A 459,829-nucleotide genomic window follows, 5' to 3' on the forward strand; every position below is an offset into this window, starting at 1 on the left:
CGATACGCAAGTGGCGGCGGACATAGCGGCCTTGGTTAAACCTCTAGCGGGGCGGACAGGGAGCCGGTTGGACGTCGCGCATATTAAATACCGTAGTCGGAGCAAAGAACGCGTAGTCGAGGTCGAAGCATCCTATGGCCCCGCAGAGATAGACCGAATTGCCGTAAACGCTACTCGTGCAGGCCAGAGTCTGCCATTACCGGTCGAGGAAAGTGAGCCGGAAGAAGCGCCGCCGTCGTTGCTGCGAAAAGTCGTTTTAAGCCTTCAGCAAACCAACACCGGACCTGCGAGAGAGAGCGGTAAAACCGGAGACCGTGGCGTCATACAATCGATCAGTAACAAACCCCTCGCCGTCTACTTCGCTAAGACGCTTGAGGATCTCAAACAGAAGATGGTTGGGCGATCTTCTAATCCGTTTCGGCAACCGTTCAAGGTCGATGTCCTCGTTTCCTACGAAGATGGCGAACCCAAGTCGTATACAGTCATCGACGTGCACGGTGCCTACCGTCCGCGAAAGAAGGGTGGGCCTCCGGACTTGCTAACAGGAATTACCTGAGGTCGAAGCCGCCCGAAGCGGTCTTTGAATACAACGCATCCAATCTCGCAGTTTGATCACGGCGCAGTTGGCGCGGCGACCAATTACAAGGCCTCGGATACGATCGCGCCGAGTACGGAAAACCGGGTATCTTATATGGAAGGTCCACCTACGGACGTTTCCAGCAACAGCTTCGGCTCGATTCCAAGCGCGTCCGCCAGTCGTCCGAGTGCCCGCACAGAGAGGTTCCTGGTGCCGCGTTCGAGATCGCTCACGTAGCTGCGTTCCATACCTGCATCGATAGCTAGCCGCTCCTGCGAGATACCCTTCAGCTTAGGGTGGTGGCGGAAGACCAGTGGCGGCGGTCTTTACAAAGGCTCGCGGTGTTAACCTAGTAACTCATAAACCTGATGATTTTCCGAGCTACGATGCATCCAACGAATACCGCGCAGTTTGCCACCAATTACGGCCTTTTTAAAGCGGCGCCCAAACGTCGTTCGGTGAGGAATGGCTTCCCAGAACTCCCGGTAGATGTCCTCAACCTCGTACTGACCAGCAGCGCAGTCGTTTATGAGATTTTGAGCCAATTCCAGCTCGCTGTCGTCCAATTCGAACATTTGGTTTCCTAAGATCTAGTCCAGTAAATCACCTAAAGTACACTTTAGCGCATGCGCTACTCTCTCTGCTACCGTAATCGTAGGGTTCCGAACTACCCGTTCTATGCCACTGACATAGGTCCGATCCAGGCCTGCTTCATCGGCCAGCGTCTCCTGCGACCAACCACGCTCTTTGCGCAGCCGCTTCATATTCACAGCCAGTCGGTGCCGGGCATCCATCCACCGGACTGAGCCGATATGTGGTCGATCATACCACGGACTATGAGTCTCATTTCTTCTAGCTTTGGCTCCAGCCGTCGGTAATCTCACCGGTGGCTGGTGTCTCACCATGCCCGACACAGGGCCTCTTACAGGAGCACACCATGAAGTATCTCATTGCCGTAACGGCGTTGGCGCTTGCCGCCTGCACCCATCCAGCGGACGTGTCCCGACCGCTGACCGAGGTCGCCGACAAGAACGCCCACTTCACTGTCAAGGACATCCCCGGCGGATTCAGCGTCGAGGTCCGCTATTCCCGCTACCAGTTCGTCCCGGAGGCGAGCGCACTGCTGGTGGCTTGCCGATCGCTGGTAACCGCTCGCGCCTATGACGAGGCCGAGACACGGGGGCGCGAGATCGAGCCGATCAACGAACAGACTATCCGAGTCTCGACCGGCCGCAACATCATCAAAGCTCGCACCGCCTGCCGTGCTTTCGCTGAAGCTCACTTCAAACGCTGACATCGGGAGAATGACCATGAAAAAGCACAGTTACATCGCAATCGCTCTCGCCGCTCTCCTGACCGCCTGCGGTTCGGGATCGTCATCAAGTTCGGAAACGAAGCCGGCCGCTACAGACGCGCCTCGCGAACTGCTGGAAGAGTTGAATAAGGCGTACAATGGAAACGCGATCCAGGCGAAGCGGACTTGGGGCGGTAAGCGACTGCTGCTCGGCGGATCGTTTTTCTCCGCCGGTGAGAACACGGACGGTACGATTTCGGTTCTGCTGACCACCCGTGCTCCCGGCAGTGTCGGGGAATTCCGGTTCGACAAGCGCCACGCCGATTTCACGGCTAAGCTAAACAAGAACGACGCGGTAACCGCGGAGTGCGTCGTCGATCCTAAGTACGACGGCAACTCGGGCGCCCAACTGATTGACTGCACGCCGGGCACCGTCACGCCGGCATGAGAGTGTCGGCACCCGCGCTGATCGCGACGCATCTCGGCGCCATCTCTGTCGGCTGGGCGGTCACCGACAAGACGCCGGTGGATGAGCAGGTCAAACATGACGGCTTCTTTCAGATCACTGCAACAAAGGTGCTCGCCACAACGGTCGCAAGCCTTCGCGAGGAGAACCGGCTGCTGGTTTTCTCATACAAGGGTGACGCGCGGGTCCGCACCGAGCGAACGAAGTGGTGGCTGTTCGGCGGGCGGCAGGAGTTGAGCGTGCCGGCGGTCGTCAATTACCAGATGAATCTGTCCGACCTCACGCTCGCGGACGTATCGTTCAATGAGACGGCGAAACTCGTCACGGTGCGCCTGCCGAAAGTTACGATCGGCGACATCGCGTTTCAACCGGAGAACGCCGCCACCATCAACGGTGGCCTTCTGACCTGGGACGACGACCAGGTCGAGGCGATGCGCAAGATGAACTACGTGTCCGCGCGTCGGGCGATGGTCGCGCAGGCTCAACAAGCCGGCCTCATCAACGCGGCCCGGCGGCGGGCGATCGAGAACGTCACGAACTACTTCGAAATACCGCTCCGCATCGCGGGGCAACCCGACGTGAAGGTGATCGCCACCTTCCGCTGAACCCGCCGGCATCCGCCGGCACCATAATCACAAACCATAGGCCGTCGGGGCGACCCGGCGGCCTTTCTGCATTTGGAGAAACGCAATGCTTTCAATCCGCAATTCCGCCGACATGGATCGCGCTCTCGTGTCGCTGCTCGACCCCGCACTTCGACGGCTGCTGACGCTTCGGCGTGATCAGTTGGCCGAGGACGGGCTCGGCCTGGACGAAATCGTGCACATCATCGTCGTGCGTCCCGACGACACACTCGCGGAGGTTGAGGCCGAAGCCGGGGTGGCGATCGCCACCAACCTCGTGGACGGCAGCCGGCTCGGCGATCCCGAGTTCGAACCGCTGTTCGAGTACGTCACCCGCAAAGACGGCTTTCTCGAAGCCGTGATGATCACTTCCGACAGTGGGTTCGGCTTGGTCCTGTTCGTGCCCGACACGCTCGACGTCGACCCCGCGATCAGCTTGCTGCTGCGCCGTCACGCCGCCGCCTAAACACCCCGCATTACCGACCGACCGCAAGCGTCCAGGCATCAGCCTCGGGCGCATTTTTTATGACTGAAGGGATTTTACATGCTGCATCTACACAACCAAGAAACGATGGCTCTCGCGCTGACCGGCGACCTCGATCCAAAACTTCACCGCTTGCTGACAGAACGCATAGCGGCGTTGGGAGAGGATCTGATCGACTGGACGGAATACCTCGTAGTTGAGCCCGGAGACACGGAGGCCGACACAATCCGTCACGTCGGTTTCACGCCGCTGGTCGAGCCCATCGACGGCAAGCGGTTCGGCGAGCCGGGCTTTCACGCGCACTGGGATTGGCTGACCGATCACGGCGGCTGGTTCGAGTTGAGCGTGAGTTTTGGCAGCACCTTCGCGTACGTGCTGTTCATCGAAGACGCTGATCAAGTGCCCACCGATCTCCTCAATCTTTGCCGACATTACAGCAAACCTTGAAGCCGATCTGCACGTCACCTATCTGCGCTCAGCAACTGGCTCAGCCGGTTGTATTCTAAGGCATCCGCCCAAGCCGTCGGTCCTCCGGGAACGGCGCGTATCAGTCGCCGACCGCGTGTGTCGGCATGAGCGCAGGATGTTTTTCCATGAGTGACGTTGAACAAGTTTTGTCTCGGGTGCCCGGCATCCGTGGGGTGCTTGATTGTGAGCCCGAAATTCGGCTCGATATGGCGGCGGCGAGCACGACAACGATCCTTGCCGTCATCTTCTGCCTAGTGGAGCGGTATCCGCACACGACCGGCTCCCTCCGAAGGGAGTTGTACGCCCGAGGCTGCACCGCATCCTTTGACAAGTTGAAGAGTCTGCTGCTTCTCTTCGAGGGCTTAAATCCAAGTAAGTTTCTGTGGGAGCGGATGCCGGACGGCGTCTTTCTGCCGCTGTATCTCAACGCGCCGCATTTCTCTGAAGATTGGTTCGAAGGCGACCTCGAACCCAGTGCGCCAGTCGAAACCAACACCTTCCGCTGAACCATAATTGCGCCATCGGCGCAACGTGTCCGGCGGCTCTCTAGTAGGGCTGCCGTTCACCGTTATTTGAAGCCTAACCGAGAGGACAAGGCAGTGAATACACCCAAACTCAAGGTGCCGAGTGCACCTAGTGCTAATCCCACGCGTCCGGTGGACATCGACTCACAAGACTTCCCCGATCAGCCGAACAGGGGCGAGGGCCCCCCGGCGACAATCGACAACGTGCGTTTCATGGTCGACCGGAACGGCATCACCGTTCGCTACAACGTCATCAAAAAGCGGACCGAGATCATCGTCCCGTGGCTCGTGGGAACGGCCGAAAACGCGGACAGCGTCGCAATGACGCACCTGCAGAGCCTGGCTCTTCGATACGGCATGCAGACCGGGCTCGTGCCCTCGATGGTCGACGCGATCAGCGACGAGAACGCGTACAATCCCGCCGCGTTGTGGATGACCAGCAAGCCCTGGGACGGGGTTGATCGCCTTCCCGCGTTCTGCGCCACGATCACAGCGAGGGAAGGCTATCCCGTGGAGCTGAAGGACCTGCTGATGACGAAGTGGATTCTCAGCGGTGCGGCGGCGGCGTTGATGCCGGACGGGTTCCGGTGCCGCGGTGTGCTCACTCTTCAGGGGCCTCAGGGCATCGGCAAAACCAGCTGGGGTCTCCGGCTGATCGACAACCCAATGCTGCGGGACTCGCTGATCAAGGTGGACCATCATCTCGACGCGGGCGACAAGGACAGCTTGCTCGGCGCCATCGATCACCTAATCGTCGAGATCGGGGAGTTGGACAGCTCGTTCAAACGCGACGTGGCCCGACTGAAGGGCTTCCTCACAGCAGACCGTGATAAGGTACGGCGGCCTTACGGTCGGGTCGCGGCCAACTATCAGCGGCGCACCATCTTTTACGCGACCGTCAACTCCAGCGACTTCCTCGTAGATCCCACCGGCAACTCCCGCTGGTGGACGATCGCCGTGGAGCACATAGACTTCAACCACGACATCGACATGCAACAGCTGTTCGCCCAGCTCGCCGAGGACCTGAAGGCCGGTAAGCAGTGGTGGTTGACGCCTGAGGAGGAGCGCATGCTGGACGAGCAGAACAGCCGGCACCTCAGCGTCAGTGTGGTTCGCGATCAGGTTCTCGCGGTCGTGGACCCAGACGTGTCGGACGTCAGCCAGTGCCGGCCGATGACGCCGACTGAGGTTCTGCAGGCGGCGGGGTTCGATCACCCCACCAATGCACAGGCGAAAGAGTGCGCCACCTTGCTCCGCGGCTGGTTCGGGGAACCGAGGCGCATCCAGGGTCGGGACCGGTGGCGCATCCCGCTGCGTGCCGAACCGGATTCACCATCAGCTCTAAAACCAGAGGGTTCGAAGTCGAAATTTGACTGATCTAGGTGGGGGGAGGGGGAGCAGTTCTAAAAACCCCTGGGACAGGTCGACCGGCCTCGGGGTGCCTCGGGAGTTTGCCGCGGTGCTGCCCCTCCCCCCACCAGCGCCCCGGCGTTCGCCAACCGCTTGGAATGATTTGCGTTGTCCCGGTTCCAACTCGGGGCTTCGTTCCCGGCCGGCTGAAGGTTTGTATCCGGTCTCATGCGTCTCGATCCGATGCCCGTGCGCAACCGCGTTCGGGGCGGTCTGATCACTCGGCTCGACCACGCCCACGCCCACGCCCACGCCCACGCCCACGCTTCACCAGAACACGATTTGCCTGAGCTCACGGTGCCGACCCCCCGCCCCGTGCCCTCAACCCCCACCCAGCGACCGCGCGCCCTCCGGGGCTCCGCGTGAACGCACTCAAACAAGGTATTTTTTATGGCTAAAGCTAAACTGTCCGCGGCCTTCGCGCTCACTGCTCAATGTGAACCTGGCCGTAAGAAGCAAGATTATTACGACGACGGAACGACATGTATCGGTTTGGTTCTCGAAGTTCGCTCATCCGGGGGCAAAACCTGGCATCTGCGATTTGAGAATGCGCAAGGTCGCCAGTGTCAGGTGAAGCTTGCGAAGCTTGAAGACGCGACGTTCGACCAAGTTCGCCGCAAGGCACGTCAGCTCCGTTCTGAGGTCACGCTCGGCGGTGACCCGGCGGCGGCGAAGGCCGCGATCAAAGCGATACCGCAGTACGCGGAGTTGGCGGCCCAACATCTCGCCGACGCCAAATTACATCAGCGCAGTTACGACACGACTGAAATGTACGTGCGGCGCCATATCTTACCCAAGTGGGGAAAGGTGCGTCTCACCGACATCGACGGCCGCGCGGTCGCTCATTGGCTTGCCGACAAGAGGGCGGAAGGGTTGGCGCCCGCCACCGTAATAAAGCTGAAAGCGATACTTGGCCGATCGTTCGAGCTTGGCGCCCGCTGGGGTGTGCCGGGATGTGAGCGGAACCCTGTCCGCGGTATTCAAAGCAAGCCGCTGAACAACGCGCGCGAGCGATATCTCACGTCCGCCGAAGCGACCCGCCTACTCGCTGCGGCGGAGTCGTCCCGTAACCCGCAACTCGCGGCCGTGGTCGGCTTACTGCTGCTGACCGGAATGCGGGTGTCGGAGCTGCTCTCGACCCGCTGGGAACACGTCGACGTCGAACGGCGCACACTGCACGTGCCGACCTCGAAGACCGGACGGTCTCGGCATGTGCCCCTGGCCAAGGCGGCGGTGGACATCATCGGGAATCTGCCGAAGGCTGAAGGGGCGGTGTTTCTGTTCCCCAGCCCGAAGGACCCGAAGAAGCACCTGACGACGATCAAGCATGGGTGGCAGACGGCCCGTGACATCGCGTCGCTGCCCGGCCTTCGAATCCATGATCTTAGACACAGCGCCGCCAGCTTCATGGCCAACTCAGGCGTCGATCTTTTCGCGATCGGCAAGGTATTGGGCCACGCCAGTTACCAAAGCTCACAGCGATACAGTCATCTGGCGAACGACACACTGCTCGCCGCGGTCGAGGCGGGCGCCGCCAAGCAAACCCAATCAGTCTAACAATTTTTCCTCACCCGCTCGCTGACTTTGGTCGGTGCGCGGGTGAGGGTCCTTTCGAAGCTTTTTTTTTTTGCCGGCCGATGTGGACAAAGTTGGCCGAGGCAAAGACGCGCGTTAGGGTTGCGAGCAACAGGCGGGCCGTCATGCTGACGTACTGACAGACGCCGAACACGCTACCTTAAATCCAGGACTGATCAGCATGACAACAGATAAAAATAGTAAGGCGGGTGATCGGGTAATAGCGGAGGTCTCTGTCGCTGACTGGGACTTAAGATGGGAACACGTACCCAACGGTTTTAGAGAGCTGCAGTCTTCACTTGGGCATGTGCCCGGCATCTTCGCCGCAAAACAGGGCGCCCGTGTGATGTATATTGGGGCGGCTGCTCAAAAATATGCTGGGCTAAGAGCTGGGTTGGCGCGGGGGCGTTTGAGACCTCAAACGGGTAACTCGTCCCACGGAATGAAAAAGGTAAGAGAAGCCGGCGATAGCGTAGAAGCCTACGTCATTAGGATGATGCCTCCAATGACGCCGAAAGAAATTGTACATTTGAAGTGGTTAATGATTGATTATCACAAGCCGCCTATGAATGCCCCGAGAGATATCGTCACCGCTGCTCGGAAGGCCAGTTACGCGAACAGATCGTAACGGCAGCTACGACGATACGGTCCCCACAGCATGATCAAACCATCGTCCTCATAGCCGCCTGTAAAGGCGAGGGCGTGGATTGGCATAGGCGGCGGTGGGATGTGCATGCGCACGTCGTGGCGGCCGCGATGGGGCTGACCCGTGGCTCGTGCGTGACTTCGGACGGGTGCGAGCCGTGCTCACAGAAAACTCGATCTGCGTGTTCCAGAAGCACAAAAGCGCGGTTCGGCGACGTTACCCCGCGCCGCCGTCTACTCGCGTTCCTGGCTCAGCCAAACGGCCACCCGGTTTGCGACCTAAAAGCACGCGATCGGTCCGTTTGAGGATTGCCTAGCCTTGCTGCCGACTTTGCTTGATCCGGTCGGCGACGGCGGCGGAGCGCTTCGCCATCTCTTCAGCGGTGGTACGCACCACGGTTGCCGCGACTTCCAACGACGATCCCGCCGCTTTTGTCGCGTCCACGACTGCGGCACCCGCCGCCGTGGCTCCTTTCTCTATTGTGTCTCGCACGCCAATGGCCATCGACCGTGCTCGACGAGAGGTCTCTCGCGAGATCACAGCGCGTTCTGACTTGAAGACCGCGTCTATCGCCGCCAACGCCCGCTCCTCTCGCGGATTGATGACGCCGTCGGCTTCGATCACTTCCCTCAGAAACTGCATCAACTCGTCTTGCCTGGCTCGCGGGTTGCAGTCGAGGCTAGCTCGCTGGAATTCCGCCAAAGCTTTGGCTAGCCCGGTCACTCGTCCGGCGTCCGTCTGACTCTCGATCAGCCGCAAACCCGCCGCCACGTAAGCTCGATCAAATCCCCAGTCTTGGACGAAGTGCTCGGTGATCGTCTCGCGTTCGGCGTCGTGGATAAAACCGTCGGCACGCGCCACCTGCATAGCCAGTGGAGCCGTCAGGTCGAAGAGTCCTGCTCCGAGCAAGTCGATCGGCGTGTTGATGAAGTCGGGATGGTGTCGACGAAGCGGTCGGGGCCGCTCGCGAGCCATCGCGTGACGCCGTAGTAGCCACCGCCCGCAACCAAGCCGGCGACAACCACCCATCCGATCGGTGTGACGGCGGCGGCGGGAGCGGCCAGACCAAGCCATCCCATTACGCCTGTGGAAGCCGCGGGCGCGAAGAACGAACTCGCGACCCATGCCGATTTGGCGACGCCGACGCCCGTCCAACCTGCGCCGCCGGTCTCCCAAAGGGAGTTCAGCGTGTTGCGTGTGCGAAGGAGCTTGTAGGCGTCTTCACCAATACGCAGCTTGCGCTTGAGACGGAGAGGGTCCGCGATCACCTGCTCGAAGTCTGTTTACACGCGTTCAGCCTTTGATCGGCGCTTCGAACGACCGCGCCAACTTCTCGACCCGCGTGCGAAGGCCACCGTCCGCGACGTCAGCCATCGCACCCACCCCGAGGCCGAACGCGACGAGCAGCGGGCCGATTATCGGTCCCAGCAGGGCGCCCAGGATCGCCGCAGAGCCAATCAGCCACCACATCGTGAAGCCGACGACCACGCCCAGCGTGATGTGAGGAAAAAGCTTCGCGGTCTCAAACACGAATGACATGATGCGGCACCCGACTTCCACAATGGCGTTCCCGACCTTCATGGTGAGAGCGGCCAGCTGAGTCATCAGCAGTTTGACGTCCGCGGATACGGCGAGGCGATCGAGTTTGTCCGCAATCTCCCGGCGCGTGGCCAGCTTTAGCATCAGCACGTCATTCATTGGGTTCACCTCTTGCGCCGAACTCGTCGCCTTTATCTTAGGCGCTTGCATCCGCCGATATAATTGCTGCGGGATATGGCCAAACTCGCGCTGCGAAGCGCGATAGCGCATCTGCCCGGCGTCCTATGGCATCTTCATCCCATACCGCTTCTCCCGCGATTGCAACATTCGTTTTAAGGAGCGAGTCGTTCAGCCTTACTCGCTTGGCGTCAAAGGCGCCGTTGCTCACTTGCGAGTTCGCCGGGGGAGTAAGCAGGGTGAGGTTTGACAAAGTATGTATCGAAGCTTCGCGCTTCTTGATCTCTAAGCGCACCGCATCTTCCGCTATCATGCTGTCGTCGGCGGGTGCCGAGATACCGCTTCGAAGCGGCCAGTGCGCTCGCCAACTCTGCGGCATGATGTGTTCGATAGAAAGACCATCCTGTAGATTGCCGTTGATGTTGAACTTGTCTCGTGCAGCAAACTCCAGTTCCTCAAGGATCAAGCGAAGCCTGTTCTGTGGTATCCATCCATACTGAGGGCGCTCATGGATTGCTGCTGTGAGCTCTACGTTATTTGGAAAGCGTACGGTATCACTTGCCGACTTGCCCGCGAAATAGGCTGAGAACGCCGCTTCGTCGATTCCATTTGCCTTTAAATATGCCGCGACTTCGACAAACACGTTATTGTAGTTTTTGGGCGTGAGATAGCAGAGGGCGCGGCGAACAACATAGCTAGCAATCAGATCATAGAGGCGGGCCTTTTCATCCTCCGCTGCGTCTGACGCGGATATGGTGAGCACCAAAGGGAAGGCGGTCGAGACGTCGAAGGTGTTCAAGCGGCGTCCCAGCCTCGCCAACGAGCTATCTCCGGTCGGCTCCGCCAAAGTTGCGTAAGTGGACGTGTATCTGGTCAGCGCCCTTAGCTCGCTAGCCATGTCACTGAAGCCGATACGGGTCACAAACGACTTATATTCAGCAAAGAGTTCGCCGAGTGCTACTGCTTTTCCTTGCTCTGCCGCTAAAGCGTGCGCGAGGAAAAAGTCAATGCGAGGCTTCTTTATGCGGCCTTGTGTCGCTTCCTGCTTCCAAAAATGTGTCTCAAAGACCGACCAGTAATTATCGAGGAGAAGCTGTTGGCTCTCACCGCGCCTACTTGCCCGGTGAAACACATCATTTCGTACGAGATCCATCGCAGCCAGAGGTTTGCCGCCGCTGTTTAATGTCTCGAAGATGACCTGCGCGTCGTCATCGGCAGATAGGGTGATCACAATTAGGCGGAAGTGTTCGAAGAGGACGGTCGACAGCGCAAGAAGCCGTTGCGAGATGGTTACACCGTCATCTGGCTTGGCGCGGTCGAGATTAGCGTCTTCCGTAATGTAAGCTTCCGCGGACCACCAAAAGAAGTCGTAGGCACATAACGCTGCCGGTGCCGCTGGGTGAATGTTGCCGTTTTTATAGAAGGCATCTGGATAGCGCACCTTGAGTTCCGGGCGGTCGAGATCAATGAGGTCGCGAAAGAGAGCGCGATCATACGTAGTCGGCTCGAGTTTGTACCGCTCAATGGCAGGCTCCTTCATTGGCGTGTTGCTGCTATGCACGACCAAGTCGGAGAGCTGCGCCGAGATACCTTGCTCGCCGTAATGTGCCGCCAGATTTCGCAGCGCCGCGAAGCACAGGTGGAAAGTAGTGAGGCGCTGCTGTCCGTCGACCACGTTGAACGCTTGAATCCGTCCGAAGACTGGGTCGGCGTCGGGGATGAGCAACAAAGCGCCCATGTAGTGGGAGAAGGCGACCTTCCCGGTCTTTAGCAACTCGTCGGACTTGCCCACAATCTGCTCGAGCAAGGGCTCCAGTTCGCGCTTAGTCCAAGCGTAGGTGCGTTGGTAAATGGGAACAACGAAACGCTGGCGTTCGCTAAGAATTTTTCCAACAGATAGCGGTTTGGCGTCCAACGTTATTTCTCCCCGTGCGGCAGCACTACCCCAAGAATGAGGCGCTGAAGATGAACCTCTAGCGTGTGACCGGGTCTGTTCAACTCACTGCATGGATTGCGTCGAGGGCAGCGGTCAAATTCGCGCTCATCGAACCGGCAGGATTGGTTAAACCTCGCTGCGCGCATTCGGTCGGATCCGTGCAAACGGCTTTGGCTGCTAAACCGGTCGGCTGTGTAAGCCGCACCGATGCCCATGCCAGTAACGTGGCCATATGAGTACGGTTCGGGTGGCAACCAGCGCACAGGACAGATCTCCGACGCGCGGCGACATACACCACGCGGCCGTACGGTGACCGCCAGCGCCCCCAGCCGAACGGCACGTTATCACTGGACCCGTCACGAGCGCGTGCCCTTGTTTCGACGTGCCCGTCCGATGCCCAACTAGCGAGACCAGGGCAGCCTTCGCCTGCTCAGCTGTGGCGGCGGGACAGGGTTGGTTGGAACGGCAGGTGCCATCGGTTTCACGCGCCGCGACGCCGGCGAGTCGGATTCGAGGTCCTTCCGCACACCAGACTGGCCCATCCCCGTCCCATACACGGGTAGGCGTGCAACGGAAGGTCGTACCCGCCGGAACTACGATGGTTGCAAGCATTAGAATGAATGGCAAGGGGTGTGATCTCCGATCGCAGGGTTAGCGGCGTAGGCAGGCTGCTGATCAAGGCGACCCGCTAGACCCGGATGAGTGTCATCGACGCAGCTTCAGATAGAAGATCTGTCCCGCTGCATCACGAGCGTTGACCAGGCGCGTGGTCTCGCGAAGCACAATGGTGTAGCGGCAGTTCGGATGCTTGGTCAGGACACGCTGGAAGACGCGGGGGAAGTCGCGCAGGCTAAGCGATCTTACCGACTCGAATCCTAGGCCGATATCGGCCAGCAGTGCGTTCAACTGCGGCGTCGGTGCATCGAAGACGATGCTGCTGCCCGTTCCGGTGGCTGTCGCGAGTGGGACGGCTCGGCGGGAGCCGTCAACGGTATCGTCTATGCACGCGGGTAGACCGCTTCCTCGTTCGAGCTTTGCCAGGCGCTGCATCGCGTTCGACACTCCGGACGCGCCGCCGGCCTCCTTGATCGCCTCGGCCGCGCGACGCACTTGCGCCTCGTTCGCTTCGTTCCCCAGCGTGGCGTTGAAGCCCTTCAGCCGCACCGGGGCGAGCTTGCTAAGCTCGTCGACCAGTTCCGTTAGGTTCGACACGCCGGCAGTCTCTACCGCCCGGGCAACCGCCGCGGGATCGTAGCGGCGGCGGTCACGCTGAAGCACCGTCTGGTAGACGACGAAGATGAAGAGCCCGAAGAAGATGACCTGAATGAGGAAATCTACCAAGGTCAGCAGGAAGATGCTGTCAGAGCGCTGCTGAGACATCGTTCGGCCCGAGGGTTTCGACGCGTTCCATCATGCTGGTTTTGACGTGCAACTGAGCCTCGTCGATGGTTTCCGCAAAGCGATGGATCGCTGCCTCAATCGTCTTTCCGCCAGTTCCGATCGCTGTTCCAAGGGCATCGGATGCCTTTCCTAGGACGTTGTCGAGGCTGCCGGTGGTAACCTGCAATGCAGCGAGCCGCGCCTGGATGTCCCGAAGTCCGCCGGCCCCTGCTTCGGCAGCATCCCGAAGACCAGCCAATCGAGAAGTCGTCTCGGTGAGGCCATCTCCAGATGCTGTCACTGCGTTGAGCGCGTCGCCCAGAATTTCCAGCTTTGCGGCGGTCAGCGTCGCCTTACGCCCGATTGCGTCCATTGCTTGACGCCCTGCGGCCCCAGCTTCGCCAAAGGATGTCACGGCGGTCGTTGCCCCTGCGGCCGCCGCAACGAATTCACGGGCTCTCTCACCGCCCCCTCGCATGGCTTGGTCGAATCGAGCGATGGCACCGTCCTCCTGCCCCAGCGGTTCCAGCCGTCCACCGGCGGCAGAGGCGGCCTGGTTGACCCGTTCAAGGCTGCCCGCGAATTCACTGACGCTGCCGGCGCCTGCCGAAGAAGACGTGCGAAGCCGATCCAGGCTCTGGCTCAGTTCCGTCACCGTCTCCACCATCGCAGAGACGCTGTTGCGTAGCGCTTGCCGCTCCGAGCCGAAGGTCACGTCGTTTACCAAGCCACGGAGATCTGAGAGCGCCACCTGCGCCTGTTCTGTCATCGTTGCGATGCCATCCGAGAAGGCCTTGATGGCAGCGTCTATGGACGTTCGCGATCGCGCTTCCGCATCAAGCGCGAACTGCTCTGAGCGATGCACGAGGGCGGTAGCGAAGGCCTCGAAGGAGGACGAGGCCAGTTCAACGTTACCGAGAAGTTCGCGTGACTGTGCGATCTGCCGGCTCATGATGATCCGTAGTTCATCCTCGTCGAGGATCCTGGTCGAAGCCGTCAGGTGGACTCGGGCCCAGACGGCATAGCCGGTGGCGAGCAGGCCGAGACCGAATTGGAATGCGACGGGGGCGAAGTCGTCGCTCATACCGTGCAGGGAAAGATCTAGCGCCGTCGCGCCAAGCGCGCCGATCGTGATCAGGAACCCGTAGTAATAGACGCTGTCGATTGCCGGCTGGGGCAGCCCCTCGACCGCTCGCGGCCGCAGGAACATGGTATGGTACCAGATCAGCGGAACGAGCGCGCCGAGGAAACTCGTCGCGGGAGGTAGGATTGGGAACGCCACGCCGACGGCAAGCGCCACTGCCGACAACAGCATGCACCGGGTAAGGACGATGGAATAGTTGAAGTCGGTCACTGAACCCTCGCGCCGCCCGGCAGCATTTTGGTCATTAAACTAGCCTCGGCGCCTTCATTGTCACCAAAGAACCAGGCCCAAAACCTGTCGCGACATTTGACAACGTCGTGGCCTAAGCCTTCACGCGGGATCATATTCAGTTCGACCGCCGTGTTGCGGAAGGTGGGCCGCTCGATCGCACCCGCCCGATGCGCTCGGAATTCCTCGATCGCCGTCTTCGCGGATGTGCACCGGTAAAGTGAGGCATTATCACTGTTCTGGAGCATGTCGGAGAAGACGATCAGCCGATTTGCTGGTGCGGCGAGGTATCTGCTCGCGGAGAGGTCGGTGACCGCCTCGGAGATGGGCGAGCTGTCCGATTTCGCAGATTTACCAGTTAACGCTGCGTCGAGAGGCTTGGTAAACTGCTCGGCGAACTGTCGCTGTATCTTACGGCGGTTCTCGTAGATGTCGTTGCCATCTCGCTGCGGAACGCAAACACTGAACACCGGTTTCAAGTTGGTGCGTGACGCGCCTGAGATTTCAAACAAGGAGACAAGCTCTCCCTGTTCGGCACGTTCTGTCACGAACTGCTTAGTTCGAGAAACGATCTCCTCCAACGTCTGCGACGGTGTGTCGTCGCTCCGATCGATTACGATCGCGGTGGAACGTGCGATGGTGGCCGGACAACTCCGGTCGTCGAGCTTCGGTTTGTTCGACAATTTGTAGCTGAAGGCGAATATTACGAGAAGTACCGCCACCACCCCGGCAATGATGAAAAACCCCTGCTGATCCTTCTTCGAGAAAGATGTCATCACGCGGTGGCCGGAAGGACCTGAATGTCCCTCTGCACGGCAGTCTGCGCGTCACGGTCAACGCTTTCCAGGAACTCGTCGTAGGTCGTCTTCAGAACATCTGCCATTTGCATTTGAAGTTGGTTCAGTTTTCCGTTGAGATCATCACGGTGCTGTCGCTGAAGCGTCTCCAAGAGATCGAGTACGGTCTGCATCTCCTGTTCGACAGGTGCCGCAGCCTGAATGCTGACCTTTTCGGCAACGTTCGGCTTTTCGGTGAAGTATTCAGGAGGTGCGGTGCCGCGTATGGCAAGATTCGCCTGACGGTATGAGTCTAGCACGAGATGGTAATCGCGCTCCACTGCGGCTGCGTTGGCTTCGAGTGTCCGCTTCGCATGTCCTAGTGCACTCGTGCGATGCGACAGCATCGTGATCATGGTGCCGGTCGCCCCGGATAAACCCTGGACGTGGTTGCGGTGGGTGACGAGGAAATCCTTCAACTTCTGTTTCACCATATCCTGCCGCTTCGTCTCCGCCTCACGTGCCTGCTTCAGCTTTCGGTCGCGCATGCTGTGGCCCGGATATGGATCGTCCGATGTGTAGCCTTTCCAGAAAGCGATGATACTGAGGATGAGCCCGGTCATGAAAAGCAGGAAGCTGGACAGGTCGCCGAAGTGGAAGCGCGCGACGAAAAAGCCGCCGGCCTCCGCCCATGCCGTTTGGAAAGCGTCGCGTAGCTGCCCGCCATCACCAGCGTCGGCGGTGGCTTCGAACGCCGACCGAAAGGCGGCAAAGAGGGCATTGCAGAAAAGGGTGAGCGGGAGGAAGATCGCTAAGGCAGCCCAGCCGAAGTATTTCTGAGACGGTTCGGTAAGGTTTTTCCGGCGGAACAGCGTTCCCAGGCCCGCTGACGAGCCCATATTGACGACGGCGACGGCCAAAGCGACAAAGAAGCCGCCCAGCAGTCCGCTGTCGTTGCGATAGAAGAAAGCATTAGCGATGGTTTCGACCAACGAAAGCGCAATGATGATTGCCCAGTGGAGGATCTTGCTTTCCGGGTAATCGGCCAAGTCGGTAATGCCGTTCGTCGCACGAAAGCCACGCCATGCGACCTCAGCACGGATTCTACCGGCTGTGGCGTCAACCAACGCGGTCCGATCGCTTGCTAGCTCGGCACCGACACGTGTCATGATGGTATTGTCGCCGAGCGCCTGGGCGATGTCGGAGCGTAGTTCGACGACGCGACTAGTTGCGTCCAGCGTAGAGCGGTCGGCATCAGCGACGACTGCGTCAAAGGCCGACTGCTCACGGCTGACGAACCCGTCGGCCTGCGATTTCAGTGCCACCTCATGCGTGTCGGGGTGGGTTGCAGTTGTAGGCGGACGATGCTTCGTTGCCTCCTTGCGTCCCAGATCGCGATATTCTTCGAGACGGCCAGCCAGCTGTCCCGCGTAAGCACTGCTTGCGGACATGGCCCCCCGCTTCATTGTTAGATTATCTAGTCGCCTGTCTATGGGGCTAGGCCGACCTGAACAAGCCATTTTCCGAGGCTGCCTTTTTCATGAGCACGTCGAAACTCAGGCTAATCAACTGTTTGGAGATTGCATGCGTAGTGAGGCTGACGGTCACCGTAGTGTATTCCTTTCAGGCATGCCGTACTCGTTCACCGATGCCTGCTGGGCGGCTAGTTTGCGGCTAGGCTAGTCAGCGCTCGATCGCTCTTCCATGGTTTGTTGACGTCCCAAGGTACAGCCGGGTTTTTCCCGGATAGGGCAAGCTCTCACCACGTGTAGGATACCGCCCGGTAGTTAATATCTGTTGCCGGCGAGTTACGAGAGGTGAGCGTTTGACAAGATCAACGACCTGCGAGCTTTGGGCAAACGGCAGGTGGCAAACGATCGAGATTGAAGCAGCGGTTGGAATGCCAAGGAGCCGTCGGATGCGCTGCGTCGAGTGCGGCGGCGGTGTTCGAGCGCATCGAGCTGGTGCCACGGGACAGGGCGCCCACTTTGAACATCACGAGCGGCACCGGGGTTGTTCCCGCGGGGACTGTTTTGACGGCGACGCTCGACAGCATCATCGCCCGTTGAAATAGCTTCTCGGCTGCTAGTATCGGCTTTGCTTTAGCGCTGAAACTCCGGTTGGTACGCAATCTGCGCAACGGCCTTGGTCGCGTCGCCGCGTTTAAGGTACCGACCAAGCAACGTTCCCTTCCCGGCTTCGAGGCCCTCCGACCGGTACAGTTCAACCCGTTTGTCGGTCGTGGTTGTAAGCCGGAAGAGTCGCCCGTTCACTCGACAGAAAACGTCCTTTGTCCCTTGCTGAGGCGTCCACTTGCAGTCGGCGCCAGATAGAAGCCGTTGTTCGGCCGCGGCGGCTTCTGCCTCCCTGAGCTGCCGAAAATGCGCGTCCTGTTCCTGCCTAAGTCGCTCTTCCTCTTTCTCGATGTGATCCCGCAACACGCCAACGATGGCGGGCACCTCGGTCCCCAGCACCTTCTCAGCTTCGTAAACAGCGAGGCAGCCTTCCCGTAGTTCATCGCGCGGGTACTCACTGTAACGTTCATCCGCGAAGGCCTTCAGGCGCTGCTCCACGTCGCTGAACGATAGCTTCGGCCCTTCCATGCGGTTCAGGTGGTCCTGTAGGTCGTTGATCGGAATCCAGCAGGCGGTGGCGGACTCGACAAGTTGCTCGCGAGGACCGGTCCACTTCGTCCAGGGCGAGTTGCCCCTATCGAGTTTCTTGACGATATCCTGAGCCAGCTTGATCAGCATGTAGGTGTCTTTGATGTGCCGCAGAGATGGGCTCTTCACGTAATCGAACAGCAACCGCTTGACGGTATCGACGCGGTCATCATCAAGCATATTATCCCTCCAGAATAATCAGTCCAACAGGGCAATGGCGACGGGGCAAGCACTCTTCAGTTGATAGTGGAGCGTCATGTACGCCGTCTGGATATTTAATCTCAAGGTTGACCGCGCCGACCTCGAACATTCTGATAGCTGGCAGGCAGGCAGATGGCTGACGCCGCTGGCTCAGGTTTTGCCACTGGCCATGTGCGGGCCCTGTTCGTCGAAAACTTGATTTGCCTGTTCCAGGAGCGCGAGATGGCAAGTTCAGTGACGTTACCCCGCGCTGCGATCCACTGGTCTTTCTGGCCTGTAAAATCGGCATGAGGGTAAGGCTTCGTATAGGCCACCCCATCACGATCACCCGCGACCGGGCGAGAGAATACCGTTACCCGTGCTAGGCAACCATCGGATTGCTTAGCGCATCAGTGGTTAGTTCGGCTAGCATCAGCCACAGCGTTCAGTCAGTCAGCCAACACCTCCCATCGTCGAAGCTGATCCCGCTGACCCGGCGGCGTCTTCTCCATACCGGATGCTACGATCTTGCAAGCGCCCATCTGCCCGTGGTCGGACATCAGCACGAAAGCCTGTTCCCATGCATGATGCGTCAAGCGGACAGCCAATCGGATTCGGCGTCGTCGACCGCTGCGAACATGTCGCCCTCCGCCTGCATGGTGGTCAGATGCTTGCGCACGGCTTCGGGGTCCGCATTGCGGGGAAAACGGTGGTCCGCAACGGCGCCGATCGCGAGCTGACCGACGAGGTCGCTTCTGTCCTTCTGGGTCACCAACCATTGCCCGAACGCCGGTTTTCGTTCCTGCCGCTCATCATCGTGATCGATCATTCTCGCGTTCCTCAAATCGTTGTCCCGCCAATCGCATCAGATTGATGTTCTTGCAATGTTCTTGCGAATCAGTCCGGTTCGCGCCTAGCTATGGGCATGCCGTTCGCGGCGACTCGACACTGATGGAGCAACGAAATGCAGCACGATCTGCAGCTGAGAGCGGCTGCGCGCGCCATTTACAACAACGTCTACCCGCCTGTGGATTCAGCGCCGTTCAGCTTCGACGAAGCCGAGCGGTTCGGAACCGTGGAGTATCGGCAGGCCGTCGGTGCGGCACAGGATGCCCGGTCGGTTCTGGCCGCTCAGCACGAGCAATTCCTCTTCGCCGCCATCCTCTAGGCCATGTTTTCAAGGAACTCAGACCACCAAGTCGTCGTCCCGCTGCCGCGTCGTGACGATGCCCTGAGGCTTCACGACGTCCCGTTCGAGCTGGTGCCGTGCGAGGTGCCTTTCTTCCTCGTCCATACGCCCGCAGGGTTCCCATCGCCCGCGCAGGACGACATGCAGGAGCCGATCGACTTGAGCGCGTGGCTCATCGAACACCCCGCCGCCAGCTACGTCATGCGCGTCGAGGGACGGTCGATGGCGGGTGCCGGAATCATCGACGGCGATCTGATCGTCGTGAACCGAGCTAAGAAGCCGAAGGCCGGCGCGATCGTCGTGGCACTGGTGCATGGCGACCGGACCCTGAAGCGTCTGCGATACGTCAACGGACGTCACTGGCTTGTCCCCGAGGCCGAGGGGTTCGCGGACATCCTAGTCGACGAGCACGTCGAAATCTGGGGAACGGTCGTCGGCGTTGCGCGCAAGATGGCATGAGCGCGCCCGTCGCCCTGATCGACTGCAACAACTACTACGTCTCCTGCGAGCGTGCCTTTGACGCCAGCCTGGTCGGCGTGCCGGTCATTGTGCTGTCGAACAACGATGGGTGCGCCATTGCGCGATCGGCCGAGGCGAAAGCGCTGGGCATCAAAATGGGCGATCCGATCCACCACCTGCGCGACAAGGTGCGGCAACACGGCATCCAGGTTCGGTCGTCGAACTATGCGCTTTACGGTGACATGCAGCGCCGGGTGATCGCCGCCTGCGAGTCCTTCGCCCGTGACTTCGAGATTTACTCGATCGATGAGACATTCCTGGACTTGGCGGGATTTGAGGGCCGGGATCTCGTTGCCCACGCGAACGCGATGCGTGCTCAGGTCCAGCAGTGGACGACAATCCCCACTTGCGTCGGCATCGCTGAGACCAAGACACTGGCAAAGTTGGCGAACGCGGCGGCCAAGAAGAATCCGATGTTTGGCGGGGTGGCTGATCTTCGCGACGACGACGTACGACGCGACGTGATGCACGCCTTCGCGGTCGGTGACGTGTGGGGAATTGGCGGTGCGACCGCTCGCAAGTTAACCGACCTGGGGATCCATACCGCTGGGGCGTTGCGTGATATGCCGATGAAGCAAGCGCGTGCTGTCGGGACGGTCGTCCTTGAGCGGCTGGTGGCGGAGCTTCGCGGTGTGCCGTCAAATGCGGTTGAGGCTGTCGAGCCGCGGCGGAAGGGGATGGCTGTAACCCGGTCGTTCGGAACGCCGATCTGCGACTTCGAGCGGATGATGGGCGCGCTTTCACAATACGCGTTGCGGGCCGGGGAGAAGCTAAGATCGCACGGTCTCGTCGCCGCACGGCTGACCACGTTCTTCCACACGAATAAGCATAAACCCGACCGACCTCAGTACGGCGCATCGCGTGTGGTGACGCTGCACCCGATGACGAACGACAGCCTCGAACTGATCGCGGCGGCCAGGCGAGGCGCGGAGAAGGCATGGCGTGACGGTTACGCCTACACAAAGGCCGGCATCATGCTCGACGATCTGCTTCCCGAAGATGAGCGGCCGCGTACGCTATTCGAAGAGGATACGGCGAAACGCGATCGGCTGATGGGGGCGCTCGACGCGATCAACGGCAAGTTCGGCACTTGGACCGCTATTACGGCATCGCAAGGGTTCAAGCGCGAGTGGAAGATGCGGTCTGAGATGCGGTCGCCGGCTTGGACGACCGAAATCTCGCAGGTACCGACGGTTCAAGCGTAAAGGTAATTTCGCGTATCTTTGCCTGCGATACCGGTCGCTAACGGCAGGCGTCGCCGCTGATGTCCGCCAAGCATTCCTGCATCAGCGCCTGCCCATGCTTGGTGAGCTGAACGAAAACCCGTCGTCTATCAACGTTGTCTGCAAGGCGTTCGACGAAACCTTGCTCAACGAGCCGGGCAAGGTGCCGAAGCGCAGTCGCCGGAGGCACGCGGGCGGCGATGCACGCGCTGCTGACTGAGATGCGCTTTCGGGGTTCTGACGAAGCGCAAAGATCAAGCAAGATGTCCCACGCCGGATCTCCGAATGTATCGGCTTGAGCTCCGAAGACCCGATCCCTTACGCGGCGTTGGCGATAGATACGGGCCGCAACAACCGGATGAGGCAAACAGGACAAGCTGTGCTCAAACGTTGCTGCTGCGATCAGCGTCATTGCGGCTTCGGCTATCTCTGACGCGATATAGTCGGGTGGATGGCGGAGGACTGTCACCATTTAAACGGGGACCAATCAGCATCACCAGAACGACGATCATGCCGCACTATTCCTACCAGCAGAAGGGCGAGCATTGGATATGCGATGTCGCCAGCCAGCCTGGCATATACGATGGGGAGAAAGAACGGGTCGTATGCCCGAACTCCATGAATGCCGATCGTCACGACTTGCAAAGCCGCAAGCCATAGGGGCCAATATCTATCAGCGCGGGCGGCGATGACCAAAAGGACCGCAAGCAGGACGCCGTCAATATATAATGCATACCAGTTGATCCCATGAAAGGTCTGGTGAGGTTCGAATGGAATTAGTGTAGTTCCGATCGTGGCACTCAATAGCGCGAGGCCGACGATCCGCTCGGGTGCCCCGCCCCGCCGTATTGCGAGCAGCGTGATTATGATTTGCACTAAATAAAATACTGCGATGCGGATCATCAGACTGTCCCCTTAAGCGCCGTCGAAAACTTAAGGGTCCTTTTGGACATCGCCATACGCGAGGGGGTCATAGCCGAGTAAACTCCCCAGCCGCTCCAACTGGCGGTGTCCGGTAGCGCTATGACTCAGCGCCGTGACTACATGCATGTTCGCGGTGCCGAAGGCGACCAGCATTTGATGTCCGAAAATCGCGGAGAGACCTGCCGTCTCGGACTCCTCGGCAAGCTCTGCCGATAAACGGCTACCGACCGCCGTTGCCATTCTAAGCAACCGCTCGAACTGATGAAGGCGGCCCACGATGGCGCGAGCGTGATCGTGTCTTTCAGCGATTTGCATTCCGGCCGGCAACGATGTCGCTAGTGGCGCGAACGCCGGCGGCGAGGGTTCCGAATCCGACTGCCGTTGAAAGTGCGAGGACGAACACCCAGCCAATGCGTCCGAGGATACCAATGTCATTGCCTAGCACTCCCTGTCGAAGAGGAAGCCGTCGCACTATTGCGGGCTGCACTTCTTCGACAGGGATTGGCAAAGGATCAAAGGCGGGGGCCACCCATTCAAAACCGCCCCCCGATAATAATGGGGCGTGAGCGGTCTCATATTTAGCGAACATCTCGGCGGCCTGTATTCTGTCCCTTGCGCCTAAAATACGAATTGCCTCGGCGCAGTAAGAGCTTACGGTCCCCGCGGATATGCCTAATATGTTGGCAATATCTTTCGTTCTCTTTCGATTGAATGTCAGCCGAAGGCAATCCCGATGCCGGGGAGATAGCTTTGAGAATGAGTCGGTGGACATGATCCGATAAGGATCAATTATTTCGAAAACACCAAGCGATTACTTGCTTCCCACTACCCTTGTCGGAAATACGGGCCCACGAACTGTCATTTGATTGGTCGGATATGGACGTTGCAATGCAACAACGTCGTCATAGCTACCGGTCAACCACCGCTCGTGGTCGTCCGGTAGCAAGATCGTGATCATCGCCTTCGGGTGGATAGGAGCCACCAGTTCGTTCGCGTCACAAGTGACCATCGCGAAGTAGCGCTGGTCACCGACCTGTCGCCAGAAGCCGGCGATGGCGAACACCGGCTGATCGGTAACGGCGAACCACATCTCCCCCTTTATCGGCTTCTTGCCGTCGCCGAGGTCGGTGGGCTCGCGCGCCCATTCGCAGAACTCAGTCAGGGGGATCAGGCACCGGTTTGCCGGATCGGTGACGAGCGAGCGCCATTGCGGCAGATGAAGCGTCCGCACGTTGGTCTGCGCAACCTTGCGACCGGCCTGCTTGGCCTGCCCCGCCAGGACGTCCCATTCCATGACGTCGAGCCCGCGGCGGTCACCTTCGTGCCGCACGACATAGGCTCGACCGAACGGGCGCAGCTCCTTGGGGTCAAACCGGTTGTCCATCGGCTTCGGGGCCAGCCATTCCGCGCCGAAGCGCTCGGTAATTGTCTCCGGCTCACCACTGAACCTCGCTCGGTTACACATCAGAACATTCCTACGACCGTCGCCACCGTCGATACGGCACCCGCAACGAGAAGCGCGCCAACGAACGCAAACTCGATCTTCATTCCCAGCGACGTGGGTTTGTCGCGTTCGCGCTTCACTCGCCGAGCGCCCGGCGTCGAATTTCGTCTAGGAGCGTCTCGGCCCCCAAGTCACCCACCTCACCCCCGGTCTGCTGATACGCTCCTAGAAGTTCGTCATCGTTCGCGCTGGCGATCACGCCTTCGGTTTGCGATCGAAACGTGTCGACTTCCTCGGCGGCGGCTTCTGCAGCGTCGTTTGATGATAATTCACCGGCCGGCAGGTCCGCTGCCGGCGCCATCGCCGCAGCTTGCTTGAATATATCGAAGGCCTCCGCTGCTTCGTTGCGTTGCGCGATCAGCGCGCGAAGCTGGCCGACAAGGTCGAACTGCGAGGCGGTGTTTTCCATCGCCTCAACCTAAGCCCGCTTTGTTGGTCCGCGCAATATGCCGCCGCTGCACGTCGATGGTTCAGGTGTGGATCCGCCCGACTGCGGCGCCGATCGCGATCACGGCAAGGATGATCGTCCAGCCCTCCCAGGTTCGCGGCGTCCAACCGATGCCCACGATCTTGGGCTGAAACCATTCTCGAGGGTGGTTCATGACGACTCCGATACTGGCGAGACCAATCGGCCACGCCTTTCGCTTCCCGGCCTCGCGCAATACATGTCACGAACGGAGGACGCCAGCATGCCCGCGGACATCATGAAGGTAGACGACCAAGCCAAAATCGACCTCTTTCAGGAGATCATGCCTATCGTCATGCAGTACCTAGCGGCAAACTCGGCCAACCAGGCACTGATCGCCGACGACATCATCGACTTCTTCGCGCTTTCGATTGCGTCGGTTATCCAAAACGACACGAACCTGACTACCCAGCAGCTACAACGCAAAGGCGTCGAGGCGGCAGGCAAACACATCGCGCACTGGGTCCGGCTCCTGAAGGTGGATCACGAACAGCGCGGCGCGTCGCTGCTGGCGATGACAATGGGTGCGGTCGCGTCCAGCGAGACCGAGCAGTAGCGTGTAACTCAAACCCGGCGATGCCGATCAACCCAACATTAGGTTAAAGCGATGACCTAACCTATGACCGTGACATGAAGCCCAGCAGGTTCATTTCGCATTATGAACGACAGCTTGGGCGATCGCTGACGATCTGCGAGCTGGACAGCGTCAACGAGGCTCGATCAACGAGCACAGGCAAGCGGGATACGGTCAAAGCTATGCGGCAAGCCCTCCTGGTCCTGACTCCTGGAGCCCGGCCGGGTTACCGCGATCTGGACCCGGTGTAATCGGCTCAACGCAGATTGTTGACGCGCTGGCGGCGGCGGGGCAGTTTCTTACCGCCCGGTCTTCGGGCAGGAGAAAGCCAGATGCGTAACCTGCTGTTCGCCGCCGCCTCGCTGTCGTTGCTAGTCAGCGCTCCCTCAATGGCTGCGCCATGCAAGGACGCCAAGGGGCGCTTCACCAAATGTCCGAAGGCGCCGGCCAAGACGGTTCGGTGCAAGAGCGCGAATGGCAAGTTTGCGAAGTGCGGCACGGCTGGCGCCAAGCCTGTCTGAACAAACTGGCGCGGGCATACCGACCCGCGCCGGTTCGATTACTTCTCGATGATGACCGGCGCCGCTACCGGGACCACGGCGGCGGGAGCTACGAGCATGGGCGCAGCGGGCCCTGTGAACGCAACCGACACGTCCTCGTCGATGAAAGCAGTGACAGGGGTGCCCAGCGGTATGTTCGCGCTGGTTCCAGTCATGAAGAACCCTGCGATCGGGATGATGACAAGCGACCCAACAACGGCCGCGGTCCCTGTAGTGCCCTTATCGTCCAGTTGGCCGGACATCCGAATCTGTCGACCGTTGGCACGAACGTAGATCACACGACCGTTGATACGACCCGACTTGCCCCACATGCCCTTGTTGCGGACCTCGGTGACTTCGCCGGTGGCAGGGCTGCCGGCCGGTATCACCACGTTGCCGTCGATCATCACGTTCTCAGCCGTCTCGAGCTGGAAACGCTGCCCGACCTTCAGTTTCTTGCCGAGCGTAGTCAACGGTTCGCTCATCTTAAGCGGAACCGAGGTGCCAGCGCGTAACGTGCCAGAGGTCGTTGCTGCGGTGGTCACCGGCGCTGTCTGCCCCTGAACCGCAGGCGCAACCATGATGAGCGCACACGCGAACGCGCCAACTGTAAATTTCATTGAAATAACCCCATCTGATTCGGCCTCCCCAGGCCGACAAGCAAACCGAAGTCTTTCTAATCTAAGGGGTCAATCAAAACCCAAACCGATCTGGTTATTTGTATTTAAACGACATATTCCTCACGAACATGGATTAAGTATGCCCCTCACCGTTTAGCGTGGCGGAACAAATCACTCCCACAGGACTTCAAGCTGCTTAGTTCAGAACGAACGACAGGGGGTCGAAAATGACGAAGGCATTCGTTATCGCGATGGCAGCTGGGCTTGTCTCGCTGTCGGCATGCAACTCCAGCCCACGCGAGCAGGCAGCCGATAACATTGAGTCCAACACCGAGGCTGTCGCAGACAACCTGGAAGACGCTGCGGACAACGTGAGCAACGAAGCGGCCGAAGCGCGCCTCGAGAACAAGGCCGATGCCGTCCGTGCAACTGGTCAAAACCAAGCTGAAGATATGCGGACGAACGATCCCGACACCAACCTGTCGAACGGTATCTAGTTTCACGGGACAGAACGAGCCGCTCCCAAACACAGCTCGAACTGGAGGGGCACCTAGGGAAACCTAGGTGCCCTTTTCGTTTAGCCGCCCGCCATGAAAACGTGCCGGCGCCGATCGAGGCGGAGTTCGCACGACGCGGCCTGTCGCCCCACGCTATGGCGTTCGTTTGATGGCGAGCGCGATCACCGCGGAACGTATCGCGGACCTGATCAAGCAGGCTCCGGTTGGGCTTGTGGGGCTCACGGTGCAGCAGGAGCGGTTGCGGGCGGACGCGCGGCGCGAAGTTGCCGAACACGTCTACAGCGCTCTCTACCGACCAATGGATGTTGAGGCGGGGCAGCTTCGTTTGCCGCTGTAGACAGGCGATTGTCCGGTCCGAGATCATCGTGGCAGAGGGCACTGGCAAATATTCTGCCAACCCGGCATGGTTGGGCATGGAAGAAATCGAGAGCTTAGACGGCGACGACGATTGGGACGGTGATTTTGCGAACGACCTAGTCGGGTGCACGCTTATAGTCGGTCTGACGTATGTCGATCACGAGGACCGGTTGCTCCGGCGGGAGCAAATCTTCGGAACAGTGCTATCCGTCGAAAGACTCGCTGGCATCGTGGTCCGGCAAGCCAATAACGAGGAATTTGTGATCGCCCCGGCGCTTGAGGCTATCGAGGCGGCGAGCCCCGGCATCTACCAGTTAGCTGACAAGAATCAGGCCGTGGAAGACCCGGACTTCACCGCACTGCTTACCATACGATCACCACTCCGTAGCTAGATTGGTCTCCACCGACGTCGGATTACAGCTACCTTTCCGCCGCCGCCCGTTGCCGCTGCTCATCGCCTCCTTTAGCGTGGGCTCATGTGGACCTTCTTCCTTTGGACCTTCGCAGCTCTAGCGGCGGCGATTTACTGCCTGACCAAGGCTGTGATCGACATCCGTAGTCGAAAGTATGTCTCGGGTTTCATTGGCTTAGCAAGCGCAGCGGTATTCCTGCTCACCCCTACGCAGGTCACAACCCAGCCGGTAAAAATTGATTTGCCTGCGTAAATTTTACGTCTGCTCACGCCCAATAGCGGACCTAAGGCGTCTGGCTTATGGTTGCTTGAACGGCACGGAGAAATCTTATGGCGAGCCCGCGATCATTCGCCGATTTAGTAGCCGCGACAGCACGGCAAAAACTTGCAGCGGCGAACGCGCGGCAAAATCCAGATGTCGCGGCGGAGAAACCGCGTGAGGCAATTTTTCACGGCCTTCAAATGGTAGGTGATGCAATCGCCGCAGACGGTTTTTCGTTCACGCGCTCCGGACCAAAGTTTTCCCAAAAGTCCGGCGACCTAACCTTCGAGATTACTGTCCAGTCTGACCGCAACAACGTGGCTGGACAAAGGGCTGCGATATGGGTGCATGTCGGTGTTTATTCCAAGTCTCTAACCGCTTGGCGAAAGAATCACCCGAGCGACTGGATACGGCCAAAAGCGTCATTCCCGATACCTGTGTTTGGAAACCAGCTAGGCTATTTGTGTGATCCTGCCGGTTGGGTGGAATGGGACTTCGCAGATAAGACGAAGCGACGTTCGGTAGCCGATGATCTCATCACTTCGATACGAGTTGGCGCGTATCCGCTCTTTGCAATATTTCAGGGTGCGATCGAAGGCGTAGCGGCACTATCCGATCAAGACTGGCCTCCACAAGAGGGCGTTTTGAGCTATATCTTATCACTTGGGCGCGCGCCTCTAGCGACCGATTCGCTGCGAAATCATCTCGACAAGCGGCCAAAGTTTCGGCGCGACTTTGAGAAATTTTATGAGCAATTTTCACAAATGGGGCTTCCGCCCTACCGAACTGCCATACCGCATGACCTTGCCGCCTTCGCGGTAGCCACCGGTTTGACATCGAGCGGCAGCTAACCACCAGTTTTTGCCGTTCTCGCTCCCTTCGCAGTCGGATGACGGCTCCCGCCCACTAGCGGACATACAATCTCGCGCTAGGGTAGCGCATGAACGCCTCCACGATTGCCGGTCTCGTAGTTTTCACTTTCCCTGCGCTCGTCATCGCGGCTGGGCTCGCGTCAGGTAATGTCTTTTCAATTTGGACGTTGATACGAACCGCCGCTCGGCTCCGGTTACGTTCTGGGCTGTAACCGGAATGTGGGCGTTAATCGCAGGTTTTGGGTTGATTGTCGTTTTCGTCAATTGGAACAGATAACTGCTTTCCTACCCATCCTGGTCATTCCTTTCGCCCAATAGCGGACATGGCTCGCGTCGCGTAGAAGGGCATCATGACCGCCGAACTGACATTGCGTTACGAGTTTAGTTCTGATCCCGACGACGACTTCGGTTGGCTAGCGGTATCAGTCCAGACGGATGCGTTCACCGGTCGTGGTGGGTTCTGGGTGCAATGGCAAAACGTCAAAGAGATGGCTCCGAAGCTGGATGCCTATCCGTTCTCGCCCGCGAACCCATTCGTCGAGGAGTGGGGGCAGTGCAACGGCGACGGCTCTAATTATGAAGTCATCATCGGCATTTCGATTTTGCCCGCGAACAAAACCGGCGACCTTGATGTGATCGTTCGCATAGCGGATCATCACGATACGCGACGGCAATGTCAGGCAGTGTTCCGAACAAATTATTCCAACACGGCGAACTTCGCCGTCGAACTAAAGGCATTGATGGATCGGCAGCGAGCCGAAGCAGTGCTGCTGGGACGGAACGTCGGCTAACCACCAATCCGGGTCGTTTAGGTGTCGTCTCCGAGAAGATCGGGTTCTAGTTCCATAGTCGAGCCTTTAAGGCGTGTCCTCGCACAGGCCGAGTGGGCATAGACTGCCTGCCACGGGTCATCGTCGCTCTTTGATCCCGCGTCCCAGCGCCAGAGGTTCTCGACCACAATCATCACGGCGTGGGCATCGGCAGTCCGGTCGATGCCTACCCCGCAAAACCAACATTGATACTCTTTCATGCGGGGATGATGGCCCGTTGTTGGCTCCATAGCAATGTCCGCTTCCCTCTCCATTCCGGCCATTCCGCTTCCGCCCGATTGCAGATGGGGAAGATGACTGGCAGCATGATGTCATGATCGCTGCCTTTATCCTCCTCGCCAGCGCACCCGTGTCGGGCTGCGATCTAGCTCACATCAACGGAGCCCGTGCTGTCCATGAAGCGCTCGGTCAGCGTGCCGTGAAGATTATGGCGGCTGCGGCTGCAACCAGTCCAAAGGCCGACGCCTTACTAAGCGATTTAGTCGACGAATCGGCTAGCTTCAATCTGATCATTGGAGACGTGGGGTCGCCGAATGCAGGTATAGCAGGTGCTCGGTCAATCGCCCAAACTATCAAGGCCGACGAGTTCCGGTATCTTGGCTGGGATTATATGGACCTTCCTGCTGACGGATGCGGAAAACAATTGATCACCGTGGATTTTATAAACAACCATGACCAGCGCATTTCTCAGATGGAATTTACCTTCCAACAAGCGCGCTTGATCGCTGCAAAGGGTTGGCAGCACTCATTTGAAAGCGGGCCGCTGCCTGCTTTCGAACCGGATAGGAACGGCCGCTGACCTCTCCATTCCAGCCTTTTCCGCTCACGCCCACGAAGCAGACGCAAGGCGCCAAATACCTATTCCTGATTGCGGACGTTCGGTCATCGTGACAGCATCGCTTTATGAACATCAAGATCGTGCGCCGGCCCGCTGGCGAGGCTCCGGAATGGGTCAGAGACGAGTGGATTGGATTGTCGCTGCCGCTGACCTCAAAGCGCGAGCGCGAGCGCGAGTGGCGAGGTTTGGGCGTACTCACCGGGCCACGAGGCTGGATTCTCCAATTGTGGGCGTTGCTCTCTGGCAAGAGTTTCAAGGTGAAGGGCTATGCGGTAAACGCAAAGACCGCGGTCGATCAGTTAGCCGACCGTAGTCCGAGCGCCGCAGCATGGTGGCGAGAACATACACCGCATATGCTAAGAGGAAGGCGCTACTTCGTCTTTGATACTGCCTCATGCGAGCGAAAGCCCTGATGAGATAGGCAGCTAGCCGACATCCGCGCCCGATTTCCGCCGTTCGTCATCAAGGCATTATATCGAAATGACGATCACGCCAGCCCTCCTTGCTCAGTTGCCGCTGCCCGACGTCCGTGCGGTGATCTTCTACAAGCGAGATGAAATTACGACGGATTTGATATGCTGCGATGTCGAGGTCGCGGGGCATGTGTGGTCGTTTCATGAGGAAGCGGCGGGCTGGCCAGACCTGATCGCGCATCTATCCGCACTGCCGGGCTTCCGTGCCGACTGGTATGAAGCCGTGGTCAGCCCGCCGTTTGCTACAGCGAAGACGATTGCGTTCGACCGGCGGTGATCGCCCAATTGCAGACATTCAATAGGCGTGCGACCAGCCTCTAATGACCAGAGCTGATCAGCTTCGAAACATGGCCCCACAGCTTATTGCGGATGTCCGCCTACGGTCTTTCGTTCAGCATTGTTAGATGACGGATCGAAAGCCCTTCCATGCCTTGATGACAGAGGTTTGCGTGGAACGCGGTTGGTGCGGATCGGTCGTCGATGACCGCCCAATGCACGTCACCGATTTCCTGCCTGACAGAGGAATGGTGACGGTCGATCAGTTCGTCGGGTGGCTGTTCGAAGCCGATGGCGTTGATCCGAGCAAAGACCTTCCAAAATGGCAAAAGCACATCGATGGGCTTCGCGATGCGTTCATACGCCACATGGGCAGTAGCTCCGTCGATGTCGAACGTTTAGCGTGGTTCGACAGCTAACGCCCATTGTCGGCCTTTCAGAGCCAGTTCCACGGTTCCTAATTGCGGACCTTCGTTCAGCGATGCACTCTGCCTCTATGGAGCATGCGACCCTCGTAGAATTTTTGACCTGCGTTCTCTCGCCGGAGATGCTGGTTGATGAGATCACTGCCGAAGTGAATGCCTGCGAAGCTGCCTTCCAAGCGGGGGAGAACGGCTACATCCTCATCACTGATGGTCCGCCCGTCGAGGTGACGAGAGAAGGCGCACGGCGACTGCTCACGGCTATAGCCGATGGGCGATTGCCGTTCCAACTCGCGAACTACGTCGCAGATTGCATCATCATGAGCGACGACTTCGACTTCGCGGACGATGCCGTTCGGGACGCAATTAACTTCTTAGAAGATGACAGTAGACCACCCACGCGCGATGAAACGATTGAGGCATTGGCGAAGCTCGGCTGAAGGTCGGCTTTCGAAGCTTTCTGCTCAAAAGCCGACTGTCCGTAGTCCTCTCCATCTCAGACATTCAGGTACCAACCGCGGCGGATACCCCATCCGCCGCAGCGGACCATACCCCGCACAAGACCAACGTTTGTTAGCAGCGTACAGTACGTTGTACCCCATCGATACCCCGCTCCGGCCGCGACAGACGGCCATCTACATCGAAAATGGATTAGTGGATCGCACCGCCCGCCCAAGGCATTGATATATTGCAATTTCTGCTCGAAAACTTTTTGAGGTCGAGGCATCTCGAGCAATTCGTTCGCGAACGGCCTCATTTTTACCGAATGGTTCAATATGAAACATGATCGAACTCGGCTGTTGACTTAGCAGCAGCAACAACGTTGGGCGGAGAAAACCAGGGGTAATTATGAAGCGTACGATTGGCTCTATTTTTCTTACACTTGTACTCTCGTCTTGTGGTGGCGCAGATAATGGGGGCGCTCCGATTGCCGTAGTACCAACACCAACTCCCTCTCCCACCCCTGCACCAACTCCCGCTCCGTCACCTACGCCCAGCCCAACGCCAACGCCAACGGCCTCCACGTTCGCGGATCTTCGCGGAAACGTTCAGTTGAATACATCCTGTGGCGCTTTTCAAAGTATTGGAACCAATCCGCCTCAGGTGACCGGAATTTCTGGATATGGCGAGGGCAAACAGTTCAGCTACGATCCGGATACTCAATCGATCCGCTCATTGGGTGATGGTGGGTATACAGCGAGTGAAGTCCCGAACTTCGTAGCCGCTGACATTTCACAGACAACATCTGATCTGACTCGCTGGACGAAATCATCTGGATCATCGTTAACACTTCTGCGGCCGGCCGGCGCAGAAAATTATACCCGTCTTATTGACTATGTACTACCGGGCGATGGAAAGAGAGACCGGGTTCGCGTTTTATGCCTGACCGGCATCCCTACTCTTTCATCTGCGTTGCCGACTTCGGGTTCGGCGACATTCACGCGAACGTCGGTGGCTGGCACAGCCTACTACGTAACGGGACTATTCGACAACAGGACCGTCACAGAAATGAGTCTTGGTCGAAGCACGCTGTCACTGACAATTGATTTTGGGCGACGACTGGTCACGACCAACATGGAAATTATCGGAACGCCTGTCACGGGCGGCGCGGATATGCGGCTCGGTAGCGTCCAGGGGACCGTCACCTTTGACGGCGATGCCAAGGGACTTACCGTGACAACGCTGGATGCAAAGCCGGCCGCATATGTAGCGGCCGCCGGTGTTTCCTTCGGTCCGCAAGCGCAGGAGGCCGGACTGGTTCTCCAGTTTTCCGGTGGTGCAATTTATTCAGGTGGTCCAGCGAGCGCATCGCGCTCTGTAGATGTGATCATCCTAGGCGCAGCCGGTAAATAGCTTAGCTTGGGACACATACTCTAACGTACTTTGCAGCGGCCTAGGTTAGCCGCCAATTTTGAAAAACCGTTGCCGGGTAAAACGACGCCGACACATTGCTGACGGCGTCGCGCCCCCACTTCGGCCGATCAAACAAAAATAACGGCCTCATGGCACCGAGCTGTGCGGGCGGGGCGGGGCCCCGGCTTGCGACCGACGAGTTACGCCCAGCAACATTCACGCGGCGGAGACACCCTCCGCCGCAACGGCCCCCGCCCCGCAGCAATACGCGGTTTCCCCAACTTCGTATTTCGCCATGTACCCCGGCGATACCCCAAACAGGCCAAGCGATCAGCCGAATTAGATCGGAACTGAACCATGTCGCCTTGGGTCCGGTCACGCCCAGTTGTCGCCATCCAATGACAGTTCTAGCGTGCCCGAAAGCGGACGCTTGAAGGAGCTACATGAACGACATGCATCCGATAGCTGTGCTTGCCGCAGGAACCGTGTTGCTGGTCGCCGCATGCATCGGCACGTTCTACTCAGTTCTAGCCGTGGGCGTAAGCGACGGGCCGGGTCATTTGACTGCGCAATTCATGCTAGCTGTGTGTGTCCTCGCCGCGCTGGCTGCGTTGCTCCTTATCGGGCGTTCGGCACGAGCACTCTGGACCCGGCTCTGATGGGCTATAACGCCCACTAGCGGACGTTAGGCGCAACCTTGAAGAGATGTAAAAGCTGCCGTTGACCGTCCCAGTTCGGGGGCGGGTCGTTCGGTGAGGCCCACAGCGCCGATCCGTGCCAGCCCTTCCGGTAACCGCGCAGCGCATTGAGAACATCCGTTGCGGAACTCGCGTCGTCGTCGTCATACCCCGGCTCCCACATGCAGCACGGACAAATTACAATACGCTCTCCGCCATGCTCGAAGTAGGCTGGGTTAAAGGAAAAGCCGGGATAGCCGCATGCAGGACAGAGCAGCATTCCTTGCTCGTCGCGAATATTGAACTGAATCATGCCTTCCATCAAGTAAGGATAAGCACAAGAACGGCGCAGTTCTAGCGAAATGACCGGTAAGCGGACGGTCTGCTTTCCTTCCCATTCCGGCCATGCCGCTTCCGCCCACTTTCGGACAATCGCTCCGCATTGTAGCACATCCAAAAGGAGACGTTCGTTGCCCGCAACCGCTCGACCTTTATGGATTTTGACAGCATTCTTAATCGCTGCATTTCCCGCCCTTAATTTCGTCTACTGGCCTCAGGTACTGCGCTCGGGCCAGTTGCCGCCCGATGGCGATAGTATTGGCATACCGATGTATGGGAGCGTTCTGATTGCAATCATCGCGTCACCGTTCGTAATCGGTATCGCTGGTCTTTGCCTGCGACGATACAATCGGCCAGTTCGCCTGACCGCCTACAGGCACGACCGACCTTTGCGAAGCGCTCTGGCGACGATCCTGTTTGGCGGTGCCAGCGTCGTCCTGATGCTCGGCTCAATTGCCGAGTTAATGCATCAGCTCCCGTGGTACGAATATCTATGGCCAGCCTACACAGTATTCTGGGTGCCATGGCTGTTCGGCCTACGCGCCGCCTTCATAGAGCAGAACACCGTTGTTGTCGGTTAGGCGTCCGAGTCCGCCTATACGCCAATCCTGCCGAAAGCAGCCAGTCCGCTTTCCTCTCATCTCCGACATTTCAAGAGGCATGCGCATCGGAGCGAGGCGACCTGTCAGCCGCTCCCCCGCAGGTATAGCGCAGGTCGACTTTTCGGCTTTTCCCAAGCCAAAGCACTTTCGCTAGGAAGCGGCCGATCGACGGTCTCATGCCAAACTGGGAAGCAGCTGGGTGCCGCCGCTTAGGCAGGGGGAGATGTCAGATAAGCACATGTAAACGTTCGCTTATTCCCGGTGCGTCACTAGCCTTCGTAATGCGGGGGTCACAGGTTCGAGTCCTGTAAGCGGCACCACCATACAAAAATCGCCAGTGAACCAACCGTTTAGGCCACGGTCCCTAGCGGATCGTCGCACAACGGTGTCGCACACACCTGTCCCCGAACCTCCCTCAAGTTGCTCAGATCGTTCAGTTTCCTATGCTCTGAACTGTCGCGCACGCATGTCGCACAGAGGGCCAAGCGGGGTATGGCGTCGAGGCGCAGTTGATCAGTATCGAGTTCTCGCCTCCGAGACCTGTGCTCGGTTGCCACGTTGCAATGGTTTTGTTCGCTTGGGTTGGCGCCGGCGCCGAACGCGCATCGTTCGAACACGGTTTGCTGCGCGGATTGACAGAACCGGCCTGTTGCAGATTGCCAGTTATCCACTAATCCGCTCGATCAAGCACCCGCATCGGTCCTAAGGTTAGATCATTGGTTAATTTGGTAAAACTGAACGATCGGGAGACGATGCGGCTTGCGGCGCTGGAGCGCTACGAGGTGATGGACACACCGCGCGAAGCGTCGTTTGACGATCTTGCAGGACTGACGGCGAAACTGCTCGAGGCGCCTATCGCAGTAATCAATCTGATCGGTGAAGGCCGGCAGTTTTTCAAGGCCGAGGTTGGACTGGGTGTGCGCAGCACGCCGCTTGAAAGTTCGTTTTGCGTCAAAGCGCTTCTCGAGGACGACTTTCTTCTGATCTCCAACCTTACCCTTGATGGGCGGTTCGAGTGCAATCCGCTGGTGAGCGGCGATCCGCATATCCGATCCTATGCCGGCGCCTTGCTGAAGACGGGCGAGGGCCTGCCGATCGGGACACTTTGCGTGCTGGACCATCGTCCGCGGGAATGGACCGCGCTTCACCAGGAAACGCTTCGTGTCTTGGCACACCAAGTCATGGCGCAACTCGATCTGCGATTGACGATCAAGGACCGAGATCGCCGATACGATGAGGTCCGGGAAAGCGAGGATCGGTTCCGCAACATGGCGGATCATGCGCCGGTGATGATGTGGGTGACCGACCCACAGGGCATCTGTACGTATCTCAACCGCCAGTGGTACATTTTCACCGGGCAAACACCGGCCGAAGCGGAGGGACTGGGTTGGCTCGACGCGACCCATCCGGACGACAGGGCGGAAGCTGGACGCATCTTTCTCGAGGCCAACGCTGCGGCGGCACCGTTTCGCCTCGAGTATCGCCTGCGCTGCGCCGACGGGTCATACCGTTGGGCAATCGACGCGGCGTCGCCGCGGTTTGGTCAGGATGGCCAATTCCTCGGATATATCGGTTCGGTCATCGATATCGACGAGCGTCGCACCGCAGAGGACGCGGTCAGGCATGCGAATGCACTTCTGGCGGCGGTGATGGATGCGGTGCCGGGGGTCGTCTATGCCAAGGATCGCGCGGGTCGGATGCTGGCCGCCAATCGGGGGACGGCCGAGCTGGTCGGCAAGCCGTTAACGGAGATCATCGGGCGAACCGATCGCGAATTCCTCGAAGATCCCTCTCAGGCGGCCGCGGTCGAGGTCAATGACAAGCGGATCATGGCCGAAAACGTCGTCGAGGTCCTGGAGGAAGACGTCAGCCGGCCCGACGGAACGTTTGCAACCTGGCTGTCGACAAAGGCGCCTTTTCGCGATGCCGATGGTATTGTGATCGGACTGGTTGGATCGTCGATCGATATCAGCGAACGCAAACGGGCCGAGGATGCACTCCTGCACCTGAACGAGACGCTCGAAGACACGGTCGTCAAGCGCACGGCGGAACGCGATCGGATGTGGGAAACGTCGCCCGATCTCATGCTGGTCATCGATTTCGGCGGCGTGGTTCGCCGCGTCAATCCGGCGTGGACGGCGATGTTGGGGTATAACGCGGCGGCGCTGGTCGGGCATCACGTCAACGAATTCGTGCTCGAAGAAGACCATCCCCGCACAGTCGAGGCGTTGCGCCTTACCGCCGATGGCGAGCGGCCGGATGTCGAGGTGCGCTATCGTCACGAGGACGGATCGGTTCGCTGGATTTCCTGGGTTGCGGCACCGGCCGGCGACATGACCTATGCGACGGGCCGCGACGTCACGGCAGTAAAGGAGCAGGCCGAAGCCTTGGCGCAGGCGGAAGAGCAGCTTCGCCAGGCGCAAAAGATGGAAGCGGTCGGGCAATTGACCGGCGGCCTGGCGCACGACTTCAACAATCTGTTGACCGCCGTGACCGGTGGGCTGGAGCTGCTCGGCGCCAAGCTCGCAAAAGGCGAGTACGACAAGGTTGATCGTTACATCAACATGGCACAGACCGGCGCCAATCGCGCTGCCGCGCTGACCCAGCGCCTGCTGGCGTTTTCGCGCCGTCAGACCCTCGCGCCTAAACCGACCGATGTCGATCGACTGATCGCGGAGATGGAAGAGATCATCGATCGCACATTGGGGCCCGCGATCGAGGTCAAGGTCGTCTCCGCCAACGGTCTGTGGCCGATCCTGGTCGATGCGCCGCAGCTCGAGAATGCGTTGCTGAACCTGTGCATCAACGCGCGCGATGCGATGCCCGAAGGCGGTCAGCTGACGATAGAAACGGGCAACAAGGCGCTCGACGCACGCGCCGCGGCGGCACAGGATCTGCCACCCGGCGACTATGTGTCGCTCTGCGTGACGGACACGGGAACCGGCATGGAACCCGAGATCATCGAGCGCGTGTTCGACCCGTTCTTCACGACCAAGCCGATCGGCGAAGGCACCGGACTCGGCCTGTCGATGATCTACGGGTTTGTCCGGCAATCCGGGGGGCAGGTCCGTATCTACTCCGAGGTAGGGCAGGGGACGACGATGTGTCTTTACCTGCCTCGCCTCGTCGGCGTGCATGATCTCGACGATGCGCATCAGTCACCGGAGACGCGGCACCGTGCCCAGCAGGGACAGACCGTTCTGCTCGTGGAGGACGAAATCGCGATCCGCGAACTCGTCAGCGAGATTCTCGGTGACGCCGGGTACCGCGTCCTCACTGCCAGCAATGGGCCGATGGGCGTCGCCATCCTTCGGTCGAACGAGCGCATCGATCTGCTCGTCACCGATGTTGGCCTGCCCGGGGGACTGAACGGCCGTCAGGTAGCTGATGCTGGCCGTGTCGCCCGGCCCGACCTGAAAATACTGTTCGTCACCGGCTATGCCGCCAACGCGGCCGTGGGGGCAGGTCATCTGGACAAAGGGATGGAGGTCCTGACCAAGCCGTTCAACATCATCGAACTCGAGCGGCGGGTCGGAGAAATGATTTCTCGCTGAAAGGTGGTCGAGACGGTGGACCCGAATAGATGGAGCCGGCACGGTTGAGGCTGGCAAACCGTTCCTGAACGTCCGCAACTGGCTCGTCGCAGCCCCGAGGCGCCGCGCCGCGCGCGCCGCGATCGTTCAAGCCAGCCCTTCCTCATGCGTCGAATACAAACGCGGGCGGCTTTCGATTACGCTGAAGAGACCCACGCCGCCTAGCACGCAGACAGTGCCGACTGCCTCTGGCCAGCCAAACGGCTCGCCGAGCACCATGATAGCGACCCCGATCGTTACCACCGGGCTGATCGTGGAGATGATTGCGGTGCCCTGTGCGCCGATCCTGGCGGTGCCCGCTGACATCAGGAAGGCGGGAACGATCGTTGCGAACACTGCCAGTGCGACGATCAATGCCCAGGCACCTCGTGGCGGTATCAGCGCCGCGGCCGGATGGGTCAGAAAGAAAGCGAGCAACGCCGTCACGCCCGCCGCGCTCATGGCGACGGCCGTGAATAAGGATGGCCCGCAGCGCAGGATCAACTCGCGCGCGAACAACTGGTAGAGCGCGAAGGTTACGGCGGCGGTCGCCACGAACGCCCCGCCTGTCAGTGCTGCCGCCCCCAGCCGCGCCGGCTCACCCGCGAACATCACGAACAGGCCGACATAGCTGAGGCCGGCGCCGAGCAGGGCATGCGCGCGGAGCGGATGGCCAAGCAGCAATCGCCCGAACAGGATCACCAGGAACGGATAGGTGAACAGGATCAACCGCTCGATCTGCGCATCCAGCGTCTGTAACCCCTGAAAGTCCAGCCAAGACGAGACGTAATAGCCGAGGATGCCGACGAGCATGGCCATGCCGAGCGTGCGCGCGTCCGGCCGTGCATCCCGCCCAAGCCGCTGCCACCGCTGTGCGCCGACGAGTGCGAACACCGGTACGGCCAGTACCATCCGCATCGCTAATAGGCTCGTCGTGTCGATCCCGTAGCGATAGATCAGCTTGATCAGCACGCCCTTGATCGCGAACAGCATCGCGCCTGCTGCCGACAAAGCAAAGCCGGCGACACGCCACGAGTGCGGGTGGGTGTCGTCCATCTTCAAGAACCCATCGAATAACGGAGATGACAAGGCGCAAGACTACCGCGCGGAACGGTCTTCTACGCGAACGCGACTAGCCCCTTGCGTTGGTGCGCACCAGCGGAACATACCGGCGTCGACCAGATCAAGTCTTTCTCGGCGCCACGAGGGCGCTTCTCGGCCGATGAGTGGACGTCCGGATTTGGCAAGCCTCGGCACCGCCCGGCGTGGCCGGTTCTGGATCGGCGAGGCATCCAGTGCGAACATTGTCGAAAGCACACACTTTCAGCTGGTCGGGGGATCGGTCGATCGCGCTTCACGGTCAAACTGGCAAGCGATGCTCGACGTCTGGAACTCGTCGAGGTTCGGGCCGTAAATCGTTCAAAAACAGCTTGGTCCTCTCAACGTACACTTGTGTCTAAATACGTCAGGCCGGCAGGGCGGGCGGGCATTGGATACCCACGCGTCGAATGAGCCTGCTCAGTAGCGGGGCTGAACATGGCGACGGGACAGCGCTGCTGCATCGTTCACGCCGGCGAGCGTCAGCGTACGCTCGAATTCTTCGGTCAATATCGTCAGGACGCGATCAACTCCGGCCTCTCCGCCGGCTGCCAGACCGTACAGATAGGGGCGCCCGATCGAACAGGCGGTCGCGCCTAGCGCCAATGCCTTCGCCACGTCCGAGCCGCGCCTGATGCCACCGTCGCAGATGACGTCCGGCGCATCGCCAACGGCGTCGCGCACCGCGGCAATCTGATCGATCGGTGCAGGCGCTCCATCGAGTTGGCGTCCGCCATGATTGGATACCATCACGCCGGTCGCTCCCGACGCGATCGACCGCCGCGCGTCCTCGGGTGTCATCACGCCCTTGATCGCGAGCGGCCCGTTCCACTCCCTGGCGAGCCATTCGACGTCGCGCCACCCGACCGAGCGATCGAACTGGCCACCGATATAGTCGAACAGGCTCATCGGCCCCGATGCGAGCGCGTCGATCTTGTGACTGACGTTCGCAAGATCGAATTTCGACCCCGTCAGCGCGGCAAGCGACCATGATGGATGTCGTGCGAAGCTCAGTAGCGACTTGAGCGTCAGCCTGGGTGGGAGGGACAGCCCGCTGCGCTTGTCTCGTTCGCGGTTGCCGGCAACGGGTGTGTCCACGGTCAGTGCCAGCCCGTGATAGCCTGCATCCCGGCAACGCGCGACGAACTCCGCGGTCAAGCCACGGTCCTTGAAGATGTAGATTTGGAAAACCTTCGGCCCGGCGAATGCCTGGGCAAGGTCCTCCAGCCGCGTCGTTCCCATCGTCGACAGACTATAGAGTATGCCGTGGCGCGCAGCAGCGCGGGCGACGGCCAGTTCGGCATGGCCGTGGAACATACGGGTAAGGCCGGTCGGCGACAGCATCAGCGGCCAGCGCGCCGGTTGCCCAAACAGCGTAGCGCCGGTCCGGATGTTCGAGACGTCCTTCAGAACGTCCGGCACGAGTGCGTAGCTCGAAAATGCGGTGACGTTTCGGCGTAGCGACACTTCGTCGTCGGCGCCGCCGTCGATATAGTCGAAGATCGGCCGCGGCAGCCGTTTGCGTGCCATCAGGCGCAGGTCGGAAACATTGTTCGCACGGTGAAGCTGCGTCATGGTCGTTGCCACTCTTCGATCGCTAACAGCAGAAGTCCCTCTTTCACCATCGCTCTCCTACGTCTTGACGGCTCGCCGATGCTCGGGATGGCAAGCACGGCGAACAGACGTTGCACCGACGCGTTGCCCCCGTGATCCGGATCGGGAGAGTCATCGCAGTCTGCGCGCATTCGGGGCAAGCGACCAAACCAACTACTGTGCAAGGCCGCTGCATGACTGTGCCCACCGAAGGCATTTGGAGCATGAACCCCCATTCTCGGGTACCACTCCGAAGCGTCGTTTACAGGCAGGAACACCAGCGCGTGGGTATACATAATCGAATGATCGGCAGGGTAGCGAGGCTCGTATGGCGGGTCGGCAAGCCGCGCACTATCGGTGTTCGCGCGCTGCTGCTGGACCGGGACGGGCGGGTCGCGCTGGTGCGGCATACCTATGCCGATCATTGGTATCTTCCCGGTGGCGGCGTGAAGAAGGGTGAGAGCATCCCCGCCGCGCTGGTACGCGAGCTTGCCGAGGAAGTGGCGATTGCCGACCCGGTGATCGAGCGCGTGCTGGGCGTCTATCATAGCCGCCGCGAGAGCAAGGACGACCATATCGTGATCTTCGTCGTGCGAACTGCAGCGAGCGGCATACTAGACCGTGCCGACCTGCGGGAGATCGACCAGGCCGGCTGGTTCCCGCTGGAAGACCTGCCGGAGACGACATCTCCCGCGACCCGACGGCGCATCGCGGAATACCGGCGGGGCGCGACCGGAACCGGAGCCTGGTGACGCGGACGCGCGTCGGCTCGCCGGACTGCACGATGAAAGCAACGATGGGCATAATGTGAGTTCGCGACGGGCGTTGCGGGGCTGCTACCTTCGTCCTCCGACTGCGGCTGCGGATCGGAAGGAGAGAACATCGTGAGCGAACCCATCGTCTCGACCGCCGACGGTATCGTGCAGGGGAGCACCGCCGGCGGCGTGCTGCGGTTCCTCGGCGTGCCTTACGCCGCGGCGCCGGTGGCCGCCAACCGCTTCGCGCCGCCACAACCGGTCGTGCCGTGGTCCGGCGTACGCGACGCGACGGTGGCCGGACCCAATGCACCGCAGCGGACCAAGGCGTTCCCCGGCCTCGATACCGTACCGCTGATCGGTGAAGGCTGGGTGCCGGGTGGCGACTATCTGACGGCGAATATCTGGCGCCCCGATGACCACCGAACTGACCTGCCGGTGATGGTGTTCATCCACGGCGGCGGGTTCGTGATCGGCAGCAAGGATGCGCCGGTGCAGGACGGCAGCACGTTCGCGCGCGATGGCGTCGTGTGCGTCGCGTTCAACTATCGGATGGGCGTCGACGGCTTCCTGCCAATCCCCGGCGTGCCGACCAATCTTGGCCTGCGCGACATGATCGCGGCGCTGGAATGGGTGCGTGACGGAGTAGCGGCGTTCGGCGGGGATCCGGGCAACGTCACGGTGTTCGGCGAGTCCGCGGGTGCGATGGCGATCGCCGATCTGATCACCTCGCCGCTCGCCAAAGGTTTGTTCAGGCGCGCGATCGTACAGAGTGGGCATGGCGGGATGACGCGCTCGATCCCGGTGATGCAGCGGCTGGTGAAGAAGCTGGCGAAGATCCTGAGGATCGCGCCCGATGCTGCCGGTTTCACGAGCGTGAGCCATGATACGCTGATCGATGCGGTCGAGGCGGTATCAGCGCCGGCCGCGCGGATCGATCTGCGTGACGAGACGGGGCGCGAGCCGGTATTCGGCATCAGCCGGTTCGTCCCCGTTCACGGCGACGACGTCCTGCCGGAGCGTCCGCTCGATGCGCTGGCGAATGGCGCTGGCGCGGAGGTGGATCTGCTGATCGGCACGAATGCCGAGGAGATGAACCTCTACCTCGTCCCCACCGGCGTACGCGACAAGATCGGGCGGCTGCTCGCGACGTACGTCCTGCACAAGTCGCAACCGCACGCGCGCAAAGTGCTGAAGGCGTACGGGATCGGGACGAAGGGCAGGAAGCCCGGCCAGGCGCTGACCGATGCGATGAACGATCTTGTCTTTCGCTGGCCAGCGCGCAGGTTTGCGGAAGCGCACAAGGGGCGCACGCACATGTACGAGTTCGACTGGCGCTCACCGATGTTCGGCGGCGAGCTCGGTGCGTCGCATGGGATGGAACTGCCGTTCGTGTTCGACGCCCTGGCCTGCGCAACCGGCGAGCAGGGTCTGTGCGGACCCAATCCGCCGCAGGATCTGGCCAACCGGATGCACGCGCTGTGGGTCCAGTTCGCGATCGATGGCAGCCTGCCCTGGCCCGAATTCGCTGCGGACACGCGGCAGGTCTACTCCCTCGTCCGGCAGGAGGCGCGGCACGAGCCCGCCATGCCAGCCGCACCATTCCTGCCCTGAGGACCGACGATGTATCGCAAACGACTGAAACTGACGGGCCGTCGCGCGCTGGTGACCGGTGGCGCGGCAGGGATCGGCCTTGCCTGTGCCGAGGCGCTGGCGGAGATGGGCGCGCTCGTGACGATCGCCGATCGCGACGAGGCGGCGATCTTGGCCGGGCAGGCGGCGCTCTCGGAGAACGGCTATGCGGTCGACGGCATCGCGATGGACGTGACCGACCCGGCACGCGTCACCACAGTCGCCGATCAGCTCGGGGCGATCGACATTCTCGTCAACAATGCCGGGATCGCGCGTAGTGAAACCCCAGCGGAAGTCGTCGCCGACGAGCATTGGCTGAACGTGCTCGACGTCAATCTCAACGGCACCTTCTGGTGCGCGCGCGCCTTTGGCCGGCACATGCTGGCGGCGGGGAAGGGCGCGATCGTCAATGTCGGGTCGATGAGCGGTTTCATCGTCAACCGACCGCAACCGCAGAGCTATTACAACGCATCGAAGGCCGCAGTGCATCAGCTGACCAAGAGCCTCGCTGCCGAATGGGCGCCGCGCGGTGTCCGCGTCAACGCGGTTGCGCCGACCTACATCAACACCGTTCTCAACAGCTTCGCGGATCGCGAGGGCGAAATGTACAGGCGCTGGATCGACGGCACGCCGCAGGGCCGTCTCGGCGAACCCGAAGAAGTCGCGTCGATCGTCGCGTTCCTAGCGTCGGATGCGGCGAGCCTGATGACAGGTAGCATCGTCCTCGCCGACGGCGGCTATAGCTGCTGGTAACGCTCCGATCGGCGAAGTCCGCGAGCCGGACGGCATAGCGCGGGACCTTTCATACAGGTAAGCTATCGGATAGCTCTGACTGTAGAAGTAGCCGGCGATGGATCGGCGCTCTAAAGGGATGAGGATCCAATGCGCTTCAAGACATTGCTCGCCGCAGGATGCGCCGCCGCCGCTCTCACGACCACGCCGGCCCTTGCGCAGGACGCGACCAAGGTAACGCAGCCCGCAAGTTCCGACGACATCATCATCACCGCCCGTCAGCGCCAGGAATCGCTGAAGGACGTGCCGATCGCCGTCACCGCGATCTCGGGCGACCGGCTCAAGGAACTGCAGGTCAATACGGTCAAGGACGTCGCGTCCTACACGCCGGGCCTGAACATCAATTCGGACAGCGTCGGCCGCGCGTTCGTGTCGATCCGCGGGATAGGCACGACGTTGATCGACACGGTGCAGCCCGGCGTCGGCATCTTCATCGACGGCGTCTACCAGCCGAACACCTCCTATCTCAATTCGCCGATCGTCGACGTCGCGCGGATCGAAGTTCTCCGCGGACCGCAAGGTACGTTGTTCGGCAACAACACGCTGGGCGGCGCGATCAACGTCATCACCCGCCAGCCGGGCAATGACTGGGAAGGCCGGTTCGACGCCGCGATCGCCGGCACGGACAATTACACGTCGGTATCGGGATCAGTCAGCGGGCCGATCGTGCGCGATCTGCTCCAGTTCCGCTTGGGTGCGTCCTATCACGAACAGGACGGCTTCATGCGCAACACGCTGACGATCGGCGACATGAACCCGCTGAAACAGCAAAGCGTCGGCGGCACGCTGCGTTTCACGCCGGCCGACTGGGCGGTATTCACGGTCAACGGCAATTACGACCAGACCGCAGGCGGCAGCACGTCGTATATTCACGTCGCCGGGCCGACCGATTACCGGCTCGACGGCGCGACCAACGTCCTGAACCGCGCCGTGATCGACTATTACGGCGCGAGCGTGAAGGGCGAGTTCGATGCCGCCTCGCTGAAAACCAAGATCACCGCGATCGGCGCCTACAACCAGAAAAACGTCGCCGGGATCAACGACGGCGATTTTGGCCCCGTCGACCTGCTCCGCACCCGCGGCGGTTCGACCTTGAAGACCAAGACCGCCGAACTGCGCTTCGATACGCAGTGGAGCGACGCGTTCTCGACGTTGATCGGGCTGTACGGCAACCGCTACACGCAGACGAGCGATCAGCTTACGACGATCGATTTCCGCGCGCTGCTGGGGCCGACCTTCCCGGCGCCGGCCTCGACCACGCCGTCGTCGACCTATGTCCGCAACGACACACGCGCGATCTTCGCCACCGCGTTCCTGAAAGTCGGCACGCTCGATCTCGCGATCGGTGGCCGCTACGATCACCAGAAGCTGGTCGCAAGCCAGGTCAACGGCACGACGCCGTATACGGCGCCCGAGTACAAGAAGGACCAGTTCCAGCCGCGCGTCACGCTGACGCAACACTGGACACCGGCGGTGATGAGCTACGCCTCGGTCGCCAAGGGTATCCGCGGCGGTGGCCAGAACGGTCCGGGTACGCGGCCGGAGGATGCGACCTACAAGGGCGACAATGTCTGGACCTACGAACTCGGCACCAAGTTCGACGTGTTCGACCGTCGCCTGACGATCAACGCCGACGTGTTCTACAACGACTATAAGGACTTCATCGGCCAGAACTCGCTCGCGCCCAACACCAGCGGGGGATTCGTCGCGATCAACCTCAACACCGGCACCGTCGAAAGCTACGGCGCCGAAGTGGAGGCGCATCTGCGCGTGACGAACCAGTGGCGGATCGATGCCGGCGCGTCGTATCTCCATGCCCGCATCACCGACGACAGCCAGTATTTCGCGACCACCGGCGTCCACGTATCGAGCGACCGGATCATCTTCACGCCCGATTACAATTTCAACTTCAATACGACCTACACCGTGCCGGTCGGCGAGAATGCGGTGCTGCTCGATGCCGGGATTTTCGGGAAGGGTAGCCGGGTCGGCTCCTCGCTCGACCCCAATGTCGCGCCGAAACTATCGGCCTATGCGATCACGAACGCCTCGCTCGGCTTCCGTTTCTCGAGCGGGCTGACGGTGACGGCGTTCGGCACCAACCTGTTCAACACCAAGTTCATCGAAAGCTATATCGACAAGTCGGCGCTGGTCCGCGCAGGGCTCGCGCCGCTGGCGTCGAACCTTGCCATCCAGGGCGACCGTCGCCGCTACGGCGTGCGCGCGAGCTTCCGGTTCTAGGATGACCATGCATTTCGACCCTGTAGAACGTGCGCCGCTCGACCCGGCGTTCGTCGCGGCGCTCAAGCAGCGGTTCGGCGACGCGCTGCACGTAAGCGACGCGATGCGGCTCCACCACGGCAGCAGCGAGGCGCATTTCGCACCGATGCTGCCCGACGCCGTCGTCTTTGCGCGATCGACCGAGGAGGTGGTCGATCTCGTCAAACTGTGCACCGCGGCGAAAGTACCGATCGTGCCGTTCGGTGCAGGAACCTCGATCGAGGGCAACACGCTGGCGGTGCACGGCGGCGTCTCGATCGACCTGTCCGAGATGACGCAGATCGTCTCGGTCAACGCCGAGGACTTCGACTGCACGGTGCAGGCCGGGGTCCGCCGCGAACAGCTCAACGAGCACATCCGCGACCTGGGGCTGTTCTTTCCGATCGATCCCGGCGCCAATGCGACGATCGGCGGGATGGCCGCGACGCGGGCGAGTGGGACCAACGCGGTGCGCTACGGCACGATGCGCGAGGCGGTACTGAGCCTGCGGGTGGTAACGCCCGATGGTCGCGAGATCCGCACCAGCCGGCGTGCGCGCAAATCGGCAGCGGGCTATGACCTGACCCGGCTGTTCGTGGGTTCCGAGGGCACGCTCGGCATCATCACCGAAGTGACGCTGCGGCTGCACGGCATTCCCGAGGCGATCTCGTCCGCGGTGTGCAGCTTCGACACGCTGAACGGCGCGGTCGATACGGTGGTGCAGGCGATCCAGATCGGCGTGCCGCTCGCGCGCGTCGAGATCCTCGACGACATGCAGATGAAGGCGGTCAACGCCTGGTCGAAGCTCGATTACCCCGAACTGACGACGCTGTTCTTCGAATTCCACGGCTCGCCGCGCTATGTCGACGAACAGGCCGAAACGGTGCGTGAACTAGCGGCGGCGAACGGCGGCGGCGATTTCCGCTGGTCGAACATGCCAGAAGAACGCTCGAAGCTGTGGAAGGCGCGGCACGAGGCGTATTACGCGGCGGTCAACCTGCGCCCCGGCGCTGTCGGCTGGGCGACCGACGTGTGCGTGCCGATCAGCCGCCTGGCGGAATGCATCGGCGAGACCAAGGCCGATCTTCAGGCGTCGTCGGTTCCGGCGACCATTCTCGGCCATGTCGGCGACGGCAATTTCCACGTCGTCTTCTCGATCGATCCGGAGTCCGAGGCGGAGCTTGCCGAGGTGTCGGCGATCAACGCAAGGATGGTCGAGCGTGCGCTGGCGATGGATGGCACCTGCACCGGCGAACACGGCATCGGCATCGGCAAACAGGATTGGCTGGTCGCGGAATTGGGTGATGCGGTCGATCTGATGCGGACGCTGAAGCATGCGCTCGATCCGCACAATCTGTTCAATCCCGGCAAGATCTTCGCGTTCTGAACGCCGGTCCGATATCGAACGCGCTTCGGAACGACGATCATGGAGAGAGTGATGGACAGCCTGCATTTAGTGGACCCGACGCTGCGCCCGCTGCTGGAGATGATGCCGCAGATATCGCTCACCGCCGATATCCTGCCGGCGATGCGCGACCGGCCATCGATGCTGCCGCCGGCCGACGAGTCGCTGGCGACGCTGGAGATCCACACCGTACCCAGTCCGGCCGGAGCGCCCGATATCGACCTGCATGTCTTCCGGCCTGTCGGTGTCACCGGCGTCCTGCCGTGCATCTATCATATTCATGGCGGCGGCTATGTGATGGGCAAGGTCAGCGAGTACGACCCGCTGGTCCGCCCCCTGATCGCCGACCTCCAATGCGTCCTGGTGTCGGTCGAATACCGGCTGGCACCCGAGACGAACTTTCCCGGCCCGATCGAGGATTGCTATGCGGGGCTCGCCTGGACGATCGCGAACGCCGATACGCTCGGCATCGATCCGGCGCGGCTCGGCGTGATGGGGCAGAGCGCGGGCGGCGGTTACGCCGCAGCACTGGCGCTGATGGTGCGCGACCGCGGCGAACATACGCTCGCGTTCCAGCACCTGATCTACCCGATGCTCGACGACCGGACCTGCACCGCCGCCTCGAACCCCTATGCCGGCGAATTCATCTGGACCGCGCAGAGCAACCGCTTCGGCTGGAGCTCGCTGCTCGGCCGCGCGCCCGGTGGCGACGACGTATCGTCCTATGCCGCGCCCGCCCGCGCGACCGATCTCGGCAACCTACCGCCCGCCTATATCGCGACCGGCGCGCTCGATCTCTTCGTCGACGAGGACATCAACTATGCCACGCGGCTGATCCGCGCGGGCGTGCCGGTCGAGCTTCACGTCTATCCCGGCGGCTATCACGGCTTCGATATCTTCGCCGACGGTCCGGTCTCGCAACAGGCGCGCCGCGACAGTCTTGAGGCGCTGCGCCGCGCGCTTGCATAAGGACCCTGCATGACCGATTTCGCCCGACCGATCGACACGGTCTCACCACCGTTCGCCAAGACGCTGCTGCCGTTGCTTGCGCTCGCGCTGGCAATGGCGATCGGTTTCACGATGATGGGCGCATTCGGGACGGTGCAGGAAGGGGCCAAGGCCGAACTTCACCTCAGCGATTATACGCTGAGCTTGATCCAGGGCTTGTCGGCGGCACTGCCTCTGGCCGTATTCTCGATCCCGATCGGCATCATGGTCGATCGCTATAACCGGGTGCGGATGATGATCGCTCTTGCGTTCGTCTGGACGGTTGGCACGCTGCTCACCGGCCTCGCGCACAGTGTCCCGCCGCTGTTCGTCGCGCGCATGCTGACCGGGATCGGCACGACCGGCGCACTGACCGCAGCACTGTCGCTCTGCGCGGACTTCTGCGTGCCGACGCAGCGGGGCAGGGCGATGCTGATCGTGAACCTCGGCAAGTCGCTCGGGATCGCGCTCGCTTTGGCGCTGTCGGGCGCGCTGTTCGGGCTGTTCGCGCACGGCAGCGCACCGGCCGGGTTCGCAGGGATGATGCCATGGCGTAGCGTCCATCTGTGCCTGGCCGCCGTCAGCGCGCTCGCGATCCTGCCGTTGTTCCTGCTCCGCGAACCGGCACGGCAGGAGGTTGCAGCGGGCGCCCATGCGCCGTTCAAAATCGTGGCCGGCGAACTCTGGGCGCGGCGCGTGTTCCTGATCCCGTTGTTCATCGGTCAGATCAGCGTGGTGATGGCCGATGCCGCCGCCGGGATCTGGGTATCGCCGGTCCTGTCGCGGACGTTCGGGCTGCAACCCGACCAGTTCGCCGGCTGGATGGGCGCGTTGCTGTTCGGCGCTGGCGTGGTGGGAGCGATCGTCGGGGGGCTGTCCGCCGACCGGGGGCAGAAGAGCGGGCGACGCGGTGGCCTGTTGATCGGCGCGATCGTCGCCGCTGCGACCGGCGTACCCGCGGCGTTGTTTCCGATCATGCCCTCAGTGCCATTGTTCGGGGTCGCGGTCGGCCTGCTGGTAACCTGTGGCGCTGTCACGGGCGTCGTGACGTCGGTCGCGTTGACGGTGTTGATCCCCAACGAATTGCGCGGGTTGTGCATCGGCGTGTTCATCGCGATCGCCGGGCTGATCGGCTACGGTCTTGCCCCGACGCTGGTCGCGGCGGCCAGTGGCATGCTGGGTGGCGAAGCGCATCTCGCGCAAGGGCTTGCGATCGTCGGCGTGGTCACCAGCGCGATCTCCGTCGTCGCATTCTGGATGGCAATGCACCGCGCACCGGCTTCGGCTATCGCGTAACCTGTCAGATAGCTCTTGCATGAGCTATCCGATAGCTGCATGATCGTCTCCAATCTCGGGAAACGAGAAAAGGAGATCGGTGTTGGACGAGGCTGGCTTGCAAAAGGATCGCGTCACGGTGTCGCCTGAGATGTCGGCGTTCGTCGGCGCGGGCGTAGTCGATCCGGCGGCATTGCCTGCCGACGGCGTCATACTCTGCTTCACGCTGGGCAAGGATGCGCCGGCGCATGTGACCGTCACTACGGGCGTGGTTCCTTCGGGCGAGCAGGCGGTCCTCGTCCTTGCGGTCGAACGCGGCGCTTGCCTCCGGGTCTTCGACTACGCGCCCGACGCGGACCTCGCATGCCACTTACCGAGCGAATTGCGCTTGATCGTCGCGGCGATCCGCGACTGCGTGCTGCCCGAGCCTTGGTGCAACACGCATCGCTCGGCGAAATGCATCGAACTCTTGTCCACCACGTTCCAGCGGATCGTCGAGGACGACCTCGTACCCCTCGCTGGTGCCGGGCAATTGTCCGCGCGCGACAGCCAGCGGATCGTCGCTGCCAAGCGGATGATCGACGAACGTTGGGGCGAAAAGATGACGCTGGATTCGATCTCGCGTGCGTGCGGGCTGAACCGCGCGAAGCTGACTCGTGGCTTTCGCGACATGTTTGCGTGCACCGTCGCCGATGCGTTGACCGACCGGCGGCTCGGCGCGGCACGCCAGCTGCTGATCGCGACCGACCTGCCGGTGTCGTCGATCGGCTATCGCTGCGGCTATCTCAACAACGCCAGCTTCACCCGGGCTTTTTCCCGGCAGTTCGGCACGACCCCGTCGTCGCTGCGCGCACCACGGCTCGCGGCATGAGCGGGGCAAGCCTGCGACTGGTCGAGGGCGGTTCGCTCGTCGACCAGGCGGTCCACGCGGTCCGCACCCACATCCGCGCGAACGACATGAAGGTCGGCGACACGCTGCCGTCTGAAGGGCATTTCGCTACCGAACTGGGCGTCAGCCGGCCCGTGCTCCGCGAGGCGTTCGGCGCGCTGGCGGCGCTACGGCTGATCGACGTGGGCAACGGCCGCCGCGCGCGCGTCGCGGCGATCGACGGGTCGGTCATGGCGACGTCGCTCGATCACGCGGTGGCGACCGCGCAGATCTCGATGGTGCAGATCTGGGACGTGCGCCGCACGCTGGAGTTGCGCACCGCCGAACTGGCCGCGATCGAACGCAGCGACGACGAGGCACGGACGATCGTCGGTCTGGCTGAGGCAATGGGGGCGGCAGGTACCGATGTCGATGCGCTGACGCGGCACGACATCGCATTTCACCAGGCGATCGCGCAGGCGGGGCGCAACATGCTGTTCCTGCAGATCATCCGCTCGTTCGCGCCGATGATGGTCCATGCGGTGCCCGCCGCCTGGGCAACGCGAACCACGGCGCGACAACGTACCGCCGTTCTTGCGCATCATCATGATCTTGCGCGAGCGATCGCCGATCGTGAGCCGAAAGCTGCGATTGCCGCGATGAACACGCATTTTGTCGCGTCGATCGGAGATCTGTTCGCGCGTCGCGAGAGCGGTATTTAACCCACATCCATCGTCCGGGCATACGTCGTTGTTCACGACATGATTTGAGCAGGGTTGGCTTGACGGAATTACATCAACATTTGGCGGGTGTGGAAAGCTTGTTGAACCCCATGTCGTGCAGCAACGTGGCCACCACGACGATCTCGGCATCTAAACGCCTCGGCGCGGCGCGCACCAAGCGTTGCGGCGAATATTCACGAGCGCGTGACGTGGTTGAACAGGACCGGCAACATCCGCGCGGGCGAACTCGAACGCCTTCAGGATGGCCGGTGCTTCGGCGAGGTCGGCGAAGCGGTCGCGTAACTGCCCGTCGGACGGGGTGACGGATTCGGGCGCGATGACGTCTGCGATGGACATGGCGGCTCTTTTGCGCACCCTCGTGTGTCGCGGCGGCGTGATGGAACGGAGTCAGAAGTGGCGGGCGGGACATTCCCGCCCGTCACCTCACTCCGCTGGCCGATTCAGCTGCGGATGAACGCCAGGATCTCCGGGTTCAACACGTCGCCGTGGATCGTCGCCATGCCGTGCGGATAGCCGGGATAGGTCTTGATCGAGCCGTTCTTGAGCAGCTTGACTGCCATCCGCCCGGTCGTGTCGATCGGACAGACCTGATCGTCCTCGCCGTGCAGGATCAGCACGGGCTGGTCGATCGATTTGAGGTCGGCGGTGAAGTCCGTGTCGGCGAACGCGTCGATACAGTCATATTGCGCCTTAATGTCGCCGACCATCGCCTGCCGCATCCAGTTGTCCGAGACCGCGGGCATCACCTTGGCATCGGGGCGGTTGAAACCATAGAACGGGCCGGTTGCAAAACCGTTGTAGAAGTCCGCGCGATTGGTGGCGACACCCGTACGAATGCCGTCGATGGCTTCGGGCGGTACGCCGTTGGGGTTGGTCGGCGAACGCCCCAGCCGCGGCGGGATCGCCCCGATCAGCACCGCCTTGGCAACGCGGCCGTTACTGCCGTATTTCGCGACATAGCGGATCGCTTCGCCGCCGCCGGTCGAGTGACCGATATGGATCGCATTGCGAAGCCCGAGATGCGCGGTGACCGCGGCGACATCCGCAGCGTAGTTGTCCATGTCGTTGCCCTTGGAGGCAGGGCTCGACCGGCCGTGACCGCGACGATCATGCGCCACGACTCGGTAGCCGCGCTCGGCGAAATACATCATCTGTGTGTCCCAATCGTCACCACTCAGCGGCCAGCCGTGATGAAACACGATAGGCTGACCGACACCCCACTCCTTGTAGAAGATTTCGGTGCCATCCTTGACAGTTATCGTGCTCATGGTCTTGCCTCCTGAGTCGTGTTGGACGTGTTTCGGTGAGCCAGCCAAGCTTTCGCCACTAAGCGCGAGTGCGGATATGATTGCGGTTCGAACAATAATATCGCGCCGTGAGCCACTGATTAACGGTCGTATTTCGCAATTGTCGTCCGTTGGCATGGTGTGATCCCCGAATAGTGTCGGCCTTGTTGCTTCCAACGTTGTATTAACTTGCATCTAGCGACGGCGTGATCGGTCGATCCGACAAAAAGCGAGGGGTAAATGACAAATGGTGGCGTTTCCTACTCACGCTCCCCCACCCATCGAGATCGCTATCGTCTTGCGTCAAAAGGTGATGCTCGGGATCGTGCACGGTCTGACGGACCTGTTTCGCATTACCGACGACTTGAGCCGGATACGTCTTGGCAGCGACGGGCCGATGATCCGGCTCAGTCATTTTTCCGATACCGGTGTCTGCGGAATCGTGCGGACGTTCGACACGGTTCCGGATGCGATCATGATGGAAGGACATGCCGGCCCGGATGTCATCATCATTCCACCCTGCGAAACCTTGGCGCTTGGTATCGAGAGCGATAGCAAATGGTCGGACTGGCTGACCGCACGCCATGCCGAAGGAGCGGTGCTGGGATCGATCTGCGGCGGTACGTTCCTCCTGGCCCAAACCGGTCTGCTCGATGGGCGTCGGGCGACGACCCATTTGATTTGCGCCCCCGATCTGGCGACGATGTTCCCCGCCGTCCACGTCGATTTCGACGCGTTGCTGACCGAGGAAGACGACCTGATCACGGTGGGCGGGGTCATGGCCTGGACCGACCTTGGGCTCGTCATCGTGCGGCGATTGTTAGGCGCCGCCGCGATGATGGAGACCGCGCGGTTCATGATGATAGATCCGCCGGGACGTGAGCAACGCTTCTATAAGACCTTCTCGCCACAGATCGATCACGGCGATGCCGCGATCCTGAAGGCGCAAAATCAACTTCATGCGTGCGGACCGACCAAGGCCAGCGTCACCGATATGGCCAGTTGGTCGGGCTTGGAGATGCGGACGTTCGCGCGCCGGTTCCGCGCCGCGACGGGTCTGCGTCCAAGCGAGTACCATCAACATCTTCGTGTTGAAAAGGCTAGAGAAATTCTGGAAACCTCAAAGGTTTCGGTAGGCCAGGTGGGACAGGATGTCGGCTATGAGGACCCCGCATCTTTCAGACAGATATTCTCAAAAATAACGGGCCTCAGTCCCCGCGACTACAGGAAGAGGTTTGGATATCATCTCGTCGCAACGCACTGATACTTTTCATTTGCCACTTGGCGATGTCTGGAATCAGGTCAAAGATGTGGTGTTCAACGGACAGATGCTCCGAAGTCCCGCTGGCTGGACAGATGCCTCACCGAGCAGAACGAGCGTCCGATGTTCTGCGGGCGGGCGCCGCCTCGGCGCCCGCTTCCACGTCATCGATGCAGTCGAGCGGACTTGCCTAGTGGCCTTGAGGCACCACGGCGTTGTTGCTTCGGTCACGGTCCGGCAAGAGATGGTCGGGGTCCAGTATGACCGATGCGATGCGCCCGGCCGGTGCGGCGATGACGGGCTTGATCCGCATCCATGTTTCGACAGGTAGCTTGATCCGGGTCGCGTGGCCGTCGGCATATTTCACCTCCAGTACCGCCGGCATGACCAGCTTGTCACGGCTCTCCAGCGTGATGCTGGCACCCTTTGTCGGGTCGCCGTCGGTATAGCCAATGTTCGTCACCGCCAGATCGAGCTGCCAGTTGTTGAAGAACCAGCCGCGCCAGAACCAGCTGAGGTCTTCGCCAGATTCGCTCGATATTTCGCGGAAGAAGTCTGACGGGCTCGGATGCTTGAACGCCCAGTCGACGGTATATTTGCGGAAGGCAGGATCGAAGCGCTCCGGGCCCAAGATCACGTCGCGCAACAGGCGCAACCCCAGCGCCGTCTTGAAATAGCTGACCGAATGGCGGTATTTTTCGCCCATGGCGTCTGGATAGCTCATGATCGGCGGCGCATCTCTGTCGGCCAGCAGCGGCAGGATCTCGTCCACCGGATTGCCGCCGCCGGGGGCATATTCGCTGTCGCGCTTGGGTCCGAACACCCCGTCTTTGAACTCGTCGCTTTCAAACGTGTCGATGAAGGTGTTGAAGCCTTCGTCCATCCAGGCGTCGCGGCGTTCGTTCGAGCCAACCACCATCGGGTACCAGGTGTGGCCGATCTCGTGCGCGGTGATCCAGAACAGCTCCTTGCCCTTGTCCGAAATGCCGTCGAACGCCATTCCCGGATACTCCATGCCTGTCGAACCGCCGGCGATGCTCCACGCCGTCGGGTAGGGATAGGCGAACCAGCGCTGCGAGAAGCGCTCGACGGAATCCTTCAGATACTCCGTTGACCGCCCCCAGCTCGCGTCGCCGACACTCTCGACCGGATACACGCTTTCCGCCAGCGCGGTCTTCCCGCCGGGCAGGTTCATCCGTGCCGCGTCCCACACGAACGCGCGCGAGGCGGAGAAGGCCACGTCGCGCGTATTGGCGAAGTGATAGCGCCAGGTCTTCTCGGCTTTCGCCGCGGAACGCGCGCTATCGCGCTTCACTTCGTCGGGCGTGCGGATCATCACAGTGGCGTCGCTGCTGCCCGCCTTGCCCAGGCGCGCACGCTGGAGCGGTGTCAGAACTTCCGCCGCATTGGTCAGCACGCCGCCGCCTGCGACGATCATGTCGGCGGGCACGGTGACCGCATAATCCACATCGCCATATTCGCAGTAGAATTCCGACCCAAGATACGGGAGCGTGTCCCAGCCGCGCAGATCGTCATAGACGGCCATGCGCGGGAACCACTGGGCGATATCGAATATCGTTCCGTTCGGCGTGTCGAGCCACGAGGTGCGCCCGCCCCATACCCCCGGAATTGCATACCGGTAGCCGATGCGGAACTTCAACTTCGTCCCGCCGCCCTTGAGCGGCTGGTCGAGCCGGAGGGCCATGCGCGTATCGGAGACGACGAACGGGATTGTCACCCAAATCTTGCCGCGCAGCACTTCCACCGACGCGATGACATAGCCTTCGCTATGCGCGCCCGCATCACGGCCTTTCCGGCCGCTGCCCATCGTCGCTGCGCGTGAATCCGGACGATAGATATTCTGGTCGAGCTGCATCCACAGGCTTGGCAGCGCGTCGGGACTGTTGTTCGTGTAATCGACCGTCTCGGTAGCCGTCAGCGTCTTGGCTCTGGTGTCGATCCGAGCAGTGATCGCGTAATCGACACGGTTCTGCCAGTACCCTGGGCCGGGTGCGCCGTTGGAGGAGCGATAGACGTTCACGCTGTCCGGTAGCGGCTGCGGTGCGAAGGCGATCTTCGGGTCGAAGTCGGCGGCCCGAAGCGGAGCTGTGGACAGTATGGCGGCAGCGCATGCGCAGCGTAGCATCGCCCGCGAAAAATGATGTCTCATCGATGCTCCAAACTTCTGCTCTTGAGCATATCATGACCATTCAGCGGCGCATTGATAGCGGGCAAATGCCCGCAAACCCGCACGCCTGTCAGGTACCCAGCATACGCACGGGCCCGCGCCTTCGCGCAAAGTTTGCCGATATCTACACGGCAGTCTCGTTCAGCAAGTAATCCCACCGGGGATCAGGGCGCCCGAACTGAATTCTGGCATCTGCACCGAACAGGCATGAGCCGCAGAAGCCGGGGAACGACAACGCGCCAGGAATGTGAGGTTACGCCAAAATCGTTCAGCCAGCCGCGAATGTCTGAAATCGGGTCCGGACTGCCTACTCTTTTAGTCCGCCAGTTTCGGTCGAGGATGCCGATACGCCCATCGCCACCTGGGTCGTCGCGACGGCGCCGAGGATCATCAACGCGCCGCCGAGATACAGGATGTTGCGCGGTTCGCCGCCGAGCAGCGAGTGGTAGAATAGCGGCACGGTCAGGCTCTCGATGATCATCGGGATGACGATGAACATGTTGAAGATCCCCATGTAGACGCCGTTGCGCTCGGGTGGAATCATGTCGATCAGCATGATGTACGGGTTGCCCATCATGCTCGCCCAGCCGATGCCGATGCCGAGCATCGCCACGAACAGCGCCGCCTCGGTGCGCAGGCCCGGGATCGCCAGCATCGCGATCCCCGATGCGAGCAGGCACGCCGCATGTGCGCTCTTCGCGCCCCAGCGTCGCGCGACCGGGACCAGCGCGATCGCGGCGACGAACGCCACGGCGTTGTAGAACGCGCCGAGCTGGCCGACGGTCAGCACGGTATCGCGGAACGCTTCGCTCTTGGCATCCGACGTGCCGTGCAGCGACCGCGCGACCGCGAAGGTGATGAACTGCCAATAGGCGAACATCGCGTACCACTGACACAGCATCGCCAGCGCGAGCTGTCGCATCGGCCGCGGCATCTCGACCAGCGCGGTTCTGAGGTCACGCAGGGTGCCGCCGAGCGTCAGTGGTTCCTTCGCCAGCCGGGCCTTCTCGTCTTCGGGCAAGGGGAGTTCGGGGACGCGCACGACCGACCAGACGATCGTCGCCAGCGACAGCACCGCGCCGATCAGGAACGCGATCCGCGTGATGTCGGGAATGCCGTTGCCGTCGATCGCGTCCTTGTTGAAACCGATCCACACGAGCAGCGACGGCGAAAGATACGACAGCGTCTGCGCGAGGCCGGTGAACGCCGACTGCGTAAGGAACCCGGCGGCGCGCTGATCGTCGGGAAGGCGATCGCCGACATAGGCGCGGTACGGCTCCATCGTCACGTTGTTGGCCGCGTCGAGCAACCACAACAGGCTGGCGGCCACCCAAAGCGTCGGGCTGTACGGCATCGCCAGCAGGCACAGGCTGCACAGCACCGCACCGATCAGGAAATACGGCGTGCGACGGCCGATCCGGGTCGATGTCCGGTCGCTCATCGCGCCGATCAGCGGCTGGATCAGGAGCCCGGTCATCGGTCCGGCGAGCCACAGCAGCGGCAGGCTCGCCTCGTCCGCACCGAGATAGCCGTAGATCGGCGCCATGTTGGCCTGTTGCAGGCCAAACGAGAATTGCAGCCCGAGGAACCCGAGGTTCATCTCGATGAGACGCATCAGCGAGAGGCGGGGTTTGGTCATGAGGCCGAGGTTCATTGTCATGCCTCTTGTGCGAGATGGCCCGGCGTGGACCTATCGATCCTCCCCCGCCAGGGGGGGGTGGCGCCGAAGGTGACGGAGGGGGAGGACACGGAACCCGCGTTTCGCATGCCTCCCCCTCCGTCTGGCAAGAGCCAGCCACCTCCCCCTGGCGGGGGAGGATTGTGGGTTCGCAGGTTCACGCTGGGGGGCCTGCCCAGATGACGCCCCAGGGTTCGACCGTGAGCGTCACGCCGCAAGGCTGTTCGGACAACCGATCTTGGCAGCCCGCCAACCCTTCGATCGAGACGGGCGTGTCGGAGAAGTTCAGAAACACCCTGTCGCTGCCGCAACCGATCCCGAGCAGTGCGGGGGAGCCCGTCGCTATCGTCGTCGGCGAACCCGCGCCGCCGCTCGCTATACGTGCCGCGCGTAACGCTTCCAGGTCGCCGCTGATCCGCCGCGCGACCACGCCATCGAGCGCCGTCCAGTCCATCTCCGGCCGGTGCAGCCAGCGGCCTTCATGCGCGCGCTCGGGGTCGCTGAGATAGCTGGTGTCGTTGAGCAGCCCCGCCTCGTCACCCATGTACGTCGTTGCCAAGCCGCCACTCGCGATCGACAGTGCGTTGAGCAGCGCGATCCGCCGGAACGCCATTTCGCGGGCATCATCGTCTTTGGCCGCTTCAAGTCCGGCCAGCGATGCCATCGTTCCGTTCGAGCCGTGCAGCACCGACCCGTCGGACTGGAACGGCGCGCCGCGTGCCCAGCTGCCGTCGCCGCCTTCGAGGAACCGCGCCGCGACCTTGAGCCGTGCGACCGGATCGGGGTCGATCCCGGCGAGATCGCCGATTAGCGCGCCCCAGCCGATATCGTCGTGGCACCGCGCATAGCTCAGCCAGTTGGCGCCGCGTGGCAGGCCGCCGCTTGCCTCGACGATCGCGTGGGGGAGGGTGGCGGACTGTTCGGCCAGCGCGACCCAGCCGGCGACCATCAGCGAATTGTTATAGACCAGATGGCATTCGGGCTCGAACCCGCCATCCCAGTCCGCGCCTTCGTCGGCGCCAAAATACGGCGGCACCAGCGCGGTCGGGACGATCGCCTCGGCCTTCAGCAGCGTTGCTGGTGCGACGATGTCGAGCGCCGCTCTGAGCGCGCGGACGATGAAGTGCGCCTCGGGACGGTTGCGGCAATCGGTGCCGATCTGCTTCCACAGGAACGCGATCGAATCGAGCCGGAACGCCTCGAAGCCGTGGTTCGCCAGCCGGAGCATCGTGTCGACGATGGCGAGCATGACTTCGGGATTGGACCAGTTGAGGTCCCACTGGAACGGATAGAAGGTCGTCCAGACCTGTCCGCCCATCGCTGGCACGTACGTGAAATTGCCCGGTGCAGTCGTCGGGAATACCTGCGGCAGATCGGCTTCGTACGCCTGCGCTTCGTCTTCGCTCAGCACGTGATAAAAGGCGCGATAGTGCGGATCGCCGGCCAGTGCCGCCTTCGCCCAGGCGTGATCGTCGGCAGTGTGATTGAGCGCGAGATCCACGCACAGGCTGATCCGCCCGTCGCGCAGCCGGGCCGCGAGCCGCTCGACCTCGGCCATAGTCCCCAGCCGCGGCTCGATCGCGAGATAGTCGGCGACCGCGAACCCGCCATCGCTGTCGCCCTCGCGCGCCTTCAGCAACGCGAGCAAATGGAGGTAGCGGACACCGAGCGATTCGAGATGGTCGACCCGGTCGATCAGCCCGCCGACGGTGCCGGCGTACCGATCGACATAGGTCGAATAGCCCAGCATGTCGGGTGCGACGAACCAGTCGGGATCGGCCAGCCGCGCTTCGTCGAGCGCGACCATCGCCGCCGGCCGCTCGGCCGCCCGGTCGCGGAGGATCGTCTCCATCCGCGGCCAGAGCGTCGCCAGCCGATCGGTGCCGTACAGCCGTTCGAGCTGGCGTTTGAGGAGGGGGGCGAGCGCGTCGAGACGGCGCTCGGTGGAGGTCATAGTCACGCTCACCCGCCCGATCAGAAGCCGACGCGGACCGCGGCGGAGATCGTCCGGCCGGTGATCGAGCGCGCGCGGACGATGCCGTTGGTCGGGATCGCGCCTTCCTCGGCTTCGGTGATGCCCTTCACGTCGAACAGATTGTTGCCGTTGACCGACAGCGTGACGTTCTCGGTCGGATGCACCGACACGAACGCGTTGACCTGCGTGTAGCCCGGCATCTTGAGGACGTTGTTGTCCTGCGCGAAGCTGTCCGTGGTGCCGATCACGTTCGCGCCGACGGTGAGCCGGCCGACATCGACCTGCGGGGTCGCCTGGAAGATGAACTTGGCCTGGCGACGCGGGCGATTGCCCTCGACAGCGGGGTTGAGCACGTCCTTGGTGATCTCGGCATCGGTGTAGGTGCCGCCCGCCGACAGCGAGAACGGTCCGCGTGCGATCCGACCCTCGAGCTCGACGCCCTTCGCCTCATATTGGCGATTGAAGAAGCGCTGCGTCGTCGCCTCGAAATTCTGCTCCTCGGTGCGCGCCCAGAAGCCGGTGGCGTAAAGCGACAGGCCGTTCTGGCGGAACTTGAACCCGCCTTCGAGCTGGCGGACGAAATCGACTGCGGCGCTCTCGTCGGTGAGTCCACCCGTCGTCGTGTTGATCGACGGGCCGAACAACAGGCGATCGGCGTTGGCGCGACCGCCGCGGCTGTAGCGACCGAAGATCGCGGTGCTGTCGGTCAGGCGGAAGTTCGCGCCGCCCGAGTAGGACAGGTAATCATAATTGTAGTCGAGCGGCGAGCGGCGGTTCGGGATCACCGCGACCTGGCGCTCGGCGGCAGAGATCACGCCGTCGCCGTTGATGTCGAACGTCGTGATGCCGCTGCCGAAGCCTGCACCGAGATCGGCGCCGGCAACGCTGCCGCGTGCCCGACCGAAATCGTAGCGGAGCGAACCGTCGATGTTGAAGCGTCCGATCTCCAGACCGAGCTGCGCGAACGGTGCGTAGGTCGTGTAGTCGAGATCGTACGACCGGCGGCAGCAATTGCCGAAGCCGAATGCCGAGTAGCCCGGCGTGCCGTTCTGCGTGACCGGAATGCCCGCTGCGGTGCGGACGTCGACCAGCTGCGAGCGGCCGTCATCGGCGACGGTCTGGACGAACGAGTTCCACAGCCAGTCGCTCTTGATGTCCTGACGCGAGGCGTAGAAGCCGCCGGTGATCGCCAGCGTTCCGGTACCCACAGGCACCGAGCCGTTGAGGCGGATGTCGTTGGTGATGTTGTTGAGGCTCTTCAGGTCGACGTCGAACAGTACGACGTTGGCGAGCAGGCCGTTGCCGTTGAGCGACGCAGGGTTGGCGATACGCTGACCGTTCTGCGGTCCGCTGGCGTAGAACAGCTGCGAGCCTGCGCCGCCGATGCCGTTGGCGATGGTCTGCGCCGAACCGACGGCCGATGGGAAGGGCGAGGTGAAGCCGCCCGAGATATCCGAATAGCGGAACCGCTCGACGATGTTCCAGCCGTCCGCGACCGGGATCTGCGTCTCCAGACCCGCCGAATAGACCACTGGGTGCTGTCCGTCGCGGATCGAGCGCGTGACGAGCTGGTTGTTGCCGTCGAGCGTCTGGACGGTGCGGATGTCGGCGCTGTGCAGCGTGCCGTTGTTGATCGAGAAATTGGTGATGTTGCTGTAGGTCGGGTCGCTGTTCGTGCCGGTCACCTGCACCGGGTTCGGCAGATAGCCGATCGCGCGGTCGTCGAGATACTTGCCGTACAGCCGGACATAGCCGCCATTGCCGAACGACTTGGTGATGTTCGCCTTGAACTGGCCGCCCTTGACGCCGTCGAAGCCGACTTCGCGCTGGCCGTCACCGATCCGGTAGAAGCCGCCGAAATGATAGGTCAGCGTGTCGGACAGCTTGCCGCCCTGGTCGAAATCGACGCGGAATTCGCGGTAGTCGAGCCCGCTGCTGAGCTGAAACGCACCGCCTTCCTGCTCGCCGGTCTTCGAGATGAAGTTGATCACGCCGCCCGGCGAGTTCGACGCGAAGGTCGAGGCCGAACCGCCGCGGACCGACTCGACCGTCCGGACGTTGAAGTCTGCGCGCAGGAAGATGTCCGCGTTGCCGAACGTGATGTCGCCGAATTCGAGGATCGGCAGGCCGTCTTCCTGGAGCTGAAGGAACTTCGAGCCGCCCGATGCGACCGGGAGGCCGCGGACCGAGATATTCGCGTTGCCGTCGCCGCCCGATGCCTCGACGCGGATGCCGGGGAGGTTGCGGAGCAGCTCGCCCGAGGTGCGCGGCGCGAGCTGGATCAGCGCATCCGAACTGATCGAGCTGGTCGTGATCGAAGTGTTGAGCTTGTTCGTACCCCGCGCGACCGCGGTCACGACGATATCGTCCTGCGGTGCGTCCGCGGCTGCGGGTGTCGCGACGGCGTCCGCCTGCGGTTCGGCGGTTTGTGCAGCGGCAGCCGTGGCGAACGAAGCGGCGGCGATGCCGGCCAGCAAAACGTGACGAACTTTCATGCAATCCTCCCTGAGCGGTGGCTTTCTATGAAGCCCAGGATCGCCTCCTACCCTTTCTGCAATCGATTGCAACCGGTCTTTTGCAATCGATTGCAGAAATCAGGCGGACTGTCTTTCCACCAGGGTTGGCGGCACGATCGCAGAGTCCGCAGGCTCGCCGGCGATGCGTTTGAGCAGGCAGTCGACCATCAGCCCAGCGCCGATCGCAAGGTCTTGCCGGATCGTCGTCAGCGACGGCGACGTATGCGCGGCCAGCGTGACATCGTCATAGCCGATGACCGCAGTCGTGCCCGGAACGTCGATTCCGGCTTCGGCCAGCGCGCGGAGCACGCTCATCGCCGCGACGTCCGACGCCGCGAAGATCGCATCTGGCACGGGTCCTTCCGCAAGTCGCTCCGCAACCGCGGCATGGACGTTTTCCGGCATCATCGCTGTCGCCAGCACCTCGCACGCCACGCCCGCGCCGCCGGCCGCCGCCATAAAGCCGGCCAGCCGGTCCGCGAATTCTGGCGGGGCAGGGTCGCCTACGAACAACAGCCGTTTACGCCCCTGTTCGATCAGGTGACGCGCTGCGAGTCCGCCCCCTGCGACGTTGTCGGACCCGATCGTCAGGTGATGCTGACCCTCCCGGTGCGCGCCCCACACCACCAGCGGCGGGTACCGCTGCGCGACGCGCTCGATCACCGCGAACTGGTCCGACTGCCCGACCAGCAACAGCCCGTCGATCCGCCCACTGTCGACGACGCGCTCCAGCCAGTCGTCGGCATCGGGGATCACCCGCGATAGCAGGATGTCATAGCCGCGCTCGACCAGCAGGTCGGCGAGGAACCCGAGCAGCGACAGAAAGAACGGGTCGGTCAGATGCTGGGTCCGGGCGTGGCCCAGTGGCAGTACCAGGCCGATCGCCCCCGTGCTTTTCAGGCGTAGATTGCGCGCGAGCTGGTTTGGCCGCACGTCATGCTCGCGTGCCAGTGCCCGGATCCGCTCACGGGTCTGTGTATTGACGGAAGAGTGTCCGGCCAGGGCGCGCGAAACTGTCGCAGTCGAAACACCCGCGAGGGCGGCCAGGTCGGCGAGTTTCATCGTTCGGGAAATCCTGGTCGATACAGCTGATGGACACGTCGTACGGCCAGCGCCCGAATGCCGCAATTACGAGAGGCAAAGGGCGCGCCGGGCCTGCGGATCGATTAGTCACCGGAGGCTGGCAGGACCGTGGAGATTTGTCGAGCAATCGCAGCGTAGGACCTGCGCGCTGCCGATCGGTCGCGCCGATCGCGGAGTCGAAGCCTGTGCCCAAGACTTGTCCGAGCAGATCGGACTGTAACATTTCCAGTGCTGATCGATCAGCGTGTCGAACGCGATAATGTGTACGCTCGGTCACCTTCGAGATCGGTCGGCCGATGACACAGCTCGCACTTGCCTTGGCGGGGGCGGGGCGGTCTTGTCGAGTACGACGGCCAGTTCCTGCTAACCACCATACCGGCGTATCAACGCGCGTCGCAGCATCCGGTCCTCCAGTGAATAATATAGCGCTATCCGGTCGCCGGCCGTCACGGTCGACGCTGCAAAGGCGATATCGGTTGCCTCACGGGTCACCGCAGGCGGCGGTACCAGCAGCGGTTCGAGCCCGCGCCCCGTCACCCGCGCGAAATCGGGACTAAAGCTCACCCAGCCGATCCGCCAGCGCGCATCATGCGTCGCGCCGTTGTAGAACATCACCGGATCCTCGCCCGCCGCCTGCCAGATCGGCCCGGTCGAAAGATGCCAATTGTCCCAGCTATCCGCGCGGATGCCGAACGGATCGGGCAGCACCGTCCACGGCCCCTTCGGCGTCGGCCCGCCCGCCATGCCGATCCGCGATGCACCGTCCGCTGCATATTCGTAGAACAGCCGCCAGTCCCCGGCCGAGGTCTGCGCGAGCGTCGCTTCCTTGATATTGCCTTCGCCCGGCGGTGCCTTGAGCACCAGATCCTCCTTGACCAGCGCGGTCAGGTCGGACCCCGCGGCGAGGATCATGCAGCCCTGTGCCCGCGCCGCATCGACGCCGGTATAATAAACGAGATACTCGTGGCCGATCACGAGCACGGTCGGATCCTCGCACCCGCCCATGTCCTCGGCACCCGGGCCGGGCGTGATCGCGAGACCCGGATCCATCGTGAAGGCCAGCCCGTCGCGGCTCTCCCCGCGCGCGATGATTCCAGTCGGATCGCGCGGGCCGAGCGGATGCGGCACGCCGCGCACCATGATCCGGTACAGGTCGCCCTCCTGCCAGACGAACGGGCTCATCAGGTCCATGTCCTCGATCACCGATGCGGCGGAGATCGTGACGGTGTCGAGCTGCTCGACCGCATAGGTGATGGTCATGCACCCTGCGCCACGGTCAGCGACAGCGCACCGTCGATCGTCACGGTCGTACCGGTGATATAGTCCGCCGCCGGCGACAGCAGGAACGCGACCAGCGCCGCGACCTCGTCGGGCCGCCCGGCGCGCTTCCACGGGATCGCCGCCTCCTTCGCCGCCAGCTCGTCCGGATGATCGAGCGCGGACTGGTTCATCGGCGTCAGGATCATTCCCGGTGCGACGCCGTTCACCGCGATCCCCTTGGGGGCCAGCTCCAGCGCCAGCGTCGCGGTCAGCTGCGACAGGCCACCCTTGGCCGAATCATAATCGACCCCGCCCGGGCGCGGGGCGCGTTCGTGAATGGAAGAGATATTGACGATCCGGCCCTTGGCATTCTTCGCTTCGAGCGCGCGGACCATCCGCCGGCAGGTCAGGAACGGGCCGTAAAGATCGGAGCGAATGACCCGGTCGAACTGCGTGAGTTCCATGTCGACGAGCATGACGCCGCTCATGTTCAATCCGGCAGAATTGACCAGCAGGCTGACGGTACCGAAAGCCTTTTCGGCCTCCGCGAACAAACGTTCGACCGCGGTTTCGTCACCGACATCGGCCTGTACGGCGATGGCGCGATCGCTTCCACCGATCGAGGCGCAGACTGCCTGCGCCGCCGCGGAGTCCTTGAAATATGTGATCACGACGCGGGCACCGGCTTCGCCCAATGCCTTTGCGCAGGCGGCGCCAATGCCGGATTCACCGCCGGTGACGATAACGATTTGGTTGTCGAACAGGGTCATCCCGGCTGAACCGGCGGCATCACGTCCCAGTTGCATGAATTCGGTGCCATGAAGGTCGCCGCCATCCGGGTCGTACGCACAAAGCCGCGCATTTCCGATATGCACCGGTTGGCACTTACGCCGCTACTCAGACCCGATGATCGACGTCCAGCGTCGGGACGCGGAAATCCAGGGTCCGGACTCGTTCGTCAGATCCACAAGCGGGGCGTTATGCCGTTTGGCTGCATGACGCGCTTCACAAGTCTGCGTTGCAAGCCGGTACAACGCCGTACTCGCCGCGCGTGCCACACTGCGCTAAGCTGCCATTGTGCCTCGACAGACCGCCTTATGGCCGCTCGTCGTCATGCTTTTCCTCGCATTCGGGCTGGGGTGGCTGACCATGCGACCGCCCGCGATCATGCCGGCAACTGCACCCCAGACAGTGTTTTCCGCCGCACGCGCGATGGACGTCGTGAGAATGGTATCGATCTCTCCGCATCCATCCGGCTCGCCGTCCGCGGTCAGCGTACGCCGTGCCCTTGCCCAGCGCCTGCGGGCGGCGGGGCTCAAAGTGTTCGCGTTGCGCGGGACGGGTGCGGGCCTTTCGTCGGGGAAGACGCCGTCGGCGCAAGCCGGCGACGTCGAGACACTGGTCGCCATCTTGCCGGGACGAGACCGAAATCTACCGGCCGTCGCCATGATGGCGCACACCGATTCGGTACCGGGTTCGTTCGGTGCGGCGGACGACGGCTTCGGGGTCGCGGTAGCGCTGGAGACGATGCGCGCGATCAGCGCCGGTGGCAGGCCGGTGCGCGACGTGGTGCTGATCCTGACCGATGGCGAAGAAGCTGGCCTGCTGGGGGCGCGCCTGTTCTTCGCCGATCCGCGCCGCGCCGGGCGGATCGGCGCGCTCGTCAACATCGACTCGCGGGGCACGCGTGGCCTCGGCACGATGTTCGAAACCGGTCCGGGGTCGGGCGGCCTGATCGAGCGGTACCGCGCCGCCGCAGACCATCGCTTCGCCCATTCGGCAGCGACTTTCCTGTATCATCAATTGCCCAACCGTACCGATCTGACGGCAACGGCCGGGTTGGACATTCCCGCGCTGAACTTCGCGTTTCTGGACGGTGAGTTCGATTATCACACGCCGCGCGATGCACTCGCCAACGTCGATCCGCGCACGCTGCAGAGCCTGGGCGATCAAGTCTCTCCCGTTGTGCGTTCGATCGCCGACGACGCGAAGCCGATCCTGCGCGGCCCCGACGGGGTTTTCGTCGATGCCTATCCCGCGTTCGGCATCCGCTATCCGGCATGGGTCGGGTGGCCGCTCCTTGCTCTCGCGAGCCTGCTTGCGGGGATCGGGTTGATGGGAACCGGCCTGGTGCCCACGCTGCGGGCGGCGACGGCCCCCGTGGCCACAGCCTTGGTAACGATGACCGCGGCGCGGTTCGGATACGCCCTGACCGGCGTCGGGAGTGACTGGGGCGCGCATCACCGGATCATGGCGGCGTTCGGGCGCTACGAACTGGCGCTGGCGCTGGTCTCGACCTGCTGCATTCTCGGTTCCGCCGCGTTGCTGCGGGGGGGCTGCCGCAGGGGGCTGGTATCCTTGTGCTGTCTGGCGATGGGCGGCGTTGCCGTCGTCCTGGGCCAGCCACCGCTCGCGACACTCGTGATCGCCGGCGCGGCGGCATTTGCAGCATGGTGGGCGTTCGCCAAGCCAACGGGCCCGCGTGCAGCGCAGGGCGGCGTCCTGGTCGTGGCGCTGCTCCTGTCGTTGGCGATCCAGCTGTCGGCGCCGGCGCTGACGCCGCTGGTCCTGTGGCCGACATTGGCAGCGGCGGGCGGTATGGCGGCGGTTCGCTACCTCCAGGGCGGGCGCTGGATCGCGGCGCTGCTCGGTATTTTTCCGCTCGGCTACCTGATCATCTTCGGCCATGCCGTGCTGCTCGCGCTGGGCATTCCGACGCCGGAAGCGATCGGCGTCTTCGTCCTGTTCGCGGCGCCGATCGTGGTGCCGCTGGCGGGTGAGATGTCGCTTGCCGCCGCCGGGATCGGCCTCGGCCTGGCCGCGATGCTGTTGCTGTCGTTCCGGGCTACCCCCGCGACCGAGCGCCATCCCGATCTGTCGCAGATCTACGGCGTAGCCGATGCGGGCGGACAGAACTGGCTGGTCAGCACGCTGGAGCGACCCGACTCCTGGACGGCGGATGTGCTCGGGCGCGGCGGGAAGGTGCCGGTGCGCGCGACGATGCCGCTGATCTCGAGCGACCCGGTTTGGCGCGTACCGGCCGGTCCGTTCGCAGCGCCGCGGCCGTCGATCGTCGTCGGACGCGAAGGTGGGGGGACGACGGTGACGATCACGCCGGCCGGCGACGGTAAGACGATGGCGCTGCAACTCGTAACCGATCGGGCGCTGGGTTCGGTCGCGGTCGGTAGTCGTACGCTACCGGATTTCGCGGGCCGGGCCGGGACGTTCAAGCTTCGCTGGCAATCGCCGGGCACACCCGCCGTTCTGCGCTTTCACGCCACTCGGGGTACGCATCTCACGATAACGGCGGCTGAGACGACCGAAGGTCGGATACCTTTGCCACCCCGACCGGCGAACGTCGTCGCTTGGCTCGGCTCGGACCGTTTGATCGCGATGACTCGGATCGATGTGAAGTTTTGATCCTCTGCGGAACCGCAGCCGGCCGACAAATACAGTTCATCTCGGTAGGCGTTTGCAAAAGCTTGCACCGCGCGCTCCCCGATGCGCGCCTGGATGATGCGATCACAGGTCATCTGCTCGGTGCGGCAAAGTGCAGGATGATCGCTGTTCCTCTGTCGCTGGGGCCGAATGCGACGCTGGCGTTAAGCCGGGCGGCGGCAGACCGAACGATGGCGAGTCCCAAGCCGCTCCCCTCGGGGCCGTCGCTGCGGCCAAAGCGAACGAACCGTTCGAAAGCCGTTGCACGGTCGACCGGCGAGATGCCGGGGCCGTCGTCGGCAACGCAGACCGAATGTCCCGATGGATCCGCGATGACCGTTACGGTCACCGTGCCCCCCGGGCGGTTATATCTGATACCGTTGTCGATCAGGTTGGAGAGGATCTCGAAAATCAACGTTCGGTGGCCGGCTACGATGCAGGCGGGGCCCTCCAGCGTCAGGTCGATTTCCGCGTCGATCGCCTGAACGAACTGCCGGGTGATGACGGCGGCGGCGACTTCGCGCAGATCGACCGCCTCCAGCGGCGCCGATACGCCGGCCTCTTCGGCACGCGCCAACGCGAGCAGTTGCGTCACCAGCCGTTCGAGACGGACGACCGCGTCGGCGATCTCGTCTAGCGCGCCGCGACGTTCGGCATCGGAACCACGGCGGGCGAGCGCGACCTGGACCTTCAGCACCGACAAAGGCGTGCGCATCTGGTGCGAGGCGTCGGCGGTGAAGCGACGGACCCCAACGGTGGCGGTGTCGAGTTGCGCCAGAAGGCGGTCGAACGCGCCGGCGAGCGGGCGGAGTTCGCTCGGCAGCGGACCGGTATCGAGCGGGGAGAAATCGGGGCGGGCGCGTTCGTCGCGCGCCTCGACGGCGCCGCGGAGGCGGGCGAGGGGGCGGAGACTCCAGCCTAGCGCAGGACGAAGCAGCAGCGCGGCGGCACCGACGAGGACGCATTCGCCGATCAGCAGCGCGAGCATCAGGCGGCGGGTAAGCGCGCCGCGGTTGTCGAGCGTCTCGGCGATCTGGATGATGACGGGCTTGTCGATCCGCGGGAGCGAGCGGCGGACTTCGGCGATGCGGATCTGCTGGTCGCGGTAGCGCGCGAACCGGTAGCGCGGCACGTCGATGTCGAGCGTGGCGGGATCGGGTGCGGGCAGGTCCGCATAGCCGGTGAGCAGGTCCGGCCCGACGGCGACGCGGTAATAGACGTTGTCGCGCTCGGTATTCTCCAGCATCCCGAACGCGGCGGAGGGCAAGTCGAGCGTCACTTCGCCACGTTCGACCTGCACCGTCTCGGCGATCGCGCCGAGCGCACCACCGAGCACGCGGTCATTGGTGCGGCGGACGACGTCGGCGATCAGTGTCGCACCGACCACGCCGATCAGGATCGCCGCCGCCAGCAACGGGCCGAGCACCGCGACCAGCAGGCGAGTGCGGAGTGCGGGCGTGCCCCGATCGGTGGTGTCGGTCTCAGCCGGCATCGAGCATGTACCCGACGCCGCGGACGGTGCGGATACCGGGGCCGTCGGGCGCGAGCTTGCCGCGCAGGCGCGTGACATGGACCTCGATCGCGTTGCCACCGACCGGTTCGTCGAACCCGAACACCTCGCCGATCAGCAGTTCGCGGGGGACGACGCGGCCGGCGCGCGTGGCGAGCGCTTCCAGCACCGCGCGCTCACGTCGACGCAGGTCGAGCGCGCGGCCGGCGATGTCGGCGTCGCCGGTCGAGCGGTTGATCGTCAGCGTACCGACGCTGAGCACCGGCAGCGGATCACCGCCGCGCCGCCGGCCGAGTGCGCGCACGCGGGCTTCGAGCTCTTCGGGCTCGAACGGTTTGCGCAGGTAATCGTCGGCGCCGAGATCGAGCCCGCGCACCCGGTCGTCGAGCGCATCACGCGCGGTCAGCATCAGCACCGGCACCCGCTCGCCACGCCGCCGCAGCGTCTCCAGCACGGTGAACCCGTCGATCCCGGGCAGGCCGACGTCGAGGATCACCAATGCGTACGGCTCGCCTGCGACGACCGACAGCGCGTCCTCGCCGGTCGCGACGTGATCGACCGCGTTGCCGCCCGCGCGCAGCAACGCCGCGATGCTCCGCGCGAGGGCCGCGTCATCCTCGATCAGCAGGATGCGCATGAAAAACCATGAAAGGTTGGTGACAGGTTCGCTTCGTACTCCACCGTTGCAGTCTATCCGAACACAGAGACGGAAGGCGAGGAGAGTGATGATGGCACGAATTTTTATGATCGCACTGCTGGCAGCTACATTCACCGCGACCGCCGTCGTGGCGCAGCGTCCGGCCAGCTATCCGCGCTCCTACGACCAGCTGATCTCCGATGCGCGCGCCGAACGGCAGGTGCGGATCTACGGCAATGCCGACCGCGCGGAATTGCTGCCGGTCGTCGCCGCGTTCCGGAAGCGGTATCCGGGCATCACCGTACTCTACGCGGACATCGGCTCGACCGAGATGTACCGCCGCTTCGTCACCGAGACGCGTGCGAAAAAGATGTCCGCCGATCTCGTCTGGTCGTCGGCGATGGATCTGCAGGTGAAGCTGATCAACGACGGCTTTGCGCAAGGCTATGCGAGCCCCGAAAAGCCCGCGCTGCCGCCGGTGTCGGTGTGGAAGAACATGGGCTTCGGCGTCACCGCTGAGCCGATCGGAATCGTCTACAACAAGCGCCTCGTGCCGCCCGCTCAGGTGCCGCGCACGCACGCCGCGCTGGAGACATGGCTGCGGAAGAATGCGCGCGCCCTGACAGGCCGGGTGACCACGTTCGATCCGGCGCGCTCGAATGTCGGCTATCTGTACCTGTCGGAGGATCTCGCGATCACGCGCGACACGCGGTCGTTGCTCGAGGCGATCGCCGCGACAAAACCCGTGCTGTCGCGCACCAGCGAGCCGATGCTGCGCGGCGTCGCCGAGGGGCGGCAGGCGATCGCGTACAACGTGATCGGCTCTTACGCGGTGGAACGCGCGCGGACCGACCCACGGATCGGCGTCGCGTTCCTCCAGGACTACACGATCGTCACGTCGCGGATCGCGTTCATCGCGCGCGAGGCCGCGCACCCGGCGGCGGCGAAACTCTTCCTCGATTTCCTGCTATCGCGTGAGGGGCAGTCGCTGCTCGCGAAACGCAGCCTGTGGCCGGTCCGCACCGACGTTTCCGCCCGCCGCCTTCCTCAAGCCCAGGCGCGACCGATCCGCGTGGGGCCACAACTTCTCGTCAACCTCGACCGCGTCAAGCGCCAGCGTTTCCTGCGCGACTGGACCGCGATTCTCGCCACCGGAGCCCAACAATGACTCTCTTCCGTACCGGGTGCGCCGCACTCGCGCTGATCGCCGCGACGCCCGCGCTGGCCCAGGCTCCGAGCGACGCCGACCTCGCCGCGCTGGTCCGTGCGCAGGCAGCCGAGATCGCCGCGCTGAAGTCGCGGCTCGACCGGCTGGAGAACAACGCCGCCGTCGCGCAGGCGTCCGCGCCCATACCGCCGGTCCAAATCGCACCGCAGGCAGTCGCGCAGAACACCGAGCCGCGTCGCACGGTGCCGTTCGCGCCACAGCTCGCGCCCCCCGGCCCGGCCGACCGCAGCGTCGCGCAGGCGGTCGCCGCGCGCGACAATCCGTCGGGCGTGACCACCGAATGGGGTGCGGGCCTGCCCGTCTTCCACTCGGCGGACGGCGTCTACACGTTCAAGCCGCGCGGCCGCATCCTGACCGACGTCAGCTCCAGCTTCGGCTCGAAATATGATGGCCGCAACATCACCACGACGGGCATGCGCGCACTCCGACTTGGCCTCGAAGGCGGCGTCGGCACGCATTTCTTCTACCAGTTCGAGAGCGACTTCTCGGAGAACGAGGTCGACGTCGTCACCGCGTTCGTCGGCTGGCGCAACAAGATCAAGCCGGGCCTCGACTATGACGTCCGCGCCGGTCACCTGTTCAACGATCGCGGCTTCGAAGGCTCGACCGGCTCGGATTCGACCCCGTTCCTCGAACGCACCACGGTCGCGACCGCGATCATTCCGCAGCGGGGCTTCTACGGCATCGGCGTGATGCCGCGCCTGTTCTGGAAGACCGGCCATGCCTCGGTGACGATCACTGGCGACCGGATCGACGGCACGCAGACGGTCGGTGACAGCCGCACGGTGCTCGGCCGCGCGCACTGGAACCCGATCAAGTCCGATACCGGCGTGCTCCATATCGGCGCGTGGGGCTTCGACGAATCGCTGTCGTCGGTGGCGGGCACGCTGACGCGCAACACGGTGATCGGCGGGCGCTTCAACGGCGCGCTGCGCGTGTCGACGGGCCCGCTGATCGGCGGCACCGGCACGACCGGCTACGGCGTCGAGCTCGGCGGCTATCGCGGTCCGTTGTGGGTGATGGGCGAAGCGGGCCGCCGCAACGCGCGGCTCGACGGCGGACGTCCCGATTTCGTCAGCAAGGCGTGGAGCGTCTCGGGCGGGCTGTTCCTGACCGGCGACCTGCCGCCGTACAATCCGCGCCTCGGTAGCTTCGGCCAGCCCAAGGTGCTGAAGCCGACCTTCGACGGCGGGGTCGGCGCAATCGAGCTGACCGCGCGCTACGAAAGCCTCGATTTCGACAATCTGCTGACCGGCGGCGACGGCTGGGCGGCGACCGTCGGGGTTAATTGGTACCTCAACAGCTTCACCCGCTTCCAGGTGAACGCGATCCAGTGGAACACCGACAACCGCGCCGGCGACTATGTCGGCAACGACAGCGGCCAGACCCTCAGCGCCCGCGTCGGCGTCACCTTCTGATCTCCCTATTCACGCCCTTTCCTAGGACGATGCGATGAACCTTGCCCTGCTCGGCTTCCTGATGGTCGCCACGTTCATGACGTTGATCATGACCAAGAAGATGACGCCGCTGGTCGCGCTCATCGTGATCCCGTCGATCTTCGGCGTGTTCGCGGGTGAGGCCGCGGGTCTCGGCCCGATGATGATCGACGGGATCAAGAACCTCGCGCCGACCGGCGTCATGCTGCTGTTCGCGATCCTGTTCTTCTCGACTATGACGGATACAGGACTTTTCGATCCGCTGGTCGGGCGGCTGATCCGGATGGTTCACGGCGATCCGATGCGGATCCTGATCGGGACGGTCGTGCTGTGTGCGATGGTGAGCCTCGATGGCGACGGTTCGACCACCTACATCATCACGATCGCCGCGCTGTTGCCGCTCTACAAGCGTTTCAACATGAACCGGCTGTACCTCGTCTGCCTGTTGATGACGACGAGCGGAATCATGAACCTGACGCCGTGGGGCGGGCCGACCGCGCGTGCCGCGAGCGCGCTGAAGCTCGATCCGGCGACGCTGTTCCTGCCGCTGATCCCCGGCATGATCGCCGGTCTCGCCTTCCTGATCGGTCTCGCGGTGTATTTCGGGCGGAAAGAGCGCGTCCGGATGGGTGAAGCGGGGATCACCGCGGACACCGAGTTCACCGGCATGGCCGTCTCGCAATATCCCGAGGCACGCCGTCCGAAGCTGATCTGGTTCAACGCAGCCCTCGTCATCACGCTGCTGACGTTGCTGGTCTGGGGCATTCTCCCCTTGTCGGTGCTGATGATGCTGGCGTTTGCGATCGCGATGATCGTCAACTATCCCGGCGTCGCCGACCAGAAGGAGCGCATTTCCGCGCATGCCGGCAACGTGCTGGCGGTCGTTTCGCTGATCTTCGCGGCGGGCATCTTCACCGGTATCCTCGGCGGTACCGGCATGGTCGAGGCGATGAGCAAGGCGGTGGTCGGCGTGATCCCGCCCGCGCTCGGGCCGTACATGGCGCCGATCACCGCGGTGCTGAGCATGCCGTTCACCTTCTTCATCTCGAACGACGCGTTCTATTTCGGGATGCTGCCGATCCTCGCCGAGGCCGGTGCGCATTACGGCGTCGCGCCCGAAGCGATCGCCCGCGCGTCGCTGATGGGCCAGCCGGTCCACCTGCTCAGCCCGCTGGTGCCGTCGACCTATCTGCTGGTCAGCCTGGTCGGGATCGACCTCGCCGATCACCAGCGTTTCACGCTCGTGCCCGCGATCGCCGTCTGCGTTGTGATGACCATCGTTGGCATGATCGCGCTCGCCTTCCCGTTCGTCGCCTGAGGTGAGCGTCGCGTCCCTCCTGCGTTTCATCGCCGCGCTCGGCGTCGGGGCAGGTGGGGGCACGTTGTTCTGGGCGATCGGCGCGCCCTTGCCGTGGGTGCTCGGATCGATGGCGGCGTGCGCGGCCGCCAGTATCGCCGGCCTGCCGGTCGCCGCGTCGTCGGCCACCCGCAGGCCGATGGCGGCGGTGATCGGCGTCGTGCTCGGCAGCAGCTTCCGCCCCGACCTGCTGACGCAGGCGCGCGAGTGGATCGTCCCGCTCGCGCTGCTGCCGGTCTTTCTCGCCAGCGCCGCGCTGGTCTGCGTCACCTATTTCCGCCGCGTCGCGAAGTTCGATCCCGCTACCGCCTATTTCGCTGGCATGCCCGGCGGGATCGCGGAGATGGTGGTGATGGGGTCGGAGCGCGGCGCCGACGAACGCACGATCGGGCTGATCCACGCGGCGCGCATCTTCCTGGTCGTCTTCACCCTGCCGTTCCTGATCCGCCTCGTTGCCGCCCCGGTCGAGGTGCGCCGCGTGATCGCGGTCGGCGGCGATACCGCGAGCTGGACGCTGCTCGGCTGGGCGCTCGGCTGCGTCGTCACCGGGCTGGTCCTTGGCCGCGCATTGCGATTGCCCGCTTGGCATCTGGTCGGTCCGCTCGCCATTTCGGCCATCGTTCATGTGACGGGAGTCGCCGACTTTCGCATACCCGGCTGGGCGCTCGGCGCCGCACAGGTCGGATTGGGCGCGACGATCGGCTGTCGGTTCGCCGGCCTCACGCTGCGCGCGCTGTTCCGCACGCTGCTGCTCGCCGCAGGATCGACGATCCTGCTCCTGGTGCTGACGATCGTCTTGGCAGTCGGCATCGCGGCCGTGACCGACATCGATCCGGTCCTGCTGGTGCTCGCCTATTCGCCCGGCGGACTGGCCGAGATGAGCATGGTCGCGCTCAGCCTCGCGCTCGAACCCGCCTTCGTCATCGTCCACCATCTCACCCGCGTCGTGCTGGTGCTGATCGGGGCGCCGCTTGCCTTCCGTACTTCAACCCCTTCCTGACCGGAGATCCCGCCATGCTTACCCCCCTCGTGTTGTTGCCGGCCATGGGCTGCGACGGGCAGCTCTGGGCGCGGCAGATCATGGATCTCGCCAAGCTCGCCCAGCCCGAATTCGGCAATTTGTCACAGGACGATACCTTGTCGGACATGGCGGCACGCGTGCTGGCCGACGCACCGCGCCGCTTTGCCGTCGCAGGTGTCAGCCTGGGTGGCTACGTCGCGATGGAGATGGTGCGGCAGGCGCCCGACCGGATCACGCGCATCGCGCTGTTCGGTACGCGCGCATCGATGGAGGTGCGACCGCGCACGGTGGTCGGTCAGGGTCTGCTCGCCACTGCCCCCCATGCCGACCCGCGCCTGACTTCGATCGTTGCCGGCCCCGCGCAGGCGATGGCCGAGCGCGTCGGGCAAACGGTGTTCGAGCGCCAGCAACGCGCGCTGCTGGCCCGGCCCGACATCCACGAGGCGATCGCCGCGATCCATGTGCCGACGCTGGTCGCAGTCGGCGACCGCGATCGGATCTGCACCCCGGACGATGCCCGCGCACTGAGCGAACAGATCGAAGGCGCGCGCTTCCACCTTCTGCGCGCGTGCGGTCACCTGTCGCCGTTGGAGCGGCCGGGGGAAGTGACGGCACTGCTGCGCCAGTGGCTGAAACAAGGTTGACCGGCACACGCCGACGAAAAATCAGCCCAGGGGCCGACATTCATCCTGGCTCCGACCATGAAGGGCCGGAAACCGGAATGCTTCTCGGGCTGGGCGGCTGCATAACTCGCTCGGTGTGCGTCGACCGCCATAGGTAGCGAGTCCACGCCGCCGTCCACGGAAGAGTTCTAGACCCAGCCGGGAAAGACCGTCATCGTCCTTGGATGAACGATAATACCGGTCATCGTGAGCCGATGATACACCGTGCCCGGAACGTCGCGGCTGGTTTCGCGGATGTAGGGCTTACCCATGCCGAAGACCTGCTGCGCCGCATGTCCCCCGAAGGCCGCGAGCAAGCGCGCCGCGAGCGCGAGGCCAGAACACGACGACGGAAGCGCCTGATGGTCCGATTGGTTTTGGTCGCCATCGCGTCGCTGCTCGTCTGGGCGATGCTGACGCCATTTGCCTCAGCCGCTGTGGCGTTCGCGGTCGCCTCGGCGTTGATGCTGCTCTTGACGACGATAGTCTTTGTACGCGCCGATCCGCGCGTGCCTGGACGCGAGGCCTTGGCAGAGACCGCGCTTCCTGGCTTGGCTGAGCAAGCCGTCACCTGGCTTGCCGCCCAACGCCGTGGCATGCCGCTACCTGCGCTTCAGCTTGTCGATGCGGTCGGCCGTCGCCTGGATGATCTGGCGCCACGTCTTGGCCGGCTCGATCCCCGCAGCCCTGCAGCGGCATCGATCCGGAAGCTCGTCGCCGTGGAGATGCCGGCTCTGGTGGACGGCTGGCGTCTGGTACCTATCTCGGCGCGACGTGTAGCGCATGCCGATGGCCGTATGCCGGACGATCACTTGGTCAATGGCCTGCAGCTTATCGACGCGGAACTCGCGCGCGCAAGCGATCAGCTCGGGAAGAGCACGCTCGACGAAATTGCAATTCAGGGGCGGTATCTCGAACTCAAGTACAGCGATGACAGCCGTTCTGTGTGATCCCGCGTGGCAGGAAAAGGCGGAAGCTTGGAGCGGCGTATTGATGCCCACCCAACGCAGCCGGCGTCAGGCGTTCGGCGCACCCTCTACCGCACCTGTTTAGTCGAACGGCGCCTTCAAGCCCGGAAGGATCACCGCAGCTGGCTATCCTTGCTGCCTCGCCGATTGATCGCTGCGGCTACTGGCCGGTCGCGGCCGCTCTGGCACGCTACGCAGGTCCGCACCCCCGGAATCGCGCGCTGGCGTCCCTCGGGAATATCGCCGCCGCACAATGTACAGAATGGCTCGCTCGCGCCGCTCGGCATGCTCGCCCGCGCCGATATCACGGCGTCCGCCACCGTATCGTCGATCTGATCCTGCACCGCGCCATCGCGCGTCCAACCGCCGGCCATCTGTCTCTCCTCACCGTCGGCATATGGGAAGCAGCGGGCAACGATTCCATCCCGGATATCCGGACCGACGTGCCCTTCTAGCTATGCCTTTCGCGCACACTGCCGACCGCTTCGCCATTGGCGGCAGTTCCCAAGCGTGCAACACGATACGTTCAGGTTTTTCAGGGTAGAATGAGCGCGTTGCTGAAGGACAAGGTTCGCTGAAGGACAAGGTTCAAGGACGATTGATGCGCGCACCCCTGATTTCCCGCCTGCTTTCCTTCGCTGTCGCCACCAGCTGCCTCGTGCCGGCGCCGGCGATCGCTAGCTCTCCCGAACTCATCGGGCTCGAGCGCCAGCTGAGCAAGCTCGTCGCGGAACGCTCCGGTGACTACGGCATTGCCGCCCTCGACCTCAGCGACGGCTCGACCGTTGCGATCAATGGCGACATCCCGTTTCCGATGGCGAGCACGGTCAAGGTCGCCATCGCAGCCGCCTACCTCGCCGATGTCGATCAAGGCCGACGCAGCCTCGGCGACATGATCGTCGGCCGGCCCGCTGCGAAAGTCCTGGAGCTGATGATCGTCCACAGCGACAACCATGCCACCGATCAAGTGCTTGCCGCTCTTGGCGGCCCCGCCGTCATCCAGCAGTGGCTATGGTCGCACAAGATAACCGGCATGCGCATCGACCGGAACATTGCCCAGCTCCTCAGGGAGACCGGCCACCTTGCCGACAGCAAGGATGTCGCCACCCCGGTCGCCATGGTCACGCTGTTGAACAAGCTCGACAACGGCACCGTTCTGACGTCGCAGAGCCGGGCCTTCCTGTTCGAGCTGATGAGCCGATGCGCGACCGGCACGCGTCGGATCCGCGCGCTGCTTCCGGCGGGTACGCGGGTAGAGGACAAGACCGGGACGCTTGACGGTGTCACCAATGACGTGGGGTTCATTACCATGCCCGACGGCCGCCGTGTCGCGGTCGCGGTGTTTGCACGCGGTGGGCGCGATCGCCAGCCTGTCATCGCCGAGGTCGCACGGGTGATCTACGACCGGTTTGCGGACAGCGTCCGCAACGCCGTCGCCATCTTCATGCGAATGCAGTGACCGCCATCCGAACGACGAGGTTGGGACAGTAGGCGGCGGGCCCGACGGTCAGGCCGCAGCCGAAGCCTCGCTTCGCTGCCAGGACTTGCCGTGGATGCTGTTTGCGCTACCACTCCCGTCAACGACGAGAAAAGACCAGGGGTGTGGATATGCGTTGGCGGTCATGGGCGGCACTTGCCGTCGCGGTAGCGACACCGTGCGTTGCATCGGCGAAGGACGCCGCCGTCACGCGTCAGATCCGCGTCGATGTCGCCACGGCAGGCGCGCCGGTCGATCGATCGTTCGACCTGTCGATCGGGTCGGATTTCCCCGGTACGCTGATCCGCAGCGATAGTCAGGCACAGCTCAAGACGGCGGTGGACGAGCTCGGCTTCCGGTACATCCGGTTCCACGACATCTTCCACGACGTTCTTGGCACCGTGCGCAAGGTCGACGGCCGGATCGTGTACGACTGGACCAAAGTCGACCAGCTGTACGACGGCCTGCTCGCCCACCACATTCGCCCGTTCGTCGAACTCGGTTTCACGCCGAATGCCCTGAAGACCTCGGAACAGACGATCTTCTACTGGAAGGGGAACACGTCGCATCCCGATCCGGCACTGTGGCGCGACCTGATCGACGCGTATGTCCGGCATGTTCGTAAGCGCTACGGCGCCGACGAAGTGCGGCGCTGGTATTTCGAGGTCTGGAACGAACCCAATCTGGCCGGTTTCTGGGAGAAGGCCGACCAGAAGGCCTATTTCGACCTCTATGCGAGCACGGCGCGCACCATCAAGGCGATCGATCCCGCGCTGAAGGTGGGGGGGCCGTCGACGGCCGGGGCGGCATGGGTGCCCGAATTGCTGGCGTTCACGAAGCGAAACGCGGTGCCGATCGATTTCGTGACGACGCACACGTACGGCGTCGATGGCGGCTTCCTCGACGAAGAGGGCAAGCAGGACACCAAATTGTCGGCATCGCCCGACGCGATCGTCGGCGACGTCCGCCGGGTGCGGGCGCAGATCGAAGCGACGTCCTATGCCGGACTGCCGCTGTACTTCACCGAATGGAGCACGAGCTACACGCCGCGCGACTTCGTCCACGACAGCTATGTCAGCGCGCCGTACATCCTGACCAAGCTCAAGCAATCGCAGCTTTATGCGCAGGGCATGAGCTACTGGACGTATACCGACCTGTTCGAGGAACCAGGCCCCCCGCCGACACCCTTCCACGGCGGTTTTGGCCTGATGAACCGGGAAGGCATCCGCAAGCCGGCCTGGTTCGCGTACAAGTATCTGAATGCGTTGCGGGGCCGCACGATCGCGCTTGGCGACGACCATGGCCTGGCTGCGGTCGACGGCAAGCGGATCGCCGCTTTGGTGTGGGATTGGCAGCAGCCGGTGCAGTCGGTCAGCAACAAGCCGTTCTATACCAGGCTAGTGCCGGCGACCGTCAGCACGCCGATCGCGGTCCGGTTCGAGCACGTGTCGCCAGGCACGTACCGGCTGCAGGTGCACAAGACCGGCTATCGCCACAACGATCCATTCTCGCTGTATATCGAGATGGGGATGCCGAAGGCGCTCGACGGCACGCAACTGGGACGCCTCCAGCGCGCAACCGCGGACCTGCCCGAACAGGACCGCGTCGTCACGATCGGCAAGGGCGGGTCGGCCAGCGTGACGGTGCCGATGCACAGCAACGACGTTGCGCTCGTCACGCTGGAGCCGACCGCGCGCTGACACGGAGCGCGCGTGACGACCGGCGTTACCCGACCCTTTCGGGTGTCAGGCCATCGCCCCGACCTTGCTGGCTGCGGACGCATCTCCGTCGGCGGCGTCCGGCATGGACATGGTCGACTGCCGCGAACTCCATGCCGTTTCCTTCGCTACCGGCCGGGCCGCTTGGTCGCGACTTCCGGGGACAGCCGGTTGATGACCGAATAGTTGACCGCGCTCCACCATTCCGATCCCTCGCCGGCAAGCGCGTTCTCCGACGCTTCGATGGCGGCATGGTCGCTGCTGAGCAGGTAATCCTCGACATCGTTCATCGACGCGAAGGCGAGGATCGAGACCGCGTCGATCTTGCTGCCCTCCGGGTCCGTCTGCGTCGAGCCGATATTGTGAAGCTGTGCGTAGCGCCGCACGAACTCGTGCGTCGCCGGCTGGCCGAGGACCAGGTCGGCATGATCGCCGAGCAGGCGGCGCTGGAACGCGTCGCGCGACAGATCGGGCCGGCGCACGTGTATCTTGACCAGGCTGATCGCGTCGCGGTGACGCTCGCTGGGGATCAGGATGTATTCGCGCGTGATCTCGCGCGTCACCATCCGGAACGCGGTCTGCTCGTCGGCGATGATGCGCTTGGCGAACTTCTCCTGGCCGAGCGTCGCCTCGATGTCGTCCTCATCGGCATAGGCGATATAGGCGAGCCCGTCCCAGCGCGGCCGCTTGAACTCGGGCACCCGCTTCCAGGGATCGGACGGCAGCAATCCCTGGTGGTCGATCATCGCGCGGTACGGCAGGGCAAAGCCGGACGACGGCCCGGACGCGACACGGTGCACTTGGTCGTAGCGCACCACGCGTTCCGACGAACTGCCCGGTTCATCCCAGGCGAATTTCGGTCCGTGCACCTTGCGCCAATATTCGTCCCAATGTTCGAAACTGAGATTGGGATCGCCCTCCAGCGCCAGCGCACCCGGGCGCCAGTTTGGCCGATGGACTTCGTTTCCGTGCCGGCTCTTGGCCGAGCCCGTATCCTGCGGTCGCTCGCTGCGGGGGGTATCGTCGACGCGGCTGACGAAGGTCGGCGTGACGATCAGCGGCTTCCCCGAAGGCATTTGGGTCCGGCCCAGCGGCGGGCGGTGGAGGTTGTCGGCGCGATTGAAGTCCGTCGGCATGGCGGGTCCTTGTTGAGAAGGTCAGGCAATCAGGCGATCGGCGCACAGCCGCTCGAATAGCGCGAAGAACGCATCGTCGGTCGGCTGGTATCCCGTAAAGCCACGTCCCACGACGACGGCGGCGATGAATTCCTAAGGGCCGGGCCGGTTACGAAGGCCGCCGTAGCGCCGACGATATCCGGTTGCTTCACGGTCCCTGCCGGATTTCAGTTGGCGTAGCGCGAGCGCTAGTCTGCCTGCCTGTGCCGGGGCCGCATAGTTCGACGCGAATCGCAGCGGGAAACGGGATGCGGTGTCGGTTTCAGGCGTCAGGTCGCGGCGGTGTTGAGCACGTCGGCCGCGGCGGCGAGGGGGGCGGCCAGCGCGTTATAGCAGGAGATCGCGGCGAAGTACGCGATGCCCAGCCCGGCGATCGCCAGACAGATGAACTGGAATGCCGCCGAGCGCTGCCGGTTACGCTCTGCATGCCTGGCATTGCGCCGGGCGGCATCTTCCCTCGTCAGCGTACGCCGGTCGGATGTGGGTGGGCGGCTCTTCAAAACGGGCTCGGCGATAAGCGCGGCTATGCTTACCGGGTCCCGGGTGCGGACGCCGAAGCGACTGCCGCCGTTCCAGACGACCCGACCGATGATTGCGAGCGTGCCACGCCGGATGTCGACGTACGTGCCGATCGCCGGCGGACTGTCGCTGGACAGGAGCACGCCCTTGTCGGAAACCTCATGGATGCATCCGTCCGACCATTTGCCACCGACGTTCATGCGACACGCGACGGACAGTTCTCTGGACTGCAGCAAGTGACATCCGATCTGACCAATATTTCGAACGGGATCGGTAGATCGACGTGGTAAGGCGTTCAATCAGGGTAATATACTCATTCCCGGGGTAAGAGCCTCACTTCGGGTGGACGTCCAGCGATCGCCGCCGGGCCCCGATCGCGGCGCAGCGCCGCACCGACACTAATATTTTAACGATATCAGGTCATTTTGAGGGGATTAGCCGCATAACGGCAACCGTTTCGGTTGCATGGCGGCCCCGTCAGCGAGACCCAGATGCCGAGAAGTCGATCATGCCATTCTACCGGCATCCTGACGCGCCTGCGCAGGAACGTGGCCGGGAACGTGCTGGTATTGGCCGCCGCAGCGATGATTCCCCTGTGTGCCATGGTTGGTGGCGCGCTGGATCTCAGTCGCCTGTACCTGACGAAGGTCAGGATGCAGCACGCGTGCGATGCCGGGTCGCTGGCCGGCCGGAAGGAGATGGGCGGCGGATCGTGGGACGCGACGGCGCAGAAGGCGGCTAGCGACTATTTCATCGGCAATTTCCGCGAGGGCTCCTACGGGACCGGCACGACCACCGCGCTCTTCACCTCCTCCGGATCGGATGTCAGCGGCACGGTTACGACCATGGTGCCGATGACGCTCATGGCGATGTTCGGCTTCCCCGCCAAGAAGCTGTCGGTCGTTTGCCAGACGGCCATGCAGCTGCCCAACACCGACGTGATGTTCGTGCTGGACAATACCGGCTCGATGGCCTGCCTGCCGAGCGAGGGGTCGTGCGGCGGCAACGTGCGCTCGGGATCGAAGATCACCGTCCTGAAGAACGCGGTGAAGTGCTTCTACGAGGCGCTCGCACAACAGAAGACCGACGCGACGAATTGCGCATCGAACACCTACCAGGGGATAAACTCGGACTCGCAGCTGCGGTTCGGCTTCGTGCCCTATTCCTCGAACGTGAACGTCAGCCAGCTTCGCCTGCCGCTGAGTTACTTCGCCAAGGCCTGGAATTACCAGTCGCGCTCGAAGACGCTGGATTGGTCAGCCTGGCAGAACACCAACACCGCGTGCAGCAATCAGCCCGCCAACACGGCAACGCAACAATATCGGGCGGTGGGTTCCAGTCCCTGCACGGTTCAGACGCGGACCAAGACCGAGCCGTCATGGCTGTACGCCCAGACGAACCTGTCGATCGACGTGACGAGCGCACTGGCAGCGTTCCAGCGCTATGCGATCCCCACCACGCCGCCGGCAGGCACGATCAAAGCGCCCGGCATAGGCTCGAACTATAGCGATCGTAACGTCGACTGGGACGGCTGCATCGAGGAGCAGGTCGCGACGACCAATATCAATGCGGTGCCCAATCCGAACGACCCGACGACGTTGTTCGCGCCCGTCCTGCCCGACGTCGTCTATCTCCGCAATTCGCCGTCCAGCATGAACATGAACAGTTTCACGCGCGACAATTCGACGTACGCGGGCGACTATTACAACAACATGGCGAACTACCGGTATTTCTGTCCGACCCCGGCCGAGAAACTGACCGGAACGGATGTCTGGACGCCGACGAAGTTCAGCACATATGTCAATTCCCTGGTCCCGGTAGGCAACACCTATCACGATTACGGAATGCTGTGGGGCGGCCGTCTGCTCTCACCCGAAGGCATGTTCGCCGCCGAGAACGGGACCACGAGCAGCGGCGGCGTCATTCAGCGCCACTTGATCTTCATGACCGATGGAGACGCGCAAGCGAACGCCTGCGACTATACGAATTACGGCGTGGCGTGGTGGGATCGCCGCACGAACGCGACGGTGGGAAGCTGCGCGGTCACCGAGGATCCCAATCTCACCAACGACGTGAACACCAGGCTCGCGAGCCTTTGCGCAGCGGTGAAGAACGAGCCCAACACGCTGGTCTGGGTCATTTCGTTCGGCGGAACCGGGATTACCAACGACACCAAGAACCGGCTCAGGGGCTGTGCGAGCGACGACGATCATTTCTTCGATGCGACCAGTGCGGCGGCGCTCAACAGCGCCTTCCAGGACATTGCGGCTCGCATCGCCCAGTTGAGGTTGGAACGATGAGCATCATTTTGGAAGCCGTTCGGGCTGGCGTCAAATGTGCCCGCGGCGCGACCGTCATCGAGTTCGCGATGGTAGCGCCCGTGCTGCTGCTGCTGCTCATGGGCTTGTTCGACATCGCGCACACCGTCTACGTCAAATCGGAACTCACCGGCCTGGTACAGAAGGCTGCGAGAGACTCGACGCTGCAGGACCAGAGCACGCTTGCCGGCCAGACCGCGCTCGACGCCGATGTGATCAACCAGGTGAAGGTGCTTGCGCCCGGCGCGCAGGTCACCGCCGTCCGCCGGTTCTACCGGAACTATACCGATGCGACCGCCAGGGTGCCGGAGAACTGGGGCGATACCGACCATGACGGCCGGTGCGACAACAACGAATCCTATACCGATCTCAACGGAAACGGCGTGTGGGACGCGGACGGCGGCGACGGCGGCTCGACGTCGCAGACGCCGGGCGGCGGCGCCCAGGATCGCACGATCTATACGGTCAAGGTTTCCTATCCCCGGCTGTTTCCGCTGTGGAAGTTCATCGGCATGACGTCCAAGGCGACGCTGGTCGCGACGACGATCCTGTCCAACCAGCCCTATGCGGACCAGTCGAGCTACTCCTCGAACCCGACCACGCTCCATTGCGCATGATCGCTCCAGTTCCACCTTGCGCTCGGCGTGCGATACGCCGCTGCGCCGCGTCGTCCTCCGGCCTGGCGCTCATGGAGTTCGCGCTCGCGCTGCCGATCGTTCTCCTGCTCGGCCTGACGGGTATCGAATACGCCAACTGGACCGTGACGAGGATGCAGGTAAGCCAGCTCGCCCTGCAGCTTGCCGACAACGCATCCCGGATGGGCACCGCGGCAAGCGGTGGAAAGGTCGTGTACGAGGCCAATATCAGCGAGACGTTCGCCGGCACCCAGTTGCAGTCCGGCGCGCTGGATCTGAACACAAAGGGGCGCGCCTTCCTGTCGTCGCTCGAACCGACGGACGTGACGGCGACGGCGCCCACGGCCTACACGATCCGCTGGCAGCGTTGCTACGGCAGCCTGACCGCGCAGGCATCGCGCTACGGGCTTCAAGGCAACAGCAAGCCGTCGGGCATGGGCGCGACGGGGCAGCTGGTGAAGCCGCTACCGCAGGGCGCGACGATGTTCGCGGAAGTCTATTATCCCTACACGCCGCTGTTCAGTTCCGTGATCGTCCCGTCGACCTACTTCGACGAGACGGCATCGATGGTCGTGCGCGATCAGCGAATCATCGGCAAGGCGCCCACTGCGACATCGGGAATGGCAGCAGCGACATGCTGAGCGCGACCACCTTGGAACCGCCGCACACGAGCAGTGCGCCGACCCTGGCGCAAGATGCGGGAACGGGCGAAACTCACCGCCGAACGACGCGACCGCCATCCCCGGACAAGATGACGGCAGCGGCGCCGACCCGGTTGCACGCGGAAGACGCCGCGCCGCATCTGCTGTATTTCGGAACGACCGTGGTGCAGGTCGGCAGGATGTTCATCAGGGTCGCGAACGATACCATCAATCTTCGCACCGGCGAATATAAGCTGTTCCTGGCCATTGCCACGGCGAGCGGCTCAGGCGTGAGCCTGGACGATCTGCCAGCCGTGATCGGGCTCGAAACGTCGAAGCGATCGATCGCGGTCGTCCGGACCAACATCTACAACCTCCGCAAGAAGATTCATGCGCTGGGGCTCTTCAAGCTGTCGACGAACATTCATCGTTCGGCGATCTCATACACGCTCGACGGCCTGTAAGCGGAATCCCCACGACGCCTGCCCGGTAGATTCGGTCCACTTGCCGGATCGACGGCCGGGTATCTGCCGCCGTGTATCCACGACCGCGTATCGCCGACCGTGGTCGCTAGCCGTCCTGCGGTGGCCGATCGAGTCGCACGCCCGTACGCGCCAATGCGCTCCTCAGCGCGAGGGCGATCCGAGGACGCGAAGCCCGCTCTCCTGAGCAGCGGCGTATTCGCGCTGGCCGGTGGACGCTGCTTCGGGTGCGACGCCGTGAGCGGTCATGAATTGCGCGATGACCTGAATGACGGTTTGGTTGGTGACGCTGTCGAACGTCGTGTTGAACGCATGGCCCGAGTACGGGAACATCACCAAGCGCGTCCGTCCGCCTAGGGCGGTCGATTTCGCCGCGAAATTCTCGACCGCGGCGGCCGGCAACAGCGGATCGCGAGCACCCGCGAGGATAAGCGTCGGCGGATTGGAGCGCGCGAGGTAGCGGCGCACGTCGGCCGCGGCATACCGTTCCGGATATTGGTCGGGCGCGCCGCCCAGATACCGCGTCATGTACGAGCGTTGCAGGCCCTGAAGCTCGCCGGGGTTCTGCCACGATCCCAGCGGATCGATCAACGGCGCCTTGGCGACAACCGCGGCGACGCGCGGAACAGGCGATCCGCACTCGACGTCATACCCTCCGGTCCCCGCGGAATATCCCGCTGCGATCGCCAGGCTGCCGCCGGCGGATGCGCCGCTCAACGTCAGTCGGTTGATGTCGATCGCCAGCGTATCGGCATGTTTCGCGGTCCATGCGAGCGCGCACAGGACGTCGCGCGTGGCCAGATTCCAGGTCGGACGATCCGCGCGCGCCAGTCGATAGTCGATGCTGATGACGGTCCAGCCCTGGTCGGCATAGGTTCGCATGTTTGCGGCACCGACTTCGCGTGTCCCTTCGACGAATCCCCCGCCATGGACGACCATCAGCACGGGGCTTCGGGCACTCCAGGGCGTTTTTGGCGGTCGGTAGACATCGAGCCAGAGCGGCTCGCCGCGTGGCCGGGAATAGATCCGGCTTTCGTCGGGGCCCGCATTGTCGCTGAACTGCCGCGTCGACAACGTATCGACCAGATTGATCCGAACGCCATTGCTGTCGGCGATATAAAGAAAATGCGCGAGGACGCCTGTCGCAACGAGCATCGTGATCGTTGCGGTCGCAACCAGGCTTGCGGTTACGCCGGTCGCCCGTCGCGAATGGGCGAGGCTACCGATCAGCAGGACGGCCAGCGCGGAGAGCAGGAACCAGGGCGCGCGGTTGGGTACCACGTCGAACGCATAGATCCTGACCCAGGGAATGACGGGTATGATCGCCGAGAACAGGACGAAGAAGCCCGGCAGGACGAGAAGCCAGCAGAGCGTCAGCACGCCCGTACGAAGTAGCTGCCAGGTCTGGGTCAAAGGACTATCTCGCGTGATGATACGGCGGGTTCGACGAGGGGCGGGGGCTGGATCGATGGTGCGCGCGCCACCAGGCCGAAGATATGCGCCGTGCTTCGGTGTCGACGCAGCAGCGCGCGCGCGGCGATCAGCGTGAGAATGGACGCGACCAGCATCGGCTGGCCGGCGACCCCGCATGCCGCCCACAGCGCGAATGCCATCGGATGCCATAGATAGAAGAACAGGCTGTCCCGGCCGACAGGAACCAACACCGGAACGAACGTCGACAGTTTCCGGACGACCGGCAGGAGGCAGATCAACGGCAGGCACGACGTCAGCTCCGCCGCGACTTCGGCGGCGGGATTGGGTGACCCGTATAATCCACACCACCATAGGAAGCCGATCGGCGCGAGGATCAGCGCGGCAACATATTTGCCCTGGTCCGGCCCGCGCTCGGCGACCCGCAAACCGTAGAAGAAATAGATCGAGTAGATGAAGAACCGACGGTCCGGCAACCAGCCCAGCTGCGTCGCCGAATGACCGGCGCCGAACAGGTACATTGCGGTAATGCTGACGGGGATCGCGGTGGCCAACATCGTCAGCGGCGGGCGTCGGCTCAGCGTCGCGATCAGGATGAACGCCATCATGACCGGTACGAACCACAGGTGGAACGGCGGCCGGACCAGGATGGAGAGGGGGGTCATGATGCCGATACTGCCGGTGATCGCCAGATACACGGTGGTCGCCACGAGCCAGGGCAGGATCAGGCGATCGTAATATTTGAACAACAAGCGCGGTAACGGTGTCGAACGCGCTCGCTGCAAGTTGAAGAGATAGCCCGTCAGGCCGATGAACAACGGCATGCGAATGCCGGCACCGACCCAGGTGAGGAAGCTGGTACGGTGGGTCAGTTCCGAGAAGTGACCGAGGATGACCGCCAGGACGAGCAGGCCGCGAAGCAGATCGATGCCGGTGTTCCGCCCCCCCTTCCGATCCGCCACGTACTGCCCCCAGCTACAAACCATCGAAGCTTACCGGGTGCTCGTCAGCAAGATGTTAACGTGGCGCCTATTGCGACGGTGCCGTCCGCGCGCGAGATACGTCGCGGCGGCAGGGGCGCAGTATGGTGCATACGCATAGCCAGGGCAGAGGCAGGCGACCGGCCACGCAGTGTTACCGCGTAAATGCGCGTTCGCTCGACGGTTCGAGCACCACGCAGGCGCTCGCGACAGTCCGGTACGGCGCTCTTAGAAAATCCCCAGGAACTTCTTCTTCTGCCCCTTCTTCTCTGCCGCCGAAGCCTTGCCGTCCTCGGCCTTCGCGGTCGTTCCGTGGCCGACATCGTCGCGCGCTTCGCCCTTGGTGGTACGCTGCGCGTTCGCGGTCGCACCGGCGAGCACCGGGCCGCACGCTGTGGACTTCGCATCGCCCACGTCGACGAACGCCAGGATCCCCGCCACCGGGGTCGCCACCAGCGCCAGCCCAAGCCCGCTGCCGACGCGCGCCAGCAGATCCTTCGAGATGATCTGCAACGCCGGTGCCGCGAACATCCCGCCAAGCCCCACGGGCGACTGCCCGGCGAACAAGCTGAACTTCTTCGAATCCGCGCGAAACGCCAGATCGACGGCTTCATTCCGGAAGCTGAACCCGCCGCGGCCAACGATCACGTTCTTGCGGGTATCGATCAGGATCGGATCGGCCGCCGCAACGCCGCCGCGCACGGTGAAGCCGATCAGCCCGCAATTCACCTGCACCGGTTCCTTCAGCTTGCCCTGGAACATCCGCTGCGCGAACGTGCCGATGTCGAGTTCCGCCAACTGGATGTTGCGCACCGACAGCGCACCCGTTGGCATCACGAATGCGATCCGCCCATGCGAGGACGCCAGCGAGTCGTGGATCGAATCGCCGCGGCCATCCAGCTTGATGCGGCCCTTGATCACGCCGGTGGTGCCCGACTCGACTAGGCCATAGCCCTTGAGCAACCGGCCCATCGGCGTCGGTGCGAGGCGGATGTCGTACGACACGGCGCTAGGCCGCTGCCGCGTGTCGAAGATCACGTCCGACGCGACGTTGCCGCGCGCCATCGCGAAGGTCAGCGGCGACAGCGCGAGACGTCCGCGTTCCAGGTCCAGCGTCAGGTCGACGTTGGAAATCGGGATGTTCTTCGATTTCACGACCCCGATCGTCCATTTCAGGTCCGCATCGAAAATCTGCATCGTCGCGACCGGGAAGTTCGCGTTCGGCAGCAGGCGTTGCGCACCGGCCCCGGTCGCGGCGGCCGCGGCCACTGCGCCCTTCGATTCGACGATATCAGGGTTATACCCGATGAACGGCGCGGCATCGACGATGTCGAGGCTCTTGGTCGCCAGCACCGAATCGAGATGGATGCGCGCGCCGTTGGTGATCGTCAGCTTGCCCGCGAGATCGGTATTGCCCGCCACGCCGGTCAGGTGCGTGAAGCGATATTCCTCGCCGTGCTTCACCACTTGTCCGCGCAGCCGATAGGTCCGGGTGTTCGGGATCGCGACGTCGATGATCCCGAGCAGCGTCGACAGGTTCGCACCGCGCGCGGTGACCGCCAGCGGTACGTTCTCGACATCGGCGATGCTCGGCAGCGTGCCGGCGACATCGATCACGTTGCCGGCCGCGCGCGCTCGGGCGACCAGCTTGTTCTCGCCGCGGTTGGCGGTCGCATCGGGCGACAGCAATTGTGCCGTCACCGTGAACGGCGTCTCGCGCAGGCGGCCTGTACCCTTCAGCCCGACCGCACGCCCGATCGTCGCATCGACCGACCGGATATCGTCGACCTTCAGGTCCGCGAGCACGCGCATCCGCGGATCGAGATATCGCACGCTCGTGCCGGTCACGGTCGCGACGTCGATCCGCGGAAACTCCAGCGGCTCGCCACCCTTCTTGTCGCTGAACGTCCATGTGTTTGCCGTATGACCCGCATTCCACTCCAGATCGACCGCGCCGTTGGCCAGGTCGAGCCAGTATAATCGCCGCTTGCCGAAGATCAGCGACAGCGGCGCGATCCGCGTGTCGAGCCTGTCGGCCTGGAACAGGTTCGGCTTGCTCGCCCAGTCGGGGTTCGAGAGCGTGAACTGCTCGGCGTAGAATTTGATTCGGAACGGCGCGAAATACAGCTGGAAATCGCCGCGCACGGTAACGGTGCGGTGCGTCATCGACCCGACGATCCGCTCGAACGGGTGCTTCAGGAAGCGTCCCTTGGTGATGTACAGCACCAGCCAGATCGCCACGACCAGCGCGATGATCCCGAGCAGGATGTTGCGGATGATATGCCGCTTGCGTTTTGTCTCCGCCGCGGGCGGGGAGGGGGCGTCGATCGGCTGCGTCGGGCTGGCGTCCATGCTAGGCGTATCGCATGGCCGCGGCGCCAGTTCCACAGCGGTTGATATTCCTTATCAATCCGGGTATCGGCCCCGCTTCCTCGAAGGGAACGCGTTCTACGAATCGCCCGGCCAGTGTGGGCTGCCGCGGCGATTTCAGCGTCCTCCTTCGTAACCGAAAGGATAAAAATGCCCAAGCTGAAGACCAAGAGCGGCGTCAAGAAACGCTTCAAGCTCACCGCCACCGGCCTGCTCAAGCACGGCGTCGCCGGCAAGCGTCACCGTCTGGCGCATCATAACGGCAAGTACATCCGTCAGAACCGCGGCACCAAGCTGCTGTCGAAGGCCGATACCGCAGCAGTGAAGGCCTGGGCGCCTTACGGCCTGCGTTGAGCTGAGAAGGAATTAGACAATGGCACGCGTAAAACGGGGTGTTACCACCCGCGCCAAGCACAAGCGTATTTTGGTTCAGGCGAAGGGCTATTATGGCCGTTGCAAGAACACCATCCGCATCGCCCGTCAGGCCGTCGAGAAGGCCGGACAGTACGCTTACCGCGACCGCAAGGTTAAGAAGCGCACGTTCCGTGGCCTCTGGATCCAGCGCATCAACGCCGGCGTCCGCGCCGAGGGTCTGACGTACTCGCAGTTCATGCATGGCGTGAAGCTTGCAGGGATCGAACTCGACCGCAAGGTCCTGGCCGACATCGCCATGCACGAGGGCGCCGCATTCAGCGCGATCGTCGCCCAGGTGAAGGCGGCTCTCCCCCAGGCCGCGTAATTCGCGACTGAGGTGAGTTTCGGGAGGGCGTCGGTGGGAGACCACCGGCGCCCTTTCTGCGTTTGGGGGTGGGGTAAACGCCCTGACTATATCACCCCCTCGCCCCTCGCCCCTCTCCCGTCATCCCGGCGAACGCCGGGACCCATGGTTACGGCGGACCCGGCGATAACGTGCTATCATCACCCGACCCGCTACCGTGGGTCCCGGCGTCCGCCGGGATGACGGGGGTGTTGATGTTGGATCAGGAAGATCCGGGCAGCGGGTAATAGGGGAGCACGAAATGCGCGAAACCTTTCAGCCGTGCGTCTACATCCTTCACTCCCGCCGCCACGGCACGCTCTACATCGGCGTCACCTCAAATCTCCTCGCACGCCTCGTTCAGCACCGAGAGGGGTTGATCCCCGGCTTCACTCGCCGGTACGGCATCAAGCGTCTCGCCTATTACGAGATGTTCGACACGATGGAGGCCGCGATCGTACGCGAGAAGCGGCTGAAGGACTGGCGAAGGGCGTGGAAGATCGACCTGATCGAAGCGCGCAACGAAAATTGGGACGATCTGGGTATCGGCCTCGGGCTGCCCCGCCTAACCGAACCCGCCCTGGGAGTATGACGTGACCGAAGACCTGAACCAGATGCGCGACCACATGCTGACGGCGATCGCCGCCGCATCCGGGCTCGACGCGCTCGATGCGTGCCGGGTCGAGGCGCTCGGCAAGCAGGGCACGATCACCGCGCTGCTGAAGACGCTCGGCAAGATGACCCCCGACGAGCGCCTCGTGCAGGGCCCGATCATCCAGGGGCTTCGTGAGGCAGTGGCCAACGGCATCGCCGAGCGCAAAGCCACGCTCGAACGCGCCGCGCTCGACGCGCGCCTCGCCAGCGAAACGCTCGACATGACGCTCCCGGCCGATGCCACGCCCGCCGGTACGATCCACCCGGTCAGCCAGGTCATGGACGAACTCGCCGAGATCTTCGCCGACCTCGGCTTCGCGGTCGCGACCGGTCCCGAGATCGAGACCGACTGGCATAATTTCACCGCGCTCAACATCCCCGAGACGCACCCCGCGCGCGCGATGCACGACACTTTCTATCTCCAGCAGGGGATCGACGCGAAAGCCGCCGGCACCGCCGACGAGAAGACGACCTTCTCGCTGCTCCGGACGCACACGTCGCCGGTGCAGATCCGCACGATGTTGAGCCAGAAACCGCCGATCCGCGTCATCGCACCCGGCCGCACCTATCGCTCGGACTCCGACGCGACGCACACGCCGATGTTCCACCAGGTCGAGGGACTCGTGATCGACAAGGGCATCACGCTCGGCCACCTGAAGTGGACGCTCGAGACGTTCGTGAAGGCGTTCTTCGAGCGCGACGACATCGTGCTTCGCCTGCGCCCCAGCTACTTCCCCTTCACCGAGCCGTCGGTCGAGATCGACGTCGGCTACACGCTCGTGAAGGGCAAGCGCGTCGTCGGCGGCGCCGAGCCCGATGGTTGGCTCGAGATCCTCGGCTCCGGCATGGTCCACCGCAAGGTGATCGAGGCCTGCGGGCTCGACCCCGACGAATGGCAGGGCTTCGCGTTCGGCTGCGGGATCGACCGCCTCGCCATGCTCAAATACGGCATGGACGACCTCCGCCCGTTCTTCGACGGCGATATCCGCTGGCTCAAGCATTACGGCTTTTCGAGCCTCGACGTGCCGACTTTGAGCGGAGGCGTAGGCGCATGAGTGTCTTGATCGCTTCAACCTCCAACCGTCACCCCAGCGAAAGCTGGGGTCTCCCCGTTGGCGACCGCAGCAACCGCCCCATGAAGACCCCAGCTTTCGCTGGGGCGACGACACTCGCTCCTGTGATGAGTTTGATCCGATGAAATTCACCCTCAGCTGGCTCAAGCAGCATCTCGAAACCACTGCCACGCTCGAGCAGATCGTCGAAGCGCTGACCCGCATCGGCCTCGAGGTCGAAGGCGTCGAGAACCCCGGCGAGAAGCTGGCCGCGTTCAAGATCGCCAAGGTGCTCAGCGCCGAGCGTCATCCGCAGGCCGACAAGCTGCAAATCCTGTCGGTCGATGCCGGCAACGGTCCGCTTCAGGTCGTCTGCGGCGCGCCCAACGCGCGCGCCGGCCTGGTCGGCGTGTTCGGCGCACCCGGCGCGTACGTCCCCGGGCTCGACGTGACGCTGAAGCTCGCCAGCATCCGCGGCGTCGAATCCAACGGCATGATGTGCTCGACGCGCGAACTGGAACTCGGCGAGGACCATGACGGTATCATTGAACTGCCCGCCGACGCGCCGATCGGCACCGCGTACCCCGATTACGCCGGCCTGACCGACCCGGTCATCGACGTCGCGATCACCCCCAATCGCCAGGACTGCATGGGCGTCCGCGGCATCGCCCGCGACCTAGCCGCCGCCGGCCTCGGCACGCTCACGCCACTGATCGTCGACCAGATCGCCGCGAACGGCGCAGGCCCCGACGTCCGCACCGACGACACCGCCGGCTGCCCCGCCTTCTTCGCCCAGACCGTCACCGGCGTGCGCAACGGCGAGTCCCCCGAATGGATGCGCCGCAGCCTGCTCGCGATCGGCCAGAAACCCATCTCCGCACTCGTCGACATCACCAACTATTTGATGATCGACCTCGGCCGCCCCTTGCACGTCTACGACCGCGCCAAGCTCTCCGGCGGCCTCGTCGCGCGCAAAGCGAACGACGGCGAACAGGTAGTAGCCCTCAACGGCAAGACCTACACGCTAGACGCGACCATGACCGTCATCGCCGACGACACGGCCGTGCACGACATCGGCGGCATCATGGGCGGCGAGCATTCGGGCGTCTCCGCGGATACCACCGACGTCCTGATCGAATGCGCGTATTTCGATCCCGACCACATCGCCCGCACCGGCCAGAAGCTCACGCTGACCTCCGACGCGCGCAGCCGCTTCGAACGCGGCGTCGATCCGGCGTTCCTCGAAGACGGCCTCGCGATCGCCACCGCGCTCGTGCTCCACATCTGCGGCGGCACGGCCAGCGACGTCACGCGCTCGGGCCAACCCCCGCTCGAACCGCGCGTGATCCACTACGACCCCCGCCTCAGCGCCGACCTCGGTGGCCTCCACGTCGCCCCCGAACGCCAGGCGCGCACGTTGCTCTCGCTCGGCTTCACGATCGGCGCGATCACGTCCGCCGACGCGTTGTTCTCGACGATCGAGGGCAAGTGGCCGGTCACGATCCCGACCTGGCGCCGCGACGTCGACGGCCCCGCCGATCTCGTAGAGGAGGTCGTCCGCATCGAGGGCATCGACAATATCCCCTCGACGCCGCTCCCGCGCATGCCCGGCGTCGCGAAACCGACCGCCACGCCCGAGCAGAAGCTAGAACGTAGGGCGCGTCGCGCCGCCGCAGCCCGAGGGCTCGACGAGGCGGTAACGTGGAGCTTCCTCTCCAAGGCCGAAGCCGCGCCGTTCGGTGGCGGCGCATGGACGCTCGCCAACCCGATCAGCGAAGACCTGAAGGTCATGCGCCCCTCGCTGCTTCCCGGTCTGCTCGCAGCGACCGGCCGCAATCTCAAGCGCGGGGCACAGAGTGTCCGCCTGTTCGAGATCGGCCGCCGCTACCTCGCCGACGCGGAACGCGCGACGCTAGGCGTTGTCCTGGCAGGCGACCGCCGCCCGCGCGGTTGGCGCGAAGGCAAGGCGGCAACCTTCGACGCGTATGACGCGAAGGCCGAAGCTCTGGCGCTTCTCGCGGCCTCGGGCGCGCCGGTCGACAATTTGCAGGTGATGGGTGAGGCCGGCGACGCATGGCACCCTGGCCAGTCTGGCACGCTCCGCCTCGGGCCGAAGACGGTGCTGGCGAGCTTCGGCATGCTCCACCCATCCGTCCTGAAAGCCTTCGATCTCGACGGCGCCGTTGCCGCAGTGGAAGTCTACCTCGACGCGATCCCGCCAAAGCGCGCCACCGGCTTCGCGCGCCCTGCGTACACGCCGCCGGCGCTGCAAGCCGTCCGCCGAGATTTCGCCTTCCTGATGCCGGCGGCGCTCGCCACCGACACGCTGGTCCGCGCGGTCAAGGGTGCGGACAAGGTCGCGATCGTTTCGGTGCGCGTGTTCGACGTGTTCACCGGGGCAGGGGTCGAGAACGGCCATAAGTCGGTAGCCGTGGAAATCGTCCTGCAACCGACCGCCAAGAGCTTCACCGACGAAGAGATCAAGGCGATCGCCGACAAGGTCGTAGCGGCAGCCGCCAAGCAAGGCGCGAGCCTGCGCGTCTGAACATGCCCTCACCCTTCCCGCGACCAAGCGGTCGCGGGCCCCTTCCCTCTCTCCGGAGGGGAGAGGGAGAGACGCCGAAGGCGGCGAGGGTGAGGGCACGCGCCGGCGACATTAGCACCACCCCGGCGAAAGCCGGGGCCCAAGTGGCAAGGCCAATGTAACGGACCGATGCGCGCAGTTGGCGACGTTTCCCATTGGGCCCCTTCGCCGGGGTGGTGCGCGGATGGCATGGTGAGCGTTTTAAAGCCTCGCGCGTTTGAGGCGCACGGAAGGAACCCCATGACCGACCTGATCACGATCGCCAACGACCACCTCACCGCGCAGATCAACCCGCACGGTGCCGAACTCACGCATCTCCACGACGCCGACGGCCGCGAGCTGATGACCAACGCCGACCCGGCCTTCTGGACCGGTCACGCGCCGATCCTCTTCCCCGTCGTCGGCGTCGTCAACGAAGGCGTCATCCGCCTCGACGGCACCGCCTACCCGATGCAGAAGCACGGCTTCGCCCGCCATTCGACGTTCGACGTCGTCGCGCAGTCGGAAAGCTCCGCCACCTTCCGCCTCACCGACAGCGCCGAGACGCGCGCCGCCTACCCGTTCGCGTTCGCACTCGACATCGTCTTCACGCTCGACGGCGCGACGCTCGCAATCGAAGCACGCATCCACAACCGCACCGACGCCGCGATGCCGGCAAGCTTCGGCTTCCACCCCGCCTTCGCCTGGCCGCTCCCCTACGGCGAGCCGCGCGCAGACCACCGCATCACGTTCGACGCCGACGAACCCGGCAAGCTCAAGGCGATCAGCCCCGACGGCCAGATCGCGGTCGACGAGCGCCCCTCGCCGGTCGAGGACCGCGTGATCGCGCTGCGCGATGAGCTGTTCGCCAAGGATGCGCTGGTCTGGGACCCGATCCGCTCCGACGCGGTCACCTATGGCGCCAGGACCGGCCCGCAGTTGAAGATCGCCTTCCCCGATACCCCCAAGCTGGGCATCTGGACCAAGCCCGGCGCGGCCTATGTCTGCGTCGAGCCGTGGCACGGCATCGCCGACCCCGAGGGCTATACCGGCGACTACCGCGACAAGCCCGGCGTTTTCGAGATCGCAGCGGGCGACACGAAGACCATCACGATGAGCGTGACGCTGATGGCTACCGCCGTCTGAACCAAATGCATCGCAACTCCGCAATCCTCCCCCGCCAGGGGGAGGTGGCTGGCGTTTGCCAGACGGAGGGGGAGGTAAGGGGAAACCTCTGTTCCGTGTCCTCCCCCTCCGTCACCTTCGGCGCCACCTCCCCCTTGCGGGGGAGGATTGAACCGTAAAACTCGAGCCTAACTTGGCACGTTGAGGGACGCCCCTCTGTCCTCGACGCGCTGCATCTGCCAAGAGCAGCGCCATGACCGCCGGTATCCCGGCTCACCTCATCTACCGAGCCCAGACTCAGCTCACCGGACCCACGCCATGACCCAATTTCCCCGCCGCACCTTCGCGATCATCTCGCATCCCGACGCCGGCAAGACCACGCTGACCGAGAAGCTCCTCTATTTCGGCGGCGCGATCCATCTCGCCGGTGAGGTGAAGGCGCGCGGCCAGACCCGTCGCGCGCGCTCCGACTGGATGAAGATCGAGCAGCAGCGCGGGATCTCGGTCACCTCGTCGGTGATGACGTTCGAGCGCCAGGGAATCACCTTCAACCTGCTCGACACGCCGGGCCACGAGGACTTCTCCGAAGACACCTACCGCACGCTGACCGCGGTCGACTCGGCGGTCATGGTGATCGATGCCGCGAAGGGCATCGAGCCGCAGACGCGGAAGCTGTTCGAAGTCTGCCGCCTGCGCAACGTGCCGATCATCACCTTCGTCAACAAGGTCGACCGCGAAGGGCGCGATCCGTTCTCACTGCTCGACGAGGTGGCGGAGATGCTCCAGCTCGACGTCTGCCCGATGAGCTGGCCGGTCGGCATGGGCGGCGAGTTCGAGGGCGTCTACGACCTCTACGCCAACACGCTGAGCCGCCCCGAAGGCGACAGCCGCGAATTCATGGGCAAGGCGATGCCGTTCACCGGCATCGACGATCCCGAACTCGCCAAGATCCTCAGCCCCGAAGCGATGGTCCGCCTGAACGACGAGGCCGAACTCGCACAGGGCGGCTATTCGAGCTTCGACCCCGAGGCGTATCGCGCGGGCAATCTGACGCCGGTCTATTTCGGCTCCGCGCTGAAAGATTTCGGCGTCGCCGAACTGATCGCCGCGCTTGCCGACTACGCCCCGCCACCCCGCGCACAGCCCGCCGAGCCCGCCCCCATCTCGCCGGACGAGCCCGAAGTCACCGGCTTCGTGTTCAAGGTGCAGGCGAACATGGACCCCAACCACCGCGACCGAATCGCGTTCATGCGGCTCTGCTCGGGCGTGTTCAAGCGTGGCATGAAGCTCACCCCCACCGGCCACGGCAAGCCGATCGCGGTCCACTCGCCGATCCTGTTCTTCGCGCAGAACCGAGAACTGGCGGACGAGGCGTTCCCCGGCGACATCATCGGCATCCCCAACCACGGCACGCTCCGGGTCGGCGACACGCTCAGCGAAAAGGCCACGATCCGCTTCACTGGTCTGCCGAACTTCGCACCCGAAATCCTGCGCCGCGTCGTGCTGAAAGACTTCACCAAGACCAAGCAGTTGCGCAAGGCGCTCGACGACATGGCCGAGGAGGGTGTGACGCAGGTGTTCTACCCCGATATCGGCTCGAACTGGATCATCGGCGTGGTGGGTCAGCTCCAGCTCGAAGTGCTGCTCTCGCGGCTCGACGCGGAATACAAGGTCGCGGCGGGGCTGGAACCGGCGCCGTACGAGACCGCGCGCTGGATCTCGGCAAGCGATCCGCTGGAACTCAAGACCTTCGCCGAGATCAACCGCGGCGCCATGGCGAAGGACCGCGACGGTAATCCCGTCTTCCTCGCCAAAAGCGCCTGGGAAGTGAACTACATCGCCGATCGCTATCCCAAGATCCGCTTCGCCGCCACGCGCGAGCGGTAGACCGGATGCGTGGGTATCGGGGCAGCTAATGCCGCCCCGATATGTCCCTCGTTACCGCTTCGGAGCAGCGGCAAATGCCGCCTTCAACCGCGCGATCGCCAGCGTATTGGCGTCCTGCGCACCGCGCACGACCATGCCCATGCCGAAGAACTCATGCGTGACACCCGGGAAGGTGCGGTGCTCGACCTTGTCGCCGGCCGTGCGCATGGCAGCCGCCAGCGTCTCGCCATCGGACCGCAGCGGATCGATCTGCCCGTTGATGATCGTCGTCGGGGGCAGACCGCGCAGGTTTGCCTTGACCAGGTTCAGCCGCGGATCCTGCGCATCGGCAGGCGTGGTCTGGTAATAATAGCCGAACCACTTCAGCATCGCGGCGTTCAGCGGCTTTGCGTTGGCCGAATCCATCCGCGACGGCAGCGTCATGCTGCTGTTGGCGATCGGATAGACCGACACGATGTGGAGCGGCGTGGTCAGGCGGTTGTCGCGTGCATAGATTGCCGTAGCGACGGCCAGATTGCCACCCGCGCTTTCGCCGGCGACCGCGATCTTGCGCGGATCGCCACCCCAGCTTGCCGCGTTCTGCAGGGTCCAGCGATACGCTGCCGCGGCGTCGTCATGCTGCGCCGGGAACTTGAATTCCGGAGCATGGCGATATTCGACCGACACCACGATCGCGTTCAACTGCTTTGCAAGCAGGCGCGGTGCCGCATCATAGGTGTCGACCGTCGCGATCACCCAGCCACCGCCGTGATAATACACCACGACCGGCAGGTTCTTGGCGTTGGCAAGCGACGCAGGCTTGTAGATTCGTGCGAATTGGCTGGCGTCGCTGCCATAGGGCACGTCGCGCGTCGTCACGGTCGCATCAGGCGTTGCCGACAGGCCGTGCTTGATCATGACCTGCTTGGCGGCATCGGCTGCTGACGGCTGCATCCGTGCGGCGGCGGGGGTGAGCGTCTCGATCGGCTTGCCACCCAGCGCAGCGAGCTGGTCGAGCACGGCCTGCATGTCCGGCGCGGCCTTGGCCGGCTGGGTCGCGGTCGGCGCGGGCGGCGGTGGTGGTGGTGCATCGACCGACCGTGCGGACTGCGCAATCGCGCCGCTGTTCAGGGCGATACCCGAAGTCGTGATCAAGGTCGCGGTAGCGATCGCCATCAGCGTGCGCGATGAACGGTTGGTCATGCGGTATGGTATCCTGTCTCGAGTGCCCCCACTCACGGCTTAAACCGCGTGACAGAATTTCCGTTCCCGCACCGTGGCGTAACTGCCGCTTTTTACGGGCATTTTTGCCCATCGAGGCGGCGCTTGGCATGTCAGAATTCGGCAGCACGTCCTGCGACCCAGGTCTCGACGACGCTGTCGACGTCGGTGATCGAGCGCGAAGGGTCGCCGTTGAGCACTAGCAGATCGGCGCGTGTTCCGGCAACGATCACGCCGCGATCGCGCAACCCTAGCAGGTCCGCACCTGCCGCCGTCGCTACCCGCAGGGCCTGCGCCGGCGTCAGTCCCGCCTCGACCATCAGTGCCAACTCGCGGTGTTCGGCGATGCCGGGCACGCGTACCGCACTCGCGCCGCTGTCGGTGCCGAAACCGATCTTCACGCCGGCATCGTACAGCGTCTTCAGGTTGCGCAGGTTCATCGCCAGCGATTTCCGCGCATCGACGGTCTTGGGGTCGGCCAGAATCTTCGCGCGCCACGTCGGATCGTCGATCTGCCGCGCCAGGGCAGGGGACAGCGCGGCGCGGGCGAACGGCGTCTGCGTCCACGGCGCGCGATCGGCCCAGGCGAACGTCGCCTCGTCGAGCTGCAGCGTCGGGATGTACCAGATGCCCTTCGCCTTCAGCGTCGCGACGAACGCCGGGGGTACCGGTGTGTCGCGGATACCGTGCGCGATGATGTCCGCGCCCGCCGCGACGATCGCCTCCGCATCCGCGAGATCGTGGATATGCGCCGCCACCCGCAACCCGCGCGCATGTGCTTCGGCGATCACCGCACGGTAGATGGCGGGGCTCATCTTGACCGGTACGCTGCCGCCGAAATCGTCGAGCCACAGCTTCACGAGATCGGTTTTCTCGGCGGCCATCATCGCGACTGCTTTGCGGGCTTCCTCGGGCGTCGAGGGACGGAAGAGCTGGTCGGGCCCGACCTTCAGCATCGCCTGCGGCGGCGCGCCGTTGGGAACGCCGATCCCCTGCATCACGCCGAACAGGTCCGCGCCGTCGATCCGTCCGGCATGTGCGTCGGCGCGTATCCCGACGAACCCCGGACCGTTGTTGCCGAGCGCTGTCACCGTCGTCACGCCGTAGCGGCGATACTGGGCGAGCTGTGCGACGATGTTGGCACGCGTGTAGTTCTTCGCGCCCGTCTCGGTGCCACTTACCTGGCCGACGTGGCTGTGGTCGGAGACAAGGCCGGGCATCACGGTGCGCCCCCGATAGTCGCGTCGTTCCGCGCCCGCCGGCACCGCGACCTTGCCGGCTGCGACGATCCGTCCGTTCGCGATCACGATCGTCGCATCGTCCACGGGGGGCCCGCCACGCCCGTCGATCAACCGGACTCCGGTCAGCGCGACCGTCTGCGCGGTGGCGGATCCAGCGGTGAAAGCCGATGCCGCAAGGACGATCGTGCAGAGGCGAGTGGAGATTTTGGTTCGGCGCACGATGATGTCCTTCTCGGGAGGATGCGCCGACGGGACGCTATCTCCCAGAAACGTCAGCGGATCACGCGCGTTCCGATCCCTTGTGTCAGCGCCGGGGTCGTACGGCCTTCAGCGCGATCCGGACCGGCTGCATCGTCTCGACCGGTTTGAAGGACAGCAGCATCACCAGCGCGACGCCGGCGATCGACGCCGCACCCAGGAACCGCACGAAACGCTCGCCGGTCAATGGCGCGCCGCAATGGAACAGCGCGACCGCGAGCACGAGTGCCGCGACGAAACGTAGCGCACGGATCGCGGACGGCGCCACGATCCCGAGGTCCCGCCGATACTTGAATGCGGTCGCCGCGAGCAGCAGCCAGCCGACAAAGCACAACATCGTGGCCTCAAGCATGAACGGTCTCCGATAGGGGGTTGCGGATCTTTGTGACGGGTTTGCTTCGGGCCGAGCGCCATGCACCGAGCGCGAGCAGCGCGGCGACCGCGAGCATGGCGAAGTCGAATGCTGCGAACAGCGTGTCGCCGGACAGCACCGATCCAGGCAACCCGCGCGACGTGGTGAGCGTATCGGCCACCGGGATTGCCGCGAACGCGAGCGCGCCGATCGCGAACCCCTCGGTCCACGCGCGACGCGCTGGGCGCAACAGTTGGAGAAGTGCAACGCCGCCCCACACCCAGAACATCGTCGCGACTTCGGCGTCGGCGCGGTTCGCGGCATCCGCCGGGATCACGCGGTTCGCGAGCAGGTAGGCGGCCATCCCGATCGGCAGGCCGGCGATGACGCCGATGTTCAGCCGTTCGACCAGCCGCAGCCCGAAGAACGGTACCGCACCCGGCTTGCGACGCTTGGCGGTCCACAGCAGCAGCCCGGTCCCGACCATCGCCGCGCCGGTCAGCCCCAGCACGAAATACGCCCAGCGCAGCGCCGGACCCGCGAACTGTGCGACGTGCAGCCCGAGCATCACGCCGGCGGTGGCGAGCGCGGGGCCGACATCGCCTGCGCCTTCGAGGAACCGCCCGTCGCTGCCGGCGTAGGTGACCGACGGTCCGCGCCCGTTCAGCGAGGCGCTCGAGTGACGGTACAGCGTGACCGTGCTCGCGGCGTCGTTCGGGTTGCTGACCACCAGCGTCGTGACCGGTGCACCGAAACGCCGCTCCGCATCGGCGACGAGCGGGCCGATCGCGATCAGCCGAGCCGGCGTCCCCGTCGCCGCGCGCTCGGTCGGCGTGCCGAATGCCGCCTGCGCGAAATCGGCGGGCTTGGCGTAGTTCGCGACCACCGGCCACGGCATGTACATCGCGACCAGCGTGATCAGCCCGGTATAGGTGATCATCGCGTGATAGGGCAGCGCCAGCACCGCCGAGACGTTGTGCGCGTCGAGCCAGCTGCGCTGCCCCTTGTTCCAGCGCAGCGTGAAGAAATCGGCGAAGATCCGCTTGTGCGTGATCACGCCGGAGACGATCGCGCCCAGCATGAACATCGCGCACAGCCCGGCGAGCCAGCGTCCCCAGGGATGCGGCAACTGCAACTGGAAATGGAAGCGGTAGAAATGCTCGCCGCCGCGAGTCTCGCGGGCATGCACGTCGTCGCCGGTTACGGGATCGAGCACGATCTCGGGCGCGCGACGCGTTGCCGCTACGGGGTCCGGCTTGCGAATCTCGAAGACCCGCGTGACCGCGGTGCGCGCGTCCGGCAGATAGATATACCATTGAAGGTCATCCGCACCGATGCGCTGCATATGCGCGACCGCAGTTTCGGCCGCGTGGACGGTGGTGACTCGCGTCGCACGAAATTCCGGCTGCATCCACTGCGTGATCTCGGGCCGGAAATAGCTTGCGGTGCCGGTCAGGAACATCGCGAACAGGATCCAGCCGGCCAGCAGGCCGAGCCAGCCATGGATCCATGCCATGCTTCGTCGCAACGTCGTTCTGACGGCGGACGTCACGGGCGAACGCCGAGCGACCAGAGCAGAGCGCCGCCGACGATCGCGGTGCCCCACACCGCGGCTGCAACCCGCGCGAGACGGTGTTCGTGGAAGCACCACAAGCCGATGCTCGCATAGACCGGGAACGACAGGATCATGCCCCAGCTCGTCGCCTCGATCCGCGCGATGGGGAGCAGGCGCGCCAGCAATGTCGCAAGAACCGCCGCTGCGGCATAGCCACCGATAAGCGCCGTCACGCTCCGGCACGCCATGCTCCAGACGAGCGGACGAACCTTCCGGCTCTTCGGAATCGGGCCGGTGTTCAGGATCCGACCGTGCATGAACATTCTGTCATTTTTCCTTGCCGCGTGTGCAAACCGCCTTTAGCGGGCTTTGCGAGTCATTATCAATATCAAAGTGGATACGGCGATGCGGGGACGGTTTATAGGCGGGATGCTGTTGGGAACGGCGCTGAGCAGCGCCGCGATGCCGGTATCCGCAGCAGATCTCGCACCGGTTTCCGCGCCGGTTGCGACGCGCGACGCAGCGCTGGCGGACGACGACACGCAGACCCGCAGCGACGAGATCGTCGTCAGCGGCGAACGCATCCGCAAGACCGGCAGCACCGGCACCAAGACCGAGACGCCGCTGATCCGCACGCCGCAAGTGATCACCAGCATCGACGAGAAGGAACTGACGCTCCGCAACGCACTGTCGATCAACCAGGCGCTCGGTTATGTCGCGGGGGTCTCGCCCAACCAGCGCGGCAACGTCGCCACGCGGTACGACCAGCTCTACGTCCGCGGCTTCGCGCCCGGCCAGTATATGGACGGGATGCGGCTGCTCGGCGGCGTGTACGCGACACCGCAGATCGATTTTCACCTCGTCGATCGGGTCGACGTGATCAAGGGGCCGGCGTCGGTCCTCTATGGCAACTCGACGCCGGGCGGCCTCGTCAACCTGACCAGCAAGGTCCCCTATGCCGAATCCGGCGGGCGGATCGAGCTTGCCGGCGGTAATTTCGATCTGTTGCGCAGTGCGATCGACGTGAACCAGCCGCTCGACAAGGATCACAAATGGCTGTTCCGCGTCATCGCCGGCGCGGAGCGGTCTGACGGGTTCGTCTCGATGACCGGCAACCGCCGTTATTACGCGCGGCCGATGCTGACCTTCGCGCCCGACGAGGCGACCAGCGTGACGCTGATCCTCAACTATCAGCGCGATCCGGAATCGGCGTCGTACAGCGGCGTGCCGGTGTACGGCTCTGCGCTGGCCAACCCGTTCGGGCAGTTCGCGACCGACTTCAACGTGAGCGAACCGGCCTATGAGGCGTTCGATCGCAAGCAGAAGTCGGCGACCCTGCTGTTCCGCCACGACTTCACCGACAGCCTGAGCTGGGCGACTAGCGCGCGCTATCTCGACGTCGACCTCCATTACCGCCAGATCTATCTGTCCGCGTTCGCCACGACCGGCACGGGCACCAATCGCAACACCGACTTCTCGACGATCGTGCGCGGCGGCGGTGGTTCGGACGAATCGTTCCGGACGATCACGCTCGACAATCACGCGACCGCCAGGTTCGCCACCGGGCCATTGCAGCACACGGTACTCGCGGGCGTCGACTGGCAGAACAACCAGGGCAGCAACGACCAGCAGTTCAACAGCGGCGTCACCGGTAATCCGGCGACCAGCATTCCCAACCTCGTCCTGTTCGCGCCGGTCTATGGCGGCGTGCAGCCGAACTTCCCGCTCACCGCGACGCGCAGCTTCCGCAAGATCGATCAGGTCGGCGCCTATGTGCAGGATCAGATCGCGATCGGTGGGCTGCAGCTGATCGCCAGCGGGCGCTACGATTGGTACGACCAGACGACCGTGAACCGTAACGCTGCGGCCGGGCTGGCCAGCGGCGTGACGCGGCTGCACCAGACCGCGTTCACCGGTCGTCTCGGCGCGCTGTACGAGACCGGGTTCGGTCTCGCGCCGTTCGTCAGCTATTCGGAAAGCTTCGAGCCGCAGACCGGCACCGGGTTCGATGGCGCATCGTTCGTGCCCGTCACCGGGCGCCAGTACGAAGCGGGGCTGAAATACCAGCCGCGCGGCACCAACGCGCTGTTCACGCTCTCCGCCTTCGACCTGCGCCGCCAGAACGTGCCGGTCACCGATCCTGCCAACCAGAATTTCTCGATTCAGATCGGTGAAGTCGCGGTGCGGGGAATCGAGCTCGACGGGCGCGGCGAGATCACGCCGGGCCTGACCGTGACGGTCGCCGGCACCTATACCGATCCCGAGGTCACGCAGGGCACGCCGGTCGTCGGCACGGGCGATCAGCTCAGCGGAGTCACCGGCACCAAGCCGCTCGGCATATCGACCTGGAGCGCGTCGAGCTTCGTCAACTACGACCTGTCACGCAGCGGTGGCGGCGGGGCGCTGTCCGGGTTCAATATCGGCGGCGGCGTTCGCTATGTCGGCAAGTCCGACGGCACCGCGACGCGGGTGGCCGCCGGCCAGACGATCACCACCCGGTTCCAGTCACCGGGCTATGTGCTGGTCGACGCGGTGCTCGGCTATGATCTCGGCAAGTTCGACGACACGCTGAGAGGCTTGAGCCTGACCGCGAACGTCGCCAACCTGTTCGACAAGCGCCACATCGCGAGCTGTTTCTTCGTCAACAGCTGCTATTTCGGCGCATCGCGCACCGTCGTCGGGTCGCTGCGCTTCAACTGGTAGTCGCGCGCGGTGTGCGGCCGGGGTGTCGTGCCCCGGGCGTCAGCGCCCCGCGTCGATCGGCGCGGTCAGGATCACGCGCAATCCGGGCATGTTGTCGTCATGTTCGATCTCACCCGACAGCCCGGCGACGATCGCGGTCATCATCCGGCTGCCGAACCCGACGCGGCTGCCCGACTTGCCGATGCCGTGATCCGCGACGATCAGGCGCAGCCGGTTGCGGTGCTGTTCCAGGATGATCTCGATCGGTCCGGCCTGTCCGCGATACGCGTATTTGCTGGCGTTGATGACGAGTTCGGTCAGGACCAGCCCGATGTTCACCGCACGGTCGGTGGCGACCAGCACCGGGGCGAGATCGAGCGTCATCTGCGATGCCCAATCGTCGCCCAGCGACGTCTTCATGTCGCCGGCCAGTTCCTCGATGTACCGCGACAGATCGACCGACTCGACCTGATCGTCGCGGTAGAGCCGACGATGCACCAGCGCGACCGCCGCGAGCCGCGCCTGCGCCTCGGCGAGATGCTCCTTCACCTTGGCGTCGTCGGACGATTTCGCCTGCAGCGACAGGAACGCGGCGACCAGCTGGAGGCTGTTCTGCACGCGGTGATTGACCTCCTTCATCAGGACGTCCTTCTGCGCGATCAGCGCATCCTTGTCGGCAAGCGTGCGCTGCAGATCGACGTTAAGCAGCCGCAGTCGCTGGTTGACGTACGCATCGTGAAACGCCCGGCGCAGGCGGTGCGCGGCCTCGATCTCCTCGCGCGTCCAGCGCCGCGAACGGCCACTGACCGCCTGCGTCCAGGATTCGAACGAGCTGCGCGGCGTGAGCACGGCGTTCGGATCGACCGTCACCGCCTTGTGCGGATTGCCCGCCCATTCGACCTCTTCTCGATGCTCGGCCCGGAACCACAGCAGCATCGCGCCCTCGTCGATTAGGGGCAAGGCGAGCACGCCGCTAGCACGGGCGGAATAGGCGCGCGCACGCGGGAAGGCCGATGGCAGTTCGTGCGTGGCGAACGGCTCGATTCCGCCACGCGTCCGCGCCCAGGCCGCCAGATCGAGGATGTCGTCCTCGGGCGGGCACACGCCGTCGGTATCGACGATGCTCCCCTCGACATAGGCGAACCCGTCGCCGTCGAGCATCCGCCGCAGGTCGTCGCGCAGCGCGGTGACGATGCTGCGCGGTGCCGGGTCGGTCGCGAGCTTGGGGATCACCGCATCCTCGGCGGCGCGCAGCCGCAGCCGTTCGCGGTAGGTCTCGGCCTCCTCCTTCGCCCGGATCTGGCGCGCGAGCCCGCTGGCGAGCGTCGCCGAGGCGGCGCGGATGTCGGGCGTCAGGCCCCTGGGCGAGCCGTGGTGGCAGGCGATCATGCCCCACAGCAGCCCGTCCTTGACGATCGAGATCGACGCCGACGCCGCCACCCCCATGTTGGACAGATAGCGCAGGTGGATCGGCGACACGCTGCGCAGCGCGACGTCGCTCAGGTCGATCGTCTCGAACCCTGCTGGCCGCAGCACGGCGGGGACATAGTCGATCCGCGGGATCGTCCGTGTCCGGTTGCGCACGTACAGCGCCCGCGCCTGTTTCGGGATGTCGGACGCGGGGAAATGATGGTTGAGGAACGTGCCGAGTTCGGGCGTGCGATCCTCCGCCATCACGCGGCCCGCCTCGTCGTCGAGGAAACGGTACACCATGACGCGGTCGAAGCCGGTCAGTTGCCGAAACGCGGTCGCCGCGCGCTCGCACAGCGCCTGGAGATTGCTCGCGCGTTCGAAGCCGGTCGCCATCGCGTTGAGCAGGCCGAGCATGTGCGCCGCGGTCGCAGGCTCTGCCTCGACCGGTTCGAGCTCGACGAGCAAATGGTCGCCGCTGCGGTGGATCGTCACGTCGAAGCGCTCGGCGATCCCCTGCATCGGTGCCGCGACGATCGTGCCGCCACGGTCCCCCTGGTCGGCGAGCAAGGTGCCGACATCCTGCGCGATCAGGGTCGACAGATCGCTGCCGAACCAGTCGGCCGCGAGCCGGCTCTCGAGCGCGCCCGCGCCAGCGACGACGCGTCCGGATGAGGCGTCGGCGACCAGCAACAGGCCGTGCGGCTGGATCGCGCCGGGAATGTGGATCGGCTCGCGGTCGCACGCCGTCAGGTCCAGGCCAATATCGTCAGGCGCGTTCGCTGGCACCATCGTCTCCCCGTTTGGGCGACAGCCTTGCCTACCCGCGCGGAACAAAGCAAATACCCGTCACGCGCTACTATGCTGATTCAGATCAATATTGTCGGGCGCGGCGCCGGCATAACGGCGCGCGATCACCGCGCAGGCGATGAGCTGCAGCTGGTGGAACAGCATCACCGGGAGCAGGATCACGCCGACCTGCGCGGGCGGGAACAGTACCCCGGCCATCGGCACGCCCGACGCGAGGCTCTTCTTGGAGCCGCAGAACTGCAGCACGATCGCATCCTCGCGCGGGAGCTTCATCAACCGTGCGACCGAGAACGTCAGCGCCAGGACGAACGCGAGCAGCACCGCGCACAGCAGCGCGATCAGGATCAGGTCGCCCACTGACAATTTGGTCCATAGCCCCTCGACCACCGCCGCCCCGAACGCGCTGTAGACGACCAGCAGGATCGACCCGCGATCGACGACGGTCAGCATGGCCTTGCGGCGGCTCACCCACGCGCCGATCCACGGGCGGAGCAAATGCCCTGCGACGAACGGCACGAGCAGCTGCGACACGATCGATTCGATGCTGTCGATCGAGATCCCGGCGCTCCCCGACGTCTGCATCAGCAGCGCGACGAGCGCCGGCGTGACGACGATCCCGAGCAGGTTGGAGAACGATGCGCTGCATACCGCCGCCGCGACGTTGCCGCGCGCGATTGCGGTGAACGCGATCGACGACTGCACGGTGGAGGGGAGCAGCGTCAGGAACAGCAGTCCGGCGGCCAGCGGGCCGGTGACGAACGGCAGCGCGCTGAGACCGAGGCCGAGCAGCGGGAACGCGACGAACGTCACCGCCAGCACCGCGAGATGCAGCTTCCAGTTGCGCAGGCCCGACAGAATCGCATCGCGCGACAACTTGGCGCCGTGCAGGAAGAACAGCAGGACGATGCCGATGTCCGCGGCATAGCCGACGATCGTCGCCATCTCGCCGCGTGCCGGCAGCAGGCTGGCCAGCACCACGGTGCCGAGCAGCATCAGGATAAACGGCTCGAAGATCGCCAGGAAACGCCCGATCATGGGTGCGCTTTCACATAGGCATCCAGCGTCGCGAGGTGGCCGCTGAGCGCGTCGTCATCGAGGAAGCTGCCGAGGAAGCTGTTGCGCGCCAGCGTCACGACCTGCTCGCGCGACAAGTTCTTCGCGCGCGCCGTCTGGCGGAAATTCTCGCCGATATAGCCGCCGAAATACGCCGGATCGTCCGAATGGATCGTCGCACGCAGGCCGAGATCGAGCATCCGGTCGATCGGGTGATTCTCGAGCCGGTCGACGTTGCGCAAGGCGACGTTCGACAGCGGGCACACGGTCAGCGTCATCGCGTCACGGGCCAGCCGTGCGACCAGGGCCGGATCCTCCAGCGCGCGGTTGCCGTGGTCGATCCGGTCGACCTGGAGGATGTCGAGCGCCTCGTGGATGTAGGCGGGCGGGCCCTCCTCGCCGGCATGGGCGCACAGCATCAGCCCGGCGTCTGCCGACGCCGCGAACACGCGCGCGAACTTCGACGGCGGATGGCCGACCTCGGACGAATCGAGCCCGACGCCGATGAACTGGTCGAGCCACGGCTCGGCCTGCGCGAACGTCTTGAACGCGTCCTCCTCGTCGAGATGGCGCAGGAAGCTCATGATGAGGCCGACGCTCATGCCATGCTTTTCCTGCGCCTCGTCGATCCCCGCGAACAGCCCGCGCGCGACGACGTCGAAGGGTATCCCGCGATGCGTGTGCGTCTGCGGGTCGAAGAAGATCTCGGCATGCCGCACGCCGTCCTGCGCGACGCGGTCGAAATAGGCGACGGCGAGATCGCGGAAATCCTCCTCGGTCTGGAGCACCGCGGCGCCGGCATAATAGATGTCGAGGAAGGTCTGGAGATTGGTGAAGCTATACGCCGCGCGGACGTCCTCGACGCTCTTGAACGGGATCGCGACCTTGTTGCGCTCGGCCAGCGCGAACATCAGTTCGGGCTCCAGGCTGCCCTCGATATGGAGGTGGAGTTCGGCCTTGGGCAGGTTGGTGATGAAATCGTCGGTCATGTCGGGTCCTGTCGCAATGAACGCGTTGGCCGCAACCATTCCGCGCGCCGCGCACTACCGCAAGTGCGAAAGCCGTTGCATGACAATCCTGTCACGTTACCGAGCGCGTAAACGCACGCGAAGGACATGATCGATGCCAACAGGATTGGTCGCACTGCTCGACGACATCGCCGGAATTACCAAGCTTGCCGCTGCCAGCCTCGACGATATCGGCGCGGCCACGAGCAAGGCGGGCAGCAAGGCGATCGGCGTGGTGGTCGACGATGCCGCGGTCACGCCGCGCTACATGGTCGGGTTCGATCCCAAGCGCGAGCTGCCGATGATCTGGAAGATCGCGCTCGGCTCGTTCCGCAACAAGCTGGTCTTCATCCTGCCCGCCGCGCTGGCGCTGAGTGCGTTCGCGCCGTGGTTGCTGACGCCGTTGCTGATGATCGGCGGTACGTATCTGTGCTTCGAGGGCGCGGAGAAGATCCTCGAGGCGTTCGGCGGCGGCCATGCCGAAGAGGAAGTCGACGCGCCGACCGACGCGAAGGCGCTGGAGGACCAGAAGGTCTCGAGCGCGATCCGCACCGACTTCATCCTGTCGGCCGAGATCATGGTGATCGCGTTGTCCGACGTCGCCAGCGAGCCGATCTGGGAACAGGCCGTGGTGCTCGCGCTGGTCGGCATCGCGATCACGATCGGCGTCTACGGCGTGGTCGCGCTGATCGTGAAGATGGACGATATCGGGCTGCATCTGGCCAAGCGGGGCAGCGCGGTGGTGCAGGCGATCGGGCGTGGGCTGGTAAACGGCATGCCGCTGGTGATGTCGGCTCTGTCGGTGATCGGGACCGCGGCGATGGTGTGGGTCGGTGGGCAGATCATCGTCCACGGGGTGGAGACGTTCGGGCTCACGACGGTGCCGCACTGGATCCACGATACGGCGGAGGCGGCTTCGCACGCTGTGCCATTCGCCAAGGGCGCGGTAAACTGGGCGATGAACGCGTTTTTCTCAGGGATCGTCGGGTTGATCCTTGGCGGCGCGATCGCGCTGGGGTTGCACGCGGTGAAGAAGCCGAAGGCACACTGACCAAGGGAGCGTTGTCCGCCCCCCTTGTTCTCCCGCGAAGGCGGGCGCCCAGACTGGGTCCCCGCCTTCGCGGGGAAACACGTCACGGTTGGTTATGCGGCGCTACCACCACCAAACACCACCCCGGCGGAGGCCGGGGCCCAATTGGGGAACGGAGGCAACGGCGGACAGCCCTTCGTTACTTCTACCTTCCCAATTGGGCCCCGGCCTTCGCCGGGGTGGTGCTCATTCGCCGGGGTAGTACTCATTCGCCGGGGTGGAGCCTTGGAGGAAGAGGGTTACCCCTACTTCGCCGTCCACTTCCCCATCCAGCCCAGCACTTCGCGGTACCATTGGCGCGAGTTCTTCGGCTTCAGCACCCAGTGGTTCTCGTTCGGGTTCACCAGCAGGCGCGACGGAATGCCGCGGCGCTGCAACGCGGTGAACGTCGCCAGCCCCTGCGTGTACGGAATGCGGAAGTCCTTCTCGCCGGTGATCACCAGCATCGGCGTCTTCCACTTGGCGACGTAATTGACCGGGTTCCATTTCTCGAACGCCTGCGGGTCCTCGTAATAGGCTTTCCCGCCATGCTCCCATTCGTCGAACCAGAGTTCCTCGGTCTCGTATGCCATCGCGCGCGCGTCGAACACGCCGTCATGCTGGACGATGCACTTGAAGCGATCGGGCCACTGACCCTCGAACCAGTTCATCATGTAGCCGCCGTACGACGCACCGAGCGCGCACGCATTGTCGGCATCGAGCCATGCGAACTTGTCGGTCGCGGCGGCCAGTCCCTTCTTCAGATCCTCGAGCGGCCAGCCGCCCCAATTGTTGCTGATCGCATCGGTGAAGCCCTGGCCGTAGCCGGTTGACCCGTGGAAATCGACCGCGACCAGGCCGTAGCCCGCACCCGCGAACACGGCCGGATTCCAGCGATACGACCAGCTGTTGTTGCTCGATCCCTGCGGGCCGCCATGGACCATGTACGCGACCGGGACCTTCCCGGTGGAGCCGTACGGCTTGACCGCATAGCCCCAGACGGTGTCGGCGTTCGCGCCCTTGAAGTTGAACCGCGTGACCGTCGGCATGTCGATTCCGGCGAGCCGGGCGGCGTTGACCTGGGTCAGCCGCTGCGGTGCGCCGGTGCCCGCGATGCGGTAGAAATCATCCGGCGCGGTCAGGCTGTCGAGCGCCACCACCGCTCCGCGCGGCGTGATCGCGACCGCCGCGACATGCCCTTCCTGCGTCAGCCGCGTGACGGCGCCGCTCATGGCGTCGACGCGGAACAGCGGCGTCTCCTGCGTGTCGTCGGCGGTGACGTAGAGCGACTTCGAATCGGGCGCCCAGGCGATCGAGCCGACCGACCGGTCCCAGCGCTCGGTCAGCGACACCGTCTTGCCGCTCGCAATGTCGCGCACGGTCAGCACCTGGCGATCCGCCTCGAACCCCGGCCGCCGCATCGCGAAATAGGCGAGCGTGCGGCCATCGGGCGATACCGTCGGCAGGTTGTCGGTCGCCTTGTTCGCCGCAGTCAGGTTGACCGGCGCAGTGGTGCCGTCCGCGGGCACCGAGAAGATGTCCAGATTGGTCGACAGCGACTCGATCCGCCCTGCCTCGCGCATCGCGAAATACACGGTGCGGCCATCGGGGCTCCACGACACTTCCTCGCCGCCGCCGTAGGGCTTCGATGGCGTATCGCCGACCAGCGCGCCGACCAGCGGGACGCCGTTGCCGGTCGCGCCCGTCGCGGTCAGCGGCAGGACGAACAACTGCGATCGCGTGCCGTCCGCCCAGGTGTCCCAGTGGCGCACGAACAGCTGATCGTAGGTCCGACCGGCCCCCGCGTTCGCGTCCTTCTTCTCCATCGCCGGCTCCAGGCTCGGCGCGCCGGGGCGGCGGTCCGCCCAGACGAGCAGCCTGTCGCCGGTCGGCGCGACCTTGAAGCCGCTGAACCCGCCCTTGAAGCTGGTCAGCTTGCGGGGCGTCCCGCCAGTGACCGGCACCGACCAGATCGCATCCTCGCCGCCCTTGTCGGAGGTGAAATACACCGTGCTGCCGACGATCTGCGGATCGTTCTCGTTGACCTGCGGGTCCGCGAGCAGCTTCACCGGCACTGCGCCCGGCTTGCTCAGATCGAGCCGCCAGAGATCGTAGCGCCCCTTGTCCGCATCGAGATCGGTCTCGCGCTGTGCCCAGACGAGCCAGTGCCCGTCCTGCGACGCGGTCGGCGCGCCGACGCGGCTGAGCATCGTGACGTCGTCGATGGTGAGTTGCCGGGCGGCGGCGGGGGCACTCGCAAAGGCGAGCACGGCGAGGCTGGCGGAGAGCATGATCTTCATGGGATGCTTGATAGGACGCTTGTAAGATCGCACGCAATCACCTCGATCGCTTGCACGACAGCGCCGGTTCAGATCATGGCGCTATCAGGCGCCGTTCGCCTAACGCCTCCAGGATCGCCCCGTATGTTGAAGACTTTGGTTCGCGGGATGGCGAGCGCGCTGCTGGCGGTGGCGATGGCATCCGCGTCGGCGGCGCAGGTCACGCCCAGCGGTGGCGTGATCGGCGCTTCGCCCGTGAGCGAGGCGCCGCAGGTGCAACTGCCGGTCGATGCGCTGATGCAGGACGCCGGGGAATATGCGCGGCGGTTCGGCGTGCCGTTCGACGAGGCGTTGCGCCGGCTGCGCGCGCAGGGCGACAGCGTGCCGACGACCGACGCGCTGCGCGAAACCTTCAAGGATCGCTGGGCAGGCATCGCGATCGAGCATCTGCCGGCCTACCGGATCGTCGTGCTGCTGACCGGCACCGATCCGGTGCCCGACCAGCAGATCGTCGCCGGCGGCATGACCGTGCCGATCGTGTTTCGCACCGGCGCGACCGCGACGCGCGACGCCGTGCTGGCGGCGATCACCGCCTATCAGGCGAAGATCCGCGATTCCCTGTCGCGCCCGCCGGGGCTCGGCGTGGACCAGCGGACCGGCGAGCTCGTCGTGATGACCGCCAGCGCCGACTCCGGTCTCGACCGCGACGGCGCATTGCGCGGTCGGATCGCAGCGATGACCGGCGTGCCGGTGCGGATCGACGTCGTCGACCGGCCGTCGGGCGACATGCAGGCGGAGGCCGCTCCGGTCGTTCCCGGCATGATGGCCGCATCGCTTTCGGCCGGCGCGATTGAGGGTGGCGGGCGCGTGGTCGGGACGGTCGACGGCAAGCGCTATGCCTGCACGACCGGCTTCGTCGTGAACGACGGTACGCGGGACGGCGTGGTCACCGCGGCGCATTGCCCGGACACGCTGTCCTATGTCGGCACGCGGCCCTCGGATGGCCGTCGCCAGGAATGGCCGCTGGATTTCGTCGGGCAATGGGGCTGGGGGTATCAGGACGTGCAGGTCAACGTCGCGCCTGCCTCGGCCCCGGCACGCTTCGCGCCGCTGTTCTACGCCGACACCGCCAAGACGCTCGCGCGGCCGGTCGCGACGTGGCGCTACCGCACGAGCACGCGCGCGGGCGACTTCGTGTGCCATCGCGGCGAACGGACCGGCTATAGCTGCGCGGTCGTGGCGATGGTCGACTTCGCGCCCGCCGGCGACCTGTGCGGCGGCGCGTGCCTGCCGACCTGGGTCGCGGTCGAGGGGCCGACCTGCCAGGGCGGCGACAGCGGCGCGCCGGTGTTCGAGGGCACCACCGCGCTCGGCATCGTCAAGGGCGGCACCTATCGCCGCGACGGCAGTTGCCTGTTCTATTATTACATGTCGACGGATTATCTGCCGCAGGGCTGGACGCTGGTCCACCGGTAGGGCCGATTGTTTCTCGCCGCCAAGCGCTGTACGTCCGCGGGGAACACGGCGCCGCTGCGCGCCGGTCGGCGGCCTATTCGACACGGGCGGAACATGGACTCCTCGGGCCTTGAGGCCGTCTTTCTCGCAAACCGCGACACGCTGCTGCGGTTCATCCGCTCGCTTGGCGCGGGCGATGCGGAGGATCTGCTGCACGAGCTGTGGGTGCGAATCCAGACCGCGCCGACCGGGCCGATCGCGTCGCCGCTGTCGTATCTCTACCGGATGGCGAACAACCTGATGCTCGATCGCCACCGTGCGGTGCGGCAGGCGGAGAAGCGCGATCGGGAATGGACCGCGGCGACGGGAGGGCCTTCGCTCGACCGGTCCGAGGAGCCCTCTGCCGAACGCGTCGTGATCGCGCGCGAGCAGGCGGCGCTGGCTGAGGCGGCGTTGCAGTCGGTCGGCGAGCGGGCGGCACGGATCTTCCGGCGTCACCGGATCGACGGGGTCGAACAGCGCAAGGTCGCGGCCGAGTTCGGGGTGAGTCTCAGCACCGTCGAGGGCGACCTGCGCAAGGCGTATCGCGCGATGATCGATGCAAAGCGACGTCATGATGAGGTTTGAGCGCACCGTCTCCGTCTTCGCGTATAGGAGGCCATGATGGCGGAGCATGACGATATCGACGCGCCTGCGCTGAACGAGGCTGCGCTGGACTGGGTGATCCAGACCGGCAGCGATGCGTTCGACGACTGGCCGGCGTTCCACGCCTGGCTGGAGGCGGATCCGCGCCATGCGGCGGCGTATCATGCGATGTCGATGGATATCGAGGAGATGGCGGCCGCCGTGCCGGTCGCGCCGATCGTGATGCCGCCTGTGCGGAGACGCTGGCCGGCCTGGGCGGGCGGCGCGATCGCGGCGTCGCTGGCGCTGGTCGTCGGCTACGGTGCGATCGAGACGCGCGCGCACCCCTACGCGGTCGAGACGGCGGCGGGGTCGATGCGGACGATCCGGTTGGCCGATGGCAGCAGTATCGCGATGGGCGGTGCGACCCGGTTGCTGCTCGACCGCGACGATCCGCGGACCGCGACGCTGGAGCGCGGCGAGGCGATGTTCGTGGTCCGGCACGACGCCGCCGATCCGTTCGCGGTGAGCGTCGGCGGCGCGCGGCTGGTCGATGTCGGTACCGCGTTCGACGTCAAGCACACGCGCGGCGAAACCCGGGTCGCGGTGTCGGAGGGCGCGGTCGACTATAATCCCGGCAGCGACGGCATCCGCCTCGTGAAGGGGCAGGGGCTGCTCGTGCGCGACGGCAAGGCCGTGGTGACGACGATCGATGTCGCCGGCGTCGGATCGTGGCGCGACAGCGTGCTGGCGTATGAGGGCGCGACGCTGGCGGAGGTCGCGGACGATCTGTCGCGCGCGCTCGGCGTCGATCTGCGTGCCGATCCGGGCGTCGCCAAGCGCGCGTTCAGCGGCAGCATCGCGACCGCCAAGCTGTCGGGCGATCCTCGACTGGCCGGGCCGCTTCTCGGTGTTGCGATCCGCAAGCGTGGCGGACACTGGGTGATGTCCACGCGCTCGTGAGGATGCGGCGATGTCTGGTCGCCGCGGCGCTGGTCGTCGCCGCTCCTGCGCAGGCGGGCCCGCTGACGACGCGGGTGCCGGCGGTCGACCTGCCGGCGGGGCGGCTCGGCGATGCAGTGCTGGCGCTCGGGCGGCAGTCGGGGACGAGCATCGTCGTCGGCGATCCGGGGCTATGGGCGCGGCGCGTGCCGGCGGTGCGCGGACGGATGACCGCGCGGGCGGCGCTCGACCGGCTCGCGATTGCGGCGAACGCCGACATCGTCGCGGCCGGGCCGTTCGGATGGCGGTTGCTACCCCGCGCGGTGCGCGTTGCCTCGGTTCGAGCGCCGCGGCCGATGCGCGTTCCCGTCGCGGCACCGACGGAGGCAGGCCCCGACATCATCGTCACCGGCAGCAAGCGCGACGTGCGGTTGCGCGATTTCGCGGGGCAGGTGGCGCTGCTCGACGGGGTCGACCTGGCGCTCGGCGGCGCGGGCGGGACCGAGGCGATCCTCGCGCGGCTGGCGAGCGTTTCGTCGACGCATCTCGGCGCCGGGCGCAACAAGCTGTTCATCCGCGGCATTGCCGATTCGAGCTTCACCGGGCCGACCCAGACCACGGTGGGGCAGTATTTCGGCGACCTGCGGCTCAGCTACAACGCGCCCGATCCCGATCTGCGAATGTACGATATCGCCTCGGTCGAGGTGCTGGAGGGACCGCAGGGGACGCTGTACGGCGCGGGGTCGCTTGGCGGGATCATCCGCACCGTGCCGAACGCGCCGGAGGTCGGGGCGGTATCGGCGTCGATCGCTGGCGGCCTCTCGGCGACCTGGCACGGCGATCCGGGGGCCGATTTGGGCGCGACGCTGAACCTGCCGCTGGGCGAGCGCGTCGCGCTGCGGGTCGTCGGCTACGGCGTCAGCGAGGGCGGGTATATCGACAACCCCGTGCTCGACGGCCGCGACGTGAACCGGACGCGGATCGGTGGCGGACGGGCGATGCTGCGGCTCGATGCGGGGCATGGCTGGACGGTCGATCTCGGCGGGATCGGCCAGTGGACCAAGGGCGACGACAGCCAATATGCCGACCGCGACGCGCCGCCGCTGACGCGGTCGAGCGCGATCGTCCAGGGCTTCTCCGCGGATTACACGATGGGGCAGGTGGTGGTGTCGGGCACGATCGGCGGGTTCAAGGTCAAATCCTCGACCGGGATCGTCGGCCAGACGCTGACCGAGCGGTACGATGCAACCCTTCCCGCGACGGACGGGACACTACCCGGTGCGGACTCGGCTGTATCCGGCGGCTTCGCGACGACGCCCGTGACCACCATGGCTGGTACGCCGCGGGTATTCGCGCAGCGCAACGCGACGTCGCTGATCGCGAACGAGACGCGGGTGTGGCGACCGATGCGACACGGCTTCGGCTGGGTGGTCGGCGGCAGCTTCACGCATAACCGGACGCGGCTTTCGCGGTCGCTCGGGCCGGTCGATGCCCCCGCGCCGGTCACCGGCGTCAGCAACAGCATCGACGAGGCGACGCTGTACGGTGAGGGGAGCGTGCAACTCGTGCGCGGGTTGACCGCAACCGCAGGCGCGCGCGTCACGCGGGCGTCGCTGGCGGGAACTGGCGAGGACATCGCACCGGCGCGGATCGAGGCGGTCGCGCTCGCTCGTGCGCGCGTCACGGCCGACCGGATCGAGACCAGCGTGCTGCCGTCCGCCTCGCTGATCGCGGCGGTGCTGCCGAAGGTGTCGCTGTACGGCCGCTATCAGCAGGGGTTCCGGCCGGGCGGGCTGGCGATCGAGAGCGATTTCGTCCGGCGGTTCGACAATGACCGCGTGCGAACGCTGGAGAGCGGCGTGCGCTATGGCCTGGCGGGGGTCGACACCGCGTATCTGACGGCGAGCGTGTCGCATACGATCTGGCAGGATATCCAGGCGGACTTCATCGACGCGACGGGCCTGCCGAGTACCGCGAACATCGGCGATGGGCGGATCTGGACCTTCAGCGCAACCGGCGGGTGGAAGCCGGTCGCCGGGCTGACGCTGGACGCAGGCTTCACCTACAACGACAGCCGCGTGACGGAACCCAGCGCAGCACTGTTCGTGTCGCTGGCACGGATGAGCCAGGTGCCGAACATCGCGCGGTACGCCGGGCGACTGGGGGCGGATTACCGGCGGGATGTCGGGCGTGATCTTGAACTGCGGGTCTATGGATGGGCCCGGTATGTCGGGCGGTCGCGGCTTGGCGTTGGGCCCGTGCTCGGCGAAGAGCAGGGGGATTATCTGGACACCGCCCTGACGGCGCGGGTCGGACGGCCTGCGCTGGGGGTGACGCTCGGGGTGACGAACCTGACCGACAGCGTCGGCAACCGTTTCGCGCTGGGGACTCCGTTCCAGGTCGGCAGCGGCCAGATCACGCCGCAGCGACCGCGCACGATCCGGATCGGGCTGGACGCCGCGTTCTAGCAAGGCTCGTGATCCTCCCCGTGGCGGGGGAGGATCGATTGGATCAGCCCTTCGCGTTCACCAGCGCCCGCTGATCCGCCGGCAGCAACGCCAGTGCGGTCTTGTAGCAATCGTCGACATGCGCGTTGCCGACCAGCTTCATCGCGCCGAAGCTGATCGTCGCCGCCACCGCCGAACCCGCAAACGGGATGAACTTCGCCATCGATCCGACCGCCACGCGCGCGCCGACGCGGCGGAGCAGCGCGATGACGATGCGTTTCGTCACGGTCCGCCCGATCATCGTGTTGCCAAGGCTCGACGCCATCACGAACGCCTGCTGCGCGAGGTGGGGTTCGAGCTTCTGCACCTGGTCGTGATCGAGACCGAAGCGCTTGCTGATCTCGGGCAGCAGCTTCGTGAGCAGGCCGATGTCGGCGATCAGATCCGCGCCGGGGATCGGTACGACCGCCGCGCCCGCCGACATCATCGACCGCGTGGTGACGAGGCGCTTGCTGTCGTCGCGCACATTGTCGAGTTCGGCGATGGTCGTGATCATATGGTGTTTCCCTGAAGATATCGGGCCCATAACGCGCCGCCCCGGTGCTTGTGCCGCCAGATAATATCTGGCCGGCCAAGGTTCGCGGCGAATGCCTCCGTCCTCTTTTCGAAAACACATCGAAAAGGGTTCCGTATGCGTCGTCTCCTGCTGACCACCACGTGTCTGTTCGCCGTCACGGCTCCCGTGCATGCGCAGACCGTGATCGACACCAAGCGGACCGACGCGGTGCGGACCTCGACGATCAAGGCGGGGGCACCCGACGGCATCAGGATCGCCGCGGCTGGATCGGTAACGCCGACGAGCGGTACCGCCGTCACGGTCGACAGCGTCAATGCGGTGAGCAACGAAGGCACGATCCAGGTCACCAATGCCGACGGTTCGACCGGGATCCTCGCCAACGCGGGGACCGGCGGCGGCATCACCAACACGGCGACCGGCAAGATCATCATCGACGAAAGCTATGTCGCGACCGACACCGACAAGGACGGCGATATCGACGGGCCGTTCGCGGCGGGCACCGGGCGGACCGGGATCCGCACCGCGGGCGCCTACACCGGCGCGATCGTCAACAGCGGTGCGATCACGGTGAAGGGCAACAATTCGGCGGGCATCTGGCTGGGCGGCCCGCTGACCGGCGCGTTCACCCATGACGGGCAGACGGCGGTGACCGGCAACGGGTCGACCGGGGTGCGGATCGCCGACGTGACCGGCAACGTCCGGCTCGCCGGCACGATCGCGGCCATCGGGCAGGGCGCGGTCGCGGCGCGCGTCGACGGCGACATCACCGGCGCATTGGTGGTGCAGGGCGCGCTGGGCTCGACCGGCTATCGCTATGTGACCCCGCCTGCCGACACGACCAAGCTCGACGCCGACGACCTGTTGCAGGGCGGCTCCGCGCTGATCGTCGCCGGCAACGTGTCGGGCGGGATCATCTTCGCGGTGCCGCCGAAGGATGCGAGCACGACCGATACCGACGAGGACAAGGACGGGCTTCCCGATGCCACCGAAGGCTCGGCGGCGATCACCTCCTATGGCGCAGCGCCGGCGGTGCAGATCGGTTCGGCGACGCGCGCCGTCGCGATCGGCGCGGTGGCGGGGACGGGAACCGGCTTCGGCCTGATCGTCGACGGCGGGATTGGCGGCAGCGGCGTCTATGCCGGGATCGAGGGCAATGGCCTGGCGATCGGCGGTCTCGGCGGCGCGGTGACGATCGCCGGCGGAATCGGCATCAACGGCACGGTGGCCGCCAGCGCGAACGGCGCGAGCGCGACCGCGTTGAAGCTGGGCAGCGGTTCGTCGACTCCCGAGATCCGCAACGCCGGCACGATCTCGGCTGCGGGCGGGGGCACGACGGCGTCGCGCTCGACGGCGATCCTGGTCGATACCGGCGCCTCGGTCGCCACGATCCGCAACAGCGGTACGATCAAGGCTACGGCGCAGGCTGCGGACGGTACCGCGATCGGCATCCTCGATCGGTCGGGTACGGTGACCCTGGTCGAGAACAGCGGCGGGATCGGTGCCTCGGGCGCGCTCGCCACCTCCGAGCGCAACGTCGCGATCGACCTCTCGGCCAATACGACAGGTACCATCGTCCGCCAGACCGCGGTCGCGGCAGGCCTCGCGGCGCCGGCGATCGTCGGCGACGTGCGCTTCGGCAGCGGCAACGACCTGTTCGACGTCGCGGACGGCACGGTCGCCGGAACCGCACGGTTCGGGAGCGGCAACAACCGGCTGGCCTTGTCCGGCGATGCGGCCTTCACCGGCGGCGCGGTGTTCGGGGCAGGGAACGATGCGCTCACGCTGGCGGGTACGTCGGTGTTCAGCGGTGCGGCGGACTTCGGCGGCGGTACCGACACCTTGACGCTCGCCGGCACGTCGCGGTTCACCGGGACGCTCGCCAACGCCGGCGGCCTTGCGGTCGCGGTCAACGGTGGCACCCTCGACATCACCAAGGCGGCGTCGATCGCGTCGCTGTCGGTCAGTGCCGGCGGCGTGCTCGCGGTGACGCTCGACAAGACTGGCGGCACCGGCACGATGATCCAGGTCGCCGGAACGGCAGCGTTCGACAAGGATTCGAAGCTCACGTTGAAGCTCACCAACGTGGTCGACGCCGAAGGCCGCTATCTCGTCCTGCGCGCCGGTACGTTGACCGGTGCGGCCAATTTGACGGCGGCGACGACGCTGCTGCCGTTCCTGTACAAGGGTAGCATCGCGACAGGTGCCAGTAACGAACTCGCGGTCGACATCGCGCGCAAATCGTCGACCGAGCTTGGCCTGAACCGCTCGCAGGCGTCGGCGTACGACGCGATCTACAAGGCGCTCGGCAATGATACCAAGATCGGCGGTGCGTTCCTCAACATCACCGACGGCGACACGTTCCGCGGCTCGGTCCGGCAGATGCTGCCCGACCATGCCGGCGGCACTTTCGAGGCCGTCACGATGGGCTCGCGCGCGACCGCTCGCGTGCTCGCCGACCCGCACGGCCCGTTCAAGGACGAGGGAAAATGGGGTTATTGGGTGACTCAGGTCGCGTGGGGCACGTCGAAGAGCGTCGCCGATACCGCGGGCTACGACATCAGCGGCTGGGGCGTCTCTGCGGGTGCGGAGTACAAGACCGGCCTGGGCAATTTCGGGACGTCGCTGGCGTATCTGCACGGCCAGGATTCGGACGATGGCACGGATAACGAAGTGAATTCGGACCAGTATGAGCTGGCCGGGTACTGGCGCGGGCGTTGGGGCGATCTGCAGGCCAATGCCCGCGTTTCCGGGGCGAAGGTCCAGTTCGACGGGCTGCGCCAGTTCACTGGGGCGATCGGCAGCGAGAAGGTCGAGCGCACGTCGAAGGGCGACTGGAACGGCACGCTGTACGCGGCGTCGAGCGGTATCTCATGGGATGCCGGCAAGGGCATGCTGGTGCTCCGGCCGGTGCTCGCGATCGATTATTACCGGTTGAAGGAAGATGGCTATAGCGAGACCGGCGGCGGCAAGGCGATCGACCTGGTGATGCGCGCACGCACCAGCGACGAGCTTGCGGTCACCGGCAGCACCGCGGTCGGATTGAACTTCGGCAGCCCGACGTTCGAGGATGGCTGGTTCCGCGTCGAGGCCGAAGGCGGTCGTCGCCAGTTGGTCGGTGGTGGCCTGGGCGCGACCACCGCGTCGTTCGAAGGCGGCCAGTCGTTCACGCTGACTCCGGACAAGCGCACCAGCGGCTGGGTCGGCAAGCTGCGCGGCGTCGGCGGCAACGGCATCTTCCGGATGGGCGGCGAGTTCAATGCCGAGCAGCAGCAGGGCCGCGTTGCCCTATCGCTGCGCGCCAGCCTGCAGATCGGACTATAGGCTCCCGGACCAGGGATTTGCAGAAGGGATTTCAGGAATCGGGCCATATCCGTGGCTCGATTCCGCCCCTGGACTGTTGTCCGCGCATATAGCGAGGAGTGACCCTATGGCCGAAGACCGGTTGAACATCGATACCAAGACGCTCGAAGACAATAGCGACCTGCGCCAGGTCGAGTTCGAGGCCGAAGTGAGCGACGAGCGCTATCAGTTCGCGGTGCAATATGACGTGCTCGAAGCGCTCAGCACGGTTTCGCCTGAGGGTGACGCGGTGGCGATCTTCAAGCAGCACGCCGACGAGATCGCCGACCTCGGCGTGATCGCACTCGCCCGCGATCCGGACCAGGAGATCGTCGTGATCAGCGAGAACGATCTGGACTAGAGCCGGCTTCCGGACGATCCTGCCCACCGATCCGGCATTGTCGTCCGGACTGGTGGGAGACGGATGATGAAATCGACCTGGACGGGTGCCGCAGTGGCAATGACGGCAGTGGCAATGACGATCGCCGCTGGCGCAGTGCCGGCGGACGCGCAGAAGGCGAGCCCTGCGATCGCCAAGGCACTGGCCGATCCGGCGCGAACGGACCAGCAGGGCGACGACGCGCGGCGCAAGGCAGCCGATGTGCTGGCGTTCTCGGGGATCAAGCCGGGCAACGTCGTCGTCGATTATCTGCCGGGTGCGGGGTACTGGACGCGGATCTTCACCGGCATCGTCGGACCCAAGGGCCATGTCTATGCGGTCTGGCCGGCGGCCGGCGCGAAATATGCCGAGAAGTCGTTGCCGGCATTGCAGGCACGCGGTCTCGCCAACGTAACGGCGGCGGTACAGGCGACGAACCTACCGACGTCGCCCGTCCCGGTCGACCTGTTCTGGACCGCACAGAACTACCACGACATTCCGAACAACGGTGCGGGCGAACCCGCGCTGCGCGCGTTCGACGGCGCGGTGTTCCGCATGCTCAAGCGCGGCGGGACGTACATCGTCATCGATCACGCCGACGCGCCGGGCAGTGGCATGAGCGGGACCGAAACACGGCACCGCATCGATCCCGCGTCGGTAAAGGCGCAGGTTCAGGCAGCGGGGTTCAAGTTCGTCGGCGAATCAACGGTGCTGCGCAATCCGGCGGACGATCACAGCAAGCCGGTATTCGATCCGGCGATCCGCGGGATGACCGACCAGTTCGTCTACAAGTTTCGCAAGCCGTAAGCGTCGATCGGCATGCTCCTCACAGGTCGATGACGCGCCGATCGTCGATTTGTGAAGAGTGCCGGCGGGTTACGTCTAACGCCGGGCGATTGTTCCGACTGGCGGCAACGACGGACGCGAGCCGCGATACCGCGGCATCTGTCGTGGCGTTCGCGGTTGGACCGCCCTAAGCGGCCTCAATGAACGACAAAATTGCTGCCCCGTCGATGACCTCAGGCGAGTTCGTCGCCTTCATTGCCGCGCTGATGGCGGTGAACGCGCTCGGCGTCGACCTGATGCTGCCGGCGCTCGCCGATATCGGCCACCAGCTCGGCATCGCTACGGCCAATCACCGGCAATGGATCATAACGGCGTACATGCTCGGCTTCGGCGTCGGGCAGCTGGTCTATGGTCCGCTGGCCGATCGATACGGGCGCAGGCCGATCCTGCTCGTCACGCTTACCGGGTTCGTCGCGGCAAGCATCTTTGCGGCCGGTTCGCAGACGTTTGCGGCCCTGCTCGGCGCACGCGTTCTCCAGGGGCTGATGTCCGCGTCGACGCGCGTTCTGGCGGTCGCGATCGTGCGAGATCGGTATTCGGGACGCCAGATGGCGCGCACGCTCTCGATCGCGCAGATGATCTTCTTCCTCGTGCCGATCATGGCACCCAGCCTCGGGCAGGTGCTGCTCGCGTTCGGGCCTTGGCGGTTCATCTTCTACGCGCTGGCGGGTTTCGCGGCGTCCGTGCTTGCCTGGTCGGTGACCCGGTTGCGCGAATCGCTGCCAGTCGAGCGGCGATCGCCGTTGTCGCTCGCGTCGCTGCGCCAGGCGTATACGCTGACGCTGACCAACCGGTATTCGGCGGGCTATGCGGTCGCGGCGTCGATGACGTTCGGCGGGATCATCGCGTTCGTTTCGTCGGCCCAGCAGATCTTCGTCGACGAGTTCCAGGCGGGCGAGCGGTTCACGATCCTGTTCGCGGTCTGCGCGTTTTCGATGGGGTGCGCGTCGTTCGCCAACAGCCGGCTGGTCGAGCGGCTGGGAACGCGGCTCATATCGCAAGCCGCGGTATTCGGCCTGATCGCGCTGTCGGTGATCCACATTGGCGTGATCGCCACCGGGGTGGAATCGCTCTGGACCTACATGCTCTTCCAGGCGCTGAGCATGACGTGCATCGGCCTGTGCGGCTCCAATTTTGGCGCGATGGCGATGGAGCCGGTCGGACACATCGCCGGCACCGCATCGTCGATCCAGGGCTTCATCACCAGCGTCGGCGCAGTGATCGTCGGCTCGCTGATCGGGCAGTCGTACAATGGTACCACTTACCCGTTGGCGATTGGCTATCTCGGGATCGGACTCGGCGTATTGGCGGTCGTGTACCTGGTAGAAGGCGGCAAGCTGTTCCACGCGCATCACCAGCGGTAACGCGCGTCTACGCGCCGACCCCGCGCTCGTGGGCCCAGACCACGGCGGCGCTGCGCCGGTTGACGCCGATCTTCGCATAGAGCCGCGCGACGTGATTGCGGACGGTGTTGCGCGACAGGTCGAGCCGGGTCGCAATCGCGGCATCATCGAGGTCCTGGCAGATCAGTTCGAGAACCTCGCGTTCGCGCTTGCTGAGTTCGGTCGTCGGTGGGCTGGCACCGGCGCCCGCCCTTGGGTTCCGCAGCGTCGCCAGCTTGTCCATGATCGACCGGCTGAGCCAGTGGGCATCCTTCATCACCGCGTCGATCGCCTCGACGAGTTCGAGTTCGCCGCGCCGCCGTGCGGATATGTCCTGGTACAGCCAGAGGACGCAGGGCGTGCCATCGACGCTGATCCGTTCGGCGGAGACTAGGCAGTCCAGGCCCCCGCCGGTCTTGTCTAGAAGCTGCACGTCATGGTCGCGAAACCCGCTCCGTTCGCGGATTTCGGTTTCCAGACCGACACGCTGCGAAGCATCGTTCCAGAGCTGGAGATCGTCCGCGACCCGCCCGATGACCGCGTCGTCGGTATAGCCGGTGAGGCTTTTGAAGGCCGCGTTCACCTGGACGATACGGTTCTCGTCTCCCTTGGTGATTACCATCGCGACCGGCGCCATGTCGAAGATCGATGAGAAATGACGCTCGCTCGCCTGTAGCGCCTGCTGCGCCCGGCGCCGCGGCTCGAGGTCGGCGAAGGTGAACAGCAGGCAGTCTTCGTTGGCGAGTTCGATCGGTTGGCCGGCGAGGATGACCAGCGTCTTGTCGCCCCCCGCGAGCGGCAGTTCCGCCTCGAGTTGCGGGACCGTCTCGCCGGCGGCGACGCGGTCCTTGACGAACGGCTTGCGGTCGACTTCGGCGAGGAAGTCGAGATCAAACAGCGTCTTGCCGATGATCTGCTCGCGCTCATAGCCGGACAGGTCGAGGAAGCCCTGGTTGACGAGGACGTAGCGTTGGTCGGCGACGCGGAGGATGAGCGCGGGGGCGGGGTTCGCATGGAACATCGCCTCGAATCGATCCTCCGCGTCGAACCGCTCGGAGACGTCGTTGATGACCATCCCCAGACAATCCGGATCGCCGCCATCCTCGTCCATGACGATGTCGCGGACCTGATGGACCCAGCGCGGCTCGTCCGCGTCCAGGGGGGACACTTCAACGATCAGGTCGGGGAAGCTTTCGCCGGCGAGCAGTCGCATCAACGGGTAATCGCGACGCGGCAGCTTGCGGCCATCGCGGTGGCGCAGGCGGAACCGGGACGCGTAATCGTCCGCGGTTTCGCCGAGATCGGCCAAGGCTTTGACGCCGTGCATCTTCAACGCCGCCGGGTTCGCACTCAGGATGATGCCGGTCAGATCCATCAGGATCACGCCTTCGAGCAACCCGGTCATCAGCTGTTCCAGATGGTGCAGCGTCGGTGCGTGCAGCGGCGTGCCGTTGGTCTTGGTCATGCCCGTCCAGCGCCGGAAACACGGGCATGGTTCCGCGGCAATCTGAACAAATATACTAATGAACCCAGTATTTCAGGACTAACGGCGAAACCGCGCGGCTGCGCGAAAACTGAACGGAACGCGGACCGCGACTGTTGAAGCCCCTGTACAATCATCGTCCAGGAGCCCCATCATGAACCTCATCATCCTTCTCGTCGTCGGCGGACTCATCGGCTGGGTTGCCAGCATGATCATGCGGACGGATGCGCAGCAGGGCATCGTCCTCAACATCGTCGTCGGCATCGTTGGCGCGTTGCTCGCCGGTTTCCTGATCACGCCGCTGATCGGTGGCGCATCGATCATGGACGGCGCGCTGAACATCCAGTCGATCCTGATCTCGCTGGTCGGCGCAGTCATCCTGCTCGCGATCGTCAACATGTTTCGCCGCGGTACGGTTCGCTGATCGAGCGGGGAGGCAGCGGATTCGAAACGCTGCCTCCCACCCCGTGAAAGCCACGTCTTCCCCCATCAGAATTTCAGGAGAGTATGATGACCGTTCGAGCAATCATGGCCTGTGGCGCGATGCTGCTGTCGTCCGGTGCCGTCGCACAGACCGCCACGCATGCCGGCGCGCACAATCCCGCCGTCAAGAACAACGACGCGGCGCGTGTCGCGGCGCCGACCAAGGGTGCCAATTCCTTCTCCGAGGACCAGGCACGCGGTCGGCTGGGCAAGGCTGGGTACCAGTCCCTGTCGCGGCTCGCGAAGGACAAGGACGGCGTTTGGCGGGGCACCGCGACCAAGGGCGGCAGGAAGGTCCATGTCGGGCTCGACTACAAGGGCAACGTGACCGCGCGCTGATCCATTTTCTTAGGAGAGAAACGATGACCAAGACCCTTACCCGCCTGTTCGACGATTATTCGGATGCCAAGTCCGCGCTGAACGACCTCGAACGTCTCGGCGTACCGCATGACTCGATCAGCATCGTCGCGAACAACGCCGATGGCGCGCACGACACGTCAGTGGGCAACGTCAACGATCACGGCGACGTCAGCCGCGGAGTATCAACCGGTGCGGCCGTGGGCGGCGTCGGTGGCCTGCTCGCCGGACTCGGCCTGCTCGCGATCCCCGGCCTGGGACCAATCGTCGCCGCGGGCTGGCTCGCCTCGACCGTCGTCGGCGCAGGGATCGGTGCTGCGGGCGGTGCCGCGACCGGCACGATCGTCGGCGCGCTGAAGGAAGCCGGTCACACTGACGATGAAGCGCACACGTACGCTGAAGGCCTTCGCCGCGGCGGAACGTTGTTGAGCGCACGCATCGAAGACGGTCTGGCAACGGAAGCCGAGGCGGTTCTCGATCGGCATCGTTCTGTCGATGCGACGACCCGGGGTGCGGCGTATCGGCAGGACGGCTGGACTTCGTTCGACGACGGGGCCCCTGCATATACGCGTGACGAAGTGGCGACCGAGCGAAACCGCTACAATTCGTCGACGTCGACCAACTCGACATTCTAATCGGTACAGCCTGATCGGCATTGCGGCCTGCCTTCGGGCAGGCCGTTTTTCGTGATACCTGCCGGCGCTGTCGACGAGCGGCCCGCGCGCTGACCGTTCGGGAAACACCGTGCGCGATGGCACGGCGCGGTTTCGTCGACGATGCTGGGGCAAATGACAGCATCGCGCCGCTTGGCCGATCGTAAGAATCGCCAGGGCTGTAAGCCGCAGACGCCGGCCGAGCCCGAAAACATTCAGATTCAATAGTATCGTAAGCTCATCCAACAGTCCGGGTTTGGAAGCTCGTTGCGGTTCGGTCACGTGCCGATGTCGTAGCATCGGTAAGCACCCGCGATGGTAGTTGGCGGCCTTACGCCGTTCTACAGTTCCAGCAGATCGTGATCTCCGGTTCAACCCGTCAAGCGCCCCGCTTACACCCTTGTTGCTATTGACACTGATAATCTGTCGCAATAGCGGGGCCTTACAAGGGGATCTCACGTTATGAGCAATGCATCGTTGCGGCCGATCATGGCCGGCCACGCTTTCCTGGCACTGTCGTGCGTCGGCATCATCGCCAGTACACCCGCGCAGGCTGCAGACGGTGGTGGTCAGCGTTATGGACAGCCCACCGACGACGATCAGAGCAACGACATTCTGGTCAGCGGTCAGCGTATCAAGCCCGCCGATCTGCCCAAGCAGGTCGCGCCACTGATCGATACGCCGCGCTCTATTGTCGTACTGCCCAAAGAGGTGATCGAGCAGACCGGGTCTGCCACTCTCGCCGAAGCGCTCCGTACTGTCCCTGGTATCACATTCGGTGCAGCGGAAGGCGGCAACCCGGTCGGCGACCGTCCGTTCATCCGCGGCTTCGATAGCCAAGGCAGCACCTACGTCGACGGCGTTCGAGATTTCGCAGCGCAGTCGCGCGAAGTGTTCGCCGTCGAGAGCATTCAGGTCGTGCGTGGGTCGGACTCGACGCTAGGCGGACGCGGCAGCGCCGGCGGCACGATCAACATCGTCTCCAAGCTGCCGACGGAGCGCGACTTCGTCCGTGCGACCGCCAGTTACGGCACCGCCGATTACAAGCGGGCAACGATCGACGTGAACCAGAAGCTTAGCGACACCGTTGCCGTACGCCTCAATGGCATGTGGCACGATCAGGACGTTGCCTATCGCGACGCGATCAATCAGCGTCGCTGGGGCGTTGCCCCGTCGATCACGGTGGGACTCGGCACCCCGACGCGCCTGACCGCAAGCTATTATTATATGGAAAGCCACGAGCTTCCAGACACGGGTATCCCGTATCTCTACACGATCGGAAATTCCCCGCTCGGCACGACGACGGTCGAGCCAGCGATCGGCCAAGTGACCACCATCGCGGGCGTGACGGGCAATGTCGATCGCTCGACATATTATGGCCTGAAAGATCGCGACTTCCGCGATACCAAGACCAATCAGGCGACGATCCGCGCGGAACATGATTTCGGCCGCGTGACGCTGCGCAATACCTCGCGGTTCACGCACAACGTCCAGAATTACATCTACACGCAGCCGGACGATCAACAGGGTAACGTGTTCGGCACGAACGCCGCCGTGCCTGCGCTTGCCGGTGGAATGGTCTGGCGACGCGCAAACACGCGGTACGGCTATGCCGATTCGATCGTGAACCAGACCGATCTGTTCGGCACCGTGGCTACCGGTGGGATCAAACACAGCTTCTCGGCCGGCGCGGAATTCGCCTGGGAAAAAGCGCGTCGCGGCACGTATGTGTTGGCTACCGGCTCTACCAGCGCGCAACGCTGCACGACGTTGCAGATATCGCGCTACAACTGCACCAGCCTCTTCAGCCCAAATCCAAGCGACCCGTGGGTGAACTACACCAATGACACGGACGCGGTGGGAGCGCCGATTGCCAAGACGGCACCGGTCCAGGAAACGCAGAATGACGGGCAAACGCAGGCCGTCTACGCATTCGATTCGATCACTCTTGCCGAGCCTCTCATCCTTAATCTCGGTGCCCGGTACGATCGCTTCAGATCGGTGACCCGTCCAGGTCAGCCGGTCACCGCGACGCAACAGATCGAATATCAGCGCACTGACAAGCTGTTCAACTGGCAGGCGGGGCTTGTCCTGAAGCCGGTCAAGAACACCAGCCTCTATGCCAGCTATGCGACGTCGGCGACACCGCCGAACAGCTTGCTTGGCGAGGGCCAAGAGCAGAATGCGCTGCCGACGACGGTCGCGGCAGCAACGGCGTCACTCCAGCTTTTGAAGCCGGAGAAGAGCAAGTCGTATGAGGTCGGCGCGAAAGCCGACCTGTTCGACAACCGCCTGAACCTGTCGCTCGCCGTATTCCAGACGGATACGACGAATGCGCGTGCGGTGGGCGAGAACAACACCGTCGCCTATATCGGCGAGCGACGGATTCGCGGTATCGAAGTCGGCGTCAACGGGCAGATCTTGCCAGGTTGGACGGCATTTGGCGGCTATACCCACCTTGATCCGGTGATCACCGACGGCGGGTTCACGGCATTGGCAGTACCGGCGGTGATGAACGGTACGACCATTGTCCGCGCTGCGACTACGGCGCAGGTACCGTCGGTCAATACCGGTCGCCAGTCGACCCAGACGCCGAAGGACAGCTTTACCGCCTGGACCAATGTCTCCTTGTTCAATCGCTTCCAGATCGGCGGCGGGGCGTTCTACACCAGCCGCGTCTATGGCGGCTATGCGGACAACCGGTCGGCCGCGCAGAACGCTGCAGGGGTCATCACCGTCACGCCCGCGACCAAGACCAATTTGCGCAGCATTCCCAGCTACTGGCGCTTCGATGCCCGCGCGTCGCTTGCAATTACGAAACGCATCGACTTGAGCGTCAACGTCCAGAACCTGACGAACAAGACCTATTTCACCCAGGCTTTCACCGCGCATTATGCGACGATCGCTGCGGGCCGGTCGGCGTTCGCGACGCTGGCGGTCCGCTACTGACGCGCCGCGACCAAGGAGCGAACGATGGCGACTGACCTTGACCGTCAGACGCCCGATGCCATCGCCGCGCGTCTCTCTGGGTCTCCCGAGGAACGCGCGGCGCTTATCCGTGAGGGTGCCGAGGCCGGGCTGGCCGAGGCCCAGGCGGTTTATGGGCAGATGCTGCTGGATGGCGAGGGCGTAGCGCGCGATCCGCCAGCGGCGCTGCGCTGGTTCATGAAGGCCGCGGCGCAGCACCATCTCATGGCGCTGAACATGGTCGGGCGATGCTATGAGCTCGGCTGGGGAACGACGCCCGACCAGGAAAAAGCCGCGGACTGTTACCGGGTTGCGGCCGAGCGGGGCCTTGACTGGGCCATGTACAATTGTGCGACGTCGCTGGCACTGGGTCACGGTGTTCGCGAGAATAAAGCCGCAGCGCTCGAATGGCTGCACGCGGCAGCGGCGCGTGGATCGGGACTCGCGCGCGCCAAGGCGATCAATTTTGTCGGCAGCTTCCATGAGGATGGCTGGGCTACCCCGCGCGACCTGCGTGCGGCGTCGCGATGCTATGCGAAGGCGGCGGAGGGCGGCGATTTTCGCGGGTGTTTCAACCATGCCCGCATGTTGGGCACCGATGGCGACGTCGCCGCAGCACTGCCGTGGCTCGAGCGTGCAGCGTCGCTGGGCAACGCGCCGTTCGTCGCGAAGGCCGAGGCGTGGCTCGCTGCAAGCGACGTGGTCGCGTTCCGCACCGATGGCGTGGCGGCATTACTGAAAGGTGCGCGAGGCTGATCGCGAGCACCGGCAGCAGGCTCGGTCACGCGTTTTAGCAGTTTCCAACGCGGCTTTCGCGGAACGAAGATGCGCGCAGGTGGGCGTTCCATGGGAGCAATTGCCTACCCGAACGTCCTGCGATGGCTCTTCGTGGGGGCGCCCGGAGGGCGATATCTCTCACTGACTTATCGAGAAAACTGGTGCTGCCGGTGAGGATTGAACTCACGACCTCAGCCTTACCAAGGATGCGCTCTACCACTGAGCTACGGCAGCACTCGCTGGCATCTCTGCCGGCGGAGTGGGGCTAAGAGACGAGGGCGGGACGATTGTCAAGGCGTCCCGCCACAATGTAGGGCGTATTTATGGATGACCGGGATCGAAAGGCGGCGGAGAAGGCCGAGCGCATGGCCGCCGCGCTGCGCGAGAACCTGCGGCGCAGGAAGGCGCAGGCGCGTGCTGTCGAGGCTGCCCCTGCAACCAAGGACGAGCTTTCTAGCTAAGTGGCGCGCATTTGGCGGTGAGCCAGGCGCGATCCTCCGTGTTGGTCATTTCCGGCGCCAGAACCATCAGGACCTGTGCGTGATAGTCGTCGACCCAGTGGCGCTCGCCCGCAGTGAGTAACGCCGGCTCGATCAGCGTGCGTTCGATCGGGCAGAAGGTGAGCGTCTCGAAACCGAGCATTTCGCGGTCGGCACCAGGGATCGTACGCGGTTCGATCTGGATCAGGTTCTCGATGCGGATGCCGTATTCACCGGTCTTGTAATAGCCGGGTTCGTTGGAGAGCATCATGCCGGCGCGCAGGGGCTCCATCGCCGCGCCGCCGGGGTAGTTGGGGGCAGCGATGCGCTGCGGCCCTTCGTGGACCGCGAGATACGAACCAACGCCGTGGCCGGTGCCGTGGCCGAAATCGAGGCCGGCTTCCCAGAGCGGGCGGCGGGCGAAGGCGTCGATCTGGCCGCCCATCGTGCCGTCGGGGAAGACCGCGGTGGCGATGCCGATATGGCCCTTGAGGACGCGAGTGAAACGGTCGCGCATCTCTTCGGTCGGTTTGCCGATCGGCATGACGCGCGTGACGTCGGTGGTGCCGTCCGCATACTGGCCGCCGGAATCGATCAGGTAGAGCTGGCCGGGTTCGATCCGTGCGCTCGATTCCTCGGTGACGTGGTAGTGCGGAATCGCGCCGTGCGGGCCGGTCGCGGAGATCGTGTCGAACGAGGTGTCCTTCAGGACGCCGGTCTGTTCGCGGAAGGCGAGCAGCTTGGCGGCGGCGCTGAGTTCGGTCTGGCCGCCCTTCACGCATTCGGCTTCGACCCAGCGCAGGAAGCGCGCCAATGCCGCGCCGTCGCGGGCGGAGGCGGCACGGTGGCCGGCGATCTCGACCGGGTTCTTGATCGCCTTTGCCAGCACGACGGGATCGCGCAGCGGCAGGATCTTCGCGCCGCCGGCCTGGAGGGCTTGCGTGATCGCGGCGACCGCGCGTTCGGGATCGGCGGCAACGCGCTTGCCGGCATAGGTGGCGAGGGCGGCGTCGAAGGCGGTACGGTCGTGGAGGCGGACGGCGTTGCCCAGGTGCTGGCGGACTACGTCGTCGAGCTTGTCGGGGGCGACGAACAGGTCGGTGGTGCCGTCCGCGCCGACGATCGCGTAGGACAGCGCGACGGGGGTGTGATCGACGTCGTTGCCGCGGATATTGAGCGCCCAGGCGATCGAATCGAGTGCGGTCAGGACGACCGCGTCGGCGTTGTGCTCGGAAAGCCAGTCGGCAATTTTTGCCCGCTTCTCGGCTGAGGACGCGCCGGTGAACTGGTCGGGCTGGACGGTGAGCTTGGCGGGCGAGGGGGCGGGGCGGTCGGTCCAGATCGCGTCGATCGGGTTGGTGTCGACCGCTACCAGTGCCGCGCCGCGGTCGGCGAGGGCTGTGGTGGCTTCCGCGACCCAGGTGCCGGTATGCAGCCACGGGTCGTAGCCGATCCGGCCGCCTTCGGGGGCGTGCTTGGCGAGCCAGACGGCGGGGCTGGTCTGGGGGACGGGTTCATACGCCCAGTGCGCGCCGTCGACCTGTTCGCGGACCTGGATCGTGTAGCGGCCGTCGGTGAAGATCGCGGCGCGGTCGGCTAGGACGACCGCCGTGCCGGCCGAACCGCCGAAGCCAGTGAGCCAGCCGAGGCGCTGTGCGTAGCCGCCGACATATTCGCTCATGTGCTCGTCGGTCAGGGGGATGACGAAGCCATCCAGGTTCGTGCTGGCGAGCTGGGCGCGGAGGGCGGCTAGGCGGTCGGTCTGGGTCGGCATTGTGTGGGTCTCTCGTCGGTCGAGGTCGGTGATGCGGGGGTTCTGCCAGAAACGCGCTGCGGGGGACAGCGCGGGGGGCGGCGGCGGGTTCACGAGCGAACCGCGCGCCACCTTGTTCTCCCGCGGAGGCGGGAGCCCAGTCTGGGTCCCCGCCTTCGCGGGAAACAGGGTTGGTTTACGGTAGCTCAACCCAACCACCACCACCCCGGCGAAAGCCGGGGCCCAATTGGAAAGGTCTCAGTAACGACGCGCGATCCTTCGTTATTGCCGTCCCCCAATTGGGCCCCGGCCTTCGCCGGGGTGGCGGCAGCAGCGGTGGTCGATCGCTTCCCAATGCCACAGCGTTTGGCTTCCACACCGGGCACGGCTAACACACCGGCATGACCACGCCCCCCATCGCCGAACAGCGCCCGCACAGCTTCACCACGCATGGCGTGACGATCGAGGATCCGTACGCGTGGTTGAAGGATCCTAACTATCCGGAGGTCTATGACGCCGACGTGCTCGCGTATCTCGCTGCCGAGAACGCGTATTTCGTGGAGCAGATGGCGCCGCACACGCCGCTGGTCGACACGATCTACGAAGAGATGAAGGCGCGCATCAAGGAGGACGAATCCTCGGTGCCGCAGAAGGATGGCGATTGGCTCTACTGGACCGCGTACGAGACCGGCGGGCAGTATAAGAAATGGTGGCGGAAACCTGTCGCAGGGGGTGACCACGAGCTGATGCTCGACGAGCCGGCGCTGGCGGAGGGGCATGAGTATTTCCGGCTCGGGGCGTTCTCGGTCAGCAATGATGGGCGGTATCTCGCCTATGCGATCGACGATAATGGGAGCGAGCGGTTCGAGGTTCGCGTCAAGGATCTGGATACCGGCGAGCATCTGCCCGATGTGATTCCGGGGATGCTCAGCGAGATCGTCTGGACCGCGGACGATGCCGGGTTCCTGTACGGGCTGGCGAACGAGCAGTGGCGGACGGACAACGCGCGGTTCCACCGGCTGGGGACGCCGATCTCCGAGGACGTCGTGCTGTTCCACGAAGAAGACGAGGGCTTTCGCGTCGGCGTCGGCGAGACGAGCTCGCGCAAGTGGATCGTGATTGCGACCAGCGATCATGTGACGAGCGAACTGTATCTGCTGCCTGCGCATGAGCCTCTGGCCGTGCCGATCCTCGTCTCCGCGCGGAAAGTCGGGCGCGAGTATGACGTGGACGAGCATGACGGGACGTTGTTCATCCATACCAACGACGTCGATCCGAATTTCCGGCTGTGTACCGCGCTGGTCGAGGAGCCGGATGCGTGGAGCGAGCTGATCCCGGCCTCGCCGCATTTCTACATGACCGGCGTAGAGTGTTATCAGGACTTCTTCGTGGTCGACGGGCGCGAGGATGGCTTGGATCAGATCGCGATCCACCGGTACGAGACGCCGACCGAGGGCAAGCGGATCGACTTCCCCGAGGCGAGTTATGTCGCCGGGCTGGGGGATAATCCCGAGTACGACATGACGGTGTTGCGGCTTGGGTATGAGTCGATGGTCACGCCGGGGACGGTGTATGATTACGACGTCGATACCGGCGAGCGGACGATGCTCAAGGTGCAGGAGATCCCTAGCGGGTACGATCCGGCCAAGTATGCGACGGAGCGGCTGAAGATCGCCGCGCGGGACGGGACGGAGATTCCGGTCTCGATCGTGTATCCCGCCGGGTTCGTGCGCGACGGGTCGCCGCCTTTGTTCCTCTATGCGTATGGCGCGTACGGCTATGCGATCCCGCCGGGCTTCTCGACGGGGCGGATGAGCCTGCTCGATCGCGGGTTCGCCTATGCGATCGCGCATATCCGCGGCGGTGATGATCTTGGCCAGCAATGGTATCTCGATGGCAAGCTGGAGAAGCGCGCGAACACGTTCAACGATTTCGTCGATGTGGCGAAGGCGCTGGTCGACGCGCAGTGGACGTCGGCGGGGAAGATCGCGATCGCGGGCCGGTCTGCTGGCGGCGAGCTGATGGGGGCGGTGGTTAACTCCGATCCCGAACTGTGGGGTGCGGTGATCGCGGACGTGCCGTTCGTCGACGTGTTGAACACGATGCTCGACGAGAGCCTGCCGCTGACGCCGGGCGAGTGGCCGGAGTGGGGCAATCCGATCGAGGACGAGGCAGCGTTCAAGCTGATCCAGTCATATTCGCCGTACGACAACGTGAAGGTGCAGGCTTATCCGCCGATGTTCATTTCCGGCGGGCTGAACGATCCGCGCGTGACCTATTGGGAGCCGGCGAAGTGGGCGGCCAAGTTGCGGTTGATGAAGACCGACGACAATGTGCTGCTGCTCAAGACCAACATGGGTGCGGGGCATGGCGGCAAGTCGGGGCGGTTCGAGTCGCTACGTGAGGGCGCGGAAGAGCATGCATTCGTGCTGTGGCAGCTGGGCGTGGCGGGGTGAGCCGGTTCACGCTCTCGATCACGGCGCAGGACGCGGATATCGACGAGCTTGGGCATGTGAACAATGCGGTCTGGGTGCAGTGGATCCAGGCCATCGCGACTGCGCATTGGGAGGCTGTGGCGCCACCCGAGCACAAGCTGGCGTATGTGTGGGTCGTGACGCGGCATGAGATTGATTACCGCGGGAGTGTTGTCGCGGGGGAGACCGTTGTTGGCGAGACTTGGGTCGAGGGGGCGCCGAAGGGGGCTCGGTTCGATCGGCATGTTCGGTTTTTGGGCGGTGACGGAAAGGTGAAGCTCGAGGCGGTTACGACCTGGGCTTTGCTGGACCGCGCGACTGGGCGGCTGATGCGGGTGCGTGAGGATGTCGCCGCGCCGTTTTTTCCTAGTCCCTCTCCCCTTCGGGGAGAGGGAGGGAGCAGCTTAGCTGCGGAAGGGTGAGGGGCGTTGGGAATTGATGTTCGGAGCCTCATGCCCCTCTCCCTTCCCACCGCAAGCGCGGCGGGCCCCTTCCCTCTCCCCGGAGGGGCGAGGGAGTTTAGCCGCTGTTTCTCAGGGCGGTGGCGATGGCGTTGATGGATAGGAGGATGCCTTCGCCGATGCGGGGGTCGTCCTCGCCTGCTCGGCGGCGCTTGATCAGCTCGATCTGGAGGAGATTGAGCGGCTCGATATACGGGAGGCGGAGGCGGATCGAGGCGTCCAGCGCGGGGTGCTTTTCGAGGAGGCGGGACTGGCCTGTTACTGTGAGAAGCCCGTCGTGGGTCTGGTGCCAGCCGTCGCGGATCGTGATGAAGATTTCGCGGAGCTTGTCGTCCTCGACCAGCCCGGCATAGCGTTCGGCGATGCCGATGTCGGACTTGGCGAGGACCATCTCCAGGTTCGCCAGCGCGGAGGCGAAGAGGGGCCAGCCTTGGGCCATGTCCTTCAACAGCGCCTTGTCCTCGAAATCGGCGATCGCGCGGCCTACCCCGTACCAGCCGGGTAGCATGACACGGGCTTGCGCCCAGCTGAACACCCAGGGGATCGCGCGAAGGTCTTCGATCCGGTCGGACTTGGTGCGGCTGGCGGGGCGGCTGCCGATCTTGAGGCCGGCGATCTCGGCGATCGGCGTCATCTGGCGGAAGAAGGTGCGGAAGCCTTCTGTGCCGTAGACCAGGTCGCGGTAGCTTTTGAACGCGGTGTCGCTGAGCGTGTCCATCGCGGCGGAGAAGCTGGCGTTGTCGGCATTGGAGAGACGTTCGGGTTCGAGGCTGGCGAGCAATGTGGCGGACGCGATCGCCTCGAGGTTGGTCATCGCGGCGTCGCGCGTGCCGTATTTGGCGGCGATGACTTCGCCTTGCTCGGTGATGCGGATGCGGCCCTGGACGGTGCCCGAGGGCTGCGCGCGGATTGCGCGGAACGCCGAGCCACCGCCGCGTCCGACCGCGCCGCCGCGACCGTGGAACAGCTGCATGCCGACGCCGGCTGCGGCAAAGACGGGTTTTAGTGCGGTCGAGGCTTTCGAGAGCTGCCAGGTGGAGGTGAGGTAGCCGCCGTCCTTGTTGCTGTCGGAATAGCCGATCATTACTTCCTGATGGCCGCGCGCCGTCGAGATGGTCGCGATCTCGGGGAGCGCGAACCAGGCGGTCATCACGGCGGGGGCGGCTTCGAGATCGCCGATCGTCTCGAACAAGGGAACGGCCATGATTGCGGCGGTTGGTGTTTCGCCGGGGCGGTAGAGGCCGACTTCCTTGAGCAGGAGGTTCACTTCGAGCAGGTCGCTGACCGACTGCGCCATCGAGACGATGTAGTTGGTGATGCACGCCGGGCCGTAAGCCGCGTGCGCGTCGGCGGCGGCCTGGACGATCGCGAGTTCGCCCGCGGTTTCCTCGGTATAGTTAGCAAAGCGCGAGGTGAGCGGGCGGGCGTTGGCGAGTTCGCGGCGGAGCAGGGCGACGCGGGCGTCTTCGTCTAGCGAGAGGTAGTCCGGTTCGGCGCCTGCGACCGTGAGCAGTTCGGCGACGACGCGTTCGTGGACGGCGCTGTTCTGGCGGAGGTCGAGCGTCGCGAGGTGGAAGCCGAACGTCTCGACCGCGCGGATCAGCCGACCGAGCGCGCCGCCCGTCTTGAGCGCGATGCCGAGCCCGTGCGCGAGCGTGACGAGATCAGCGCGGAAGTCGGCGGGGTTGGCATAGGGCTCGCCGACGAGGCGGCCGGGGCGGGGCGCGTGTTTGCCGGTGAGCGCATCGTGCGTCGCGGACAGGCGGGCGTAGATGCCGGAGAGCGCGCGGCGATACGGCTCGTCGCTGCGGCTGGCGGCATCGTCGCCGCTGGCATCGGCGAGCGCCTGCACCGCGGCGTCGGCAGGGGCGTGCTCGGTCGAGATCGAGAGTTCGGCGCCGAGCGCGTGCACCGCGTCGCAGTAATAGCCGAGCACGGCTTCGCTTGCCTTCGACAGCGCGGTCTTGAGGGAGTCGGCGGTCACATAAGGGTTGCCGTCGCGGTCGCCGCCGATCCAGCTGCCGGGGCGGAGGAAGCTGGGCGTGCGTTCGCCGAGCGCGCGGTCCCAGCGCTGGTAGAGCGCGGGGAGCGCGGGAAGGAACACGTCGCGGAGGTAGCTGAGCGCGGTGTCGACCTCGTCGGTGACGTAGAGGCGGTCGCGGCGGAGAACACGCGTCTGCCATAGCAGCGCGATCTGGCGGAGGATCGCGTCGTCGACGCTGTCGCCATCCGGCGTGGTGTCGCGGCCGAGATCGCGCAGCGCCATCAGTTCGGCGATGCGGTTGCGGTGGTCGATCATGCTCTTGCGGCGAACTTCGGTCGGGTGCGCGGTAAGGACCGGGGCGATCAGGGCGTGATCGAGCAGTGCTCGGATCTGCGCGCGGTCGATGCCCTCGGATTCGAGCTCGGCGATTGCGGAGGCGAGGTCCGCGCCGTCCTCGGCGGCGATGCCCTGGCGGTCTTCGGCGAGATTGGCGAGCATCGAGAACAGCATGAAGCCGCGGACGAAATCGAGGGTTTCGTCGAGGCTGAGCTTTTCGAGGCTGAGGTCGACGGCGGTGTTGTCGGCGGCCTTGCCTTCGGAGACGTCGCGGTGGCGTTCGACCGAGGCCTTGCGGATCGTCTCGGTGGCCTCGAACAGGCGTTCACCACCATAGGCGCGAATGACGTCTCCAAGCAGCTTGCCGAGGAAACGGATGTCGGAATTGTTCGCGATTGCGGGGAGGCTTGCCATGATTACCTGCTGCGCTGCGGCAGGGATCAGGTCAACCGGGAATGGGGTGTAGAAGGGGTGAAATCGAATGCGGGGTGCGAAGATGGCGTAATATAGTTGTCTAAGCCTGCCCTCATGCGCTGATCGTAAGATGCCACCCGCCACGCCGCCGCCCACCGCCCCCGCCATCCGCCGCCGCCTGCCACCTCGTCATCCCAGCGAAAGCTGGGATCTCACTGTGTGGCAGGTGTCGCGAACCACGAGAGATACCCCAACTTTCGCTGGGGTGACGGTTAAAGCGGCGGCAACGGTTATGGTGGTGCGCGACGGTTATGTGGCGGATAACGGTTAAAGCGGCCGGCGACGGTTATAGTGGCAACTGACGGTTACGCCTGTGAGTGACGGATACGGCGGGGGGCCAGGTATGGGGCAGCCAGCAGCGCAGCGCAGTGGACGGAGGAGCGTTCCCGTACCCTAGCGCTTACGCGACTCCGCGCGTTCTTCGGACGTGACCGTGCCGTCGTGGTTGAGGTCCATCCTATCGAACCAGGCGAGCGTGCCTTCGCTCCATTCGATCGCGGTGATGATGCCGTCCTTGTTGCGGTCGAACGCCTTGATCCGCGCGTTGGGGGACGGGAGTTCGTCCTTCGTGATGCGGTCGTCGCCGTTGCGGTCGAGCGTGCGGAAACGGCGCTCCATGCTGGCGCCGAAATCGAGCCGCGAAGTCACCGACGGGGGGACGAAGCCGGCGGCGTTGCGGTCAGCCTGGGCGCGCTGCGCATCTTTGTCGCTGCACGCGCATACCAAAAGTCCCGTCGCGGCGAGCGCCGCCACAAGTTTCACCTGCATAGTATCTCCCGTCGTGGGGAAGCGGTTAGGCTTCGAGTTCGACGTCCCAATAGAGCCAGTCGTGCCATGTGTCGTGCAGGTAGTTCGGGGGGAAGCTGCGGCCGTGCTCCTGGAGGTGCCAGTTGGTCGGGCGGATCGGTTCGAGGTGGAGCGGCATCGCCGCCTGCCGAGGCGTGCGGCCGCCCTTCTTCAGGTTGCAGGGCGAGCAGGCGGTGACGACGTTCTCCCAGGTGGTACGACCGCCTTGCGCGCGGGGGACGACATGGTCGAAGGTGAGATCGCGCAGCTTGCCGCAATATTGGCAGGTGAACTTGTCGCGCAGGAACAGGTTGAACCGGGTGAAGGCGGGAAATTGCGACGGTCGGACGAACTGCTTGAGCGCGATCACCGAGGGCAGCTTCAGCGCGAAATTGGCGCTGCGGACTTCGCGTTCGTAGGTGGCGACGATGTCGACACGGTCGAGAAAGACAGCCTTGACCGCGGTTTGCCACGGCCAGACGCTGAGCGGATAGTAGGAGAGCGGCGTGTAATCGGCATTGAGCACGAGCGCCGGACAACCATCCGGGTGGCGTATAAGGTCGGGGTGAAACACGGCTCCTCCCACACAGGCTTCGCACGACGCCCTATGGACGAAAGCGATGACGGCTGCATGACAGCACGGCGCGTATCGTCAGGTCAAGCATCGTGACCGTAATCACGCGGTTCGCGCCTAGCCCGACCGGGCGGCTGCATCTGGGGCATGCGGTGTCGGCGATCCGGTCGCATGATTTCGCGCGAGAGCGAGGCGGGCGGTTCGTGTTGCGGATCGAGGATATCGACGGGACGCGGAGTCGGCGGGCGTTTGTCGACGGCATTCTCGAGGATCTGGCGTGGCTCGGGTTGCGGTGGGATGCGCTCGTCTTCCAGTCGGAACGGCTGGCGATCTACGAAGCGGCGCTGGAGGGTCTGAAGGCGCGGGGGCTGGTGTATCCGTGTTTTTGTACGCGGGCGGAGATCGCGGCGAGTGCGTCGGCGCCGCAGGGGGATGTCGGGCCAGCGTATCCGGGGATTTGTCGGGGGCTGTCTTCGGCTGACATCGCCGCGCGGACTGGAGCGTGCTGCTGGCGGTTGGACATGGCGAAGGCGGTTGCCGAAGCGGGAGCGCTGTCCTGGCATGATGCCGGGGCGGGATGGGTTGTGGCCGATGCGCTGGCGCAGGGGGATGTGGTGCTGGGGCGGAAGGATGCGCCGGCGAGCTATCATCTGGCGGTGACGCTGGACGATGCCGCGCAGGGGGTGACGGACGTGGTGCGGGGGGTGGATCTGTTCGCGGCGACGCATGTGCACCGGGTGCTGCAGACGCTGCTGGGGTTGGCGGTGCCGCGCTATCATCATCATGCGCTGGTGGTGGATGCCGAGGGGCGGCGGTTGGCCAAGCGGGATGGGGCCTTGTCGTTGGCGGAGATTCGGGAGGCTGGGGAGGATGGGGTGGCTTTGGCCGAGCGGTCGCGGGCTGGGGGGTGAGTTGGAGGGGGACTTAAGGGCTAAAATCTGATGATGCCCATATCTTCGAACCAAGACTCGGTGGCTAGTGGCTAGCGGAGTACAGTCTGCACTTCCTTGTTCTCCCGCGAAGGCGGGAGCCCAGTCCGGGTCCCGGCCTTCGCGGGGAAACAGGTTGGAGGGGGCGTCTGTCCGCAACCTTGCACCTCCCCGGCGGAGGCCGGGGGCCAGTTGGGGGACGTTGCCAACTGAGCGCTGCGCTTCGTTACTGCGACCTTTCCAACTGGGCCCCGGCCTTAGCCGGGGTGGCGGGTACGTTTTGCGGTGGTCGTGTTTCTGTTCGCGAGTGCCGTTACAGTTCGATCCCCAGCCTCGGCGCGGCCCAGGTCATCGCCGCGTAGAGCGCGATCGTCAGGGCGCAGCCGGCGAGGAGCGACAGCCAGAACGGGGCGCCGTGGCGGAGCATGGCGGGGATCAGCAGGAACATCGGTAGCGAGGGAAGGACGTACCAGAAGGTGGCGCCGGCGTGGGCGGCCATCGTCTGCGGGTCGGGCTTGTCGTGCCAGAGCCAGATCATGCCGAGCACCGACACCAAAGGCAGCGAGGCGACCAGCGCGCCGATGCCGGGATAGCGTTTGGCGATCTCCGAGGCGGCGGCGATGAGGATGCCGGAGATCACGGCTTTCAGCGTCAGATATAACATGCAGCATTTGCGCGCATCGTGCGGTCATTCGCAACGCCTCGCGTGGCATTGCTAGCGTCGGCGGGTGCGCTTACATTCGGGTCATGAACACTTTCCTCGTCATCTTGCTCATCGCGGCCATGGTCGCGACCGTCGTGGCTCTGGTGCGGGGCGTCGTGTCGTTCCTGCAGGAGGGCAGCGCGCAGGTTCGCGATGGGAACGGGCCGAGTGCCGCGTCGCTGAAGTCGAATCGGATGATGCAGCAGCGGATCTTCTTTCAGGCGCTGGCGATTTTGATCGTGGTGGTGATCTTGTTTGCGGCTGGGCGGACCTAGGCTGGATCGAACGAGGCGGTCGGAGTTTCAGCGTGCCCGCAACTTGCCGTCATCCCAGCGGAAGCTGGGATCTTTGCGTAAGGCGGGCGTCGCGAACCACGAGGGATACCCCAGCTTTCGCTGGGGTGACGGGTTTTGGGGCGGGTGACGGGCTTTGGGTAACGGCGCGTGGGGCGGGCGTCGCGAACCACGAGGGATACCCCAGCTTTCGCTGGGGTGACGGCGTCAGAGTGACGAGCTAGCTGGAAGATTCATGGTCAAGCTGAACAAGATTTACACGCGGACCGGGGATGACGGGACGACCGGCCTCGTGGACGGATCGCGGGTGTCGAAGTCGGGTGCGCTGATGCAGGCGATCGGCGATGTCGACGAGGCGAACTCGGCGATCGGGATTGCAGTGGTGGCGCTCGGCGACGATCCGCTCGCGGTGGCGCTGGAGCGGATCCAGAACGACCTGTTCGATCTTGGCGCGGATCTGGCTACGCCGGCCGCGCAGGGGGCGGGCGACGACGGGTTCGCGCCTTCGGAGATGGTGTTGCGGATCGTGCCGTCGCAGGTCGAGCGGCTGGAGCACGAGATCGATGCGATGAACGATCATCTTGCGCCGCTCCGCAGTTTCATCCTGCCGGGTGGGTCCGCGCGGGCGGCGGCGTTGCATCTGGCGCGGGCGATCACGCGGCGTGCCGAACGGTCTGCGGTGGCCGTCGAGGCGGTCGCGGGGACGCGACTGAACCCGGCGGCATTAGCGTATGTTAATCGCCTTTCCGATTTCCTGTTCGTGGCGTCGCGCGCGGTGAACCAAAACGGGGCGGGGGACGTTCTTTGGCGACCGGGGGCTACGCGGTAACGAGTAGGCGCGACCGGGCGCGGGCTTGCATCCGAGCCGCGGGCTCAAGGGTCGCAGGAACGGCGTCCGACTGAAGGAAGACCGATGCCGAAGCCTGTTCGTCCGCAAAGTCTGGCATCCGAACGATCGGCATTGGCCGAGCGTTTCTCCGCAGTCCGTGATCTGACGCTGGCGCTTGCCGCGCCGCTGTCCGATGCGGATGCGACGGTGCAGTCGATGGCCGATGCGTCGCCGACGAAGTGGCATCTGGCGCATACGACGTGGTTCTTCGAGACGTTCGTGTTGCGCGATCATGTCGCGGGCTATGCGCTGCACGACGCGCGATTCCCGTTCCTGTTCAACAGCTATTACGAGGCCGAGGGGCGTCGACACGCGCGCGACCGGCGGGGGATGGTGACGCGGCCTTCGCTCGACGAGGTTCGGGCGTATCGCGGGCATGTCGATGCGGCGTTGCTGGAGGCATTGCCGGGTCTTTCGGCGGATGCGCAAGGACTGGTGGCGCTGGGGTGTCATCACGAGGAGCAGCATCAGGAATTGCTGGTGACCGATATCCTCCATATGTTTTCGGAGAACCCGCTGGAGCCCGCGATGTGGCCGGCGGCGCGGAAAGTGCCCGTGGCAATGCCGGGGCCGGTTGGCTGGATCTCGCATGATGGCGGCATTACCGATGTTGGGCATGAGGGCGACGGGTTCGCGTTCGATTGCGAGGGACCGCGCCATGCCGCGTTGCTGGCTCCGCATGCGATTGCGGATCGGACCGTGACCAATGGCGAATGGGCGGCGTTCATTGCCGATGGCGGCTACCGCGAGGCGCGGCATTGGCTGGCGGATGGCTGGGCGTGGGTGAAGGCCGAAGGCATCGTCGCGCCGCTGTACTGGGAAGAGGGCGAGTCCGGGTGGACCCGGTTCGGGCTCGATGGGCGGCGCGCGATAGATCCGGCAGCGCCGGTGACGCATGTGAGTTTCTTCGAGGCGGATGCGTATGCGAGCTGGGCCGGCGCACGGTTGCCGACCGAGTTCGAATGGGAGGCGGCGGCGGCTTCGCATGATGCGTGTGGCGGGAACCAGATGGATGGGGCGGGGCCGGTGGAGCCTCGGCCTGCGACCGGCGGGCCGGCCTTTTTCGGCGACGTCTGGGAATGGACGGGCAGCGCGTATCGGCCTTACCCGGGGTTCGTGACTGCGGCGGGAGCTGTGGGGGAATATAACGGCAAGTTTATGAGTTCGCAGTTTATTCTGCGGGGTGGGAGCTGTGCTACGCCGCGCGGGCATGCCCGGGCGAGCTACAGGAATTTCTTTTATCCACACCAGCGGTGGCAGTTCACCGGCGTGCGACTTGCGAAAGATATCTGATGTTGAAGCCTGAGATCGAGGACGGCGAGCAGACGCTGGCCGACCCGCAATTCCGTGCGGACGTGCTGGAAGGCCTTGCCCGCCGCCCGCGGGCGATCCCGGCGCGGTGGTTCTACGATCGGCGTGGGTCGGAATTGTTCGAGGCGATCACCGACCTGCCGGAATATTATCCGACGCGGACCGAGCGGGCGATCCTGGAGACGGCGTGCGTCGAGGTTGCGGCGATCGCCGGCAAGGGGCGTGCGGTGGTGGAGTTCGGGTCGGGATCCTCGACCAAGACGCCGATCCTGCTCGAGGCGGTGGCGCCGTCGGTCTATGTGCCGATCGATATCTCGGGCGATTTTTTGCGTGAATCCTCGAAGGTTCTCGCCGAGCAGTTTCCGGAGCTGCTGGTGCTGCCGTTCGAGGCGGATTTCATGCGGCCGCTCAGTTTGCCGAAGACGATCGCGGATACGCCCAAGCTCGGGTTCTTTCCGGGGTCGACGATTGGCAACATGATCCCGTTGATGGCGGTGGACCTGTTGCGGGCGATGCGCGGGTCGCTCGGTGTGGGGGCGATGCTGTTGATCGGGATGGACCGGATCAAGGGGGAGGATGTGCTGGTGCCGGCGTATGACGATGCGCAGGGCGTGACGGCGGCGTTCAATTTGAATTTGCTGGAGCGGATCAATCGCGAGCTCGGCGGGGATATCTCGGTCGACGCGTTCCGCCACAAGGCGGTGTGGAACGACGATCGGGCTCGGGTGGAGATGCACCTGGAGGCGGTGCGCGACTTGGCCTTTACGGTGGATGGGCGGTCGTTCGAGATGGCGGCGGGGGAGACGATCCATACCGAGAATAGCCATAAATATGGCGCTCGGGATGCTCGGATCCTGTTGCGGTCGGGCGGGTGGACGCCGGTGGCGGCGTGGACCGATCCTGAGGGGCTGTTCGGGGTTTACCTGGCCGAGGCTCAGGTGAAGCGGCCGGCGCCTTGAACTCCCGTCCCTTCAGGGGGGAGCTTTTCCAGGAGAGGCTGTGCTTGGGGTCACGCCCCACCCCGACCCTCCCCTAAAGGGGAGGGGGTAGTTAGCGGACTATCTTCGCACGCCAGGTGGTGATGTAGTCGATGTTGCCGCGGCATTCGCCCATTTCGGATTGCTCGGACAGGCGGAAGCGGGTGGCGTCCCAGACGAAGCTCTGGATGACGCCGCAGTCGCCTAGGCCGCGGCCCTTGGCGTAACTGGTCAGGACGCCGTCCTTGAAACTGCCGTTGATGACGCTCTTTACGGGCGTTCCGGAGTCGGCGCCGGTTTCCTCGAAGCCGGAGGGTGCGTCGAGTTGCGCCGGGGTGATCTTCGCGCCGTCGACGATGAAGAGCGCGCCGATCAGGTTGTACGCGCCGGTCGAGCAGGGGAAGAGCACCAGCGACTTGCCGCCGCCGAGCGCGTGGACCTCGGGGGCGAACAGCGCGGGGTCTGCGCCGGATGGGAAGTTGGCGAGATCGCAGGACCCGCGTTTGCGCATCGGCGCGACCTGCGCGGAGGTGAGCCTAACGGGGGCGCCCGACGGCGTGATCGCGGCGATGACGGGGAGGGCTGGCGCTGGTGCGCGCGACGGGGCGGGGCCCTTGGCGACGATCGCGTCACGACTGCCCGCGCGGCTTTGTTGCGCGTCGATGTAGCGGAGCGCGGCGGCGGCGCCCTTTAGCGAGAGCGTGGCCAGCGTGGCGCCGTTCGCGTCGAGGATCGTGAGCGCTTGGGCATTGGCGATGGCGGCGGCGAGCGCGGCGGCGTCGCCGAGCGCGACGGGCGTGCCGTCGACCGCGAAGCCGGCGGGCGGGCGCGTCTTCGCGTCGGCGAAGTTGCGGGTTTCCAGCGCCAGTGAGATCTGGCCACCGCCGCTCGCTACGGGGCCGGGCTCGCGCGTCAGGTTGATGGTGAGGTCGGGGGCGTCGCCGGCTTCGGGCATCAGCGAGCCGAGCGTGCAACGCAGCGCGTTGTCGCAGCCGACGGTCCAGTCGGTGAAGGTCTTCAGTGGGCCGGGCCTTGGGCTCGTGTGCGAGTCGGTGGCGGGTGTCGGTTGAGGCGTTGCCGGCGTGGCGGAGACGGGCTCGAGCTTTGGTGCAAGCTCGGCCTTGGGTTGCGCCTTGGGCTGGCTTGGCGAGCAGGCCAGGAGTGGCAGCGCGATGACGGGCGCGAGCGCGAAAAAGTTCGGTTTGCACAGCATTGCTGCAGCCTAGCGCTCTGGCAGCGCGGGGAAAAGCGGCTAGGGAGGGGCAACGATTTAGGAGAGAGAAATGCAGACGATCGGCGTGATTGGTGCAGGACAGATGGGCGCGGGGATCGCGCAGGTGTCGGCGCAGGCGGGGTACCGCGTGCTGTTGGCGGACGTGTCGCTGGACGCTGCGAGCAAGGGCAAGGCGGGGATCGCCAAGGCGCTCGCCCGGCTGGTCGAGAAGGAGAAGATCGCAGGCGACGCGCGCGATGCGGCGCTGGCTCTGATCGAGCCGGTCGCGAGTGTTGCCGACATGGGCGACTGTGGACTCGTGGTCGAGGCGGCGACCGAGCGGGAGGCGGTGAAGCGCGCGATCTTCGCGGAGGTCGGCAAGGTGTTGGGGCCGGACGCGATCCTGGCGTCGAACACGTCGTCGATCCCAATTACGCGGCTGGCGCAGGCGGCGCCCGATGCGGCGCGGTTCATGGGCGTGCATTTCTTCAATCCGGTGCCGGTGATGCGGCCGATCGAACTGATCCGGGGGCTGGCGACATCGGACGCCACGGTGGCGGCGGTCGAGGCGTTTGCGGAAAAGCTCGGCAAGCAGGTGGTGCATGCGAACGACGCGCCGGGCTTCATCGTCAACCGCGTGCTGATGCCGATGATCAACGAGGCGTGCTTCGCGCTGGGCGAAGGCGTGGCGAGCGTGCGCGACATCGACCTCGCGTGCCAGCTGGGGCTGAACCATCCGATGGGGCCGCTGACGCTGGCGGACTTTATCGGGCTCGACACGTGCCTGGAGATCACGCGCGTGCTGTTCGAGGGGACGGGCGATCCGAAGTTCCGGCCGGCGCCGGTGCTGGTGAAGTATGTCGAGGCCGGGTGGTTCGGGCGGAAGACGAAGCGCGGGTTTTATGATTATTCGGGGGCGGAGCCTGTGCCTACTCGGTGAGGGGGTGGGGGTTTCGGTGAAGCGGCTGCATTCGTGTCGTGCAGCTTTGAGCTTATCGGTCTCGACCCGTCCACATTAATGATCAAATAGCCCAGCCCTCGACTGTCGGTCGATGCCCCGGCTATGTCGGTTGCGGCCAGCGCACACGGTCCCACCATGGCTTTGGGAAGGGCGATAATGCCGGATCTTATTGAGAAAAGTCCTGAAGCAACCGCCTGGATGAAGGAGGTTTTAGCCGTTCACGCCAAAGGGGCTGCATTCGATCGCGTCGCGAGTTCAGTGATTTGGTCAAATGCGACCGACTCCGATGGAGCTTTGCTCGTGCCGGTCGATCCGTTCGAACTCGCGGCTAAGATCAATGATAATCCCTTTCCGCTCCTTCTCCGCCACGATCCTGGACGACCAATGGGAAAGGTACTTGTCGCCAAGGTATTCGAAAACTCATCTGGAGAGATTTTCGTCGCAGCCATGTTAGGCCTCTACGAGAGCGCCTTGAAGCTGGGCTTCGGCGCACTTGGCCTTGACGTACTAGCAGAGGTGCAATTGCCGACGGAGCTACCCGCGCTTCCACACGATCTTCGTTTTGAGATCGGTGCTGATGCAAGAGAGATCGACCTTGAGACGCTCTACGAGATCGCGCGCGAAGCACCGATTCCAACCGATGTCCAAAGACGCTCGCACAATGCTGCCGAGGCAACGCTCACGTTACTCCAAGTGTCGATCCCATACATGGTCTTGGTATGGAATCCGTTTATCAAGGCATTCGCGACCGAGGCAGGCAAAGACTCATACGCTGCTGTGCGATATTGGCTCAAGAAACTGTCCGCTCGTCTGGCGAAGTATCAAGATCCTATTGTTGAATTGCAATCAACTCACGAAGACTGTCATGTCTCGTTTTTGGTCCGAGGCCAGAATATCGCTCGTAATTATAAAGCGCTTGATGCCCTAGATGGAGCCGCAAAACGTGCAGCCCATCTCATCGCGCAAATGGGCGCGGCGGGTTTCGCGCCGGTGCGACTCGTCTACGAGTTCCTTCCGGATGACGACCTATGGTATCCCTCATTTGCCGAACTTAAAGATGGCCGGCTTGTGACCGACAACGCAGCGCTGATTGCTGTCGAGAATATACCGTTGGGGCTCAGTCTTGGAATTGTTCCGGCAAGCTTGGCCGGACCGACAGGTGACGATGCCTAGCGTTACCTGCTTATTGCGAGTAGTTTCCAACTCTGCATGACGTGTCACAGTCGCCAAACGATCCGCCATCGGCTCTGTCCAGCATAGCCTAACAAGGGTTTGGCTGACGCCCGCGCGATGATCGCTGGCACCTTCTTGTTCTCCCGCGACGGCGGGAGCCCAGACTGGATCCCCGCCTTCGCGGGGAAACATGCTGCTTTTGCTTTGGGCGAGTTGCAGGCTTGGCGCTATTCAGCAGGGCAGTTTGGCATCGTCATGCGTCCGCGCGTTGGTGCAATTCCGGCGCTGTGGTATGTGCCGTGACGTCTTGAGCGAAGGTTCGGTGATGAGCGGCAGCACGACGATGACGATCAGGGTAACGTCGGCGCTCAAGGCGCGGCTGGGGCGGTTGGCGCAGGATACGCGGCAGAGTCCTTCGGATCTCGCGGCGCTGGCTGTGTCGGGATATGTCGATCGTGAGCTTGCCGTCGTTGCTGGTATTCGGCGTGGGCTCGATGACGTCGAGGCTGGTCGGGTGATCGGGCATGACGATGCCGTGCGTACGCTTCATGCGGCGATCGACAAGGTTGGCGACAAGGTTGGCGACAAGGTTGGCGACAAGGTTGGCGACAAGGCGGGTGGTTGACTCGGACCGTCGTCTGGTCCCGCGATGCACTGGACGATCTGACGGCGCAACTCGCCTATATTGCAGCGGATAACCCTGACGCCGCGCACCGGGTTGCGGCTCGGATCGGTGATGCGGGTGGGGCGCTAGGCGCTATCCCGACCGGGCGTCCGGGGCGGGTTGGCGGTACTTTCGAGAAATCGGTGACGGGGCTGGCGTACGTGATTGCCTATGCGATCACGGTGCGCGGCGATCGGGAGGAGATATCGATCCTGCATGTGATCCATACTGCGCGGGATTGGCCGGCCGAGGCGTGGCCTGAAGACTAGCTACGCGGGAGTGTAACCAGATCGGTTAATTATCTTGACATCGTCACGCTCGTTTGGTACATAACAGGAACGCTGAAGAATTGCGGGTCGGGCTGGATGGCTCGGTGGAGAGAGGCCGGGACGGTCGGGGTGGGAGCCTCGGGTGTCGCCGGCCTCTTCGCGTTCTGGCGGTTCGGTTCGTGACATAGCGGGGGGCTCGGCATGGCGATCGGGGTGGGCGTTGATGGCAGGCTGGCGCGTGGCGGGACGGGTGTCGTCGTGAACGGGGGGAAGAACCGGATCACGCAGGCGCGGACGGTGCGCAAGGACGGGTGGACGGCGGCGCGGCGCGAGGGGTTTCTGCTGGCATTGTCGATGACGGCGAACGTGACGACCTCGGCGGTGAGCGTCGGGATCACGCCTTCGGGCGCGCACGCGTTGCGGCGTCGGGAACCGGGGTTCGCGGCGTTGTGGGGCGAGGCTCTGGCGAGTGGGTATGATCGGCTGGAGGAGGCTTTGCTGACGGCGACGCTGGCGGGGTTGCGGGGTGATCCGGCGGGGGTGGTGCTGGAGGATGCGGGGAATGATCCGGCGGATATGGGCGCGGCGCGTGCCTGCGGCGAAGGCGAAGTGGGCGGCGAAGTGGGCGGCGAGGAGGGGGGCGCGGAGATGGGCGTTGCCGTGGGCGATGACGGGCTGACGACTATGGTGGCGGAGTCAGGGTCAGGGTCGGGGTCGGGGGCGGGGTCGTCCGTCCTTGTGGGGGCGATGCCGGGCTCCGGGATCGTGCACCTGGCGGGGTTGCAGGCGGTGCAGGTCGGGCTGGCGATGCTGGCGCGCTTTCGGGCGGCGCAGGCGGGCGGCGGCGGTGGCAAGCGGCCGCAGCATCGGCGGGCTACCGTGGCCGAGACCAATGCGTCGATCGCCAAGAAGCTGGATTCGCTGGCGCAACGGCTCCGCGCGTCTTCGGTCGGTGAGATATGAGCGACGTGTCCGGTGAGGTGCCGCCTGACGCGCCTCGGGAGGCAGCGCGTGACGTCATCGCGGAACTGGCGGCGTTGTCGGAGGCGCGTCGGGCCACGCTGCTCGGGCGGCTGACGGCGGCGGAGCGGCATGAACTGCATGATCGGTGGGCGGTGTGGGCGCATCCGGGGCAGCATCTCGGGGCGGGCGATGCGCGCGACGACTGGCGGATCTGGGTGATCCTGGCGGGGCGCGGATTTGGGAAGACGCGGGCTGGGGCGGAGTGGGTCAGCCAGGTGGCGCGGGACAATCCCGGGGCTCGGATCGCGCTGGTCGGGGCTACGATCGAGGACGTGCGGCGGGTGATGATCGAGGGGGAGAGCGGACTGCTGGCCGTCGCTCGGGATGACGAGGATCCGGTGTGGCGGGCCGGGCTGGGCGAGCTGCGGTTTGCGAACGGGGCGTTGGCGTTCGCCTATTCGGCGGAGGCGCCCGAGGCTTTGCGAGGGCCGGAGCATCAGGCGGCTTGGTGCGACGAGGTGGCCAAGTGGCGCAATGGGAATGCGACCTGGGACAATCTGATGATGGGGCTCCGGCTGGGGACGCTGCCGCGGATCGTGGTGACGACGACGCCGCGGCCGGTGGCGCTGTTGCGGCGGATATTGGCGTTGCCGGGGGTGGTGCGGTCGCAGGGGCGGACTGTCGATAACGTGCATCTGCCGGTGAGTTTCGTGGAGGCCGTTACGGCCACGTACGCGGGGACTCGGTTGGGGCGGCAGGAGCTGGATGGCGAGCTGATCGAGGATGTCGTGGGGGCGCTCTGGACTCGGGCGCTGGTGGAGGCTCGGCGGGTGGCTTTTGCGCCGGCGGTGACGCGGGTCGTGGTGGGGGTGGATCCTCCCGCCGGGAGTGTGTCCGGGGGGCCTGGGGATGCTTGCGGGATCGTGGTGGTGGCGCTCGGGGTCGATGGGTTTGGGTATGTGCTGGAGGATGCGAGCGTGTCCGGGGCCAGTCCCGAGGGGTGGGCTCGGGCTGTGGCGGAATGCGCGGCGCGGCATGGTGCGGACCGGGTGATCGCGGAGGCCAACCAGGGGGGGACGATGGTGGGGAGCGTGCTTGCCGGTGCCGACCGGGCGATGCCGGTGAAACTGGTGCATGCGTCGCTGGGGAAAGTCGCGCGGGCGGAACCGGTGGCGGCTTTGTACGAGGCTGGGCGGGCCTGGCATGTGGGGGCGTTTCCGGACCTGGAGGACGAGCTTTGCGGGCTGATCGCGGGCGGCGGGTATGAGGGGCCGGGGCGGTCGCCGGATCGGGCTGATGCTCTCGTTTGGGCGATGACCGAGGTGATGCTGGGGCCGCGGGCGCGGGTTTCTGTGCGGGTGCTTTAGGTCCTTTTCCCGACGGGGAGAGGGAGGGAGGAGCGCTTGCGACGGGAGGGTTAGGGGTGGTTGGGATTGGCGTTCCTAGCCTCACGCCCCTCTCCCTCCCACGCGCAAGGGCGCGCGGGCCCCTCCCTCTCCCCGGAGGGGCGAGGGAAATTCTAGGAGAACATCATGAAATTGTTCGGGTGGAAATCCGGGCGCGATGAGTCGCGGCCGGTGTTGTCGCGTGCCTTGAGTGCGCCCGCGTTCGGGGACTGGCCGCTGGGATATGAGGCGCAGGTACGCGATGGGTTTCTGGGGAATGCGGTCGTTCAGCGCGCGGTGAAGCTGGTGGTGGAGGGGGTTGGGTCTGCGCCTTTGCTTAGCTCCGATCCGGCGCTTGTCGCGCTCGTCACGGCACGGTCCGGGGGGCAGTCGCTGGTCGAGACGGTGGCGGCGCAGATACTGTTGCATGGGAATGCGTATGTGCAGGTGTTGCGCGACGTCGACGGGGGCGCGGCGGAGTTGTTTGCGTTGCGGCCCGAGCGGGTCGCGGTGGAGGCGGATGCCAGCGGGTGGCCAGCCGCCTACCGCTACCGGGTCGGGGAGCGGGTCACGCGGCTGCATGCCGATCCGGTCCGGCCGGAGGTGATCCACCTGAAGAGCTTCAATCCGGTCGACGACCATTATGGGTTGGGGTGCCTGGGGGCGGCGTCGAGCGCGGTGGCGATCCACAATGCGGCGGCGCGGTGGAACAAGGCTCTGCTCGACAATGCGGCGCGGCCTTCGGGGGCGCTGATGTACGATCCGAAGGACGGCGCCACGCTGTCGACCGAGCAGTTCGCGCGGTTGCGGGGCGAGCTGGAGGCGTCGTTCTCGGGGGCGGGGAATGCCGGGCGGCCGATGCTGCTTGAGGGGGGGCTCAGGTGGCAGGCGTTGAGCTTGTCGCCGGCGGACATGGATTTCGTCGGGACCAAGGCGGCGGCAGCGCGGGAGATCGCGCTGGCGTTCGGGGTGCCGCCGATGCTGCTCGGGCTGCCGGGGGATAATTCTTACGCGAACTACCGCGAGGCTAATCGGGCGCTTTGGCGGCTGGGGGTGCTGCCGCTGGCGTCTTCGATTTTGACGGGGATCGCGCAGGGGTTGGCCGGGTGGTTCGAGGGGGCGGCGATTTCGGTCGATCTGGACCGGGTGCCGGCGCTGGTCGAGGATCGCGAGCGGCTTTGGGGAATGGTTTCGGGCGCTTCGTTTCTTAGCGATGCGGAGAAGCGGGCTCTCTTGGACATATCGGAGGTGGTCTGATGGATGGGGCGGTTTTGGCGCAGTTGATGCGGCAGGGGGCTGAGCGGGGTGTGGACCTCGTTACGCTGCGGGCGATCGTGGAGGAGGCGGGGGAGTTGGGGGCGGCTCGGGCTTTGGCGCGGGTGGCGCTGAGTGACGAGCGGGCTCGGGAGGACGTGGCGGAATTGCGCGAGCTGCTGGCGGCGTGGCGGGATGCGAAGCGGTCGGTTTGGAAGGCGGTTGTCGGATGGATCGCGCGGCTGGCGATGGCGCTGATGCTGGCGGGGCTGGCGGTGAAACTGGGGTTTGCTGCGTGGTTGAAGTGAGCCCCGAGGGCGCGGTCGCGTTCGCGGGGTATGCGGCGGTGTTCGATGTTGTCGATCGGGCGGGAGATGTGGTGCGGCGGGGGGCTTTTGCTGGGGCTGGGGTGGTGCCTTTGTTGTGGCAGCATCGGGGTTTGGCGGTTGGGTCTTTGTCCGTCGTTGCTGAGGATGCGCGCGGGTTGCGGGTCGAGGGGGTGGTTGCGGATCTGGAGCTTGCCCGGCTGGTGCGGGCTGGGGCGGTGGCTGGGTTGTCGGTTGGGTATCGGGCTTTGTCTGTGCGGCAGGGGGGTAGGCGGGAGCTGCTGGAGGTCGCGCTGGTGGAGGTTAGTCTCGTGGCGGTGCCTATGCAGGCTTTGGCGCGGATTGAGGTGGTGGCTTAGCGGTTTGTCCCTCCCCCTGTCGGGGAGAGGGAGGGAGGAGCCGCTTGGCGACGGAAGGGTGAGGGGCTTTGGCGCGGGCGTTCCGTGCCTCACGCCCCTCTCCCTCCCACACGCAAGCGCGTGCGGGCCCCTCCCTCTCCCCGGAGGGGCGAGGGATTCAGTTTCGTGAGGCGTCCTGCGGGGCGCCTTTTTCGTTTCGGGTGAGGAGATGACTGATGGGTAATCTTGGGAGTGTTGTGGATCGGCCGGTTTTGGAGGGGGCTTCCCCCTTGGCGCAGAATGCGGCGTTTGCGGGGTTCGTTCGGACTGGCGCTACGCTGGAGATGAAGGCGTTTACGGGGGTTGCGGGGGATGCCGGCGGGTTTGCGGTGCCGCGGGAGATCGATGCGCAGATCGATACTTTGCTGAAGGCGGTGTCGCCGATCCGGTCGATTGCCAATGTGGTGAAGGTGGGCAGCGCCGGGTATCGCAAGCTGGTTACGACCGGGGGTACGCCGTCCGGCTGGGCGGCGGAGAATGCGGCTCGGCCGGAAACCGCTTCGCCGGTGTTCGTCGAGATCGCGCCGCCTACGGGGGAGCTGTATGCCAATCCTTCGGCTAGCCAGGCGATGCTGGATGATGCGGCGTTAGATGTGGAGGAGTGGCTGGCGGGCGAGATCGCTATGGAGTTTGCGAAGGCTGAGGGGGCGGCGTTCGTGTCGGGTTCCGGTGTGTCGCGGCCTAAGGGGTTTTTGACGTCGGCTACTGCTGCGACTGCTGACGGGGTTCGGGCTTTCGGCACTTTGCAGTATCTGGCTAGCGGTACGGCTGGGGACTTTTCAGCGAGTCCGCAGGAGCGGTTGATCGATCTGGTTCAGTCCTTGCGCGGGCCTTATCGGCAGGGTGCGAGCTTTGTGATGAATGCGGCGACGCTGGCGCGGATCCGGAAGTTCAAGACCACTGACGGCGCGTTCGTGTGGGCGCCTTCGCTGGCTGCCGGGGTGCCGGCTACGCTGCTGGGGTATCCGGTGGTGGAGGCTGAGGACATGCCGGATATTGCCGCCAATGCTCTGGCGATCGCGTTCGGGAATTTCCGGGCGGGGTATATCATTGCCGAGCGGACCGAGACGGGGATCCTGCGTGATCCGTATTCGAACAAGCCTTTCGTCAATTTCTACGCGACCAAGCGGGTCGGTGGGTGCGTGACGAACTCCGAGGCTATCAAGCTGATGAAGTTCTCGGTGGCTTGAGCGACGGGTCCTTCTCCCCGTCGGGGAGAGGGAAGGAGGAGCGCTTGCGACGGGAGGGTGAGGGGTGGTTGGGGTTCACGTCCCGAGCCTCACGCCCCTCTCCCTCCCACGCGCAAGGGCGCGCGGGCCCCTCCCTCTCCCCGGAGGGGCGAGGGAAAGTTTTGGAGACATCGTTATGACGGGGTCGGCGATTTCTGCCGGGGTGATCGCTGAGGTGGTCGTCGCGGCTAGGGCTTTGTTGCGGGTGGAGAGTGGGGAGGACGTCGTGCTCTCGCGGTTGGCGCAGACCGCGCTGCTGCTGGGGGAGGCTTTCCTGGGGGCGGCAGTGATCGGGCGGCCGTTCGAGGATGTGGTGACCAGTGCGGCGGGGTGGCGGCGGCTGATGGTCGCGCCGGTTACCGTGATCGCGGGGGTTACTGGGTTGCCGGTGGAGGGAGCTCCGTTCGTGTTGGCGGTCGGAGCGTATGCGGTCGATATCGATGCGGATGGGGTTGGTTGGGTTCGCGTCCTGGCTGCGGGGTCTGCTGGGCGCGTGGCTGTGGCGTATTCGGCGGGGCTGGCCTTGAGTTTCGAGGCGGTGCCGGCGCCGATCGCGCAGGGGGTGGCGATGCTGGTCGCGCACCTCTTTGACCACCGGGAAAGCGATGTGGCGCCGCCGGCTGCGGTGGCGGCTTTGTGGCGGCCGTATCGGCGGATGCGGCTTGGTCTCGCGGTGCATTCGTGAGTGCTCGGGTCGTCTTGCAGGCGGCGATCGTGGCTCGGCTGAACGCTGTGCTGGATGTCAGCGTGTTCGACGCGCCGCCGGTTCGGGGTGGGCTGCCTTATGCGGTGGTCGACGAACCGGTGTTGTCGGACTGGAGCACGAAGACCTGGGTCGGGCGGGAGGGGCGCGTTCTCTTGACTCTGTTCGATGAGGGGGAGCGGCCGGTTCGGGTGCGGTCTCTGCTGGCGGTGGCGGAGGAGGGATTGGAGGCTGTCGCGCCCGATCTTGGTGAGGGGTGGCGGGTGGTGAGGGTGGCGCTGGTTCGGTCTCGGGTGCTGCGGGTCGGAGATCGGTGGCGCGGGACGTCGGAGTTTCTGGTGCGGATGTACCGCGAGAGCTGAGGGAGACGGACATGGCGGTGGAGAAGGGGAGTGCGTTCCTGCTGAAGGTGGGGAACGGGGCGGCGCCGGTGGTCTACGCGACGGTGGCGGGGCTGCGGACGACGCAGATGTCGGTGAATGGGGAGGCTATCGTGGTGACCACGAAGGACTCTGGCGGGTGGCGGCAGTTGCTGTCGGGGGCTGGGGTTCGGAGTGTGTCCGTGTCGGGGGCTGGGGTGTTCACCGGGTCGGTTGCCGAGTTGCGGGTGAAGGCTAGCGCGTTGACCGGCGTGCTCGATGATTATCGGCTGGCGTTCGAGGGGGGCGATACGATGACGGGGAAGTTCCTGGTGTCTCGGCTCGACTACGCCGGGGATTTCAATGGGGAGCGGTCTTACACGCTTAGCCTGGAGAGTTCCGGGGCTGTTGTTGTTGCTTAACTTTGTCCCTCTCCCTTTCGGGGAGAGGGAGGGAGGAGCCGCTTGGCGACGGGAGGGTGAGGGGCTTTGGGGCGGGGGTTCCGAGCCTCACTCCCCTCTCCCTCCCACGCGCAAGGGCGCGCGGGCCCCTCCCTCTCCCCGGAGGGGCGAGGGACTTTCAGGAGACATCTTATGGGTGATTTGGCGAATTCGGTTCGGGGGGAGGCTCCTCTTCGAGTTGGGGGGGAGATGCTTGTTCTTCGGCCTAGCTTTGGGGCTTTGGTCGCAGCGGAAAGCGAGTTGGGGCCTTTGTTTGCTCTCGTGGAACGCGCGGCGGAGGGGCGGCTGGGGATTGGCGAGATGGTGGGGCTGTTCTGGCATTGCCTTCGAGAGTGCCCTGAGGGGGTGACCCGGGAACGGCTGGGGGAGGCTGTCGTCGAGGCGGGGCTGGCGCCGGTGACGCCGGTGTTGCGGGTGCTGTTGCGGCAGATTTTGGCGGGGAAGTGACGTTTTCCGACAATGCTGGGCGGCTCGCCGGGTTTGCTGGCGCGGTGTTGGGGTGGGCGCCGGAGGTGTTCTGGCGGGCTACGCCGGCGGAATTGGCGGGGGTTGTGGGGGCTTTGGTGGGCGACGTGACGGCGCCGCCGGATGCTTCGACGATCGCGCGGTTGAGGGGGGCTTTTCCTGATGGATGATTTCGATGCGGCGCTGGTGAGCGTGCGGGCGGATACGACCGGGTTCTCGCGCGATGTGGAGGCGATGCGGGGTGAGCTGGAGGGCGTGCTCGGGGCCGGGGCGGAGCGGGCTTCGCTTCGGGTGGAAGCGGGGCTGTTGCGCGCGGTGCGGTCCGGGAAGCTGGGGTTCGAGGAGCTGAAGGGGGTCGCGCTGTCGGCGCTGGATGCGATTGCTTCGGCGGCGCTCAAGGCTGGGGTGCAGTCTGTTCTTGGCGGGGGCGGGTTGAGTGGGGCGCTGGCCGGGCTGGTTGGCGGGTTGCCGGGGCGGGCTACTGGCGGGCCGGTTTCTCCGGGGCGTGCTTATGTCGTCGGGGAGCGGGGGGCGGAGGTGTTCGTGCCTGCTACCAGCGGGCGGGTTGAGACTGGCGTGCCGGGGGGCGGTATGCGCGAGGTGCGGGTGGCTATCACGGTCAACGCGGCTGCGGGGAGTGCGCCTGGGGTGTTGGCGCAGTCGAGCCGGCAGGTGGCGCGGGCGGTCAAGGCGGCTTTGGCGGTGGAGTGACCGCTTTTCCCTCGCCCCTTCGGGGAGAGGGAAGGAGGAGCCGCAGGCGACGGGAGGGTGAGGGGAGTTGGGATTGGCGTTCCTTGCCTCACTCCCCTCACCCTCCCACGCGCAAGGGCGCGCGGGCCCCTCCCTCTCCCCGTAGGGGCGAGGGAAAGTAGGAGAATCTTATGGCGCATTGGCTTTGCTCGGCTCGGACTGTGCAGGTCGAGGGGCTTGTCTCGCGGTTCGATCCTCGGTTCTGGACGGTGGATTTTCCTCGGCCGATGATGGCTTCCGTCGTGACTACTGGCCCTGCGTCGCTGCGGGTGGAGGCGGTGTTTTATAAGGCGGACGATCTGGCCGGGGTGATCTGGGAAGCGGTCGATCGGTTCGATCATCCGTTGCTGAAATATGAGACTTCGCGGGATTTTCGGGACTGTCGGCTGCGGTTTCGGTGGCGGTCTGGTGGGGTGATGGCGCTGGATGCGATCAACGGCCCGACCTTGACGATCGAGGGGCGGGATGCGGCAGGGGTGGCGCGGGCCTGGTATGTGCGGTTGTGGAATTATGCGGTGGGGGCGCCGGAGGATGCGGTCGTTTCGCTTGATTTCGGGGCGATGGTTGGCGGGTATGACCTGCCCGAGGATGCGGATCCGGTCTGGGCGGGGGATATCGACCGGATGTTCGTGTCGGTGGTGCCGCCGGACTATGCCGAGACCGATGTGCCGCTGGCTGCGCCGCGCGAGGGGTGGGTCGAGTGGACCGATCTGGTCTGCGAGGGGCCGGGGGCGGTGCTGGCGATCGGCGATGCGGTGGTGCCGGAGCATGGGTTCCGGATCGCGGGCGGATATGACGATAGCTATAACCTGACGCCGGCAAGGGTGCTGCGGAATGCGCTGCATCTCGGGTATCGCGGGAGCATCACCCATTATGTGGGGATGAGCCATTATTTCCGGCTCGAGGGGGCCGGGGGCGGGCTTTACGTGTCGGCGGCGGGGGGCGTCTTGAACGTTGCGTGTGCGGCCTGGCATCGGGATTTTGCGGGGCGGGCGAAGGCGCTGGGCTATGATGTCATCTGGTCGCTGAGCTACGAGCTGTTCGATGCGCATTGCTGGAACGACTGGAAGCAGCGGGCGGCCGATGGGGCGCCGGCGCTGACCGGGTGGGAGCCGCCGTCGACGTTGCTGTCGCCGGCGCATGGCGGGGCGATGGGGTATCTTCAGGCGGTCGCGCGCGCTTTCATCGGGATTGCGGTGGCGGGGGGGCTGGCGGCGAAGTTCCAGGTCGGCGAGCCCTGGTGGTGGGTGATGCCGGATGGGCGGCCGTGCCTCTACGACGCGAGTGCGGTGGCGGCGTTTGCGCCGGTGGCGATGACGAGCATTCGGCGGTCCAAGACGCCCGCGCAGATCGCGACGCTGGAGGCGGCGGGGGCGTGTCTGGCGGCATCTACGGCTGCGCTGGTGGCCGCCGCCAAGTCGGAAGCGCTGTCACTGGGAGCGGGGGGGTGCGTGTCGCACCTGCTGACGTATCTGCCGACCGTGCTGGATGCGAAGTCGCCCGAGGCGAAGCGCGCGAACATGCCGGTGGGGTGGGCTAGCCCTGCTTTCGATGTGCTGCAGCTGGAGGATTACGACTGGGTGACGGCGGGAGATAGCGCGTCGTCGGCCGAGGGCGTGGCGGTGGCGTTCGCGCGACTGGGGTATCCGGTCGAACGGCAGCATTATCTCTCGGGGTTCGTGTTGCGGGCCGACCAGGGCCCCGAGCAGGTGGCGGAGTGGGGGCTGATCGAGGCTGCGGCCGAGGTCGCTCGGGCGCGGGGGGTGGCGGAGACGTTCCTCTGGGCGCTGCCGCAGGTGATGCGGGATGGGTTCGTGCATTTCGATGTTGGAGGAGACGAGGTCGTGGACGCGTTCGATGACGTGCTGTTTCCGTTGGAACTGGGGCGCGAGGCCGAGGTGGCGCCTGGGTTCTCGACCGCGATCCTGACGAGTTCGGGGGGGCGGGAGGCGCGCAACGCGGCCTGGGCGGAGGCCCGGACATCGTATGATGTCGGGCCGGGCTTGCGGAGTGAGGCGGATATCGCGGTGCTGCTCGCGTTCTTTCGGGCGCGGATGGGGGCGGCGCGGGGGTTTCGGTTGCGCGATCCTTTCGACTTCGAGGCTGTGGGGGAGGTCGTCGGGGTCGGCGATGGGGTCTCGCGGCGGTTTGCCCTGGTGAAGTCTTATGGGGCGACGGAGCGGCGGATTACTCGGCCGGTTGCGGGGAGTGTTTCGGTGGCCGTGGGGGGCGTTGGGACCTTGGCGTTTTCCGTGGAGGCTGGGGGGTGGGTGGTGCTGGATGTGGCGCCTGCTCTCGGAGTGGTGGTGACGGCGGGGTTTGCGTTCGATGTGCCGGTTCGGTTTGCCGAGGATCGGTTGAGCGTGGCGCGGGCTACGTTTCTGGCTGGGGTGGCGGCGAGTGTGCCGCTGGTCGAGGTGCGGGAGGCTTAGGCCCTCTCCCGTGCGGGGAGAGGGAGAAAGGAGCTCTTGCGACGGGAGGGTGAGGGGGAGTTGGGGCGGATGTCCCGAGCCTCACTCCCCTCTCCCTCCCACGCGCAAGGGCGCGCGGGCCCCTCCCTCTCCCCGGAGGGGAGAGGGTTCTGTTTGAGAGGAGGCTTTCATGTTTTTGGATGCTGAGCTGGCGACGATCGCCTTGTGCTGGCGGATCGAGCGGCGGGATGGGGTGGCGGTGGGGTTGACCGCGCATGACCGGGACCTGGTGGTGGACGGGCTGGTGCACCGGGCGGCGCCGGGGATGACGCCTTCGGCGATCCAGCGGGCCGATGGGCTGGAGGCGGATACGATGGATGTGGCGGGGGCTTTGACGTCTGCCGCGATCGGCGAGCGGGACTTGTTGGGCGGGCGCTGGGACGGGGCTCGGGTGGTGCTGTTCGCGGTGGACTGGACCGATCCGGTCTCGCGGGTCGAGCTGGGTGAGGGCGTTATCGGCGCGGTCGAGCTGGGGGATGCGGGGTTCACGGCCGAGCTGCGGGGGACGAGTGCTGCGCTGGATCGACCGGTGGTGGAGGAAACGTCGCCGGAGTGTCGGGCGGAACTGGGGGATCGGCGGTGTCGGGTGGCGATGGCGGGGCGGCGGCGGTTTGCCCGGGTGGTCGCGTGCGAGGGGGCGGTGGTGACGCTGGACTCCAGCGCGGAGGGGGTTGGGGGCGGACTGCTGCGCTGGTTCGGCGGCGCGAATTGCGGGCTGGAGAGCGCTGTCGCTCGGGGTGCCGGGGTGGCGGTTACGCTTCGGGCGGTGCCGGCTTTCGTGGTCGATGTCGGTGCTCTCGTCGAGGTCGTGGAGGGGTGCGACAAAAGCTTGGCCACGTGCGCGGGGCGGTTCGGGAATGCGGCGAATTTTCGCGGAGAGCCGTATCTGCCGGGGATCGATCTGCTGACGCGATATCCCGGGGCTTGAGCGCGGTTGCCGAGGCTGCCGTTGCGGGAGCTGTCGAGTGCGCTGCGTTGCGCGCGGTGGGGACGCGGTTTCGGTTGCATGGCCGGGGGGCGGATGGGCTCGACTGTGTCGGGCTGGTGGCCCTGGCGCTCCGGAATGGCGGATATGTCGGCGAGGTTCCGACCGGGTATTCCTTGCGGGGCGGCGACTGGCGTTTGCTCGATCGGATGCTGGTGCGGGTTGCCGAGGCGCGACCGGGCGATGTGCTGCTGATGGCGGCGGGGCCGGGGCAGGTTCACCTGGGGATCAGGACCGCGACAGGCTTCGTGCATGCGGACGCCGGGTTGCGGCGCGTGGTGGAACGGCCGGGTCTGCCGCCTTGGCCGATCCTGGGCGTATGGCGGATGGGGGTGTGACATGGCGACCTTGGTATTGACGGCCGTGGGGACTGCGGTGGGCGGACCGATCGGCGGCGCGATCGGGGCCTTGATCGGGCGGTCAGTGGATGCCGCCGTGTTCGCGCCGAAGCGGCGGGAGGGGCCGCGGCTCATCGAACTGGCGGTGCAGACGTCGTCTTACGGTTCGCAGATCCCGAAATTGTTCGGCACCATGCGGGTGGCGGGAACGGTGATCTGGGCGACCGACCTGATCGAGAGTCGGGCCTCGTCGCGGAGTGGGAAGGGGCAGCCCAGCGTCTCGACCTATTCCTATGCGGCGTCGTTTGCGGTGCTGTTGTCGGCGCGGGCTATTTTGCGTGTCGGACGGATCTGGGCTGAGGGGAAGCTGCTGCGGGGGGCGGGTGGCGACTTCAAGACGGCGACCGGGTTCCGGCTGCATCTCGGGAGTGAGGATCAGGCGATGGACCCCTTGATTGCGTCGGCCGAGGGGACGGCGACACCGGCGTACCGGGGGGCGGCGTACGCCGTGTTCGAGATGCTGCAGCTGGCGGATTTCGGGAATCGCATTCCTTCGCTGACGTTCGAGGTGATGGCCGACGACGGTCCGGTGCTGGTATCGACGATCGCGAAGGCGCTGGCAGGCGAGGTTTCCGGGACGGCGGCGCTGGCGGTTGGCGGGTTTGCGGCATCGGGCGGGAGCGTTCGCGCGGTGCTGGAGATGCTGGGGCAGGCTGGCGGGGCCTGGTTTTCGCCGGCCGGGGCAGGGTTGGTGATGCGGGATGCGGCGGGAGCCAGCGCGTCCCTGGCTGACGAGGGCTTTGCGGTTACGGGAAAAGGCGTGCGGCGGGCTCGCGCGGTGGCGGCGATCGAGACCGTGCCGCGAACGGTGACGGTCGGCTATTATGATGCGGCGCGGGACTATCAGGCGGGGGTGCAGCGGGCGCGGCGGCCGGGGGCCGGCGTGCGTGACGAGCGCATAGAGATGCCCGCGGTTCTGGAGGCGGGCGCGGCCAAGACCATGGCGGAGGCGATGCTGGCGCGGGCCGAGGTTGGTCGGGTTCGGCGGACGGTAGCTGCCGGGTTCGGGGCGATGGCGATTGCGCCGGGGGCGTGCGTCGCCATTGCCGGCGAGGGCGGCGTCTGGCGGGTGGCGGACGTGAGCATCGAAGGAATGGTGACGACGCTTGGCCTGGTGCCGCTGGTGACGGCGTCGCTGCCTGCGACTGCGACGAGCGGTCGGGTTTCTGGGGCGGTGGATACGGTCGTCGGGGCGACGATCCTGCGGGCGTTCGAGGTTCCGGGGTTGGACGAAGCGCCTTTGACCATGCCGCGGATGACGGTGGCCGCGGCGGGTACGGGCGCGGCGTGGCGGCAGGCGGCTCTGCTCTACAGCGTCGACGATGGCGTGAGTTGGGTGGCGGCAGGAGCGACGGCTGCGCCGAGCGTGCTGGGGACGATCGTGGTCGCGGCGCCGGGCGCTGCGGCGACTTTGGTCGATCGGCGGGGCATTTTCGAAGTTACGCTGGCGCATTCGGATATGGCGTTGGGCGATGCGGATGCGGCGGCACTCGATCGCGGCGTCAATTTGGCGTTGCTGGGCGACGAGCTGGTGCAGTTCGCCCGGGCGGAACCGCTGGGCGGCGTGCGGTGGCGGCTGAGTGGGTTGCTGCGCGGCCGGCGGGGGACCGAAGCGGCGGCTGGCGCGCAGGCGGCAGGGGATCGGTTCGTACTGCTCGAAGCGGAGACGGCGCGGACGTTCGACCTGCCGCTGTCGGTGCTGGGCCGCGAGGTGCGCGTGATGGCGTCGGGGGTGGGCGATGCGACGCCGGTCGAGACGCGGTGCGTAATGCGCGGGGCGTCCGTGGTGCCGCCTGCGCCGGTGCATCTGCGGTTCGCGGTCGAGGCGGATGGCAGCGCGACGGTGCGCTGGACGCGGCGGAGCAGGGCGGGGTGGCGCTGGATCGACGGGGTCGATGCGCCGCTGGCCGAGGAGCGCGAGGCATATCGCGTCACCGTCACTGCCGGCGGAACCTCGCGCGATATCGACGTTGCGGTGCCCCTGGTGTCGGTGACCGCAGCAGAGCGGACCGGTTCCGTCGGCGTCGTGGTGCGGCAGCGCGGCATGTTCGGCGAATCCTTGGCAACGGAACTGATCGTACCGGCCTGATATTCCAACGGGGGAACGAAAGATGAGCGACGACACGACATCGCGGCTGGCATTGCCGTTGTTGCAGCCCGGACAGGCGCAGAAGGAAACGACTCACAACGAGGCGCTGACGTTGCTCGACCTGGCGGTACAGGCGAGCGTGCTGACGGTGGGAACCAACGTGCCGCCGGCGGTTCCGGTGATCGGAAGCGCGTGGATCGTCGGCACCGCGCCGACCGGTGGCTGGGCCGGGCAGGCGCGGGCGATCGCAGGGTGGACGAGCGGCGGCTGGCGGTTCGTCGCGCCGCGCGAGGGGATGACGGTGTGGAGCATCGCCGACGGGCAGGCGGCGCGGTTCGGAACCGGCGCGTGGACGCTGGGCGTGATAGCCGGTAGCCGGGTGTCGATCGGCGGCAACGACGTCGTCGGCCCGCGTCGCGCGGCGATTCCCGATCCGGCCGGAGGCACCGTCGTCGACATCCAGGCACGCGCGGCGATCTCTACCATATTGGGTGCTTTGCGCGGGCACGGGCTGATTGCCGGCTAAAACACCTTCAAAACTGTGTCGTTCCAGCAACACTCACAACTTTTGTTAGCTTGCGTGGAAACAAGCCCGAGGATAGGGAGTTTGCGATGTCCGTGTGACACTCATGAAAGGGGATTTATATGCGGAAGCTTGCCGTCGTTCTGGCACTCGCCTCCACCGCTCTCGCCACTCCCGCCCTCGCCCGCGACAAGTCGTGGTACGTTGGCGTCGAAGGCGGTGCGATGATCGTTGAAGACATCGATTACGATATCGGTGCAGCAAACAATGCCGGATCGGTCGACCATGACTATGGTTATGACGTCGATGCGGTCATGGGTTATGATTTCGGCGGTTTCCGCCTCGAGACCGAAGTTGGTTACCGCAAGGCAACCGTTGACGGTTACTCGGCATCGGGCGTCACCACGCCGATCTTCGGCCCAACCGGTACTCGCGGTAACGCGGTTGCTGGCAACTACGACAACGCCGGTGGTTCGTCGTCGGCTCTCAGCTTCATGCTGAACGGCCTTCTGGACTTCGGTCCGGACGATGGCATCCAGGGCTTCGTCGGCGGTGGTGTCGGTGTTGCTCGCGTCAAGGCGCAGTATGCCCTCAACAACAACGGCGACTTCCTGAACGATTCGGACACCGTGTTCGCATATCAGGGCCTGGCCGGTATCCGTGCACCGCTGACCGACCATGTCGACGCGACGCTGAAGTATCGCTTCTTCAACGCCGAGAACGTCAAGCTGGTCGACGTTTCGAACCGCGTGTTCGACGGTCGCTACCGTTCGCACAGCATCCTCGGTGGCCTGACCTACAACTTCGGTGCGCCTGCTGAGCCTGCTGCTCCGCCGCCGCCGCCGCCGCCCGAGCCCGTCGCTCCGCCGCCGCCGCCTGCTCCTGAAGCAGTCGTCTGCTCGCCTGGTCCGTTCATCGTGTTCTTCGAATGGGACAAGTCGGACATCACGCCAGAGGCAGCGTCGATCCTCGACAACGCGGTTACGCAGTACCAGTCGTGCGGCAACGCACAGGTCATGCTCGCAGGTCACGCGGACAAGTCGGGTTCGGCTTCGTACAACGTCGGTCTGTCGCAGCGCCGCGCAGATGGCGTGAAGGCATATCTGTCTTCGCATGCCATCCCGGACAGCGTCATCTCGACGGAAGCATTCGGCGAGAGCCGTCCGCGCGTCGAGACCGCCGATGGCGTTCGCGAAGTGCAGAACCGTCGCGTGGAAGTCACCTACGGTCCGGGTTCGGGCCAGTAAGACTTTCGCCAATCGGCCTTCGGGTCGGTTACGGAATGAAGATCGGGGAGGTCGGCGCAAGCTGGCCTCCCTTTTCTTTTGTGCTTTGCGTGGGCGGCGTTTTGGCTGCGGGGTTCGTGGATCTGGCGGACGTTGATTCTGTTCGCGCGGAGGCGCGGAGCCGCGGAGATGGATCGTTCGGGGTGAAGGCGCCCGCGCAAGCGGCCTTCGGGGATCGACTTCGCCTATCGGCGACCTGATCGGTGGATATGCCGCCATATCCCAGAGCGCCGACTCTCCGCGCCTCCGCGTCTCCGCGCGAACAAATTTCTGACTTCGGGTCTTATCGATCGGCTGTGTTCGACCGAAGCGTCGCTGTGTTCACGCTAAGGCGCAAAGCCTGTCCTGAGCTTCGCCGAAGGGGCGCTAAGAGGGTTCGGGCGGAGCGGCGTTGCCTGCGATCGCGCATGTCTTTTGAAAATGGCTTCGCCGCTCGTTCGATCGTGAACGGCCGGGGCGCACCGATGAGACCAAACGCCTTCGCACCTCTTCGATGAAGCTTAGGACACGCTTTGCGCCTTCGCGTGAACCCAGGGTCTTCCGGGAACACGCCACACGCAGTGAGTTCTACACCGTTGTCGGAGTATCTTCCGCCAAGGCTGCCGCGAGCCAAGCCGGGATCAGGGCGTCGCCTAAAGCTTCGACGCGGCGGTGTTCGATCATCAGGCCGAGTTCGGGATAGGTCGTGCGGGTACGGTTGCTCGGCTCGGTGAAAGGCGCGACGACGAGGCGGCGGTTGACCTTCGCGCGGTGGTGCATCCGCGCGGTGTTTTCCTGGCCGACGTAACACCCCTTGGTAAAGCTGACGCCGTTGAGCTCGCGCGCGTTGCATTCGAGCCAGAGCGTCTCGCCGGCACCAAGATCGGCAACGCCTTCGGGGACGCCGAGCGACAGGCGGTGCGCGTGCCAGCCAGTCGCGGGCGCGGCTTCTGGAGCCAGCCAGCGATGACCGAGCGCGGCGAGACGGGGATCTGCGACGCCTTGGCCACCGTCGCGCGACCAATGTACTTTCAGCGCGTCGGGCTGCAGCGTAATCGCGCGGCGCAGGCGGTAGAGCGACAGGCGTTTCGTCAGCGCCTCCGCCTGCGTCGCCTCGACGTCGATCAGCACGTCATTGCCGTCCGCCCACAGGATGAAGTCGAACAACGCCTTGCCCTGCGGCGAAAGCAGCGCGGCCCAGGCCGGGGCGGCAAGAGTGAGCAACGCTGTGTCGGCGGTGACCAGCCCTTGCAGGAAGCCGCGCACGTCGTCGCCGGTAACGCGGATCACGCTGCGGTCGGCGAGCATGGTTGCGGGCGTCGCGTCGGGAATGGGCTGGGTCATGGCTACCACCTAGTGCGCGCGGGGCGATTTCCAAGCGGGATCCAGGCGCAGCCGATTCCAGGCGGGCGACGTCTGGCGTCCGTGCGCGCGCGTCGATAGGAAGGCGGCATGACCGAGCGCCTCACGATCCGCCGCCCCGACGACTGGCACGTCCACCTCCGCGATGGCGCGATGCTGGAGGCGGTGGCAGGGCATACCGCCCGCCAGTTCGCGCGCGCGATCATCATGCCGAACCTGACGCCGCCGGTAACGTCGATCGAGGCGGCCAAGGAGTATCGCGCACGGATCCTGGCGGCGCTCGATGAGGGCGCGAACTTCACGCCGCTGATGACGTGTTACCTGACCGATGGCACCGATCCCGCCGAACTCGAACGCGGCTATGCCGAGGGCGTGTTCACCGCGTGCAAGCTGTACCCCGCGCATGCGACCACCAATTCCGCGCACGGCGTCACCGATATCCGCGCGCTGACCGGCGTGCTCGAGACGCTGCAGCGGATCGGCATGCCGCTGCTGATCCACGGCGAGGTGACCGACAAGACGATCGACATCTTCGACCGCGAGGCGGTGTTCGTGGAACGCACGCTGGCGCCGCTGGTGCGCGACTATCCCGAGCTGAAGATCGTGCTGGAGCATATCACGACCGCAGAGGCGGCCGCGTTCGTGGCCGAGGCGGATCATCCGATCGCTGCGACGATCACGCCGCAGCATCTGCTGATCAACCGCAACGCGTTGTTCGAGGGTGGCCTCAGGCCGCACGCCTATTGCCTGCCCGTGTTGAAGCGCGAGACGCATCGACTGGCTGTGCGGCGTGCGGCGGTGTCTGGATCGCCGCGGTTCTTCCTGGGGACCGACAGCGCGCCGCACGTCGTGGGCGCGAAGGAATCCGGGTGTGGGTGCGCCGGGATCTTCAACGCGCCGTTCGCGCTGGAGGCGTATCTGAGCGTGTTCGACGAGGAGGGCGCGCTCGACAAGTTCGAGGGGTTCGCGTCGGAGCATGGCGCGCGATTCTACGGGTTGCCGCTGAACGAGGGAACCGTGACGCTGGTGCGCGAGGCGGTCGAGGTGCCTGGAGCGATCGGCTCGGGCGACACCGCGGTTGTGCCGTTCCTGGCGGGCACGACATTGGAGTGGCGGTTCGAAGGGTAACGCGAGCTGCGGCTTCGCCCTTCCCAAGGCGGGTTGGCCGCGGCCTATCCCTCTCTGATCGAGAGCAGGAAAGACGCTGGAGGTGGTGATGGGTGAGGGCGGGGGCGCACCGTCTAGATAGTGAGATCCTGCGCCTTCAGCCCATCCAGCCACAACCTTGCTTCCTTCTGCTCGCCGACCGCGCTGGCGCTGACCGGACCGCGCGCGGCGAAGAAGTCGCGGTGAAGCGCGAACGGCTCCAGCATCAGGCGGTCGCGCATCGCATCGATGTCGGTACCCATTTCGGTGAGCGCGTCGATCGTCGGGGCGATCGCGGCGCGGACGCGGCGATCCGGCGTGCGGTCGAACAGGCCGAGCGAGCCGGATGCGGTCTTTTCCAGCGCTGCGATCAGCGTCTCGCGGTAGTCGGTTTCGAGGTCCTCGCGCTGGGCGTCGAGACGGGCGAGGCGGTCGGGTTTTGCCATTGGCTTGGCGTAGCGCTTGGCGTGTTGGCGTCAACTCATGGGCGGCGCGAGTTGGGGAAGGCGGCGTTGGATTAGCTGATGGTGCAGGCGCCCTGCCAGGTTTCTTCCGACGGGTTGGAGATTGAAGGTCGGGCTTGGGGCCTGCCATGGGCAAAGCCCACGTCGTCGGACGGGGCCTAGCCCCGCCGGCCGGGCTTGCGCGAGTCAGGCTGGCGTTGCCGCCTGCCGCGCTTCGCCTAAAACGGCAACCACCTGCTCTTGTGGGTGATGTTCATATACCCGACGTTTACACCAGCGCGCCAGCCGACACCCAAGCGGATCGGGATCAGGACGACGTTGCCGCGGCGCAGGTACGTCGCGGCGAAACCGCCGACCAGGTACAGACGCCCCTCGACTGCGGGGAAACGCTTATACAATTCCTCCGTGTCGTAGAGATTGTAGACCAGCACGAAGACCTTGTTCGCGTCGCCGCCGATGTCGAAGCCGACCGACGGGCCGGTCCAATAGACCGGCTGCTGGCCCTCGACCTTGTGGCTCATGATGCCCGAGCCATAGCGGACGCCGAGCACGAACGCGCCCGAGGCTTCGCGGCCGGCGATATAGGCGTTGGGCTGGCCCTGGTCCTTCAGGATGTTCTCGAGGATGCCGCCGAGCCCCGCCGCGCCCTTGCCGAACACGCCTTCGCCGGCTGCGAGCAGATCGTCGCGCTGATAGGTGTCGGCGGCCTGTGTCGTGGCTTCCGCCCGGGCGGCCTGCGAGGCGTTGCCGGACGGCGCAGCCGGGCCAGGGGCCGGGGCAGGATCGCTCTGGACCGTCGTCTCGGTCTCTGCCGGCCGCGAGGGTTGCGTCGCTTGCGGGCGGGAGGGCGGCTGATAGGCGCGCGGTGCGAGGTCGCCGTCGATCGCCTGGTTCGGATCGATCGTGCGGACCTGTGCGGATGCGGCCGTCGCACCACCTACGGCGCCGCCACACACGGCGGTCGCGATGGCACCTAGGCCAAGCCAGAAGCTACGCATGTCGATCCCCAAACTCGCCGAAACTACGGGAGGCGCCCCGAAACCGGGGATTACCCCTTCGCAGCCGAGTTAACCAGCGCCCGGCTTGCCGCGCAATGAACGAACGCCGGGCACCTGTCGAATTCGGCCGAAATCGCGGTGAACGGTAAGGGCGGGGGAGAGTGACGAATTCGGACGCTGTCGCGATTACAGGCGTTGCCCCCCGCACCGACCCTCGCTATAGCCCCGCATCTGCTGCAGCCGGAGACGTGGGTGAGTGGCTGAAACCAGCGGTTTGCTAAACCGCCGTACCGGGTTTACTGGTACCGAGGGTTCGAATCCCTCCGTCTCCGCCATCTTGCACTCTTAGCCTATGTTCTAACGGGCTTTTGCCACAAGGCTCGGTGAGCGCCCCACAGCTAGCCCGCCATACGCTGCCGTCATCTTCACTAGGGTCAGGACCCATTGATGTCAGCGGCGCGATCTGATTCAGGCTCCGCAGGGTGACGTGGGATGAGCGACCTGTACTGGCTGACCGATGAGCAGATGGCGCGCTTGCAGCCGTACTTTCCGAAGAGCCAGGGCAGGCCTTGGGTCGATGGTCCGCGAGTGTTGAGCGGCATCGTTTTCGTCAATCGTAATGGGCTGCGGTGGCGGACGCGCCCAGCGATTATGGACCGCACAAGACGCGGTACAATCGGTGGAAGCAGCGGAGCGAGAGGGGCGTGTTCCTGCGAATGATGGAGAGCTTGGCTGCTGCGGACGCTCAGCCCGAGCCAAGGGCATCGAACCCTGCATCCTAGGCCGGAAATCGTGGCTCGAACCGGTCAGATACGACATGCGCCGCTACAGACGTCGCGGCCGCATCGAGATCATGGCGCCCGAAGGACTGGCGCCGCGTCGCCATTTGCTAAGACCGTTGCCCAACCGTCTTCTTCTCCGCCGTTGCCCTCGCTGCCACGGTCATCTTCTGGCTAAAACCCCTGGTTCTGATGCTAGGCGAGCAGCATAAGAACCGCCTGTTTCGATAGGGGTAGCCTGATTACGAGGCGATATCCTTAACCCGGTCTTTACCAACTCTGAGCTAAATCTCCTCAACGCGATGTAGTGTGATGGAGACGATACGGTGAAGCAGTTCGATCGCAATATGCTGCGGACCGGGTCGGCAGGACGGGCGCATCTGCTCGCGCTCGAGCCGCGCATGATGTTCGATGCTGCGATTGCGGCCACCACGGAAGCGGTCGGCAAAGTCGATTCGCCGCTCGCTCGCGCCGATGCCGCGAACAGCGGCCTGCCTGCGCACGTGCCAGCGCCGATAGACGTCTTCACGCCGGCACCGGCACACGATGCTGCTCCGGCAGAAAACGCGCACGCGGCCAGTGAGGGCGCCCCCGCGGCCGCGGGGGCACCGGATCACGGTACGACCACTCTCGCGGTTTTCGACGGCGATGCGTCTGACGGCGGCGTTACGCGCATCCCGGTCGATACGGCGCACGAGCTGCACACCATTTCGTCGCACGAGTCCGCATCAGCGGCGACGCAAGCCATCGTCTTCATCGACACGTCGGTAGACGATTACCAGCAACTCGCGGCGCAATGGGCGTCGCAGGCGCAGGTGGTCCTGATCGACGGCACGCGCGACGGGATCGACCAGATCCGCGCCGCGCTCGCGGGCCAGACCGATATCTCCGCGATCCACATCGTCAGCCACGGCGACCAGGGCGAGTTCTGGATCGGTACGACCAGGGTCGACCAGGCGGCGATCGATGGCGACCTTGCCGGGTCGCTGGCTGCGATCGGCCGCTCGCTGGCGCAGGGTGGCGACATCCTGATCTATGGCTGCGATTTCGCCGAGGGCGATGCCGGTGCCGCCGCCCTCGCCAGTTTCGCCCGCGCGACCGGCGCCGACGTGGCAGCCTCGACCGACGTCACTGGCTATGCGCCCCGTGGCGGCGACTGGGTGCTCGAGGCGCACAGCGGCAGCATCGAGGCGCGCAGCCTTGATGGCGGCGACTGGGCACACACGCTCGATCCCAACACGCCGGTGCCGATCTCGGTCACCGCGGACAGCCTGACCGTGACCAATGGCCAGGGTACCGTCGTCGTCTCCGGCACGACCGGGTACGGCACGGACTCGCGTTCGCCCGATGTCGGCGTCGGTTCGGTCGCGCGCTGGAGCGGGGCCGCGACCTTCAACGGGCAGAGCGTCGACCTGATCGCGACGGTGGTCTCGCTCAGCGCGGGCGATGCGGTCCGCTTCAATCGCCCGACCGGCACCGGGGCGAACGGCGACGATCCGACCTTCCTGCTGCGCGACCTGACGACCGGCGCGAGCGATGCTATCGTGCAAATCCGCTGGTCGTTGGTGGTCTCGGGCACCAACACCGCGCTGCCGGCCGATGTCCGCTTCACGATCGCGGACATCGACGGGATCGGCGGCAATCCGAACAGCCGCGAGACCGTCAGCACCTCGACCGACAACCTTGCCTATTTCACGCGTGAGCGGGTCAGCGACATCGCCTTCACCTCGTCCCTGAACCGGATCACCGCGTCGGGCACGCAGAACGAGAACACCGACGCGACGCAGCCCGTGACGCCCAAATCGGCGGCGACGTTCGACTGGACCAAGGTGTCGTCGTTCGACCTTACCTACACGCTCACCACCAACACCGTGACGACGCAGGCGCAGTTCTATCAGGATGGCGACGCCGACTTCCTGTATTCCGACCCGGTCTATGTCAGCATCCCGCGGCTCGATCTCGACGGCAATGACAGCACCGCTGCGGGTAACGACGCCCATTTCACGTTCACCGAGAACGGCCCCGGCGTGCCGGTCGTCGACACCGACGTGGTCGTCACCAACCCGATGGATATCAATGCGGTCATCGGTGCGTCGGTGACGCTCACCAACTATCAGGCGGGCGACATGCTGTCGGTCGGCACGTTGCCGGCGAACATCGCCGCGACGGTCGGCGCCGCCAGCAACGGCCGGATCGTCGTCACGCTGACCGGCAACGGCAGCGAGACCGACTATGACGCCGCACTGAAGGCGATCCGTTTCAGCAATACCTCGGATACGCCCAGCACGACGCAGCGCGTGCTGACCGTCTCCTTCTCGAACGACACGCTGACCAGCGCAGTCGCGACCAGCCGGATTGACGTCATTGCCGTCAACGATTTCCCAACCGCGCGCAACGACAGCGCGACGACGGCCGAAGATACCGCCGTCACTATCGCGGTGCTGGTCAACGACACGGACCCCGACGGCGACCCGCTCACCGTCACGTCGGCGACCGCGCTGCACGGCAGCGTCGTTCGCAATGCGGACGGCACGCTGACCTACACGCCGAACGCGAACTACAACGGCACCGACACGATCAGCTATGCGATCTCCGACGGGCAGGGCGGCACGTCGAACGCGACCGTCGCGGTCACGATCACGCCGGTGAACGATGCGCCGACTTCGGTTGGTACGCTGCCCGATCGTGCGAGCAGCGACGGCGCTGCCGTGTCCTATGCGACCGCTGGCGGCTTTACCGACGTGGACGGCGATGCGCTGAGCTACACGGCGACCGGCCTTCCCGCGGGACTGACGATCAACGCGAGCACCGGGGTGATCTCGGGCACGATCGACCGCTCGGCGAGCCAGGCCGGCGGTGGCAGCTACGCCGTCGTGGTCACCGCGCGCGATCCGTCGAATGCCGCGACCACGCAGCGCTTCACGCTCACCGCGACCAACCCGGCCCCCACCGCCGTTAACGACAGCGCGACGACGGCCGAGGACACCGCGGTGACGATTGCGGTGCTGGCGAACGACACCGATCCCGACGGCGACCCGCTCACCGTCACGTCGGCGACGGCGCTGCACGGCAGCGTCGTCCGCAATGCGGACGGCACGGTGACCTACACGCCGAACGCGAACTACAACGGCACCGACACGATCAGCTACGCGATCTCCGACGGGCAGGGCGGCACGTCGAACGCGACCGTCGCGGTCACGATCACGCCGGTGAACGATGCGCCGGCTTCGGTCGGCACGTTGCCCGATCGTGCGAGCAGCGATGGGGCTGCGGTGTCCTATGCGACCGCTGGCGGCTTCACCGACATCGACGGCGATGCGCTGACCTACACGGCGACTGGCCTGCCCGCGGGACTGACGATCAACGCGAGCACCGGGGTGATCTCGGGCACGATCGACCGCTCGGCGAGCCAGGTCGGCGGTGGCAGCTACGCCGTCGTGGTCACCGCGCGCGATCCGTCGAATGCCGCGACCACGCAGCGTTTCACGCTCACCGCAACCAACCCGGCCCCCACCGCGCGCAACGACAGCGCGACGACGGCCGAAGACACCGCCGTCACGATCGCGGTGCTGGCGAACGACACCGATCCCGACGGCGATCCGCTCGCCGTCACGTCGGCGACCGCGCTGCACGGCAGCGTCGTCCGCAATACCGACGGCACGCTGACCTACACGCCGAACGCGAACTACAACGGCACCGACACGATCAGCTACGCGATCTCCGACGGGCAGGGCGGCACGTCGAACGCGACCGTCGCGGTCACGATCACGCCGGTGAACGATGCGCCGGCTTCGGTCGGTACGTTGCCCGATCGTGCGAGCAGCGACGGGGCTGCGGTGTCCTATGCGACCGCTGGCGGCTTTACCGACATCGACGGCGACACGCTGACCTACACGGCGACCGGTCTACCCGCGGGACTGACGATCAACGCGAGCACCGGGGTGATCTCGGGCACGATCGACCGCTCGGCGAGCCAGGTCAGCGGTGGCGCGTACGCCGTCGTGGTCACCGCGCGCGATCCGTCGAACGCCGCGACCACGCAGCGCTTCACGCTCACCGCGACCAACCCGGCCCCCACCGCCGTCAACGACAGTGCGACGACGGCAGAGGACACCGCCGTCACGATCGCGGTGCTGGCGAACGACACCGATCCCGACGGCGACCCGCTCACCGTCACGTCGGCGACGGCGCTGCACGGCAGCGTCGTCCGCAATGCCGACGGCACGCTGACCTACACGCCGAACGCGAACTACAACGGCACCGACACGATCAGCTACGCGATCTCCGACGGGCAGGGCGGCGTCTCGAACGCGACCGTCGCGGTCACGATCACGCCGGTGAACGATGCGCCGGCTTCGGTTGGCACGTTGCCCGATCGTGCGAGCAGCGATGGCGCTGCCGTGTCCTATGCGACCGCTGGCGGCTTCACCGACGTGGACGGGGATGCGCTGAGCTACACCGCGACCGGCCTGCCCGTGGGCCTGACGATCAACGCGAGCACCGGGGTGATCTCGGGCACGATCGACCGCTCGGCGAGCCAGGCTGGCAGCGGCGCGTACGCCATCGTGGTCACCGCGCGCGATTCGTCGAACGCCGCGACCACGCAGCGCTTCACGCTCACCGCGACCAACCCGGCCCCCACCGCCGTCAACGACAGCGCCACGACGGCCGAAGATACCGCCGTCACGATCGCGGTGCTGGCGAACGACACGGATCCGGACGGCGATCCGCTCGCCGTCACGTCGGCGACGGCGCTGCACGGCAGCGTCGTCCGCAATGCCGACGGCACGCTGACCTACACGCCAAACGCAAACTACAACGGTACCGACACGATCAGCTACGCGATCTCCGACGGGCAGAGCGGCGTCTCGAACGCGACCGTCGCGATCACGATCACGCCGGTGAACGATGCGCCGGCTTCGGTTGGCGCGTTGCCCGATCGTGCGAGCACCGATGGGGCTGCGGTGTCCTATGCGACCGCTGGCGGCTTCACCGATATCGACGGCGACACGCTGACCTACACGGCGACCGGCCTGCCTGCGGGACTGACGATCAACGCGAGCACCGGGGTGATCTCGGGCACGATCGACCGCTCCGCGAGCCAGGCTGGCGGTGGCAGCTACGCCGTCGTGGTCACCGCGCGCGATCCGTCGAACGCCGCGACCACGCAGCGTTTCACGCTCACCGCGACCAACCCGGCCCCCACCGCCGTCAACGACAGTGCGACGACGGCAGAGGACACCGCCGTCACTATCGCGGTGCTGGCGAACGACAGCGATCCCGACGGCGACCCGCTCACCGTCACGTCGGCGACCGCGCTGCACGGCAGCGTCGTCCGCAATGCGGACGGCACGCTGACTTACACGCCGAACGCGAACTACAACGGCACCGACACGATCAGCTACGCGATCTCCGATGGGCAGGGCGGCGTCTCGAACGCGACCGTCGCGATCACGATCACGCCGGTGAACGATGCGCCGGCTTCGGTTGGTACGTTGCCCGATCGTGCGAGCAGCGATGGGGCTGCAGTGTCCTATGCGACCGTTGGCGGCTTTACCGACATCGACGGCGACACGCTGACCTACACGGCGACGGGCCTTCCCGCGGGACTGACGATCAACGCGAGCACCGGGGTGATCTCGGGCACGATCGACCGCTCGGCGAGCCAGGCTGGCGGTGGCAGCTACGCCGTCGTGGTCACCGCACGCGATCCGTCGGGTGCCGCAGCGACGCAGACGTTCGCGCTGAGCGCTGCCAATCCCGCGCCGACCGCCAACGCCGACGCCGCCATGGTGCATGTCGACACGCCGACGGTGATCGCGGTACTTGGTAACGACAGCGATCCCGACGGCGATCCGCTGAGCGTCATCGATGCCAGGGCCGATCGCGGTACCGTCGTGATCCTTGCCGATGGTACGCTGCGATACACGCCGCCGGCCTTGTTCGCCGGGCAGGACATGATCGTCTACACGATCAGCGACGGACAGGGCGGCACGGCGACCGCGACCGTCACGATCACGATCGTCAACGCAGCGCCGACCGCGGGCGTGGGCGGCGACCAGGCAGCGGCGGACGGCCAGAGCATCTTCCTGCCGATCGGTGCGAGCGTCACCGATGCGGACGGTGATCCGCTGGTCTTCACCGCGACCGGACTGCCGGCAGGGCTCTCGATCGATCCCGCGACTGGGCTCGTCTCGGGTATCATCGACCGCGGCGCGAGCCAGGTGAAAGGCGGCGTCTACGATACCGTGGTGACCGCGGACGATGGCCATGGCGGGACCAGCACCACCCTCCTCCACTGGACGATCACCAATCCCGCACCGATCGCGCGCGACGATACCGCCAGCGTCGACGAGGACGGCGGTATCGTCATCGCCCCGCTCGCCAACGACAGCGATCCGGATGGCGACCCGCTGACGATCGTCTCCGCGGTGGCCGCGCATGGCAGCGTCACGATCAACTCCGACGGCACGATCACCTATCGCCCGGACGCGGATTTCAACGGCACCGACACGATCGCCTATGTCGTCACCGACAGCGACGGCGCGCGCGCGAACGCCAGCATCGGCGTCGCGGTCGCGGCTCGCAACGACGCGCCGACCACGACCGGCCTGCCCGCGCGCAGCGACGTCGATGCAGAGACGGTGTCGATTCCGACCAGCGCGGTCTTTGCCGATGTCGACGGCGATATGGTGACGTACAGCGCGACCGGCCTGCCCCTGGGATTGTCGATCGATCCGGTGACGGGGGTGATTTCGGGTACGATCACGCCCGGCGCCAATCGCGGCGGTCGCGATGGACAGGGGCATTATACCGTGATCGTCACCGCGACCGATCCGTCCGGGTTGTCGGTCGATGCGCCGTTCACCTGGAGCGTGCTCGCAGCGGGGCCGATCGCGCGCGGCGACACCGCGACGACGCGCGAGGATGTGCCGGTCACCATCGCGGTGCTCGACAACGACAGCGATCCCGATGGCGATCCGCTGACGCTGGTCGAGGCGGTTGCCAGCCACGGCGCCGCGACGATCGTCGACGGCAGGATCGTCTTCACGCCGGACAAGGACTTCAACGGCACCGCGATCGTGACCTATCAGGTCAGCGATCCCGCGGGGAACCGTACCAGCGCGTCGGTCACGATCACCGTCGTCGCGGTCAACGATGCGCCGGTCGCACAGCCGCTGAGCGATGCGGCGGGTACCGACGGACTGCCGGTGACGCTCGATGTCGGCGGCTTCTTTGCGGATCCCGACGGCGACGCGCTGCGCTTCACCGCGACCGGGCTTCCCGCCGGCCTGACGATCGACCCGGTCACCGGCCGGATATCGGGAACCGTCGACCGTTCCGCGAGCCAGGTCGCCGGCGGCACCTACCGTGTCGTCGTCACCGCGACCGATCCGTCGGGCGAGGCGGTCAGCAGCGGCTTCGACTGGGCGATCGCCAACCCGGCACCGACGGCGGCGAACGACCGTGCGACCACCGCCGAGGATACGTCCGTGCGGATAGCCGTGCTGGGCAACGACGTCGATCCCGACGGGGATCCGCTCAGCGTCGTCTCGGCGAATGCGGGTCACGGCAGCGTCGTCGTCAACGCCGACGGCACACTGGCGTACACGCCCGACCAGGACTTCAACGGTAACGACGTGATCGTCTACACGATCAGCGACGCGCAGGGCGGCACGTCGACCGCGAGCGTGCTCGTGACGATCACCCCCGTTCAGGACGTGCCACGCGCCGTCGACGACCGTGCGACGCTGGTCCGCGATACGAGCATCGATATTCCCGTGCTCGCCAACGACAGCGATCCGGACGGTGACCCGCTGACCGTCATTGCCGCCACGGCGACCAGCGGCAGCGTCACGATCAACCCCGATGGTACGCTCCGTTACGTGCCGATCGCAGGGTTCGTCGGCACCGACGTCGTCGTCTATACCATCGCCGACGGTCGGGGCGGCACCGCCAGCGCGACGGTGACGCTTACCGTTACGCCGCCGAACAGGGCACCGGTCGCGCAGACCGACGTCGCCCGCACCGCGGAGGACAGCCCGGTAACGATCGCGGTGCTTGCCAATGACAGTGACCAGGATGGCGATCCGCTTGTCGTCACCAGCGTCAGCGCGGCGCATGGCAGCGTCGTCGTCAACGCCGACGGCACGCTGACCTACACGCCCGATGCCAACTACACCGGCACCGACACGCTACGCTATACGATCACCGACGGGCGCGGCGGTACCGCCACCGCCGACGTGACGATCACGATCGATCCGGTCAACGACGCGCCGATGCCGGTCGGCAGCCTGCCCGATCGCGCGACCAGCGACGGTGCCGCGATCGCCTACCCGACCGCCGCGGCGTTCGCGGATGGCGATGGCGACGCGGTAACCTACACGGCGAGTGGGCTCCCTGCCGGTCTCACGATCGACGCGACGACGGGCATCATCTCGGGCACCATCGACCGCGGCGCGAGCCAGGTCGGCGGCGGTCGCTACGGTGTGCTGGTCACCGCGCGCGATCCGTCGGGCGCAACCGCATCGCAGGGCTTCACGCTCACCGCGACCAACCCCGCACCGATCGCGCGCGATGACGCCGCACGCACCGATCGTGATGTCGGCGTGGTCATCCCAGTGCTGGCCAACGACAGCGATCCGGATGGCGATGCGATCTCCGTTACCGGGGCGATCGCGGCTCATGGTAGCGTCACGATCAACCCCGACGGCACGCTGGCCTATATCCCGGGTGCGAGCTTCACCGGCACCGACACGATCCGCTACACCATCACCGACAGCGACGGTGCGACGGCGACCGCGCTGGTCACCGTCACGGTCGATCCGGTCAACCGCGCGCCGGTGGTTCCCGTCGGCGCGGCACCCGTCGATGCGACCGGTGGGCGGCCGACCCGGATCGCGGTGCTCGACGGCGTGACCGATCCGGACGGCGATCGGGTGACGCTGACCGGCGCGACCACCGCCAACGGCGCAGCCGTCGTCAACCCCGACAACACGGTTAGCTTTACGCCTGCGCTCGGCTTTGTCGGCAATGCGACGATCACCTACACCGTCGCCGATGGCCGCGGCGGCATCTCCACCGGCACGGTCGTGGTCAGGGTCGCGGACGGCCGCGGCGCGGATATCGAACAGTTGCTCGACTTCGGCCGCCCGCGCTTCGTCGACCCCAGTCCGCGGATGGCAACGATCCGCCTCGGCGAGGACGGCGAAGTCCGCAACCCGCTGTCGGTGCTCAACACCGTCGAGGGCATCCGATCGCTCAACGCCACGACGATCGGCCGCCAGCCGGTCGGCGATGCGGTCGAGGCAATCCGCTCGCTACGCGGGACCGGACTCGATCCGGACTCGCCGATCCTCGCCGAGGTCGCGCGGCTCGACGCCATTCGCGACCAGCGCGATGCCGGCGACCGGCTGTTCGATCACCGCTGGGGTGACTTCATGGTCCAGGGTCTCACGGGCTTCTCCGCCACGGCCGACCAGAACGCCTGCATCATGGTCGAATCGGTGGTCCGCGGCGGGGCGATCTACGTCGAGGTCCGCGACATCGCCGAGGGCGAGCATGCAGAGATCCGCGCGGTCGACGTGCGCCTCGCCAACGGCCACGCGGCGGATTTCATCCATGTCGACAAACGCGGCCTCGCGATCATCGAGCGCGGCGCCGACATGGACGAGCTCCATTTGATCGTCCGCGTCACTCGCGAGAACGGCCGCACGACGTCGACGCCGATCGTCATCCAGGGCCAGACCGGCGAGATCGAACTCGATCGCCCGGCCCCTGTCCGCCACCGCGCCGCACCGCTCGACGCCACGCTTCACACCCCCGGCGCCGCGGCCTCCGCTGCTGCCGCGCGCCTTTCCAGCACTTTCGAATGAGGACCGTCATGATCAACCGAGCCAAGCCTATGTCCCGTCTTGCCGCCGGCCTCGCACTCGCTGCGCTGATCTCCGGCTGCGCGGTAACGCCCAAACCGATGTCGGCCTCCGAGCTGGACACCCGCGCGCAGGACAACCGCGTCGCGGTCACCGCCAACCAGGAGCCCGTGACCGGCCCGATCGACCTGTACCAGGCGATGGCGCGCGCGTTGAAATACAATCTCGACTACCGCGTCGAGCAGATGCAGCAGGCGCTGAAGGACCGCGAGTTGAAGGTCAGCAGCTACGACATGCTGCCCCAGGTGGTCGCCAGCGGTGGTTATTTCGGCCGCAGCAACGAGGCCGGCGCGTCGAGCCTGTCGCTGCTCACCCGCCGCCAGAGCCTCGAGCCATCGACCTCGACCGAGAAGAATGTCTTCTCCGGCGATCTGACCGTCAGCTGGGACGTCCTCGATTTCGGCCTCAGCTATGTCCGCGCGCACCAGAAGGCCGACGGCGTGCTGATCGCCGCGGAGGAGCGCCGGAAAGTCTCGAACCGCGTGATCGAGGACGTCCGCACGGCCTATTACCGCGCCGTCTCCGCGCAGCGCCTGCTGACCAAGCTGAACGAGCTGCAGGGCTCGATCACCACGACGCTCAGCAATTCCGAGCGGCTAGCGAAGAACCGCAAGGCGCCGCCGCTCATCGCGCTTACCTATCAGCGCGAGCTGATCGAGATCGAGGCGCAGGTAAAGTCGCTTAGCCGCGAGCTGCAGATCGCCAAGTCGCAGCTCGCCGCACTGATGAACCTCGACCCCGGCACCGACTATGAGCTCGTCCTGCCGCCGCGCGAGGATGCGCTGCCGAACGTCGCGATGTCCGCCGAGGACGAGGTGATGACCGCGCTGCGCAACCGACCCGAACTGCGCCAGCTCGATTATCAGCAGCGCATCAACAAGCACGAACTCGATGCGCAGATCCTGGCGATGTTCCCTAGCCTGAAGGGCTTCGTCGGCTACAACGCCGACTCGAACAAGTTCCTCTACAACCAGGATTGGGCGCAGTACGGCGCACGGTCGGCGTTCAACTTGCTCAACGTGTTCAAGATCGGCGCGGTCAAGAAATCGGTCCATGCCGAGGGCGACGTGCTTCGCATGCGCCAGCTCGCCACCGCGATGGCGGTGATGACGCAGGTCCATGTCGCGCGCGCGCGTTACGGTCTGTATTCGTCCGAGCTCGATACCGCGCGGCACAGTCATGACGTGCAGGCGCGGATCATGGGCCAGATCGGCGGCGGCTATAAAGCCGGCGCGGTCAGCCAGCAGACGCTGTTGCGCGAGCAGATGAACACTCTGGTAAGCGAAGTCCGCTACGACATCGCCTATGCCGACGCCCAGAACGCCTATGCGAATCTCTACGCCTCGATGGGCCAGGATAGCTTCACTCCCGACGTCACCGATCGCGAGAGCGTCGCGACGATCGCCGTGTCGCTGAAGCAGATGTGGGCCGCCCGCGAAATCGCCAGCCTCGATACCGTGGGGAAGGGAAATTGAGCATGATCTTGCCTCTGCTGGCGCAGTTGAGTGCGCGTGCGAAGGTGATGGCCGGGGTCGGCGCGACGGGGCTCGTGGCGCTCGGGTCGACGATGGCGATGCCCGGCCAGGTCACCTGGTCCGATGCCAAGGCCGCGCATACCGCGGTGCCGGTGCTGGCGCTCGACATGGCCGCGCTCACCCGCGATGCCAACGTCACGGTGGCGGGCGCGACCTTCACGCCCGGCGCGCAGGTGTCGGCGCACGGCGTCGTGCGGTCGGGCGAGGAGGCGGTGATCGCCTCGCGCATGACCGCGCTGATCACCGCGCTGCCGTTCGATACCGGGCAGAGTTTCGCCAAGGGGCAGTTGCTGGCGAGCTTCGACTGTTCGCAGATGCGCGCGCAGCTGACCGCGGCCGAGGCTGCGGCGTCGGCGTACCGGAAGACCTACGACACCAATGTCGAGCTCGACCAGTACAAGGCGATCGGCACCAACGAGGTCGCGGTGTCGAAGGCCAATCTCGGCAAGGCGTCGGCCGAGGCGCAGGCGATCCAGGCGGGGATCGGCCAATGCACGATCGTCGCGCCGTTCTCGGGCACCGTCGTCGAGCGCGTCGCGCACCCGCATGACGTCGCGGCGGGCGGCCAGCCGTTGATGAAGATCCAGGGCGCGGGCGATCTCGAGGTCGAGCTGATCGTCCCCTCGACGTGGCTGACGTGGCTCAAGCCCGGCACCCCGTTCAGCTTCGCGATCGACGAGACCGGCGGCAGCGTCCAGGGCTCGGTCGCCCGGCTCGGCGCGGCGGTCGATCCGGTGTCGAAGACGATGCGGATCACCGGCAAGATCACCGTCGTTGGCACCGTCCTGCCCGGCATGAGCGGCACCGCACGCTTTACGGAAGGCGAGCATGACCGTTCTATCTGATCTGATGCGGCCGCCGACTGCGGAGCCATCGCCGCTCGGCACGCTGCTGACGTGGGAAGCGTCGCTGCGGTCGCAGGCCAGCGTTCCCGAACTGCTGTATTTCGTCGCGAACGAGACACGGCGGCTGGTTTCGTACGACCAGCTGTTCGTGCTGAAGCGCGCCCCCGCGGGCGAGGGCTGGCAGGTCGCGGTCGCGTCGAGCCTCGCGGCGGTCGACCGCAACGCACCCGCGATCCGCGCGATCGAGGCGGCGGTGAAGACGCTCGACGTCTCGCAGCCGCTGATGCTCGACGCGCCCGACGATGATGCGCTTGCCGACTACCCGTTCCGCGCCTGGCTCTGGCAACCGCTGATCGACCGCGAGGGCCAGGTGTTCGCCGGCCTGCTGGTCGTGCGCGCCGACCCGTTCGAAGCCAATGAAGCCGGCCGCATCGCACGCATGGCCGAGACGACGCAGCATGGCTGGCTCGCGCTCACCGGCGGCAAGCCGGTCCGCCGCGTGCCCAAATTCTCCGCGAAGCAGAAGAAGCTGATCGCCGGCGCAGTGGCGGTCGTCGCGCTGTTCCCCGTCCACATGTCGGCGCTCGCCCCGGTCGAGGTCGTCGCTGCGCATCCCTACGTCGTCACCGCGCCCTTCGCAGGCCTGATCACCACGCTCGACGTCGCGCCCAGCGCCAAGGTCGCGAAGGGCCAGACGCTGCTGCGCTTCGACGACGTCAAGCTGCGGAACGAGCTGAGCCTGTCCGCCGAACGCCTCCAGGTCGCGCGCGCCAAGGTCGACGAGGTCTCGTCCGCGTCGTTCGGCGACGCCCGCGAGGCGCGCGGTATCTCGATCGCGCAGGCCGAGTATCAGCTCGCTGCCGCCGAACATGGCTATGCGCAGGACATGCTCGCGCGCGCGCGCGTCACCGCCCCCCGCGCCGGCATGGCGATCTATACCGACCGCCGCGAATGGGAGGGCCGCGCGGTGGAGGTCGGCCAGCCGATCATGGAGATCGCCGACCCCACGCAAGTCCGCTACCGCATCGACCTGCCGACTCGCGAGCAGATGACGCTCGAACCCGGCAGCAGCGTCTCGGTCTGGCTCGACAGCCAGCCCCTCTGGGCGCAGTCGGCGACCTTGGCGGATGCGAGCTACCAGGCCCGCCCGACCGCCGACGGCACGCTGGCGTTCGCGCTGAACGCCACCCCGGCAGACGGCGCGCAACCCCGCATAGGCTCGCGCGGCACCGCCCGCGTCCGCGGCGACTGGGCCCCGCTCGCCTACACGATGCTCAAGCGCCCGATCGCCAGCGCGCGGCAATATCTGGGGTTCTGAGTTGCGACGCTCTTCCGTCCGTCATTCCCGCGACGTCCGTCATTCCCGCGACGTCCGTCATTCCCGCGACGTCCGTCATTCCCCCGACGTCCGTCGTTCCCCCCACGCCTGTCATTCCCGCGGAGGCGGGAACCCATATTGGCAAACCCTTGCGATCGATCTTGGACGTCTGCCAGTCTGGATCCCCGCCTCTGCGGGGATGACGGAGCTTGGTGGGCGACAGATTAATCCTCCCCCGCCAAGGGGAGGTGGCGCTGAACGCGACGTAGGGGGAGGATACGCAACCCGAGTTTTCCCTTTCCTCCCCCTCCGTCAGGCTATGCCTGCCACCTCCCCCTGGCGGGGGGGGATCGCACACGCCCTTGTCGATCCTGAAGCGTCCGTATGACCGATACCTTTGCGCTCCCGCCGCTCCGCCAGGAACTCCGCGTAGAACCCGGCGCCGCGCTCCCGTCGGGCGCGCCAGGCTACGTCCTGTTCGATCCCTTGCGCCATCTGTTCTTCCAGATCGGCGCGCTCGAACACCGCGTCGCGTCGCTCTGGCGGCTTGGCGAAGCGCATGTCGTCCGCGACGCGCTGATCGTCGAAGGTGAGCACCCCGAAGACGCTGAAAGCGCGATCGTCGCCTTCCACGAGTTCGCGACCAGCAACGCGCTGACTCGCGATCCCCCTGGCGACGCCGTTCAGACGCTCGCCCAGCGTGACCGCGTCGCGCGCCGCGACTGGTGGCGCTGGCTACTCGACCACTATCTCTTCATTCGTATCCCCCTGGTCCGCCCTGCGGCGTTCCTGAATCGCACGCTTCCCACCGCGCGGAAGCTCTGGTCGCGGAGCGGGATCACGGCACTCGGCGTTCTCGCGCTGATCGGGCTGTTCCTCGTCAGCCGGCAATGGGACAGCTTTACCGGATCGTTCGCCGGCCTGCTGAGCGGGCAGGGGCTGTTCGCCTATGCCTGCGCGCTGCTCGTCGTGAAGGCGTGCCACGAGCTCGGCCACGCCTATACAGCAACACGCTATGGCTGCCGCGTGCCGGCGATGGGTGTCAGTTTCCTCGTGATGATGCCGGTGCTCTACACCGACACGAGCGCGGCCTGGCGACTCCGCTCGCGGCGGCAAAGGATGATGATCGATGCGGCTGGCATCTGCGCCGAGCTCAGCGTCGGGGCGGTCGCGATCTTCCTATGGTCGTTCTTGCCCGACGGTCCGATCCGCACCGCCGCCTTCATCCTCGCCACGACGAGTCTGGCGACCAGCCTGCTCGTGAACGCCAGCCCGTTCATGCGCTTCGACGGCTATTACATCCTGTCGGATCTGCTCGGCGTGCCGAACCTAGCCTCACGCGCGTTCGCATTCGGCCGCTGGCGGCTACGCGAACTGCTGTTCGATCTCGGCGAGCCCGCCCCCGAATGCGTTTCGGCCGCGCTGCAGCGTAACCTGATCGCGTACTCCGCCATCACCTTCTTCTACCGTGCGTCGCTGTACATCGGCATCGCGCTGTTCGTGTATCACGAGTTCTTCAAGGCACTCGGTCTCATCCTTTTCGCCGTGGAGGTTTGCGTGTTCCTCGCCCGTCCCGTCCTGTCCGAACTGCGCGAATGGCGGGCGCGCCGCGTCGCCATCGCCGCCAGCAAGCGCGCCAAGATGCTCGCGCTCGCCGCGGCAGGTCTGTTGGTCGCAGCCTTCCTGCCGCTCGATCGCTCGGTGTCGCTGCCAGCGGTCCTGGCGCCGATCGCCGACACGCCGATCGTGTCGGGCGACCCCGCCCGCGTCGAACGCGTCGCGGTCCGCAACGGCCAGATGGTCTCGGCAGGGCAGGTGCTGATCCAGCTGACCTCGCCCGACATCGTCCTCGGCGCGGCGCAGGCGAGACTCCGCATCGCCCAGCTCGAAAGCCAGCTCGCGCGCGGCGTCGCCGACCGCGTCGACCTCGCCGATGCCGGTGTCCTCGAACGCGACCTGATCGCCGAACGCGACCGACTCGCCGGCTTCGAACGCCGTCAGTCCGCGCTCACGATCCGCGCATCCGGTGCAGGCCGTATTGTCGATCTACCGGAAGGGCTCGCGCCCGGTGCCTGGACCGATGGCAAGACCCCATTGCTGCGCGTCGTCACGCCCGACCGGTTCGACGTGCATGCCTATGCCGCCGAGGATGACGCCTGGCGCATCGAACCCGCCACCACCGGGCGGTTCGTGCCTAGCGACGCCACCGCCGGATCTTGGCGCGTCCGCCTCGACGAGATCGGCGCAAGTGCGATCGCGACGCTTGACCAGCCTGCGCTCGCCGCCACCAATGGCGGCCCTATCGCGGTTGCGCCAGCCGGCAAGGACAAGCTCAAACCGGAGCGCGCCTTGATCGCGCTTCGCCTGATCGCCGAACGCGGTGACACCGTGGCGTTTCCGCAACCCGTCATCGGTTACATCATGCTGCCCGCGCACGGTGAAAGCCTTGCAGCAAGGCTCTCACGCTCGATCGGAAGAATTTTCGTCCGCGAGACTACGCTTAGCTAGGGTCAGGACCCATTGGCCATAGCCAGACGATGACCGTGGCAGCGAGGGCGACGGCGGAGAAGAAGACGGTTGGGCAACGATCGTAGCAGGTGGCGACGCGGCGCCAGTCCTTCAGGCGCCCGAACATGATCTCGATGCGGCTGCGGCGCCTGTAGCGGCGCTTGTCGTATCTGACGGGTTCGGGCCGATGCCGCTCACACTCGCTCGAGGCCTCGCGCAGAAGGGCGTTGAAGGTTTTCGCGCGACTTTATACTAGCGCCGGATTGGTCATTTCAATCGCCTCGCGCTCGGCACTCGCGGCCAGCAGCACGTATAAAGGTAGATCGTCAGGATTTTGAGTCGCAATGAATTATCGCCATTCCTTCCATGCTGGCAATAGCGCCGATGTCGTCAAGCACAGCCTATTGATCGCTCTCGTGCGGGCCTTGCAGCAAAAACCGGGCGCGCTGACCCTGATCGACACCCATGCCGGCTGCGGGCTGTACGACCTCGACGGCGAGGACGCTCAACGCACCGGCGAGTCCACACAGGGCGTGCTGCGAGCCCTTGCCGACCCGAACCCCTTGCTGGACGACTACCGCGCTGCCGTACAGGCGGTGAATGTCGGGACCGAGCCGCACTTCTACCCCGGCTCGCCGCGGATTCTGGCGCAGCTGCTGCGGCCGCAGGATTTCCTGATCCTGAACGAAAAGCATCCCGACGACGCCTATACCTTGCGCGGCGTGATGCGCGACACATCCGCTGCCGTCCATGAGCGCGACGCCTACGAGCTTTGGCTGGCGATGCTGCCGCCCCGAACCGCCCGCGGCGTGGTGGTGGTCGACCCGCCGTACGAGCAACTCGATGACCGCGACCGTATCACGGCCACCCTAGCCGCGGCTTACCGTAAATGGGCGCATGGCGTGACGGTGATCTGGTATCCGTTGAAAGACCGCGCCACGCATTGGCGGTGGAAGGAGCAGTTGCGCAGGCTCGGCATCCCGAAATTCCTCGGCGTGGAGCATTGGTTGTACGATGACGATCAGCCCGGCATCTATAACGGCGCCGGCCTTTACATCGTCAACCCGCCCTACGCCTTCGTGCAGGCGCTGCCGCCGATGCTGGAAGCCCTGCGTGACGTGCTGGCGCCGGAAGACCATAGGGGCGAGCTCACGACCGAGTGGTTGGCGCATTGAATTAAAGCCTGCATCGCCCCGTTCGTCCACGGGAGGGATCGTCGCACTGCAGGTTGCAAGCAGGGCATCTCGACAGCATCGCTTGCCGTCGGAATGGGCTGGTGACCATTGATGCACGCGCTCCGCGTTCACCGGGCCGCGCCGATCGTTTCGCGTCTTCCGGAAACAGTCGATTGCCGACGACGCTGGGTCGCGCAACGAAGTCCTGATTCCTGTCTTTAGAAGGCCGATTGTCGACGCGTAACGCCGGCATGAATGAATGTCCGGGGTTGGCAGGCATGGAGCCGCGGCTGAACGTCTGCGACTGGGGCTAGCGGCATTCGTCCCGCGATGGGCTTGGCCGTGTCTATCGCAGTGGCAGGAACAGGTCCGTGATCGCTTCATGTGCCGGCACGAGCGGGAAGAACGTCTTGCGTTCACAATAGAGCGGGAAGTCTCGCGGTTCTTCGCCGCTTCCGGGCAGCCAGTCCCGGTATAGGAAAAGCGCTGCCGGCTCGAGGTCCTCGGTCGCGGTGCCCAGCACGCGCAGGGCCGCCACCCTGCCGCCGGGAATGGTTGCGGCCTCTACCCCATCGTCATTGGCGGCGATCGCACGATCCGTCGCGACGCAGATCTGCATCCGGAACTCAGCCGGTGGGGTGACACGCGTGTCGGTCGGGAAGATGCCGTAAATCGGCAAGTCGGGATCGGTCAGGCCGTTCGCTTGGCGCCACGCAATGAAGCGCGCCACGGTGGCCGCGATCGTCGCGGGCTCGCCAATATGCGTCATGCTCGCCACCGTCGTCGACGGCAGCTCGCAAATGGTCACGTCGCCGGGTGAAAAGATGGGCACCAACTGACTCCTTGCTTGATGGAACGTCGAGAATGCCTCGTCCAATGCGGCCCAGTCCGGGGCCGCGCGAAAAGCCGACGGTGCCTGTCCAAAGCGTTGACGAAAAGCGCGGGCGAACGCGTCGGGAGCGTCATAGCCCGCCTCCAGCGCGACATCTGTCACGCTCGAGCCAGGCGCGTGTGCCAGACGATGCGTGGCGCGCTTGAGCCGGGCGAGCTGGACGTAACGGTGCACCGTCAAGCCGAACACTGCCGTGAACTGGCGGTGGAAGTGGTACTTGGAGAACGCGGCGATCCCGCTCAGCACCTGAAGGTCGAGACTGTCGTCGAGGTGCCGATCAATGTGATCGAGCACGCGCACCATACGTGCACGGTAATGCTGTGGCGGTTCGACTGGCGCGTTCTTCATGAGTGCTACGTAGCGCGGCTCTGGCAGCGTTCGCTCGACCAATCTTGCTATTCTGCGTGACACTCTGGCGCGGAGTTGGCGGCAGCGCTCCCTTTCCATGAACGGCTGTCCGCTACGGGCAGCGCAGATAGTGCCAAAGGGGCAAATTGTCGGTCAGGTGCGACTGCAGGTAGGGGGCGCAGGAATCCGCTGCTTTCGATGCAGCGCGGCCCTCCGTCACGGTCGCGACTTCGGTCGCCGGCCTGTTACATATCGATCGCGAACCGCAGCGTGATCGCGCGCGGGCGGATCGGGACGGTCTGCGTCGTCGCCGCCAGCGTGAACGGATTGCCGAAACCAAAGCTGTTGCCGCGCCCGTCGAGCAGATTTTCGATATCCATCGACCAGTGGCGTGGACCGTCGGCGAGCGTCACGCCCGTGCCGATCGTGACATAATCCCCCGCAGGCCGGTCGAGCGCAGGGTCGAAGCTCAGCCGGGTCTGGCCGATATAGCGCGCGGTGAGATAACCGCTCGCGGGCAGGCTGATCAGCGAGAATCGCCGCGTCACTCCGATCCGCGCGGAATAATCGGGGACTACCGGCAGGCGGCGATCGTCCGGGTCGACCCGGTCGTCTGCAGGCGAGGTGAGCCGCGCGCGCTGGATCGTGGTGCCGAAGTCGATCATGGTACGCCCGGCATCGAACCGTCCGCCGAACTCGACTCCATAATTGGTCGCGTTGCCGGCATCGACGGTGCCAAACAACCCGTCCGACCCGACGACGTCGCTGCGCAGATGCTCGCACAACGCGCCGAAGATCGCACCGCTGAGACTGAGCCGATCGTCGAGCCCGCGGATGCGCCAGCCGAATTCGAGGCTCTGCAGTTCGTCGCCCGGAATACGCTGTTCGCTGGTGGCGATAGCGCGCGTTACGCCGGCCGGCCGGATCGCGCTGGCATACCGCACCCAGAGCAGCCCGGTATCGTCGCGGTGCCAGCTCAGCGTGGCACTCGGGGTGACGCCTAGCTTTGTGGTGCTCTGCTCGTCAGGGCCCTGTTGTTCGATGTCGCTGACCGTGACGAAGCCGCGCAGGCCGAGCTTGAAATCGAGTGCGGGGGTCAGGCGTTGGGTGCCTTCCGCGAACACGGCCGCCTCGAATACCGCCTCCTTGTCGTCGCGCGCGAGAATGTCCGTACCGACGGAATCGAAGCGTCCCTTGAGACGGGTGGTCGCATCAAGCATGGACGCGCCGACGATCCACGGATGACGTGCGGTCGGGTCGCTGAGGCGGATTTCCTGCGTCACCAGCCGGATCGACCGATCCTCGTCATAGGCGACGGGGACGGTAGTGCCGAGCGACGCCGCCATGCTGCTCGCGTCGTAGGTGCTGCCAAAATCATGCGAGACGATCGCGGTCGTAGATTGTGCGTCCAGGCTGCCGATCGGGCCGTGGATATCGAGCATACCCGATACGAAATCATTGTCCTGCGGTTCGGCGATCGAGGTCGCGCGCGACAGGCCCTTCGTCGCATACTGACTGTCGCGCGCGTCGATCCATTGACCGATGCCGCTGGCGGTCGCGGTCCAGCCATTGCCGATCGCCCAGCGCAGCGCCGCGCGGCCGCCGCTGCGGGCGGTGCGGTTGACGTCGCGCTTACCGCGTCCGGTGTCGTCGATCCAGCCCGGCATCGTCTCGGTCCAGGCGGATGCCCTGAGCGCGAGCCGTCCGGCGAGGATCGGTACGTTGACCGTGCCGTCGAGCGCGCCGCCGACCGCGCCGTTGTTGATCCCGGTCGCTTCGCCCGCGACGGTGCCCGAGACGCGATCGAGGTCGGGCACAGTGGTGACGATCCGGATGACGCCGCCGAGCGCGCCGGTGCCGTACAGCGTGCCCTGCGGTCCGCGGAGGATCTCGACGCGGTCGATATCGACCATGCGGAGATCAGGATCGGGCGAGGAATAGCCGATCCGTGCGTCGTCGACATACAGGCTGACGAGCGACTGGCTGGTGCCGTTGAACGCGCTGTCGGCGACGCCGCGCAGGAACACGCGGTCGCGGCCGGGGCCCAGATTGGTCGAGAACGCGCCATCGGTGGTGGCGAGCAGGTCGACGAGGCCGCGCTTGCCGGCGAGGCGGTCGAGCGCGTGGTTGCCGACGATCGTGATCGAAACGGGGAGGTCGGAAAGGCGTTCGTCGCGCTTGCTGGCGGTGACGATGATGTCGGCGCCTTCGGTCGGCGGGGGCGTGGTGGCGCGCGTATCGGCGGCGCGCAATCGCGCAGCGCGGCGCGGCTCGGGTTCGATCCGCCAGGTCGTCGCATCGACGCGAACCGCGCGGAGATGGGTTCCCGACAACAGGCGCTTCAGCGCTTGCGCGACATCCGATGCGTCGATCTTCCGGGTGTGCGTCGCGGGCAGCGTGCCGGCCATGCCGATCGAGATGCCGGTCTGCCGCGCGAGCGCATCGAGCGCGGTGCGGAGCGACCCCGCCGGAATGACGATGTTCGCAGACCTAGCGGCCGCCGGTGCGCTCGATATGCACGACGCCATCAGCACGACGCAGGCGTAGCGGCAAGACCGCACCAAGCTGATCAAGGAGCCGCGAGCCGTCGCCAATCGTCAAAACCCCGGAGAAACGCAGGCCGGCGGCGGACGGATCGACCACCAGCGGTGCCTGCGCATACCGCGATATGTCGGCGGCAACCAGCGGCAACGGCGCGCCGTCATAGCTCAGCCGACCGTCACTCCAGTCGGCGACCGACGCGGGGGCAATCGACCGCCGCTCGGCGATCCCTGCGGCCGGATCGATGTCGAGACGCTGGCCTGCGACGAGCGTCGTCGGCGCACTCCCGTCGGGGGCGTGCGGTGCGACGCTGACGCTGCCCTCGGCCACCTCAACCGAGACTTTGCCGCGCGTGTTGACCACGGCAAAACGCGTGCCGACGTCGCGGATGTCGTAGCCCCCGGCGCGGACGATCAACGTGCGTGACGGATCGTGGCGGACCGAGAAGCTTGCCGCGCCAGCCGCGAGTTCGATCAACGGGGTCTTGCCGCCCGATACCGACACGCGGGTCCCGCGATCGAGCTGCATCGCACTGCCATCGGCGAGCGTCACCGCGCGCGTGTCGCCGGCGCTGGTCGCATAGCTCTGCGCGGTGTCGGTGACGGTCGGTGCGACGAGCAGCAAGGCGAGGCCTGCGGCGAGGGCACCGCCGGTCCCCGCCGCGGCCCATCGCCAGCGGGTCGGGCGGGCGACAGGAGCCGCATCGGTGGCCTCATCGTCGTTGGCGGGCATAAGTGCGGCAATCGCGGGCGCTGCCCGGCCGATCTCGGCGTCGAGCAGCGCAACCGAATCATAGGCGGTGCGGTGCGACGGATCGGCCGCCAGCCAATCGCCAAAGCCCGCCCAATCCATGTCGGACGCATCGATCCGCGCGTGCCAGGCGGCCGCGGTGTCGATCGGGTCCTGCGTCGTTGCGTCCATCATCGCGCCCTCGTTCCGAGCGAATGCCCCCCGCTCGTATCATAGACGCCACCGCCGATACGATACCGCAGCTCGCCGTAACACTCAGTCATCGAGCGCCTTTCGCAGATGGCGCAGCGCGACCGCGATGTGCTTTTCGACCGCGCTGCGACTGATGCCGAACTCGGCCGCGACCTCGGCATGCGACCGGCCATCGATCTTGTGACGGCGAAACACACGCATCGCGCCTTCGGGCGGTCCGGCAAGCGCGGCGGCCAGATGCGCGACGCGTTCGCGACCTGCGACTGCGTCGAACGCGGAGGGTGAATCGTCGATCGCCTCGGAACCCGCGACCGAGATCATTGTATCGACATACCCTGCATCGCGGCGCACGCGACGACCGCTGGCACGGACGCGATCGAGCACGATGTTCATGCCAACCCGGTGCAGATACGCGAGCGGGTTGGCGATCGGGGCTCCGACAGGGTCGGCGATATGCAGCCAGATCTCCTGCACGACGTCTTCGGCTTCCGCGACACTGCCGGTTCGTCCGGCGAAAAACCGGACGAGCTGCGAGCGGTTCGCCGCGAGCACTGCCGACAGGCCGGCAGGCGGAGGACTGTCGATGTCGGCTACGGCGCGGCTCCACAACGCAGGGGCCGCAGCAGATACCGGGTCAAGCCGTCCTTGTCGTTATCAAATCCCAACCCCGCGCCAGTAGGCGCCAACCGAGGATCACGCCGATGGCGACGAGCAGCAGCGCCGCTGCAACGAACGACAGATAGAATAGAGGTTCGGCCCACGGAGAGTGGCCGGTCTCGGATCGGGTCGTCTCGATCCGGCGTGCGATCGCGCTCATCGGCCGGTTCCTGCTCGACGCATCGGGGTGGGCAGGCCAGCGCGGTAGAGCGCCAGCAATGCATCGAAATGATCGTCCATCGTCCGGACCGGGCGATCCGGTCGGCCGGTACCCTGCGCGTCGATCGCGCCAGCGACGCCTAGGATCGCGTCGGCAGCGGCTTGCGCATCGCCCGACGCGTACAGAGCACCGCCGTTGGCGCGGGCAAGGTCGGCCGCACCACCGCGATCCGGCGCGATCAGCGTCAGCCCGGATGCGATCGCCTCGGCAGCGACGAAGCAGAACGTCTCCGCCTCGCAGCCGTGGATGAGCGCGTCCGCGCTCGCCATCAGCCGTGCCAGCGCGCCACGCTCCCGGACCGGATCGAGCAGTCGGACGTGCGGGTTGTCGCCGATCGCATCGATCACCCGGCGCTGGCGTCCGCCGCCGCCGATGACCAGCAACCCGACCGGCGCCTGCGTTCCGGCGATCGCCGCCGCCTGCGCAACCATGTCCCAGCGCTTTTCGGGCGCATGCCGGCCGACGCCGATCAGCAGCAACGCATCCTCGCCGAGCCCGCACAGCGCCAGCATCTCGCGCCGCAGGTCGGCATCGCGCAGACGCGGCGAGAACTGGCCCGGCTCGACCCCCATCGGATCGGTCATCACTTTCCGCAGGCCGCCGTCGCGCAGCCGCTGCGTCAGGCTTTCGCTCGCGCTGACGATATGGTCGAACTGCGCGTCGAGCCGGCGGAGGTGGCGCCAGTACCAGTCGAACGCACGATCGATGACCTGCGTCGAAGCGACGTTGCCGAACCATCGATAGGCATAGGCGGAAAGCGGGTCGGCATGCGCGATCAGGGACAGCCGCGCGCGCGATCCCGAGCGTGTCCGCCAGTCCGCGACCATCGATGCGCTGCGCCACGGCGAGGAGACCTCGACGACGTCGGCATCCTCCTCGTCCAGCACCGCGTGCAGCGCCTCGCGGTCGGCGAAATAGCGGTAGGAGCGGTCGAGCGGGAAGCGCGGCGAGCGCAGCCAGCGGACGCGGGCGTTGGGGCCGCGCTGTTCCTCGCGGTCCTCTTCGCCAGGCGCGATGACGACAATCTCGTGCCCACGTGCGGCGAGCGCGACGAGCTTGCGGTCGATATAGGTGCGTACGCCGCCCCCGGTCGGCGTGTAGAACGCGCAGACGTCGACGATCTTCATGCCACCACCTGCCCGGTCACGCGATCACGGACGAGGTCGGCATAGCGCGAGACGGTGCGGCGTTCGGCCAGCGTTCGCAGCGTGCGGTCGATGCTGGTCAGCAGCGAATCCTTGGTGACGTCGCCCGGGTGGACCGCGACGCGCATCGTCGGCATCCAGTCCGGCATCGTGCGCGCCACCGCGGCGACCGCGAGCGAACTCGCGGTACGCGCCGGCGATCGACTTGCCCAGGTGACGACCGGGCCGCGTGCGACGATCGCGCCGGTGCGGGGCTGCCAGACCCGGAAATGATCTTCGGCGAGCGCGAAGTCGCAGGCCTTCAGCGCGGCGTGCGCGCCCGGACCGTATAGCCATGCGGGGGCGATGAACCCGGCGACCGGACGGCCGATCGCCTGCTCGACCATGTCGCGGCCGGCGCGCATGCGATTTTCCGCCTCGTCCGCGTCGAGCCCGAGGAACTCGCCTTCGCCGGCGGTCATGTATTTGGCTTTCAACGCACGCGCGGTTCGCTGGTGTGCGCTCGCATCGCGGTGAAACCAGCCGTGCAGGAACATCTCGACTCCGGCGTCCGCCCATTCGCGCAGGCGGCGACCAAAGCCAGGATCGCGGTCGAGCCGCGCTGCGCCCCAATGATCGGGAACCACTAGCATCGCGAAGCGCGGGCCGCCGAGGATCGCTTCGATCCGCTCGGCGAGCATTGCGATCGGGACGGCGAACGTCGGCGAGACGTCGTGGATCGAGACAATCAGCCGCTTGTCCGGCGCGGAGCCTTCGCGTGAGGCCTTTTCAGGGACGGCCGTGCGTTCGGAATTGACCATGGTCTCGCTCTCGTCGTGAACTCGCTGATGATGGGACGGCGCCGCTCGGATCGGGCCGCAGTCTGACCCCGTCCTCCACCGAAATTATTTTACGAGTGCGCCCAGGGACGGCTGCGGTTCGTCGCGGTGGGCGGCGTCCCCTCGACATGACGACCTTCAGCCAGCCTGTCCCAACTGCCGCCAGCGTTGGCTGGGGGCGCCCTTCCCGATCCAGCAGTCCCGAGAGGATCGTCGCATGAACCAGCCGCTTGCGCTGACGCGTGCCGAGATATTTCCGCCTTTGACGCCGACGGTCGTCCGCAAGCCCTTCCTCGCCCGCTGGCTGGCGCCCCTTCTATCCGCGGCGATCCTGATTGCGGCGCTGTGGCAATTGCGCAGCCTCGACGTGGCCGCAACGCTGCATCTGGTGCCGCGCTCACCGCTGTTCTGGACGATCTTCGCGGCCGGCTATCTGGTGACCCCGTTCAGCGAATGGGTAATCTACCGGCGGCTCTGGCAACTTCCCGCCAGCGGTATTCTTGCGCTGCTGCGCAAGCGGATCAGCAACGAGATCGTGCTCGGCTATTCGGGCGAGCTGTATTTCTATGGCTGGGCGCGCAAGCACGCGACGATGGTCGGGACGCCGTTCGGCGCGATCAAGGACGTGTCGATCCTGTCTGCGGTGGTCGCCAACGTCTGTACGCTCGGGCTCGCCCTGGTCAGCTGGCAGTCGCTGGGGGCGCTGCATCTCGGCACCGACGCCAAGGTGATGATCGCGTCGGCGGCAAGTATGGCGATCCCCTCGATCGTCACGCTGGCGATGCGCAAGACGCTGCTGACGCTGCCGCGGCCCGAGCTGACGCGGATCGCGGTCATCCATTTCGTGCGGATCGTTGCGACGACGCTGTTCGCAGCACTCCTCTGGGCGGCCGTCATGCCCACGGCACCGCTTGCCTGGTGGCTGGCGCTGGCGACGCTGAGATTGTTGGTGTCGCGACTGCCGCTGCTGCCGAACAAGGACATCGTGTTCGCCGGGCTGGTTGCGTTCACCGTCGGGCGGACCTCCGACGTGACCGCTGTCCTGACGATGATCGCGGGGCTGTGGCTCGTCACCCATCTGCTGCTCGGCGCCACGCTGACCGCCGTCGAACTCGTCACCATGGAGCGTACCAAGTGATCCTGCTTGCCCTGTCCCTTGCCACTGCGCCCGCCGTCACGCCCCCCTCGACCCCGCGGCTGGGAACGGTCGAAGCGCGCTGCCGTCCGAACGAACCGGGCCCCGCGCTGATCGTCGATGTCGACGGGCTGAAGGACCGCGCCGGCGTGCTGCGTGCCGAACTTTACCCCGCACGCGACGGGGATTTCCTCGCCGACGACAACGTCCTGATCGGGCAGGGCAAGACGTTCCGGCGCTCCGTTATCACGATGCCGGCGACCGGCGCGGTCTCGCTATGCCTGCGCGTCCCCAGACCCGGCACCTACGCGCTCAGCGTCGTGCATGCGCGCGATGGCGGCCACGGCTTCAGCCTGCTTCACGACGGCATCGGCTTTGCCAGCAATCCCAAGCTCGGTCATGCGAAACCGCACGCGGCGCAAGCAATGGTCGCGGTAGGCGCGGGCATCACGACCACGCACGTCGTGATGAACTATCGCAGCGGATTGTTCTCGTTCGCGCCGCTCAAGCCATAATCCTGCCGAGCCTGAAAATGCGACTGTGGACGACGGTCAACGGCGGCGTCTACCGAACGAGAAGACAGGGAAACTCAACATAATGATACGGTATCTCGGCGTTGCCCTGGCGGCAGCCGCGTCTGTCCACGCACCTGCGACGGCTGGCTCCGTAGCCGGACCGGTAGCCCGCGATGTGACTCTGATGACCTATAATGTCCACGGCCTGCCATGGCCGATCGCCAGCGATCGGTCGGCGGATCTCGCTGCGATCGGCACCAGGTTGAGGACGATGCGCGACACCGGCGATCAACCCGGCATCGTCGTGTTACAGGAGGCGTTCGTCGACAACGCCAAGGCAATCGGCCGCACGGCCGGCTATCGGTATGCCGTCTTCGGCCCCGGCGAGGACGATGCCGCCACGGTGCCGCGTCCCGACGGCGGGTTCGTCGCCGACGGCAGCCGCATGGTCGGCGAGCGGCTTGGCAAGCATCTCGACAGCGGCCTCGCGATCTTCTCCGACTATCCGATCCTGGCGGTGCGGCGCTTGGCCTATCCGGTTTGCGCCGGCTATGATTGCCTCGCCAACAAGGGCGCGGTTGCGGCGCTGATCGTGGTACCGGGTATCGCCAAGCCGATCGTCGTGGTCGATACGCATCTGAACAGTAACGAGGCGTCGGGCGCGGGATCGCCGCGCGCGACTTATGCCTATCGTCGCCAGATCGATCTACTCGCGAACTTCGTCGCCTCGCTCGAAGCCGGCGACCGTCCCGTGCTGGTCGCGGGAGATTTCAACGTCGGCCAGGATCTGCGGCGCAGGACCCATTTCGACGTCCGCATGCTGAATGGCGGGGCCGCGTTGCAGGCCGCCGTCGCATCCTGCCGGACCGCGAGGTGTCCGATCGCCGAGCCATCGGACATGGCGTTCTCGATCGGTCGTGCGAAGGACTGGATGATGTTCCGTCCGTCCTCGACCGTCGCGATCCGCCCGATTGCACTCGCAGCACCGTTCGGTCACGCCGCGAACGGTGCGATGCTGTCGGACCACGTCGGCATATCCGTGCGCTATCGGATCGACATGCTCGCGACGCCGGCCTCGTCGACGATCATGATGGCCAGTCGATAAGATGATCGCGGTGATGCGAGCCCGAGGGGGTTTGCATCACCCGCGCTTCTCAGGAGTTGGAGCCTCGGGCACACCCGGAGCGGCTCAATCAGCCGACGTTCCGCTTGTCCCTCACAGTCAAACCGGTCGGCAACGATCGCAAGTGTGTCCATCGCCTCGATCATCGATGACGTCCGATGGCTTCACGGAAGGGCGAGCCCGACGCAGCCGTTAAAGGCTGGGAAGGTCTTAGGGGCTAGACCGCGCTCCAACGTGGCATGGAGCCACGCGTGCGGAGTAGGCAACTTGGCGACTTCCCTCTCGGTTCGGTTGTTCGCTGTCTTGTTCGCGATCAGTCTGCTGTTTTCGGCGGCACTGACTTACTATGCCACGCACACGATGAGTTTCGCCTTTCCGATCGCACCCGAGGCGATGACGACGTTGGTCATGCGGATCCAGGCGATCCGGGCGGCCGGCTTGGGGGTAGCCCTGTTCCTGATGTTACTGGTCGTCCTTTCGGCGTCGCGCGCCGCTCGCACCGCGCTAGCTTTCCGCTGGCTTCTCGGTGTCATGACGAGCGTTGCGTTTCTGCGCGGATCAGGGCTGATCCATCCGCTGGCGCAGCATGAGACCGCGATCATCGCAACGTCGGCTTTCCAACTCGCCCTGGAGGCGTTGGCGATCCTGTTTCTTTACGGTGAGGATGCCACCGATTGGTTCGAAGCGCGCCGCTGACGATGTCACGGCCGCGTTGTTCATCGTCGTCGCAGCGCAAATCCGCTATGGCGGGAACGCCCATATTCGGACGCGGAGAGGCCCCTTGCGGCTGCTCGATAGCCGACATTTAAGTGTCTCGCCCTTCGCCTTCAGCGTTGGTAAGTGGAAGCGTGACAAACAGCTTCGACCTGATCACTCATCCCGATCAAATCCAGCCAGATTTTGCCTTTTACTCGATCTTTTTGACGGCAGGTGCGGTCCTCGTAGTGCTTACGGCCATTGCTGCTCGCCAAAGGTGGAGGATACACAAGAATCTGCTGTTTTTCACGCCGGTATGGGTCATTCTATCGATTGTTCTCCTTGCTCTAGATGCGCGAGATACGTTGCAGGTTCGTTCGCTTGTTAAACAAGGGGACATCCATACAGTCGAGGGCTGTCTGTCGAGCTTCCATTCTGGATTGGCGGAAGGATCGAAAACGTCTTCTGGCGATGAGCGCTGGAGCGTTGCAAGTGAGGATTTTGCTTACGGCGCAGGTGAAGTTAGGCCGGGCTATCATCTTGTTGAGGAAAATGAAGGGATCGTTCATGCCACCAGCAGAGTGCGCGTCTCTTTCGTCTTGAGTCCCTACTACGGACGTAAGGAGATTGTGCGGCTGATAGTCCTCAGACCGTCTTGTCCATCTGCTCCTGATCGGAACCAAACGTCTGGTTCGTGACGTCGCCACCCGGAAGCCGCCAGTCCGCTTTCCTTCCAACACGGCACCGACGCGGGAAGCTGGGCTTCAAAGCCGGTTATATCGCGGAGATGAAGCAGCGTTCGGCGTTGGGACGCGAGGGAGGGGCGGGAACGTCCGTCTTTGGGTCTCAACCGACGTCATCGATCGGCTCTTTTAGGCGATCGTTCTGCCAAGGCTGGCAGTGCGGCAACGTTCATCGACGAGACGGTGCGCTTAAGGGTGGTGCAGTGGTCGATCGCGGGATTGGATAATGCGGAACTCACCGGCGGCATGCATCATGCTCATGAGATACAGCATGCCATCGAAATACCGCTGCTCGCCGGTGGGCACGGGTGTGTCCCACAGCGCTTGGAGGAAGGCGCGCGAGTTGCTGCCCGGCGTTGCGGCAAGCCCGCCAACCGCAGTGGCGGCAAGCATGCCAACGGAGTGACGCGTAGACATCGGCCTACCATCAAGGCTGTAACGATCGGCGAACCGGTCGATCCCTTGACCAATCAGAAAGCGCTGGATGCGATCACTCAAACTCCGCTGGCGCGGGTCTTTGGCCCACCAGCCATAATCGACCGACCAATTTGAAACGGTACGCCAGCTGTCATAGGCGAATTGCGAAGGCTTGCCGTCCCAGCCCGTCGCGGGCGTAAGATCGAAGTTGCTGCGATCGGGTGCAAGCCCGGTCGCAGGGTCGGCAACCTTGGGGAACAGGTCGCGGCTGACGTCTGCCGCTCGCGCCCAGAATGCGCGATCCTCGGTCGGGCCCCATCGCGCCCATAGCTCGTAAAAGGCTGGCAGATGGTATGATGCATCGGTGCCCGGAATCGTTGTTTCGGGAACGAACCGGACCATAGCGTGCTCTTCGTCGACCATAGGGCCTACCGTTACAGGACGTGGCACGATCGCCGGGCGGGGGTGAGGCCAGGTCCGGCCGGCTTTGGCGGCTTCCTCCGCCTCGCGCCTATTGTTGGGGCTTGGCCACGGCGTCGCGGGTTCTGCAAAGGGGGCATCGCCCGGATGGATGCGGAAAGGCGGTGTTGCCGTCATCACCGGATGGTGGCGCATGCCACGCAAGATGATGTCGGCCTGCTTCTGGTAATCGTAGATGCCGGCACCATTGCCCCACCGGCGAGCTGCAAACAGCAGGGCGGTTGCGTAATACTCCTCACCGTCGGGGGCTGCACCGACCGACCGGGGCGTGCCGTCGGTTCCCATCGACCAAGCGAAGTAGCCGACCGACGGATTGCCCGGATCGGTCGTCAGCATGTAGGTCTTGGACCAGTTCCACAGCGCATCGAACTCGCGCTTGTGGCCCAGTTGAACGGCGATCATCATGCCGTAGCTCATGCCTTCGGTGCGCGCGTCGTTGTTTGCCCAGTCGGTGATGTAAGCAAGCGTCCCGTTGTCGTTTGCGCCCGTCTCGAAATAGACGCGCTGTTCCTGTCCATCACCGTGGAACAGCTGTTCAAAGGCCCGCTCAACTTTCCTTCGGCTATCGTCACCGGGGACGCCGAGTTGCTCGACGAACAAATTGTGGTAGCGACCGGTGTGGAACGCGCCGGTGCCGTCACCTGGAAAGCGCTGAACCGGCTGCGCCGATACCATCGACGCCATCAGGGCCACGGCCATGCCTGCGATCCACACCCTCATCCGCGCTCTCCATTGCCTGTTTGATCTACCGCACATGTCAGGGTGGTATAGCTGCTAAACGGCTGTCCTGGACGCCTTAATCGGCTGCCGGTCAGGTGGGAACGGATGCCCGCATCCGCGACGCCCTCACTCCAGCCTCAATAGCGGCATCAGAGCCCATTCAACTGAACGCCCACCAAGCCTTCGATGGTCACCCGGCGCGCAACGGTCTGCTCAGCGCGCGCCAAGGGGACCGGTAGTGAAAGCTGATCCGCCTAGGGGTAGGTCACATGCCCCTGAATGCGTTCCTCGGAGGTGAAGGTGGACATTGGAAGACCCACGGCATTGTACAGGCTGCCGGGTACGGCGCCGCTCCAGTTATAGCGGACGTAGCGGGGCTGCGGCACGGTTCCGGACACCACGACAGTCTCGCCGTCGATACGGGCTGTCGCGGGGGTAAAGTTGCGGTCCGCCGCGGCGATCTCGAAGCCGGCCACAGGCGCGCCGCGGCCGGTCAGACCTTCGGCATGATCGAACCAGATGCGCATCCCGTCGGGCTCGCCGGTCGCCTGGCGGAACAGCGGCCCCTGATAGGGGACGCGCTCGCCATAAGCGACGCTCCGCGCGGCGAGCACGAGCCGGGCGGCGACCGTCTGCTTGTCGCTTGGGTGCACGTTGTTGGGATCGCCGACGTCCGTCGTCACCGCCATGGCAGTGTTGGCCAGTCCCAAGGCGCGGCGCTGCGCATCGCGAACCAAGCCCCATTCCTCGGCGGGCGAGTTGAACGAGGAAATCTGCGCGTAGAGGAACGGGAATGTCCCTTGGGCAAAATTGTGCCGCCAGTCGGTGATCAACCCGCGGAACAAATCGGCGTAATAGGGCGCGCGCGCGACGTTGCTGTTGGTCTCGCCCTGATACCATATCACGCCCTTGATGCCGTAGCGGATGAAGGGCGCGACCATCGCGTTGTAGAGCGATGACGGCCGGTAAGCCTCCTCGGGCGGGTGCCAGGGGTGTGAGGGAGGCTTGCCGCCGGACGCTCGGACCACGGCGTCTTCGCGGGCCTCGGCGGCGAGGGCAAGATCGGCGTCGCTCTGGTCCTGCTGGAATCGCGCGCGCGCGTCGACTGCGGGGGCAAGCGTGGCGTCGGTCGCAAAAGCATCGGTCGAAACCCAGCTGTCGGCTGGCGTACCGCCCCAGGTCGAGTCGATCACGCCGACCGTCACATGCTCGCGCTCGGCGATCTCGCGCGCGAAGAAATAGCCGATCGCCGAGAAGTCGGTTGCGGTTGCCGGCGTGGTCGTCGTCCAGGTCTGGTCGATGTCGCGCAGTGGAACGGGGCTCGCCTTGTGCTCGATGCGGAGGAGTCGGACGTGCGGGTTGGTCGCAGCGGCGATCTCCGCGGCGGAATTCTTCAACGGCGCGCCGTCGAAGCCCTTGAGCGGGAACTCCATGTTGGATTGGCCCGACGCGAACCACACGTCACCCAGCATCACGTCCTGGACCTGCGACCTGCCCTCTGTCGCGCCACCGTCGATGGTGAGAACATAGGGGCCGCCCGCCGTTTCGGGCTTAAGCCATACTTCCCAGCGCCCGAGCCGGTCGGTAACCGCGGTCACGCGCTGGCCGTGCAGCGAGACGGCGACAGCCGCTCCGGCACTCGCCCAGCCCCAGACGTGGAGTGGCCGATCGCGCTGTAGAACGGCGTGGTCGCTGAACAGGTGCGGCAGCTTGAGTTGCGCGGCAGCGGGCACGGTCGTGGCAGCACCGAGCAGGGCGGCGGCGAGCAGGCGCTTCATGATCGATTTCCTTCTAGCTCGACAGGCTGGCGGTCGAGACGGATAATCGCCGCATCGTATCAGGATGAAGGTAAAGTGCTAGTCGGAGCGCCGCTGTGGAATGCAGGGGAACTTTCCCTAAAACGCGTGCTGAGCTGGAGGAACAAACGTCCAGCTTCGGCATCGGCAGGATGGCTTTGAATGCCTTGGTCGGGGTCTCTAAGGTGTTGCAGCGCCGGGCGGCAGGCGGTTCCTCGCCATGGTGACGAGCGTCGCGTAACCAGCCGGAGCAGCCGCCAGCGCGACTGCGACAATTCTCAGGTCCCAAGCGATCAGGCCAGCCACCCGCCCGTGAAACCCGCGCGTTGCAGGCCGCGGCGGAGGTGCGGGTTGCGCTGCATCGTTGACCACACCAGCCCGGTCCGCCAATTCTCCATCATAACGACGATCGCGCCCTGGTCGATGCCGAGATAATCGCCGTCGACCCAGCCCATCTTCGGATCGATGCTGCCATGCTTCAACGGCGCTGCGGTCGCCGTCAGCGTCGGGTTGAACGAGTCGAGGAACCCGTATTTGCCGTAGATCTGCGGTCCGTATCGACCGTGCATCGTCTCGATCGCACGGCGTGCCAGCGCGGGCTCGAACGCAATCGACGCCGCCGCGGCGGTGGGCGCCAAAGTACCGTCGTCACGATCGTCCGGCCCCCGCGCGGAATAGCTGAAGAACTCGCGCTTGCGGCCGCCGAGGTCGATCGTGAAATCGCCCGGCCCGTCGCACGCGGTCAGTCCCCAGACGTCGGGGCCATAGCCGGTCCACCCGCCCGGATTGGCGATCGCATACGCCCGCTGCGCGCGCACCGCACGCCGGCTGTTCTCGAAATAATCGATGCCCTTCTTTGCCATGTAGCGATCGCGGATGCCACGGAAGTCGATCCAGCAATGGCTGTATTGGTGGACGAACAGCGGCGCGAAATGAACGTGCGGCTCGCCCCATTTGTCGGTCCACTGCGCATCGAAGCGGTCGGTCCACGCGTCCCAGGTTTCGGCTGGCAACGCGTGCGTCGGCGATCCAAGCGCGAGCACGTACAGCAGCATCGCTTCGTTGTAGATGTTCCAGTCATGCGCGATGAAGCCGCTTTCCGGATGCCACCCCATCGCCATGAACGGTGGGCGCGGCAAAATCCAGTTCCAGTCGATCGCGGCGTAAAGCTGTTCCGCGAGCGCCCGGATCCGGACCTCGCCGGGATGATCGGAGTCGAACCAGCTCTGCGCGAACAGCACGCCGCCGATCAGCAGCGCGGTATCGATCGTCGACAGTTCCGCGCGCGCGAACCGGTGGCCCTTGGTCGTCCCGAGGAAGTGGTAGAACAGCCCCTTATAGCCGCTGTCGTCGCTCTTGCTGTCGCCCTGCGGCGCGGCAGCAAAGAATTCTAGCGTGGCAAGCGTCCGCGTACGTGCCGCGTCGCGCGTGATCCAGCCGTTGACGACGCCGATCGGATAAGCGGTGAGCGCGAACCCGACCGCGGCGATCGACGCGAACGACGGCGTTGGCCAGCGATCCGGCGCAAGTCCGGTCGTGGGGTCGGTCGTCTCCCAAAAGAACCGGAAACTCCGCTCGTGCAAGTCGGCGAGCAGCGCGGTCGGCATCGCCGTACCCGTAGCGGTGCCGCTCAAGTTGCCGAGCCGGGTGGTGGACGGCATCGCGCAGCCGGCCATAAGTCCTGCCAGGCCCAACGACGTGTGGCCCAGCAACTGCCTGCGATCGATCATGGCGTCCTTTGGTTACCGATAGGCGAGTAGGGGCGGGACGCGGTTATGCCGCGTCCCGCCAACCGGGTTTAGAAGGAGAAGCCCGCCGACAGCTTGACGGTACGCGGCGCATTGCCGCCCGTGCTGTAGGTCGAACGCTGACCGTAATTTGGATCAAGCGGACTGTTGTTGAAATCGACATAGTTGCGGTCGTTCATCACGTTCAGAATATCGAGCCGCATGCGGATCTTCGTCTGGTCGGTGATGAAGCCGAGCGGAACGTATTTGGTGAACGCGAAGTCGAGCTGTCGGCGACCCCAGATGTCACCCAGGCTGTCCGCCTGACGCCCGACCAGCTCGCGCGAGAAGGGATCGGACCGGTCGATGAACGACTTGAGGTAGAGCGGGGACTCGATCTGGAACTTGGTCGAGAAGGTCACGCCGATCGGTGTGTCGACGCTGCCCGCGATCACGAACCGGTGACGCGGCACGCCCGACGAGCGCAATGTCGGATAGTCCGAGAGCTGTGCGTAATCGAGCGAGTACGTCTCGCCGAACTGCCGGTTCTCGTCCGCCTGCGTATAGGTATAGGTCGCATCGATGCTCCACGGAGACGCTGCCGAATAGGTCTTGGTCAGCTTGAAATAGACCGCGTCGGAGTTGGTCTTCAGGCCGTTGGTGCCGAGGATGATCGAGCCGTAGCCGTTCGGCGAGTAGGAGAACGGGGATTGCGGGACATCGGTCGGGTTGGCTGGATCGTTGAAGAAGAACGTCCCGTCAGGACGACGATTGCCAAGCAGGAAGGCGAACCCGTCCTTGCTCTCGATGTGGGTATAGCCGATCTCGAGTTCGACCGGCGAGAAGCGACCGCGCAGTCCCAGGCTGAACTGGTCCGAATACGGCACCTTCAGGTCGTTGTTCATGAACCGGAACTCGCGGCCGCCACCGATCGCCGCACCGCTCAGCTGCTGGCGTCCGGCCGCGGTCAGGTAGACCGGATTCCAGGCGATGCAGGTCTGGCTCGGAACGCAGGGGTTGAGTGAATCATTGCCGATGAAGTTGAACGTGCGGACCTGGTACGCGCCCTGGCTGGCTTCCTGCTGCAGGAAGTCGAACTGGTTGCGATCGTACGACCGGCCATAGCCACCGAACATCGAGAAGCGTCCGGCCTCGTCGAAGCGGTAGGTGAAGCCGAGCCGCGGCTGCCACGCGCCCTTGAACGCCTTCCGGTTGTTGCCGGTCGAGATATAGTCGTTGATGTCATAGTCGGCGTTGATGAGGTTGGGATAGTTGGCGGGGGATACCGCCGCGACGTTCTCCGCCGACGTGACGTATTTCAGATAGGCGGGTGTCCGCTCGTAATCCCAGCGCAGGCCGATGTTCAGGGTGAGGTGGCTGGTGACGTCCCAGTCGTCCTGCGCATAGAAGCCGATCTGGAAATTGTTCGACCGGACATTGGCGTTGCCCGATGCACCCGGTGCGCCGAACTGCAGCTGGTAGGGCAGCGTATCGTTGAAGGCGACGCCGGGGATCGCATTGACGTCATAGGTATATTGCGGGTTCGTCAGATTCTGTTCGAGCGTGTTGAGCTTGACGAATTTGGCCTTGGCGCCGACCTTGATCGTGTGTCCCTGCAGGCCGGTGAAGGTGAAATCGTCCTGGACGGTCCAGCCCTTCTGGCCCTTGGTCTGGAAATTGCCGCCCGCACCCGCGCGCAGCAGGTCGGTGCGCTGAGTACCGTTGCCGATCCGCTGCGTCGCCTGGAAGAACTGCGTGATGCCATCGGTCGCCGGGGTCGGCGAGAAGACTACGTCCTCATACGACACGCGCGCGTCGTTGATCCACGTGCTGCCGGTATGCTGCCAGCGCAGCAGGCCGCGCTTGTCGACGACCTTGTTCAGCGTCGCGGTGCTCGCGGCGTTGATCCCCGTACTGTTCTGCAGGCCTGATTCGTTGCGATACTTGCCCGACAGCTCGATCAGGTCGTTGTCGGTCGGCACGATATCGATTTTGCCGAAATACAGGTCTTCCTTGAACTGCTGCGCGAACGTCCCGAAATTATCCTGATACTGCGTCGGGATCGACGAGATCGGGTAGCCGTTCTCGGGCCGCACGTCGTACGGGCTGGAGATGCGCTTGCCTTCGTAGGTGAAGAAGAAGTGCGCCTTGTCCTTGATGATCGGGCCACCCAGCGCGGCGCCGAACTGCTTGTTGCTGGTGTCGACCTTCGGAATCGTCGTCGGGAAGATCTCGCTCGGCCGGCGATCGCGCAAATTCTGGTTGGTGTAGTCGTAGAACCCCTCGCCGTGGAATTCGTTCGTGCCCGACTTGGTCACCGCGGTGATCGCGACCGAGCTGACCTGGTCGAACTCCGCCTTGTAGTTCGACGACAGCACCTGATACTCGCCGATGCCGAGCTGCGGGAACGGGTTGCCGGGTGAGGAATCCTGGCCGGTGATACCGTTCTTGAGGACGTAATCCTTCTGGCTGACGCCATCGATGAAGACGTTGACGGTGCGGCTGTCCTGCCCGCCGCCCTGGATCCGCGACGCGCCGCTGGCATCCTCGATGAAGCGAACGCCCGGCGCCAGATCGGCAAAGGCAAGGAAGTTGCGGTTGTTCTGCGGCAGTTGCTCGATCAGGCGCGAAGAGATGACGCTGCCGACCTGGCCGCCAGACAGCGACCGGATGCGATTGCCGGTGACGACGATCTCGTCGCCGTTGGAGGTTGCGCCGGTGTCTGGGGTGGCACCGGGTTCGGCACCCTCGGTGGCCGCGGGCGCGCTCGCTGCCGACAGATCGAGGTCGAGCCCGGCGACCTGACCGACACGCAGCGTGAGCGCGTCCGAATTGCGCGTACCGTTACGCTGCTTGATCTCGAGCCGGTAGGTGCCTGCGCGCAGCGAGGCGAAATTGTAGGCGCCGCTCGCATCAGCAGGCACGGTGCGCCGCAAGCCCGTGGAAATCTCGACCGCGGTGACCTCGACGACCGGATTGTCGGCGGGGGCGGTGATCGTGCCGCGCAGCGAGGCCTGGCCGACCTGCGCCACTGCCGGCGTCGGCGCAAACAGCAGCCCGCTCGACAGCGCCGTCAGCGAGACGACCGCCGCGCGCAACATCATCTTGGTCATTGTAGTTCCCCTTTTCCCGATTGTTCGGGTTTGTCGTTGTGAACGTTGGAAGGATCGTGCGCTGGATCCTCGCGGTGCGCCGCGCCGGTGGATTCGCGCACCATCACGATCGGTACGCGCTGCTCGAAACCGCCGTCGTCGTCGCCCGCGATCGCGTTCACCAGCCGCGCGACCGCGCTGGCGCCGAAGCTCGCAATGTCGATGCTCGCCGATGTCAGCGACGGCGAGATCAGCCGGGTGAGCGGAATGTCGTCGAACCCGGCGATCGCGATCTGGTCGGGGACGACGATGCCGGCGCGCTTGAGCGTCATCATCGCGCCGATCGCCATCATGTCGTTGGCAGCGAAGATCGCGTCGATGTCGGCGCCCTCCTCGATCAGGCGCACGGCGGCGGCCGCGCCCGACGGCTCCTTGAAGTCGCCCGGCAGCACGCGGAGCGTCAGCCCGGCACGCGCACACGCGTCCTGCGCGCCGCGCAGTCGCTCGTCGGCGTCGATGTTGCCCGCGGGCCCCGAGATATGGACCAGCCGGCGGCGGCCGGTGGCGATCAGATGCTCGATCAGCGCCGATGCGCCGGCAATATTGTCGATCCGCAGTTCGGTACGCCCGGCGTGACCCGGCGCGCAGTTCACCAGAACCGCGGGCATGCCGCGCGGCAGGTGCGCGAGCAGTTCGTCCGCCGACACCTGCGGCGCCATCACCACCAGCCCATCGACCCGGCCGCGCATCGCGTGCAGCGCCGCGACGCCGCGACGCGCATCGCCGTGCATCACCATCATCATGCAATACAGACCGCGCTCGGACGCCTCGCGGTCCATCCCGCGCAACAGTTCGGAGAAGAACTCGCCGTGCAGGTCGGGGACGACGACACCGATCATTCCCGATTTCGCCGAACTCAGATGGCGTGCCGCGGCGTGGGGAACATAGCCGAGGCGTGCTGCGACGCTTTCGATGTGTTCGCGCACTTCGGGCCGCACATTGCTGTGCCCGTTCAGCGCACGCGACACCGTAGCCACCGACACCGCGGCTTCGCGGGCGATATCACGGACAGTAGCGTGCGGCATGAAGCGTCAGTATCCCCTCTGGCGCCGGTCTGCAGGTTGCGACCGACATCTTGTTCTTGATGTAACCGGTTACATGATCCAGAAGCAGGGATCAAGAACCTTGCGACGATCGTCTTTTCGGGGGATCGCTACGGGCATGGATAGGGGTGAGTAGATGACGGCGGCGGCTACGACTTCGGACCGGGCGATCTCACGCCGGGCTATGATCATGAGTGCGGTCGCAATGTCGGCCTGGGCAGCCAGTCCCGCGCGTGCGCTGCTACAGCAGGCACGTGGCGGTACGGCGGCATTGCCCGCACCGGTCAACGCGTTGATCGATCGGATGACGGTGGTCGAAAAGGCCGGCCAGCTGACGCTGATGTCCGCGGCTTGGGGTGGCAGCGCGGCGACCTCGCTGAACCCGGCGAGCGGGTCCGCAAGCTTCGACGAACAACTCGCCGATGTCAGGGCCGGGCGGCTTAGCGGCGTTTTCAACGGCAACGGCGCGGTCATGGCGCAGCGGATGCAGACCATCGCGGTGCGGGATTCCAGGCTCAAGATCCCGCTCATCTTCGCCGCCGACGTCATCCACGGCCTGCGCACGATCTTCCCGGTTCCGCTCGCCGAGGCTGCGAGCTTCGATCCCGAGCTCGCGCGGCGCACTGCGCGTGCAGCCGGCGCGGAAGCGGCGGCATCCGGCATCGACTGGACCTTCGCGCCGATGGTCGACATCGCCCGTGATGCGCGCTGGGGCCGCGGCGTCGAGGGGGCAGGCGAGGACGTCCTGCTTGGTCGCCTGATGGCGGACGCCCGCGTGCGTGGCTTTCAAGGCGAGCGCGGGCTTGCGGCACCCGATGCGGTGGCGTCGTGCGCCAAGCATTTCGCCGCCTATGGCGCGGCCGAGGCGGGGCTCGACTATAATTCGGTCGACATTTCGGAGCGCACGTTGCGCGGGACGTATTTCCCGCCGTTTCAGTCGGCCTTCGCGGCGGGCTCGCCGACCGTCATGGCGTCGTTCAACGAGATCAACGGCGTCCCCGCCACCGCCAATCGCTGGCTGCTCACCGACGTGCTGCGCCGCGAATGGGGTTTCGACGGGCTCGTCGTGTCCGATTACACCGGCGACCAGGAACTGATCGCCCACGGGTTTGCCGCCGACGCGCGCGAGGCGACCAAGCTCGCCTTCATGGCCGGCGTCGACATGAGCATGCAGAGCGGGTTCTACCTCAAACACCTTCCCGATCTCGTCGCATCGGGTGACGTGCCGATGGCCCGGCTCGACGAAGCCGTCCGTCGCGTGCTGGCGCTGAAAGCGCAGCTTGGGCTGTTCGACGATCCGTTCCGCCGGATCGACCCGCGCCGCGAAAAGACCCGCATCCGTACGCGCGAGACCTTGGCACTCGCTCGCGAGGCCGGCGCGAAATCGATCGTCCTGCTCAAGAACGACGGCGGCTTGCTGCCGTTACCGAGGCAAGGCAAGCGGATCGCGCTGATCGGTCCGTTCGCAGCCGGGCAGCATGACCTGATCGGAGCCTGGAACGTGTACGGCACGGATGCCGAGGCGGTCGACCTCGCGACCGGCGTCCGCGCGACCGTCGCCGATCCGTCATTGGTCAGCGTCGCGCTCGGATCGGGCGTGGACGATCCGCTGGCCGGTGGCATTGCGGCGGCCGTCGCTGCAGCGCAAGCCGCCGACATCGTGGTACTCGCGATCGGTGAGAGCCAGCGCATGTCGGGCGAGGCACAGTCGCGCGTCGATATCGTCATCCCGCCCGCACAGATGGCGCTGGTCGACGCGGTCGCGGCCACCGGCAAGCCGATCGTCGTCCTGCTCCGCACCGGCCGCGCGCTCGCGCTCCAAGGCGCCGTGCTCGATGTCCCCGCGATCCTCGTCACCTGGTTCCTCGGTTCGCAGGACGGCCTCGCGATCGCCGACATCGTGTTCGGCAGGACCGGTCCGTCCGCGCGCCTGCCGGTCTCGTTTCCGCATGCGACCGGGCAGGAGCCCTATCATTACGACCACAAGAACACCGGCCGGCCCAACCCGTCGGGTCCACCGCTCGAATACAAGGCGCACTACCGCGAGTTCGCCAACGACGCGCTGTTCCCGTTCGGCCACGGCCTGACCTATGGCGCGATCGGCTATGGCGGCCTCGACCTGGGTACCGGCATCATGGCGAGCGACGGGGCGCTGACCGTGCGCGCGACGATCGCCAACACCGGCACGTGGGCGGCGGAAGAAACGGTCCAGCTCTACATCCGCGATATTGCCGCCAGCGTCACCCGGCCGGTGCGCGAACTGAAGGCGTTCCGGAAGATCGCGCTGAAACCCGGCGAGAAGCAGGTCGTGGCGTTCACGCTCCGCCGGAGCGACCTGTTGTTCGTCGGACGCGATCTCAAGCCAACCGTCGAGCCCGGCCGGTTCCAGGTGTGGATCGCCCCCTCGGCGCAGGCCGAAGGCGTCTCGGGGGAATTTACGCTGGCCTGAGCCCCCGGGGCGTATCGCCGCGAAGCGGGAGGGCGATCACCGCCACCAGCATCGCGGCGATCAGCACCGCGGGCCCGGCGAGCATCAGCCAGCGCATGGCGCGCAGGCTGTCCGCGCTCTGGGCCACGCCGGCGACGAAGCCGTTCGCCTGATACACCGCGCCGATCGCAAACCCCGCGCCCGCCAGCGCAATCTTCTGCACCAGCGCGAACGTCCCGAACGCCAGCGCCTCCACCCGCTTGCCGGTTCGCGCTTCGTCCCAGTCGACCGCGTCGGGCAGCAGCGTCCACGCGGCAAGCGCAAATCCGATAAACGCCGCCTGCATCGCCAGCAGGAAGGCGGCTGCCCCCATGCTGCCGGGGGCAACGATCAGCGCAAACACGGCCGGCAACACCAGCGCCAACGCGCCGGCACCGATCCACGCGGCGCGCGCGCTATAGGCACGGGCGAGCGCGGTCCAGACCGGCACGGCGATGAGGCTGGCGAGCGCCATGCCAGCCAGCGCGCGCGGTCCGCCGGCGGTGTCGAGCAGGACGTAGCGGAAGAAGTACAACACCGATTGGGAGGTCAGCGCTGTCGCCGCGCCACCCAAAGCGGCGGCGATGTTCAGCGCTACGAACGCCCGGTTGCGTGCGAGCGTCGCCAGTCCGCCGCCGATAGCGGGACGATCGACGACCAGGGCAGGGGGGATTGGCTCAGGAACGCGCCACGCCATGATCGCGAGCAACGGCACGCCGAATGCGGCAAGCAGCGCGCTCGCTGCGCCGTAGCTGCCCGCCCGCTCCGCCAGCCAGGGCAGGGCCAGCGCGACCAGTGCAGCGGCGGCCGAGCCGAACCCCATCCGCCAGCCGGCCACCAGCGACCGCTCCCGGCTGGTCGGCGCTACGCGCGTCGTCCATGCCGCGTACGGAATATTGGTGAACGCGTAGAGTGTCCGAAACAGTAGCTGTGTCGCCAGTGCCCAGTGCGCGGCCCCTGCCGGTACCCCGAACATCGCGACAAACGCCAGCCCCAGTGGCAACGCGCCCCATCCGACGAGGCGACGATACGAAAGCCGCAACCGCTCCGCCGCCGCCCCCGCTAGAAAGTCGGCGGTGCCGTCCCAGATCGCGCCGATCATGAAGATCAGCCCGGCGGTGGCAGGCGGCAGGGCGAGCGCGTCCATGTAGAAGAACAGCAAGTAGAGACTGATCGCCTGCCAATAGAGATTGAACCCGAAATCTCCAGCGCTGAACAGCACTAGCATGCCGTTCGAGGTCGAGGGATTGCTGGGCGAAGCCGGAGCATGGGAATGTAAGGCCGGTATCTCGTTCATGGACAAAAGTAGCTCGACTTTTTCGGTGCTTGGCACTCATGCTGACGGCGGGCTTGGACGACCTCGGCACCTACGTGTGACGGATCTTCTACGTGGAACCCAATGGCCACTATGTTACAAGGTGCATACTGGCTTCAACGATCTCCGGCGGAGCAACATCATGCTGCAAGCCGAGCTTCGACGTAACCGTGCGATGTCGTCCGTTCGCCTATCACCCACCGACGGAGATACCACTAGGCTGTCGACGGGCGGCCGAAGTTGGGAAAGGGGAGATGGCCGGTGAATGGCGGTCAATGCGTCAGCGGGGCACCGTCGCGATTATAGGGTTCTGACTTCGGTCAGGTACGAAAGTATTGAGGTCGGCGCGATCAGTGCTGCTTGGAAGGCGTGATGGCGCGTATGCCTTACCGCCGCTTGCTGCCGCCGGTAACGGCGAAAATCAACGCTCTCAGTGATCTTTTTGCACTTTGAACAAGACCGTATCCATGGTTTGAAGGTGCCGGTAACGGCCTACGAGCCGCATGCCGGGGAGAATGTCGCGTGCGGATAGTATTCTTGGCGGGGATTTGGGCGCTCGCGTGTGCATCCGCGCCGCTCACGGCACAGATTGCTCCGCCACCGTCCTCGGGTCGCGACATTGTCGTGCTGGGGCAGCGTGCCCGGCCTAGCAATTGGCGCGAGGCGGAAACCCAGCACGTCATCGTCCTGAGCGACGGCCCCGAGCGGGAAGTGACACAGATCGCGCACAACCTCGAGCGCCTGTATTTCCTGATGTCGGTGCTACTCAATCGAACCGATCGCACGGACGATACAACGAAGCTGCGGGTGACGCTGATCGGCGACGCCGCTGAATTCCAGGCAATGGACCTGCGTAACCTGCGCTGGCAGCAGGGGCCATTCAACGACGCGTTCGACATCCGGCGCTATTATGACCCACGGCCGGATGGGGCCGTGCTCGCAACGACCCGGATCGATCAGCGTGTCGTGCTCCAGCAGGGCGTATCGGTCGTCAACGCGCTGCAAGGGCTGCAATTGCCAGGGGCCGGCGATCAGCCCGGCGGGGCCGGGGGGCAGGTCGGCCAATCCGGACTGTTCGGCCTGCAGAGCAGTGCCGATCTGATCCCGCCGATCAACGAGGAGTCCGTGCCGCTAAGCGCCGAGGGCATGATCTATGCAGGGTTTGCCCAGCATTACCTGACTACCTTCTTCCCCGCGGCCTATCCCCGCTGGTATCTCGATGGCTTTGGCCAGCTGTTCTCGACGCTGGTCGTCCGCGGTGACACGACGATGGAATATGGCCGGGCGCCGGCGGGAACGACGGCGGTGCTTCATCGCTTCGGAAACTTCGCTTTGGCCGACGTCTTCAACGAAGCTTACCTTGCACGGCCGGCGAACAAGACCCGTTGGACTCCCGTGCATGCCTGGATGCTGACGCATTTCCTGTTCTTCTCGCCGACCCGCAGCGGACAATTCCGCGAGTATCTGAGGGCGGTTGCTAGCGGAACGCCGTCGGCGGAGGCGGCTGCGGTATTCGGGGACCAGGATGTCCTCGCCAAAGAATTGCGCCGCTATTTCTTCGCCAAGAAACCGTTCGAGCGGATGACCTACCCGGCGGAACAGGCCGGTACGCCGATCGTGCACCGGCTGTCGCTTGGGGAAGCCGCGTTCGTGAAGGGGCGGCTTGAGCTTGGTTCACGCGTCGAGGTTACAACCGGCCCCGCCGTCAAGCAGCGTGAGGTTTGGCTGGCGCGATTGCGCACCGACGCGGGCAAATTCCCAGCGGACGAAGGTGCGCAAGTCCTGCTTGCGGAGGCCGAATGCCGAAGCGGCAATGGAGCGGAATGCCATGCCGCGGCAGACCGCGCTTTGGTAATCGCGCCAAGCAGTAGCAATGCGCTGATGTGGAGCGGTGTCGCGATGACCCAACAAGCCAAGACATTGCCTGGCAGCGAACGTGGCGCAATGCTCCGGCACGCGCGAGGCACGATAGCACGCGCCAACCGAGCCGACACTGAAGCGTCCGCACCGCTACTCGCTTACTATCACAGCTTCATCGATGCGGGAGAACCGGCGCCCACGATCGCCGTCGACGGGCTCACCAAGGCGTTGAGTGCTGTCCCGAACGCGCCGACGACCCGCGTCGCACTCGGGACCGAGCTTGCGGCGCGTGGCCTTGTACCATCAGCGCGCGCCACGCTGATGCCAGTCGCGCGCGGTGGGTATGACTCCCCCGAGCGGGCCAGTGCCTTAGCGGCCCTGCAAGCTTTGCCGCAGCCTTAGCGATTAGCGAGTTCGCGGTGCCCTTTGGCCGCTTCCTCGAAGGCGCGGCCTCACGTAAGCTCAGCAAGCACCGCTCCTTGCTGCCTCGAATATCTCGCCCAACGGTTTGCATCCTTCACCTTGCCGACAGGCGAGTCGGTCGAGGCCGAAGAGCGATGTTCGTCGTTCGAGTCGATCAGCGGACCGTGTCCAACGCCAACTGGACCAAGACGGAGCGCATGGTGATGCTCGTTCACCTTTGGTGGCGGCAAGTCGACCTTGAGATAACTGACGAACAGGTCTGGCCGGAAAATGTGCGCCGCATGCTGATTGAAACAGGGGAGTGGGCTACGCCTCTTCGCTGATCGGCCAGTCAGGCGCTCGCGGCTAACACTGGTTGCCCGAGGCAGCAGGCATGGATGAATAGCAGCAATTGAGGAATGTAATCCACACCGGAAAGACCGATTGCCGGTCGAGTGTCGGCAAATCGACTTTGGAAGTGCTGGATCGTTGTCGCGTAACTGGCCGTTTGCAACCTCGAATTCTAAAATCCTGATGATCTGTGTGCTTGACAAGCCGAAGTCTTGATCGTCTTTATTCGTGCTGCGTAATCATCTGATCCATCGATTATTGGAGGATGTATGGACCGGCGCTCGATCTTGGGACTTCCGTTCGCCGTACTTATAGGCACCACCGCATCAGAGGCAGCGCGTGGCACGGCTTTCGCGTCGGGAATATCTTTTCCGTCTGAGACAGGTTCGAAGATGGCGCCGCCTGCTGGCCCACCGATTACCGCCGTTACGGCCGGCAGCGATCGAGAAGGAAGGACGCGGCAGATCGGTGTCAGCGAAACCACCTACAAGGTCGTGACGAGTGAAACGAAGGGTGACTTGTTCGTCATTGAACAGGCGAACCAGCGACGCGGCGGACCGCCGCTGCACGTCCACCACGGCGAAGACGAGCTTTTTTACGCCTTGGAGGGCGAGTATCTGATCCAAGTGGGCGACAGGCAGTTTCCGCTGAAGGCGGGGGACTGCGTTCTAGGTCCGCGTGGTATTCCACACGCTTGGGCATTCGTCGGCACTACGGTCGGGCGCCTGTTACTGAGTTACGCGCCGGCGGGAAAAATGGAGGCGTTTTTCAATGCCTGGGAGCAGTTGGGGTTCAGTCCGGGGGGCTATTCCAAGGAGAAGGACGCCGCATTATTGCGATCCTATGGCATGGAGCGCGTCGGACCTCCGATCCGGCTTTGATCCATGTAGAAAGCTCGCGTCCTTGCCGCGGTTGGAGGAACATCAGCGATGCGAACGCAACTCATCTGTCTGACAGTCCTTGCTATGGGCTTATCACCGTCTTTGGCGGCGGGGCAGGCAACCACGCGTCAGTGCGGGCCCGTCGAGGGGGTGGGACCGGCCTGCCTGCTTGCTCGAAAGCAGATGCCGCAGTTACCCGACGGCAAGGTCTATTGGCACATCGATCGCTTCCCATCGAAGGAACTTGCCGAAAGAGCCGGCTTGCCCACGAGCACCGTGGTGGAAGCATTCAAGTCGACATGGCTTTTCACGCTTGCAGGGGCGGGGTGGAAGTCGGCGAGCGGTGAGCATGTCTCCAAGATTGGTCCGCTGCCGATCACGCCGGCTACAGATTACACCGCGGAATATCTACGCTCGATCTTCACGCCGGGTACCACGGCACCGTTGCATGTTCATTCCGGGCCAGAAGCGTTCTATGCGGTCACGGGCGATACGTGTCTCGAGACCCCCGGCGGCATGCAAACGGGGCGCGGGCCGGGCAACAGCCTGATCATCAGAGCCGGTCCGCCTATGCTGCTCATGGCGATCGGGAAGGTCACCCGGCAGGGCTTCGCTCTGATCCTGCACGATTCCGGTCAGTCCCCGACGACATTGATCCAGACCTGGCGTCCCGCGGGCCTGTGCGCAAGGCAGCTATCTGCCGATCAAGCTGGGGCTGACTAACAGCTTGGCGAAGCGGTGACATGGTCGGGCAGCGTATGGCACTTGCCGTATGATTGTGAATGAACGGCTGGTTTCAGGGAACGTGACTTGAGTGACTGCAAGTAAGTCTTGCCATCCCGTGCCGCCGAGAAGTTCCGTCCAGTTGCGGACATTGCCGACAACGCGTAATGCCAGGCGTATGGGCATTTTAACGGTCTGCATCGGGGTCTTGCTGACTTGGAACGCGGTCTACTGCGCTTGGAAACTTGCCGCAGATTTCCGCCGAAGTAACCCCGGCAGGGGCATGCTCGGTATTTTGGCGTTGGCTGGTTCGACATCCCTATTAGGAGTTGGCTTGATTGTCTCACTTCATGGCAGCTAATCTCGCCATCACGGCCGATGCTCATGAACTATGGTCCCTCTGGACGACCAAGGAGGGCTTCGAATCATGGTGGGGACCCGAGCAGTTTCGTGCCGACGTTCACGTCATCGAAGCGCGCACCGGCGGCGCGCTGGAGTACGATATGGTCGCCGATACGCCCGAGGCAATCGCCGCCATGGAAGGGATGAACGCGCCGACCGTGCAGCCGTGTCGAGGCACGTTCGACGTGTTCGAGCCGCAAAACCGGCTGGTGCTCACTCAGGTCGTCGATTTCTTTCCCGGCATCGCACCATATGACAGCACGATAGCCGTCGCCTTTTTCCCCCTTGAAGGTGGCCGCGTGCGGATGGTCGTGACGCTGAGCCAGATGCACGATGCAGTCACTACCGTCATGCAGCAGAAGGGCTTCACCAGTCAGCTAGCCAAATTGGCCCGCCGATTTGCGTCGGAGGAAGGCTCAAACGACTTTGGGTTTGGTGACGAGCGTTCAGCCTGAGTAGCCGCTGCCGCTCGCGCACGCGGCTGTCAGCCACAGAGAATGTGCATGACCGCTTGGGTCAATCTGTCAGCAGGCCGAGTCCCAGTATGGCGGGTTTCCGAAGGCCGTTCTCAGGCTGTCGACGAGCGCCAATACCTTCGCAGACGGGGTTCGTGCCAAAGGGTAGCAGACGTATAATTCGGCGCCTTCGGCCTCCATATCGATGTCGATGTGTCTCAGCGATCCGGACGCGATCTCACTATAGGTGAGGAAGGTCGGCAGGAGCGTAATGCCATGACCGGCCAAAGCAGCGTCGCGCATGATGATCCCGTTGTTGACGCGCATACACGTCCTTGGCTTCACCACCCTCCAGCCGTCGGCACTGGCAAAGCGCCAGTCCGTATCGCGATTGCTGTACAGAATGCCGCTATGGCGCTGGAGATCTTCGATGGATTTCGGCGTCCCCGCACGCTCAAGGTAACTCGGCGACGCGACAAGGGTACGGCGCGTGACCGCCAGTCGCTTGGCGACCAATCGACTGTCTTCGACCGGACCGTGTCGGATCACGGCATCGAACCCGTCCGCTGCGGGGTCTACGAAGCGGTCATCCAGTTCGAGCGATAGTTCCAATTCCGGGTGCTCCGCGAGGAAGGCATAGATTACCCGTCCGAGGTGCAGGACGCCGAAGCTGACGGGAGCTGAAATGCGGAGCGGCCCGGCTAGGCTGCCGCGACGTTCGACGATTTCGGCAGCGGCCTCGTCGACTTCGGCAAGGATCCGACGCGCGCGCGGTAGTAGGTTACCCCCGTCCTGCGTCAGCGAAAGCTTCCGTGTGGTGCGTTGCACCAGGCGAGTGCCCAGCGTCCGTTCCAGCTCGGCTAGGCGCTCGCTGACGACGGACTTCGACCATCCGAGACGCCGTGCCGCTTCGCTGATCGATCCGGCTTCCACCGTGGCGACGAACGCTGCGATCCCATCAAGCTTCATCATCGTTCGGTTTTCCGAAAAGCAGTTTCGGTGATCGTCAGCTACCTGGAACGATGCATCGCGCCCATCCTGTTGTCGAGGGCTGAGACAGACGGACAAGGGGGGGGCAATGCTTCGTTTGATGCTGCTGATATTGGGACTGGTCCTGGTCACGCCCGCGCTCGCGCAGGTTCAGCCTTTCCCAACGTCGTTCATGGACCGCGACATCTTGGCGAACGGAACGACAATTCACGTCCGGGTCGGCGGCAAGGGGCCCGCCGTCGTGCTTCTGCATGGCTACGGCGAGACCGGAGATATGTGGGCACCGCTCGCCGCCAACCTTGCACGTGACCATAAGGTCATCGTGCCGGACCTGCGCGGGCTGGGGTTGTCCGCACACCCCGCCGGTGGCTACGACAAGAAGACGCAGGGGCATGACATTGCTGGCGTGCTGGACGCGCTCAAGGTAGGCAAGGTCGACCTTGTCACGCACGATATCGGCAACATGGTCGGATATGCCTTTGCCGCGGAGAACCGCGACCGCGTCCGGCGCTTCGTGTTGATGGATGCACCGGTCCCCGGGATCGGCCCCTGGGAGGACATCCTCAAGAACCCGCTGCTCTGGCATTTCCGCTTCGGTGGTCCTGACATGGAACGCTTGGTGGCGGGGCGCGAACGGATCTATCTTGATCGTTTCTGGAACGAGTTTTCGGCTACACCCGCCAGGTTCAGCGACGCTTCTCGTCGACATTATGCGGCGCTCTACGCTCGCCCCGGGACGATGCATTCGGGGTTCGAGCAGTTCAAGGCGTTCGACCAGGATGCGAAGGACAACCAGGCATTCCTCGCCGATGGAAAGCTGACGATGCCGGTGCTGGCGGTCGGTGGCGATCATTCGTTTGGTCCGACGATGGCGGTGGTCATGCGCTTCGCCGCCGACAACGTGCAGGAATGCGTGATCAAAGATTCCGGCCATTGGCTGATGGAGGAGCAGCCCAATGCCACCGTCGCGGCGGTCCGCACCTTTCTGGACGCGAAGTGATGAGCCGGCGCTGACTATGTCGGCGGTAGCCGCCGGCCGACGTCACCGCGCGGCAACGGCGAGAGGTGGCGCGGGAACTTCGGGCGGAGCCGGCATCCGCACCGTGATCTTGGCCGGTGACCCGAGCAAACGCGGCCCTGATTTGATCGAGCGGCGCGTTATCGCCCACACGCGGATCGCTGCCCACACCGATCGCGATGATCGCTCTGCAGAGCGTTCCAAAGTTTGCGCGCAGGCTTGCTTCGCCCCCTTCGCGGCTTGGCATCGCCATTGGGCAAGCCGTCCTCGGAATGGCGAGTGTACCGGAATCAAGACGCTGCTCTGCCCTCTGCTATCGCCGGAGGCTGATGCTATCGACTTGCCGGACTATCATTTGGCCGGATGATACAGGCCAGCCGGCGATCAATGACCGACGCCTCGCACCCGTCGCAAATCCGCGTTTCGTAATTCGGGCTCAGTAATCAGGCAGGCAGGGGCGGGGCCGCGTCTCGGTTATCTATCTGCTCCGACATGCATGGATGGCTGAAATTTGGGAACCGGAAACCGCGGCGAAGGGCCGGGTATCGGGTCGGCCCTGACGCCGATCCCGGTCAATGACACTCATCTTGGTCCGCCGGACCGGACGCTGCTGCAGGGCGGACGGAGCCGATGGCTGTCGCCGGTTGACCTGTGCATCGACACGAGACGCGTCACGCCCCCGCCGGGCACGCTAACCGGATGTAAACGAACGGACTCTACAATGTCGCTGATCTTAAGGGACGAACGTCCCTAGACGAAAAACGAGGGAGGCGATGGCCACCAGACCAACCGTCCACGCAGCGGCAATCGCGATCGCCCTTGTATCCGCCCTCTCCGCGACACCCGCCGCCGCCCAGGTCCGCGTCGAGATCGGGGGACAGGTGCAGGACGTTCCCGCAAACACCGTGCGGACCGTCACCACGGTCGATGGACGGACGCGCATCGTCGACGCCGCATGGCAGGGCGGCGAGGCGACGCCTGGCATGGCGGCGATCACCACCACGGAAACCACGGACGAGGACGGCGACGGTCACGTGCTGTCGCGCACGATCGTCACCTGCATCGAGCCGCAGCGCGCAACGGTCGCCGTCGTGGCGTACGCGCCGCCGCCCGTACCGCCGCCCGTACCACGCATCGAGATCGATCCGGCCGACCTCGACGATCCGGTCGCCCTCGGGACGCCGCGCGTCCTGCACATCAAACGCGATCCTTGGGACGGGCACTTCGTCGCGGCGATGACCATCAACGGCGTACCCATCCGTGCCATCATCGACACCGGTGCGGCTTACAGCATCCTCTCGACGCAAGACGCGCGCGAGACCGGTGCCGACCGTGCCGTGCAGCGCGAGGAGGTGGCGGTCGGCATCGGCGGCTACACGCGGGTCGGCGTCGCGCGCGTTGCATCGGTCGAGATCGGCGGGCAGAGCCTGGGCCGTATGACGATGCGCATCGGCCAGCCCGGCATCCCCTATACGCTGCTCGGACAGCCCGAGATCGCACGGCTGGGGCGCGTCACGATCGAGGACGGCGTGATGACGATCACCCCGCGCGGGCTGGCGACGCAAGTTGCCATGCGCTAGCTCGGACGAGGGAAAGCCAAAGTTTACAATGCGCTGGTCCCCTATCGCCAGCCTTGAAGCATGCCTGCTTACAAGGCCGTAATCGGAGTCAGATGGCGACATGGCGCTCAGTATCGTCGGAATACTGGCCGGTGCGGATTTATACCGCGGCCGCGCCGATCATCTTGAATCCGAACGGGCTGTTCTCGGCGTCGATTACCCCGCAAGGGACGATGCGGGCTGGCGATAGGCCAAAGTATCGAAGTCCACGTTCTTCGTGCTGTCCCGCTAAGCGGGGCAAACTTCAGATACGCTCGCGTTCAAGTCATCTTGTCACAGCGCCACGGGAGTCCCCGATTTCTAGCCAATAGCCATCGGGATCCTGCGCAAAGATCTGGCGGACGCCGTCGAACCGGACCTGCATTGTGCGCGGCCTGCCCGCCAGATCGGTCCAGACGTGACCATGGCGGTCCAACCAGGCGGTTGTGGTGGCGAGATTGTCGACATGCAGCGCCAGATGCTCGTTCCGGTTCGAGGGTTTCGGCGCGGTGCGGCCGTCGAGGATGTGCAGCGCCAGACCATTGCCGAGGTCGAGCCATCGGCGGTTCTTGAGCGGCGTCGGGATGATCCTCAACCCGAACGCCTCATGATAGAAGGCTGCGCTGCGATCGATGTCCGCCGCCTGGATGGCGACATGTTCGGCTGTCGCGGGGGGCGCGACCGCCGCCTGCGGTGCTGCAAGGACAAGAAGAACGGACTGCACGATCATGCGCGGTGATCCTCGAAACACGTAGGAATGGTACGAACCGACGCCGAGGCGATCGTCATCGGCTCCTGCAAAACGTCAGTTCGGTTTGGCATCTTCCAGGTTCGGCAGCAGAAGATGGACGATGGCGAGCGCGACGAAATAGGCGATGCCGGCCCAGATGAACACCGGGACGTAGGTGCCGACCGTTTCGAGCACGTGCCCGACATAACGCGCCATGATCATCCCGCCGACCGCGCCCGCGGCGCCGCCGATCCCCATGACGGACGCGACCGAACTCTTGGGAAAGGTGTCGGAGACCATCGTGTACAGGTTCGACGACCAGCCTTGATGCGCAGCCGCAGCGACGCCGATGATCGCAACCGCGGCGAATAGGCTGGAGACGGTGCTCGCGAGCATGATCGGCAGTACCAGTATGGCAGAGGCGAGCAGCGCCAGCTTGCGGCCGGCATTGACGCTGTACCCGCGCTTGATCAGTGCCGACGACAACCAGCCGCCGCCGATGCTGCCGACGTCCGCCAGCAGATAGACCGCGATCAGCGGCGGGCCGAAGGTCTTCAGGTCAAGACCGTGGCGCTTGGCGAAGAAATCCGGCAGCCAGAACAGGAAGAGGTACCAGACCGGATCGGTCAGGAACTTCGCGACGACGAAGGCCCAGGTGCCGCGGTAGCGGAACAGCCGGCGCCACGGGATCGGCGCGGTGCCTGCGTCATTGTCCTGATCGGCGCGGATATAGGCAAGTTCCTGCGCCGAAACCCGGGGGTGATGTTCGGGCGCGCGGTAGACGATCAGCCACGCCGCGAGCCAGACGAACCCGAGCATGCCCGTCACGATGAACGCCGCGCGCCAGCCGTAAGCGAGCGTGATGATCGGTACGACGATCGGGGTTGCGATCGCGCCGACATTGGCGCCGGCGTTCAGGATGCCGGCGGCGAGCGCGCGCTCCTTCTTCGGAAACCATTCGGCGACCGACTTGATCGCGGCCGGGAAATTCGCAGCCTCTCCCAGCCCCAATGCGAAGCGGGCGATCGAAAAGCCGCCAGGGCTGCGGACCAGCGCATGGAACAGCGCGGCCAGGCTCCATACCGTGATCGCCGCGGCATAGCCCATCTTCGACCCGATCTTGTCGATGATCGGTCCGCAAGCGAGCAGGCCGATCGCATAGGCCGCCTGGAACCAGAACACGATCATGCCGTAGTCGACCTCGGACCAGCCCAGTTCGCCCTGCAGCGTGGGCTTGAGGATGCCGATGACCTGCCGATCGATGTAGTTGATCGTCGTCGCGAAGAACAGCAACGCGCAGATAACCCAGCGGACATTGCCGCCGGCGCTTTGCTGGCCGGGATCCGTCGTCTGTGTTGAACCGTCCACGGTCGCTCTCCCCTCGCGGTTTGCCCGCTTGTTATCGTCTGTCGAATGCTGCCAGTTTTTCGGCCAGTATCGCGCGGTCCCGCAGGCGCGGACGCCGGGTACCGGCCAGCAGACCGCGCTCGCCCACCACCGCATCGACGATGCTGTCGCGACCCGCCGAGTTCCACGCCGCGGCCAGTTCCGACGCGCGCGGATGGTCGACGGCGCGGCCATCGCCGCGACCATGCAGCATCGACGCGGCCCGCGCCGACAGCGTTTCCGGACAGGTCCGGCCACGCGCGCGATTGGCTTCGAGCGATGCCAGCCAGCGCTGCGAAATCTTCTGAGATCCCTCGCTGGCGATCTGTCGCAAGGCATGGCGCGGCGTCGGATTGGCGAAGCGGACCAGCAACGCGTCGGCATACGCGGTCAGGTCCTGCCCCGACGCAGGATCGACGCTTGCCGCCGCCTCATCGCGCATCAGCCGCTCCACGCTCGGGCCGATTACCAGATCGGCGATCGCCTCGTGAACGTAGCTGAGGCCAAATTGGAGCCCGAGATAAGCGAGCGCAGAACGCGCCCCGTTGAGCACGCGCAGCTTGGCCGTCTCATACGGCGCAACGTCGGCGAGGATCTCTGTACCCGCTGTGTCCCGGCGTTGACCGCGGCCCACGAGCTCGTCTTCGATCACCCATTGGGCAAGGAGCTCAGTCAGGACGGGGGCCTCGTCGCGGACCGATCCGCTCAGCCCCGTTCGTGCGCCGTCCGCGTCGTTTTCGGTTACCGTGAACAGCTCGTCTTGCGGGGCCAGCGTGTCGCATACGGCAGCGGACCGCAGCGATGCGCCGACGATGCTCCGGTCCCGGTCCCGGTCGCTCGCCACCATCGCGCGGTCGGTGAAGACCTCTTGATGCGTCCGCATGAAGGTTCCGATGCCGATACGCTGGCCCAGGCGGGCATAGTCGGGCCGCACGACATGCTCCGGTAGCCGGTCGATCGTGGCGGCGGACAGTCTCACACGCGGTAGGCCCGGCGCGCGAGCCCGACGGTCAGCTCGTGCGCGAGGTCGGCCGCCTCCCAATCGGCCAGCCGGTGCTCGGCGACAAGGCGCGCGAGAAACGCGCAGTCGACACGCCGCGCGACGTCATGACGTGCGGGGATCGACAGGAAGGCGCGCGTGTCGTCGTTGAATCCGACCGTATTGTAGAAGCCCGCCGTCTCGGTCGTCATCTCGCGGAAACGGCGCATGCCTTCGGGGGAATCATGGAACCACCAGGCGGGGCCGAGACGCAGGCAGGGATAATGGCCGGCGAGTGGCGCCAGTTCGCGCGCATAGGTCGTTTCGTCGAGCGTGAAGAGGATGATGGTCAGGTTCGGATCGTTGCCGACCTTGTCGAGCATCGGACGCAGGCCATGTACGAAATCGGTGCGCGCGGGGATGTCGGCGCCGCGGTCGCGTCCGTGACTGGCGAACAGGCGGGCATTGTGATTGCGCACGCTGCCGGGATGGATCTGCATGACCATCCCGTCCTCGATCGACATCCGCGCCATCTCGGTCAGCATCTGCGCGCGGAACAGTTCGGCATCGACAGGACTCGGGTCGGAGCCGATAACGCGAGCGAACAGAGCAGCGGCGGCGCCCGGATCGAGGTTCGCGGTCTGCGCAGTCGGGTGGCCGTGATCGGTCGCGGTCGCCCCTGCCGCCCGGAAGTCGGCGCGGCGCTTGCGGTGCGCGGCGAGATAGCCGGGCCAGCTCCAGACATCCTCCCCGGTCAACGCGGCGAACCGCTCCATCGTCGGCCGGAACGCCTCGTGCTCGACGTCGAAGACGCCGTCTGGACGATAGGTCGTCACGACGCGGCCGGTCCAGCCGGAGTCGCGGATCGCCTGGTGCGCGTCGAGCGGATCGTCGGCGCCCTCGGTGGTCGCCAGGAATTCGATCCCGAACCGTTCGAACAGCGCACGCGGGCGAAACGCCGGGGTCGCAAGCCGTTCGGCGATGCCGTCGAAATACAGGTCGCTCGTCGAGCCATCCAGCGCCACATCAAACCCGAGCACTTCGGCAAAGACGTGATCGAGCCACGCCTGCGACGGTGTGCCGCGAAACAGATGATAATGGCTGGCGAGCGTGCGCCAGGCTTCGCGCGCGTCGGTCTCGGGGACGCCCTCCCGTGACGGTACCCCGAGCCGATCGAGCGCGATGCCCTGGCTGTAGAGCATCCGGAACAGATAATGGTCGGGCGCCAGCAACAGGCTGGTCGCGTCGCGCCACGGCGCGTTGGTCGCGAACCAGCGCGGATCGGTATGGCCGTGCGGCGAGACGATCGGCAGCGTGGCGATCTCTGCATACAGCGCGCGCGCGATCGACCGCTGGTCCGGATCGCTGGAGAACAGTCGATCGGGCGAAAGGCGAAGCGGGCGGCTCACGCCTGTACCGCGCTATAGGCGATCCCGCGCTCGAGACCGCGCAGTTCGGCAAGGCCGCGCATCCGTCCGAGCAGCGAATAGCCGGGCAGCGTCTGTTTCGAGAGGTCGTCCAGCATCTGGTGGCCGTGATCGGGACGCATCGGGATCGAGCGTCCCTCGCGCGTCTGCAGGGCATGAATGGCGGCGACCAGCGCGACCATGTCGGCATCACCGGCGAGATGCGCAGCCTCGTGGAAGGCGCCATTCGGCTCGCGCTGGACCGATCGCAGATGAAGGAATCCGATCCGGTCGCCCAACCGCTCGATCATCCCGGGCAGGTCGTTGTCGGCACGGGCGCCGAACGAGCCGGCGCAGAAACACAGTCCGTTGGAAGGGTTTGGCACCCGCGCGAAAAGCGTCGTCACGTCGGCCTCGGTACTGACCACGCGCGGCAGGCCGAACAAAGCGAACGGCGGGTCGTCGGGATGCACCACCAGCCGCATGTCGAGTTCGTCGGCAAGCGGGCAGACCGCCTCCAGGAACGCGATGTGATTGGCACGCAGGCCCTCGGCATCGATCGCGTCATACTGCGCCAAAGCGTCGCGGAAGCGATCGGCGGTGAAGGTCTCTTCGCTGCCGGGAAGCCCCGCGATGATGGTCTTCTCGAGCAGGCGACGCGCGTCCGAATCCATGGCGGCGAACCGGCGCCCGGCGCTTTCGACCAGCGCAGGAGAATAATCCTGTTCGGCCCTCGCGCGCCGCAAAATGTGGATGTCGAAGACCGCGGCCGCCTCGAGTTCGAAGCGAAGTGCCCGCGCGCCGTCTGGCATCGTCCAGGCAAGGTCGGTACGCGTCCAGTCTATCACCGGCATGAAGTTATAGGTGATCGTGCGGATGCCGCATGCGGCCAGATTGGCCAGGCTTTGTCGATAATTGTCGATCAGCACGTCCCAGCCTGCGCTGCGGGTCTTGATCGCTTCGTGCACCGGCAGGCTCTCGACCACCGACCAGACGAGCCCGGCCGCCTCGATCTCGGCTTGGCGCGCGGCGATCGCGTCCTGCGGCCAGACGTCGCCGTTCGCGATTTCGTGCAGCGCCGTGACGATGCCGGTTGCGCCGGCCTGGCGAATATCGCGCAACGTTACCGGGTCGGAGGGTCCGAACCAGCGCATCGTCTCGATCATCGGCACCTAGAATCCTCTCTCGATTGCGCAGACCATATGGTGTCGCTTCGTTTCATGCCCGTTTAGCGACCGCCAACCTATTAGGCCAGATGCAATAAAGTGGTCAGGCCATTTTGTAGGCGGGGATCGGTGGGCGGCGGGAGGGATGCGATTGCCGAAATGGCTGCTCGAGGTCACCCATTCGCCGCTGGATTGCGCCCGGACAAAATCGGGTGCGCCGCAACACCGTGCGCCGCACCCTTAGTAGGTCGACATCGGCAGGGGAACGCCGATGTCGATGGGGAGGAGGTCTTCAGAACTGGAAATTGACGGCCAAAGCGTAGGTGCGACCGAAATATGAGGTGTACAGCGGATCCTTGCGCACCGTGTCGACGGTCAGGCGATTGGTTTCGTTGGTGACGTTCGATACCTCGGCGATCAGCTTGATATGCTCGTTGAAGTTGTACGAGGCCGACGCGTCGACAAAGATCGAACTCGCGTTCGATGTCGAATCCGCGTCGACCGAGCCGCTGGGAACCGCCGTCAGGAACGCGGCACGGTAGTTTACGGTCGAGCGAATGCTGAACTTGTCGTCTTCGTAATACAGCGTCCCGCTTGCCGTTTCCGGCGACAGGCCGACCAGCGGCGCCGTGCGGGAAAGCGTCGGCGATATGACGTAGTTGATGTTCGAACGAACGCGGGTGAAGTTGCCGAGTGCGCCGAAATTACGCAGCACGCCGGGCAGGAAGGTGAAGGGCAACTGGACGTTCACCTCGAACCCGCGCAGCGGCCCGCCCTCGGTATTGTTGCTGCGCTGGACCGTGAACACGTCGGTCGGGCGAAGCTGCGTACCGTTGAGCAGCGTCAACGGCAGGCCGATGTCCTGGAACGCAACCGCCTGGCTCGTTGTCTGGATGTAGCTTTCGATATTCTTGTAGAAATACGCGACCGAAATCAGCGAGCCCTTGGCGAAATACCATTCGAGCGCCGCGTCGAACGTGTTGGCGCGGATCGGTTCGAGGAAGGGGTTGCTGAACGATGCGGTCTGGATGACGAGGTTGGCCGAGCCTGCTGGAATCAGCTGGCCGTAGGCTGGTCGCGACATGACGCGCGCCACCGAACCGCGCGCGATCAGATCGGGCGTGATGTCCAGCGCGAGGTTCGCCGACGGCAGCCAATCATCATAGCTGCGGCCGACCTGCGATATCACGAAACGCGAGGGGTAGAGCGACCCGGCGGGTGCCGCCGAGGTGATCGGACCATAGGTGTCCATGCTGGTATGGACGTAGCGGACGCCGGCATCGCCTCGGAGCGCGAAGGGCAGGGAGTCGGCGGTGTTGAACTTTACCATCCCATAGCCCGAGCCGTATTTTTCGGAGACCCCGCCAAACGTGCCCTTCGCGCACTCGATGCTGCAATAGACATAGCTGTCGAGGCCGACCGCATCGCGGAACTTGTCCGGATCGATCGAGACGAAATCCTGCAGCAGGCCGTCCAGATTGCTGCCGACGCCCTTCGTCACGGTGGTCAGGCTCGCGAGCGTCACGCCGGCCGGCAAAGCGAGCGGGGTGTTGGTCGCGAGCTGCCGCTCGCGCGCGGTGTATTTGTTGGTGCGGTACTGGCCGCCGACCTGGAGCGTGAAGCCCGGCGCCGCCTCCCATTCGCCATTCAACTCGAACGTCTTGCTGGTGATCGTGTTGCGCCGGATGAAATTCGACAGCTGTCCGCGCTGGTCGCCGTTCGCGAGCGGCGGTCCGTATTGGAACAGCGTGGGATTGGTTGTGTCGATCCCGTAACCGATCTTCGGAATGTTCGGATCGTCACGAAAGTCGATCGAGAAATTCCGCGTATCGTTCGAATCGATCGCCACCTGCAGGCGGTCGACATCGAGCCGCGACTGGTTGATGCCTGCCAGACCATAAACCCGAACGGTGTCCGAGAAGCGCTGGTCGAAGTTCAGATTGACCTGGCGATAGGTCGACGTGAACTTCTCCTGCTGCATCTCCGACCGCAGATCGACGCCGTCGAAAAGCCCGTGGACCAGCGACCCGTTGTCGTCGACCTCGATCTCGCGGACGGACGTCAGGGGCTGGCCGTTGTTCGAGATCGCGCGCCCGAACGACCGTGCGTCGAACATTCGGTCGAGCCGGTCGACCTTGAACCGCGAATACAGGCCGTCGAGCGATATGTCGGTATTGGCGCTGGGCTTCCATTGCAGCGTCAAGGTACCGGCCAGACGTTCCTGATCCTGGCTGCTCTTCACGGGCCGCGGCAGGCGCGGCAGATAGACGCCGCCGCCCGGGCGACCGTTCACCCCGGTGCGGCTCATGATATAGTCATAGGCCGCGGCATTGCCGGTACGCGGATTGCCGGTGCTGCAATTGTTGGCGTCGGCGCCGATCGGCGTGCCGTTGGGCTGGGTATAGCCGCCGACGGGGCTGTTCGTTGCCGCCCCACGATACGTGTAGCCGACCGGCGTGCAGAACGGGAAGATTACGCCGGCGTTCGCGGTACCGGCGGGCTGCGCCTGGCCATAGACCGTGGTCGGTACGACATCGACCGCCGAATAGGCGTATTCGTCGATATGGCGCTTCGAATAGGCGACGCTGCCAAGGATGCCGAACGTGTCGCCGAACTTCTTGGAGACGAGCGCGGACAGGCGCGGGTCGGCCTTTTTGCTGATGTCGTTGTAGATACCGCGCGCGGTACCGGTGAGGACGAAATCCTTTTTCTGGTCGAACGGCTTTGGCGCGCGGAGGTCAACGGTCGCACCCAGCGAGCCTTCCTCGACATCGGCCGACAGCGTCTTGCGGACCGAAAGCGCCGAGAAGATCTCGGTCGGGAAGGTCACGAAGTCGAACGAGCGACCGGTCGCGACGCCGCCGCGGATATCGCTGCCGCTGACCTGTGACACGCCTTCCATGCCGTTGATGCGAACGCGCGTGAATTGCGAGCCGAGGCCGCGGACCGAGATGTTCCGGCCCTCGCCGCCATCGCCGCGCGAGAGCGCTACGCCGGGAATGCGCTGCATCGATTCCGCAAGATTCGAATCTGGGAACTTGCCGATATCCTCCGCGACGATGCTGTCGATCGCGGCGGTCTCGCTCCGCTTCTGGTTCAGTGCGTTGTTCAACGCAGCACGAAACCCGGTGACGATGATGTCCGCGTTTTCGGCGTCCGGTGCGGCCTCGGATGGGGAAGCGGGACTGGGCGGGCTCGTCTGACTATCCGCAGGCTGCGGCATCTGGCTGCCCGCAGTCTGCTGGGCCATGACTGGCGCGGCGATGAATAGGCTGACGATGCTCGTCGAGATAAGCAGTTTCCGCTTATCGAAGCTCTTACGGCTCAAAGACCCTCTCCCGATAGGCCGGGCGCGCTGAGTTGACGCTTCCCGACATTGTGCTGCCCTAGTTTTCTAAGGTCGGCGTACGTCGTCAGGTATCATCGGTATTTTGATATGACAATGCTGAATCATTTGGTCAGGCAGATTGTTTGACAACTGCCTGTTGAGTTTTGTTCTATCGCGCTGTGATGGTGTGAAAACACCTATGGCAAGCATGCTTTGGCTGCTGGCGCAGCTGGTCGCCCGGCCATGGTAGGCCGAGCGCCGGATCAGACTGAGCGTCTGGCCAGGGCGCGGCGGCGCTGGTCGGTAGCAGCGCGTGCGCGCTCGACGGCTTCGGTCTCGGTAACATCGAGCAAATGGTCGATCACGCGGGCAAGATGATCGCGCATCGCATTGCGGGCGTCGATCGGCGAGCGGGCCTCCAGCGCGCTCAGGATGCGGCCGTGTTCGATCATGCGCGTCTCGGTGCCGAGGCTTCCCGCCTTCGCCAGGACTTCGCGCGCCAGCGGCGAGCGGAACCGCATGTCCCAGAAGTCGGTGACGGCGGAGATGATGACGGCATTGCCCGTCGCCTCCGCGATTGCGATGTGAAAGCGGCGATCCGCGTCCTCCGCTGCCACCGTATCGTCCTGATCCATCTGCCCCAGCAGGCCGCGCAATTCGAGCAGTTGCTGCTCGGTTATTTCCGTCGCGGCGACGGCGGCAACCTCGCCTTCGAGCATGCGGCGCGCCTCGGTAATCTCGAACGCGCCGATGTCGAGCTCCTGCTCCGAATCGTTTGAAGTGGAGGCGAGCACGAATACGCCCGATCCCTTGCGCGCTTCCACCATGCCCTTCATCTCGAGCGCGATCATCGCCTCGCGAATGGTCGGGCGGCTGACCTGGAACCGCTCTGTCAGGTCGCGTTCGGCGGGCAGGCGCGCGCCGACCTGATATACACCGGCCGCGATGTCCGCGATGATCGCCTGCACGATCTTGCGATAGAGTTTACCGCCGCCCTCAGTACCTAGCATTGTATTCCTCATTCGATGCGCGCCGTCCGCGCGTTGGCGTCGCCTTGTACATCGCGTTGTGTGAAGCATCGTCAAGCCCACGGCCGCGCAAATGCACGCAATGGTCTTATTAAAATGCCTTACAATCCTGTTGCATGTGGCCCGACCACAATTTAAGACCCGGTTCAGGAGAGGCCGTACGACAGCAACATGTCGGCGGTAAATGATGCGAGACGACCGGACCCGTCCGGATAGGGTTGCCCGACCCGCGCTCGCAGAAAAAAGAAAAGGGGAGGCGAATGGCTCGTGCGCTCGCAATTCTGACGTTGGCGGCAATGCCGTTGATGGCGCAGTCATCGGTTGGTGCCGAGACCCAGCCGGCACCGACGCAGCAAGCCAAAACTAATCGGGTAAAGGTGCCGTGGCGCGATGTTACGCCGCGCGCAGGGTTGGCGGGCTGGCGCGCGACCGGCGGCAAGGCGAGCTATGCGTTCGAGAATGGCGAGGTGATCGGACGTGCCGAGCCGGGCAAGACCAATAGCTGGCTCGTATCCGAAGCGCAGTATGGCGACTTCATCGTCGAATTCGATGCGAAGACCGATCCCGCGCTCAATTCGGGCATGATGATCCGCGGTCAGAGCCGACCCGATTACCGCGACGGCGTGGTGTACGGGTATCAGGCGGAGATCGATCCGTCGTCGCGCCGCTGGAGTGCCGGGCTGTACGACGAGCAGCGCCGGCAATGGCTCTATACGCTGGGCCGCAACGAGCCGGCGCGCCAGACCTTCCGCTCGGGCGACTGGAATCACTACCGTGTCGAGGCGATCGGCACCCGCCTTCGCACGTGGATCAACGGCGTACCTGCCGCCGACGTCGTCGACGACATGGACGCACGCGGTTTCATCGCCTTCCAGGTCCATGCGATCCCCGATGCAGAGGCTGCACGACATCCCGAAGTGCGGTTCCGCAACGTCCGGATGATTACGGATTCACCGGCTCGGTTCGCGATGCCAGCGACGGCGCTTCCTCAGCAGGGATGGCTCACCAATCGCCTGTCCGCGGGCGAGCAGCGCAGCGGTTGGAAGCTGCTGTGGGACGGCAAGACCGGCGCCGGCTGGCGTAGCGTCAAGGGGCCGAAATTTCCCGCATCGGGTTGGTCGATGGCCGACGGTGCGTTGCGCGTCGAAGGCGGCGGCGGCGATATCGCGACGACCCGCGACTACCGCAATTTCGAACTGTCGATCGATTTCAAGCTGACGCCCGGCGCCAATAGCGGGATCAAGTATTTCGTCGATGCCGGTCTGCTAGAAAAGGGCGAGTCGATCGGGCTCGAATACCAGTTGCTCGACGACGAGCGACATCCCGATGCCAAGATGGGGCGCGACGGCAACCGGACGCTCGGGTCGCTCTACGACCTGATCGCGGCGAAGAATCTCTCCGATCCCGATAGCCCCGGCAAGCGCATCAATCCGCCGGGCGCGTGGAACCGTGCGGTGATCGTCGTGCGGGGCACGCGCGTCGAGCATTGGCTGAACGGCTTCAAGATGGTCGAGTATGACCGCGGATCTCCGGCGTTCCGTGCGCTGGTGGCGCAGAGCAAATACGCCGGCGTGCCCGGTTTCGGCGAAGGCAAGCAGGGACCGATCCTGCTGCAGGATCACGGCGATCGGGTCGAATTCCGGTCGATCAAGCTGCGCGAACTTTGAGGGGATGGATCGATGGACCGTCGGACGATGATCAAGGGTGCTAGCGCCACAGTAGGGCTGGGACTCGGCATGGCGATGAGCGCGCGCAGCTATGCGCGGATCAAGGGCGCGAACGACCGGCTCAGCGTGGCAATAGTCGGCGTGAACGGGCGCGGCCAGGCGCATATGGGCGCGTTCACGAAGGTGCCGAACGTCGAGATCACGCATTTCTGCGATGTCGACTCGGCCGTGCTCGCCAAGCGCGCGGGCGAATTTACGGCGCGCGGCAATCCCGCACCGAAGACCGAAGGCGATTACCGTCGACTGTTCGACAATAAGGCGGTGGACGTCATCACGATCGCGACGCCGGACCATTGGCACGCCAAGCTCGCGGTCGACGCGATGAAATCGGGTCATCACGTCTATTGCGAAAAGCCGATCGGCATCGCGCCTGCCGAGGGCGAGGCGATGATCGCCGTGCAGAAAAGCACCAGGCGTATCCTGCAGGTCGGCAACCAGCAGCGATCTAGCCCCGAGACCCGGCAGCTGCTCGCGCTCGTCCAGGCTGGCGAACTGGGCGACGTGTACGAGGCGCAGACCTGGTACGCGAACGATCGCAAGACGATCGGCAAGGGGCATGTGACGACGCCGCCCGCAAATCTCAACTGGGACATGTGGCAGGGGCCACGGCCGCGCGCACCGTATCGGTCGAACCTGGTCCCCTATAACTGGCACTGGTTCTGGCAATACGGGACCGGTGAACTCTGCAACAACGCGATGCACGAACTCGACGTCGCACGCTGGCTGATGGGCCTGACCTATCCCAAGACCGTCTCCGCGCAGGGCGCCAAGCGCTTCCACGCCGGCGACGACTGGGAGATGTACGACGCGCTCGCGCTGGACCTGAACTACGAGAACGACCGGGTGATCCGCTGGAACGGTCAGAGCTGCAACGCGATGCTGACCTACGGCCGGGGACGCGGCGTCCTGTTGCTCGGCACCAAGGGATCGGCGGTGGTCGATCGCAATGGTTTCGAACTCTACGATCTGGCGGGCAAGTCGATCCGGCAGGTCATGGCCAAGGCGACGTCGGAGACGACCGGCACGGTCGGCGAGGGCATCCTCGACGTCTATCACGCAGGCAATTTCGTCGACGTGATCCGCGGCCGCGCATCCGCGCTTAATTCGCCGATCGCCGAGGGGCATATCAGCACGACGCTCTGCCATCTGGGCAACATGGCCTATCGCACCAATAGCGTGCTGACCGTCGATCAGGCGACCGGCAAGCCGAGCAGCGCCGAGGCGATGAAGCTGTGGTCGGTCGCGTATGAACCGGGCTGGGAGGTCAGGGCCTGACGTGAGCATCGCCGCGCAGGTCGAGCGCTTCGTTGCGATGGGAACGCGGGTTGAGGTGCACGTGTTCGGCGGCGGGTTTGCGGATGCGCTGGCCGCGGCGCGGCGCGCGATCGAGGACGTCGACGATGCGTTGACCATCCATCGACCGTCGTCGACAACCGCCGTCAACGAGGGCCTGCTTGCCGGTCGGGACGTCACGATCGACGATCCGGTGCTGATCGAGGCGCTGATCGCGGTCCAGGAGGTGCACGCGCTGACTGACGGGGCGTTCGATCCCGCCATCGATCACCGGTTCGGCGGGGCGGGGTGGGGCGACGTGGTTTTCGACCCGCGTACGGCACGAATCTCGGCGATGCGACCGCTGGCACTGGATTTCGGCGGCTTCGGCAAGGGGTTCGCGCTCGATCGGGCTTGTGCGGCATTGCGCGATGCGGGCGTCGTTTGCGCGTGTCTTTCGGCAGGCGAGAGCTCGCTCGCGGTGATCGGCGAGCATCCGCTCGGGGGTGGCTGGCCGTTCGCGATACCGCATCCGTCGCGGGCGGACGCGGTGCTGGTCGAGCTCGAACTCCTCGACGAGGCTTTGTCGATATCGACGACGGTGGGCGCAGGGACGCACGCGCCCGAACGTGCCGCGATGATCCGACCGAGCGACGGCGCGATCGTTACCGCTGCGCGCTGTGCGGTGGCCGTCGATCGCAACGGCGGCAAGGCGGAGGCGCTGAGCACCGCGCTGCTCGTCGCCGATGACAATCGCACGCGACGGATGCTGAAGGCCGCGCCGGCCAGACGTTTTCTATATGATCTTTCCCAAGCGGCGGCGCTGACCGTCGATGTAGCGAGGATGCACGTGGCATGACCGACAAGGATTTCGACCTCTCGCGGCGATCGTTCATCGATCGCGTGCTGACGGCGACGGCGGGCGCAGGGATGGCGGCGGCGGCGCCCTGGGCAGCGTCGGCTGCTTCGGCGGTGGGTGCCGATCCGGTGAAGACGAACCCGGTCCGGCTCGGCGTGATCGGCACGGGGGACCGCGGCCGTACGCTGATCCAGAACATCGCCAAAACACGCAACTGCACGGTCACGTCGATCTGCGATACCTATGCGCCGAACCTGACGAAGGCGCAGCAGTGGGTCGGTCCTACAACGCGCAATTTCAGCGATCACCGCGCGATGCTCGACGCGGGCGGGATCGATGCGGTGGTGATTGCGACGCCGCTGCATATGCACGCACGCCACAGCTTGGATGCGTTCGATGCGGGGCTGCATGTGTGGTGCGAGAAGGCGATGGCGCGCACGATCGCCGATTGCGGCGCGATGGTGACGCGTTCGAAGACCGCGAACAAGGTGCTCCAGATCGGCCACCAGCGGATGTTCCACCCGACGTATCTCAATGCCCTGAAGCGCGCCAAGGCCGGCGAGATCGGTTCTCTCACGCAGATCCGGGCGAGCTGGCACCGCAACAATGCCTGGCGCCGCGCGGTGCCCGCCGATGCGACCGACCGCCAGATCAACTGGCGCCTGTACCGCGACAGCTCGGCGGGGTTGATGACCGAACTGGCGACGCACCAGCTCCAGATCGGCAACTGGTTCTTCGATGCGGCGCCGACGCGGGTGATCGGCTCGGGCAGCATCTGCTTCTGGAAGGACGGCCGCGAGGTCTACGACCATGTCGCGCTGATCTACGAATACGCGGGCGGGCGGAAGTTTATCTATACTTCGTTGCTGAACAACGCGCGCTATGGCTGCGAGGAGCAGATCCAGGGCAGCAAGGGCACGATCGAGCCCGAACTCGGTCGTATCTATCAGGAGGTGCCGGCCAAGGTGCTGGCGCTGCAGCGGATGCAGAACGACGTCGCGCGGGGGCACAAGCGCACCGTACCGATCGGCGGCGCCACCTGGTTCCCCGAACTACCCGTGACGACGCCCGGCGAGTCGCTTGGCTGGGGCGAATATGACGAGACGATGCTGCAGTTCGAGGGTTTCGGTGCCGCGGTGCGTGCGGGCAAGCCGCTGCCCGGCCTGTTGCGCCAGGCCTATCAGGCGAGCGTCGCGTCATTACTCGGCGAACAGGCGATGGACCGCGGCGAAGCGATGACCTGGCCGACGAATCTGGTTGCGATCTGACAAGGGGAATAGCTGTGACCGATACCAACCGACGCGGGATTCTCGGGCTCGGCCTGACGGCAGGCCTTGCCGCCGGGTTTGCTGCGGACGCGTTCGCGCAATCCGCCACGCGCGGCGATGCGCCGACCGAAAGCGCTGTCGCGCGTCCGGTCCCCGAGGCCAAATACCGCGTCCCGTTCGCGGTGATCGGCATGGATCACAACCATATCTACGGCATAACCGATGCGATTATCCGCGGCGGCGGCGTGCTCACCGCGTTTTACGCGACTGATCCGAAGCAGATCGCGATGTTCAGGAAGCGGTACGGTGACGTGAAGCTTGCCCGGTCCGAACAGGAGATCCTCGACGACCGCGCGATCAAGCTGGTGTGCAGCGCGGCGATCCCGAGCCTGCGCGCGCCGCTGGGCATCCGGGTCATGCGCGCGGGCAAGGATTACCTCAGCGACAAGGCGGCGGTGACGACGCTCAAGCAACTCGCCGACGTCCGCCGTGCGATCAAGGAAACCGGGCGGAAATACGGGATCATGTATTCCGAACGGCTCGAGGTGCCTGCCGCGGTGATGGCGGGGCAGCTCGTCCATGACGGCGCGATCGGGCGCGTGATCCAGACGGTGAACCTCGCGCCGCATCGGCTGTCTGCCGCGAGCCGTCCCGCCTGGTTCTGGGACCCGGCGCAGAACGGCGGCATCCTGACCGATGTCGGCAGTCATCAGGCCGACCAGTTCGTCTATCTGACCGGCAGCAAGCGCGCGCAGGTGCTCGCTTCGCAGACCGGCAATTTCGGCAATCCCGCGCATCCCAAGTTCGAGGATTTCGGCGACATGATGCTGAGCGGCGATGGCGGCGCCGGCTATGTCCGTGTCGACTGGTTCACGCCCGATGGCCTGCCGACCTGGGGCGATGGCCGCCTCTTCATCCTCGGCACCGAGGGCTATATCGAGCTCCGCAAATATGTGGATATCGCCGGGCGGCCGGGCGGCAACCACCTGCTGATCGCCGACAAGAAGGGGACGCGGTATCTCGATTGCTCGAAGGTGCCGTTGCCGTTCGGGCCACAGTTCGTGACGGATATCGTCGAACACACGTCGGTCGCGCAGGATCAGGATGGTGCGTTGCTTGCGGCCGAACTCGTGCTGACCGCGGAGGCACGCGCGACGCCGGCAATACGGTGAACCGTTGCCGTCGCTATCGGCGATCGGTTTCGGCGTCGCGCCCGCATTTGCAAGGCCCTCGATTGGCCAGGCCGCGCTCCGTTCAGCGAGTATGTCGACTCACGGGCTTCCCCTGTCCGAGCGTCGCCGATGGGCGTTCCCGCAGGGAAGGCTATCAGATGCTTGATCGCTAGGCGGCACGTCGCCCTGCCAGACCAGGAATACTCAGCAATCGACGCGAAACGAACACCTTGGTTCAATCAGGCAATGGATGAACCAAGGTATCTTCTTTGTCCGCGGTCTCGACATGGTCCACGCGAGTTCCGCATGATCACGCTGCTTACTATCTCAGACGAGTATTCGCACGGCCTGGATCGTCTCTGAGAAGCGCATGCTGCATAGCCTTTAGTCGATTTCAAACATACCGAGATCAAGCTGCAGCCGAAGGTGGGAATGCAACACTATGCCGACCATGACCGGATATGGGCCGGTTGCTCCATGAAGGCGGCTGCGACTCCCACTTAACCGCTGACGGCTAGCCGCCGTTGGCGATGGCTGTCGCGATCTCAGACATTTTCGCGTCCTTCAGCGTGCCGCAGAGCCGGATCGACTCTAGCGCGCGCTGATAGGCTAACAGCCCGGCGTTCGCCTTGCGGACGGCCGACCCGACTTTCGCATCGATGCTGGTGGCGCGATCAACGCCGCACTGCGATGCAAACGCCGACGGCAGCCGGCTGGTGATGAAGATGCCATTGGCGCCCGCCACCAGCCGGTCATAGTTCGCCAACAGCCAGTCGGTGCCGAGATCGCGCGTCTCGACCGTGCCCACGATGCCAAAGATAACCTGCAATCGGTCGAAGCCGCGCAGGCGTTTGTCGTCCAGCGAGAGCAGGTATCTGGAAACGTCGGCGCGACCGCTCGAAGCCGCTGCCGCCAAAGCGCTCGATCGCAGCGTCGGGTCCTCACTGGACAGCCCGCGCTCGACGAGCATCTTGGCGACAGGCAAGCCACCTTCCTGCGCCAGCACGGTCAAGCCGTCAGCAAGGAATCCCGGATCGAGCGCAGTGGCATCGCCGCCGAGGAAACGGCTGGCCGCATCCTTCAGCTTCGCGCGAACAGCCGGGTCGTGCGCGTCGTCCGCCACGAGTCCGACAAGCCTATGACGCAGGTTCTGGCGTCCGGGATCGTCGCTCGCATGAGCGCCGACCGCCGGATCAAAACCGAGCTTCGTCAGTTGCGGCGTGTAGATCGAGGTCATAAGCGACCGGTACGCCGGTAGCGACGCCGGCGCGATCAGGCCGCGTGATCGCCAGCCCGCGATCCGTTCGCCCGGATCGATGCTCGCGGCCGCATCCGGATTGACGGCCATGGCGCGCGCCTCGGCGATCAGCCACGCGGCGGGTGCCTTGCCGGCCCGGAACGATGCCCAGAGGCTGTCGGTGGTCGCGATGGCTTCGCCGGGCGAAAGCGTGGCAGATGATGCGATCAGTGCCTGCCAGTCCGCCGGCGCGAGATCGAAGCGGTAATAGCCGGTGCCGCCGACGTTCGGCATCACCACGCGTCCGGCGGGGACGGTCAGCGTTGCCGTCTTCGCGTCCAGCAATGTGCACTGTTTGCGCGTGTCGATCCGCAGGCAGAAGGGTATGGTCCACTGCAGCGGTGCCGGCTTCGACCCGAGAAAAGCGTAGCGCGCCTGAACGGCCGTCAGCTTGCCCCCGTCGCGTCGCACGTCGATCACTGGTACGCCCTGCTGGTCGACGAAACTCGTAAGCGCCGCAAGCACCTTGGGATCGTGCGCCGCATCGGCGATAGCTTCGAAGAACTGCTCCGAGGAGGCGTTGCCATAGGCATGGCGCTTCAGGTGGAGGCGCACACCGGCCTTGAACTTGTCATCGCCGAGATAGGCGGCGATCATCGCAACGACCTGGCCCCCCTTGCCGTAGGTAATATTGTCAAACGCGGCATCGATCTGGCTGTTCTCGGTGATCGCCTGATGGATCGGGCGCCCGACCTCGAGCGCATCGGTATTCATCGCGGCGAACCCCTCGGCGATCGCGCCGACACCGATGCCGAGGTTGGGCCGCCACTCGTTGCCGATACGGTACCCCATCCAGTTGGCGAAACTCTCGTTAAGCCAGATATCACTCCACCACGCTGGCGAGACGAGATCGCCGAACCACTGGTGGGCCAGCTCATGGGCGACGATCATGCCGAACGCCTGCTTGTTGCTGGTCGTGGCGTTCCGGTCGAGGAAGATGATCCCGTCGCCATAGGTATCCGCGCCGGCGTTCTCCATCGCCCCGGGCATGATCGGCGAGCCGATCTGGTCCAGCTTGGGGAACGGAAAAGGCTCGCCGAAATAGCGCTCGAGCAGGCCCACGATCCGCGGGGTCTCCGTCATCACATAGCCCATCTTGTCCTTCTGCGCCTGCGTGGCCACGGCGCCGAATGGCATCGGGTGCCCTCGCTCCGGCGTCGGCGCGATCGTTCCCGAAAGCCTGGCGAAGGGCCCGGTATCGATCGCGACCAAGTAGGTCGGCAGCGGTTTGGTTGGAGCGAAGCGATGCGTCTCCAGCCCCGCGCCGGTTTTCGTCACACCGGTTGCGGGGCTGTTGCTCACGACCGTCATCCCCGGGTGGGTGGTGACGGTAACGGTGAACGGTTGCTTGAACCCGGGCTCGTCGAAGGACGGGAACGCGGCACGGGCATCGATGCTCTCGAACTGGGTCCAGCTGTACCAGCGATCTCCGACCTTCACGTGGTAGAGGCCCGACGCGTCGTCGCCGATCTTGCCGCGATAGTCGAACACCAGCGTGGCGGCCCCCGCCGGAACGACGCTGGCAAAGTCGAGCCGCGCGGTACCCGATGCGTCGACCTGCGTGAAGGTGGCTGGGACGATGGTGCTGCCGATCCGGGCGAAGACTTTGGTAACGACCAGGTCACGGCCATGCAGATAGAGCTTGCTGGTCCTGCCTTTCAGCGTGACGTCGATTTCGTCATGACCGGTAAAACCCTCGCTCTCGGGAAGGATCGTCAGATCGAGACGATACGCCTTAGGCACTGCTGCGTCGGCAAGTCGTCCCTTGGGCGCGTTTGCATCCGGGACGATACCCTTGGTGAGCGACTGGCCGAACGCCGACGTCGATAGCAGCACAGCGGCTGTCAGCATGATCCCGGTACGCACCGATTTTCCTCTTATACTCATGCCCGGCACGCTAAGTCGTTACGATCATTACGGCAAGCTAGCGGGCTGGATGCACTCGCGTCCGCGGTGACGAACGTCTGAAGCTTGCGGGGTTGGGCGCTAGCTGGATGGCAGCTGTGAGTAAGCCAGCCGAGGGGGTTCTGGCGGTGAACGCTCAATTTTAAAGAATTGCCGGCGCCTTACATCGTTCTTGATATCGGACATGCGGTTGATTTCGCCTGCAACGGCGGAGCGGTCTATGTTTAATTACTCGAGTGATTGGTTCGCAACCGGCCGTCGCAAAGCCTATTGCCCGGCGACTTTGGGGAGAGTTATTCTCCTCGAACTGCTCGGCTTTCCTTTTGTGGCGGCAGCCGTAGGGCCTGGAAGCTAACGGCCACTTCCAGACATCGGCGACGAGCACGTAAACGCCCAAAGCCGGTCGTAGATACGCCATTTCGGCGTGCTACAAAGCGGACATAGACCGGGCGGAAGGAACCTGACACCATACCGCATGTGGCGAGCTTTCCTTCCCTATCCGCCCTTTCCGTCTTGATGGCGTTGCTCACCGCTTCGTGTAGCCCTGCTGGCTTGCAGCGGCAGGATCAATTTGCGTGGGCAATTGAGGATGCAGACTCCACGTCCCCGCCGATTGTGCGCGTGCGGCTGACAGATTCGCCAAACGGCTCCGGCGCAGTCCGGTGTATGTTCGGTCGGACATTGATAGACGCAATCATGCAGGAGAATAGTCTGCCTATGACGGAAATGGGGTATCGAGAGGCGGTCGCATTCGCACTTTCCGCGCATGATCACAGCTATCGCTTTGCTCGACCCGCGTCATTGAAGGTGATCAATGAGTCGCAGGGCATCATGGATGCCGGATTGCTCAAAGGCTGCGAACTGATCAAGCATGGCAAGTCTGCCTTGTGGGCAGACATGCAAGCCACCGTAGTTGAAGGCCCTCACTTTCCGATGGGCAGTGGCCCGAGGTAGTTAGACCGTCCGCTTTTCGCCATATCGCCCAGATACCGGCCTGTCTGCAAACCTTCCCCTCCCGACCGTCTCGCTCCCAAGATTAACACACCTTGCGGCTACTGATGTTTGAACTTCCAGCTTCGTCCTTCGGCGGACGCGTCATTGACGAGCACGACCGGTTCTGGATCAAGCTCCGTGGGCCAGAGCACAAGTTCGCGTTCATTGATGAACTGAACTTCCAACGCGTCGCCGCTCTGCGGGAGCCCATAGGAAAGCGTCAGCCGATCGCCGGGCTCAAGCTCGTAGCATTCCGGCCATGGCTCAATCGAAATATAGATTGGTCCATCTTGCTTATTGACGATCGTGTGCTGGCTGGTGGGCATCCGTGGAATGTCTGCTATCTGCCCCGACCGTTCAATAGCGGCCGGACTGCTTTCCCTCCCATCTCAGTCATTCCGTGAACGCCGTCCTGGGGCGCTGGACGAGGCGGCATGTCATCACGAAGCGATCATTCGATCGATCGTCGCCGGGCTATAGTTAGCGGTCCGAAAGTCCGAGTAGTTTCCTGCGTAGGCGTGGCACTGAACGCATGTAGAATCTATTCTCGCCTGTCGCCCTGATGCCACACCATCGTCTTAATCGGCATTGTTCGATAGCAGCTTGGCCGGAACTGCTTGTCCAGGAAGCAATAGCCTGATTGTTTCCAAATGTTACGCGATCGTCATGTTCGCGAGACGGGTATCCGGGGGGGAATGCGATGCGCAAGACAAAGCTGCTTTATTCGGGGATCGCCACCGCTGCGCTGAGCATCGCCTTGGCCGGCGCGCCAGCATATGCGCAGGATGCGGACGGACGGAATGGGGGCGTTCAAACCACTGGCGCCGTACTGACCCAGGCGACGGAATCCGAGCAGCCCGGTGAGGAGATCGTCGTCACCGGATCGCGTATCCGCCGCGATCCGCTCGACCAGGCTTCGCCCGTCGTTACGATCGACGATGCCGCGATCCAGCGTACCGGTCTGACGTCGGTGGCGGACGTGTTGCAACGGCTGCCGAGTGCGTCCGGCGGACTCAACACCAAAGTCAATAATTCCGGCAATCTCGGCAATCCGCCCGACGGCGGCGGCGTCGGTGCCGGTGCAGCCGAGATCGACTTGCGCTATCTCAGCGCCAAGCGGACGCTCGTGCTGGTCGACGGCCTTCGCTACGTCAACGGGACCAGCGGCAGCGGTATCCCGTCGACGGTCGACCTCAACACCATCCCCGCCAGCATGATCGACCGGGTCGAAGTGCTGCAGGCCGGCGCGTCGCCGCTCTACGGCTCGGATGCGATCGCTGGCGTCGTCAATGTCATCACCAAGCAGCGGCAGTCCGGGCTCCGTCTCTCCGGGCAGTTCGGTACCTTCCGCGCCGGTGACGGCCACACCTACAATCTCGACGCGAGTTACGGCGTCCAGAGCAAAGAGACCGGGACGAGCCTGGTGTTCGGTGCCAGCTATGTAAATCAGAAGGCCGTGCGATCGGGTGACCGCTCCATCTCGCGATTCCCAAACCCGGGTCAGACCGCCTGCACCGACCCGGTCGGCGGCTGTAGCAGTGCAGCCGTCAACGGCCGCTTTCTGACCAGTTTTGGCAACCAGACGATCAGCGGCCCGCCTGATGCAACGCCGACCCTGGCCGAGCTCCGGCCATTCACCGCTGCCGACCGGTTCAACTTTGCACCGTTCAACTATTTGCTGACACCGTCCGAGCGCTACGGCGCGTGGGTGAGCTTTCGCCAGGAGCTCAACAGCGACACCAATCTGCGCGTCAAGGCGTCGTACAATCGACGCAACTCACAGAACCAGGCAGCGTTCGAGCCGCTGTTCATCGGCCCCGATGCGGGCAACGGCGCCGGCAGCCTGTTCGACACGCTTAGCTTCGATGCAACTAACCCGTACAATCCCTACGGCGTGACGCTGGAGTCCGGCGTCAATCCGGACGGTACGCCCAACGGCCGCACCGCCAACTATTCCTTCATCGCCCGTCGCCTGGTCGAGGCCGGACAGCGCACCTTCAATCAACAGGTCGATACGTTTGCGGCTACCGCAACCCTGGACGGTTCGTTCAACGTTGGCGCGCGTAAGTTCTACTGGGATGCCAATGCGGCGCTCGGCGTAAACGACGCGCATCAAAGCTTCACCGGCAACGTGCGTGCCGATCGCGTCGCGTTGGCGATCGGTCCGATCGCGAATTGCACGGGGGGTTGCGTGCCGTTGAACCTGTTCGGGGGCGCCGGTTCGATCACGCCGGCAATGCTGAACTATATCGGCTTCACCGAACGCGACAAAAGCGACCAGCACCTCTGGGACTACACGCTCAACGTCAGTGGCGAGCTTTTTGACCTTCCCGCTGGCGCAGTGGCCGTCGCGGTCGGGTATGAACATCGCATCCAGAGCGCGAGCTTCACGCCGGACCCGATCGTCGCGGCAGGCCTGGGCGCCGACATCCCCGCGCAGCCGGCGAGCGGTCGCTATAATTCGGACGAGGTCTATGCCGAACTTCGGGTGCCCCTGCTGAAAGACGTTCCGTTCTTCGCCTCGCTCGAAGTCGACGGCGCCGTGCGGCATGCCAATTATTCGCTGAGCGGCAGCAGCACGACCTATACCGGTACGGGCTTGTGGAAGCCGGTCGCGGACCTGCTGGTCCGCGGATCGTACACCACCGGCTTCCGGGCGCCGAGCCTGGGCGAGCTGTTCGGCGGTCGATCGCGCTTCGATCTCCCTGTGACCGATCCGTGCTCGAGCGCTTCGACCGGGCAGTTCCAGACCAATGCGACGGTGCGGGCCAATTGTATCGCCGACGGGGTGCCAGCCAATGGCAGCTATGCCGAGGAGCCGGGTCAGCTGCCGGTCCTGACGCAGGGCAATCGCAATCTCAGTCCCGAGAAGTCGCGCAACATCACAGCGGGCATGGTCTATTCGCCGCGATGGGCGCGCAACGGCGGGTTCGCCAGCCTGTTCAACGTCGAAGCGAACTATTACGATATCCGCGTTCGCCAAGCGATCGCGGCGTTCGATCCCAATGTAACGCTCAACAACTGCGCCCTTAACGGCGACGCGGCGAGTTGCGCGCTCGTGGTCCGCACCGCCAACGGCTTCATCAACCAGATCACAGGGACGCTGCAGAACCTCGACAGCATCCACACCCGCGGCATCGATCTCACCGCCAACTACCGCACGCCCGAAACCGGTGTCGGCAGCTTCGGGCTGTCGCTCAGCGCAACGCGGCTACTCAAATATGTCCTGTCGGCGTCGAACGGCTTCGTCGTGCTCGATCGCAAGGGCACCGAGCGCGGCAGTCCGGACCAGGCATTCCCCAAGTACAAGGGTAATGCGACCATCGACTGGCAGTCGGACTGGCTCGGCGCGTCGTTCACCGGTCGCTACATCGACGGCGTCGTCGAATCCGGTGCGGACAACCGGCTCAACAGCCGCCTCTACGGCGACGTCCAACTCCGCCTGACGCCGTTGTTGATGGGCAAGCGCCTCGGGATCGCCGCCGGCGTCAACAACGTGTTCAACTCCGGTCCGCCAGCATGCATTACGTGCAGCCTCAACAATTTCGATCCGACGACCTACGATGTTCCAGGCCAGTTCGGTTATCTGAAGCTCACGGTCGGGTTGTGACGATGAACGGGCCGGCCATGTGCCGGCCCGCGCAGCCGGCGTTTGGTAACGCATGCCTAAGCCCCAATCGCCGAAATGTGCGCTTCAGCGTGACCGGCGGCAATGCTGAGCGCTGTGTTTGTTGCCTGTGGGGAAGGACCAACCGACCTCAGAAGGCGCAACGCTGTCGTTCGAAAGCAGCCATTCCGCTTTCATCTTCGATTACGACCTTCATGTGAGATAACAGACGCCAAAAGCGGTCGTAACGCGAGCATGAACGAACGTTGGCCGTTCAACGTGTTCGGACGACGGTAGATCGCCTCAGGCCCCATCCGCTTCCTACCGTCGCGACATGCCGTCACTCAATGCTCTCGCCCTCTTCTCTCCTCTTTGCGGCCAGCATGGCGCTGGCAGATCCGCAATCCACTCATTCCCTGCTGTTCAAATTCCAGAACAACCTCTCTCAGACAATTTCGAATAGCCCCGCCGCGCCCATGCCGCCGGCGGTGCACATCGATACGACGACATAGCGCACGCCGCGTTTGCGTCCTTCGATCAGGGCGTGGCCAACGAGCCGGGAGCCGGTCATGCCGAACGGATGGCCGACCGCGATCGCGCCGCCGTTGACGTTGTAGCGTTCCGGATCGATGCCCAGATGGTCGCGGCAATACAGGCACTGCGACGCGAACGCCTCGTTCAGTTCCCACAGGCCGATATCGCCGACCGACAACCCCGCGCGCTCGAGCAATTTGGGAATCGCGAAGACGGGGCCGATGCCCATCTCGGCCGGATCGCACCCCGCCGACTGGAACCCGCGGTAGATGCCGAGAATGTCCTTGCCCTCGGCCTCGGCGGTCTTGCGATCCATCAGGATCTGCGCCGACGCCCCGTCCGACAACTGACTGGCGTTGCCCGCCGTGACGCTCGATCCCGGCCCGGAGAACGCGCCCCCCGGCCATACCGTCTTCAATCCCCGCAAGCCCTCGAGCGTGGTTCCCGCGCGGATGCCCTCGTCCTGCGTCAGCGTCACGACCTCGGTGCCGGTACGGATGCCCTGTTTGTCGAACAGCGCCTTCTCGACGGTGATCGGTACGATCTCTTCCAGGAAGGCGCCGTTCGCCACTCCCGCGGCGGCCCGTTGCTGGCTCATGGCGCCGTATTCGTCCTGCGCCTCACGGCTGATACCGTATTTTTCGGCGACGATCTCGGCGGTCTCGATCATCGGGATATAGGCGGCCGGCTGCTTGGCCGTGACGCTCTGGTTGACGAAGCGCGGCGCGTCCTTGGTCACCGTGTAGCTGATCGATTCCATGCCACCTGCGAGCGCGACGTCCGCCTCGTCGCACATGATCGTCCGTGCCGCGAGCGCCACGGCTGTCAGTCCCGACCCGCATTTGCGATCGAGCGTGAAGGCGGGCACCGATTGCGGTAGTCCACCTGCGAAGATCGCCATCCGCCCGGCATTCCCGCCCTGCGTACCCCATTGATTCCCGACGCCCCAGAACACTTCGTCGATCCGCACGGGGTCGATCCCGGCACGCTCTACCGCTGCGTTCATCACATGCGCGGCGAGCACCGGCGCCTCGGTGGCGTTGAACGCCCCGCGATAGGCTTTGCCGATGCCGGTACGGGCAGTCGAAACGATGGCGGCTTCACGCATGCTGGAACCTTTCGAGGATCGGGTATGTATGCGATCTAGGCTTTGGCGACGGCGTTTGGAAGCGGTTTGACGCTATCCATGGTGCGCCCCGAACGATATCGAGGCGGAATTCAGGAGGGCGGCAATGACCGATCAGGCTCGTATCGATGGTGTCCACGTCGCAAGCGACGGTCACGTCGCGATCGTGACGTTCGCGCGGGCGCCCTTCAATTTTGCGGATCTGGCACTGATAGAATCGATCGGCGCTGCTTTTGCTGCGGCCGATGCCGACCCGGACGTGCGCGCGATCGTGTTGCAATCGGAGGGCCGGGTGTTCTGTGCGGGCGCGGATCTCGTGAATGCCAATCCGGTCGCGGAAGATCGCGCGGCGGGCGAGCGCAATCCGTTCTACGTGGCCGCGGCCAAGTTGTTTGCGGTGGAGACGCCAGTGGTCGCCGCGATCCAGGGCGCGGCGGTCGGCGCGGGGCTCGGGCTTGCCTTGGTCGCCGACTTCCGCGTAGCGTCGCCCGAGGCGAAGTTCGTCGCCAACTTCGTGCAGATCGGGTTCCATCCCGGCTTCGGTATCTCCGCCGTGCTGGAGCGTGTGATCGGTCGCCAGCGCGCGCTGCTGATGAACCTGACGGGCCGCCGTATCCGGGCCGAGCAGGCAGCGGAATGGGGTTTGGCGGACGCGATCGTGCCGGCCGAACGATTGCGCGCGGAAGCATTGTCGCTGGCGCAGGAGATCGCGGCAGGCGCACCGCTGGCGGTCGCGTCGACGCGCACGACGATGCGCGGCGACCTGTTCGCGCTGGTCCAGGCGCAGACCGATCACGAACTCGCAGAACAGGCGTGGCTACAAAAGACCAACGACTTCGCTGAGGGCGTGCGCGCGGTCAGCGAGCGCCGTCCCGGCAATTTCACCGGGACCTGAAGCCGCCTACTTCATCAACACGAGTTCTTCCGCCATCGTCGGGTGCAGCGCGACCGTCGCGTCGAAATCGGCCTTGGTGAGGCCAGCCTTAACCGCAACCGCGGCCGATTGCAGGATCTCGGGGCAGTCTGGGCCGATCATGTGGATGCCGACGACGCGGTCGGTCTCGCCGTCGCAGATCATCTTGTAGAGCGAACGCTCGTTACGGCCGGCCAGCACGTTCTTCATCGGGCGGAAGTCGGACGTGTAGACCTTCACCGAACCTAGCGCTGTCTTGGCCTGCGATTCGGTCATGCCGACGCCGGCCATCGGCGGGTGGCTGAACACCGCGGCGGGGACGTTGGCGTAATCGACGCGGGTCGGCTTGTTGCCGAAGAACGTGTCCGCGAACGCCTGCCCTTCGCGGATCGCCACGGGGGTGAGCTGGATGCGATTGGTGACGTCGCCCACCGCGAAGATGCTGCCGCAACTCGACCGGTTGTCCTCGTCGACGATCACGGCGCCCGCCGCATCCATCGTCACGCCGGCGGTTTCGAGGCCCAGGCCCTTGGTATTGGGCAGGCGACCGGTCGCGAACATCACGAGGTCGACGGTGATCGGCTCGTGCCCGCTCATGCTGACCTTGAGGCAGCCGTTCTCATCCTTCTCGATGCTTTCGAACGCGGCGTTGAAGCGGAAGTCGATGCCCTTGCTCATCGAGATCTGAAGCAACCGGTCGCGGATCGATTCGTCATAGCCGCGCAGGATCACGTCGGTGCGGTTGACCAGCGTGACGTGCGAGCCGAACTGGTGGAATATCCCGGCGAACTCGTTGGCGATGTAGCCGGCGCCCGCGATCAGCACGCGCTTCGGCACGTCGTCGAGATGGAAGACCTCGTTCGAGGTGATGCCGTGCTCGGCACCGGGGAACTCGGGCACCAGCGGATGCGCGCCGACCGCGATCAGGATCTTCGCGGCGGTCTTCGTGGTGCCATCGGCCAGCGTGACTTCGTTCGGGCCGGAGACGACCGCGCGCTGGTGGATGATGTCGACATGGTTGTTCTGGAGCGTGGTCGTGTAGGCGCCGTTGATCCGGTCGACCTCCTCCATCACGTTGTCGCGCAGCGTCGGCCAGCTGAACGCGCAATCGTCGGGCACCTGCCAGCCAAAGCGCTTGGCGTCCTTCAGATCTTCGGCAAAATGCGCGCCGTAGATCAGCAGCTTCTTCGGCACGCAGCCACGGATGACGCAGGTGCCGCCGACCCGGTATTCCTCGGCGACCGCGACGCGGGCACCGTGCGCAGCGGCAACGCGCGATGCCCGCGTGCCGCCCGAGCCGGCGCCGATGACGAAGAGGTCGTAATCATATTGGGGGTCGGTCACGGATTTGGTGTCGGTCACGGGCAGTCCTCGTAGGTCGCGTGCCGCGGGGCGGCTTTGCATGCCATCTGGGGCAGGGGGCGCTAAGCGGCAACCCCGGCGCGACGATCACGCTGATCGGCTCAGCCTATCGCTGGCCCGCCTTGCGCATCGGCATAGCGTCGATTGTGGCTTCCAGTGCGGCGGCCGAGAAGGGCCTGGCACTGCGCAGCTTTTCGCCGCCGTCCTTGCCGATGAGGATCGCGGTGAAGGTGGTGGGCATGTGGTATTTGCGACGGAGTGCGGCCGCGGAGTCCGACGCGCCGCGGACTTGGTCCCCGATGATTTCGACGATGCTGAGGTCGCGCGCGGCGGCGTTGGCTTTCCAACCAGCGAGGATGCGGCGTTGCTCGGCGAGCGTCGCGTCTCCCGCGGTCGGGGCGGCGACGATCAACACACGCCGCTCCCACTTCATCTGCGCAACGGTGGGCGAGGCGGCAAGCGCTACGGCGAGGAGGACGGACATGATGGAGCAACGCGCCACGCCGTCTCGTTCTCCCGCCTTCTTGTTCTCCCGCGAAGGCGGGAGCCCAGGATCACGATCGCTGTGGGTGGTATCCTGGGCCCCCGCCTTCGCGGGGGAACACGGAAGAGGAGAGGGCTGCCCTCCCCCGAACCCTCACCCAAAAGCGCGCTTGATCAGGTCATCCGTCGACGGATCGAACGTCTGTCCGCCCTTCTCCGCCGCCTTCGCCATTTCCTTGCCCAGCTCCACCCCGAACTGGTCGAACGAATTGATCCCGAGCAGCACGCCGTTCACGAACACCCGGTGCTCGTAGAACGCGATCAGCGCCCCCAGCGTGCGCGCATCCAGATCATCCAGCAGCAACGTCGACGACGGCCGATCGCCCGAATAGCTCCGCGCCGGATCCTCGACCTGCTTGCCCGCCATCAACGCCGCCCCCTGCGCAAACGCATTCAGCAACAGCGCACGGTGATGCTCGTCGGGCAGCGTATCGCCCGGCTCGATCACCGCGATGAACTCGACCGGCACGAGGTGCGTGCCCTGATGCAGCAACTGGAACACCGCATGCTGCGCTTCGGTGCCGACCCCGCCCCAGGTGATCGCCGCCGAGGGCCGCCCGAGCGGCTGGCCGTCGACCGTCACCGACTTGCCGTTCGACTCCATCTCCAGCTGCTGCAGATAGCTAGGCAGCAACCGCAGCCGCTCGTCATAGGCGAACGGCGCACGCGTCTCGGCATGGCGGATCTGCGTATAATACAGGTCCGCGAACGCGGCGAGCGCAGGCGCATTCTCATGCCATGCCGAAAGCCGGAAGTGGCGGTCCATCTCAGCTGCACCCTCCAGAAGCTCCTCGAACTTGTCCCAGCCAAGCGCGATCGCCGCCGGGAACCCGATCGTCGACCACAGCGAATACCGCCCGCCGACGCTCTCGGAGAACGGCAGGATGCGCGTCTCGTCGACGCCCCATTCCATCGCCTTTTCCGGCGACGCGGTCAGCGCGATCACGCGGCCGTAAGGGTCCTCGACGTTGTTCTCCGTCATCCACTGCAGCACGCTTTCGGCGTTCATCAGCGTTTCGGTCGTGGTGAAGGTCTTCGACGCGACGACGAGCAGCGTCGCCGCCGGATCGAACTTCGCGAACACGTCTTCCAGCGCGACGCCGTCGACATTCGCGACGATCGCGACGTCGTATTTCTTGTCCTCGCGACCCAGCGCATCGACCAGCAACTGCGGCCCCAGCGCCGAACCACCGATGCCGACGTGCAGCACATGCCGGACCGGACCCAGCGCCTCAGCCTCGATCGCGTCGATCAGCGTGCGCATCCGCTGGTGGCTCGCCTGCGCGATCGCGACGCTCTCGGGCTTGCCCTCGCCGCGCTCGGCGGTGTGCTCGACCGCGCGGCCTTCGGTGACGTTGACGATCTCGCCCGAGAACATCGCCTGGCGCTTGCCCGCCAGGTCCTGCGCCTTGGCCATCTCCTCGAACGCCGTCACCATGTCCGTCGTCAGATGCGTCTTCGACCAGTCGAAATGGATGCCCGCGACGTCGAGGCTCAGCTTCGAAAGTCGCTCCGAATCCTGTGCGAACAGGTCGGTCAGCTTGGTGGCGGGCAGGGCTTCGATCTTGGACCAGTCGGCGGTCATGCTACTTCTCCGAATAGACGTGCGCGCCGGTCATGCTGCAAGCGCGAGACCGCGACAACGTTCTTTCGGTGATAGGTATCCTGCGCAAGCTTGACGGCACGCGCGGTCTGCGCAAACCCGCGCGCATGGCAAATGACGTGAAGACCAAACCAAAGCGGTCCGAGACCCCCCGTTCTGAAATGGGCGAGACCTTCCGCTTCCTGCTGAAGCTGGCGGTGATCGTGCTGATCCTGCGCAGCTTCATCTTCGCGCCGTTCAGCATCCCGTCCGAATCGATGCTGCCCCGGCTGCTGATCGGCGACTATCTCTTCGTCTCGAAGTGGAACTACGGCTATTCGCGCTGGTCGCTGCCTGCCGGCATCCCGCTGATCCCCGGCCGCATCTTCGGCAGCACCCCCACCCGCGGCGACGTCGTCGTCTTCCGCGCGCCCGAGGTGCTCGACCACGACGTCATCAAGCGCGTCATCGGCCTGCCCGGCGAGACCGTGCAGATGCGCCAGGGCACCGTCTACCTCAACGGCAAGGCGATCCCGAAGCTCCGCATCGCCGACTTCACGATCCCGCTGACCGCCAATTTCAACGCCGAGAAGTGCGGCGCGCCGTTCGTCGACGTCGTCGCGAACGTTCAGATCTGCCGCTACCCGCGCTTCCGCGAAACGCTTCCCGGCGGGCGCACATACGAAGTCCTGGACCAGGCCGAACTCCCCGACCGCGACGATACCGGGCTCTACACGATCCCCGCCGGTCACATCTTCGTGATGGGCGACAACCGCGACGACAGCGGCGACAGCCGGTTCCCCGCGCCGCAAGGCATGGGTTACGTCCCACTCGCAAACGTCGAGGGCAAGGCGGTCGTCAACTTCTTCTCGACCGACGGCGATGCCGAATGGCTGAAGCCGTGGACCTGGGTCAGTGCGGCGCGCTGGAGCCGCATCGGGGAAGGCTTTTGAGCGACCTCGCCGGCTGGCTGAAGACGCTCTTCGGCCGCGCACCGACCAACCTCGCCCCCTATGAGCGCGCGCTGACGCACGGCAGCCAGGCCGCCGCGAACTACGAGCGACTCGAGTTCCTGGGCGACCGCGTCCTCGGCTTGATCATCGCGGAATGGCTCTACGAACTGTTCGCCACAGACCCCGAGGGCTCGCTGTCGAAACGCCTCAACGCACTCGTCACCGGCCCGGTCTGCGCCGACGTCGCGCGAGAACTCGGCGTCCGCGCGCACCTCAAACTCGGCAAGCAGGCCCGCGACGACGGCGCCAGCGACAGCGACAACGTGCTCGGCGACGTAATGGAAGCGCTGATCGGCGCCTGGTATCAGGAAGCCGGCCTCGACGCAGCGCGCGCCTTCGTTCGCGGCGCTTGGGGGGATCGCGTCCAGGCTGGCGCAAAGGCCCCGCAACACCCCAAATCCGCCCTCCAGGAATGGGCCGCCGCCCACAACCGCAAGCCCCCCGAATACACCATCGTCGAACGCACCGGCCCCGGCCACGCCCCCAAATTCACGATGCTCGTGTCGGTCGGCAAACTCGCCGAAGCGACCGCGACCGGCTCTAGCAAGCAGGAAGCCGAGACCGCAGCGGCGAAGGCATTGCTCGAGAAGCTCGGCTAAGAAGGTTGGTTCACGCGGAGACGCGGAGCCGCGGAGGCGCTGCGATTGAAACTCCGGTCTTGCCTCAAACGCCTCCGAGATAATCGGCGGTGCATAATTGCAGACGGCGCGCGCCCCATCCACACCATCTCCGCGGCTCCGCGCCTCCGCGTGCACCAACTTCTGTTTCTTAAACTGTGGACTGCGCGACGACGGGCAGGGCCGCAGTTTGGCGGGAATGACGCGAGGGCGTTTTGTCTGTATGACCGCCCCCGAATATCCCGATGCCGAAAAGAGTCTAAGTGACCGAATCTACTTCTCCTGTGACTTCCACCTCCCAGAGCGCCCCCAAGCATTGCGGCCTGGTCGCCATCGTCGGCGCGCCGAACGCGGGCAAGTCGACGCTCGTCAACGCGCTCGTCGGCCAGAAGGTCGCGATCGTCAGCCCCAAGGCGCAGACCACGCGTGCGAAACTGATGGGCGTCGCGATCGAGGGCGACACGCAGGTCCTGCTCGTCGACACCCCCGGTATCTTCGAGCCCAAGCGCCGCTTCGACCGCGCGATGGTCGCCGCCGCCTGGGGTGGCGCGGAGGGCTCCGACATCATCGCGCTGGTGATCGATGCCAAGGGCGGGATCGGCGGCAAGGTCACGACGATCGTCGAGTCGCTGGTCGGCCGTACCGAGCCGATCTGGCTGATCCTCAACAAGGTCGATCTCGCCGACAAGACCAAGTTGCTGATCCACGCCGAGAAACTCAACGCGCTGCTCCCGTTCGCAGAAACGTTCTTCATCAGCGCCGGCACCGGCGACGGCCTCGCGCACTTCAAGACGCAGCTCGCCAAGGCGATGCCCGAAGGTCCGTGGCATTATCCCGAGGACCAGGTCTCCGACTCGACCGAGCGCGCGCTCGCGTCCGAGGTCACGCGCGAGCAGCTGTATCTGCAGCTCCACGCGGAATTGCCGTATGCGAGCACGATCGAGACCGAGCAGTATATCGAGCGTCAGGATGGCAGCCTCGAGATCCATCAGCAGATTCTCGTCGAACGCCCGACGCAGCGCGCGATCGTGCTCGGCAAGGGCGGCGTCCGCATCAAGGAAATCGGTGCACGGTCGCGCATCGAACTCGCCTCGATCACCGGTAAGCCCGTCCACCTGTATCTTCACGTCAAGGTGAAGCCCGGCTGGGACGAAGACCGCGAAGTCTACCGCGACATGGGTCTCGACTGGGTCGACTGACCCTCACTCACAAGATGCTCCACCCCGGCGAAGGCCGGCGCCCAATTGGGGGACGTTCGTAACAGCGGGCAGCGCATCGTTATCTCGGACGTTCCAATTGGGCCCCGGCCTTCGCCGGGGTGGAGTAGGATAGCGTTCGATCGAAAGAAGGATGTTTCCCCCGCGAAGGCGGGGGTCCAGTCTGGGCCCCCGCCTTCGCGGGAGAGAAATCTTAGCCCAGCACCTCATCCACCCAGGCCGGCACCAACACCCCAGCAGCCCCGATCCGCGTTTCCTCGAAGAACACGCTCCCCATCGAGGGATCCAGGTTCAACTCCAGCGTCCGCGCCCCATGATACGCCGCGGTCTGCACGAACCCCGCCGCCGGATACACCGCGCCCGACGTCCCGATCGACACGAATAGATCGGCCTTTGCCAGCGCAGCCTCGATCCGCGCCATCTGGTACGGCATCTCGCCAAAGAACACGATGTCCGGCCGCAGCGCCGCCGAACCGCACGCGCCGCACGCCGACCCCGCCGGCAAAGCGCCCGCCCAAGATTGGCGTGCACCACAGACGGCACACAAGGCCGAGAGCAACTCGCCATGCATATGCAGCATCCGCGCCGCGCCGGCTCGTTCATGCAGGTCATCGACATTCTGCGTTACGATCAGCAACTCGCCCTCCCAAGCGGCATCCAGCCGCGCCAGCGCCCGGTGCGCGGCATTGGGTTCCACACCCGCCAGAGCCGCGCGCCGGAGATCGTAGAACCGGTGCACCAGCTCCGGATCCACCGCGAGCGCCTCGGGCGTGCACACATCCTCGACCCGGTGCCCTTCCCATAATCCACCGGGTCCGCGGAACGTTGCGATCCCGCTTTCTGCCGAAATGCCTGCGCCGGTCAGTACGACGATGTTCGCGATTGGGTTCCGAATGTCCTGCATGACCTTCAATAACGCGCCGCACCGCGGTATGGCCACCGCATACCCGCATCCGTAAAGGCGCTGCATGACCGTCATCACCGAAGCCGACCTGATCGAAAGCGTCGCCGACGCACTCCAGTTCATCAGCTACTACCACCCGATGGATTACATCCGCGCCCTGGGCGTTGCGTACGAGGCCGAGCAATCGCCCGCTGCCAAGGATGCGATCGCGCAGATCCTGACCAACAGCCGGATGTGCGCGGAGGGCCATCGCCCGATCTGCCAGGATACGGGGATCGTCACGGTCTTCGTCAAATGGGGTCAGGACTGCCGGCTCGACTCGACGCGCTCGTTGCAGGAAGTCGTCGATGAAGGCGTCCGGAAGGCGTATCTCAACCCCGAGAACAAGCTGCGGGCGTCGATCCTCGCCGATCCCGCCTTCACCCGCCGCAACACCAAGGACAACACGCCGAGCGTGATGCATGTCGAGATGGTGCCCGGCAACACCGTCTCGATCGACGTCGCGGCGAAGGGCGGCGGCAGCGAGAACAAGTCGAAGTTCAAGATGATGAACCCCAGCGACTCGATCGTCGACTGGGTGCTCGAGATGATCCCGCAGATGGGGGCTGGCTGGTGCCCGCCCGGCATGCTCGGGATCGGCATTGGCGGCACCGCGGAAAAGTCGATGATCCTCGCCAAGCAGTCGCTGATGGGCTCGATCGACATGGCGCAGTTGAAGGCGCGCGGGCCGAAGAACGACATCGAGGCGCTGCGGATCGAGATCTACGACAAGGTCAACGCGCTCGGCATTGGCGCGCAGGGGCTGGGCGGGCTGTCCACCATTCTCGACGTCAAGATTTTCGACTGGCCGACGCACGCCGCGTCGAAGCCGGTGGCGATGATCCCGAACTGCGCCGCCACGCGCCACGCGCATTTCGTGCTCGACGGGTCGGGACCGGTGTATCTGGAGGCGCCAAAGCTGGAGGAATGGCCTGACGTCAACTGGACGCCCGACAAGGCCGCGATCCGGGTCGATCTCGACACGCTGACGCCCGAAGTCGTGCAGACCTGGAAGCATGGCGACCGCCTGCTGCTGAACGGCAAGATGCTGACCGGGCGCGACGCGGCGCACAAGCGGATCAAGGACATGCTCGATGCGGGCGAGCCGCTGCCGGTCGATTTCAAGGGTCGCGTGATCTATTACGTCGGCCCGGTCGATCCGGTCGGCGAGGAAGTCGTCGGACCCGCGGGCCCGACCACGGCGACGCGCATGGACAAGTTCACGCGGATGATGCTCGACCAGGGCCTGCTGGCGATGGTCGGCAAGGCCGAGCGCGGCGCGGATGCGACCAAGGCGATCGCCGAGGCCAAGTCGGCGTATCTGATGGCGGTCGGCGGCGCCGCGTATCTGGTCGCGCGCGCGATCAAGGGCAGCAAGGTCGTCGGTTTCGCCGATCTCGGGATGGAGGCGATCTACGAGTTCGAAGTCGCCGATTTCCCGGTGACCGTCGCGGTCGATTCCGCGGGCGAGAACGTCCACCAGCTCGCGCCCTTGATCTGGCGTGAGAAGATTGCCCGTGAGCGATTATTGGCGCCGGCCTGATCGCGAACGGTCCTGATCGCGAACGGGCCTGATCTGGAACGGGCTTGATTTGGAACGGGCCTGATTTGGAACGGGCCTGATTTGGAACGGGGTGGGTGGCTGTACCGTTGGACGTGGGAAACCCAGGAGTTTTTCATGTCCACCACGCTTTCGTCGAAGTTCGGCACCGCCCTGATCGCCATCGCCTGCCTGTCGTCGGGCGCTTCCGCGCAAACGACCACTGCTGCGCCGACAACGCGTTCCGGAGGGCTTGGCGGTCTGCTCGGCAGCGCTATCCCGAGCGTCGGATCGATCGGCGCCGGTAACGCGGCCGGGCTGCTCGGCTATTGTCTGAAGAACAACCTGCTCGGCCAGGGTAGCGCGCTCGGTGCGTTGACGGGTGGGCAGGCGACGACTCCGCAAGCGACCACGCCGGCCGCAACTGGCGCGCAGTCGATCCTCCAGCGGCTGACCGGGCGGCAGGGCGTGACGACCTCGCCGGGCTATGCGGCGGGCCAGTCGGGGCAGATCCAGACGCCTAACGGACAGGGACTGTCGCTGGGCAATCTTGGCGGACAGGTGAAGACGCGGATGTGCAGCATCGTGCTCAATCGCGCGAAGTCTTTCCTGTAAGGTGGTTTGAGGCAAGACAGAACCGGTCTTGCTCGCGCGAAGTAGGCGGCGGCGTCGACTTGAGGCCACGGGTTCCGGTTGGAGATCACGCGTCTGCGTGGGAACCGTCCCACACGCGGCGCCTGCAAAGGCGAACAGGCATGTTCCCTGCGAATGCGTGGGTCCAGATTGAGCTCTCGCCTTCGCGGAAGAACAGGGAGGCACTCGCTAGCATCCGGTCACTGTCGGCGCCCCGAACCGGCCATGCCCGGGGGCGCCGCGTCGATACGCGCCTACCCCCAAATGAAAAGAGGTTGCCGGATCGTCTCCCGACGATCCGGCAACCTCCTGACATGGTCAGCGGCCGGAGAGCTCCAGCCCGGAGGACCATGCGTACCGCCTATCCTATGGCTCACGTGTTGACTGGAAGAGGATACTTCCCACGCAGGCCGGCGGCGTTAGCGGTGCGTCCCCCGAACGAACCGAACCGAACTCACTGCTGAACCATGAGACATCGGATCACCTCCTTTCGCTTGTTGAAACAACGCGGCCAAGCCTGACCGCGAGGCCAATGTGTGCCGACTGACGCTGCGATACAAGCCTTGTTTTAGGGAAGTTTCGAGCCGATCCTTCGCGGCTGCCGCCCGACGAAAACCAGCCCCGAAACCAGCCCCGAAACCAGCCCCGAAATCAGCCCCGAAATCAGCCCCGGAATTAGCTGCGACAATCCTCGGTGACGCGCTCAATCTCGGCCCAGGCGGGGACGACCAGCGCGGGCATTCCGGCCTGTTGCACTACGAATCGACCGCGGCTGAAGCCCATCGCCTCGAGCAACGGATCGTTCGGTGTCAGCGCGGCGGCGACATAGGGCGGTGTCCCTCCGGTCGGCTGGACGGGAAGGGCACGCGTCACGCTGGACGTGCGGATCGTCAGCGGCGTCGGGGCGCTACCGGCGCGGGACAGGTAGATTTGTCGCGCGGCAGTATCGCACCGGAGCGTCAGCGCGGCATCGGCATTGGCCGGCCCGAACAGAGCGATCGAACCACGCGCGTCGCGGCGATACACCCAGGTCCCCGGCGAATAGGGCCAGTCGCGCCAATCCGCCGCGATCGGGGCGGGGCGGGGGGCCGGCGCGGATGCGGGCATTGCGACGCGGGGCGGCGGCGGCTCGGCGCGCGGCGGCGCGACGCATCCGGCGACCAGCGCGAGCGCAGCGAGGCTGGCGAACCGAGCAAGCGTGGCGGGGCCGACGAGCGATCGCCGAGCGGCGGGGAATGGGGTTAAAGCGCGCATCGCACCGCTATGCGGCACGCCCGGCAACGGCTCAACCCGCGACGAACCAAACGACATGGGAACCGGCGCGCGTTGCTACCGGTTCAGCGACGGAAGAATTTGGAGAAAATGCATGTCCGATACCGCCGCCACCCCGACCCAGCTGCTCGTCCAGGCGAACATCTCCGGCACCATGAAGGTCGAAAGCCGCGACGGCGACAATGTCGGCTCGGTCCATGCGTTCATGGTTCACAAGGGAACCGGCCGCGTCACGCACGCCGTGCTTAGCCTCGGCGGCTTCCTCGGGATGGGCAAGAGCTTCTACCCGCTGCCGTTCGCGCTGCTCCAGTTCGACGCGGTTCGCGACCTCTACGTCGTCACGATCGACAAGCGCGTCCTCGAAGGCGGCCCGAGCTGGGCGAACAACGCGCCGGTCTTCGACCAGGCCTATGCCGACCGCGTCGCGAGCTATTACGGGTCGAGCAGCGAGGACCTGGTCGTCGGCTGAACTCCATTTCGACCGGTGCGGGTCAGTTGCCCGCACCGGTGAAGTTCGCGATCACCGCGACCGCGAGCCGCCCATCCGCATCTTTTGGCTCTTGCCGTAGCGCGTCTTGCGCGTGCCCGGCTTGCCCTCGTTCGAGCGCCCCATGACCGGCGCCTTCTGCTGGTCGACCGGCAGGCCCAGCTCCTCGTTTTCCAGCTGGCGGATTTCGTCGCGAAGACGCCCGGCGGTCTCGAACTCGAGATCGCTCGCCGCCTTGCGCATCTGCTTTTCGAGGTCCTCGATATACGCGCGGAGGTTGTGCCCGACCATGTGCGGACGATCCTCGTCGATCGGGATCGTGACCTGATCCTGGCTCGCGACGTGCGCGATGATGTCGCCGATGTTGCGGCGGATCGTCGTCGGGGTGATGCCGTGCTCGGTGTTGTACGCGACCTGTTTCTCGCGGCGGCGCGACGTCTCGTTCATCGCCCGCTCCATCGATCCGGTGACGCGGTCGGCGTACAGGATCACGCGGCCATCGACGTTGCGTGCCGCACGGCCGATCGTCTGGATCAGCGACGTCTCCGAGCGCAGGAAGCCCTCCTTGTCCGCATCGAGAATTGCGACCAGCCCGCATTCGGGAATATCGAGCCCCTCGCGCAACAGGTTGATGCCGATCAGCACGTCGTACACGCCGAGCCGCAAGTCGCGGATCAGCTCGATGCGTTCCAGCGTCTCGACGTCGCTGTGCATGTAGCGGACCTTGATCCCCGCCTCGTGCATGTACTCGGTCAGATCCTCGGCCATCCGCTTGGTCAGCGTGGTGACCAGCGTGCGGTAGCCGAGCGCCGTGGTCTTGCCGACCTCGACGATCAGGTCCTGGACCTGTTCCTCGACCGGCTTGATCTCGACGGGGGGATCGATCAGCCCGGTGGGGCGAATGACCTGTTCGGCGAACACGCCGCCGGTCTGCTCCATTTCCCAGCTGCCGGGGGTCGCCGAGACATAAGTCGTCGGCGGCCGCATCGCGTCCCATTCGTTGAAACGCAGCGGCCGGTTGTCGATCGCCGACGGCAGGCGGAAGCCGTATTCGGCGAGCGTCAGTTTGCGACGGTGATCGCCGCGCGACATGCCGTTGATCTGGCCGATCGTGACATGGCTCTCGTCGACGAACAGCAGCGCGTTGTCCGGGAGATATTCGAACAAAGTGGGTGGTGGCTCGCCCGGCATGCGGCCGGTGAGGAAGCGGCTGTAATTCTCGATCCCCGCGCAGGATCCGGTCGCCGCGATCATCTCAAGATCGAAGTTCGTCCGCTGCTCGAGCCGCTGCGCCTCCAGCAGCTTGCCCTCCAGCACCAGTTCCTTAAGCCGCTCGGCCAGTTCGTGCTTGATCGCCTCGCCCGCCTGCTTAAGCGTCGGGCCGGGCGTCACGTAATGCGAGTTCGCGTACACGCGCACCGAGTTCAGCGACGCGACCTTCTTGCCGGTCAGCGGATCGAACTCGATGATCTCCTCGATATCGTCGCCAAAGAACGAGATGCGCCACGCGCTGTCCTCGTAATGCGACGGGAAGATCTCGAGCGTGTCGCCCTTCACGCGAAAATTGCCGCGCTGGAACGCCGCGTCGTTGCGTTTGTACTGGAGCGCGACGAGCTTGCGCACGATCTCGCGCTGGTCGACCGTCGTGCCCTTCTTCAGGTCGAAGATCATCGCCGAATAGGTCTCGACCGAGCCGATGCCGTACAGGCACGACACCGACGCGACGATGATCACGTCGTCGCGTTCGAGCAGCGCGCGGGTGGCGGAATGGCGCATCCGGTCGATCGACTCGTTGGTCGAGGATTCCTTCTCAATGTAGGTGTCCGAGCGCGCGACATACGCCTCGGGCTGGTAATAATCGTAATAGCTGACGAAATATTCGACCGCGTTGTCAGGGAAGAACGACTTCATCTCGCCGTACAGCTGTGCCGCCAGGATCTTGTTCGGCGCGAGGATCAAGGCGGGGCGCTGGACCCGGTTGATGACGCTGGCCATCGTAAAGGTCTTGCCCGAGCCGGTGACGCCGAGCAGCACCTGGTCCTTCTCGCCGTCGCCGATCGCGGAGACGAGTTCGGCGATCGCGGTCGGCTGGTCGCCTGCGGGTTCATACTCGCTGACGAGGTTGAACCGCTTGCCGCCCTCGACCTTGTCGGGGCGCGCGGTCGGGCGATGCGGGACGAAGGTGTCGCCGGTTTCGGGCTCGGCGAGACTGGTGCGGATCTGAATGGCCATCGAGGGGGAATATGGGGAACATCCCTCGAGTCGGCAACGGCCAGCAATCACCGCGATAGCCAACTCCGTTCTCCCGCGAACGCAGGAGTCCAGTGTTACTGAGGGACGCCGTTCGTGACCCTGGGCTCCTGCGTTCGCAGGAGAACGGGGAGATACGGGCGGTGGTTTGTGGCAGGCCAAGTTTAGCTGTTGTTGACCCATCGCGCGCGCGCCCATAATGCGACCGTTTCGCAAGCAATCGATCCGCCAGCGCCTGAGCGCGGGCCAAGGAAAAGACGCATGACCGCCCCTATCGTCGAAGCAACGCGCGCCCCCGCGCTGATCCCCGAGACCCCCGCGTTCCTCAACGCCAAGGTGCTGTGGGTTCGCCACTGGAACGAACATCTGTTCAGCTTCGCGATTGAGCGGCCCTCGACCTTCCGCTTTCGCTCGGGCGAGTTCGTGATGATCGGTCTCCCGCAGGAGGGGGGCAAGCCGATCATGCGCGCCTATTCGATCGCATCCCCGCATTATTCGGAAGAGCTCGAGTTCCTGTCGATCAAGGTCGAGGACGGCCCGCTGACCTCGAAGCTCCAGCTGATCCAGCCGGGCGACGAGCTGTATCTCGGCAAGAAGCCGACCGGCACTTTGGTGCTCGACGCGCTGCTGCCGGGGAAGCGGTTGTTTATGTTCTCGACCGGCACCGGCCTGGCACCGTTCCTCAGCCTGATGCGCGATCCCGACGTGTATGCCGCGTACGAGCAGATCATCGTGGTGCACAGCGTGCGGCGCGTGAGCGATCTCGCCTATCATGACGAGATGGTCGGGCTGCTGGCCGAGGATCCGCTGATCGCCGACGAGGCGCAGACGCAGTTCCACTACATTCCGACCGTGACGCGCGAGCCGTTCCGCACCACCCGGCGGATCGGTGCGCTGATCGAGGATGCGTCGCTGTTCGGTCACCCGGTCCGCGGCGAGCAGAAGCTCAATCCCGAGACCGACCGGGCGATGCTGTGCGGGTCGACCGAGATGATCAAGGAATTCGCGGTCATGCTGGAGGCGAACGGGTTCGACGAGGGCTCGAACGCGAAGCCGGGTACGTTCGTGATCGAGCGCGCGTTCGTCGGCTGAACCGCCAACTGTTCGTTCCCCCGCCGCCGCGGGGGAACGGCCTTTCGCGGTATTGCCCCTTTGCGGTAACCCGCCGATAGCGCTCCTCAACCAAGAGGAGAGAGACCCATGATCGGTTACGCGACGCTCGGCACCAACGACATCGATACCGCGCTCGAATTCTACGACGCGCTGTTCGCGACCGTCGGCGGCAAGCGGCTCATGCAGATCCCCGACGAACGCCAGCTGACCTTCTACGGTGCAGGCGCCGACAAGCCGATGCTCGTGATTGGCCGGCCTTACGACGGCGCTGCCGCGACCGCCGGCAACGGCACGATGGTCGCATTGGCGGCAGACTCACGCGAGCAGGTCGACCAGATCCACGCCAAGGCGGTCGCGCTGGGCGGCGCGGACGAAGGCGGTCCGGGACTGCGTGGTGCTGAGGAAATGGGCTTTTACGGCGCGTATTTCCGCGATCCGGACGGCAACAAGCTCTGCGCGTTCAAGATGGGCTGAGGTCTAGCGCATCGCTCGAACTTGCGGCGTATCCAGGCAGTGCAACAGCGCCTCGCGCGGCATCGGCGCGACGGCAGTGGGCTTGGCATACGCCGCAACGTCTGCCGGCTGCCCGATCGCGATCGGTGCAAACCCGCTTTGACCGGTACAGCGCATCGCCGCTTCCAGCATCTTCGGCGGCGTATCATAGGCTTCGAACGACAGCCGGAACGTGCCCCAATGAATCGGGATCGAGCGGGTCGCGCCCAACCGGCGATGGACTTCGACCGCATCGACCGGTCCGAAATGGCTGCCCGATTCCATCTGTCCCGGCACGAAACGGAATGCGCCGATCGGGATCAGCGCCAGTCGGATCGGCCCGAGCGCGGCGGCTTCGGCCGGCCACTGGCCGTCGCCCATCCCGCTGTCGCCCGCAAAGAACAGATTGCCGCCCGGGAGTGTGACGACGAAGCCCGACCACAGCGCACGGTTGCGATCGGTAAACCAGCGGCTGCCCCAGTGGTGACTGCGGGTGACGGTGACCGCGACGCCGGGCTTGATCGCGATCCGTTGCCCCCAGTCGAGCGCGACAGCATCGGCGCCGGTCTGGCCGATCACGCTGTCGTTGCCCAGGCTGGTGACGATCCGCGGGCGATCGCGCTGCCACAGGCGTTGCAGCGTCGCCTTGTCGAGATGATCATAGTGGTTGTGGCTGACCAGCACGAGGTCGATCTTCGGCAGCGTGTCCAGCGCGATTCCCGGCTCTGCGACCCGGCGCGGACCGGTGCCGAGCGGGCCGGCATTCCGTGCCCAGACCGGATCGGTCAGGATGTTCAGCCCCTGGGTCTGCACCAGCACGGTGGCATGGCCGACCCATGTCACGACCATGCGTTCGCCGTCGACGCGGGCCGGTGGCGCGATCGGGGCGATGGTGATCGATTTCGGCCAGGCGGGACGGCCGTCGCTGCCGGTGAAGTACCGCCAGAAGAACCCCAGACGGCTGCCACCGGTCCCCGCTGGCTGAATCTGCCGGGTGTCGGCATCGCCGTCGGGATTGAAGAAACGAGCGCCATCGAAGTGATCGGATGCGGGCCCGCGGTAATAGACCCGGTCAAGAAAGCGCGGGACGATCGTCACGATCAGGGCGCCGACCACCAGCAGCAACAGGATGAAGCCCCCGACGATCTTGAATGCTGTCGTCACGGCGTTTCCATTCTGCGTGGATCCGTTGACGGGATCCGGTTGACCGGGTCCGTTCGTTACGAACCCGGCTGTCGAACCCCTAACGCCCGTTTGCGGCCATCGTTCAGATCGCCGTCGCTTTATCGATCCGCCGTGCCAGGTTCCACTGCCACAGCATCAGCAGCGGGACGACGATCGTCTCCATCCCCAGCCCGAGCACATGCCCCCGCGACGGGACTCCCACGGCGATCAGCGAGATCAGCCGCGAGACGCCGCCGACGAAGATGAGCCCGCCGAGCAGACGGAACCGCGGCCCCTTGCGCTCGATGGCCGGAATGCAACTCACGAACCCAAGCCCGGTCGCGAAGAATATTCCCGATATGTAGCGAAAGTGACTGTCGAGATCGCGCGGTATGTCGGTCAGGTGTCCGAACGGCGCCGGGCCGTGAAGGACGCCCTGTCCGCCGACGATCAGCGGCAACAGGCAGGCGGCGGCGACTACCGTCTGCAGCACGCGCTTTTCGATCGAGCCGGTCGTGGCACCGGACATGGTACCGGTAAGGTCGGGGGTCATGGCAGCGGCCTTAGCAGTTCGGGCCGGATCCTGAACGCGCGCAGCGATATCCGGACCTCGAAGATGAATGAAACGAGCGCGGCGATGAGCAGGATCATCGCCAGGATGAAGCACAGTGCGACGTACGTGCCGAAATGCAGCTTCGCGAGTTCGGCGATGAACAGCAGCGCGATCAGGATGCACGTCATGATCGCGCTCGATACCGACAGGAACAGCGCGGCGTTGATGATCGTCATGCGGCGATCGAGCAGGCGAAGCTCCCAGACGAAGCGGACATGCTCGGGACCGGTGCTGCCGGGATGAAGCTGCTCGAGGTCGCGGGCTCGGTCGATCACCCGCGACAGGCGTCCCGCCAGGACGTTCAGCAACTGCCCGATACCGGCCAGCATGAAGACCGGGGCGAGCGAAAGCTGGATCGTCTGGGCGATCGTCGAGATGGCGGGTATCGTCGGCATGGCAGCACCATGTGGTAAAAAGCGGCGGATAGAAAGAACTTGGGGCGACCCATTACCGGTCCGGCAATCGGCCCGCCGTACCGAAAAGACCATGCATTCGTAACCTAACGCGCGGTAACCTGGGGGTAGATGTCCAAGCCGATGCTCCTCGCGGATTTTGTCCGTCTGCCGCCTGCGATCCGCGGCGATGTCGTCGAGGGGCTCGCCGCTGCGATCGATGTCGTTGCCGAACGCGCGGCGCCGAGCCATCGCTTCTTGCGCTTCGGATGGTATGCGGCCGCGCTCGCCGCTTATGGTGGCGATGCCCGCACGCTCGTGGTCGAAGAAGACGCCGTGCCGGTCCTGGCGCTACCGTTTGTCGCTGTCGGTCCACGCATGATGCGCATCGCCGCGATCCCCGGCAGCTACTGGCCGTTCCGCAGTTTCGGGTTGGCCCTCGGAGCGAGCGACGGCGCGTTCAAGGTCGCGCTGTCCGTCCTCGGGAGGCATTTGAACGGACTTCGCGTGGGGCCCGTGTACGACGACGATCCCGCCGCGAGCGCGCTCGTCGCCGCCGCCCGGGCGCAGGGCTGGGTGGCGATCAGCCGCCGCCTGGGCGAGAGCTATACGCTCGACGTCCCGGCGGACACCCTCGGCCAGCCTTGGCCCCGCAACTCGACTCTCCGCAAGAACCGCTTCCACGAAAAGCATCTGGCCGCACGCGGCGTGCTCGACTGGCGGTCCGCGTCGGTTGCCGACTGGCCTGCGGCGTTCGCGGCTCTCGGTACCGTCGAGGAGACGAGCTGGATCGCGCATGCCACCGATCGCACGGGCATGAAGTTCGCGACCGATGGCCATCTCGCTTTCTGGCAGGCGGCGGCGGCGGATCCGGTGCTCGCCGCGATGTTCCACGCCGGCCTGCTGACGGTGGACGCCGTGCCTGCGGCGTTCTCGTTCGACCTGGATACCGGCGATCTGCGCTACGCGATCGCCAATGGCTACGACCCCCGGTTCGCCAGGCAGTCGCCCGGCAAGCTGCTCCAGTGGCGGAACCTCGCGGCGGCGCGCGACCGAGGCGTCCGCCGTGTCGACTGGGGCTCGGGCGACAGCGGCTACAAGGCGGTGCTGGGGGCACAGGTCGGCCCGTCGATCCGCGACTGGCTCCTGCTCAGGCCCGGCCTGCCCGCGCTCGCAGGCCGGATGATCGGCGGACTCTGGAGCCGGAGCGTATCTCAGACCCGCAGATAGCGATAATACCAGACCTCGTGACCCTGACGGCGGGCTTTGCGCTCGTAGCGGGTCTCCGGCCAGTCGTCGGGGCGGGTGAGGAAATCATGCGGCGTCTTCGCCTGCCATTCGAAATCGCGGCGCGCGTTCATGATCATCATCGACCAGCGGCAATAAGTCGGGTCGTCGGTGCCCAGCCGGAACTCCGCACCGGGCTTCAGCTTGGCGGCGATCGTGTCGAGCGGGCCGTGATTGACCATGCGACGCTTGGCATGACGCGCCTTCCGCCAGGGATCGGGATGCAGCAGGTACAGCCGGTCGAGGCTGGCGTCAGGCAGGCGCTCGATCACCTCCAGCGCATCGCCCATGTGCAGCCGCACGTTGGTCAGTTCGCCGTCGCGGATATGTGCCAGCGCGCCCACGACTCCGTTGAGGAACGGTTCGCAGCCGATGAAGCCGACGTCGGGGTTCATCGCGGCCTGCCCCGCAAGATGCTCGCCTGCGCCGAAGCCGATTTCGACATGCAGCGGACGGTCGTCGCCGAAGAGGGTCATCGCATCGATCGGCCCTTCCTCGGGCACGGACAGGTCGGCGAGCGTTTCCTCGACGAGCGCGGCTTGGCCGAGGCGCAACTTGTGGCCCTGGCGACGGCCATAGAGGCGGCGGATAACAGAGGGATCGTTCATCGCCGCGCGCTCTAGCGGGCGATTGCGCCGGAGCAAAGCGCCGCGCGGACCGTTGCACCCTCGTAATGGTCGAACACGCCCCCAATTCATCCGATGACGACGTCGAGGATCTCAAGGCCGCCGATGCGCAGGACCTTCACAAGGCGGTCCGCGAGGCTGGCGAGGAGGAGCTCGACCGCCCGGTGTCGTCGCTGTTCTTTTCCGCGCTCGCCGCGGGCATGGCGATCTCCACGTCCCTGATCACCGAAGGCGCGCTGCACCAGGCATTGCCGGATACGCCGTGGCGGACGATCGTCGTGTCGCTCGGCTATCCGATCGGCTTCCTCGTCGTGATCCTCGGGCGGATGCAGCTGTTCACGGAGAGCACGATCACCGCGATGTTGCCGTTGGTGACCAAGCCGTCGGGCTGGGCGCTGCAGCGCACGCTCAGGCTATGGGCGGTGGTGCTCTTCGCCAATCTGATCGGGACGGCGATCACCGGTGGGGCGATCGCGGCGGGCGTGCTCGGCAACAGCGAACTGCGCGGGGCGATGATCGAGGTGTCGATGCGGATCACCGAGCTGTCGGCATGGGCGACCTTCGTCAACGCGGTCCCCGCCGGGTTCATGATCGCGATCCTTGCCTGGTCGCTGCCTAATGCGCGCGAACAGGCGTTCCTGGTGATCTTCGCGATTACGTATGTCGTGGCGATCGGCGGGTTCAGCCATTCGATCGTCGGCTCGGACGAGGCGTTCCTGTTGCTGTTCTCGGGCCATACCGGTGTCTGGCAGACGTTTGGCCAGCTGATACTGCCGGCCACGCTTGGCAACTTGCTGGGCGGCGCGGGGTTGTTCGCCCTGCTCGCGCATGCACAGGTACGCGGCGAAATGGACGGACGGGACAAGAGTTGATGGGCAAGACCAGGAAAGCCGCCAAGGCCGTCGAGAAGGCGGACCGCAAGGCGACGCACAAGGCCGCCGAGCACCGTAACGAACCCGTGGTCAAGGCCGCCGGGTTCCTCGCCGAGATCGGCGACCAGCCCCAACTCGTCGCCACGTCGATCGGCACGGTGGTGATCGGGCTGATAGCGCGGCGACCGGACGTGATCCGCGGCGGTGTGCGGATGCTGGCGGCGCATGCGGCGGCGACGTTCGTCAAGTCGGCGATCAAGGCATCGATCGACCGGACCCGGCCCGAAAAGGCGATCGAGGATGGCGGCGGGCGCTTTGAGCCGGGCCATACCCATGATCACGATCAGAACTCGTTCCCGTCGGGACACACGGCGGGGGCGGTCGCGGTAGCGCGGGCGGTTTCGCGCGACATCGACGGGGCAGGGGGGCCGGCGGCGCTGATTACGGGTGCCATCGCCGCGGCCCAACCCGCCAATGGCAAGCATTATCTGTCCGATCTGGTCGTCGGGGCTGCAGTCGGGTGGATCGCGGAGGCGTTGGTCAGCGCCGTGTTCGATCGCCTCGCACCGGTGGTCGAGGGCGCTGTAGCGAAGGAAGCGCCGTTGCTGATCGAGCATCGGGCCGGCTGATTGATATTCTTGCCATCTGATACCTACACAACCGCTGCGAAGGCCGGGGCGCAGTTGGGCAACGTTGCTGACAAGGTTCGCGCGCCGTCACCGCCCCTTTCCAATTGGGCCCCTTCCTTCGCCGGGTGGTGTCGATCTAGGGACGGCGCGCCGATTGCTGCTGTAGGCGCTTGCCCGAGAGAACCGGCTTTTGTTACGCTGCAAAAGCGTCGTCACGGAACCGTTACGTGCGCGTGACGGTTGCGTCGGGACCATAACAGGATCCTGATACCATGAAGAAATTTCCAATCGCCGTGATGATCGCCGCGCTGTCGGTCTCGCTCGCTGCCTGCGGTGGCAAGGGTGACGACAAGCTCGGCAGCCAGGTCGAGAAGGCCGCGGATAACCGTGCGGATGCGCTCGATGCCGCAGCCGACAATCTCGAGGACCAAGCCAAGGCAGTTCGCAAGGACGGCGATCGCCAGTCGGATGCGATCGACGACGCCGATGTGAATGCGCAGGCGATGCCGCAGTCGCAGAAGGACGCGCTGATCAACGGCAGCGAAAAACTCAAGTGATCTTCCACCGCCCTCTGGTTTCGACCGGAGGGCGGTGACGTATTTTCGGCCGGCCGATGCCGGCTCCGGGGGAATGACATGATAGACAGGCGTCGGCTGGAGACGGGGGGCTTCCTCGTCTTCCTGGTACTGATCACGCTCGCGCTGGGCGTCGTCGTGTCGTCATTCGCGTCGGCGCTGCTGTGGAGCGCGCTGGCCGCGATCCTCTTCCAGTCGCTCTATCAATGGCTCCTCAAGCGGTGGCCGGGACGGCGTAACCTGGCGGCGTCGATGACGTTGCTGATCATCCTGTTCGCGGTCGTCGTGCCGACATTGTTCATCGGCAGCCTCATGATCGATCAGGCCGGCACGGTATATTCGAAGCTGCAGAGCGGGCAGATCAACTTTGCCGGCTATTTCCAGCAGGTGCACGATGCTCTGCCGAACCGGATCCAGGGCCTGCTCGACAAGTCGGGGCTCAGCAGCTTCGATCGGCTCCAGTCGCGTGTCTCGAGCCTGCTCGGCAACAGCGTACGGTCGATCGCCAGCCAGGCGCTGTCGATCGGTCGCAACGCCGCCGCGTTCGTGCTGGCGTTCGGCATCGCGCTGTACGTCACGTTCTTCCTGCTGCGCGACGGCGACAAGGTCGGACCGGCAATCTGCCGCGCCTTGCCGCTCGAACGTTCGGTGACCGAGACTTTGGTCGACAAGTTCGTCGCGGTCGTGCGGGCGACGATCAAGGGCTCGGTGATCGTCGGGCTCGTCCAGGGTGCGCTGGGCGCCGCGACGTTCTGGATCGTCGGCGTGCCTGCCGCGCTGCTGTGGGGCCTGTTGATGGCGCTCACGTCGCTGCTGCCGGCACTCGGGCCGGCGATCGTCTGGGTGCCGGTCGCGATCTACCTGCTGGCGACGGGGGCGATCTGGCAAGGCGTGGTCGTGGTGATCTCGGGTGTCGTGGTGATCGGCCTGGCGGACAATATCCTGCGTCCGATCCTCGTCGGCCGCGATACGGGGATCCCGGATTACATCGTGTTGGTGACGACGCTGGGCGGGATCGAGGTCGTGGGCCTCAGCGGCATCGTCGTTGGGCCGTTGGTGGCAGCGCTGTTCCTGACGGCGTGGCAGATACTCACCGAACAGCGGCAGGCTCAGCCAGTCGAGCCTACAGCCGCTCCTTCGTCCCACCAGCCCGTTCGTCCTGAGTAGCTGCTGAGCCTGTCGAAGCGGCGTATCGAAGGATGGGTGTTGGTGACCTGTGCGCCGATACGAGCTGTTCTCGATCCCCCTCTCCCCCGGGGGAGAGGGAGGGGCCCGCACGGCGGAGCCGGGTGGGAGGGTGAGGGGAGTGAGGCTCGGACCCTTTCCCAAACACCCCTCACCCTTCGTCGCCGAGCGGCTCATTCCTCCCTCTCCCCGGCGGGGAGAGGCCGGAAGGGCAGCTCGGAACAACAAAAAAAGCCTCCCGCGGACTGGTCCACGGGAGGCTTTTTCGTGTCACCAAGGCGCGTCGCTATCAGGCGACAGCGGCCTTCAGTGCGTCGACCAGATCGGTCTTTTCCCACGTGAACATGGCACCCTCGGGCTCACGGCCGAAGTGACCATAGGCCGCGGTCTTCTTGTAGATCGGCGCGTTCAGCTTGAGGTGCTCGCGGATGCCCTTCGGCGTCAGGCGCACGAGCTTCGGCAGGACCGCCTCGAGCTTGGCCTCCTCGACGGTACCGGTGCCATGCGTGTCGACATAGACCGACAGCGGCTCGGCGATACCGATCGCGTAGCTCAGCTGGATCGTGCAGCGACGTGCGAGGCCGGCAGCGACGACGTTCTTCGCCAAATAGCGTGCGACGTAGGCCGCCGACCGATCGACCTTCGTCGGATCCTTGCCCGAAAATGCGCCGCCGCCGTGCGGGGCTGCGCCGCCGTAGGTGTCGACGATGATCTTGCGGCCCGTCACGCCGGCGTCGCCGTCAGGGCCACCGATCTCGAACTGGCCGGTCGGGTTGATGTAGATCGCGGTATCGTCGGTGATGAAACCGTCGGGCAGCACGTCCTTGAACACGCCCATCACGTAATCGCGCAGCACCGCGTACTTCGCGGGATCGGCGTTGTCGCCCTTCTCGCAATAGCCCGGCGCATGCTGCGTCGAGACGACGAGCGCGGTCGCGCCGACCGGCACTTCGTTCTCGTACGACAGCGTGACCTGGCTCTTCGCGTCGGGCTCGAGGAACGGTGCTGCGCCCGAATGGCGATCTTCGGCCATCCTGGCGAGGATCTTGTGGCTGTAGTACAGCGTCGCAGGCATCAGGCCCGGGGTCTCGTCGGTCGCATAGCCGAACATGATACCCTGGTCGCCGGCGCCCTCGTCCTTGTTGCCGCTCTCGTCGACGCCCATCGCGATGTGCGCGGACTGGCCGTGGAGGTTGTTCTCGAAGCGGAACGTCTCCCAGTGAAAGCCCGACTGCGCGTAGCCGATTTCCTTGACGGTGTTGCGGACAGCCGCCTCGATCTCCTCCAGCACGCCGTCGGCCCACTGGTCGTTCTCGTAGATGCCCTTGCCGCGAATTTCGCCGGCGAGGACGACGAGCTGCGTGGTCGTCAGCGTCTCGCACGCGATCCGTGCCTGCGGGTCCTTGGCGAGGAACAGGTCGACGATCGTGTCGCTGATCTGGTCGGAGACCTTGTCGGGATGGCCTTCGGAGACCGATTCGGAGGTAAAGAGGAAGGATTTGCGCATACGGGCCTCTGTGCCATGCTCTCGGGAGAGCGTCATATAAGGAAAGCTTTATATGACCCTAGCGGCGGCGGCGGCGCAGGGCAACAGCGCTTGCAAGCATCAGGCCCGCGACGATCGCCGCCATCGCGTTGCCGACGCGCGAGAACAGCGTCGGGGGCAGAGCGGACGGCATCGGCTGCTCGATCGCGCCCGCGGTCTCGTGCGGGACGGTCGCGACGAGGCGTCCATCGGCGGCGATGATCGCGGAGATGCCGGTCGGGGTTGCGCGGAGGATCGGCAGCCCCTCCTCGATCGCGCGCACCCGGGCTTGAGCAAGGTGCTGCGGCGGGCCCCATTTGCCGAACCACGCATCGTTCGAGGGATTGAACAGGATGCGCGGACGGTGCGCGCGGTCGACCACCTCGCCCGAGAAGATGATCTCGTAGCAGATCTGCATGCCGATCGAGCCGAAGCCGGGCAGGGTCAGGTTCGCAGGACCCTTGCCCGAGGTGAAGTCGATGTCGCCGGGCACGAGGCGCGCGAGGCCGAGCGGCTTCAGCAGCCACGGCATCGGCAGATATTCGCCGTAGGGGACAAGGTGGGCCTTGTCGTAGCGGCCGCGTAGCCGCGCCTGTGCGTCGAGGGCGAACACTGAATTGGCGGCGCCGGAGATCTGATCCCTGGCGTTGAACTCGAGCGCGGTGCCGCCGATCAGCAGGATGTCCTCGGGGCCGAGCAGCCGCGCCATCCGGCGGCGGAGGTAGAGTGGGCTCGACCAGCCATAGGCGTAGAACGGGTAGCCATCCTCGACATAGTCGCGAACGACGCCTTCGGGCCAGACGACGAGGCGCGGGGTAGTGCCGCCTTTACCGCTGAGTTTTTCGAGCGCCGACAGGACGCGCTCGCCGTCTGTTTCATTGCGGTCTTCTTGACCGATGTCTGGCTGGACCACGCGGACCAGAGGCGTGCCTTGGGCAGGCGGGGGCGCGTTGGTCCAGAGCGCGGATAGGGCAGCGATGCTCAGGGCGGGAATGGCCACCGCGGGAAACGCCCAGCGGCGCACGGCGAGCATCAGCAGCGCGCCGGCGGCGAGGATCGTCACGCCCGACAGCGCGTAGGTGCCGATCCACGCGGACAGGCGTGCGACGCCGATCGCGGGGAGCCAGACGACGCTCAGCGGATCCCATGCGTAGCCGGTGAACAGCGTCGCGCGGAGCCACTCGGTGGCGATCCAGGCGGCGGCAAAGACGAGTACGAACGTCGCGTCCGGGCTGCCGGGCCGCCGCGCGATCCGCCAGGCCACGCCGGCGGTCAGCATCGGAAACAGCGCGAGGTACAGCGCCAGGCCGACGGCGGCGAAATAGCCGAGCACGGGCGGCATCGCGTCCTGAAAGTCGAACGCGTGCTTGAACCAGTTGTTGTTCACGGTGAAATGCCCGAGCCCGAACAGCCAGCCGCGCCCGAGGGCGATGCGCAAGGTCGGCGCGTCATGGACGAGCTTCATCCATACGGCGAAGACGACAAGGGTCAGTGGCCAGAGATCGAGCGGGGCGAACCCCGTCGCGGCGAGCGCGCCGAGGATGAGGCAGGCGAGGGCGGGGTAGCGGTTCACGTTGGCGCTATGGCGTGGTGGAGGGGGGCGGGCAATGTCTTAGCCTTGCGAGCCGCAGACCCGGCTACTCGCGAAGCACCACCCCGGCGAAGGCCGGGGCCCAATTGGGGAACGGTGATAACGGTGGACTGCGCTACGTTACTACTACCTTTCCAATTGGGCCCCGGCCTTCGCTGGGGTGGTGCAGCGGGGTGGGAAGGGCACCAGCACCAAAGCTTGTTCTTCCGCGAAGGCGGGAGCCCAGACTGGACCCCCGCCTTCGCGGGAGAACAAGGAGGTGCGGTCCCGTGTATCGAGGGATAACAGACAAAAACCGGAGGGTGACGAACCCGTTTCCCCGACCTATCTTCCCCGCATGACGCTACGCCCCTTCCATCTCGCCTTCCCGGTCCACGACCTCGACGCAGCCCGCACCTTCTACGGCAGCACGCTCGGTTGCCCGGAGGGCCGCTCCAGCGATCACTGGATCGATTTCGACCTGTTCGGCCACCAGATCGTCGCCCACCTCGACCCCTCGGCCAAACCGGTCGCGGTCGAGAACGCGGTCGACGGCCACGCCGTCCCCGTGCCGCATTTCGGCGTCGTGCTGACGATGGACGACTGGACCACGCTGTCCGAACGCGTCACCGCCGCCGGCGTGCGCTTCGGCATCGCGCCGTACGTCCGCTTCAAGGGCCAGCCTGGCGAGCAGGCGACGATGTTCTTTCTCGACCCGTCGGGCAACGCGCTGGAGTTCAAGGCGTTTGCCAACGACGACATGCTTTTCGCGACTTAAGGAATACCCATGGGCACTCCCATCACCGTCGACGTCCCCCATCAGCTTGGCAAGGCAGCGGTCCGCGCGCGGCTGGACGGCAGCATCGACAAGATCGGCGCGAACATTCCCGGCGGCTCGGTGACCGATCATCGCTGGGACGGCGACACGCTGCACTTCACCGTCAAGGCAATGGGCCAGACGATCGCGAGTGCGGTCACCGTGCTTGAAACCAACGTCCACGCGGTCGTCGACCTGCCCGGTATCCTCGGCTTGTTCGCGAGCAAGGTGCAGGACATGATCCGCAAGGAAGCGCCCAAGCTCCTGCGCTGAGTTCAGACTGCAGGTGCGCTTCGATACAGCGCGAACGCAGCCTTCGCCCCGACGACAGCCTGCTCTACCCAGGCCTCGTCGGCAGCCTGCGCATCGATCGCCGCGAGCAGGTCGCGCCACTCGCCCGGCAGATGCTTCGCTCCTAGATAGGCCGACGGCATGCCTTTAGGCACCGAGCGCGACAGCATGATCCCGCCAAGCCGCGATCCCTCGACGACGTACATCGCGCCCCAGCCGGCGGCCGTGCTCGGCGCCGTCGCGAAACGCATCGGCTTCGGCATCGGCTCGCCAAGCGCGGCAAGGTCGTCGGCAAGCAGGTTGCCGCGATCCCGAAACGCCGGCAGGCCGGGAATGTCGCGCAACCATGCCTCGACCGCAGGTAATGCCCTGGCGTGCGCGACGAGAAACGCGCGGTAATCGGCCGCATCGGTCAGGTCATAACGGCCGAACCCCGCATCGACTGCATCGTGATCGCTGGCGGTCGCCGCACGCAGTCGCGCGACCGTCGATTGAGCCTTGGTCAACAGCACCGTCCCCCACCCTTGCTCCCGTAGCGCGCTTCCTGCCGATCACGGAAGAAGGCGCGTTCGTCCATCGGCGCGTGGTCCGGATGCCGCTCGGCCATGTGCTCGCGGTAGGCCCCGTAGGATGGCACGCCGACCATCAGCAGCGCGGTCTCGCGCGCCTTCGCATACAGCGCGCGGATCATTCCGCGGCTACCAGTTGCGGCGGCACTTCGGTCACCGTCGGGCGGTCGATCTTCAGCGCGGCGAGGCATGTGCGGACGCCGAAGAAGACGATCGACAGCACTACCGCGAGGAAGAGCGCGCAGAGGCCGGCGTCGATTCGGTCGTTGAGGACGATCCGCTGCATCTCCGCCATCGTCTTGGCCGGCGCGAGCATTTCACCGCGCGCCGCCGCGTCGGCGAACTTCGCGGCATGCGCGAGGAAGCCGACCTTGGGATCGCTCGCGAACAGCTTCATCAGCCCGGCGGTGATCGTGCACAGGCAAAGCCACGCGGCAGGCAGGATCGTCACCCAAGCGTAGCGCTGGCGCTTCATCCGGAACAGCACGACCGTCGCCAGCACCAGTGCGACCGCCGCGAGCATCTGGTTCGAGATCCCGAACAGCGGCCACAGCGTGTTCACGCCGCCCAAGGGGTCGGTGACGCCCTGGTACAGAAAGAACCCCCAGGCAATCACGCATAATGCGGTCGCGATCAGCCCCGGCACGATCGCCGAGGCATTGCGGAACGACGGCACCGCGAGCCCGATCAGGTCCTGCAGCATGAACCTTCCGGCACGCGTCCCCGCATCGACCGCGGTGAGGATGAACAGCGCCTCGAACAGGATCGCGAAGTGATACCAGAACGCCTTCATCGCCTGCCCGCCGACGAGGTGGCTGAAGATCTCCGACATCGCCACCGCCAGCGTCGGCGCGCCGCCTGTGCGCGAGACGATCGTGGTCTCGCCGACGTCCTTCGCGGTCTGCGCGAGCAGCTCCGGCGTGATCGGGAAGCCCATCGCGGTGACCGCGGTCGCGGCGGACGCGAAGTCGGTGCCGACCGCCGCCGCCGGGCTGTTCATCGCGAAATACACGCCGGGATCGAGGATCGACGCGCCGACCAGCGCCATGATCGCGACGAAGCTCTCCATCAGCATCGCGCCGTAACCGATGAACTGCGCGTCGCCTTCGCTGGCGATCAGCTTCGGCGTCGTGCCGCTGGCGATCAGCGCATGGAAGCCCGACACCGCGCCGCACGCGATTGTGATGAACAGGAACGGGAAGAGCCCGCCCGACCAGACCGGGCCGCTGCCGTCGATGAACGGGGTGAGCGCGGGCATCCGCAAGGGCGGCGCGACGACCGCGATGCCGATCGCGAGCGCGACGATCGCGCCGATCTTGAGGAAGGTCGACAGATAGTCGCGCGGTGCGAGCAGCAGCCATACCGGCAGGACGGAGGCGACTGCGCCATACCCGACCATCAGCACGCAAAGCTGCACCGGGGTCAACGTGAACAGCGGCGCGAGCGCCGGCGAAGCGGCGACGGTGCCGCCATAGACGATTGCTGCCAGCAGTCCGATGACGCCAAGCACCGAGACTTCGCCGACCTTCCCAGGGCGGATCCAGCGCGTGTAGGTGCCCATCGCGAACGCGAGCGGGATCGTCGCGGCGACGGTGAACAGCCCCCACGGACTGCCGGCGAGCGCACGCACCACGATAAGCGCGAGCACGGCGAGGATGATGACCATGATCGCGAACGCGCCGATCAGCGCGATCACGCCGGGGACCGCGCCCATCTCCATGCGGATGAGTTCGCCGAGCGACCGCCCGTCGCGGCGCATCGAGATGAACAGGATCATGAAATCCTGCACCGCCCCCGCAAGGACGACGCCGGCGAGGATCCAGAGCGTGCCCGGGAGATAGCCCATCTGCGCGGCGAGTACCGGGCCGACCAGCGGACCGGCGCCGGCGATGGCGGCGAAATGGTGGCCGAACAGGACGTTGCGATCGGTCGCCACGTAATCGAGGCCATCGGCGCGGCGGATCGCGGGTGTCGGGCGGCTAGGGTCGAGTTGCAGCACGTGGCGCGCGATATACCGTGCGTAGAACCGGTACGCGATCAGCTGGACCGAGACGGCGGCGGTGACGATCCACAGCGCGTTGACATGCTCGCCGCGCTCGAACGCGACGACGGCCAGCGCGCCAGCCCCGAGCAGGGCGAGCGCGCTCCAACCGATCTTCTCGCGTAGTGTCATGCGTTCGCCCTCCCGTGCGGTCCGTTCGGGCGACATCGCGTATTAGGCGGGGGAGCGCCAGCCCGCGATTGCAGGAACCCAGACGCTCCCCGAACTCAAACCTGCGAGTGATGGCCCTTGAGTTCATCGCCGACGATCCGCACCACGTGCAGCACGTTGGTCGACCCCGGCGTCCGGAACGGCACGCCGGCCAGCACGATCACCCGGTCGCCGGCCTTGGCGATGCCGTGACGCAGCGCCATCCGCTTCGACTTCGCGACCATGTCCTCGAACGACTCGACGTCGCGCGTGTGTACGGCGTGCGTTCCCCACAGCAGCCCGAGCCGCCGCGACGTCTCCTGGCTCGGCGTCAGCACCAGCAACGGCACCGACGGCCGCTCGCGCGCGATCCGGCGTGCGGTCGAGCCCGAGGTCGTGAAGCAGATGATCGCCACCGCCGACACGGTCGCCGCGATGTTCTTCGCCGCCTCGGCGAGCGCGTCCGCGGTCGTCGGGTCGGGCTTCATCACGGTGAAGTGCATGCGGTCGCCGTGCTCGGGATCGGCCTCGACCGAGACGCCGATCGCATCCATCATCGCCACCGATTCGACCGGCCACGCGCCCGCCGCGCTCTCCGCCGACAGCATGATCGCATCCGCGCCGTCGTACACCGCGGTTGCGACGTCGGACACTTCCGCCCGCGTAGGGGAGGGCGACGTGATCATCGATTCGAGCATCTGCGTCGCGACCACCACCGGGCGGCCCATCCGGCGCGAGACCTCGACGATGCGCTTCTGCAGCGGTGGTACCTGCTGCGGCGGCAGTTCGACGCCGAGATCGCCGCGCGCGACCATCACGCCGTCGCAGGCCTCGACGATCTCCTCCAGCCGCTCGATCGCCGCGGGCTTCTCGATTTTCGCCATCAGCGCCGCCTTGCCGCCGATCAGCTTGCGCGCTTCCCAGAGATCTTCCGGGCGCTGGACGAACGACAGCGCGATCCAGTCGACGCCCTGATCGACCGCGAAGTCGAGATCGCTGCGGTCCTTCTCGGTCAGCGCCGCCATCGGCAGCACGACGTCGGGGACGTTGAGACCCTTGCTGTTCGACAGCGCGCCGCCGACCTCGACGCGAGTCGTGATCTCGCGCGGGCTGTGCGACACGACGCGCAGCACGAGCTTGCCGTCGTCGAGAAGCAGGCGCGCGCCCGGCTCGATCGCCGCGAAGATCTCGTCATGCGGCAGTTCGACGCGCGTTGCGTCGCCCGGCGTCGGGTCGCGGTCGAGCACGAAGGCCGAACCGGTTTCGAGAACCGTACGACCGCCGTCGAACTTGCCGACCCGCAATTTCGGCCCCTGGAGATCGGCGAGGATGGTCGACGGGCGACCAAATTCTTTTTCGAGCGCGCGAATCGCCTGGATCACGGCGATCTTCGACTGCTGGTCGCCGTGACTCATGTTAATGCGGAATGCGTCTGCGCCGGTACGGAAGAGAGTGGCGATCATCTCGGGCGTACTGCTGGCAGGGCCGAGCGTCGCGAGGATACGGACCTTCCGCGAACGGGGTGCTATGGCCATAGTCATGATTGCGTTTTCCTGGACGGTCTTTGCCGCGACGGGCCTTAAACCCTATCTCCGCGGGATCAACCACGGAGCACAAGAATGAATCCCGAAACCGACTCGCTCGATGCACTCGACGATGCCGTAGCGGCACAGGCCTTCCGTCGCCTGATCCGCCACCTCCGCCACCGCGAGGATGCGCAGAACGTCGACCTGATGGGTCTGGCCGGTTTTTGTCGGAACTGCCTGTCGGACTGGGTCGAGGAAGCTGGCGGCCTGTCGAAGGATGTCGCGCGAGAGACGGTGTACGGGATGCCGTACGGCGAGTGGAAGGCATATCACCAGGGTGACGCGACGCCCGAGCAGCTCGCGCGGATGAAGGAAAGCGTCGCGAAGAACGCGCCGGTCTGATCCCGGCGATGCGCCGCATGGGGGTCTGATTTCCGGCGATACGCCGCAGAGGGGCCTGATTTGCGGCGACATGCCGCAGGGTCGCTTGAGCCAAAGACGGTAAACGCCTAGACGCAGCCCCGCACCCGCAGCGGCATGATTCACGACGTCTCTCGACGGCGATCATCAGCGCGGGGTATCTTGATTGGCTTTTGACCGGCGCGTGGGCGCTGGCGAGTGGGGAATTTTCGATGTCTGACGAACGGCAACACGGCATGGGCGGCGGCGCGGTCGCAGCGGACGAACTGCGCCTGCTGATCGAGCGCGCCGAGCGTCTCGAAGAAGAGAAAAAGGGTATCTCGGACGACATCAAGGACGTGATGGCCGAAGCCAAGGGTCGCGGTTACGACCCCAAGGCGATCCGGAAGATTTTGTCGATCCGGAAGAAGAAGAAGGAAGAATATCAGGAGGAGGAGGCAATCCTCGAGGTGTATCTCCAGGCGCTGGGGATGATCTGATATTGGCGTCATACTGAGTTTGACGTCATCCCAGCGAAAGCTGGGATATTCCGCGGCGAGGAGCGTTTCCTAATTACGTAGCGCCGGTTGTTTGACCGGCCGCGTTCCTCCTCGCCGCAGGAGATCCCAGCTTTCGCTGGGATGACGGGGAGAGGGCGGCGGTGTTGATACGGCGGCAGTTTCGGCGGCGGATTACCTCGCCTCAGTTAAGCTGGTCGTAAAGGTCCACCCACTCCGGATTGATCGTGGCGATCAACTCGTCCTTCCACGACCGCTTCCACGCCTTCAGCATTTTCTCCCGAGCGATCGCGTTTTGGATCGTCTCGTGCTGCTCGGCGAATACGAGCATCTTCAGGCCATAGCGCCGGCAGTATGCGGAGCCGAGATCGATCCGGTGTTGGTGGACGCGCGACGCCAGATACGCGGTGACGCCGATGTACAGCATGCCGTGCGGCTTGTTTGCCATCATGTAGACCCAGCCGCCTTGCGCCATGTCGAGCCCCCCACCCAAACCCGTAATGCCAAGAGCCGCCGTCATCCCAGCGAAAGCTGGGATCTCCTGCGGCGAGGAGGAACGCTCTCGCCCAACATCCCGTGCTGCGTGGGGCAGGCGCGCGCCTCGCCGCGGAATATCCCAGCTTTCGCTGGGATGACGGGATGGTCAAGGGCGGCGTGTGTTCGGGCTAGCTTTCTACGCCGCCTCCGCCGGCAACGTCGTCCACCCCAGCCCTGGGATCGTGATCGAGCGCTTGCCGGCCAGATCCGTCCGGCACACGATCAACTCGCGGCTCTCGATATAGCCGATCAACCGCTTCACCCGCCCGATCGAACTCGTCCCGTACGTCGCCGCGATTCGCGCGTCCGACGGACACGGCTCGCCTTCGCGCGCCGCACGCGCAACCAGCAAGAACGCGCCAAGCATGTCGTCCGGCAGTCCGCTCGCCACGTCGAGTGCCGCAGTCCACGCCTCGTCGGTCATGTCGAAGATGCCGGCACGGGCGCAGCTCAGGCGGCGGACGAAGCCCGGCAGGTCGAGCGGCGGTTTCGCCAGGCCCCCCATCCGGCAGCGCACCTGGAAATCCTGGAACAGCACCGACGGCGGGCGCAGCGTCGATTCGGGATCCTCGACGATCGCGCGGAAGACGTCGGCGTAGACCGCCTCGACCTCCTCGTCGGTCTTTTCGGGCGGCGGCGGCGCGGCGGTGCGCGGCTCGGGCGGGCGGGCGATGCCGTCGAGCAGTTCCTCGGCCGGCACGCGACGCGGGCGCGAATCGAACATCAGGCCGAGTTCGGGCGCGTCGACCACCGGCTCGGACAGCAGGTCCTGCAGGTCCATCGGCGCGGCGCTGGGGAGGGGGGTGAGCTTGGGGCTACCGCTCCGCGCAGACGTCGCGACATCGCCGATCTTCACCGTGATCGGCCGGCGCGACACCGCGGGCCCGAGCGCCATGAACGTGCCGCGCTGAAGATCGCGAATCGCTTCGGCCTGGCGCCGCTCCATGCCGAGCAGGTCGGCGGCGCGGGCCATGTCGATATCCAGAAAGGTGCGGCCCATCAAGAAGTTCGATGCTTCCGCGGCGACGTTCTTGGCGAGCTTGGCCAGCCGCTGCGTCGCGATCACGCCGGCGAGGCCGCGCTTACGGCCGCGGCACATCAGGTTGGTCATCGCTGCGAGGGATGCGCGGCGCACTTCCTCGGACACTTCGCCGCCGGTCACCGGCGCGAACATCTGCGCTTCGTCGACCACCACCAGCACCGGATACCAATGCTCGCGCGGCGCATCGAACAGGGCGGAGAGGAACGACGCCGCGCAGCGCATCTGGCCCTCGACTTCCAGTCCTTCGAGGCTGAGGACCGCGGACGTGCGATGTTCGCGCAACCGCGTGGCGATCCGCGCGATTTCGCGTTCGCTATAGTCGCCCGCCTCGATCACGACATGACCGTGAGGCCCGGCAAGCGTCACGAAATCGCCTTCCGGATCGATCACGATCTGCTGGACATGCCCCGCCGATCGCTCGAGCAGGCGGCGCAGCAGATGCGATTTTCCCGAGCCCGAATTGCCCTGCACCAACAGGCGGGTGGCGAGTAGTTCCTCCAGGTCGACGCCGACGGCAGTACCATTGCCGTCGGTGCCCATATTCACGCTAACCGTCATGCCGCGCGTTTGGCAGGTGCGGGCGTATGGGAGCAAGGAGTCTTTGCTGGATGGTCGGACATTCGACGCCCCCTTGGCGATCCTCCCCCGCCAGAGGGAGGTGGCTGGCGCTTGCCAGTCGGAGGGGGAGGCAAGCGGCCACATAGGTTCCGTGTCCTCCCCCTCCGTCACCTTCGGCGACACCTCCCCCTTGCGGGGGAGGATAAGGAAGGTTTCCGGCACGACGAGGGAGACTGGCATAATCCGCAATCCCGGTTAGGGCGGAGCGATGGCCACACAGTCCCCGCTCGCCGATCTCTCGCAACGGCTGCTCGGCAAGGCGCCGGGCGAGCTCGACGACGAGGAGCGCCGCGTCCTCGCCGGGATCGAGGCAGGCACCACCGTCAGCCGCGACGCTGCCGACGTGTCGGACGAGCGTTCCAGCTACGGCGACCGGCTCGCCGACCGGGTTGCCGCGGTCGGCGGGTCGTGGGGGTTCATCATCGCCTTTGCGGTGATCCTGTTCGGCTGGATGATTCTCAATTCGGACATCCTCGGGCATTTCGGGATGGCGTTCGATCCCTACCCGTACATCTTCCTCAACCTGATGCTGTCGACGCTTGCCGCGATCCAGGCGCCCGTGATCATGATGAGCCAGAACCGGCAGTCGGCGAAAGATCGTCTTGCCGCGAGCCTCGACTACGAGACCAACCTGCGGGCCGAGCTCGATATCCTGCGCGTGCACCACAAGATCGACCATCTGGTGCTGGACCGGCTCGACGCGATCGAGCGGAAAATCGACGGTCTGGCGAAATCCGCGCCTGACGCCTAAGAGCGGGCGCATCAGCTAAAGAGGCACCGATGGCAGGCCATTCCAAATACAAGAATATCATGTACCGCAAGGGTGCGCAGGACAAGAAGCGCTCGTCGGCGTTCAGCAAGCTCAGCCGGGAAATCACGGTCGCGGCCAAGATGGGCCTGCCCGACGTCGACATGAACCCGCGCCTGCGCGCGGCGGTCAACGCAGCCAAGGCTGCGTCGCTGCCGAAGGAGAACATCCAGCGCTCGATCGACAAGGCGAGCCGCGGCGATGCCGAGAACTACGAGGAGATCCGCTACGAGGGCTTCGGTCCCGGCGGCGTGTCGCTGATCATCGAGGCGCTGACCGACAACCGCAACCGCACCGCGACCAACGTGCGCGTCGCGGTCGGCAAGAACGGCGGCAACTTGGGCGCTGGCGGTTCGGTGAGCCACGCGTTCGACCGCGTCGGGCTGATCTCGTATCCCGCCAGCGCGGGCGATGCCGACACGGTGTTCGAAGCGGCGCTCGAAGCGGGCGCCGAGGACGTCTCGTCGAGCGAGGACGGCCATGAGGTCTGGACCGCGCAGGGCGACCTGCATGAGGTGGCGAAGGCTCTGGAAGCCAAGCTCGGCGAGGCCGAAGGCGCCAAGCTCGCCTGGCGTCCGCAGGTGATGGTCGCGGTTGAGGCGGACGATGCGGCGACCTTGTTCAAGCTAATCGATGCGCTCGACGAGGACGACGACGTGCAGACCGTGTGGGGCAATTACGAGATCTCCGACGAGATCATGGAGACGCTGGGTTGAGATGAAGAAGGTTGGTTCGCGCAGAGGCGCGGAGGCGCGGAGAATGGCGCTTCGTGCAATCGTCCTCCGCGCGAGGGGCCTCACATCGGTAGGCCAGCCTAGCGGTGTGAAAGTCCCGCTGGCGCGAGACGATAGCCATGAGCGCACGCCCTCCGCGCCTCCGCGCCTCCGCGCGAACCAACCTTCTTCCTTCTCATGATCATCCTAGGACTAGACCCCGGCCTCGGCACGACCGGCTGGGGCGTCATTCGTGCGGACGGCAACCGCCTGAGCCATATCGCCAACGGCCAGATCAAGACCGATCCATCGATGGCGCTCCCCCGCCGCCTCACCGCGCTCTATAACGCGCTGATCGACGTCATCCGTACCGAGCGCCCGGACGGCGCCGCGGTCGAGGAGGTGCTCGGCAACACCAACGCGCAGTCGACGCTGAAACTGGGTCAGGCGCGTGGCGTGGTGCTGCTCGCCGCCGCGGGCGCCGGGCTGCATATCGGCGAATACCACCCGTCGACCGTCAAGAAGGGTGTCGTCGGCACCGGCGGCGCGGACAAGAAACAGATCCAGGCGATGATGGCGGTGCTGCTGCCGGGCGCGAAACTCGCCGGCCCGGATGCGGCGGATGCTCTGGCTGTTGCGATCACCCACGCTCATCACGTCGCCAGCGCCGCCGCGCTGTCACGGCGTAGTGAAGCGCGCGTTTGATTCCCGCGTCGTCGACCGGCGAGGTATCTACGACCCGATTTTGCGACGTCTGCGCAGGTTCCCCGTTGAACACGACCGACTATCTGCGCAATTTACATTCAAAATCGGGCTAAATTGCCGTTTCTATCAACCGTTTAAGTTTTGATGGCTATCGCTTAGCCGCTGTGGCATTCGCGCACCGCTTAATATTTCCTAACATATATTAAAGGCGGTGCGATGTTTATCGATCAAGTCCGCGGCGGTACGAACAGCAGGAATGTTCCTTCCGAGGCGTTCGCGATGCCTCCCGGAATGCGGATGCGGTATGATCTGCCCGACCCTGCACTGGCTGAATTTCTGACCGGGTACGCGATCTACGCGTCGCAAGATCGCACGCCGATGCTAAACTGGTATCTGCCTGCGCCGGCGATGATTTCGGTGGTCGTCGATGCCGGTCCCCTGACGGTCTCGATGGGCAATCATCGGTTCGGTCCGGTCGACCGCGCCAGCCTCTACGGCCCTACCAGCCGCGCCTTCCGTACCGAGACGGGTGGCGGAATCGCTATCGGCATCGGACTAAGCGCACCCGGCTGGTCGCGACTGATCGCCCGCTCGGCTGGCGACTTTCACAACCGTGTCGTGCCGCTTTCCGACGCTCTGGGCCGAAAGATATCGGCGCAACTCGTCGATGGGCTCGACGCGCTGGATGACGACGCGCTCATCAAGCCTTTGCTCGATGCGATCTTTGCACCGTTGTTCGAACGACCGCATCCCCGCGAAGACCTGATCCGCGCGTTCGCGGCGTTGACGGTTACCGACGGCGTGATCGAGATGAAGGACGTCGCCGATCGGCTCGATATCCCCACGCATGAACTGCGGCGCATGGCGACACGGTATTTCGGCATGCCACCGAAATTGCTGTTGCGACGGGCACGGTTCCTGCGCTCCTTCATCAGTCTGATCCGGACCGACGGGATGTCCGATTATTCGAAGATCGACAGCAGCTATTTCGACGCGTCGCACTTCCTGCGTGACGCGGGGACGTTCCTCGGCACGACGCCTCGCCGTTTCGTGGCATCCGATACGGTATTCCTGAAAGCGAGTCTGCGCGCGCGCGCTGCGGTGATCGGCGCCCCGACCCAGGCATTGCACGCGGTCGAGAAAACCACGTCGTCTGCGGCAAGCCGCGCGGTTGACGAGGAACGGTCGCAACCGAGCATCTGAGCAGCGGCATCATCCGCCGATACGCGGGGCAAAGATCCGTGATTTGGCTCAAAGCGCCGGTTTTGTCGGATGACGGCGCGCTCCCTTTGTTCTACCGCGATGGGCAATGATCGCGCATCTCAAAGGACGGCTGGACTCGACGGGCATCGACCATGCGGTCATCGACGTCGGTGGCGTCGGCTATCTGGTCGGCGCGTCGGCGCGCACCCTGTCGGCGTTGGGGCCGGTCGGCGAAGCGTGCACGGTCTTTACCGAATTGCTGGTGGGCGAAGATTTCCAGCGGCTCGTCGGCTTCTCCAGCGCGGACGAGCGTGACTGGTTCCGGTTGCTGACAGGCGTGCAGGGCGTCGGCGCGCGCGTCGCGCTCGCCATCCTGTCGGCACTGGAGCCAGTCGACCTGAGCCGCGCGATCGCGAGTGGCGACAAGGCGATGGTCGCGCGCGCGAACGGCGTGGGGCCGAAGCTCGCGCAGCGTATCGTGATGGAATTGAAGGACAAGGTCGGCGGTATCGCGCTGGGCCTCGGGCCGGCGGTGGTCAATGCCGCGCCCGGAGCGGCCGCGGATGCGGTCTCGGCGCTCCTCAACCTTGGGTTCCGTCCGAACGAGGCGAGCATCGCCGTGAATGCCGCGGACGAGGAACTGGGGCCGGGGGCGTCGCTCGACGCGCTGGTGAGACTGGCGTTGCGGAAGGCGTCGAAGTCTTAGGAGCGGTGCGATTGTGGACGGCTACGCTGACGATCCTCCCCCGCAAGCGAGAGGATCGAAAGCTGGACTTAGAGCGAGGTGAGCAACGCTTCCCCGGCAAAATGCGCATCGAGATTGGCGACGACCAGCGCTGCCATCTCTGCCCGCCCATCGACCGTCGCGCTGCCCTGATGCGGTGACAGGACGACCTGGTCCATCGCCTTCAGTGCGTCCGGCACTGTCGGTTCGTCGGCGAACACGTCGAGCCCCGCACCGGCGATCGTCCCATCCTGAAGCGCCGCCACCAGCGCCGGTTCGTCGACCAGGCTTCCTCGAGCGATGTTGACCAGGATGCCGTCCTCGCCAAGCGCAGCGAGAACGGCCGCATCGACGATATGGTGCGTCGCGTCGCCACCGGGGGCAGCGATGATCAGTACGTCGCACGCCGCCGCGAGCGACGCGATGTCGGCATGGAACACGCCCTCGAACGCCGGCTTGATCGAGCGTGCGGTGTAATGGAGTTCGCGCGCGAACGGCCGCGCGCGTCTGGCGATGGCCTTGCCGATCTGACCCAGCCCGAAAATGCCGATCCGCCGCCCGCTGGCGCGTCGGGAAAGATCGACCTTCCACTCGCCGCCCCGCACGGCTCGGTCGTTGGCCGCGATCCCCCGCTGTACCGCAAGCATCAGCCCGATCGCGAGGTCCGCGACGTCGTCGGTCAGGACGTCGGGCGTGGTCGTCACCGCGATGCCGCGCGCCCTGGTCGCGGCGAGGTCGATCCCGTCATGACCGACGCCGTGGATCGCGACGATCTCCAGCGCGGGCAAGCGATCGAGCAGCGCGGTATCGACCACGCTCATGCCGCCACCGACGATCGCCCGGGTCGTGGTCGGCGGATCCTTGCGGTGCAACGTGAAGCGTTCGGCCAGCGCGTGCTCGAGCGCGGGAGAGACTCCCGCCAACAGATACAGGTCGGGATGGGAGGTTTCGTTGGGCATCGCGGTCCTATAGCCGCCTTGCCCCTTCCACCGCGAGCGCGCTATCGCGGGCCGGTGACCGATACAGACCGCATCCTGACTGCCGCCAAGCGTCCCGAGGACGTCGACGCCGCATTGCGTCCCAAGAGCCTGGACGAATTCGTCGGGCAGAAGGCCGCGCGGGAGAATCTGCGGATCTTCATCCAGGCCGCGAAATCGCGGGGCGATGCGCTGGATCACGTGCTGTTCTTTGGACCGCCGGGTCTTGGCAAGACCACGCTCGCACAGATCGTTGCACGTGAGATGGGGGTGGGCTTTCGCGCCACCTCCGGTCCGGTGATCGCCAAGTCGGGCGATCTCGCAGCGTTGCTGACCAATCTCGAGGATGGCGACGTGCTGTTCATCGACGAGATCCACCGGCTGCAGCCGGCGGTCGAGGAAGTGCTGTACCCGGCGATGGAGGACCGTGCGCTCGATCTGATGATCGGCGAGGGACCGTCTGCACGCTCGGTGCGGATCGACCTGCCACGCTTCACGCTGATCGGTGCGACGACGCGGCAGGGGCTGCTGACGACGCCGCTGCGCGATCGGTTCGGGATTCCGGTGCGGTTGCAATTCTATACCGTCGAGGAACTGGAGCGCGTGGTGACCCGCGCCGCCGGATTGCTGGGACTGGGGATCGCCAAGGATGGCGCGATGGAGATCGCTCGCCGTGCCCGGGGTACGCCGCGTATCGCGGGGCGGCTGCTGCGCCGCGTGCGCGATTTCGCCAATGTCGCCGGGCACGAGACGGTCGATGCGCGAGCCGCGGATGCGGCCCTCAACCGGCTGGAGGTCGATTCGCTCGGACTTGACGCGATGGACCGGCGCTATCTGATGATGATCGCGGACATCTATCGCGGTGGCCCGGTCGGGGTGGAGACGCTGGCGGCGGGCTTGAGCGAACCGCGCGATACGATCGAGGAGGTGATCGAGCCATATCTGATCCAGCTCGGCCTGATCGCGCGGACTGCTCGTGGTCGGTTCTTGAACGCCGGAGGGTGGAAACATCTCGGACTGAACCCACCAGCCGGTAGCCAGGACGGCCTGTTCGACGCGTAAGGTCATCGTCAGGTGATCGTAGGACCTGTGATCGCTTCCGCCTCATATCGTCACCCCAGCGAAACCTGGGGTCTCCCAATTTGAGTGCGCCAGCAATTGACGAGTCCCACGGGGATATCCCAGCTTTCGCTGGGCTGACGGATTGGGGGTAGGGGCTCCGGAGACCCGCGATGGGGCGGCTTGTAAGAAACGACGACCGAGAGATAGATCGAACTTCGTTGCGACACTGTTTTTGTTGCGTGGCACCCAAGCGATCGATCTGGTAGCCAACCCGAATGCCCGTTTCGGCCGCCGCCTCCGCCAGAGAGATCCTCACCAGCCTTCACGACGTGATGGCCGCGCGCACCACCGCGCAAGCCAAGCTCAACTCGGTCGTCGGTATCATTGCCACCGCGATCGACAGCGAAGTCTGCTCGATCTACCTTTTGCGCGAGGGCGTGCTCGAACTGTTCGCGACCCGCGGTCTCGACCAGGCCGCCGTCCACGTCACCAAGCTCGCGCTTGGCGAAGGCCTGGTCGGCACGATCGCGGAGGACGTCGAGGTCCTCAACCTCGACGAGGCTGCAAGCCACCCCGATTTCGCCTACAAGCCGGAAACCGGCGAGGACCGGTTCCACAGCTTCGCCGGCGTGCCGATCATCCGCCGCGAACGATCGGTGGGCGTTCTGGCCGTCCAGCACACGGACCGTCGCAAATATGCCGACGTCGAGATCGAAGCGCTGCAGACGGTCGCCATGGTGCTCTCCGAACTGATCGCCAATGCAGGCCTCATCGACACGACCGGCGGTGGCAGCGATCGTCCGCAATCGACCGCGGCTGTCCGCATCGCCGGCCAGAAGCTGGTCGATGGGATGGGCGCGGGGTTCGCGGTGTATCACCAGCCGCGCATCCATATCGAACACACCGTGGCCGAAGATACCGACGCCGAGCGCCACCGCGTCTACGCCGCGTTCGACAAGATGCGCGAGGGCATCGACCGGATGACGCGCGAGGCCGAATTCGGCGTCGGCGGCGAGCATGTCGAAGTGCTCCAGACCTACAAGATGTTTGCGTACGACGAGGGCTGGGCGCGGCGCATCAACGAGGCGATCGATTCCGGCCTGACCGCGGAGGCTGCGATCGAGCGTGTCCAGCAACGCACCCGCCAGCGCATGCGCCAGATCGACGATCCGCTGCTCGCCGACCGGATGCACGATCTGGAGGACCTGTCGAACCGGCTGCTCCGGATCGTGTCGGGGCAGATGGGCACCGCCGCGCAGATGGGTTTGCGGCAGGACACGATATTGATCGCGCGCAACCTGGGGCCCGCCGAGCTGCTCGAATACGACAAGCGCCGGCTGAAGGGTGTGATCCTGGAGGAGGGATCGCTCACCGCGCACGTCACGATCGTCGCGCGTGCGATGGGCGTGCCGGTGCTCGGTCGCGTCCGCGATATCCGTCGGTTGGTCGCGGAGGGCGACATGCTGTTGCTCGACAGCGCCGAGAGCAACGTCTTCGCGCGGCCGTCGGCGGCGATGGAGGAGGCGTTCGAGGCGCGCCTCGCGATGCGGCAGAAGCGCAAGGCCGCGTTTGCAGCGCTGCGCGACGTGCCGCCGGTCACCAAGGACGGTCACCGGCTCACGCTAATGGTGAATGCCGGCCTGCGCGACGACGTCGCCGCGCTCGACATCACGGGCGCGGACGGGATCGGGTTGTTCCGCACCGAATTCCAGTTCCTCGTCTCGGCCACGTTGCCGCAGCGTGAGCGCCAGCAGCGGCTCTACCGCGAAGTGCTCGACGCCGCCGGCGAGCGGCCGGTGATTTTCCGCACGGTCGATATCGGTGGCGACAAGGCGCTGCCGTATCTCAACAAGGAAGATGCCGACGAGGAGAACCCGGCGATGGGCTGGCGCGCGCTGCGCCTAGGCCTGGAGCGCGACGGGTTGATGAAGGTGCAGGCGCGCGCGCTGCTCGAAGCCGCTGCCGGCCGCACGCTCAACGTGATGTTCCCGATGGTCAGCGAGCCGTGGGAGTTCGACGAGGCGCGCGCGCTGTTCGAGGCGCAGCGGGCACTGCTAGAAGGGCGTGGGCGCAAGCTGCCGCTGGCGATCCGGTACGGCGCGATGCTCGAAGTGCCCGCGCTGGCGGAGATGCTCGACGTGCTGCTGCCGCGAATCGAGTTTCTCTCGATCGGTACCAACGACCTGACGCAGTTCCTGTTCGCCGCCGATCGTGCCAATCCGAAGCTCGCCGAGCGCTACGACTGGCTTAGCCCGTCGATCCTGCGCTTCATCGCACGCCTCATTCCGCCGACCCGTGACGCGAAAGTCGATCTCGCGGTGTGCGGCGAGATGGGAGGGCGGCCGCTCGAGGCGATGGCGTTGATCGGGCTGGGCATCGAACGGCTCTCGATCACGCCCGCCGCGGTCGGTCCGATCAAGGCTATGACGCGCTCGCTCGATCGCGCTGCGTTGACGAAATATATGGCAACGCTGCTGGCGAATCCTCCACGCGACATGCGTGGCGCGTTGACGGCATGGGCGATCGAAAACGGCGTCGAACTCGCTTGACGGAGCGAAAGCTGCGGTCGCAGGCGGCGGTGTGCGTTGACACGGCTGGGGCCCTCTGAAAGACGGGGTTCATGACGGGCAACGCGCCTTCGCCTGGGCTTCGGAGATAAGAATGGACGAGGTCGAAACCGGCCAGAACGCAGCGCCCGCTCAACCAGAGCGCGCTGGCGACATTCTTCGTATTGCGCGCGAGGCGCAGGGCCTCAGCGTGGCGGACATCGCTGCGCGGACCCGCGTGCCTCTGCGGCACCTCGAAGCAATCGAGCAATCCGATTATTCGGCGCTGCCCTCGTCGACCTATGCGGTCGGGTTCACCCGCGCCTATGCGCGTGCGGTCGGCATCGACGAGGTGCACATCGCGCAACTCGTGCGCGTCGACGTCGCCAAGATGAGGCGCAAAACGCCGGAGTACGAACCGTACGAGATGACCGACCCGTCGCGCGTGCCGTCGCGTGGGCTGGCGGTCGTGGCGCTGGGCCTTGCGATCGCGGTGCTGGTGCTGGTCGGGCTGTGGTACGGCACCGACATGTTCCGCGGTTCGTCGTCGTCGACGTCGGTCGCGGTGCCAGTCTCGGCAACGGGCCCGAACCCGGCAGCGCAGACGGCGCAGCCCGTTCCCGCATCCGCGACGCCGACCACGGGCCAAGTGACGCTCACCGCGTCGGACGAAGTGTGGATGCGCGTCTACGATGCCGACAACAAGACGCTGTACCTCGGCACGATGAAGCCGGGCGACAAGTTCGACGTGCCGCGCGATGCGAAGGATCCGATGATCAACATCGGTCGGGCGGACAAGCTGGCGGTGACGCTGAACGGTGCCGCGGTACCGCCGCTCGGCACCGGCGAACGCGCGATCAAGGACGTTCGGGTCGGAGCGCCGGCGATTGCCGCGCGTCTGGCCGGCACGCCCGAGCCGCAGGCTGCGCCGACCACGCAGGCGCCGTCGACAAGCTCGACCCGCTCGTCCGAACGGTCGCGCGGCACCAGCCGGCCGCGCACGCCGCGCCCCGCTTTGTCGGAGACGCAGCGCGCCAACCTCGACGCGGCTCGCAATCCACCGGCCGCCGCGGCCGAAACGACCACGCCGTAACACTGCGCACGGATATCGAACGCCTTAAGGCTGGCGACAGGATCGATGTTGCAGGTATAGCCCGACGATTAACCAATCCACCGGGGGGTGTGACCCATGCGTAAGTCAATTCTGATCGGCGTCTGCCTCGCGGCCCTCCTGCCCGCTACGGCCCAGGCCCAAAACGTCGAGGGCCGCGTCGGCAAGCTCGAAAGCGAAATGCGTGCGGTCCAGCGCAAGGTCTTCCCCGGCGGTGCAGGGCAGATGCTGCAGCCCCAGGTGACCGCGCCGCAGAGCGAGCAGGGGCCCGGCCCCGGCTCGCCCGCGACCAGTGCGCTCGCCGACGTCAACCAGCGCGTGACGTCGCTGGAGCAGCAGATGACATCGCTCACCGAGCAGATCGAGCAGAACCAGAACCGCACGCGCCAGTTGCAGGATGCGTTCGACAATTACCGTCGCTCGAACGACGCGCGGTTGAAGACGCTGGAAGCCGGTCCTGCGCCGATCGCGACCGGCGGCCCGATCGAATCCGATGACTCGTCGAGCGGGCCTTCCCGCCCGACCACGCGTCCCGAGGGATCGGCCAGGCCCGGCACCGCGACCCCGGCGAAGGTGTCGGTCGAGAAGCCCTCGACCGGCGATGCCGCGGAAGACGAGTATATGTATGGCTACCGGCTATGGGCGGCCAAGCAATATCCGCAGGCCGAGGCGCAGCTGAAGAAGGTGGTCGCCGACTACCCGAAGAGCAAGCGGGCCAGCTATGCGCAGAACCTGCTGGGCCGGTCGTATCTCGACGAGGGCAAGCCGAGCCTCGCGTCGATGGCGTTCTACGACAATTACAAGAAGATGCCCGAGGGCGAACGCGCGCCGGACAGTCTGCTGTATCTTGGGCAGGCGCTGACGAAGCTGAACAAGCCGGCGGATGCGTGTAAAGTGTATGACGAGCTGAACGACGTCTATGGGGCCAAGATGGCGACGGCGATGAAGGGGCAGGTTGCCGCCGGGCGTTCCGCGGCGAAGTGCAAGTAGGCTGTCCCTTGATGCGTGTCCGTGATCCCCTGTTCGTGACTTCACGTCGCAAACCAGCGCCACCCCGGCGGAGGCCGGGGCCCAGTTGGGAAGGTCGCAGTAACGGATCGCGGCGCTTGATTAGCAACGTCTCCCAACTGGGCCCCGGCCTCCGCCGGGGTGGTACGCTCTCCACCACGATCGTTAGCCCGGCATGACGGAAGAAGGCCGCCGCTTCGCTGCCGACTTCGCGCGGCTCGCAGGCGATATCGCCAACCCGCTGTTCGCGGTCTCCGGCGGCCCCGACAGCATGGCGATGCTCACGCTCGCGCACGAATCGCTCGCGCCCGGCTTCACGGTCGCGAGCATCGACCACCGCCTTCGCCCCGAAGCAGTCGAGGAGTCCGCGATGGTCGCAGCCCATTGCGCGACGCTCGGCATCCCCCACGCGACGCTTGCGCCCGTCGAGCCGATCACCGGCGCCAGTATCCAGGCTCAAGCCCGCACCACCCGCTACGCCCTGCTCACCGACCACGCGCGCGAGATCGGGGCAGGGGCTCTCGTCACCGGCCATCATGCCGACGACCAGGCCGAGACCTTCCTCATGCGCGCCGCCCGCGGCTCCGGCCTCGCAGGCCTCGCCGGCGTCCGCGCGCGCACCGAGGTCAACGGCGTCACCGTCGTTCGTCCGCTGCTCGACTGGCGCCGCGCCGAACTCCGCGCGATCGTCCGTCGTGCGGAAGTGCCGTTCTTCGACGATCCCTCGAACCATGACGACCGCCACGATCGCACGCGTTTCCGACGCTTGCTCGGCGAGAACGAATGGCTCGGCACGCCCAACCTCGCCCGCGCCGCTGCCGCGCTTGCCGAAACGGATACCGACGTCCGCGCGATGGTCGACTGGATCTGGGCGGATCGTGCCAAGGTTGGTGTCGGCGAAGTGAAGCTGGCGGTCGAGAACCTGCCGCGCGAACTGCTGCGACGGCTCGCCCGCCGCGCGATCGGCGTGGTGCGCGCCGAGGCCGGTATCACGGCGCCCGAATGGACCGATGCCGCCAACATCGAAAAGCTGCTCGACTCGCTGATGTCCGGCAAGCGGACGACGCAGGCGGGGATCATCGCCAGCGTCCGCGGCGACGTCTGGCGCTTCCGCGAGGCGCCGCCCCGGCGCGCTGCGGAACCGGCCGCCTGACCAGCCGCTCACACTGATCGACGCAAGTCGCGTGTTGTTCCATTGCCATTAACCTGCGTGCGCTTATCTTGTGCGGTGAAAGGTATCCGGTACCCATGAACGACAACGAGAACCGCGGGCAAAAGCCTCAGGGCCCTGGCAACGGTGGACCCGAGAACGGCGGCGGCAATCCTTGGATGAAGAGCCTGTTGATCTGGGTCGGCATCCTGCTCGCGCTGGCGCTGTTCGTGACCATGTTCGACGGCCGCACGGCGGCGTCGGGTGGCAACACGATCGCGTATTCGGCGTTCCTCGATAAGGTCGACGAGGGCACCGTCAAGGACGTCAACATCTCGCGCGACATGATCTCTGGCACGCTGTCGAGCGGCGAGAAGTTCAAGTCGTATCCGATCCCCGACTCGACGCTGGTGCCGAAGCTGCGCGACAAGGGGGTCTCGATCAGCGCGAAGCCTGAAGAGGGCCCGTCGATGCTGGCGCTGCTGCTGTATCAGTCGCTGCCGTTCCTGCTGTTCCTCGGCATCGCGTTCTTCGTGCTGAAGCAGATGCAGAAGAATTCGGGCTCCGGCGCGATGGGCTTCGGCAAGTCGCGCGCGAAGATGCTGACGCAGAAAGAGGGCAAGGTCACCTTCCAGGACGTCGCCGGCATCGACGAAGCACGCGAAGAACTGGAAGAGATCGTCGAGTTCCTCAAGGACCCGACCAAGTTCGCACGCCTCGGTGGCAAGATTCCCAAGGGCGCATTGCTGGTCGGCTCGCCCGGTACCGGCAAGACGTTGCTCGCTCGCGCGATCGCGGGTGAAGCCGGCGTGCCGTTCTTCACGATCTCGGGTTCCGATTTCGTCGAGATGTTCGTCGGCGTCGGCGCGAGCCGTGTCCGCGATATGTTTGAGCAGGCCAAGAAGTCGGCACCGTGCATCGTCTTCATCGACGAAATCGATGCTGTGGGTCGTCACCGTGGTGCCGGTCTTGGCAACGGAAATGACGAGCGCGAGCAGACGCTGAACCAGTTGCTGGTCGAGATGGACGGCTTCGAAGCGAACGAAGGCATCATCATCATCGCCGCGACCAACCGTCCCGACGTGCTCGATCCGGCACTGCTGCGCCCGGGTCGTTTCGATCGCCAGGTCACGGTGCCGCGTCCGGATATCGAAGGTCGTATCAAGATCCTCGAAGTGCACATGAAGAAGGTGCCGCTGGCGCCTGACGTCGACGCGCGCGTCATTGCACGCGGTACGCCCGGGTTCTCGGGTGCCGATCTCGCCAACCTCGTCAACGAGGCGGCGCTGCATGCGGCGCGCAAGGGCAAGCGTCTGGTAGCGATGGCCGAGTTCGAGGAGGCCAAGGACAAGGTCATGATGGGCGCCGAGCGTCGCAGCATGGTCATGACCGACGATGAAAAGCGGATGACCGCCTATCACGAGGCCGGCCATGCCGTGGTCGCGATGCACGAAGCGGCGTCGGATCCGATCCACAAGGCGACGATCATCCCGCGCGGTCGTGCACTGGGCATGGTGATGCGTCTGCCCGAGCGCGATTCGTACAGCTATCACCGTGACAAGATGTACGCGAACCTCGCGGTCTCGATGGGCGGCCGCGTCGCCGAAGAAGTTATCTTCGGCTACGACAAGGTCTCGAGCGGAGCATCCGGCGACATCCAGTACGCCACGGGTCTGGCGCGCGACATGGTCACGCGTTGGGGCATGTCGGACAAGGTCGGCCCGCTGGAATATGGCGAGCCCGAGGGTGAGTCTTTCCTCGGTTACTCGTCCAGCCGTCCGTCACGCATGTCGAACCAGACCGCGCAACTGATCGACGACGAGATCAAGCGGATCGTCGAAGGCGGTCTCGACCGCGCCAAGCAGGTGCTGAGCGATCATGTCGACCAGCTCCACACGGTGGCGGGTGCGCTGCTCGAATTCGAGACGCTGACCGGTGACGAGATCAAGAAGCTGATCGCCGGCGAGGATCTCGACCGTCCGGATCCGGGTGCGAAGGCCTCGAACGTACCGCGTGCGGGCACGTCGATCCCGAAGACCCGGCGTCCGTCCGGTCCGTTCGGAACGCCCACGCCACTTGGCGCCTGATTGGTTCATCCCGGCGTAAGCTGAATGCGAGCATGGGCGGCCTTTCTTAGGAAAGGCCGCCCATGTCGTATTCGCGTTCGAAGGCTGTAATCGCAGCGTTGCTCATTGCCGGTGTCGCGTTGCCTGCGAGTGCGGCGATGACCGTCGGGACGTTCCTCGCGCGTGCCAATGCGCTCCGTGACCAGGGGCCCATGGCGCTGATGTCCCCGGACTTTACGGTCCTGAAGGCAGAAGCCAAAAGCGCGACGACTCAATTGAAGGCCGAACGTGCAGCCCGCGCCGCTGCCGGCAAACCGCCGATCGCCTGCGTACCCGAAGGCGAGAAGATCGGCATCATGGACATGCTCGACGGCCTGTCAGCACTTCCCGCCGCCGACCAGAAGCGTCCGCTCAAGGACGGCTACGCGAAGGTCATCGCGAAACATTACCCCTGCCGCTGAGGCGCCGGACGCGGCGAATGCGCGGGCCCCGTGTCCGTCCGCGATCCATTTGATTTGCCCCCGCACGCCCATTTGTCACTGCGCCCCATCCGTCACCCCAGCGAAAGCTGGGGTTTCCGGTTAGAGGATACAGCACGCGCCACGTGGAGATCCCAGCGTTCGCTGGGATGACGGGTGGGGCTGGATGACGGCAGGCTGGATGCCGCGAGGCTGAATGGGACGGGTGCGCCCGGCGCGTGATGTACCGGACGGTGTGGCCGTACGCGTTCCTCAATCCGTCAGCCCGTGCAGCAGCAAGAGCACGACAAACGCCAGCAATACCGTGAAGGCGAACGTCAGCAACGCGACCGTCCGCCAGGCCGCCGACCGCTTCCGCAGCGAATACGCCCCGCGAAGCTGAGCGAACATATGGATCGGCGGGATCGCGACCGCGGCAAGCCTCAGCGTCGCGTCCGGCACGCCAACGACGTGGCAGATGATCAGTACGATCGTCAGCAGCATCATGAACGCTAGCGAATACGTCACGAAGATCGCGTGATCGTACAGCCGGTGCTTGCGCCGCCAGAGAAACAGCAGCGCGACGAACGGCACCGATAGCGGAATTAGACCCCAGCTGTATTTATACGCGCTGGTCTGCAGCTTGTAGATCATCAGCCCCGGATTGCCATTGGCCTTGGCGATCCCGTGGTCGAGCCGTTCCCATCCGGTCTTGAAGTCGCCCAAATCAACGATCGGCCCGTGGTTCACGTCGCCCTTGATCGCCTGAGCAGCAGCGATCGCCTTCAGCGTGACGCGAAGCGACGCGGCGTGCTCGTCGAGGTCGGCTACCGATGCGCCAGCGTAGCTCGGGCCCGCTTTTGCCGCGACCGTGCGTTGCGCTTCGACCCGGTTGAGTGCTGCGCGCGTCTTGGCGGTCTCGCGGACATAGTCGGCGGTCTGGCCCGGACGTTCGTCGTTGACGAACGTGTCGGTAAGTTCGCCGCCGACCGCACCGATCGTCGCGAACATCAGGAAGACGGTGAACAGGAACAGCGCGAGGGGCGATACGAATCGCGCGCGCTCGCCATTGACGTAGCGGCGCGTCAGCGTGCCGGGATGCAGGATCAACAGCGGCAAGGTCCGCCATATCTTGCCTTCGAAGTGGAATACCCCGTGCGCGATCTCGTGCCCAATCCCGCCGAGCGAGCGGTGGACATGCGCGGCCTGTCCGCAGGCATGGCAATAATCGTCGATCAGGCGGGTGCCGCAGTTCAGGCACAGCGCGCCATCTCCTGCATCACCGCCATGCGACAGGCCGTCGTGCTTTTCACCTGCGCGCGGTTCGAACGCGCGCCCGACGAGCGCTCCCGTGGCGATGTCCGCCGTTGCCCCAATGTCCCCTGTCATAGCGACAGCGTAACGACTTCGCCGCGTTGGCGCGAGGGGGTATGCATGCTAACGCGCCCGCATGGCCGACGCAGAAAATCCGACCGAATTGATCGCCGATATGGGCCGCCGCGCGCGCGCCGCCGCACTGGCGCTGGCGACCATGGCATCGGACCGGAAGGCTGCGGCCTTGGTACTGGCGGCCGAAGCTATCCGGGGCGCGTCGCCAGCGATCCTGGCCGCGAACGCCGAGGATATGGCGCGCGCTGCCGCGTCGGGGCTGTCGGGGGCGATGCTCGATCGGTTGAAGCTGGATGACGCACGGATAGCGTCGATGGCCGACGGCGTCGCGGCGGTCGCTGCGCTCGCCGATCCGGTCGGGCAGGTGATCGACTCCAGCGAGCGCCCGAACGGCCTGACGCTGTCGCGGGTCCGGGTGCCGATCGGCGTCATCGGCATCATCTACGAGAGCCGCCCCAACGTCACCGCCGATGCAGCAATGTTGTGCGTGATGGCCGGTAATGCGGCGATCCTGCGCGGCGGCTCCGAAGCGGTGCAGAGCAACCGCGCGATCCTGGCGGCGCTGGTGGCCGGGCTGAAGGCAGGCGGCGTGCCCGCCGACGCGGTGCAGCTCGTGCCGACCACCGATCGCGCGGCGGTAGGCGCGATGCTGAAGGCTGACGGGGTGATAGACCTGATCATCCCGCGCGGCGGCAAGAGCCTGGTCGCGCGCGTCCAGGCCGAGGCGCGCGTGCCGGTGCTCGCGCATCTCGATGGGATCAACCACGTCTATGTCGACGCGTCGGCGAAGCGGGCGATGGCCGAGGCAGTGGTCGTCGATGCCAAGATGCGCCGCACAGGCATCTGCGGATCGATGGAAACGCTGTTGATCGACCGAGGCTATGCGGAGCCTGCCGCGTTGATCCAGAAACTCATCGATGCTGACTGCGAAGTCAGGGGTGATGCAGCATCTCGTGCCCTCGTACCGGAAATCGCCCCTGCCGATGCTGCCGATTGGGACACTGAATATCTCGACGCGATCGCCTCGGTCGCGATCGTCGATGGGCTGGACGGTGCCACAGCGCATATCGCCCGCCACGGCTCGCATCACACCGACGCGATCGTCGCGGAGGATGAGACGGTTGCAGAGCGCTTCCTGACCTGCGTCGACAGCGCGATCGTGCTCTGGAACGCCTCGACCCAGTTCGCCGATGGCGGCGAGTTCGGCCTCGGTGCGGAGATCGGCATCGCCACCGGCCGCCTCCATGCTCGCGGCCCTGTCGCGCTCGAAGGTCTCACCACCTACAAGTGGATCGGCCGCGGCACCGGGCAGGTACGTGGTTGATGCGATGACTTCGAAGGAGTAGCGTTTCGTCATGAGCGCACCGATGCGGATAACGGCGGAACTCGACACCGATACGATGGCTATCGTCGACAGCCTTGCTGCGTCAAAGGGCATTACCGGCGCGGAGTTCGCGGCGGAGGCGATCCGGCGCGTCGCCGAGAGCGAGGCGGATTACCGGGCGTTCATTCAGGTCGGCATTGATGCCGCGGATCGGGGCGATGTCGTACCCCATGAGCAGGTGATGGCGGAGCTCGATCGTATGATCGAACGGCATCAATCTCGGTGCAAATAGACTGGACGACGCCGGCGCTAGACGATTTGCGGGGCATCGATGATTGGCTGACTGCCGAAGCCGATCCCGAATGGGCGCTGCGGATATTGATCGCCATCCGGCTCAGGTCCAAGTTTCTCGAGAACTTTCCGCGAGGAGGACGCCCGCACGGTGACGGGGGCCGCATTCTACGGGTGTTCAATACGCCCTATCTCATTCGGTACCGCATCGTCGGCGATGTGGTGCAGGTCGTTCGGGTCCATCATGAACGCGAGAATTGGTTCATTGAACCATGACCCGTGTCGGCATTCTCGGCGGGTCGTTCAATCCCGCGCATAACGGCCATCGCGGCATCACGCTGGCGGCAATCGACGCCCTTGCGCTGGACGAGGCGTGGTGGCTGGTATCCCCCGGCAATCCCCTCAAGGACTCGGCGAACGACATGGCGCCGCTTGCGGCGCGGCTTGCGTCCGCCCGGCGCATGGCCCGCCGGGCGCCGATCCGCGCCACCGATATCGAGGCGCGCCTCCATACCCGCTACACACTCGACACGATCCGAAAGCTCAAGCGGCGTTATCCGAAGATCCGCTTCATCTGGTTGATGGGCGCGGACAATCTTGCCGACTTCCACCGCTGGAAAAACTGGCGCGCAATCGCCCGCGAGGTTCCGATTGCGGTAATCGCGCGTCCGGGATATGACGGGCGCGCCCTCGCGGCCCCCGCGATGGGTTGGCTGCGGCGCTTCCAACGGCGCACAGACCATGCGAAGAGCTGGACGACGTGGAGTTTGCCGGCCCTCGTGCTGTTGCGCTTCCGACCCGACCCGACCTCCGCAACCGGCCTGCGTGCCGTGAACCCAGACTGGTTTCAGCACGTTGCTGGGCCGCCCGACCGTTCCGGCACGTTGCCGGATTGATACCCTTACCCAGGAGCTGACTTGGCCACTTCCCCTACTGCCCCTCGCGCGACCGACCCCGAAGAGGTTGAGGCGCTGCATCGCCTGATCCTCGCGTCGCTCGACGACGACCAGGCGGTCGAGACCATCTCGATCCCGCTCGCGGGCAAGACCAGCATCGCCGACTTCATGGTGATCGCCAGCGGTCGTTCGACCCGGCAGGTCGCCTCGATGGCGCAGAAGCTGGCCGAGCGGATCAAGGCCGAGTTCAAGCGTCCGGTGAAGATCGAAGGTCTGCCGACCGCCGACTGGGTGCTGATCGACGCGACCGACGTCATCGTCCACCTGTTCCGCCCCGAAGTCCGCAGCTTCTACAATCTGGAGCGGATGTGGGCGTTCGGCGATGCTCCGACGCCGCCGCCGGTGCCGACTTACACTGCCGAAGACTAAACCGATCTAGAGGCGGCGGTGCTGCTCCACATCGTCGCCCGTGGACGGATCGGGCGTTCGCCAGAGGCGGACCTTGTCGATCGCTATCTTAAGCGGATCGTCTGGCCGACCAGGATCAGCGAGCTGCCCGATACCGGCGGCAAGATCCCGCTGGTCGGTGAGCAGACCAAGCGCATCCTGCTCGATGAGAAGGGCGAGACGCTCTCGTCGACGGCGTTTGCACACAAGCTCGAACGGTGGCGTGACGATGGCGTGCGCGAGGCGCGGTTCATGATCGGGGCCGCCGATGGCTTCGACGACGCGGCGCGCGACGAGGCCGACCTGCTGTTCTCGTTCGGCCGTGCCACGTGGCCGCATCTGCTCGCCCGCGCGATGCTCGCAGAGCAACTCTTCCGCGCGACCAGCATCCTTGCCAACCACCCCTATCACCGCGAAGGGTGATGCATGAGGATCGGGAGGGGCCTGGTCGTCGCGGCGCTGCTCGTGGTGGCGGCCGGCGTGACGGCGCAGACCAACGACACGGCTGACATCGCGAGCGAACAGGCGCGCCTGCTTGCCGCCAAGCGCGATGCCGCGCTTGCTGCACGCCGTGCGGCCAAGCTCGCCGCTGCGGCTACCCAGGAACGCAATGCCGCCGACAAGGCGCGACGTGAAGAACAGGCGCTCGCTGCGCGCGTCACTGCTGCGGAGGCGAACCTCGTGACCGCCGGTGCGCGGGTCACACTCGTCGACCGCCTGCTGACCGATCAGCGCGCCAAGCTCGGACGCGCCCAAGCCCCGGTCGCCCGGCTCCTCGCGGCGCTCGAATCGCTGGCCCGCCGACCGACGATCGTCGCAGTCGCGCAGCCGGGATCGGTCGACGACCTCGTCCGTGTCCGTGCGGTCCTCGGTAACGCGCTCCCCGTCGTCCGCCAGCGTACCAACGCGGTCCGTGCCGAACTCGCGGAAACGCGTCGCTTGCAAGCCAGCGCCACGCTTGCCGCCAAAGCATTGGCAGACGGCCGCGCACGACTGGAGAACGACCGCATCGCGCTGGCCAACCTCGAAGCGCGTCATCGCCAGCGCAGCCGGGCGCTTGGTCGCGGTGCGCTGACCGAGTCCGATCGCGCGCTGGCCCTTGGCGAACGCGCGCGCGATCTCGTCGACGGCATGGCGGCAACGACCGATGCCAAGGCAACCGCGGCAAGTCTCGTCGCGCTCGCTGGTCCGATCCCTCGCCCGATCGCGCCCGGCACGACCCCTCCAGCTCCACCGAGCGGCGTGTACCGCATGCCGGTATCGGGCACGCTCGTCACGGGCTTCGACGAAGTCTCGGACTCCGGCGTTCGATCGCGCGGCCTGACCTTTGCTACGGCCTCCCGCTCCCGCGTCGTCGCCCCTGCAGCCGGCAGGGTTCGCTACGCACGTCGGTTTCGTGACTACGGCACGATCGTCATCATCGATCACGCCGAAGGCTGGACCAGCTTGGTCACCGGCCTTTCCGCAACTACCGCGAAACCCGGTGACCGGATCGCGATGGGCGCAACCATCGGCACGGCCCCCAGCGAAGACCCACGCATCACCGTAGAGCTCCGCCGCCGCGGCCGCCCGGTTGATGTCGCCGCATTGACAGGGCTTCGTTGATGGCGCCCGGCTGTTCGGCTAGTCAGACGCGGTTCAGCCTGACACGGCTTTGCTCCGCGCGCGCGTTGCCGCTACGGTGGGCCGTTACGATCTACCGTTTACGACCCTAAGATATCGTCATTTCTCAGGTTGCAGGACCATCGATGCCTCGTCCTATACTGCGTACTCCGATCCTTACTGCCACGGCCATCGTCGGCGCGCTGACGCTGATCCCGCTCGCGACCTCGGCGATGGCGGCTGTCGACAGCGACACGTACCGCGAGTTCGACCAGTTTCTCGACGTGTTCAACCGCGTGAAGGCAGATTACGTCGACAAGGTCGATGACAAGACGCTGATCAAGGGCGCGATCCAGGGGATGCTCGCCAGCCTCGATCCGCACAGCTCGTATGTCGACGCGCTCGACTACGAGAACCTCCGGATCATGACCGAGGGCAATTACGGCGGCCTGGGCCTGACGGTGCAGATGGAGGACGGCGCGATCAAGGTCGTCGCCCCACAGGAAGACTCCCCCGCCGCGCGCGCGGGCGTCAAATCCGGCGACTACATCACGCATATCGACGGCAAGCTGATCTACGGCGATTCGCTCGACGAGGCGGTCGGCAAGATGCGTGGCAAGCCTGGCAGCAGGATCACGCTCGGCCTCGTCCGTCCCGGCCGAGACAAGCCGCTCGACGTGACGATGATGCGCGAGATCATCGTCCAGAAGCCGGTGAAGTGGGAAGTCCGCGGCGACGTCGGCTACATCAACATCAACACCTTCAGCGAAAACACCGGTGCCGACACCCGCGCGGCGATCATGGCGATCGACAAGTCGCTCGGCCATCGTCCGCTCGGCTACGTCGTCGACCTGCGCGAGAATGGCGGCGGCTTGCTGACGCAGGCGATCGAAGTCAGCGACGCCTTCCTCGATCATGGTGAAATCGTCTCGCAGCGTGGCCGCGAGAAGACCGATATCGAGCGCTATTATGCCAAACCCGGCGACGACGCGCACGGCCTGCCGGTCGTCGTCCTCACCGATCCCGGTACCGCGTCCGCCTCCGAGATCGTCGCGGGCGCGCTCCAGGATCATCATCGCGCGCTGATCATGGGCGAGCGCAGCTTCGGCAAGGGCTCGGTCCAGACCGTGCTCCAGCTCGGCCCCGAGACCGCGCTCCGCTTGACGACGGCGCGCTATTTCACGCCGTCGGGCCGGTCGGTACAAGAGGGCGGGATCGAGCCCGACATCAAGGTGCCGCAGCTCACCGATCCCGATTACAAGTCGCGTCCCGTGTTCCGCGAGGCCGACCTGCGCAAACACCTGATCAACGAGGTGAAGGCCGACAACGCGGTGCTGGAGGAGGATACCAAGACCGACCCGCGCTTCTCGCAGACGCCCGAGCAGTTGAAGAAGCAGGGTATCGACGACTTTCAGCTCTATTACGCGCTGAAGACGGTCGCGCGCCTCGGCGGCCCGGTGCAGGTTGCTGCGGCGACCAAGCCACGTCCGATCAAGCCTGATGCAGACGCAACCAAGGCGCCCGGCAAGTGAGCGTTCGGCGCGGGCTTGGCATGACCAAGAACGAAGAGATCGCGCGCGCCATTGCGCTGTTGTTGCCGGCGTTCCTGCTACTCGGCGCGCTCGGCTCGCAATATCTCGGTGGGCTGTACCCGTGCGAGATGTGCCACTGGCAACGCTGGCCGCATTATGCCGCTGTGCTGATTGCGGGAGCGACGTTCTTCGTGCCCGGTCGGTCGCTGCGGGCATCGCTGGTCATCGTCGCCGGTCTGCTCATCGGGCTCAGCGGGCTGATCGGCGTCGCGCATGCCGGCGTCGAATATCATTGGTGGAACGGCTTTACCGCCTGCACCACGACCGTGTCGATGGCTGGCACCACCGCCGCCGAGCGTCTCGCCGCGATCATGAACGCGCCGATGGTGCGGTGTGATTCGCCACAGTGGAAACTGCTCGGCATCTCGCTTGCCGGGTTCAACGCGGTCTTTTCGCTCGTCGGTGCGTTCACCATATTCGCACTCATGAGGAAGACGCGATGAGCTGGAAGCCAGGTGACGCCAAGCGCGCGACCGATGCGATGATTCGGGTCGACCAGGCCGGCGAATACGGCGCGATCCGGATTTATGCGGGCCAGCTTGCGGTGCTCGGTGATCGCCATCCTGCATCGCGCTCGATTCATCACATGGCGCAGCAGGAAGAGCGTCACCGCGCGTTCTTCGACAAGATGATCGTCGAGCGGCGCGTGCGACCGACCGTGTTGCAGCCGATCTGGAAAGTTGCCGGTTTCGCGCTGGGCGCGGTGACGGCAGCGATCAGTCCGCGTGCGGCCATGGCGTGCACGGCGGCGGTCGAAACCGAGATCGACAAGCATTACGAAGAACAGATCGTTCAGCTTGGCGCCAGCGATCCCGAGCTATCCGCGGCTATTCTCGATTTCCAGGCCGAGGAGCTGGAGCACAAGGCTACCGCGATCGCCGCGGGAGCCGAGGAGACGCCTGGGTATCCGGTGTTGAGCGGACTGATCCGGCTCGGCTGCAAGGTCGCGATCGCTACCGCCAAGCGGATCTAGCCCAGGCGGATCCAGGCCGAGCGAGTATAACAGGCGTACCAAACGCGTGGGAGTGATGCGTATGAAGATGCTTTTTGCGGCGGCGTTGCTCGTCGCCGGCCCTGCAGTTGCGCAGACCGCGAAACCTGCACCGCCGACGCTGGCGCAACTGCCCGCCCGGGCGCCGACCCTCGCGCCGGCCTTGCCGGGGGCGACCGGAAAGCCGCAACCTGTTTCCGTCCCCGGCGAAGTCTCGCGCAGTGCGCCGGTCAACGGCGTGCTGACCCTGTTCGGCAACGAACGCTGCCCGACCAATCAGAACGGCGAAGAGATCGTCATCTGCGTCCGCCGCAGCGCGCAGGAACAATACCGCGTGCCGAAGGAACTCCGCGAGTTCGTCGTGACGCCTGAGAATGCCAGCTGGGCGACCAAGGCACAGGGCACGATGGATGCCGGGTCGGGCGTCAACACGATCGGCAGCTGCTCCGCCGTCGGCGCAGGCGGCGCCACCGGCTGCTTCGGCCAGCGAGTGAGGGAATCGCGCCTGGAGAACAAGACGCGGGCGGCGGAAGTGCCGGTTCTTCCCTGAGCGCCGGGGGGGCGGTAGGACCTGCACAACGATATCCCAGCTTCCGCTGGGATGACGGGTGGGGAGCGGTTCTGATCTGGAAACCGAGCTGAATCCAAACACGCGCAGTACACGCAATGCAGTGGTACGCGCAGTACGCGCAGTACACGCAATACGAGTGTTACGCGCAGTACGGGTAGCACAAAGCGGCACACGGAACGCAGCGTGCCATACGTGGCCTCACTCGAGCCCCCGTCGCCCTTAACCCTCCATACGTCACCCCAGCGAAAGCTGCGGTATCCCACGACGCGCATGACGCTCGCCTCGCACGACAGGCATGGCTCAAACGATGACCCCTCGCATGCCCGGTACGCAGCTGCTCGCCTGACGCCATGCTAGCTGCCGCTGTCCTACCGGGGCCGGGCATGACATGATCCGCGGATGGCGTCGGCAACTTTCTTGAGCGCGGTCTTTCACACCGGCCGCAACGGTGCGCCGTTCGTCAGGAACGATACTGCGAGAGCGTCTGCACTTCCTATACTTCACTCGCGCACTGCCCTCGGCGGAGGCCGGATCGGCAGGGTTGTCCCGGGCGTCCGAACGATTGCGAAGCGTGTTCCGGCACCCCTCGATACCAAGTGCTTCTCGCTAGGAATATCGGCATGATACAACCCCTGAGCATCGCCTTTCTCCTGTTCCCGAACGTGACGCAACTCGACCTGACCGGCCCCGCGCAGGTCTTGTCGCGGCTGGGCGGTGCGCGACTCGATCTCGTATGGAAGACGCTCGATCCGGTGCCGACCGACGCCGGCTTCTCGATCCTGCCGACCGCGACCTTCGCCGACGTGCCGCACGCGGACATTCTCTGCGTGCCGGGTGGGTTCGGTATCAACGGCGTGATCGCCGATGACGAGGCGATGGCGTGGGTCCAGGCGGTCGGCACGAACGCCGCTTGGGTCACGAGCGTCTGCACCGGTTCGCTGATCCTAGGCGCCGCCGGCTTACTGGACGGCTATCGTGCAGGGTGCCACTGGGCGCAGCGCGACATGCTGACGTTGTTCAATGCGATTCCGGTCGATGCGCGTACCGTGGTCGATCGCAACCGAGTGACCGGCGGGGGCGTCACCGCCGGGATCGACTTCGCGCTGACGCTGACTGCGATGCTCCGCGGCGAGGCTCACGCCAAGGCGGTTCAGCTCAGCCTCGAATATGACCCGTCACCGCCGTTCGACAGCGGATCGCCAGAGAAGGCCGACGCGGACATTCTTGCTGCCGTGAAGCGACGAACGGCTCAACTGGCCCCGACGCGCGACGACGATCTGCGTGCGCTGGCGCAGCGCCGCGGTTATCCCCGACAAACTTAGGCGCGACGCTTCAGCCCGCGTACGCGGTGCCAGATGTAGAAGCCTACGAGCGCAATCAGGACGATACCGATCAGCAGGTCGGCGTTGTGGAACGCCGCCTTTACGCGCGGATCGCTGTCCCATTTGTCGCCGAGCTTCATGCCGACCCAGGCCAGGCCGAAGCACCAAGGCCACGATCCGAGGAAGGTGTAGACGTGGAACGGCACCAGCTTCATCCGCGCGACACCGGCGGGAAAGGCGATGAACGAGCGGATCACGGGCAAAAGACGCCCGATCAGCACCGCGACACTACCGAAGCGCGCAAAGAACCGATCAGCGGCGTCGAGTTCGCCCGGTCCGATCAGGACGTATCGGCCCCAGCGCTCCGCCATCGGTCGTCCGCCGCGCTTGCCGATCTCGTACGCGACGATCGAACCGAGGTTGCATCCGATCGCACCGGCGGTCGCGGCGAGGTACAGGTCGAACCGCCCGGTCGAGACGAGGTAGCCGGCGAACGGCATGATGATTTCGGACGGGAGCGGAATGCACGCACTCTCGATCGCCATGAGCACCGCGATGCCGACATAGCCGCCGGACGAGATCACCCAGATCGTGAAGGTCGCGAGGACGGCGAGGATCTTTTCGAACATAGGTCGGCGAAGTGCGCGAAGCGGGCGGCGAAGGGAAGAGACAATCGGAACCGTGCATGCGCTTCGTTCGCTCAAACCCGATGACAGATCTCACACTCAACGATGGCCGCTCCATGCCCCAGCTCGGCATGGGCACGTGGCAGATCCCCGACAGCCAGGCCGCGGCGATCGTCCGCACCGGGCTCGATATCGGCTTTCGGCTGGTCGACACCGCCGCGATCTACGACAACGAGTTGGGCGTGGGCGCCGGCTACAAAGGCTCGGATGCGTTCCTGACCACCAAGCTCTGGAACGACCGGCAGGGGGATGCCGAGGCGGCGATGGACGAGAGCCTTGCGTTGCTCGGAGTCGACTCGGTCGATTTATATCTGATGCACTGGCCGGTGCCGAGCGCGCACACGTTCGTCGACGCATGGAAAGCGATGATCGCGTTGCGCGATGCGGGGAAGGCGAAGTCGATCGGCGTATCGAACTTCCTGCCCGAGCACATCGATGCGATCGTCGCGGCAACCGGCGTAACGCCCGCGGTCAACCAGATCGAACTCCACCCCAATTTCCAGCAGCGCGCACAGCGAGCCTATCACGAGGCGCACGGGATCGTGACGCAAAGCTGGAGCCCCTTGGGCCAGGGGAAAACGCTGCTGCAGGACGAGGCGATCGTTCGGATTGCCGGCAAACATGGGCGAAGCGCTGCTCAGGTCATCCTATCCTGGCATCTGGCCAACGGCTTTTCGGTTATTCCGAAGGCATCGGATGCGGAGCATCTGGGCGACAACTTTGCCGCGCTGGATTTGACGTTGGACGACGAGGATATCGCGGCGATCGATGCGCTTGACGATCCGGCCGGTCGGCTGGGACCTGAGCCGAACAGCATGTGATCGCGGCGGGCGGATCAGGCGATCCGCCCGCCTACGGTCCTCAAATCCTCGACGAACCGCGCATATTCTTCTGCTGCTTGGGCCGGGTCTGGCAACCGCAGCAGGTAGCTCGGGTGCACCGTGATCCACGCCTCGCCGCCGTCGGGCAGTTGTAACGCGCGGCCACGTTCGCGGCTTATGGTCATCACCTTGCCGAACAACGATCGTGCGGCGGTCGCGCCGAGCGCTACCGTCACCTTCGGCTTGATCAGCATCTGCTCTTGCTCGATCCACCAGCGACACGCGTCTATCTCGCCAGCGCCGGGCTTGGCATGGATGCGGCGTTTCCCGCGCTGCTCGAACTTGAAGTGCTTGACCGCGTTGGTGACGTACGCGCGGGAGCGGTCGACGCCGGCCTCCGCCATCGCCTTGTCGAACATCTGGCCGGCGGGGCCGACGAACGGGCGCCCGGCAATATCCTCCTGATCGCCCGGCTGCTCGCCGACGAACATCAGCGGCGCGTCGACCGGGCCTTCGCCGAACACGGTCTGGGTGGCAGGTTTGTAGAGCGGGCAGCGGGTGCAGCCGGCGGCTTCGTCGCGTAGAGCTTCCCACGCGATCTGGCTGTTGCCACCGACAGTGTCGCGCGCGCGCTGGATCATGCCGCTTTCCCTCGCTTGTGCTGCCGCGAGCAAGCCCGGGACCAGCGCGGTCTCAGGCATGTTCTTCCAGTATTTCTTCGGCATCTCCTTCAGCATCGCGCCGATTTTCACGCGCGCCGGGTTGAAGATGCTGGCGTAATAGGTCTTCCAGACTTCCTCGGTCGGATCGCCGTCCGGGGCATCGGCCTTGCTCGCGCCGGGGCCTTCGCTGAGCGCCTTGCCGTCCCAGTGGATCGAGACTTCGGGCGTCAGGATCGACCAGCGCATGCTGGCGAAGCGGTTGACGAAGAACGCGGCGTTGGCGCGGACGATGTGATGGTCGGGCTCGAACCACGCAACGAAGCGCGTCGTGCCGTCCTCCTCGATCTCGCGGAAGCGGAGGAAGGCGCGCATCTTGTGGATGTCGCGGCGGACGTCCTTGGCGATCCGGTCGAGCCTGCGGACGAGCGGGTCGGCGCGGTCTTCAATCAGCTTGGGTTCGCGGCGGAGGCGGGCGAGCAGCGTGTAGAGCAGCGCGAACCGTTCCGGGTCGCTGCCAAGGATGGCGCTGCGGGCGAGATCGAGGAACGCGCGGGGGACGGAGAACGCGCCGGGGGCTGGGGCCGGGGCGGGGTCGGCTGCAATGGCGAACAGGTCGGTGGGTTCGTTGCCGACTTGCCAGACGACGTCGTCGGGGGGGACGTCCTCCGCGACCAGGCCACGCGCGGCGTCGCGCCAGCCGTCGAAATCGTCGGGTTCGGCAAGGGTTACTACGCGCATGGCGCTCCTACGCTGTCACGCCGGGCTTGTTCCGGTACTTGCTTCCCTTGTTTTCCCGCGAAGGCGGAAGCCCAGTCTGGGTCCCCGCCTTCGCGGGGAAACAAGCCATCCTTGATTTACAGGGATGCGCTTCAGATGCACCGAAACCCGTACCCAACGGCCTCACGCGAACATTTCCATCTGCTTGGGCTTCGGCGCCACGATCGGGCGGAGTTCGGCGCGGTCCGCTAGTGTTACCGGGCGCCAGTCTTCCGCGATAATGAAGGGGCGGAGTTTCGCGACCGACACCGTGAGGCGCGCGATGTCGGCCAGGTGCAGGCGGCGCCAGCGGCGGCTCGTCAGGATGCCGTTGACCGCCTTCACACCGAGGCCCGGAACGCGAAGCAGCATCTCACGAGGCGCGCGGTTCACGTCGACGGGGAAGCTCCCGCGGAATTTCAGCGCCCAGGCGAGCTTCGGGTCGATGTCGAGCGGCAGCATGCCGGTGGCGTCGTCTGCGGCAGCGACGACCTCGTGCGGCTGGAACTCGTAGAACCGCATCAGCCAGTCCGACTGATAGAGGCGGTGCTCGCGCATCAGCGGCGGGCGTTGCAGCGGAAGGACGGCGCTTGCGTCGGGAATCGGGCTGAACGCGGAATAATAGACCCGCCGCAGACCGAAGCGGTCGTACAGGGTCGATGCCTTCCGGACGATGTCGCCGTCGGTTGCGGCGTCGGCGCCGACGATCATCTGGGTCGACTGGCCGGCGGGCGCGTAGCGAGGCGCGGACTTGTACTTGGCCGTCGCGTCCTTGCCGTCGATGATCGACGCCTTCACCTCGGCCATCGCGGTTTCGATGCGCACGCCGTCCTTTTCGGGGGCAAGGCGCTTCAGGCCGTTCGCGGTCGGGAGCTCGACATTGATCGAGACGCGATCCGCATACAGCCCGGCTTGGTGGACGAGTTCGGGATCGGCGTCGGGGATCGTCTTGAGGTGGATGTAGCCGCGGAAATGGTGGTCTTCGCGGAGCGACCGTGCGACCTCGACCATCTGCTCCATCGTGTAGTTCGACGAGGCGATGATGCCCGACGAAAGGAACAGGCCCTCGATATAATTGCGCTTGTAGAAGGCGATGGTGAGATCGACGACTTCCTTCGCGGTGAAGCGCGCGCGGCGGACGTTCGAGCTCTTGCGGTTGATGCAGTAATGGCAGTCGAAGATGCAGCTGTTGGTCAGCAGGATCTTCAGCAGCGAGATGCAGCGGCCGTCGGGGGCATAGGCATGGCAGATGCCCATTCCTTCGGTCGAGCCGAGCCCCTTGCCATCCTTCGAGTTGCGTTTGGTCGTACCCGACGACGCACAGGACGCATCGTATTTGGCCGCATCGGCGAGGATCTCGAGCTTTTCACGGGTGTCGAGTTGGGCCATTCGTTCGTCTTACGTTCCGCGGAAAGGGGTGTCGAGTGATGGAGATCAACTTGTAGCTATGTCACTGATGCGGAGCGGTTCTCAGTCGTGGCGGTCGAGTGAAGTTTAGGAAGTATAGACTCTAAGAGCGTTTCGTCGGGGCGGCTTCGGTACTCGTGATTTTGGCGGTCGCGGTGTCGGGACGCGGTCAGGATCGGCGCGTGTAGGGCAGCGATCAATCAGTCGAACATGTAGCGGATCAGGTCGACCATCCCGCCAAGGCTCACGGGCAGAAACAGCAACAGGAAGAGATAGACGAAGATCAGGCGGGTCAGTGCTTTCTCGTGCCGATACACAGGCTTGCGAGGAGGCAGATCCTCCTTGCGCGGCCAGATGCTGGATTCGTCGAGGAACATGGCGCTATCCCGGTAATACCTCAGTCATAACGACGCTGGACCCGCCAGGTGCCGGGTATGCCCATCATTATTTACATTCCACACCCCTCGCTTAGACTGCTGGAATTCGGGGGAAGTAATGCGATGAAACATACACGTTTTCTGTTCGTTCCAGCGTGCCTTGTCTTGCTGGCGTCGACCGCGAGCGCGCAAGGCATCCAAAACCCTGGTGTCGACGTGAAGAAAGAGAAGAAAACGTGTCGGCAACTGATGCCTACGGGGTCGATCATGTCCACGCGAGTCTGCAACACGGCGGTCGATTGGGCAAAATTCGATGCGATCGGTTCGGCTGGCGCGGATGACTTTCACAAGGCGCTCAGGATGACGACAACAGGGTCGCGAGGGCCCGGTCCAGGGCAGTGAATCGTTCGCGAGCCGCGTTTTGGACATGCGTCATTCCGTTGCAATGAGTCCGGTCGCGGCTTGCAGGTCGACCGAGACGAGCCGGCTGACGCCGCGTTCGATCATCGTCACGCCGAACAGGCGGTGCATGCGGCTCATCGTGACGGCGTTGTGCGTGACGACGAGGTAGCGCGTGTCGGTGTCGCGGGACATGCGGTCGAGCAGGTCGCAGAAGCGCTCGATGTTGGCGTCGTCAAGCGGCGCGTCGACCTCGTCAAGGACGCAGATCGGCGCGGGATTGGTGAGGAACAGGCCGAAGATCAGCGCGACTGCGGTCAGTGCCTGCTCACCGCCGGATAGCAGGGTGAGCGACTGGAGGCGTTTGCCGGGCGGTTGCGCCATGATCTCGAGTCCGGCTTCGAGCGGGTCGTCGGAGTCTATCAGTTCGAGGTGTGCGGCGCCGCCGTCGAAGAGCGTGGTGAAGAGGCGCTGGAAATGGCCGTTCACTGCCTCGAACGCGGTGAGCAGGCGCTGGCGGCCTTCGCGGTTGAGCGTGCCGATCGAGCCACGCAGGCGGTTGACGGCTTGCCCGAGTTCGTCGCGCTCGACCGCGTTGCCGCGCGCGGAATCTTCGAGTTCGGCGAGTTCGGTCTCGGCGACGAGGTTGACCGGGCCGATCCGCTCGCGGTCGGTGGCGAGGCGGTCGTGCGTGGCGGACTCCTCGGCCGGCGCGCGGACGTCGGCAACCGCGAAGCCGAGACGTTCGGGGAGGACGGGGGCGGGGCACTGGAAGCGCTCGCCCGAGAGACGGCCGAGATCGACGCGACGCGCTTCGTGGTTTTCGACGCGGGCGATCGCGCCGGCGCGGGCCTCGCGGGCGACGGCGAGCGCTTCGGTGGCGGCGCGGTGGGCGTCGTCGGCGGTGCGGGCGGCGGTTTCCGTGGTGCGCTCTGTGGCGAGGAGCGCGTCGGCGGTTGCGCGGGCTTCGTGGTGCTCGCTGTCCAGCGTAGCGATCTCTGTGGCGAGGGTGGCGGGGAGATCGGCGATGGCGGCGAGATCAACGCCGAGCGTGGTTTCGCGCGAGTCCATGGCGGCGATGCGTTTGGCGGCTTCACCGGCGCGCGCGCCCCAGCTTCGGGTGTCTGCTTGGGCGGCGGACAGGCGTTCGCGGTGGGTGGCGATGCTGCGGTCGAGCGTGGTGCGGTCGGCGCGGGCCTGCGCGACGGCGGCGCGGGCATTTTCGGCGTCGTATTGGAGCGCGGCGACCTTGCGCGCGTTGGCGGTGCCGTCAGGGACGGCGGCCATCGCGGCCTCGGCGCGGGTGCGGTCGGCATGCGCGTCGGCGACGTCGTCGGCGATGCGGTGCGCGCGGACGTTGAGGTCTGCGCGCTGGGTGGCGAGGCGTTCGAGCGCGGCGGCGGCGCGGTCTTCTTGACGGATAGCGTCGCGCGCGGCGGTTTCGGCGCGTTGCAGGGCCGCGCGGGCGGTTTGCGACTGGCCTCTAGCCTGGGCGATCCGCTCGTCGATCGCGGCGCGGGTTCGCTCGGCGTCGTCCAGCGCTTTGGCCGCAGCGGGGCGGGCGGCCTGGAGCGCGGCGAGGCGGTTGCGGCGGACGAGGCGTTCGGCGGCGGCCGCGCCGGTGCCGGCTGCGGTGAAGCCGTCCCATCGGCGAAGCTGGCCGTCTCGGGTGACGATGCGCTGACCGACGGCGAGGTGTTGCTGGCCATCGGTGTCGACGACGAAGACCTGCGCGAGCCTGCGGGCGAGGGCGGGGGGCGCGTCGACATGCTTCGCCAGCGGTTCGGCGTCGGCGGGTGGGGCGGGGTCGTCTTCGCGGGGCGCGGCGCCGGCCCATGCATCGAGGTTGGTGTCGAGATCGTCGCCGAGTGCGGCGGCTAGCGCGCGTTCGTAGCCGGTGCTGGCCGAGACATGGTCGAGCAGCCTGTCACGGCCACTGCGCTGCGTTGCCTTGGTGAGTGCCGTCACTTCGCTGTCGATTGCGGCGAGATCGGCGCGAGCGGTGGCGCGCGTGGTTTCGGCGGCGTCCCGCGCGCTGGTCGCGGCGGCTTCGTCGGTGTCTGCCTGCGCGATGGCTTGGCGGGCGGACTCTGCTGCGGCGATCGCGGCGCGTCGGGCTTCGGCCGCCGCCTCGCGCTCTGCGGCTAGCGGCGCGGGGTCGCCGAGGGCACGGAGGGCGGCGGCGATCTGCGCGGCGTCGCGATCGGCGCGGTCGGCGCGGGTGCGGGCGGCGGCAAGGGCTGCGCTGGCGACGCGGACTTCGGCGGCGTCGCGGGCTTGCGTGGCGAGCGCCTGGGCCAGCGCGACTTCGGCGTCGCGGGCGCTGCGTTCGGTTTCAGCCAGTGCGGCATCGAGGTCGGGGATCGCGGCGGTGGCGTCGGCGACCGCGGTGTCGAGCGTTTTGGCTTCGTCGGCGAGGCGGGCGAGCGCGGCGGCGGCGTCGCTGGCGAGCGATCCTTCGCGGGCGCGGTCGTCGGCGATGCGGGCGCGGGCGTCGGTAAGGTCGGCGATCCTGCGCTCTACACTGGCCTTCTCGGTTCTGAGCGCGGCGAGGCGGTGCGCGAGATCGCCGACCAGGTCACGCGCGGCGAGCGCTGCGGTGCGCGCGGTGGAGACGGCTTCGATCGCGCGGTGCTGGTCTGCGGCGGCTGCGCGTTCGGTGTCGGTGCCTGCGCGGACGCGAGCTTCGGCGGCGGCGGCTTCGGCCTTGGCTGCGTCGGACGCGGTGGCGGCCTCGCGCCAGCGGGCGAAGAGCGTGCGGGCTTCGGCGACGCGGATCTGTGCGGAGATGAGGCGGTAGCGTTCGGCGGCGCGGGCCTGGCGTTTCAGCGTGGCGGCGCGGGCGTCCTGGTCGGAGATGATCTCGTCGAGCTTGGCGAGATTGGCTTCGGTGGCGCGGAGTTTCCCCTCGGCGTCTTTCCGCCTGACGTGGAGGCCTGCGATCCCAGCGGCTTCTTCCAGCATCGCGCGGCGGTCGGCGGGTTTGGCGGCGATGACCGCGCCGATCTTGCCCTGGCTGACGAGCGCGGGCGAGTGTGCGCCGGTGGCGGCGTCGGCGAAGAGCAGGCCGACGTCCTTTGCGCGGACGTCGCGGCCGTCGATCCGGTAGGCGGAGCCGGCGCCGCGCTCGATCCGGCGGACGATTTCTCTTTCGTCCCCGCTTATTTCAGCGAGGATCGAGACTTCGGCGAAGTCGCGTGGCGGGCGGGTCGCGGTGCCGGCAAAGATCACGTCTTCCATGCCGGCGCCGCGCAGGGACTTGGCGCTGGCCTCGCCCATCGTCCAGCGGAGCGCTTCGAGGAGGTTCGACTTGCCGCAGCCGTTAGGGCCGACGACGCCGGTGAGGCCGGGTTCGATGCGGAGATCGGCGGGGTCGACGAAGCTCTTGAAGCCGGTGATGCGGAGGCGCTTGATCTGCATTCTTGCGCCCCCGACGACTAAAGTTGGATGTTACGCCGGACCGTTGCTCTGTTGTTTCCCCGCGAAGGCGGGGACCCAGACTGGGCTCCCGCCTTCGCGGGAGAACAAGGCAACATTCGCACCTCCCCGGCGAAGGCCGGGGCCCAATTGGGGGACGGTGCTAACGAAGGTTGGTCTTCGTTATTTCCACCTTTCCAATTGGGCCCCGGCCTTCGCCGGGGTGGTGGTTCCGTGGGGTAGGACGTGCCTCTTACGCCCCAGCCGCCTTCAGCGCCTTCTCCATCTGGTCCCAGCTCACGACCTGATCGAGCTTCTTGTCGTTCAGCAGGAAGGTCGGCGTCCCCGTGACGGTGCCAGCCTGCATCGCGGTTTCGGTCGGCTTGGCCATGATCTCGAGCTGCTTCTGATCGGCTAGGCACGCGCGCGCCTTGGCTTCCGGAATACCGCGCTGCTTGACGAAATCGATCGCACCCATCTGCTCGGCGAGCTTGGTCGCGACGACCGTCGGCGGCTGGTTGGTAAGCGCCTGCTGCTGCGCCGGCGTCATCGCCTGGAGCTTGTCGAGAAAGGCGATCTGGTTGCCGTACATCTGCTCGAGGATCGGGAAGAACGGCGCGACGCCGCCGCACTGGCCGAGCAGGGTCAGCGCCACGTCGGGCGCGCCGTGGACGAGGAAGTCGCGGAATTCGAAGCTCACTTTCCCGGTCGAGACGTATTTCTCGGTCAGCGGCTTGTACGCCTCGCGACCGAACGCGCCGCAGGTCGGGCACGAGCGCGCGCCGTATTCGACGAGCTTGATCGCCGCGTTCGGGTTGCCCATCAGATAACCCTCGGGCGTCTTCACGACCGTCTCGGTCCAGTTCTGGCCGGCAGGCGCGGCAGCAGCGGCGACGGGCGCGGCGGCGGGGGCGTCGACGTTGCCGGTGGAATCGTTCTTAGAGCAGGCGGCGAGCGCGAGCGGCAGGACGGCGAGGGCGATTACGAACTTCATGCTGTTACTCCAGTGGATCACTTGCAAACTTTACCGGGCGCCTGCTTTACGCAAAACGGGTTCGAGCTGTTCCCAGCCGACATGGGGTACGATCTTGCCGTTGAGGTAGAAGGTCGGGGTCGAATCGATCTCCTTCGGCGCGTCGGCGGTCAGTTTGACGATGCGGTCGATCTCGGGCTGGTTGGCGAAGCACGCGTCGATCGCCGCATCGGACAGCCCGCGCGCCTTGACCATCGCGGTCAGGCCCGAGCCGTCGGCGTTGGCGCGGATCTGCGCGGCGGCCGGGTACATGGCGAGGCGCGCGGCGTTGCCCTCCTGATAGTCGATCCCGCGCTCGAGCCATTGCGGCTGTGCGGCGAAGATCGCGGACGAGGTGGCGGAAAAGCCCTTGGGGCCGGTGCAGCGGGCGAGGATCGCCGCGGACAGATCGAGGCGGTCGCGGATGAAGTGGCGAAGTTCTAGACTGGTCGAGCCCGAAGCTATCATCTGGCGCTTCAGCACGGGTTCGGACTTCACTGAGAAATCGGCGCAGTGCGAGCAGGTGTAGCTGGCGTACTCGACCAGCTTCACGCGCGCGGCGGGGTCGCCGATCAGATACGCGCCGGTCGGGAGTATGCGGGCGGTCTTGGACCAGTCGCGCGCAGGCGTGGCGCCGGTCAGCAGGAAGAGGGCGAAGACAGCGAATAGGACGCGCATCAGTTGATCCTGGGAAGGCCGTGCGTCGAGGCGACGCCGGCGGCGAGGGATTCGAGGACGGCGCGCAGTTCCGGATCGGCGATGCCCCGCAGACTTGTGGTCATGCTGGCACCGAGATCGACGGGGACCGCGCGCAATGATGGCGGCGCCTTGCGTGGGACGGGCGCGGCGACCTCGCCTTGGCGGATCGCGACCTTCACGATGGCGGCGTAGCCGAAGAAGCGGTTCACGCGCTCGATGATCTCGGGCGCGATGTGCTGCATCATCGGGGCATGCGCGCCGCGGACGGTAAGCGTCAGGACGCCGTCCTGCTTCTTGCCGACCGGGAAGCGGATCGATTCGGGGATGCTGGCGCCGGCCAGTTTCGCACCGACGATCTCGGGCCAGCGGCTGACGATCGACGACTGGACGAAGCCGAATCGCCGGAACGCCGCGCCGCCGATCGCGGGCAACAGCTCGGCGACCGCGCGCGAACGGTTCTCGCGCGGGGCATCGGGATCGGTCTTGCCCTTCACGCGCCGCTTGGGGCTCGCGCCGGGCGCCGTGCCGGATTGGGAAACGGGCGGCTTGCTCATCCGCGAACCCATGCCATAGGCGACGCGTGAACGCCAAGCGCTCTTCGGTCTCCGGGGCCCTGCTCGACTGGTATGATCTGCATTGCCGCGACCTGCCGTGGCGGGCGAAACCGGGCGAGGTGGTCGATCCATACCGGGTGTGGCTGTCCGAGGTGATGTTGCAGCAGACGACCGTCGCCGCGGTGACGCCGCGGTTCCTCGCGTGGACCGCGCGGTGGCCGGATTTCGCGAGCCTCGCGGCGGCGGACGACGCCGATGTGATGGCGGCCTGGGCGGGGCTTGGATATTATGCTCGGGCACGCAATCTGGTGAAGGCGGCGAAGGCCGTGGTCGCCGAGCATGGCGGCGTGTTCCCGCGGACCGAGGTGGAATTGCGCGCGCTGCCGGGGCTCGGCGCATATACCGCAGCAGCGGTGGCGGCGATCGCGTTTGGCGAGCGGGCAGTGGTGGTCGATGCCAATGTCGAGCGCGTGGTCGCGCGGGTGTTTGCGATTCAGACGCCTTTGCCGGCCGCGCGTCCTGCGATCCGGGTGGCGGCGGACTCGATCACGCCGGATGCCCGGGCGGGGGATTTCGCGCAGGCGATGATGGATCTCGGGTCGGGCATCTGCACGACGCGCGCGCCGAAGTGCCTGCTGTGTCCGATCCGCGAGCATTGCGAGGGCTTCAAACAGGGCGCGCCCGAGCGGTTGCCGGTGAAGGCCAAGAAGTCGGCCAAGCCTCAGCGGTATGGGACGATCTTCTGGCTGGAGCGCGACGGGCAAGTGCTGCTGGTGCGGCGACCGGATACGGGGTTGCTGGGCGGGATGCGAGCATTTCCGACTGGACCTTGGGGCGAGGCTGCATCCGGGTTCGAGGATGCGCCGGCGCAGGCGGACTGGCGGATGCTGGACGTCATCGTGGCGCACGGATTTACGCATTTCGATCTGCAACTGACGCTTGCGGTGGCGACGGTCGAGGCGCATCAACCCCGCGTTCCAACGGCAAGCGAATGGTGGCCGATCGACGACCTGGATACCGCCGGGCTACCGACCGTTTTCGCCAAGGCCGGCAAAGCTATACGGAACTGGGCCACACGGAGAGTTGCATGAAACTGGTGCACTGGATTTCGACGGGCGGCCTTGCCGCACTGGCTGCTGCCACGGCTTACGCCCAGCAGGCGCAGCCCCGGCCGCAGCTCGCCCCACAGGCTCGAACGACCCCGCGGATGACAATCCCGGTCAACGCGCTGCTGCCGGCCACGTCCGCGCTGTTCGACGGTTATGTCGCGCAGAACAAGATGCCGGGGATCGTCGGTGCGTTCGGGGCCGGCGACGGTCCGACGCTGTTTCCCTCTGCGGGCAAGATCAGTGACGATCCGAACGCGCCCGCTGCCGGCCCCGACTCGCTCTGGCGCGTCTATTCGATGAGCAAGCCGATCACCGGCATGTCGGCGATGATGCTGGTCGAGGAGGGCAAGCTGAACCTCGACGACCCGGTCAGCAAATATATCCCCGCGTTCAAGGACATGAAGGTGGCGACCAGCCCCGACACGTCGCTCGCCACGCGGCCTGCCGTGCGGCCGATCACGATCCGCAACCTGCTGACGCATACTGCCGGGCTCGGCTACACGATCGTCACCAAGGGGCCGTTGCTCAAGGAATATGAGCGGCTCGGCATCCTGCCGCTGTCGGTCAGTGCGGCGATGGAAGAGAAAATGAAGGTCGTCCGGCCGAAGTCGCTGGAGGAATTCGCCAACCGCGTCGCGACGCTGCCGCTGATCGCCGATCCGGGGACCAAGTGGAGCTATTCGATCGGGCTCGACGTGATGGGCCGCGTGATCGAGGTCGCGAGCGGCATGAGCTTCGAGCGGTTCGTGCAGACGCGGCTGTTCGATCCGCTGAAGATGCGGTCGAGCTTCTGGCAGGTGCCGCAGAGCGAGGTCGGGCGGCTGGCGACCAATTATGCGTTCATCGGCGATACGCGGACGCCGCTCGATCCGGCGGCGACGTCGGTGTTCCTGCAGAAGCCGAGCTTTCCGTATGGCGGTGCCGGCCTCGTGATGTCGGCGCGCGATTACGACCGGTTCCTGCACATGATCCAGGACGGCGGCATGCTCGACGGCGTGCGCGTGATGAAGCCCGAGACGATCGCGCTGGCGACGTCGAACCTGTTGCCGGCGGGCGTCGTGTTCGGCGGGATCGGCGGTGGCACCGGGGGTACGCAAGGTAACAACATGGGCTTCGGCGCGGGCGGATCGGTCGTGCTGGCGGATACGCCGAACGGCCCGGGCAAGGGCACCTATGCCTGGGGTGGTGCGGCGGGCACGATCGCGTGGGTCGATCCGGTCAAGCATTCGCGCGGTAATGTAATGGTCAATTACTTCCCGGCGGACCGGATACCGCTCCGCCAGCAGGTGGTCGCGGCGCTGCTTCAGGATGCAGCGAGGTTGCGCCGATGAGCGTGATGGAGACGCCCGGTTTTACGGGTGGGACGCTCGACCGGTCCGATGCCTTGCGCCACGATCCGGCAGGGTTGGCGGCGGCGCAGCGGGACTGGCGTGCGCGGTTGCTGGTGCTCGACGGTTTGCAGCCGGGCACGACCGACGATGGGCATCTGGCGTGGACGTCGATGGCGGATATGCCCGACGATGCCGAGCCGATCCTGCTCGGGCTCGACGAGAGCGGGCGGCCGCATTTCGCCGCGCTGCTGTCGGGGATGCGCGTCGACACCGCGCCGGCGATGCGGTCGCCAGCGCTGATGGCGACGCTGGCGTCGCTCGCGCCGGGCGAGGCTGCGACCTACGCCGGTGCGCGCAGTGTGATCGACTGGCACGTCCGGCACGGTTTCTGCGCGAAATGCGGAACGCCGACCGAAATGTTCCGGGCGGGGTGGGCGAGGAAGTGTCCGAACTGCGCGACCGAGCATTTCCCGCGGGTCGATCCGGTGGTGATCATGATTGCCGAGCATGACGGTCGGGCACTGCTCGGCCGCGGCAAGGGCTGGCCGCCGGGGCGGTATTCCGCGCTCGCCGGCTTCGTCGAGCCGGCCGAGTCGATCGAGGAGGCGGTTGCGCGCGAGATCGTCGAGGAGGCGGGCGTTCGGGTCGGGAAGGTGCGGTATATCTCGAGCCAGCCCTGGCCGTTTCCATCATCGCTGATGATGGCGTGCGTGGCGGAGGCCGAGGACGATGCGATCACGCTCGACGTGAACGAACTCGAGGATGCGATGTGGGTGCCGCGGGAGATGGTCCGCGCGGTGTTGCGTGGGGAGGAGGGGCCGTTCGTGGCGCCGCCGCCTTATGCGATTGCGTATACGTTGTTGAAGGTTTGGGCGGGGGAATAGGGTTAGCCCTTTACCCCTGCATTGCCCCGGCGAACGCCGGGGCCTAATTGGGTTACAGTTGTAACCGAAGATCGCGCTTCGTTACCTCGACCTCTCCAATTGGGCCCCGGCCTTCGCCGGGGTGGTGGCAATGAGTGACGCCCCGTTCTGATTAAGCCGCGATCTTCAGGTCCTGCATTACATCTGCGGTGATCGACAGGCTACGCTTGCGGGCCTCGTGGTCGTAGATAGCGCTCGTCACCATCACCTCGTCCGCGCCGGTGCGTTCGATGAATGCTGCGATGCCGCGCGCGACCTTGGCCGGGCTGCCGACTGCCGAACATTGCAGGACGTGGTCGAGGATCTGATTGCCCTGCGCGCCGAGCGACTCGCGGTAGCCTGCAACCGGGGGCGGCAACTGCCGTGGGTTGCCGGTGCGAAGCGCGACGAACGATTGCTGCTGCGAACTGGCGAGCAGTTCGGCTTCGGCGTCTGTGTCAGCCGCGAAGACGTTGAAGCCAGCCATGACGTGCGGCTTGGCAAGGCGCGCCGACGGGCGGAAGTCGCGGCGGTAGATGGCGAGCGCGCTGTCGAGTACGTCGGGGGCGAAGTGTGAGGCGAAGGCGTAGGGCAGGCCGAGGGCCGCCGCCAATTGCGCACCCAACGTGCTGGAGCCAAGGATCCACATCTCGACATCCGCGCCCGCACCCGGCGTCGCGACGATGCCGGTCTGGCCGTCATTGGCGAAGTAGCTTTGGAGCTCCATCACGTCCTGCGGGAAGGCGTTGGCGTCGGTCTCGAGCGTGCGGCGCATCGCGCGCGCGACGCGCTGGTCGGAACCGGGGGCGCGGCCGAGGCCGAGGTCGATCCGGCCCGGGAACAACGCGTCGAGCGTGCCGAACTGCTCGGCGATCACCAGCGGTGCGTGGTTGGGGAGCATGATGCCGCCCGAGCCGACGCGAATGCTCTTCGTGGCCGCGGCGATGTGCGCGATCACGACCGCGGTTGCGGCCGAGGCGATGCCGGTCATGCCGTGATGTTCGGCGACCCAGTAGCGCTGGAACCCGACGTTTTCGGCATGCCGCGCGAGATCGGCCGCGTTGGCGAGCGCTTGGGAGACGGTGCCGCCTTCGACGACGGGGACCAGATCGAGCAGGGAATAGCGTGTCATGCGGCAGAGATAGGTACCGAGCGGTAGCTTATCCAGTGTTTGGACGCATTCAGCCGGAGCATTTCAAATCCTACCCCCGCCAGGGGGAGGATCGCAAACGGACGGGTTAGAAGCCGAGGCTGTAGCGCATCGCCATGCCGTAGTCGTTCGGCAGCGCGGCGAAGTTGCCGGGGTCGCGGCGCCAGAACAGGTTGGTGTCGAGACCGCCGCCGAAAGCCGGGACGCCGTAGCGCATCTCGACGTCAAGCTCGCGGCCTTGCGGGGCGAGGTTCAGGCGTTGGGTGGTCCAGTCGGTGACGGTGTTGCTGGCGTAGTCGAAGTACGTCGGTAGCCCGAGGTCGATCCCGCCACTCGCGACGCGCAGCGGTTGCGCGACGCGGAGGCCCAGTGTGTCGTGGCCGAACACGCCGTTCTTGCCGATGTCGGCGGCGAACGCGTTGGTGCGGACGAGGCCGTCGCCGCTGAGGCCGCCACGGACGGCGGCTTGGGTCCAGCCCTGGCGCATCGATCCGCCGAGGCTCCAGCCGTTGCCGGCATCGAATCGTGCTTTCGTGTCGACGAACCAGGTGACTGCGCGCGTTGCGCCGAGGGCTGCGTCGAAACGCGCGCCGAGGACGGTATCGCGCTCGTCCATGCGGGTGGCGGAGACCATCGTCGACACGCTACCGAACCGCCGGTCGATCGCGAGCGAGGCGCGGTTGTAGCCGGAGCGCTGCCAACGGTCGCGCAAGCGAAGCTCGCCGTCGCGCTGCGACAGGACGTCGCCATTCTCGATCCCCGCGGTGAAGCCGAACCCGGCGATGCTCTGCCGCATCGCGCTGGAGGCGCGGACGTTGCTGTCGAAGCCCATGCCGCCGGTGGTGGCGATCAGGAACGCAGGCTCGGACTGGCCGGAGAGTTGCGCGCTCAGCGCGCCCGAGCCTTGCGCGAAGCCGAAGCCGAACGACAGCGTGCTGCCAAGGCGTTGCGTTACCATGCCGGCGATCGCCCGCGCGCTGGTCGCGTCGGCGCGGGACAGCGACGTGCGATCGAGCGCAACGTCGCCATTGGCGCGGGGAGCCAAGGTCATCGAGACGGTCATGCCGCCTTGTGCCACCGCGACCGTGCGGAAGTTCGACTGGAGCGCACTTCCGAGCGAGCGTTCCGGGCTGCGGCGGGCGATGGTCTTGGCGAGATCGATCGCGAACGCGCGGCTGTAGCCATCGAGGATCACTGCGCCGAGTTCGCCCTGGACCGCGTCGCCCATCGGCGCGGAAAGCGTTCCGTTGCCGATCGTCGAGACCGCAGCCTTCGATCCCGCGACCGTCGTCCCGCCGAGCGGCTGGAACGCGCGCGTCAGGTCGAGTACGCCGTTGCCGTAGACTGCGTCGACGCCCGGTGCGCCGGCGTCGCGGGCGCTCTTGAACAGGATGTCGACGATCTGCGCGCCGGTGAGGTTGGGAAACGCCTGCGCCAGCAACGCGACCGCGCCGGAGATCTGCGGCGCGGCGAACGAGGTCCCGGACCAGAGAAAGGGGGTGTCGGCCTGGTCGGGCGCACGGACGCTTTCGCCGACCGCGGTGAGGAAGTGCGTTGCGCTGTCGCCGGCCCGGTCGCTGAAAGTCGAGATGGTGTCGCCTGCGCCGACCGATCCGGCGATGATGACCTGATTGCGGCCCAGCGCTTCGCTGGCGACATTGGTGAACGCATCGGGGCTGGCCGACCCATCGTTACCCGCGGCGATCACGACGACCAGCCCCGCAGCGGTTGCGCGGCCGACCGCGTCCTTCAGGCTTTGCGGCATCTCGGATCCGCCGAGCGAGATGTTGACCACCTTGGCGCCGGCAGTGCGCGCGGCGTCGAGCCCGCGCGTGATCGCATCGGTGCCGAACTTGCAGCCCGAATCCTCGTCGTCGGTGGTTTCGGTGGCGCAGGTGCCGGGGCGATCCGCGCGCAGGACGATCAGCGTCGCGTCGAACGCCACGCCGTGGGTGCCTGCGTCGTTGCGCCGGCCGGCGAGCGTGAAGGCGACCGCCGTGCCGTGACCGCCTTCGTCGTCGATCGAGGCGTTGCCGGCGACGTCCTGCGAGGCTGAGGAGATTCGCGTGCCGAACTCCTGGCTCTGCAGGTCGATGCCGCTGTCGATCACGCCGACGCCGATACCCTTGCCGGTTGCGCCGACGTTATAGGCGGCGAGCGCGTTCATCGAGACCGCGCCGACGGTCGCACGATATTCGCTCGTGTCGTAGCTGGAGGGCGTCGGCGTCGGCGTCGGGCTGGGAGCAGGCGTCGGCGTCGGCGTGGGGGCGGGCGTCGGTGTTGGCGTCGGCAGGGGCGGCGGCGTGGGCGAGGACGGCGGCGTCGGCGTACTGTTAATGCCGCCCGTACCGCCACCGCCGCATCCGGCAAGCAACAGGCTCGTTCCGAATGCCAGTGTTGCCAGGAGACTCGCCTTGACGCCGCGCATTTTCTCCACCCCTTTTATATCCAGTAATAACCTACTGGGATCAAAAGAGTTTATCGATCGTAAAGATTGCGCCGACTGTAGTCGCCTTGCCCGCGCGGATCGGGGTCCTTAGAGGTTCCGGCCGATGCTCGCTCGCCTTGACCATGTCCGCAACTGGATCTTCGATCTCGACAACACGCTGTACCCGGCGAGCGCGGACCTGTTCGCGCAGGTCGACGCGCGGATGACCGGGTTCATCCAGGACCTGCTTGGGCTTGAGCATGACGAGGCGCGGCGGGTGCAGAAGGGGTATTTCCACAATCACGGCACGACGCTGTCGGGGTTGATGACCGAGCATCACGTCGATCCGCACGCGTTCCTGGCGCATGTCCACGACATCGAGATGGACGTCCTCGAGCATGACGCGCCGCTGGTGGCGGCGATCGCCAAGCTGCCGGGGCGCAAGCTCGTCTTCACCAATGGCGACACGCCGTATGCGCTGAAGATCCTCGACCGGCTCGGGCTGGGCGAGAGTTTCGAGGCGATCCACGACATCCATGCGATGGGGCTGATGCCGAAACCGCACGCGTCGGCCTATGCGGGCTTCTGCGCGGCGTTCGACATCGATCCCCGCGCGTCCCTGTTCGTCGACGACATGGCGCGCAATCTCGCGCCCGCCAAGGCGATCGGGATGACGACGGTGTGGGTCGACAACGGCTCCGAGCAATCGCCCGACGTCGAGCGGGCGCATATCGATTTCACCGTGCCGGTGCTTGCGCCGTGGCTCGAAACCATCCTGGAGACATCATGACCTTGCAGACCATCATCGACGCCGCGTGGGACGACCGCGCCAATCTCGGCTTCGACACGAAGGGCGAGGTTCGCGATGCGGTCGATAGCGCACTGGCGATGCTGGACGCCGGTACCGCGCGCGTTGCCGAGCCGACTGCTGACGGCTGGCAGGTCAACCAGTGGCTGAAGAAGGCGGTCCTGCTATCGTTCCGGCTCAACGACAATGTCGTGATCGACGGCGGTTCGGCCGGCGCGCCTGCGTTCGACAAGGTGCCGTCGAAGTTCGCGGGCTGGGGCGAACCTGAATTCCGTGCTGCCGGTATCCGGGTCGTGCCGGGTGCGGTCGCGCGGCGCGGGAGTTTCATCGCCAAGGGTGCAATCCTGATGCCGAGCTTCGTCAACATCGGCGCGTATGTCGGGGAAGGCACGATGGTCGACGCCTGGGCGACGGTCGGGTCGTGCGCGCAGATCGGCAAGAACGTGCATCTGTCGGGCGGTGCCGGCATCGGCGGTGTGCTCGAGCCTCTGCAGGCGGATCCCGTCATCATCGGCGACGGCGCCTTCATCGGTGCGCGCGCGGAAGTGGCAGAGGGTGTCCGCGTCGGCGAGGGCGCGGTGCTGTCGATGGGCGTGTATCTCGGCGCATCGACGAAGATCATCGACCGCGAAACCGGCGAAATCTTCAAGGGCGAAGTACCGCCGTACGCGGTGGTCGTGCCGGGCTCGATCGGCGGCGGAGACGGCAAGCCCGCGCTGTACTGTGCGGTAATCGTCAAGCGGGTCGATGCGCAGACGCGCTCGAAGACCAGCATCAACGACCTGTTGCGCGACTGATCGGCTGCCCCCGACGAACCCCCAGTAGGCGCCTTCCCGGCGGAGGTGGGGGCCAGGCTCTCCTCCCGCCTCCGCGGGAGGACAAGGAGGAGGTAGTCGCTTGATCCTGCCGAACGCCCTTCTGCTCGTTACCCTCATGGCGTTGCTGTGGTTCCTGAAAGGCGACCTGCTCGGATACCGCCTGCTCAAGCGATTGCCCGACACCGCGTCGCGCCAGAAGACCTACCGCCTCTGGATCGCCAAGGCCGCGATCGCCTTCGTCCTGCCGGCCATCGTCGGACTCGCGGTAATGGGACGGCTCGACGCACTCGTCACCGTACCGCCCGAGTTCAATGACCTGCGCATATGGCTTCCGAGTTTCGAGGGGGATAGCCGCGCGTTCGTGCTCGGCATGATGGGCGGTGGTGCGCTTGCCGGACTCCTCATCGGCGCGTTCCTTGCGACACGCCGCAACTGGCGCGTGCTGAAGCCGATCGGCAATGTCGGGTCGCTGCTCCCGCGCAACCGGCCGGAGATCGCGCATGCCGCCGCCATGTCGGTCGCCGCGGGAATCACCGAGGAGCTCGCCTTCCGGCTGTTCCTGCCGCTGCTGATCGCGCTGATCACCGGCAATGCGTTCGTCGCATTCGGTATGGCAGTCGCCGCATTCGGGGCGATGCATCTGTATCAGGGCTGGGCGGGCGTCATCGCCACGACGCTGGTCGGCGGGTTGATGGCGGCGGTCTACTTGATGACCGGATCGCTGTGGCTGGCGATGGCTTTGCACGCGCTGATCGATCTGAATGCGCTGGTGGTGCGGCCGATGCTCGCGGGAGCATGGCGCGCGGCTTGACTTCGCGCGCGCAGGTTCGTCCAATCGCCCCAAAGATTTACCAAGGGGAAGACTATGTCGCGCACCGCCCTCCTGCTCGCGCTGGCGATTACCGCCGCGGTGCCCGGCGCCACCGCTGCGCAGACCGCAACCAAGTCGACGCCGCAATCGCCGTTCACCTACCAGGAGGTGTCGGTACCGATGCGGGACGGGGCCATGTTGCAGACCGTCATCATGCGGCCGCGCGGGATGACCGGGCCGCTGCCGATCCTGCTCCAGCGTACCCCTTATGGGGTGCCGGATGCACCGTTCGCCAACGCGGACCGGTTCGCGCCGCTGATGAAGGACGGCTATGTCTTCGTGTTCCAGTCGATGCGCGGTCGTTTCAAGTCGGACGGCGTCTTCACGCTGTCGACCGCGGTGCATTCCAGGGGCGACGGGGCCGGCGATCCGAAGGCTGTCGACGAGGCAACCGACGCGTACGACACGGTCGGCTGGTTGGTGAAGAACGTGCCTTCCAACAACGGCAAGGTCGGCATGTGGGGCGTGTCGTATCCCGGCTTTGCCGCCGCGGTGGCGCTGGCGAACCCCCATCCGGCGTTGAAGGCGGTATCCCCGCAAGCTGCGTGGATCGATTACTGGCAGTCGGACGATCTGCACCGCAACGGCGCGCTGCGGCTGAGCTATGCGACCGACTGGGTGTCGTCGCTGCAACTCGACAAGACGAAGAACTCGCCCTTCGCCTATCCGAGCGACACCTATGAGTATTTCCTCAAGGCGGGCTCGGCGGAGGCGATCGACCGGACCGTGTTCAAGGGGCGGGTGCCAATGTTCACGGCACTGCTCGATCATCCCGACCACGACACTTTCTACACCGCGCAACGCTGGACCGACGCGCTCGGCAAGACGACCGTGCCGACGCTGAACGTCGCGGGGTTCTGGGATCAGGAGGATCCGTGGGGCTCGTGGCAGATCTACGCGCGCCAGAAGCGCAACGATCCGGATCATCTGGCGCAGATGGTGGCGGGGCCGTGGCGGCATGGCGGATGGCAGGGGGAGGCCGATCACCTCGGGCCGATCCCGATCGGCACGGAGAGCGGCACGCAGTTCCAGGAGCAGATCCAGGCGCCGTTCTTTGCCTACTGGCTGCACGGCAAGGGACCGCGGCCGGACTTTGCCGCGAAGATGTTCGAGTCGGGCTCGAACGTGTGGAAGACCTATGCGGCCTGGCCTCCGACCGGCGCGAAGGCGACCGAGCTCTATCTGCATGCGGACGGCAGCCTGTCGTTCACCGCGCCCGCGGCGGGCGAGGGGTGCCGCGATTACGTGTCCGATCCGGCGAACCCGGTGCCGTTCCGCCGGCGGCCGATGTCGGCGACCTATACGAGCCCGGACTGGGCGTGGTGGGAGGCGGACGACCAGCGTTTCGTCGATCACCGGCCGGATGTGCTGGGATATGTGTCCGAGCCTCTCACCTCGGACCTGACCGTGACGGGGGCGCTGTCGGCGACGTTGCAGGCGTCGACGAGCGGGACGGACAGCGATTTCGTGGTGAAGCTGATCGATGTGCTGCCCGACGATACGGAGGCGTTCGACAAGTCTCAGGCGGAGCCGGGGGATTATGCCAAGACGCTGAACGGGTATCAGTTGCCGATCGCGATGGAGGTGCTGCGCGGGCGCTTCCTCGCGAGCGATACGGCGCCGCAGCCGCTGGTACCGGGGAAGGTCGTCGCGTGGGACGTGCCGCTGCGCGACCATGATCATGTGTTCAAGGCGGGGCACCGGATCATGGTGCAGATCCAGTCAAGCTGGTTCCCGATGATCGACCGCAACCCGCAGTCGTTCGTGCCGAACATCGCGCGGGCCAAGGCGGCGGATTACGTGAAGGCGACGCAGAAGGTCTGCGCGGGGTCGCGGATCACGTTGCCGGTGATGGAATAGTCGGCTGATTCTCACCACCCCGGCGAACGCCGGGGCCCAATTGGGGGACGCCGATAACGATGGAAAGCGGGCAGTTACTGCGGCCTCACCAATTGGGCCCCGGCCTCCGCCGGGGTGGTGCCTGCTTTCCCGCTTAGTTCTTCATCCGCCAGCCGGTCTTGAAGATCCACGCGATCGCGATCAGGCAAACCGCGAGGAACCCTGCCGTCACCGCGAGGCTCACCCCGACCGCAACATCACCGACCCCGAAGAAGCTCCAGCGGAAGCCGCTGACCAGATACACGACCGGGTTGAACAGGCTGAACGTCCGCCACGGCTGGGGCAGCATGTCGATCGAGTAGAACGCGCCGCCGAGGAACGTCAGCGGCGTGATCAGCAGCGCGGGAACGAAGTTCAGCTGCTCGAAGCCGTTGGCCCAGACGCCGATGATGAACCCGAACAGGCTGAACGCGATCGCGGTCAGGATCAGGAACGCGATCATCGCGAACGGGTGTTCGATACGGAGCGGCACGAAGAACGATGCGGTGGCGAGGATGATCAGGCCGAGGATCACCGACTTGGTGGTCGCCGCGCCGACATAGCCGATCACCATCTCCATCGCCGAGACCGGAGCGGACAACAGCTCGTAGATCGTGCCGGTGAATTTGGGGAAGTAGATGCCGATCGACGCGTTCGAGATGCTCTGCGTGAGCAGCGACAGCATGATCAGGCCGGGGACGATGAAGCTGCCATAACCGACGCCGCCGACCTGCTGCATCCGGCTGCCGATCGCGCCGCCGAAGACGATGAAATACAACGAGGTCGTGAGGACCGGGGTGACGAGGCTCTGCCACAAGGTACGCAGCGCGCGTGCCATTTCGAAGCGATAGATCGCCCAGATGCCGTGGGTATTCATGCGCGTTCTCCGACGAGATCGACGAAGATGTCTTCGAGGCTCGATTTGCTGGTTTCGAGGTCCTTGAAGCCGATGCCGAGTTCGCTGAGTTTGCGCAGCAATGACGGGATGCCGGTGTGATCGGCCTGCGCGTCGAACACGTAACGCAGGCGCTTGCCCTCGTCTTCCAGCGACAGGTCCCAGTCGGCGAGGTCGGCGGGGATAGAGGTCATTGGATCCTGCAGCGCGATGTCGAGTTCGCGCTTGCCGAGCTTCTTCATCAGCGACGCCTTGTCGTCGACGAGCAGCAGCTTGCCCTTGTCGATGACGCCGACGCGGTCGGCCATTTCCTCGGCTTCCTCGATATAATGCGTCGTCAGAATGATCGTCGTGCCGCCCTCGCGCAGGCGGTGGACGAGCTTCCACATGTCGCGGCGCAGCGCCACGTCGACGCCTGCGGTGGGTTCGTCGAGGAACAGGATTTCGGGTTCGTGCGCGAGGGCCTTGGCGATCAGCACGCGGCGTTTCATCCCGCCGGACAGCTCGCGAATCTTCGCGTCGCGCTTATCCCAGAGCGAGAGGTCGCGGAGCACCTGTTCGATGTACGCGCTATGCCCCGAGCGGCCGAACAGGCGGCGGCTGAAGGTGACGGTGGCGAGCACCGTCTCGAACATGTCGACGTTGAGTTCCTGGGGCACGAGGCCGATGCGGCTGCGGGCTTGCTTGTAATCGCGGATCGCGTCGTAGCCGGCGACCTTGATCGTGCCGGCGGACGGCGTGACGATGCCGCAGATGATGCTGATGAGCGTCGTCTTGCCCGCGCCGTTGGGGCCGAGGAGGGCGAAGATCTCGCCTTTCTGGATGTCTAGGTCGACGGGGTGGAGGGCTGTGGTGCCGCTCTTGTAGGTCTTGGTGACGCCCGCGATGGACAGGATCGGCTCGGTCATTGGCACCCCTTTTCGTGAGGGGAAGATGGGGGTGGGGAGGGGGGAAAGTAAGGGCCTCCGCCCTGTTCTCCTGCGAACGCAGGAGCCCAGGATACCGGGCGTTGCGCTTTGTAACCCTGGGCTCCTGCGTGCGCAGGAGAACGGTTAACCGGCCCGGGCGGCTGCTACGGCTTTCTGGAGGTCTTCGAGCGGCAACGCGCCGGACAGGACTCGGTCGCCGACCACCCAACTTGGCGTGCCGGTCATGCCGAGCTTGGCGGCGGTTTCCATGTTTTTGGCGATCTCGGCGTCGGCCGTCTTGGTGAAACTCGCCTGCGTCGTGTCGACCCCAGCCTTGCTCGCCGCCGCGGCAATCGAAGCGTCGCTGACCGGGCCGCCGGCGTAGAGCGCGTCGTGGAAGGTGGCGAACTTGCCCTGTTGCGCAGCCGCCAGGCTCGCGCGCGCGGCGATGCGGCTTTCGGCGCTGAGGATCGGGAGTTCGCGGAAGACGACGCGGACCTTGGGGTCGGCGGCGATCAGCTTGGCGATCATCGGCAGGCTCGCGCGGCAGTATCCGCAATTGTAATCGAAATACTCGACGAGCGTGACGTCGCCCTTGGGGTTGCCGGCCCAGGCGCTGCCGAACGGCGTGACGATCGCGTCGCGGTTGGCGGTGACCGTCTTGCCGGACTCGCGGTCGCGCAGTTTCTCCATCGCCTCGGGAAGGATTTCGGGGTGCGCGAGGACGTAGTCGTGGACGATCGACTCGACCTGCGCGCGCTCTACGCCGCCGCCTTGGCGGTCATAGCCCCAGACCGCGAGGCCTCCGATGACGGCACCGGCGACCGCGATGGCCGGGAATGTAAGTTTGCTCATTTGCGGCGCTTATACTGCTTCGGGTTGTCGTCCATCTCGTTCTGCGCGGCCATCGCGATATCCTGCGCCCGGATCCAGTCGGTGGTGTTGGCCGGGATGTTCGCCAGCGCATATTGCGCGCTCGCCGACGCGGTCCGCATGTCGCCGCCCATGCTGGCGCGCTCGGCGGTGGCGAGCGCGGCGCGCGCGGTGTCGCCGGTCAGTTCGTAAACGGTGCCGAGCTGCATCCAGGCGAAGGGGTTCTGGTCGTCGCGGCCGACTGCCGTGCGCAACACGCGAGTCGCCTCGGGGTAGTTCGCCTTGTTCTCGGTCGCGATCAGTGCGTGGCCGAACGTGGTGGCGATCAGCGGGTTGTTGTTCGAGCCCTCGGTCGCCTCGCGCAGCGGCACCAGCGACTCGTTCGGCTTGCCGGCCTCGAGCAGGATCTGCCCCTTGATCTCGAGGAAATAGGGGTCGGCGGGCGCGGCCTTCACCAGTGCGTTGGCCTCGGCATCGGCTTTCTCGGGGTAGCCGGCTTTGTGATACGCATAGGCGCGGGCGTAATGTGCGTAGATCGACTGGTTCGAGGGCGGGAAAGCCTGCAACGTCTGGTCGGCGGGCATGACGTAGCCGGCGAGCTTGGCCTTCACCCGGCGGAAGCGTTCTTCGAGCGCCGCGTCGGGCTTATTGGCCCAGGCGGGCGACGCTTGCAGGTCGGCGGTGAGCGTCGCGACACGTTCGCCGGACAGCGGGTGCGACTGCATGAACGGATCGATGTTGGCGGTGCCGAAGCGGTATTCCTGCTGCTGCAGTTTCTTGAAGAAGCTCAGCATGCCGCGGCCTGAGATGTTCGCCTCGCGGAGGAATTTGGCGCCGGTCGCGTCCGCGGTAGATTCCTGCGTGCGGCTGAACGCGAGATAGGTGCCCATCGCCGCCTGCTGCCCTGCGGCCATGATCCCTGCGCCTGCCTCGCCGCTGCCGGCTGCCATCGCGGCGAGGCCGAGGACCATCGAGAGCAGGTACATGCCCATTGCCGGCTTGGTGCCGCGATCCGCGAGGACGACATGGCCATCGGCGATGTGGCCGAGCTCGTGCGCGATGACGCCCTGGACTTCGTTGGCGTTGTCGGCCGCCTGGATGAGGCCTGAGTGGACGTAGACGGTCTGGCCGCCGGCGACGAACGCGTTGATCGAGTCGTCGTTGATGAGGACGACCTTCACGTCGCGTGTCGAGAGGCCGGCCGCCTTGATCAGCGGGTTGGACATCTCCGCGAACATCGTTTCGGTCTCGGCGTCGCGGAGGATCGACTGAGCCTGGAGAGGCGTCGTCCAGAGGAGGAGGGCGGTGGCTGCGGCGGCTACTAGGCGCTTCATTTTACGGGGTATCGTCGATTGGGGGCGGGGGGGCAATGGTCGTGCGGTCGGGCGTGCGGTGGAGTGTGTGCGGTGATTGGGGATCGGCACCGTTGCCTCCCGTTCCCCGCCGCCGTCCGACCGCCGCCGCCGCCGCCACCCCGCCGCCTGACCGCCCCCGCCGTCATCCCAGCGGAAGCTGGGACCTCATAGTTTGGCGGATGTCGCGAGCCACGCGGGATACCCCAGCTTTCGCTGGGGTGACGGGGTTTGGTTGGGGATTGCGATTCTTGGTGAGTGACGGGCGGGGAGTAGGGAAGGGTCGGTTGGATAGGTGTGGGACGGCGTCGTCTCAAAGCACCTCCCCGGCGGAGGCCGGGGTCCAGTTGGGGGACGTTGCTGACGGAGGACGGCGCTTCGTTATTGCCACTCTCCAAACTGGGCCCCGGCCTTCGCCGGGGTGGTGGCGGGGAGGGGTGGTTTGCCTACCTTGTCTGACGCGCGAGGAACACAAACCCGGCATCGCCCTCGTGTCTTGTTCACCCGCGAAGGCGGGTGCCCAGTCTGGGTCCCCGCCTCCGCGGGGATACAGGCTTTTCGAGGTTTGATGGACGCCAATGGCTGTGAGCCAACCTAAGTCTTCTCACTTCAAACCTCGATCGCCACTCCACAAACGAAAACGGGCGCGGCCTTTCGGTCGCGCCCGTCTTGGTGGCTAGGCTCCGGCGTCAGGCGCCGAAGGTGCGCTGCCACCAGCCGCGACGGGGCGAGCCGTCGGGATCGTCGTTGCTGTCGGTGGTGGCGACGTCCTGGGGTTGGACTTCGGCCTTAACCGGGGTGGTTGCGATCGGCTCGGCGAGCGGCTCGCTGGTCGGAGCGGCATCACCGGCATCGACCACGGCTGCTTTCCGCGGACGACCGCGGGGCTTGGCGACCTTGGCAGGTGCTTCCTCGACCACGGGCGCCTCAACCACCGCGTCCGATGCCTTGCGGCGCGCACGCTTGGGCTTGGGCGCCGACGCTTCGATGGTTTCGGCGGGCGTTGCGCTCACCTCGTCCATCGTTGCTTCCGCAACCGCTTCGCGACGGCGACGGCCGGGCTTCGGTGCGGCCGGTTCGGCAGCGACGGGCTCGGGAGCGACGACCGGCTCTGGCGCAACCGCTTCCGCCTCGACCGCGCGTGGCTTGCGACCACGGCGTGCCTTGGGCGCTGCGTCCGCCACCGCCTCGGCGATGTTCGCCGCAGCGGCGGCCGCGCGCGCGCGCGGACGACGGCGCATCTTCGGACCCTCGACCGCTTCCGCGACCGGGGCTTGCTCCGTAGCGGGCTCGACGACGGGCTCGTATGGCGGCTCGGCATAGGTCGACTCGACCGGCTCGTACGCTTCCGGCTCGGAGGCCTCGGCGATCAACTGGGCATCGTCGACGCTGCTGACGGCGACCGACTGGCCGTTCTCCGAACCTTGCTCGTTACGGCGACCGCCGCGACGACCCCGACGACCGCGACGACGACGGCCTTCGCCCTCTGCGCCATTGGCCTGCTCGGCGGGAGCGCCATTCTCGACGGCTTCGTTGCCGCCTGCTTCGACGATGTCGCCCTCGACCTCGTCGATCTCCTCGACGTTGGTGTCGGCTTCTTCGAACGAGCCGTCCTCGTTGACGCCCTCAGCTGCACCTTCCTCACCAGGACGTGCGCGACCGCGACGACCGCGACGACGACGACGCTTCTTGCCACCTTCACCGTCCGCATCGCGAGCTTCACGAGGTGCACGCTGCTCGCCATTGCCTTCGCGGGGCTCACGACGGCGCGGCTGTTCGGCCTCGGCCTCTTCGACCTCTTCTTCCTCGATCTCGTCCTCAATCTCCTCGGGAAGGTCGTCCTCGTCTTCCTCGATGATCTGGACGAACTTCGGCGCGTGCGCGGGCGGCGGGCCGCTGGCCTCGACCGTCATGTGCGCGCCTTCCTCGTCCTGGCCGGGGATGATCTCGACGATCACGCCGTAGCGATCCTCGATCTCGGCGATGTCGGCGCGCTTGCGGTTGAGGATGTAGACCGCGGCTTCCTGGCTCGCGCGCAGGGTGAGCAGCGACCCACGACCGCGGGCGGCCTCGTCCTCGATAAGACGCAGCGCGGAGATGCCCGACGACGAAGCGGTACGGACCAGGCCTGTGCCCTCGCAATGTGGGCAGGCGCGGGTCGACGCTTCGAGCACGCCAGTGCGCAGGCGCTGGCGGCTCATTTCCATGAGGCCGAACGACGAGATGCGGCCGATCTGGATGCGCGCGCGATCGTTCTTGAGCGCCTCCTTCATCGCCTTCTCGACCTTACGGACGTTGGAATTGTTATCCATGTCGATGAAGTCGATGACGACGAGCCCGGCCATGTCACGCAGGCGGAGCTGGCGGCCGATTTCCTGGGCGGCCTCGAGGTTGGTCGCGGTCGCGGTCTGCTCGATGCTGTGCTCGCGCGTCGAACGGCCCGAGTTGATGTCGATCGAGACGAGCGCCTCGGTCGGGTTGATGACGAGGTAGCCGCCCGACTTCAGCTGGACGACGGGGTGGTACATCGCGGCAAGCTGATCCTCGACGCCGGCGCGCTGGAACAGCGGCACGGGGTCGGCGTAATGCTTGATGCGGCGCGCGTGCGTCGGCATCAGCAGGCGCATGAACTCGCGCGCCTGGCGATAGCCGTCCTCGCCCTCGACGATGACCTCTTCGATTTCCTTGTTGTAGATGTCGCGGATCGCGCGCTTGATCAGGTCGCTGTCGCCGTAGACGAGCGCGGGGGCCGACGCCTTGAGCGTGGCTTCGCGGATGCCGTCCCACAGGCGGGCAAGGTAATCGAAGTCGCGCTTGATCTCGACCTTCGAGCGCTGGAGGCCCGCGGTGCGGACGATGCAGCCCATCGACGGCGGCAGCTGCATGTCGGCCATGATCGTCTTGAGGCGCTTGCGATCACCCGCGTTCGAGATCTTCCGCGAGATGCCGCCGCCGTGCGACGTGTTCGGCATCAGCACGCAGTAGCGACCGGCGAGGCTCAGGTACGTGGTCAGCGCCGCGCCCTTGTTGCCGCGCTCCTCCTTGACGACCTGGACGAGCAGCACCTGGCGGCGATGGATCACGTCCTGGATCTTGTAGCGGCGGCGCAGGTTCATGCGACGCTCGCGCAGGTCCTCGACCGCAGCATCGTCGGCGCTCGGCTTGCGCTTGCGACGCGGAGCCTCGCCCGCTTCGCCGCCTTCGAGTTCCTCGGCGACGTCGGGATCTACCCCGCCATCGTCCTCGAAGCGCTCGATGTCGTCCTCGTCGTCACCCTCGTCTTCGTCCGAATCGTAGTCGGCGCGCAAAGCGGCTTCCTCGGCGGCGTGCTCTGCTTCTTCACGGAGCAGCGCGTCGCGATCTTCCTTGGGGATCTGGTAGTAATCGGGGTGGATCTCGCTGAACGCGAGGAAGCCGTGGCGATTGCCGCCGTAATCGATGAACGCCGCCTGGAGCGACGGCTCGACCCGCGTGACCTTGGCGAGGTAGATATTGCCCTTGAGCTGCTTGCGTTCGGCACTCTCGAAATCGAATTCCTCGATCCGGTTACCCTTGACGACTGCGATCCGGGTCTCTTCCCGGTGGCGTGCGTCGATCAGCATGCGCGTTGTCATTATAGATTCTCCGCGCGCGCGCCGGGCCTGTCGGCAGCCGTCGCGCGCTTGATGGTGGTGCGGTCGGGCACGGACGCCCGGACTCGCGGATGGTATGCGAAACTGCCTCTGCGCGAAGTGCATGCCGCGGGAACTCTCCCTGCGGCGCCCGCACGACCGCGAGTCCGTCGGCGAAGGCCGGTCGGAGTGCGGGGCGGGGGGAATGCGTCATTCGAGCGTCAACCTGAATTGCCGCGCCGGCGAGAATCCGCAGGCGGGCGTTGCAACCGGCGTATCGCTGGATAAAACTAAGGCGACACACGGGTGTACGACAGGACTAGCACTGCATACCGGATCCCGCAACTGGCGCGAAACGGGGGTGTCAAGCGGGTGGGTTTGGAGCGCGGAAGGGTTCGATACCTAGGCCCGAGAGGCACCTCCCCGGCGGAGGCCGGGGCCCAGTTGGGGAACGTCGCTAACTGAGAGATGCGCTCCGTTATTCCGACCTTTTCAACTGGGCCCCGGCCTCCGCCGGGGAGGTGGACGTGTTGGGATGGAACAGAGCCAAGCGCGCGCTTCCGGCGGCTAATTGCCGCGACCGGCAGAGGCGTGCCGGCAATTTCGTGGTGACCGGCAAATTAACCCAACACCGCAACGCGCTCTTGGGACACGGGGGCTTACCTGTCGTCCCAGCGATCGGATGTATCGATCAAAGGGGTGTAACATGGCTTTTCGCTGGACCGGCGGTACGTCCGCACGGCAAGGACATAGGGTGTTCGCGGTAATCGCCCTCATGGCCGGCTGGCTGTCGAGCGTCCCTGCATGGGCGGCGACCGTGCAGAGCGTGGCGATCAAGGACGGGCGGATCGTCATTCGCTTCGACACGCCGGTGGGCGATGCGGCGAGCCAGGTGTTGACCGGGCCGCGTCAGATCGCGGTCGACGTGTCGGGTGCGACACCGGGGCGGTCGGCCGCGAGGAATAGTCTCGTGACTGCGGTCACTCAGTCGCGCAAGGGCGCCGGGACGCGGATCCTGTTCGATCTGGCCAAGCCGGCGATCGTTACCGATGGCGGCTTCGACTCCGAGGGTCGCGAACTCACGCTCGCCTTGCAACCGGTCGATGACGATCATTTCGTGGAGGCGGGGATCGCCGGGCCGCTGAACTTCTTCCCGTTCAATTTTGCGGCGAGCGCGCGGCCAAGATACAAGCTGTCGATCGCGGTGCCGCCCAAGGCGCGCGGCGTCAGGCTGCCGCGCGTGCAGGGTGACGATACGCGGCCGCTGGTCGTGATCGACGCGGGACATGGGGGTGTCGACCCAGGCGCGATCGGACCGAACGGGCTGCGCGAGAAGGACGTGACGCTGAAGGTTGCCAAAGCGATCCGCGACGAGTTGCTCGCGTCGGGGCGGGTGCGCGTGGCGCTGACGCGGGACGACGATCGCTATCTCGTGCTGCGCGAGCGCTACGGCGTCGCGCGGCGGTTGAAGGGCGACCTGTTCATCTCGATCCATTGCGACAGCACCGGGTCGGAGGATGCGACCGGCGCGACCGCCTACACGCTGTCCGAGGTGGCATCCGACAAGGAAGCGGCGCGGCTGGCGGCGCGCGAGAACAAGGCGGACGTGATCTCGGGGGTGAACCTCGGCGAGGCGCCTGCGGACGTGTCGTCGATCCTGATCGACCTGACTCAGCGCGAGACGATGAACTCGTCGGCAACGTTCGCGCGATTGCTCGGGCGTGAAGCGCGGCCGCTGATGCCACTCAAGGCGAACTTCCACCGGATGGCGTCGCTGATGGTGTTGAAGGCGCCGGACATGCCGTCGATCCTGTTCGAGACGGGGTATATCTCGAACCCGCAGGATGCGGCGTTTCTGGACAGCAGCGAAGGGCGGCACCGGATCGCGGAGAGCGTCACGCGGGCGGTCGAGGTGCATTTCGCGCGGCGGATGGCGGCGCGGTAGAGTTAGCTTCCGAAGACGGTTCGGTACTCACCTCCTTGTTCTCCCGCGAAGGCGGGAGCCCAGACTGGACTCCCGCCTTCGCGGGAGAAGATCCTTCTCGCGGTCGATACGGTTTCCTCTGGCGGCGCATCATGCCACAAGTCGGCCAAATTGCTTTGAGGCCGACCAGATGACCGACGCGACGCGGGGCGTATCCGACACGGGCCCCGAGACCAGCATGCGCGAACTGACGTTCCGCGGGATCGTGCTCGGCGGGATCATCACGCTGCTGTTCACCGCGGCGAACGTGTATCTCGGGCTCAAGATCGGGCTGACGTTCGCGACGTCGATTCCCGCCGCGGTGATCTCGATGGCGGTGCTGCGGTTGTTCAAGGATTCGACGATCCTCGAGAACAACATCGTCCAGACCATCGCGTCCGCCGCGGGCACGCTCGCCGCGATCATCTTCGTGCTGCCCGGCCTCGTGATGATCGGTTGGTGGCAGGGCTTTCCGTTCTTCACCACCGCGGCGATCACGATGTTCGGCGGCGTGCTCGGCGTGTTGTTCTCGGTGCCGCTGCGCCGTGCGCTCGTCGTCGACACCGTGCTGCCATATCCGGAAGGTCGCGCGGCCGCCGAGGTTTTAAAGGTCGGCGCGGGCAGTCGCGAAGGCGGCGAGGAGAGCGCGCGGGGGCTCGGCATCATCGTCGTCAACGCGGTCGTGTCGGCGGGGTTCGCCATCCTGACGCAGACCAAGCTGGTCGCCGCCGAAGCCGCGACGTGGTTCCGCGTCGGCGCAGGTGCGACCGGGATCTCGGGCGGGCTGTCGTTCGCGTTGCTCGGCGCGGGGCATCTGGTCGGTATCTCGGTCGGCATGGCGATGTTTGCAGGCGTGGTGATCGGCTGGTGGATCTTGTTGCCGATCCTGACGTCGGGCGGGAGTGTCACCGGGACCGCTGAGGTGATCGCCAACACCGTGTTCCGCTCGGACGTCCGCTTCTTCGGCGCGGGCGTGATCGGTGTCGCGGCGATCTGGACGTTGTTGAAGATTGCCGGGCCAGTCGTCGGCGGCGTGCGGTCTGCGTTGGCGGCTTCGGCGGCGAAGCGTGGCGGCGAAGTGCTGGCTCTCGAAGAGCGCGACATTCCGATCGGGATCGTCGGGATCGGGTCGCTGGCGATGCTGGTACCGATCGGCATCCTGCTGTGGACCGTGTTGCAGGGTGGTCCGCTGGAGGCGTCGGCGATCGGGTTGATCGCGGGGAGCCTGGTGTTCATCCTCGTCATCGGCCTCGTGATCGCAGCGGTCTGCGGGTACATGGCCGGGCTGATCGGCGCGTCGAACTCGCCGGTATCGGGGATCGGTATTCTCGCCATCCTCGCCGCGTCGATCCTGCTGGTGTCGTGGTTCGGTCGCGCGGTCGAGCCGGGGACGACGCAGGCCTTGGTCGCCTACGGGCTGATCGTGACCGGCATCGTGTTCGGGATAGCGACGATCTCCAACGACAATCTGCAGGATCTGAAAACGGGCCAGCTGGTTGGTGCGACGCCGTGGAAGCAGCAGGTGGCGTTGCTGATCGGCGTGGTGTTCGGGTCGATCGTGGTGCCGCCGGTGCTGAACTTGCTGGGGAGCACGCTCGGGTTTGCGGGGGCGCCGGGGGCGGGGCCGAATGCGCTGGCGGCGCCTCAGGCGGCATTGATCTCGGCGCTGGCGAAGGGCGTGCTGGGGGGGAACCTCAATTGGGCGATGATCGGGTATGGGGCGCTTACCGGCGTGGTCGTGATCGCGGTCGACGAACTGCTTGGTAAGGCGGGGAAGCTGCGGTTGCCGCCGCTTGGCGTCGGGCTCGGCGTGTATCTGCCGATGTCGGTGACGTTGCCGGTTACGATCGGGGCTGTGGTGGGATTTGCGTATGATCGTTGGGCGGACGGGGCTCGGGATCCCGAGCTTGCCAAGCGGATGGGCGTGTTGACCGCTACCGGCATGATCGTCGGGGAGTCACTGTGGGGCGTTGGCTTTGCGGGGATCGTGTACCTGACCAACAAGGAGACGCCGTTGGCACTGGTCGGGGACGGGTTCGCGAGCGTGGCGCTGGTTGGCGGGACGCTGCTGTTCGCGGTGCTGACGTGGGTGATGTACCGACGGACGATGGCAGCTTCGCGGTAAGCTTGTTTCCCCGCGAAGGCGGGGATCCAGACTGGGCTCCCGCCTTCGCGGGAGAACAAGGCCTCCTTCCGTTCGTGCTGAGTAGAGACCGAGTAGCTGCGTCAGCAGCGTATCGAGGGCTCGTATCGAAGCATGGGTTCCGCGCGCCAACCTGTCCTTCGATACGCCCTCTCGATACGCTGCAAGAGCAGCTACTCGATGGCTACTCAGGACGAACGGAAGAGGGGCGGAACGGAAGAGGGGACTGAACGGGAAGGACGCGCAACGAAGGACGGGCGCAACGGAGGACGGGCGAGCGCCCGCGCCCATTTGCGCGACGCCCCCAATCACTTCATCGCGGCAAGCATGTCCTTGATCGGTACGAACGCGAAGCCCACTGAGCTGTCCGCAATTCCGTACGGCATGAAGATCGTGTCGCCGTGCTTCAACGCGCCGCAGCTATAGACGACATTCGGCACATACCCCTCGCGGTCCTGGTCCTTCGCTGCCAGGATCGGCTGGCTCGTCCGCCCGATCACCTTCGACGGATCGTCCTTGTCGAGCAGCACCGCGCCGATCGAGTATTTCCGCATCGCGCCGACGCCGTGGGTCAGCAGCAGCCAGCCCTCGTCGAGCTCGATCGGCGGGCCGCAATTGCCGATCTGCACCAGCTCCCACGGATACTCCGGCGTCAAAATCTTCTCGCCGTCGTCCCAGTCGGTCAGCGTGTCGGACTTCAGCAGGAACAAATTTTCGCCGTCCTGCCGGCCGATCATCATGTACTGCCCGTTCACCTTGCGCGGGAACAAGGCCATGCCTTTATTCCGCGCGGCGGGACCGGTCATCGGCACGAGGTCGAACGCGCGGAAATCGCGGGTGCGCATCAGTTCGGACTGGATCACCGAGCCGTTATACGCGGTGTAGGTGCCGATCCACTCGTAATCGCCGTCCTCGTGCTGGAAGCGGACGATGCGGAGGTCCTCGAGGCCCTTCGACTGCGCCTGCGTGATCGGGAAGATCACCGTGCCGCTCAGCGTGCTGTCGCGGTGGCGATAGACGGTGACGGGGCCGATCGGCATCTCGTCCTCGCCGCTGCCGACCGCATCGGTCGCGGTCGCGAACGGGGGCTCGGGCGCGAGCTTCATCTGGTTTTCGCAGGTGATGATGCCTTCGCGGAACGCCACCGACGAGATGTGACCCTCGCCGACCGCGCGCAGGCTCATGAGAATGCGCATCGAGCCCGGCGGCATGCCCGACTGGTCGAAATGCGGCACTGCGCTGGGGTTCATCAGCGCGGCGGCGGCGTAGCTGTATTCGTGGCAGAAATACGCACCGATCAGCTGGCGCTTCTCGTCACCGATCTCCGCGCCGTTCAGCCCGAGCATGTCCTCGATCTGGTCGTAGCGCGTCATGAACACGCGCCGCGTCTGCCAGTGGCGTGCCTCGAAATCCTTCAGCACGACCTCGAGCTGCGCGCGCGCCTGTGCGGGCGACATTTCCAGCACTTCGCCGACGAGCCGCTCGGTGCGGCTCGGTGCGCCGCCATGACCGCCCCAGGCGATATGGAACGGCCGCACGACGACACGCGAAGGGTCCGCGTGCAGCCGCAGCTGGTGGTTGAACAGATCCATCGTAGCAGTGCCCCGCGTCGTTCCACTCAGCGCACCGTCGCCTGTCAGGCTGTCTCTAGCGTGGCTAGGCGACGACGCGCGCCGCTCCTGCCACGCTTTGCGCTGCCTTTGATACCCCTGAAATGGCACAACTTGCGAGTTGGAGCGCCAAAATCGACTCGGCACCCTGGTTTCGGTTGAGCCCGGTCGGCATCAAACCGTCATAGCAACCGCCATCCGCAACGCTCGCGAGCGGCAGGTCAAGGTCGTTGACGCCGAGGAACCAGCCGTAGGCGCGCAACGCCTCGTCACGCCAGCGCACGTCGCCGGTCGCGTCATACGCCGCGGCGCATGCGTCGACGGTCGCCTGCGCCTCGAGCGGCTGCTGGTCGAACTGCAACGGCTCCGCATAGGGTCGGTTGAAGCTTTCTGACCCGACCGCGCGGAAACGACCCTCCGGGGAGGTCTGCTTGGCGACGATCCAGTCGAGCGTGGCGAGGCCGCAATCGATCAGGTCCTGACGCCCTAGCGCCTGGCCTGCGCGGATCAGCGCCTGCGGGAGGCGCGTATTGTCGTAGGCGAGCACGATCTCGAACCACTGCCACTCGGGACGGCGCGCCTTGGCGAGCAGGTCGAGATGGACCTTCGGGAAGGCTTCGAGGATCGACAGCGAGAGCTGGTGACCGGGCTTGGCCTCCAGCATCGCCGCCGCGCCGAGCATCGCGAATGCCTGCGCGCGCAAGGAGCCGAGTTCCAATGCCATCGATGCGGTGGAATCGAACATCGCGGTCGCCCAGTCGCGGTGCTTGGCGGCCTGTGCATCGCGCGCGGTGACGCCGAGCGACCAGAGCGTGCGGCCGTTCGAATCTTCCGAGCCCGAATCCTCGCACCAGGTGCGATCGAAGTTCATGAAGTTGCGGAACCGGCGCGTGTCCGGGTTCCACGCGTATTGCACGAAGGACGCGTAGATCGTCATCCACTTGTCGCGGGTGACGTCGTCCAGATCGGGCAACGCGCTCATCAGCATCAGCGCACGGCAATTGTCGTCGATGCAGTAGCCGTGGCGACGATCGGGGATCGAATAGATCGAATGCTGGAGCATGCCGGTCGAATCGCTCATCCGCTCGACCGCGGCGAAATCAGGCGTCAGCTGCTTCAGCGGGGCTGGCACCTTGGCGAGGCGAAAAGGGCGCGCCGCCACGATCGCACGAATCTCCGTCATCATCGCCTCGGCGAGCTTCGGCCAGATCATCGTGCGGCCGCGCGCATAGGCGCGCTCGGCCAGACGGTTGCGATCGCGGTCGTTCGACATCAGCGTATCGATCTCACGCGCGAACGCCTCGACATCGCCGAACGGAACGAGCACGCCGTGGCCGTCCGCGAGGATCTCGGTCGCGTGCACGTACGGCGTCGAGATGACGGGCTTGCCGACCCCGATTGCGTAGCTGAGCGTGCCCGACGTGATCTGCGCCGGGTTGGTGTACGGCGTCACATAGACGTCCGACGCCTGGAGATAATCGAGCAGTTCGCCATGCTCGAGGAAGGCATCGACGAACGAGACGTTGTCGGCGACGCCCTTCTCGGCGGCGAGCGCCTTCAGCTTGTCGCGGTACTTCTCGCCCTCGTACGCGACGAGGTTCGGATGAGTCGCGCCGAGCACCACGTACAGCAGGTCGGGATGCTTCGCGATCACCGCGGGCAGTGCGTTGATGACCGTCTCGATCCCCTTGTTGGGGGCGAGCAGGCCGAACGTCAGCATGACCTTGCGACCTTCCCAGCCGAACTTGTCCTTCAGCACGGCCGGATCGAGCAGGTCGCGATCGGGGACGCCGTGCGGGATCATGACGATCTGGCGCGAGTTCGCACCATAGACGCGCTGAAGGATGTCGCGGCCACGCTCGGCCATGACGACGACGCGGGCAGCGCGGCGCAGCAGGCCTTCGAGCACGCGGCGCTCATCGGCGTTGGGCTTTTCGAGAATGGTGTGCAGCGTGACGATGACCGGCAGCGTGGTGCGGTCGAGCAGCGCGAGGATGTGCTCGCCGGCGGGACCACCGAAGATGCCGTATTCGTGCTGGAGCCAGATCGCCTGCGCGCCGCTGGCTTCGATCTTCCGCGCGGTGTCGATATATGCCGACAGCTCGGGCTCGGGGATCGTGCCGGTGACTTCGGCCGGGTAGTCGTATTTGCCGGGGTGATCGTCCATCGCATAGACGTCGACGGCGATCTCGGGAAAACGCGCACGCATGGCCGTGAAAACGTCGGTCGTGAAGGTGGCGATGCCGCACTGTCTCGGCAGGAAATTACCGATCAGCGCCAGTCGCGCGATATTCCCACCGTCCGCCGGTTTCACCATACCCTGTCCCTCGTTTGAGCGCGCACTTCTGGGAAAACCCGGTCGCGCATCCATTTGAACGGTTCAGGTAGCATAAAGTTTCATCACATACTGCAGTGCAGCACGGGAATAGAATCAATCTGAATCAGATCGAGATTTCGCCCCTCTTACCTTTGCCCTCATCCGCGACCGCGATACGGGGCGACTCCTTGATCCGGCAGCCACAGATCGTGCGGCGGCGCACTCGATTGCCAGAACACGTCGATCGGAATTCCGCCGCGCGGATACCAGTATCCGCCGATGCGCAGCCACACCGGCTTCATCTCGTCGAACAGCCGCTCGCCGATGCCGACGGTGCAATCCTCGTGGAACCCGGCATGGTTGCGGAAGCTGCTGAGGAACAGTTTCAGCGACTTGGATTCGACGATCGTCTCGCCGGGGACGTAGTCGATGACGAGGTGCGCGAAGTCGGGCTGGCCGGTGACGGGGCACAGCGACGTGAACTCGGGCGCCGCGAACCGCACCAGATACGTCCGGCCCGGCCGCGGGTTCGGAACATAATCGAGCACGGCCTCTTCTGGAGAGGCGGGGAGGGCGCTGTTCTGGCCGAGATGCAATGGGTTCTGGGGAGCGGTCATGTGCCGCCATGTAGGATGCGATGACGCGCAAGAAAACCACACTCGTACCGATCCTCGGCGACCAGCTCACGATCGACCTCGCTTCGCTGCGCGACTGTGACCCAGCGGCGACGATCGTGCTGATGATGGAGGTCGACGAGGAGACGACCTATGTCCGCCACCACAAGCGCAAGATCGCGTATATCCTCTCGGCGATGCGGCATCATGCCGAGGCGCTGCGCGAAGCCGGGTGGACGGTCGAATACACGCAGCTCGACGACGCCGACAACGCGGGCAGCTTCACCGGCGAGATCGCGCGCGCGGTCGAGCGGCATGACCCTGAACGGATCGTCGTTACCGAGGGGGGCGAGTGGCGCGTGATGGCGATGCTCGAAAGCTGGGAGACGCTGTTTGGCATCCCGGTCGAGATTTGCCGCGACGACCGCTTCCTCGCTAGCCATGCCGATTTCGAGACTTGGGCCGCCGAGCGGAAGTCGCTGACGATGGAGTGGTTCTACCGCCAGATGCGGACGCGCACCGGGTTGTTGATCACCGCCGGCAAGCCCGAGGGCGATCGCTGGAACTTCGACAAGGAGAACCGGAAACCCGCCAAGAACGACCTGCTGATGCCGCGCCCGCTGGTGTTCGCGCCGGATGCGATCACGCAAGGTGTGCTGGCGCTGGTGACGGAGCGGTTCGCGGATCATCCGGGGAGTCTCGACGGGTTCGACTATGCGGTTACTGGCGAGGATGCGGAGCGGCAGGCGGCCAACTTCTTCAAATACGCGCTGCCGCAGTTCGGCGATTACGAGGATGCGATGCTTACCGGCGAGCGGCATCTGTGGCACTCGATCCTGTCGCCCTATATCAATTCCGGCCTGCTCGATCCGCTCGACCTGTGCCGGCGCGCGGAGGCGGAATATCGCGCCGGTCGCGCGCCGCTGAACGCAGTCGAGGGGTATATCCGTCAGATCATCGGCTGGCGCGAATATATGCGCGGGATCTACTGGCGCGAGGGACCGGATTACGTCGAGCGGAACTTCCTCGATCATCACCGCGAACTGCCCGGCTGGTACTGGACCGGCGAGACCGACATGCACTGCCTGCGCGAGGCGATCGGCCAGACGCTGGAGACCGCGCACGCGCATCACATCCAGAGGCTGATGGTCACGGGCAATTTCGCGCTGCTGATCGGCGCGGACCCGGCCAAGGTGCACCTCTGGTATCTGGAGGTGTATGTCGACGCTTACGAGTGGGTCGAACTGCCTAACACGCTGGGAATGAGCCAGTTCGGCGATGGCGGCTTGTTGGGGTCTAAGCCGTATATTTCGTCGGGCGCGTATATCGACCGGATGTCCGATTATTGCGGGACATGTCGGTACAACGTGAAGCAGCGGATTGGCCCCGATGCGTGCCCGTTCAACGCGCTCTACTGGGATTTCCTCGCACGGCACGAGGACAAGCTCGGGCGCAACAACCGGCTTGCGATGCCGTATCGCAACTGGGCGAAACAGTCAGAGGCGGACAGGGACGCGACGCGCAAGCAGGCGGCGGAGTTCCTCGCCTCCCTCGACGCGAGCGGCCCTGCTGGCTACTGACCTCTCAAGCACAAGGAGCCGCATATGGACGCGTTGGTAAGCACCGAATGGCTGGCGAACGAACTGGGCGCAAGCGATCTCAGGATCGTCGACGCGACCTATGCCGAGGGGCGCGATGCGGCGGCGGAGTATGAGGCGGCGCACATTCCCGGCGCGGTGTTCATGAACCTGAGCGAGTTGCGCGATACCGACAGCGACCTCCCCAACACGCTGCCGTCGGCGGAGAAGTTCGCGAGCCGGATGCAGACGCTGGGCTTGGGCGATGGCAGTCGGATCGTGCTGTACGACAGCTCGCCTTGGCACACGGCGGCGCGGGCGTGGTGGATGCTGCGGCTGTTCGGCGCGCACAACGTCGCGATCCTCGATGGCGGACTCGCCAAGTGGCAGGCCGAGGGGCGGGGGATTGCGACGGGGAAAGAGACGCCGCGGCATCGTCACTTCACGACCTGGGCGGACCTGAAGGGCGTGCGCGATCTCGACCAAATGAAGGCGAACGTCGCAAGCGGTGCGGAGCAGGTGCTCGACGCGCGCTCGGCTACGCGCTTCACGGGCGCGGAGGAAGACCCGCGACCGGGCACGGCACCGGGCCATATTCCGGGCTCGAAGAACCTGCCGCAGGGCGCGGTGTTCAATGCGGACGGCACGTGGAAGACCGGCGACGCGTTGAAGGCCGAGTTCGACAAGGCGGGCATCGACCTCGCAAAGCCGATCGTGATGACCTGCGGCTCGGGCATCACCGCGTCGGTGCTCGCATTCGGCGCGCATCTGCTCGGGAACGACGCGGCGCTGTACGACGGCAGCTGGTCCGAATGGGGCGGCGCTCCCGAGACACCCAAGGCGACAGGAACGGCATGAGCGACACGAACAAGCCGGTCGGCGACGCGACCAAGGTCGTCCTCGCCGGTCGTCGTCCGGAGTGGACTCAGGGGATCGTCAGCCCACCGGTCTGGCGCGCCTCGACGATCCTCTACGATTCGGTTGGTCACCTCCGCGAAAGCGCGACGCGCGATACGCATCACCGGCTGTTCTACGGGCGCAAGGGCACGCCGACGCAGTGGAGCCTCGCCGACGCGCTGACCTCGCTCGAGCCCGGTGCAGAGGGGACGTTCCTCTATTGCTCGGGCGTCGCGGCGATCGCGGCGGCGCTGCTGTCTGTGCTGTCGCCAGGCGACGAACTGCTGCTGGTCGACAGCGCCTATGATCCGACGCGCGGGATGGCAGGCGGGCTGCTCAAGCGGTTCGGTATCACCACGCGCTATTACGACCCGATGATCGGCGCTGGCATCGCCGACCTGATCGGCGAGAATACGCGGGCAATCTTCATGGAAAGCCCTGGATCGCTGAGCTTCGAGGTGCAGGACATCCCCGCGATCGTCTCCGCCGCGAAGGCGAGGGGCGTGACGACGCTGCTCGACAACACCTGGGCCACCCCGCTGTTCTTCCCCGCGATCGAGCGCGGCGTCGACCTGACGATCCTCGCCGGCACCAAGTACGTCGTCGGCCATTCGGACGTCATGCTTGGCTCGGTCACCGCCGCTCCCGGCCATTTCAAGAAATTGCGCGAGACGAGTTTCCAGCTCGGCCAGGTCGCCAGCCCGGACGATTGCTGGCTCGGCAGCCGCGGCCTGCGCACGATGGCGGTCCGCCTCGCGCAGCACCAGTCGAGCGCACTGACCATTGCGAACTGGCTCAAGTCCCGCCCGGAAGTCGCGCAAGTTCTCCACCCCGCGCTCCCCGACTGCCCTGGACACGATCTCTTCGTGCGCGACTTCAAGGGCTCCAGCGGCCTGTTCTCGTTCGTCCTCAACGGGGGCGACGAAACCGCCCGCGCTGCGCTGATCGACGCGCTCCAATTGTTCGGGATCGGCTATAGCTGGGGCGGCTTCGAAAGCCTCGCCATCCCCGCCGACCCGCAACGGTATCGCAGCGTCACGCGGCGCGACGTCGTCGGCCCGATGATCCGGCTCCAGATCGGCCTGGAAGACCCGGCTGACCTGATCGCGGATCTCGAAGGCGGGCTAGCCGCCTTTGCGGCCGCGCTAGGATAAGCCGACCCGAACGGAGCTATGTGCCGATGCGGCTCATGAGTCCGGGGCGAGATCGGTAGCGGGCCGGAGATGCTCGGCGCTGGAGCGGCGACGTGGCGGTATCCGTATCCATCCCTGGTACAGCACCGCGGCTGCCGCGAGCGCCCCAGTCAGCGCCAACGCCGCTGGCGGAATCGTTGCGGCCTGCGTCGTGAGCGCCGCCCAGAGCGCCGATGTCCCCACTGTCTCGAACATCAGGCTTTGCACCCCGATCGAGACTGCCACGACGAGAAAGGCGCGAGCCTTCCGGTCCGCCAGATACAGCGTCAGCGCCGCGACGGCCGCTAGCCCCTGACCGACGTGGAAGGCGAGGACGAAGCCCTGTCGACCCGCAATCGCCATGTCGGCGAAGTTCGGCACGAGGGGTACCAGCCTTGCCAGGATCGGCGGCAGAACGAGCAGGCTGGTCGCGAGCATCGCGCTCGCGTGCGTTCGCGCCGATCGCCGCGTGACCAGCGCGTGCCGTACCAACCCGATCAGGGTGCATAACGCGATGAGGTCGACCATGCCTAACCGAGCACTAAAGGCGACGTGGAACGGGTCGCTCTGCGCTGCGGACATCACGAATCCGGCCTGGATCGCCGCAAGGCTGGCGCCCGCGAATACCGGCACGACAACGAACAACGCCAGCCCCGCGGTGCGATGCAGCATCATCCTTCGCGCATGTATCGACCAGAGTTGGAAGGCGAGAAGCATCAACCATGCGCTCGCGCTGATGCCGTGACCATGTAACGCCAAGGGTGCTTCGCGCAGGTGCCCAAAATAGCCTGGCCAGAAAGCTACGAGGATGAGGGGCAACAACATCAAAACCGCCCAATGTGCATTACGGTACGGCACCAGCACCCCCTTCCCAATTCGATCCGGTAAGCTTCCACCGAAATATCCGGATGTAAAGTACATGCAGGATACAAAACTAATCGAGCCAAATCTTGAAGATTTCTCTTGGCCGTAGCATTACGTAGGGCGTAACGATGATGATATAGGTCACGCGTAACATGGGATGTGTTCGCGCGTCTTTTGATATGATCGGGATAATGTCCCGTATCGGCCCGACGATGACGGTTCGATTCAGCGGTCCATCGAAACCGCTGGGATCGGGACTTTTCGAATATGCCGCGGTCGCGCCGAAAAATGCCCGATCCAACGACACTGTGGCGATTACGCAACATACCGATTGCCAAAGCTGGTTTGTACGCAAGATTCTCTTGTGCGTCGCACCACGCACTGTCATCTCCCGATCACCGTTGGAAAGATCGCACTGGGGTTTGCCCCGATAGATGCGGCGTCCTGCGGGTGCAGGGCGGACATCGACTTCCGGTATCGAAAGGGAAACGATGCGCTTCACCACTATTCTTCTCGGCGGCATGGCTTTGGCTGCCGCTACCCCAGCGTTCGCGCAGGACGACACCGCGCCTCCCAAGGAGGTCACCGTCTCGGGTTCGGTCGGGATCACCAGCGACTATCGCTTCCGCGGCGTCTCGCAGTCGGACGAAAACCTCGCCGTCCAGGGCGGCATCACCATCGCGCACAAGAGCGGGCTCTATATCGGTACCTGGGGTTCGAACCTCGCAGGCTGGGGTACGTTCGGCGGCGCGAACATGGAGCTCGATCTGATCGCGGGCTTCAAGGTGCCGGTCGGCGGCGGCGCGCTCGACGTCGGCGCGACCTGGTACATGTACCCGAGCGGCTTCGACAACACCGACTTCATCGAGCCTTATGCCAAGCTGTCGGGCACCGCGGGCCCGGTCGCGCTGCTTGCCGGTGTCGCCTACGCGCCGAAGCAGCAGGCGCTGGGACCGTGGTATACCAACGGTACGTCGGCTGCGAACGGCGTCTACGACCACGTCAATGCCAAGGACGACAACCTCTATCTTTGGGGCGACATCAGCAGCGGCATTCCCAATACGGGTCTGACCGTGAAGGGCCATGTCGGCTATTCCAACGGCAACAAGGGCCTTGGACCGTTCGCGACCAGCGTGTCGCCCACCGGTGAGTATTTCGACTGGCTCTTCGGCGCCGACTACGTGATCCCGACGACCCCGCTGACGCTGGGCGTGGCCTATGTCGATACCGACATCGGCAAGAATGAATCGGCCTATCTCCAGCCGAGCTTCAGCCGGGGCCAGGACGGCACCGGCACGATCGCCGGCGGCAGGGTCGTCGTGTCGCTGACCGCGGCGTTCTGAGGGATTTGAGGGGGAAGGGCTGGCTGCGGTCGGTGTGCCCCCTCAAGCCTGGCTGAACCTTGTTCTGCTGCGACGGCGGGGACCCAGACTGGGCTCCCGCCGTCGCGGTAGAGCAGGGAGGCGTACACTTCGCTCAGCCATGGATCCCCATCCACGGATTCCGTCTCCGTCCCCATCCCCGTCACCCCAGCGAAAGCTGGGGTATCCCACGGGGCAGGCGACGCTCGCCACACAATGAGATCCCAGCTTCCGCTGGGACGACGGATAGGTCGGTACCAGCTCTCCATCGTCACCCCAGCGAAAGCTGGGGTATCCCGCGTGGCAGGCGACATCCGCCAAACGAAGAGATCCCAGCTTCCGCTGGAATGACGGGGTTTCGCAGGTGCATCGGGTCGACAGGCCAAGACATGCAGATACGAAGAGGGCGGCTCCCGCGCGGGAGCCGCCCTTTTCGTTGATCCGGGGGCCCCGATCAGTTCGCGGTCGTGCGCGCGTCCTGGCCGTCGCCTTCTGGCGCTGCGACGATGTCGCGGGTTGTCGAGCCCTTGTCGACGACCGTCGTGCCGGGATCGCCTACGCTCGACCGGATGCCGGGATCGTCGTTGTCGGCGCCGGCATCGTTGACGACGCCGGTCTCGGCGGCACTACGCGGTGCCGCACCGCCGAACAGCGCGTCGAGCGTCTGGGCGTTGGCGGCGGTATCCTGCGGGCGGGCGGCGCCGGGCTGCGGCGGAACCAGCGCGAAGTCGGGCGGGATCACCAGTGGTGCCTGGCGGGCGACCGCGAACTCGTCCGGACGTGCGCGATCGAGGCTTCGGCCGGCCCCGCAACCCGACAGCAGCACGACGCAGGTGAGGCCGGCGGCCAGGGGTACGAACTTACGCATGGGAATTCTCCACAGGGGGCTTCTCGCGCACGAGGAGCGCCCGAACAAGCAGGACGAGCACGCCGACAGTAATCGCTGCATCGGCGACATTGAAGACCAAAAACGGACGCCATTCGCCGATATGCAGGTCGCAGAAATCGACGACGTAGCCGAGCCGGATCCGGTCGAGGATATTGCCGATCGCGCCGCCCAGCACGAAGCCCAGGGCGACCTGGTCGGCCGGGTTCTTCTCGCGGGTCATCCACACCGCGACGCCGACCGCGATCGCGCCGGTCAGCAACACCAGCGCCCATCGGGTCAGGTGGCCGTCGGCAGGGAGCAGCCCGAGCGAGATGCCGATGTTCGGCACGAAGCGCAGGTCGAAGAACGAGGTGATCGTCTGCGAATCGCCAAGCGAATCGATCCCGAGCGGCCGCGTGACCGCCCATTTGCTGAGCTGGTCGGCGAGGAAGAGGGCGGCGGCTGCGGCGAACCCGGCCCTGGGCAGGTTACGCATCGGCCACCACCTCGTCGCACCGATCGCAGAGCTCGCCGTCGACCGTCACCTCGGGGAGGTGGCGCCAGCAGCGGCCGCATTTGTGGAAGTCGGTGCGCGCCACATCGACGCCGTCGCCCTGCGTGACTTTCGCGACGATGAACGCCTCGGCCAGCGCGTGCGGATCGAGCAGCAGATTGGGTACGGTGACTTCTGCTTCCAGGCTGGAACGAACCGTCTTCTCGCGGCGGAGCGGTTCGATCGCCTCGGTGACCTGGACTCGCAACTGGCGAATCTCATGCCATTTGCTGCCAACCACATCGTCGGCGTCGAGCGACGGCAGCGACGGCCATTCGAGGTAGTGGACCGAGCTGTCGTCGCTCGGGAAACGCGACTGCCACACTTCTTCCGCGGTGAAGCAGAGCACCGGTGCGGCGTAGCGGACCAGCGCGTGGAACAGCACGTCGAGGACGGTGCGGTACGACCGGCGCTTGATGTCGTCGGCCGCGTCGCAATAGAGCGAGTCCTTGCGGATATCGAAGAAGAACGCGGACAGGTCCTCGTTCGCGAAGTCGGTCAGCAGGCGGGTGTAGCGGTTGAACTCGTACGCCTCGGCGGCCTGGCGCAGCTCGGTGTCGATCATCCGCAAGCGGTGGAGCACGTAGCGCTCGAGCTCGGGCATGTCGGACACCGCGACGCGCTCCGACTCCTCGAAGCCTTCGAGTGCGCCGAGCATGTAGCGGAACGTGTTGCGCAGCTTCCGATACGCATCGGAGGCGGTGGCGAGCACTTCCTTGCCGATCTTCACGTCGTCGAAATAGTCCGTGGAGGCGACCCACATGCGGAGAATGTCCGCGCCGGACTCGCCGATGATCTTGAGCGGATCGACGACGTTGCCGAGTGACTTCGACATCTTCCGGCCCTGGCCATCAAGCGCGAAACCGTGCGTGAGGACTGCGTCATAGGGCGCGCGACCGCGCGTGCCGCAGCTTTCGAGCAGCGACGACTGGAACCAGCCGCGATGCTGGTCCGAGCCTTCGAGATACAGGTTGGCGCGGGTACCTTCGCCGTAGCGCGCCTCGACCGTGAAGACGTGCGTGCAGCCGGAGTCGAACCAGACGTCGAGGATGTCCTTCACGACCTCATAGTCGGCGAGGTCGTAGTCGGGGCCGAGCAGCGCCTGATGGCCGTCCGCATACCACGCGTCCGCGCCGTTCTGGCGGAAGGCTTCGATGATCCGCGCGTTGACCGCGGGGTCGTTGAGGTACTGGCCGGTGGCGCGGTTCACGAACAGCGCGATGGGTACGCCCCAGGCGCGCTGACGCGAGATGACCCAGTCGGGGCGGCCCTGCACCATCGACGTGATCCGGTTTTCCGCGCGTGCGGGGATCCAGGTGGTGGCGGCGATCGCGTCGAGCGCGATCTCGCGGAGCGTGGCGCCGTTGCTGGACTCAGGCCCTTCGACTTCGCTCAGGGCGAACGGAGTGGGTGTGTCCGCATTCCCAACCCCGTTCGTGCTGAGCGAAGTCGAAGCACTTCCGTCGGTGCCGAGCGACGTCGAGGCATCCATCGGGATGAACCATTGCGGGGTCGCGCGGAAGATCACCTTCGCCTTCGAGCGCCACGAATGCGGGTAGCTGTGCTTGAAGTCGTCGCTCGCCGCGAGCAACGCGCCGGCCTCGCGCAGGTCCGAGCAGATCGGGCCGTCCGCGCCCACGAACTTCTTGTTGATGACGCTGCCCTGGCCACCGAGCCATGCCCAGTCGGCGCGGTACATCCCCGCGCCGTCGACCGCGAAGACCGGGTCGATGCCGTATTGCTTGCAGAGTTCGAAATCGTCTTCGCCGTGGTCCGGCGCCATGTGGACGAGCCCGGTGCCGGCGTCGGTCGTGACGAACTCGCCCGGGAGGAACGGACGCGGCTTCGCGAAGAACCCGCCGAGTGCGTGCATCGGGTGACGGGCGATTGCGTCGGCGAGGTCGGAGCCCTTGCCGCGCCAAAGGACGGCAGTGGCACCCTCCTCTCCGTCACCCCGGCGGAGGCCGGGGCCCACTTCACCGCGGTCTCCCCCGTTGATAAGTGGGTCCCGGCCTCCGCCGGGATGACGGGCGGGCAGGGTACGGGCAAAAAAGCTGTCGATCAGCGCATCTGCGACGAGGAAACGCCGTTCCCCGTCCGCGACCAGAACATAGTCGATCTCAGGCCCATAGCTCAGCGCCTGGTTCACCGGGATCGTCCACGGCGTGGTCGTCCAGATCACCGCATGCGCACCGACCAGTTCGGGCGCGTTCGGCGCGTCCACGATCTCGAACGCGACGTCGATCTGCGTGGAGACGATGTCCTCATACTCGACTTCGGCCTCGGCGAGCGCGGTCTTCTCGACCGGCGACCACATCACCGGCTTGGCGCCGCGGTACAGCTGGCCGCTTTCGGCGAACTTCAGCAACTCGACGACGATCGTCGCTTCCGCGTCGTACTTCATCGTCAGATACGGATCGGCCCAGTCGCCCATCACGCCGAGCCGCTCGAACTCGGCCTTCTGTACCGTCACCCATTTCTCGGCATAGGCGCGGCATTCGGCGCGGAACTGCGCGACCGGCACGTCGTCCTTGTTGAGCTTCTTCGCCCGGTACGCTTCCTCGACCTTCCACTCGATCGGCAGGCCGTGGCAATCCCAGCCGGGGACGTAGGGCGCGTCCTTGCCCATCAGCGACTGCGAGCGGACGATGATGTCCTTCAGGACCTTGTTCATCGCGTGGCCCATGTGGATGTCGCCGTTCGCGTAAGGGGGGCCGTCGTGCAGGATGAACCGCTCGCGCCCGAGCCGCTGTTCGCGCAACCGGTCGTAGATCCCGAGCTTGGCCCAGCGCTCGAGGATCGCCGGCTCCTTGGCGGCGAGGCCCGCCTTCATCGGGAAGTCGGTCTTCGGCAGGAAGACGGTGTCGCGGTAATCGCGGGCGGGGGCGGGCGTGTCGGTCATAAGTGGGCCGGGCTGTAGCGGTTAGCGCCGCGCGTTGCCATCCCCTCTCCCTGCTACCGTCACCCCTCTACCGTCGCCCCACCAGTTTCGTCACGCCAGCGAAAGCTGGGGTCTCCCGCGGCAGGAGCGCGCTTCGTTACCGGGATACCCCAGCTTCGGCTGGGGTGACGGATATTAGCTAAGGTAAAGGTATCGGGATGGGCCGATCCTATCCCCCCAATATCACCCGAGCTCGCGCACAGTCGGCGTCCATCTGGGTGGTCAGCGCTTCGAGGCTGTCGAACTTCGCCTCGGGACGGAGATACTCGACCAGCGAGACCTCGACGCGACGCCCATACAGATTTTCCGAGAAATCGAAGAAGAATGGCTCCAGCAATTCCTTCGGCGGGTCGAAGCTAGGACGGATACCGAGGTTCGCCGCACCCTTCAGAATGCGCCCGTCTTCGAGGCGCCCGGTCACCGCGTAGATCCCGTAGGCAGGCCGGAGATACTTGCCCATGTCGAGATTGGCGGTCGGATACCCGATCGTGCGGCCGAGCTTGTCGCCGTGCTGCACCACGCCTTCGATCGCGAACGGTCGGGTGAGCAGGCGCGTGGCGGTGGCCATGTCGCCGGCGCGCAGGGCGTCGCGGATGCGGGTCGAGGATACCGTCTCGCCATCGCGTGCGACCGCGCCGACCGTCTCGGCGCGAAATCCGTGTGCGGGCCCCCGGGCGGCAAGCGTGTGGACGGTGCCGCTCTTGGCGTGGCCGAAGGTGAAGTCCTCGCCCGTCACCACGCCACCGATGCGCAGCTTGCGTTCGAGGCGGTCGGCGATGAACTCCTCGGCGGTCAGCGCGGCGAGATCGCCGTCGAAGTGGAACACCACCATCGCGTCCGCGCCGGCGTCTGCGAACAGCCGCTCGCGCTGGTCGAGCGAGGTCAGGCGGAACGGCGTGGTATCGGGACGAAAATGGCGGACCGGATGCGGATCGAACGTCGCCACCAATGCGGGGCGGCCCTCGGCCTTGGCCCATGCGATCGCACGCGCGACCACCGCCTGGTGACCAAGGTGAAATCCGTCGAAATTCCCTAGCGCGACGATCCCGTCCGCAAGCTGGGAAGGGATGGCCGCGCCGCCGTCGAGCCGCTGCATGGGGGCGGGCTATAGGGGGGCGAGGAGGGTCACGCTACACTTGTTGTTCACCGCTCAGCCTAAGGGTCGCGTCAAAGTAACGAAGCTGTAGGCGGGGCGTTCACCTTCTGCCGGATGATCCTCGCGCGCGATTTCTACCCAGCCATCGAATGCGGGAACGATGGCGTCGCCTTCCGGCTCGGCATGCACTTCGGTCAGTTCGACACGGTCGGCGCGAGACAGCAACAGCGCGAAGATCTCCGCGCCGCCGATCACGGCGACATCGTCGCCTGCGAGTGCGAGGGCCGCGTCGACCGAATGCGCCACGTCCGCGCCCGGCGCGGTCCAGTCGCCGCGGGTAAGGACGATATGGCGCCGGCCGGGCAGGGGGCTCGGGAAGCTCTCGAACGTCTTGCGCCCCATGACCATCGGCTTGCCCATCGTCAGCGCCTTGAAGCGCCTGAGGTCGGCGGGGATACGCCACGGCAGCTGCCCGTCGCGACCGATGACACCGTTGGCAGCCCGGGCTAGATAGAAAGTGATCATGGCGGTGCCATGCCGCAATACGGCCAGACCCGCCACCGTCCGTCCTGTCGAGGAGCGCCGTTTCCTGCAGTCCGCCGCCCCGTCGACTGCCCGCGTCACCAACGCGTCGAGGACGATCATCGCGGGTGCGCTGCATTCGCGGCGATCGGCAGCGATAGCTCGATACAGCTCGGCATCTCCGCGCCGACCTCGATCTGGCCGCCGTGCAGAAGGACGATCTGCCGGGCAAAGCTGAGGCCGATGCCGCTGCCGCGGGGTTTGGTCGTGAAGAAAGGCAGGAAGACTTCGCGCGCGAGGTGGGGGGCGATGCCCGGGCCGGTGTCGGTAACCGCGATCCTGATGCGCCCTTGCGGTCTTGCTTCCGCAGTCAGGCGGATGCGTGGATCGTCGGCTGCGGCAACCGCTTCGCTGGCGTTCTTCAGCAAGTTGAGCAGGACCTGCGTCAGGAGCGCTACGTCGCCGTCCAGCGAAGGCAGGCCGGACGCGATGTCGAGCGTTACCGGCGCGGTTGCGTTCGGCGTGGCGGCGTGGAGCGCGGCCGTACGCGTCAGCCAGTCGGCGACGTCGATCGGTTCGCGGCGGAGCGTGGGGGCTTCGCTGAAACCCTTGTAGGTCTCGACGAAGTGTTCGAGTTCACCTGCCCGTCGCGCGAGGGCTCCGACCGCGAGTTGCGCGTCGCCTATCGCGGGCTGGCCGGTTGCGTCCAGCGCATCGAGCAGATGCTTCGCGGTTGCGGCGAGCGAAGTCACCGGGGTCAGCGAGTTCATGATCTCGTGCGTCAGGACGCGGACGAGATCGATCTGCGCGGCGAGTTCGGCACCGTCGAGTTCGGCCTGGATCACTTTGACGGCGACGATCCGACGCACGTCGCCGCCGAGTTCGATCAGCGTGGTATCGACGACGACGCGCTGGATCAGACCGTCCACGACGATCCGGCCAAGTCGGCTTGGCCCGGGGCCTGCGCCGCGGAGCAGATCGACAAAGGCTTCGCCGTAAATATCCAGCGCGGCAACATTGGTCGGTGATCCGCGGCCGAACTGGCGCCTTGCCGCCTTGTTCCCCAGCGTCAGTGCGTCGCCCGGGCCTAGGACGAGCAGCGGTGTGGGCGCGCCATCGGCAAGCGCGCTGGCAAAGGTTGCCGCGACCGCGCCGCCGGACCGTTCCTCGCGTAGCCGTGCGAGGGCGCGCTCGTACGCGGCCCCGAGCCGGTCGAACCCGGCGCCCCGGCCGCTCCACGTAAACGATTGGCTGAGGTCGACACGGTCGAGCGCGGCGACGAACCGGGTCAGTTCGGCGTTGCTCTCGGTGATCAGGCGCCAGAGGCCGATCGTGACGATCAGCGCAAAGCCGATCGCGAGCAGCATCGCGGTCGGCGCGCGCTGATAGGCGGCGAGCAGGCTCGCGACGCTCAGCGCGACCAGCAGCAGCAGAACTCGGGCGGCCAGGCGCACTGCGAAACGGCGTCTAAAGGCCATGCTTCTCCATCCGCCGATACAGCGTGCCGCGCGACAGTCCGAGTTCAGTGGCTGCGGTCGAGATGTTGAACGCGTGCTTTTTCAGCGCCTGCTCGATCGCCTGCCGTTCGACCCGGTCGAGGTTGAGGTCGTCTACGGGTGCGGCCTCGACCACCGGCGCCGATCGACCGAGCGGAAAGTCGGCAGAGCGATAGGCCGCGCCCTCGGCAAGGATGACCGCGCGCTCGGCGGCGTGGCGAAGCGCGCGGACGTTGCCGGGCCAGTCGTACGCAATCAGGGCGGCAAGGACGTCGGCCGGTAAGTTCCGATCCGGCTTGTCGTAGCGGGTGCGGAACTCGTCGAGGAACGTGTTCAGCAGCAGCGCGATATCCTCGCGGCGCTCGCGTAACGGCGGTAGTTCGATCTCGACGGTATTTAGCCGGAACAGCAGATCCTGGCGAAACAGCCGCTCGTCGGCGAGACCGGCCACGGCCATGTTCGTGGCGGAGACGACGCGGATGTCGATCGCGACGGGTCGGTTCGCGCCGACGGGGGTGACGCGGCGTTGCTCCAGCGCGGTCAGCAATTTGGGCTGGAGATGGAGCGGCAGGTTGCCGATTTCGTCGAGGAACAGCGTGCCGCCCTCCGCCGACTGGAGCCGTCCTATGCGATCCGTCCGCGCGTCGGTGAACGCGCCCTTGGCATGGCCGAACAGTTCGGAATCGAACAATGTCTCGGCGATCGCACCGAGATCGACCGTCACAAGTTCTCGCGCGGCCCGCCGCGAGAGGCGGTGGAGTTCACGCGCGACCAGTTCCTTGCCGGTACCGTTCTCGCCGAGGATCAGGACGTTCGCATCGGTCGGCGCTGCCTTCTCGATCAGCGACTGGACGCGCGCCATCGCTGGCGACGTGCCGAGCAGCGGCGACCCGGTCGCTTTTTTCGCCGTCGCCGGGCCGGTATCGGCCCTGCGCATCCGGCCGAGCGAGGCGGCATTGCGCACCGTCGCGAGCAGCCGATCGTTGTTCCAGGGCTTCGAGACGAAATCGGTCGCGCCGTGCTTCATCGCGGCCACCGCCACCGCGACGCTACCATGCGCGGTGATCATCACGATCGCGGCGACGGGATCGGTCGCCTGCATCAGCCCCAGCCAGCGAAACCCCTCCGAGCCGTCGGTCGCACCGCGCGCGAAATTGGCGTCGAGCAGCACCGCGTCGAAATGCGCGCGTTTCATCGCCGCGACCGCCTCGTCCGGAGACGTGGTCGTCGCGACCTCGCGGAACATCGGCGCGAGCAGCAGGCGCGCGGCGAGCAGGATGTCCTCGTCATCGTCGACGACGAGGCAGCGATCGAAGGCGGGCTTGGGGGACATCGGCAGAGCTTTGGTCATACCCGCCGCACAATCAAGATGCGTGCCAGTGTCCGGTCGTGGACACCCGGTGTCCGATCATGGCCATGAATCATCGCGGTTTGAACGGCTAAAGCAGGCAGATGCGTGAGAAAACAAGCGGTTACCTGATTTGGCACGGCTGATGCTGAGTAGGATGGGTCGGCAGCATCGCCGGCGGAAAGGATCCTGCCATGAACACCTCCCAACGGATCGCCTGCTCCTTGCTCAGCCTCGTCGGCGCGGCCAGCCTCGTCGCCTTCGCCAGCCCCGCCAGCGCAAGCACGGCCGGCATCGACGCACCCCGGCAGACCACGGTAAAATACCACGATCTCGATCTGACGAACCCCGCAGGCCGGGCCGTTTTCGACCGTCGCGTCGCCGGCGCCGCCAATCTGGTCTGTGCCCAGGATGATCGGCTACGGTCCGCGTTCGAGCAATCCTGCCGCCGCCACGTCGTCGAAGAGGCCGACCGCACCGCTGGGCTCGCCAGTCAGACCGTGCGTGGTTGAGCAGCCGGGGTTGCGACTGTCCGAAGCTGGACAGTCGCCGTCCGGATTTGGACACTCGCGCATGGATGACCGATCGTGACATCTGACTTTCCTTCCAGCCCGACCGCGACGAGCGGTGCCAGCATGGATCGCCGCGTCGAGGCGCCGCGACTCTCGCGCCGCCGTCTCGGGATATGGGCCGCCGTCGCGGTCGCGATCGTGTGTGCCATCGCATTGTGGCGCTTCCTTCCCTCGGCGCATTCGACCGATGTCGCGGTGGCCGATGTCGAGACGAGTGCCGTGACCCGCGCACCGTTCGACGACGCGGTTCCCGTTCGCGCGACCGTCGCACCGAACGTGACGACCCTGGTCGGCGTGGTATCGGGCGGTCAGATCGAGCGGCTGATCGTGCAGGACGGCGCGGCGGTGATCGCCGGCCAACCGCTGGCCACGCTCGCCAATCCGCAGCTGAAGCTCGATATCCTGACGCGCGAGGCCGCTATCGCGAGCCAGCTCGGCCAGGTGTCGGGCGAGGATCTGTCGCTGGAACGCAGCTCGCGCGACCGCGATACGCAGGTGGCGGGCGCCGACTATGACCTGATCAAGGCGCGGCGCGACCTCAGCGTCCGCCAGCAGCTCCACGACAAGGGGTTCGTGTCCGATGCCGGGCTGAAAAGCTATCAGGAAGAGGCCGCGTACCAGCGCCAGCGCGTCGCGCAATTGCACGCGGCGGAGGGTGCTGAACAGCGTATCGCCAGGCTCCAGGCGAGCCGGCTGTCCGACACGCGCGGCCGCCTGTCGAGCAACCTGGCGGCGGTACGCGACGGCCTGGACGCGCTGACCATTCGTGCGCCTGCGACCGGGCGCCTCACCAACTTCACGATCCAGCCCGGCCAGTCGCTCAAGCCCGGCGATCCTGCTGGCCAAGTCGACAGCGAAGGATCGTGGAAACTGATCGCCGACGTCGACCAGTATTTTCTCGGTCGCGTCCAGATCGGTCAGCAGGCGAGCGGCGAGGGGACACCACACCTCGTCGTCACCAAGGTGCTGCCCGCGGTGACCGACGGTCGGTTCCGCGTCGAGCTGAGCTTCCGCGGGACGGCGCCCCAGGGGCTCAACCGCGGCCAGGCGCTAGATGCCCGGATCACGCTCGGCGCGGCGCGTCCGGCGATCGTCGCGCCGCTCGGCGGCTGGCTCGACAGCGACGGCGGCGCCGCGGCCTATGTCCTCGATGCGAGCGGCACGCATGCGACGCGCCGCACGATCCGGATCGGCCGCCGCAACGCGGGGCAGGTCGAGATCCTGTCCGGCGTCACAGCCGGCGAACGCATCGTCACCTCCGATACCAGCGGCTTCAACAAAGCCGCCTCGATCAACCTCAAGTGAAGGTTTCGCACTCATGATCACCTTGGACGGCATTCAGCGCCGCTATCTCTCCGATGCGGTCGAGACGACCGCGCTCGCCGATATCAACCTCCATGTCGCAGCCGGCGAATTCGTCGCGATCATGGGGCCGTCGGGCTGCGGCAAGTCGACCCTGCTCAACACGCTCGGCACGGTCGATCGACCGACTGGCGGACGCTATCTGTTCGACGGCCGCGATCTGGCGAGCGAGGGCGAGGCGACGCTGGCGCAGTTCCGCGCGCAGACGCTCGGCTTCGTGTTCCAGAGCTTCAACCTGATCGACGAACTGACGATCGCCGAGAATGTCGAGCTCGGGCTGGCCTATCGGAGGGACCAGAATGGCGACCGGCGCGGGCGGATCGAGGCGGCGATGGACCGCGTCGGCATCTCGCACCGCGCGCGGCATTACCCGCACCAGCTGTCGGGCGGCCAGCAACAGCGCGCGGCGATCGCCCGCGCGATCGTCGGCGATCCGAAACTCATCCTCGCCGACGAGCCGACCGGCAACCTCGATACCGAGAACGGCGCGCAGGTCATGGGGATCCTCGAAAGCCTGAACGCCGCCGGCGCGACGATCATCATGGTCACGCACAGCCCCGCGCATGCCGATCTCGTCGGCCGCCGCATCGACATGCTCGACGGGCGCATCGTCGCCTCGGTCGCGCGCCAGATCTGAAGGGACCCGTCATGAACCGTTTCGCCCTGATCAGTTTCTGGCGGTCGCTGACCCGCCATCGGCTCTATGCCGCGCTCAATATCGGTGGGCTGGCGCTCGGCATCGCCGTGTTCCTCGTCCTCGCGCTCTATGTTCGGTTCGAGACGAGCTATGAGCGCTGGCTGCCCGATCATCAGCAGATATATCTGGTCGAAAGCCGGACCAACGATCAACTGAGCAGCGTCCGCGCGCGGCAATCGACGCCGATCGCTGCATGGGCCGCGATCAAGGCAGACCTGCCCGATATCGTCGGCACGCGCATCGACGGCAAGACGGCCGCGGTCGTGAAGGGCGGGGTTGGTATTCGCGAGCGGATCGGGCTGGTCGACCCCGCGATCTTCGACGTGTTCGCCTTCAAGGCGATCGCCGGGACGCTGCCCCGGCGGTTCGTCGACCCTACCTCCGTCGTCATCACGAAGCGTACGGCTACCAAATATTTCGGTACGCAGTCGCCGATCGGCGCGCCGCTCGCCGTGTCGTTCGGTGGTCAGCACTACGCCTATCGCGTGGCCGCGGTGATCGACGACCTGCCGGAAAATACACGGCTCGAGTTCGACCTGCTCGCCCCACTGGTGATCACGCAGGATCGCGCGGACCCAACCTATCCCGACAGTCACCAGTGGAATTATAACGGTACCGCGACCTATGTCCGGTTGCGCGACGCCGCCGCCGTTTCACGCTTTGCCGCGGCGCTGCCGGGAGTCGCCGCGCGTCACGTGAAGACGGAGACGCCGGGTAACGACAATTTCACGCTGGCTTTGTCGTTGCAGCGGCTGGTCGATACGCATTTCGAGACACCCGGTGCAAAGCTGATGGTGACCACGCTCGGGATCATCGGCCTGCTGACGCTGATCGTCGCGATCGTGAATTACGTGAACCTCGCGACCGCGCGGGCGGGGCTGCGCGCCCGTGAAGTGGGGATGCGCAAGGTGCTCGGCGCGGACCGTGCGACGCTGCTCCGGCATTTCGTCGGCGAGGCGGTGGCGACCGCGCTGATCGCCGCGGTATTCGGGCTCGCGCTGGCCGAGCTTGGCGTACCGATGGTCAACGCCGCGACCGGCCTCGATCTGTCGATCCGCTACGCCGGATCGGACGGCGTGGTGCTGCCGCTGGCATTGCTCGCGATCATCGTCGGCGCCGTGTCCGGTCTCTATCCTGCGCTGATTCTGTCGCGCGTGCCGGCGGCGGCGGTGCTCGCGTCGGCGCGCTCGCCCGGCGGGGGGCGTGCAGGCGCGCGAATTCGCGAAGGCCTGGTCGTGTTCCAGTTCACCGTCACGATCGCGCTCATGATTGGGACGATGGTGCTGGTCGCGCAGACCCGCCACGTCCGCGAGGCCGATGTCGGGTATGACCGGGACCGTCTGTTGCTGGTCCGTTCGTTCGGCAGCGACAGCCTCGACGAAGCGCAACAGGAGTCGCTGATCCACCGCTTTGCCGCCCTGCCGAACGCACGCGGCGTAAGCGTGGGAACGTCGGTGCCGGGTGTCGGCCTATACGTCTCGACCACGACCTATCCGCTTCCGGGCATGTCGGGACCCGGACCGTCGCTGGAACGCTACGACGTCATTCCGGGCTATTTCGACGTGCTTGGTGCAAAGCTGCTCGCCGGGCGGCTGTTCGATCCCTCGCGCCCCGCCGATATCAACCCGGCCAAGCCCGGCGTCGAGCAATCGGATAGCCGGCCTGGCAACATGGTCATCAACCGCAGCGCATCGCGCGCCTTCCACTTCGCAAGTCCCGAGGCCGCGATCGGCAAGACCGTCGGCGTCGAGACGCCGCGGACGATCATCGGCGTGATCGAGGACATGCGTGTCGGCTCGCCGCGCGACAAGGTTTCGCCGACCGCGTATCAGTTCACCTTGCGGCCACCCAAATCGGCCGTTGCGCTGATCCGCTACACCGGCGAGACCAAGGCGATCACCGACGCGGCGCAGGATGCCTGGCGGCGCGAGGTGCCCGCAGTGCCGTTCGAAGCGCGCACGACGCTGCAGGCGCTCGATACGCTCTACAAGGCCGATGACCGTATGGCGAACCTGTTCGCGATCGGCGCCGGGCTGGCGGTGGCGATCGGTTGCGTGGGACTGTGGGGGCTCGCCTCGTTCACCACCGCGAGGCGGGTTCGCGAGATCGGCATCCGCAAGGTGCTCGGCGCATCGTCGGGCGACGTCGTGAAACTGCTCGTCGGCCAGTTCCTGCGCCCGGTGCTGATCGCCAACCTGCTCGCCTGGCCGCTGGCCTATGTCGCGATGCGGGCATGGCTTGCCGGGTTCGACGACCGCATCGCGTTGTCGCCGATGTACTTCATCGCCGCGAGCATGCTGGCGCTGGCGATCGCGATCGCGACGGTTCTCTCGCAGTCGATCCGGGCGTCGCGGGCAACGCCGGCCTGGGCACTTCGCCATGAATAGGCTCTGGTTTACCGGCGCTGCTTTGCTCGTCGCGGCGTCGCCGGCATCGGCCGAGACGCTGGCGGATGCGGTGCGGGCCGCCGTGGCGAGCAATCCGACGCTTGCCGCTGCGCATGCTCGGCAGGATGCGCTCGCCGAGGCACCGGAGCAGGCGCGATCGCTCGGCCGGCTGACCGCGGACGCGGGCGCCACCGGCGGCTATGACCGCTACGATCGCGGCAGGAGCGCCAGCGGCACGGTGTCCGCATCTCTACCGATCTGGACCGGTGGCCGAGTCCGCACCGCGGTCCGCGCCGCCAACGCCGACGTCGCGGCGGGCGGGGAAGGCGTACGCGACATCGCCGCCGGGGTGCTCAGCGATGTTGCGGGTGCCTATGCCGACCTGTTGTTCCAGCAGGAGTCGGTCGCGATCGTTCGCGCCGACATCCAGTTGCTCGACAGCCAGGTGGCGGAGTCGAAGGCTCGGTTCGATCTGGGAACGGGAACGCAGACCGACGTCGCTCGGCTGGTTGCGCAACGTGCATCGGCCGGCGCGACCGAAGCCAGCGCGGTCGCGGCGCTCGCAGCGGCGGCGGCGGATTACCGCGCTGTCGTCGGTGTCGATGCAGGCAAACTCGCGCCGCCGCCGGCAACGCTCGCGGGATTGCCTGCATCGATCGAGGACGCGCGCGCGCAGGCGATCGAGGCCAACCCCGTCTATCGGCAGGCGCGATCGGCCAATGATGCCGCCGATGCGCGGATCGGTGTCGCACGGAGCAATGGCGCGCCCAGCGTCGGGGTCGGCGCGAGCTATGGCTATGGTTATGCCACGGGCAGCGACAATGGCGGGTATGTTCGCAGTGCCGCCGCTGGCGCGACCTTGCGGTTGCCGTTGCTCACCGGTGGCCTCGTCGCGTCGCAGGTCCGCCAGGCGACCGCCGATGCAAGAGCCGCACGCTACGATACCGAGGCGGTATCGCGCAACGTGATCCGCGCGACCGACACCGCCTGGGCGAACGTCGTCGCCGCCAGGACGCGGGTCGATGCCAACACGCAAGCGGTCACCGCCGCCGATCGCGCATTGGCTGGCGTGAAGGCCGAGTACGCGGTCGGACTGCGCTCGACGCTCGACATCCTGATCGCCGACGAAAGCCTGCGTGGTGCGCAACTGGCCTTGGCGAACAGCCGCAGCGACTTGCTGACCAGCGAGACCGCCCTGCTGCGGGCGACCGGGACACTCGACTTGACTGCATTCGGCTGACTTGCTGGCGGATCGTGTCGACGGCAGCGGAGCGCGGCGCGGTCAGACACAGCGCAACGATCCCCAGCCGTCGCCGGCTATCCTCGCTGGCGTTCAAGACCAGCGAGGAGTTTCCGTATCCGGACGCCTCGTCAGAAGTCCTTGCGCAGCAACAGCCCGGCGTAGCGCTTGTCGTCGCGCGGCACGAACCGGACGGTGCCCGCGAACGTGCCCGCGGTGAGGAACGACGAGTAGGACGTGTTCGTCAGGTTCTTGACGTACGCGCGCAGTTGCCAGCCGGACGTGTCGCTCAGCACCGCGACGCTCGCGTTCCAGATCGCGTAGGACGGCTGGACCGTGCTCGGCGTCTCGGACAGCGCATATTGCACCTTGCTGCTGAACGTCACGTCGGTCTGCAGTTCCAGCGCGAGCGTGTCGGTGATGCCGAACTTGTACGCCGCATTCTCGTACAGCTTGATCTTCGGCGCATAGGGGAGCGGCTGTCCGTTGATGTTGCAGCTCGTCGGCGCGCCGGTCGGGCAAAGGAAGTTGCGCACCGTCGCGTCGGTATAGGCGCCCGAGATGTCGAGCGTCAGGCCCTTGGTCGGGCGCAGCGTGACGTCCGCCTCGACCCCGCGCGAACGGACCGACCCGGCGTTGATGAGCCGGCTGACCTGCGCGCCCGCGACGACGTCGTTGAAGCTTGCCTGATACCCGTCGAAATTGGTCGTGAACGCAGCCAGGCTATAGCTGAAGCTGCGATCCGACGTGCTCCCCTTCAGCCCGACCTCATAGGAATTGGAGGTCTCGGGGCTCAGCGGCACTTCGTCGAGCGGCGTCGTCGCGTTGAGCGAGCGCATGTTGAAATACACGTTGTACGCCGGGCCCTTGTAGCCGTGCGAGTAGGTGAAATAGGTCTGCGCGTGCGCGCCAAGATCATACTGGAGCCCGAGGCGGTAACTGTCACCGCGCTTGTCGATCCCGCCGGTCGCGTTGTGATACGCGCGGACGCCGGGCCGATCGAGCGCCGCCGCGCCGGTGTTGAGCGGATCCGCGGTCGAGGTGCGGACGTGATAGAAATCCAGGCTGTCCCACGTCGAGCGGTAGCCGGCGATAGCGCGGAATTTCGGCGTGAAATTGACGTTCGCCTCACCGAACAGCGCGTAATTGTCGTTGGTGATGCCGTAGTTCGCGACGCCCGTCGTCGTGCTCTGCGCGCCACCGGCGGCGAGCGAGGTCAGCGTGCGCTGGTACTGTTCGTCGGTCGTCGCGTGCAGGTAATAGGCGCCGATGACGTAATCGATCAGGCCACCCTTGGGCGACGTCAGCCGCAGTTCCTCGGAGAATTGCTTGGTATTGACGCTGCCCGCATCCTGCCCGGACGGAAACGCGGTCGAGAGCGCGGCAACGCTGTCGTAATCCTGGCGCTGGTTGTTGAGCCATTGCCGCCAACCGGTGATCGAGGTGATGTGGTAGTCGCCGAGTGCAAGTTCGCCGGTGAACGACCCGCCGTAGTTCTCGTCTTTCACGTCGGTTATCGAATTGTTGTTGGTCCGGCGATTGCTCGGTCCCCCGACGATCCCGCTTGCGCCCAGCGCGGCGGCGAGGTCGGGCGAGTTGGTGACGATACCGGTCGGATAGGCGGTGCGGCTGGTGGCGGCATAGACGCTGGTCGGCGTCGTATCGTGTGAGTTGAGGTAGTCGCCGATGATCGTGAACTTCAGGTCGTCGGAGGGCGTGACGACCAGTTTGCCGCGCGCGCCGTAGCGGCGGTAACCGTTGACGTCCTTGCCCTGCGCGACGTTGCGGACGTTACCCTTATAGTCGTCGTAGAGTCCGCCGATCAGCGCCTGCACCTTGCCGGGCACGAGTGCGCCGGAGATGCCGGCCTTGATCCGGTATTCCTCGTCCGAGGTGATGCCGGCCTCGCCGAACGCGCGGAACTCGTCGGTCGGGTTGCGGGTGACGATGTTGACGACGCCGGCAGAAGCGTTCTTGCCGAACAACGTGCCCTGCGGCCCGCGCAACACCTCGATCCGCTCGACTTCGCCCAGATCCAGCGTCGACTGGCCGGGGCGGGTGAGGACGACGCCGTCGAGGACGGTCGACACCGATGGCTCGACGCCCGGCGAGGTCGTGATCGTGCCGACGCCGCGGATGAAGATCGTGCGATCCTTGTTCGACGCGCCGCTGCGGAAACCGACCGAGGGGATGGTCGCGGCGATGTTCTCGACCGTGTTCAACTGGCGTTCGGCGAGTGATTGCCCGCTGACCGCGGTGATCGCGATCGGCACCGACTGCAGCGTCTCGTTGCGATAGCGCGCGGTGACGATGACCTCGTCGCTTTCGGCCGCCGGGGCGGGCGCGGTCGTCGGCGCCGTTACGGGCACGTCCTGGGCCGCGGCCGGGGTGGCGAGCGCGGCCAGTGCCGTGCCGGCGAGCAGCGCGAACTGGCGCCGCTGGGTGCGTGGGTCGATCATGGGTTCCCTCCCCTAAGGTGATGCCGCCTTGTAATTCCCATTCGAGCGATGGGTATAAAGAACGATATGCAGGTGCTTCGTGTCAGCTTTAGCGTGCCTCGACCGGTCGCAGCGTTGGCAGGAGCAACTGAATCCACCCGACCGCGAGCAGGTACGAGACGCTCGCGAACAGGAATAACGGGAGATATCCAAGGCCTGCGGTGAGCACGAGACCCGCGACCTTGGCAATGACCATGCCGCCGACATTGCCGTTGAACGATCCGAACGCCGTCACGCGCCCGAGTTTGTCCTGTGGCACGACATCGGCGATCAGCGCGAAGAGATTGGTCGAGAATGCCTGGTGTGCCGCAAGCGTCAGCGCCATCAACCCGATCGTGACCGCGTAATTGCCCGCATACAGCACCAGTGGAATCGGCAGCACGCAGAGCGCGGCGACGAGCAGGATGCCCTTGCGCACCGCGTTGACGCTGTACCCGAGGCTCAGCAACCGCGTCGAAACGCCGCCGCCGAGCAACGACCCGACCGCCGCGCCACCGTACGCAATCGCCAGCGGCACGCCGAGCGCGACGCCGGTCAGCCCGTATTGCCGGTGGAAGAAGTCGGGCAACCAGAACAGCAGCAACCACCACGTCGCGTCCGACAGGATTTTCGCGCCGGCGACCGCCCATGTCTGGCGGTTGCGCAGGATCGGGCCGTAGTCGGTGGGGGCGGCGGTGTCGGTATCGACCGGACGCGGCAGAGAAAAGCGCACGCGCCGCGTCGCGATCAGCCACGCGGCTGCCCAGACAAGCCCGAGTGCCGCCGCCACCACGAACGTTCCACGCCACCCGACCAGCAACGCGACGCCAGGGATCGCGAGCGGCGCCAGGATCGCGCCGATGCTGTTGGCGGCATTGGTCGCGCCGAACCCGCTCGACCGCCAGTTCTTGGGCAACACCGACGCGATCGTCTTGATCCCGGTGGGTGTCCCCATCGCCTCGGTCGCGCCGAGGCTCACGCGGATCATCACGAACTCGGTCATCGACCGCGCCCAGCCATGCGCCATCGCCGCGATGCTCCACGCCGCGACGCCGATCGGGTTCGCCCATTTGACGCCGAGCTTGTCGACGATCCACCCGGTGAACAGAAACGCGAACGCCGCGCCCCCCTGGAACCACGCGGCGAGCGTGCCGTAGTCGTCGTCGCTCCAGCCGAGATCGGCAGCGATCGTCGGTTTGAGGACGGAGATGATCTGGCGGTCAACGAGATTGAGGATACCGGCGGTAACGACGAGCGCGAACAGGAGAGCGCGGGCGCGGGCGCTGAGTTGTGCGACGGTCTTGGTAGGCTTGGTCATAAGCGCTTAGCATGGACGAGCGTGGCCGGGAGGCTAGCCAGTTTCTCTTCGCCGACCCGGTTATTTGGTTGCAGAGGGGCGGACAGGCCCGCACTCACCCTCGAATTTGTTCGCCGGCTATCCCACGCGAGTGAGGAAGCTTGTTTCCCCGCAAAGGCGGGGATCCAGACTGGGCTCCCGCCTTCGCGGGAGAACAAGGAGGGGGCAGCATCGCCAACCCAACACCACCCCGGCGAAGGCCGGGGCCCAATTGGAAAGTCCCCAGTAAAGACGGACTGCCCTACGTTACTACCGTGTCCTAATTGGACCCCGGCCTTCGCCGGGGTGGTAAAATTTGCGGTAGAGGCTGTCTCTCAAACCACCAAAGGCCCATGCTCGATCCGCGGCAACACATGCCGCGCGAACAGGTCCGCCTCCGCCGCATGCGGATACCCAGAGAGAATGAACGCATCGATCCCCTCCGCCCGGTACGCGTTCAGCTTGGCCAGCACCTGGTCCGGGTCGCCGACGATAGCCGCCCCGCACCCTGACCGAGCCCGCCCGATCCCGGTCCACAGGTTTGCCTCGGCATACCCATCGTCCGATCCTTCGCGCAGTTCAGCCTGACGCCTCACGCCAGCCGACTGCGAGTCCAAAGACCGCTCCCGGATCGCACGTCCCTCGGCATCGTCTAGCTTCGACAACAGCCGATCTGCCGCAGCACGCGCCTCCGCCTCGGTCTCGCGCACCACGACGTGGACCCGGTAGCCGAACTTCAACGTGCGACCATGCTTGGTCGCCCGCGCACGCAGATCGGCAACGATCGCCCGCACCGCATCCATAGTATCCGGCCACATCAGATACACGTCGGCATTGGTCGCCGCCGCATCGCGCGCCGCTTCCGACAGCCCCCCGAAATACAATGCCGGGCATCTCCCCGAAACCGTCGTCACCCGCGGTGGATCGACCTTCAGCTTCCAGAATTCCCCATCATGATCGAGCGGCTTCCCGTCGAGCAACGTCCGCAGGATGTGCATCGCTTCGACCGTGCGCGCATAGCGCGGCGCGCTTTCCAGCTTTTCGCCCGGCAGGTCGCTCGAGATGATGTTGATCGCCAGCCGTCCGCCGAGCATCCGGTCGATCGTGGCGATCTGCCGCGCGAGTTGCGGCGGCCAGCTCTCGCCGATCCGCACCGCCATCAGCAGCCGCAACCGCTTCAGCATCGGCGCGATCCCCGCGGCAAACGCAGTCGTGTCGATCCCCAGCGCATAGCCCGACGGCAGCAGGATATTGTCGTATCCGGCGGTCTCGGCCTGCATCACGATGTCGCGACAATGCTCCCAGCTCGATTTCAGCGCCGCGTCAGGCACGCCGAGGAACTCATAGTCATCGTCGCAGAGCGCCGAGAACCAGCTGATCTCGCAGGGAGGCAATTCCGTCATGGCAAATTTTCACCCATTCCGGCCTGCAGCACCGCATACCATTCGCTACGCGTCCACTCGACCTTGTACGCTTCCGCCGACGCGGCAATCCGCTCCGGGGTCTGCGAACCGACGATCGGAATGATTCGCGCCGGATGCGCCATGATCCACGCGAGCGTCGCGGTCGCTGCATCGACGCCGTAGCGCGCGCCATGCTCGGCGAGCAGCTTTGCCGCCGGGTGGTCGTCCAGCGCCAGTCGCCCGCCACCGAGCGGCGACCACGCCATCACCGCGACATCGTGCCGCATGGCGTGATCGAGCGTCCCGTCGAACAAAGGCGCGGTCCGCAGCGGCGAGAATTCGGGCTGGGTGCTGACGATCGGCTGGCCCAGGAAAGCCTGCAACGCATCGAACTCGTGCACGCTGTAGTTCGAGACACCGATGCTGCGGATCTTGCCCGTCTCGACCATCCGGGTCAGCGTCTCCGCTACCTCCTGCGGATGCGTCAGGAAATCGCGACGGTGGATCTGGTACAGGTCGACCTGCTCGACGCCCATCCGGGTCAGCGAGGCATCGAGCGCGTCGGCGAGATAGGCCGCGCCCGAATTATACGGGATGCCGGGGCGGATGCCGCCCTTCGTCGCGATCACCATCCGCGCACGCAAACTCGCATCCTCGGCCAGCGTGCGCCCGAACAGCTCTTCGGCCGAACCGAACCCGGCGGGCACATCGCAGCCATAGATGTCGGCAGTGTCGAAGAAGTTGATCCCGGCCCCCAAGGCCGCCTCGATCATCGCGTGGACCGGCGCGACCTCTCCGGCCAGCCGCCACATGCCCCAGGCTATCGGTGAAACAAGGATTTCGCTCTTGCCGAGCGGGCGAAGGTCGTTGGAAAGGCGGATCGTCGTCATGCAGGCGGCCATGGCATAGGGAATGACAGCTTGGTAGCCACGATCAGATACGGCGTCGTCGGAACGGGCATGATGGGCGTCGAACACCTTCGCAACCTGGCGATCCTGCCGGGCGCCGAGATCGTCGCGATCGCCGATCCGGTCGCGACTTCGATCGACTGGGCGGCTGATGCTCTGGGCGACCGCGCCGCTGGCGTCGCCCGGTTCGACTCGGTCGAGGCGTTCGCAAAGCGCGCCGACGTCGATGCGATCGTCATCGCCTCGCCCAACAACACGCACCGTGACGTGCTCGAACGGCTATTCGACATGGACGCCGCGATCCTGTGCGAGAAGCCGCTGGCGACGACGATGGAGGACGCGCGCTGGATCGTCGAGCGCGCCGCCGCTCACGCAAAACCGTTCTGGACGGGCATGGAATACCGCTTCATGCCCCCCGCCGCCGCATTCATCGAACAGATCCACGGCGGGCGTGTTGGTCGTCTCCAGATGCTCTCGATCCGCGAACACCGCTTCCCGTTCCTTCCCAAGGTCAGCGACTGGAACCGCTTCTCGCGCAACACCGGCGGCACGATGGTCGAGAAATGCTGCCATTTCTTCGACCTCATGCGGCTGATAGTCGGCTCCGAAGCGGTCCGGGTCTACTGCTCGGGCGCGATGGACGTGAACCATCTCGACGAACGCTATGACGGCCAGCGTCCCGACATCATCGACAATAGCTTCACGACCGTCGATTTCGCGAATGGCGTGAGGGCAATGCTAGACCTCAGCATGTTCGCCGACGGTGCCGAGAACCAGGAGGAGATGTCCGCCACCGGCGACGCCGCCCGGCTCGACGTGCTGATCCCGGCAGGCGAACTGGTCTACTCCCCCCGCGTGGGATTCCTGAACCCGAAAGCTGTCGAACGCAGCCACGTTGCCGTCGACCCGGCCGCCAAGGCCGCCGGCTCGCACGAAGGCGCGACCTACTACCAGCACGCGGCGTTCGCCGCAGCGGTCCGCGGCGAGGGCCCCGTACAGGTCACAGCGGAAGACGGGCTGCGCGCGGTCGCGATCGGCACCGCCGCCGAGATCAGCGCGCGCGAGCACCGTGCGGTATCCATGTCGGAACTGGGTGTCTGATGCCGCGGTCGAGCCGTGCGGCACCGAAGAGGCATGCGGCAATAGTCTGAAGAACGCCCTCTACCGCTCCACGTCGCTATTTCAGGGCACGGATAGGGTTTCTGTCAGACGATAGGGAAACCGCGCCATCAGCGCGTCGGAAAGGGTCGTGGCGATGACGGAAGGCTCTCCGTTCCGGGTGCCGTCGACCCTTACCGTGATCGCCTGGCCGGTCCACACGACGCGATCGTCGCCGCGAAGCGAAACGGTTACCTTCAGGCGGGTCTCGGTCAACCCGCGAAGCTGAGCCTTTTTGGAAGGCAGGCTCAGCGCGAGGCCACCCCCGCCGTACGAAACGCTCGATCCTGACGACGACCCGCGATCGCTTGATGCAACGACGCCGCGCGGTGTCCGGAACACTGTGATCGTGGCGACATATCGGCTGTGGCTCGGGTTCGGCAACGGCAAGAAAAGTGTCTTCAGAAGCGCGTGCTGGACCGCGTCGACGAACATGCCTTCGACGCTGTCGGGAACAGCCCGATCGCGATCCGCCATGACCGTGATCGTTCCAGGCCGTATCGCGGCGGGCTCGGACCCCAGCGGCGCCAGTGCCACAACCGCAATCAGACCTGGTAGATACATGCGATCTGCTTCCTTGCCGTGCGGATTGCCGACGTTCCCTGATGTCTGCCGCGCGCAACGCGCGCGGTTGGCTCAAACAAAGCCGACGACCGCGTGCGGTACGTACGGCTGCTCCAGTCGCGCGATTTCCGCCTCGGTCAGCCCGAGTTCCAGCGCAGCGACCGCGTCATCCAGATGCGCAGTCTTCGAGGCACCAATTATCGGGGCGGAGACTTCGGGTTTCGACAACACCCAGGCGAGCGCCACTTGCGCCCTTGGTACACCGCGCTCGGTTGCGATCGCCGCGACCGTCTCGACGACCCGACGGTCCGCATCGGCGGTATGTGCGTACAACGTCTTGCCGAACTCATCGGTCTGCGACCGGCCGGTGGTCTCGTCCCATTCGCGCGTCAGCCGTCCACGGGCGAGGGGACTCCACGGGATCACGCCGATCCCTTCGGCCGCGCACAGCGGCAACATTTCGCGCTCTTCCTCGCGGTACAGCAGGTTGAGGTAATCCTGCATCGTGGAGAATCGTGTCCAGCCGTTGGCTTCGCTGACGTGCAGCATCGTCGCGAACTGCCACGCGTACATCGACGACGCACCGATGTACCGCGCCTTGCCTGCCTTCACGACGTCGTGCAGCGCTTCCAGGGTCTCCTCGATCGGCACGTCGTAATCGAACCGATGAATTTGGTAGAGGTCGACATAGTCCGTACCGAGCCGCGCTAGGCTCGCATCGATTTCGGCCATGATGGCCTTGCGACTAAGTCCGGCACCGTTTGGACCGGGGCGCATGCGGCCGTGCACCTTGGTCGCGATCACGACCTCGTCGCGGCGGGTATATTCCTTGAGCGCGCGTCCGACGATCTCTTCGGACGTGCCGTCAGAATAGACATTCGCGGTATCGAAGAAGTTGATACCCGACTCGATCGCCGCCCGCAGGATCGGTCGGCTCGTGTCCTCGTCGAGAGTCCAGGCGTGATTGCCGCGGTCGGGGATGCCGTAGGTCATGCAACCGAGGCATAATCGCGACACGTCCAGGCCAGTGGCGCCGAGCTTGGTATAGTCCATGATGAGTCTGCCTCTCAGGTTCAGGTACCGAACCACAATCGATGTGTGTCGCGTCGCGCGATTGCCGGTCGTGGCGTTTGGTCACGTTAGGACGCGGCGGACCGCTTCTTCCCGGAAAGGCTTAGACAGAGGCAACGCCACGACCATAGCCGAACGCCTGGTCGCGGCAACGCACCGCGTTCAGCTCAGTTGGGCGCGTGTTCTTTCACATACGCGTCGGGATCCTTGTCGACTACTTTCACACCGTTGAGATGATTCGCCTCGAACGCCGCAAACCGCACCCCAAGCTCGTGCCGCTCCTCGAGGGTCGCATGCTTGCGGAAGTCGGTCAGGCCTTGGCGCTCTTCCTCGGCGAGATGATCGCTATTCGCCTTGTTGCATTCCCCCACGGCTGCGAACCACGCGTCCGAGCCGACCGGATGCTTGTCGACCGCTTCGCCGGTGTCGCGGATGTCGTTGTGATCCTCGATCGCGTCCTCGGTTTCCTCGGCGGCCGAGTCGGCGTCGTTGCCGCCGGTGCCGATCTTCATCAATCGCGGGTAGAAGAAGCGCTCCTCCGCCTCGGCATGCGCGTCGAGCAGGTTCTTTAGGCGGGTCCAGAGCGCCGACAGCGCCTCGGTATCCTTCGCGTCGATCGAATCGATCTGGGCGAAGAGGTTACGCTGCTGCGCGTGTTCGTCGAGAATGAGCTGTGTGATGTCCATGCGCGTCTGAACCGTACAGCGCGCGCCGGGTTCCTATTGCGATTCGCTCTCGGTTCAGACCGCGACGGGCGCCTTGATATGCGCCTGCGCGACGTAACCGTGGAGGACGAAATCCTCATATTCGTACGCGTCGATCGAGTCCGGCTTCCGCACGATCTCCAGGCGCGGAAGAGGGCCGGGGTCGCGACTGAGTTGCAGGCGCGCCTGCTCGAGATGGTTCGAATAGAGATGGCAATCGCCGCCGGTCCAGATGAACTCGCCGACCTCCAGCCCGCATTGCTGCGCGAGGATATGCGTCAGCAGCGCGTAGCTGGCGATGTTGAACGGCACGCCGAGGAAGATGTCGCCCGAGCGTTGGTAGAGCTGGAGCGACAGCTTGCCGTTCGCGACATGCGTCTGAAACAGGCAGTGGCACGGCGCGAGCGCCATCGCGTGCAGGTCGCCCGGATTCCACGCGCTGACGATCTGGCGGCGCGAGGCGGGGTTGGTCCGGATCTGCGCGATCAGCTCGGCGATCTGGTCGATGTGGCGGCCATCCGCGGCGATCCAGTCGCGCCACTGCTTGCCGTAGACCGGGCCGAGGTCGCCCGCTTCGTCCGCCCATTCGTCCCAGATCGCCACCTTGCGCTCCTGTAGCCAGCGAACGTTGGTGTCGCCCCGGAGGAACCACAAAAGCTCGACGATGATCGAGCGGAGGTGAAGCTTCTTGGTGGTAAGGACCGGGAAGCCCTGCGCGAGATCGAAGCGCATCTGCGCGCCGAACACGCTCAGCGTGCCGGTGCCGGTGCGGTCCATCGTCTCGACACCGGTCGAGAGCACGCGGTCCATGAGGTCTAGATATTGGCGCATCGGGTTTGCGTAGTCGGCTGCGCAGTCGGGCTCAAGTGGATGTAGTTGCGCGTGCGGTAGCCGGCGTTGCGGGGCAGGCGAGTATGTGCCGCCGTTGCCCGTGCCTTCCCCTCGTATCGCCAACCTCGCGGCGGCGCGTACGCTGTTTGCCGGGTTGCGCGAGGCGACCGTGGAGATGGTGGCGATCGCGTATCTTGATCCGGATCGGAGGCTTCTCGGGATGCGGCATGTCGTGGGCGAGCGCGATCAGGTCGCGGTTTCGATCCGAACGATCGCAGTGGATGCGCTGACGTTCGGGGCGGTAGGCGTGGTGATGGCGCATAACCATCCGAGCGGGGATGCGACGCCAAGCGAGCGCGATTTAGCGTTCACGCGGGCGCTCGCGGCGGGTTTACGGACTCTGGAAATGGTGTTGCTTGATCACTTGGTGATCGCGGGGGACGAAGTGACGAGCTTGCGGGCTGTCGGGGTGGTGTGAAGAACGCGTCCCCCAATTCCACCACCCCGGCGAAGGCCGAGGCCAAATTGGGGAACGTTGTTAACGAAGCACGGAACGCGGTTACTGCAACCTCTCCAATTGGGCCCCGGCCGTCGCCGGAGTGGTGCATCTGGATCGATAAGAACTAGAAACCCGATCTCACCCCAGTCGGCAGGCGCGGATCGCTTCGGGGGCGGGGCGGGGGCCGGTGGCGCGGAAGGTGGCCAGATAGCCCCCCGCCGAGGGCATGTCGTCGGTATCCACCTGCGTATAGCCGACCGCGGCGAATTCGCATTTCAGCAAGGCCGGCGGCGTGCCGTGGTTCTGCGTCGGCCGGTTCGCGTCGACCACCACTACCAGCCCATCGGGCTTAAGCGACGGCCGCAACCGCCACAGGAACTCGTACGGCTGCTCGATCTCGTGGTACATGTGCACCATCACCACGCGGTCGAAGCTCGCGTCTGGCAGTTTCGGATCGTTCGCCTCGCCCAGCTTCACGCTGACGTTGGCCAGATCCTCGCGCGCGACGCGCTCGGCTAGTTGGTCGCGCACCGCGGGGAAGATGTCCTCCGCCAGCACGCGGCCGTCCTTGCCGACGCGCGCGGCCATGCGGATCGTGTAGTATCCCTCGCCCGCGCCGATGTCCGCGACAGTCATGCCCTTGCGGATCTCGGCCTTGTTCATGACTTCGCCGGCCTCGTTCAGCCGGTCGCGGGCTTCCTCGTTCGACCAGCGCGTCGAGACGATCGACGCGACCGGACGGTCCGCGGCGGGAAACACCGGCTCCTTGGGCTCATGCTTGATCAGCGGCTTGCTGCCGTCGCAGGCGCCAAGCGCGAGCGTCGGCAGGACCATCAGGGCAAGGGCACCCCGAAAGCTCAATCGACGTCCTCCACCTCGACAGCCTCGCCGGTCACGCGCTGCGACAAGGCCGCCGCCATGAACGCCTCGAGATCGCCGTCGAGCACGTCCGACGGGCTGGTCGACACCACGCCGGTGCGCAGGTCCTTCACCATCTGGTACGGCTGCAGTACATAGGAGCGGATCTGGTGACCCCAGCCGATGTCGGTCTTGCCCGCGTTCTCGGCGTTGGCCGCGGCTTCCCGGATCGCCAGTTCGCGTTCGTACAGACGTGCGCGAAGCTGGTTATAGGCTTCGGCCTTGTTCTTGTGCTGCGAACGCTGGTTCTGGCACTGCACGACGATACCGGTCGGAATGTGCGTGATACGCACCGCCGAATCGGTCGTGTTGATGTGCTGACCGCCGGCACCGGACGCGCGGTAGGTGTCGATCCGCAGGTCGCTCTCGTTATACTCGACCTCGATATTGTCATCGACGACCGGATACACCCAGACGCTGGCGAACGACGTGTGCCGCCGCGCGGCCGAGTCGTAGGGGCTGATCCGGACCAGCCGGTGCACGCCGCTCTCGGTCTTGGCATAGCCGTACGCGTTCTCGCCCTTCAGCAGCAGCGTGGCCGACTTGATGCCTGCCTGCTCGCCCGAATGGTGATCGATCAGCTCGACCTTCAGCCCGTGGCGCTCGCCCCAGCGCGAATACATCCGGCTGAGCATGCCCGCCCAGTCCTGGCTCTCGGTGCCGCCAGCGCCCGCGTTCACCTCGATATAGGTGTCGTTGCCATCGGCCTCGCCCGCGAGCAGCGCCTTGATCTTGTCCTTGTCGGCACGCGCGGCGAGTTCGGCGAGCGCGGCTACGCCATCTGCCTCCATCGCGGTATCACCCTCGGCCTCGGCCATCTCGATCAGCTCGGCGGTGTCGCTGAGCTCGCTCTCGATCGCACGCGTCGCGCTGATCGCCTCGTCGAGACGACGACGCTCGCGCATCACCTCCTGCGCGGCCTTCGGGTCGGACCAGAGCGCCTGATCCTCGACGCGCGCGTTCAGCTCGTCGAGACGACGCAGCGCGCGGTCCCAGTCGAGGAAGCGGCGCAGCAGCGCCAGCGCGTCGTTGATGGTGTCTACGTGAGCCTGCGCTTCGGCGCGCATGGGTATTCTCCAAAAAGTCCGTCATCCCAGCGAACGCTGGGATCTCCGTCCGCAAGCGCGCGGGTGCGGCTTGAGATTCCAGCTTCCGCTGGAATGACGATGTAGGAACTGCGCTAGTAGATTCCGCCTTGTCTTTGCAAGAAATCGCTGTCGTGTGGCGCTTCGGCCTTCTTTACGGCAACGGTTGCCGCAGCGACCGGAGCAGGTCCCGAACGCCTGGCCGCACGGCGCGGCTCGCTCTCGGGCTTGAACGCTTCCCAGATCACGCTGGCCTTGGGATCGCTCGTATCGGGCCAGGCGCCATAGACCGGGCGGCCACTGGCGCGATCGATCCGGACCATGCGGATCCCGGCGGGCGCGCGGAACGGCAGCTTCTCCAGCCCGTCATACGCCTTCACCGCAAACTGCTTGAAGATCGGCGCGGCGAGGGTTCCGCCTTGCGCTGCGCCACCGAGGTTCCGCGGCGTGTCGTAGCCGATATACAGCCCGCCGACGAACTGCGGGGTGCCGCCGATGAACCACACGTCGGTCGGTCCGCTGTTGGTGCCGGTCTTGCCGAACATCGGTCGATCGAGATCGCGCAGCGTCACCGCGGTGCCGCGCTGGACCACGCCCTCGGTAATGTGGACCATCTGGTAGGCGGTCATCGCGTCGAGTACCTGGCGCTGGCGCGCGACCGGACGCGGCATCGGCTTGCCGTCCCAGTCGGGCGCGTTGCAGCGGTCGCAGGCGCGCCAGTTCTCCGGCCAGATCACTTTGCCGTGCCGATCCTGGACGAAGTCGATCAGCGACGGCGGGCCGCCCTTGCCGTTGTTGGCGAGGATCGAATACGCGTTGACCATCCGCCCGACGGTCGTCTCGCCGGCGCCCAGCGCGAACGAGAGGTAGGGCGAATAATCGCCGACGCCCATCTTCTTGATGGTGGCGACGACCTTTGGCATGCCCGTCTGCGCCGCGGTCCGCACCGTCATCAGGTTGCGCGACTGCTCGATGCCCCAGCGCATCGTGTGCGGCCCGGCGCCGCGCGAATTGCCGAAGTTGCGGAAGCATTTTTGCCCCAGTCGCGCGCCCTGATAGACGCAGAAAGGCCCGTCGACGATGATCGAGGCGGGGGTCATGCCGTTGTCTAGCGCGGCGGAATAGACGATCGGCTTGATGGTGGACCCGGGCTGGCGCATCGCCTGCGTCGCACGGTTGAACGCCTGCAGCCGGTCGTCGAAGCCGCCTTGCATCGCCAGAACGCGGCCCGACGCCGGCTCCTCGACGACGAAGGCGCCCGATACCTTGGGAACAGCGCGCAGCGCGAACTCGCCACCTTCGGGCGCGACCGCGATAATGTCGCCGGTCTTGATCGCACCGAACGCGTTGCCGCCCTGGCCGCGGACCGGCATCTGCGCCGCATAGCGCGGCAGCGTGCCGGTCTTGCCGGTACGGAAGCCCAGGTTCCAGGCGTTGCCGTCCTTGCCCGTCACGATCGCCGCGACCCAGTTATCGTAATCGAGCGCGATGTTGCTGTTCAGCAAGGGCTGGAGCCAGTTGTCGTCCTCGATCGCGACATGGCTGATCGGCCCGTTCCACCCGCGCCCGCGATCGAACCGGACGAGCCCGTCCCGGAGCGCCTGCTGCGCCAGCTCCTGCAACCGCGTGTCGAACGAGGTCCGCACCCACAGGCCGCCCGAATAGACGCTGTACGGTCCATCCTTCGCGTTCTCGCCGAACTTCGCCATCAGCTGGCGGCGAACCTCCTCGACGAAATAGCCGCCTACGCTCTCGAACGTCGGCGTCCGCCGCATGACCGTGCCGAGCGGCTCGGCGTTCGCCTGATCGTACTGCCCGCGCGTGATGAAGCCGTTGTCGAGCATCCGGTTCAGCACGTAATTGCGCCGCGTCATCGCGCGTTCGGGGTAGCGGATCGGATCGTAGTTCGACGGCCCCTTGGGCAGGATCGCGAGATACGCCAGCTGCGCGAGATCGAGCTGGTCGAGCTCCTTGTCGAAATAGGCGTGAGACGCCGCCTCGACGCCGAACGCGTTACGCCCGAGCGCGATCTGGTTGAGGTACAATTCCAGGATCTGCTGCTTGGTCAGCGTATCCTCGATCTTGTACGCCAGCACCGCCTCGCGCAGCTTGCGCGATGGCGAATAGGCGTTGCCGATCAACAGGTTCTTCGCGACCTGCTGCGTGATCGTCGAGCCGCCCTTGGCGCGTTTGCCGGTGCCGAGCTTGGTCGCATAGTCGTACACCGCGCCGGCGAGACCGGGATAATCGACGCCGTGATGCTCGAAGAACGACTTGTCCTCGGCGGCGAGGAACGCCTTCACCAGCAGCGGCGGATATTCGGCGTAGCTGAGCTCGACGCGGCGTTCGCGCGCGTAGCTGTGGATCGGCGCGCCATCGATTCCGCGGACGTTGGTCGGCAGCGGCGGTTCGTAGGTACGCAGCGTATCGACCGAGGGGAGGCCTCGGACGACCGCCAGCCAGAACGCGAAAATCGCGATAAGCCCCAGGACGAACACCGCAAGCGCGGCCTTGGTCCAGCGACTCGCCCAGGCATGTGCGAACCCGCCGCGCAGCCGGTCGGAAGTGCGGCGTATCGCCGTGGTCGGGTTGGGGGAAGGATCGGACGCCATGATTACTGCCGCCGCATCTAGCAGGTTCGGGAGCGCTTGCCAGCCTTCGGTGGTAGGGGCGCGGGGAAGGGGCGGCCGATAAGCACGCGGGTGCCGGCACTTCTTCAAGCTGGACGAGCTTGCGACCAATACCGCTCGAACAAGTGCACCTCCCCGGCGGAGGCCGGGGCCCAGTTGGAAAGGTCGGCGTTACGGAGCGCACCCATAGTCAGCAACATTTCCCAACGTGGCCCCGGTCTTCACCGAAGAGGTACTGTAAGTACCAGCCCCGTCATGAGGCGGCCGAGAGGTTGCAGGCCCCACCACAAAACCTGTCGCGAGACCCTTCCTTGTGGCAGCAGGCCCGCATGACCGCGCCGCCACTCCCGATCTTAGCCGTACTGCCCGACCTTCTCGCCGCGCTCCGCGAACGCACCTCGGCGGTCCTGGTTGCCCCCCCAGGTGCCGGCAAGACCACCGCGGTCGCTCCCGCGCTCCTCGCCGAACCCTGGTGCACCGGCGAGATTCTCCTCCTGTCCCCGCGCCGCCTGGCCGCCCGCGCCGCCGCCGAGCGCATGGCCTCGACCGCGGGCGAACCAGTCGGCGCCACCTTTGGCTACGCCACCCGCATGGACAGCAAGCGCTCCGCCGCGACCCGCGTGACGGTCATCACGGAGGGTATCTTCGTCGCGCGCATCCAAGCGGATCCGGAACTCGCCGGCATCTCGGCCGTGCTGTTCGACGAAGTCCACGAACGCAGCCTGGACGGCGATTTCGGCCTTGCCCTCGCGCTCGACGTGCAGGCCGGTTTCCGCCCCGACCTCCGCATCGTCGCAATGTCCGCAACCCTCGACGGCGCGCGGTTCGCGGCATTGATGGACCCCGATGGAGAGGGCGCCCCCGTCATCGAGAGCGAAGGCCGGAGCTATCCCCTGACGCTCCGCCACATCGGCCGCCAAGCCGAGTTGCGCATCGAGGACTCGGTCGCCTCCGCCGTCCGTCGCGCCCTCGGTGAAGCGGAAGGCGGCGTGCTCGCCTTCCTCCCCGGCGTCGCGGAGATCGAGCGTACCGCCGACCGCCTCGCCAACCTGCCCGACGATATCGTTCTGCACGAACTCCACGGCAGCCTCGACCCCGCAGCCCAGCGTGCCGCGATCCTCCCCGAACCCGATGGTCGGCGCAAAGTCGTGCTCGCCACCAGCATCGCCGAGACCAGTCTCACGCTCGATGGCATCCGCATCGTCGTCGACTCAGGCCTCGCCAGACGCCCGAGGTACGACCGCGCCGCCGGCATGACACGGCTGGTAACGGAACGCGCGAGCCAAGCCGCGGTGACCCAACGCGCTGGCCGCGCCGCGCGCCTCGGGCCCGGCATAGCGTACCGCCTGTGGGAAGAGGCCGCCACCGCCGGCCTCCCGCGCTACGATCCGCCCGAGATCTTGGAGGCGGATCTGTCGGCACTAGTCCTTGCCTGCGCACTCTGGGGTGTCGGCGATCCCCGAGACCTACGCTGGATCGACCCACCCCCCGCCGCCGCGATCGACGAGGCGCTGACCCGCCTGACGACTTTGGAAGCCATCGAGGACGGCCGTCCCACGTCGCACGGTCGAGGCATAGCGAAACTACCGATGCCGCCAAGACTGGCGCACATGCTGTTGAGGGCCGGCGAACGCGGCTTGGCGCCGGTCGCGGCCCAAATCGCAGTCCTGCTAGGCGAACGCGGCATAGGTGGACAGGACGTGGACCTCGAAACCCGCCTCCGCAGATGGAAAAGCGAGCGTGGCCCCAAGGTGCAAGCGGCACGCGCAATGGCCGATCGCTGGGCGAAACTTGCCCCCCCTTCCGCTAGCGGGAGGGGGCTGGGGGGTGGGCTCGCGCCGTCCACGTCGCGCGACGTCGAGACCGGGCGCCTACCCCCCAACCCCCTCCCGTACGCGGGCGGGGGAGCAGACGTGTGCGTCGCGCTCGGCTTCCCCGACCGCGTGGCACGCCGCCGCGATGCGTCCGGGGAAACCTGGGCCTCGGTCGGCGGCCGCGGGTTCAAGCTCGACCCTACTTCCCCGCTCGCCCGAGCGGAATGGCTCGCCGTCGCGGACACGCAGGGCTCCGCCGCCGGCGCACGCATCCTCTCCGCCGTAGCGATCGACCAGGCCACCATCGAAACGCTGTTCGCAGACCGCATCCAGTCCCACCGCACGGTGGCGTTCGACCCGGCGACTGGCGGCATCCAAGCGTTACGCGAACGCCGATTCGGCGCCATCCGCCTGTCGAGCGGCCCAGACAGCGGCGCCGATCCCGACGCGATCCTAGCGGCGCTGCTGGACGGTGTCCGCGAACACGGCCTTGCGCAGTTATCGTGGAGCGACGGTGCTCAAGCCCTGCGTGACCGCGCCGCGTACGCCGGCGTTCCCCTCGACGACGTCACCCTTCTAGACCGCGCAGACGAATGGCTCGCCCCGCTCCTGACGGGCAAACGCCGACTCGACGCCATCGCCCCCGGCGCGCTCGCCGAGGCGCTACGCAACCTGCTCGGCTGGGACGCAATGCAGACCATCACCCGTTTTGCCCCGCCCGATTTCACGAGCCCCGCCGGCAGCACCCACGCGATCGACTATGCGGCAGAAGGTGGCCCTCGCGTCGAGCTCCGCGTCCAGGCGCTGTTCGGCCTGGCGGTTCACCCGGTTATCGGCGAAGCCCGCGTCCCGCTGGTCCTGAGCCTTACATCTCCCGCCGGCCGCCCGATCCAGACGACGCGAGACCTGCCCGGTTTCTGGACCGGCAGCTGGACCGCGGTCGCAAAGGAAATGCGCGGCCGCTACCCCAAGCACCCTTGGCCCGACGACCCCGCCGCGGCCTCCGCCACGCTGCGCACGAAAAAGGCGGATGCAAGGGCCGCCGGTTCGCGATAAGGGGGGGCATGCCTACCGCCCGTATCTTCCAGCGCCCCAAGAACGCCATGCAGTCCGGCAAGCACCGGACCGACGCCTGGCAGCTCGAATTCGAACCGTCGGAGGCCAAGCGCCCCGACCCGCTCACCGGTTGGGCCGGGAGCGGCGACACCCGCGACCAGGTACGGTTGCTGTTCCCGACGGCCGAAGCCGCGATCGCGCACTGCGAGCGCGAGGGGTTCGGCTACACCGTCGTGCCCGCGCCGCAGAAGACGCTCAAGCTGCAGAGCTACGCCAACAACTTTAAGTAAGCGGGAGGCGTTAGGCCCTCTCGCACCTCCTTGTTCGCCCGCGAAGGCGGGAGCCCAGTCAGGGTCCCCGCCTTCGCAGGGAAACAAATCCTGAGCGGTTTAGCGAGCGCGTCGCTCGCCGCTAAAGGATCGACCCAGCCAGGATCAGCAGCAGCTTGGTGTCGATCGCCACGCCGGCCTTGCGCTTCTCCGCGACGAACGCCGGCACGTCTGCCAGCGCCACCCGGTGCACGGTAATGTTCTCGTCGCCATCCCCGCCGCCGTCACCGACCTTGGTCAGCCCGGTAGCGCGCACCAGCGTGAAGCATTCCGACGTCATCCCCGGCGACGAATAGAACACGCCAAGATCCTCGATCGCGTCCGCCCGGTAGCCGGTCTCCTCCTCCAGTTCGCGCCCCGCCGCATCCGCGACGCTTTCGCCCGCAGTCTCGTCGCCGACCAGTCCCGCCGGCAGTTCCAGGCAAGTCCGCCCCAGCGGTACCCGGAACTGCTCCACCAGGATCACGTCGCCGTCATCGATCGCAATGATCACCGCTGCGGCGATGTCGCCCTGGCGCGCGGCGAATTCCCACGTGCCCTCGGTCTGCACGGTCAGGAATTTCCCGGCCCATACGGTCTTGCTCATAGTTCGATCAGCCTGTCCGGAAGTTCGTTTACCGGCGCACCGGTCCGCGGAAAATGCTCGGCGAGCACCGCGCCGATCTGCGCGACCGCATCGGCCATGCCGTCGGCGGGACGATCGTCGCGCACACCGGCCAGCACAGCCGCCATCGCCGCCCCCCAGGTTTCGTTCGGCACGCGTGAGTGGATCGCATCGTCGGCAATGATTTCCGCCCGGTGCTCGGCGAGCGACAGATACAGCAGCACGCCGGTGGCGCCCCTGGTCCGCTTTTCGGCACCGGCGCGGAACAGGAGCAGCGCCCGCCGCCGGACGCGCCGCGCCTTGGTCGCACCGGGCGTCAAGGCGAGCCTTGCCGGCGTCGACGCCAGCGCCAGCCGCACCGCTAGGAACACCAAAGTCACCAGCACCAGCGCAACCATGTACAGCGCACCCTGCGGTGCCGCCTGCCAGGGATCGATCAGCGCGTAGATATGCTCCGCCGCGACCGGGTGGTACGCAAGCAACGCGAGTGCCAGCAGCATGGCCAGCACGGCCCAGTGCAGCGACACGTCGTGATAGGAATCGGACTGCCGCGCGACGATCGTGACGATCTCGCCGGTCGTCGCGGTCTCGGCCCGCGTCACCGCTGCAGTGACGCGGTCGTGGTCGGCGTCGCTCAACCGCATGTCACCAACTCCCCGATGCGCCGCCGCCGCCGCCGGATCCACCGCCGCCGCCGCCGAAACCACCGCCGCCCCAGCCCCCGCCGCCACCGCTATCGCCGCCGCCACCGCTCCAGCCACCACCGCCACTGCCACCGCCGCGCGTCATCGCGTCGGCAATGCTCCACAACACGATGGGCAGCGCGCCACTGCCGCGACCCCGGCTTCCGCCATCAGTATAGCGCTTCCCCCCGGCCCGTCGCGACAGCATCGGGATGACGATCGCCGCCAGCACGATGCCGAAGAAGATCAGTCCGATCGGCACGCCCCCGCCGCCCGAGCTCGATTGGCGGTGCGTCTCGTCGTACTCCGCCGCCGCGGCCGTGACCTTGGCGCGCGCCTCCGCATCGGGCAGCGCCAGCTGTTCGGCCACCGCATTGGCGCCAGCCACGATACCGCCCGCCATGTCGCCCGCCTTGAAGCGTGGCAGGACCTGCTGGTTGATGACGACACTGGAGAACGCATCGGTGAGCACCGGCTCCAGACCGTATCCGACCTCGATCCGCACCTTCCGGTCGTTCGGCGCGACCAGCAGGATCGCGCCGTTGTTCGCGTCCTTGAGCCCGACGCCCCAGCTTCGGATCAGCCGATTGCCATAATCCTCGATCGGATAGCCTTCGAGATCGGGCACGGTCGCGACGACCAGCTGGTTGCCGGTCGTCTTCTGCAGGTCGTCGAGCCGCTTGGTCAGCGCCGCTTCCTGTTCCGGCGGGATCACGTTGGCTGCATCGACGACGAAGCCCGTGAACTTCGGAAACGTCTGCGCGGACGCGGCATTGCTGCCGAGCAGCACCGCAAACGCGAGCAGGAGTGGGCGGATCATGCCGCGGCCCTCGGCGATCAGCTCGCGTTGCCGAAGTTCACCGTCGGCGCAGTCTCCGCGCCCGGCGTGGTCGCCGCGAACGGCACCATCGGCTTGGCACCGTAGAAGATTTTCGCGCCGACAGCGTCGGGGAAGGTGCGGATCTTCGTATTATACGCCTGCACCGCGCCGTTGTAATCGCGGCGCGCGATCGTGATGCGGTTCTCGGTGCCCTCCAGCTGGCTCATCAGCGTGGTGTAATTCCCTTGGCTCTTCAGCTCGGGATACGCCTCCTGCAAGCGCTGGAGCGACAGCCCGACGGCACCCTGCACGCGCGAGAACTGTTCGATCTTGGCAGGATCGGTAAGGTCGTCGCCCGAAACCCGTACGGTGTTCGCGGCGGCGCGGGCCTGCGTTACCTCGACCAGGATGCTCTTTTCCTGCGCGCCCGCCGCCTTCACGGTCGCAACGAGGTTCGGGATCAGGTCGGCCCGGCGCTGATAATCATTCTGCACGTCGGCCCAGCGCGCCTTCACGTTTTCCTCGGCGGTCGGGATGCTGTTGATCCCGCAGCCGGCCAGCGCGGATGCGAGCAGGATCGCGGCGGTACCGCGGGCGATTGGGGCACGTGACATCGGGGCTCTCCTGAATACCTGTGTCAGCATCATAGGACAGTCGGCAGGGTTGGCGAAACCGAAATCGGTGGGTAGCCTGGGTTCGAACAGTGAAAGGAGCGTCCATGCTCAAGGAATTCAAGGCCTTCATCATGCGCGGCAACGTGCTCGATCTCGCCATCGCGGTGATCATCGGCGCGGCGTTCAGCAAGATCGTCACATCGCTGACCGACGACGTGCTGATGCCGGTGATCGGCAAGGTGTTTGGCGGACTCGATTTCTCCAGCTATTTCTGGCGGATGGGTCCGGTGCCGGCCAACTACGCGGGCTCGCTCAGCGACTATGCCGCACTCAAGAAGGCCGGCGTGCCGTTGCTCGGCTATGGCGCGTTCGCGACGCAGCTGGTCAATTTCGTGATCGTCGCGTTCATCATCTTCATGATCTTGCGCGTCGTGAACCGCGCTGCTGCGCTGCTGGAGCGCGAGGCTGCAAGATTGAAGCACGCCGAAGAGGCCGTGCCGGTCACCCCTGCGCCCGAGCCGGTCGAGATCGCGCTGCTCCGCGAGATCCGCGACGAACTGAAGGCGCGCGGGTGACTTCTGTCTCTCTCCCCTCCGGGGAGAGGGAGGGAGGAGCCGTAGGCGACGGAAGGGTGAGGGGCATGAGGCTCGGATCGGGGTCCCAACTCCCCCTCATCCGGCGCTCCCGCGCCACCTTCTCCCCGGCGGGGAGAAGGATAGCGTTACGCCGCGACCAGTTCCTCGGCGTTGGCGTCCGCCAAGCTCGTCCCATCCAGGATCCGCGCGGTCTCGTCCCGCACGCGCATCATCGCAAAGCGGATCGCGCAATCGGCCTCGCTCTTGCAGTCGAGGCACGGCCGATACGCCGTCCGGCTCACGCACGGCACCAGCGCCAGCGGCCCTTCGATGATCCGGATGATCTCGCCAAGCGAAATCAGATGGCTTGGCCGCGTCAGGCAGTATCCACCCATCTTGCCGCGGTGGCTGTGCAGTAACCCGGACTCACGCAGGTCCGCCAGGATCAGTTCGAGGAACTTGCGCGGCACGTTGGCTTCGGCGGCGATGCGAGTCATCGGGATCGGCGGGCCGCCGGCCGGAGCGCCACCAAGGAAGATCATCGCGCGGAGCGCGTAGCGGGAGCGCTGCGTCAACATAATGCGTGGTGCTATGCACCCCGTTTGTGGCGAGCGAAAGGCTGCATGGTCAAAGAAACAGCGTGATTACGGGCTTTTCACGCGCGTCGCGATGACGGGCTTTTCAACGCCGTACAGGCCCCCTATATCGGGCTTGCCGTCGGGGGAATTCTCTCTTGGCGGCTATGGCGATAAACCGTGGCGTGTCATAGACACAGCGGACCCGGGGGCAGTACCCGGCGACTCCACCACCGCCCTCTTCGCGAGAGGGGGACGATGACGGGGTCGAACTAGGATCGACGTGTGTTCAACGACGCTATGTTTCGCTCGGAATGGGACCACCGCAACGGCCCATACACAAGTGCCAACGATAACGAAGCACTCGCAATTGCTGCATAACTGACGGTCTAACGACCTAGGTTATACAGACGAAAGCGCGGTTCGGGCCACACCGGGCAACAGAAGTGGAAACCGGCGGTACGGGGGGCACCGAGCAACAGAAGCTCCCCACTCAAGCGCCATGCTACGCCGCGAGACGGGCGACCAGACGCAATATTGGCGGACTGAAGCCGAGCGGACCGACCAGCGCCTGCGTCACGACCAGGACTGCGGCACCCCACCAATAGGCCGGATGCACCCGCCCGCGCGATCGCAGGTCGAAAAGCATCCCTGCGATCACATACACGGCCATCGACCCGAACACCGCGAGCGGCCCGAACTTGCCCAGCATCGGCATCGGCAGGATCCGGCCGAGCGCCGGCGACATCACCAGGATCGTCCCGCACAGCATCAGCCGCTTGTGCCACGCCGCCTGCTTGCGCAGCGCGATCGCCCAGGCGGTCAGAATGCCGAAGCCGATGATGCCGAGCACGTCGAGCACCAGGAAGATGCCGGGCGGAAAGAACCCAGGCACCCGGTGTTGCCGCACCGCCATCACGGTGGTGACGATCCCGAGCACCACCATGACCGCAGCGATACCCGCGGCGAGCACGCCCAGCTGACGGTGCCGCGTGATCGAACCACGCACGATCAGCCAGTTCTGCACGACATACAGCACGATCCACGCCAGGAAGACGGCGGCATGCAGATGCACCTGTGTCGGCAGGTCGCGAAAGCTCCAGTGCATGCGCGCGGCGTTCATCGTGAACCCGACCACCACCGTGATCGCGATCGCAATCGCCATGATCAGGAAAAACCGCCGCTCGCTCGCCAGAACGCTGCGCTGTGCCACCCCTGCCGTTATCGCCGTTGCCATCCTGTCGCCCCCGCGAGTCGATGCTTCGATTCCGACAACGATGATCCTGTTTCGGGGTTCGGGCAAGTGGATCGGAGATCGAACGGTCAACGCCGGGCAGACGCCACCCGACGGTCTCGGTCGAGCCATGGGCCGAACCGTGACGATGTCCGCAGGCGTTGCATGGCTCCGCCGTGACTTAGCGAGCGAGGCTTGGGGCGCGAGCGGCTGTGCTTCCAGTCCCGAACTCGCACCAGCGACGTGTCAGGCGGCGCCGTCCATCTTGTCCAGCAACTGGCTGAGTTGCACCCCCGTATAGGGTTTGCGGACGAAATGGGCCGTATCGGGGAGTGCATGCTCGCTGCCGTCCTCCACGCCCGAAGTGACCAGTATCGAAATGTCCGGTCGACGCGCATGGATCGCCTTGGCGAGGCCGACGCCGTCCAACGTACCCGGCATGCGGATGTCTGTGAACAGTGCGGCGATGTCGGGCCGTTCGTCCAGCCGCGCGAGTGCATCGGCGGCGTTGCCGGCCTCGACGACCTCGTATCCGGCGTCCTCCAAGGCAAACTGGGAATGCACGCGGACGAGCGGATCATCGTCGACGACGAGGATTACGGACTTGGAGATAGCATTCATATCGGGTCGAACTACTGGCCTATCGGTCCGTTCCGAGGTTAACCCTCTTCTCTGCCCTCAAGACGACAGACCGTGCGTCACATAAGAAAAGGGGCCCGGTTGCCCGAGCCCCTTTTCCGATTGCCGTTAGGCCGCAAAGGCTTAGTCGCGATCGCCGGTCAGGAACGCCGGTGCGAACTCGGGAGCCTTGTCGCCGTCCGAACGTGCAGCACGCTCGCCGCCGCCATTGCCACCCTGGCCGCCGCCATCGCGACGCGGACCACGGCCACCGCCGTTGCCGCCAGCGTCACGGCCGCCATCGCCGTCACGACGCGGACCGCGGGGACCACGGTCACCGCCGCCTTCGCCGCGCGGGCCACGACCGCCAGCATCACGGCCGCCATCGCCATCACGACGCGGACCGCGTGGACCACGCCCACCTTCGCCGCCGCCACCTTCACGGGGCTCACGAGCAGGACGCGTGTCCTCGAGCTCTTCGCCGGTCGTCTGGTCGACGACGCGCATGGAAAGGCGAACCTTGCCGCGCGGATCGATCTCGAGAACCTTGACCTTGACCTCCTGGCCTTCGGTCAGGGCGTCCGACACCTTCTCGACGCGCTCGTTCTTGATTTCGGACACGTGGACGAGACCGTCCTTGCCACCCATGAAGTTCACGAACGCCCCGAAATCGACCAGGTTGACGACCTTGCCGTCATAGACCTTGCCGACTTCGGCTTCCTCGACGAGGCCCTTGATCCACTTGATCGCGGCTTCGATCTGCGCGGGGTCGGACGACGACACCTTGATCACGCCCTCGTCGTCGATGTCGACCTTGGCGCCCGTCTGCGCGACGATCTCGCGGATCACCTTGCCGCCGGTGCCGATGACTTCACGGATCTTCGACTTGTCGATCTGGAAGCTCTCGATGCGCGGTGCGTGCGCCGACAGTTCCTCACGGGTGTGGTCGAGTGCCTTGGCCATCTCGCCCAGGATGTGCGCGCGGCCTTCCTTGGCCTGCGCCAGCGCCTTGCCCATGATCTCCTCGGTGATGCCGGCGATCTTGATGTCCATCTGCATCGTGGTGATGCCCTCGGACGTGCCTGCAACCTTGAAGTCCATGTCACCGAGGTGATCCTCGTCGCCGAGGATGTCCGACAGAACCGCGAAGTTCTTGCCCTCGAGGATGAGGCCCATCGCGATGCCCGACACCGGACGCTTCAGCGGAACGCCCGCATCCATCATCGAGAGCGAACCACCGCAGACCGTCGCCATCGACGACGAGCCGTTGCTCTCGGTAATGTCCGACAGGACGCGGATCGTATACGGGAACTCTTCCTTGGTCGGCAGCACCGGGTGCAGCGCGCGCCATGCGAGCTTGCCGTGACCGACTTCGCGACGACCCGGCGCACCGAAGCGACCGACTTCACCAACCGAATAGGGAGGGAAGTTGTAGTGCAGCATGAAGTTTTCGTACGACAGGCCATTGAGACCGTCGATCATCTGCTCCGCATCGCGCGTACCGAGCGTCGTGGTGCAGATCGACTGCGTCTCGCCGCGCGTGAACAGGGCAGACCCGTGCGTGCGCGGGAGGAAGTGCACCATAGCCTCGATCGGACGGATCTGCGTGGTGGTGCGGCCGTCGATGCGGGTGCCGTCCTTGAGGATGGCGCCGCGGACGATCTCCGCCTCCAGCTTCTTCATCAGCTTGCCGGCTGCCATCTGGTCCTGCGGGGACGCGTCCGCGAATGCGGTCTTGCCCTTCGCGCGAGCGGCATTCAGCAGGTCGGACCGCTTGGACTTGTCGGTCACCTTGTAGGCGGCCGCGATGTCCTTGCCGATCAGCTTCTTCAGCTTGTCCTTGGCGGTCGACAGGTCGGCCTGCTCGGCCATTTCCCAAGGATCCTTGGCAGCCTTCTCGGCCAGATCGATGATCAGGTTCGCGGCTTCGCGGCAGGCCTTGTGGGCGAACTGCACGGCGCCGAGCATGATCTCTTCCGAAAGCTCCTTGGCTTCCGATTCGACCATCATCACGGCCTGGCCGGTGGCAGCGACGACGAGGTCGAGATCGCCAGCCTTGGCTTCCTCGAGGGTCGGGTTGAGGATGTACGCGCCATCGACGTAACCGACGCGCGCTGCGCCGATCGGGCCCATGAACGGCACGCCCGAGATCGTCAGCGCCGCCGACGCCGCGACCATCGCGAGGACGTCCGGCTCGTTCTCACCGTCATACGACAGAACCTGGCAGATCACGTTGATCTCGTTGTAGAAACCCTCTGGGAACAGGGGACGGATCGGGCGATCGATGAGACGGCTGGTCAGCGTCTCCTTTTCGGTCGCGCCACGCTCACGCTTGAAGAAGCCGCCGGGAATGCGGCCGCTCGCGGAGAACTTCTCCTGGTAATGGACGGTGAGCGGGAAGAAATCCTGCCCTTCCTTGACGGTCCGTGCAGCCGTCACGGCGCACAGAACGACGGTCTCGCCGAGGGTGGCGAGCACTGCGCCGTTTGCCTGGCGCGCAACGCGGCCGGTCTCGAGCGTCAGCGTCTTGCCGCCCCACTGGGCGCTTACGGTCTTGGTATCGAACATTCTTTTTCCTTCACTCCAAACGCCAGATGCGTTTGGGGCCTATGTGCGGGCTTAGCCGGCCCGCGGCGGTGTGGAGCGAGTTGTCGCCCCTTGCCAGTGCACCGAATTGTGTCCTGGCGTTTGCCTCCGCGCGAAATGCGCGGAATCAAAACCCTATATACGAAAACGGCCCCCCGAGGGGAGCCGTCTAAGTTACTTGCGGAGACCGAGCTTCGCGATCAGATCCAGATAGCGCTGGCCGTCCTTGTGACGAAGATAATCCAGCAGCGTCCGGCGCTTGTTGACCATCATGAGAAGGCCACGACGCGAGTGGTTGTCCTTCTTGTGGCCCTTGAAATGCTCGGTCAGGTTCTTGATGCGCTCGGTCAGGATCGCGACCTGGACTTCCGGCGAACCGGTGTCACCCTCGGCGCGCGAATGCTCCTTGACGAGCTCGGTCTTGCGTTCAGCGGTAATCGTCATGAATTCGTCCTACGACATCACAGATTGAAACCGCGAACGACCCGGACGTCTCCGTCCTCGACCTCGACCAGCGCGACCGGGACAGCGTCCAGTTCGGCGAAGTATTGGCCATCGTCTGCGGCGATCCCGGCCAAGATACGCCCCTGTCGGAGCGCCCCTGCCTGGTCGGGGGTGAGGGAGAGAGCCGGGATGTCGTCCAGCGCCACCCTCAAGGGCAGAAGTACATCTTCAAGCGCGGAGGCCTTAGCGAGTTCGTCCAGTTTGTCCAGCGATATCGCGGCGGTGAGGTCGAACGGGCCGGCCTTGGTACGGCGCAGCATGGTGACATGGCCGACGGTGCCGAGCGCGAGGGCGATGTCGCGCGCGAGCGAGCGGATGTAGGTGCCCTTGGAGACATGCGCGGTGAGGGTGACCTTCTCCAGGGGGGAGTGGGGAAGGGGGGCGCGAGGAAGGGCGAAGTCGGGAAGGGAGTCCCCATCCACCCCAACCCCGTCATCCCAGCGGAAGCTGGGATCTCCCGGTGAGGCGGGCGTACGTTCCCCCCCGAGATCCCGGCTTTCGCTGGGATGACGGTCTGAAGCCGGATGACGGTCGGGGACCGGATGCTGGTCTGGGGCCGAATGACGGTCGGGGCGGAGTGTCAGCGAATGGATCGTCACATTTCGACTAGCCAGCACCACCTCATGCCCGGCCCGAGCCAGATCATAAGCCCGCTCCCCGTCCACCTTCAGCGCCGAATACGCCGGCGGCACCTGAGAAATAGGCCCTGTAAACTGCGCCAGCACCGCCTCCACCGCCCCCAGAGTCGGCCGAACATCGGACGCAGCAATGCTCACGCCTTCAGCATCCAGCGTGTCGGTCTGAACCCCGAACATCACCGTAAAATCATAGATCTTGTCACTATCGAGCATCCGCCCGGCCAGCTTCGTCGCCTCCCCGACGGCGATCGGCAGAACCCCGGTAGCGAGCGGATCGAGCGTCCCGCCATGCCCCACCTTGAACTTCCCATACCCGCCGTTGCGAAGTGCCCGCTTCACCGCCGACACCCCCTGCGTCGATCCCAAGCCCAGCGGCTTGTCGAGAATGATCCAGCCATGCATGTTCTTAAATCCTAGAATATCGAGCATATGCGGCAGGGATCATCCCGACCAATCCCGTCGCCAACCGACCCCGTCGTTGACCGACCCCGTCGCCAACCAATCCCGTCGCCAACCAATCCCGTCACCGACCGACCCAAATCCGTCACCCCAGCGAAAGCTGGGGTATCCCACGGGTCAGATGCCGCCCGCCAAATGATGAGATCCCAGCTTCCGCTGGGATGACGATCGGGGAGGGCGGGACCTTGGCAATCGAGCGCAAGCTGCTACCCCAAAGCCTCGCAAAAATGCCGCCGGCACAGCGCGACATACCGGTCGTTCCCGCCGATCTCCGTCTGCTGTCCCTCGGCAATCGCGCGCCCGTTCCCATCGACCCGCAGGTTCATCGTAGCTTTTCGCCCACACCCGCAAACCGACTTGATCTCCACCAGCGAGTCCGCCAGCGCCAGCAACCGCGCCGACCCCGGAAACAGCGCCCCCTGGAAATCGGTCCGCAACCCGTACGCCAGCACCGGTATCCCCACCACGTCGCAGATATGCGCAAGCTGATCGACCTGCGCCGAAGTCAAAAACTGTGCCTCGTCCACCAGCACGCACGAGATCGCGTCCTCGCCGTGCTGTCGAACCACGCAGGCCCCGATATCCGTTCCCGCATCGAACGCGATCGCGGGCGCCTCCAGCCCGATCCGCGACGTGATCGTCCCCGCCGCGAACCGGTCGTCTACGCCCGCCGTAAACAGCATCGTCCGCATCCCCCGCTCGCGGTAGTTGAAGTCCGCCTGCAACAGGTTCGTCGACTTCCCCGCGTTCATCGAGGCGTAGTAGAAATACAGCTTGGCCATGGGGGCAAAGAGCGGGAACGCCGGTAGATGTCCAGACCCGTTTCCATTCCCCGTTCGTCCTGAGTAGCTGTTGAGCTTGTCGAAGCGGCGTATCGAAGGACAGGCTGGTAGGCGGAACCTGTGCTTCGATACGAGCCCTCGATACGCTTCTGCGAAGCTACTCGGTCTCTACTCAGCACGAACGGAAAGGGGGGCGGGGGCGCGAGGAGCGGGAGGGGTCTGGGAACCGGATGGGGCGGGCGAGGTATTGCAATCGACCCGCCATCCGCCTGACTCGCTGCAACTGGGGCACTAAACGGCGGCCAGTATCAATCTTCGGTCAGATCTCGCGCAACATGCGGATCCCGCAACAACTGGTCGATATGCGTACCCTCGTCGAAGCTTTCGTCCGCCAAGAACTTGAGCTTGGCGGCATACCGCATCTGCACCCGGTTCGCGACTTCGCGCTGGAGGTAGGCGGTGTTGGTCCGCAGCGCCTTCAGCACCTTTTCCTCGTCCTTGCCGAGCAACGGCTTCACGAAGACGGTAGCGTGGCGGAGGTCGGGGGACATGCGGACTTCGGTGATCGTCACGAGGTGCTTTTCGAGCACCGGATCGTGGACGTCGCCGCGCGCGAGGATGTCCGACAGCGCATGGCGCGCCTGCTCGCCGACTCGCAACGAGCGGACGGCTTTTGCTTCTGGGGTATCGGTCTTCATCTTAAGCTCCCTCTCCCCCTCGGGGAGAGGGCGGGGGTGAGGGGTGCCGCATACGCCAGCGCCTGGGACAGCCCCTCACCCAACCCTCTCCCCGCAGGGGAGAGGGCTTTAGTAGTTACAAAGTACGTTCGCGCATCTCGACTTCGAACGTCTCGAGGACGTCGCCGGCCTTGATGTCGACGAAGTTCGACGTGAACGTCACGCCGCACTCCAGCCCCGCTCGGACCTCCGCGACATCATCCTTGAAGCGACGCAGCGATGCGATTTCGCCCTGGTAGATGATGACGTCGTTGCGCGTGATGCGTGCCTTGAGCGCCTTGCGGATGTTGCCCTCGGTGACGAGCAGACCTGCTGCCTTGCCGTGCTTGCCCGCCGAGAAGACCTCGCGGATATCGGCACGACCGACGACCGTCTCGAACGCTTCCGGCCCAAGCTCGCCTGCCATCCCCGCCCGGATCTCGTCGATCAGGTCGTAGATCACATCGTAATATTTGAACGCGACCTTCTGGCGCTCGGCGATCTCGCGTGCCTTGGCGTTCGGGCGGACGTTGAAGCCGATGATCGGGGCCCCCGAAGCGGCCGCCAAGGTGACGTCCGACTCGGTGATGCCACCAACGCCCGAGCTCAGCACCCGCGCCTTGATCAGGTCGGTGGAGATCTTGTTGATCGCCCCGACGATCGCCTCGACCGTGCCTTGCGTATCCGCCTTCACGACCAGCGGATATTCGATCGCCTGCTTTTCCTTCAGCGCCGAGAACATGCTCTCGAGGCTGGCAGGAACCGATGCGGTCCGCTTGTCGGTCTTCACGCTGCGACGATATTCCGCGACTTCGCGGGCCCGTGCCTCGTTCTCGACGACCTGGAACGGATCGCCCGCCTGCGGAACACCCGACAGACCCAGGACCTCGACCGGCATCGCCGGACCCGCTTCCTTGATCTGCTTGCCCTTGTCGTCGACCAGCGCACGGACCTTGCCGCTCTCGCCGCCGACCACGAAGATGTCGCCGACCCGCAGCGTACCGCGGTTGACGAGGATCGTCGCGACCGGACCACGGCCCTTGTCGAGCTTGGCCTCGATCACCGTACCCTCGGCGGCGCGATCCGGATTGGCGCGCAGTTCGAGCAGTTCGGCCTGGAGCTGGATCTTCTCGATCAACGCATCGAGACCGATCTTCTTGGTCGCGGAGACTTCGACGTCCTGGACGTCGCCGCCCATGTCCTCGACCACGATCTCCTCGCTCAGCAGGCGCTCGCGCACCTTCTGGGCATTGGCGCCTTCCTTGTCGATCTTGTTGATCGCGACGATCATCGGCACGCCAGCCGCCTTGGTGTGGGCGATCGCCTCCACCGTCTGCGGCATCAGGCCGTCGTCCGCCGCCACCACCAGGATGACGATGTCGGTGACGTCTGCACCACGCGCACGCATCTGCGTGAACGCCTCATGGCCCGGGGTGTCGAGGAAGGTGATCTTCGACTTGTCCTTCAGCGTGACCTGGTAGGCGCCGATGTGCTGGGTGATGCCACCCGCTTCGCCGCGCACCACGTCGGTGCCGCGCAGGGCATCGAGCAGCGACGTCTTGCCGTGATCGACGTGACCCATGATCGTGACGACCGGGGCACGCGGCTTCAGCGTCTCCTCGGCATCGTCGATCGTGTCGTTGGCCAGATCCTGGTCGACATCGCTGACGCGCGTCAGGTTGTGGCCGAACTCGGTGACGAGCAACTCGGCGGTATCCTGGTCGATCGTCTGCGTCATCGTGACGGGCATGCCCATCTTGAACAGCGCCTTGACGAGGTCGGCACCCTTTTCGGCCATGCGGTTGGCAAGTTCCTGCACCGTGATCGCCTCTGGGACGACGACGTCGCGGATCTGCTTGGCCTGCGCCTCACGCGGACCACCCGAACCGCGACGCTCCTTCTCGCGCGCACGCTTCAGTGCGGCGAGCGAGCGAGCACGTGCACCATCACCATCGCCGAGCGCGCGGTTGACGGTGAGCTTGCCCGAGGTGCGACGATCGTCGCCCTTGCGGTCACGCTGCTGCGGACGCGCCGGGACTGCATCGCGACGGACGCCACCAGCAGGTGCGTTCGCGCCGGTCGCACCAGGGCGAGCGGCGGTCGTGCCTGCGTTTCCGGCCGTGGTGGGCGCTGCAGCGGCAGCGGGTGCTGCGACAGGCTTTGGCGGCGGCGGCGGACGCTCTGGACGTGCAACCGGCGAGAACCGGCGCGGTGCCGGGAATGCCGGATCGCGGGTCAGTTCGAGAATGGGCGGCGGTGCCGGCGGGGTAACGGGTGCCGGCGCAGGCTTGGGAGCCGGTGCTGGAGCAGCCGCTACCGGAGCGGGCGCGGGCTTCGGTGCAGGCGCGGGCGCCGCAGCAACCGGAGCTGGGGCAGGCGCCGCAGCAACGGGGGCTTCGACCGGAGCTGGCGCGGGCGCTGGCGTCGGTGCCGCCACCGGAGCGGGAGCCGCTTCGACCACGGGGGCCGGTGCGGGCGCAGGGGCCTCGACCGGCTTCGGCGCCTTGGCTTCAGCCTCGGCACGCGCGCGATCGGCGACGCGGTTGCGCTCGTCCTCGGCTGCCTTGGTACGCTCGGCTTCCTGGCGACGACGCCCTTCTTCCAGCGTGTTCATGCGCTGCTCTTCGGCCTCGCGGAGCAGCTTGGCCTGGCGCTCCTGCGGCGACAGATTGCTCTGCTGCTGACGCACGGGGGCGGGCGCAGGCTGCGGTGCGCGCGCCTGCGGTGCCGGGGCTGCGGGGGCGGCCGCCGGGGCGGGCGCGGCAACCGGTGCGGCATCCGCGACCTGCACGTCGGGCTCGCCCGGACGGCGCAGGACGCGCGCGCGCTTGGTTTCCACGATCACCGTATTCGATCGGCCGTGGCTGAAGCTCTGCTTCACCTGGCCGGTCTCGACCGTGCGCTTCACACCCAAAGGTGCGCGCATGCCAAGTTTCGGCTTCTCGTTGTCCGTGTCGCTCACTCAAATTCCTCAGTCATGTCCACGGCCGGGCGTGTTCCGGTCGATCCGGACGCCTGTTGTATCGGTGGCGCCCCATTTTGTGGTGACGCCGATGCGCCCTGCGAGGCCGTTTCGCAAGACACGGAAGAAGGTTCGGGGCCGATAAAATGCAGCCAACGGTCGAGCGCTTCGCTCACCCGCTTTGCTGCAGCGCGGTCGGTCAGGCCAATGTGTACCACATTTTCCCGCCCCAGCGCCAACGCCAATATGGTGCGCGATACCGGCAGTGCCAACCCCCGCAAACCCGAGCCCTCGACATCGTTGCCGATGCGCCACGCCTGATCGAGCTTGCGGTTGCCATCCTCGGCCGCGTCGGACGCATGATACAGCGCCTTCAGCTTGCCCTGGCGCGCGTTCTGCTCGATCCGGTCGGAGCCGATCAGCACCGTGCCGGAACGCGATTCAAGCCCGAGCCGGTCGAGCGCGTTACGCTCCAGTGCGGATTCGATCTTGGCGGGAAGCTCGGAATCGATGCTGAACTCGCCGGTCTTGAACGCGCGGGAAAGAGCGCCCTTGAGCTTGCCCTTCTTGATCGCGGCTTCGAGCTCGACTCGCGTGACACCGATCCACGCGCCGCGGCCGGGAGCCTTGGCGCGCACGTCGGGAAGGATCTGCCCATCGGGCGACAATGCGAGTCGCACCAGATGCGGCCGCACGTCGCGCTCGCCCGAGAGGATGCACTTGCGTACGGGCTCATTCCCCTCCCGCTCGCGGGAGGGGTTAGGGGAGGGGCTATCCGCAGGGGCGGCGGCCGTGACTGCCCTCCCCCGACCCCTCCCGCGAGCGGGAGGGGAGTTTAGCGGCGCGGTGTCATCGGGAGGGTTCCGCATGTGCGTCCTCCTGCGCCGGAGTCGTCTTCGGAGCGTCGCGATCGACCAGCAATTGGCCGCCCGCGCCGTAATTCTCGGTCGAGACCTCTTCGATCACGATCTGCACCGCAGCCGGGTTCTTTCCCAGCCGCTGCACGAGCGACTGGGTGACATCGGCGACGATGCCGGACTTCTGGTCCTTGGTGGCGGACCCCGAGATGCGGATGCTGACGAAGGGCATCAGGCCTTGTCGTCCTCGCTCTTCGAGTCGGTGTCTGCAGCGCCCTCAGCCACGCCTTCGTCGGCCGTCGTCTCTTCAGTCACAGCGTCCTCGACCGCAGCGTCGTCAGCCGAAGCCTCTTCCACCGAAGTTTCGTCCGTCACGTCCGCCTCGACGTCGTCAGCCGAAGCCTCGGGAGCCTCGTCCTCGAACCAGTGCGCGCGCGCCGCCATGATGATCTCGTTGCCCTGCTCGTCGCTCAGGCCATATTCCGCGAGAATCCCGCCCTTGGGCTCAGGCCGCTTCGGCGCGTCCTCGTTGCGACGACGTGGCTCGACGCGCTTCTTCTCGACAAGCTCGTCGGTCGCGAGATCGGCGAGGTCGTCGAGCGTCTTGATGCCCGCCTTGCCGAGCGTGACCAGCATCGCCTCGTTGAGATACGGCATGCCGGCCAGGGCATCCTCCACGCCGAGCGCGGTACGCTCTTCGCGGCTGGCAGCGTCGCGACGCTCGAGCGCCTCGGTCGCACGGTTCTGCAACTCGCCCGCGAGGTCCTCGTCGAAGCCCTCGATGCCGGCGATCTCCTCGACCTCGACATAGGCGACCTCCTCGAGGTTCGTGAACCCTTCGGCAACCAGCAGCTGTGCGAGCGTCTCGTCGACGTCGAGCTCCTTCTCGAACATCGCCGAACGCTCGACGAAGTCCTTCTGGCGCTTCTCCGACGCATCAGCCTCGGTGAGGATGTCGATCGCCTTGCCGGTCAACTGCGACGCAAGCCGCACGTTCTGGCCACGACGGCCGATCGCCAGCGAAAGCTGATCGTCGGGAACGACCACCTCGATGCGCTCTTCCTCCTCGTCGATCACGACGCGCGACACGGAGGCCGGCTGCAACGCGTTGACGACGAAGGTCGCGATGTCGGGCGACCAGGGGATGATATCGATCTTCTCGCCCTGCATTTCCTGCACGACGGCCTGGACGCGGCTACCCTTCATGCCGACGCACGCGCCGACCGGATCGATGCTCGAATCATGCGAGATGACGCCGATCTTCGCGCGCGAACCCGGATCGCGGGCCGCGGCCTTGATCTCGATGATGCCGTCGTAGATCTCGGGCACTTCCTGCGCGAACAGCTTCTTCATGAAGTCGGGATGCGCGCGGCTGAGGAAGATCTGCGGCCCACGGTTCTCGCGGCGGACGTTGAGGATCAGCGAGCGGATGCGGTCGTTGACGCGCACCACTTCGCGCGGGATCTGCGCATCGCGGCGGATGACGCCTTCTGCGCGGCCAAGGTCGACGACGACATGGCCGAACTCGACGCGCTTGACGACGCCGGTGATGATCTCGCCCGCGCGGTCCTTATACTCTTCGAACTGGCGCTCGCGCTCGGCGTCGCGGACCTTCTGGAAGATGACCTGCTTGGCGGCCTGTGCGGCGATGCGGCCGAACTCGATCGGGGGCAGCGGGTCGACGATGAAGTCGCCGAGTGCCGCGTCCTTCTGGAGCTTCTGCGCGCCCTTGACGTCGACCTGCTTGAAATAATCGTCGACCGCCTCGACCACTTCGACGACGCGCCACAAGCGCAGATCGCCGGTGTTCGGATCGAGCTTCGCGCGGATGTCGTTCTCGGCGCCGTAGCGTGAGCGGGCGGCGCGCTGGATCGCGTCCTCCATCGCCTCGATCACGATCGCCTTGTCGATCATCTTCTCCGACGCGACCGAATTCGCGATCGCGATCAGTTCCGCGCGGTTTGCGGTGACTGCCGTGGCCATCAATGCTGTCCTTCTTCGGTCTCTGCGCCCTGAGCATCAGGCTCTTCGGGCACGTCTTGATAGAAAACTTCGTCCGCGCCTTCGGTGGAAAGCGGCGCGGTCGCGGCGATGAGTCGGTCGGTCATGACGAGCTTGGCGTCGGCGACCTGCGAAAAGTCGATCGTCATGAGCTTGTGCTTGTTGACGTCGACGGTGATCTTCGTCCCCTCGACGCCCATCAGGTTACCCGAGATCTGCTTGCGATCCTCGAACGGCTCGACGAGGCGGATACGCGCCTCCTGGCCTTCCCAGTCGGCGAAGTCCTGCAACCGGGTCAGCGGACGATCGATACCGGGGCTCGACACTTCGAGACGGTACGCGTCCTCGCCGACCGGGTCCTTGCCCTCGGCTTCGAGCGCATCGAACTTGTCCGAGATGCGGCGCGACAGCTCGGCGCAATCCTCGATCACCAGCTGGCGGGTGTCGGGGCGCTCGGCCATCACCTGCAACGTCGGATCCGACTTGCCGCCCTGCATGCGCACGCGCACGAGGCTGAGGCCAAGCGCGGTCGCCTCGGGTTCGATCAGGTCGGTCAGCAGGGCGATATTCGCCATCGAAATTCCAAACAGGGCCAAAGCACAGGTGATTGCCGCCGCGGAGCAAGCCCCGCAGCCTCTTCATCTGGCGATGTAGAGAAGTGGTGCCTCTATACGCGGGGTGGCGCTGCTCCGCAAGCGGGAGCAACCTTCGTTTAGTACGCTGCGTTAGCGCAGGGATTTCCGGGAGAAGATCATGATTCGCAAAACACTGTTCGCCACTGGGTTGCTGACAACCACGCTGCTCGCCTCGACTGCCTGTTCGGCACAACCGGCTGCGGCGGGCAAGCCGTTCAAGGAGACGGTGGTCGCTGATTTCGATTCGCCCTGGGCGATGACGTTCCTGCCCGACAAGCGCATGCTGGTGACGGAAAAGAAGGGCGAGATGCTGCTCGTCTCCGCGGACGGCAAGTCGCGCCAGACGGTCGCGACGATCACCGTCGATTCGGCAGGGCAAGGCGGCCTGATGGACGTCGTCCTCGCGCCCGACTTCGCGACCAGCAACCGCGTCTATTTCAGCTATTCGACCGCAGGTGAGGGCGGCAAGGGCGTCGTGCTCGCGCGGGGAACGCTGTCGATCCCGGTTTGCGTGAAGGCCCCCTGCGATTTCGCGCGGCTGGAAGACATCACCGAATTGTACCGCGCGCGGCCCTTCGTCGAGGGCAACGGCCATTATTCGGGCCGCATCGCCTTCTCGCCCGACGGCAGATATTTGTTCTTCACCAACGGCGAGCGCCAGAAGTTCACGCCCGCGCAGGATCCCAAGGTGACGCTGGGGAAAGTGTTGCGCCTCACCCTCGACGGCAAGCCAGCCCCCGGCAACCCACTCGCCGCGAAAGGCTTCGAGCCCGAGATTTGGTCTTACGGCCACCGCAACCTGCTCGGCATCGCCTTCGATGCGCAGGGCAATCTCTGGGAGCAGGAGATGGGGCCGAAGGGCGGGGACGAGCTCAACCTGATCAAGCCTGGCCTGAATTACGGCTGGCCCAACGCCTCCAACGGCAGCAACTACGACGGCACCGACATCCCCGATCACAAGCCCGGCGACGGCTATGAGCCGCCCAAGGTGTTCTGGAACCCGGTCATCTCGCCCGGCGGCCTGATGATCTATTCGGGCAGCATGTTCCCGCAGTGGAAGGGCGACGCGTTCATCGGCGGCCTGTCCTCGAAGTCCCTCGTCCGCGTCCACCTCACCGGCACGAACGCGGCCAAAGGCGACCAATGGGACATGAACGCTCGCATCCGCGAAGTCGAACAAGGCCCAGACGGCGCGATCTGGGTCCTGGAAGACGGCGGCGACTCACAAGGCCGCCTGATCAAACTGACCGCGAAGTAAGCGAAATTCCCCTCCCGCTTGCGGGAGGGGTCAGGGGAGGGCGCGACGTACGTACTGGCGTCCGGTCTGTGAGGCGCACCCCTCCCCCGACCCCTCCCGCTAAGCGGAAGGGGAGCAGAAGCGCGCTAGTCGCGCACGATCAGATAATTCATCCGCGCGGCGGCGATCGGCTTCTCTCTCTCGTCCTGCCAAGCGGTCGCCTCGACATTGGCGACCCGCGTCCCCAACCGGGTCACCACCCCCGCCGCTCGCGTCGGCTTGTCCCGACCACCCCGCATGAAATCGACGGTAACGTTCACCGGCTTGATCCGGGCTTCGGAGCCAGCGCCACCCTCAGCCTCCAACGCATGCTGCAAAGCCGCGATCGCCGCCATCTCCAGCAGCCCCGAGATAGCACCCCCATGCAGGAACCCCGGCCGCCCGAGCACGTCATCCGCAAACGGCATCAGCAACACCGGTGGCGCACCATCCTCAACCTCGACCGACACCCGCAGAATCTCCGCATAGGGCGGCAGACCGATCGTCATGCCTCGATCCTCCTGTTGAGACCCATGCCCGCGACATCGCCGACTACCATGAACGTCCCCGCCACATGCGCCAGCGGATCGCCCGGATCGCCGTCATGCGCCTGCCCGCGGACGAAAGCGATCGAGCGCGTGATCCGGTAGCACTCGCCGCGCCCAATCACCGTCTTCCCCGGCGTCGCCGGCCGCAGGTAATCCACCCGCAGGTCCAGCGTCGCATGCGGCACGAACGCGTTGCGCTTGATCCAGATCGCGAGACTCGTCGCCATGTCCATCATCGTGATGATCGGCCCCGACGCGATCACGCCGCTTGCCGGATCGCCGATCAGTCGCTCGTCATAGGGCAGCGCAAGCTCCGCCCAGTCGTCGCCATGCGCATGATAGCGCATCCCCAGCGCGGCGCCGTGCCCGCCGAACCCGCGCGTCGCAAACCATTGTGGATCAAAACCAGCCATGCGCGGAGCCTCTACACGCCGTGTGAGCGCACGCAACATTGCGGGCGGGCTCAGGCGCGGTTAGCGTTCGCGCAAAGATCGAGAGGATCGCCAGAATGAACGACCGGGTCACCATCACCGTCACGGACGGCATCGCCGACGTCCGCCTCGCGCGCGCCGACAAGATGAACGCGATCGACCCTGCGATGTTCGAGGGCATCGCCGCCGCGATCGACCGGCTCAAGCGGATGACCGAAGTCCGCTGCGTGGTGCTGTCGGGCGAAGGCAAGGCGTTCTGCGCCGGCCTCGACATGGCCTCGATGGCAAACGGCGGCTCCGGGCTGGCGCTAGGCGACCGCACCGAGGAGGGTGCCAACCTCGTCCAGCAGGTCGCGTGGGGCTGGCGCACCTTGCCGATGCCGGTGATCGCCGCGGTCCACGGCGTCGCGTTCGGCGGCGGCTTCCAGATCATGTCGGGCGCCGACATCCGGATTGCGCACCCGCAAGCCCGCTTCGCGATCCGCGAGACGTACTGGGGCCTCGTCCCCGACATGGCAGGCATTGCGCTCTGGCGCACGCTGGCGCGCGACGACGTGCTGCGTGAACTCACCTACACCGCCCGCGAGTTCGACGGCGCGGAGGCGCTGCGGCACGGCTTCGTCACGCGGCTGTCCGAAGACCCGCTCGGCGAGGCGATGATGCTTGCGCGCGAGATCGCGGCGAAGAACCCGCACGCGATCCGCGGATCGAAGGCGCTCTACAACCTCGCAGCGGATGCGGATGCGACCGCGGTCCTGCACGCGGAAACCGAAGAGCAGCTGAAGGTCATCCGCACGCCCAACCAGGTCGAGCAGGTGCGGGCCAACATGGAGAAGCGGGCGGCAGTGTTCGAGGACTGAGGCGTCTTCCAAGGGCGGATAGATTTCGAGCTTTAGCCGCCGCCCCTCACCACCACCCCGGCGAAGGCCGGGGCCCAATCGGAAAGTTCGATGTAACGGAGCGCCGCCCTCAGTCGGCACAGTCCCCCGATTGGGCCCCGGCCTCTGCCGGGGTAGTGCAATACGGATGTCGAAGTGACGTAAGGAAGGGCAGGGGGCGCAATTGCCCCCCTACTTGACCTTGTCATACGGCGTGAAATCCCGAAACCGGCAATACCCCGACGGAATCGACGTTCCGCTCGCAATCGTCCGGAACCGGTCGTTGCGGCACAATTGCCCGCCGTAGACATCGACGATCAACGTATCGAACGGTCGCAGCGAAGGGCATTCGCCAACCGGGCCGGTCTTCCACATACGCTTGCCCGATTGACGATACAGGATCGTCTGCGAATCGACGATTTCGGGCCCATCATTCTGGCTGATGTCGATGCACCGCACCGGCGTGCCGGCAACGCGCCCGGCAAGCGGGTCCGACTTACCGGCCACCAGCGTGAGCGCCAGCGCTGCGAGAACCGAAACGCGCATCATGGTTTGCGGTACGGAACGAAGTCGCCGAAGCTGCAACTTCCGGTCGGAAAGCGTGACGACTGGTCGATCGTCTGGGCAATGTCGCCGCGGCACAATTGCCCGCTCGGCGTACGGGTCACCAGGATGTCTCCACGCGCGATCCCCTCGCAGCCACCGGCCGTGTCGCTGCGGTAGACCAGCTTGCTGCTGACCCGGTAGAGGATCGTCGCGCCGAATCCCGAGCTCTGTTTCTGCGGAAACTGGTTCATGCAGGTCTCGGGCTTGCCCGGGACTAGTCCGGCTAGCGCTTTTGCCAGTTGCTCCTGAACGCCTGCCTCGCGGACCTGCGCACGCTCGACCTCGGCCTGGGTTTGCGTACACCCCGCCACCAGCATCGCGGTCGGTAGCATGAGCAACGGCAGGATTCGCATACGCATCGGAACGCTCCCCAAATCTCTCCGCCTACCCGTACCTCTATTACGCGCGAAACGCATCCTTGGCCGCACGATAGCCTGCGAACTGTTCGACCGACGTCGCCCGAAGGAACGGGTTGGTCGCACGTTCCAGCCCGATCATCGTCGGCACGGTTGGTTCGCCTGCTGCGCGCAGGGCATCCACGTCCGCCATCCGCGCGACGATCGCCGCATTGCCGGGCTCGGCGACCAGCGCGTATCGCCCATTGTTCTGGGTATATTCGTGTCCGCAATATACCGCGGTTTCGTCGGGCAGCACGGCATAGCGCTGCATGTTCGCGAACATGTCTGCGGGCGTGCCCTCGAACAATCGTCCACAGCCCATCGCGAACAACGTGTCACCCGTGAAGATGACCGCGTCGTCGGCAAAATGGAATGCGATATGCCCCTGCGTATGGCCCGGAACGGTCATCACGGTCGCCTCGTGCGCACCAAGGCGGACGACATCGCCTTCGCCGACCTGTTGGTCGAGCGTCGGGATCTTGTCCGCCTCCGCGGCTGGACCGACGATGGTCGCGCCATACGCCTTCATCTCGGCATTGCCGCCGGTATGATCGGGATGCCAGTGCGTCGTCCACACCCGGTCGATCCGCCACTCGCGCATCTTGGCGGCGGCAATCACCGGTCCCGCCTCGCCCGGATCGACCACCACCGTCTCGCCTGAGACGGTGTCGTGGATCAGCCAGGCATAGTTGTCGGAGAGGACCGGCACGCGGACGATATCGAGCATCAGCGGTGCCTTACCACTTGCCGGTATTGGGCATCGACGCCCAGGGCTCGGCTGGATCGAGAACGCCGTCCTGCAACAGCTCGATCGAGATATTGTCGGGCGTGCGAACAAACGCCATGTGGCCATCGCGCGGGGGGCGATTGATCGTCACGCCGGCATCCATCAGCCGCTGGCACGTCTCGTAGATGTCGTCGACGCGGTAGGCGAGGTGGCCGAAATTTCGACCCTCGTCATACGCCTCGGGATCCCAATTGTGCGTAAGTTCGACCTCGGCATCTTCATCGCCCGGCGCCGACAGGAAGATTAGCGTGAAGCGCCCCTTCTCGTTCTCCATGCGCCGCGCTTCCTTGAGGCCCAGCAATTCGAAGAACGCGATCGTCTTCGCCGGGTCGGTCACGCGGATCATGGTGTGAAGGTATTTCATGCTGGCTCCGAGGGTTGTTCGGAACCGCAGATAGGGACGCCGGGAGTAGCGTAAAAGGGCGAGGTCCGTGGAGCGCTATTCCTCCGAGCGGATCAGCACCGCTTCGCCGATCAGCAGGAACAGCAGGAACGGCGCCCAGGCGGCGAGGAACGGCGGGTAGGCCCCGAGATTGCCCATCGCCAGTGCGAAATTGTCGGCGACGAAGAACGCGAAGCCGAGCCCCATGCCGATGACGGCGCGGACGAACAGCTTGCCCGATCGTGCGATCCCGAACGCGGCGACCGCGCCCAGCAGCGGCATCAGCACCGACGACAGCGGCCCCGACAGCTTGTGCCAGAGCGACCCTTCGAGGGCCTTGGTCGGACGCCCGGCATCCGACAGGTCGTCGATCGCCGATCGCAGCGCACTGAACGACAACCCGTCCGCATCGACGCTGGCGAGCGTGAACTGGTCCGGCCGCACGTCTTTTGCGATCACGATAGAACCGAGGTTGGTAACCGTGCCGCGAGCGACCTCGAACCGGGTCACGGGGCTGACAAGCCAGCCGTTGGCGACCCGGTGGCCGTGATCGGCGCGCAGGATCGCGACGAGGTTGCCACCGGTGCGATCGTACAACGTAATGCCGCCCAGCTTGGTGGCATCCCCCCGCCCGCGAATCTGGGCGACCTCGATCAGATCGTCGCCGTCACGCACCCACACGTTGGCGCGGTCGCCGCGATCGATCGGCAGTTTGCCGTAATTGACCTTCTGCCACTGGTTCAGCGTGGCCGTCGCGCGCGCGACAACCCGGTCGTTGAACACGAAACTGATCACCGCCACGCCCAGGCTGGCGACGAGCAGCGGCGCGAGCACCTGATGCGCGGACAGCCCCGAGCCCTTCAGCGCGACGATCTCGCTGTTCTGGTTCATCGTGATCAGCGTCAGGATCGTGCCGAGCAGGACCGAGAAGGGCAGGAAGCGCGAGACGATCTGTGGCGCGCGCAGGGATACGTAATGCCAGACCTGGGCATCGCCATTGCCGGGAAAGGCGAGGATGTCTCCCGACGTGCTCAGCAGGTCGAGTGCCTGTAGTACCAGCACGAGCGCCGCCAGGACCGCGAACGTCCGTACCAGGAACATCCGCCCCATGTAGATCGCGACCGTGCGCGACGGAAAGAAGCTGACGAGTTTCATGCGGCCTTGCTCTTGCGGAACCCTGGCAGACGTTTGACGATCGCCTTGAACGTCTTCGAGAAGACGCGTTCGAGCGCACCGATCGGCTGGCCACCCGGCACATAGGCGATCGTGTAGTACATCCACAGGATCAGCCCGGCGAAGATCGTGAACGGCACCCATAGCGCGATGATCGGATCGATCCGTCCCAGTTCGCCGACGTCGGCAGCGTACTGGTTCACCTTGTGATAGGTGACGATCATCACGATCGACAGGAACACGCCGAGCGCGGACGAGGATCGCTTGGGCGGCACCCCGAGCGCGAGCGCGAGCAGCGGCAATAGGAACATCGTCGCGACCTCGGCCAGGCGGAAGTGGAATTCGGACCGGCTGCCGTCACGCTGTTCCAGCGTCGCGCCACGCTGGCCCTGCTTGGCCAGTTCGGGCAGCGTATATTCGAGGTTCCGGCCCCCGCGCACGCGGAAGCTTTCGAACTTGGGCAGGTTGATCGGCAGATCGTGGCTGGTGAAGGTCAGCACGCGCGGCGTCTTGAACTCGGGTCGGTTGTGGACGAGCGTGCCATTGGCGAGGCGGAAGATGATCACGTTGGGATCGTCGGTTGCGAGGAACTTGCCCTTCTCCGCAGTCACGCCCAGCCAGTCGCCATTCTGGCTCGACGCGTGGACGAAGATGCCCGACAGCTCGCGGCCCTTGTCCTTGCTCTCCTCGATCCGCAGCGTCATGCGGTCGCCAAGATTGGTGAATTCGCCGACCTTGATCGACGCACCCAGCGCTCCGGTGCGCAGCTCGAACCGCAGGCCCTCGTAATAATACCGCGCGATCGGCTGGACATAGCCGACGATCGCGAGGTTCAGCAGCGCCAGCGCGATGGTGTACATGTACGGCACGCGCAGCAGCCGATTGTAGCTCATCCCGACGCCGCGCAGCACGTCCAGCTCGGACGAGGTCGACAGCCGCCGGAACGCGAGCAGGATGCCGAGCATCAGCCCGATCGGAATGCCGAGGCCGAGATATTCGGGCAGCAGGTTGGCCAGCATCCGCCATACGACGCTGATCGGTCCGCCCTGCGTCGCCACGAAATTGAACAGCCCGAGCATGCGATCGAGGACGAACAGCATGACGGCGATCAGCAGCGTCGAAAAGAGCGGCACCGCGATCAGCCGGGCCATGTAGCGGTCGATGGATTTCATGCGAAGTTGGCGCTCGGTGTGCGGGGCGGTCTGCTGGGTCGCGCGGGTATAGAGGCGTGCAGCCGGGGCGTCATCCTCAATCGCACGACCGAGGTGCAGCACCGGGTTTGGGGGCTATTCCGCGGCGATCCGTTCATTTGCGGACCGGCCGTTCGCCATGGCTGACGCGATCGCGCGCTCCAGTCCGTTCAAGGTGAAGGGCTTTCGCAACACCTCGCGCCCGCCGAACTGCGCCACGTTGACCTCGCCCGCAAAGCCCGTGACGAACATCACCGCGATATGAGGATATAACGGGCTCAGCGCCGCGATCATCTCGGGACCGGTCTGGCGCGGCATCAGCACGTCGGAGATGATCAGGCCGATCGCCGGATTTGCCGCCAGCAGCGCGGGCGCGGCCAGGGGATCGTCGCAGCCGATCGTGGCGTGACCCAGTTCCTCGAGCGCGCCGGTCGTGGCGGCGAGCACCCGCGGATCATCCTCCACCACGAGGATCTGCAACACTTCGGCCGCCATCGGCGTAACCGACTCTTCGACCAGCGCTAACCCGGCGGGCGTGGCGCTGGCCATGGCGGCGTCGACGACGCGCGGCAAATAGAGCGTGACCGCAGTACCTTTCCCGGGCGCGGTTGCGATGCCGACCTCGCCCTGCAACTGCCGGGCCAGCGCGAAAATCTGGCTCAGACCCAGGCCGGTGCCCTTGCCGACGTCCTTGGTCGTGAAAAACGGTTCGAAAACGCGTTCGGCAACGTCCGGCGTCATGCCGCAGCCATCGTCGGCGACCATGATCGTGACATAGTCACCTGCCGCGCATTGCCCGACCTGTTCGGCGGCTAGCGTTACCGTACCGGTGACGATGGTGAGTGTGCCGCGACCGTCCATCGCGTCGCGCGCGTTGACCGCCAAGTTGAGCACGGCGTTTTCCAGCTGCACGCAGTCGCCGAGAATGCAGCCGCCCGCCGCCTCGTCGCGCGCGACGAGCGTGATCGCATCGCCCAGCGTCCGATCGAGCAGGTCCGACATGCCCTCGACGAGCTTCGCGGCCTCGATCGTCTCATGCTTCAGCGAATCCTCGCGGCTGAACGCGAGCAGGCGACGGGTCAACGCCGCCGCCCGGTTCGCGCCTTCGGTCGCGCTGTCGATATGACGCCGCGCCGCGAGCGGATCGACCGAGAGACAGCGGCGCGCCAGTTCGAGACCACCCAGCACCACCGCCAGCATGTTGTTGAAGTCGTGCGCGATGCCGCCGGTGAGCTGGCCGACCGCCTCCATCTTCTGGATCTGGTGGAGTTTGGCCTCCTGCACGCGCAGCTCGGCAGTGGCGGCGGCAACCGCCGCAGTCAGTTCGTCGGCGCGCTCGCGCTCGAGTTCGGCGTCGGCCAGTGCGGTCGCGCGTTCGCCCACCGCACGGATCGTGAACCAGCCGAGAATGATCGCGCCCAGCACGATCAGCACGCCGAACACCGCCAGCACGCCGGCGACCCAGCTCGACTGTTCGACCGATCCCATCGCGGCTGCGGTCCGATCGTCGAGAAGGGCACGTTCGCGCGCGATCAGGGTGTCGAGTGTCGTCGTGATCTGGGCGAGCGTTGGCGATTTTCGCGCCTGATAGTAGCGCGCCAACGCCTGCCCGTTCTTGCCGTAGCTCGTGTTCAGCGCCGTCAGCGACAATTCCCGTCCGCGCGCATCATAGGCGGCGCGCAACCGATCGATCCTTGGCTGTTGCTCGGCATTGTCGCTGGTGATCCGGTCCAACCGGTCGATCTGCGTCCCCGCGAGCAGCCATTCGTCGAAATAGAGCTGGCCGAGCTGCTTGTCGCCGCTGATGACATAGCGGCCAAGCGACGCTTCGGACTGCGCGATCGTCCCCGACAGCGTCCGCGCAAGGATCATCACGTCGTAGCTGTGAGCCTGCAACTCCAGCGCGCGGTCACGCTGGCGGTTGGCGTTGCCGAGCGTCACGATCAGCGCGACCAGCACTGCCGCGCCAAGTAGCGCCATCATGACCAGCATGATGATACGCCACCTCGTTCCACCCTGCTGGGCCGCAGTTTCGACCTCGTCTCGCATCACGGCAGACATCCTAACGCGTCGTTGCCTTGGCGCAATGATTTCGATCGGAGGCTAGCTGATCACGCCCACAGCGCGGCCGGCGGCCTCGAACATGCCGAGGATCGTGGCGACCTGTTCGTCGGTATGCTCGGCACACAACGAACACCGCAGCAGGAACGTGCCCGCCGGAGTCGCCGGCGGCCGCGCCATGTTGACGTACAGACCGCCCTCGAGAAGCGACTGCCAGATCGCCACCGCCTGGGTCTGGTCGTCGAGGATGATCGCGATGATCGCCGAATCGGACGTCTCTGTGCCGAGCTTGAAGCCCATCGCCTTCAGCCCGCCGTGCATCGCCCGTGCGTTCTTCCAGAGCTGCGCGCGCTTGTCGTGCGCGGTCATCAGCTTGCGGATCGAGGTCGCGGCGGTCGCGACCACCGAGGGCGGCAGCGAGGCGGTGAAGATGTACGGGCGGCAAGCGAATCGCACCATCTCGAACTTCGGATGGTTCGATACGACGAAGCCGCCGACCGTGCCGACCGACTTCGAGAAGGTGCCGACGACGAAATCGACGTCGTCGCCTAGCCCTTGGTCCTCGTACACGCCGCGGCCATTAGGGCCGAAGAACCCCATCGAATGCGCCTCGTCGACCAGCACCATGCAGCCATGCTTCTTGGCGACCGCGACCATTTCTCTCAGCGGGGCGATGTCGCCGAGCATCGAATAGACGCCTTCGAGGACCACCAGCTTGCCGGCCTCGTTGGGCAGGCGACCGAGGCGCTTGTCGAGATCGGTGACGTCGTTGTGACGGAAGCGGACGATCTCGGCATTGCCCTGCTTGCAGCCGTCGTAGATCGAGGCGTGGCTGTCGGCGTCGAGAATGACGTATTCGCCCTTGCCGGCGAGTGTCGAGATGATCCCGAGATTGGCCATGTACCCGGTCGAGAACACGATCGCACCGGTCACGTCGTAGAATTCGCGCAACGCCTGCTCGACGTCGATGTGATCGTGGAACGTGCCGTTGAGCATCCGGCTGCCGTTCGTCCCCGAGCCGAACTTGTCGAGCGCGTCCTTGCCGGCCTGGATCACGTCGGCGTCGAACGTCATGCCCATGTAATTGTAGGTGCCGAGTAGGATCGTGTCCTTGCCGCGGATCACCGCCATCGTCGGCGACTTCACCTCGTCCATCACGATCGCGAACGGATCGCGCACGCCCGTGCTGAGCAGCGCGTCGCGTTCGGCGATGAGCCCGTCGAACTTCGACATGAGGTCGCGTTCGAGGGCAACCTCGGGCGCGTCGGCGGGGAGGGCGTGGGCGGTGGTGGCGGCTTCGGTCATTCTACATAGTTCCCAAACACCCCGTTCGTGGTGAGTAGGTGCTGAGCCTGGCGAAGCGCCGTATCGAACCACATCCTTCGATACGCGTCTTCGGCTTCGCTCAGCCGCTACTCAGGACGAACGGACTATAAAATCAACGTTCAGGCAGCCTTCAATTTCGCGACCGCATCGACCAGCTGGCCGACCGTCTCGATCTCGGCCTGCATGTTCATCGTGATGATGATGTCGAATTCGTCCTCGATCGCGGCGACGAAATCCATGACCGTCAGGCTGTCCCACTCCAGGTCGCCCTGGAACGTGGTGGCGTCGGTAAGCGGCGCGTTCTTCTTGTTGAACGGCTCGATCTGCGCGGTGACGGTGTCGTAGATCTGCTGGCGGTCGCTCATGGATTTCCTTCCGGGTGTCGGCGCAGTCCTGACAGGGAATTGCGGCGGCTTTTCGGCGCTATAGCACCCCGGCGGCGCGATACCACGCCGCGGTTTGCGCGAGCGCCTGGGGGGTCGGGACGGACGGCGTCCAGAGCGCTGCCGGCGGCGGCTTGTGCGACACCCAGTCGGGGTGGCAGAAATAACTGACCCGGTCGCGCGTGAGCTTGGCCTTGCCGCGACGAACGAGGCGGTCGGCGGCGGACGCTAGCGTCAGGATCGCGCCGGGCATGGAAATCACCTTGACCGACTTGCCGACCGCCACGCCGATCGCGCGGGCGAAATCGCGGTTATCCCAGCCGTTCGGTACACCGTCGTCGGGCTCCATAACCGAAGGGGCGGCGGGGATGTCGGCAAGCGCGAGCAGCAAGGTGGTCAGATCCTCGACATACAGCAGCGAGACTCGCGTGCCGGCCGGCGGCATTGGCACATAACCCGACCTGGCCGCCTTGAAGACGTCGAGCAGTTCGTGGTCACGCGGGCCGAAGATCGCGGGCGGGCGGACGATCGTCCAGTCCAGCCCCGATGTCTGCACGCGCGTTTCCGCCTCCGCCTTCGACCAGCCGTAGTTCGACAGCGCCGGCTCGCGCGCGGCGAGCGAGGAGACGTGGACGAAGCGGCGGATATCGGCAGCTCGCGTCGCCTGAAGGATGCCCTCGGTGCCGGCGACGTTACCCTTGCCGAAGCCCGCGCGGTCGAGCGCGTTGACGACACCGGCGACGTGGATCACCGCATCGGCGCCTTCGACCAGCGTCACGAGGCTCTTGGGGCGATCGAGCGCACCTTCGATCCAGGTCACGCCGATGCGCTTGGCCTGCGGTTTGCGGGCGAGTGCGCGAACGGTGTGGCCGGTCTCCAGCGCATGGTCGATCAGGTGGCTGCCGACGAACCCGGTACCGCCGGTGATGGCGAGGATCATGCCGGCGCTCCAAACCAGGAAGGGTGTTCACCCGCGACGCTAGTCATACGAGCGCCAGATGGTTGCGATGCACCAGCGCAGACCGCGGCGCATAGCCGAGGATCGCGGCATGATCGTCGCTATGGCGGCCGAGCAGCCGCGCGGTATCGGCCGCATCATACTCGGCAAGTCCTCGCGCAACCGTGCCCGTCGGCCCTTCGATCGTCACCAGATCGCCGCGCGTGAAGCCGCCATCGATCCGAGTCGCGCCCGTCGCCAGCAAGCTCCGCCCTCGGCCGAGCGCAACGGCAGCGCCCGCGTCGACATGGATCGCACCCTTCGCAGTCAGTCCCCCCGCCAACCAAGCCTTCCGCGCAGACGCCGTCCGCTCTGCGGTGAAAATCGTGTGGCGGGCAGGGGTGGAAAGGGGATGCTCGATCCGACCGGAAGCAATCGCCAGCGGAATACCGGCACCGGTCGCGATCCGCGCGGCCGCAATCTTCGACGCCATTCCGCCCGAGCCCATCCCCGAGCCTGACCCATCGTCCGCCATCCCGGCAACCACATCGATCCGCGGCACGCTGGCGATGTGAGTCGCGGACGGATCCGTGTGCGGGTTTGCAGTATAGAGCCCGTCGACGTCGGACAGCAGGATCACCCCCTGCGCACCCGCCGCCTGCGCTACGCGCGCGGCAAGCCGGTCGTTGTCGCCGAATCGGATTTCCTCGGTCGCGACGCTGTCGTTCTCGTTGATGACCGGCACGACCTTCAGCGACAGCAGCCGGTTCAGAGTCGCGGCGGCGTTGAGATAGCGGCGGCGGTCTTCGAGATCGTCCAGCGTCACCAGCATCTGCGCGGCGTTGAGCCCCTGCGCGGCGAGCAGTTCTGCCCAGACCTGGCTAAGCGCGATCTGCCCGGTAGCGGCAGCGGCCTGCGCGTCTTCGAGGCTCGCTCGCCCTCCCTTGGCGAGACCGAGCCGCCGTGCGCCAAGCGCGATCGCGCCGGACGACACGATCGCGACCTGCTGGCCTTCACCAGCCCGAGCAGCAATGTCGGCGACGAGCCCGGTCAGCCACTCCCGACGAACGCTACCATCAGGATCGACAAGCAACGCCGACCCGATCTTCACGATCAGCCGCGGGCAAGAAGAAGACGGAAACATCACTGCTCCCTCTCCCCTACGGGGAGAGGGCCGGGGTGAGGGGCAGCCAAGCAGTGCACCACCTGGAACAGCCCCTCACCCAACCCTCTCCCCGCAGGGGAGAGGGCTAAGCCACAAGTTACAGCGGCGACCATGCAACCGGCTCTTCGCCCTCAGCCAGTTCCTTCGCCGCGCCCGGCGCCGGCCCGATCGCCTCGATCAGCTGGTCGAGCACCGCCTCGACACCAGCGCCGCTGGCACCCGAAATCGCCATCACCTCGGCGCCACTGGCTTCCGCCAACTCCGCCGACAGTGCCGCGATCAGTTCGGGATCGAGCATGTCGATCTTGTTCAGCGCAACGATCACCCGCTTGTCGGTGAGCCCCTCGCCATAATTCTCCAGTTCGTCGCGCACGATCCGGTACGATTCGGCCACGTCAGCGTCGTTTGCATCAACCAGATGCAGCAGCACCCGGCACCGCTCGATATGCCCGAGGAACCGGTCGCCGATGCCCGCGCCATCGGCCGCGCCCTGGATCAGCCCCGGAATATCCGCGACCACGAACTCGCGCTGCTTGTGGCGCACCACGCCCAGCTGCGGCCGCGTCGTCGTGAAGGCATATTCGCCGACCTTGGCCTGCGCGTTCGTCACCTGGTTGATGAAGGTCGACTTGCCCGCGTTCGGCAGCCCGACAAGACCCGCATCCGCGAGCAGCTTCAGCCGCAGCCAGACCCACGCCTCGCCGAACGGCCAGCCGGTGCCGTGCTGGCGCGGGGTACGGTTGGTCGACGTCTTGTAGCTCGCGTTACCACGCCCGCCGTCGCCGCCACGGAAAAGCACTTCGCGCTGGCCGACCTCGGTGAAGTCGATCAGCACCTCTTCCCTGTCCTCCGACAGCACCTGCGTGCCGAGCGGAACGCGGATGACGAGATCCTTGCCGCCCGCGCCGGTGCGGTTCGAACCCGACCCGCCCGAGCCGCGGGGCGCGCGGAAATGCTGCGTGTAGCGGAAGTCGATCAGCGTGTTCAGGCCGGCGATGCATTCGAACACGATGTCGCCGCCCTTGCCGCCATTGCCGCCATCGGGGCCGCCATATTCGATATATTTCTCGCGGCGGAAGCTGACGGCACCGGGGCCGCCCTCACCCGAACGTACGTAGATCTTGGCTTGGTCTAGAAAATGCATCGCCGCCCCATAGCGAAATGGGCAAAAATTTCTACCCTCTGCGATTCGGCGCCTTCAGCAGGGGGAAGGGGCCGCGGCGTCCTTGCTGGCAAGCAGCGCATCGAGGGCGAGTTCGCGGGCCTTGTCCCGCGGCAACCCGAGCGCGCGGGCCATCGGTGCGCCCATCAGCGCGTCGCCCAAGGCCATCAGCACGAGCGTCAACGTCTGTTCCTGGATAGGCTTCTCCCCGGGAAGATCGCCCTCCGCCAGCTCGTCGACGAGATCGTGGATCGCGGTGAGGATCGGCGCGAGCGCGTCGGTATCGCCCGACAGGATCATCCAGCTCACCAACGCGCCGGCGCCGCCTTCGCCGAACGCGTCGAAGGTCATCTCGACCACGTCGCGCGGATCCTGGTCGCCCGCGCGCACCCGAAGCACGGCGGCGCGGATGGTGCTCACGATGTCGGCCGCCATGCGCGTGATGAGCGCGGTGTGCAGTCCGCCCGCCGAACCAAAATGGTGAAGCAGATTGGCATGCGTACGCCCGACCCGGCCTGCGACTGCTTTCAGGGTGACCGCGCTGGGCCCGCTTTCGACGAGCAGCGCGCGAGCCGCTTCGACGGCGGCTTCACGCGATTCGGTGGGAGAGAGACGTTTGCGAGGAGTTGACGACACGAACCGATAAGCCTATTTACATCGATGTAAGTAACGAGTGTTCATTCCTGTTTGGAGGTTTCCGTGGCGAAAGCAACCACGCCTGCCGATCTGACGATCACCCCGCGCGACCGCCGCTTCGGCCGCGGCGCCGCGATTCGCCGGTGGTGGCTGAACGACGACGCCGTCGCGACCGCCTTCTACAACGCGTTGTCAGTGACGTTTCCAAAGGGCGAGGGCTATTTCGTCGACAGCGTCCGGAGATTTCGCGAGGGCACGCCGCCAAAGCTCCACGCCGAGATCAACGCCTTCATCAAGCAGGAGGTGATCCACACCCGCGAGCACGTCGCGTTCAACCGCCATGTCACCGACCAGGGCTACGACGTCGCGCCGTTGATCGTGGATGTCGACGCGGCACTGGCCTTGACCAAGGGGCGGCCTGCAGTTGCGAGCCTCGCCGCCACCACCGCACTCGAGCATTTCACCGCGATGCTGGCGCACGAACTGATCGCCAACCCGAAGCACCTCTCCGGTGGCGATCAGCAGGCGGCGGCGCTGTGGCTGTGGCATGCCGCCGAGGAGATCGAGCACAAGGGCGTCGCCTACGACACGTGGCTGCACGCGACTCGTGACTGGCCACGGTTCACGCGCTGGCGGGTGAAGTCGTTGGTGATGCTGATCACGACGTGGCGCTTCTTCACCGGGCGGGCGCGGGGGATGGCGGAACTGCTGCGGCAGGACGGGCTGAGCGGGCCTCGCATATGGGCGCGGATGGCGTGGTACGCGTTCGGCAACCCGGGGATGGCGCGCAAGATCGCGGGCGTCTGGGCGGCGTATTTCCTGCCGGGGTTCCACCCGTGGAAGCACGACGACCGCGCGCTGATCGGCTTGGCGGAAAGCGAGTATGACGCGGCGGTGCTGCCCGTGGCGAAGCGCGTGGTGGCGGTGGCCTGAGCCCCGGATTTCGAACTCTCCCTCCCCTTCTAGTTCTCCCGCGAAAGCGGGAGCCCAGGATACCAAACGACACCGCCCGTTATCCTGGACCCCCGCCTTCGCGGGGGAACGGGTAGGAGTAGGGCGCACCGTCACCAAACATACCACCCTGGCGAAGGCCGAGGCCCAATTGGGAGACGTTGCGAACGGAGGTCATCGCTCCGTTACTGCAACCTTTCCAATTGGGCCCCGGCCTTCGCCGGGATGGGGCATATCGTTAGGGGGACGGTCGCGCGTCTCACGCCGCCAAAGGCATCGGCGCGCATCGATCGTCATCCAGATCAAGCTCGAACATCACCGCAGGCGCTTCGCCACCCCGCCCACGCGACGTCCGCGGTTCAACCCGCCCAGTCGGCCGAAACCCGAGCTTCGCCAGCACGCGCCCAGACGCCGGGTTGTCCACGAAATGAAACGCATCCAGCCGCCGCAAGCCCAGCGCATGCCGCGCCATCGCCACCACGGCCTCTCCCGCCTCGGTCGCATAGCCACGACCCCAGGCCTCCGGCGCTAGCCAATAGCCAAGTTCATGCCCCGCATCCGCCGCGCGGATACCGATCCCGCCGACGAGTCGCGGCGCGCCCGCTTCCATTGTCTCGATCAGGAAATGTGGATCATGCGGCCCGCGCGGCTGCGAGAGAAACGCCTCGGCATCCCCCAGCGCATACGGCCAGGGCGCCCGCGCCAGCTTGGCGACTACCGACTCATGGCCGATCGCTCGCGCCAGTGCAGGCGCATCTTCCGGCCAGCCCGGCCGCAACGTCAGTCTCTTGGTGCGCGCGAACACGGCTCTCTCCTTCACGCATCGCGCCTGGCGTCCTGGCATGTCCGGATGACACGGCAGCGACAGGCGAGGGGGAGGGAGCAATAAAAAAGGGAGCCGGGGTGACCCGTCTCCCTTGTTCAGGTTCGCTTTCGCGACCCGGGTCACCCTGGTGGGCAACCCGGATGGTTACCCGATGTTATTCGGCTGCTGCTGCCATATCGGCAGTGTCGTTCGCTGCCAGCTCGACCGAGCAGAACTTGCGACCAAGTTTGCCCTGGCTGAACACGACGCGGCCATCGACCAGCGCGAACAGCGTGTGGTCCGTGCCAATGCCGACGTTCGTGCCCGGGTAGAACTTCGTCCCGCGCTGACGCACGAGAATATTGCCGGCGACGCACGCCTGGCCACCGAACTTCTTGACGCCGAGACGACGACCGGCCGAATCGCGACCGTTGCGCGAAGAGCCGCCTGCTTTCTTATGTGCCATCTGAAGCTACTCCTTATGCCTGAGCGGCCGGGGCGGTGTCGCCCTCGTTGCTCTTGGCGGTCTGGCCACCAACGCTGACGATCTTCAGGATCGTATGCTGCTGGCGATGGCCGTTCTTACGACGATAGTTATGACGACGACGCTTCTTGAAGACGATGACCTTGTCCGCCTTCGCCTGCGCGATGATTTCCGCGGCGACGACGAAGCCCTCGACCGAGCGCAGCTCCGAGCCTTCGCCCGCCAGCAACACATCACCCAGCGTCACCGACGCACCTGCATCGCCCTCGATCTTCTCGATGACGATCTTATCTCCGGCGGCGACGCGATACTGCTTGCCGCCCGTGCGCACGACTGCGAACATGGCCCTTGTCACTTTCCAAATACATGTACCCCACGGACACAGGGTCCGCCGGGAGAAGCCGGGCAGCTAAGGGAGGGGGCCGGAGTTGTCAACCGCGAAGGGGTGGTCGAGGGTGGTTTAAGAGAGCGCGCGGGTGTGTTTCATAACCCGACCTGTCACTCTGGACGGGTTCCGGCGTCCGTCGCCCCACGAATCAGTCGCCGATGATCAGGTGCAACGGCGGATGCCGGAACGCGCCCGGCATGACGCGGTGCGAGTCGCTTTAGTGGCGGTGAACCTGGCGCAGTGCGTACCGGCCATCCGCATAGTCGCTGAACAAGCCGGAGATCGCGGGATGATCGACCGGCTCGTCGCTGTCGTCGGGCACCAGGTTCTGCTGGCTCACATAGGCGACGTAGCTCGACTCCATGTTCTCGGCGAGCAGGTGGTAGAAGGGCTGGTCCTTGCGCGGACGAATGTCCTCGGGAATTGCCGAATACCATTCGTCGCTGTTCGCGAAGACCGGATCGACGTCGAAGATCACCCCGCGAAAGTCGAACAGCCGGTGCCGCACGACGTCGCCGATCGAGAAGCTGGCGTGCGAGATCGGCGGTGCGATCACCTCAGCCGGACGCAAGGGGCTGGTGATGTCATGAGCGATACTGTCGTGTCGGGGCATATGGACCAATTTAGGGGCTGTTTTGCGCTGCACAAGGAAAACGCATCGGGGTGCGCCACGCGGCCAAAATCCTCTTGCGTCCCCGAAGCCTCTTCATTAGAGGCCGCGCTTCGACCGATCGGAGGCGCTGTTCGCAGCATTTCGGATGACCTGCGGAGAGGTGGCAGAGTGGTCGAACGTACCGCACTCGAAATGCGGCGTACCCGCGAGGGTACCGTGGGTTCGAATCCCACCCTCTCCGCCATTTATTTCCTTGCCGCACTGGCTTCATGGTATTGAGGATTGGCTGAACGCCGCCCCCTCGATAGCGCATCGGCCGTCGCAGATTGTTTCGACCGCCTGCCGCACAACGTCTCGACCGCGCGCCTGAGTTCGTCAGCACATCAGACGATTGCCGTAGCGGTGTCGTCGGACGAGTGGACTAGCCGCGTATTGCGTTGACGCCAGTCCCGGTATCTGGCTGCCTGCATCACTGAACGATTCCGTTCGAGGCCGGTAGCCGGAACCTCGTCGAAACCCGGATCCAGCCCATGGTCAGCGTGCGCTGACGAGCAGCGCAACAGCCGGTCAGCATGGTAACGGCTTCATTCCCCGTGTGTATTTTTGGGACTCAGATCAAAAGCGACAGGTGGATCGAACCGGAATGGGTGCTATCTATTGCTGCCGAGTCGGCTGTACCGGAGATGGCATGCAGGGGTTGTTGGTTGGTCTTGCCGGTAGCGCCGCAAGCGTCGGGGCAGTCGGAGTGTTCGCCAGAATGATCGGCGAGCATCGGCGACGATCGCGGCGGGAAGCCAAGCGCAGGCAGCATGACGCCGAGGCATTGCGGAACTGGGACGCATTACAGGAACGCCTTGCAAGTCGTACGGATAGCTAGTCCGGCATTTACCGCGCGTGTCGGAACGGCGAGGGCATGCTTTGCCGATACACCGCCGAGGCACGGCAGACGTCGCGGCCGAAATCACTAGCGGCATGACGCCATTGGCAACCGAGGCTGTTCAGGAGACGTGATGCTGCAACGACTTATAGCACGTGCAAAGTGCCTGATAGGGCGCCACCGGCGGTCACGCCACCGCACGGTCTTCAAAGGAATGGGCGCCGATACGAGCGTATGCCGCACCTGCAGCGTGCCGATGAGAAGCACGCCCGGCGGATGGATCGTCGACAAGCGTTGAGCTTGTCTCGCATTTTTGGCCGACATGCACGGTACTCGGTCAGAGCACCGTGTCCGGTGTAGGCATCGACACGATAGGCTTCTCCCACAGCCAACACCGATCGATCCCGGCGCGCGCATCTACGGTCATGGTGCCGGTGAGAACGGTTTGCCCAAATGACCGGCCGCAGATAGGCTGATCCGATGGAAAACATCGCATCATCGCTCGACCTGTACACCCTCCTCGAAGTCGCGCTGCAAGAGCGCAGTGAGGCCGCCGACGCGTTCGACGTCTTCAAGCAGGATGCCGTCATGGCACATGCGCCGACACCCGGCGACGAGCCGGCCGTGACCAGCGACGATGCGGCCGACGCGGCGGCCGAGGAAGTCGACGAGTTCAGCGCGGAGGTGCGCGGCCTTTTGCGCGCTGCATCGGACGACGACCTCGGTGCCGCTTATCGGCAGTCCGGTGGCGACGTCGGCAATGCGGTTGCCGAAACGCTGCTCGGCGAGATGCGTCGCCGCGGCCTGAGCGTCTGATCGATGTGTAATCGCGCTCGGTTCAGCGGCGAGCCGGAAACGCTCGTCGAAACCTTTGCCGGCGAGTGGTTGACCCCCAGGCCGATGGACAATCGATTCGATCCGCAGGAATTGCGCCCGTTCGGCCGTGCCTATGTTCTTCGCAACGACGGGGGTCGGCGCGGGGTCGATGTCATGGAATGGGACGTCGCAGCGGGCCAGGCGAAGCAGGCGGGCCGCAAGGTTGCGCAGACCAACGTGCGCAGCCTTCACTTGCCGCAATGGCGCTCGCTGGTGGCCGATCCGGCCAACCGGTGCCTCGTTCCGCTTACGGAATTCTGCGAATGGGCGCGCCAGCCGACCGACCTCGGCGACGGCAAGAAGCCGATCAAGGGCGAGATGTGGTTCTCGGTCACCGACCAACCGGTCTTTGCAGTCGCCGGTTTCTGGAGGCAGGTCGGCGATCAGCGCTACTTCGCCATGGTGACCTGCGATCCGAATCCGCTGGTGGCGGCGGTGCATCCCAAGGCGATGATTACCGTCCTGAACCCGAACGATCACGAACGATGGCTGACCGGCAGTTACGACGACGTGCTCGCGCTCCAGAGGCCATATCCGGCCGATCGGATGACGGTGCGTGGGCCGGTATTTCCGACGCGCAGCAGCCAGACGGATCGCCTGATCTAACGCGGAGCATCGTTGACGACGCGAGGTGGAAACCGGACTTTAACAATCGTCGCGTATCGCGAGCATCCTTACCGAAGGAACGGCGATGACGCGCTTCTGGCTTTGCCTTGCGATGATGGCGACTGCGCAGCCCGCTTGGGCGGGCGACAGCGATGCCCCCTATTATGGTCCGATGAAGCGCTGGCATGGCATCGGCGTCAAGACCGGGTACGAAGATCGTACCGAGAAAGACGGGTCCTGGCGGATCGACGCGGCGATCCACGGCCGCGGCGACGCCATCGACCTGGCGCTTTACCGGGCCGCCGAGCGTGCGCACGAACTGGGCTACCGCTACGTCTTTCTCCTGGGCGGCAGGGGGGCGAAGTCGCCGGGACTCGACCGCGCCACCGTTTTTGCACGCCCGAGCCACGAGGCGGTGCCGCCGACGGGCTGCCGATCGAAGGCCGTCGCGACCTGCTACACGGCCGACGTGATGGAAATCATGCGGATCCTCGGCGGGGCCGATGGCGCACAACCGGGCGTGCCCGTCCTCAACCACCTCGATGAACTCGGCCGTGAAGTGTTCCTGTCGGGCTATGGCACGGGTGCCGTTGCGACGTTGGTGCCGGGCGGGGTCGCGCGCAGCGACATGACGACCGTGATCGAAAACCGGGGTAAGTCTCGCCGGGACCAGGCGATAGCGCCGGTGGCGATTGCCGCGGCGCCGATCCAGCCTTTGCAACGCTTGCCCTCGCCGCCGCCACCGTCAGCCTCCTATGTCGGGCAATCGGTCTACAATCCTGTGTCGATCGCCCCGCCGTCTACGGCCGAGCTTGCGGCCGAGCGGTTCGATCGGGCTTTGCAGGCGGCAAAGCCAGTGCGCGGACGGGAACCCAAGCAGGGCTGGACGATCAGCGACTGATCGCTCCGGCGGTCCGCTACCGCCCTCGCGTCGTAAATGACGAGTCCATCGCGTCGAGGGCTTCGGCGACCAGCGCCGCCACCGCGGTCCAGCCAAGTGCCTCCGCTTCCGCCAGCGCATCCTCGAGATGCTCGCGAAGTCGCTGATCTGGTTGCAGGGCGCGCTGGGGCATTCCAGTATCCTTTGACCGGCGTAACGTGATCGCGACCAGTGGCTATTCGGTTAACGACCGGTCGCGGTCGAAACCCTGTTTGTGCGTTTCTTCAGGAATTTGCGCGAGCCCAGAGCTCGGCATCGCGCACATCGGCCTCGGTCGGCTCTACCCCGGTGTAGAGTATGAATTGCTGCAACGCCTGCAGGGTGGCGACCTGCGCCCCGGTTATACAGCGCTTGCCAGCGGCCGCGGCGGCGCGAAGAAATAACGTCTCGGCAGGATATTGGACGACGTCGAACGCAATCTGCGATGCGGCGATCATCGGGCCCGGGAAAGCTTGCACGAGTGCGTCTTTGCCGGTCATGCCAAGCGGCGTGGCGTTGATGAGCAGCGCGGCCCCGGTCCTCGGCTCGGCGCTCCAGTCATAGCCGTAGAGATTGCCCAGCACGCGTCCGGCCTCTTCCCCGCGGGCGACGATCGTCCCGTTGCGAAAACCGGTATCGCTGAGTGCGGCGGCCACTGCCTTTGCCATGCCACCCGCGCCGCGCAGCATGAACGGCATCGATCGATCGATGTCGGCGACCAGCGCCACGACCGCACCGTAATCGGTGTTGTGGCCCGTCAAGACACCGGCATCGTTGACGATCGTGTTGACGCTATCGATCGCCTTTGCCGACTGAGACAGGCCGTCGAGAAGTGTAATCACGGCTTCCTTGAACGGCATCGAGATCGCGCAGCCGCGTATGTCGAGTGCCCGGATGCCTTGCACCGCGGCCGGCAGGTCCGTCGTCGAGAACGACTTGTAGACATAGTCGAGCCCCGTCAGTTCGTAGAGGCGATTGTGAAATCGCGAACCAAAATTGCCCGGCCTTGCCGAGAGCGACATGCACAGGCGCGTATCACGCCCGATCGGGGGTTTCATGGTGCATCCCTGTCATCATTTTGTGGCTGGGTACCATAGTTCGGGGATTCGTCGATCCCCGACCCAGCGACGCCTGCGATACGTGCGCGGTACGCATCGAGGCATTGGATCCGTCGGTCGGGCTCGGCATCGTGGAGGTAACGGCGCATGTCGGCTTCCAGGCGACCGGCGGCAGCGAGGATGCCTGGATCTGCCAGGGCCACCGCATTGCGGATCGCCGCAACGTCTGCCTTCAACTGTTCCTGCTCGCCGTGCGTGAACGCGTCGCTGTCCACGATCAGCTTCGCCGACATGATGGCGGTCATCAGCGGAAAGGCGAAACCGGGTCCGAAGTGCATCAGGAAAAGCGCTACGGCACGGCCGGTCTTCGTCACCGGGTAGATGTCGCCATAGCCGGTCGTGGTCGCGGTCGTGAATGCCCACCAGAACGAGTCGACCGCGTCATACTTGCCCTCGGCGAATTCGAACACGATTGCGGCTGCAGTCACGGTGGCGAAATAAATCACCGCGACGAGCAGGAACGACCGGCCCATAAGCGATCCGAGTTTCTTCATAGCCGCCCCCACGCCGGGCGCTAAAGCGTTGCCCGTCCGTGTCCATTACCCGACCAGGCCGGAGCGGGTCACCTGCATTCGCAAATTTTCGTACGATCCGATAATAGTCTCAAGATAACAGGCTGTTACAGTCGGCTATTATAGACCGTCGGCTGATTTCCAGCAGTTCGTCTACGCCGTTTTGCGACGAGGTTGCGGGCCGGAATTGATCCGGCCCGACGTTTTAGTTGCTGTTTGCGTTATCGTCGCCGTCGATCGCGAGATAGATGCCACCACCGACGGCGAGCGCCGCAGCGATGACAATGATAAAGCCTGCATCGGCTAAACCGTTTCTGGCTGAAGATTTGGAACCGGCACGAACGGACTTGCCGGCCGTACTATGTCCAAAGGCTTTGGAAGATACGGGCGCTGCGCTGGCAATGACAGGCGTGGCGGCGACGGCGAATACCGAGGCCAACAACATGAGATGACGCATGTAGTTCTCCATTCCTTGAGGAGATCTAAAGCTATAGGAATGTCGAGCGAAGCGTTAACGTTTTTCGTCAGATTATAGTCTTCGCGTCGTAATCTTGTGATTTCTTTTAAGAAAAATCATCCAAGTGGCTGGTAGGTCCGTATCTTGTCGTTCGCAGTCGGATTTTCAGCCCCCCCGTTGACCGCTGCGAGGCCCGTTCACCGGGCTGTCGAGGCGGGCGGCCTATCCGTTTTTCACAGCATGTTTTTCGGATAGGCTGCTCGTTCCGATCGCGATGCGCCGCTTGCCAGGCGCAACCACCGCGCAGGTTCGAAACGCCCGATCTTATATTCCGCTTGAGCTCCCCTATGTCCGCTCGACCGATGACGTACGAAGCTCCCTTGATCCTGGCGATCGGCGATAGCCTGATCGCCGGCTACGGCTTGCCCGCCGCCGATAGCTTTCCGAACCAGCTCGCTGCGGCGTTGCAGCAGCGGTTCCCGGGCGCGCGCGTCCTGAACGGCGGGGTGTCGGGTGACACGACGGGCGACGTCCTGCGTCGGCTGCCGCGGTTGCTGTCGAGCCTCGAACGCCGGCCCGCGCTCGCGATCGTTCAGGTTGGCCCCAACGATGTCCTGCGGCAGACGCCAGCGGCGCGCACGCGGGCCCAACTCGAGCAGGTCATCTTGGACCTGATCGGTTGTGGCATTCCGATCCTCCTGACGACGGTCGAAGCCCCGGCGTTCATCCGCGATCGCGCCAAGCCGTATCTGGACATTCACGCGCGCCTTGCCGTCGAGCACGGGGCGGTCATCTGCCCGTTCTTTCCGACCGGCGTGCTGGGGCGTGCCGACATGGTGCTGGCGGATCGGGTGCATCCCAACGCAAAGGCGATTGCGGCGGTGGTCGCGGCGATGGCGCCGACGGTCGCGCGGATGATCGACTCGGTTCGCCACCAAGCCTGAATCCAGTTTCGTTTGCGGCGACCGCGACGTCTCGGCGAACAGCGTCGCGGCCGGGAAGACATTTCTCGCAGACTTCGCCTGCCGCCCGTTGCGGCGGAGCTTGACGATGGCGCACTCCTCTCGTCGGGCGAGGGGGCTGATCTAGCACGATATTGATGGTTACTGCGTCGTTAGGATCGAAATTCGGGGAACGATCGGAAAGTTCAGGGGCTTCTACGTCGTCAAGCCGACCAATAATCGACAGGAGCAGTGATGAACGCGAACCCCGTATCCGCCATCTTCGACACCCACGCCGAAGCAGAGCGCGCCCTATCCGAACTTCGCAGCGCCGGTATTCGCGATGACGCGATCTCGGTCGTGGCCCAGCACGACGGCAAGAACACGACGACCGACGGCAGTGGCAACGATACGCAGGAATTCGTCGGGAAGGTCGCTGCGGGCGCCGGCATCGGCACGCTGCTCGGCATCGCCGCGCTTGCGATACCCGGGGTCGGTCCGCTCGTTGCCGCTGGTGCGATCGCGTCGGCGGCCATTCCCGGTGCTGCGCTGACCGGCGCGGCGCTCGGCGGAGCCGTGGGCGGACTCGAGAAGGTCATGACCGATCACGGCGTCAGCGAGGACGATGCTCGCTATTACGAAGGACGGGTCAACGAGGGTGGCGTGTTCGTGTCGGTCGACACGAGCAATTCGCCGGTCAGCGCGCAAGCCGCGTCCGACGTGCTCTACCGTTCGGGCGGTCACAGCGCGTCACGATCGCGCACGACGGCTATCTAGCCCGCCTCGGCCGCTAGATCCTGCGATGGGCGTCCCAGCGATGGGGCGCCCATTGTTGCGATCGAGTCTGCCGCCCAACAGCGGTGGGTAGGCGGCGACGACGTCGGGCACGTCGTAATTTTCCGATACTGGAGCAATGGACGCTCGCGCACCGACGAAATCTTGCAATTTCGGGCGTTGCTTGGCCTCTTGCGGCAATGCACTGCGTTTGAAGTATTGAAAGCCGGCTCAACTGTGCCGGACAAGCAAACGCCCGGACCGTTGCCGATCCGGGCGCCTGCGTGACGATCGCTCGTCAGCCCCCATTTTTTGCTCTCGCTCTTCGTCTTGTGACGGAGCGGAAAAGCAGTCCCCGAACCACGGCCGTTGCCTGTGTCTCAGCGATGTTTTTGCTAGTTATGTCCTCGGGCTTTGTCACGGTGTTTGCGAGGTCGGTTTGACGATTGGGTAATGCCTGTGGCGCTTTCGCAACAGACCAATTCATACACTTGAAGATCGCGACCTGCGGGCGGATCGTGGGCAGCGCGCCGCTCGGGCGGTTGCCTCGCGCGGGGCCGCGTCCTAGAGCCGCCGGACTGCTTTTTTACAGATCGAACCCGGCTGCCCATGATCCTGTCCCGCTACGAACGGATGATAGCCCGTCGCTATCTGCTGCCGGGCAAGGGTGAGGCGTTCATCTTCCTCGTTGCCTCGATCAGCCTGGTGGCGGTGATGCTCGGCGTCGCTGCGCTGGTGATCGTGATGAGCGTGATGAACGGCTTCCGCGCCGAGCTGTTCGACAAGATCGTCGGATTGAACGGCCATGCGGTGGTCCAGCCGGTCGGCGGCCGGATGCCCGACTGGCGCGAGATCGTCGCGCAGGCGCGCGCGACCCCGGGCGTGACGTCGGCCGTGCCGCTGATCGAACAGCCGCTCGCCGCCACCTATAACGGTCGCGCGGAGGCGGTGCTGGTGCGCGGCATGCGCGTCGACGACATCCGTCGCAATTCGACCATCCACGACAAGGTGTTGATGGGCTCGCTCCAGTCGATCACGCAAGGCAGCGGCCGGATCGCGATCGGTTCGCGGCTCGCCGAATCGCTTGGCGCGCAGGTCGGTTCGGAGATTTCGCTGTTCAGCCCGCAAGGCCAGACGACGCCGTTCGGCACGGTCCCGCGGATCGTCAGCTACACGGTCGGCGCGATCTTCGAGATCGGCGTCTACGACTATGACAAGGCGTACATCATCATGCCGATCGAGGACGCGCAGACGCTCCTCCTGATGGGCGACGCGGCCGGCATGGTCGAGATCAAGACAAGCGATGCGGACAAGGTTGGCGAGATCCTCAAGCCACTCGCGGATAAGATCGGCGGCAACGCGGTGATCGCCGATTGGCGGACGATGAACGCGCAATTGTTCGAGGCGCTCGCGGTCGAGCGCGTCGCGATGTTCACCGTGCTGTCGATCATCATCCTGGTCGCGGTGTTCAACATCCTGTCGTCGCTGATCATGCTGGTCCGCGCCAAGACCCGCGACATTGCGATCCTGCGGACGATGGGCGCGACGCGCGGCTCGATGATGCGGATCTTCATCGTTGTCGGCACCACCATCGGTGCGCTCGGCACGGTTGCGGGCCTCGTGCTCGGCTTCATCTTCCTGTTCTACCGACAGGGCGTGGTGAACTTCGTCCAGCTCGTCACCGGCCAAAACCTGTGGGATCCGTCGATCCGTTACCTGACCGAACTCCCGTCGAAGACCGACCCCGTCGAGATCATCGTGATCGCGCTGATGGCGCTCATCTTCAGCTTCCTCGCAACGCTTTATCCGGCCTGGAAAGCGGCGAGTACCGACCCCGTGCAGGTGCTGCGTTATGAATGAAGGCCTCAGGATCGATCGCCAGATCGAGAAGTTCGACGATTACGTCCTGCAGACGAGCGGACTGACCAAGAGCTTCACGCAGGGCGGCGCGACGATCGACGTGCTGCGCGGCGTCGACCTCGCGATCGCACCGGGCGAGATCGTCGCGCTGCTCGGGCCGTCGGGCTCGGGCAAGTCCACGCTCTTGCAAGCCGTGGGCCTGCTTGAGGGCGGCTTCCAGGGATCGATCAGGATCGCCGGCACGGAGGCGGCCAAGCTCAACGCGCCTGAGCGGACCGTGGTGCGCCGCGACAGCCTCGGCTTCGTCTACCAGTTCCACCACCTCCTGCCGGACTTCAACGCGACCGAGAACGTCGTCCTCCCGCAACTCGTCCACGGCGCGACGCGGATCGAGGCGGACCGGCGCGCAGCGGAATTGCTGACCCAACTCGGCCTCGGCCACCGCCTGACGCACCGCCCAAGCCAGCTCTCCGGCGGCGAGCAACAGCGCGTCGCGGTCGCCCGTGCGCTCGCCAACAAGCCAGCCCTGGTGCTCGCAGACGAACCGACGGGTAACCTCGACGAACACACCGCCGACATCGTCTTCGCCGAGTTCATCCGCCTGGTCCGCGAACAGGGCACCGCGGCGGTGGTAGCCACGCACAACGAGCGGCTCGCGGCCCGCATGGACCGCGTACTGCGACTGCACGAGGGGCGGCTGGCGTGACCTGGGGCGAGACGCCGACGCTGACCGGGCGTCACGTCACGCTCCGCCCGCTGGTTGCCGACGACATGGACGCGCTGGTCGCGGCGGCGGCGGCGGACAACCTTTGGGACACGTTCTACGCTAACGTCGCGATGATGAAGGCGCCGGATCGCTGGCTCGCCGCGGCGTTGCGCGAGCAGGACTTCGGCCGTGCGCGACTGTTCGCGGTGGTGGCCAGCGGGACCGTCGTCGGCACCACGCGCTTCATGCGGATGAACGAGCCGAACAAGCGACTCGAAATCGGCGGCACCTTCTACGCCAAATTCGTACAGCGCACCGGCGTCAACACCGAAGCCAAGCTGATGTTGCTGACCCACGCGTTCGACGTCCTCGACTGCGAATGCGTCCAGATCCGCACGGACTCGCTCAACAAGAACTCCCAGCGCGCGATCGAACGCTTGGGCGCCAAGCGCGACGGCGTGCTCCGCGGGCATCAGGTGATGGCCGACGGCCGCTTGCGCGACACGGTGGTCTACAGCATCCTCCGGCACGAATGGCCGGGCGTGCGTCAGAACCTGGCGTATCTGCTGGCCCGACACCCCGCCTGACTGGAGGACCGCCCATGACCGCGATCACCGACTTCACCGTAAAGACCGCTGACGGCTCCGCTGCGTCACTGGAACCCTATCGCGGCAAGGTGCTGCTGATCGTCAACACCGCCTCGAAATGCGGTTTCACCCCGCAGTACGAGGGACTCGAAGCACTCCACCGCGACTATGCCGAGCGCGGGTTCGAAGTGCTGGCGTTCCCCTGCAACCAGTTCGGCGGGCAGGAGCCGGGCGATGCGGCGGAGATCGCGAACTTCTGCACGCTGACGTATGACGTGACGTTCCCGGTCTTCGCGAAGATCGACGTCAACGGGGCAGGGGCGGACCCATTGTTCGAGCAGTTGAAGTCCGATGCGCCGGGCGTACTGGGGTCGAAGGCGATCAAGTGGAACTTCACCAAATTCCTGGTCGGTCGCGACGGTACGGTGCTCGATCGCTACGCCCCGACCACCAAGCCCGAGGACATCCGCAAGGATATCGAGAAACTGCTCTAGCGCTTCAACCTACTGCAGCACACTTTCACCGCCACCCCGGCGAAGGCCGGGGCCCAATTGGGGAACGGCGGTAAAGACCGCTGTGCTTCGTTACTGCAACCTCTCCAATTGGGCCCCGGCCTTCGCCGGGGTGGTGCTTGAGGGGATAAGCTGGCGCATCCCGACATACCTTGTTCCCCCGCGAAGGCGGGGGCCCAGACTGGACTCCCGCCTTCGCGGGAGAACAATCTCAAACCGAAAACGCCGGCGCCCCCTTTTTATTCGCCAGCGCCGACGCCACCGAAGCCACCCCACCAAACAGGAAGCTGATCCCCAAAACATACCCCGGCAGCGTCAACGCCGACCAAGGCAGCGTCGCCAGCACGATCACCGCCAGCAATATATTCACCACCCCCAGCGCAATCATCAGCCCCTTGCCTCGCCGAAACCGCGACCCGAGCCCAATCTCCAACGCCCCACGCACACCAAGCCAAACCGCAATCAGCAACGTCAGCGATATCGCTCCCGTCACCGGCTCGAACGCCATGATCAACCCGATCACCAGCGACACCAGTCCAAACCCGATCGCATAACCGCGCCCCTCATGCCCCTTGCCGGCAAGCCCCGACACGATCGACACGATCCCGGCGGCAATCAGAAACACCCCGATCACCAGGGTCGCGGCATAGGTCGCGGAAAACGGTGACGCGAACGCCATGATCCCGAGCACCACCGACAGCACGCCGTAAGCCAGGATCCACCCCCAACCAGCGCCAGCACGCGGCGTCCCTGCAGCCGTGGTTTCGGTATCGGCAAAGTGCCCGCGTGGATCGGTCATGAACAATGCTCCCAGAAGTCCCCGCCGCAACGGCTCGTCGTGTCCGCGGTTCCGATCGGACTCATCCCGTCTGGTCGAATCACGCCACAGCGCCTACCTCCTGTCGATGCATTCCGGTTACGTCCCCCTCCGCGTTTTCTCCTGCTACACCATGCTCGACGGCGCCATCGATCCCAAGGCGATCGCCAAGCAGGCGCGCGCATTGGGCTTCCCCGCCGCCGCGCTGACCGATCGCAACGGGCTCTACGCAGCGATGGCCTATTCGGACGCCGCCAAGAAGGATGGCGTCCAGCCGATCATCGGCGTCATGCTCGGCGTCGGGCGCCCCGACATGCCCGACGGCGTCGCTTCGCAGTTCGACTGGCTCGCGCTCTATGCGCAGACCATGACCGGCTACGACAACCTCTGCGCGCTCGTCTCGATGGCGCATCTCGACCGCCCGATCGAGATGCCCGCGCATGTCGATTTCGCCGCGCTCGAACGCCACACCGACGGCCTGATCGCCTTGACCGCAGGCGGCGAAGGCGGTCTCGCCCGGCTGTTCGCGGAAGGCCAGCCCGACCGCGCGCGCGCCTATCTCGACCGCCTCCAAGGGCTGTTCGGCGATCGCCTCTACATCGAACTCTCCCGCCGCAATGACGCGGTCGAGACGGCGACCGAGACCGACCTCATCGACATCGCCTATGAGCGCAACCTGCCGCTCGTCGCGACCAACCCGTGCTGCTTCACCGAGAGCGCGTTCGGCGACGCGCACGACGCCATGCTCTGCATCGCGCACTCGACCTATGTCGAGACCGAGGACCGCATCCGCAGCTGCCCCGAAGCCTGGATGAAGCCCGCGCCGGTGATGCACGAGATGTTCGCCGACCTGCCCGAGGCGATCGCCAACACGCTCGTCGTCGCACAACGCTGCGCAGTGATGGCGCCGTACCGCAAACCGATCCTCCCCAGCCTCGCCGGCGATATCGAGGGCGAGGCTAAGCTGCTCCGCGACGACGCCGAAGCGGGCCTGGAAGCACGCCTCGCCCGCATCACCGCGCTGCACGGCGAAGGCGAGGATGGCTGGCGCGACGTTTACCGCAAGCGCCTCGCGTTCGAGGTCGACGTGATCGTCCAGATGGGCTTTCCCGGCTATTTCCTGATCGTCGCCGACTTCATCAAATGGGCGAAGGACCACGACATACCGGTCGGCCCGGGCCGTGGTTCGGGCGCAGGCTCGGTCGTCGCCTGGTCGTTGACCATCACCGACCTGGACCCGATCAAACTGGGCCTGCTGTTCGAGCGTTTCCTGAACCCGGAACGCGTGTCGATGCCCGATTTCGACATCGATTTCTGCGAAACCCGGCGCGTGGAGGTGATCCGCTACGTCCAGGAAAAATACGGCCGCGATCAGGTCGCGCAGATCATCACCTTCGGAAAACTGAAGGCGCGTGCGGTGCTCAAGGACACCGGCCGCGTGCTGCAGATGAGCTACGGCCAGATCGATCGCCTCGCCAAGCTCGTGCCGAACCACCCGACCGATCCGTGGACGCTGGAGCGCGCGCTGAACGGCGTCGGCGAACTGGCCAAGGAATACGCCAACGACAACAGCGTGCGAAAGCTGCTCGATCTGGCGATGAAGCTGGAGGGCCTGCCGCGCCACTCGTCGACGCATGCCGCCGGCGTGGTGATCGGCGACCGCCCGCTCGCCCAGCTCGTCCCGCTGTATCGCGACCCACGCTCCGACATGCCCGTCACGCAGTTCGACATGAAATATGTCGAGGGCGCCGGCCTCGTGAAGTTCGATTTTCTCGGGCTGAAGACGCTGTCGGTGTTGCAAAAGGCGTTGCAGATGCTCGCCAAGCGGGGCGTAATCGTCGATCTCGATGCGCTCGAATGGGACGACACCGGCGTGTACGCCCTGCTCCAGCGCGGCGACACGGTCGGCGTGTTCCAGCTCGAGTCGGAGGGCATGCGTCGCACGCTGTCGGCCGTCCGCCCGTCCAATTTCGGCGACATCATCGCGCTCGTGTCGCTCTATCGACCGGGCCCGATGGACAACATCCCGTCGTTCGGCCGCCGCAAGAACGGCACCGAGGCGATCGACTATCCGCACGCGCTGCTCGAACCGATCCTGTCGGAGACCTACGGGATTTTCGTCTACCAGGAACAGGTCATGCAGGCCGCGCAGGTTCTTGCCGGCTTCTCGCTCGGCGGCGCCGATCTGCTGCGCCGCGCGATGGGCAAGAAGGTGAAGGCCGAGATGGACGCGCAGCGCGCGGGCTTCGTCGAGGGCTGCCTGAGCGTCAACGGCATCAAGAAGGCCGAGGCGAACGCGCTGTTCGACTTGATCGACAAGTTCGCCGGCTACGGCTTCAACAAGAGCCACGCCGCCGCCTATGCACTGCTCGCGTACCAGACTGCGTGGCTGAAGGCGCACCACCCGCACGAATTCTTCGCCGCCTCGATGTGCTACGACCTGCACCAGACCGACAAGCTCGCGATCTTCACCGACGACATGCGCCGGCTGGGAATCACGTCGCTGCCGCCGTGCATCAACGCGAGCCAGGCCGAGTTCGATGTCGAGGTTCTGCCTGACGTCGAACTAGCGCCCGAACCAGAAGCTTGTTCACCCGCGAAGGCGGGTGCCCAGTCTGGGCCCCCGCCTTCGCGGGGGAACAATCTGGCGGTGCGATATGCGCTAGGCGCTCTCAAGAGCGTCGGCGAAGGCGCGATGGAAAAGCTGATCGTCGAGCGCGTCCAGAACGGCCCGTTCGCCGGCCTCGACGATCTCGCCAAGCGAGTCGACCCGCGCCTCCTCAACAAGCGCCAGCTCGAGACGCTCGCCGCCGCCGGTGCCTTCGACGGCCTCGACCAGAACCGCGCCGGCATCCACGCCACCGCCGAGACGATCCTCGCGATCGCCGCGCGCACGCACGAGCAGAAGACCAGCGGGCAGGGCGGCTTGTTCGGTGACGCCGAACCCGCGGGCGACGCGATCAAGCTCCCCCCCTCGGTTCGCTGGACGCTCAGCCAGCGCATGGACCAGGAGAAGGAGGCGTTCGGCTTCTATTTCTCCGCGCACCCGGTCGATCGCCACCGTCACATCGCGGTCAGCCACGGCGCCCGCGCCTACACCGCGCTGTCCGAACTCAACATCCCCGACGACGGCAGCCGCGCCGGCGCGACGATGGCGGTGCTGGTCGAGGACGCCCGCTACCGCACCTCCGCGCGCGGCAAGCGCTTCATGATGGCGCAATGCTCCGACGCCAGCGGCCAGTTCATGGCGACCTGCTTCGACGAACAGGTTTCGCGAGACCTCGAAGAGGCGGCAAAGGCCGGCGGCTGCGGGCTCATCACCGTCGAGCTCGATCGCAAGCCCGGAGAGGACACGCCGCGCGTCAGCATCAAGCGCATCCAGCCATTCGAGGGCCTCGCCAACCTCGCACGCTTCCAGGTGGTCGTGACGATCTCCGACATGACCGCGTTCGCAGGCCTCGCCTCGCTGCTCGCCGATCATCGCGGCGCGCGCGGCGAGGTTCGCGTGCGCGCGCCAATGCCCGATGGCGAAGTCTGCATCCTGCTCGGCCGCGACTTCCTGCTCGACGGAGAGCTTGTCGAGCACATCGAGTCGTTGCACGGTGTCGCCAAGGTGGAGATGAAGACCTCGGAAACGAGGCTCGCTCTGGTCGGATAACGAGCTTGGGAGAGCGAGAATGCTTGGTGGAATGCAGGATTTCGAGCTTCGTGTTCCCCGCCTGATAGACCACGCGGCGCGCGAACACGGGGCTAGGGAGCTAGTCAGCTACTGGGCCGACGGCCGCGAGACCCGCACCAACTGGGCGGGCGTATCCCGCGACGCCCGTAAGCTCGCGCAGGCGCTTGAGAAATTAGGCGTAGCCCCCGGCGACCGGGTTGCGACGCTGGCCATGAACCACGCGCACCACCTCGTCGCCTGGTACGGCGCGATCGGCATGGGCGGCGTGATCCACACGATCAACCCGCGCCTGTTCGACGAGCAGCTCGTCTACATCGCCAACCACGCCGAAGACCGCGTGATGCTCTACGACAAGGCGTTCCAACCGATAGTCGATCGCCTCCGCGGCCAATGGCCCAGCATCCGCCACTATGTCTGCTTCGACGATCTCGGCCCCGACGGCTTCCAAGCGCTGCTCGACGCCGAAGATGATGCCTACGACTGGGTCGAAGGACCGGAGCGCGACCCCTGCATGCTGTGCTACACCAGCGGCACCACCGGCAATCCGAAAGGCGTGCTCTACACCCACCGTTCGACGATGATCCACGCAATGGCCGAGGTTGCCCCTTGGGTTTTCGATCTCTCGCCAAACGCCGTAGTGCTTCCGGTCGTGCCCATGTTCCACGCCGCCGCCTGGGGCCTGCCGTTCGCCTGCGCGCTGTCGGGGGCCAAGGTCGTGTATTCCGCGGTCAACGATCCCGCCGTGCTGTGCCGCCTGATGAACGACGAGAAGGTGACGCATTCCGCCGGCGTGCCGACCGTCTGGCTGGCGATGTTCGGCCACATGGACGCCTCGGGCGATGCGCCGCGGCACCTGAGGCAGGTGACGATCGGCGGCTCGGCAGCCCCCCGCGCGATGATCGAGCGGATCATGGGGCTCGGCGTCACCGTCAAGCACCTGTGGGGCATGACCGAGACCTCCCCGATCGGCACCGCCGGCTTCGCGCCGCCGCACTGGGACGACATGAGTCACGACGAAAAGCTCGATCTGGTCGGCAAGCAGGGCAGCGTCCCCTTCGGCATCGAACTGCGCATCATCGACGACGAAGGCGCTGTCTTGGCTCGCGATGGCCAGATCGCCGGCCGGTTACAGGTGAGGGGCCCCTGGGTAGTCCAACGCTATTTCGGCGCCGACGAAGACGCGGTCGACGGTGAAGGCTGGTTCGACACCGGCGACGTCGCGATGCTCCACGCCGACGGCACGATGCAGATCACCGACCGCTCGAAGGACGTCATCAAGTCCGGCGGCGAATGGATCAGCTCGGTCGACCTGGAGAACGCCGCGGTCGGCTGCCCTGGAGTCGCTGAGGCGGCCGCGATCGGCATCCACCACCCCAAATGGGACGAACGCCCGCTGCTTCTGGTCGTCCGCAAGCCCGGCAGCGAGGTAACCGAACAGGCGATCCTCGACCACCTGTCGAAGCACGTCGCCAAATGGTGGCTCCCCGACGCGATCGTGTTCGTCGACGACCTGCCGCACACCGCCACGGGCAAGCTACTGAAAACCGCCCTCCGCGAACGCTTCAAGGACTTCGCGCTGGCGGCTTAGCCGCGAGCGGAACTAGCGGCGACCAGTCCCCCAATCCGTCATCCCAGCGAAAGCTGGGATCTCCCGGTTCAAGCCCCACCCTTCGCAACAGGAAGATCCCGACTTTCGCTGGGATGACGCGAGGGGCGGCAGACGACCGGACCGAACGTCCGTCCGTCCGAGACGCCACTCCGACAGCTCATACTTCCTTGTTCTCCCGCGAAGGCGGGAGCCCAGTCTGGGTCCCCGCCTCCGCCGGGAAACACGCTTACTCTGCCCGACGATACGTCCGCTCACCCCATCATTTCGCACTTGCACAATCCCCACGATCCAGCGAGCTTGTCCCCCATGACAGCGGCCCCTCCGATCATCCGAACCGGCGCGAACGAAACCAACGCCGTCACGCTGCCCGCACGGCCCGAAGCGCTCCGCCTCGACCCAACCGAAACCGCGGTCGTCGTGATCGACATGCAGAACGCCTACGCCTCCCCCGGCGGCTACGTCGACACCGCCGGCTTCGACATCGCAGGCTCAGCCGGCACCATCGCGCAGATCGCCAAGGTCCTCGACACCGCCCGCGTCGCGGCCATGCCCGTCGTCTTCCTCCAGAACGGCTGGGACCCCGACTATGTCGAGGCTGGCGGCCCCGGCTCGCCCAACTGGCACAAGTCCAACGCGCTCAAGACCATGCGCGCCCGCCCCGAGCTCCAAGGCCAGTTCCTCGCCCGCGGCGGCTGGGACTACGAAATCGTCGACGCGCTCAAACCGGAACCCGGCGACATCCGTGTCCACAAGACCCGCTACAGCGCGTTCTTCAACTCACAGCTCGACAGCATCCTGCGCTCGCGCGGCATCCGCAACATCGTCTTCGTCGGCATCGCCACCAACGTCTGCGTCGAGAGCACGCTGCGCGACGGCTTCCACCTCGAATATTTCGGCGTAATGCTGGAGGACGCAACGCACCATCTCGGCCCACCCGAGATGCAGGCCGCCACCGTCTACAACGTCGAGAAGTTCTTCGGCTGGGTCAGCACCGTCGGCGATTTTTGCGGAAGCTTTGGGCAGTTGCCGAAGTGACCAACACCCTTCTGTTCCCTCGCGAACGCGGGGGCCCAGGAATCACGAACGACAACGCCTGCGACCCTGGACCCCCGCCTTCGCGGGGGGAACGGGCTAGAGCGACGTAACCAGAGGGATCATCATGCCGTTCGAAGCCATCAATCCACCTCAGTTCCCCACCCCGATCGCGCCGTATTCCGCAGGTGCGAAGGCCGGCAACACCGTCTACGTCTCGGGCGTGCTGGCACTGGGCGAAGGCGGCACGGTCCTCCACCCAGGCGACGCCGCCGCCCAAACGCGCGCCGTGCTCGAGACCATCAAGACCACCCTCGAAGCGGCCGGCGCAACGCTCGCCGATGTCGCCTTCAACCATATCTTCCTCAAGGACCTCGCCGACTACGCCGCCTTCAACACGGTCTACGCCGAGTATTTCCCCGGCCCCAAACCCGCGCGCTACTGCATCAAGACCGAGCTCGTGAAGCCCGAGTGCCTCGTCGAGATCGCCAGCATCGCCCACCTCGCCTGATGGGGATCGCAGGCGGCATTCACTGGGAGGAACACGGCCAGCCCGACGGCCCCGCGATCCTCCTGTCGAGCGGCCTCGGCGGTTCGGGCAGCTACTGGCAGCCGAACCTTGCAGCCCTTGGCGCCGGCCACCGCGTCATCACCTACGACCACCGCGGCACCGGGCGCTCCGACGCCCACGTCCCCGGCGACCTGACCGTCGAGGCGATGGCCGCCGACGTCGTCGCGCTCATGGACGCGATCGGGCTCGAGAGCTGCACCTTCATCGGCCACGCGCTCGGCGGTCATATCGGCCTCGCGCTCGCACTGACGGCACCCGAACGGCTCGAACGCCTCGTCGTCATCAACGGCTGGGCCAAGCTCGACCCGCACACCGCGCGCTGCTTCGACACCCGCCTCGCGCTGCTGCGCGACAGCGGCGCACGTGCATACCTCCACGCGCAACCGCTATTTCTCTACCCACCGCAGTGGATCTCCGACCACCACGACCGGTTGCAGGACGAGGAAGAGGCGATGCTCGCGCATTTCCCCGGCGCGGAGATGATCCAGCGGCGCGTGGCGGCGGTCCGCCGGTTCAACATCGCCGGCCGGCTCGACGAGATCCGCGTGCCGACGCTGCTGGTCGCGTCCGACGACGACATGCTCGTGCCGCCGTCGGCTTCGGAAAAGCTCGCCGCCGGTATCCCCGACGCGCAGCTTGCGCGAATGGCGGCAGGGGCGCACGCCTGCAACGTCACCCGCGCGGAGCATTTCAACATGTGGCTGCTCGACTGGCTCGACGGCGAATAGGAGCAGCATATGCAGGTCGGCGTCTTCGTGCCCATCAACAACAATGGCTGGCTGATCAGCGAGAACGCGCCGCAATACAAACCGAGCTTCGACCTCAACAAGGCGATCGCGCAGGCCGCCGAGAAGCACGGGCTCGATTTCCTGCTGTCGATGATCAAGCTGCGCGGGTTCGGCGGCAAGACCGAATTCTGGGATTACGGACTGGAGAGCTTCACGCTGATGGCCGGGCTCGCCGCGGTCACCGAGAAGATCAAGATCTACGCGACCTGCGCCACGCTGCTCGTGCCCCCCGCCTACGCCGCGCGGATGTGCAACACGATCGACTCGATCAGCCACGGGCGGTTCGGCCTCAACCTCATCACCGGCTGGCAGCCACCCGAATACACGCAGATGGGGATGTGGCCCGGCGACGAGCATTTCCGCAACCGCTACACGATGCTCGACGAATACGCGCACATCCTGCGCGAGTTGTGGGAGGAGGGAACGTCCGACTTCAAGGGCGACTATTACCAGATGACCGACTGCCGCGTCTGGCCCAAGCCGACCGGCGACATGAACATCATCTGCGCCGGATCGTCCGACGACGGCTTGGCGTTCTCGGCAAAATGGGCGGACTACGCGTTTTGTCTGGGGAAGGGCGTCAACACCCCGACTGCCTTCTCGGCCAATAACGAGCGCCTTGCCGTCGCCACCGCCAAGACCGGCCGCGACGTGCAGATCTTCGTCCTGATCATGATCATCGCCGCCGAAACCGACGACGAGGCGATGGCGAAGTGGCAGCATTACAATGCCGGCGTCGACGTCGACGCGATCGCCTGGCTGATGGATCAGGGTGCGAAGGACACGCACAACACCGACACCAACGTCCGCCAGCTCGCCGCTCCCGAGGGCGCGGTCAACATCAACATGGGCACGCTGGTGGGCTCGTACGAAAGCGTCGCCCGCATGCTCGACGAGATGGCCGCGGTCCCCAACACCGGCGGCGTCCTGCTGACCTTCGACGACTTCCTGGAGGGCGTCGAGGCGTTCGGGACCCGGATCCAGCCGCTAATGAAGAGTCGCGAAGGCATTCGACCCTAACGTCCGCGATCCTCTAACGTCCGCTATCCCGCCGGCCCGTCCTAACCTATCGCCGCCTCCGGCGTCTCTCCCTCTCCCATCGGGAGAGGGAAGGGGCCCGCGGCGTCTTCGCCGTGGGAAGGGTGAGGGCACGGCGCCGCCGAGGATAACGCGCGCGCATGACCGAGCTATCATCGCGAAATAGAGCACCACCCCGGCGAAGGCCGGGGCCCAATTAGGAAACGATGATAACGGAGGGCAGCGCTCCGTTACGACCACCTGTCCACTTGGGCCCCGGCCTCCGCCGGGGTGGCGGTGGTTGGGGTAAACAGCCGCGACCCAACCCTGTTTCCCCGCGAAGGCGGGGACCCAGACCGGGCACGCCTTCGCGGGAGAACAACGCCGCGCGTGCCGATCCCACAGCGTTAGCTCACCGCGTCACACCGCCCGAGGCGTCCGCTTAGCCTTCCTGATCCGCGGCTCGACAATCATGTCCGCCGCCTTCTTGATCTCCTGCCGCAACTCATCCCGCTTCTCATGGATCGAAGCGATCACCGGCCCCATCGCCACGCCAAGATCGACCAGCACCGCCTCCGCCAACTGCAGCGAACTCTCCAAGGTCTCAGGCACCGCATCCGTGACGCCCGCCCGGTACAACTCCGCCGCATGCGCCGTGTCCCGGGCACGCGCCACGATCGGCAAGTCCGGTGCCAGAGCCCGTACCCGCCGCGCCAGCCGCACCGTCAGTACCGGGTCGTCCATCGTCAGGATCAGCGCCTTCGCGGTATGCAGCTTCAACCGATCGACCAGCTCCGCCCGCGCCACGTCGCCGAACAGCACCGGGTGCCCCTGGGCCCGCGCGGCCTCGACCGAATCGATATCAGCCTCGACCGCGACATATTTCTGCCCGTGGACCGCCAGCATATCCGCAACCATCCGCCCGACCCGGCCGAAGCCGATCACGACCGTACCCGGCCCATCGTCATCGATCTCGACATCGCCCGCATCCGCACCCGACCGGCTTTCCAACTGCCGCGACACGGTCCGCCCCAGCTTCGCCAGCAACGGCGTGATCGTCAGCCCGATCGCGGTGACGGTCTGCCAGAACGCGGCCGTCGACGGCAGGATCAGCTGCGCCTGCGCGGCGGTGGCGAGTACGATCAGCGTCGTCTCGGACGGACTGCCCATCAGCAGGCCCGTTTCGGCCGCGACCCCGCGACGCGAATTGGCGACCCGCAGGAACAGGAACGTCACCACGGCCTTCGTCGCGACCACGCCGGTCACGGCAAGCAGCAGCGACGGCCAGTTCTGCGCGATCAGCCGCAGGTCGAGGCTCATGCCGACGGTAATCAGGAACACGCCGAGCGCGAGCCCCTTGAACGGCGCAGTGATGACCTCGACCTCGCTATGATATTCGGTCTCGGCGATCAGCAGCCCGGCAAGCAAGGCACCGACGATCGGCGACAGCCCGGCGGCAGTCGTCGCGACGCTGGCGACGATCACCACCAGCAGCGATGCGGCGAGGAACAGTTCCGGGCTCTTGGTCCGCGCGGCCTGACCGAACAGGCGGGGGAGAACGAGACGTCCGCCGACATACATCGCCACCACCGTCAGGCCACCGCGCAACGCGACGCCGGCAATCCCCTGCCACCCAGCGTCGCTAGCCGTCGGTGCCAGCGCACCGAGCACGAAGATGATCGGGACCAACGCCAGATCCTCGAACAGCAGCATCGCGAATGCACCGCGCCCCACCGCTCCGGTCGTGCCGACCAGGGGAAGGACCAGTGCGGTGGAGGATAATGCGAGCGCAAACCCGAGCCCGATCGCGCCGGCCCATTCCTGGCCGATGAAGTGCAGGGCCGTGCCGATGATCAGCGCGGAGCCGATCAGTTCGGCGGCACCGGTGCCGAACACCAGACGCTTCATCGACCACAACCGCCGGAACGACAGTTCGAGGCCGATCGAGAACAGCAGCAGGATGATGCCGAACTCGGCGAACGGTTCGATCGATTCCGGGTTCGATATGGTCAGGTAATAGAGCCACGGCGCAGAACCGGTGAGCGAGCCGAGACCCGCGGGGCCAACCAGCAGGCCGACCAGGATGAAACCGATGACCGGGCTTACCCGGAACCGCGCAAAGGCGGGAATGACGAGCCCGGCAGCACCGAGAATGACGAGCGCGTCGCTGAAACCTTGATTATCGAGCCGTAATGCCATGAAGGCGATCTTAAGGACGCTGCCGCATTTGTCAGGTGGTTATCCACATCAGGGAAACGACGCGCCTGCCGCTTGACCGTGTCGCGTTCGTTTGTCGAACGCGAGATCGAGGGTTCTAGTCTTGGCCAGCACCTGCATCCCGGCGGCGTTCGCCGTTTGGCACGTGGCCGATTTGATCGCATCGGCGAGCTGGGCACGCGCCGAATAGGCGTTAGCCAGATGCGTGGTCTCGTGCGTCTCCAGGTCCCGGATGTACGCGTCCCAGCGCTTGCGCGCCGTGCTCGATAGTGTGGCGTCTGCGGCAAGCCTGGGCAGCAGCATCGTCGCCGTAAATGTCACTTCGGCACGGCTCAAATCGCAGCCGTCTTTGCCGGTGCCGGGCCACCGCCATGCGTAGTGGGAACTGGTCAGCGCATCGACGCGAAGCCCGTCGTTCGGGTCGGTCGGGCGGCTCTTGTCGATCGCTGCGCGAACCTGATCCGCGTTGCTGCCCGTGACATCGTAATAGGAGCGTGTGACGCCGGGTATGCTCGCAAGGGGAGCTTGTGCCGCTATGGCGACGGCAAAGCCCATACCGCAGAGCCACGGCACGATGTGTCTAGCGCGCAATCCAATCCCCCGATGGGAGCCCAGCGGCCCATGTCCGCCGGTACTCCCATTTACGCTGCGCGACGGATCAGGCCCAGTTGGCCATTTCCGTTTCGAGGTTCGACCGCACCTGCTCGAAGAACTGCTCGGTCGTCATCCAGGGCTGGTCTGGGCCGATCAGGATCGCGAGATCCTTGGTCATGTGGCCGTCTTCCACCGTTTTGATGCAGACACGCTCGAGCGTCTCGGCGAACTTGGTGACGTCGGGCGTATCGTCGAACTTGCCGCGATACTTCAGGCCACCGGTCCACGCGAAGATCGACGCGATCGGGTTGGTCGAGGTCGCCTTGCCCTGCTCGTGCATGCGGAAGTGGCGCGTGACGGTGCCGTGCGCCGCTTCGGCCTCGACGGTCTTGCCGTCCGGCGTCAGCAGGATCGAGGTCATCAGGCCGAGCGACCCGAAGCCCTGTGCGACCTGGTCCGACTGGACGTCGCCGTCATAGTTCTTGCAGGCCCAGACGAACTCGCCGTTCCACTTCAGCGCCGATGCGACCATGTCGTCGATCAGGCGATGCTCGTAGACGATGCCGGCTTCCTTGAACTTGTCCTTGAACTCGGCCTCGAAAATCTCGGCGAACAGGTCCTTGAAGCGGCCGTCATAGGCCTTGAGGATCGTGTTCTTGGTCGACAGGTACACCGGCCACTTCAGGTTGAGGCCGTAATGCATCGATGCGCGCGCGAAATCGCGGATCGAATCATCGAGGTTGTACATCGCCATCGCGACGCCCGCCGACGGGAACTGGAACACTTCGCGGTCGATGACCTGGCCGTCGTCGCCTTCGAAGACGAGACGCAGCTTGCCCGGACCCGGGATCAGATAGTCGGTCGCGCGGTACTGATCGCCGAATGCGTGACGGCCGACGACGATCGGGTGGGTCCAGCCCGGGATCAGGCGGGGGACGTTCTTGATCACGATCGGCTCGCGGAAGATGGTGCCGCCGAGGATGTTGCGGATCGTGCCGTTCGGCGACTTCCACATCTTCTTCAGGCCGAACTCGGTCACGCGCTGCTCGTCGGGCGTGATCGTCGCGCACTTCACCGCGACGCCATGCTTCTGCGTGGCGAGCGCGCTGTCGATCGTGACCTGGTCGTCGGTCGCGTCACGATGCTCGACGCCGAGATCGTAATAATCGAGCTGGATATCGAGGTACGGCTTGATCAGGCGCTCGCGAATCCATTCCCAGATGATCCGGGTCATCTCGTCGCCATCGATCTCCACGATCGGATTCTTTACCTTGATCTTCGCCATATCCGGGTCCTTCGGGGGAGGGGTTTGGGGAGCGTCTAGGGGAGCATGCCGCCACGATCAACCACTCGTCCGGCACGTAAAAGCCGGTTCATCGTTGTATCGCGGGTCCTCCACGGATAGACCCGCAGGTTATGGCATCGCTCGACAAGCCGCCCGTCACGACCTCCACGGTCAAATGGCGATTTCCCGCAGTCCATCCGGAGGGCCACAAATACGTCGCGATCGCGGCCGGCATCACGCTGCTGCTGACGATCGTCAGCCACGTGCTGTTCTGGCCGATGGTCGGCGTCGTGATCTGGGTCGCGACGTTCTTTCGCGATCCGATCCGCACGACTCCGCAGGGTGAAGGGTTGATTGTCGCCCCCGCGGACGGGCTGATCACGATGATCCAGCGCGTGCCGATCCCGCGCGAGCTTGCCGGCGAGAACGGTCTCGGCGACGCGCCGCTGGTGCGCGTGTCGATCTTCATGTCGGTGTTCGACGTGCACATTAATCGCACGCCGATCGCGGGCACGATCCGCCAGGTCGTCTATATCTCGGGCAAGTTCCTCAACGCCGATCTCGACAAGGCCAGCGACGAAAACGAGCGCCAGCATTTTGTCGTTGAAGATCGCAACGGCATGCGCATCGGCTTCACCCAAATCGCCGGCCTGGTCGCGCGTCGTATCCTCGGCTTCGTAAAGGCCGGCGACATGGTCGCAGTCGGCCAGCGCATCGGCCTGATCCGGTTCGGCAGCCGCGTCGACGTATACCTGCCCGATCACGTCGTGCCGCAGGTGTGTCTCGGCCAGCGCAGTATCGCGGGCGAAACCGTTCTCGGTCGCGTCGGTGGCGTTCCAGTTGGCGGTATCGCCCAGTGATGGATCGCGACGGGATCGACGACGGTTCAACCGATTTTATCGAAGAGAGAGGCCGGGGGCGGTTCGGTCGCACACGTCGTGCACCGCGCGGACTTCCCCTGCGAGCCGTTGCTCCCAACGCCGTTACCGCGTTAGCCCTGTGTTCAGGCCTGAGCGGCGTACGGTTCGCGATCGGTGGACAATGGGAAAGCGCCGTCGCGATGATCATGGTTGCGGGCGTGCTTGACGGCCTGGATGGTCGGATTGCCCGGATGCTGCACGGTGAAAGCCGGTTCGGTGCCGAGCTCGATTCGCTGTCCGACGCGATCTCGTTCGGCGTCGCGCCTGCGCTGATCGTCTATCTCTGGTCGCTGACGGCGTTGCCGCGCATCGGCTGGATCTGCTCGCTGATCCTCGCCGTGTTCTGCGCGTTGCGTCTTGCCCGCTTCAACGCCAAGATCGACGAGAGCCACCAACCGCACAAGTCGGCGGGCTTCCTAACCGGCGTCCCGGCTCCCGCAGGCGCCGGTTTGGCCCTGATGCCGATGTTTTTCTGGTTCTGGACCGACGAACCCAGGTTCGCGTCGCCGTATTTCGTAGCGCCGTGGGTTGCGTTCGTCGCACTGTTGATGGTGTCGAGTATCGCGACCTATTCGTGGAGTTCGGTCAAACTCCGCAGCAATATCCGGTTCGAGGCCATCGCTCTCGTCGTATTGCTCGGCGCCGCCATCGTGAGCGCGCCGTGGCATACGCTCAGCATCATCTGCGTGGTGTACCTGCTCTCAATGCCGTTCAGCATCGCGAGCTACGCAAAGATCAGGCGGCAGCGTTCCAGCGGCGGGCGGGTACTGGAGCCGACGTCGAAGCCCAGCGCCTGACCGCTATCCGGCGCTCCGCAACGGCCAGCGTGCGGAGTGGCTGGAACGCGGGTTCTACGTTGCCCATCGCGAGACGGACGATACGGTCCCACTGCGGCGCGATCGACGAGACGATCATCATGCCCGCGACCGCGAATGCACCAGCAAAAATCATGAAGCTCAGAACCAACATCACGTCCGCCTTCCTATGAGTTGCGAACAAATTCCTAATATCCGCAAACACTTGGTCAGAAACATCGTTCCACTCGTCGCATTTCGAATCCCGTCGTGCCGGGGTGATTCCGCGCCGAGTCGAACATCTGTTCCCCTCTGAGCCCTTTATGTTCTCATTGCGTTCCATGAGTCAAGCGGGCCTTGTGCGATTGCTTTTCGAATAGAGCCACGCTAAGGGCCGCGCCTCTAACCCCGCATGGGAGGCATCATAGCCCGGTGCGTCACGGTCATTCGGCCACGACGTCATCCGCTTCCCAGAGGCACAACCGGAAGGATATATCCCTATGGCGGCTCCAGTCGTCTCCATGCAGCAGCTCATCGAAACGGGCGCGCATTTCGGCCACCAGACTCATCGGTGGAACCCCAAGATGAAGCCTTACATCTTCGGTGATCGTAACGGCGTCCACATCCTCGACCTTTCGCAGACCGTGCCGCTGTTCGCGCGTGCGCTCGAATTCGTCTCGTCGGCGGTTGCTGGTGGTGGCAAGGTCCTGTTCGTCGGCACCAAGCGCCAAGCGCAGGAGCCCGTCGCTGATGCAGCGCGTCGTTCGGGCCAGCACTTCGTCAACCATCGCTGGTTGGGCGGCATGCTCACCAACTGGAAGACCATCTCGGGTTCGATCAAGCGTCTCAAGACGCTCGAGGAAATGCTGTCGGGCGACACCGTCGGCCTGACCAAGAAGGAAGTCCTCCAGCTTACCCGCGAGAAGGACAAGCTGGAGCTTTCGCTCGGCGGCATCCGCGACATGGGCGGCATTCCCGACGTGATGTTCGTGATCGACGCGAACAAGGAAGAGCTGGCGATCAAGGAAGCCAATACGCTGGGTATTCCCGTCGTCGCGATCCTCGATTCGAACGTGTCGCCGGACGGCATCGCCTTCCCGGTTCCCGCGAACGACGACGCAGCCCGCGCCATCCGCCTGTACTGCGAGGCGATCGCGATCGCAGCGACGCGCGGCGGCCAGGAGCAGCAGCGCCGCACCGGTGCCGACATCGGTGCGATGATCGAGCCGCCAAAGGAAGAGGCGCTGAGCGCAGACCCCGTCGTCGAGGCTTCGGCCGACACGACCGAGACTGCGGCGAACGCCGATATCGCTGCCGAGCTGGCAGCCGAGGGTGAGCGCCAGATCGACGCATAAGCGTCGTCGCCGAACCGTCATGCGGGCGGGGTAGGGCGAAAGCTCTGCCTCGCCCGCAACCATATTCAGACCTAAAAAGGAATAAAATCATGGCCGATATCACGGCAGCAATGGTCAAGGATCTGCGCGAGAAGAGCGGCGCGGGCATGATGGATTGCAAGAAGGCGCTGAGCGAGAACGCCGGCGACATGGAGCAGGCTATGGATTGGCTGCGCACCAAGGGGCTCGCCGCCGCCGCCAAGAAGTCCAGCCGTACCGCGGCCGAGGGCCTGGTCGGCGTCGCCGTGTCGGGCACCAAGGGTGCCGCGGTCGAAGTGAACTCGGAGACCGATTTCGTCGCGAAGAACGACCAGTTCCAGTCGTTCGTCCGTGAGGTCACGCAGATCGCTCTGGCAACCGGCGGCGACGTCGAGGCGCTGAAGACGCAGGCGATGCCATCGGGCAAGACCGTTGAGGAAGTCCTGACGAACAACGTTGCGACGATCGGCGAGAACCAGTCACTACGCCGCTCGCGCACGCTGGAAGTCAGCAAGGGTGCGGTCGTTCCTTACATCCACAATGCAGCGGCTCCCGGCCTCGGCAAGATCGGCGTGCTCGTCGCGCTCGAGTCGGAGGCTTCGGACGGTGTTCTCCAGACGCTCGGCAAGCAGCTTGCGATGCACATCGCAGCAGCCTTTCCGAAGGCGCTGAACGAGGCCGACCTCGACGAGTCCGAGATCGAACGCGAGCGGGCGATCGCGACCGAAAAGGCTGCTGAGTCGGGCAAGCCTGCCGACATCATCGCCAAGATGGTCGAAGGCGGCATTGCCAAGTACCGCAAGGAGCATGCTCTGGTCAGCCAGCTGTTCGTGATGGACGGCAAGACCAAGATCTCCGACGTCGTCGCCAAGGCCGGCAAGGATGCAGGGACCGAGATCAAGCTGGTGGACTATGTCCGCTTCCAGCTCGGCGAAGGCATCGAGAAGGAAACGTCGGACTTCGCAGCCGAGGTTGCTGCTGCTTCGGGCGTTCCGCAGGCGCCTCAGGCGTAAGCTGACTTCTTTCCCTCGCCCCTCCGGGGAGAGGGAAGGGGCCCGCTCGGCTCTTGTCGAGTGGGAAGGGTGAGGGGAGTGGTGAGGTCTCGAACCTAACTTCCCCTCATCCGGCCCTGCCGGTCCACCTTCTCCCCGAGGGGAGAAGGACAGACTATCCCTCTCCCACCGGGAAGGGGCTAGCTTGCGCAGCAAGCGCGGGGGTGAGGGCGGGCGTGCAACGTCTGCATCATGCTCACCCTTCCGCCGCGCAAGTGCGCAGCCTCCTCCCTCTGCCGGGGGGGAGACGGATTCGCATCGTCTCCCCGAGGAGTTTCGGTGCACGCGCCGCACAGCGCTTCACATCCCAGGCCTCGCCGCCTAAGGTCCGCGCCGCCCCGCCAATCAATATTCGAGATTTATGACGCCTCCGCGCTACAAACGTATCCTGCTGAAACTGTCAGGCGAAGTCCTGATGGGGCCGTCGGGTCTTTCGATCGATCCGACCGTCACCGCGCGCGTCGCGCAGGAGATCGCGGACATCAAGGCCAAGGGCTATGAAATCTGCATCGTCGTCGGCGGTGGCAACATCTTCCGCGGCATGGCGGGCGCGGCGCGCGGCATGGACCGGGCGACCGGCGATTACATGGGCATGCTCGCGACCGTCATGAACGCGCTCGCCGTGCAGAACGCGCTGGAGCAGATCGGCGTAGATACGCGCGTCCAGTCGGCGATCCCGATGGCGTCGGTGTGCGAGCCGTTCATCCGCCGTCGTGCCGAGCGTCACCTGGAGAAGGGCCGCGTCGTGATCTTCGCGGCCGGCGTCGGCAGTCCCTATTTCACTACCGACTCAGGCGCCGCTCTGCGCGCTGCCGAGATGAAGTGCGACGCGCTGTTCAAGGGCACTTCGGTCGATGGCGTGTATAACGCCGACCCAAAGACGCACCCCGACGCGGTGCGATACGAAACGGTTACGTACAGCCGCGTGCTGTCCGACGACCTGAAGGTCATGGACGCCAGCGCGATCGCGCTGTGCCGCGATAACAACATCCCGATCGTCGTCTTCAACATCCGCGAACCCGGCAATCTCGCCGCGGTTTTAGCGGGTGATGGCGTGTCGACGATCGTCCAGAACGAGCAGGAGCTTTAAGATGGCTGCATATGACAAGACCGACCTGGAACGCCGCATGGCGGGTGCCGTCGAAGCGCTGAAGAGCGATCTCGCCGGCCTGCGCACCGGTCGTGCGTCGACCGCGCTGCTCGATCCGGTAATGGTGACCGTGTACGGCTCGTCGATGCCGCTCAACCAGGTCGCGACCGTGTCGGCGCCCGAGCCGCGGATGCTGTCGGTGCAGGTCTGGGACAAGTCGAACGTTGGGCCCGCGGATAAGGCGATCCGTTCGGCTGGCCTCGGACTCAACCCGATCGTTGACGGCCAGACGCTGCGCCTGCCGATCCCGGATCTGACTGAGGAGCGCCGCAAGGAGCTCGCCAAGCTCGCCGGTCAGTACGCGGAAAAAGCGCGCATCGCGGTCCGTAACGTCCGTCGCGACGGGATGGATTCGCTGAAGATCGACGAGAAGAAGGGCGTGTTCGGCGAGGACGAGCGCAAGCGTCACGAGACCGAAGTCCAGAAGCTGACTGACGGCGTGATCGCGGAACTCGATGCGACTGCGGGTGCCAAGGAAAAGGAAATCCTGGGCAAGTGAGATTGCAGGCCTCTCCGGCCGCGCCGCTCGTCGCCGTTCCGTCGGGCGGCGCGGTGCCGCGTCATGTCGCGATCATCATGGACGGCAATGGCCGCTGGGCGAAGAAGCGGTTCCTGCCGCGCTTCGCCGGGCACAAGGCCGGCGTCGAGGCGGTCCGGAAAGTGACGCGGGCTGCGCGTGCGATGGGGATCGAGGCGCTGACGCTATACGCGTTCTCGTCGGAGAACTGGCGGCGTCCGGCCGAAGAGGTCAGCGACCTGATGGGGCTGCTCAAGCACTTCATCCGAAGCGACCTCGACGAACTTGCGCGTGAGAACGTCCGGCTGCGCGTGATCGGTGATTACCGCAGCTTTTCGGCCGATCTTGTGGCGATGGTTGATAACGCAATCGCGCGGACGGCTGGCAATACCGGTCCGATCCTGGCCATCGCGCTTAACTACGGCGCGCATGCCGAACTGGTGACCGCCGCGCGACGGCTGGCGGAGCGGGTGCGTGATGGCGCGCTGGACCCTGCTGCTATCGACGAGGCGACGATCGAGGCGGAGCTCGACACACATGACCTTCCGCCACTGGACCTGATGATCCGCACGTCGGGCGAGCAGCGGCTTTCGAATTTCCTTTTGTGGCAGGCGGCTTATGCGGAACTCCTGTTCGTCGATACGCTCTGGCCTGATTTCGACGCGGCCGCGCTGGCGGATGCGGTTGCGGCATTCGGTCTTCGCCAGCGTCGCTACGGTGGCCTGTGAACCTTACCGACCCTGACAAGGCGCCCGATCAGGCGCTGCGTACGCCGTCCAACCTGCAACTCCGGATCATCGCCAGCGTCGGGATGATCGCGGTGGCGAGCGCCGCACTGACGCTGGGTGGGATTGCGTTCTGGGTGCTGGGCGTGGTCGCCGCGTTGTTCATGATGGCGGAATGGTCGACGCTGCACGGTGTCGATGCCAAGACCAAGCGGACGGCCCAGTTCGCGCTGTCGGTGCCGCTCGCGGTGATGGCGCCGGCGTCGTTGATTCTGGTGGTCCATGATTTCTTCACGCTGGGGCTGCTCGCGGGGGCGGCGTTCTTCGTCGTCATCACGACGCGTAAACCCCCGCTGGCGCTGGGCGTACTGTATTGCGGCTTGCCGGTGTTCGCGCTGATGATCATCCGGCGGCAGGACGAGGGCATCCTGTTCACGCTGTGGGCGCTGTCGCTGGTATGGGCGTGCGATATCGGCGCGTTCTTCACCGGGCGGACACTGGGCGGACCGAAGCTCGCCCCCGTAATTAGTCCGAACAAGACATGGTCGGGCCTGATCGGTGGCGTCGTGCTCGCAAGCGCGGTCGCGGCGGTGCTGCACCTTGAATACGGCCTGCCGTTGCGGATGACGCTGGCGACGCCAGTGCTCGCCGTCCTCGCGCAGATGGGCGATCTCTATGAGAGTTGGTTGAAGCGGGTGGCTGGGGTGAAAGATAGCGGCAACATCCTGCCGGGCCATGGCGGCGTGATGGATCGGCTCGACGGTCTGGTCCCGGTCGCGCCGGTCGCCGCGTTCCTCGTCCTGCTGCCGCATTTCTACTGATGAAGAGCATCACGATTCTGGGCGCGACCGGCTCGGTCGGCACGTCCACGCTCGACCTCGTCGAACGGGAGCCCGATCGCTTCCGCGTGGTGGCGCTGACCGCCAATCGCGACGTGAACAAGCTCGCCGCCGCCGCGATCCGGACCAGGGCTGCATTCGCCGTCGTCGCTGACGAGGAATGCCTCCCCGAACTGCGCGACGCTCTTGCCGGTACCGGGATTCATGCGGGCGGGGGCGCGGATGCGATTGCCGAAGCGGCGTCCTCGGGTGCGGATTGGACGATGGGCGCGATCGTTGGCTGTGCGGGCCTGAAGCCGGTAATGGCGGCGATCGAGCAGGGCGGTACCGTCGTGATCGCCAACAAGGAGCCGCTGGTCTCGGCCGGCGACGTGATTCTTGCCGCGGCCAAGAAGACCGGCGCAACGCTGCTACCAGCCGATTCCGAGCACAATGCGATCTTCCAGTGCTTCGATGCGACTCGTCCCGAGCGCGTGCGGCGGATTATCCTGACGTGCAGCGGCGGGCCGTTCCGCGACTGGACGACCGAACAGATGCGCGGCGTGACGCTCGAACAGGCGGTCAAGCATCCCAACTGGTCGATGGGCGCGAAGATCTCGGTCGATTCGGCGACGTGCATGAACAAGGGACTCGAGCTGATCGAGGCCGCGCGGCTGTTCCCGATTGCCCATGACCGGATCGAGATCGTCATTCACGCACAATCGGTGATCCACAGCCTTGTCGATTATGTCGACGGATCCGTGCTGGCGCAGCTCGGTCCGCCCGACATGCGGACGCCGATCGCGCATACCCTGGCCTGGCCAGACCGGATGGCGACGCCGATGGCACCACTCGACCTGGTCGGGATCGGCCGTCTCGACTTCGAGGCACCCGATCCGGTGCGTTTCCCGGCGCTGCGTCTCGCGCGTGAGGCGTTGGACGCGGGCGGTGCCCGACCAGCCATCCTTAACGCCGCGAACGAGGTGGCCGTCGAGGCTTTCCTTCAGGGGCGTATTTGTTTCCTCGAAATTGCCGCAATCGTCGAACATACATTATCATGCTACGACCCGGCCGCGCCGGATAGCGTCGATGCCGTGTTGGCGATCGATGCCGAAGCGCGGATCTTGGCGGGTGAGCGTGTGAAGGCCAGTCGGTGAAGGCCGGCCATTGAAGGATTGCGCGGTTTGATCGAAACTCCCGGTATTCTTCTGACCATCCTGTCGTTCGCTGCGGTGATCGGACCTCTCGTATTCGTCCACGAGATGGGACATTACCTTGCGGGACGGTATTTCGGGATCAAGGCGGATGTCTTTGCGGTCGGCTTCGGTCGCGAGATCGCGGGCTTCACCGATAGTCGCAGCACCCGCTGGAAGTTCGGATGGTTGCCACTTGGCGGCTATGTGAAGTTCGCCGGCGATATGAACCCGGCGAGCCAGCCGTCGGCCGAATGGTTGTCGTTGCCGGCCGAGGAACGTCAGCGGACCTTCCAGTCTAAGCCGGTATGGCAGCGCGCGATCGTCGTCGCGGCGGGTCCTGTCGTGAACTTCGTCGTCGCAATCCTGATTCTTGCGGGTTTCGCGTTCGCGTATGGCGATATTCGGATGCCCGCAGTCGTGGGTGGCACGGTACCCGGTAGTGCAGCCGCTGCGGCCGGATTGCAGTCGGGTGACCGCATCACGGCGATCGGCGGACGATCGGTCGAGACGTTCGACGATCTTGCCCGCTACGCGCGTATTCGCGCCGGCGAGAGCACCCGGATCGATGCCGTGCGCGGCGACCAGGCCGTATCGCGCGACGTGGTGATCAGCACCGAGCTACAGCGCGACCGCTTCGGCAACGAATACCGGATCGGACGCCTCGGCATTCTCGGCGCGAAGCCGATCATCGTGCCAGTCAGCCTGATCGAGGCGCCCGTCGTTGCGGTGAAGCGTACTGGTCAGATCGTCTCGATGATGGTCGAGACGCTGGGGCAGGTCATAACCGGCCGTCGCTCGGTCAAGGAGCTCGGCGGGCCGCTCAGCATCGCCAAGGTCTCGGGCGAGCAAATGTCGCTCGGTCTGGATGCGTATGTATTCCTGATCGCCCTGGTGTCGATCAATCTGGGGTTCATCAATCTGCTGCCAGTGCCGATGCTGGATGGCGGTCACCTTTTCTTCTATGCGATCGAAGCGGTGCGCAGGCGCCCGGTCGAGCCGGAAGTCCAGGAATGGGCGTTTCGTGGCGGTCTGGCGGCGATCCTCGCGTTGATGTTGCTCGTGACCTTCAACGATCTCGGTAATTTCGGGCTCTGGAAGAATTTGGCCGGCTTGATCGGCTGACGACGATAGGGCAGGGCGGGCGCGCCTTGTATGTGCACGTTTTTAGGGTGGGTTTGGTGACAGCGATCAACGGTTACGATTTTGCGCGAAAGGGCGCCCTGCTCCTGGCAGGCACGATCCTCTCGGGCACGCCCGTCTTTGCACAGACGGCACCTGTGGCCACGGCTACGCCAACTCCGGTTCGCAATCCCGTCACGGGTGCGGCGAATGGTGTAACGCCTGTCGCGGCTCCGGTATCCGTCAACACGATCAAGACTTTGCGAGTCGAGGGTTCGCAGCGGATCGAGCCGGAGACGGTGCTGTCGTATACCAAGCTGCGCGTCGGCATCCCGTACACGCCCGAGACGCTCGATCAGGCGCTGAAGGATCTGCAGGCAAGCGATCTGTTCGCCGATTATTCGATTTCGGGCGTCGCGAACGGCAACATCGTTCTGCGCGTGCGCGAGAACCCGATCATCAACCGCGTGATCATCGAGGGCAACAAGGCACTCAAGAGCGACAAGATCACGAAAGAGATCAAGCTCGCGCCGCGTCAGATCTTCACGCGCACCGCGGTCCGGCAGGACATCGGCCGGATCATCGAGCTGTATCGTCGCCAGGGCCGTTTCGCCGCCGTGGTCGATCCGAAGATGGTCAACCTCGACCAGAACCGCGTCGACGTCGTGTTCGAGGTCAGCGAAGGGCCGAAGTCGAAGGTTCGCCAGATCAACATCCTCGGCAACGAGGTGTTCTCGGACGACCAGATCCGCGGCCAGATGGCGACCAAGCAGGCCCGCCTGTTCCGCCTGCTGTCGTCAGCGACGAGCTATGACCAGGATCGCCTCAGCTACGATCAGCAGAAGCTGCGCCAGTTCTATCTGACGCAGGGCTATGCCGATTTCCGCGTGACCTCGGCCGTCGCCGAGCTGACGCCGGACAAGAAGGACTTCATCATCACGTACGTGGTGGAGGAGGGCAAGCGCTACAAGTTCGGCGACGTGACCGTCGACAGCCAGATCCGCGACTTCGACAACACCAAGCTGGCTGCCAGCCTGCCGCTCAAGAAGGGCGACTGGTACAACGCCAAGCTGGTCGAGGACTCGGTCGACAATCTCAGCCAGACTGCGGGCCTGTTCGGCTACGCGTTCACCGAGGTGAACCCGGAGTTCCAGAAGGACGCCGACACGCTGACGATGGGGATTAATTTCAACATCGCAGAAGCCAAGCGTACCTATGTCGAGCGGATCGAGATCAACGGCAACACGCAGACGCAGGACAAGGTCGTGCGTCGCGAGATCCGCCTGGCCGAGGGCGACGCGTTCAACAGCTTCCAGGTGAAGCGCTCGCAGGATCGCATCAACTCGCTGGGCTATTTCCAGGACAAGATGGAGATCAAGCAGCTGCCGGGTTCGGCGCCCGATCGCGTCATCCTCGAGACGAACCTCGAAGAGAAGTCGACCGGCGAACTCCAGCTGTCGGCGGGCTATTCGAGCCTTGAGCGATTCATCATCCAGGCGAACATCACGCAGCGCAACTTCCGCGGCAAGGGCCAGGAACTGCGCGCCGGCGTGAACTATTCGAGCTATTCGAAGTCGATCGAGCTGGGCTTCACCGAACCGTATCTGTTCGACAAGAACATCGCGGTCGGTGGCGATCTCTTCCGTCGCGACTACAACTCGTTCAACTACATCGGCAACGATCGCCAGACGACCTATTCTCAGGTCTCGACCGGGTTCCAGCTGCGTGCCGGCGTTCCGTTGACCGAATTCTGGTCGCTGTCGGCGCGTTACGGTCTTTCGTATGACGAAGTCGGCCTCAGTGAGGCGAGCTATTTCACGGATGGCAAGTGCGACATCCTCAAGGCCGGGCGCTATCTTTGCGAGGCGATCGGCAACCGCTGGACGTCGTCGGTCGGCTATTCGCTGATCCACGATACGCTCAACAGCCGTCTGCGTCCGACCGCTGGCTCGCGCTTCTCGTTCAGCCAGGATTTTGCAGGCCTCGGTGGCGACGTGAAGTACATCCGTACGCGTGCGGAAGGCGCGAAGTACTGGAACGCCGGGAGCGGCTTCATCCTGTCGGCCATCGGCGAAGGTGGTTACATCAAGTCGCTCGAGGGCAGCCGCGGCGCGGGTATCGACCGCGTCCGCATCACCGATCGCTTCTACCTGGGTGAACCGCAGTTCCGCGGCTTCGACATTCGTGGCGTCGGACCACGTGTGCTGCGCATCCCGTACACGACGGATGCGACGACGGGTAAGCAGGTGCTGGCGACCGATCGCAACACGTTCATCGACGATGCGCTCGGCGGCAACGCCTATTACCTCGGCCGTATCGAGATGGAGATCCCGCTAGGGTCGGGTGCGCGCGAACTCGGACTGCGTCCGTCCATCTACGTGCAGGCGGGCTCGCTGTTCAGCATCACGAAGCCGAACCTCACGCTTGATCCGAAGCTGTATCCAAGGGCCGCGGATGGTTCCCTGCTTCCTTATGCACCCGCAGTCCTGACCAGCACGGGTGCGATGCAGTACGTCGTTCCGATCTCTGCCGATACGACGATGCCAAATCCGGGCGAGGGTACGGTCACGACCTGCCAGACGGGCTATTCGGCGACGGCGGGCGGGACCTGCACGGGCACGACCGCCAATACGCTGGTGACATCCAGCCCATATGGTCCATATTCCGAGCAGTTCCTTGGCAACTCGGCCAAACCGCGCCTGTCGATCGGCATCGGTGTGAACTGGAACTCGCCATTCGGTCCGCTTCGTATCGATCTTGCCAAGGCATTGCTTTCGCAGCCGGGCGACGACCCCAAACTCATTACTTTCAACGTAGGGACACAGTTCTGATGACGACGTTCAAGACGCTTCTCCTCGCCGCGGCGCTCGTTGCGCCTGCCGCCATGACCGCAACCGCTGCCGACGCACAGGTTTCGGGTATCGCCGTTGCCGATGCGCAGGGTGCGATCGCCAACTCGAAGGC

The 459,829-nt window shown here is 65.3% G+C and carries 413 protein-coding genes, 3 tRNA genes, 1 other RNA gene and 4 pseudogenes (2 of these 421 only partly in view); 232 read left to right on the plus strand and 189 right to left on the minus strand.

Features of this window, described 5'->3' with window-relative positions; translation table 11 throughout:
• Positions 1-556, plus strand: partial view of a hypothetical protein gene (locus SJY41_RS17465; protein WP_380783481.1) — the 3' portion only. The gene continues 329 nt to the left of window position 1, outside the view; only the last 556 of its 885 coding nucleotides appear in the window; its start codon lies off the left edge, out of view; its stop codon occupies positions 554-556.
• A 131-nt stretch (positions 557-687) separates the two neighbouring features.
• Here the strand turns inward: SJY41_RS17465 and SJY41_RS17470 are convergent, their stop codons facing one another.
• The 3 genes from SJY41_RS17470 to SJY41_RS17480 are packed head-to-tail and all read right to left on the minus strand — an operon-like array spanning position 688 to position 1,482.
• Positions 688-891 carry a helix-turn-helix domain-containing protein gene (locus SJY41_RS17470; RefSeq protein WP_380784181.1) on the minus strand — a complete coding sequence of 68 codons (204 nt, stop codon included), beginning with the start codon at positions 889-891 and terminating at the stop codon, positions 688-690.
• 30 nt (positions 892-921) lie between these two features.
• Positions 922-1,152 (minus strand): DUF1413 domain-containing protein, encoded by a 231-nt coding sequence (locus SJY41_RS17475; protein ID WP_380783482.1) that lies wholly within the window; start codon positions 1,150-1,152, stop codon positions 922-924.
• A gap of 15 nt (positions 1,153-1,167) precedes the next feature.
• A complete protein-coding gene (locus tag SJY41_RS17480; RefSeq protein WP_380784182.1) occupies positions 1,168-1,482 on the minus strand; it encodes a helix-turn-helix transcriptional regulator in 315 nt (104 codons plus the stop codon).
• A 32-nt stretch (positions 1,483-1,514) separates the two neighbouring features.
• Between SJY41_RS17480 and SJY41_RS17485 the strand changes: the two genes are divergently transcribed.
• The 9 genes from SJY41_RS17485 (at position 1,515) to SJY41_RS17525 (ending at position 8,049) form a co-directional block, all read left to right on the plus strand.
• The gene (locus tag SJY41_RS17485) at positions 1,515-1,871 is read left to right on the plus strand and encodes a hypothetical protein (protein WP_380783483.1); all 357 of its coding nucleotides are present in this window, start codon (positions 1,515-1,517) and stop codon (positions 1,869-1,871) included.
• 10 nt (positions 1,872-1,881) lie between these two features.
• A complete protein-coding gene (locus tag SJY41_RS17490) occupies positions 1,882-2,319 on the plus strand; it encodes a hypothetical protein (RefSeq protein ID WP_380783484.1) in 438 nt (145 codons plus the stop codon).
• A complete protein-coding gene (locus tag SJY41_RS17495) occupies positions 2,316-2,942 on the plus strand; it encodes a DUF4230 domain-containing protein (RefSeq protein ID WP_380783485.1) in 627 nt (208 codons plus the stop codon). The genes SJY41_RS17490 and SJY41_RS17495 overlap by 4 nt, the downstream gene beginning before the upstream one ends.
• 127 nt (positions 2,943-3,069) lie before the next feature.
• Positions 3,070-3,426 carry a hypothetical protein gene (locus SJY41_RS17500; protein ID WP_380783486.1) on the plus strand — a complete coding sequence of 119 codons (357 nt, stop codon included), beginning with the start codon at positions 3,070-3,072 and terminating at the stop codon, positions 3,424-3,426.
• 78 nt (positions 3,427-3,504) lie between these two features.
• A complete protein-coding gene (locus SJY41_RS17505; protein ID WP_380783487.1) occupies positions 3,505-3,891 on the plus strand; it encodes a hypothetical protein in 387 nt (128 codons plus the stop codon).
• Positions 3,892-4,037: 146 nt separating this feature from the next.
• Positions 4,038-4,418, plus strand: coding sequence for a hypothetical protein (locus tag SJY41_RS17510; protein WP_380783488.1), 381 nt, complete (start codon positions 4,038-4,040; stop codon positions 4,416-4,418).
• A gap of 231 nt (positions 4,419-4,649) precedes the next feature.
• Positions 4,650-5,813: a VapE domain-containing protein gene (locus tag SJY41_RS17515; RefSeq protein WP_380783489.1), complete on the plus strand. Its 1,164-nt coding sequence runs from the start codon at positions 4,650-4,652 to the stop codon at positions 5,811-5,813.
• Positions 5,814-6,236: 423 nt separating this feature from the next.
• Positions 6,237-7,403, plus strand: coding sequence for a tyrosine-type recombinase/integrase (locus SJY41_RS17520; RefSeq protein ID WP_380783490.1), 1,167 nt, complete (start codon positions 6,237-6,239; stop codon positions 7,401-7,403).
• Positions 7,404-7,602: 199 nt separating this feature from the next.
• Positions 7,603-8,049 (plus strand): hypothetical protein, encoded by a 447-nt coding sequence (locus SJY41_RS17525; protein ID WP_380783491.1) that lies wholly within the window; start codon positions 7,603-7,605, stop codon positions 8,047-8,049.
• Between the two features lie 330 nt (positions 8,050-8,379).
• Here SJY41_RS17525 and SJY41_RS17530 read toward each other — a convergent pair whose 3' ends face one another.
• From SJY41_RS17530 to SJY41_RS17570, 9 genes are all read right to left on the minus strand, one after another.
• Positions 8,380-9,042: a TerB family tellurite resistance protein gene (locus SJY41_RS17530; RefSeq protein ID WP_380783492.1), complete on the minus strand. Its 663-nt coding sequence runs from the start codon at positions 9,040-9,042 to the stop codon at positions 8,380-8,382.
• Positions 9,043-9,360: 318 nt separating this feature from the next.
• A complete protein-coding gene (locus SJY41_RS17535) occupies positions 9,361-9,765 on the minus strand; it encodes a hypothetical protein (RefSeq protein ID WP_380783493.1) in 405 nt (134 codons plus the stop codon).
• Between the two features lie 37 nt (positions 9,766-9,802).
• Positions 9,803-11,698 carry a DUF262 domain-containing protein gene (locus SJY41_RS17540; protein ID WP_380783494.1) on the minus strand — a complete coding sequence of 632 codons (1,896 nt, stop codon included), beginning with the start codon at positions 11,696-11,698 and terminating at the stop codon, positions 9,803-9,805.
• 726 nt (positions 11,699-12,424) lie between these two features.
• Entirely contained in the window at positions 12,425-13,099 is a 675-nt protein-coding gene (locus SJY41_RS17545; RefSeq protein ID WP_380783495.1) for a hypothetical protein, read from the minus strand.
• Entirely contained in the window at positions 13,080-14,453 is a 1,374-nt protein-coding gene (locus SJY41_RS17550) for a hypothetical protein (protein ID WP_380783496.1), read from the minus strand. Before SJY41_RS17550 ends, SJY41_RS17545 begins: the two co-directional genes overlap by 20 nt.
• On the minus strand, positions 14,450-15,247 hold the full coding sequence (locus tag SJY41_RS17555) for a hypothetical protein (RefSeq protein WP_380783497.1): 798 nt from the start codon (positions 15,245-15,247) through the stop codon (positions 14,450-14,452). Before SJY41_RS17555 ends, SJY41_RS17550 begins: the two co-directional genes overlap by 4 nt.
• Positions 15,247-16,698: a hypothetical protein gene (locus SJY41_RS17560; protein WP_380783498.1), complete on the minus strand. Its 1,452-nt coding sequence runs from the start codon at positions 16,696-16,698 to the stop codon at positions 15,247-15,249. The genes SJY41_RS17555 and SJY41_RS17560 overlap by 1 nt, the downstream gene beginning before the upstream one ends.
• 651 nt (positions 16,699-17,349) lie before the next feature.
• Entirely contained in the window at positions 17,350-18,090 is a 741-nt protein-coding gene (locus SJY41_RS17565; protein ID WP_380783499.1) for a hypothetical protein, read from the minus strand.
• Between the two features lie 592 nt (positions 18,091-18,682).
• Positions 18,683-18,919: a YozE family protein gene (locus SJY41_RS17570; RefSeq protein WP_380783500.1), complete on the minus strand. Its 237-nt coding sequence runs from the start codon at positions 18,917-18,919 to the stop codon at positions 18,683-18,685.
• 135 nt (positions 18,920-19,054) lie between these two features.
• Here SJY41_RS17570 and SJY41_RS17575 point away from each other — a divergent pair, with 135 nt between their 5' ends.
• The 3 genes from SJY41_RS17575 (at position 19,055) to SJY41_RS17585 (ending at position 21,003) form a co-directional block, all read left to right on the plus strand.
• A complete protein-coding gene (locus SJY41_RS17575) occupies positions 19,055-19,258 on the plus strand; it encodes a hypothetical protein (protein ID WP_380783501.1) in 204 nt (67 codons plus the stop codon).
• Between the two features lie 105 nt (positions 19,259-19,363).
• Entirely contained in the window at positions 19,364-19,738 is a 375-nt protein-coding gene (locus tag SJY41_RS17580; RefSeq protein ID WP_380783502.1) for a LexA family protein, read from the plus strand.
• A complete protein-coding gene (locus SJY41_RS17585) occupies positions 19,735-21,003 on the plus strand; it encodes a Y-family DNA polymerase (RefSeq protein WP_380783503.1) in 1,269 nt (422 codons plus the stop codon). Before SJY41_RS17580 ends, SJY41_RS17585 begins: the two co-directional genes overlap by 4 nt.
• 37 nt (positions 21,004-21,040) lie before the next feature.
• Here the strand turns inward: SJY41_RS17585 and SJY41_RS17590 are convergent, their stop codons facing one another.
• From SJY41_RS17590 to SJY41_RS17620, 7 genes and pseudogenes are all read right to left on the minus strand, one after another.
• Positions 21,041-21,433 (minus strand): hypothetical protein, encoded by a 393-nt coding sequence (locus SJY41_RS17590; RefSeq protein WP_380783504.1) that lies wholly within the window; start codon positions 21,431-21,433, stop codon positions 21,041-21,043.
• A gap of 53 nt (positions 21,434-21,486) precedes the next feature.
• Positions 21,487-21,924, minus strand: coding sequence for a hypothetical protein (locus SJY41_RS17595; RefSeq protein WP_380783505.1), 438 nt, complete (start codon positions 21,922-21,924; stop codon positions 21,487-21,489).
• Between the two features lie 30 nt (positions 21,925-21,954).
• Positions 21,955-22,380, minus strand: a complete 426-nt coding sequence (locus SJY41_RS17600; RefSeq protein WP_380784208.1) for a hypothetical protein — start codon at positions 22,378-22,380, stop codon at positions 21,955-21,957.
• 163 nt (positions 22,381-22,543) lie between these two features.
• A pseudogene (locus tag SJY41_RS17605) lies at positions 22,544-22,717 on the minus strand (helix-turn-helix transcriptional regulator); the annotation flags it as partial.
• A 39-nt stretch (positions 22,718-22,756) separates the two neighbouring features.
• The gene (locus SJY41_RS17610) at positions 22,757-23,410 is read right to left on the minus strand and encodes an SOS response-associated peptidase family protein (RefSeq protein WP_380783507.1); all 654 of its coding nucleotides are present in this window, start codon (positions 23,408-23,410) and stop codon (positions 22,757-22,759) included.
• A 115-nt stretch (positions 23,411-23,525) separates the two neighbouring features.
• Positions 23,526-23,858, minus strand: a complete 333-nt coding sequence (locus SJY41_RS17615) for a hypothetical protein (protein WP_380783508.1) — start codon at positions 23,856-23,858, stop codon at positions 23,526-23,528.
• A gap of 61 nt (positions 23,859-23,919) precedes the next feature.
• Complete coding sequence (locus SJY41_RS17620; protein ID WP_380783509.1) at positions 23,920-24,051, minus strand: hypothetical protein; 132 nt, start codon at positions 24,049-24,051, stop codon at positions 23,920-23,922.
• A gap of 87 nt (positions 24,052-24,138) precedes the next feature.
• Here SJY41_RS17620 and SJY41_RS17625 point away from each other — a divergent pair, with 87 nt between their 5' ends.
• Together SJY41_RS17625 and SJY41_RS17630 are read left to right on the plus strand one after the other, a co-directional pair.
• A complete protein-coding gene (locus SJY41_RS17625; protein ID WP_380783510.1) occupies positions 24,139-24,471 on the plus strand; it encodes a hypothetical protein in 333 nt (110 codons plus the stop codon).
• Between the two features lie 350 nt (positions 24,472-24,821).
• Positions 24,822-25,010, plus strand: coding sequence for a hypothetical protein (locus SJY41_RS17630; protein ID WP_380783511.1), 189 nt, complete (start codon positions 24,822-24,824; stop codon positions 25,008-25,010).
• A gap of 38 nt (positions 25,011-25,048) precedes the next feature.
• Here SJY41_RS17630 and SJY41_RS17635 read toward each other — a convergent pair whose 3' ends face one another.
• Positions 25,049-25,573 (minus strand): hypothetical protein, encoded by a 525-nt coding sequence (locus tag SJY41_RS17635; RefSeq protein WP_380783512.1) that lies wholly within the window; start codon positions 25,571-25,573, stop codon positions 25,049-25,051.
• Between the two features lie 302 nt (positions 25,574-25,875).
• Between SJY41_RS17635 and SJY41_RS17640 the strand changes: the two genes are divergently transcribed.
• The 12 genes from SJY41_RS17640 to SJY41_RS17695 all read left to right on the plus strand — a co-directional run bounded on the left by SJY41_RS17640 (position 25,876) and on the right by SJY41_RS17695 (position 32,762).
• Positions 25,876-26,145, plus strand: coding sequence for a hypothetical protein (locus SJY41_RS17640; protein WP_380783513.1), 270 nt, complete (start codon positions 25,876-25,878; stop codon positions 26,143-26,145).
• Positions 26,146-26,314: 169 nt separating this feature from the next.
• Positions 26,315-26,503, plus strand: a complete 189-nt coding sequence (locus SJY41_RS17645) for a DUF6771 family protein (protein WP_380783514.1) — start codon at positions 26,315-26,317, stop codon at positions 26,501-26,503.
• Positions 26,504-26,531: 28 nt separating this feature from the next.
• Entirely contained in the window at positions 26,532-26,915 is a 384-nt protein-coding gene (locus SJY41_RS17650) for a hypothetical protein (RefSeq protein WP_380783515.1), read from the plus strand.
• A gap of 84 nt (positions 26,916-26,999) precedes the next feature.
• Positions 27,000-27,188 carry a hypothetical protein gene (locus tag SJY41_RS17655; RefSeq protein ID WP_380783516.1) on the plus strand — a complete coding sequence of 63 codons (189 nt, stop codon included), beginning with the start codon at positions 27,000-27,002 and terminating at the stop codon, positions 27,186-27,188.
• 77 nt (positions 27,189-27,265) lie between these two features.
• Positions 27,266-28,048 (plus strand): DUF4304 domain-containing protein, encoded by a 783-nt coding sequence (locus SJY41_RS17660; RefSeq protein ID WP_380783517.1) that lies wholly within the window; start codon positions 27,266-27,268, stop codon positions 28,046-28,048.
• 371 nt (positions 28,049-28,419) lie between these two features.
• Positions 28,420-28,860 (plus strand): hypothetical protein, encoded by a 441-nt coding sequence (locus SJY41_RS17665; RefSeq protein WP_332798061.1) that lies wholly within the window; start codon positions 28,420-28,422, stop codon positions 28,858-28,860.
• Between the two features lie 352 nt (positions 28,861-29,212).
• The gene (locus tag SJY41_RS17670; RefSeq protein ID WP_380783518.1) at positions 29,213-29,698 is read left to right on the plus strand and encodes a hypothetical protein; all 486 of its coding nucleotides are present in this window, start codon (positions 29,213-29,215) and stop codon (positions 29,696-29,698) included.
• A gap of 104 nt (positions 29,699-29,802) precedes the next feature.
• On the plus strand, positions 29,803-30,150 hold the full coding sequence (locus SJY41_RS17675) for a hypothetical protein (RefSeq protein WP_380783519.1): 348 nt from the start codon (positions 29,803-29,805) through the stop codon (positions 30,148-30,150).
• A 67-nt stretch (positions 30,151-30,217) separates the two neighbouring features.
• Positions 30,218-30,487: a hypothetical protein gene (locus SJY41_RS17680; RefSeq protein ID WP_380783520.1), complete on the plus strand. Its 270-nt coding sequence runs from the start codon at positions 30,218-30,220 to the stop codon at positions 30,485-30,487.
• 127 nt (positions 30,488-30,614) lie between these two features.
• Positions 30,615-30,905 (plus strand): hypothetical protein, encoded by a 291-nt coding sequence (locus SJY41_RS17685; protein WP_380783521.1) that lies wholly within the window; start codon positions 30,615-30,617, stop codon positions 30,903-30,905.
• 77 nt (positions 30,906-30,982) lie between these two features.
• Positions 30,983-31,348, plus strand: a complete 366-nt coding sequence (locus tag SJY41_RS17690) for a hypothetical protein (RefSeq protein WP_380783523.1) — start codon at positions 30,983-30,985, stop codon at positions 31,346-31,348.
• 664 nt (positions 31,349-32,012) lie between these two features.
• Positions 32,013-32,762, plus strand: coding sequence for a hypothetical protein (locus SJY41_RS17695; protein WP_380783524.1), 750 nt, complete (start codon positions 32,013-32,015; stop codon positions 32,760-32,762).
• 675 nt (positions 32,763-33,437) lie between these two features.
• On the opposite strand, the gene SJY41_RS17700 is transcribed toward SJY41_RS17695, so the two are convergent.
• Positions 33,438-33,896, minus strand: a complete 459-nt coding sequence (locus tag SJY41_RS17700; RefSeq protein ID WP_380783525.1) for a hypothetical protein — start codon at positions 33,894-33,896, stop codon at positions 33,438-33,440.
• A gap of 13 nt (positions 33,897-33,909) precedes the next feature.
• Between SJY41_RS17700 and SJY41_RS17705 the strand changes: the two genes are divergently transcribed.
• Both SJY41_RS17705 and SJY41_RS17710 read left to right on the plus strand, forming a co-directional pair.
• Entirely contained in the window at positions 33,910-34,359 is a 450-nt protein-coding gene (locus SJY41_RS17705) for a hypothetical protein (protein WP_380783526.1), read from the plus strand.
• Positions 34,360-35,096: 737 nt separating this feature from the next.
• The gene (locus tag SJY41_RS17710; RefSeq protein WP_380783527.1) at positions 35,097-37,934 is read left to right on the plus strand and encodes a PAS domain S-box protein; all 2,838 of its coding nucleotides are present in this window, start codon (positions 35,097-35,099) and stop codon (positions 37,932-37,934) included.
• A 126-nt stretch (positions 37,935-38,060) separates the two neighbouring features.
• Here SJY41_RS17710 and SJY41_RS17715 read toward each other — a convergent pair whose 3' ends face one another.
• Both SJY41_RS17715 and SJY41_RS17720 read right to left on the minus strand, forming a co-directional pair.
• Positions 38,061-39,008 (minus strand): DMT family transporter, encoded by a 948-nt coding sequence (locus SJY41_RS17715; protein WP_380783528.1) that lies wholly within the window; start codon positions 39,006-39,008, stop codon positions 38,061-38,063.
• Between the two features lie 462 nt (positions 39,009-39,470).
• Entirely contained in the window at positions 39,471-40,637 is a 1,167-nt protein-coding gene (locus tag SJY41_RS17720) for an alpha-hydroxy acid oxidase (RefSeq protein WP_380783529.1), read from the minus strand.
• Positions 40,638-40,945: 308 nt separating this feature from the next.
• Here SJY41_RS17720 and SJY41_RS17725 point away from each other — a divergent pair, with 308 nt between their 5' ends.
• From SJY41_RS17725 to SJY41_RS17765, 9 genes are all read left to right on the plus strand, one after another.
• Positions 40,946-41,395 carry an NUDIX domain-containing protein gene (locus SJY41_RS17725; RefSeq protein WP_380783530.1) on the plus strand — a complete coding sequence of 150 codons (450 nt, stop codon included), beginning with the start codon at positions 40,946-40,948 and terminating at the stop codon, positions 41,393-41,395.
• A gap of 132 nt (positions 41,396-41,527) precedes the next feature.
• Positions 41,528-43,012: a carboxylesterase/lipase family protein gene (locus tag SJY41_RS17730; RefSeq protein ID WP_380783532.1), complete on the plus strand. Its 1,485-nt coding sequence runs from the start codon at positions 41,528-41,530 to the stop codon at positions 43,010-43,012.
• A 9-nt stretch (positions 43,013-43,021) separates the two neighbouring features.
• Positions 43,022-43,783, plus strand: coding sequence for an SDR family NAD(P)-dependent oxidoreductase (locus SJY41_RS17735; protein ID WP_380783533.1), 762 nt, complete (start codon positions 43,022-43,024; stop codon positions 43,781-43,783).
• Positions 43,784-43,912: 129 nt separating this feature from the next.
• Positions 43,913-46,063 carry a TonB-dependent receptor gene (locus tag SJY41_RS17740; RefSeq protein ID WP_380783534.1) on the plus strand — a complete coding sequence of 717 codons (2,151 nt, stop codon included), beginning with the start codon at positions 43,913-43,915 and terminating at the stop codon, positions 46,061-46,063.
• A gap of 1 nt (position 46,064) precedes the next feature.
• Complete coding sequence (locus tag SJY41_RS17745; protein WP_380783535.1) at positions 46,065-47,468, plus strand: FAD-binding oxidoreductase; 1,404 nt, start codon at positions 46,065-46,067, stop codon at positions 47,466-47,468.
• Between the two features lie 51 nt (positions 47,469-47,519).
• Positions 47,520-48,455, plus strand: a complete 936-nt coding sequence (locus tag SJY41_RS17750) for an alpha/beta hydrolase (RefSeq protein ID WP_380783537.1) — start codon at positions 47,520-47,522, stop codon at positions 48,453-48,455.
• 9 nt (positions 48,456-48,464) lie between these two features.
• A complete protein-coding gene (locus tag SJY41_RS17755) occupies positions 48,465-49,769 on the plus strand; it encodes an MFS transporter (protein WP_380783538.1) in 1,305 nt (434 codons plus the stop codon).
• Between the two features lie 82 nt (positions 49,770-49,851).
• Positions 49,852-50,619, plus strand: a complete 768-nt coding sequence (locus tag SJY41_RS17760) for a helix-turn-helix transcriptional regulator (protein WP_380783539.1) — start codon at positions 49,852-49,854, stop codon at positions 50,617-50,619.
• Positions 50,616-51,338, plus strand: coding sequence for a FadR/GntR family transcriptional regulator (locus SJY41_RS17765; protein ID WP_380783540.1), 723 nt, complete (start codon positions 50,616-50,618; stop codon positions 51,336-51,338). Before SJY41_RS17760 ends, SJY41_RS17765 begins: the two co-directional genes overlap by 4 nt.
• A 150-nt stretch (positions 51,339-51,488) precedes the next feature.
• On the opposite strand, the gene SJY41_RS17770 is transcribed toward SJY41_RS17765, so the two are convergent.
• Positions 51,489-51,695 (minus strand): hypothetical protein, encoded by a 207-nt coding sequence (locus tag SJY41_RS17770; protein WP_380783541.1) that lies wholly within the window; start codon positions 51,693-51,695, stop codon positions 51,489-51,491.
• Between the two features lie 104 nt (positions 51,696-51,799).
• Positions 51,800-52,627: an alpha/beta fold hydrolase gene (locus SJY41_RS17775; RefSeq protein ID WP_380783542.1), complete on the minus strand. Its 828-nt coding sequence runs from the start codon at positions 52,625-52,627 to the stop codon at positions 51,800-51,802.
• 265 nt (positions 52,628-52,892) lie between these two features.
• Between SJY41_RS17775 and SJY41_RS17780 the strand changes: the two genes are divergently transcribed.
• The gene (locus SJY41_RS17780; protein WP_380783543.1) at positions 52,893-53,909 is read left to right on the plus strand and encodes a GlxA family transcriptional regulator; all 1,017 of its coding nucleotides are present in this window, start codon (positions 52,893-52,895) and stop codon (positions 53,907-53,909) included.
• Between the two features lie 187 nt (positions 53,910-54,096).
• Here the strand turns inward: SJY41_RS17780 and SJY41_RS17785 are convergent, their stop codons facing one another.
• From SJY41_RS17785 to SJY41_RS17815, 7 genes are all read right to left on the minus strand, one after another.
• The gene (locus tag SJY41_RS17785; protein WP_380783544.1) at positions 54,097-56,076 is read right to left on the minus strand and encodes a M1 family metallopeptidase; all 1,980 of its coding nucleotides are present in this window, start codon (positions 56,074-56,076) and stop codon (positions 54,097-54,099) included.
• A 325-nt stretch (positions 56,077-56,401) separates the two neighbouring features.
• Positions 56,402-57,748, minus strand: a complete 1,347-nt coding sequence (locus SJY41_RS17790) for an MFS transporter (protein WP_380783545.1) — start codon at positions 57,746-57,748, stop codon at positions 56,402-56,404.
• 181 nt (positions 57,749-57,929) lie between these two features.
• The gene (locus SJY41_RS17795) at positions 57,930-59,726 is read right to left on the minus strand and encodes an alpha-amylase family glycosyl hydrolase (RefSeq protein WP_380784183.1); all 1,797 of its coding nucleotides are present in this window, start codon (positions 59,724-59,726) and stop codon (positions 57,930-57,932) included.
• 20 nt (positions 59,727-59,746) lie between these two features.
• Positions 59,747-62,242, minus strand: coding sequence for a TonB-dependent receptor domain-containing protein (locus SJY41_RS17800; RefSeq protein WP_380783546.1), 2,496 nt, complete (start codon positions 62,240-62,242; stop codon positions 59,747-59,749).
• Between the two features lie 99 nt (positions 62,243-62,341).
• Positions 62,342-63,325, minus strand: a complete 984-nt coding sequence (locus SJY41_RS17805; RefSeq protein WP_380783547.1) for a LacI family DNA-binding transcriptional regulator — start codon at positions 63,323-63,325, stop codon at positions 62,342-62,344.
• Positions 63,326-63,709: 384 nt separating this feature from the next.
• Positions 63,710-64,606: a glycosidase gene (locus SJY41_RS17810; RefSeq protein WP_380783548.1), complete on the minus strand. Its 897-nt coding sequence runs from the start codon at positions 64,604-64,606 to the stop codon at positions 63,710-63,712.
• Positions 64,603-65,412: an SDR family NAD(P)-dependent oxidoreductase gene (locus SJY41_RS17815; RefSeq protein ID WP_380783549.1), complete on the minus strand. Its 810-nt coding sequence runs from the start codon at positions 65,410-65,412 to the stop codon at positions 64,603-64,605. Before SJY41_RS17815 ends, SJY41_RS17810 begins: the two co-directional genes overlap by 4 nt.
• Positions 65,413-65,683: 271 nt before the next feature.
• Here SJY41_RS17815 and SJY41_RS17820 point away from each other — a divergent pair, with 271 nt between their 5' ends.
• Positions 65,684-68,026 (plus strand): M28 family peptidase, encoded by a 2,343-nt coding sequence (locus SJY41_RS17820; protein ID WP_380783550.1) that lies wholly within the window; start codon positions 65,684-65,686, stop codon positions 68,024-68,026.
• Positions 68,027-68,135: 109 nt separating this feature from the next.
• Here SJY41_RS17820 and SJY41_RS17825 read toward each other — a convergent pair whose 3' ends face one another.
• Together SJY41_RS17825 and SJY41_RS17830 are read right to left on the minus strand one after the other, a co-directional pair.
• Complete coding sequence (locus SJY41_RS17825) at positions 68,136-69,536, minus strand: sensor histidine kinase (protein WP_380783551.1); 1,401 nt, start codon at positions 69,534-69,536, stop codon at positions 68,136-68,138.
• The gene (locus tag SJY41_RS17830; protein ID WP_380783552.1) at positions 69,526-70,191 is read right to left on the minus strand and encodes a response regulator transcription factor; all 666 of its coding nucleotides are present in this window, start codon (positions 70,189-70,191) and stop codon (positions 69,526-69,528) included. The genes SJY41_RS17825 and SJY41_RS17830 overlap by 11 nt, the downstream gene beginning before the upstream one ends.
• Positions 70,192-70,282: 91 nt before the next feature.
• Here SJY41_RS17830 and SJY41_RS17835 point away from each other — a divergent pair, with 91 nt between their 5' ends.
• The 6 genes from SJY41_RS17835 to SJY41_RS17860 all read left to right on the plus strand — a co-directional run bounded on the left by SJY41_RS17835 (position 70,283) and on the right by SJY41_RS17860 (position 76,845).
• Positions 70,283-71,359: an ABC transporter substrate-binding protein gene (locus SJY41_RS17835; protein ID WP_380783553.1), complete on the plus strand. Its 1,077-nt coding sequence runs from the start codon at positions 70,283-70,285 to the stop codon at positions 71,357-71,359.
• Positions 71,356-72,837 carry a porin gene (locus SJY41_RS17840; protein WP_380783554.1) on the plus strand — a complete coding sequence of 494 codons (1,482 nt, stop codon included), beginning with the start codon at positions 71,356-71,358 and terminating at the stop codon, positions 72,835-72,837. The genes SJY41_RS17835 and SJY41_RS17840 overlap by 4 nt, the downstream gene beginning before the upstream one ends.
• Positions 72,838-72,871: 34 nt before the next feature.
• On the plus strand, positions 72,872-74,173 hold the full coding sequence (locus tag SJY41_RS17845) for a CitMHS family transporter (RefSeq protein ID WP_380783555.1): 1,302 nt from the start codon (positions 72,872-72,874) through the stop codon (positions 74,171-74,173).
• A 1-nt stretch (position 74,174) separates the two neighbouring features.
• Positions 74,175-75,212 (plus strand): AbrB family transcriptional regulator, encoded by a 1,038-nt coding sequence (locus SJY41_RS17850; protein WP_380783556.1) that lies wholly within the window; start codon positions 74,175-74,177, stop codon positions 75,210-75,212.
• Between the two features lie 14 nt (positions 75,213-75,226).
• Positions 75,227-75,877: an alpha/beta fold hydrolase gene (locus tag SJY41_RS17855; RefSeq protein WP_380783557.1), complete on the plus strand. Its 651-nt coding sequence runs from the start codon at positions 75,227-75,229 to the stop codon at positions 75,875-75,877.
• Between the two features lie 203 nt (positions 75,878-76,080).
• Positions 76,081-76,845: a hypothetical protein gene (locus tag SJY41_RS17860; protein WP_380783558.1), complete on the plus strand. Its 765-nt coding sequence runs from the start codon at positions 76,081-76,083 to the stop codon at positions 76,843-76,845.
• A 131-nt stretch (positions 76,846-76,976) separates the two neighbouring features.
• On the opposite strand, the gene SJY41_RS17865 is transcribed toward SJY41_RS17860, so the two are convergent.
• On the minus strand, positions 76,977-77,237 hold the full coding sequence (locus SJY41_RS17865) for a DksA/TraR family C4-type zinc finger protein (RefSeq protein ID WP_380783559.1): 261 nt from the start codon (positions 77,235-77,237) through the stop codon (positions 76,977-76,979).
• Positions 77,238-77,464: 227 nt separating this feature from the next.
• Here SJY41_RS17865 and SJY41_RS17870 point away from each other — a divergent pair, with 227 nt between their 5' ends.
• Positions 77,465-78,322 (plus strand): serine hydrolase, encoded by an 858-nt coding sequence (locus tag SJY41_RS17870; protein ID WP_380783560.1) that lies wholly within the window; start codon positions 77,465-77,467, stop codon positions 78,320-78,322.
• 149 nt (positions 78,323-78,471) lie between these two features.
• The gene (locus SJY41_RS17875; RefSeq protein WP_380783561.1) at positions 78,472-80,040 is read left to right on the plus strand and encodes a beta-xylosidase; all 1,569 of its coding nucleotides are present in this window, start codon (positions 78,472-78,474) and stop codon (positions 80,038-80,040) included.
• A gap of 146 nt (positions 80,041-80,186) precedes the next feature.
• Here the strand turns inward: SJY41_RS17875 and SJY41_RS17880 are convergent, their stop codons facing one another.
• Together SJY41_RS17880 and SJY41_RS17885 are read right to left on the minus strand one after the other, a co-directional pair.
• Entirely contained in the window at positions 80,187-81,194 is a 1,008-nt protein-coding gene (locus SJY41_RS17880; RefSeq protein ID WP_380783562.1) for an EthD domain-containing protein, read from the minus strand.
• Between the two features lie 308 nt (positions 81,195-81,502).
• Positions 81,503-81,988 carry a PilZ domain-containing protein gene (locus SJY41_RS17885; RefSeq protein WP_380783563.1) on the minus strand — a complete coding sequence of 162 codons (486 nt, stop codon included), beginning with the start codon at positions 81,986-81,988 and terminating at the stop codon, positions 81,503-81,505.
• 255 nt (positions 81,989-82,243) lie between these two features.
• Between SJY41_RS17885 and SJY41_RS17890 the strand changes: the two genes are divergently transcribed.
• From SJY41_RS17890 to SJY41_RS17905, 4 genes are all read left to right on the plus strand, one after another.
• Positions 82,244-84,052: a TadE/TadG family type IV pilus assembly protein gene (locus SJY41_RS17890; protein WP_380783564.1), complete on the plus strand. Its 1,809-nt coding sequence runs from the start codon at positions 82,244-82,246 to the stop codon at positions 84,050-84,052.
• Positions 84,049-84,687: a TadE/TadG family type IV pilus assembly protein gene (locus tag SJY41_RS17895; protein WP_380783565.1), complete on the plus strand. Its 639-nt coding sequence runs from the start codon at positions 84,049-84,051 to the stop codon at positions 84,685-84,687. Before SJY41_RS17890 ends, SJY41_RS17895 begins: the two co-directional genes overlap by 4 nt.
• Positions 84,688-84,758: 71 nt before the next feature.
• Positions 84,759-85,346, plus strand: a complete 588-nt coding sequence (locus SJY41_RS17900; protein ID WP_380783566.1) for a TadE/TadG family type IV pilus assembly protein — start codon at positions 84,759-84,761, stop codon at positions 85,344-85,346.
• A 110-nt stretch (positions 85,347-85,456) separates the two neighbouring features.
• A complete protein-coding gene (locus SJY41_RS17905; protein ID WP_380783567.1) occupies positions 85,457-85,810 on the plus strand; it encodes a hypothetical protein in 354 nt (117 codons plus the stop codon).
• A 162-nt stretch (positions 85,811-85,972) separates the two neighbouring features.
• Here SJY41_RS17905 and SJY41_RS17910 read toward each other — a convergent pair whose 3' ends face one another.
• The 3 genes from SJY41_RS17910 to SJY41_RS17920 form a co-directional block, all read right to left on the minus strand.
• Positions 85,973-87,241 carry an alpha/beta hydrolase gene (locus SJY41_RS17910; RefSeq protein ID WP_380783568.1) on the minus strand — a complete coding sequence of 423 codons (1,269 nt, stop codon included), beginning with the start codon at positions 87,239-87,241 and terminating at the stop codon, positions 85,973-85,975.
• Positions 87,238-88,221, minus strand: a complete 984-nt coding sequence (locus SJY41_RS17915) for an acyltransferase family protein (RefSeq protein ID WP_380783569.1) — start codon at positions 88,219-88,221, stop codon at positions 87,238-87,240. Before SJY41_RS17915 ends, SJY41_RS17910 begins: the two co-directional genes overlap by 4 nt.
• Positions 88,222-88,467: 246 nt before the next feature.
• On the minus strand, positions 88,468-90,591 hold the full coding sequence (locus SJY41_RS17920; RefSeq protein ID WP_380783570.1) for an AsmA family protein: 2,124 nt from the start codon (positions 90,589-90,591) through the stop codon (positions 88,468-88,470).
• A gap of 168 nt (positions 90,592-90,759) precedes the next feature.
• Between SJY41_RS17920 and rpmI the strand changes: the two genes are divergently transcribed.
• From rpmI to SJY41_RS17955, 7 genes are all read left to right on the plus strand, one after another.
• On the plus strand, positions 90,760-90,963 hold the full coding sequence (rpmI, locus tag SJY41_RS17925) for a 50S ribosomal protein L35 (RefSeq protein ID WP_031395289.1): 204 nt from the start codon (positions 90,760-90,762) through the stop codon (positions 90,961-90,963).
• 19 nt (positions 90,964-90,982) lie between these two features.
• Complete coding sequence (gene rplT / locus SJY41_RS17930) at positions 90,983-91,348, plus strand: 50S ribosomal protein L20 (protein WP_380783571.1); 366 nt, start codon at positions 90,983-90,985, stop codon at positions 91,346-91,348.
• Between the two features lie 280 nt (positions 91,349-91,628).
• A complete protein-coding gene (locus tag SJY41_RS17935) occupies positions 91,629-91,958 on the plus strand; it encodes a GIY-YIG nuclease family protein (protein ID WP_353465994.1) in 330 nt (109 codons plus the stop codon).
• Between the two features lie 22 nt (positions 91,959-91,980).
• Positions 91,981-93,075 (plus strand): phenylalanine--tRNA ligase subunit alpha, encoded by a 1,095-nt coding sequence (gene pheS, locus SJY41_RS17940; protein ID WP_380784184.1) that lies wholly within the window; start codon positions 91,981-91,983, stop codon positions 93,073-93,075.
• Positions 93,076-93,214: 139 nt separating this feature from the next.
• The gene (gene pheT / locus SJY41_RS17945; RefSeq protein ID WP_380783572.1) at positions 93,215-95,617 is read left to right on the plus strand and encodes a phenylalanine--tRNA ligase subunit beta; all 2,403 of its coding nucleotides are present in this window, start codon (positions 93,215-93,217) and stop codon (positions 95,615-95,617) included.
• A 279-nt stretch (positions 95,618-95,896) separates the two neighbouring features.
• Positions 95,897-96,781 carry an aldose 1-epimerase family protein gene (locus SJY41_RS17950; protein ID WP_380783573.1) on the plus strand — a complete coding sequence of 295 codons (885 nt, stop codon included), beginning with the start codon at positions 95,897-95,899 and terminating at the stop codon, positions 96,779-96,781.
• Positions 96,782-97,078: 297 nt separating this feature from the next.
• Positions 97,079-98,647, plus strand: coding sequence for a peptide chain release factor 3 (locus tag SJY41_RS17955; protein WP_380783574.1), 1,569 nt, complete (start codon positions 97,079-97,081; stop codon positions 98,645-98,647).
• Positions 98,648-98,698: 51 nt separating this feature from the next.
• Here the strand turns inward: SJY41_RS17955 and SJY41_RS17960 are convergent, their stop codons facing one another.
• From SJY41_RS17960 to SJY41_RS17980, 5 genes are all read right to left on the minus strand, one after another.
• Positions 98,699-99,829, minus strand: coding sequence for an alpha/beta hydrolase (locus tag SJY41_RS17960; RefSeq protein WP_380783575.1), 1,131 nt, complete (start codon positions 99,827-99,829; stop codon positions 98,699-98,701).
• Between the two features lie 131 nt (positions 99,830-99,960).
• Complete coding sequence (locus tag SJY41_RS17965; RefSeq protein ID WP_380783576.1) at positions 99,961-101,307, minus strand: amidohydrolase family protein; 1,347 nt, start codon at positions 101,305-101,307, stop codon at positions 99,961-99,963.
• Positions 101,308-101,392: 85 nt separating this feature from the next.
• A complete protein-coding gene (locus SJY41_RS17970; RefSeq protein ID WP_380783577.1) occupies positions 101,393-101,698 on the minus strand; it encodes a hypothetical protein in 306 nt (101 codons plus the stop codon).
• A complete protein-coding gene (locus tag SJY41_RS17975) occupies positions 101,691-103,214 on the minus strand; it encodes a PepSY-associated TM helix domain-containing protein (protein ID WP_380783578.1) in 1,524 nt (507 codons plus the stop codon). Before SJY41_RS17975 ends, SJY41_RS17970 begins: the two co-directional genes overlap by 8 nt.
• A 32-nt stretch (positions 103,215-103,246) precedes the next feature.
• Positions 103,247-103,576 (minus strand): hypothetical protein, encoded by a 330-nt coding sequence (locus SJY41_RS17980; protein WP_380783579.1) that lies wholly within the window; start codon positions 103,574-103,576, stop codon positions 103,247-103,249.
• An 82-nt stretch (positions 103,577-103,658) separates the two neighbouring features.
• Here SJY41_RS17980 and SJY41_RS17985 point away from each other — a divergent pair, with 82 nt between their 5' ends.
• Complete coding sequence (locus SJY41_RS17985) at positions 103,659-105,956, plus strand: TonB-dependent siderophore receptor (protein ID WP_380783580.1); 2,298 nt, start codon at positions 103,659-103,661, stop codon at positions 105,954-105,956.
• Positions 105,957-105,995: 39 nt separating this feature from the next.
• Here SJY41_RS17985 and SJY41_RS17990 read toward each other — a convergent pair whose 3' ends face one another.
• From SJY41_RS17990 to SJY41_RS18000, 3 genes are read right to left on the minus strand one after another with little or no spacing between them, the layout of a single operon-like run.
• Positions 105,996-108,137: a histidine kinase dimerization/phosphoacceptor domain -containing protein gene (locus SJY41_RS17990; protein WP_380783581.1), complete on the minus strand. Its 2,142-nt coding sequence runs from the start codon at positions 108,135-108,137 to the stop codon at positions 105,996-105,998.
• Between the two features lie 57 nt (positions 108,138-108,194).
• Complete coding sequence (locus tag SJY41_RS17995) at positions 108,195-109,190, minus strand: bile acid:sodium symporter family protein (protein WP_380783582.1); 996 nt, start codon at positions 109,188-109,190, stop codon at positions 108,195-108,197.
• Positions 109,187-110,197 (minus strand): adenosine deaminase, encoded by a 1,011-nt coding sequence (locus SJY41_RS18000; protein ID WP_380783583.1) that lies wholly within the window; start codon positions 110,195-110,197, stop codon positions 109,187-109,189. Before SJY41_RS18000 ends, SJY41_RS17995 begins: the two co-directional genes overlap by 4 nt.
• A gap of 133 nt (positions 110,198-110,330) precedes the next feature.
• Here SJY41_RS18000 and SJY41_RS18005 point away from each other — a divergent pair, with 133 nt between their 5' ends.
• Positions 110,331-111,266: a DUF808 domain-containing protein gene (locus SJY41_RS18005; RefSeq protein WP_380783584.1), complete on the plus strand. Its 936-nt coding sequence runs from the start codon at positions 110,331-110,333 to the stop codon at positions 111,264-111,266.
• A gap of 284 nt (positions 111,267-111,550) precedes the next feature.
• On the opposite strand, the gene SJY41_RS18010 is transcribed toward SJY41_RS18005, so the two are convergent.
• A complete protein-coding gene (locus SJY41_RS18010; RefSeq protein WP_380783585.1) occupies positions 111,551-113,584 on the minus strand; it encodes a prolyl oligopeptidase family serine peptidase in 2,034 nt (677 codons plus the stop codon).
• Between the two features lie 123 nt (positions 113,585-113,707).
• Between SJY41_RS18010 and SJY41_RS18015 the strand changes: the two genes are divergently transcribed.
• The 4 genes from SJY41_RS18015 to SJY41_RS18030 all read left to right on the plus strand — a co-directional run bounded on the left by SJY41_RS18015 (position 113,708) and on the right by SJY41_RS18030 (position 119,052).
• Entirely contained in the window at positions 113,708-115,039 is a 1,332-nt protein-coding gene (locus SJY41_RS18015) for a hypothetical protein (RefSeq protein WP_380783586.1), read from the plus strand.
• Between the two features lie 93 nt (positions 115,040-115,132).
• On the plus strand, positions 115,133-115,645 hold the full coding sequence (locus SJY41_RS18020; RefSeq protein ID WP_380783587.1) for an RNA polymerase sigma factor: 513 nt from the start codon (positions 115,133-115,135) through the stop codon (positions 115,643-115,645).
• Positions 115,646-115,681: 36 nt separating this feature from the next.
• Positions 115,682-116,605, plus strand: coding sequence for a FecR family protein (locus tag SJY41_RS18025; protein WP_380783588.1), 924 nt, complete (start codon positions 115,682-115,684; stop codon positions 116,603-116,605).
• Positions 116,606-116,607: 2 nt separating this feature from the next.
• Positions 116,608-119,052 (plus strand): TonB-dependent receptor, encoded by a 2,445-nt coding sequence (locus SJY41_RS18030; RefSeq protein ID WP_380783589.1) that lies wholly within the window; start codon positions 116,608-116,610, stop codon positions 119,050-119,052.
• A 43-nt stretch (positions 119,053-119,095) separates the two neighbouring features.
• On the opposite strand, the gene SJY41_RS18035 is transcribed toward SJY41_RS18030, so the two are convergent.
• Complete coding sequence (locus tag SJY41_RS18035; RefSeq protein WP_380783590.1) at positions 119,096-119,587, minus strand: hypothetical protein; 492 nt, start codon at positions 119,585-119,587, stop codon at positions 119,096-119,098.
• 135 nt (positions 119,588-119,722) lie between these two features.
• Here SJY41_RS18035 and SJY41_RS18040 point away from each other — a divergent pair, with 135 nt between their 5' ends.
• The 4 genes from SJY41_RS18040 (at position 119,723) to SJY41_RS18055 (ending at position 125,536) form a co-directional block, all read left to right on the plus strand.
• The gene (locus SJY41_RS18040; protein WP_380783591.1) at positions 119,723-122,929 is read left to right on the plus strand and encodes an autotransporter domain-containing protein; all 3,207 of its coding nucleotides are present in this window, start codon (positions 119,723-119,725) and stop codon (positions 122,927-122,929) included.
• Between the two features lie 106 nt (positions 122,930-123,035).
• Positions 123,036-123,308, plus strand: coding sequence for a hypothetical protein (locus tag SJY41_RS18045; protein ID WP_380783592.1), 273 nt, complete (start codon positions 123,036-123,038; stop codon positions 123,306-123,308).
• A gap of 66 nt (positions 123,309-123,374) precedes the next feature.
• On the plus strand, positions 123,375-124,133 hold the full coding sequence (locus tag SJY41_RS18050) for a class I SAM-dependent methyltransferase (protein ID WP_380783593.1): 759 nt from the start codon (positions 123,375-123,377) through the stop codon (positions 124,131-124,133).
• A gap of 179 nt (positions 124,134-124,312) precedes the next feature.
• Positions 124,313-125,536, plus strand: coding sequence for a multidrug effflux MFS transporter (locus tag SJY41_RS18055; protein WP_380783594.1), 1,224 nt, complete (start codon positions 124,313-124,315; stop codon positions 125,534-125,536).
• Positions 125,537-125,543: 7 nt separating this feature from the next.
• Here SJY41_RS18055 and SJY41_RS18060 read toward each other — a convergent pair whose 3' ends face one another.
• Positions 125,544-127,019, minus strand: a complete 1,476-nt coding sequence (locus tag SJY41_RS18060; RefSeq protein WP_380783595.1) for a PAS domain S-box protein — start codon at positions 127,017-127,019, stop codon at positions 125,544-125,546.
• 172 nt (positions 127,020-127,191) lie between these two features.
• Between SJY41_RS18060 and SJY41_RS18065 the strand changes: the two genes are divergently transcribed.
• The 5 genes from SJY41_RS18065 (at position 127,192) to SJY41_RS18085 (ending at position 132,253) form a co-directional block, all read left to right on the plus strand.
• Positions 127,192-127,461, plus strand: coding sequence for a GlsB/YeaQ/YmgE family stress response membrane protein (locus SJY41_RS18065; protein ID WP_380783596.1), 270 nt, complete (start codon positions 127,192-127,194; stop codon positions 127,459-127,461).
• Between the two features lie 86 nt (positions 127,462-127,547).
• Positions 127,548-127,859: a hypothetical protein gene (locus tag SJY41_RS18070; RefSeq protein ID WP_380783597.1), complete on the plus strand. Its 312-nt coding sequence runs from the start codon at positions 127,548-127,550 to the stop codon at positions 127,857-127,859.
• Positions 127,860-127,882: 23 nt separating this feature from the next.
• The gene (locus tag SJY41_RS18075) at positions 127,883-128,512 is read left to right on the plus strand and encodes a hypothetical protein (protein ID WP_380783599.1); all 630 of its coding nucleotides are present in this window, start codon (positions 127,883-127,885) and stop codon (positions 128,510-128,512) included.
• Positions 128,513-128,992: 480 nt separating this feature from the next.
• Positions 128,993-131,479 (plus strand): TonB-dependent receptor, encoded by a 2,487-nt coding sequence (locus tag SJY41_RS18080; RefSeq protein ID WP_380783600.1) that lies wholly within the window; start codon positions 128,993-128,995, stop codon positions 131,477-131,479.
• Between the two features lie 24 nt (positions 131,480-131,503).
• Entirely contained in the window at positions 131,504-132,253 is a 750-nt protein-coding gene (locus SJY41_RS18085) for a tetratricopeptide repeat protein (protein WP_380783601.1), read from the plus strand.
• Between the two features lie 180 nt (positions 132,254-132,433).
• Here SJY41_RS18085 and SJY41_RS18090 read toward each other — a convergent pair.
• Positions 132,434-132,508, minus strand: a tRNA-Thr gene (locus tag SJY41_RS18090).
• An 89-nt stretch (positions 132,509-132,597) separates the two neighbouring features.
• On the opposite strand from SJY41_RS18090, the gene SJY41_RS18095 reads away from it, so the two are divergent.
• Positions 132,598-132,735 carry a hypothetical protein gene (locus tag SJY41_RS18095; RefSeq protein ID WP_380783603.1) on the plus strand — a complete coding sequence of 46 codons (138 nt, stop codon included), beginning with the start codon at positions 132,598-132,600 and terminating at the stop codon, positions 132,733-132,735.
• Here the strand turns inward: SJY41_RS18095 and SJY41_RS18100 are convergent.
• A complete protein-coding gene (locus SJY41_RS18100; protein WP_380784185.1) occupies positions 132,728-134,527 on the minus strand; it encodes an aminopeptidase P family protein in 1,800 nt (599 codons plus the stop codon). The genes SJY41_RS18095 and SJY41_RS18100 overlap by 8 nt on opposite strands.
• 380 nt (positions 134,528-134,907) lie before the next feature.
• Between SJY41_RS18100 and SJY41_RS18105 the strand changes: the two genes are divergently transcribed.
• Together SJY41_RS18105 and SJY41_RS18110 are read left to right on the plus strand one after the other, a co-directional pair.
• Positions 134,908-136,962, plus strand: a complete 2,055-nt coding sequence (locus SJY41_RS18105) for a S9 family peptidase (protein ID WP_380783604.1) — start codon at positions 134,908-134,910, stop codon at positions 136,960-136,962.
• Entirely contained in the window at positions 136,959-137,402 is a 444-nt protein-coding gene (locus SJY41_RS18110; RefSeq protein WP_380783605.1) for an acyl-CoA thioesterase, read from the plus strand. Before SJY41_RS18105 ends, SJY41_RS18110 begins: the two co-directional genes overlap by 4 nt.
• A gap of 97 nt (positions 137,403-137,499) precedes the next feature.
• Here SJY41_RS18110 and ppc read toward each other — a convergent pair whose 3' ends face one another.
• The 3 genes from ppc to SJY41_RS18125 all read right to left on the minus strand — a co-directional run bounded on the left by ppc (position 137,500) and on the right by SJY41_RS18125 (position 141,595).
• The gene (ppc, locus tag SJY41_RS18115) at positions 137,500-140,175 is read right to left on the minus strand and encodes a phosphoenolpyruvate carboxylase (protein ID WP_380783606.1); all 2,676 of its coding nucleotides are present in this window, start codon (positions 140,173-140,175) and stop codon (positions 137,500-137,502) included.
• A 453-nt stretch (positions 140,176-140,628) separates the two neighbouring features.
• On the minus strand, positions 140,629-140,988 hold the full coding sequence (locus SJY41_RS18120) for a hypothetical protein (protein WP_380783607.1): 360 nt from the start codon (positions 140,986-140,988) through the stop codon (positions 140,629-140,631).
• Between the two features lie 40 nt (positions 140,989-141,028).
• Complete coding sequence (locus tag SJY41_RS18125; RefSeq protein ID WP_380783608.1) at positions 141,029-141,595, minus strand: HNH endonuclease; 567 nt, start codon at positions 141,593-141,595, stop codon at positions 141,029-141,031.
• A gap of 89 nt (positions 141,596-141,684) precedes the next feature.
• On the opposite strand from SJY41_RS18125, the gene gluQRS reads away from it, so the two are divergent.
• Entirely contained in the window at positions 141,685-142,506 is an 822-nt protein-coding gene (gene gluQRS, locus SJY41_RS18130; protein WP_380784186.1) for a tRNA glutamyl-Q(34) synthetase GluQRS, read from the plus strand.
• Positions 142,507-142,837: 331 nt separating this feature from the next.
• Here the strand turns inward: gluQRS and SJY41_RS18135 are convergent, their stop codons facing one another.
• Positions 142,838-143,188, minus strand: a complete 351-nt coding sequence (locus tag SJY41_RS18135; protein WP_380783609.1) for a DUF3147 family protein — start codon at positions 143,186-143,188, stop codon at positions 142,838-142,840.
• Between the two features lie 83 nt (positions 143,189-143,271).
• Here SJY41_RS18135 and SJY41_RS18140 point away from each other — a divergent pair, with 83 nt between their 5' ends.
• From SJY41_RS18140 to egtD, 4 genes are all read left to right on the plus strand, one after another.
• Positions 143,272-143,502: a twin transmembrane helix small protein gene (locus SJY41_RS18140; RefSeq protein WP_380783610.1), complete on the plus strand. Its 231-nt coding sequence runs from the start codon at positions 143,272-143,274 to the stop codon at positions 143,500-143,502.
• A gap of 253 nt (positions 143,503-143,755) precedes the next feature.
• Positions 143,756-144,349 carry a cob(I)yrinic acid a,c-diamide adenosyltransferase gene (locus SJY41_RS18145; RefSeq protein ID WP_380783611.1) on the plus strand — a complete coding sequence of 198 codons (594 nt, stop codon included), beginning with the start codon at positions 143,756-143,758 and terminating at the stop codon, positions 144,347-144,349.
• A gap of 84 nt (positions 144,350-144,433) precedes the next feature.
• A complete protein-coding gene (gene egtB / locus SJY41_RS18150) occupies positions 144,434-145,702 on the plus strand; it encodes an ergothioneine biosynthesis protein EgtB (RefSeq protein WP_380783612.1) in 1,269 nt (422 codons plus the stop codon).
• Positions 145,702-146,679, plus strand: a complete 978-nt coding sequence (gene egtD, locus SJY41_RS18155; RefSeq protein ID WP_380783613.1) for an L-histidine N(alpha)-methyltransferase — start codon at positions 145,702-145,704, stop codon at positions 146,677-146,679. Before egtB ends, egtD begins: the two co-directional genes overlap by 1 nt.
• A gap of 91 nt (positions 146,680-146,770) precedes the next feature.
• On the opposite strand, the gene SJY41_RS18160 is transcribed toward egtD, so the two are convergent.
• Positions 146,771-147,910 carry a DUF1176 domain-containing protein gene (locus tag SJY41_RS18160; RefSeq protein ID WP_380783614.1) on the minus strand — a complete coding sequence of 380 codons (1,140 nt, stop codon included), beginning with the start codon at positions 147,908-147,910 and terminating at the stop codon, positions 146,771-146,773.
• Between the two features lie 70 nt (positions 147,911-147,980).
• Here SJY41_RS18160 and SJY41_RS18165 point away from each other — a divergent pair, with 70 nt between their 5' ends.
• From SJY41_RS18165 to SJY41_RS18275, 23 genes are all read left to right on the plus strand, one after another.
• Complete coding sequence (locus tag SJY41_RS18165; protein WP_380783615.1) at positions 147,981-148,850, plus strand: 3-hydroxyacyl-CoA dehydrogenase NAD-binding domain-containing protein; 870 nt, start codon at positions 147,981-147,983, stop codon at positions 148,848-148,850.
• A gap of 177 nt (positions 148,851-149,027) precedes the next feature.
• Positions 149,028-150,044, plus strand: coding sequence for a hypothetical protein (locus SJY41_RS18170; RefSeq protein ID WP_380783616.1), 1,017 nt, complete (start codon positions 149,028-149,030; stop codon positions 150,042-150,044).
• A 117-nt stretch (positions 150,045-150,161) separates the two neighbouring features.
• A complete protein-coding gene (locus SJY41_RS18175; protein ID WP_380783617.1) occupies positions 150,162-150,347 on the plus strand; it encodes a hypothetical protein in 186 nt (61 codons plus the stop codon).
• A gap of 22 nt (positions 150,348-150,369) precedes the next feature.
• Positions 150,370-150,669 carry a CopG family ribbon-helix-helix protein gene (locus SJY41_RS18180; RefSeq protein WP_380783618.1) on the plus strand — a complete coding sequence of 100 codons (300 nt, stop codon included), beginning with the start codon at positions 150,370-150,372 and terminating at the stop codon, positions 150,667-150,669.
• Positions 150,666-150,977, plus strand: coding sequence for a type II toxin-antitoxin system RelE/ParE family toxin (locus SJY41_RS18185; protein WP_380783619.1), 312 nt, complete (start codon positions 150,666-150,668; stop codon positions 150,975-150,977). The genes SJY41_RS18180 and SJY41_RS18185 overlap by 4 nt, the downstream gene beginning before the upstream one ends.
• Before the next feature lie 201 nt (positions 150,978-151,178).
• Entirely contained in the window at positions 151,179-151,940 is a 762-nt protein-coding gene (locus SJY41_RS18190; RefSeq protein WP_380783620.1) for a hypothetical protein, read from the plus strand.
• Positions 151,937-153,307 (plus strand): DNA-packaging protein, encoded by a 1,371-nt coding sequence (locus SJY41_RS18195; RefSeq protein WP_380783621.1) that lies wholly within the window; start codon positions 151,937-151,939, stop codon positions 153,305-153,307. The genes SJY41_RS18190 and SJY41_RS18195 overlap by 4 nt, the downstream gene beginning before the upstream one ends.
• Before the next feature lie 165 nt (positions 153,308-153,472).
• Positions 153,473-154,582, plus strand: a complete 1,110-nt coding sequence (locus SJY41_RS18200; RefSeq protein WP_380783622.1) for a phage portal protein — start codon at positions 153,473-153,475, stop codon at positions 154,580-154,582.
• Positions 154,582-154,887, plus strand: a complete 306-nt coding sequence (locus tag SJY41_RS18205) for a DUF6127 family protein (protein ID WP_183129183.1) — start codon at positions 154,582-154,584, stop codon at positions 154,885-154,887. Before SJY41_RS18200 ends, SJY41_RS18205 begins: the two co-directional genes overlap by 1 nt.
• The gene (locus tag SJY41_RS18210) at positions 154,809-155,264 is read left to right on the plus strand and encodes an HK97 family phage prohead protease (RefSeq protein WP_380783623.1); all 456 of its coding nucleotides are present in this window, start codon (positions 154,809-154,811) and stop codon (positions 155,262-155,264) included. Before SJY41_RS18205 ends, SJY41_RS18210 begins: the two co-directional genes overlap by 79 nt.
• Positions 155,265-155,479: 215 nt before the next feature.
• Positions 155,480-156,493: a phage major capsid protein gene (locus SJY41_RS18215; RefSeq protein WP_380783624.1), complete on the plus strand. Its 1,014-nt coding sequence runs from the start codon at positions 155,480-155,482 to the stop codon at positions 156,491-156,493.
• 175 nt (positions 156,494-156,668) lie between these two features.
• Positions 156,669-157,217, plus strand: coding sequence for a hypothetical protein (locus SJY41_RS18220; protein WP_056060983.1), 549 nt, complete (start codon positions 156,669-156,671; stop codon positions 157,215-157,217).
• Positions 157,218-157,246: 29 nt separating this feature from the next.
• On the plus strand, positions 157,247-157,597 hold the full coding sequence (locus tag SJY41_RS18225; protein ID WP_380783625.1) for a DUF3168 domain-containing protein: 351 nt from the start codon (positions 157,247-157,249) through the stop codon (positions 157,595-157,597).
• A gap of 11 nt (positions 157,598-157,608) precedes the next feature.
• The gene (locus SJY41_RS18230) at positions 157,609-158,016 is read left to right on the plus strand and encodes a phage major tail protein, TP901-1 family (protein WP_380783626.1); all 408 of its coding nucleotides are present in this window, start codon (positions 157,609-157,611) and stop codon (positions 158,014-158,016) included.
• Between the two features lie 171 nt (positions 158,017-158,187).
• Complete coding sequence (locus SJY41_RS18235) at positions 158,188-158,502, plus strand: gene transfer agent family protein (RefSeq protein ID WP_380783627.1); 315 nt, start codon at positions 158,188-158,190, stop codon at positions 158,500-158,502.
• A gap of 65 nt (positions 158,503-158,567) precedes the next feature.
• Positions 158,568-158,690, plus strand: a complete 123-nt coding sequence (locus SJY41_RS18240) for a phage tail assembly chaperone (RefSeq protein ID WP_373458607.1) — start codon at positions 158,568-158,570, stop codon at positions 158,688-158,690.
• Positions 158,683-159,231 carry a tail tape measure protein gene (locus SJY41_RS18245; protein WP_380783628.1) on the plus strand — a complete coding sequence of 183 codons (549 nt, stop codon included), beginning with the start codon at positions 158,683-158,685 and terminating at the stop codon, positions 159,229-159,231. Before SJY41_RS18240 ends, SJY41_RS18245 begins: the two co-directional genes overlap by 8 nt.
• A 170-nt stretch (positions 159,232-159,401) precedes the next feature.
• Positions 159,402-161,702 carry a DUF2460 domain-containing protein gene (locus SJY41_RS18250; protein WP_380783630.1) on the plus strand — a complete coding sequence of 767 codons (2,301 nt, stop codon included), beginning with the start codon at positions 159,402-159,404 and terminating at the stop codon, positions 161,700-161,702.
• Between the two features lie 169 nt (positions 161,703-161,871).
• Complete coding sequence (locus SJY41_RS18255; RefSeq protein ID WP_380783631.1) at positions 161,872-162,669, plus strand: DUF2163 domain-containing protein; 798 nt, start codon at positions 161,872-161,874, stop codon at positions 162,667-162,669.
• Between the two features lie 116 nt (positions 162,670-162,785).
• The gene (locus SJY41_RS18260) at positions 162,786-163,064 is read left to right on the plus strand and encodes a hypothetical protein (protein WP_380783633.1); all 279 of its coding nucleotides are present in this window, start codon (positions 162,786-162,788) and stop codon (positions 163,062-163,064) included.
• A gap of 1 nt (position 163,065) precedes the next feature.
• Positions 163,066-165,213: a phage tail protein gene (locus tag SJY41_RS18265; protein WP_380783634.1), complete on the plus strand. Its 2,148-nt coding sequence runs from the start codon at positions 163,066-163,068 to the stop codon at positions 165,211-165,213.
• A gap of 22 nt (positions 165,214-165,235) precedes the next feature.
• On the plus strand, positions 165,236-165,739 hold the full coding sequence (locus SJY41_RS18270; RefSeq protein ID WP_380783635.1) for a DUF2793 domain-containing protein: 504 nt from the start codon (positions 165,236-165,238) through the stop codon (positions 165,737-165,739).
• Positions 165,740-165,858: 119 nt separating this feature from the next.
• Positions 165,859-166,983: an OmpA family protein gene (locus SJY41_RS18275; protein WP_380783637.1), complete on the plus strand. Its 1,125-nt coding sequence runs from the start codon at positions 165,859-165,861 to the stop codon at positions 166,981-166,983.
• 606 nt (positions 166,984-167,589) lie between these two features.
• On the opposite strand, the gene SJY41_RS18280 is transcribed toward SJY41_RS18275, so the two are convergent.
• A complete protein-coding gene (locus tag SJY41_RS18280; RefSeq protein WP_380783638.1) occupies positions 167,590-168,345 on the minus strand; it encodes a YgfZ/GcvT domain-containing protein in 756 nt (251 codons plus the stop codon).
• 108 nt (positions 168,346-168,453) lie between these two features.
• Between SJY41_RS18280 and pyrC the strand changes: the two genes are divergently transcribed.
• On the plus strand, positions 168,454-169,491 hold the full coding sequence (pyrC, locus tag SJY41_RS18285) for a dihydroorotase (RefSeq protein ID WP_380783639.1): 1,038 nt from the start codon (positions 168,454-168,456) through the stop codon (positions 169,489-169,491).
• A 113-nt stretch (positions 169,492-169,604) separates the two neighbouring features.
• On the opposite strand, the gene SJY41_RS18290 is transcribed toward pyrC, so the two are convergent.
• Complete coding sequence (locus SJY41_RS18290; protein ID WP_380783640.1) at positions 169,605-169,955, minus strand: hypothetical protein; 351 nt, start codon at positions 169,953-169,955, stop codon at positions 169,605-169,607.
• A 236-nt stretch (positions 169,956-170,191) separates the two neighbouring features.
• The gene (locus tag SJY41_RS18295; RefSeq protein WP_380783641.1) at positions 170,192-170,971 is read right to left on the minus strand and encodes a DUF1134 domain-containing protein; all 780 of its coding nucleotides are present in this window, start codon (positions 170,969-170,971) and stop codon (positions 170,192-170,194) included.
• Positions 170,972-171,213: 242 nt separating this feature from the next.
• On the opposite strand from SJY41_RS18295, the gene SJY41_RS18300 reads away from it, so the two are divergent.
• From SJY41_RS18300 to SJY41_RS18330, 7 genes and pseudogenes are all read left to right on the plus strand, one after another.
• Positions 171,214-171,306 (plus strand) — tRNA-Ser (locus SJY41_RS18300).
• 157 nt (positions 171,307-171,463) lie between these two features.
• A pseudogene (locus SJY41_RS18305) lies at positions 171,464-171,981 on the plus strand (transposase).
• Positions 171,982-172,076: 95 nt separating this feature from the next.
• Complete coding sequence (locus SJY41_RS18310; RefSeq protein WP_380783642.1) at positions 172,077-181,625, plus strand: Ig-like domain-containing protein; 9,549 nt, start codon at positions 172,077-172,079, stop codon at positions 181,623-181,625.
• Between the two features lie 8 nt (positions 181,626-181,633).
• The gene (locus tag SJY41_RS18315; RefSeq protein ID WP_380783643.1) at positions 181,634-183,157 is read left to right on the plus strand and encodes a TolC family protein; all 1,524 of its coding nucleotides are present in this window, start codon (positions 181,634-181,636) and stop codon (positions 183,155-183,157) included.
• 2 nt (positions 183,158-183,159) lie between these two features.
• Entirely contained in the window at positions 183,160-184,062 is a 903-nt protein-coding gene (locus SJY41_RS18320) for an efflux RND transporter periplasmic adaptor subunit (protein ID WP_380783644.1), read from the plus strand.
• Positions 184,046-185,380, plus strand: a complete 1,335-nt coding sequence (locus SJY41_RS18325; RefSeq protein WP_380783645.1) for an efflux RND transporter periplasmic adaptor subunit — start codon at positions 184,046-184,048, stop codon at positions 185,378-185,380. The genes SJY41_RS18320 and SJY41_RS18325 overlap by 17 nt, the downstream gene beginning before the upstream one ends.
• Before the next feature lie 384 nt (positions 185,381-185,764).
• Positions 185,765-187,888, plus strand: a complete 2,124-nt coding sequence (locus SJY41_RS18330; RefSeq protein ID WP_380783646.1) for a site-2 protease family protein — start codon at positions 185,765-185,767, stop codon at positions 187,886-187,888.
• Here SJY41_RS18330 and SJY41_RS18335 read toward each other — a convergent pair.
• Positions 187,881-188,081 (minus strand): annotated as a pseudogene (locus SJY41_RS18335) (transposase); the annotation flags it as partial. The gene SJY41_RS18330 and the pseudogene SJY41_RS18335 overlap by 8 nt on opposite strands.
• 151 nt (positions 188,082-188,232) lie before the next feature.
• Between SJY41_RS18335 and SJY41_RS18340 the strand changes: the two are divergent.
• Positions 188,233-189,063, plus strand: a complete 831-nt coding sequence (locus SJY41_RS18340; RefSeq protein WP_380783647.1) for a 23S rRNA (adenine(2030)-N(6))-methyltransferase RlmJ — start codon at positions 188,233-188,235, stop codon at positions 189,061-189,063.
• 346 nt (positions 189,064-189,409) lie between these two features.
• Here SJY41_RS18340 and SJY41_RS18345 read toward each other — a convergent pair whose 3' ends face one another.
• The 7 genes from SJY41_RS18345 to SJY41_RS18375 form a co-directional block, all read right to left on the minus strand.
• Entirely contained in the window at positions 189,410-190,258 is an 849-nt protein-coding gene (locus SJY41_RS18345; RefSeq protein ID WP_380783648.1) for a GyrI-like domain-containing protein, read from the minus strand.
• 290 nt (positions 190,259-190,548) lie between these two features.
• A complete protein-coding gene (locus SJY41_RS18350; protein WP_380783649.1) occupies positions 190,549-192,864 on the minus strand; it encodes a TonB-dependent receptor in 2,316 nt (771 codons plus the stop codon).
• A complete protein-coding gene (locus SJY41_RS18355; protein WP_380783650.1) occupies positions 192,794-193,768 on the minus strand; it encodes a FecR family protein in 975 nt (324 codons plus the stop codon). The genes SJY41_RS18350 and SJY41_RS18355 overlap by 71 nt, the downstream gene beginning before the upstream one ends.
• An 81-nt stretch (positions 193,769-193,849) precedes the next feature.
• On the minus strand, positions 193,850-194,395 hold the full coding sequence (locus SJY41_RS18360; protein WP_380783651.1) for an RNA polymerase sigma factor: 546 nt from the start codon (positions 194,393-194,395) through the stop codon (positions 193,850-193,852).
• 25 nt (positions 194,396-194,420) lie between these two features.
• On the minus strand, positions 194,421-194,603 hold the full coding sequence (locus tag SJY41_RS18365; RefSeq protein ID WP_380783652.1) for a hypothetical protein: 183 nt from the start codon (positions 194,601-194,603) through the stop codon (positions 194,421-194,423).
• The gene (locus SJY41_RS18370) at positions 194,600-195,790 is read right to left on the minus strand and encodes a glycosyltransferase (protein WP_380783653.1); all 1,191 of its coding nucleotides are present in this window, start codon (positions 195,788-195,790) and stop codon (positions 194,600-194,602) included. Before SJY41_RS18370 ends, SJY41_RS18365 begins: the two co-directional genes overlap by 4 nt.
• Entirely contained in the window at positions 195,787-196,608 is an 822-nt protein-coding gene (locus tag SJY41_RS18375) for a DUF2334 domain-containing protein (protein ID WP_380783654.1), read from the minus strand. Before SJY41_RS18375 ends, SJY41_RS18370 begins: the two co-directional genes overlap by 4 nt.
• A 235-nt stretch (positions 196,609-196,843) precedes the next feature.
• On the opposite strand from SJY41_RS18375, the gene SJY41_RS18380 reads away from it, so the two are divergent.
• The 5 genes from SJY41_RS18380 to SJY41_RS18400 all read left to right on the plus strand — a co-directional run bounded on the left by SJY41_RS18380 (position 196,844) and on the right by SJY41_RS18400 (position 200,793).
• Complete coding sequence (locus SJY41_RS18380) at positions 196,844-197,764, plus strand: hypothetical protein (RefSeq protein WP_380783655.1); 921 nt, start codon at positions 196,844-196,846, stop codon at positions 197,762-197,764.
• The gene (locus SJY41_RS18385) at positions 197,764-198,276 is read left to right on the plus strand and encodes a DUF2141 domain-containing protein (RefSeq protein ID WP_380784187.1); all 513 of its coding nucleotides are present in this window, start codon (positions 197,764-197,766) and stop codon (positions 198,274-198,276) included. The genes SJY41_RS18380 and SJY41_RS18385 overlap by 1 nt, the downstream gene beginning before the upstream one ends.
• 184 nt (positions 198,277-198,460) lie before the next feature.
• Positions 198,461-199,381, plus strand: coding sequence for a sphingomyelin phosphodiesterase (locus tag SJY41_RS18390; RefSeq protein ID WP_380783656.1), 921 nt, complete (start codon positions 198,461-198,463; stop codon positions 199,379-199,381).
• Positions 199,382-199,666: 285 nt separating this feature from the next.
• Positions 199,667-200,095: a hypothetical protein gene (locus SJY41_RS18395; RefSeq protein WP_380783657.1), complete on the plus strand. Its 429-nt coding sequence runs from the start codon at positions 199,667-199,669 to the stop codon at positions 200,093-200,095.
• Between the two features lie 152 nt (positions 200,096-200,247).
• Positions 200,248-200,793 carry a hypothetical protein gene (locus tag SJY41_RS18400; RefSeq protein WP_380783658.1) on the plus strand — a complete coding sequence of 182 codons (546 nt, stop codon included), beginning with the start codon at positions 200,248-200,250 and terminating at the stop codon, positions 200,791-200,793.
• Between the two features lie 234 nt (positions 200,794-201,027).
• On the opposite strand, the gene SJY41_RS18405 is transcribed toward SJY41_RS18400, so the two are convergent.
• The 5 genes from SJY41_RS18405 to SJY41_RS18425 all read right to left on the minus strand — a co-directional run bounded on the left by SJY41_RS18405 (position 201,028) and on the right by SJY41_RS18425 (position 210,155).
• Positions 201,028-202,434, minus strand: coding sequence for a glycosyl hydrolase family 8 (locus SJY41_RS18405; protein WP_380783659.1), 1,407 nt, complete (start codon positions 202,432-202,434; stop codon positions 201,028-201,030).
• Between the two features lie 275 nt (positions 202,435-202,709).
• Positions 202,710-204,233: a sialate O-acetylesterase gene (locus SJY41_RS18410; RefSeq protein WP_380783660.1), complete on the minus strand. Its 1,524-nt coding sequence runs from the start codon at positions 204,231-204,233 to the stop codon at positions 202,710-202,712.
• Positions 204,234-204,544: 311 nt separating this feature from the next.
• Positions 204,545-205,981, minus strand: a complete 1,437-nt coding sequence (locus tag SJY41_RS18415; protein ID WP_380783661.1) for a glucoamylase family protein — start codon at positions 205,979-205,981, stop codon at positions 204,545-204,547.
• Between the two features lie 68 nt (positions 205,982-206,049).
• Positions 206,050-209,091, minus strand: a complete 3,042-nt coding sequence (locus SJY41_RS18420) for a TonB-dependent receptor domain-containing protein (RefSeq protein ID WP_380783662.1) — start codon at positions 209,089-209,091, stop codon at positions 206,050-206,052.
• Entirely contained in the window at positions 209,088-210,155 is a 1,068-nt protein-coding gene (locus SJY41_RS18425; protein WP_380783663.1) for a LacI family DNA-binding transcriptional regulator, read from the minus strand. Before SJY41_RS18425 ends, SJY41_RS18420 begins: the two co-directional genes overlap by 4 nt.
• A gap of 208 nt (positions 210,156-210,363) precedes the next feature.
• Between SJY41_RS18425 and SJY41_RS18430 the strand changes: the two genes are divergently transcribed.
• Entirely contained in the window at positions 210,364-212,622 is a 2,259-nt protein-coding gene (locus SJY41_RS18430; RefSeq protein WP_380783664.1) for a glycoside hydrolase family 3 N-terminal domain-containing protein, read from the plus strand.
• Here the strand turns inward: SJY41_RS18430 and SJY41_RS18435 are convergent.
• Positions 212,609-213,868, minus strand: a complete 1,260-nt coding sequence (locus SJY41_RS18435; protein WP_380783666.1) for an MFS transporter — start codon at positions 213,866-213,868, stop codon at positions 212,609-212,611. The two genes, SJY41_RS18430 and SJY41_RS18435, sit on opposite strands and share 14 nt — an antisense overlap.
• Positions 213,869-214,477: 609 nt before the next feature.
• Here SJY41_RS18435 and SJY41_RS18440 point away from each other — a divergent pair.
• The 4 genes from SJY41_RS18440 (at position 214,478) to SJY41_RS18455 (ending at position 219,029) form a co-directional block, all read left to right on the plus strand.
• Positions 214,478-216,217 carry a hypothetical protein gene (locus tag SJY41_RS18440; protein ID WP_380783667.1) on the plus strand — a complete coding sequence of 580 codons (1,740 nt, stop codon included), beginning with the start codon at positions 214,478-214,480 and terminating at the stop codon, positions 216,215-216,217.
• Between the two features lie 620 nt (positions 216,218-216,837).
• Positions 216,838-217,449: a cupin domain-containing protein gene (locus SJY41_RS18445; protein ID WP_380783669.1), complete on the plus strand. Its 612-nt coding sequence runs from the start codon at positions 216,838-216,840 to the stop codon at positions 217,447-217,449.
• A gap of 48 nt (positions 217,450-217,497) precedes the next feature.
• A complete protein-coding gene (locus SJY41_RS18450) occupies positions 217,498-218,172 on the plus strand; it encodes a hypothetical protein (RefSeq protein WP_380783670.1) in 675 nt (224 codons plus the stop codon).
• A 338-nt stretch (positions 218,173-218,510) separates the two neighbouring features.
• Positions 218,511-219,029 (plus strand): SRPBCC domain-containing protein, encoded by a 519-nt coding sequence (locus tag SJY41_RS18455; protein WP_380783671.1) that lies wholly within the window; start codon positions 218,511-218,513, stop codon positions 219,027-219,029.
• 69 nt (positions 219,030-219,098) lie between these two features.
• Here the strand turns inward: SJY41_RS18455 and SJY41_RS18460 are convergent, their stop codons facing one another.
• On the minus strand, positions 219,099-220,001 hold the full coding sequence (locus tag SJY41_RS18460) for a LysR family transcriptional regulator (RefSeq protein WP_380783672.1): 903 nt from the start codon (positions 219,999-220,001) through the stop codon (positions 219,099-219,101).
• Positions 220,002-220,107: 106 nt separating this feature from the next.
• Here SJY41_RS18460 and SJY41_RS18465 point away from each other — a divergent pair, with 106 nt between their 5' ends.
• Both SJY41_RS18465 and SJY41_RS18470 read left to right on the plus strand, forming a co-directional pair.
• Entirely contained in the window at positions 220,108-221,019 is a 912-nt protein-coding gene (locus SJY41_RS18465) for an alpha/beta fold hydrolase (RefSeq protein ID WP_380783674.1), read from the plus strand.
• A gap of 791 nt (positions 221,020-221,810) precedes the next feature.
• Positions 221,811-222,617, plus strand: a complete 807-nt coding sequence (locus SJY41_RS18470) for a TIGR02281 family clan AA aspartic protease (RefSeq protein WP_380783675.1) — start codon at positions 221,811-221,813, stop codon at positions 222,615-222,617.
• Positions 222,618-222,921: 304 nt separating this feature from the next.
• On the opposite strand, the gene SJY41_RS18475 is transcribed toward SJY41_RS18470, so the two are convergent.
• From SJY41_RS18475 to SJY41_RS18505, 7 genes are all read right to left on the minus strand, one after another.
• Positions 222,922-223,365 (minus strand): VOC family protein, encoded by a 444-nt coding sequence (locus SJY41_RS18475; protein WP_380783676.1) that lies wholly within the window; start codon positions 223,363-223,365, stop codon positions 222,922-222,924.
• Positions 223,366-223,440: 75 nt separating this feature from the next.
• On the minus strand, positions 223,441-224,733 hold the full coding sequence (locus SJY41_RS18480; protein WP_380783677.1) for an MFS transporter: 1,293 nt from the start codon (positions 224,731-224,733) through the stop codon (positions 223,441-223,443).
• Positions 224,734-224,764: 31 nt separating this feature from the next.
• On the minus strand, positions 224,765-225,730 hold the full coding sequence (locus tag SJY41_RS18485) for a hypothetical protein (RefSeq protein WP_380783678.1): 966 nt from the start codon (positions 225,728-225,730) through the stop codon (positions 224,765-224,767).
• Complete coding sequence (gene uxaC / locus SJY41_RS18490; RefSeq protein WP_380783679.1) at positions 225,727-227,139, minus strand: glucuronate isomerase; 1,413 nt, start codon at positions 227,137-227,139, stop codon at positions 225,727-225,729. Before uxaC ends, SJY41_RS18485 begins: the two co-directional genes overlap by 4 nt.
• Entirely contained in the window at positions 227,136-228,302 is a 1,167-nt protein-coding gene (uxuA, locus tag SJY41_RS18495; RefSeq protein WP_380784188.1) for a mannonate dehydratase, read from the minus strand. Before uxuA ends, uxaC begins: the two co-directional genes overlap by 4 nt.
• A 292-nt stretch (positions 228,303-228,594) precedes the next feature.
• A complete protein-coding gene (locus SJY41_RS18500) occupies positions 228,595-231,630 on the minus strand; it encodes a TonB-dependent receptor (RefSeq protein WP_380783680.1) in 3,036 nt (1,011 codons plus the stop codon).
• Between the two features lie 263 nt (positions 231,631-231,893).
• Positions 231,894-232,640, minus strand: a complete 747-nt coding sequence (locus tag SJY41_RS18505) for a FadR/GntR family transcriptional regulator (RefSeq protein WP_380783681.1) — start codon at positions 232,638-232,640, stop codon at positions 231,894-231,896.
• Positions 232,641-232,918: 278 nt separating this feature from the next.
• Between SJY41_RS18505 and SJY41_RS18510 the strand changes: the two genes are divergently transcribed.
• Genes SJY41_RS18510 through SJY41_RS18530 form a run of 5 tightly spaced genes read left to right on the plus strand, consistent with a single transcriptional unit; the run spans position 232,919 to position 238,956 of the window.
• Positions 232,919-234,325, plus strand: a complete 1,407-nt coding sequence (locus SJY41_RS18510) for a DUF1080 domain-containing protein (RefSeq protein ID WP_380783682.1) — start codon at positions 232,919-232,921, stop codon at positions 234,323-234,325.
• A 12-nt stretch (positions 234,326-234,337) separates the two neighbouring features.
• Complete coding sequence (locus SJY41_RS18515) at positions 234,338-235,660, plus strand: Gfo/Idh/MocA family protein (protein WP_380783683.1); 1,323 nt, start codon at positions 234,338-234,340, stop codon at positions 235,658-235,660.
• Position 235,661: 1 nt separating this feature from the next.
• Entirely contained in the window at positions 235,662-236,516 is an 855-nt protein-coding gene (locus SJY41_RS18520; protein WP_380783684.1) for an FAD:protein FMN transferase, read from the plus strand.
• Positions 236,513-237,784: a Gfo/Idh/MocA family protein gene (locus tag SJY41_RS18525; protein ID WP_380783685.1), complete on the plus strand. Its 1,272-nt coding sequence runs from the start codon at positions 236,513-236,515 to the stop codon at positions 237,782-237,784. The genes SJY41_RS18520 and SJY41_RS18525 overlap by 4 nt, the downstream gene beginning before the upstream one ends.
• 14 nt (positions 237,785-237,798) lie before the next feature.
• The gene (locus SJY41_RS18530; protein ID WP_380783686.1) at positions 237,799-238,956 is read left to right on the plus strand and encodes a Gfo/Idh/MocA family protein; all 1,158 of its coding nucleotides are present in this window, start codon (positions 237,799-237,801) and stop codon (positions 238,954-238,956) included.
• Positions 238,957-239,470: 514 nt separating this feature from the next.
• Here SJY41_RS18530 and SJY41_RS18535 read toward each other — a convergent pair.
• A complete protein-coding gene (locus SJY41_RS18535; protein WP_380783687.1) occupies positions 239,471-242,119 on the minus strand; it encodes a M1 family metallopeptidase in 2,649 nt (882 codons plus the stop codon).
• Positions 242,120-242,854: 735 nt separating this feature from the next.
• On the opposite strand from SJY41_RS18535, the gene SJY41_RS18540 reads away from it, so the two are divergent.
• Positions 242,855-243,112 (plus strand): hypothetical protein, encoded by a 258-nt coding sequence (locus SJY41_RS18540; RefSeq protein WP_380783689.1) that lies wholly within the window; start codon positions 242,855-242,857, stop codon positions 243,110-243,112.
• A gap of 98 nt (positions 243,113-243,210) precedes the next feature.
• Here SJY41_RS18540 and SJY41_RS18545 read toward each other — a convergent pair whose 3' ends face one another.
• Entirely contained in the window at positions 243,211-243,477 is a 267-nt protein-coding gene (locus SJY41_RS18545) for a hypothetical protein (RefSeq protein ID WP_380783690.1), read from the minus strand.
• 374 nt (positions 243,478-243,851) lie between these two features.
• Between SJY41_RS18545 and SJY41_RS18550 the strand changes: the two genes are divergently transcribed.
• Positions 243,852-246,761, plus strand: coding sequence for a TonB-dependent receptor domain-containing protein (locus tag SJY41_RS18550; RefSeq protein WP_380783691.1), 2,910 nt, complete (start codon positions 243,852-243,854; stop codon positions 246,759-246,761).
• Between the two features lie 442 nt (positions 246,762-247,203).
• On the opposite strand, the gene SJY41_RS18555 is transcribed toward SJY41_RS18550, so the two are convergent.
• Positions 247,204-248,400, minus strand: a complete 1,197-nt coding sequence (locus SJY41_RS18555) for a thiolase family protein (RefSeq protein ID WP_380783692.1) — start codon at positions 248,398-248,400, stop codon at positions 247,204-247,206.
• Positions 248,401-248,524: 124 nt separating this feature from the next.
• Here SJY41_RS18555 and SJY41_RS18560 point away from each other — a divergent pair, with 124 nt between their 5' ends.
• Entirely contained in the window at positions 248,525-249,313 is a 789-nt protein-coding gene (locus SJY41_RS18560; RefSeq protein WP_380783693.1) for an enoyl-CoA hydratase/isomerase family protein, read from the plus strand.
• Between the two features lie 6 nt (positions 249,314-249,319).
• Here SJY41_RS18560 and gorA read toward each other — a convergent pair whose 3' ends face one another.
• The 3 genes from gorA to pgi all read right to left on the minus strand — a co-directional run bounded on the left by gorA (position 249,320) and on the right by pgi (position 252,821).
• Positions 249,320-250,693, minus strand: a complete 1,374-nt coding sequence (gorA, locus tag SJY41_RS18565) for a glutathione-disulfide reductase (protein WP_380783695.1) — start codon at positions 250,691-250,693, stop codon at positions 249,320-249,322.
• A 106-nt stretch (positions 250,694-250,799) separates the two neighbouring features.
• Positions 250,800-251,195, minus strand: coding sequence for a DUF4174 domain-containing protein (locus SJY41_RS18570; protein ID WP_380783696.1), 396 nt, complete (start codon positions 251,193-251,195; stop codon positions 250,800-250,802).
• A 135-nt stretch (positions 251,196-251,330) separates the two neighbouring features.
• Complete coding sequence (pgi, locus tag SJY41_RS18575; protein WP_380783697.1) at positions 251,331-252,821, minus strand: glucose-6-phosphate isomerase; 1,491 nt, start codon at positions 252,819-252,821, stop codon at positions 251,331-251,333.
• Positions 252,822-252,946: 125 nt separating this feature from the next.
• Here pgi and lepB point away from each other — a divergent pair, with 125 nt between their 5' ends.
• The 3 genes from lepB (at position 252,947) to era (ending at position 255,647) form a co-directional block, all read left to right on the plus strand.
• Positions 252,947-253,771, plus strand: a complete 825-nt coding sequence (gene lepB / locus SJY41_RS18580) for a signal peptidase I (RefSeq protein ID WP_380784189.1) — start codon at positions 252,947-252,949, stop codon at positions 253,769-253,771.
• Positions 253,768-254,430 carry a ribonuclease III gene (rnc, locus tag SJY41_RS18585; protein ID WP_107954640.1) on the plus strand — a complete coding sequence of 221 codons (663 nt, stop codon included), beginning with the start codon at positions 253,768-253,770 and terminating at the stop codon, positions 254,428-254,430. Before lepB ends, rnc begins: the two co-directional genes overlap by 4 nt.
• Positions 254,431-254,732: 302 nt before the next feature.
• Positions 254,733-255,647: a GTPase Era gene (gene era, locus SJY41_RS18590; protein ID WP_380783698.1), complete on the plus strand. Its 915-nt coding sequence runs from the start codon at positions 254,733-254,735 to the stop codon at positions 255,645-255,647.
• 211 nt (positions 255,648-255,858) lie between these two features.
• Here the strand turns inward: era and SJY41_RS18595 are convergent, their stop codons facing one another.
• Positions 255,859-256,569 carry an NAD-dependent deacylase gene (locus SJY41_RS18595; RefSeq protein WP_380784190.1) on the minus strand — a complete coding sequence of 237 codons (711 nt, stop codon included), beginning with the start codon at positions 256,567-256,569 and terminating at the stop codon, positions 255,859-255,861.
• A gap of 64 nt (positions 256,570-256,633) precedes the next feature.
• Between SJY41_RS18595 and SJY41_RS18600 the strand changes: the two genes are divergently transcribed.
• Positions 256,634-258,151 (plus strand): fumarate hydratase, encoded by a 1,518-nt coding sequence (locus SJY41_RS18600; RefSeq protein ID WP_380783699.1) that lies wholly within the window; start codon positions 256,634-256,636, stop codon positions 258,149-258,151.
• A 135-nt stretch (positions 258,152-258,286) separates the two neighbouring features.
• A complete protein-coding gene (locus SJY41_RS18605; RefSeq protein ID WP_380783700.1) occupies positions 258,287-258,763 on the plus strand; it encodes a DUF2501 domain-containing protein in 477 nt (158 codons plus the stop codon).
• A gap of 693 nt (positions 258,764-259,456) precedes the next feature.
• Here SJY41_RS18605 and SJY41_RS18610 read toward each other — a convergent pair.
• Positions 259,457-260,035, minus strand: coding sequence for a hypothetical protein (locus tag SJY41_RS18610; RefSeq protein WP_380783701.1), 579 nt, complete (start codon positions 260,033-260,035; stop codon positions 259,457-259,459).
• A gap of 112 nt (positions 260,036-260,147) precedes the next feature.
• Here SJY41_RS18610 and SJY41_RS18615 point away from each other — a divergent pair, with 112 nt between their 5' ends.
• Positions 260,148-260,522: a PRC-barrel domain-containing protein gene (locus SJY41_RS18615; protein WP_380783702.1), complete on the plus strand. Its 375-nt coding sequence runs from the start codon at positions 260,148-260,150 to the stop codon at positions 260,520-260,522.
• Between the two features lie 51 nt (positions 260,523-260,573).
• Here SJY41_RS18615 and uvrB read toward each other — a convergent pair whose 3' ends face one another.
• The gene (gene uvrB / locus SJY41_RS18620) at positions 260,574-262,772 is read right to left on the minus strand and encodes an excinuclease ABC subunit UvrB (protein ID WP_332799199.1); all 2,199 of its coding nucleotides are present in this window, start codon (positions 262,770-262,772) and stop codon (positions 260,574-260,576) included.
• 279 nt (positions 262,773-263,051) lie between these two features.
• Here uvrB and SJY41_RS18625 point away from each other — a divergent pair, with 279 nt between their 5' ends.
• Positions 263,052-263,882 (plus strand): ferredoxin--NADP reductase, encoded by an 831-nt coding sequence (locus tag SJY41_RS18625; protein ID WP_380783703.1) that lies wholly within the window; start codon positions 263,052-263,054, stop codon positions 263,880-263,882.
• A gap of 108 nt (positions 263,883-263,990) precedes the next feature.
• Positions 263,991-264,377 carry a VOC family protein gene (locus tag SJY41_RS18630; protein ID WP_380783704.1) on the plus strand — a complete coding sequence of 129 codons (387 nt, stop codon included), beginning with the start codon at positions 263,991-263,993 and terminating at the stop codon, positions 264,375-264,377.
• A gap of 3 nt (positions 264,378-264,380) precedes the next feature.
• On the opposite strand, the gene SJY41_RS18635 is transcribed toward SJY41_RS18630, so the two are convergent.
• The 3 genes from SJY41_RS18635 to SJY41_RS18645 all read right to left on the minus strand — a co-directional run bounded on the left by SJY41_RS18635 (position 264,381) and on the right by SJY41_RS18645 (position 266,567).
• Positions 264,381-265,559: an MBL fold metallo-hydrolase gene (locus SJY41_RS18635; RefSeq protein WP_380783706.1), complete on the minus strand. Its 1,179-nt coding sequence runs from the start codon at positions 265,557-265,559 to the stop codon at positions 264,381-264,383.
• 103 nt (positions 265,560-265,662) lie between these two features.
• Positions 265,663-266,112, minus strand: a complete 450-nt coding sequence (locus tag SJY41_RS18640; protein WP_380783707.1) for a DUF4345 domain-containing protein — start codon at positions 266,110-266,112, stop codon at positions 265,663-265,665.
• A complete protein-coding gene (locus SJY41_RS18645) occupies positions 266,109-266,567 on the minus strand; it encodes a DUF2721 domain-containing protein (protein WP_380783708.1) in 459 nt (152 codons plus the stop codon). Before SJY41_RS18645 ends, SJY41_RS18640 begins: the two co-directional genes overlap by 4 nt.
• Positions 266,568-266,696: 129 nt before the next feature.
• Here SJY41_RS18645 and SJY41_RS18650 point away from each other — a divergent pair, with 129 nt between their 5' ends.
• Positions 266,697-267,794, plus strand: coding sequence for a GNAT family N-acetyltransferase (locus tag SJY41_RS18650; protein ID WP_380783709.1), 1,098 nt, complete (start codon positions 266,697-266,699; stop codon positions 267,792-267,794).
• Here SJY41_RS18650 and trmB read toward each other — a convergent pair.
• Complete coding sequence (gene trmB, locus SJY41_RS18655) at positions 267,779-268,459, minus strand: tRNA (guanosine(46)-N7)-methyltransferase TrmB (protein WP_380783710.1); 681 nt, start codon at positions 268,457-268,459, stop codon at positions 267,779-267,781. The genes SJY41_RS18650 and trmB overlap by 16 nt on opposite strands.
• A 65-nt stretch (positions 268,460-268,524) precedes the next feature.
• On the opposite strand from trmB, the gene SJY41_RS18660 reads away from it, so the two are divergent.
• The 4 genes from SJY41_RS18660 to SJY41_RS18675 all read left to right on the plus strand — a co-directional run bounded on the left by SJY41_RS18660 (position 268,525) and on the right by SJY41_RS18675 (position 271,720).
• Positions 268,525-269,349: a formate/nitrite transporter family protein gene (locus SJY41_RS18660; protein ID WP_380783711.1), complete on the plus strand. Its 825-nt coding sequence runs from the start codon at positions 268,525-268,527 to the stop codon at positions 269,347-269,349.
• Positions 269,349-269,978 (plus strand): phosphatase PAP2 family protein, encoded by a 630-nt coding sequence (locus SJY41_RS18665; protein ID WP_380783712.1) that lies wholly within the window; start codon positions 269,349-269,351, stop codon positions 269,976-269,978. Before SJY41_RS18660 ends, SJY41_RS18665 begins: the two co-directional genes overlap by 1 nt.
• A 272-nt stretch (positions 269,979-270,250) precedes the next feature.
• Positions 270,251-270,535: a hypothetical protein gene (locus SJY41_RS18670; protein ID WP_380783713.1), complete on the plus strand. Its 285-nt coding sequence runs from the start codon at positions 270,251-270,253 to the stop codon at positions 270,533-270,535.
• A 78-nt stretch (positions 270,536-270,613) separates the two neighbouring features.
• Positions 270,614-271,720, plus strand: coding sequence for an AI-2E family transporter (locus tag SJY41_RS18675; RefSeq protein WP_380783714.1), 1,107 nt, complete (start codon positions 270,614-270,616; stop codon positions 271,718-271,720).
• 307 nt (positions 271,721-272,027) lie between these two features.
• Here SJY41_RS18675 and metK read toward each other — a convergent pair whose 3' ends face one another.
• Positions 272,028-273,245 carry a methionine adenosyltransferase gene (metK, locus tag SJY41_RS18680; RefSeq protein WP_380783715.1) on the minus strand — a complete coding sequence of 406 codons (1,218 nt, stop codon included), beginning with the start codon at positions 273,243-273,245 and terminating at the stop codon, positions 272,028-272,030.
• Between the two features lie 58 nt (positions 273,246-273,303).
• Positions 273,304-274,836, minus strand: a complete 1,533-nt coding sequence (gene lnt, locus SJY41_RS18685) for an apolipoprotein N-acyltransferase (RefSeq protein ID WP_380783716.1) — start codon at positions 274,834-274,836, stop codon at positions 273,304-273,306.
• Between the two features lie 355 nt (positions 274,837-275,191).
• Between lnt and SJY41_RS18690 the strand changes: the two genes are divergently transcribed.
• Both SJY41_RS18690 and SJY41_RS18695 read left to right on the plus strand, forming a co-directional pair.
• A complete protein-coding gene (locus tag SJY41_RS18690) occupies positions 275,192-275,611 on the plus strand; it encodes a VOC family protein (protein ID WP_380783717.1) in 420 nt (139 codons plus the stop codon).
• Between the two features lie 9 nt (positions 275,612-275,620).
• Entirely contained in the window at positions 275,621-275,923 is a 303-nt protein-coding gene (locus SJY41_RS18695) for a polyhydroxyalkanoic acid system family protein (protein ID WP_380783718.1), read from the plus strand.
• A 2-nt stretch (positions 275,924-275,925) separates the two neighbouring features.
• On the opposite strand, the gene SJY41_RS18700 is transcribed toward SJY41_RS18695, so the two are convergent.
• From SJY41_RS18700 to pyk, 4 genes are all read right to left on the minus strand, one after another.
• Complete coding sequence (locus SJY41_RS18700; RefSeq protein WP_380783719.1) at positions 275,926-276,453, minus strand: biliverdin-producing heme oxygenase; 528 nt, start codon at positions 276,451-276,453, stop codon at positions 275,926-275,928.
• On the minus strand, positions 276,444-276,632 hold the full coding sequence (locus SJY41_RS18705) for a YbdD/YjiX family protein (protein ID WP_380783720.1): 189 nt from the start codon (positions 276,630-276,632) through the stop codon (positions 276,444-276,446). Before SJY41_RS18705 ends, SJY41_RS18700 begins: the two co-directional genes overlap by 10 nt.
• Positions 276,629-278,683: a carbon starvation CstA family protein gene (locus SJY41_RS18710; RefSeq protein WP_380783721.1), complete on the minus strand. Its 2,055-nt coding sequence runs from the start codon at positions 278,681-278,683 to the stop codon at positions 276,629-276,631. Before SJY41_RS18710 ends, SJY41_RS18705 begins: the two co-directional genes overlap by 4 nt.
• Positions 278,684-278,778: 95 nt before the next feature.
• Positions 278,779-280,242 (minus strand): pyruvate kinase, encoded by a 1,464-nt coding sequence (gene pyk / locus SJY41_RS18715; RefSeq protein WP_380783723.1) that lies wholly within the window; start codon positions 280,240-280,242, stop codon positions 278,779-278,781.
• A gap of 78 nt (positions 280,243-280,320) precedes the next feature.
• On the opposite strand from pyk, the gene SJY41_RS18720 reads away from it, so the two are divergent.
• Together SJY41_RS18720 and SJY41_RS18725 are read left to right on the plus strand one after the other, a co-directional pair.
• The gene (locus SJY41_RS18720; protein ID WP_380783724.1) at positions 280,321-280,629 is read left to right on the plus strand and encodes a DUF1244 domain-containing protein; all 309 of its coding nucleotides are present in this window, start codon (positions 280,321-280,323) and stop codon (positions 280,627-280,629) included.
• Positions 280,630-280,883: 254 nt separating this feature from the next.
• The gene (locus SJY41_RS18725) at positions 280,884-281,126 is read left to right on the plus strand and encodes a DUF2312 domain-containing protein (protein WP_197942503.1); all 243 of its coding nucleotides are present in this window, start codon (positions 280,884-280,886) and stop codon (positions 281,124-281,126) included.
• Positions 281,127-281,328: 202 nt separating this feature from the next.
• On the opposite strand, the gene SJY41_RS18730 is transcribed toward SJY41_RS18725, so the two are convergent.
• Both SJY41_RS18730 and SJY41_RS18735 read right to left on the minus strand, forming a co-directional pair.
• Positions 281,329-281,664 (minus strand): GIY-YIG nuclease family protein, encoded by a 336-nt coding sequence (locus tag SJY41_RS18730; RefSeq protein WP_380783725.1) that lies wholly within the window; start codon positions 281,662-281,664, stop codon positions 281,329-281,331.
• Between the two features lie 153 nt (positions 281,665-281,817).
• Entirely contained in the window at positions 281,818-283,281 is a 1,464-nt protein-coding gene (locus SJY41_RS18735; RefSeq protein ID WP_380783726.1) for a helicase HerA domain-containing protein, read from the minus strand.
• 268 nt (positions 283,282-283,549) lie between these two features.
• Here SJY41_RS18735 and SJY41_RS18740 point away from each other — a divergent pair, with 268 nt between their 5' ends.
• The 5 genes from SJY41_RS18740 (at position 283,550) to ruvA (ending at position 287,476) form a co-directional block, all read left to right on the plus strand.
• Positions 283,550-284,092: a DUF1003 domain-containing protein gene (locus SJY41_RS18740; protein WP_380783727.1), complete on the plus strand. Its 543-nt coding sequence runs from the start codon at positions 283,550-283,552 to the stop codon at positions 284,090-284,092.
• Positions 284,093-284,121: 29 nt separating this feature from the next.
• A complete protein-coding gene (locus tag SJY41_RS18745) occupies positions 284,122-284,865 on the plus strand; it encodes a YebC/PmpR family DNA-binding transcriptional regulator (RefSeq protein WP_380783728.1) in 744 nt (247 codons plus the stop codon).
• 195 nt (positions 284,866-285,060) lie between these two features.
• On the plus strand, positions 285,061-285,567 hold the full coding sequence (ruvC, locus tag SJY41_RS18750; RefSeq protein WP_380783729.1) for a crossover junction endodeoxyribonuclease RuvC: 507 nt from the start codon (positions 285,061-285,063) through the stop codon (positions 285,565-285,567).
• A 216-nt stretch (positions 285,568-285,783) separates the two neighbouring features.
• Positions 285,784-286,770, plus strand: a complete 987-nt coding sequence (locus tag SJY41_RS18755; RefSeq protein ID WP_380783730.1) for a hypothetical protein — start codon at positions 285,784-285,786, stop codon at positions 286,768-286,770.
• 106 nt (positions 286,771-286,876) lie between these two features.
• Entirely contained in the window at positions 286,877-287,476 is a 600-nt protein-coding gene (ruvA, locus tag SJY41_RS18760) for a Holliday junction branch migration protein RuvA (protein ID WP_380783732.1), read from the plus strand.
• 68 nt (positions 287,477-287,544) lie between these two features.
• Here the strand turns inward: ruvA and SJY41_RS18765 are convergent, their stop codons facing one another.
• The gene (locus SJY41_RS18765; RefSeq protein WP_380783733.1) at positions 287,545-288,453 is read right to left on the minus strand and encodes a 2-hydroxyacid dehydrogenase; all 909 of its coding nucleotides are present in this window, start codon (positions 288,451-288,453) and stop codon (positions 287,545-287,547) included.
• Between the two features lie 54 nt (positions 288,454-288,507).
• Between SJY41_RS18765 and ruvB the strand changes: the two genes are divergently transcribed.
• The 7 genes from ruvB to SJY41_RS18800 all read left to right on the plus strand — a co-directional run bounded on the left by ruvB (position 288,508) and on the right by SJY41_RS18800 (position 297,875).
• Positions 288,508-289,533 carry a Holliday junction branch migration DNA helicase RuvB gene (gene ruvB, locus SJY41_RS18770; RefSeq protein ID WP_132736034.1) on the plus strand — a complete coding sequence of 342 codons (1,026 nt, stop codon included), beginning with the start codon at positions 288,508-288,510 and terminating at the stop codon, positions 289,531-289,533.
• A gap of 275 nt (positions 289,534-289,808) precedes the next feature.
• Positions 289,809-292,082, plus strand: coding sequence for a phosphoenolpyruvate--protein phosphotransferase (gene ptsP, locus SJY41_RS18775; RefSeq protein WP_380783735.1), 2,274 nt, complete (start codon positions 289,809-289,811; stop codon positions 292,080-292,082).
• Positions 292,083-292,194: 112 nt separating this feature from the next.
• The gene (locus tag SJY41_RS18780) at positions 292,195-293,172 is read left to right on the plus strand and encodes a helix-turn-helix domain-containing protein (protein ID WP_380783736.1); all 978 of its coding nucleotides are present in this window, start codon (positions 292,195-292,197) and stop codon (positions 293,170-293,172) included.
• A 96-nt stretch (positions 293,173-293,268) separates the two neighbouring features.
• Entirely contained in the window at positions 293,269-294,180 is a 912-nt protein-coding gene (locus tag SJY41_RS18785; RefSeq protein ID WP_380783737.1) for a tetratricopeptide repeat protein, read from the plus strand.
• 193 nt (positions 294,181-294,373) lie between these two features.
• Complete coding sequence (gene tilS, locus SJY41_RS18790; protein ID WP_380783738.1) at positions 294,374-295,351, plus strand: tRNA lysidine(34) synthetase TilS; 978 nt, start codon at positions 294,374-294,376, stop codon at positions 295,349-295,351.
• 68 nt (positions 295,352-295,419) lie between these two features.
• Positions 295,420-297,435, plus strand: coding sequence for an ATP-dependent zinc metalloprotease FtsH (gene ftsH / locus SJY41_RS18795; protein WP_380783739.1), 2,016 nt, complete (start codon positions 295,420-295,422; stop codon positions 297,433-297,435).
• A 62-nt stretch (positions 297,436-297,497) separates the two neighbouring features.
• Positions 297,498-297,875, plus strand: a complete 378-nt coding sequence (locus SJY41_RS18800; protein ID WP_380783740.1) for a hypothetical protein — start codon at positions 297,498-297,500, stop codon at positions 297,873-297,875.
• A 270-nt stretch (positions 297,876-298,145) separates the two neighbouring features.
• On the opposite strand, the gene SJY41_RS18805 is transcribed toward SJY41_RS18800, so the two are convergent.
• Positions 298,146-299,261 carry a DUF3667 domain-containing protein gene (locus tag SJY41_RS18805; RefSeq protein WP_380783741.1) on the minus strand — a complete coding sequence of 372 codons (1,116 nt, stop codon included), beginning with the start codon at positions 299,259-299,261 and terminating at the stop codon, positions 298,146-298,148.
• A 61-nt stretch (positions 299,262-299,322) separates the two neighbouring features.
• Here SJY41_RS18805 and SJY41_RS18810 point away from each other — a divergent pair, with 61 nt between their 5' ends.
• The 12 genes from SJY41_RS18810 (at position 299,323) to SJY41_RS18865 (ending at position 308,297) form a co-directional block, all read left to right on the plus strand.
• Positions 299,323-300,585, plus strand: coding sequence for a glutamate-5-semialdehyde dehydrogenase (locus SJY41_RS18810; RefSeq protein WP_380783742.1), 1,263 nt, complete (start codon positions 299,323-299,325; stop codon positions 300,583-300,585).
• 31 nt (positions 300,586-300,616) lie between these two features.
• On the plus strand, positions 300,617-300,877 hold the full coding sequence (locus tag SJY41_RS18815; protein ID WP_380783744.1) for a CopG family ribbon-helix-helix protein: 261 nt from the start codon (positions 300,617-300,619) through the stop codon (positions 300,875-300,877).
• On the plus strand, positions 300,868-301,152 hold the full coding sequence (locus tag SJY41_RS18820) for a type II toxin-antitoxin system RelE/ParE family toxin (protein WP_380783745.1): 285 nt from the start codon (positions 300,868-300,870) through the stop codon (positions 301,150-301,152). Before SJY41_RS18815 ends, SJY41_RS18820 begins: the two co-directional genes overlap by 10 nt.
• A complete protein-coding gene (locus SJY41_RS18825; protein ID WP_380783746.1) occupies positions 301,149-301,772 on the plus strand; it encodes a nicotinate-nucleotide adenylyltransferase in 624 nt (207 codons plus the stop codon). Before SJY41_RS18820 ends, SJY41_RS18825 begins: the two co-directional genes overlap by 4 nt.
• Positions 301,773-301,793: 21 nt before the next feature.
• On the plus strand, positions 301,794-302,201 hold the full coding sequence (gene rsfS / locus SJY41_RS18830; protein ID WP_380783748.1) for a ribosome silencing factor: 408 nt from the start codon (positions 301,794-301,796) through the stop codon (positions 302,199-302,201).
• Between the two features lie 18 nt (positions 302,202-302,219).
• The gene (locus tag SJY41_RS18835; protein WP_380783749.1) at positions 302,220-302,642 is read left to right on the plus strand and encodes a 23S rRNA (pseudouridine(1915)-N(3))-methyltransferase RlmH; all 423 of its coding nucleotides are present in this window, start codon (positions 302,220-302,222) and stop codon (positions 302,640-302,642) included.
• 3 nt (positions 302,643-302,645) lie between these two features.
• Positions 302,646-303,824 carry a murein hydrolase activator EnvC family protein gene (locus tag SJY41_RS18840; protein ID WP_380783750.1) on the plus strand — a complete coding sequence of 393 codons (1,179 nt, stop codon included), beginning with the start codon at positions 302,646-302,648 and terminating at the stop codon, positions 303,822-303,824.
• A gap of 143 nt (positions 303,825-303,967) precedes the next feature.
• On the plus strand, positions 303,968-305,353 hold the full coding sequence (locus tag SJY41_RS18845) for a S41 family peptidase (RefSeq protein WP_380783751.1): 1,386 nt from the start codon (positions 303,968-303,970) through the stop codon (positions 305,351-305,353).
• A 20-nt stretch (positions 305,354-305,373) separates the two neighbouring features.
• On the plus strand, positions 305,374-305,856 hold the full coding sequence (locus tag SJY41_RS18850) for a disulfide bond formation protein B (protein WP_380784191.1): 483 nt from the start codon (positions 305,374-305,376) through the stop codon (positions 305,854-305,856).
• Positions 305,853-306,386, plus strand: coding sequence for a demethoxyubiquinone hydroxylase family protein (locus SJY41_RS18855; protein WP_380783752.1), 534 nt, complete (start codon positions 305,853-305,855; stop codon positions 306,384-306,386). The genes SJY41_RS18850 and SJY41_RS18855 overlap by 4 nt, the downstream gene beginning before the upstream one ends.
• Positions 306,387-306,447: 61 nt before the next feature.
• Positions 306,448-306,954 carry a hypothetical protein gene (locus SJY41_RS18860; RefSeq protein ID WP_380783753.1) on the plus strand — a complete coding sequence of 169 codons (507 nt, stop codon included), beginning with the start codon at positions 306,448-306,450 and terminating at the stop codon, positions 306,952-306,954.
• 641 nt (positions 306,955-307,595) lie between these two features.
• On the plus strand, positions 307,596-308,297 hold the full coding sequence (locus SJY41_RS18865; protein WP_380783754.1) for a DJ-1/PfpI family protein: 702 nt from the start codon (positions 307,596-307,598) through the stop codon (positions 308,295-308,297).
• Here the strand turns inward: SJY41_RS18865 and SJY41_RS18870 are convergent.
• Positions 308,294-308,926 (minus strand): DedA family protein, encoded by a 633-nt coding sequence (locus SJY41_RS18870; protein ID WP_380783755.1) that lies wholly within the window; start codon positions 308,924-308,926, stop codon positions 308,294-308,296. The genes SJY41_RS18865 and SJY41_RS18870 overlap by 4 nt on opposite strands.
• 80 nt (positions 308,927-309,006) lie before the next feature.
• Here SJY41_RS18870 and SJY41_RS18875 point away from each other — a divergent pair, with 80 nt between their 5' ends.
• Positions 309,007-309,804, plus strand: coding sequence for an aldo/keto reductase (locus tag SJY41_RS18875; RefSeq protein ID WP_380783757.1), 798 nt, complete (start codon positions 309,007-309,009; stop codon positions 309,802-309,804).
• A 14-nt stretch (positions 309,805-309,818) separates the two neighbouring features.
• Here the strand turns inward: SJY41_RS18875 and SJY41_RS18880 are convergent, their stop codons facing one another.
• The 3 genes from SJY41_RS18880 to SJY41_RS18890 all read right to left on the minus strand — a co-directional run bounded on the left by SJY41_RS18880 (position 309,819) and on the right by SJY41_RS18890 (position 313,006).
• Positions 309,819-311,204: a UdgX family uracil-DNA binding protein gene (locus tag SJY41_RS18880; RefSeq protein ID WP_380783758.1), complete on the minus strand. Its 1,386-nt coding sequence runs from the start codon at positions 311,202-311,204 to the stop codon at positions 309,819-309,821.
• A 162-nt stretch (positions 311,205-311,366) separates the two neighbouring features.
• On the minus strand, positions 311,367-312,611 hold the full coding sequence (locus SJY41_RS18885; RefSeq protein ID WP_380783759.1) for a putative DNA modification/repair radical SAM protein: 1,245 nt from the start codon (positions 312,609-312,611) through the stop codon (positions 311,367-311,369).
• A 218-nt stretch (positions 312,612-312,829) separates the two neighbouring features.
• Positions 312,830-313,006: a hypothetical protein gene (locus SJY41_RS18890; RefSeq protein WP_380783760.1), complete on the minus strand. Its 177-nt coding sequence runs from the start codon at positions 313,004-313,006 to the stop codon at positions 312,830-312,832.
• Between the two features lie 57 nt (positions 313,007-313,063).
• On the opposite strand from SJY41_RS18890, the gene SJY41_RS18895 reads away from it, so the two are divergent.
• Entirely contained in the window at positions 313,064-313,408 is a 345-nt protein-coding gene (locus SJY41_RS18895; RefSeq protein WP_380783761.1) for a hypothetical protein, read from the plus strand.
• Between the two features lie 30 nt (positions 313,409-313,438).
• Here SJY41_RS18895 and SJY41_RS18900 read toward each other — a convergent pair whose 3' ends face one another.
• The 4 genes from SJY41_RS18900 to SJY41_RS18915 form a co-directional block, all read right to left on the minus strand.
• Positions 313,439-316,825, minus strand: a complete 3,387-nt coding sequence (locus tag SJY41_RS18900; protein ID WP_380783762.1) for a chromosome segregation SMC family protein — start codon at positions 316,823-316,825, stop codon at positions 313,439-313,441.
• A 250-nt stretch (positions 316,826-317,075) separates the two neighbouring features.
• Entirely contained in the window at positions 317,076-317,816 is a 741-nt protein-coding gene (locus SJY41_RS18905) for a thioredoxin domain-containing protein (RefSeq protein WP_380783763.1), read from the minus strand.
• A 30-nt stretch (positions 317,817-317,846) separates the two neighbouring features.
• Entirely contained in the window at positions 317,847-318,512 is a 666-nt protein-coding gene (locus tag SJY41_RS18910; protein ID WP_380783764.1) for a thioredoxin domain-containing protein, read from the minus strand.
• Complete coding sequence (locus SJY41_RS18915) at positions 318,512-319,087, minus strand: DUF721 domain-containing protein (protein WP_380783765.1); 576 nt, start codon at positions 319,085-319,087, stop codon at positions 318,512-318,514. The genes SJY41_RS18910 and SJY41_RS18915 overlap by 1 nt, the downstream gene beginning before the upstream one ends.
• Positions 319,088-319,113: 26 nt before the next feature.
• On the opposite strand from SJY41_RS18915, the gene SJY41_RS18920 reads away from it, so the two are divergent.
• The 3 genes from SJY41_RS18920 to nudC are packed head-to-tail and all read left to right on the plus strand — an operon-like array spanning position 319,114 to position 322,411.
• Positions 319,114-320,178: an A/G-specific adenine glycosylase gene (locus tag SJY41_RS18920; protein ID WP_380783766.1), complete on the plus strand. Its 1,065-nt coding sequence runs from the start codon at positions 319,114-319,116 to the stop codon at positions 320,176-320,178.
• Positions 320,175-321,527, plus strand: coding sequence for a serine hydrolase domain-containing protein (locus SJY41_RS18925; protein WP_380783767.1), 1,353 nt, complete (start codon positions 320,175-320,177; stop codon positions 321,525-321,527). Before SJY41_RS18920 ends, SJY41_RS18925 begins: the two co-directional genes overlap by 4 nt.
• A 5-nt stretch (positions 321,528-321,532) precedes the next feature.
• Complete coding sequence (gene nudC, locus SJY41_RS18930; RefSeq protein WP_380784192.1) at positions 321,533-322,411, plus strand: NAD(+) diphosphatase; 879 nt, start codon at positions 321,533-321,535, stop codon at positions 322,409-322,411.
• Between the two features lie 151 nt (positions 322,412-322,562).
• Here nudC and SJY41_RS18935 read toward each other — a convergent pair whose 3' ends face one another.
• A complete protein-coding gene (locus tag SJY41_RS18935; protein ID WP_380783768.1) occupies positions 322,563-323,561 on the minus strand; it encodes an LLM class flavin-dependent oxidoreductase in 999 nt (332 codons plus the stop codon).
• Between the two features lie 106 nt (positions 323,562-323,667).
• Positions 323,668-326,007 (minus strand): S8 family peptidase, encoded by a 2,340-nt coding sequence (locus tag SJY41_RS18940; protein WP_380783769.1) that lies wholly within the window; start codon positions 326,005-326,007, stop codon positions 323,668-323,670.
• Between the two features lie 124 nt (positions 326,008-326,131).
• Here SJY41_RS18940 and SJY41_RS18945 point away from each other — a divergent pair, with 124 nt between their 5' ends.
• The 4 genes from SJY41_RS18945 to SJY41_RS18960 all read left to right on the plus strand — a co-directional run bounded on the left by SJY41_RS18945 (position 326,132) and on the right by SJY41_RS18960 (position 330,364).
• Complete coding sequence (locus SJY41_RS18945; RefSeq protein ID WP_380783770.1) at positions 326,132-326,797, plus strand: pyrimidine 5'-nucleotidase; 666 nt, start codon at positions 326,132-326,134, stop codon at positions 326,795-326,797.
• Complete coding sequence (gene dapD, locus SJY41_RS18950) at positions 326,794-327,612, plus strand: 2,3,4,5-tetrahydropyridine-2,6-dicarboxylate N-succinyltransferase (RefSeq protein ID WP_380783771.1); 819 nt, start codon at positions 326,794-326,796, stop codon at positions 327,610-327,612. The genes SJY41_RS18945 and dapD overlap by 4 nt, the downstream gene beginning before the upstream one ends.
• A 100-nt stretch (positions 327,613-327,712) precedes the next feature.
• A complete protein-coding gene (locus tag SJY41_RS18955; RefSeq protein ID WP_380783772.1) occupies positions 327,713-328,444 on the plus strand; it encodes a CPBP family intramembrane glutamic endopeptidase in 732 nt (243 codons plus the stop codon).
• A gap of 54 nt (positions 328,445-328,498) precedes the next feature.
• Positions 328,499-330,364: a CocE/NonD family hydrolase gene (locus SJY41_RS18960; protein WP_380783773.1), complete on the plus strand. Its 1,866-nt coding sequence runs from the start codon at positions 328,499-328,501 to the stop codon at positions 330,362-330,364.
• A 133-nt stretch (positions 330,365-330,497) separates the two neighbouring features.
• On the opposite strand, the gene SJY41_RS18965 is transcribed toward SJY41_RS18960, so the two are convergent.
• From SJY41_RS18965 to SJY41_RS18985, 5 genes are all read right to left on the minus strand, one after another.
• On the minus strand, positions 330,498-331,259 hold the full coding sequence (locus tag SJY41_RS18965; RefSeq protein WP_380783774.1) for an ABC transporter permease: 762 nt from the start codon (positions 331,257-331,259) through the stop codon (positions 330,498-330,500).
• Complete coding sequence (locus SJY41_RS18970; protein WP_380783775.1) at positions 331,256-332,185, minus strand: ABC transporter ATP-binding protein; 930 nt, start codon at positions 332,183-332,185, stop codon at positions 331,256-331,258. The genes SJY41_RS18965 and SJY41_RS18970 overlap by 4 nt, the downstream gene beginning before the upstream one ends.
• Positions 332,186-332,329: 144 nt before the next feature.
• Positions 332,330-333,040: a DsbA family protein gene (locus SJY41_RS18975; protein WP_120301337.1), complete on the minus strand. Its 711-nt coding sequence runs from the start codon at positions 333,038-333,040 to the stop codon at positions 332,330-332,332.
• Entirely contained in the window at positions 333,037-334,392 is a 1,356-nt protein-coding gene (locus tag SJY41_RS18980) for a M48 family metalloprotease (RefSeq protein ID WP_380783777.1), read from the minus strand. Before SJY41_RS18980 ends, SJY41_RS18975 begins: the two co-directional genes overlap by 4 nt.
• 707 nt (positions 334,393-335,099) lie before the next feature.
• Positions 335,100-338,012 (minus strand): Rne/Rng family ribonuclease, encoded by a 2,913-nt coding sequence (locus SJY41_RS18985; protein ID WP_380784193.1) that lies wholly within the window; start codon positions 338,010-338,012, stop codon positions 335,100-335,102.
• A 715-nt stretch (positions 338,013-338,727) separates the two neighbouring features.
• On the opposite strand from SJY41_RS18985, the gene SJY41_RS18990 reads away from it, so the two are divergent.
• Both SJY41_RS18990 and SJY41_RS18995 read left to right on the plus strand, forming a co-directional pair.
• Positions 338,728-339,966 carry an N-acetylmuramoyl-L-alanine amidase gene (locus SJY41_RS18990; RefSeq protein ID WP_380783778.1) on the plus strand — a complete coding sequence of 413 codons (1,239 nt, stop codon included), beginning with the start codon at positions 338,728-338,730 and terminating at the stop codon, positions 339,964-339,966.
• A 169-nt stretch (positions 339,967-340,135) separates the two neighbouring features.
• Positions 340,136-342,109 (plus strand): OPT family oligopeptide transporter, encoded by a 1,974-nt coding sequence (locus SJY41_RS18995; RefSeq protein WP_380783779.1) that lies wholly within the window; start codon positions 340,136-340,138, stop codon positions 342,107-342,109.
• Positions 342,110-342,435: 326 nt separating this feature from the next.
• Here the strand turns inward: SJY41_RS18995 and SJY41_RS19000 are convergent, their stop codons facing one another.
• The 3 genes from SJY41_RS19000 to queF form a co-directional block, all read right to left on the minus strand.
• A complete protein-coding gene (locus tag SJY41_RS19000) occupies positions 342,436-343,719 on the minus strand; it encodes a glycoside hydrolase family 130 protein (protein ID WP_056051630.1) in 1,284 nt (427 codons plus the stop codon).
• A 64-nt stretch (positions 343,720-343,783) separates the two neighbouring features.
• Positions 343,784-346,054, minus strand: a complete 2,271-nt coding sequence (locus SJY41_RS19005) for a glycosyltransferase (RefSeq protein ID WP_380783780.1) — start codon at positions 346,052-346,054, stop codon at positions 343,784-343,786.
• 158 nt (positions 346,055-346,212) lie between these two features.
• On the minus strand, positions 346,213-346,671 hold the full coding sequence (gene queF / locus SJY41_RS19010; RefSeq protein ID WP_056489630.1) for a preQ(1) synthase: 459 nt from the start codon (positions 346,669-346,671) through the stop codon (positions 346,213-346,215).
• Positions 346,672-346,691: 20 nt separating this feature from the next.
• Between queF and SJY41_RS19015 the strand changes: the two genes are divergently transcribed.
• Genes SJY41_RS19015 through metC form a run of 3 tightly spaced genes read left to right on the plus strand, consistent with a single transcriptional unit; the run spans position 346,692 to position 350,296 of the window.
• A complete protein-coding gene (locus SJY41_RS19015) occupies positions 346,692-348,248 on the plus strand; it encodes a cryptochrome/photolyase family protein (protein ID WP_380783781.1) in 1,557 nt (518 codons plus the stop codon).
• Between the two features lie 24 nt (positions 348,249-348,272).
• Positions 348,273-349,103 (plus strand): sulfurtransferase, encoded by an 831-nt coding sequence (locus SJY41_RS19020; protein WP_380783782.1) that lies wholly within the window; start codon positions 348,273-348,275, stop codon positions 349,101-349,103.
• Complete coding sequence (gene metC, locus SJY41_RS19025) at positions 349,100-350,296, plus strand: cystathionine beta-lyase (RefSeq protein ID WP_380783783.1); 1,197 nt, start codon at positions 349,100-349,102, stop codon at positions 350,294-350,296. The genes SJY41_RS19020 and metC overlap by 4 nt, the downstream gene beginning before the upstream one ends.
• 33 nt (positions 350,297-350,329) lie before the next feature.
• On the opposite strand, the gene SJY41_RS19030 is transcribed toward metC, so the two are convergent.
• Positions 350,330-351,139 carry a hypothetical protein gene (locus SJY41_RS19030; RefSeq protein ID WP_380783785.1) on the minus strand — a complete coding sequence of 270 codons (810 nt, stop codon included), beginning with the start codon at positions 351,137-351,139 and terminating at the stop codon, positions 350,330-350,332.
• 109 nt (positions 351,140-351,248) lie between these two features.
• The gene (locus SJY41_RS19035; RefSeq protein ID WP_380783786.1) at positions 351,249-351,680 is read right to left on the minus strand and encodes a hypothetical protein; all 432 of its coding nucleotides are present in this window, start codon (positions 351,678-351,680) and stop codon (positions 351,249-351,251) included.
• Between SJY41_RS19035 and SJY41_RS19040 the strand changes: the two genes are divergently transcribed.
• Positions 351,670-352,521 carry a TorF family putative porin gene (locus SJY41_RS19040; protein ID WP_380783787.1) on the plus strand — a complete coding sequence of 284 codons (852 nt, stop codon included), beginning with the start codon at positions 351,670-351,672 and terminating at the stop codon, positions 352,519-352,521. The two genes, SJY41_RS19035 and SJY41_RS19040, sit on opposite strands and share 11 nt — an antisense overlap.
• A 472-nt stretch (positions 352,522-352,993) precedes the next feature.
• Here SJY41_RS19040 and SJY41_RS19045 read toward each other — a convergent pair whose 3' ends face one another.
• The 7 genes from SJY41_RS19045 to SJY41_RS19075 all read right to left on the minus strand — a co-directional run bounded on the left by SJY41_RS19045 (position 352,994) and on the right by SJY41_RS19075 (position 361,366).
• Positions 352,994-353,407: a DUF3035 domain-containing protein gene (locus SJY41_RS19045; RefSeq protein WP_380783788.1), complete on the minus strand. Its 414-nt coding sequence runs from the start codon at positions 353,405-353,407 to the stop codon at positions 352,994-352,996.
• On the minus strand, positions 353,400-353,903 hold the full coding sequence (gene lspA, locus SJY41_RS19050; RefSeq protein ID WP_380783789.1) for a signal peptidase II: 504 nt from the start codon (positions 353,901-353,903) through the stop codon (positions 353,400-353,402). Before lspA ends, SJY41_RS19045 begins: the two co-directional genes overlap by 8 nt.
• Positions 353,896-356,862, minus strand: a complete 2,967-nt coding sequence (locus SJY41_RS19055; RefSeq protein WP_380783790.1) for an isoleucine--tRNA ligase — start codon at positions 356,860-356,862, stop codon at positions 353,896-353,898. Before SJY41_RS19055 ends, lspA begins: the two co-directional genes overlap by 8 nt.
• Positions 356,863-357,070: 208 nt before the next feature.
• Positions 357,071-357,997 (minus strand): bifunctional riboflavin kinase/FAD synthetase, encoded by a 927-nt coding sequence (locus tag SJY41_RS19060; RefSeq protein ID WP_380783791.1) that lies wholly within the window; start codon positions 357,995-357,997, stop codon positions 357,071-357,073.
• 54 nt (positions 357,998-358,051) lie between these two features.
• The gene (locus SJY41_RS19065; protein ID WP_380783792.1) at positions 358,052-358,522 is read right to left on the minus strand and encodes a dihydrofolate reductase; all 471 of its coding nucleotides are present in this window, start codon (positions 358,520-358,522) and stop codon (positions 358,052-358,054) included.
• 116 nt (positions 358,523-358,638) lie between these two features.
• Entirely contained in the window at positions 358,639-359,997 is a 1,359-nt protein-coding gene (locus SJY41_RS19070; protein ID WP_380783793.1) for a sensor histidine kinase, read from the minus strand.
• The gene (locus SJY41_RS19075) at positions 359,987-361,366 is read right to left on the minus strand and encodes a sigma-54-dependent transcriptional regulator (RefSeq protein WP_380783794.1); all 1,380 of its coding nucleotides are present in this window, start codon (positions 361,364-361,366) and stop codon (positions 359,987-359,989) included. The genes SJY41_RS19070 and SJY41_RS19075 overlap by 11 nt, the downstream gene beginning before the upstream one ends.
• Positions 361,367-361,557: 191 nt before the next feature.
• Between SJY41_RS19075 and SJY41_RS19080 the strand changes: the two genes are divergently transcribed.
• From SJY41_RS19080 to SJY41_RS19100, 5 genes are all read left to right on the plus strand, one after another.
• Positions 361,558-361,875, plus strand: coding sequence for a UrcA family protein (locus tag SJY41_RS19080; RefSeq protein WP_380783795.1), 318 nt, complete (start codon positions 361,558-361,560; stop codon positions 361,873-361,875).
• A 75-nt stretch (positions 361,876-361,950) separates the two neighbouring features.
• Entirely contained in the window at positions 361,951-363,240 is a 1,290-nt protein-coding gene (locus tag SJY41_RS19085) for an efflux RND transporter periplasmic adaptor subunit (protein ID WP_380783796.1), read from the plus strand.
• 13 nt (positions 363,241-363,253) lie between these two features.
• A complete protein-coding gene (locus SJY41_RS19090) occupies positions 363,254-363,934 on the plus strand; it encodes an ABC transporter ATP-binding protein (protein WP_380783797.1) in 681 nt (226 codons plus the stop codon).
• 11 nt (positions 363,935-363,945) lie between these two features.
• Positions 363,946-366,381, plus strand: a complete 2,436-nt coding sequence (locus SJY41_RS19095; protein WP_380783798.1) for an FtsX-like permease family protein — start codon at positions 363,946-363,948, stop codon at positions 366,379-366,381.
• Positions 366,374-367,621, plus strand: coding sequence for a TolC family outer membrane protein (locus tag SJY41_RS19100; RefSeq protein WP_380783799.1), 1,248 nt, complete (start codon positions 366,374-366,376; stop codon positions 367,619-367,621). The genes SJY41_RS19095 and SJY41_RS19100 overlap by 8 nt, the downstream gene beginning before the upstream one ends.
• A gap of 131 nt (positions 367,622-367,752) precedes the next feature.
• Here SJY41_RS19100 and SJY41_RS19105 read toward each other — a convergent pair whose 3' ends face one another.
• The 4 genes from SJY41_RS19105 to SJY41_RS19120 form a co-directional block, all read right to left on the minus strand.
• The gene (locus tag SJY41_RS19105; RefSeq protein ID WP_380783800.1) at positions 367,753-370,080 is read right to left on the minus strand and encodes a TonB-dependent receptor; all 2,328 of its coding nucleotides are present in this window, start codon (positions 370,078-370,080) and stop codon (positions 367,753-367,755) included.
• 88 nt (positions 370,081-370,168) lie between these two features.
• Complete coding sequence (locus SJY41_RS19110) at positions 370,169-371,416, minus strand: MFS transporter (protein WP_380783802.1); 1,248 nt, start codon at positions 371,414-371,416, stop codon at positions 370,169-370,171.
• A 353-nt stretch (positions 371,417-371,769) separates the two neighbouring features.
• The gene (locus SJY41_RS19115) at positions 371,770-372,837 is read right to left on the minus strand and encodes an LLM class flavin-dependent oxidoreductase (RefSeq protein WP_380783803.1); all 1,068 of its coding nucleotides are present in this window, start codon (positions 372,835-372,837) and stop codon (positions 371,770-371,772) included.
• A complete protein-coding gene (locus tag SJY41_RS19120; RefSeq protein ID WP_380783804.1) occupies positions 372,834-373,727 on the minus strand; it encodes an aldo/keto reductase family oxidoreductase in 894 nt (297 codons plus the stop codon). The genes SJY41_RS19115 and SJY41_RS19120 overlap by 4 nt, the downstream gene beginning before the upstream one ends.
• Before the next feature lie 30 nt (positions 373,728-373,757).
• Here SJY41_RS19120 and SJY41_RS19125 point away from each other — a divergent pair, with 30 nt between their 5' ends.
• The gene (locus tag SJY41_RS19125; RefSeq protein WP_380783806.1) at positions 373,758-374,846 is read left to right on the plus strand and encodes a Gfo/Idh/MocA family protein; all 1,089 of its coding nucleotides are present in this window, start codon (positions 373,758-373,760) and stop codon (positions 374,844-374,846) included.
• Between the two features lie 81 nt (positions 374,847-374,927).
• Here SJY41_RS19125 and SJY41_RS19130 read toward each other — a convergent pair whose 3' ends face one another.
• The 4 genes from SJY41_RS19130 to SJY41_RS19145 all read right to left on the minus strand — a co-directional run bounded on the left by SJY41_RS19130 (position 374,928) and on the right by SJY41_RS19145 (position 378,073).
• Entirely contained in the window at positions 374,928-375,467 is a 540-nt protein-coding gene (locus SJY41_RS19130; RefSeq protein ID WP_380783807.1) for a hypothetical protein, read from the minus strand.
• 72 nt (positions 375,468-375,539) lie between these two features.
• The gene (locus tag SJY41_RS19135; RefSeq protein ID WP_380783808.1) at positions 375,540-376,520 is read right to left on the minus strand and encodes an aldo/keto reductase; all 981 of its coding nucleotides are present in this window, start codon (positions 376,518-376,520) and stop codon (positions 375,540-375,542) included.
• Positions 376,521-376,705: 185 nt separating this feature from the next.
• Positions 376,706-377,224: a hemerythrin domain-containing protein gene (locus SJY41_RS19140; RefSeq protein WP_380783809.1), complete on the minus strand. Its 519-nt coding sequence runs from the start codon at positions 377,222-377,224 to the stop codon at positions 376,706-376,708.
• A 54-nt stretch (positions 377,225-377,278) separates the two neighbouring features.
• A complete protein-coding gene (locus SJY41_RS19145) occupies positions 377,279-378,073 on the minus strand; it encodes a thymidylate synthase (RefSeq protein ID WP_380783810.1) in 795 nt (264 codons plus the stop codon).
• A gap of 85 nt (positions 378,074-378,158) precedes the next feature.
• Here SJY41_RS19145 and SJY41_RS19150 point away from each other — a divergent pair, with 85 nt between their 5' ends.
• Positions 378,159-378,551 (plus strand): JAB domain-containing protein, encoded by a 393-nt coding sequence (locus SJY41_RS19150; protein WP_380783811.1) that lies wholly within the window; start codon positions 378,159-378,161, stop codon positions 378,549-378,551.
• Positions 378,552-378,710: 159 nt separating this feature from the next.
• Here the strand turns inward: SJY41_RS19150 and SJY41_RS19155 are convergent, their stop codons facing one another.
• From SJY41_RS19155 to SJY41_RS19165, 3 genes are all read right to left on the minus strand, one after another.
• Positions 378,711-379,406, minus strand: a complete 696-nt coding sequence (locus SJY41_RS19155; RefSeq protein ID WP_380784194.1) for a class I SAM-dependent methyltransferase — start codon at positions 379,404-379,406, stop codon at positions 378,711-378,713.
• Positions 379,407-379,429: 23 nt separating this feature from the next.
• Positions 379,430-380,557, minus strand: coding sequence for a peptide chain release factor 2 (gene prfB / locus SJY41_RS19160; protein ID WP_380783812.1), 1,128 nt, complete (start codon positions 380,555-380,557; stop codon positions 379,430-379,432).
• A 113-nt stretch (positions 380,558-380,670) separates the two neighbouring features.
• Positions 380,671-383,187 (minus strand): penicillin-binding protein 1A, encoded by a 2,517-nt coding sequence (locus SJY41_RS19165; protein WP_380783813.1) that lies wholly within the window; start codon positions 383,185-383,187, stop codon positions 380,671-380,673.
• Between the two features lie 347 nt (positions 383,188-383,534).
• Between SJY41_RS19165 and hrpB the strand changes: the two genes are divergently transcribed.
• Together hrpB and SJY41_RS19175 are read left to right on the plus strand one after the other, a co-directional pair.
• The gene (gene hrpB, locus SJY41_RS19170) at positions 383,535-386,075 is read left to right on the plus strand and encodes an ATP-dependent helicase HrpB (RefSeq protein ID WP_380783814.1); all 2,541 of its coding nucleotides are present in this window, start codon (positions 383,535-383,537) and stop codon (positions 386,073-386,075) included.
• Positions 386,076-386,083: 8 nt separating this feature from the next.
• The gene (locus tag SJY41_RS19175) at positions 386,084-386,365 is read left to right on the plus strand and encodes an ETC complex I subunit (protein ID WP_380783815.1); all 282 of its coding nucleotides are present in this window, start codon (positions 386,084-386,086) and stop codon (positions 386,363-386,365) included.
• A gap of 121 nt (positions 386,366-386,486) precedes the next feature.
• On the opposite strand, the gene SJY41_RS19180 is transcribed toward SJY41_RS19175, so the two are convergent.
• The 4 genes from SJY41_RS19180 to SJY41_RS19195 are packed head-to-tail and all read right to left on the minus strand — an operon-like array spanning position 386,487 to position 389,125.
• Entirely contained in the window at positions 386,487-386,990 is a 504-nt protein-coding gene (locus tag SJY41_RS19180) for an NUDIX hydrolase (protein WP_380783817.1), read from the minus strand.
• Positions 386,987-387,652: a TPM domain-containing protein gene (locus SJY41_RS19185; protein ID WP_380783818.1), complete on the minus strand. Its 666-nt coding sequence runs from the start codon at positions 387,650-387,652 to the stop codon at positions 386,987-386,989. Before SJY41_RS19185 ends, SJY41_RS19180 begins: the two co-directional genes overlap by 4 nt.
• A gap of 1 nt (position 387,653) precedes the next feature.
• Positions 387,654-388,511 (minus strand): TPM domain-containing protein, encoded by an 858-nt coding sequence (locus SJY41_RS19190; RefSeq protein ID WP_380783819.1) that lies wholly within the window; start codon positions 388,509-388,511, stop codon positions 387,654-387,656.
• A 17-nt stretch (positions 388,512-388,528) separates the two neighbouring features.
• Positions 388,529-389,125 (minus strand): LemA family protein, encoded by a 597-nt coding sequence (locus tag SJY41_RS19195; protein WP_380783820.1) that lies wholly within the window; start codon positions 389,123-389,125, stop codon positions 388,529-388,531.
• 104 nt (positions 389,126-389,229) lie between these two features.
• On the opposite strand from SJY41_RS19195, the gene mscL reads away from it, so the two are divergent.
• Complete coding sequence (gene mscL, locus SJY41_RS19200; protein WP_380783821.1) at positions 389,230-389,700, plus strand: large conductance mechanosensitive channel protein MscL; 471 nt, start codon at positions 389,230-389,232, stop codon at positions 389,698-389,700.
• 146 nt (positions 389,701-389,846) lie between these two features.
• Here the strand turns inward: mscL and SJY41_RS19205 are convergent, their stop codons facing one another.
• Positions 389,847-390,278, minus strand: a complete 432-nt coding sequence (locus SJY41_RS19205) for an RrF2 family transcriptional regulator (RefSeq protein ID WP_380783822.1) — start codon at positions 390,276-390,278, stop codon at positions 389,847-389,849.
• Between the two features lie 96 nt (positions 390,279-390,374).
• Between SJY41_RS19205 and ssrA the strand changes: the two genes are divergently transcribed.
• Positions 390,375-390,730, plus strand: a transfer-messenger RNA (tmRNA) gene (ssrA, locus tag SJY41_RS19210).
• 50 nt (positions 390,731-390,780) lie between these two features.
• Here ssrA and SJY41_RS19215 read toward each other — a convergent pair.
• From SJY41_RS19215 to rimP, 12 genes and pseudogenes are all read right to left on the minus strand, one after another.
• The gene (locus SJY41_RS19215) at positions 390,781-391,512 is read right to left on the minus strand and encodes a hypothetical protein (RefSeq protein ID WP_380783823.1); all 732 of its coding nucleotides are present in this window, start codon (positions 391,510-391,512) and stop codon (positions 390,781-390,783) included.
• Positions 391,513-391,755: 243 nt separating this feature from the next.
• Positions 391,756-392,130, minus strand: coding sequence for a response regulator (locus SJY41_RS19220; protein WP_380783824.1), 375 nt, complete (start codon positions 392,128-392,130; stop codon positions 391,756-391,758).
• Between the two features lie 141 nt (positions 392,131-392,271).
• A complete protein-coding gene (gene pnp, locus SJY41_RS19225) occupies positions 392,272-394,695 on the minus strand; it encodes a polyribonucleotide nucleotidyltransferase (protein ID WP_380783825.1) in 2,424 nt (807 codons plus the stop codon).
• A 192-nt stretch (positions 394,696-394,887) separates the two neighbouring features.
• On the minus strand, positions 394,888-395,157 hold the full coding sequence (gene rpsO / locus SJY41_RS19230; RefSeq protein WP_055881152.1) for a 30S ribosomal protein S15: 270 nt from the start codon (positions 395,155-395,157) through the stop codon (positions 394,888-394,890).
• 17 nt (positions 395,158-395,174) lie between these two features.
• Positions 395,175-396,257, minus strand: a complete 1,083-nt coding sequence (gene truB / locus SJY41_RS19235) for a tRNA pseudouridine(55) synthase TruB (RefSeq protein WP_380784195.1) — start codon at positions 396,255-396,257, stop codon at positions 395,175-395,177.
• Positions 396,258-396,520: 263 nt separating this feature from the next.
• On the minus strand, positions 396,521-397,096 hold the full coding sequence (locus SJY41_RS19240) for a thymidine kinase (RefSeq protein WP_380783826.1): 576 nt from the start codon (positions 397,094-397,096) through the stop codon (positions 396,521-396,523).
• Positions 397,097-397,404: 308 nt separating this feature from the next.
• A complete protein-coding gene (gene rbfA / locus SJY41_RS19245; protein ID WP_056051571.1) occupies positions 397,405-397,794 on the minus strand; it encodes a 30S ribosome-binding factor RbfA in 390 nt (129 codons plus the stop codon).
• A 115-nt stretch (positions 397,795-397,909) separates the two neighbouring features.
• Positions 397,910-400,774 (minus strand): translation initiation factor IF-2, encoded by a 2,865-nt coding sequence (gene infB, locus SJY41_RS19250; protein ID WP_380783827.1) that lies wholly within the window; start codon positions 400,772-400,774, stop codon positions 397,910-397,912.
• Positions 400,771-401,490 carry a DUF448 domain-containing protein gene (locus tag SJY41_RS19255; RefSeq protein WP_380784196.1) on the minus strand — a complete coding sequence of 240 codons (720 nt, stop codon included), beginning with the start codon at positions 401,488-401,490 and terminating at the stop codon, positions 400,771-400,773. Before SJY41_RS19255 ends, infB begins: the two co-directional genes overlap by 4 nt.
• 133 nt (positions 401,491-401,623) lie before the next feature.
• Positions 401,624-401,863, minus strand: a complete 240-nt coding sequence (locus SJY41_RS19260; RefSeq protein ID WP_055881134.1) for a 4-oxalocrotonate tautomerase family protein — start codon at positions 401,861-401,863, stop codon at positions 401,624-401,626.
• Between the two features lie 146 nt (positions 401,864-402,009).
• Positions 402,010-403,614, minus strand: a pseudogene (nusA, locus tag SJY41_RS19265) (transcription termination factor NusA); the annotation flags it as partial.
• Positions 403,614-404,207 (minus strand): ribosome maturation protein RimP, encoded by a 594-nt coding sequence (gene rimP, locus SJY41_RS19270; protein WP_380783828.1) that lies wholly within the window; start codon positions 404,205-404,207, stop codon positions 403,614-403,616. The pseudogene nusA and the gene rimP, both read right to left, overlap by 1 nt.
• A 178-nt stretch (positions 404,208-404,385) precedes the next feature.
• Between rimP and SJY41_RS19275 the strand changes: the two genes are divergently transcribed.
• A complete protein-coding gene (locus tag SJY41_RS19275) occupies positions 404,386-405,525 on the plus strand; it encodes a PQQ-dependent sugar dehydrogenase (RefSeq protein WP_380783829.1) in 1,140 nt (379 codons plus the stop codon).
• Positions 405,526-405,650: 125 nt separating this feature from the next.
• Here the strand turns inward: SJY41_RS19275 and SJY41_RS19280 are convergent, their stop codons facing one another.
• Together SJY41_RS19280 and SJY41_RS19285 are read right to left on the minus strand one after the other, a co-directional pair.
• Positions 405,651-406,052 carry a PaaI family thioesterase gene (locus tag SJY41_RS19280; protein WP_380783830.1) on the minus strand — a complete coding sequence of 134 codons (402 nt, stop codon included), beginning with the start codon at positions 406,050-406,052 and terminating at the stop codon, positions 405,651-405,653.
• The gene (locus SJY41_RS19285) at positions 406,049-406,504 is read right to left on the minus strand and encodes a PaaI family thioesterase (protein ID WP_121904285.1); all 456 of its coding nucleotides are present in this window, start codon (positions 406,502-406,504) and stop codon (positions 406,049-406,051) included. The genes SJY41_RS19280 and SJY41_RS19285 overlap by 4 nt, the downstream gene beginning before the upstream one ends.
• A gap of 95 nt (positions 406,505-406,599) precedes the next feature.
• Here SJY41_RS19285 and SJY41_RS19290 point away from each other — a divergent pair, with 95 nt between their 5' ends.
• Positions 406,600-407,382 (plus strand): crotonase/enoyl-CoA hydratase family protein, encoded by a 783-nt coding sequence (locus tag SJY41_RS19290; RefSeq protein ID WP_380783831.1) that lies wholly within the window; start codon positions 406,600-406,602, stop codon positions 407,380-407,382.
• 210 nt (positions 407,383-407,592) lie between these two features.
• Here SJY41_RS19290 and SJY41_RS19295 read toward each other — a convergent pair whose 3' ends face one another.
• From SJY41_RS19295 to SJY41_RS19355, 13 genes are all read right to left on the minus strand, one after another.
• A complete protein-coding gene (locus SJY41_RS19295) occupies positions 407,593-407,946 on the minus strand; it encodes a hypothetical protein (RefSeq protein WP_380783833.1) in 354 nt (117 codons plus the stop codon).
• Entirely contained in the window at positions 407,946-408,365 is a 420-nt protein-coding gene (locus SJY41_RS19300) for a hypothetical protein (protein ID WP_380783835.1), read from the minus strand. Before SJY41_RS19300 ends, SJY41_RS19295 begins: the two co-directional genes overlap by 1 nt.
• Before the next feature lie 40 nt (positions 408,366-408,405).
• A complete protein-coding gene (gloB, locus tag SJY41_RS19305; protein WP_380783836.1) occupies positions 408,406-409,131 on the minus strand; it encodes a hydroxyacylglutathione hydrolase in 726 nt (241 codons plus the stop codon).
• 10 nt (positions 409,132-409,141) lie between these two features.
• Entirely contained in the window at positions 409,142-409,555 is a 414-nt protein-coding gene (locus tag SJY41_RS19310) for a VOC family protein (RefSeq protein ID WP_380783837.1), read from the minus strand.
• 75 nt (positions 409,556-409,630) lie between these two features.
• Positions 409,631-410,728 (minus strand): LPS export ABC transporter permease LptG, encoded by a 1,098-nt coding sequence (lptG, locus tag SJY41_RS19315; protein ID WP_380783838.1) that lies wholly within the window; start codon positions 410,726-410,728, stop codon positions 409,631-409,633.
• Entirely contained in the window at positions 410,725-411,918 is a 1,194-nt protein-coding gene (gene lptF / locus SJY41_RS19320; RefSeq protein ID WP_380783839.1) for an LPS export ABC transporter permease LptF, read from the minus strand. Before lptF ends, lptG begins: the two co-directional genes overlap by 4 nt.
• A gap of 114 nt (positions 411,919-412,032) precedes the next feature.
• Positions 412,033-413,928 (minus strand): ATP-binding protein, encoded by a 1,896-nt coding sequence (locus tag SJY41_RS19325; RefSeq protein ID WP_380783840.1) that lies wholly within the window; start codon positions 413,926-413,928, stop codon positions 412,033-412,035.
• A gap of 111 nt (positions 413,929-414,039) precedes the next feature.
• Complete coding sequence (locus tag SJY41_RS19330) at positions 414,040-415,302, minus strand: aminotransferase class I/II-fold pyridoxal phosphate-dependent enzyme (protein WP_380783841.1); 1,263 nt, start codon at positions 415,300-415,302, stop codon at positions 414,040-414,042.
• 140 nt (positions 415,303-415,442) lie between these two features.
• Positions 415,443-415,688: an acyl carrier protein gene (locus tag SJY41_RS19335; RefSeq protein WP_133020934.1), complete on the minus strand. Its 246-nt coding sequence runs from the start codon at positions 415,686-415,688 to the stop codon at positions 415,443-415,445.
• Positions 415,689-415,746: 58 nt separating this feature from the next.
• Entirely contained in the window at positions 415,747-416,646 is a 900-nt protein-coding gene (locus SJY41_RS19340) for an NAD-dependent epimerase/dehydratase family protein (RefSeq protein ID WP_380783842.1), read from the minus strand.
• Between the two features lie 43 nt (positions 416,647-416,689).
• Entirely contained in the window at positions 416,690-417,787 is a 1,098-nt protein-coding gene (gene proB, locus SJY41_RS19345) for a glutamate 5-kinase (RefSeq protein WP_380783844.1), read from the minus strand.
• Positions 417,788-417,905: 118 nt separating this feature from the next.
• A complete protein-coding gene (obgE, locus tag SJY41_RS19350; protein WP_380783845.1) occupies positions 417,906-418,952 on the minus strand; it encodes a GTPase ObgE in 1,047 nt (348 codons plus the stop codon).
• A gap of 54 nt (positions 418,953-419,006) precedes the next feature.
• Entirely contained in the window at positions 419,007-419,606 is a 600-nt protein-coding gene (locus tag SJY41_RS19355) for a TetR family transcriptional regulator (RefSeq protein WP_380783846.1), read from the minus strand.
• Positions 419,607-419,669: 63 nt separating this feature from the next.
• Between SJY41_RS19355 and SJY41_RS19360 the strand changes: the two genes are divergently transcribed.
• Positions 419,670-420,539, plus strand: coding sequence for a metal-dependent hydrolase (locus SJY41_RS19360; protein ID WP_380783847.1), 870 nt, complete (start codon positions 419,670-419,672; stop codon positions 420,537-420,539).
• 277 nt (positions 420,540-420,816) lie between these two features.
• Here the strand turns inward: SJY41_RS19360 and SJY41_RS19365 are convergent, their stop codons facing one another.
• From SJY41_RS19365 to hspQ, 4 genes are all read right to left on the minus strand, one after another.
• Positions 420,817-421,362 carry a GNAT family N-acetyltransferase gene (locus SJY41_RS19365; protein ID WP_243650176.1) on the minus strand — a complete coding sequence of 182 codons (546 nt, stop codon included), beginning with the start codon at positions 421,360-421,362 and terminating at the stop codon, positions 420,817-420,819.
• 175 nt (positions 421,363-421,537) lie between these two features.
• The gene (rpmA, locus tag SJY41_RS19370) at positions 421,538-421,828 is read right to left on the minus strand and encodes a 50S ribosomal protein L27 (protein WP_056055842.1); all 291 of its coding nucleotides are present in this window, start codon (positions 421,826-421,828) and stop codon (positions 421,538-421,540) included.
• Between the two features lie 13 nt (positions 421,829-421,841).
• Positions 421,842-422,189, minus strand: coding sequence for a 50S ribosomal protein L21 (gene rplU, locus SJY41_RS19375; protein ID WP_107963253.1), 348 nt, complete (start codon positions 422,187-422,189; stop codon positions 421,842-421,844).
• Positions 422,190-422,451: 262 nt separating this feature from the next.
• Positions 422,452-422,847 carry a heat shock protein HspQ gene (gene hspQ / locus SJY41_RS19380; RefSeq protein ID WP_380783848.1) on the minus strand — a complete coding sequence of 132 codons (396 nt, stop codon included), beginning with the start codon at positions 422,845-422,847 and terminating at the stop codon, positions 422,452-422,454.
• Positions 422,848-423,001: 154 nt separating this feature from the next.
• Here hspQ and SJY41_RS19385 point away from each other — a divergent pair.
• The 4 genes from SJY41_RS19385 (at position 423,002) to SJY41_RS19400 (ending at position 426,107) form a co-directional block, all read left to right on the plus strand.
• Positions 423,002-423,091 (plus strand) — tRNA-Ser (locus SJY41_RS19385).
• Between the two features lie 1,113 nt (positions 423,092-424,204).
• The gene (locus tag SJY41_RS19390; protein WP_380783849.1) at positions 424,205-424,540 is read left to right on the plus strand and encodes a hypothetical protein; all 336 of its coding nucleotides are present in this window, start codon (positions 424,205-424,207) and stop codon (positions 424,538-424,540) included.
• A 3-nt stretch (positions 424,541-424,543) separates the two neighbouring features.
• Positions 424,544-425,206, plus strand: a complete 663-nt coding sequence (locus tag SJY41_RS19395; protein ID WP_380783850.1) for an SOS response-associated peptidase family protein — start codon at positions 424,544-424,546, stop codon at positions 425,204-425,206.
• Between the two features lie 85 nt (positions 425,207-425,291).
• Positions 425,292-426,107, plus strand: a complete 816-nt coding sequence (locus tag SJY41_RS19400) for a hypothetical protein (protein WP_380783851.1) — start codon at positions 425,292-425,294, stop codon at positions 426,105-426,107.
• Between the two features lie 16 nt (positions 426,108-426,123).
• Here SJY41_RS19400 and SJY41_RS19405 read toward each other — a convergent pair whose 3' ends face one another.
• The 4 genes from SJY41_RS19405 to SJY41_RS19420 all read right to left on the minus strand — a co-directional run bounded on the left by SJY41_RS19405 (position 426,124) and on the right by SJY41_RS19420 (position 428,212).
• Positions 426,124-426,279 carry a hypothetical protein gene (locus SJY41_RS19405; RefSeq protein WP_380783852.1) on the minus strand — a complete coding sequence of 52 codons (156 nt, stop codon included), beginning with the start codon at positions 426,277-426,279 and terminating at the stop codon, positions 426,124-426,126.
• A gap of 91 nt (positions 426,280-426,370) precedes the next feature.
• Entirely contained in the window at positions 426,371-427,183 is an 813-nt protein-coding gene (locus tag SJY41_RS19410) for a shikimate 5-dehydrogenase (protein ID WP_380783853.1), read from the minus strand.
• Positions 427,180-427,737, minus strand: a complete 558-nt coding sequence (locus SJY41_RS19415) for an ion channel (protein WP_380783854.1) — start codon at positions 427,735-427,737, stop codon at positions 427,180-427,182. The genes SJY41_RS19410 and SJY41_RS19415 overlap by 4 nt, the downstream gene beginning before the upstream one ends.
• A gap of 223 nt (positions 427,738-427,960) precedes the next feature.
• Positions 427,961-428,212: a hypothetical protein gene (locus SJY41_RS19420; RefSeq protein ID WP_380783855.1), complete on the minus strand. Its 252-nt coding sequence runs from the start codon at positions 428,210-428,212 to the stop codon at positions 427,961-427,963.
• 362 nt (positions 428,213-428,574) lie between these two features.
• On the opposite strand from SJY41_RS19420, the gene SJY41_RS19425 reads away from it, so the two are divergent.
• The 6 genes from SJY41_RS19425 to SJY41_RS19450 all read left to right on the plus strand — a co-directional run bounded on the left by SJY41_RS19425 (position 428,575) and on the right by SJY41_RS19450 (position 433,574).
• On the plus strand, positions 428,575-429,156 hold the full coding sequence (locus SJY41_RS19425; RefSeq protein ID WP_380783856.1) for a GDSL-type esterase/lipase family protein: 582 nt from the start codon (positions 428,575-428,577) through the stop codon (positions 429,154-429,156).
• 252 nt (positions 429,157-429,408) lie between these two features.
• A complete protein-coding gene (locus SJY41_RS19430; protein WP_380783857.1) occupies positions 429,409-429,930 on the plus strand; it encodes a hypothetical protein in 522 nt (173 codons plus the stop codon).
• A 606-nt stretch (positions 429,931-430,536) separates the two neighbouring features.
• Positions 430,537-431,787, plus strand: a complete 1,251-nt coding sequence (locus SJY41_RS19435; RefSeq protein WP_380783858.1) for a lipoprotein-releasing ABC transporter permease subunit — start codon at positions 430,537-430,539, stop codon at positions 431,785-431,787.
• Positions 431,780-432,493 (plus strand): ABC transporter ATP-binding protein, encoded by a 714-nt coding sequence (locus SJY41_RS19440; protein ID WP_380783859.1) that lies wholly within the window; start codon positions 431,780-431,782, stop codon positions 432,491-432,493. Before SJY41_RS19435 ends, SJY41_RS19440 begins: the two co-directional genes overlap by 8 nt.
• Positions 432,490-433,080 (plus strand): GNAT family N-acetyltransferase, encoded by a 591-nt coding sequence (locus SJY41_RS19445; RefSeq protein ID WP_380783860.1) that lies wholly within the window; start codon positions 432,490-432,492, stop codon positions 433,078-433,080. Before SJY41_RS19440 ends, SJY41_RS19445 begins: the two co-directional genes overlap by 4 nt.
• A gap of 14 nt (positions 433,081-433,094) precedes the next feature.
• Positions 433,095-433,574 (plus strand): glutathione peroxidase, encoded by a 480-nt coding sequence (locus tag SJY41_RS19450; RefSeq protein ID WP_380783861.1) that lies wholly within the window; start codon positions 433,095-433,097, stop codon positions 433,572-433,574.
• 229 nt (positions 433,575-433,803) lie between these two features.
• Here the strand turns inward: SJY41_RS19450 and SJY41_RS19455 are convergent, their stop codons facing one another.
• Positions 433,804-434,391: an HdeD family acid-resistance protein gene (locus SJY41_RS19455; RefSeq protein WP_380783862.1), complete on the minus strand. Its 588-nt coding sequence runs from the start codon at positions 434,389-434,391 to the stop codon at positions 433,804-433,806.
• Positions 434,392-434,542: 151 nt separating this feature from the next.
• Between SJY41_RS19455 and dnaE the strand changes: the two genes are divergently transcribed.
• The 6 genes from dnaE to rutA all read left to right on the plus strand — a co-directional run bounded on the left by dnaE (position 434,543) and on the right by rutA (position 443,108).
• Positions 434,543-438,067, plus strand: coding sequence for a DNA polymerase III subunit alpha (gene dnaE / locus SJY41_RS19460; protein ID WP_380783863.1), 3,525 nt, complete (start codon positions 434,543-434,545; stop codon positions 438,065-438,067).
• Positions 438,068-438,086: 19 nt separating this feature from the next.
• Positions 438,087-439,676 (plus strand): long-chain fatty acid--CoA ligase, encoded by a 1,590-nt coding sequence (locus SJY41_RS19465; RefSeq protein WP_380783864.1) that lies wholly within the window; start codon positions 438,087-438,089, stop codon positions 439,674-439,676.
• Between the two features lie 327 nt (positions 439,677-440,003).
• Positions 440,004-440,732: a pyrimidine utilization protein B gene (gene rutB / locus SJY41_RS19470; protein WP_380783865.1), complete on the plus strand. Its 729-nt coding sequence runs from the start codon at positions 440,004-440,006 to the stop codon at positions 440,730-440,732.
• Between the two features lie 124 nt (positions 440,733-440,856).
• Entirely contained in the window at positions 440,857-441,240 is a 384-nt protein-coding gene (gene rutC / locus SJY41_RS19475) for a pyrimidine utilization protein C (protein ID WP_380783867.1), read from the plus strand.
• Positions 441,240-442,028, plus strand: coding sequence for a pyrimidine utilization protein D (gene rutD, locus SJY41_RS19480; RefSeq protein ID WP_380783868.1), 789 nt, complete (start codon positions 441,240-441,242; stop codon positions 442,026-442,028). The genes rutC and rutD overlap by 1 nt, the downstream gene beginning before the upstream one ends.
• Before the next feature lie 9 nt (positions 442,029-442,037).
• Positions 442,038-443,108 (plus strand): pyrimidine utilization protein A, encoded by a 1,071-nt coding sequence (rutA, locus tag SJY41_RS19485; RefSeq protein WP_380783870.1) that lies wholly within the window; start codon positions 442,038-442,040, stop codon positions 443,106-443,108.
• A 417-nt stretch (positions 443,109-443,525) separates the two neighbouring features.
• On the opposite strand, the gene SJY41_RS19490 is transcribed toward rutA, so the two are convergent.
• From SJY41_RS19490 to SJY41_RS19500, 3 genes are all read right to left on the minus strand, one after another.
• Positions 443,526-445,304 carry a cation:proton antiporter gene (locus tag SJY41_RS19490; RefSeq protein ID WP_380783871.1) on the minus strand — a complete coding sequence of 593 codons (1,779 nt, stop codon included), beginning with the start codon at positions 445,302-445,304 and terminating at the stop codon, positions 443,526-443,528.
• Positions 445,305-445,352: 48 nt separating this feature from the next.
• Positions 445,353-445,877: a DUF922 domain-containing protein gene (locus SJY41_RS19495; protein ID WP_380783873.1), complete on the minus strand. Its 525-nt coding sequence runs from the start codon at positions 445,875-445,877 to the stop codon at positions 445,353-445,355.
• A gap of 103 nt (positions 445,878-445,980) precedes the next feature.
• Entirely contained in the window at positions 445,981-447,201 is a 1,221-nt protein-coding gene (locus SJY41_RS19500; protein ID WP_380783874.1) for an NADP-dependent isocitrate dehydrogenase, read from the minus strand.
• Between the two features lie 131 nt (positions 447,202-447,332).
• Here SJY41_RS19500 and SJY41_RS19505 point away from each other — a divergent pair, with 131 nt between their 5' ends.
• Both SJY41_RS19505 and SJY41_RS19510 read left to right on the plus strand, forming a co-directional pair.
• Entirely contained in the window at positions 447,333-448,061 is a 729-nt protein-coding gene (locus SJY41_RS19505; protein ID WP_380783875.1) for a phosphatidylserine decarboxylase, read from the plus strand.
• Positions 448,061-448,918 carry a CDP-alcohol phosphatidyltransferase family protein gene (locus SJY41_RS19510; RefSeq protein ID WP_380784197.1) on the plus strand — a complete coding sequence of 286 codons (858 nt, stop codon included), beginning with the start codon at positions 448,061-448,063 and terminating at the stop codon, positions 448,916-448,918. The genes SJY41_RS19505 and SJY41_RS19510 overlap by 1 nt, the downstream gene beginning before the upstream one ends.
• Here the strand turns inward: SJY41_RS19510 and SJY41_RS19515 are convergent.
• On the minus strand, positions 448,857-449,090 hold the full coding sequence (locus SJY41_RS19515) for a hypothetical protein (protein WP_380783877.1): 234 nt from the start codon (positions 449,088-449,090) through the stop codon (positions 448,857-448,859). The two genes, SJY41_RS19510 and SJY41_RS19515, sit on opposite strands and share 62 nt — an antisense overlap.
• 325 nt (positions 449,091-449,415) lie before the next feature.
• Between SJY41_RS19515 and rpsB the strand changes: the two genes are divergently transcribed.
• The 10 genes from rpsB to SJY41_RS19565 form a co-directional block, all read left to right on the plus strand.
• Positions 449,416-450,270, plus strand: a complete 855-nt coding sequence (rpsB, locus tag SJY41_RS19520) for a 30S ribosomal protein S2 (RefSeq protein WP_056489530.1) — start codon at positions 449,416-449,418, stop codon at positions 450,268-450,270.
• Between the two features lie 89 nt (positions 450,271-450,359).
• The gene (gene tsf / locus SJY41_RS19525) at positions 450,360-451,301 is read left to right on the plus strand and encodes a translation elongation factor Ts (protein ID WP_380783879.1); all 942 of its coding nucleotides are present in this window, start codon (positions 450,360-450,362) and stop codon (positions 451,299-451,301) included.
• Positions 451,302-451,701: 400 nt separating this feature from the next.
• Positions 451,702-452,430: a UMP kinase gene (pyrH, locus tag SJY41_RS19530; RefSeq protein ID WP_107954783.1), complete on the plus strand. Its 729-nt coding sequence runs from the start codon at positions 451,702-451,704 to the stop codon at positions 452,428-452,430.
• A gap of 1 nt (position 452,431) precedes the next feature.
• Positions 452,432-452,989: a ribosome recycling factor gene (gene frr / locus SJY41_RS19535; protein ID WP_380783880.1), complete on the plus strand. Its 558-nt coding sequence runs from the start codon at positions 452,432-452,434 to the stop codon at positions 452,987-452,989.
• Positions 452,986-453,735 carry an isoprenyl transferase gene (locus SJY41_RS19540; RefSeq protein ID WP_380783881.1) on the plus strand — a complete coding sequence of 250 codons (750 nt, stop codon included), beginning with the start codon at positions 452,986-452,988 and terminating at the stop codon, positions 453,733-453,735. Before frr ends, SJY41_RS19540 begins: the two co-directional genes overlap by 4 nt.
• Positions 453,732-454,553, plus strand: a complete 822-nt coding sequence (locus SJY41_RS19545; protein WP_380783883.1) for a phosphatidate cytidylyltransferase — start codon at positions 453,732-453,734, stop codon at positions 454,551-454,553. Before SJY41_RS19540 ends, SJY41_RS19545 begins: the two co-directional genes overlap by 4 nt.
• On the plus strand, positions 454,553-455,707 hold the full coding sequence (locus SJY41_RS19550; RefSeq protein WP_380783884.1) for a 1-deoxy-D-xylulose-5-phosphate reductoisomerase: 1,155 nt from the start codon (positions 454,553-454,555) through the stop codon (positions 455,705-455,707). The genes SJY41_RS19545 and SJY41_RS19550 overlap by 1 nt, the downstream gene beginning before the upstream one ends.
• A 27-nt stretch (positions 455,708-455,734) precedes the next feature.
• Positions 455,735-456,868: an RIP metalloprotease RseP gene (gene rseP / locus SJY41_RS19555; RefSeq protein ID WP_380783885.1), complete on the plus strand. Its 1,134-nt coding sequence runs from the start codon at positions 455,735-455,737 to the stop codon at positions 456,866-456,868.
• Between the two features lie 53 nt (positions 456,869-456,921).
• Positions 456,922-459,696, plus strand: coding sequence for an outer membrane protein assembly factor BamA (gene bamA / locus SJY41_RS19560; RefSeq protein WP_380784198.1), 2,775 nt, complete (start codon positions 456,922-456,924; stop codon positions 459,694-459,696).
• On the plus strand, positions 459,696-459,829 hold the 5' portion of the coding sequence (locus SJY41_RS19565) for an OmpH family outer membrane protein (RefSeq protein WP_380783887.1). The gene runs 541 nt beyond the window's last position; the window shows 134 of its 675 coding nt (coding positions 1-134); it begins with the start codon at positions 459,696-459,698; its stop codon lies off the right edge, out of view. The genes bamA and SJY41_RS19565 overlap by 1 nt, the downstream gene beginning before the upstream one ends.

The organism is Sphingomonas sp. R86520 (genome assembly GCF_042466285.1).
Lineage (GTDB): Bacteria > Pseudomonadota > Alphaproteobacteria > Sphingomonadales > Sphingomonadaceae > Sphingomonas.

Excerpts from the sequence above, each read along its gene's own strand:
- SJY41_RS17475 (WP_380783482.1), bottom strand. The coding sequence starts at position 1,152 with ATGTTCGAATTGGACGACAGCGAGCTGGAATTGGCTCAAAATCTCATA.
- SJY41_RS17480 (WP_380784182.1), bottom strand. The coding sequence starts at position 1,482 with ATGGTGAGACACCAGCCACCGGTGAGATTACCGACGGCTGGAGCCAAA.
- SJY41_RS17485 (WP_380783483.1), top strand. The coding sequence starts at position 1,515 with ATGAAGTATCTCATTGCCGTAACGGCGTTGGCGCTTGCCGCCTGCACC.
- SJY41_RS17490 (WP_380783484.1), top strand. The coding sequence starts at position 1,882 with ATGACCATGAAAAAGCACAGTTACATCGCAATCGCTCTCGCCGCTCTC.
- SJY41_RS17495 (WP_380783485.1), top strand. The coding sequence starts at position 2,316 with ATGAGAGTGTCGGCACCCGCGCTGATCGCGACGCATCTCGGCGCCATC.
- SJY41_RS17505 (WP_380783487.1), top strand. The coding sequence starts at position 3,505 with ATGCTGCATCTACACAACCAAGAAACGATGGCTCTCGCGCTGACCGGC.
- SJY41_RS17510 (WP_380783488.1), top strand. The coding sequence starts at position 4,038 with ATGAGTGACGTTGAACAAGTTTTGTCTCGGGTGCCCGGCATCCGTGGG.
- SJY41_RS17515 (WP_380783489.1), top strand. The coding sequence starts at position 4,650 with ATGGTCGACCGGAACGGCATCACCGTTCGCTACAACGTCATCAAAAAG.
- SJY41_RS17520 (WP_380783490.1), top strand. The coding sequence starts at position 6,237 with ATGGCTAAAGCTAAACTGTCCGCGGCCTTCGCGCTCACTGCTCAATGT.
- SJY41_RS17525 (WP_380783491.1), top strand. The coding sequence starts at position 7,603 with ATGACAACAGATAAAAATAGTAAGGCGGGTGATCGGGTAATAGCGGAG.
- SJY41_RS17530 (WP_380783492.1), bottom strand. The coding sequence starts at position 9,042 with ATGGCTCGCGAGCGGCCCCGACCGCTTCGTCGACACCATCCCGACTTC.
- SJY41_RS17535 (WP_380783493.1), bottom strand. The coding sequence starts at position 9,765 with ATGAATGACGTGCTGATGCTAAAGCTGGCCACGCGCCGGGAGATTGCG.
- SJY41_RS17545 (WP_380783495.1), bottom strand. The coding sequence starts at position 13,099 with ATGTCTCAGCAGCGCTCTGACAGCATCTTCCTGCTGACCTTGGTAGAT.
- SJY41_RS17555 (WP_380783497.1), bottom strand. The coding sequence starts at position 15,247 with ATGACATCTTTCTCGAAGAAGGATCAGCAGGGGTTTTTCATCATTGCC.
- SJY41_RS17560 (WP_380783498.1), bottom strand. The coding sequence starts at position 16,698 with ATGTCCGCAAGCAGTGCTTACGCGGGACAGCTGGCTGGCCGTCTCGAA.
- SJY41_RS17565 (WP_380783499.1), bottom strand. The coding sequence starts at position 18,090 with ATGCTTGATGATGACCGCGTCGATACCGTCAAGCGGTTGCTGTTCGAT.
- SJY41_RS17570 (WP_380783500.1), bottom strand. The coding sequence starts at position 18,919 with ATGATCGATCACGATGATGAGCGGCAGGAACGAAAACCGGCGTTCGGG.
- SJY41_RS17575 (WP_380783501.1), top strand. The coding sequence starts at position 19,055 with ATGCAGCACGATCTGCAGCTGAGAGCGGCTGCGCGCGCCATTTACAAC.
- SJY41_RS17585 (WP_380783503.1), top strand. The coding sequence starts at position 19,735 with ATGAGCGCGCCCGTCGCCCTGATCGACTGCAACAACTACTACGTCTCC.
- SJY41_RS17590 (WP_380783504.1), bottom strand. The coding sequence starts at position 21,433 with ATGACGCTGATCGCAGCAGCAACGTTTGAGCACAGCTTGTCCTGTTTG.
- SJY41_RS17595 (WP_380783505.1), bottom strand. The coding sequence starts at position 21,924 with ATGATCCGCATCGCAGTATTTTATTTAGTGCAAATCATAATCACGCTG.
- SJY41_RS17600 (WP_380784208.1), bottom strand. The coding sequence starts at position 22,380 with ATGACATTGGTATCCTCGGACGCATTGGCTGGGTGTTCGTCCTCGCAC.
- SJY41_RS17610 (WP_380783507.1), bottom strand. The coding sequence starts at position 23,410 with ATGTGTAACCGAGCGAGGTTCAGTGGTGAGCCGGAGACAATTACCGAG.
- SJY41_RS17615 (WP_380783508.1), bottom strand. The coding sequence starts at position 23,858 with ATGGAAAACACCGCCTCGCAGTTCGACCTTGTCGGCCAGCTTCGCGCG.
- SJY41_RS17620 (WP_380783509.1), bottom strand. The coding sequence starts at position 24,051 with ATGAACCACCCTCGAGAATGGTTTCAGCCCAAGATCGTGGGCATCGGT.
- SJY41_RS17625 (WP_380783510.1), top strand. The coding sequence starts at position 24,139 with ATGCCCGCGGACATCATGAAGGTAGACGACCAAGCCAAAATCGACCTC.
- SJY41_RS17630 (WP_380783511.1), top strand. The coding sequence starts at position 24,822 with ATGCGTAACCTGCTGTTCGCCGCCGCCTCGCTGTCGTTGCTAGTCAGC.
- SJY41_RS17640 (WP_380783513.1), top strand. The coding sequence starts at position 25,876 with ATGACGAAGGCATTCGTTATCGCGATGGCAGCTGGGCTTGTCTCGCTG.
- SJY41_RS17645 (WP_380783514.1), top strand. The coding sequence starts at position 26,315 with ATGGCGAGCGCGATCACCGCGGAACGTATCGCGGACCTGATCAAGCAG.
- SJY41_RS17655 (WP_380783516.1), top strand. The coding sequence starts at position 27,000 with ATGTGGACCTTCTTCCTTTGGACCTTCGCAGCTCTAGCGGCGGCGATT.
- SJY41_RS17660 (WP_380783517.1), top strand. The coding sequence starts at position 27,266 with ATGGCGAGCCCGCGATCATTCGCCGATTTAGTAGCCGCGACAGCACGG.
- SJY41_RS17665 (WP_332798061.1), top strand. The coding sequence starts at position 28,420 with ATGACCGCCGAACTGACATTGCGTTACGAGTTTAGTTCTGATCCCGAC.
- SJY41_RS17670 (WP_380783518.1), top strand. The coding sequence starts at position 29,213 with ATGATCGCTGCCTTTATCCTCCTCGCCAGCGCACCCGTGTCGGGCTGC.
- SJY41_RS17675 (WP_380783519.1), top strand. The coding sequence starts at position 29,803 with ATGAACATCAAGATCGTGCGCCGGCCCGCTGGCGAGGCTCCGGAATGG.
- SJY41_RS17680 (WP_380783520.1), top strand. The coding sequence starts at position 30,218 with ATGACGATCACGCCAGCCCTCCTTGCTCAGTTGCCGCTGCCCGACGTC.
- SJY41_RS17685 (WP_380783521.1), top strand. The coding sequence starts at position 30,615 with ATGACGGATCGAAAGCCCTTCCATGCCTTGATGACAGAGGTTTGCGTG.
- SJY41_RS17690 (WP_380783523.1), top strand. The coding sequence starts at position 30,983 with ATGGAGCATGCGACCCTCGTAGAATTTTTGACCTGCGTTCTCTCGCCG.
- SJY41_RS17715 (WP_380783528.1), bottom strand. The coding sequence starts at position 39,008 with ATGGACGACACCCACCCGCACTCGTGGCGTGTCGCCGGCTTTGCTTTG.
- SJY41_RS17725 (WP_380783530.1), top strand. The coding sequence starts at position 40,946 with ATGATCGGCAGGGTAGCGAGGCTCGTATGGCGGGTCGGCAAGCCGCGC.
- SJY41_RS17735 (WP_380783533.1), top strand. The coding sequence starts at position 43,022 with ATGTATCGCAAACGACTGAAACTGACGGGCCGTCGCGCGCTGGTGACC.
- SJY41_RS17740 (WP_380783534.1), top strand. The coding sequence starts at position 43,913 with ATGCGCTTCAAGACATTGCTCGCCGCAGGATGCGCCGCCGCCGCTCTC.
- SJY41_RS17745 (WP_380783535.1), top strand. The coding sequence starts at position 46,065 with ATGACCATGCATTTCGACCCTGTAGAACGTGCGCCGCTCGACCCGGCG.
- SJY41_RS17750 (WP_380783537.1), top strand. The coding sequence starts at position 47,520 with ATGGACAGCCTGCATTTAGTGGACCCGACGCTGCGCCCGCTGCTGGAG.
- SJY41_RS17755 (WP_380783538.1), top strand. The coding sequence starts at position 48,465 with ATGACCGATTTCGCCCGACCGATCGACACGGTCTCACCACCGTTCGCC.
- SJY41_RS17765 (WP_380783540.1), top strand. The coding sequence starts at position 50,616 with ATGAGCGGGGCAAGCCTGCGACTGGTCGAGGGCGGTTCGCTCGTCGAC.
- SJY41_RS17770 (WP_380783541.1), bottom strand. The coding sequence starts at position 51,695 with ATGTCCATCGCAGACGTCATCGCGCCCGAATCCGTCACCCCGTCCGAC.
- SJY41_RS17775 (WP_380783542.1), bottom strand. The coding sequence starts at position 52,627 with ATGAGCACGATAACTGTCAAGGATGGCACCGAAATCTTCTACAAGGAG.
- SJY41_RS17780 (WP_380783543.1), top strand. The coding sequence starts at position 52,893 with ATGGTGGCGTTTCCTACTCACGCTCCCCCACCCATCGAGATCGCTATC.
- SJY41_RS17785 (WP_380783544.1), bottom strand. The coding sequence starts at position 56,076 with ATGAGACATCATTTTTCGCGGGCGATGCTACGCTGCGCATGCGCTGCC.
- SJY41_RS17790 (WP_380783545.1), bottom strand. The coding sequence starts at position 57,748 with ATGAACCTCGGCCTCATGACCAAACCCCGCCTCTCGCTGATGCGTCTC.
- SJY41_RS17795 (WP_380784183.1), bottom strand. The coding sequence starts at position 59,726 with ATGACCTCCACCGAGCGCCGTCTCGACGCGCTCGCCCCCCTCCTCAAA.
- SJY41_RS17800 (WP_380783546.1), bottom strand. The coding sequence starts at position 62,242 with ATGAAAGTTCGTCACGTTTTGCTGGCCGGCATCGCCGCCGCTTCGTTC.
- SJY41_RS17805 (WP_380783547.1), bottom strand. The coding sequence starts at position 63,325 with ATGAAACTCGCCGACCTGGCCGCCCTCGCGGGTGTTTCGACTGCGACA.
- SJY41_RS17810 (WP_380783548.1), bottom strand. The coding sequence starts at position 64,606 with ATGACCATCACCTATGCGGTCGAGCAGCTCGACACCGTCACGATCTCC.
- SJY41_RS17815 (WP_380783549.1), bottom strand. The coding sequence starts at position 65,412 with ATGCAACTGGGACGTGATGCCGCCGGTTCAGCCGGGATGACCCTGTTC.
- SJY41_RS17825 (WP_380783551.1), bottom strand. The coding sequence starts at position 69,536 with ATGCCGGCTGAGACCGACACCACCGATCGGGGCACGCCCGCACTCCGC.
- SJY41_RS17830 (WP_380783552.1), bottom strand. The coding sequence starts at position 70,191 with ATGCGCATCCTGCTGATCGAGGATGACGCGGCCCTCGCGCGGAGCATC.
- SJY41_RS17835 (WP_380783553.1), top strand. The coding sequence starts at position 70,283 with ATGGCACGAATTTTTATGATCGCACTGCTGGCAGCTACATTCACCGCG.
- SJY41_RS17840 (WP_380783554.1), top strand. The coding sequence starts at position 71,356 with ATGACTCTCTTCCGTACCGGGTGCGCCGCACTCGCGCTGATCGCCGCG.
- SJY41_RS17845 (WP_380783555.1), top strand. The coding sequence starts at position 72,872 with ATGAACCTTGCCCTGCTCGGCTTCCTGATGGTCGCCACGTTCATGACG.
- SJY41_RS17855 (WP_380783557.1), top strand. The coding sequence starts at position 75,227 with ATGCTTACCCCCCTCGTGTTGTTGCCGGCCATGGGCTGCGACGGGCAG.
- SJY41_RS17860 (WP_380783558.1), top strand. The coding sequence starts at position 76,081 with ATGAACGATAATACCGGTCATCGTGAGCCGATGATACACCGTGCCCGG.
- SJY41_RS17865 (WP_380783559.1), bottom strand. The coding sequence starts at position 77,237 with ATGGCCGGCGGTTGGACGCGCGATGGCGCGGTGCAGGATCAGATCGAC.
- SJY41_RS17870 (WP_380783560.1), top strand. The coding sequence starts at position 77,465 with ATGCGCGCACCCCTGATTTCCCGCCTGCTTTCCTTCGCTGTCGCCACC.
- SJY41_RS17875 (WP_380783561.1), top strand. The coding sequence starts at position 78,472 with ATGCGTTGGCGGTCATGGGCGGCACTTGCCGTCGCGGTAGCGACACCG.
- SJY41_RS17880 (WP_380783562.1), bottom strand. The coding sequence starts at position 81,194 with ATGCCGACGGACTTCAATCGCGCCGACAACCTCCACCGCCCGCCGCTG.
- SJY41_RS17890 (WP_380783564.1), top strand. The coding sequence starts at position 82,244 with ATGCCGAGAAGTCGATCATGCCATTCTACCGGCATCCTGACGCGCCTG.
- SJY41_RS17895 (WP_380783565.1), top strand. The coding sequence starts at position 84,049 with ATGAGCATCATTTTGGAAGCCGTTCGGGCTGGCGTCAAATGTGCCCGC.
- SJY41_RS17900 (WP_380783566.1), top strand. The coding sequence starts at position 84,759 with ATGGAGTTCGCGCTCGCGCTGCCGATCGTTCTCCTGCTCGGCCTGACG.
- SJY41_RS17905 (WP_380783567.1), top strand. The coding sequence starts at position 85,457 with ATGACGGCAGCGGCGCCGACCCGGTTGCACGCGGAAGACGCCGCGCCG.
- SJY41_RS17920 (WP_380783570.1), bottom strand. The coding sequence starts at position 90,591 with ATGGACGCCAGCCCGACGCAGCCGATCGACGCCCCCTCCCCGCCCGCG.
- rpmI (WP_031395289.1), top strand. The coding sequence starts at position 90,760 with ATGCCCAAGCTGAAGACCAAGAGCGGCGTCAAGAAACGCTTCAAGCTC.
- rplT (WP_380783571.1), top strand. The coding sequence starts at position 90,983 with ATGGCACGCGTAAAACGGGGTGTTACCACCCGCGCCAAGCACAAGCGT.
- SJY41_RS17935 (WP_353465994.1), top strand. The coding sequence starts at position 91,629 with ATGCGCGAAACCTTTCAGCCGTGCGTCTACATCCTTCACTCCCGCCGC.
- pheS (WP_380784184.1), top strand. The coding sequence starts at position 91,981 with ATGCGCGACCACATGCTGACGGCGATCGCCGCCGCATCCGGGCTCGAC.
- pheT (WP_380783572.1), top strand. The coding sequence starts at position 93,215 with ATGAAATTCACCCTCAGCTGGCTCAAGCAGCATCTCGAAACCACTGCC.
- SJY41_RS17950 (WP_380783573.1), top strand. The coding sequence starts at position 95,897 with ATGACCGACCTGATCACGATCGCCAACGACCACCTCACCGCGCAGATC.
- SJY41_RS17955 (WP_380783574.1), top strand. The coding sequence starts at position 97,079 with ATGACCCAATTTCCCCGCCGCACCTTCGCGATCATCTCGCATCCCGAC.
- SJY41_RS17960 (WP_380783575.1), bottom strand. The coding sequence starts at position 99,829 with ATGACCAACCGTTCATCGCGCACGCTGATGGCGATCGCTACCGCGACC.
- SJY41_RS17970 (WP_380783577.1), bottom strand. The coding sequence starts at position 101,698 with ATGCTTGAGGCCACGATGTTGTGCTTTGTCGGCTGGCTGCTGCTCGCG.
- SJY41_RS17975 (WP_380783578.1), bottom strand. The coding sequence starts at position 103,214 with ATGGCATGGATCCATGGCTGGCTCGGCCTGCTGGCCGGCTGGATCCTG.
- SJY41_RS17980 (WP_380783579.1), bottom strand. The coding sequence starts at position 103,576 with ATGTTCATGCACGGTCGGATCCTGAACACCGGCCCGATTCCGAAGAGC.
- SJY41_RS17985 (WP_380783580.1), top strand. The coding sequence starts at position 103,659 with ATGCGGGGACGGTTTATAGGCGGGATGCTGTTGGGAACGGCGCTGAGC.
- SJY41_RS17990 (WP_380783581.1), bottom strand. The coding sequence starts at position 108,137 with ATGGTGCCAGCGAACGCGCCTGACGATATTGGCCTGGACCTGACGGCG.
- SJY41_RS17995 (WP_380783582.1), bottom strand. The coding sequence starts at position 109,190 with ATGATCGGGCGTTTCCTGGCGATCTTCGAGCCGTTTATCCTGATGCTG.
- SJY41_RS18000 (WP_380783583.1), bottom strand. The coding sequence starts at position 110,197 with ATGACCGACGATTTCATCACCAACCTGCCCAAGGCCGAACTCCACCTC.
- SJY41_RS18005 (WP_380783584.1), top strand. The coding sequence starts at position 110,331 with ATGCCAACAGGATTGGTCGCACTGCTCGACGACATCGCCGGAATTACC.
- SJY41_RS18010 (WP_380783585.1), bottom strand. The coding sequence starts at position 113,584 with ATGAAGATCATGCTCTCCGCCAGCCTCGCCGTGCTCGCCTTTGCGAGT.
- SJY41_RS18015 (WP_380783586.1), top strand. The coding sequence starts at position 113,708 with ATGTTGAAGACTTTGGTTCGCGGGATGGCGAGCGCGCTGCTGGCGGTG.
- SJY41_RS18020 (WP_380783587.1), top strand. The coding sequence starts at position 115,133 with ATGGACTCCTCGGGCCTTGAGGCCGTCTTTCTCGCAAACCGCGACACG.
- SJY41_RS18025 (WP_380783588.1), top strand. The coding sequence starts at position 115,682 with ATGGCGGAGCATGACGATATCGACGCGCCTGCGCTGAACGAGGCTGCG.
- SJY41_RS18030 (WP_380783589.1), top strand. The coding sequence starts at position 116,608 with ATGCGGCGATGTCTGGTCGCCGCGGCGCTGGTCGTCGCCGCTCCTGCG.
- SJY41_RS18035 (WP_380783590.1), bottom strand. The coding sequence starts at position 119,587 with ATGATCACGACCATCGCCGAACTCGACAATGTGCGCGACGACAGCAAG.
- SJY41_RS18040 (WP_380783591.1), top strand. The coding sequence starts at position 119,723 with ATGCGTCGTCTCCTGCTGACCACCACGTGTCTGTTCGCCGTCACGGCT.
- SJY41_RS18045 (WP_380783592.1), top strand. The coding sequence starts at position 123,036 with ATGGCCGAAGACCGGTTGAACATCGATACCAAGACGCTCGAAGACAAT.
- SJY41_RS18050 (WP_380783593.1), top strand. The coding sequence starts at position 123,375 with ATGAAATCGACCTGGACGGGTGCCGCAGTGGCAATGACGGCAGTGGCA.
- SJY41_RS18055 (WP_380783594.1), top strand. The coding sequence starts at position 124,313 with ATGAACGACAAAATTGCTGCCCCGTCGATGACCTCAGGCGAGTTCGTC.
- SJY41_RS18060 (WP_380783595.1), bottom strand. The coding sequence starts at position 127,019 with ATGACCAAGACCAACGGCACGCCGCTGCACGCACCGACGCTGCACCAT.
- SJY41_RS18065 (WP_380783596.1), top strand. The coding sequence starts at position 127,192 with ATGAACCTCATCATCCTTCTCGTCGTCGGCGGACTCATCGGCTGGGTT.
- SJY41_RS18070 (WP_380783597.1), top strand. The coding sequence starts at position 127,548 with ATGACCGTTCGAGCAATCATGGCCTGTGGCGCGATGCTGCTGTCGTCC.
- SJY41_RS18075 (WP_380783599.1), top strand. The coding sequence starts at position 127,883 with ATGACCAAGACCCTTACCCGCCTGTTCGACGATTATTCGGATGCCAAG.
- SJY41_RS18080 (WP_380783600.1), top strand. The coding sequence starts at position 128,993 with ATGAGCAATGCATCGTTGCGGCCGATCATGGCCGGCCACGCTTTCCTG.
- SJY41_RS18085 (WP_380783601.1), top strand. The coding sequence starts at position 131,504 with ATGGCGACTGACCTTGACCGTCAGACGCCCGATGCCATCGCCGCGCGT.
- SJY41_RS18095 (WP_380783603.1), top strand. The coding sequence starts at position 132,598 with ATGGATGACCGGGATCGAAAGGCGGCGGAGAAGGCCGAGCGCATGGCC.
- SJY41_RS18100 (WP_380784185.1), bottom strand. The coding sequence starts at position 134,527 with ATGCCGACCCAGACCGACCGCCTAGCCGCCCTCCGCGCCCAGCTCGCC.
- SJY41_RS18105 (WP_380783604.1), top strand. The coding sequence starts at position 134,908 with ATGACCACGCCCCCCATCGCCGAACAGCGCCCGCACAGCTTCACCACG.
- ppc (WP_380783606.1), bottom strand. The coding sequence starts at position 140,175 with ATGGCAAGCCTCCCCGCAATCGCGAACAATTCCGACATCCGTTTCCTC.
- SJY41_RS18135 (WP_380783609.1), bottom strand. The coding sequence starts at position 143,188 with ATGTTATATCTGACGCTGAAAGCCGTGATCTCCGGCATCCTCATCGCC.
- SJY41_RS18140 (WP_380783610.1), top strand. The coding sequence starts at position 143,272 with ATGAACACTTTCCTCGTCATCTTGCTCATCGCGGCCATGGTCGCGACC.
- SJY41_RS18145 (WP_380783611.1), top strand. The coding sequence starts at position 143,756 with ATGGTCAAGCTGAACAAGATTTACACGCGGACCGGGGATGACGGGACG.
- egtB (WP_380783612.1), top strand. The coding sequence starts at position 144,434 with ATGCCGAAGCCTGTTCGTCCGCAAAGTCTGGCATCCGAACGATCGGCA.
- egtD (WP_380783613.1), top strand. The coding sequence starts at position 145,702 with ATGTTGAAGCCTGAGATCGAGGACGGCGAGCAGACGCTGGCCGACCCG.
- SJY41_RS18160 (WP_380783614.1), bottom strand. The coding sequence starts at position 147,910 with ATGCTGTGCAAACCGAACTTTTTCGCGCTCGCGCCCGTCATCGCGCTG.
- SJY41_RS18165 (WP_380783615.1), top strand. The coding sequence starts at position 147,981 with ATGCAGACGATCGGCGTGATTGGTGCAGGACAGATGGGCGCGGGGATC.
- SJY41_RS18170 (WP_380783616.1), top strand. The coding sequence starts at position 149,028 with ATGCCGGATCTTATTGAGAAAAGTCCTGAAGCAACCGCCTGGATGAAG.
- SJY41_RS18175 (WP_380783617.1), top strand. The coding sequence starts at position 150,162 with ATGATCGCTGGCACCTTCTTGTTCTCCCGCGACGGCGGGAGCCCAGAC.
- SJY41_RS18180 (WP_380783618.1), top strand. The coding sequence starts at position 150,370 with ATGAGCGGCAGCACGACGATGACGATCAGGGTAACGTCGGCGCTCAAG.
- SJY41_RS18190 (WP_380783620.1), top strand. The coding sequence starts at position 151,179 with ATGGCGATCGGGGTGGGCGTTGATGGCAGGCTGGCGCGTGGCGGGACG.
- SJY41_RS18195 (WP_380783621.1), top strand. The coding sequence starts at position 151,937 with ATGAGCGACGTGTCCGGTGAGGTGCCGCCTGACGCGCCTCGGGAGGCA.
- SJY41_RS18200 (WP_380783622.1), top strand. The coding sequence starts at position 153,473 with ATGAAATTGTTCGGGTGGAAATCCGGGCGCGATGAGTCGCGGCCGGTG.
- SJY41_RS18205 (WP_183129183.1), top strand. The coding sequence starts at position 154,582 with ATGGATGGGGCGGTTTTGGCGCAGTTGATGCGGCAGGGGGCTGAGCGG.
- SJY41_RS18210 (WP_380783623.1), top strand. The coding sequence starts at position 154,809 with ATGGATCGCGCGGCTGGCGATGGCGCTGATGCTGGCGGGGCTGGCGGT.
- SJY41_RS18215 (WP_380783624.1), top strand. The coding sequence starts at position 155,480 with ATGGGTAATCTTGGGAGTGTTGTGGATCGGCCGGTTTTGGAGGGGGCT.
- SJY41_RS18220 (WP_056060983.1), top strand. The coding sequence starts at position 156,669 with ATGACGGGGTCGGCGATTTCTGCCGGGGTGATCGCTGAGGTGGTCGTC.
- SJY41_RS18230 (WP_380783626.1), top strand. The coding sequence starts at position 157,609 with ATGGCGGTGGAGAAGGGGAGTGCGTTCCTGCTGAAGGTGGGGAACGGG.
- SJY41_RS18235 (WP_380783627.1), top strand. The coding sequence starts at position 158,188 with ATGGGTGATTTGGCGAATTCGGTTCGGGGGGAGGCTCCTCTTCGAGTT.
- SJY41_RS18245 (WP_380783628.1), top strand. The coding sequence starts at position 158,683 with ATGGATGATTTCGATGCGGCGCTGGTGAGCGTGCGGGCGGATACGACC.
- SJY41_RS18250 (WP_380783630.1), top strand. The coding sequence starts at position 159,402 with ATGGCGCATTGGCTTTGCTCGGCTCGGACTGTGCAGGTCGAGGGGCTT.
- SJY41_RS18255 (WP_380783631.1), top strand. The coding sequence starts at position 161,872 with ATGTTTTTGGATGCTGAGCTGGCGACGATCGCCTTGTGCTGGCGGATC.
- SJY41_RS18265 (WP_380783634.1), top strand. The coding sequence starts at position 163,066 with ATGGCGACCTTGGTATTGACGGCCGTGGGGACTGCGGTGGGCGGACCG.
- SJY41_RS18270 (WP_380783635.1), top strand. The coding sequence starts at position 165,236 with ATGAGCGACGACACGACATCGCGGCTGGCATTGCCGTTGTTGCAGCCC.
- SJY41_RS18275 (WP_380783637.1), top strand. The coding sequence starts at position 165,859 with ATGCGGAAGCTTGCCGTCGTTCTGGCACTCGCCTCCACCGCTCTCGCC.
- SJY41_RS18280 (WP_380783638.1), bottom strand. The coding sequence starts at position 168,345 with ATGACCCAGCCCATTCCCGACGCGACGCCCGCAACCATGCTCGCCGAC.
- pyrC (WP_380783639.1), top strand. The coding sequence starts at position 168,454 with ATGACCGAGCGCCTCACGATCCGCCGCCCCGACGACTGGCACGTCCAC.
- SJY41_RS18290 (WP_380783640.1), bottom strand. The coding sequence starts at position 169,955 with ATGGCAAAACCCGACCGCCTCGCCCGTCTCGACGCCCAGCGCGAGGAC.
- SJY41_RS18295 (WP_380783641.1), bottom strand. The coding sequence starts at position 170,971 with ATGCGTAGCTTCTGGCTTGGCCTAGGTGCCATCGCGACCGCCGTGTGT.
- SJY41_RS18315 (WP_380783643.1), top strand. The coding sequence starts at position 181,634 with ATGATCAACCGAGCCAAGCCTATGTCCCGTCTTGCCGCCGGCCTCGCA.
- SJY41_RS18320 (WP_380783644.1), top strand. The coding sequence starts at position 183,160 with ATGATCTTGCCTCTGCTGGCGCAGTTGAGTGCGCGTGCGAAGGTGATG.
- SJY41_RS18325 (WP_380783645.1), top strand. The coding sequence starts at position 184,046 with ATGACCGTTCTATCTGATCTGATGCGGCCGCCGACTGCGGAGCCATCG.
- SJY41_RS18330 (WP_380783646.1), top strand. The coding sequence starts at position 185,765 with ATGACCGATACCTTTGCGCTCCCGCCGCTCCGCCAGGAACTCCGCGTA.
- SJY41_RS18340 (WP_380783647.1), top strand. The coding sequence starts at position 188,233 with ATGAATTATCGCCATTCCTTCCATGCTGGCAATAGCGCCGATGTCGTC.
- SJY41_RS18345 (WP_380783648.1), bottom strand. The coding sequence starts at position 190,258 with ATGGTGCGCGTGCTCGATCACATTGATCGGCACCTCGACGACAGTCTC.
- SJY41_RS18355 (WP_380783650.1), bottom strand. The coding sequence starts at position 193,768 with ATGATGGACGCAACGACGCAGGACCCGATCGACACCGCGGCCGCCTGG.
- SJY41_RS18365 (WP_380783652.1), bottom strand. The coding sequence starts at position 194,603 with ATGAGCGCGATCGCACGCCGGATCGAGACGACCCGATCCGAGACCGGC.
- SJY41_RS18370 (WP_380783653.1), bottom strand. The coding sequence starts at position 195,790 with ATGAAGATCGTCGACGTCTGCGCGTTCTACACGCCGACCGGGGGCGGC.
- SJY41_RS18375 (WP_380783654.1), bottom strand. The coding sequence starts at position 196,608 with ATGGTCAATTCCGAACGCACGGCCGTCCCTGAAAAGGCCTCACGCGAA.
- SJY41_RS18380 (WP_380783655.1), top strand. The coding sequence starts at position 196,844 with ATGAACCAGCCGCTTGCGCTGACGCGTGCCGAGATATTTCCGCCTTTG.
- SJY41_RS18390 (WP_380783656.1), top strand. The coding sequence starts at position 198,461 with ATGACCTATAATGTCCACGGCCTGCCATGGCCGATCGCCAGCGATCGG.
- SJY41_RS18405 (WP_380783659.1), bottom strand. The coding sequence starts at position 202,434 with ATGGCCGTGGCCCTGATGGCGTCGATGGTATCGGCGCAGCCGGTTCAG.
- SJY41_RS18410 (WP_380783660.1), bottom strand. The coding sequence starts at position 204,233 with ATGAAGCGCCTGCTCGCCGCCGCCCTGCTCGGTGCTGCCACGACCGTG.
- SJY41_RS18415 (WP_380783661.1), bottom strand. The coding sequence starts at position 205,981 with ATGATCGATCGCAGGCAGTTGCTGGGCCACACGTCGTTGGGCCTGGCA.
- SJY41_RS18420 (WP_380783662.1), bottom strand. The coding sequence starts at position 209,091 with ATGACCAAGATGATGTTGCGCGCGGCGGTCGTCTCGCTGACGGCGCTG.
- SJY41_RS18425 (WP_380783663.1), bottom strand. The coding sequence starts at position 210,155 with ATGCCGCACGCTACTGTCCGTGATATCGCCCGCGAAGCCGCGGTGTCG.
- SJY41_RS18430 (WP_380783664.1), top strand. The coding sequence starts at position 210,364 with ATGAGTGCGGTCGCAATGTCGGCCTGGGCAGCCAGTCCCGCGCGTGCG.
- SJY41_RS18435 (WP_380783666.1), bottom strand. The coding sequence starts at position 213,868 with ATGCTAGTGCTGTTCAGCGCTGGAGATTTCGGGTTCAATCTCTATTGG.
- SJY41_RS18445 (WP_380783669.1), top strand. The coding sequence starts at position 216,838 with ATGGACCGGCGCTCGATCTTGGGACTTCCGTTCGCCGTACTTATAGGC.
- SJY41_RS18450 (WP_380783670.1), top strand. The coding sequence starts at position 217,498 with ATGCGAACGCAACTCATCTGTCTGACAGTCCTTGCTATGGGCTTATCA.
- SJY41_RS18460 (WP_380783672.1), bottom strand. The coding sequence starts at position 220,001 with ATGATGAAGCTTGATGGGATCGCAGCGTTCGTCGCCACGGTGGAAGCC.
- SJY41_RS18465 (WP_380783674.1), top strand. The coding sequence starts at position 220,108 with ATGCTTCGTTTGATGCTGCTGATATTGGGACTGGTCCTGGTCACGCCC.
- SJY41_RS18470 (WP_380783675.1), top strand. The coding sequence starts at position 221,811 with ATGGCCACCAGACCAACCGTCCACGCAGCGGCAATCGCGATCGCCCTT.
- SJY41_RS18475 (WP_380783676.1), bottom strand. The coding sequence starts at position 223,365 with ATGATCGTGCAGTCCGTTCTTCTTGTCCTTGCAGCACCGCAGGCGGCG.
- uxuA (WP_380784188.1), bottom strand. The coding sequence starts at position 228,302 with ATGATCGAGACGATGCGCTGGTTCGGACCCTCCGACCCGGTAACGTTG.
- SJY41_RS18505 (WP_380783681.1), bottom strand. The coding sequence starts at position 232,640 with ATGCTAGGTACTGAGGGCGGCGGTAAACTCTATCGCAAGATCGTGCAG.
- SJY41_RS18510 (WP_380783682.1), top strand. The coding sequence starts at position 232,919 with ATGGCTCGTGCGCTCGCAATTCTGACGTTGGCGGCAATGCCGTTGATG.
- SJY41_RS18515 (WP_380783683.1), top strand. The coding sequence starts at position 234,338 with ATGGACCGTCGGACGATGATCAAGGGTGCTAGCGCCACAGTAGGGCTG.
- SJY41_RS18525 (WP_380783685.1), top strand. The coding sequence starts at position 236,513 with ATGACCGACAAGGATTTCGACCTCTCGCGGCGATCGTTCATCGATCGC.
- SJY41_RS18540 (WP_380783689.1), top strand. The coding sequence starts at position 242,855 with ATGCAGGAGAATAGTCTGCCTATGACGGAAATGGGGTATCGAGAGGCG.
- SJY41_RS18545 (WP_380783690.1), bottom strand. The coding sequence starts at position 243,477 with ATGCCCACCAGCCAGCACACGATCGTCAATAAGCAAGATGGACCAATC.
- SJY41_RS18550 (WP_380783691.1), top strand. The coding sequence starts at position 243,852 with ATGCGCAAGACAAAGCTGCTTTATTCGGGGATCGCCACCGCTGCGCTG.
- SJY41_RS18555 (WP_380783692.1), bottom strand. The coding sequence starts at position 248,400 with ATGCGTGAAGCCGCCATCGTTTCGACTGCCCGTACCGGCATCGGCAAA.
- SJY41_RS18560 (WP_380783693.1), top strand. The coding sequence starts at position 248,525 with ATGACCGATCAGGCTCGTATCGATGGTGTCCACGTCGCAAGCGACGGT.
- pgi (WP_380783697.1), bottom strand. The coding sequence starts at position 252,821 with ATGACCGCCGACTGGTCCAAGATCGAAGCCCTGCCCGCCACCAAGCTG.
- lepB (WP_380784189.1), top strand. The coding sequence starts at position 252,947 with ATGGCAAATGACGTGAAGACCAAACCAAAGCGGTCCGAGACCCCCCGT.
- SJY41_RS18595 (WP_380784190.1), bottom strand. The coding sequence starts at position 256,569 with ATGCAGGACATTCGGAACCCAATCGCGAACATCGTCGTACTGACCGGC.
- SJY41_RS18600 (WP_380783699.1), top strand. The coding sequence starts at position 256,634 with ATGACCGTCATCACCGAAGCCGACCTGATCGAAAGCGTCGCCGACGCA.
- SJY41_RS18605 (WP_380783700.1), top strand. The coding sequence starts at position 258,287 with ATGTCCACCACGCTTTCGTCGAAGTTCGGCACCGCCCTGATCGCCATC.
- SJY41_RS18610 (WP_380783701.1), bottom strand. The coding sequence starts at position 260,035 with ATGCGCGCTTTAACCCCATTCCCCGCCGCTCGGCGATCGCTCGTCGGC.
- SJY41_RS18615 (WP_380783702.1), top strand. The coding sequence starts at position 260,148 with ATGTCCGATACCGCCGCCACCCCGACCCAGCTGCTCGTCCAGGCGAAC.
- uvrB (WP_332799199.1), bottom strand. The coding sequence starts at position 262,772 with ATGGCCATTCAGATCCGCACCAGTCTCGCCGAGCCCGAAACCGGCGAC.
- SJY41_RS18625 (WP_380783703.1), top strand. The coding sequence starts at position 263,052 with ATGACCGCCCCTATCGTCGAAGCAACGCGCGCCCCCGCGCTGATCCCC.
- SJY41_RS18630 (WP_380783704.1), top strand. The coding sequence starts at position 263,991 with ATGATCGGTTACGCGACGCTCGGCACCAACGACATCGATACCGCGCTC.
- SJY41_RS18640 (WP_380783707.1), bottom strand. The coding sequence starts at position 266,112 with ATGACCCCCGACCTTACCGGTACCATGTCCGGTGCCACGACCGGCTCG.
- SJY41_RS18645 (WP_380783708.1), bottom strand. The coding sequence starts at position 266,567 with ATGCCGACGATACCCGCCATCTCGACGATCGCCCAGACGATCCAGCTT.
- SJY41_RS18650 (WP_380783709.1), top strand. The coding sequence starts at position 266,697 with ATGTCCAAGCCGATGCTCCTCGCGGATTTTGTCCGTCTGCCGCCTGCG.
- trmB (WP_380783710.1), bottom strand. The coding sequence starts at position 268,459 with ATGAACGATCCCTCTGTTATCCGCCGCCTCTATGGCCGTCGCCAGGGC.
- SJY41_RS18660 (WP_380783711.1), top strand. The coding sequence starts at position 268,525 with ATGGTCGAACACGCCCCCAATTCATCCGATGACGACGTCGAGGATCTC.
- SJY41_RS18665 (WP_380783712.1), top strand. The coding sequence starts at position 269,349 with ATGGGCAAGACCAGGAAAGCCGCCAAGGCCGTCGAGAAGGCGGACCGC.
- SJY41_RS18670 (WP_380783713.1), top strand. The coding sequence starts at position 270,251 with ATGAAGAAATTTCCAATCGCCGTGATGATCGCCGCGCTGTCGGTCTCG.
- SJY41_RS18675 (WP_380783714.1), top strand. The coding sequence starts at position 270,614 with ATGATAGACAGGCGTCGGCTGGAGACGGGGGGCTTCCTCGTCTTCCTG.
- metK (WP_380783715.1), bottom strand. The coding sequence starts at position 273,245 with ATGCGCAAATCCTTCCTCTTTACCTCCGAATCGGTCTCCGAAGGCCAT.
- SJY41_RS18690 (WP_380783717.1), top strand. The coding sequence starts at position 275,192 with ATGACGCTACGCCCCTTCCATCTCGCCTTCCCGGTCCACGACCTCGAC.
- SJY41_RS18695 (WP_380783718.1), top strand. The coding sequence starts at position 275,621 with ATGGGCACTCCCATCACCGTCGACGTCCCCCATCAGCTTGGCAAGGCA.
- SJY41_RS18705 (WP_380783720.1), bottom strand. The coding sequence starts at position 276,632 with ATGATCCGCGCGCTGTATGCGAAGGCGCGCGAGACCGCGCTGCTGATG.
- SJY41_RS18710 (WP_380783721.1), bottom strand. The coding sequence starts at position 278,683 with ATGACACTACGCGAGAAGATCGGTTGGAGCGCGCTCGCCCTGCTCGGG.
- pyk (WP_380783723.1), bottom strand. The coding sequence starts at position 280,242 with ATGACTATGGCCATAGCACCCCGTTCGCGGAAGGTCCGTATCCTCGCG.
- SJY41_RS18720 (WP_380783724.1), top strand. The coding sequence starts at position 280,321 with ATGAATCCCGAAACCGACTCGCTCGATGCACTCGACGATGCCGTAGCG.
- SJY41_RS18725 (WP_197942503.1), top strand. The coding sequence starts at position 280,884 with ATGGGCGGCGGCGCGGTCGCAGCGGACGAACTGCGCCTGCTGATCGAG.
- SJY41_RS18730 (WP_380783725.1), bottom strand. The coding sequence starts at position 281,664 with ATGACGGCGGCTCTTGGCATTACGGGTTTGGGTGGGGGGCTCGACATG.
- SJY41_RS18735 (WP_380783726.1), bottom strand. The coding sequence starts at position 283,281 with ATGACGGTTAGCGTGAATATGGGCACCGACGGCAATGGTACTGCCGTC.
- SJY41_RS18740 (WP_380783727.1), top strand. The coding sequence starts at position 283,550 with ATGGCCACACAGTCCCCGCTCGCCGATCTCTCGCAACGGCTGCTCGGC.
- SJY41_RS18745 (WP_380783728.1), top strand. The coding sequence starts at position 284,122 with ATGGCAGGCCATTCCAAATACAAGAATATCATGTACCGCAAGGGTGCG.
- ruvC (WP_380783729.1), top strand. The coding sequence starts at position 285,061 with ATGATCATCCTAGGACTAGACCCCGGCCTCGGCACGACCGGCTGGGGC.
- SJY41_RS18755 (WP_380783730.1), top strand. The coding sequence starts at position 285,784 with ATGTTTATCGATCAAGTCCGCGGCGGTACGAACAGCAGGAATGTTCCT.
- ruvA (WP_380783732.1), top strand. The coding sequence starts at position 286,877 with ATGATCGCGCATCTCAAAGGACGGCTGGACTCGACGGGCATCGACCAT.
- SJY41_RS18765 (WP_380783733.1), bottom strand. The coding sequence starts at position 288,453 with ATGCCCAACGAAACCTCCCATCCCGACCTGTATCTGTTGGCGGGAGTC.
- ptsP (WP_380783735.1), top strand. The coding sequence starts at position 289,809 with ATGCCCGTTTCGGCCGCCGCCTCCGCCAGAGAGATCCTCACCAGCCTT.
- SJY41_RS18780 (WP_380783736.1), top strand. The coding sequence starts at position 292,195 with ATGGACGAGGTCGAAACCGGCCAGAACGCAGCGCCCGCTCAACCAGAG.
- SJY41_RS18785 (WP_380783737.1), top strand. The coding sequence starts at position 293,269 with ATGCGTAAGTCAATTCTGATCGGCGTCTGCCTCGCGGCCCTCCTGCCC.
- tilS (WP_380783738.1), top strand. The coding sequence starts at position 294,374 with ATGACGGAAGAAGGCCGCCGCTTCGCTGCCGACTTCGCGCGGCTCGCA.
- SJY41_RS18800 (WP_380783740.1), top strand. The coding sequence starts at position 297,498 with ATGTCGTATTCGCGTTCGAAGGCTGTAATCGCAGCGTTGCTCATTGCC.
- SJY41_RS18805 (WP_380783741.1), bottom strand. The coding sequence starts at position 299,261 with ATGACAGGGGACATTGGGGCAACGGCGGACATCGCCACGGGAGCGCTC.
- SJY41_RS18810 (WP_380783742.1), top strand. The coding sequence starts at position 299,323 with ATGGCCGACGCAGAAAATCCGACCGAATTGATCGCCGATATGGGCCGC.
- SJY41_RS18815 (WP_380783744.1), top strand. The coding sequence starts at position 300,617 with ATGAGCGCACCGATGCGGATAACGGCGGAACTCGACACCGATACGATG.
- SJY41_RS18825 (WP_380783746.1), top strand. The coding sequence starts at position 301,149 with ATGACCCGTGTCGGCATTCTCGGCGGGTCGTTCAATCCCGCGCATAAC.
- SJY41_RS18840 (WP_380783750.1), top strand. The coding sequence starts at position 302,646 with ATGAGGATCGGGAGGGGCCTGGTCGTCGCGGCGCTGCTCGTGGTGGCG.
- SJY41_RS18845 (WP_380783751.1), top strand. The coding sequence starts at position 303,968 with ATGCCTCGTCCTATACTGCGTACTCCGATCCTTACTGCCACGGCCATC.
- SJY41_RS18850 (WP_380784191.1), top strand. The coding sequence starts at position 305,374 with ATGACCAAGAACGAAGAGATCGCGCGCGCCATTGCGCTGTTGTTGCCG.
- SJY41_RS18855 (WP_380783752.1), top strand. The coding sequence starts at position 305,853 with ATGAGCTGGAAGCCAGGTGACGCCAAGCGCGCGACCGATGCGATGATT.
- SJY41_RS18860 (WP_380783753.1), top strand. The coding sequence starts at position 306,448 with ATGAAGATGCTTTTTGCGGCGGCGTTGCTCGTCGCCGGCCCTGCAGTT.
- SJY41_RS18865 (WP_380783754.1), top strand. The coding sequence starts at position 307,596 with ATGATACAACCCCTGAGCATCGCCTTTCTCCTGTTCCCGAACGTGACG.
- SJY41_RS18870 (WP_380783755.1), bottom strand. The coding sequence starts at position 308,926 with ATGTTCGAAAAGATCCTCGCCGTCCTCGCGACCTTCACGATCTGGGTG.
- SJY41_RS18875 (WP_380783757.1), top strand. The coding sequence starts at position 309,007 with ATGACAGATCTCACACTCAACGATGGCCGCTCCATGCCCCAGCTCGGC.
- SJY41_RS18880 (WP_380783758.1), bottom strand. The coding sequence starts at position 311,204 with ATGCGCGTAGTAACCCTTGCCGAACCCGACGATTTCGACGGCTGGCGC.
- SJY41_RS18885 (WP_380783759.1), bottom strand. The coding sequence starts at position 312,611 with ATGGCCCAACTCGACACCCGTGAAAAGCTCGAGATCCTCGCCGATGCG.
- SJY41_RS18890 (WP_380783760.1), bottom strand. The coding sequence starts at position 313,006 with ATGTTCCTCGACGAATCCAGCATCTGGCCGCGCAAGGAGGATCTGCCT.
- SJY41_RS18895 (WP_380783761.1), top strand. The coding sequence starts at position 313,064 with ATGCCCATCATTATTTACATTCCACACCCCTCGCTTAGACTGCTGGAA.
- SJY41_RS18900 (WP_380783762.1), bottom strand. The coding sequence starts at position 316,825 with ATGCAGATCAAGCGCCTCCGCATCACCGGCTTCAAGAGCTTCGTCGAC.
- SJY41_RS18905 (WP_380783763.1), bottom strand. The coding sequence starts at position 317,816 with ATGAAGTTCGTAATCGCCCTCGCCGTCCTGCCGCTCGCGCTCGCCGCC.
- SJY41_RS18910 (WP_380783764.1), bottom strand. The coding sequence starts at position 318,512 with ATGCGCGTCCTATTCGCTGTCTTCGCCCTCTTCCTGCTGACCGGCGCC.
- SJY41_RS18915 (WP_380783765.1), bottom strand. The coding sequence starts at position 319,087 with ATGAGCAAGCCGCCCGTTTCCCAATCCGGCACGGCGCCCGGCGCGAGC.
- SJY41_RS18925 (WP_380783767.1), top strand. The coding sequence starts at position 320,175 with ATGAAACTGGTGCACTGGATTTCGACGGGCGGCCTTGCCGCACTGGCT.
- nudC (WP_380784192.1), top strand. The coding sequence starts at position 321,533 with ATGGAGACGCCCGGTTTTACGGGTGGGACGCTCGACCGGTCCGATGCC.
- SJY41_RS18935 (WP_380783768.1), bottom strand. The coding sequence starts at position 323,561 with ATGACACGCTATTCCCTGCTCGATCTGGTCCCCGTCGTCGAAGGCGGC.
- SJY41_RS18940 (WP_380783769.1), bottom strand. The coding sequence starts at position 326,007 with ATGCGCGGCGTCAAGGCGAGTCTCCTGGCAACACTGGCATTCGGAACG.
- SJY41_RS18945 (WP_380783770.1), top strand. The coding sequence starts at position 326,132 with ATGCTCGCTCGCCTTGACCATGTCCGCAACTGGATCTTCGATCTCGAC.
- dapD (WP_380783771.1), top strand. The coding sequence starts at position 326,794 with ATGACCTTGCAGACCATCATCGACGCCGCGTGGGACGACCGCGCCAAT.
- SJY41_RS18960 (WP_380783773.1), top strand. The coding sequence starts at position 328,499 with ATGTCGCGCACCGCCCTCCTGCTCGCGCTGGCGATTACCGCCGCGGTG.
- SJY41_RS18965 (WP_380783774.1), bottom strand. The coding sequence starts at position 331,259 with ATGAATACCCACGGCATCTGGGCGATCTATCGCTTCGAAATGGCACGC.
- SJY41_RS18970 (WP_380783775.1), bottom strand. The coding sequence starts at position 332,185 with ATGACCGAGCCGATCCTGTCCATCGCGGGCGTCACCAAGACCTACAAG.
- SJY41_RS18975 (WP_120301337.1), bottom strand. The coding sequence starts at position 333,040 with ATGAGCAAACTTACATTCCCGGCCATCGCGGTCGCCGGTGCCGTCATC.
- SJY41_RS18980 (WP_380783777.1), bottom strand. The coding sequence starts at position 334,392 with ATGAAGCGCCTAGTAGCCGCCGCAGCCACCGCCCTCCTCCTCTGGACG.
- SJY41_RS18985 (WP_380784193.1), bottom strand. The coding sequence starts at position 338,012 with ATGCTGATCGACGCACGCCACCGGGAAGAGACCCGGATCGCAGTCGTC.
- SJY41_RS18990 (WP_380783778.1), top strand. The coding sequence starts at position 338,728 with ATGGCTTTTCGCTGGACCGGCGGTACGTCCGCACGGCAAGGACATAGG.
- SJY41_RS18995 (WP_380783779.1), top strand. The coding sequence starts at position 340,136 with ATGACCGACGCGACGCGGGGCGTATCCGACACGGGCCCCGAGACCAGC.
- SJY41_RS19000 (WP_056051630.1), bottom strand. The coding sequence starts at position 343,719 with ATGGATCTGTTCAACCACCAGCTGCGGCTGCACGCGGACCCTTCGCGT.
- SJY41_RS19005 (WP_380783780.1), bottom strand. The coding sequence starts at position 346,054 with ATGGTGAAACCGGCGGACGGTGGGAATATCGCGCGACTGGCGCTGATC.
- queF (WP_056489630.1), bottom strand. The coding sequence starts at position 346,671 with ATGACCGCTCCCCAGAACCCATTGCATCTCGGCCAGAACAGCGCCCTC.
- SJY41_RS19015 (WP_380783781.1), top strand. The coding sequence starts at position 346,692 with ATGACGCGCAAGAAAACCACACTCGTACCGATCCTCGGCGACCAGCTC.
- SJY41_RS19020 (WP_380783782.1), top strand. The coding sequence starts at position 348,273 with ATGGACGCGTTGGTAAGCACCGAATGGCTGGCGAACGAACTGGGCGCA.
- metC (WP_380783783.1), top strand. The coding sequence starts at position 349,100 with ATGAGCGACACGAACAAGCCGGTCGGCGACGCGACCAAGGTCGTCCTC.
- SJY41_RS19030 (WP_380783785.1), bottom strand. The coding sequence starts at position 351,139 with ATGTTGTTGCCCCTCATCCTCGTAGCTTTCTGGCCAGGCTATTTTGGG.
- SJY41_RS19040 (WP_380783787.1), top strand. The coding sequence starts at position 351,670 with ATGCGCTTCACCACTATTCTTCTCGGCGGCATGGCTTTGGCTGCCGCT.
- SJY41_RS19045 (WP_380783788.1), bottom strand. The coding sequence starts at position 353,407 with ATGCGTAAGTTCGTACCCCTGGCCGCCGGCCTCACCTGCGTCGTGCTG.
- lspA (WP_380783789.1), bottom strand. The coding sequence starts at position 353,903 with ATGCGTAACCTGCCCAGGGCCGGGTTCGCCGCAGCCGCCGCCCTCTTC.
- SJY41_RS19055 (WP_380783790.1), bottom strand. The coding sequence starts at position 356,862 with ATGACCGACACGCCCGCCCCCGCCCGCGATTACCGCGACACCGTCTTC.
- SJY41_RS19060 (WP_380783791.1), bottom strand. The coding sequence starts at position 357,997 with ATGCAGCGGCTCGACGGCGGCGCGGCCATCCCTTCCCAGCTTGCGGAC.
- SJY41_RS19065 (WP_380783792.1), bottom strand. The coding sequence starts at position 358,522 with ATGATCACTTTCTATCTAGCCCGGGCTGCCAACGGTGTCATCGGTCGC.
- SJY41_RS19070 (WP_380783793.1), bottom strand. The coding sequence starts at position 359,997 with ATGGCCTTTAGACGCCGTTTCGCAGTGCGCCTGGCCGCCCGAGTTCTG.
- SJY41_RS19075 (WP_380783794.1), bottom strand. The coding sequence starts at position 361,366 with ATGACCAAAGCTCTGCCGATGTCCCCCAAGCCCGCCTTCGATCGCTGC.
- SJY41_RS19080 (WP_380783795.1), top strand. The coding sequence starts at position 361,558 with ATGAACACCTCCCAACGGATCGCCTGCTCCTTGCTCAGCCTCGTCGGC.
- SJY41_RS19090 (WP_380783797.1), top strand. The coding sequence starts at position 363,254 with ATGATCACCTTGGACGGCATTCAGCGCCGCTATCTCTCCGATGCGGTC.
- SJY41_RS19095 (WP_380783798.1), top strand. The coding sequence starts at position 363,946 with ATGAACCGTTTCGCCCTGATCAGTTTCTGGCGGTCGCTGACCCGCCAT.
- SJY41_RS19100 (WP_380783799.1), top strand. The coding sequence starts at position 366,374 with ATGAATAGGCTCTGGTTTACCGGCGCTGCTTTGCTCGTCGCGGCGTCG.
- SJY41_RS19105 (WP_380783800.1), bottom strand. The coding sequence starts at position 370,080 with ATGATCGACCCACGCACCCAGCGGCGCCAGTTCGCGCTGCTCGCCGGC.
- SJY41_RS19110 (WP_380783802.1), bottom strand. The coding sequence starts at position 371,416 with ATGACCAAGCCTACCAAGACCGTCGCACAACTCAGCGCCCGCGCCCGC.
- SJY41_RS19115 (WP_380783803.1), bottom strand. The coding sequence starts at position 372,837 with ATGACGGAATTGCCTCCCTGCGAGATCAGCTGGTTCTCGGCGCTCTGC.
- SJY41_RS19120 (WP_380783804.1), bottom strand. The coding sequence starts at position 373,727 with ATGACGACGATCCGCCTTTCCAACGACCTTCGCCCGCTCGGCAAGAGC.
- SJY41_RS19130 (WP_380783807.1), bottom strand. The coding sequence starts at position 375,467 with ATGTATCTACCAGGTCTGATTGCGGTTGTGGCACTGGCGCCGCTGGGG.
- SJY41_RS19135 (WP_380783808.1), bottom strand. The coding sequence starts at position 376,520 with ATGGACTATACCAAGCTCGGCGCCACTGGCCTGGACGTGTCGCGATTA.
- SJY41_RS19140 (WP_380783809.1), bottom strand. The coding sequence starts at position 377,224 with ATGGACATCACACAGCTCATTCTCGACGAACACGCGCAGCAGCGTAAC.
- SJY41_RS19145 (WP_380783810.1), bottom strand. The coding sequence starts at position 378,073 with ATGCGCCAATATCTAGACCTCATGGACCGCGTGCTCTCGACCGGTGTC.
- SJY41_RS19155 (WP_380784194.1), bottom strand. The coding sequence starts at position 379,406 with ATGGTCCTGCCGACGCTCGCGCTTGGCGCCTGCGACGGCAGCAAGCCG.
- prfB (WP_380783812.1), bottom strand. The coding sequence starts at position 380,557 with ATGCGCGCCGAAGCGCAGGCTCACGTAGACACCATCAACGACGCGCTG.
- SJY41_RS19165 (WP_380783813.1), bottom strand. The coding sequence starts at position 383,187 with ATGGCGTCCGATCCTTCCCCCAACCCGACCACGGCGATACGCCGCACT.
- hrpB (WP_380783814.1), top strand. The coding sequence starts at position 383,535 with ATGACCGCGCCGCCACTCCCGATCTTAGCCGTACTGCCCGACCTTCTC.
- SJY41_RS19175 (WP_380783815.1), top strand. The coding sequence starts at position 386,084 with ATGCCTACCGCCCGTATCTTCCAGCGCCCCAAGAACGCCATGCAGTCC.
- SJY41_RS19180 (WP_380783817.1), bottom strand. The coding sequence starts at position 386,990 with ATGAGCAAGACCGTATGGGCCGGGAAATTCCTGACCGTGCAGACCGAG.
- SJY41_RS19185 (WP_380783818.1), bottom strand. The coding sequence starts at position 387,652 with ATGCGGTTGAGCGACGCCGACCACGACCGCGTCACTGCAGCGGTGACG.
- SJY41_RS19190 (WP_380783819.1), bottom strand. The coding sequence starts at position 388,511 with ATGATCCGCCCACTCCTGCTCGCGTTTGCGGTGCTGCTCGGCAGCAAT.
- SJY41_RS19195 (WP_380783820.1), bottom strand. The coding sequence starts at position 389,125 with ATGTCACGTGCCCCAATCGCCCGCGGTACCGCCGCGATCCTGCTCGCA.
- mscL (WP_380783821.1), top strand. The coding sequence starts at position 389,230 with ATGCTCAAGGAATTCAAGGCCTTCATCATGCGCGGCAACGTGCTCGAT.
- SJY41_RS19205 (WP_380783822.1), bottom strand. The coding sequence starts at position 390,278 with ATGTTGACGCAGCGCTCCCGCTACGCGCTCCGCGCGATGATCTTCCTT.
- SJY41_RS19215 (WP_380783823.1), bottom strand. The coding sequence starts at position 391,512 with ATGGCAACGGCGATAACGGCAGGGGTGGCACAGCGCAGCGTTCTGGCG.
- SJY41_RS19220 (WP_380783824.1), bottom strand. The coding sequence starts at position 392,130 with ATGAATGCTATCTCCAAGTCCGTAATCCTCGTCGTCGACGATGATCCG.
- pnp (WP_380783825.1), bottom strand. The coding sequence starts at position 394,695 with ATGTTCGATACCAAGACCGTAAGCGCCCAGTGGGGCGGCAAGACGCTG.
- rpsO (WP_055881152.1), bottom strand. The coding sequence starts at position 395,157 with ATGACGATTACCGCTGAACGCAAGACCGAGCTCGTCAAGGAGCATTCG.
- truB (WP_380784195.1), bottom strand. The coding sequence starts at position 396,257 with ATGCATGGCTGGATCATTCTCGACAAGCCGCTGGGCTTGGGATCGACG.
- SJY41_RS19240 (WP_380783826.1), bottom strand. The coding sequence starts at position 397,096 with ATGGCCAAGCTGTATTTCTACTACGCCTCGATGAACGCGGGGAAGTCG.
- rbfA (WP_056051571.1), bottom strand. The coding sequence starts at position 397,794 with ATGAAGACCGATACCCCAGAAGCAAAAGCCGTCCGCTCGTTGCGAGTC.
- SJY41_RS19260 (WP_055881134.1), bottom strand. The coding sequence starts at position 401,863 with ATGCCCTTCGTCAGCATCCGCATCTCGGGGTCCGCCACCAAGGACCAG.
- rimP (WP_380783828.1), bottom strand. The coding sequence starts at position 404,207 with ATGGCGAATATCGCCCTGCTGACCGACCTGATCGAACCCGAGGCGACC.
- SJY41_RS19275 (WP_380783829.1), top strand. The coding sequence starts at position 404,386 with ATGATTCGCAAAACACTGTTCGCCACTGGGTTGCTGACAACCACGCTG.
- SJY41_RS19280 (WP_380783830.1), bottom strand. The coding sequence starts at position 406,052 with ATGACGATCGGTCTGCCGCCCTATGCGGAGATTCTGCGGGTGTCGGTC.
- SJY41_RS19285 (WP_121904285.1), bottom strand. The coding sequence starts at position 406,504 with ATGGCTGGTTTTGATCCACAATGGTTTGCGACGCGCGGGTTCGGCGGG.
- SJY41_RS19290 (WP_380783831.1), top strand. The coding sequence starts at position 406,600 with ATGAACGACCGGGTCACCATCACCGTCACGGACGGCATCGCCGACGTC.
- SJY41_RS19295 (WP_380783833.1), bottom strand. The coding sequence starts at position 407,946 with ATGCGCGTTTCGGTTCTCGCAGCGCTGGCGCTCACGCTGGTGGCCGGT.
- SJY41_RS19300 (WP_380783835.1), bottom strand. The coding sequence starts at position 408,365 with ATGCGTATGCGAATCCTGCCGTTGCTCATGCTACCGACCGCGATGCTG.
- gloB (WP_380783836.1), bottom strand. The coding sequence starts at position 409,131 with ATGCTCGATATCGTCCGCGTGCCGGTCCTCTCCGACAACTATGCCTGG.
- SJY41_RS19310 (WP_380783837.1), bottom strand. The coding sequence starts at position 409,555 with ATGAAATACCTTCACACCATGATCCGCGTGACCGACCCGGCGAAGACG.
- lptG (WP_380783838.1), bottom strand. The coding sequence starts at position 410,728 with ATGAAACTCGTCAGCTTCTTTCCGTCGCGCACGGTCGCGATCTACATG.
- lptF (WP_380783839.1), bottom strand. The coding sequence starts at position 411,918 with ATGAAATCCATCGACCGCTACATGGCCCGGCTGATCGCGGTGCCGCTC.
- SJY41_RS19325 (WP_380783840.1), bottom strand. The coding sequence starts at position 413,928 with ATGCTGGTCATGATGGCGCTACTTGGCGCGGCAGTGCTGGTCGCGCTG.
- SJY41_RS19330 (WP_380783841.1), bottom strand. The coding sequence starts at position 415,302 with ATGACCGAAGCCGCCACCACCGCCCACGCCCTCCCCGCCGACGCGCCC.
- SJY41_RS19335 (WP_133020934.1), bottom strand. The coding sequence starts at position 415,688 with ATGAGCGACCGCCAGCAGATCTACGACACCGTCACCGCGCAGATCGAG.
- SJY41_RS19340 (WP_380783842.1), bottom strand. The coding sequence starts at position 416,646 with ATGATCCTCGCCATCACCGGCGGTACCGGGTTCGTCGGCAGCCACCTG.
- proB (WP_380783844.1), bottom strand. The coding sequence starts at position 417,787 with ATGTTTCCGTCTTCTTCTTGCCCGCGGCTGATCGTGAAGATCGGGTCG.
- obgE (WP_380783845.1), bottom strand. The coding sequence starts at position 418,952 with ATGCATTTTCTAGACCAAGCCAAGATCTACGTACGTTCGGGTGAGGGC.
- rpmA (WP_056055842.1), bottom strand. The coding sequence starts at position 421,828 with ATGGCACATAAGAAAGCAGGCGGCTCTTCGCGCAACGGTCGCGATTCG.
- rplU (WP_107963253.1), bottom strand. The coding sequence starts at position 422,189 with ATGTTCGCAGTCGTGCGCACGGGCGGCAAGCAGTATCGCGTCGCCGCC.
- hspQ (WP_380783848.1), bottom strand. The coding sequence starts at position 422,847 with ATGCCCCGACACGACAGTATCGCTCATGACATCACCAGCCCCTTGCGT.
- SJY41_RS19390 (WP_380783849.1), top strand. The coding sequence starts at position 424,205 with ATGGAAAACATCGCATCATCGCTCGACCTGTACACCCTCCTCGAAGTC.
- SJY41_RS19395 (WP_380783850.1), top strand. The coding sequence starts at position 424,544 with ATGTGTAATCGCGCTCGGTTCAGCGGCGAGCCGGAAACGCTCGTCGAA.
- SJY41_RS19400 (WP_380783851.1), top strand. The coding sequence starts at position 425,292 with ATGACGCGCTTCTGGCTTTGCCTTGCGATGATGGCGACTGCGCAGCCC.
- SJY41_RS19405 (WP_380783852.1), bottom strand. The coding sequence starts at position 426,279 with ATGCCCCAGCGCGCCCTGCAACCAGATCAGCGACTTCGCGAGCATCTC.
- SJY41_RS19410 (WP_380783853.1), bottom strand. The coding sequence starts at position 427,183 with ATGAAACCCCCGATCGGGCGTGATACGCGCCTGTGCATGTCGCTCTCG.
- SJY41_RS19415 (WP_380783854.1), bottom strand. The coding sequence starts at position 427,737 with ATGAAGAAACTCGGATCGCTTATGGGCCGGTCGTTCCTGCTCGTCGCG.
- SJY41_RS19420 (WP_380783855.1), bottom strand. The coding sequence starts at position 428,212 with ATGCGTCATCTCATGTTGTTGGCCTCGGTATTCGCCGTCGCCGCCACG.
- SJY41_RS19425 (WP_380783856.1), top strand. The coding sequence starts at position 428,575 with ATGACGTACGAAGCTCCCTTGATCCTGGCGATCGGCGATAGCCTGATC.
- SJY41_RS19430 (WP_380783857.1), top strand. The coding sequence starts at position 429,409 with ATGAACGCGAACCCCGTATCCGCCATCTTCGACACCCACGCCGAAGCA.
- SJY41_RS19435 (WP_380783858.1), top strand. The coding sequence starts at position 430,537 with ATGATCCTGTCCCGCTACGAACGGATGATAGCCCGTCGCTATCTGCTG.
- SJY41_RS19440 (WP_380783859.1), top strand. The coding sequence starts at position 431,780 with ATGAATGAAGGCCTCAGGATCGATCGCCAGATCGAGAAGTTCGACGAT.
- SJY41_RS19450 (WP_380783861.1), top strand. The coding sequence starts at position 433,095 with ATGACCGCGATCACCGACTTCACCGTAAAGACCGCTGACGGCTCCGCT.
- SJY41_RS19455 (WP_380783862.1), bottom strand. The coding sequence starts at position 434,391 with ATGACCGATCCACGCGGGCACTTTGCCGATACCGAAACCACGGCTGCA.
- dnaE (WP_380783863.1), top strand. The coding sequence starts at position 434,543 with ATGCTCGACGGCGCCATCGATCCCAAGGCGATCGCCAAGCAGGCGCGC.
- SJY41_RS19465 (WP_380783864.1), top strand. The coding sequence starts at position 438,087 with ATGCTTGGTGGAATGCAGGATTTCGAGCTTCGTGTTCCCCGCCTGATA.
- rutB (WP_380783865.1), top strand. The coding sequence starts at position 440,004 with ATGACAGCGGCCCCTCCGATCATCCGAACCGGCGCGAACGAAACCAAC.
- rutC (WP_380783867.1), top strand. The coding sequence starts at position 440,857 with ATGCCGTTCGAAGCCATCAATCCACCTCAGTTCCCCACCCCGATCGCG.
- rutD (WP_380783868.1), top strand. The coding sequence starts at position 441,240 with ATGGGGATCGCAGGCGGCATTCACTGGGAGGAACACGGCCAGCCCGAC.
- rutA (WP_380783870.1), top strand. The coding sequence starts at position 442,038 with ATGCAGGTCGGCGTCTTCGTGCCCATCAACAACAATGGCTGGCTGATC.
- SJY41_RS19490 (WP_380783871.1), bottom strand. The coding sequence starts at position 445,304 with ATGGCATTACGGCTCGATAATCAAGGTTTCAGCGACGCGCTCGTCATT.
- SJY41_RS19495 (WP_380783873.1), bottom strand. The coding sequence starts at position 445,877 with ATGGGCTTTGCCGTCGCCATAGCGGCACAAGCTCCCCTTGCGAGCATA.
- SJY41_RS19500 (WP_380783874.1), bottom strand. The coding sequence starts at position 447,201 with ATGGCGAAGATCAAGGTAAAGAATCCGATCGTGGAGATCGATGGCGAC.
- SJY41_RS19505 (WP_380783875.1), top strand. The coding sequence starts at position 447,333 with ATGGCATCGCTCGACAAGCCGCCCGTCACGACCTCCACGGTCAAATGG.
- SJY41_RS19510 (WP_380784197.1), top strand. The coding sequence starts at position 448,061 with ATGGATCGCGACGGGATCGACGACGGTTCAACCGATTTTATCGAAGAG.
- SJY41_RS19515 (WP_380783877.1), bottom strand. The coding sequence starts at position 449,090 with ATGTTGGTTCTGAGCTTCATGATTTTTGCTGGTGCATTCGCGGTCGCG.
- rpsB (WP_056489530.1), top strand. The coding sequence starts at position 449,416 with ATGGCGGCTCCAGTCGTCTCCATGCAGCAGCTCATCGAAACGGGCGCG.
- tsf (WP_380783879.1), top strand. The coding sequence starts at position 450,360 with ATGGCCGATATCACGGCAGCAATGGTCAAGGATCTGCGCGAGAAGAGC.
- pyrH (WP_107954783.1), top strand. The coding sequence starts at position 451,702 with ATGACGCCTCCGCGCTACAAACGTATCCTGCTGAAACTGTCAGGCGAA.
- frr (WP_380783880.1), top strand. The coding sequence starts at position 452,432 with ATGGCTGCATATGACAAGACCGACCTGGAACGCCGCATGGCGGGTGCC.
- SJY41_RS19550 (WP_380783884.1), top strand. The coding sequence starts at position 454,553 with ATGAAGAGCATCACGATTCTGGGCGCGACCGGCTCGGTCGGCACGTCC.